This window comes from Enterobacter sp. SORGH_AS_0287 (assembly GCF_031453695.1).
GTDB lineage: Bacteria > Pseudomonadota > Gammaproteobacteria > Enterobacterales > Enterobacteriaceae > Enterobacter > Enterobacter ludwigii.
In genome coordinates, this window is sequence record NZ_JAVIZW010000001.1 from 1 (window position 1) to 461,373 (window position 461,373).

At 55.1% G+C, this 461,373-nt stretch carries 393 protein-coding genes, 9 tRNA genes, 3 rRNA genes, 1 other RNA gene, 7 pseudogenes and 2 riboswitches (1 of these 415 only partly in view); of the genes and pseudogenes, 254 read left to right on the forward strand and 159 right to left on the reverse strand.

Translation table 11 applies throughout. The features are described 5' to 3' along the window. Positions 1-289 precede the first annotated feature (289 nt). The 5 genes from QE396_RS00005 (at position 290) to QE396_RS00025 (ending at position 6,819) form a co-directional block, all read left to right on the forward strand. Positions 290-1,829, forward strand: a 16S ribosomal RNA gene (locus tag QE396_RS00005). 85 nt (positions 1,830-1,914) lie between these two features. After that, positions 1,915-1,990 (forward strand) — tRNA-Glu (locus tag QE396_RS00010). 192 nt (positions 1,991-2,182) lie between these two features. Then, positions 2,183-5,089 (forward strand): 23S ribosomal RNA (locus QE396_RS00015). Between the two features lie 63 nt (positions 5,090-5,152). Continuing rightward, positions 5,153-5,268: ribosomal RNA gene (gene rrf, locus QE396_RS00020) — 5S ribosomal RNA — on the forward strand. The 16S, 23S and 5S rRNA genes sit together here with 1 tRNA gene alongside, the layout of an rRNA operon. Before the next feature lie 255 nt (positions 5,269-5,523). Further along, entirely contained in the window at positions 5,524-6,819 is a 1,296-nt protein-coding gene (locus QE396_RS00025; RefSeq protein WP_020882991.1) for an MFS transporter, read from the forward strand. On the opposite strand, the gene QE396_RS00030 is transcribed toward QE396_RS00025, so the two are convergent. The 5 genes from QE396_RS00030 to trxC form a co-directional block, all read right to left on the reverse strand. Further along, complete coding sequence (locus QE396_RS00030) at positions 6,816-7,139, reverse strand: YfiM family lipoprotein (protein WP_020882992.1); 324 nt, start codon at positions 7,137-7,139, stop codon at positions 6,816-6,818. The genes QE396_RS00025 and QE396_RS00030 overlap by 4 nt on opposite strands. A 45-nt stretch (positions 7,140-7,184) precedes the next feature. Continuing rightward, entirely contained in the window at positions 7,185-8,540 is a 1,356-nt protein-coding gene (pssA, locus tag QE396_RS00035; protein WP_020882993.1) for a CDP-diacylglycerol--serine O-phosphatidyltransferase, read from the reverse strand. A 110-nt stretch (positions 8,541-8,650) separates the two neighbouring features. Further along, on the reverse strand, positions 8,651-11,314 hold the full coding sequence (gene pat, locus QE396_RS00045) for a bifunctional acetate--CoA ligase family protein/GNAT family N-acetyltransferase (RefSeq protein WP_020882994.1): 2,664 nt from the start codon (positions 11,312-11,314) through the stop codon (positions 8,651-8,653). A gap of 35 nt (positions 11,315-11,349) precedes the next feature. Further along, positions 11,350-12,048 carry a tRNA-uridine aminocarboxypropyltransferase gene (gene tapT / locus QE396_RS00050; protein WP_020882995.1) on the reverse strand — a complete coding sequence of 233 codons (699 nt, stop codon included), beginning with the start codon at positions 12,046-12,048 and terminating at the stop codon, positions 11,350-11,352. A 69-nt stretch (positions 12,049-12,117) separates the two neighbouring features. Next, complete coding sequence (gene trxC / locus QE396_RS00055; protein ID WP_014171226.1) at positions 12,118-12,537, reverse strand: thioredoxin TrxC; 420 nt, start codon at positions 12,535-12,537, stop codon at positions 12,118-12,120. Between the two features lie 204 nt (positions 12,538-12,741). Here trxC and QE396_RS00060 point away from each other — a divergent pair, with 204 nt between their 5' ends. Next, positions 12,742-13,812, forward strand: a complete 1,071-nt coding sequence (locus QE396_RS00060) for a tRNA/rRNA methyltransferase (protein WP_020882996.1) — start codon at positions 12,742-12,744, stop codon at positions 13,810-13,812. 45 nt (positions 13,813-13,857) lie between these two features. On the opposite strand, the gene ung is transcribed toward QE396_RS00060, so the two are convergent. After that, positions 13,858-14,547 (reverse strand): uracil-DNA glycosylase, encoded by a 690-nt coding sequence (gene ung / locus QE396_RS00065; RefSeq protein ID WP_020882997.1) that lies wholly within the window; start codon positions 14,545-14,547, stop codon positions 13,858-13,860. Positions 14,548-14,861: 314 nt separating this feature from the next. Between ung and grcA the strand changes: the two genes are divergently transcribed. Then, positions 14,862-15,245 (forward strand): autonomous glycyl radical cofactor GrcA, encoded by a 384-nt coding sequence (gene grcA, locus QE396_RS00070; RefSeq protein WP_013098327.1) that lies wholly within the window; start codon positions 14,862-14,864, stop codon positions 15,243-15,245. Positions 15,246-15,297: 52 nt separating this feature from the next. Here grcA and srmB read toward each other — a convergent pair whose 3' ends face one another. Next, entirely contained in the window at positions 15,298-16,626 is a 1,329-nt protein-coding gene (gene srmB, locus QE396_RS00075; protein WP_020882998.1) for an ATP-dependent RNA helicase SrmB, read from the reverse strand. A 132-nt stretch (positions 16,627-16,758) separates the two neighbouring features. Here srmB and QE396_RS00080 point away from each other — a divergent pair. Continuing rightward, positions 16,759-17,497 (forward strand): annotated as a pseudogene (locus QE396_RS00080) (tRNA1(Val) (adenine(37)-N6)-methyltransferase). Here QE396_RS00080 and nadB read toward each other — a convergent pair. After that, the gene (nadB, locus tag QE396_RS00085; protein WP_020883000.1) at positions 17,482-19,101 is read right to left on the reverse strand and encodes an L-aspartate oxidase; all 1,620 of its coding nucleotides are present in this window, start codon (positions 19,099-19,101) and stop codon (positions 17,482-17,484) included. The pseudogene QE396_RS00080 and the gene nadB sit on opposite strands and share 16 nt — an antisense overlap. A 424-nt stretch (positions 19,102-19,525) precedes the next feature. Here nadB and rpoE point away from each other — a divergent pair, with 424 nt between their 5' ends. The 11 genes from rpoE to acpS all read left to right on the forward strand — a co-directional run bounded on the left by rpoE (position 19,526) and on the right by acpS (position 28,897). Next, positions 19,526-20,101 carry an RNA polymerase sigma factor RpoE gene (gene rpoE, locus QE396_RS00090; protein ID WP_006176728.1) on the forward strand — a complete coding sequence of 192 codons (576 nt, stop codon included), beginning with the start codon at positions 19,526-19,528 and terminating at the stop codon, positions 20,099-20,101. Positions 20,102-20,132: 31 nt separating this feature from the next. Next, on the forward strand, positions 20,133-20,783 hold the full coding sequence (rseA, locus tag QE396_RS00095) for an anti-sigma-E factor RseA (protein ID WP_020883001.1): 651 nt from the start codon (positions 20,133-20,135) through the stop codon (positions 20,781-20,783). Next, positions 20,783-21,736, forward strand: a complete 954-nt coding sequence (rseB, locus tag QE396_RS00100; RefSeq protein ID WP_014171218.1) for a sigma-E factor regulatory protein RseB — start codon at positions 20,783-20,785, stop codon at positions 21,734-21,736. The genes rseA and rseB overlap by 1 nt, the downstream gene beginning before the upstream one ends. Continuing rightward, on the forward strand, positions 21,733-22,209 hold the full coding sequence (gene rseC / locus QE396_RS00105; protein WP_020883002.1) for a SoxR-reducing system protein RseC: 477 nt from the start codon (positions 21,733-21,735) through the stop codon (positions 22,207-22,209). Before rseB ends, rseC begins: the two co-directional genes overlap by 4 nt. 185 nt (positions 22,210-22,394) lie before the next feature. After that, positions 22,395-24,194: a translation elongation factor 4 gene (lepA, locus tag QE396_RS00110; protein WP_014171216.1), complete on the forward strand. Its 1,800-nt coding sequence runs from the start codon at positions 22,395-22,397 to the stop codon at positions 24,192-24,194. A gap of 15 nt (positions 24,195-24,209) precedes the next feature. Further along, positions 24,210-25,184, forward strand: a complete 975-nt coding sequence (gene lepB, locus QE396_RS00115; protein WP_020883003.1) for a signal peptidase I — start codon at positions 24,210-24,212, stop codon at positions 25,182-25,184. A 222-nt stretch (positions 25,185-25,406) separates the two neighbouring features. Next, positions 25,407-26,087 carry a ribonuclease III gene (gene rnc, locus QE396_RS00120; RefSeq protein ID WP_003860711.1) on the forward strand — a complete coding sequence of 227 codons (681 nt, stop codon included), beginning with the start codon at positions 25,407-25,409 and terminating at the stop codon, positions 26,085-26,087. Beyond that, a complete protein-coding gene (era, locus tag QE396_RS00125; RefSeq protein ID WP_014171212.1) occupies positions 26,084-26,989 on the forward strand; it encodes a GTPase Era in 906 nt (301 codons plus the stop codon). Before rnc ends, era begins: the two co-directional genes overlap by 4 nt. Before the next feature lie 11 nt (positions 26,990-27,000). Next, positions 27,001-27,708 carry a DNA repair protein RecO gene (gene recO / locus QE396_RS00130; RefSeq protein WP_014171211.1) on the forward strand — a complete coding sequence of 236 codons (708 nt, stop codon included), beginning with the start codon at positions 27,001-27,003 and terminating at the stop codon, positions 27,706-27,708. 77 nt (positions 27,709-27,785) lie between these two features. Continuing rightward, complete coding sequence (gene pdxJ, locus QE396_RS00135; RefSeq protein WP_020883005.1) at positions 27,786-28,517, forward strand: pyridoxine 5'-phosphate synthase; 732 nt, start codon at positions 27,786-27,788, stop codon at positions 28,515-28,517. Next, entirely contained in the window at positions 28,517-28,897 is a 381-nt protein-coding gene (gene acpS, locus QE396_RS00140) for a holo-ACP synthase (RefSeq protein WP_014171209.1), read from the forward strand. Before pdxJ ends, acpS begins: the two co-directional genes overlap by 1 nt. On the opposite strand, the gene QE396_RS00145 is transcribed toward acpS, so the two are convergent. Then, positions 28,894-29,154, reverse strand: coding sequence for a YfhL family 4Fe-4S dicluster ferredoxin (locus QE396_RS00145; RefSeq protein WP_020883006.1), 261 nt, complete (start codon positions 29,152-29,154; stop codon positions 28,894-28,896). The two genes, acpS and QE396_RS00145, sit on opposite strands and share 4 nt — an antisense overlap. A 56-nt stretch (positions 29,155-29,210) precedes the next feature. Continuing rightward, a complete protein-coding gene (locus tag QE396_RS00150; protein WP_014171207.1) occupies positions 29,211-30,059 on the reverse strand; it encodes a MurR/RpiR family transcriptional regulator in 849 nt (282 codons plus the stop codon). Between the two features lie 118 nt (positions 30,060-30,177). Here QE396_RS00150 and murQ point away from each other — a divergent pair, with 118 nt between their 5' ends. From murQ to tadA, 4 genes are read left to right on the forward strand one after another with little or no spacing between them, the layout of a single operon-like run. Beyond that, positions 30,178-31,071 (forward strand): N-acetylmuramic acid 6-phosphate etherase, encoded by an 894-nt coding sequence (gene murQ, locus QE396_RS00155; protein WP_020883007.1) that lies wholly within the window; start codon positions 30,178-30,180, stop codon positions 31,069-31,071. 11 nt (positions 31,072-31,082) lie between these two features. Beyond that, positions 31,083-32,444, forward strand: coding sequence for a PTS transporter subunit EIIC (locus tag QE396_RS00160; RefSeq protein ID WP_020883008.1), 1,362 nt, complete (start codon positions 31,083-31,085; stop codon positions 32,442-32,444). Positions 32,445-32,447: 3 nt separating this feature from the next. After that, complete coding sequence (gene yfhb / locus QE396_RS00165; RefSeq protein WP_020883009.1) at positions 32,448-33,083, forward strand: phosphatidylglycerophosphatase C; 636 nt, start codon at positions 32,448-32,450, stop codon at positions 33,081-33,083. A 24-nt stretch (positions 33,084-33,107) separates the two neighbouring features. Beyond that, positions 33,108-33,647 carry a tRNA adenosine(34) deaminase TadA gene (gene tadA, locus QE396_RS00170; RefSeq protein ID WP_020883010.1) on the forward strand — a complete coding sequence of 180 codons (540 nt, stop codon included), beginning with the start codon at positions 33,108-33,110 and terminating at the stop codon, positions 33,645-33,647. Here tadA and mltF read toward each other — a convergent pair. After that, positions 33,535-35,085, reverse strand: coding sequence for a membrane-bound lytic murein transglycosylase MltF (gene mltF, locus QE396_RS00175; RefSeq protein WP_014171200.1), 1,551 nt, complete (start codon positions 35,083-35,085; stop codon positions 33,535-33,537). The genes tadA and mltF overlap by 113 nt on opposite strands. A gap of 267 nt (positions 35,086-35,352) precedes the next feature. Between mltF and purL the strand changes: the two genes are divergently transcribed. From purL to glnB, 5 genes and pseudogenes are all read left to right on the forward strand, one after another. Beyond that, on the forward strand, positions 35,353-39,240 hold the full coding sequence (gene purL / locus QE396_RS00180) for a phosphoribosylformylglycinamidine synthase (protein WP_020883011.1): 3,888 nt from the start codon (positions 35,353-35,355) through the stop codon (positions 39,238-39,240). A 534-nt stretch (positions 39,241-39,774) separates the two neighbouring features. Next, positions 39,775-41,202 (forward strand): two component system sensor histidine kinase QseE/GlrK, encoded by a 1,428-nt coding sequence (gene qseE, locus QE396_RS00185; protein ID WP_025203453.1) that lies wholly within the window; start codon positions 39,775-39,777, stop codon positions 41,200-41,202. A 1-nt stretch (position 41,203) separates the two neighbouring features. Then, a pseudogene (qseG, locus tag QE396_RS00190) lies at positions 41,204-41,954 on the forward strand (two-component system QseEF-associated lipoprotein QseG). Then, positions 41,951-43,288, forward strand: coding sequence for a two-component system response regulator GlrR (glrR, locus tag QE396_RS00195; protein ID WP_014171196.1), 1,338 nt, complete (start codon positions 41,951-41,953; stop codon positions 43,286-43,288). The pseudogene qseG and the gene glrR overlap by 4 nt, the downstream one beginning before the upstream one ends. An 80-nt stretch (positions 43,289-43,368) precedes the next feature. Beyond that, complete coding sequence (gene glnB / locus QE396_RS00200; RefSeq protein WP_003860685.1) at positions 43,369-43,707, forward strand: nitrogen regulatory protein P-II; 339 nt, start codon at positions 43,369-43,371, stop codon at positions 43,705-43,707. Between the two features lie 95 nt (positions 43,708-43,802). Here glnB and hmpA read toward each other — a convergent pair whose 3' ends face one another. Further along, positions 43,803-44,993: an NO-inducible flavohemoprotein gene (gene hmpA / locus QE396_RS00205; protein ID WP_020883013.1), complete on the reverse strand. Its 1,191-nt coding sequence runs from the start codon at positions 44,991-44,993 to the stop codon at positions 43,803-43,805. 304 nt (positions 44,994-45,297) lie between these two features. On the opposite strand from hmpA, the gene glyA reads away from it, so the two are divergent. Continuing rightward, entirely contained in the window at positions 45,298-46,551 is a 1,254-nt protein-coding gene (glyA, locus tag QE396_RS00210; RefSeq protein WP_020883014.1) for a serine hydroxymethyltransferase, read from the forward strand. A gap of 54 nt (positions 46,552-46,605) precedes the next feature. Here the strand turns inward: glyA and QE396_RS00215 are convergent, their stop codons facing one another. After that, positions 46,606-47,028: a DoxX family protein gene (locus QE396_RS00215; RefSeq protein ID WP_020883015.1), complete on the reverse strand. Its 423-nt coding sequence runs from the start codon at positions 47,026-47,028 to the stop codon at positions 46,606-46,608. A gap of 173 nt (positions 47,029-47,201) precedes the next feature. Between QE396_RS00215 and QE396_RS00220 the strand changes: the two genes are divergently transcribed. Next, positions 47,202-48,341 carry a 3-phenylpropionate MFS transporter gene (locus QE396_RS00220; RefSeq protein ID WP_020883016.1) on the forward strand — a complete coding sequence of 380 codons (1,140 nt, stop codon included), beginning with the start codon at positions 47,202-47,204 and terminating at the stop codon, positions 48,339-48,341. Here the strand turns inward: QE396_RS00220 and csiE are convergent, their stop codons facing one another. After that, complete coding sequence (gene csiE / locus QE396_RS00225; RefSeq protein WP_309949561.1) at positions 48,342-49,619, reverse strand: stationary phase inducible protein CsiE; 1,278 nt, start codon at positions 49,617-49,619, stop codon at positions 48,342-48,344. 125 nt (positions 49,620-49,744) lie between these two features. Here csiE and QE396_RS00230 point away from each other — a divergent pair, with 125 nt between their 5' ends. Together QE396_RS00230 and QE396_RS00235 are read left to right on the forward strand one after the other, a co-directional pair. Continuing rightward, positions 49,745-50,383 carry a DUF1007 family protein gene (locus QE396_RS00230; RefSeq protein ID WP_020883017.1) on the forward strand — a complete coding sequence of 213 codons (639 nt, stop codon included), beginning with the start codon at positions 49,745-49,747 and terminating at the stop codon, positions 50,381-50,383. Further along, on the forward strand, positions 50,374-51,354 hold the full coding sequence (locus QE396_RS00235) for a nickel/cobalt transporter (RefSeq protein ID WP_020883018.1): 981 nt from the start codon (positions 50,374-50,376) through the stop codon (positions 51,352-51,354). Before QE396_RS00230 ends, QE396_RS00235 begins: the two co-directional genes overlap by 10 nt. Positions 51,355-51,406: 52 nt before the next feature. Here QE396_RS00235 and suhB read toward each other — a convergent pair whose 3' ends face one another. Then, positions 51,407-52,210 (reverse strand): inositol-1-monophosphatase, encoded by an 804-nt coding sequence (gene suhB, locus QE396_RS00240; RefSeq protein ID WP_020883019.1) that lies wholly within the window; start codon positions 52,208-52,210, stop codon positions 51,407-51,409. A 130-nt stretch (positions 52,211-52,340) separates the two neighbouring features. On the opposite strand from suhB, the gene trmJ reads away from it, so the two are divergent. From trmJ to sseB, 11 genes are all read left to right on the forward strand, one after another. Further along, positions 52,341-53,069, forward strand: a complete 729-nt coding sequence (gene trmJ, locus QE396_RS00245; RefSeq protein ID WP_032669904.1) for a tRNA (cytosine(32)/uridine(32)-2'-O)-methyltransferase TrmJ — start codon at positions 52,341-52,343, stop codon at positions 53,067-53,069. A 165-nt stretch (positions 53,070-53,234) separates the two neighbouring features. Then, the gene (gene iscR / locus QE396_RS00250; RefSeq protein WP_020883021.1) at positions 53,235-53,726 is read left to right on the forward strand and encodes a Fe-S cluster assembly transcriptional regulator IscR; all 492 of its coding nucleotides are present in this window, start codon (positions 53,235-53,237) and stop codon (positions 53,724-53,726) included. 119 nt (positions 53,727-53,845) lie between these two features. Further along, complete coding sequence (iscS, locus tag QE396_RS00255) at positions 53,846-55,060, forward strand: cysteine desulfurase (protein ID WP_020883022.1); 1,215 nt, start codon at positions 53,846-53,848, stop codon at positions 55,058-55,060. A 23-nt stretch (positions 55,061-55,083) separates the two neighbouring features. Next, positions 55,084-55,470: a Fe-S cluster assembly scaffold IscU gene (gene iscU, locus QE396_RS00260; RefSeq protein WP_003860661.1), complete on the forward strand. Its 387-nt coding sequence runs from the start codon at positions 55,084-55,086 to the stop codon at positions 55,468-55,470. A 13-nt stretch (positions 55,471-55,483) separates the two neighbouring features. Further along, positions 55,484-55,807 (forward strand): iron-sulfur cluster assembly protein IscA, encoded by a 324-nt coding sequence (gene iscA, locus QE396_RS00265; protein ID WP_003860659.1) that lies wholly within the window; start codon positions 55,484-55,486, stop codon positions 55,805-55,807. A 76-nt stretch (positions 55,808-55,883) separates the two neighbouring features. After that, the gene (gene hscB, locus QE396_RS00270; protein WP_014171181.1) at positions 55,884-56,399 is read left to right on the forward strand and encodes a co-chaperone HscB; all 516 of its coding nucleotides are present in this window, start codon (positions 55,884-55,886) and stop codon (positions 56,397-56,399) included. Positions 56,400-56,413: 14 nt separating this feature from the next. Next, complete coding sequence (hscA, locus tag QE396_RS00275) at positions 56,414-58,264, forward strand: Fe-S protein assembly chaperone HscA (RefSeq protein WP_020883023.1); 1,851 nt, start codon at positions 56,414-56,416, stop codon at positions 58,262-58,264. Position 58,265: 1 nt separating this feature from the next. Further along, positions 58,266-58,601 (forward strand): ISC system 2Fe-2S type ferredoxin, encoded by a 336-nt coding sequence (gene fdx, locus QE396_RS00280; RefSeq protein WP_014171179.1) that lies wholly within the window; start codon positions 58,266-58,268, stop codon positions 58,599-58,601. A 1-nt stretch (position 58,602) separates the two neighbouring features. Then, entirely contained in the window at positions 58,603-58,803 is a 201-nt protein-coding gene (gene iscX, locus QE396_RS00285; protein WP_014171178.1) for a Fe-S cluster assembly protein IscX, read from the forward strand. 53 nt (positions 58,804-58,856) lie between these two features. Continuing rightward, positions 58,857-60,143, forward strand: coding sequence for an aminopeptidase PepB (gene pepB / locus QE396_RS00290; protein ID WP_020883024.1), 1,287 nt, complete (start codon positions 58,857-58,859; stop codon positions 60,141-60,143). A 96-nt stretch (positions 60,144-60,239) separates the two neighbouring features. Continuing rightward, positions 60,240-61,016: an enhanced serine sensitivity protein SseB gene (sseB, locus tag QE396_RS00295; RefSeq protein WP_020883025.1), complete on the forward strand. Its 777-nt coding sequence runs from the start codon at positions 60,240-60,242 to the stop codon at positions 61,014-61,016. A 17-nt stretch (positions 61,017-61,033) separates the two neighbouring features. On the opposite strand, the gene QE396_RS00300 is transcribed toward sseB, so the two are convergent. The 4 genes from QE396_RS00300 to QE396_RS00315 all read right to left on the reverse strand — a co-directional run bounded on the left by QE396_RS00300 (position 61,034) and on the right by QE396_RS00315 (position 65,667). Beyond that, on the reverse strand, positions 61,034-61,804 hold the full coding sequence (locus QE396_RS00300) for a MurR/RpiR family transcriptional regulator (RefSeq protein ID WP_020883026.1): 771 nt from the start codon (positions 61,802-61,804) through the stop codon (positions 61,034-61,036). Then, positions 61,804-62,652, reverse strand: a complete 849-nt coding sequence (gene sseA / locus QE396_RS00305; protein WP_020883027.1) for a 3-mercaptopyruvate sulfurtransferase — start codon at positions 62,650-62,652, stop codon at positions 61,804-61,806. Before sseA ends, QE396_RS00300 begins: the two co-directional genes overlap by 1 nt. 90 nt (positions 62,653-62,742) lie before the next feature. After that, positions 62,743-64,110: a 6-phospho-alpha-glucosidase gene (locus tag QE396_RS00310; RefSeq protein ID WP_047366205.1), complete on the reverse strand. Its 1,368-nt coding sequence runs from the start codon at positions 64,108-64,110 to the stop codon at positions 62,743-62,745. Positions 64,111-64,122: 12 nt separating this feature from the next. Further along, positions 64,123-65,667 carry a PTS transporter subunit EIIC gene (locus tag QE396_RS00315; protein WP_020883028.1) on the reverse strand — a complete coding sequence of 515 codons (1,545 nt, stop codon included), beginning with the start codon at positions 65,665-65,667 and terminating at the stop codon, positions 64,123-64,125. Between the two features lie 285 nt (positions 65,668-65,952). Between QE396_RS00315 and QE396_RS00320 the strand changes: the two genes are divergently transcribed. The 13 genes from QE396_RS00320 to QE396_RS00380 all read left to right on the forward strand — a co-directional run bounded on the left by QE396_RS00320 (position 65,953) and on the right by QE396_RS00380 (position 85,590). Next, positions 65,953-70,905 carry an alpha-2-macroglobulin gene (locus tag QE396_RS00320; RefSeq protein ID WP_020883029.1) on the forward strand — a complete coding sequence of 1,651 codons (4,953 nt, stop codon included), beginning with the start codon at positions 65,953-65,955 and terminating at the stop codon, positions 70,903-70,905. Between the two features lies 1 nt (position 70,906). Continuing rightward, positions 70,907-73,231 (forward strand): peptidoglycan glycosyltransferase PbpC, encoded by a 2,325-nt coding sequence (gene pbpC, locus QE396_RS00325; protein WP_020883030.1) that lies wholly within the window; start codon positions 70,907-70,909, stop codon positions 73,229-73,231. A 156-nt stretch (positions 73,232-73,387) separates the two neighbouring features. Next, the gene (ndk, locus tag QE396_RS00330) at positions 73,388-73,819 is read left to right on the forward strand and encodes a nucleoside-diphosphate kinase (RefSeq protein ID WP_003860625.1); all 432 of its coding nucleotides are present in this window, start codon (positions 73,388-73,390) and stop codon (positions 73,817-73,819) included. 169 nt (positions 73,820-73,988) lie between these two features. Beyond that, the gene (locus tag QE396_RS00335; protein WP_014171168.1) at positions 73,989-75,155 is read left to right on the forward strand and encodes a bifunctional tRNA (adenosine(37)-C2)-methyltransferase TrmG/ribosomal RNA large subunit methyltransferase RlmN; all 1,167 of its coding nucleotides are present in this window, start codon (positions 73,989-73,991) and stop codon (positions 75,153-75,155) included. A 293-nt stretch (positions 75,156-75,448) separates the two neighbouring features. Continuing rightward, positions 75,449-76,465 carry a cytoskeleton protein RodZ gene (gene rodZ / locus QE396_RS00340; protein WP_014171167.1) on the forward strand — a complete coding sequence of 339 codons (1,017 nt, stop codon included), beginning with the start codon at positions 75,449-75,451 and terminating at the stop codon, positions 76,463-76,465. A 26-nt stretch (positions 76,466-76,491) separates the two neighbouring features. Then, positions 76,492-77,610, forward strand: a complete 1,119-nt coding sequence (gene ispG, locus QE396_RS00345) for a flavodoxin-dependent (E)-4-hydroxy-3-methylbut-2-enyl-diphosphate synthase (RefSeq protein ID WP_014171166.1) — start codon at positions 76,492-76,494, stop codon at positions 77,608-77,610. 81 nt (positions 77,611-77,691) lie between these two features. Next, complete coding sequence (gene hisS / locus QE396_RS00350) at positions 77,692-78,966, forward strand: histidine--tRNA ligase (protein WP_020883031.1); 1,275 nt, start codon at positions 77,692-77,694, stop codon at positions 78,964-78,966. Between the two features lie 13 nt (positions 78,967-78,979). Continuing rightward, positions 78,980-79,600 (forward strand): YfgM family protein, encoded by a 621-nt coding sequence (locus tag QE396_RS00355; RefSeq protein ID WP_020883032.1) that lies wholly within the window; start codon positions 78,980-78,982, stop codon positions 79,598-79,600. Positions 79,601-79,610: 10 nt separating this feature from the next. Next, on the forward strand, positions 79,611-80,789 hold the full coding sequence (gene bamB / locus QE396_RS00360; protein ID WP_014171163.1) for an outer membrane protein assembly factor BamB: 1,179 nt from the start codon (positions 79,611-79,613) through the stop codon (positions 80,787-80,789). Between the two features lie 112 nt (positions 80,790-80,901). After that, positions 80,902-82,374: a ribosome biogenesis GTPase Der gene (gene der, locus QE396_RS00365; protein WP_020883033.1), complete on the forward strand. Its 1,473-nt coding sequence runs from the start codon at positions 80,902-80,904 to the stop codon at positions 82,372-82,374. Positions 82,375-82,674: 300 nt separating this feature from the next. After that, positions 82,675-84,216: a peptide MFS transporter gene (locus QE396_RS00370; protein ID WP_025203468.1), complete on the forward strand. Its 1,542-nt coding sequence runs from the start codon at positions 82,675-82,677 to the stop codon at positions 84,214-84,216. Positions 84,217-84,281: 65 nt separating this feature from the next. Next, on the forward strand, positions 84,282-85,316 hold the full coding sequence (locus QE396_RS00375) for a Gfo/Idh/MocA family oxidoreductase (RefSeq protein ID WP_020883035.1): 1,035 nt from the start codon (positions 84,282-84,284) through the stop codon (positions 85,314-85,316). A gap of 52 nt (positions 85,317-85,368) precedes the next feature. Then, entirely contained in the window at positions 85,369-85,590 is a 222-nt protein-coding gene (locus QE396_RS00380) for a zinc ribbon domain-containing protein (protein WP_020883036.1), read from the forward strand. Here the strand turns inward: QE396_RS00380 and QE396_RS00385 are convergent. From QE396_RS00385 to xseA, 3 genes are all read right to left on the reverse strand, one after another. Beyond that, a complete protein-coding gene (locus QE396_RS00385; protein WP_020883037.1) occupies positions 85,587-85,937 on the reverse strand; it encodes a protealysin inhibitor emfourin in 351 nt (116 codons plus the stop codon). The genes QE396_RS00380 and QE396_RS00385 overlap by 4 nt on opposite strands. After that, positions 85,938-86,957 carry a M4 family metallopeptidase gene (locus QE396_RS00390; RefSeq protein WP_020883038.1) on the reverse strand — a complete coding sequence of 340 codons (1,020 nt, stop codon included), beginning with the start codon at positions 86,955-86,957 and terminating at the stop codon, positions 85,938-85,940. A gap of 72 nt (positions 86,958-87,029) precedes the next feature. Further along, on the reverse strand, positions 87,030-88,403 hold the full coding sequence (gene xseA, locus QE396_RS00395; protein ID WP_020883039.1) for an exodeoxyribonuclease VII large subunit: 1,374 nt from the start codon (positions 88,401-88,403) through the stop codon (positions 87,030-87,032). Positions 88,404-88,565: 162 nt separating this feature from the next. Here xseA and guaB point away from each other — a divergent pair, with 162 nt between their 5' ends. Together guaB and guaA are read left to right on the forward strand one after the other, a co-directional pair. Then, positions 88,566-90,032, forward strand: a complete 1,467-nt coding sequence (gene guaB / locus QE396_RS00400) for an IMP dehydrogenase (protein ID WP_020883040.1) — start codon at positions 88,566-88,568, stop codon at positions 90,030-90,032. 67 nt (positions 90,033-90,099) lie between these two features. After that, positions 90,100-91,677, forward strand: a complete 1,578-nt coding sequence (gene guaA / locus QE396_RS00405) for a glutamine-hydrolyzing GMP synthase (protein WP_014171154.1) — start codon at positions 90,100-90,102, stop codon at positions 91,675-91,677. A 57-nt stretch (positions 91,678-91,734) separates the two neighbouring features. Here the strand turns inward: guaA and QE396_RS00410 are convergent, their stop codons facing one another. Then, positions 91,735-92,565, reverse strand: coding sequence for a MurR/RpiR family transcriptional regulator (locus QE396_RS00410; protein WP_020883041.1), 831 nt, complete (start codon positions 92,563-92,565; stop codon positions 91,735-91,737). Positions 92,566-92,843: 278 nt separating this feature from the next. Here QE396_RS00410 and QE396_RS00415 point away from each other — a divergent pair, with 278 nt between their 5' ends. From QE396_RS00415 to iolB, 10 genes are all read left to right on the forward strand, one after another. Next, positions 92,844-94,349 (forward strand): CoA-acylating methylmalonate-semialdehyde dehydrogenase, encoded by a 1,506-nt coding sequence (locus QE396_RS00415; protein WP_020883042.1) that lies wholly within the window; start codon positions 92,844-92,846, stop codon positions 94,347-94,349. Between the two features lie 11 nt (positions 94,350-94,360). Continuing rightward, complete coding sequence (gene iolD, locus QE396_RS00420; RefSeq protein WP_020883043.1) at positions 94,361-96,286, forward strand: 3D-(3,5/4)-trihydroxycyclohexane-1,2-dione acylhydrolase (decyclizing); 1,926 nt, start codon at positions 94,361-94,363, stop codon at positions 96,284-96,286. Positions 96,287-96,576: 290 nt separating this feature from the next. Further along, on the forward strand, positions 96,577-97,563 hold the full coding sequence (gene iolG / locus QE396_RS00425) for an inositol 2-dehydrogenase (protein WP_020883044.1): 987 nt from the start codon (positions 96,577-96,579) through the stop codon (positions 97,561-97,563). 31 nt (positions 97,564-97,594) lie between these two features. After that, entirely contained in the window at positions 97,595-98,524 is a 930-nt protein-coding gene (locus QE396_RS00430) for a sugar ABC transporter substrate-binding protein (RefSeq protein ID WP_020883045.1), read from the forward strand. 54 nt (positions 98,525-98,578) lie between these two features. Next, positions 98,579-100,126, forward strand: coding sequence for a sugar ABC transporter ATP-binding protein (locus QE396_RS00435; RefSeq protein WP_020883046.1), 1,548 nt, complete (start codon positions 98,579-98,581; stop codon positions 100,124-100,126). An 11-nt stretch (positions 100,127-100,137) separates the two neighbouring features. Continuing rightward, positions 100,138-101,166, forward strand: coding sequence for an ABC transporter permease (locus QE396_RS00440; protein WP_014171147.1), 1,029 nt, complete (start codon positions 100,138-100,140; stop codon positions 101,164-101,166). 8 nt (positions 101,167-101,174) lie between these two features. Further along, positions 101,175-102,308, forward strand: coding sequence for a Gfo/Idh/MocA family protein (locus QE396_RS00445; protein WP_020883047.1), 1,134 nt, complete (start codon positions 101,175-101,177; stop codon positions 102,306-102,308). A 12-nt stretch (positions 102,309-102,320) separates the two neighbouring features. Then, positions 102,321-104,225 (forward strand): 5-dehydro-2-deoxygluconokinase, encoded by a 1,905-nt coding sequence (gene iolC / locus QE396_RS00450; RefSeq protein ID WP_020883048.1) that lies wholly within the window; start codon positions 102,321-102,323, stop codon positions 104,223-104,225. Between the two features lie 14 nt (positions 104,226-104,239). Next, complete coding sequence (iolE, locus tag QE396_RS00455; protein WP_020883049.1) at positions 104,240-105,130, forward strand: myo-inosose-2 dehydratase; 891 nt, start codon at positions 104,240-104,242, stop codon at positions 105,128-105,130. A gap of 9 nt (positions 105,131-105,139) precedes the next feature. Next, on the forward strand, positions 105,140-105,952 hold the full coding sequence (gene iolB, locus QE396_RS00460; RefSeq protein ID WP_020883050.1) for a 5-deoxy-glucuronate isomerase: 813 nt from the start codon (positions 105,140-105,142) through the stop codon (positions 105,950-105,952). Positions 105,953-105,993: 41 nt separating this feature from the next. Here the strand turns inward: iolB and QE396_RS00465 are convergent, their stop codons facing one another. Next, positions 105,994-107,211 carry an MFS transporter gene (locus QE396_RS00465; RefSeq protein WP_020883051.1) on the reverse strand — a complete coding sequence of 406 codons (1,218 nt, stop codon included), beginning with the start codon at positions 107,209-107,211 and terminating at the stop codon, positions 105,994-105,996. A gap of 113 nt (positions 107,212-107,324) precedes the next feature. Here QE396_RS00465 and QE396_RS00470 point away from each other — a divergent pair, with 113 nt between their 5' ends. After that, on the forward strand, positions 107,325-107,771 hold the full coding sequence (locus QE396_RS00470; RefSeq protein WP_020883052.1) for a helix-turn-helix domain-containing protein: 447 nt from the start codon (positions 107,325-107,327) through the stop codon (positions 107,769-107,771). Between the two features lie 45 nt (positions 107,772-107,816). On the opposite strand, the gene QE396_RS00475 is transcribed toward QE396_RS00470, so the two are convergent. The 3 genes from QE396_RS00475 to QE396_RS00485 form a co-directional block, all read right to left on the reverse strand. Next, positions 107,817-108,560, reverse strand: a complete 744-nt coding sequence (locus QE396_RS00475) for an alpha/beta fold hydrolase (RefSeq protein WP_020883053.1) — start codon at positions 108,558-108,560, stop codon at positions 107,817-107,819. An 11-nt stretch (positions 108,561-108,571) separates the two neighbouring features. After that, entirely contained in the window at positions 108,572-109,039 is a 468-nt protein-coding gene (locus tag QE396_RS00480; RefSeq protein WP_020883054.1) for a DUF6130 family protein, read from the reverse strand. 111 nt (positions 109,040-109,150) lie between these two features. Next, on the reverse strand, positions 109,151-110,344 hold the full coding sequence (locus QE396_RS00485; RefSeq protein ID WP_020883055.1) for an MFS transporter: 1,194 nt from the start codon (positions 110,342-110,344) through the stop codon (positions 109,151-109,153). A gap of 97 nt (positions 110,345-110,441) precedes the next feature. Here QE396_RS00485 and QE396_RS00490 point away from each other — a divergent pair, with 97 nt between their 5' ends. Continuing rightward, complete coding sequence (locus QE396_RS00490; protein WP_014171137.1) at positions 110,442-111,332, forward strand: LysR family transcriptional regulator; 891 nt, start codon at positions 110,442-110,444, stop codon at positions 111,330-111,332. On the opposite strand, the gene QE396_RS00495 is transcribed toward QE396_RS00490, so the two are convergent. Further along, positions 111,329-111,499, reverse strand: a complete 171-nt coding sequence (locus tag QE396_RS00495; RefSeq protein WP_020883056.1) for a YfgG family protein — start codon at positions 111,497-111,499, stop codon at positions 111,329-111,331. The two genes, QE396_RS00490 and QE396_RS00495, sit on opposite strands and share 4 nt — an antisense overlap. A 370-nt stretch (positions 111,500-111,869) precedes the next feature. Between QE396_RS00495 and QE396_RS00500 the strand changes: the two genes are divergently transcribed. Continuing rightward, entirely contained in the window at positions 111,870-114,110 is a 2,241-nt protein-coding gene (locus tag QE396_RS00500) for an EAL domain-containing protein (protein ID WP_020883057.1), read from the forward strand. Between the two features lie 4 nt (positions 114,111-114,114). Here the strand turns inward: QE396_RS00500 and ppx are convergent, their stop codons facing one another. The 4 genes from ppx to purM form a co-directional block, all read right to left on the reverse strand. Beyond that, the gene (ppx, locus tag QE396_RS00505) at positions 114,115-115,653 is read right to left on the reverse strand and encodes an exopolyphosphatase (RefSeq protein WP_020883058.1); all 1,539 of its coding nucleotides are present in this window, start codon (positions 115,651-115,653) and stop codon (positions 114,115-114,117) included. A gap of 3 nt (positions 115,654-115,656) precedes the next feature. Next, positions 115,657-117,717, reverse strand: coding sequence for a polyphosphate kinase 1 (ppk1, locus tag QE396_RS00510; RefSeq protein WP_014171133.1), 2,061 nt, complete (start codon positions 117,715-117,717; stop codon positions 115,657-115,659). 229 nt (positions 117,718-117,946) lie between these two features. Then, positions 117,947-118,588 (reverse strand): phosphoribosylglycinamide formyltransferase, encoded by a 642-nt coding sequence (gene purN, locus QE396_RS00515; RefSeq protein WP_014171132.1) that lies wholly within the window; start codon positions 118,586-118,588, stop codon positions 117,947-117,949. After that, a complete protein-coding gene (gene purM, locus QE396_RS00520) occupies positions 118,585-119,622 on the reverse strand; it encodes a phosphoribosylformylglycinamidine cyclo-ligase (protein WP_020883059.1) in 1,038 nt (345 codons plus the stop codon). The genes purN and purM overlap by 4 nt, the downstream gene beginning before the upstream one ends. Positions 119,623-119,888: 266 nt before the next feature. Here purM and QE396_RS00525 point away from each other — a divergent pair, with 266 nt between their 5' ends. The 4 genes from QE396_RS00525 to QE396_RS00540 all read left to right on the forward strand — a co-directional run bounded on the left by QE396_RS00525 (position 119,889) and on the right by QE396_RS00540 (position 124,283). Beyond that, positions 119,889-121,319 (forward strand): 6-phospho-beta-glucosidase, encoded by a 1,431-nt coding sequence (locus QE396_RS00525; protein WP_020883060.1) that lies wholly within the window; start codon positions 119,889-119,891, stop codon positions 121,317-121,319. Positions 121,320-121,483: 164 nt separating this feature from the next. Continuing rightward, the gene (upp, locus tag QE396_RS00530) at positions 121,484-122,110 is read left to right on the forward strand and encodes a uracil phosphoribosyltransferase (protein ID WP_020883061.1); all 627 of its coding nucleotides are present in this window, start codon (positions 121,484-121,486) and stop codon (positions 122,108-122,110) included. An 86-nt stretch (positions 122,111-122,196) separates the two neighbouring features. After that, on the forward strand, positions 122,197-123,486 hold the full coding sequence (gene uraA, locus QE396_RS00535; protein WP_014171128.1) for a uracil permease: 1,290 nt from the start codon (positions 122,197-122,199) through the stop codon (positions 123,484-123,486). Positions 123,487-123,581: 95 nt separating this feature from the next. Then, on the forward strand, positions 123,582-124,283 hold the full coding sequence (locus tag QE396_RS00540; RefSeq protein ID WP_212479862.1) for a DnaA inactivator Hda: 702 nt from the start codon (positions 123,582-123,584) through the stop codon (positions 124,281-124,283). A 56-nt stretch (positions 124,284-124,339) separates the two neighbouring features. On the opposite strand, the gene QE396_RS00545 is transcribed toward QE396_RS00540, so the two are convergent. The 3 genes from QE396_RS00545 to celB are packed head-to-tail and all read right to left on the reverse strand — an operon-like array spanning position 124,340 to position 128,040. Then, the gene (locus QE396_RS00545) at positions 124,340-125,761 is read right to left on the reverse strand and encodes a M17 family metallopeptidase (RefSeq protein ID WP_020883062.1); all 1,422 of its coding nucleotides are present in this window, start codon (positions 125,759-125,761) and stop codon (positions 124,340-124,342) included. After that, on the reverse strand, positions 125,758-126,717 hold the full coding sequence (locus QE396_RS00550) for a N(4)-(beta-N-acetylglucosaminyl)-L-asparaginase (RefSeq protein ID WP_020883063.1): 960 nt from the start codon (positions 126,715-126,717) through the stop codon (positions 125,758-125,760). The genes QE396_RS00545 and QE396_RS00550 overlap by 4 nt, the downstream gene beginning before the upstream one ends. A gap of 3 nt (positions 126,718-126,720) precedes the next feature. Next, positions 126,721-128,040 carry a PTS cellobiose transporter subunit IIC gene (gene celB / locus QE396_RS00555; protein WP_014171124.1) on the reverse strand — a complete coding sequence of 440 codons (1,320 nt, stop codon included), beginning with the start codon at positions 128,038-128,040 and terminating at the stop codon, positions 126,721-126,723. 145 nt (positions 128,041-128,185) lie between these two features. On the opposite strand from celB, the gene QE396_RS00560 reads away from it, so the two are divergent. Continuing rightward, positions 128,186-129,010: a helix-turn-helix domain-containing protein gene (locus QE396_RS00560; RefSeq protein WP_020883064.1), complete on the forward strand. Its 825-nt coding sequence runs from the start codon at positions 128,186-128,188 to the stop codon at positions 129,008-129,010. Here QE396_RS00560 and arsC read toward each other — a convergent pair. Further along, positions 129,007-129,363, reverse strand: a complete 357-nt coding sequence (gene arsC / locus QE396_RS00565; protein WP_014171122.1) for an arsenate reductase (glutaredoxin) — start codon at positions 129,361-129,363, stop codon at positions 129,007-129,009. The genes QE396_RS00560 and arsC overlap by 4 nt on opposite strands. A gap of 18 nt (positions 129,364-129,381) precedes the next feature. Continuing rightward, the gene (gene bepA / locus QE396_RS00570; protein ID WP_020883065.1) at positions 129,382-130,845 is read right to left on the reverse strand and encodes a beta-barrel assembly-enhancing protease; all 1,464 of its coding nucleotides are present in this window, start codon (positions 130,843-130,845) and stop codon (positions 129,382-129,384) included. A gap of 221 nt (positions 130,846-131,066) precedes the next feature. On the opposite strand from bepA, the gene QE396_RS00575 reads away from it, so the two are divergent. Next, the gene (locus QE396_RS00575) at positions 131,067-132,131 is read left to right on the forward strand and encodes an AI-2E family transporter (protein ID WP_014171120.1); all 1,065 of its coding nucleotides are present in this window, start codon (positions 131,067-131,069) and stop codon (positions 132,129-132,131) included. 121 nt (positions 132,132-132,252) lie between these two features. Here QE396_RS00575 and bcp read toward each other — a convergent pair whose 3' ends face one another. Together bcp and QE396_RS00585 are read right to left on the reverse strand one after the other, a co-directional pair. Then, a complete protein-coding gene (gene bcp / locus QE396_RS00580) occupies positions 132,253-132,723 on the reverse strand; it encodes a thioredoxin-dependent thiol peroxidase (RefSeq protein ID WP_014171119.1) in 471 nt (156 codons plus the stop codon). Beyond that, positions 132,723-133,292, reverse strand: a complete 570-nt coding sequence (locus tag QE396_RS00585) for a glycine cleavage system transcriptional repressor (protein WP_014171118.1) — start codon at positions 133,290-133,292, stop codon at positions 132,723-132,725. The genes bcp and QE396_RS00585 overlap by 1 nt, the downstream gene beginning before the upstream one ends. Positions 133,293-133,437: 145 nt before the next feature. On the opposite strand from QE396_RS00585, the gene dapA reads away from it, so the two are divergent. The 6 genes from dapA to ypfH all read left to right on the forward strand — a co-directional run bounded on the left by dapA (position 133,438) and on the right by ypfH (position 139,927). Further along, a complete protein-coding gene (dapA, locus tag QE396_RS00590; RefSeq protein ID WP_014171117.1) occupies positions 133,438-134,316 on the forward strand; it encodes a 4-hydroxy-tetrahydrodipicolinate synthase in 879 nt (292 codons plus the stop codon). A 16-nt stretch (positions 134,317-134,332) separates the two neighbouring features. Then, a complete protein-coding gene (bamC, locus tag QE396_RS00595) occupies positions 134,333-135,373 on the forward strand; it encodes an outer membrane protein assembly factor BamC (protein WP_309949605.1) in 1,041 nt (346 codons plus the stop codon). A gap of 109 nt (positions 135,374-135,482) precedes the next feature. Then, entirely contained in the window at positions 135,483-136,196 is a 714-nt protein-coding gene (purC, locus tag QE396_RS00600; RefSeq protein WP_008501631.1) for a phosphoribosylaminoimidazolesuccinocarboxamide synthase, read from the forward strand. Positions 136,197-136,315: 119 nt separating this feature from the next. Next, positions 136,316-137,185 carry a neutral zinc metallopeptidase gene (locus QE396_RS00605; RefSeq protein WP_020883068.1) on the forward strand — a complete coding sequence of 290 codons (870 nt, stop codon included), beginning with the start codon at positions 136,316-136,318 and terminating at the stop codon, positions 137,183-137,185. After that, positions 137,185-139,158 (forward strand): tRNA(Met) cytidine acetyltransferase TmcA, encoded by a 1,974-nt coding sequence (locus QE396_RS00610; RefSeq protein WP_020883069.1) that lies wholly within the window; start codon positions 137,185-137,187, stop codon positions 139,156-139,158. Before QE396_RS00605 ends, QE396_RS00610 begins: the two co-directional genes overlap by 1 nt. Before the next feature lie 73 nt (positions 139,159-139,231). Beyond that, positions 139,232-139,927 carry an esterase gene (gene ypfH, locus QE396_RS00615; RefSeq protein WP_020883070.1) on the forward strand — a complete coding sequence of 232 codons (696 nt, stop codon included), beginning with the start codon at positions 139,232-139,234 and terminating at the stop codon, positions 139,925-139,927. A gap of 36 nt (positions 139,928-139,963) precedes the next feature. Here the strand turns inward: ypfH and QE396_RS00620 are convergent, their stop codons facing one another. Genes QE396_RS00620 through QE396_RS00630 form a run of 3 tightly spaced genes read right to left on the reverse strand, consistent with a single transcriptional unit; the run spans position 139,964 to position 141,674 of the window. After that, positions 139,964-140,161 carry a YpfN family protein gene (locus QE396_RS00620; protein ID WP_014171111.1) on the reverse strand — a complete coding sequence of 66 codons (198 nt, stop codon included), beginning with the start codon at positions 140,159-140,161 and terminating at the stop codon, positions 139,964-139,966. Positions 140,162-140,185: 24 nt separating this feature from the next. Then, entirely contained in the window at positions 140,186-141,313 is a 1,128-nt protein-coding gene (dapE, locus tag QE396_RS00625) for a succinyl-diaminopimelate desuccinylase (protein WP_014171110.1), read from the reverse strand. Between the two features lie 10 nt (positions 141,314-141,323). Beyond that, positions 141,324-141,674 carry an ArsC family reductase gene (locus tag QE396_RS00630; protein WP_020883071.1) on the reverse strand — a complete coding sequence of 117 codons (351 nt, stop codon included), beginning with the start codon at positions 141,672-141,674 and terminating at the stop codon, positions 141,324-141,326. A gap of 387 nt (positions 141,675-142,061) precedes the next feature. Here QE396_RS00630 and ypfM point away from each other — a divergent pair, with 387 nt between their 5' ends. Continuing rightward, positions 142,062-142,121, forward strand: coding sequence for a protein YpfM (ypfM, locus tag QE396_RS00635; protein ID WP_015572204.1), 60 nt, complete (start codon positions 142,062-142,064; stop codon positions 142,119-142,121). Between the two features lie 109 nt (positions 142,122-142,230). Here ypfM and acrD read toward each other — a convergent pair whose 3' ends face one another. Then, positions 142,231-145,344 carry a multidrug efflux RND transporter permease AcrD gene (acrD, locus tag QE396_RS00640; protein ID WP_025203489.1) on the reverse strand — a complete coding sequence of 1,038 codons (3,114 nt, stop codon included), beginning with the start codon at positions 145,342-145,344 and terminating at the stop codon, positions 142,231-142,233. Positions 145,345-145,486: 142 nt separating this feature from the next. Further along, positions 145,487-147,181 carry a nitrate/nitrite two-component system sensor histidine kinase NarQ gene (narQ, locus tag QE396_RS00645; RefSeq protein ID WP_020883073.1) on the reverse strand — a complete coding sequence of 565 codons (1,695 nt, stop codon included), beginning with the start codon at positions 147,179-147,181 and terminating at the stop codon, positions 145,487-145,489. A 152-nt stretch (positions 147,182-147,333) separates the two neighbouring features. On the opposite strand from narQ, the gene aegA reads away from it, so the two are divergent. From aegA to QE396_RS00660, 3 genes are all read left to right on the forward strand, one after another. Further along, complete coding sequence (gene aegA, locus QE396_RS00650) at positions 147,334-149,310, forward strand: formate-dependent uric acid utilization protein AegA (protein WP_047366199.1); 1,977 nt, start codon at positions 147,334-147,336, stop codon at positions 149,308-149,310. A gap of 67 nt (positions 149,311-149,377) precedes the next feature. Continuing rightward, positions 149,378-149,968: a GDP-mannose pyrophosphatase NudK gene (gene nudK, locus QE396_RS00655; protein WP_020883075.1), complete on the forward strand. Its 591-nt coding sequence runs from the start codon at positions 149,378-149,380 to the stop codon at positions 149,966-149,968. Between the two features lie 108 nt (positions 149,969-150,076). Next, complete coding sequence (locus QE396_RS00660) at positions 150,077-151,120, forward strand: DUF1176 domain-containing protein (protein ID WP_020883076.1); 1,044 nt, start codon at positions 150,077-150,079, stop codon at positions 151,118-151,120. Here QE396_RS00660 and tkt read toward each other — a convergent pair. Then, positions 151,117-153,105 carry a transketolase gene (tkt, locus tag QE396_RS00665; RefSeq protein ID WP_047366198.1) on the reverse strand — a complete coding sequence of 663 codons (1,989 nt, stop codon included), beginning with the start codon at positions 153,103-153,105 and terminating at the stop codon, positions 151,117-151,119. The genes QE396_RS00660 and tkt overlap by 4 nt on opposite strands. Positions 153,106-153,124: 19 nt before the next feature. Next, complete coding sequence (gene tal, locus QE396_RS00670) at positions 153,125-154,075, reverse strand: transaldolase (RefSeq protein ID WP_014171101.1); 951 nt, start codon at positions 154,073-154,075, stop codon at positions 153,125-153,127. 290 nt (positions 154,076-154,365) lie between these two features. On the opposite strand from tal, the gene maeB reads away from it, so the two are divergent. Further along, positions 154,366-156,645 carry an NADP-dependent oxaloacetate-decarboxylating malate dehydrogenase gene (maeB, locus tag QE396_RS00675; protein ID WP_014171100.1) on the forward strand — a complete coding sequence of 760 codons (2,280 nt, stop codon included), beginning with the start codon at positions 154,366-154,368 and terminating at the stop codon, positions 156,643-156,645. Between the two features lie 18 nt (positions 156,646-156,663). On the opposite strand, the gene hemF is transcribed toward maeB, so the two are convergent. Then, entirely contained in the window at positions 156,664-157,563 is a 900-nt protein-coding gene (gene hemF / locus QE396_RS00680; protein ID WP_020883078.1) for an oxygen-dependent coproporphyrinogen oxidase, read from the reverse strand. Beyond that, positions 157,563-158,438, reverse strand: coding sequence for an N-acetylmuramoyl-L-alanine amidase AmiA (amiA, locus tag QE396_RS00685; protein WP_014171098.1), 876 nt, complete (start codon positions 158,436-158,438; stop codon positions 157,563-157,565). The genes hemF and amiA overlap by 1 nt, the downstream gene beginning before the upstream one ends. 212 nt (positions 158,439-158,650) lie before the next feature. On the opposite strand from amiA, the gene QE396_RS00690 reads away from it, so the two are divergent. From QE396_RS00690 to pdxK, 10 genes are all read left to right on the forward strand, one after another. Beyond that, positions 158,651-159,076, forward strand: coding sequence for a GNAT family acetyltransferase (locus QE396_RS00690; RefSeq protein WP_020883079.1), 426 nt, complete (start codon positions 158,651-158,653; stop codon positions 159,074-159,076). Beyond that, positions 159,063-159,512, forward strand: coding sequence for a DUF2919 domain-containing protein (locus QE396_RS00695; protein WP_020883080.1), 450 nt, complete (start codon positions 159,063-159,065; stop codon positions 159,510-159,512). Before QE396_RS00690 ends, QE396_RS00695 begins: the two co-directional genes overlap by 14 nt. A 63-nt stretch (positions 159,513-159,575) precedes the next feature. Beyond that, positions 159,576-160,151, forward strand: coding sequence for an RpoE-regulated lipoprotein (locus QE396_RS00700; protein ID WP_020883081.1), 576 nt, complete (start codon positions 159,576-159,578; stop codon positions 160,149-160,151). Between the two features lie 92 nt (positions 160,152-160,243). Further along, on the forward strand, positions 160,244-161,143 hold the full coding sequence (locus tag QE396_RS00705) for a Dyp-type peroxidase (RefSeq protein ID WP_020883082.1): 900 nt from the start codon (positions 160,244-160,246) through the stop codon (positions 161,141-161,143). 175 nt (positions 161,144-161,318) lie between these two features. Further along, positions 161,319-162,332: a thiosulfate/sulfate ABC transporter substrate-binding protein CysP gene (cysP, locus tag QE396_RS00710; protein ID WP_020883083.1), complete on the forward strand. Its 1,014-nt coding sequence runs from the start codon at positions 161,319-161,321 to the stop codon at positions 162,330-162,332. After that, complete coding sequence (gene cysT / locus QE396_RS00715; RefSeq protein WP_020883084.1) at positions 162,332-163,165, forward strand: sulfate/thiosulfate ABC transporter permease CysT; 834 nt, start codon at positions 162,332-162,334, stop codon at positions 163,163-163,165. Before cysP ends, cysT begins: the two co-directional genes overlap by 1 nt. Further along, a complete protein-coding gene (cysW, locus tag QE396_RS00720; protein ID WP_020883085.1) occupies positions 163,165-164,040 on the forward strand; it encodes a sulfate/thiosulfate ABC transporter permease CysW in 876 nt (291 codons plus the stop codon). Before cysT ends, cysW begins: the two co-directional genes overlap by 1 nt. Further along, complete coding sequence (gene cysA / locus QE396_RS00725; RefSeq protein ID WP_014171090.1) at positions 164,030-165,124, forward strand: sulfate/thiosulfate ABC transporter ATP-binding protein CysA; 1,095 nt, start codon at positions 164,030-164,032, stop codon at positions 165,122-165,124. The genes cysW and cysA overlap by 11 nt, the downstream gene beginning before the upstream one ends. 112 nt (positions 165,125-165,236) lie before the next feature. Further along, positions 165,237-166,148, forward strand: a complete 912-nt coding sequence (cysM, locus tag QE396_RS00730) for a cysteine synthase CysM (protein ID WP_014171089.1) — start codon at positions 165,237-165,239, stop codon at positions 166,146-166,148. A gap of 5 nt (positions 166,149-166,153) precedes the next feature. Next, the gene (gene pdxK, locus QE396_RS00735; RefSeq protein ID WP_020883086.1) at positions 166,154-166,990 is read left to right on the forward strand and encodes a pyridoxine/pyridoxal/pyridoxamine kinase; all 837 of its coding nucleotides are present in this window, start codon (positions 166,154-166,156) and stop codon (positions 166,988-166,990) included. 44 nt (positions 166,991-167,034) lie between these two features. Here the strand turns inward: pdxK and crr are convergent, their stop codons facing one another. The 5 genes from crr to cysZ form a co-directional block, all read right to left on the reverse strand. Beyond that, positions 167,035-167,544, reverse strand: a complete 510-nt coding sequence (gene crr / locus QE396_RS00740; RefSeq protein ID WP_003861316.1) for a PTS glucose transporter subunit IIA — start codon at positions 167,542-167,544, stop codon at positions 167,035-167,037. Positions 167,545-167,584: 40 nt separating this feature from the next. After that, positions 167,585-169,312, reverse strand: coding sequence for a phosphoenolpyruvate-protein phosphotransferase PtsI (ptsI, locus tag QE396_RS00745; protein WP_014171087.1), 1,728 nt, complete (start codon positions 169,310-169,312; stop codon positions 167,585-167,587). A gap of 44 nt (positions 169,313-169,356) precedes the next feature. Continuing rightward, the gene (ptsH, locus tag QE396_RS00750; protein ID WP_000487600.1) at positions 169,357-169,614 is read right to left on the reverse strand and encodes a phosphocarrier protein Hpr; all 258 of its coding nucleotides are present in this window, start codon (positions 169,612-169,614) and stop codon (positions 169,357-169,359) included. A gap of 317 nt (positions 169,615-169,931) precedes the next feature. Continuing rightward, on the reverse strand, positions 169,932-170,903 hold the full coding sequence (gene cysK / locus QE396_RS00755) for a cysteine synthase A (RefSeq protein ID WP_020883087.1): 972 nt from the start codon (positions 170,901-170,903) through the stop codon (positions 169,932-169,934). A gap of 163 nt (positions 170,904-171,066) precedes the next feature. After that, positions 171,067-171,828, reverse strand: coding sequence for a sulfate transporter CysZ (gene cysZ / locus QE396_RS00760; RefSeq protein ID WP_020883088.1), 762 nt, complete (start codon positions 171,826-171,828; stop codon positions 171,067-171,069). Between the two features lie 230 nt (positions 171,829-172,058). Here cysZ and zipA point away from each other — a divergent pair, with 230 nt between their 5' ends. From zipA to QE396_RS00775, 3 genes are all read left to right on the forward strand, one after another. Continuing rightward, positions 172,059-173,045 carry a cell division protein ZipA gene (zipA, locus tag QE396_RS00765; protein WP_020883089.1) on the forward strand — a complete coding sequence of 329 codons (987 nt, stop codon included), beginning with the start codon at positions 172,059-172,061 and terminating at the stop codon, positions 173,043-173,045. A 69-nt stretch (positions 173,046-173,114) separates the two neighbouring features. Then, complete coding sequence (gene ligA / locus QE396_RS00770) at positions 173,115-175,130, forward strand: NAD-dependent DNA ligase LigA (protein ID WP_020883090.1); 2,016 nt, start codon at positions 173,115-173,117, stop codon at positions 175,128-175,130. A 1-nt stretch (position 175,131) separates the two neighbouring features. After that, positions 175,132-175,347: a DUF3820 family protein gene (locus tag QE396_RS00775; protein WP_014171082.1), complete on the forward strand. Its 216-nt coding sequence runs from the start codon at positions 175,132-175,134 to the stop codon at positions 175,345-175,347. Here QE396_RS00775 and QE396_RS00780 read toward each other — a convergent pair. Beyond that, positions 175,344-176,339: a bile acid:sodium symporter family protein gene (locus tag QE396_RS00780; RefSeq protein ID WP_020883091.1), complete on the reverse strand. Its 996-nt coding sequence runs from the start codon at positions 176,337-176,339 to the stop codon at positions 175,344-175,346. The genes QE396_RS00775 and QE396_RS00780 overlap by 4 nt on opposite strands. An 89-nt stretch (positions 176,340-176,428) precedes the next feature. On the opposite strand from QE396_RS00780, the pseudogene QE396_RS00785 reads away from it, so the two are divergent. Continuing rightward, positions 176,429-177,365: pseudogene (locus QE396_RS00785) on the forward strand (LysR family transcriptional regulator). On the opposite strand, the gene QE396_RS00790 reads toward QE396_RS00785, so the two are convergent. Then, positions 177,362-177,703: a FlxA-like family protein gene (locus QE396_RS00790; protein WP_020883093.1), complete on the reverse strand. Its 342-nt coding sequence runs from the start codon at positions 177,701-177,703 to the stop codon at positions 177,362-177,364. The pseudogene QE396_RS00785 and the gene QE396_RS00790 overlap by 4 nt on opposite strands. A gap of 207 nt (positions 177,704-177,910) precedes the next feature. Between QE396_RS00790 and xapA the strand changes: the two genes are divergently transcribed. The 3 genes from xapA to QE396_RS00805 all read left to right on the forward strand — a co-directional run bounded on the left by xapA (position 177,911) and on the right by QE396_RS00805 (position 180,999). Further along, positions 177,911-178,735: a xanthosine phosphorylase gene (gene xapA, locus QE396_RS00795; RefSeq protein WP_020883094.1), complete on the forward strand. Its 825-nt coding sequence runs from the start codon at positions 177,911-177,913 to the stop codon at positions 178,733-178,735. Between the two features lie 51 nt (positions 178,736-178,786). After that, positions 178,787-180,043 (forward strand): nucleoside permease, encoded by a 1,257-nt coding sequence (locus QE396_RS00800; protein WP_020883095.1) that lies wholly within the window; start codon positions 178,787-178,789, stop codon positions 180,041-180,043. A gap of 68 nt (positions 180,044-180,111) precedes the next feature. After that, the gene (locus tag QE396_RS00805; RefSeq protein WP_020883096.1) at positions 180,112-180,999 is read left to right on the forward strand and encodes a LysR family transcriptional regulator; all 888 of its coding nucleotides are present in this window, start codon (positions 180,112-180,114) and stop codon (positions 180,997-180,999) included. A 49-nt stretch (positions 181,000-181,048) separates the two neighbouring features. Here QE396_RS00805 and QE396_RS00810 read toward each other — a convergent pair. The 5 genes from QE396_RS00810 to QE396_RS00830 form a co-directional block, all read right to left on the reverse strand. Then, positions 181,049-181,176, reverse strand: a non-coding RNA gene (locus tag QE396_RS00810) — RtT sRNA. A 27-nt stretch (positions 181,177-181,203) separates the two neighbouring features. Then, positions 181,204-181,279 (reverse strand) — tRNA-Lys (locus tag QE396_RS00815). Positions 181,280-181,283: 4 nt separating this feature from the next. Continuing rightward, a tRNA-Val gene (locus tag QE396_RS00820) sits at positions 181,284-181,359 on the reverse strand. Positions 181,360-181,388: 29 nt separating this feature from the next. After that, a tRNA-Val gene (locus QE396_RS00825) sits at positions 181,389-181,464 on the reverse strand. A 41-nt stretch (positions 181,465-181,505) separates the two neighbouring features. After that, positions 181,506-181,581 (reverse strand) — tRNA-Val (locus QE396_RS00830). 258 nt (positions 181,582-181,839) lie between these two features. On the opposite strand from QE396_RS00830, the gene gltX reads away from it, so the two are divergent. After that, on the forward strand, positions 181,840-183,255 hold the full coding sequence (gene gltX, locus QE396_RS00835; RefSeq protein WP_014171074.1) for a glutamate--tRNA ligase: 1,416 nt from the start codon (positions 181,840-181,842) through the stop codon (positions 183,253-183,255). A gap of 44 nt (positions 183,256-183,299) precedes the next feature. Here the strand turns inward: gltX and QE396_RS00840 are convergent, their stop codons facing one another. Next, entirely contained in the window at positions 183,300-183,692 is a 393-nt protein-coding gene (locus tag QE396_RS00840; RefSeq protein WP_014171073.1) for a YfeC-like transcriptional regulator, read from the reverse strand. Position 183,693: 1 nt separating this feature from the next. After that, the gene (locus tag QE396_RS00845; RefSeq protein WP_014171072.1) at positions 183,694-184,056 is read right to left on the reverse strand and encodes a YfeC-like transcriptional regulator; all 363 of its coding nucleotides are present in this window, start codon (positions 184,054-184,056) and stop codon (positions 183,694-183,696) included. Positions 184,057-184,273: 217 nt separating this feature from the next. On the opposite strand from QE396_RS00845, the gene QE396_RS00850 reads away from it, so the two are divergent. The 3 genes from QE396_RS00850 to QE396_RS00860 all read left to right on the forward strand — a co-directional run bounded on the left by QE396_RS00850 (position 184,274) and on the right by QE396_RS00860 (position 186,871). Next, positions 184,274-184,349: transfer RNA gene (locus QE396_RS00850), tRNA-Ala, on the forward strand. A 42-nt stretch (positions 184,350-184,391) separates the two neighbouring features. After that, positions 184,392-184,467: transfer RNA gene (locus QE396_RS00855), tRNA-Ala, on the forward strand. A gap of 214 nt (positions 184,468-184,681) precedes the next feature. After that, the gene (locus tag QE396_RS00860; protein ID WP_032669908.1) at positions 184,682-186,871 is read left to right on the forward strand and encodes an EAL domain-containing protein; all 2,190 of its coding nucleotides are present in this window, start codon (positions 184,682-184,684) and stop codon (positions 186,869-186,871) included. Positions 186,872-186,915: 44 nt separating this feature from the next. Here the strand turns inward: QE396_RS00860 and QE396_RS00865 are convergent, their stop codons facing one another. Next, entirely contained in the window at positions 186,916-188,103 is a 1,188-nt protein-coding gene (locus tag QE396_RS00865; protein ID WP_014171069.1) for a NupC/NupG family nucleoside CNT transporter, read from the reverse strand. A 350-nt stretch (positions 188,104-188,453) separates the two neighbouring features. On the opposite strand from QE396_RS00865, the gene QE396_RS00870 reads away from it, so the two are divergent. Continuing rightward, on the forward strand, positions 188,454-189,692 hold the full coding sequence (locus tag QE396_RS00870; RefSeq protein ID WP_020883097.1) for an Nramp family divalent metal transporter: 1,239 nt from the start codon (positions 188,454-188,456) through the stop codon (positions 189,690-189,692). Between the two features lie 75 nt (positions 189,693-189,767). Here QE396_RS00870 and QE396_RS00875 read toward each other — a convergent pair whose 3' ends face one another. Both QE396_RS00875 and mgrA read right to left on the reverse strand, forming a co-directional pair. Continuing rightward, complete coding sequence (locus tag QE396_RS00875) at positions 189,768-190,115, reverse strand: DUF2502 domain-containing protein (RefSeq protein WP_020883098.1); 348 nt, start codon at positions 190,113-190,115, stop codon at positions 189,768-189,770. Positions 190,116-190,242: 127 nt separating this feature from the next. Next, positions 190,243-191,241: an L-glyceraldehyde 3-phosphate reductase gene (gene mgrA / locus QE396_RS00880; protein WP_309949641.1), complete on the reverse strand. Its 999-nt coding sequence runs from the start codon at positions 191,239-191,241 to the stop codon at positions 190,243-190,245. Between the two features lie 184 nt (positions 191,242-191,425). Here mgrA and ipdC point away from each other — a divergent pair, with 184 nt between their 5' ends. Next, on the forward strand, positions 191,426-193,084 hold the full coding sequence (gene ipdC, locus QE396_RS00885) for an indolepyruvate decarboxylase (protein ID WP_020883100.1): 1,659 nt from the start codon (positions 191,426-191,428) through the stop codon (positions 193,082-193,084). Here the strand turns inward: ipdC and QE396_RS00890 are convergent, their stop codons facing one another. Then, on the reverse strand, positions 193,085-194,320 hold the full coding sequence (locus tag QE396_RS00890; RefSeq protein WP_020883101.1) for an ion channel protein: 1,236 nt from the start codon (positions 194,318-194,320) through the stop codon (positions 193,085-193,087). It lies immediately after the preceding gene. Positions 194,321-194,525: 205 nt separating this feature from the next. On the opposite strand from QE396_RS00890, the gene glk reads away from it, so the two are divergent. Continuing rightward, positions 194,526-195,491, forward strand: a complete 966-nt coding sequence (glk, locus tag QE396_RS00895) for a glucokinase (protein ID WP_020883102.1) — start codon at positions 194,526-194,528, stop codon at positions 195,489-195,491. Positions 195,492-195,523: 32 nt separating this feature from the next. On the opposite strand, the gene QE396_RS00900 is transcribed toward glk, so the two are convergent. Further along, positions 195,524-196,255 carry a LytTR family DNA-binding domain-containing protein gene (locus QE396_RS00900; protein ID WP_020883103.1) on the reverse strand — a complete coding sequence of 244 codons (732 nt, stop codon included), beginning with the start codon at positions 196,253-196,255 and terminating at the stop codon, positions 195,524-195,526. 13 nt (positions 196,256-196,268) lie between these two features. Then, a complete protein-coding gene (locus tag QE396_RS00905) occupies positions 196,269-197,966 on the reverse strand; it encodes a sensor histidine kinase (RefSeq protein ID WP_025203510.1) in 1,698 nt (565 codons plus the stop codon). Positions 197,967-198,353: 387 nt separating this feature from the next. Between QE396_RS00905 and alaC the strand changes: the two genes are divergently transcribed. Continuing rightward, positions 198,354-199,592 carry an alanine transaminase gene (gene alaC, locus QE396_RS00910; RefSeq protein WP_014171059.1) on the forward strand — a complete coding sequence of 413 codons (1,239 nt, stop codon included), beginning with the start codon at positions 198,354-198,356 and terminating at the stop codon, positions 199,590-199,592. Positions 199,593-199,644: 52 nt separating this feature from the next. On the opposite strand, the gene ypdK is transcribed toward alaC, so the two are convergent. From ypdK to QE396_RS00925, 3 genes are all read right to left on the reverse strand, one after another. Further along, positions 199,645-199,716 (reverse strand): membrane protein YpdK, encoded by a 72-nt coding sequence (ypdK, locus tag QE396_RS00915; RefSeq protein WP_099458937.1) that lies wholly within the window; start codon positions 199,714-199,716, stop codon positions 199,645-199,647. 354 nt (positions 199,717-200,070) lie between these two features. Beyond that, positions 200,071-200,991 carry a kdo(2)-lipid IV(A) palmitoleoyltransferase gene (gene lpxP / locus QE396_RS00920; protein WP_025203512.1) on the reverse strand — a complete coding sequence of 307 codons (921 nt, stop codon included), beginning with the start codon at positions 200,989-200,991 and terminating at the stop codon, positions 200,071-200,073. A gap of 283 nt (positions 200,992-201,274) precedes the next feature. After that, complete coding sequence (locus QE396_RS00925; protein WP_047366497.1) at positions 201,275-201,751, reverse strand: WbuC family cupin fold metalloprotein; 477 nt, start codon at positions 201,749-201,751, stop codon at positions 201,275-201,277. A 174-nt stretch (positions 201,752-201,925) separates the two neighbouring features. Between QE396_RS00925 and QE396_RS00930 the strand changes: the two genes are divergently transcribed. Then, complete coding sequence (locus QE396_RS00930; protein WP_020883106.1) at positions 201,926-202,600, forward strand: helix-turn-helix domain-containing protein; 675 nt, start codon at positions 201,926-201,928, stop codon at positions 202,598-202,600. Here the strand turns inward: QE396_RS00930 and QE396_RS00935 are convergent. Together QE396_RS00935 and QE396_RS00940 are read right to left on the reverse strand one after the other, a co-directional pair. Further along, positions 202,560-202,634, reverse strand: a tRNA-Arg gene (locus tag QE396_RS00935). The two genes, QE396_RS00930 and QE396_RS00935, sit on opposite strands and share 41 nt — an antisense overlap. A 75-nt stretch (positions 202,635-202,709) precedes the next feature. Then, entirely contained in the window at positions 202,710-203,639 is a 930-nt protein-coding gene (locus tag QE396_RS00940; protein WP_309949646.1) for a formate/nitrite transporter family protein, read from the reverse strand. Positions 203,640-203,954: 315 nt separating this feature from the next. Between QE396_RS00940 and mlaA the strand changes: the two genes are divergently transcribed. Continuing rightward, positions 203,955-204,707, forward strand: coding sequence for a phospholipid-binding lipoprotein MlaA (gene mlaA, locus QE396_RS00945; RefSeq protein ID WP_309949647.1), 753 nt, complete (start codon positions 203,955-203,957; stop codon positions 204,705-204,707). 63 nt (positions 204,708-204,770) lie between these two features. Here the strand turns inward: mlaA and fadL are convergent, their stop codons facing one another. Next, positions 204,771-206,099 carry a long-chain fatty acid transporter FadL gene (fadL, locus tag QE396_RS00950; RefSeq protein ID WP_020883109.1) on the reverse strand — a complete coding sequence of 443 codons (1,329 nt, stop codon included), beginning with the start codon at positions 206,097-206,099 and terminating at the stop codon, positions 204,771-204,773. A 372-nt stretch (positions 206,100-206,471) separates the two neighbouring features. Between fadL and QE396_RS00955 the strand changes: the two genes are divergently transcribed. From QE396_RS00955 to sixA, 4 genes are all read left to right on the forward strand, one after another. After that, entirely contained in the window at positions 206,472-206,756 is a 285-nt protein-coding gene (locus QE396_RS00955; protein WP_014171053.1) for a YfcZ/YiiS family protein, read from the forward strand. A gap of 260 nt (positions 206,757-207,016) precedes the next feature. Next, the gene (gene fadI / locus QE396_RS00960) at positions 207,017-208,306 is read left to right on the forward strand and encodes an acetyl-CoA C-acyltransferase FadI (RefSeq protein ID WP_309952555.1); all 1,290 of its coding nucleotides are present in this window, start codon (positions 207,017-207,019) and stop codon (positions 208,304-208,306) included. Next, positions 208,306-210,453: a fatty acid oxidation complex subunit alpha FadJ gene (gene fadJ / locus QE396_RS00965; protein ID WP_279259708.1), complete on the forward strand. Its 2,148-nt coding sequence runs from the start codon at positions 208,306-208,308 to the stop codon at positions 210,451-210,453. The genes fadI and fadJ overlap by 1 nt, the downstream gene beginning before the upstream one ends. Before the next feature lie 209 nt (positions 210,454-210,662). Continuing rightward, positions 210,663-211,148, forward strand: coding sequence for a phosphohistidine phosphatase SixA (gene sixA / locus QE396_RS00970; protein ID WP_014171048.1), 486 nt, complete (start codon positions 210,663-210,665; stop codon positions 211,146-211,148). A 48-nt stretch (positions 211,149-211,196) separates the two neighbouring features. On the opposite strand, the gene smrB is transcribed toward sixA, so the two are convergent. After that, positions 211,197-211,748 carry an endonuclease SmrB gene (gene smrB / locus QE396_RS00975; protein WP_014171047.1) on the reverse strand — a complete coding sequence of 184 codons (552 nt, stop codon included), beginning with the start codon at positions 211,746-211,748 and terminating at the stop codon, positions 211,197-211,199. Between the two features lie 145 nt (positions 211,749-211,893). Here smrB and prmB point away from each other — a divergent pair, with 145 nt between their 5' ends. The 6 genes from prmB to QE396_RS01005 are packed head-to-tail and all read left to right on the forward strand — an operon-like array spanning position 211,894 to position 216,445. Next, positions 211,894-212,826, forward strand: coding sequence for a 50S ribosomal protein L3 N(5)-glutamine methyltransferase (prmB, locus tag QE396_RS00980; RefSeq protein WP_014171046.1), 933 nt, complete (start codon positions 211,894-211,896; stop codon positions 212,824-212,826). 60 nt (positions 212,827-212,886) lie between these two features. Continuing rightward, a complete protein-coding gene (aroC, locus tag QE396_RS00985; RefSeq protein WP_025203566.1) occupies positions 212,887-213,972 on the forward strand; it encodes a chorismate synthase in 1,086 nt (361 codons plus the stop codon). 2 nt (positions 213,973-213,974) lie between these two features. Next, positions 213,975-214,799 carry a penicillin-insensitive murein endopeptidase gene (gene mepA, locus QE396_RS00990; RefSeq protein ID WP_014171044.1) on the forward strand — a complete coding sequence of 275 codons (825 nt, stop codon included), beginning with the start codon at positions 213,975-213,977 and terminating at the stop codon, positions 214,797-214,799. Further along, on the forward strand, positions 214,799-215,608 hold the full coding sequence (locus tag QE396_RS00995) for a sulfite exporter TauE/SafE family protein (protein WP_014171043.1): 810 nt from the start codon (positions 214,799-214,801) through the stop codon (positions 215,606-215,608). Before mepA ends, QE396_RS00995 begins: the two co-directional genes overlap by 1 nt. After that, entirely contained in the window at positions 215,608-216,153 is a 546-nt protein-coding gene (locus QE396_RS01000; protein WP_020883114.1) for an elongation factor P hydroxylase, read from the forward strand. Before QE396_RS00995 ends, QE396_RS01000 begins: the two co-directional genes overlap by 1 nt. Before the next feature lie 13 nt (positions 216,154-216,166). Continuing rightward, positions 216,167-216,445: a YfcL family protein gene (locus tag QE396_RS01005; RefSeq protein ID WP_020883115.1), complete on the forward strand. Its 279-nt coding sequence runs from the start codon at positions 216,167-216,169 to the stop codon at positions 216,443-216,445. Between the two features lie 50 nt (positions 216,446-216,495). Here QE396_RS01005 and mnmC read toward each other — a convergent pair whose 3' ends face one another. After that, positions 216,496-218,493, reverse strand: a complete 1,998-nt coding sequence (gene mnmC, locus QE396_RS01010; RefSeq protein ID WP_309949650.1) for a bifunctional tRNA (5-methylaminomethyl-2-thiouridine)(34)-methyltransferase MnmD/FAD-dependent 5-carboxymethylaminomethyl-2-thiouridine(34) oxidoreductase MnmC — start codon at positions 218,491-218,493, stop codon at positions 216,496-216,498. 158 nt (positions 218,494-218,651) lie between these two features. Here mnmC and fabB point away from each other — a divergent pair, with 158 nt between their 5' ends. Both fabB and QE396_RS01020 read left to right on the forward strand, forming a co-directional pair. Beyond that, positions 218,652-219,869: a beta-ketoacyl-ACP synthase I gene (fabB, locus tag QE396_RS01015; protein WP_014171039.1), complete on the forward strand. Its 1,218-nt coding sequence runs from the start codon at positions 218,652-218,654 to the stop codon at positions 219,867-219,869. Between the two features lie 205 nt (positions 219,870-220,074). Beyond that, positions 220,075-221,253, forward strand: a complete 1,179-nt coding sequence (locus QE396_RS01020) for an MFS transporter (RefSeq protein WP_020883117.1) — start codon at positions 220,075-220,077, stop codon at positions 221,251-221,253. A 76-nt stretch (positions 221,254-221,329) separates the two neighbouring features. Here QE396_RS01020 and flk read toward each other — a convergent pair whose 3' ends face one another. Then, positions 221,330-222,334 (reverse strand): flagella biosynthesis regulator Flk, encoded by a 1,005-nt coding sequence (flk, locus tag QE396_RS01025; RefSeq protein WP_025203569.1) that lies wholly within the window; start codon positions 222,332-222,334, stop codon positions 221,330-221,332. Positions 222,335-222,448: 114 nt separating this feature from the next. Between flk and pdxB the strand changes: the two genes are divergently transcribed. The 15 genes from pdxB (at position 222,449) to hisP (ending at position 236,519) form a co-directional block, all read left to right on the forward strand. Next, positions 222,449-223,585: a 4-phosphoerythronate dehydrogenase PdxB gene (pdxB, locus tag QE396_RS01030; protein WP_020883119.1), complete on the forward strand. Its 1,137-nt coding sequence runs from the start codon at positions 222,449-222,451 to the stop codon at positions 223,583-223,585. Between the two features lie 67 nt (positions 223,586-223,652). Beyond that, positions 223,653-224,666 carry an aspartate-semialdehyde dehydrogenase gene (locus QE396_RS01035; RefSeq protein WP_014171035.1) on the forward strand — a complete coding sequence of 338 codons (1,014 nt, stop codon included), beginning with the start codon at positions 223,653-223,655 and terminating at the stop codon, positions 224,664-224,666. Beyond that, complete coding sequence (gene truA / locus QE396_RS01040; protein ID WP_047366491.1) at positions 224,666-225,478, forward strand: tRNA pseudouridine(38-40) synthase TruA; 813 nt, start codon at positions 224,666-224,668, stop codon at positions 225,476-225,478. Before QE396_RS01035 ends, truA begins: the two co-directional genes overlap by 1 nt. Positions 225,479-225,506: 28 nt before the next feature. Then, a complete protein-coding gene (locus QE396_RS01045; RefSeq protein WP_014171033.1) occupies positions 225,507-226,166 on the forward strand; it encodes a DedA family protein in 660 nt (219 codons plus the stop codon). Positions 226,167-226,320: 154 nt separating this feature from the next. Then, on the forward strand, positions 226,321-227,226 hold the full coding sequence (accD, locus tag QE396_RS01050) for an acetyl-CoA carboxylase, carboxyltransferase subunit beta (protein ID WP_020883123.1): 906 nt from the start codon (positions 226,321-226,323) through the stop codon (positions 227,224-227,226). 67 nt (positions 227,227-227,293) lie between these two features. Beyond that, positions 227,294-228,562: a bifunctional tetrahydrofolate synthase/dihydrofolate synthase gene (gene folC, locus QE396_RS01055; protein WP_047366490.1), complete on the forward strand. Its 1,269-nt coding sequence runs from the start codon at positions 227,294-227,296 to the stop codon at positions 228,560-228,562. Further along, a complete protein-coding gene (gene dedD / locus QE396_RS01060) occupies positions 228,552-229,253 on the forward strand; it encodes a cell division protein DedD (protein WP_014171030.1) in 702 nt (233 codons plus the stop codon). Before folC ends, dedD begins: the two co-directional genes overlap by 11 nt. A gap of 212 nt (positions 229,254-229,465) precedes the next feature. Next, a complete protein-coding gene (gene cvpA, locus QE396_RS01065; protein WP_000262116.1) occupies positions 229,466-229,954 on the forward strand; it encodes a colicin V production protein in 489 nt (162 codons plus the stop codon). A 36-nt stretch (positions 229,955-229,990) separates the two neighbouring features. Next, positions 229,991-231,508, forward strand: a complete 1,518-nt coding sequence (gene purF / locus QE396_RS01070; protein WP_014171028.1) for an amidophosphoribosyltransferase — start codon at positions 229,991-229,993, stop codon at positions 231,506-231,508. Positions 231,509-231,597: 89 nt separating this feature from the next. After that, the gene (locus tag QE396_RS01075) at positions 231,598-232,167 is read left to right on the forward strand and encodes a UbiX family flavin prenyltransferase (RefSeq protein ID WP_014171027.1); all 570 of its coding nucleotides are present in this window, start codon (positions 231,598-231,600) and stop codon (positions 232,165-232,167) included. A 290-nt stretch (positions 232,168-232,457) separates the two neighbouring features. Further along, positions 232,458-233,240 carry a lysine/arginine/ornithine ABC transporter substrate-binding protein ArgT gene (argT, locus tag QE396_RS01080; protein ID WP_014171026.1) on the forward strand — a complete coding sequence of 261 codons (783 nt, stop codon included), beginning with the start codon at positions 232,458-232,460 and terminating at the stop codon, positions 233,238-233,240. A 226-nt stretch (positions 233,241-233,466) separates the two neighbouring features. Next, complete coding sequence (gene hisJ / locus QE396_RS01085; RefSeq protein WP_309949663.1) at positions 233,467-234,249, forward strand: histidine ABC transporter substrate-binding protein HisJ; 783 nt, start codon at positions 233,467-233,469, stop codon at positions 234,247-234,249. 88 nt (positions 234,250-234,337) lie between these two features. After that, positions 234,338-235,024 carry a histidine ABC transporter permease HisQ gene (locus tag QE396_RS01090; RefSeq protein WP_020883127.1) on the forward strand — a complete coding sequence of 229 codons (687 nt, stop codon included), beginning with the start codon at positions 234,338-234,340 and terminating at the stop codon, positions 235,022-235,024. Then, entirely contained in the window at positions 235,021-235,737 is a 717-nt protein-coding gene (locus tag QE396_RS01095; protein WP_008502590.1) for an ABC transporter permease, read from the forward strand. Before QE396_RS01090 ends, QE396_RS01095 begins: the two co-directional genes overlap by 4 nt. 8 nt (positions 235,738-235,745) lie before the next feature. Continuing rightward, complete coding sequence (gene hisP / locus QE396_RS01100) at positions 235,746-236,519, forward strand: histidine ABC transporter ATP-binding protein HisP (protein ID WP_020883129.1); 774 nt, start codon at positions 235,746-235,748, stop codon at positions 236,517-236,519. A 47-nt stretch (positions 236,520-236,566) separates the two neighbouring features. On the opposite strand, the gene QE396_RS01105 is transcribed toward hisP, so the two are convergent. The 4 genes from QE396_RS01105 to yfcG form a co-directional block, all read right to left on the reverse strand. Further along, positions 236,567-237,076 carry a GNAT family N-acetyltransferase gene (locus tag QE396_RS01105; RefSeq protein ID WP_309949666.1) on the reverse strand — a complete coding sequence of 170 codons (510 nt, stop codon included), beginning with the start codon at positions 237,074-237,076 and terminating at the stop codon, positions 236,567-236,569. Between the two features lie 41 nt (positions 237,077-237,117). After that, positions 237,118-238,011 (reverse strand): TIGR01777 family oxidoreductase, encoded by an 894-nt coding sequence (locus QE396_RS01110; RefSeq protein ID WP_014171021.1) that lies wholly within the window; start codon positions 238,009-238,011, stop codon positions 237,118-237,120. A gap of 13 nt (positions 238,012-238,024) precedes the next feature. Continuing rightward, positions 238,025-238,393: a dihydroneopterin triphosphate 2'-epimerase gene (gene folX / locus QE396_RS01115; RefSeq protein ID WP_020883131.1), complete on the reverse strand. Its 369-nt coding sequence runs from the start codon at positions 238,391-238,393 to the stop codon at positions 238,025-238,027. Between the two features lie 74 nt (positions 238,394-238,467). After that, complete coding sequence (gene yfcG, locus QE396_RS01120; RefSeq protein ID WP_020883132.1) at positions 238,468-239,097, reverse strand: GSH-dependent disulfide bond oxidoreductase; 630 nt, start codon at positions 239,095-239,097, stop codon at positions 238,468-238,470. A gap of 140 nt (positions 239,098-239,237) precedes the next feature. Here yfcG and yfcF point away from each other — a divergent pair, with 140 nt between their 5' ends. From yfcF to yfcD, 3 genes are read left to right on the forward strand one after another with little or no spacing between them, the layout of a single operon-like run. After that, a complete protein-coding gene (gene yfcF, locus QE396_RS01125) occupies positions 239,238-239,882 on the forward strand; it encodes a glutathione transferase (RefSeq protein WP_049022765.1) in 645 nt (214 codons plus the stop codon). Between the two features lie 54 nt (positions 239,883-239,936). Further along, a complete protein-coding gene (yfcE, locus tag QE396_RS01130; RefSeq protein WP_050737137.1) occupies positions 239,937-240,488 on the forward strand; it encodes a phosphodiesterase in 552 nt (183 codons plus the stop codon). A 55-nt stretch (positions 240,489-240,543) separates the two neighbouring features. Then, the gene (gene yfcD / locus QE396_RS01135) at positions 240,544-241,098 is read left to right on the forward strand and encodes an NUDIX hydrolase YfcD (RefSeq protein WP_014171016.1); all 555 of its coding nucleotides are present in this window, start codon (positions 240,544-240,546) and stop codon (positions 241,096-241,098) included. A 3-nt stretch (positions 241,099-241,101) separates the two neighbouring features. Here the strand turns inward: yfcD and QE396_RS01140 are convergent, their stop codons facing one another. Continuing rightward, complete coding sequence (locus QE396_RS01140; RefSeq protein ID WP_014171015.1) at positions 241,102-242,121, reverse strand: LacI family DNA-binding transcriptional regulator; 1,020 nt, start codon at positions 242,119-242,121, stop codon at positions 241,102-241,104. A 238-nt stretch (positions 242,122-242,359) separates the two neighbouring features. Between QE396_RS01140 and QE396_RS01145 the strand changes: the two genes are divergently transcribed. From QE396_RS01145 to QE396_RS01165, 5 genes are all read left to right on the forward strand, one after another. Beyond that, complete coding sequence (locus QE396_RS01145) at positions 242,360-242,803, forward strand: PTS sugar transporter subunit IIA (protein ID WP_025203579.1); 444 nt, start codon at positions 242,360-242,362, stop codon at positions 242,801-242,803. A gap of 79 nt (positions 242,804-242,882) precedes the next feature. Beyond that, entirely contained in the window at positions 242,883-243,155 is a 273-nt protein-coding gene (locus tag QE396_RS01150; protein ID WP_014171013.1) for a PTS sugar transporter subunit IIB, read from the forward strand. 21 nt (positions 243,156-243,176) lie between these two features. Beyond that, positions 243,177-244,568 carry a PTS ascorbate transporter subunit IIC gene (locus QE396_RS01155; RefSeq protein ID WP_020883137.1) on the forward strand — a complete coding sequence of 464 codons (1,392 nt, stop codon included), beginning with the start codon at positions 243,177-243,179 and terminating at the stop codon, positions 244,566-244,568. After that, the gene (locus tag QE396_RS01160) at positions 244,565-245,395 is read left to right on the forward strand and encodes a transketolase (RefSeq protein WP_020883138.1); all 831 of its coding nucleotides are present in this window, start codon (positions 244,565-244,567) and stop codon (positions 245,393-245,395) included. The genes QE396_RS01155 and QE396_RS01160 overlap by 4 nt, the downstream gene beginning before the upstream one ends. Then, positions 245,388-246,341 carry a transketolase family protein gene (locus QE396_RS01165; protein WP_014171010.1) on the forward strand — a complete coding sequence of 318 codons (954 nt, stop codon included), beginning with the start codon at positions 245,388-245,390 and terminating at the stop codon, positions 246,339-246,341. The genes QE396_RS01160 and QE396_RS01165 overlap by 8 nt, the downstream gene beginning before the upstream one ends. 44 nt (positions 246,342-246,385) lie before the next feature. On the opposite strand, the gene pta is transcribed toward QE396_RS01165, so the two are convergent. Then, positions 246,386-248,527, reverse strand: coding sequence for a phosphate acetyltransferase (pta, locus tag QE396_RS01170; RefSeq protein WP_014171009.1), 2,142 nt, complete (start codon positions 248,525-248,527; stop codon positions 246,386-246,388). Positions 248,528-248,603: 76 nt separating this feature from the next. Next, on the reverse strand, positions 248,604-249,806 hold the full coding sequence (gene ackA, locus QE396_RS01175; protein ID WP_014171008.1) for an acetate kinase: 1,203 nt from the start codon (positions 249,804-249,806) through the stop codon (positions 248,604-248,606). Between the two features lie 337 nt (positions 249,807-250,143). Between ackA and yfbV the strand changes: the two genes are divergently transcribed. From yfbV to QE396_RS01195, 4 genes are all read left to right on the forward strand, one after another. Next, the gene (yfbV, locus tag QE396_RS01180; RefSeq protein WP_008502875.1) at positions 250,144-250,599 is read left to right on the forward strand and encodes a terminus macrodomain insulation protein YfbV; all 456 of its coding nucleotides are present in this window, start codon (positions 250,144-250,146) and stop codon (positions 250,597-250,599) included. 92 nt (positions 250,600-250,691) lie between these two features. Then, the gene (locus QE396_RS01185; RefSeq protein ID WP_020883140.1) at positions 250,692-251,186 is read left to right on the forward strand and encodes a YfbU family protein; all 495 of its coding nucleotides are present in this window, start codon (positions 250,692-250,694) and stop codon (positions 251,184-251,186) included. 11 nt (positions 251,187-251,197) lie between these two features. Then, the gene (locus tag QE396_RS01190) at positions 251,198-251,857 is read left to right on the forward strand and encodes a sugar phosphatase (protein WP_047356572.1); all 660 of its coding nucleotides are present in this window, start codon (positions 251,198-251,200) and stop codon (positions 251,855-251,857) included. Between the two features lie 75 nt (positions 251,858-251,932). Beyond that, a complete protein-coding gene (locus tag QE396_RS01195) occupies positions 251,933-253,765 on the forward strand; it encodes an SLC13 family permease (protein WP_020883142.1) in 1,833 nt (610 codons plus the stop codon). 40 nt (positions 253,766-253,805) lie between these two features. Here QE396_RS01195 and yfbR read toward each other — a convergent pair whose 3' ends face one another. Beyond that, on the reverse strand, positions 253,806-254,405 hold the full coding sequence (gene yfbR, locus QE396_RS01200; RefSeq protein WP_014171003.1) for a 5'-deoxynucleotidase: 600 nt from the start codon (positions 254,403-254,405) through the stop codon (positions 253,806-253,808). Between the two features lie 93 nt (positions 254,406-254,498). After that, on the reverse strand, positions 254,499-255,713 hold the full coding sequence (alaA, locus tag QE396_RS01205) for an alanine transaminase AlaA (protein ID WP_014171002.1): 1,215 nt from the start codon (positions 255,711-255,713) through the stop codon (positions 254,499-254,501). A gap of 941 nt (positions 255,714-256,654) precedes the next feature. Between alaA and lrhA the strand changes: the two genes are divergently transcribed. The 14 genes from lrhA to nuoN all read left to right on the forward strand — a co-directional run bounded on the left by lrhA (position 256,655) and on the right by nuoN (position 273,165). After that, positions 256,655-257,593: a transcriptional regulator LrhA gene (gene lrhA / locus QE396_RS01210; protein WP_025203584.1), complete on the forward strand. Its 939-nt coding sequence runs from the start codon at positions 256,655-256,657 to the stop codon at positions 257,591-257,593. 630 nt (positions 257,594-258,223) lie between these two features. After that, a complete protein-coding gene (gene nuoA / locus QE396_RS01215) occupies positions 258,224-258,664 on the forward strand; it encodes an NADH-quinone oxidoreductase subunit NuoA (protein WP_014171000.1) in 441 nt (146 codons plus the stop codon). A gap of 15 nt (positions 258,665-258,679) precedes the next feature. Next, the gene (nuoB, locus tag QE396_RS01220) at positions 258,680-259,354 is read left to right on the forward strand and encodes an NADH-quinone oxidoreductase subunit NuoB (protein ID WP_003861482.1); all 675 of its coding nucleotides are present in this window, start codon (positions 258,680-258,682) and stop codon (positions 259,352-259,354) included. Between the two features lie 89 nt (positions 259,355-259,443). Beyond that, positions 259,444-261,246, forward strand: a complete 1,803-nt coding sequence (gene nuoC, locus QE396_RS01225; protein WP_014170999.1) for an NADH-quinone oxidoreductase subunit C/D — start codon at positions 259,444-259,446, stop codon at positions 261,244-261,246. Positions 261,247-261,248: 2 nt separating this feature from the next. Beyond that, positions 261,249-261,749 (forward strand): NADH-quinone oxidoreductase subunit NuoE, encoded by a 501-nt coding sequence (gene nuoE, locus QE396_RS01230; protein WP_014170998.1) that lies wholly within the window; start codon positions 261,249-261,251, stop codon positions 261,747-261,749. Next, the gene (nuoF, locus tag QE396_RS01235; protein WP_014170996.1) at positions 261,746-263,083 is read left to right on the forward strand and encodes an NADH-quinone oxidoreductase subunit NuoF; all 1,338 of its coding nucleotides are present in this window, start codon (positions 261,746-261,748) and stop codon (positions 263,081-263,083) included. The genes nuoE and nuoF overlap by 4 nt, the downstream gene beginning before the upstream one ends. A 53-nt stretch (positions 263,084-263,136) precedes the next feature. Next, positions 263,137-265,863, forward strand: a complete 2,727-nt coding sequence (gene nuoG / locus QE396_RS01240; RefSeq protein WP_020883144.1) for an NADH-quinone oxidoreductase subunit NuoG — start codon at positions 263,137-263,139, stop codon at positions 265,861-265,863. Continuing rightward, positions 265,860-266,837 (forward strand): NADH-quinone oxidoreductase subunit NuoH, encoded by a 978-nt coding sequence (nuoH, locus tag QE396_RS01245; RefSeq protein ID WP_014170994.1) that lies wholly within the window; start codon positions 265,860-265,862, stop codon positions 266,835-266,837. Before nuoG ends, nuoH begins: the two co-directional genes overlap by 4 nt. Before the next feature lie 13 nt (positions 266,838-266,850). Further along, complete coding sequence (nuoI, locus tag QE396_RS01250) at positions 266,851-267,393, forward strand: NADH-quinone oxidoreductase subunit NuoI (RefSeq protein ID WP_003861491.1); 543 nt, start codon at positions 266,851-266,853, stop codon at positions 267,391-267,393. Between the two features lie 10 nt (positions 267,394-267,403). Further along, on the forward strand, positions 267,404-267,958 hold the full coding sequence (nuoJ, locus tag QE396_RS01255) for an NADH-quinone oxidoreductase subunit J (RefSeq protein WP_014170993.1): 555 nt from the start codon (positions 267,404-267,406) through the stop codon (positions 267,956-267,958). Further along, positions 267,955-268,257, forward strand: coding sequence for an NADH-quinone oxidoreductase subunit NuoK (gene nuoK / locus QE396_RS01260; RefSeq protein WP_003861496.1), 303 nt, complete (start codon positions 267,955-267,957; stop codon positions 268,255-268,257). Before nuoJ ends, nuoK begins: the two co-directional genes overlap by 4 nt. Continuing rightward, the gene (nuoL, locus tag QE396_RS01265; RefSeq protein ID WP_014170992.1) at positions 268,254-270,095 is read left to right on the forward strand and encodes an NADH-quinone oxidoreductase subunit L; all 1,842 of its coding nucleotides are present in this window, start codon (positions 268,254-268,256) and stop codon (positions 270,093-270,095) included. The genes nuoK and nuoL overlap by 4 nt, the downstream gene beginning before the upstream one ends. Positions 270,096-270,171: 76 nt before the next feature. Continuing rightward, entirely contained in the window at positions 270,172-271,701 is a 1,530-nt protein-coding gene (nuoM, locus tag QE396_RS01270; RefSeq protein ID WP_014170991.1) for an NADH-quinone oxidoreductase subunit M, read from the forward strand. 6 nt (positions 271,702-271,707) lie between these two features. After that, positions 271,708-273,165: an NADH-quinone oxidoreductase subunit NuoN gene (gene nuoN, locus QE396_RS01275; RefSeq protein WP_014170990.1), complete on the forward strand. Its 1,458-nt coding sequence runs from the start codon at positions 271,708-271,710 to the stop codon at positions 273,163-273,165. 102 nt (positions 273,166-273,267) lie between these two features. Here the strand turns inward: nuoN and QE396_RS01280 are convergent, their stop codons facing one another. Continuing rightward, positions 273,268-274,272 (reverse strand): chemotaxis protein, encoded by a 1,005-nt coding sequence (locus QE396_RS01280; protein WP_014170989.1) that lies wholly within the window; start codon positions 274,270-274,272, stop codon positions 273,268-273,270. A 64-nt stretch (positions 274,273-274,336) separates the two neighbouring features. Continuing rightward, positions 274,337-275,254: a ribonuclease Z gene (gene rnz, locus QE396_RS01285; RefSeq protein WP_020883146.1), complete on the reverse strand. Its 918-nt coding sequence runs from the start codon at positions 275,252-275,254 to the stop codon at positions 274,337-274,339. Positions 275,255-275,324: 70 nt separating this feature from the next. Between rnz and QE396_RS01290 the strand changes: the two genes are divergently transcribed. The 8 genes from QE396_RS01290 (at position 275,325) to menE (ending at position 283,245) form a co-directional block, all read left to right on the forward strand. Further along, positions 275,325-275,786 (forward strand): GNAT family N-acetyltransferase, encoded by a 462-nt coding sequence (locus tag QE396_RS01290; protein ID WP_014170987.1) that lies wholly within the window; start codon positions 275,325-275,327, stop codon positions 275,784-275,786. Positions 275,787-275,839: 53 nt separating this feature from the next. Beyond that, a complete protein-coding gene (gene elaB, locus QE396_RS01295; protein WP_020883147.1) occupies positions 275,840-276,145 on the forward strand; it encodes a stress response protein ElaB in 306 nt (101 codons plus the stop codon). Between the two features lie 95 nt (positions 276,146-276,240). After that, complete coding sequence (gene menF, locus QE396_RS01300; protein WP_020883148.1) at positions 276,241-277,536, forward strand: isochorismate synthase MenF; 1,296 nt, start codon at positions 276,241-276,243, stop codon at positions 277,534-277,536. A gap of 88 nt (positions 277,537-277,624) precedes the next feature. After that, positions 277,625-279,295 (forward strand): 2-succinyl-5-enolpyruvyl-6-hydroxy-3-cyclohexene-1-carboxylic-acid synthase, encoded by a 1,671-nt coding sequence (gene menD, locus QE396_RS01305; protein WP_047366488.1) that lies wholly within the window; start codon positions 277,625-277,627, stop codon positions 279,293-279,295. Then, on the forward strand, positions 279,292-280,068 hold the full coding sequence (gene menH / locus QE396_RS01310) for a 2-succinyl-6-hydroxy-2,4-cyclohexadiene-1-carboxylate synthase (RefSeq protein WP_047366487.1): 777 nt from the start codon (positions 279,292-279,294) through the stop codon (positions 280,066-280,068). The genes menD and menH overlap by 4 nt, the downstream gene beginning before the upstream one ends. Continuing rightward, complete coding sequence (menB, locus tag QE396_RS01315; protein ID WP_025203593.1) at positions 280,065-280,922, forward strand: 1,4-dihydroxy-2-naphthoyl-CoA synthase; 858 nt, start codon at positions 280,065-280,067, stop codon at positions 280,920-280,922. Before menH ends, menB begins: the two co-directional genes overlap by 4 nt. Beyond that, positions 280,922-281,887: an o-succinylbenzoate synthase gene (menC, locus tag QE396_RS01320; protein WP_032678606.1), complete on the forward strand. Its 966-nt coding sequence runs from the start codon at positions 280,922-280,924 to the stop codon at positions 281,885-281,887. Before menB ends, menC begins: the two co-directional genes overlap by 1 nt. Beyond that, entirely contained in the window at positions 281,884-283,245 is a 1,362-nt protein-coding gene (gene menE, locus QE396_RS01325) for an o-succinylbenzoate--CoA ligase (protein WP_047366486.1), read from the forward strand. The genes menC and menE overlap by 4 nt, the downstream gene beginning before the upstream one ends. On the opposite strand, the gene QE396_RS01330 is transcribed toward menE, so the two are convergent. From QE396_RS01330 to QE396_RS01340, 3 genes are read right to left on the reverse strand one after another with little or no spacing between them, the layout of a single operon-like run. Then, entirely contained in the window at positions 283,246-284,760 is a 1,515-nt protein-coding gene (locus tag QE396_RS01330; RefSeq protein ID WP_014170979.1) for a tripartite tricarboxylate transporter permease, read from the reverse strand. It lies immediately after the preceding gene. An 11-nt stretch (positions 284,761-284,771) separates the two neighbouring features. After that, on the reverse strand, positions 284,772-285,203 hold the full coding sequence (locus tag QE396_RS01335; protein ID WP_020883153.1) for a tripartite tricarboxylate transporter TctB family protein: 432 nt from the start codon (positions 285,201-285,203) through the stop codon (positions 284,772-284,774). Between the two features lie 11 nt (positions 285,204-285,214). Continuing rightward, positions 285,215-286,195, reverse strand: coding sequence for a tripartite tricarboxylate transporter substrate binding protein (locus QE396_RS01340; RefSeq protein ID WP_020883154.1), 981 nt, complete (start codon positions 286,193-286,195; stop codon positions 285,215-285,217). Between the two features lie 150 nt (positions 286,196-286,345). On the opposite strand from QE396_RS01340, the gene tctD reads away from it, so the two are divergent. The 4 genes from tctD (at position 286,346) to QE396_RS01360 (ending at position 290,379) form a co-directional block, all read left to right on the forward strand. After that, positions 286,346-287,020, forward strand: a complete 675-nt coding sequence (gene tctD, locus QE396_RS01345; RefSeq protein ID WP_014170976.1) for a transcriptional regulator TctD — start codon at positions 286,346-286,348, stop codon at positions 287,018-287,020. After that, complete coding sequence (locus tag QE396_RS01350) at positions 287,007-288,416, forward strand: sensor histidine kinase (protein WP_020883155.1); 1,410 nt, start codon at positions 287,007-287,009, stop codon at positions 288,414-288,416. The genes tctD and QE396_RS01350 overlap by 14 nt, the downstream gene beginning before the upstream one ends. Positions 288,417-288,545: 129 nt before the next feature. Beyond that, the gene (locus QE396_RS01355; protein WP_020883156.1) at positions 288,546-289,085 is read left to right on the forward strand and encodes a YfaZ family outer membrane protein; all 540 of its coding nucleotides are present in this window, start codon (positions 288,546-288,548) and stop codon (positions 289,083-289,085) included. Between the two features lie 94 nt (positions 289,086-289,179). Continuing rightward, positions 289,180-290,379 (forward strand): nicotinamide mononucleotide deamidase-related protein YfaY, encoded by a 1,200-nt coding sequence (locus QE396_RS01360; RefSeq protein ID WP_014170973.1) that lies wholly within the window; start codon positions 289,180-289,182, stop codon positions 290,377-290,379. A gap of 33 nt (positions 290,380-290,412) precedes the next feature. Here QE396_RS01360 and glpC read toward each other — a convergent pair whose 3' ends face one another. The 3 genes and pseudogenes from glpC to glpA form a co-directional block, all read right to left on the reverse strand. Then, positions 290,413-291,603 carry an anaerobic glycerol-3-phosphate dehydrogenase subunit GlpC gene (gene glpC / locus QE396_RS01365; RefSeq protein ID WP_020883157.1) on the reverse strand — a complete coding sequence of 397 codons (1,191 nt, stop codon included), beginning with the start codon at positions 291,601-291,603 and terminating at the stop codon, positions 290,413-290,415. Next, positions 291,600-292,817, reverse strand: a complete 1,218-nt coding sequence (gene glpB, locus QE396_RS01370) for a glycerol-3-phosphate dehydrogenase subunit GlpB (protein WP_020883158.1) — start codon at positions 292,815-292,817, stop codon at positions 291,600-291,602. The genes glpC and glpB overlap by 4 nt, the downstream gene beginning before the upstream one ends. Beyond that, positions 292,807-294,436, reverse strand: a pseudogene (gene glpA / locus QE396_RS01375) (anaerobic glycerol-3-phosphate dehydrogenase subunit A). Before glpA ends, glpB begins: the two are co-directional and overlap by 11 nt. Positions 294,437-294,691: 255 nt before the next feature. Between glpA and glpT the strand changes: the two are divergent. Together glpT and glpQ are read left to right on the forward strand one after the other, a co-directional pair. Then, positions 294,692-296,044, forward strand: coding sequence for a glycerol-3-phosphate transporter (gene glpT / locus QE396_RS01380; RefSeq protein ID WP_020883160.1), 1,353 nt, complete (start codon positions 294,692-294,694; stop codon positions 296,042-296,044). Between the two features lie 16 nt (positions 296,045-296,060). Next, positions 296,061-297,113, forward strand: coding sequence for a glycerophosphodiester phosphodiesterase (glpQ, locus tag QE396_RS01385; RefSeq protein WP_020883161.1), 1,053 nt, complete (start codon positions 296,061-296,063; stop codon positions 297,111-297,113). Between the two features lie 46 nt (positions 297,114-297,159). Here the strand turns inward: glpQ and yfaE are convergent, their stop codons facing one another. From yfaE to ubiG, 4 genes are all read right to left on the reverse strand, one after another. Next, positions 297,160-297,414 (reverse strand): class I ribonucleotide reductase maintenance protein YfaE, encoded by a 255-nt coding sequence (gene yfaE / locus QE396_RS01390; RefSeq protein ID WP_014170967.1) that lies wholly within the window; start codon positions 297,412-297,414, stop codon positions 297,160-297,162. Next, a complete protein-coding gene (nrdB, locus tag QE396_RS01395) occupies positions 297,414-298,544 on the reverse strand; it encodes a class Ia ribonucleoside-diphosphate reductase subunit beta (protein WP_014170966.1) in 1,131 nt (376 codons plus the stop codon). The genes yfaE and nrdB overlap by 1 nt, the downstream gene beginning before the upstream one ends. Positions 298,545-298,595: 51 nt before the next feature. Further along, a complete protein-coding gene (gene nrdA / locus QE396_RS01400; RefSeq protein WP_020883162.1) occupies positions 298,596-300,881 on the reverse strand; it encodes a class 1a ribonucleoside-diphosphate reductase subunit alpha in 2,286 nt (761 codons plus the stop codon). 347 nt (positions 300,882-301,228) lie between these two features. Beyond that, a complete protein-coding gene (ubiG, locus tag QE396_RS01405) occupies positions 301,229-301,957 on the reverse strand; it encodes a bifunctional 2-polyprenyl-6-hydroxyphenol methylase/3-demethylubiquinol 3-O-methyltransferase UbiG (protein ID WP_014170964.1) in 729 nt (242 codons plus the stop codon). A gap of 146 nt (positions 301,958-302,103) precedes the next feature. Between ubiG and gyrA the strand changes: the two genes are divergently transcribed. Together gyrA and rcsC are read left to right on the forward strand one after the other, a co-directional pair. Continuing rightward, positions 302,104-304,740, forward strand: a complete 2,637-nt coding sequence (gene gyrA, locus QE396_RS01410) for a DNA topoisomerase (ATP-hydrolyzing) subunit A (RefSeq protein ID WP_014170963.1) — start codon at positions 302,104-302,106, stop codon at positions 304,738-304,740. Between the two features lie 135 nt (positions 304,741-304,875). Beyond that, complete coding sequence (gene rcsC, locus QE396_RS01415; RefSeq protein ID WP_014170962.1) at positions 304,876-307,722, forward strand: two-component system sensor histidine kinase RcsC; 2,847 nt, start codon at positions 304,876-304,878, stop codon at positions 307,720-307,722. Between the two features lie 90 nt (positions 307,723-307,812). Here rcsC and rcsB read toward each other — a convergent pair whose 3' ends face one another. Further along, positions 307,813-308,463 carry a response regulator transcription factor RcsB gene (gene rcsB / locus QE396_RS01420; RefSeq protein WP_006176468.1) on the reverse strand — a complete coding sequence of 217 codons (651 nt, stop codon included), beginning with the start codon at positions 308,461-308,463 and terminating at the stop codon, positions 307,813-307,815. Between the two features lie 16 nt (positions 308,464-308,479). Further along, entirely contained in the window at positions 308,480-311,152 is a 2,673-nt protein-coding gene (rcsD, locus tag QE396_RS01425) for a phosphotransferase RcsD (RefSeq protein WP_020883163.1), read from the reverse strand. A gap of 744 nt (positions 311,153-311,896) precedes the next feature. Here rcsD and QE396_RS01430 point away from each other — a divergent pair. The 7 genes from QE396_RS01430 to mgtE all read left to right on the forward strand — a co-directional run bounded on the left by QE396_RS01430 (position 311,897) and on the right by mgtE (position 319,266). Continuing rightward, positions 311,897-313,012 carry a porin OmpC gene (locus QE396_RS01430; RefSeq protein ID WP_020883165.1) on the forward strand — a complete coding sequence of 372 codons (1,116 nt, stop codon included), beginning with the start codon at positions 311,897-311,899 and terminating at the stop codon, positions 313,010-313,012. Positions 313,013-313,125: 113 nt separating this feature from the next. Continuing rightward, positions 313,126-314,181, forward strand: a complete 1,056-nt coding sequence (gene apbE / locus QE396_RS01435) for an FAD:protein FMN transferase ApbE (protein WP_020883166.1) — start codon at positions 313,126-313,128, stop codon at positions 314,179-314,181. 69 nt (positions 314,182-314,250) lie between these two features. Continuing rightward, complete coding sequence (locus QE396_RS23455) at positions 314,251-314,517, forward strand: Ada metal-binding domain-containing protein (RefSeq protein WP_404997357.1); 267 nt, start codon at positions 314,251-314,253, stop codon at positions 314,515-314,517. Continuing rightward, positions 314,432-315,313: a bifunctional DNA-binding transcriptional regulator/O6-methylguanine-DNA methyltransferase Ada gene (gene ada, locus QE396_RS01440; protein WP_404997358.1), complete on the forward strand. Its 882-nt coding sequence runs from the start codon at positions 314,432-314,434 to the stop codon at positions 315,311-315,313. The genes QE396_RS23455 and ada overlap by 86 nt, the downstream gene beginning before the upstream one ends. Beyond that, on the forward strand, positions 315,313-315,963 hold the full coding sequence (alkB, locus tag QE396_RS01445) for a DNA oxidative demethylase AlkB (RefSeq protein WP_020883168.1): 651 nt from the start codon (positions 315,313-315,315) through the stop codon (positions 315,961-315,963). Before ada ends, alkB begins: the two co-directional genes overlap by 1 nt. Positions 315,964-316,038: 75 nt before the next feature. Next, the gene (locus QE396_RS01450) at positions 316,039-317,682 is read left to right on the forward strand and encodes a multidrug ABC transporter permease/ATP-binding protein (RefSeq protein WP_014170954.1); all 1,644 of its coding nucleotides are present in this window, start codon (positions 316,039-316,041) and stop codon (positions 317,680-317,682) included. A gap of 147 nt (positions 317,683-317,829) precedes the next feature. Beyond that, positions 317,830-319,266: a magnesium transporter gene (gene mgtE / locus QE396_RS01455; RefSeq protein ID WP_020883169.1), complete on the forward strand. Its 1,437-nt coding sequence runs from the start codon at positions 317,830-317,832 to the stop codon at positions 319,264-319,266. Here mgtE and QE396_RS01460 read toward each other — a convergent pair. Further along, positions 319,229-320,518 carry a SulP family inorganic anion transporter gene (locus QE396_RS01460; RefSeq protein WP_032669916.1) on the reverse strand — a complete coding sequence of 430 codons (1,290 nt, stop codon included), beginning with the start codon at positions 320,516-320,518 and terminating at the stop codon, positions 319,229-319,231. The genes mgtE and QE396_RS01460 overlap by 38 nt on opposite strands. A gap of 187 nt (positions 320,519-320,705) precedes the next feature. On the opposite strand from QE396_RS01460, the gene mqo reads away from it, so the two are divergent. Next, positions 320,706-322,358: a malate dehydrogenase (quinone) gene (gene mqo / locus QE396_RS01465; RefSeq protein ID WP_014170951.1), complete on the forward strand. Its 1,653-nt coding sequence runs from the start codon at positions 320,706-320,708 to the stop codon at positions 322,356-322,358. Positions 322,359-322,451: 93 nt separating this feature from the next. Here mqo and eco read toward each other — a convergent pair whose 3' ends face one another. Beyond that, positions 322,452-322,955, reverse strand: a complete 504-nt coding sequence (gene eco / locus QE396_RS01470; RefSeq protein ID WP_020883171.1) for a serine protease inhibitor ecotin — start codon at positions 322,953-322,955, stop codon at positions 322,452-322,454. A 209-nt stretch (positions 322,956-323,164) separates the two neighbouring features. Here eco and QE396_RS01475 point away from each other — a divergent pair, with 209 nt between their 5' ends. The 4 genes from QE396_RS01475 to QE396_RS01490 all read left to right on the forward strand — a co-directional run bounded on the left by QE396_RS01475 (position 323,165) and on the right by QE396_RS01490 (position 326,800). Then, positions 323,165-323,425 (forward strand): DUF2534 family protein, encoded by a 261-nt coding sequence (locus tag QE396_RS01475; RefSeq protein ID WP_010433451.1) that lies wholly within the window; start codon positions 323,165-323,167, stop codon positions 323,423-323,425. A gap of 136 nt (positions 323,426-323,561) precedes the next feature. Beyond that, a complete protein-coding gene (locus QE396_RS01480; RefSeq protein WP_020883172.1) occupies positions 323,562-324,749 on the forward strand; it encodes an MFS transporter in 1,188 nt (395 codons plus the stop codon). Positions 324,750-325,371: 622 nt separating this feature from the next. Then, complete coding sequence (locus QE396_RS01485; protein WP_020883173.1) at positions 325,372-326,331, forward strand: hypothetical protein; 960 nt, start codon at positions 325,372-325,374, stop codon at positions 326,329-326,331. 118 nt (positions 326,332-326,449) lie between these two features. After that, a complete protein-coding gene (locus QE396_RS01490; protein ID WP_228176546.1) occupies positions 326,450-326,800 on the forward strand; it encodes a hypothetical protein in 351 nt (116 codons plus the stop codon). Between the two features lie 305 nt (positions 326,801-327,105). Here QE396_RS01490 and QE396_RS01495 read toward each other — a convergent pair whose 3' ends face one another. The 5 genes from QE396_RS01495 to QE396_RS01515 form a co-directional block, all read right to left on the reverse strand. Further along, on the reverse strand, positions 327,106-327,432 hold the full coding sequence (locus QE396_RS01495; RefSeq protein WP_025203613.1) for an NIPSNAP family protein: 327 nt from the start codon (positions 327,430-327,432) through the stop codon (positions 327,106-327,108). Positions 327,433-327,556: 124 nt separating this feature from the next. Continuing rightward, positions 327,557-327,796 carry a DinI family protein gene (locus QE396_RS01500; protein ID WP_014170944.1) on the reverse strand — a complete coding sequence of 80 codons (240 nt, stop codon included), beginning with the start codon at positions 327,794-327,796 and terminating at the stop codon, positions 327,557-327,559. Positions 327,797-327,982: 186 nt separating this feature from the next. Beyond that, positions 327,983-328,059: transfer RNA gene (locus QE396_RS01505), tRNA-Pro, on the reverse strand. Between the two features lie 72 nt (positions 328,060-328,131). Then, entirely contained in the window at positions 328,132-329,892 is a 1,761-nt protein-coding gene (gene yejM, locus QE396_RS01510) for an LPS biosynthesis-modulating metalloenzyme YejM (protein ID WP_020883177.1), read from the reverse strand. Positions 329,893-329,911: 19 nt separating this feature from the next. Further along, positions 329,912-330,139, reverse strand: coding sequence for a YejL family protein (locus QE396_RS01515; RefSeq protein ID WP_001135586.1), 228 nt, complete (start codon positions 330,137-330,139; stop codon positions 329,912-329,914). 134 nt (positions 330,140-330,273) lie between these two features. On the opposite strand from QE396_RS01515, the gene yejK reads away from it, so the two are divergent. After that, positions 330,274-331,281: a nucleoid-associated protein YejK gene (gene yejK / locus QE396_RS01520; protein WP_014170942.1), complete on the forward strand. Its 1,008-nt coding sequence runs from the start codon at positions 330,274-330,276 to the stop codon at positions 331,279-331,281. A gap of 53 nt (positions 331,282-331,334) precedes the next feature. Here yejK and rplY read toward each other — a convergent pair whose 3' ends face one another. Both rplY and QE396_RS01530 read right to left on the reverse strand, forming a co-directional pair. Further along, a complete protein-coding gene (rplY, locus tag QE396_RS01525) occupies positions 331,335-331,619 on the reverse strand; it encodes a 50S ribosomal protein L25 (protein ID WP_014170941.1) in 285 nt (94 codons plus the stop codon). A 125-nt stretch (positions 331,620-331,744) separates the two neighbouring features. Continuing rightward, positions 331,745-333,505 (reverse strand): DEAD/DEAH box helicase, encoded by a 1,761-nt coding sequence (locus tag QE396_RS01530; protein WP_020883178.1) that lies wholly within the window; start codon positions 333,503-333,505, stop codon positions 331,745-331,747. Between the two features lie 151 nt (positions 333,506-333,656). Here QE396_RS01530 and rsuA point away from each other — a divergent pair, with 151 nt between their 5' ends. The 3 genes from rsuA to QE396_RS01545 all read left to right on the forward strand — a co-directional run bounded on the left by rsuA (position 333,657) and on the right by QE396_RS01545 (position 336,201). Continuing rightward, positions 333,657-334,364, forward strand: coding sequence for a 16S rRNA pseudouridine(516) synthase RsuA (gene rsuA / locus QE396_RS01535; protein WP_014170938.1), 708 nt, complete (start codon positions 333,657-333,659; stop codon positions 334,362-334,364). Between the two features lie 15 nt (positions 334,365-334,379). Next, positions 334,380-335,576 (forward strand): Bcr/CflA family multidrug efflux MFS transporter, encoded by a 1,197-nt coding sequence (locus QE396_RS01540; RefSeq protein ID WP_014170937.1) that lies wholly within the window; start codon positions 334,380-334,382, stop codon positions 335,574-335,576. Between the two features lie 280 nt (positions 335,577-335,856). Beyond that, the gene (locus QE396_RS01545) at positions 335,857-336,201 is read left to right on the forward strand and encodes a YejG family protein (RefSeq protein WP_014170936.1); all 345 of its coding nucleotides are present in this window, start codon (positions 335,857-335,859) and stop codon (positions 336,199-336,201) included. 3 nt (positions 336,202-336,204) lie between these two features. Here the strand turns inward: QE396_RS01545 and yejF are convergent, their stop codons facing one another. From yejF to QE396_RS01590, 9 genes are all read right to left on the reverse strand, one after another. Further along, the gene (gene yejF / locus QE396_RS01550; protein ID WP_309949714.1) at positions 336,205-337,797 is read right to left on the reverse strand and encodes a microcin C ABC transporter ATP-binding protein YejF; all 1,593 of its coding nucleotides are present in this window, start codon (positions 337,795-337,797) and stop codon (positions 336,205-336,207) included. A gap of 1 nt (position 337,798) precedes the next feature. Then, positions 337,799-338,824, reverse strand: coding sequence for an ABC transporter permease (locus QE396_RS01555; RefSeq protein ID WP_309949717.1), 1,026 nt, complete (start codon positions 338,822-338,824; stop codon positions 337,799-337,801). Further along, entirely contained in the window at positions 338,824-339,918 is a 1,095-nt protein-coding gene (locus QE396_RS01560; protein WP_020883180.1) for a microcin C ABC transporter permease YejB, read from the reverse strand. The genes QE396_RS01555 and QE396_RS01560 overlap by 1 nt, the downstream gene beginning before the upstream one ends. A 9-nt stretch (positions 339,919-339,927) precedes the next feature. Continuing rightward, positions 339,928-341,733 (reverse strand): extracellular solute-binding protein, encoded by a 1,806-nt coding sequence (locus QE396_RS01565; protein WP_020883181.1) that lies wholly within the window; start codon positions 341,731-341,733, stop codon positions 339,928-339,930. 77 nt (positions 341,734-341,810) lie between these two features. Beyond that, on the reverse strand, positions 341,811-343,352 hold the full coding sequence (locus tag QE396_RS01570; RefSeq protein WP_020883182.1) for a cyclic di-GMP phosphodiesterase: 1,542 nt from the start codon (positions 343,350-343,352) through the stop codon (positions 341,811-341,813). 127 nt (positions 343,353-343,479) lie between these two features. Beyond that, positions 343,480-344,049, reverse strand: a complete 570-nt coding sequence (gene mepS / locus QE396_RS01575; protein ID WP_014170930.1) for a bifunctional murein DD-endopeptidase/murein LD-carboxypeptidase — start codon at positions 344,047-344,049, stop codon at positions 343,480-343,482. Positions 344,050-344,465: 416 nt separating this feature from the next. Continuing rightward, a complete protein-coding gene (locus QE396_RS01580) occupies positions 344,466-345,179 on the reverse strand; it encodes a phosphatase PAP2 family protein (RefSeq protein ID WP_025203633.1) in 714 nt (237 codons plus the stop codon). Positions 345,180-345,212: 33 nt separating this feature from the next. Further along, positions 345,213-346,199 carry a GTP-binding protein gene (locus QE396_RS01585; protein ID WP_020883183.1) on the reverse strand — a complete coding sequence of 329 codons (987 nt, stop codon included), beginning with the start codon at positions 346,197-346,199 and terminating at the stop codon, positions 345,213-345,215. A 123-nt stretch (positions 346,200-346,322) separates the two neighbouring features. Next, entirely contained in the window at positions 346,323-347,789 is a 1,467-nt protein-coding gene (locus tag QE396_RS01590; RefSeq protein WP_020883184.1) for a mannitol dehydrogenase family protein, read from the reverse strand. A 204-nt stretch (positions 347,790-347,993) separates the two neighbouring features. On the opposite strand from QE396_RS01590, the gene uxuA reads away from it, so the two are divergent. Beyond that, positions 347,994-349,184, forward strand: a complete 1,191-nt coding sequence (gene uxuA / locus QE396_RS01595) for a mannonate dehydratase (RefSeq protein ID WP_020883185.1) — start codon at positions 347,994-347,996, stop codon at positions 349,182-349,184. A 43-nt stretch (positions 349,185-349,227) separates the two neighbouring features. Here the strand turns inward: uxuA and yeiP are convergent, their stop codons facing one another. Further along, a complete protein-coding gene (yeiP, locus tag QE396_RS01600) occupies positions 349,228-349,800 on the reverse strand; it encodes an elongation factor P-like protein YeiP (protein WP_008500940.1) in 573 nt (190 codons plus the stop codon). Positions 349,801-349,964: 164 nt separating this feature from the next. On the opposite strand from yeiP, the gene QE396_RS01605 reads away from it, so the two are divergent. Further along, positions 349,965-350,219 carry a zinc/iron-chelating domain-containing protein gene (locus QE396_RS01605; protein ID WP_020883186.1) on the forward strand — a complete coding sequence of 85 codons (255 nt, stop codon included), beginning with the start codon at positions 349,965-349,967 and terminating at the stop codon, positions 350,217-350,219. Here the strand turns inward: QE396_RS01605 and setB are convergent. After that, entirely contained in the window at positions 350,216-351,397 is a 1,182-nt protein-coding gene (gene setB / locus QE396_RS01610) for a sugar efflux transporter SetB (protein WP_020883187.1), read from the reverse strand. The two genes, QE396_RS01605 and setB, sit on opposite strands and share 4 nt — an antisense overlap. A 360-nt stretch (positions 351,398-351,757) precedes the next feature. On the opposite strand from setB, the gene fruB reads away from it, so the two are divergent. From fruB to fruA, 3 genes are read left to right on the forward strand one after another with little or no spacing between them, the layout of a single operon-like run. After that, a complete protein-coding gene (gene fruB, locus QE396_RS01615) occupies positions 351,758-352,888 on the forward strand; it encodes a fused PTS fructose transporter subunit IIA/HPr protein (protein WP_014170920.1) in 1,131 nt (376 codons plus the stop codon). Next, positions 352,888-353,826, forward strand: a complete 939-nt coding sequence (gene fruK / locus QE396_RS01620; protein WP_014170919.1) for a 1-phosphofructokinase — start codon at positions 352,888-352,890, stop codon at positions 353,824-353,826. The genes fruB and fruK overlap by 1 nt, the downstream gene beginning before the upstream one ends. 16 nt (positions 353,827-353,842) lie before the next feature. After that, complete coding sequence (fruA, locus tag QE396_RS01625; protein ID WP_020883188.1) at positions 353,843-355,525, forward strand: PTS fructose transporter subunit IIBC; 1,683 nt, start codon at positions 353,843-353,845, stop codon at positions 355,523-355,525. Between the two features lie 47 nt (positions 355,526-355,572). On the opposite strand, the gene nfo is transcribed toward fruA, so the two are convergent. Both nfo and QE396_RS01635 read right to left on the reverse strand, forming a co-directional pair. Then, on the reverse strand, positions 355,573-356,430 hold the full coding sequence (gene nfo / locus QE396_RS01630; protein ID WP_014170917.1) for a deoxyribonuclease IV: 858 nt from the start codon (positions 356,428-356,430) through the stop codon (positions 355,573-355,575). Positions 356,431-356,494: 64 nt separating this feature from the next. After that, positions 356,495-357,541 carry a YeiH family protein gene (locus tag QE396_RS01635; RefSeq protein WP_020883189.1) on the reverse strand — a complete coding sequence of 349 codons (1,047 nt, stop codon included), beginning with the start codon at positions 357,539-357,541 and terminating at the stop codon, positions 356,495-356,497. Positions 357,542-357,639: 98 nt separating this feature from the next. Here QE396_RS01635 and yieE point away from each other — a divergent pair, with 98 nt between their 5' ends. Next, positions 357,640-358,506 carry a DNA-binding transcriptional regulator YeiE gene (gene yieE, locus QE396_RS01640; RefSeq protein ID WP_020883190.1) on the forward strand — a complete coding sequence of 289 codons (867 nt, stop codon included), beginning with the start codon at positions 357,640-357,642 and terminating at the stop codon, positions 358,504-358,506. A gap of 172 nt (positions 358,507-358,678) precedes the next feature. Then, positions 358,679-360,148: an amino acid permease gene (locus QE396_RS01645; RefSeq protein ID WP_020883191.1), complete on the forward strand. Its 1,470-nt coding sequence runs from the start codon at positions 358,679-358,681 to the stop codon at positions 360,146-360,148. A 52-nt stretch (positions 360,149-360,200) separates the two neighbouring features. Here QE396_RS01645 and QE396_RS01650 read toward each other — a convergent pair whose 3' ends face one another. Together QE396_RS01650 and fghA are read right to left on the reverse strand one after the other, a co-directional pair. Then, positions 360,201-362,186 (reverse strand): ligand-gated channel protein, encoded by a 1,986-nt coding sequence (locus tag QE396_RS01650; RefSeq protein ID WP_020883192.1) that lies wholly within the window; start codon positions 362,184-362,186, stop codon positions 360,201-360,203. A 249-nt stretch (positions 362,187-362,435) separates the two neighbouring features. Continuing rightward, entirely contained in the window at positions 362,436-363,272 is an 837-nt protein-coding gene (gene fghA / locus QE396_RS01655) for an S-formylglutathione hydrolase (RefSeq protein ID WP_309949727.1), read from the reverse strand. A gap of 138 nt (positions 363,273-363,410) precedes the next feature. On the opposite strand from fghA, the pseudogene QE396_RS01660 reads away from it, so the two are divergent. From QE396_RS01660 to mglC, 7 genes and pseudogenes are all read left to right on the forward strand, one after another. Beyond that, positions 363,411-364,560: pseudogene (locus QE396_RS01660) on the forward strand (YbfB/YjiJ family MFS transporter). Between the two features lie 102 nt (positions 364,561-364,662). Beyond that, positions 364,663-365,331: a GTP cyclohydrolase I FolE gene (folE, locus tag QE396_RS01665; RefSeq protein WP_020883194.1), complete on the forward strand. Its 669-nt coding sequence runs from the start codon at positions 364,663-364,665 to the stop codon at positions 365,329-365,331. A gap of 18 nt (positions 365,332-365,349) precedes the next feature. Further along, entirely contained in the window at positions 365,350-366,507 is a 1,158-nt protein-coding gene (yeiB, locus tag QE396_RS01670) for a DUF418 domain-containing protein YeiB (protein WP_309949731.1), read from the forward strand. A gap of 155 nt (positions 366,508-366,662) precedes the next feature. Beyond that, complete coding sequence (gene galS / locus QE396_RS01675) at positions 366,663-367,685, forward strand: HTH-type transcriptional regulator GalS (RefSeq protein ID WP_020883196.1); 1,023 nt, start codon at positions 366,663-366,665, stop codon at positions 367,683-367,685. 295 nt (positions 367,686-367,980) lie between these two features. After that, positions 367,981-368,979 carry a galactose/glucose ABC transporter substrate-binding protein MglB gene (gene mglB / locus QE396_RS01680; protein WP_014170907.1) on the forward strand — a complete coding sequence of 333 codons (999 nt, stop codon included), beginning with the start codon at positions 367,981-367,983 and terminating at the stop codon, positions 368,977-368,979. Between the two features lie 79 nt (positions 368,980-369,058). After that, the gene (gene mglA, locus QE396_RS01685) at positions 369,059-370,579 is read left to right on the forward strand and encodes a galactose/methyl galactoside ABC transporter ATP-binding protein MglA (RefSeq protein ID WP_020883197.1); all 1,521 of its coding nucleotides are present in this window, start codon (positions 369,059-369,061) and stop codon (positions 370,577-370,579) included. Positions 370,580-370,594: 15 nt separating this feature from the next. Then, positions 370,595-371,605, forward strand: coding sequence for a galactose/methyl galactoside ABC transporter permease MglC (mglC, locus tag QE396_RS01690; protein WP_014170905.1), 1,011 nt, complete (start codon positions 370,595-370,597; stop codon positions 371,603-371,605). Between the two features lie 49 nt (positions 371,606-371,654). Here the strand turns inward: mglC and QE396_RS01695 are convergent, their stop codons facing one another. The 5 genes from QE396_RS01695 to QE396_RS01715 all read right to left on the reverse strand — a co-directional run bounded on the left by QE396_RS01695 (position 371,655) and on the right by QE396_RS01715 (position 376,117). Continuing rightward, positions 371,655-373,043 carry a glutamine synthetase family protein gene (locus tag QE396_RS01695; protein ID WP_052686770.1) on the reverse strand — a complete coding sequence of 463 codons (1,389 nt, stop codon included), beginning with the start codon at positions 373,041-373,043 and terminating at the stop codon, positions 371,655-371,657. Between the two features lie 122 nt (positions 373,044-373,165). Beyond that, positions 373,166-373,885, reverse strand: a complete 720-nt coding sequence (gene sanA, locus QE396_RS01700) for an outer membrane permeability protein SanA (RefSeq protein ID WP_014170903.1) — start codon at positions 373,883-373,885, stop codon at positions 373,166-373,168. A gap of 127 nt (positions 373,886-374,012) precedes the next feature. After that, entirely contained in the window at positions 374,013-374,897 is an 885-nt protein-coding gene (cdd, locus tag QE396_RS01705) for a cytidine deaminase (RefSeq protein WP_020883200.1), read from the reverse strand. A 129-nt stretch (positions 374,898-375,026) separates the two neighbouring features. Further along, on the reverse strand, positions 375,027-375,722 hold the full coding sequence (locus tag QE396_RS01710) for a CidB/LrgB family autolysis modulator (protein ID WP_020883201.1): 696 nt from the start codon (positions 375,720-375,722) through the stop codon (positions 375,027-375,029). Then, positions 375,719-376,117, reverse strand: a complete 399-nt coding sequence (locus tag QE396_RS01715) for a CidA/LrgA family protein (RefSeq protein WP_020883202.1) — start codon at positions 376,115-376,117, stop codon at positions 375,719-375,721. The genes QE396_RS01710 and QE396_RS01715 overlap by 4 nt, the downstream gene beginning before the upstream one ends. Positions 376,118-376,311: 194 nt before the next feature. Here QE396_RS01715 and dusC point away from each other — a divergent pair, with 194 nt between their 5' ends. From dusC to QE396_RS01730, 3 genes are all read left to right on the forward strand, one after another. Continuing rightward, positions 376,312-377,244, forward strand: a complete 933-nt coding sequence (gene dusC / locus QE396_RS01720) for a tRNA dihydrouridine(16) synthase DusC (protein WP_020883203.1) — start codon at positions 376,312-376,314, stop codon at positions 377,242-377,244. A 321-nt stretch (positions 377,245-377,565) separates the two neighbouring features. Beyond that, entirely contained in the window at positions 377,566-378,975 is a 1,410-nt protein-coding gene (gene mdtQ, locus QE396_RS01725; protein ID WP_088202972.1) for a multidrug resistance outer membrane protein MdtQ, read from the forward strand. A 50-nt stretch (positions 378,976-379,025) separates the two neighbouring features. Further along, a complete protein-coding gene (locus QE396_RS01730; RefSeq protein ID WP_020883205.1) occupies positions 379,026-379,790 on the forward strand; it encodes an SDR family oxidoreductase in 765 nt (254 codons plus the stop codon). Between the two features lie 42 nt (positions 379,791-379,832). Here the strand turns inward: QE396_RS01730 and QE396_RS01735 are convergent, their stop codons facing one another. Continuing rightward, entirely contained in the window at positions 379,833-380,405 is a 573-nt protein-coding gene (locus QE396_RS01735; protein WP_020883206.1) for a DedA family protein, read from the reverse strand. Between the two features lie 157 nt (positions 380,406-380,562). On the opposite strand from QE396_RS01735, the gene QE396_RS01740 reads away from it, so the two are divergent. Further along, positions 380,563-381,150 carry a Yip1 family protein gene (locus tag QE396_RS01740; protein ID WP_014170891.1) on the forward strand — a complete coding sequence of 196 codons (588 nt, stop codon included), beginning with the start codon at positions 380,563-380,565 and terminating at the stop codon, positions 381,148-381,150. A 167-nt stretch (positions 381,151-381,317) separates the two neighbouring features. Next, entirely contained in the window at positions 381,318-382,241 is a 924-nt protein-coding gene (pbpG, locus tag QE396_RS01745) for a D-alanyl-D-alanine endopeptidase (RefSeq protein WP_020883207.1), read from the forward strand. Between the two features lie 66 nt (positions 382,242-382,307). Here the strand turns inward: pbpG and QE396_RS01750 are convergent, their stop codons facing one another. Next, positions 382,308-382,862, reverse strand: a complete 555-nt coding sequence (locus QE396_RS01750) for a GNAT family N-acetyltransferase (protein WP_020883208.1) — start codon at positions 382,860-382,862, stop codon at positions 382,308-382,310. A gap of 111 nt (positions 382,863-382,973) precedes the next feature. Then, a complete protein-coding gene (gene dld / locus QE396_RS01755) occupies positions 382,974-384,722 on the reverse strand; it encodes a D-lactate dehydrogenase (RefSeq protein ID WP_020883209.1) in 1,749 nt (582 codons plus the stop codon). A gap of 189 nt (positions 384,723-384,911) precedes the next feature. On the opposite strand from dld, the gene bglX reads away from it, so the two are divergent. From bglX to QE396_RS01780, 5 genes are all read left to right on the forward strand, one after another. Then, the gene (gene bglX / locus QE396_RS01760) at positions 384,912-387,209 is read left to right on the forward strand and encodes a beta-glucosidase BglX (protein ID WP_020883210.1); all 2,298 of its coding nucleotides are present in this window, start codon (positions 384,912-384,914) and stop codon (positions 387,207-387,209) included. 146 nt (positions 387,210-387,355) lie between these two features. Beyond that, positions 387,356-388,273, forward strand: a complete 918-nt coding sequence (locus tag QE396_RS01765; protein WP_014170886.1) for an ABC transporter substrate-binding protein — start codon at positions 387,356-387,358, stop codon at positions 388,271-388,273. 12 nt (positions 388,274-388,285) lie between these two features. Then, on the forward strand, positions 388,286-389,443 hold the full coding sequence (locus QE396_RS01770) for an ABC transporter permease (protein WP_020883211.1): 1,158 nt from the start codon (positions 388,286-388,288) through the stop codon (positions 389,441-389,443). Next, positions 389,436-390,386, forward strand: coding sequence for an ABC transporter ATP-binding protein (locus QE396_RS01775; protein ID WP_020883212.1), 951 nt, complete (start codon positions 389,436-389,438; stop codon positions 390,384-390,386). Before QE396_RS01770 ends, QE396_RS01775 begins: the two co-directional genes overlap by 8 nt. Beyond that, a complete protein-coding gene (locus QE396_RS01780; RefSeq protein WP_020883213.1) occupies positions 390,370-391,107 on the forward strand; it encodes an ABC transporter permease in 738 nt (245 codons plus the stop codon). The genes QE396_RS01775 and QE396_RS01780 overlap by 17 nt, the downstream gene beginning before the upstream one ends. Here QE396_RS01780 and QE396_RS01785 read toward each other — a convergent pair. Next, on the reverse strand, positions 391,082-391,195 hold the full coding sequence (locus QE396_RS01785; RefSeq protein ID WP_010433613.1) for a protein YohO: 114 nt from the start codon (positions 391,193-391,195) through the stop codon (positions 391,082-391,084). The genes QE396_RS01780 and QE396_RS01785 overlap by 26 nt on opposite strands. Before the next feature lie 69 nt (positions 391,196-391,264). Further along, positions 391,265-392,005, reverse strand: a complete 741-nt coding sequence (gene mlrA / locus QE396_RS01790; protein WP_020883214.1) for an HTH-type transcriptional regulator MlrA — start codon at positions 392,003-392,005, stop codon at positions 391,265-391,267. A gap of 217 nt (positions 392,006-392,222) precedes the next feature. Here mlrA and QE396_RS01795 point away from each other — a divergent pair, with 217 nt between their 5' ends. Genes QE396_RS01795 through QE396_RS01805 form a run of 3 tightly spaced genes read left to right on the forward strand, consistent with a single transcriptional unit; the run spans position 392,223 to position 395,144 of the window. After that, positions 392,223-393,908 (forward strand): sensor histidine kinase, encoded by a 1,686-nt coding sequence (locus QE396_RS01795; RefSeq protein WP_032669931.1) that lies wholly within the window; start codon positions 392,223-392,225, stop codon positions 393,906-393,908. Continuing rightward, positions 393,902-394,621 carry a two-component system response regulator BtsR gene (gene btsR, locus QE396_RS01800; RefSeq protein ID WP_020883216.1) on the forward strand — a complete coding sequence of 240 codons (720 nt, stop codon included), beginning with the start codon at positions 393,902-393,904 and terminating at the stop codon, positions 394,619-394,621. Before QE396_RS01795 ends, btsR begins: the two co-directional genes overlap by 7 nt. Positions 394,622-394,673: 52 nt before the next feature. Continuing rightward, a complete protein-coding gene (locus QE396_RS01805; RefSeq protein WP_014170878.1) occupies positions 394,674-395,144 on the forward strand; it encodes a DUF1456 family protein in 471 nt (156 codons plus the stop codon). A 64-nt stretch (positions 395,145-395,208) separates the two neighbouring features. Here QE396_RS01805 and metG read toward each other — a convergent pair whose 3' ends face one another. Continuing rightward, entirely contained in the window at positions 395,209-397,242 is a 2,034-nt protein-coding gene (gene metG / locus QE396_RS01810) for a methionine--tRNA ligase (protein WP_020883217.1), read from the reverse strand. 137 nt (positions 397,243-397,379) lie between these two features. Between metG and apbC the strand changes: the two genes are divergently transcribed. After that, entirely contained in the window at positions 397,380-398,489 is a 1,110-nt protein-coding gene (gene apbC, locus QE396_RS01815; RefSeq protein WP_020883218.1) for an iron-sulfur cluster carrier protein ApbC, read from the forward strand. Positions 398,490-398,583: 94 nt separating this feature from the next. Here apbC and QE396_RS01820 read toward each other — a convergent pair whose 3' ends face one another. Both QE396_RS01820 and QE396_RS01825 read right to left on the reverse strand, forming a co-directional pair. Then, positions 398,584-399,039, reverse strand: coding sequence for a GNAT family N-acetyltransferase (locus QE396_RS01820; RefSeq protein ID WP_404997241.1), 456 nt, complete (start codon positions 399,037-399,039; stop codon positions 398,584-398,586). Then, positions 399,014-399,346 carry an RcnB family protein gene (locus QE396_RS01825; protein ID WP_008500887.1) on the reverse strand — a complete coding sequence of 111 codons (333 nt, stop codon included), beginning with the start codon at positions 399,344-399,346 and terminating at the stop codon, positions 399,014-399,016. Before QE396_RS01825 ends, QE396_RS01820 begins: the two co-directional genes overlap by 26 nt. Before the next feature lie 489 nt (positions 399,347-399,835). Here QE396_RS01825 and QE396_RS01830 point away from each other — a divergent pair, with 489 nt between their 5' ends. Genes QE396_RS01830 through QE396_RS01840 form a run of 3 tightly spaced genes read left to right on the forward strand, consistent with a single transcriptional unit; the run spans position 399,836 to position 403,622 of the window. After that, positions 399,836-400,975 (forward strand): polysaccharide export protein, encoded by a 1,140-nt coding sequence (locus QE396_RS01830; RefSeq protein WP_309949748.1) that lies wholly within the window; start codon positions 399,836-399,838, stop codon positions 400,973-400,975. Beyond that, positions 400,975-401,424: a protein-tyrosine-phosphatase gene (locus QE396_RS01835; protein WP_020883220.1), complete on the forward strand. Its 450-nt coding sequence runs from the start codon at positions 400,975-400,977 to the stop codon at positions 401,422-401,424. The genes QE396_RS01830 and QE396_RS01835 overlap by 1 nt, the downstream gene beginning before the upstream one ends. Further along, positions 401,424-403,622: a polysaccharide biosynthesis tyrosine autokinase gene (locus tag QE396_RS01840; RefSeq protein ID WP_309949751.1), complete on the forward strand. Its 2,199-nt coding sequence runs from the start codon at positions 401,424-401,426 to the stop codon at positions 403,620-403,622. The genes QE396_RS01835 and QE396_RS01840 overlap by 1 nt, the downstream gene beginning before the upstream one ends. Here the strand turns inward: QE396_RS01840 and QE396_RS01845 are convergent. Together QE396_RS01845 and QE396_RS01850 are read right to left on the reverse strand one after the other, a co-directional pair. Continuing rightward, positions 403,619-404,962 carry an NCS2 family permease gene (locus QE396_RS01845; RefSeq protein ID WP_309949754.1) on the reverse strand — a complete coding sequence of 448 codons (1,344 nt, stop codon included), beginning with the start codon at positions 404,960-404,962 and terminating at the stop codon, positions 403,619-403,621. The genes QE396_RS01840 and QE396_RS01845 overlap by 4 nt on opposite strands. Before the next feature lie 20 nt (positions 404,963-404,982). Continuing rightward, entirely contained in the window at positions 404,983-406,761 is a 1,779-nt protein-coding gene (locus tag QE396_RS01850) for an adenine deaminase (RefSeq protein ID WP_032669933.1), read from the reverse strand. Positions 406,762-406,888: 127 nt separating this feature from the next. On the opposite strand from QE396_RS01850, the gene QE396_RS01855 reads away from it, so the two are divergent. After that, the gene (locus QE396_RS01855) at positions 406,889-407,809 is read left to right on the forward strand and encodes a LysR family transcriptional regulator (RefSeq protein ID WP_165569261.1); all 921 of its coding nucleotides are present in this window, start codon (positions 406,889-406,891) and stop codon (positions 407,807-407,809) included. Positions 407,810-407,879: 70 nt separating this feature from the next. Beyond that, positions 407,880-408,395: a protein disulfide oxidoreductase gene (locus QE396_RS01860; protein WP_020883225.1), complete on the forward strand. Its 516-nt coding sequence runs from the start codon at positions 407,880-407,882 to the stop codon at positions 408,393-408,395. 36 nt (positions 408,396-408,431) lie between these two features. On the opposite strand, the gene QE396_RS01865 is transcribed toward QE396_RS01860, so the two are convergent. Further along, positions 408,432-409,898, reverse strand: coding sequence for an aspartate aminotransferase family protein (locus QE396_RS01865; RefSeq protein WP_020883226.1), 1,467 nt, complete (start codon positions 409,896-409,898; stop codon positions 408,432-408,434). 18 nt (positions 409,899-409,916) lie between these two features. Further along, a complete protein-coding gene (locus QE396_RS01870; protein WP_014170865.1) occupies positions 409,917-411,293 on the reverse strand; it encodes a diaminobutyrate--2-oxoglutarate transaminase in 1,377 nt (458 codons plus the stop codon). Between the two features lie 493 nt (positions 411,294-411,786). Beyond that, positions 411,787-411,883, forward strand: a riboswitch (TPP riboswitch). 66 nt (positions 411,884-411,949) lie between these two features. Between QE396_RS01870 and QE396_RS01875 the strand changes: the two genes are divergently transcribed. From QE396_RS01875 to QE396_RS01890, 4 genes and pseudogenes are all read left to right on the forward strand, one after another. Continuing rightward, the gene (locus QE396_RS01875; RefSeq protein WP_032670002.1) at positions 411,950-413,248 is read left to right on the forward strand and encodes a tyrosine-type recombinase/integrase; all 1,299 of its coding nucleotides are present in this window, start codon (positions 411,950-411,952) and stop codon (positions 413,246-413,248) included. A 38-nt stretch (positions 413,249-413,286) separates the two neighbouring features. Then, entirely contained in the window at positions 413,287-414,117 is an 831-nt protein-coding gene (locus QE396_RS01880) for an AbiJ-NTD4 domain-containing protein (RefSeq protein WP_020883229.1), read from the forward strand. A gap of 92 nt (positions 414,118-414,209) precedes the next feature. Beyond that, positions 414,210-415,330: pseudogene (locus tag QE396_RS01885) on the forward strand (IS3 family transposase). 167 nt (positions 415,331-415,497) lie between these two features. Further along, positions 415,498-415,698, forward strand: a complete 201-nt coding sequence (locus tag QE396_RS01890) for a hypothetical protein (RefSeq protein WP_020883232.1) — start codon at positions 415,498-415,500, stop codon at positions 415,696-415,698. An 8-nt stretch (positions 415,699-415,706) separates the two neighbouring features. On the opposite strand, the gene QE396_RS01895 is transcribed toward QE396_RS01890, so the two are convergent. Next, a complete protein-coding gene (locus QE396_RS01895) occupies positions 415,707-416,339 on the reverse strand; it encodes a hypothetical protein (RefSeq protein WP_020883233.1) in 633 nt (210 codons plus the stop codon). 186 nt (positions 416,340-416,525) lie between these two features. Continuing rightward, positions 416,526-416,622: riboswitch (TPP riboswitch) on the forward strand. Positions 416,623-416,657: 35 nt separating this feature from the next. On the opposite strand from QE396_RS01895, the gene thiM reads away from it, so the two are divergent. From thiM to QE396_RS01910, 3 genes are read left to right on the forward strand one after another with little or no spacing between them, the layout of a single operon-like run. Further along, positions 416,658-417,428, forward strand: a complete 771-nt coding sequence (thiM, locus tag QE396_RS01900) for a hydroxyethylthiazole kinase (protein WP_020883234.1) — start codon at positions 416,658-416,660, stop codon at positions 417,426-417,428. After that, positions 417,425-418,225: a bifunctional hydroxymethylpyrimidine kinase/phosphomethylpyrimidine kinase gene (gene thiD / locus QE396_RS01905; RefSeq protein WP_020883235.1), complete on the forward strand. Its 801-nt coding sequence runs from the start codon at positions 417,425-417,427 to the stop codon at positions 418,223-418,225. The genes thiM and thiD overlap by 4 nt, the downstream gene beginning before the upstream one ends. Positions 418,226-418,267: 42 nt before the next feature. Then, positions 418,268-419,014 (forward strand): GntR family transcriptional regulator, encoded by a 747-nt coding sequence (locus QE396_RS01910; RefSeq protein WP_014170861.1) that lies wholly within the window; start codon positions 418,268-418,270, stop codon positions 419,012-419,014. On the opposite strand, the gene QE396_RS01915 is transcribed toward QE396_RS01910, so the two are convergent. The 3 genes from QE396_RS01915 to QE396_RS01925 are packed head-to-tail and all read right to left on the reverse strand — an operon-like array spanning position 418,988 to position 422,216. Next, complete coding sequence (locus tag QE396_RS01915) at positions 418,988-419,941, reverse strand: PfkB family carbohydrate kinase (RefSeq protein WP_020883236.1); 954 nt, start codon at positions 419,939-419,941, stop codon at positions 418,988-418,990. The genes QE396_RS01910 and QE396_RS01915 overlap by 27 nt on opposite strands. Then, entirely contained in the window at positions 419,938-420,942 is a 1,005-nt protein-coding gene (locus QE396_RS01920) for an ADP-ribosylglycohydrolase family protein (protein ID WP_020883237.1), read from the reverse strand. Before QE396_RS01920 ends, QE396_RS01915 begins: the two co-directional genes overlap by 4 nt. Beyond that, complete coding sequence (locus QE396_RS01925; RefSeq protein ID WP_020883238.1) at positions 420,939-422,216, reverse strand: nucleoside permease; 1,278 nt, start codon at positions 422,214-422,216, stop codon at positions 420,939-420,941. The genes QE396_RS01920 and QE396_RS01925 overlap by 4 nt, the downstream gene beginning before the upstream one ends. A 251-nt stretch (positions 422,217-422,467) precedes the next feature. Here QE396_RS01925 and fbaB point away from each other — a divergent pair, with 251 nt between their 5' ends. After that, positions 422,468-423,520, forward strand: a complete 1,053-nt coding sequence (fbaB, locus tag QE396_RS01930; RefSeq protein ID WP_014170857.1) for a class I fructose-bisphosphate aldolase — start codon at positions 422,468-422,470, stop codon at positions 423,518-423,520. 54 nt (positions 423,521-423,574) lie between these two features. On the opposite strand, the gene yegS is transcribed toward fbaB, so the two are convergent. From yegS to QE396_RS01990, 11 genes and pseudogenes are all read right to left on the reverse strand, one after another. After that, the gene (yegS, locus tag QE396_RS01935) at positions 423,575-424,474 is read right to left on the reverse strand and encodes a lipid kinase YegS (RefSeq protein WP_020883239.1); all 900 of its coding nucleotides are present in this window, start codon (positions 424,472-424,474) and stop codon (positions 423,575-423,577) included. A gap of 180 nt (positions 424,475-424,654) precedes the next feature. Further along, on the reverse strand, positions 424,655-425,260 hold the full coding sequence (locus QE396_RS01940; protein WP_020883240.1) for a hypothetical protein: 606 nt from the start codon (positions 425,258-425,260) through the stop codon (positions 424,655-424,657). 7 nt (positions 425,261-425,267) lie between these two features. Then, positions 425,268-426,230, reverse strand: a pseudogene (locus tag QE396_RS23460) (hypothetical protein). Positions 426,231-426,657: 427 nt separating this feature from the next. Then, positions 426,658-428,019 (reverse strand): tRNA 5-hydroxyuridine modification protein YegQ, encoded by a 1,362-nt coding sequence (gene yegQ / locus QE396_RS01955; protein ID WP_014170855.1) that lies wholly within the window; start codon positions 428,017-428,019, stop codon positions 426,658-426,660. A 154-nt stretch (positions 428,020-428,173) separates the two neighbouring features. Beyond that, positions 428,174-428,506 carry a YegP family protein gene (locus QE396_RS01960; protein WP_014170853.1) on the reverse strand — a complete coding sequence of 111 codons (333 nt, stop codon included), beginning with the start codon at positions 428,504-428,506 and terminating at the stop codon, positions 428,174-428,176. Between the two features lie 135 nt (positions 428,507-428,641). Continuing rightward, positions 428,642-429,364 carry a two-component system response regulator BaeR gene (baeR, locus tag QE396_RS01965; protein ID WP_014170852.1) on the reverse strand — a complete coding sequence of 241 codons (723 nt, stop codon included), beginning with the start codon at positions 429,362-429,364 and terminating at the stop codon, positions 428,642-428,644. After that, a complete protein-coding gene (gene baeS / locus QE396_RS01970) occupies positions 429,361-430,764 on the reverse strand; it encodes a two-component system sensor histidine kinase BaeS (protein WP_020883244.1) in 1,404 nt (467 codons plus the stop codon). Before baeS ends, baeR begins: the two co-directional genes overlap by 4 nt. Then, on the reverse strand, positions 430,761-432,176 hold the full coding sequence (locus QE396_RS01975; protein ID WP_014170850.1) for an MFS transporter: 1,416 nt from the start codon (positions 432,174-432,176) through the stop codon (positions 430,761-430,763). Before QE396_RS01975 ends, baeS begins: the two co-directional genes overlap by 4 nt. Then, positions 432,177-435,254 (reverse strand): multidrug efflux RND transporter permease subunit MdtC, encoded by a 3,078-nt coding sequence (gene mdtC, locus QE396_RS01980; protein WP_020883245.1) that lies wholly within the window; start codon positions 435,252-435,254, stop codon positions 432,177-432,179. Then, entirely contained in the window at positions 435,255-438,377 is a 3,123-nt protein-coding gene (locus tag QE396_RS01985) for an MdtB/MuxB family multidrug efflux RND transporter permease subunit (RefSeq protein ID WP_014170848.1), read from the reverse strand. It lies immediately after the preceding gene. Next, positions 438,377-439,585 (reverse strand): MdtA/MuxA family multidrug efflux RND transporter periplasmic adaptor subunit, encoded by a 1,209-nt coding sequence (locus QE396_RS01990; protein WP_020883246.1) that lies wholly within the window; start codon positions 439,583-439,585, stop codon positions 438,377-438,379. The genes QE396_RS01985 and QE396_RS01990 overlap by 1 nt, the downstream gene beginning before the upstream one ends. 729 nt (positions 439,586-440,314) lie before the next feature. Between QE396_RS01990 and QE396_RS01995 the strand changes: the two genes are divergently transcribed. The 8 genes from QE396_RS01995 to QE396_RS02030 all read left to right on the forward strand — a co-directional run bounded on the left by QE396_RS01995 (position 440,315) and on the right by QE396_RS02030 (position 449,609). After that, positions 440,315-440,899, forward strand: coding sequence for a common pilus major fimbrillin subunit EcpA (locus tag QE396_RS01995; protein ID WP_020883247.1), 585 nt, complete (start codon positions 440,315-440,317; stop codon positions 440,897-440,899). Positions 440,900-440,950: 51 nt separating this feature from the next. Beyond that, on the forward strand, positions 440,951-441,628 hold the full coding sequence (locus QE396_RS02000) for a hypothetical protein (RefSeq protein WP_014170844.1): 678 nt from the start codon (positions 440,951-440,953) through the stop codon (positions 441,626-441,628). Between the two features lie 55 nt (positions 441,629-441,683). Then, positions 441,684-444,176 carry a TcfC E-set like domain-containing protein gene (locus QE396_RS02005; protein WP_020883248.1) on the forward strand — a complete coding sequence of 831 codons (2,493 nt, stop codon included), beginning with the start codon at positions 441,684-441,686 and terminating at the stop codon, positions 444,174-444,176. 4 nt (positions 444,177-444,180) lie between these two features. Then, positions 444,181-445,797 (forward strand): hypothetical protein, encoded by a 1,617-nt coding sequence (locus tag QE396_RS02010; RefSeq protein WP_020883249.1) that lies wholly within the window; start codon positions 444,181-444,183, stop codon positions 445,795-445,797. Then, positions 445,794-446,489 carry a fimbria/pilus periplasmic chaperone gene (locus tag QE396_RS02015; RefSeq protein WP_020883250.1) on the forward strand — a complete coding sequence of 232 codons (696 nt, stop codon included), beginning with the start codon at positions 445,794-445,796 and terminating at the stop codon, positions 446,487-446,489. The genes QE396_RS02010 and QE396_RS02015 overlap by 4 nt, the downstream gene beginning before the upstream one ends. 96 nt (positions 446,490-446,585) lie before the next feature. Continuing rightward, positions 446,586-447,314: a winged helix-turn-helix domain-containing protein gene (locus QE396_RS02020; protein WP_014170839.1), complete on the forward strand. Its 729-nt coding sequence runs from the start codon at positions 446,586-446,588 to the stop codon at positions 447,312-447,314. Continuing rightward, positions 447,289-447,762: a hypothetical protein gene (locus tag QE396_RS02025; protein WP_020883251.1), complete on the forward strand. Its 474-nt coding sequence runs from the start codon at positions 447,289-447,291 to the stop codon at positions 447,760-447,762. Before QE396_RS02020 ends, QE396_RS02025 begins: the two co-directional genes overlap by 26 nt. Positions 447,763-448,121: 359 nt before the next feature. Beyond that, entirely contained in the window at positions 448,122-449,609 is a 1,488-nt protein-coding gene (locus tag QE396_RS02030) for an EAL domain-containing protein (RefSeq protein ID WP_080127473.1), read from the forward strand. Between the two features lie 41 nt (positions 449,610-449,650). Here the strand turns inward: QE396_RS02030 and yegD are convergent, their stop codons facing one another. Next, complete coding sequence (yegD, locus tag QE396_RS02035) at positions 449,651-451,003, reverse strand: molecular chaperone (RefSeq protein WP_020883253.1); 1,353 nt, start codon at positions 451,001-451,003, stop codon at positions 449,651-449,653. Positions 451,004-451,133: 130 nt separating this feature from the next. Between yegD and alkA the strand changes: the two genes are divergently transcribed. Then, a complete protein-coding gene (alkA, locus tag QE396_RS02040; RefSeq protein WP_020883254.1) occupies positions 451,134-452,006 on the forward strand; it encodes a DNA-3-methyladenine glycosylase 2 in 873 nt (290 codons plus the stop codon). On the opposite strand, the gene QE396_RS02045 is transcribed toward alkA, so the two are convergent. Continuing rightward, the gene (locus QE396_RS02045; protein ID WP_020883255.1) at positions 451,971-455,300 is read right to left on the reverse strand and encodes a diguanylate cyclase; all 3,330 of its coding nucleotides are present in this window, start codon (positions 455,298-455,300) and stop codon (positions 451,971-451,973) included. The two genes, alkA and QE396_RS02045, sit on opposite strands and share 36 nt — an antisense overlap. A gap of 343 nt (positions 455,301-455,643) precedes the next feature. Between QE396_RS02045 and udk the strand changes: the two genes are divergently transcribed. The 3 genes from udk (at position 455,644) to asmA (ending at position 458,831) form a co-directional block, all read left to right on the forward strand. After that, positions 455,644-456,285, forward strand: coding sequence for a uridine kinase (gene udk, locus QE396_RS02050; protein ID WP_020883256.1), 642 nt, complete (start codon positions 455,644-455,646; stop codon positions 456,283-456,285). A gap of 91 nt (positions 456,286-456,376) precedes the next feature. Further along, positions 456,377-456,958 (forward strand): dCTP deaminase, encoded by a 582-nt coding sequence (gene dcd, locus QE396_RS02055; protein ID WP_020883257.1) that lies wholly within the window; start codon positions 456,377-456,379, stop codon positions 456,956-456,958. Between the two features lie 22 nt (positions 456,959-456,980). Then, on the forward strand, positions 456,981-458,831 hold the full coding sequence (asmA, locus tag QE396_RS02060) for an outer membrane assembly protein AsmA (protein ID WP_020883258.1): 1,851 nt from the start codon (positions 456,981-456,983) through the stop codon (positions 458,829-458,831). 46 nt (positions 458,832-458,877) lie between these two features. Here asmA and QE396_RS02065 read toward each other — a convergent pair whose 3' ends face one another. Beyond that, a complete protein-coding gene (locus tag QE396_RS02065; protein WP_020883259.1) occupies positions 458,878-460,461 on the reverse strand; it encodes a TerC family protein in 1,584 nt (527 codons plus the stop codon). A gap of 692 nt (positions 460,462-461,153) precedes the next feature. Here QE396_RS02065 and QE396_RS02070 point away from each other — a divergent pair. Beyond that, positions 461,154-461,373: the 5' end (the start) of a polysaccharide export protein gene (locus tag QE396_RS02070; protein ID WP_014170829.1), read on the forward strand. 920 nt of this gene lie beyond the right edge of the window; the window shows 220 of its 1,140 coding nt (coding positions 1-220); it begins with the start codon at positions 461,154-461,156; its stop codon lies off the right edge, out of view.

The window sequence follows — 461,373 nt, forward strand, 5'->3', positions numbered from 1 at the left end:
TACCCCCTATAATGCGCCTCCACTGACACGGAACAACGGCACACACGCCGCCGGGTCAGCAGAGATAAGCGAAAATAAATGCTTGACTCTGAAGCGGGAAAGCGTAATATGCACACCCCGCGCCGCAGCGAAAACGAAGCGGCACTGCTCTTTAACAATTTATCAGACAATCTGTGTGGGCACTCAAAGTGACATGGATTCTTAATGTCTTCGGACACTAAATGAATACCAAGTCTCTGAGTGAACATACGTAATTCATTACGAAGTTTAATTCACGAGCATCAAACTTAAATTGAAGAGTTTGATCATGGCTCAGATTGAACGCTGGCGGCAGGCCTAACACATGCAAGTCGAACGGTAGCACAGAGAGCTTGCTCTCGGGTGACGAGTGGCGGACGGGTGAGTAATGTCTGGGAAACTGCCTGATGGAGGGGGATAACTACTGGAAACGGTAGCTAATACCGCATAACGTCGCAAGACCAAAGAGGGGGACCTTCGGGCCTCTTGCCATCAGATGTGCCCAGATGGGATTAGCTAGTAGGTGGGGTAACGGCTCACCTAGGCGACGATCCCTAGCTGGTCTGAGAGGATGACCAGCCACACTGGAACTGAGACACGGTCCAGACTCCTACGGGAGGCAGCAGTGGGGAATATTGCACAATGGGCGCAAGCCTGATGCAGCCATGCCGCGTGTATGAAGAAGGCCTTCGGGTTGTAAAGTACTTTCAGCGGGGAGGAAGGTGTTGCGGTTAATAACCGCAGCAATTGACGTTACCCGCAGAAGAAGCACCGGCTAACTCCGTGCCAGCAGCCGCGGTAATACGGAGGGTGCAAGCGTTAATCGGAATTACTGGGCGTAAAGCGCACGCAGGCGGTCTGTCAAGTCGGATGTGAAATCCCCGGGCTCAACCTGGGAACTGCATTCGAAACTGGCAGGCTAGAGTCTTGTAGAGGGGGGTAGAATTCCAGGTGTAGCGGTGAAATGCGTAGAGATCTGGAGGAATACCGGTGGCGAAGGCGGCCCCCTGGACAAAGACTGACGCTCAGGTGCGAAAGCGTGGGGAGCAAACAGGATTAGATACCCTGGTAGTCCACGCCGTAAACGATGTCGACTTGGAGGTTGTGCCCTTGAGGCGTGGCTTCCGGAGCTAACGCGTTAAGTCGACCGCCTGGGGAGTACGGCCGCAAGGTTAAAACTCAAATGAATTGACGGGGGCCCGCACAAGCGGTGGAGCATGTGGTTTAATTCGATGCAACGCGAAGAACCTTACCTACTCTTGACATCCAGAGAACTTTCCAGAGATGGATTGGTGCCTTCGGGAACTCTGAGACAGGTGCTGCATGGCTGTCGTCAGCTCGTGTTGTGAAATGTTGGGTTAAGTCCCGCAACGAGCGCAACCCTTATCCTTTGTTGCCAGCGGTCCGGCCGGGAACTCAAAGGAGACTGCCAGTGATAAACTGGAGGAAGGTGGGGATGACGTCAAGTCATCATGGCCCTTACGAGTAGGGCTACACACGTGCTACAATGGCGCATACAAAGAGAAGCGAACTCGCGAGAGCAAGCGGACCTCATAAAGTGCGTCGTAGTCCGGATTGGAGTCTGCAACTCGACTCCATGAAGTCGGAATCGCTAGTAATCGTAGATCAGAATGCTACGGTGAATACGTTCCCGGGCCTTGTACACACCGCCCGTCACACCATGGGAGTGGGTTGCAAAAGAAGTAGGTAGCTTAACCTTCGGGAGGGCGCTTACCACTTTGTGATTCATGACTGGGGTGAAGTCGTAACAAGGTAACCGTAGGGGAACCTGCGGTTGGATCACCTCCTTACCTTAAAGAACCTGCCTTTGTAGTGCTCACACAGATTGTCTGATGAAAAGTAAATAGCAAGGCGTCTTGCGATTGAGACTTCAGTGTCCCCTTCGTCTAGAGGCCCAGGACACCGCCCTTTCACGGCGGTAACAGGGGTTCGAATCCCCTAGGGGACGCCACTTGCTGGTTCGTGAGTGAAAGTCACCTGCCGACATATCTCAAAACTCATCTTCGGGTGACGTTTGAGATATTTGCTCTTTAAAAATCTGGATCAAGCTGAAAATTGAAACGACACACATGTTATGTGTGTTCGAGTCTCTCAAATTTTCGCAAACCGGTGGTGAATCGAAAGAAACATCTTCGGGTTGTGAGGTTAAGCGACTAAGCGTACACGGTGGATGCCCTGGCAGTCAGAGGCGATGAAGGACGTGCTAATCTGCGAAAAGCGCCGGCGAGGTGATATGAACCTTTGACCCGGCGATGTCCGAATGGGGAAACCCAGTGTGTTCCGACACACTATCGTTAACTGAATACATAGGTTAACGAGGCGAACCGGGGGAACTGAAACATCTAAGTACCCCGAGGAAAAGAAATCAACCGAGATTCCCCCAGTAGCGGCGAGCGAACGGGGAGCAGCCCAGAGTCTGAATCAGCTTGTGTGTTAGTGGAAGCGTCTGGAAAGTCGCACGGTACAGGGTGAAAGTCCCGTACACGAAAGCACACAGGCTGTGAACTCGAAGAGTAGGGCGGGACACGTGGTATCCTGTCTGAATATGGGGGGACCATCCTCCAAGGCTAAATACTCCTGACTGACCGATAGTGAACCAGTACCGTGAGGGAAAGGCGAAAAGAACCCCGGCGAGGGGAGTGAAAAAGAACCTGAAACCGTGTACGTACAAGCAGTGGGAGCCTCTTTTATGGGGTGACTGCGTACCTTTTGTATAATGGGTCAGCGACTTATATTCTGTAGCAAGGTTAACCGTATAGGGGAGCCGAAGGGAAACCGAGTCTTAACTGGGCGTTAAGTTGCAGGGTATAGACCCGAAACCCGGTGATCTAGCCATGGGCAGGTTGAAGGTTGGGTAACACTAACTGGAGGACCGAACCGACTAATGTTGAAAAATTAGCGGATGACTTGTGGCTGGGGGTGAAAGGCCAATCAAACCGGGAGATAGCTGGTTCTCCCCGAAAGCTATTTAGGTAGCGCCTCGTGAACTCATCTTCGGGGGTAGAGCACTGTTTCGGCTAGGGGGCCATCCCGGCTTACCAACCCGATGCAAACTACGAATACCGAAGAATGTTATCACGGGAGACACACGGCGGGTGCTAACGTCCGTCGTGAAGAGGGAAACAACCCAGACCGCCAGCTAAGGTCCCAAAGTCATGGTTAAGTGGGAAACGATGTGGGAAGGCACAGACAGCCAGGATGTTGGCTTAGAAGCAGCCATCATTTAAAGAAAGCGTAATAGCTCACTGGTCGAGTCGGCCTGCGCGGAAGATGTAACGGGGCTAAACCATGCACCGAAGCTGCGGCAGCGACGCTTATGCGTTGTTGGGTAGGGGAGCGTTCTGTAAGCCGTTGAAGGTGTCCTGTGAGGGGTGCTGGAGGTATCAGAAGTGCGAATGCTGACATAAGTAACGATAAAGCGGGTGAAAAGCCCGCTCGCCGGAAGACCAAGGGTTCCTGTCCAACGTTAATCGGGGCAGGGTGAGTCGACCCCTAAGGCGAGGCCGAAAGGCGTAGTCGATGGGAAACAGGTTAATATTCCTGTACTTGGTGTTACTGCGAAGGGGGGACGGAGAAGGCTATGTTAGCCGGGCGACGGTTGTCCCGGTTTAAGCATGTAGGCGGAGGTTCCAGGTAAATCCGGTTCCTTATTAACGCTGAGGTGTGATGACGAGGCACTACGGTGCTGAAGTAACAAATGCCCTGCTTCCAGGAAAAGCCTCTAAGCATCAGGTAACATCAAATCGTACCCCAAACCGACACAGGTGGTCAGGTAGAGAATACCAAGGCGCTTGAGAGAACTCGGGTGAAGGAACTAGGCAAAATGGTGCCGTAACTTCGGGAGAAGGCACGCTGATATGTAGGTGAAGCCCCTGCGGGTGGAGCTGAAATCAGTCGAAGATACCAGCTGGCTGCAACTGTTTATTAAAAACACAGCACTGTGCAAACACGAAAGTGGACGTATACGGTGTGACGCCTGCCCGGTGCCGGAAGGTTAATTGATGGGGTTAGCGGCAACGCGAAGCTCTTGATCGAAGCCCCGGTAAACGGCGGCCGTAACTATAACGGTCCTAAGGTAGCGAAATTCCTTGTCGGGTAAGTTCCGACCTGCACGAATGGCGTAATGATGGCCAGGCTGTCTCCACCCGAGACTCAGTGAAATTGAACTCGCTGTGAAGATGCAGTGTACCCGCGGCAAGACGGAAAGACCCCGTGAACCTTTACTATAGCTTGACACTGAACACTGGTCCTTGATGTGTAGGATAGGTGGGAGGCTTTGAAGCGTGGACGCCAGTCTGCGTGGAGCCAACCTTGAAATACCACCCTTTAATGGCTGGTGTTCTAACGTAGACCCGTAATCCGGGTTGCGGACAGTGTCTGGTGGGTAGTTTGACTGGGGCGGTCTCCTCCCAAAGAGTAACGGAGGAGCACGAAGGTTAGCTAATCCTGGTCGGACATCAGGAGGTTAGTGCAATGGCATAAGCTAGCTTGACTGCGAGAGTGACGGCTCGAGCAGGTGCGAAAGCAGGTCATAGTGATCCGGTGGTTCTGAATGGAAGGGCCATCGCTCAACGGATAAAAGGTACTCCGGGGATAACAGGCTGATACCGCCCAAGAGTTCATATCGACGGCGGTGTTTGGCACCTCGATGTCGGCTCATCACATCCTGGGGCTGAAGTAGGTCCCAAGGGTATGGCTGTTCGCCATTTAAAGTGGTACGCGAGCTGGGTTTAGAACGTCGTGAGACAGTTCGGTCCCTATCTGCCGTGGGCGCTGGAGAATTGAGGGGGGCTGCTCCTAGTACGAGAGGACCGGAGTGGACGCATCACTGGTGTTCGGGTTGTCATGCCAATGGCACTGCCCGGTAGCTAAATGCGGAAGAGATAAGTGCTGAAAGCATCTAAGCACGAAACTTGCCCCGAGATGAGTTCTCCCTGAGACTTTAAGTCTCCTGAAGGAACGTTGAAGACTACGACGTTGATAGGTCGGGTGTGTAAGCGCAGCGATGCGTTGAGCTAACCGATACTAATGAACCGTGAGGCTTAACCTTACAACGCCGAAGATGTTTTGGCGATGAGAGACGATTTTCAGCTGATACAGATTACAGAATTTGCCTGGCGGCTTTAGCGCGGTGGTCCCACCTGACCCCATGCCGAACTCAGAAGTGAAACGCCGTAGCGCCGATGGTAGTGTGGGGTCTCCCCATGTGAGAGTAGGGAACTGCCAGGCATCAATTAAAAGAACCCCGTACCGTATGGTGCGGGGTTTTTTGCTTTGGTTTTTTCCCGCCGCCGGAGACGGCATCAGACTGCACACCGCCACACCAGCCAACGACCCTTAGTCTTTATCCTATAACTTACCTTGCTAACAGAAAATGTGATCTTACTCTCAATGTTATTTATAACAAAATAATAACATTTGCTTTACAAGATCGTGAGTTCTCAGGACTCAGCATGCCGTTTTTATGGCAGGAGCATAATCACAATGACAGAAAGCATAACATCGAACGGGACGCTGGCTGCCAGTGATTCCCGTAGAAGGGTATGGGCAATCGTCAGTGCCTCTTCAGGGAACCTGGTGGAATGGTTCGACTTTTACGTCTACTCATTCTGTTCACTTTACTTCGCACATATCTTCTTCCCGTCCGGCAACACCACCACACAGCTTCTGCAAACGGCTGGCGTATTTGCTGCGGGCTTCTTAATGCGCCCCATTGGTGGATGGTTGTTTGGACGGATCGCAGACCGTCGAGGACGTAAGGCATCCATGCTGATTTCGGTCTGCATGATGTGCTTTGGCTCGCTGGTGATCGCCTGTCTTCCCGGTTATGACGCTATCGGGACATGGGCGCCGGCTCTTTTGCTACTGGCTCGTCTGTTCCAGGGACTTTCTGTTGGAGGAGAATACGGTACCAGCGCCACTTACATGAGTGAAATTGCCCTTGAGGGCCGGAAAGGGTTTTACGCCTCTTTCCAGTACGTCACGCTTATTGGTGGCCAGCTTCTGGCCATTCTGGTGGTGGTTATTCTGCAGCAGGTGCTTACCGACAGCCAGCTTCATGAGTGGGGATGGCGAATTCCTTTCGCGATGGGCGCTGTACTGGCGGTCGTCGCACTCTGGTTGCGTCGTCAGTTGGATGAAACCTCGCAAAAAGAGGTCCGGGCGCTGAAGGAGGCGGGGTCGTTTAAAGGGCTGTGGCGTAACCGCAAAGCTTTCCTGATGGTTCTCGGGTTCACCGCGGGCGGTTCTCTCAGCTTTTACACCTTCACCACCTACATGCAAAAATATCTGGTGAACACCACGGGCATGCACGCCAACGTCGCCAGCGCTATCATGACCGTCGCGTTGTTTGTCTTTATGCTGATTCAGCCACTTATTGGCGCGCTCTCCGATAAAATAGGGCGTCGCACATCAATGCTGATCTTTGGCGGCATGTCAGCGTTATGTACTGTTCCCATTTTAACTGCGCTTCAGCACGTTTCCTCACCGTACGCCGCCTTTGGTCTGGTCATGCTGGCGATGGTTATTGTCAGTTTTTACACATCGATCAGTGGGATCCTGAAGGCTGAGATGTTCCCGGCACAGGTACGCGCTTTGGGGGTAGGGCTTTCTTATGCGGTCGCCAATGCACTGTTCGGTGGCTCTGCGGAGTACGTCGCGCTGTCGCTTAAATCATGGGGAACGGAAACAACCTTCTTCTGGTACGTGACGGTGATGGGGGCACTGGCCTTTATTGTCTCCCTGATGCTGCATCGAAAGGGTAAAGGTATTCGTCTCTAATAGCGAGCCATCTGCCACACGGCATAGCCGGTCGTGGCACCGGCTACGTCCCAGGCAAAGTCTTTCCAGCTCCAGCCGCTCCCCGCGGGGCGGCTATCCCACAGTTCTTTTGAAGCCCCAAGGCTTACAGAGAACATCAGGCCGATTGCCGCACTACGATCCCGACTGTACCCTTGATGTTGTGCATACTCATTACCGGCAGCGGACAACATTGCGGAGGCGAGAAAGTGTTGCGCTTTATCCTGCCCGGACCAGCTATCGTTAGCCATGTGGCTACAGCCACTGAGAAAGAGAGCACTCAGCAAGAGAAGAACACGCATTAGCGGACTCCAAAAAAAAGCCCTGTCGCTGACAGGGCCTGGACATCACAGAATACGGCTGATAAGTCTGTCAATACGGATTCGACGCAGGCGACGAATAAGCTTGCGGACTTTCACCGGGTAATCGGCAATGCTCTGCAGTTCGCGGTAATGCTGAACCACAGTGGTATGCGTCCGAATAAGCTCGAGCTCACGTTCACGACTGGTCGCTAACTCATGTTTCGGGTCATGGATCAGGATGGCATTTTCGAGATCCAGACGCCAGGCGCGAGGGTTCAGGTTATTGCCCGTAAGCAGCATCCATTCATCGTCGACCCACATTCCTTTCAGATGATAACTGTTGTCTTCATCTTTCCACAGACGCACGACCAGCTGGTCAGTGTTAACGTAATACTGTAAACGGCTCAGGAAACGGCGCAGGTTAATCTCATAGAGATAAGGGAGGGCACCGATAATCTTGAACGGTTGATCTTCAGGAATAAAGAAGTCGTTAGCCGTTTTGTCACCGACGATAATTTCAACTTTTTTACCATCACGCAGCAGCTGAATGATATTACGCACCAGCACGGCGGGAAGGTTGAAGTAAGGGGTGCAGATGATGAGTTTCTGCTCCGCACACGGCATCAGGTGGAAAATCGTTTTGTTCAGCAGGCTTGATTTGCCTAACCCCACCAGCGGTGTAACGGACAGCTCTTCGTTATTGGCATCGCCCTGGAAATGGTAGACCGCATCACGCAGTTCCTGGCGGAACGCGCGGATATCATTTTTAATTTCCGGGCTTTTAGGACGGTGTGGATCGTCAAGACGATTTACGCCGCGACCCTGTACTAAGTTCTTATCAACCCAGTTAAACATGATATCCGCCATCTGCGGATTACGAACCAGATGGTAACGGTCATATCGATATTTATCGAGCTGATGGAGGTAAACATCATTCAGGCTCGCGCCGCTGTACAGCACGCTGTCATCAATGATGAACCCTTTGAAATGAAGGACGCCGAGCGCTTCCCGGGTATTTACAGGTACGCCGTAAACGGGCACATCGACGCCAGGATTTTCCTGCGCCGTGCGGCAATACCAGTCAGCATTGGTGTTTGAAGCAGCAGCGCCTATACGGCCACGCTGAGCGCGGTGCCAGTCGACCAGCACGCGAACATCCAGTTCCGGACGTTGACGCTTGGCTTCATAGAGCGCATTTAAGATCGCGCGCCCACCTTCATCTTGTTCAAGATACAGGGCCACAATGCAAATGCGACGCGTAGCGCCGGCAATCTTTTCCAGAAGCGTCTCCCGAAAATGGGCGGGAGCGTAAAAGAACTCTACATCATCAACTGACTGAGAAATCTTCGGTAGTTGAGCAAGGTGTTGTTGATGTTTATTACGCTTAAATTTTGACAACATCACAGTGCGTTTCTTCTCTGTTCATTGAAGGGTTGTCTGTACCATGCAAACAACATAAGCGGACAATGATACCACCAGTCCCGTCCAAAGTGGGTAACATTTCCAGTAGCTTACTCGGCTTTATCCGCTGATATCAGGCTCAGGGATAAGGCCACAATACCTTCGTCCAGCTGAATATCAACGTCAAATCCAAGTTTTCGCGCCAGGGTCACCATACCGCGATTGTTAGGCATAGTAATGCCATTGAGGCGTAACAATCCGTGATCTCGCGTATAACTGATGAGTTTTTCCAGCAGCCGTCGCCCCAGACCCAACCCTTTCAGATCGGAGCGCACCAGCACAGCAAACTCCGCATCAACATTATCCGGGTCGGAAATAGCACGCGTAACGCCGAGGATCTCATCGCCCTTATCGGAACGACGAACGGCGACAAATGCCATTTCTCGATCGTAGTCGATTTGGGTCATATTGGCTAAATCATCGTGGGTAAATTCGTTGATTTCGCTAAAATAGCGATAGTAAAGATCCTCTTTCGTTACCTGAGAGATGAACGTGCGCAGCTGCGGTTCATCTTCCGGCAGGATAGGGCGGAACAACACGCGCTCCCCGTTTTTCATCTCCACCCACTCCTCCAGCTGCAGAGGATACGGACGGATCGCAAGGCGGCTCTCCCTGTCACCCTCGAAAGGCGCGATATCCAGCGTGACGTCCAGGGCCGTAAACTCACTGCCGGAGGCGAGCAGCGGGTGGATGTCCAGCCGCTGGATCTCCGCGCAATCAACAATCAGGTTAGACACCTGCACCAGGAACTGACTCAACCCGGCAATATCAAGAGGGCGCAGCGCGCTTCGGCCCCGTATTTTTTTGCTTTTGATGGCCTGAATGATCAGATAACGCGCCAGGTTCATGTTCAGTGGTGGCAAAGCCACGACCGCCTGCTCCTCAGGACGCCACTCGACGCCGCCTTCCCCCAGCATGATAAGCGGGCCAAAGACAGGATCGTATTCAACCACCACGCGCAGCTCCTGAGCGCCCGCGCGATTAGCCATGCTTTGCACCAGCAACCCGTGGATCCGCGCCTGAGGCCAGGCCATTTTGACCCGGTCGAATATGGCATCAGCGGCTTGCTGTACCTCGGTCGCAGTCCGCAGGTATAACATCACCCCCTGGACATCAGACTTATGCGGGATGTCCGGTGAGCGAAGCTTGAGGGCAACGGGATAGCCAATCTGTTCGGCAATATGCACGGCTTCGGCGCTGTCGCCGGCAATCCAGGTGGGCAGGGTTTGCATCCCGTAGCTGCCCAGAATCGGCTGCACTTCGTGCGTATCAAGCGAGGTGGCTCCCTCTTCGATAGCCTGCTGTAAAAGCCGGTGAACATCCGCCGTGTTCGCCGTCAGGTTCCCCGGTAAAGCCGGGGTTTCACGAAGCTGCTTCTGGTTGCGGCGATACTCCACCATATGCATAAACGCCGTAATCGTGCCTTCCGGAGTGCGGTAGGTGGGCAGACCGGCTTCACTGAACAGGCGTCGTGCCTCCTGGGAAGAGAACTCACCGCACCAGTTGGTCAGCAGGGTGACATATTTACCACGAGGATGGTTCCGGACGGCGTCAATCAGTGCGCGCGCGCTTTCACTCCCGGGAGCGACCGCGCTGGGGGAGTGAATAATCATCAGCGCGTCGAAATCCTGGCTATCCAGTAAAAGGGAGATCGCCCTGATATAGTGATCGCTACTGGCGTCATCGCGCAAATCGAGGGGATTGCCTGGGCTAACGCTTGCCGGCAGCGCCTCTTTCAGGCGTTGTAGCGTCTCCTCACCCAGGGTGGCCAGCTTGCCATTGCGCAGCCACAGTTCATCCAGTGCAAGTGCGGCAGGAGCCGCGCCATTACTGACAATCATTAACTTCTCACCGCGTAACGGACGCATATGGCTTAACGTCTCGACGGCGGAAAAAAGCTCGTGTGTATCCTGAACCCGTAGCAAACCTGCGCGTTGAATCGCGGCATCCCAGGCGGGATCCATGCCGGAATGCGACTGCAGCAGACGCTGAGCGGCGGGGCTACGCCCGCTTTTAATCACCAGAATCGGCTTGTTACGGGACGCGCTACGGGAAGCCGACACAAAACGACGGGCGTCGCTCAGGTGCTCAAGATAAAGAAGAATGGCGCTGGTTTTGCTGTCGCGAGCCAGAAAATCGAGCAGTTCATCAACGTCGATGTCCAGGCTGTCACCCAGAGCAATGAAGTAGGAAAACCCCATCTCACGCTGTTGTGCCCAGTCGAGGATCGTGTTCGATACCGCAGCCGATTGCGAAATGAAAGCGAGTTTGCCTTTGCGGATAGGGACCGGGGAGAAGCTGGCATTCAGCCCCTGCCACGGGGCGAGCAGGCCCAGACTGTTTGGCCCAAGAATGCGCATCTGGTAGCGACTGGCGCATGCCAGAAGCTCCGGCTGCTGTTCGGGCGGAGACGAGAGAATAATGCAGGTTTTACATCCTTTCCTGCCGAGCGACTCCAGCAGGGCTGGATTACGTTTCGCATTTGTACACAGGATGGCAAGGTCCGGTATGAAAGGCAGGCTCTGCACGTCCGGCCATGCCAGCACCCCCTGAACAGCCTTATAGGCAGGCGTCACGGGCATGACGGGGCCATTAAATCCGCCGGCCAGCAGGTTACGCATCATCAGATAGCCTGCGCGATCCGGTTTCATTGATGCGCCGATAACGGCAATGGATTTAGGACGAAGTAGCGCTTCTAACCCTCGCTGGCTCATGCAGGCCTCCTGTGAATGCAAGCGACCTGATGATTTTAAACGTTTTCTGTCTCCGTTGCTGTGACGCTGCCCTTATGAACGGTTTTTCCTGCCAGGTAGCGTTCACGAAAGCGGGAGAAATGGCTCCCCAGCGCACCTGCCGCGACGGTATCTCCCGCTAAATCCAGAAGGGCAATCGCCACTTCAGCGGTACAGTACTGCCCGTCAGCATGCGCTTCTCGCAGGCGGTAGGCCGAGACGCGTGAAAGGTCGACCGAAATCACCGGCAATGAATCGAGATAAGGACTTTTGCGGAACATTTTTCGCGCTTCGGTCCAGGTTCCGTCCAGCATAATAAACAGCGGCGGTTTACCAGATGGCGGTGCCGAAAGCACCTGGCGATCTTCGCCAGCATACGAGGCCGGAAATACGACCATTGGCTGATAGTCCGGGTTTGCCACTAAGTCGAGCAGGGCTTGAGGCGGTTCCGTGCGTGACCACTGAAATGCCGCGGTATCCGGCAGAATGTCGGCAATAAGGCGTCCGGTATTGCTGGGTTTCATTGGTTCGGTATCGAACATGACCAGGCAAAAACGACTCTTCGCCGTGCTCGGCGCAAGGGTCTCGCACAGACAAACTTTTAGCGGCAGCAGACAACGCTGACAGCGGCGAACACGATTGCCGCGGGCAAGAAAAGGGCGAGTCGCGCGGGCCAGGCGTGCGGCGCGCAGTTGAAGAACAGCGTTATCAGTCATGGGCGAAGTGCAGGAAAAACCCTATTTTCGCAGAGGAAGGAACGGGGCACAAGATGCGCCCCGTTAATGTTACAGCGATTCGTTTAACCAGCTATCAAACGGTGCTTTAGGAACGGCACCGTTAAGCATGTCGATCACTTCACCATTTTTGAAAATCATGATGGTTGGGATGCTGCGAATGCGAAAGCGTGCGCTCAGCTCACGTTCTGCTTCGGTATTGACCTTAACAAAACGCATTTTGCCGCTGCGTTCTTCGGCAACATCTTCGAAGACTGGCGCGAAGCTACGGCACGGACCACACCACGGTGCCCAAAAATCGACAACCACCGGAAGATCGTCCTTGAGGAGTTTGTCCAGCGTAGCACCCGTAGCGTTGATAACATCGCCATCAAACAGTTCATGGCCACAACGCCCGCATTTCGCACCATCTTCAATCCGATCGTCCGGAATGCGATTAAGAGCCTGACAGTTGGCACATACGGTATTCATAACTAACCTCTGATAGAGCCGTGGGACAGCGGCAGAATGCCGATAATGTTTCTAATATGTTACATATTATCATTCAGCCTGTTTGAAACGACAATGCGTTTTATTCAATGAGAACAATAGTCACAGGCTTTTGTACGAATTTATGGCTATGAGCTTGCACATCGGGTAATCTGCGCGCTTCGCGCAGCGCTGGTGGAGAAAAGCATGAACGACGAAATGAAAAACAAAAGCGGCAAGGTCAAAGTGATGTATGTCCGCAGTGATGATGACTCTGATAAACGCACCCAAAATCCGCGTACCGGAAAAGGTGGCGGGCGTCCGGCGTCTTCTCGTGCAGACGGTGGCCGTCGCCCCGCCCGCGATGACAGAAATAACCGCGGTGATGACCGCAAACGTGACGATCGCAAACGCGATGATTTCTCGCGCGAGGGTTCATCCCCCTGGCGTACCGTTTCTCGCGCCCCTGGTGAAGAGGCGCCTGAAAAAGCCGATCACGGCGGTATCAGCGGGAAAAGCTTTATTGACCCGGAAGTGCTGCGCCGTCAGCGTGCAGAAGAGACCCGAGTCTATGGCGAGAACGCCTGCCAGGCGCTGTTCCAGAGCCGTCCTGAGTGCATCGTTCGCGCATGGTTTATCCAGAGTGTAACCCCACGCTTTAAAGAAGCGCTGCGCTGGATGGCGGCAAACCGTAAAGCCTACCATGTGGTGGATGACGCTGAGCTGACGAAAGCATCAGGCACTGAACACCACGGTGGCGTGTGCTTCCTGATCAAAAAACGTAACGGGACTACCGTACAGCAGTGGGTTAGCCAGGCGGAAGCCGATGACTGCGTGCTGGCGCTTGAAGATGTGGGCAACCCGCATAATCTGGGTGCAATGATGCGTAGCTGCGCGCACTTTGGCGTGAAAGGCGTGCTGTTACAGGATGCCGCGCTGCTGGAATCGGGTGCCGCGATCCGTACCGCAGAGGGCGGGGCAGAGCATGTTCAGCCGATCACCGGCGACAGCGTTCTGGATGCTATTGAGCAGTTCCGTAATGCGGGATATGCCATCGTCACAACCTCCAGCCATGCCGCTACGCCGCTGTTTAAAGCGACACTGCCGCGTAAAATGGTGCTGGTGCTGGGTCAGGAGCGTGATGGCCTGTCGGATGCTGCGCTTTCCAGCGCGGATCTGAGCGTCTCTATCGACGGTACAGGCAATGTTGAAAGTCTGAACGTTTCCGTTGCGACTGGCGTACTGCTGGCGGAATGGTGGCGTCAGAATAAAGCATAAGACTGTGCGTCGGATGTGCCCGCTAAAACGGGCACATCCGATGCGTTACTCACTCTCAGCCGGTAACACTGGCATCCAGTCAATTGGCATTTCGCCACGTTTTTCCAGCCACTCGTTCGTCAGAACAAAATGATTACAACCAAAGAAACCACGATGCGCTGACAGCGGTGACGGATGCGGTGCCTTCAGGACATGATGACGCTGCCTGTCGATAATCGCCCCTTTCTTCTGCGCGTGGGAACCCCACAGTAAAAACACCACCCCTTCACGATGCTCGTTGATAAGGCTGATGACTTTATCGGTAAAGGTTTCCCAGCCCAGGCTGGCGTGAGAATGTGCCTGACCGGCACGTACGGTGAGTACCGTATTCAGTAACAGCACGCCCTGGCGCGCCCAGCTTTCCAGATAACCATGAGTGGGCCGGGTAAACCCGGGCACGGTCTTTTCGAGTTCTTTGTACATGTTCAGAAGCGAAGGGGGGATAGCAACCCCAGGACGTACAGAGAAAGCAAGCCCGTGAGCCTGTCCCGGTCCGTGGTAAGGATCCTGACCGAGGATAACAACTTTCACATCGCTGAGTTCGGTATAGCGAAACGCGTTGAAAACATCTTTTTGTGGCGGATAAATCGTCTGGCCAGACTGCCGCTCTGCCGCAACGGTGCTGAGGGTGTTAATAAAATAGGGCTGCTGTTTCTCTTCTGCCAGCACATCGTGCCAGGTCAACGGTGTCGTCATCTCGCTCTCCTGCGAATCACATTCTGCGCCTAGCTTAACCGCTAAAACCCGGGGTGCAAAATCCCAGGCATAAAATCACCGTAAGTCATTCAATTTATTTTGAATAGATGCGAAAGGAGTTGAGCTGGCAAAGCAATGAAATTGATCTGGAACAATAAAATCAAACCACACTCTTTGTGTGGTTGGTGTTTTTGTTGATTTAAATCAATAAATGACCGGGGTGCGAGTGATATATATACACACAAGAAACAATGGTTTTACCAATTGGCCGCGCGAGGCCGACACCAGTTAATGTAGCCTAAGGGAGGCAACACATGATTACAGGTATCCAGATTACTAAAGCTGCAAATGACGACCTGCTCAACTCTTTCTGGCTGCTGGACAGCGAGAAAAATGAAGCGCGCTGTGTAGTAGCGAAAGCGGGTTTTGCTGAAGATGAAATCGTTCCGGTGAACAAACTGGGCGAAATCGAATACCGTGAAATCCCAATGGAAGTAAAACCGGAAGTGCGCGTTGAAGGTGGTCAGCACCTGAACGTGAACGTGCTGCGTCGTGAAACGCTGGAAGATGCGGTTAAGCACCCGGAAAAATACCCACAGCTGACCATTCGTGTATCAGGTTATGCAGTACGTTTTAACTCTCTGACCCCGGAACAGCAGCGCGACGTTATTGCGCGTACCTTTACTGAAAGCCTGTAAGGTTTCAGTCTCGGGGGTGGAATAAAAAAGCCGGGGTTTTCCCCGGCTTTTTTTACTCTTCAGTTTTCGTCTCTGGTGCGGCAGAGCTTGGTTTACGGCGCTTACCAATATTCTTGGTATCGCGGTGGCGCTGCTTCACGCGCGGCTTCTCTTTTTCTTTCTCTTTTTTCTCAGCACGTTTTGCGAGCGCTTTTTTAGACGGTTTGCCCGTCATTTTTTCACTCGGTGCACGTGTGGTCGGGCGAAGCTCATCAATAACGCGTGCTTTCAGTGGCTCATCAACGTAGCGGCCAATTTTCTGCAGCAGCAGGTAGTCATGCGCTTCGACCAGAGAGATCGCGATACCTTTGCGTCCGGCACGGCCGGTACGGCCAATGCGGTGCAGATAGGTGTCGCCGCTGCGTGGCATATCGAAGTTAATGACGTGACTGACGTCCGGAATGTCGATCCCGCGTGCAGCAACGTCTGTTGCGACCAGCACGTTCACGCGACCATCAGTCAGACGTTTAATTCCTTCGGTACGCTTAACCTGCGCCATCTCGCCTTCGAGGTAGCAGTTATTGATCCCGGCATTACGCAGCATTTCAGCCAGTTCATGCACACGCTCGCGCTTACGCACAAAGACGATGGTACGGGTGGCATCGTCCTGCTTCAGCAGGTGCTTAAGTAACTCAACCTTGTGTTCAAGGTTATCTGCACGGTAATACCACTGGTGGATCTTCTTGCGCTCGCGCGTGGACGGCGTCGCGGAAACTTCCACCGGATCTTCAAGCAGGCGCTCTGCGAAGTCTTTGATCGCGTCCCCTTCAAGGGTGGCAGAGAACAGCATCGTCTGGTTACGCCAGCGTGTCTCACCCGCGATATGTTCGATATCCTGCGCGAAGCCCATGTCCAGCATGCGGTCAGCTTCATCCAGAATCAGTGTTTCTACCGCGCGGCAGTCGAAGTTCTCTTCTTTAATGTACTGCAGCAGGCGACCGGTCGTCGCAACGACGATGTCCTGGTTTTCGCTGAACACTTCGGCGTGGTTCATATACGCAACGCCGCCAGTGATCGTGGCGATATCCAGATGGGTATTGGCCGCCAGCTCTCGGGCGTGATCGGCAACCTGCATCGCCAGTTCGCGCGTCGGCGTCAGAATCAAAATACGCGGCGGGCCTGATTTTTTACGTGGAAAATCGAGCAGATGCTGCAACACAGGCAGCAAGTAAGCTGCTGTCTTCCCCGTGCCGGTTGGCGCAGAACCGAGCACATCGCGGCCCTCAAGCGCAGGCGGAATGGCCGCTGCCTGAATGGCGGTCGGGCGTGTAAAGCCTTTGCTCTCAAGTGCATTGAGCAGGCTTTCATCGAGTTCAAGTTCGGAAAAAGTCGTTACAGTCATGTTCTACCTCTGTGTGGGGCGCTGATTATAGACGTTACGGCTGTAATCTTCATCTGTTTGTATGGATATCGCTTTGCGGCCACTTCGCTTTCCCCTATGCTACTCCAGTTTCACTTAGAAGGTTGCCCTGACATGTCTCAACTCAAAGCGCAGTTGCGCCGCGATGGTTTTACGTTTAAACAATTTTTTGTCGCTCACGATCGCTGTGCCATGAAAGTCGGTACAGACGGTATTTTACTGGGTGCCTGGGCACCTGTCGCAGGTGTAAAGCGTATTCTGGATATTGGGACGGGCAGCGGGCTGTTGGCGCTGATGCTGGCGCAACGTACCGAAGCGCATGTCACCATAGATGCGGTGGAGCTGGATGCGCAGGCGGGCGGAGCAGGCGAGTGAAAATACGGCTGAATCTCCGTGGGCCGCCCGGATTAACGTTGAATGTGCAGATGTGCTCGACTGGACGCCGGAGCAAACCGCGCGTTACGACCTGATTGTCAGTAATCCTCCCTACTACGCGCCCGGTGTTGAGTGCGGAACGCCTGAGCGTGAACAGGCCCGTTATACCGGCTCCCTCGACCATAAGGCGCTGCTGATCAGTGCCGCAGAGCTTATTTCAGAAGAGGGGTTTTTCTGCGTGGTTCTGCCAGAAAGCACCGGCAATGCGTTTATTGGCATAGCGCAAGAGATTGGCTGGAAATTACGTTTACGCACCGATATTGCAGATACCGAAGGGCGATTACCGCACCGTGTGCTGCTGGCGCTCTCACCCAAAGAAGGTGAATGCTTTAACGACCGAATGGTGATCCGTGGGCCAGATCAGCGTTATTCCGAAGATTACACCGCTCTGACCCAGGCGTTTTATCTGTTTATGTGAACCTGCGGGGAGAGGATCGACGGGCCGGACTCGGCCAGCTGATCGGGGTAGTCGAGGGTATAGTGCAAACCGCGGCTCTCTTTGCGCATCATCGCGCAGCGAACAATCAATTCGGCAACCTGAACCAGATTGCGCAGCTCCAGCAGATTATTGGATACGCGGAAATTGGCATAATATTCATCGATTTCCTGCTGCAGCATCGTGATACGGCGTAATGCGCGTTCAAGACGTTTCGTGGTCCGCACAATCCCGACGTAGTCCCACATAAACAGCCGCAGTTCGTGCCAGTTATGCTGAATAACGACCAGCTCATCCGGGTTCTCCACGCGGCTTTCATCCCAGGCAGGCAGATTTTCTGTCTGACGGGCGTAAGGCATGCGCTTCGTGATATCTTCCGCGGCAGACCAGCCGTAAACCAGACACTCCAGCAGTGAGTTCGACGCCATCCGGTTCGCGCCATGAAGCCCGGTATAACTTACTTCACCGATAGCATACAGGCCATCCACGTCGGTGCGACCGTGATCGTCAACCATTACGCCCCCGCAGGTATAGTGGGCGGCAGGCACGATGGGCACCGAATCGCGGGTTAAATCAATCCCCAGACCCAGCAGCTTTTCGTAGATCATCGGGAAATGCTGGCGGATAAACTCTGCCGGCTTATGGCTGATGTCCAGATACATGCAGTCCACGCCAAGACGCTTCATTTCATGGTCGATGGCGCGGGCAACGATATCGCGCGGTGCCAGCTCGCCCCTGGGGTCAAAGTCCGGCATAAAGCGGGAGCCGTCAGGACGTTTCAGGTATGCGCCTTCACCGCGCAGGGCTTCTGTCAGCAGGAAATTACGCGCCTGAGGATGGAACAGGGCGGTCGGGTGAAACTGATTGAATTCAAGGTTTGCCACGCGACAACCGGCGCGCCAGGCCATGGCGATCCCGTCTCCGGAGGCAATATCGGGGTTGGTGGTATACTGATACACTTTGGATGCACCGCCAGTCGCCAGCACCACGGCCTTCGCCTGACAGGTCTCAACCTTCTCTTTATTGCGATTCCAGACCCAGGCACCCACGACACGACGCGTACCCGGAAGGCCAATCTTGTCGGAAATAATCAGGTCAACGGCATTGCTGCGCTCAAGGACCCGAATGTTAGGATGGCTGAGGGCTTTGCTGACCAGCGTGGTTTCGACTTCTTTACCGGTAGCGTCTGCGGCATGCAGGATACGGCGGTGGCTATGCCCGCCTTCGCGGGTCAGGTGGTAGCTCTCTTCACCGTTTGGCTGTACCTGTGTATCAAATAATACGCCCTGATCGATCAACCACTGCACGCAATGCCGGGCATTACTGGCCACAAATTCTGCGGCATGTGCATCCACGATCCCGGCCCCGGCAATCAGCGTATCGTCGACATGCGACGCAATGCTGTCTGTCTCATCAAACACGGCGGCAATACCGCCCTGGGCATAAAACGTGGAACCTTCACTTATCGGCCCTTTGCTCAGAACGATAACGCTCTGATGTTCGGCCAGACGCAGTGCCAGGGAGAGGCCGGCAGCGCCGCTACCGATGATCAGTACATCACAATGCAGTTCAGGTGTTGTGTTCATGATTTTTGTTTAATTTACTAAACAGTGTTTGGTCAGAATAGCATCCGAATGCGAGATATCGCACGTTTTTTTTGATGTGAGTTGTAACCGCTAAACTCGAGGCGGAGGATTAAAACCACGTAAAAGAAAGAAAATATTTTGCGAAGCAGATCGTTAGCGTCAGATTTTGTGGTGAAATAAAGACTGGGTTGCGTTACTCTTCTGGCGGGAAAAGAGATGTTTCTTGTCATAAAGTGGTGCGTATCGTGAACAGACTTATAATGAGAGAAAATGAACAGTCTGCGGCGCGATGAACAAAAACAAAGGCGTTACGGAACTTATTGAAGATCAGACACTCTAATTCGGTGCTTGCTCAAAGTGCGGTTTTTTAAGAGTGGCGTTTCGATAACGCGTGGAATTTAGGTTTGGGGAGACATTACCTCGGATGAGCGAGCAGTTAACGGACCAGGTCCTGGTTGAACGGGTCCAGAAGGGAGATCAGAAAGCCTTTAACTTACTGGTGGTACGCTACCAGCATAAGGTGGCGAGCCTGGTTTCCCGCTATGTACCGTCAGGCGATGTGCCTGATGTAGTACAAGAGTCTTTTATTAAGGCCTATCGCGCGCTGGATTCATTCCGGGGAGATAGTGCTTTTTATACCTGGCTGTACCGTATTGCGGTCAATACGGCAAAGAATTATCTGGTCGCTCAGGGCCGCCGTCCGCCTTCAAGTGATGTGGATGCAATCGACGCCGAAAACTTCGAAAGTGGCGGTGCGCTGAAAGAAATTTCGAACCCTGAGAACTTAATGTTGTCAGAAGAACTGAGACAAATCGTTTTTCGCACGATCGAATCGCTCCCGGAAGATTTACGCATGGCAATTACGTTACGGGAGTTGGATGGTCTGAGCTATGAAGAGATAGCCGCCATCATGGATTGTCCGGTCGGCACGGTACGTTCACGTATTTTCCGTGCGCGAGAAGCAATTGATAATAAAGTTCAACCGCTTATCAGGCGTTGACGATAGCGGGATACTGGAAAAGGTATTAGGCATGCAGAAAGAAAAACTTTCCGCTTTAATGGATGGTGAAACGCTGGATAGTGAGCTGTTCAATGAGCTGTCTCATTCTCCCGAAATGCAAGAGACCTGGGAGAGTTACCATCTCATCCGTGACACCCTTCGCGGTGACACCGGCGAGGTTCTCCATTTCGATATCTCAGCTCGCGTGATGGCGGCCATTGAAAATGAGCCTGTCCGTCAGACCACTCCGCTGATTCCTGAAGCTCAACCTGCGCCTCACCAGTGGCAGAAAATGCCGTTCTGGCACAAGGTGCGTCCGTGGGCCAGCCAGCTCACCCAAATGGGTGTGGCTGCATGCGTATCGCTTGCAGTTATCGTTGGCGTCCAGCACTATAATACTCAGTCTGAAACTAATCAGCAGCCAGAAGCGCCAGTGTTCAACACACTGCCGATGATGGGCAAAGCCAGCCCGGTAAGTTTGGGTGTTCCGGCTGATGCATCCGCCAGCGGCGGCCAGCAACAGCAGGTTCAGGAGCAACGCCGTCGCATTAATGCGATGTTGCAGGATTACGAGTTGCAGCGTCGTCTGCACTCTGAACAGCTTCAGTTTGAGCAGGCACAAACCCAGCAAGCGGCTGTGCAGGTGCCCGGAAACCAAACTTTAGGAACGCAATCGCAGTAATGAAGCAACTTTGGTTCGCCATGTCTCTGATGGCGGGTAGCCTGTTCTTCTCTGCCAACGCCTCGGCTGATGTTTCATCCGGGGCGTTGTTGCAGCAAATGAATCTGGCCAGCCAGTCACTCAATTACGAGTTGGCATTTATCAGTATCAATAAGCAGGGCGTCGAGTCGTTACGATACCGCCATGCCCGTCTTGATAACCAGCCGCTCGCCCAGCTTTTACAGATGGATGGCCCGCGTCGGGAAGTTGTCCAGCGTGGTAACGAGATCAGTTATTTCGAACCCGGTCTGGAGCCTTTCACGCTGAATGGCGATTATATCGTCGATTCTCTGCCATCGCTTATCTACACCGACTTCAAACGTCTTGCGCCTTACTATGATTTCATTTCAGTAGGGCGTACGCGCATTGCGGACAGACTGTGTGAGGTGATCCGCGTTGTTGCCCGTGACGGAACGCGCTACAGCTATATCGTCTGGATTGACGCCGAAACCAAGCTGCCAATGCGTGTAGACCTGCTTGACCGTGATGGTGAAACGCTGGAACAGTTCCGCGTTATCTCCTTTAGCGTGAACAATCAGGTGGGTAATAGCATGCAGAATCTGGCGAAAGCCAGCCTGCCGCCGCTGCTTTCGGTACCGGCGGGTGATTCCGTCAACTTCAACTGGGTTCCTTCCTGGATCCCGCAAGGGTTTAGCGAAGTCTCCAGCAGCCGTCGACAACTGCCAACCATTGAAACACCGGTTGAATCGCGTCTTTATTCCGATGGTTTGTTCAGTTTCTCGGTGAACATTAACCGTGCATCGGCAAACAGTTCTGAACAAATGCTTCGTACCGGACGCAGGACGGTCAGCACCACGGTTCGCGATAACGCAGAGATCACCATTGTGGGTGAATTACCGCCACAAACGGCGAAGCGTATTTCCGACAGCATTAAATTCAGGGCTGCACAATGATTAAAGAGTGGGCTACGGTCGTATCGTGGCAGAATGGCATTGCGCTGGTGAGCTGTGATGTTAAGGCCTCATGCAATAGCTGTGCTTCCAGAGCCGGTTGCGGTAGCCGCGTGCTGAACAAGCTCGGGCCGCAAACCTCGCATACCATTTCCGTACCAAGCGATCGGCCGCTGATGGTGGGGCAAAAGGTGGAGCTGGGAATTGCAGAAGGTAGCCTGCTCACGTCCGCCATGCTGGTTTATCTCTCTCCGCTGGTGGGGCTGTTTGTTATGGGCGGCGTATTCCAGATGCTGTTTGGTACCGATGTGGCCGCCATGTGTGGTGCGGCATTGGGCGGCGTAGGAGGATTCTGGCTGGCCAAAGCTCTCTCCCCGAAGCTTGTCGCACGCGAAGAGTGGCAGCCTGTTATTCTCAGCGTTGGGCTGGCACCCGACCAGCTTCGTGTTGAGACGCTCTCTTCTGAGGCCCGGTGATCCATCGGGCTTTGTCCTTTTTTACGTCCTAAAACAGAAAACGTCATTTCTTCACGCTATACCTGGCGCTAAGTACATTTCCAGGTAACGGGGATGTAGTGTAGAATGCGGCGTTTTCGCACTGAAAAACGTCAGGCTAAGAACAGCGGCCTCCAGGAATTCGTAAGGCATAATTATTTAACTATATGAAGAACATACGTAACTTTTCGATCATTGCTCACATTGACCACGGTAAGTCGACGCTGTCTGACCGTATTATCCAGATTTGCGGTGGCCTGTCTGATCGTGAAATGGAAGCCCAGGTTCTGGACTCCATGGACCTGGAACGCGAACGCGGTATCACCATCAAAGCGCAGAGCGTTACGCTTGATTACAAAGCGGCTGATGGCGAAATCTACCAGCTGAACTTTATCGACACCCCAGGCCACGTTGACTTCTCCTATGAAGTTTCACGCTCGCTGGCGGCCTGTGAAGGCGCGCTGCTGGTTGTGGATGCCGGGCAGGGCGTTGAAGCCCAGACTCTGGCAAACTGCTACACCGCGATGGAAATGGATCTCGAGGTTGTGCCGGTTCTGAACAAAATTGACCTGCCAGCTGCCGATCCTGAGCGCGTAGCGGAAGAGATTGAAGATATTGTCGGCATCGACGCGACCGATGCGGTGCGCTGCTCCGCTAAAACGGGCGTGGGCGTGACCGACGTGCTGGAACGCCTGGTGCGTGATATCCCGGCACCAGAAGGTGACCCGGATGCCCCGCTGCAGGCGCTGATCATCGACTCCTGGTTTGATAACTACCTGGGCGTTGTCTCGCTGGTGCGTATTAAAAACGGCACCATGCGTAAAGGCGACAAAATCAAGGTAATGAGTACTGGCCAGGTTTACAACGCAGACCGTCTGGGTATCTTCACGCCAAAACAGGTTGACCGTACCGAGCTGAAATGTGGCGAAGTAGGCTGGCTTGTCTGCGCCATTAAAGACATCCTCGGCGCGCCAGTGGGCGATACCCTGACCGGAGCACGTAACCCGGCAGACAAAGCGCTGCCAGGCTTTAAAAAGGTTAAACCGCAGGTTTACGCGGGTCTGTTCCCGGTCAGCTCTGACGACTATGAAAACTTCCGTGATGCGCTCGGCAAGCTGAGCCTCAACGATGCTTCCCTGTTCTATGAACCAGAAAGCTCCACGGCGCTGGGCTTCGGCTTCCGCTGCGGCTTCCTTGGTCTGCTGCACATGGAGATCATCCAGGAGCGTCTGGAGCGTGAATACGATCTGGATCTGATCACCACGGCACCGACCGTTGTGTACGAAGTGCAGACCACCAACAAAGAGATCGTCTACGTCGATAGCCCGTCCAAGCTGCCACCGCTGAACAATATCGAAGAACTGCGCGAGCCCATTGCAGAGTGTCATATGCTGCTGCCGCAGGAGTTCCTGGGTAACGTTATTACGCTGTGTATTGAGAAGCGTGGCGTACAGACCAACATGGTTTACCACGGTAATCAGGTTGCGCTGACGTACGAAATCCCTATGGCGGAAGTGGTCCTCGACTTCTTCGATCGTCTGAAGTCTACCTCTCGTGGCTATGCGTCACTGGATTACAACTTCAAACGCTTCCAGGCGTCTAACATGGTGCGTGTGGACGTGCTGATCAATGGCGAGCGTGTGGATGCGCTGGCACTCATCACTCACAACGACAATGCGCCATACCGTGGCCGTGAGCTGGTTGAGAAGATGAAAGAGCTGATCCCGCGTCAGCAGTTTGATATCGCGATTCAGGCCGCCATCGGTAACCACATTATTGCCCGTTCTACTGTGAAACAGCTGCGTAAAAACGTTCTGGCGAAATGCTACGGCGGTGACGTCAGCCGTAAGAAAAAGCTGCTGCAGAAACAGAAAGAAGGTAAGAAGCGTATGAAGCAGGTCGGTAACGTCGAACTGCCGCAGGAAGCATTCCTTGCCATCCTTCATGTTGGTAAAGACGGCAAATAACCCTAAGGAGTTGGCATGGCGAACATGTTTGCCCTGATTCTGGTCATTGCTACCCTGGTGACAGGTTTGTTGTGGTGTCTGGATAAGTTTATTTTCGCCCCAAAACGCCATGAACGTCAGGCTGCCGCACAGGCAGCCACTGGCGATGGGCTGGACGCGAAAACCCTGAAGAAAGTCGGCCCTAAACCGGGCTGGCTGGAAACCGGGGCATCGGTATTTCCGGTGCTGGCGATTGTGCTGGTTGTCCGCTCGTTTATTTACGAGCCGTTCCAGATCCCGTCTGGTTCAATGATGCCAACGCTGCTGATTGGCGATTTTATTCTGGTTGAGAAGTTTACCTACGGGATTAAAGATCCGATCTACCAGAAAACGCTGATCGAAACCGGTCATCCAAAACGTGGCGACATCGTGGTGTTTAAATACCCGGAAGATCCGCGTCTGGATTACATCAAGCGTGCAGTGGGTCTGCCGGGTGATAAAGTCACCTACGATCCGGTGGCGAAAGAAGTTACCGTTCAGCCTGGCTGCAGCTCCGGCACCGCGTGTGAAAACGCGCTGCCAATCACTTACTCAAACGTTGAGCCAAGTGATTTTGTGCAGACCTTTGCTCGCCGTAACGGCGGTGAAGCGACCAGCGGTTTCTTCCAGGTGCCCAAAGGCGAGACCAAAGAGGACGGTATTCGCCTGGTTGAACGTAAAGAGACGCTGGGTGATGTGACCCACCGTATCCTCACCGTGCCAATCGCGCAGGATCAAGTGGGGATGTACTACCGGCAGCCAGGCCAACAGCTGGCCAGCTGGATCGTACCACCGGGACACTACTTCATGATGGGTGATAACCGCGATAATTCCGCGGACAGCCGTTACTGGGGCTTTGTGCCGGAAGCGAATCTGGTAGGTAAAGCGACCGCTATCTGGATGAGTTTTGAGAAGCAGGAAGGCGAATGGCCGACCGGCGTTCGCCTGAATCGTATCGGCGGGATCCATTAATTCTCATTAAATGAACGCGTAGCCGCGTTAATTAGCGGCTACGTGAATTATTTCAGCGATAAATCTCTTTGGACTAACGACATCCCCTGTCGTTGTGTATAGAATATTCCCCCGAAGTTTAAGGTTGGCCCTGCAAGGGTGCCACGGCACACGAAACCGCGTTGGTCTTCTCAGGTCGGTTTCGTGTGCTGCATTTTTGACGCATTCATTTACTGGTATCGCATGAACCCCATCGTAATTAATCGGCTTCAACGGAAGCTGGGCTACACTTTTCATCATCAGGAGTTGTTGCAACAGGCATTAACCCACCGCAGTGCCAGCAGCAAGCATAATGAGCGCCTCGAGTTCCTGGGTGACTCTATTTTAAGTTTCGTGATCGCGAATGCGCTTTATCATCGTTTCCCACGTGTGGACGAAGGTGATATGAGCCGCATGCGCGCGACGCTGGTTCGGGGTAATACCCTGGCGGAAATCGCTCGTGAATTTGAACTGGGCGAATGTCTGCGACTTGGGCCGGGTGAACTGAAAAGCGGCGGCTTCCGTCGTGAATCTATTCTTGCCGACACGGTCGAAGCATTAATTGGTGGTGTGTTCCTGGACAGCGATATTCAGACCGTAGAAAAGCTGATCCTTAACTGGTATCAAACCCGTCTGGACGAAATCAGTCCGGGCGATAAACAAAAAGATCCGAAAACGCGTCTGCAGGAATATTTGCAGGGTCGCCACCTCCCGCTGCCATCCTATCTGGTGGTACAGGTGCGGGGCGAAGCGCACGATCAGGAATTTACCATCCATTGCCAGGTCAGTGGCCTGAGTGAACCGGTGGTCGGCACAGGTTCTAGCCGTCGTAAGGCTGAACAGGCTGCCGCCGAACAGGCGTTAAAAATGCTGGAGCTGGAATGAGCGAAGAAAAAACGTATTGCGGGTTTATTGCCATCGTCGGACGTCCGAACGTTGGCAAATCTACCCTGTTGAATAATCTGCTTGGGCAGAAAATTTCCATTACTTCCCGTAAGGCGCAGACCACGCGTCACCGCATCGTCGGTATCCACACGGAAGGCGCCTATCAGGCGATCTACGTTGATACCCCGGGCCTGCACATGGAAGAGAAGCGCGCCATCAACCGCCTGATGAACAAGGCGGCGAGCAGCTCTATTGGCGACGTAGAGCTGGTGATTTTCGTGGTGGAAGGCACCCGCTGGACGCCTGACGACGAAATGGTGCTCAACAAACTGCGCGACGGTAAAACGCCGGTGATCCTTGCGGTCAACAAAGTGGACAACGTGCAGGAAAAAGCCGATCTGCTGCCGCACCTGCAGTGGCTGGGAAGCCAGATGAACTTCCTTGATATCGTCCCGCTGTCTGCCGAGACCGGTCTGAACGTCGATACCATCGCAGGCATCGTGCGCAAACATCTGCCGGAAGCGATTCATCACTTCCCGGAAGATTACATCACCGATCGTTCTCAGCGCTTTATGGCCTCTGAGATCATCCGTGAAAAACTGATGCGTTTCCTTGGCGCGGAACTGCCGTACTCCGTAACGGTTGAGATTGAACGTTTTCAGACCAACGAACGCGGCGGCTATGACATCAACGGCCTGATCCTCGTTGAGCGTGAAGGGCAGAAGAAGATGGTGATCGGCAACAAAGGTGCCAAGATCAAAACCATCGGCATTGAAGCGCGCAGAGACATGCAGGACATGTTTGAAGCCCCGGTTCACCTTGAACTGTGGGTGAAGGTGAAATCAGGCTGGGCCGATGATGAGCGTGCATTGCGCAGCCTCGGTTACGGCGACGACGTCTAAGACTGAACATCGTGGATGGATGGCAGCGTGCCTTTGTCCTCCATAGCCGTCCGTGGAGCGAGACCAGCCTTATGCTGGACGTTTTCACGGAAGAGTCGGGCCGTGTGCGCCTTGTTGCTAAAGGCGCACGTTCCAAACGCTCCGGCCTGAAGGGCGCCTTACAGCCTTTCACTCCGCTGCTGGTACGCTTCGGCGGGCGTGGGGAAGTCAAAACCCTGCGCAGTGCCGAGGCCGTCTCTCTGGCGCTCCCCCTTTCTGGTATCACGCTGTACAGCGGTCTCTATGTCAACGAACTCATCTCACGTGTTCTGGAGCATGAGACTCGCTTCTCTGAACTTTTCTTTGATTACCTGCACTGTATCCAGGCGCTGGCCGGCGCAACCGGTACGCCCGAACCTGCCCTGCGTCGTTTTGAGCTGGCGCTGCTTGGACATCTGGGCTACGGGGTCGATTTTTTGCATTGTGCAGGGAGCGGAGACGAGGTAGAGGATGCGATGACCTATCGCTACCGTGAAGAAAAAGGCTTTATCGCCAGCGTCGTGATAGATAACAGCACCTTTACCGGGCGACAGCTTAGAGCGCTGTATGCGCGTGAGTTTCCCGATCAGGATACCCTTCGCGCAGCAAAACGCTTTACCCGGATTGCGCTCAAGCCGTATCTTGGCGGCAAGCCCTTAAAGAGCCGCGAATTGTTCAGGCAGTTTATGCCGAAACGTTAACGTATCAGACCCTCGCTCCAGCCCTCTCACTGAGGGAGAGGGAGGCAGGGACACGAACTAAAATACCGAGGATTGTCATGGCTGAATTACTGTTAGGCGTCAACATTGATCACATCGCCACGCTGCGTAATGCACGCGGCACGGCTTATCCCGATCCGGTTCAGGCGGCGTTCATCGCTGAGCAGGCTGGCGCCGATGGCATTACCGTTCACCTGCGTGAAGACCGCCGTCATATTACCGACCGCGATGTGCGCATTCTGCGTCAGACGCTGGACACCCGCATGAACCTGGAGATGGCGGTCACGGAAGAGATGCTGACGATTGCCTGCGAGACGAAGCCGCATTTCTGCTGCCTGGTACCGGAAAAACGTCAGGAAGTGACCACCGAAGGGGGCCTGGACGTGGCGGGTCAACGCGACAAAATGCGTGATGCCTGCAAGCGTCTGGCTGAGGCAGGTATCCTGGTCTCTCTGTTCATCGACGCCGATGTAGCACAGATCAAAGCGGCTGCCGAAGTGGGCGCGCCCTATATTGAAATTCATACCGGCTGTTACGCTGATGCGAAAGACGAAACTATGCAGTCCAAAGAGCTGGAGCGTATCGCCAATGCGGCCACCTATGCCGCGAGCCTGGGTCTGAAAGTTAACGCCGGGCATGGCCTGACCTACCATAACGTCAAGGCTATTGCAGCCCTGCCAGAAATGCATGAGCTGAATATCGGCCACGCTATTATTGGCCGTGCGGTAATGAGTGGCCTGAAAGAGGCGGTCTCAGAAATGAAACGCCTGATGCTGGAAGCGCGTCAGTAATGGCTATTCTGGGCTTAGGCACCGATATCGTTGAAATAGCCCGCATTGAAGCGGTGATCGCCCGTAGCGGCGATCGCCTGGCACGACGCGTGTTGAGCGATAACGAATGGGCCATCTGGGAGACGCATCAGCAGCCGGTACGTTTTCTGGCCAAGCGCTTTGCCGTCAAAGAGGCGGCAGCCAAAGCCTTCGGCACCGGTATTCGTAACGGTCTGGCGTTTAACCAGTTTGAAGTGTTTAACGATGAGCTGGGTAAACCGCGCCTGCGTTTATGGGGTGAGGCGCAAACGCTGGCAGAGAAACTCGGCGTAAATCACATGCATGTCACGCTCGCCGATGAACGACACTACGCCTGCGCGACGGTGATTATCGAAAGTTAAAGTTTGTCCGCGTGATGCAGCAGGACAAACTTATCCCAAAGCTGCTCTTCGCTCTCGACGTGTGCCGGATCCTTCAGGATGGTATTGGGGATTGGGCACACTTTCTGACAGGTCGGCGTTTCGTAGTGGCCGATGCATTCAGTGCAGCGGTCGCTGTTAATCTCATAAATGCTCTCGCCCATCGAAATCGCCTGGTTCGGGCATTCCGGTTCGCACATATCGCAATTGATGCATTTTTTGGTGATTAACAGCGCCATCAGGAAATTCTCAGAAACAACACAAACAGGGCGGGCATTATACGCTCATTACCTGTTCAAACCAGTTTTTTTACCAGCTCTTCACTGTGCCGGATACGCTCTGGCGCATGCTCCAGATCCTGTTGCACCAGGGCCATAAACAGCAGGTCGGTCAACATCATTTGCGCACTTGTCGAGGAGATCGCTGCGCTGCGCGTGGCCTGCTCTTCCGCGATAGTATATAAACAGCGCGTAGCCCGCTGCTGCAGCGCGTTGGGAGTAAACCCGGTGATGGCCAGAATCTTACCGCCTACGCGTAAGGCTTCATCGGTAGCCATATTGATCTCGCGGCGTTCGCCGGAATAGGAGATCGCCAGCAGCAGATCGTTAGCATCCATCGCCTGCACGGTCGCCAGCAGGGCGTGCATATCCTGCTCGACAATGGCGTTGTAACCTATTTTTGTCAGCTTCCAGCCAAAGTTACGTGCCACCAGTCCGGACGCGCCTATCCCGGTCAAAATAATACGTCGCGCTGCACGCAGCATCGCCACGCTTTCCAGTAATTTTTCTTCGGTATTCACATCAAGGGTGGCATGCATGGCCGCGACATTCTCTTTGATGAGCTTCTCTCCCACCAGACGCATCGGGTCATCGCCACGAATTTGATTATGCACCGGCATCGACTGCGGATTGGGGTTACTCACCAGTGCTTCGCTAATCGCCAGCTTGAGAGCCGGGAAGCCTTTAAAGCCAATCTTCTGGGCAAATTTCACCACGCTCGATTGACTCACTCCGGCCTCACTCGCCAGCTGCTGCGAGCTGAGATGGCGGGCATGGTCGGGCTGAGAGAGCAGAAAATCCGCCAGCTTTTTGTCGCTTTGAGCAAAGCCTGCATAACGCTGGCGAATGCGAATTAAACAGTTCATAGGTTCTCCTGGCGAAATTGTGATTGTCTGCGCAAATACGAATTTTGCTCGCCTGAATGAATTTTATATTCCATTATAGTGAGATTATTATGAATTAAAAATTCTTGAGGTACAAAAGATGAATCTTGGCTCACTTGTTTCTGAAACGCGTAACCCACAAACCATGGATCTGGATGCGCTCAGCACCCTGGAGCTGGTTAACCGTTTTAATCAACAGGATACGCTGGTCGCGCAGGCAGTGAAAGAGACATTACCGGAGGTGGCGAAAGCCGTCGATGCGGCGGCGGAAGCATTGAAGGCCGGTGGTCGCATTATCTACATGGGCGCCGGAACCAGCGGGCGTCTTGGTGTGCTGGATGCCTCTGAATGCCCGCCAACGTTTGGTGTGCCGCACGGTCTGGTGGTCGGGTTGATTGCTGGCGGCCCTGGCGCGCTGCTGAAAGCCGTGGAAGGAGCGGAAGACAACAAACAGCTCGGCGAGAATGACCTGAAGGGGCTAAATCTGACCGCTCAGGATCTGGTTGTTGGGCTGGCGGCCTCCGGGCGTACGCCGTACGTTATCGGCGGTCTGGAGTATGCCAACAAGACGGGCTGTACCACGGTGGCGATTTCCTGTAATCCTGGCTCGCCGATTGCGCAGGTCGCTGCTATCGCTATCTCTCCGGTTGTCGGCCCGGAAGCGTTAACCGGTTCTACGCGGCTGAAATCCGGCACCGCGCAAAAGCTGGTGCTCAACATGATCTCCACTGGCGCGATGGTGAAGTTTGGCAAGGTTTATCAGAACCTGATGGTGGATATGCAAGCGACCAACGTCAAGCTGGTGGACAGAGCCTGCCGTATGGTCATGGAGGCGACGGGAGCAAGCCGCGAAGAGGCGGAGGCGGTACTGAAACAAACCGATCACGATGTTAAACCGGCCATTCTGATGATCCTGAGCGGACTGGACGCTGCGGCCGCCAGAGCAAGGCTCAATGCCCATAACGGGTTCTTACGGGCGGCATTAGAAAACTAACAGAGGCGTGTATGGACAAAACAGCAGCGCTCGCCAGCGATATCCTGCAGGGGATCGGTGGGGAAAAAAATATTCAGCGTCTGGAAAACTGCATGACGCGCGTGCGCGTCGAGGTGCGTAACGACGAGCAGCTTGATGTGCCGCGTCTGAAGCAGCTTTCCGGCGTGAGTGGTTACGTTAAACAGGGGCAACAGCACCAGCTGATTGTCGGGCCGGGAAAGGCGGCGCAGGTTGTGGATGCCATGCGTGCGCTGATGGTCGGCGGCGAGAGCGTGGCGATCGATGACGTCGAACGTACGAAGGCGCAGGCAAAGGCCCGATACAAAGCCCCCATGAGCGATGCGCTGCGACAACTGGCCAACGTCTTTATTCCGCTGATCCCGGCGTTTATTGCCTCTGGCTTAATCACCGGGATCATCAATATTCTTAAGCGTCCGGATATCGTAGGGGACTTCGCGACCCACTACCCTAATTTATTAGGCATTCTCGGTATTTTCGGCAGCGCCGTGTTTGCCATTATGAACATTCTGGTGGGGGTCAACACCGCGAAGGTTTTTGGCGGCTCGCTGGCCATGGGCGGGGTGATGGCAGGTATTCTGTCCAGCCCACAACTGGCGCAGATAACCCTGTTTGGTGAGGCGCTCCAGCCTGGACGCGGCGGGGTGATTGCCGTGCTGCTGGTGGTCATCCTGATGTGCTGGATCGAGAAGAAACTGCGCACTCTCCTGCCTGGATCAATTGAGCTGATCCTCAATCCACTGTTAACGACGTTAATCACCGGCAGCGTGGCTATTGTGGCGTTACAACCGCTGGGGGGCTGGATCTCTGAGGCCATCGCCCATGGCGCATCGCTGGCTATCGATCGCGGCGGTCTGTTAGTGGGTGCCGTGCTGTCAGGCACCTTCTTGCCGCTGGTACTGACCGGTCTGCATCAGGGGCTGGTGCCGATCCACGTCGAGCTGGTGCAGGCGCACGGTTACAACGCGCTGCTGCCCATCCTGTCGATGGCTGGCGTGGGGCAGGTCGGGGCGGCGATTGCCGTACTGATGAAAACCCGCAACGCGCGGCTGAAAAAAGTGATCAAAGGTGCGCTCCCGGTCGGATTACTCGGAATTGGCGAGCCGCTGATTTTCGGCGTCACGCTGCCGCTGGGGAAACCGTTCCTCGGTGCTTGCCTGGGAGGGGCGGTAGGCGGAGCGCTGATCAGCTACTGGAAAGTGGCAACGGTGATCACCTTCGGGATCTCCGGGCTGCCGCTGGCGCTCACCATCGTGACCGGAAAAGTTATGCTCTATCTGTTAGGCTATCTGGTAGCGGTGATCGCCGGGTTCCTGTTTACCTGGCTGTTAGGATTCAACGATCCAGAGGAGTAAGGTTTGGCAAATCACGAGCGTCGCGTTGTTTTTTTCGACCTGGACGGTACGCTGCATCAGCAGGATATGTTTGGTACGTTTATGCGCTACCTGCTGCGGCGTCAGCCTTTGAATGCGCTGCTCGTATTACCTCTCTTACCCGTAATTGGCATTGCGCTGCTGCTAAAAGGTCGGGCAGCGCGCTGGCCAATGAGCCTGTTGCTCTGGGGCTGTACCTTTGGACGCAGCGAAGCGCGGCTTAAACAGCTTCAGCAGGACTTTGTGCACTGGTTTCGCGGGCATGTGACCGCGTTTCCGGTTGTTCAGGCAAGGCTCACCAGCTATCTCGACGCGAACGATGCCGACATCTGGTTGATTACCGGATCCCCGCAAGCGCTGGTGGAACAGGTCTATTATGATACCCCGTGGCTGCCGCGGGTGAATCTTATCGCCACGCAAATTACCCGCGGGTACGGTGGATGGGTACTGACCATGCGCTGCCTGGGGCATGAAAAGGTGGTGCAACTGGAGAAGCGAATCGGTACGCCACTGCGTCTTTACAGCGGCTACAGCGACAGCAAGCAGGACAACCCGCTGCTCTATTTTTGCCAGCATCGCTGGCGCGTCACGCCCGCAGGCGAACTTCAGCAACTCGAATAGTCTTATCTATAGCGGGTGTGTATAATGCCGCCCGCTTTTAGACTGGAGTATCAACCGTTGTGCAACCCTGAACGCGATCATGAATACTGGATGCGCCATGCGCTTACGCTTGCCCAGCGCGCCTGGGACGAGGGGGAAGTGCCCGTGGGTGCTGTGCTTGTCCACAATAACCAGGTGATAGGGGAAGGGTGGAACCGCCCGATTGGCCGTCACGATCCGACTGCGCACGCTGAAATCATGGCCCTTCGTCAGGGCGGAATGGTGCTGCAAAACTATCGTCTGCTTGATACCACGCTGTATGTCACGCTTGAGCCGTGCGTTATGTGTTCCGGCGCGATGGTGCATAGCCGTATCGGCACGCTGGTCTTTGGCGCGCGGGATGAAAAAACCGGAGCGGCCGGTTCGCTGATGGACGTACTGGGACACCCGGGAATGAACCACCAGGTGCAGACTATCGGTGGGGTACTTGCACCAGAGTGTGCGGGGCTATTAAGTGATTTCTTTCGAATGCGCCGTCAGCAGAAAAAGCAACAAAAGGCAGAATTGAAGTTGTCGGGCGAGTAAGTTCGTCCGGTGCCACCACCGGATAACTCTGGGCCAGCTGATTTGCCTCTGCCGCCTCTTTTTCCTTCTCCAGCAGATAACCCACCAGGCTAATCTGATATTTACGGATATTTTCCACGTAGGCGTAGGCTTCATGCCCGCGTGCGTAACCGTAGGTCAGCTTGTTGTACCACGGCTTCTGGCTCAACAGCGGCAGGCGCTGTTTTACGTCTGACCAGCTGTCCGGGTTACCTTTCGTTTTCGCCGTCAGCGCGCGCGCGTCAAGCATGTGCGCATAACCCATGTTGTAGGCTGCCAGCGCAAACCAGATCCGTTCCTCTTCAGGCACCGTCTCCGGCACTTTGCCCATCATGTCCTGCAGATACCGTGCGCCGCCGCTGATGCTCTGTTCTGCATCGGTACGGTCAGTCAGCCCAAGGCTCTGAGCGGTATTTTTAGTGAGCATCATTAAGCCGCGAACGCCAGTGGGCGAGGTGGCCTGAGTATCCCAGTGGGATTCCTGATAAGAGATCGCTGCCAGTAATCGCCAGTCGATCTCCTGGGCATACTTTTCAAATAACGGCTGCAGGTCTGGCAGCACGCTATCGACCGCGCGCAAGAAGCTTCGGGTGTCGACGTAATCAAAATCGTCACCGTGGCCGAGGTATTTCTCTTCCAGACGCGCCAGCGTACCGTCTTCATTGATGGTGTTGAAGAAATCGAGCATCGCCGCAGAGAGGGTCTGATCGTCATCAAGCTGGCTAAACCAGGTCACCGGCTGTTCGTCTGTCACGTCCAGCGCCACCGCGATTTCGGGGTGCACGCGCTGGAAAAGGCTGATCGCGACCGAATCAGCGATGGTGTAGGGCAGTTTTTTATCTTTTACCTGGTCCAGCAGCTCAGTCGTGCCGAGCTTAGGATCAACCGTCCAGCTCAGGTCCGGGAATTTCTTCTCCTTGAGCTCACGCAGATCGTCAATCACGACGTGACCCGGGGCGATGGTCAACTGTTGTGCATTAATCGCCGCCAGCGTTCGCGGGCGCAGGCTCCCGACCCGGTAGACCAGCTGTTGCGAAACGGAGTAGTAGGTTGGGCCTGGCTGATAGTTCTTGCTGCGCTCGCTGTTGTACACCAGCCCGGCCGCAAGGATATCGGCATCGTTGTTATCCAGGTCATCAAACAGCTGGCTGATATTCTGACGGACGGTAATTTTGAGCTTCACGCCAAGATAGTCGGCAAACTGCTGCGCCAGTTCATAATCCAGGCCAATCGTTTTGCCGTTAATGTCGCTGTAAATCAGCGGCGAGTTGAGGGTACTGACGCGCAATTCCCCCCGCTCCTGTATGGCGGCGATACGGTTTTCGGCTTTACCGAACCAGGGGATGGAAGGCCAGAGGGCCACTGCCAGCAGCAACGTTACAATGCCGATGAGCAGATAATTAATCTTTAATTTTTTCAATTAGTTAATTCTCTGCGACGCCGGATGCCTCAGTATGCTGTAGCCATGTTAAGAATAAGGTTTGCCATTGAATGAGCGGCATTTTGCGTAAAGTTACGCCACTTGGCAACAAATTAGAGAGAGAGGTCACATCTATTGTTAAACGTAAACGTTGATTTTATTTCGACGCAAACGGTTTCGTCGACGCTCAGGATTCTCTATAATGACGCCCGTTTTCCCCCCTTGCGCACACTGTAAGCGCCCCGGCGCTTCGAAGACGAGAGACTTATGATGGAAATTCTGCGTGGTTCGCCTGCACTGTCTGCCTTCCGTATCAATAAACTGCTGGCACGTTTTCAGGCAGCCGACCTTCCGGTAAGCAATATTTACGCTGAGTATGTCCATTTTGCTGACCTGAATGCACCCCTGAATGCAGAGGAGCGAGTACAGCTGGAACGCCTGCTCAAATATGGTCCAAGCCTGAGCAGCCATACGCCAACCGGCAAACTGATCCTTGCGACGCCTCGTCCAGGCACCATCTCCCCCTGGTCTTCCAAAGCCACCGACATCGCCCACAACTGTGGTCTGAACCAGATTAACCGTCTGGAGCGCGGCGTGGCGTACTACGTTGAAGCCTCTACCCTGACCGATGCGCAGTGGCAAACCGTTGCCGCTGAGCTGCACGACCGCATGATGGAGAGTGTCTTTGCCTCTCTGGACGATGCGCAGAAACTCTTCTCCCACCATCAGCCTGCGCCGGTACAGAGCGTCGATTTGCTGGGGCAGGGCCGTCAGGCGCTGATTGACGCCAACCTGCGTCTCGGTCTGGCACTGGCAGAAGACGAAATTGACTACCTGCAGGATGCGTTTGTTAAGCTGAACCGCAACCCGAACGACATCGAACTTTACATGTTCGCTCAGGCAAACTCTGAGCACTGCCGTCACAAGATTTTCAACGCCGACTGGATTATCGACGGTGAAGAGCAGCCGAAGTCGCTGTTCAAAATGATCAAAAACACCATGGAAAAAACGCCTGACCACGTGCTGTCTGCCTACAAAGACAACGCCGCGGTGATGGAAGGTTCTGACGTGGGCCGCTTCTTCGCCGATCGCGAAGCAGGGCGCTATGATTTCCATCAGGAGCCGGCGCATATTCTGATGAAAGTCGAAACGCATAACCACCCGACGGCGATCTCGCCGTGGCCGGGTGCGGCGACCGGGTCTGGCGGGGAAATCCGCGACGAAGGCGCAACCGGACGGGGGGCTAAACCAAAAGCCGGTCTGGTCGGTTTCTCCGTCTCCAACCTGCGCATCCCGGGCTTTGAACAGCCGTGGGAAGAGGATTTCGGCAAGCCGGAACGTATTGTGACCGCGCTGGATATCATGACCGAAGGCCCACTGGGCGGGGCGGCGTTCAACAATGAATTTGGACGTCCTGCGCTGAACGGTTACTTCCGTACCTACGAAGAGAAAGTGGAGAGCCACAACGGCGAAGAGCTGCGCGGCTATCACAAACCGATCATGCTGGCTGGCGGGATCGGTAACATTCGCGCCGATCACGTGCAAAAAGGCGAGATCGTAGTCGGTGCGAAGCTGATCGTCCTGGGTGGCCCGGCAATGAACATCGGCCTGGGCGGCGGGGCTGCCTCCTCTATGACCTCCGGTCAGTCTGATGCGGATCTCGATTTTGCATCCGTACAGCGTGATAACCCGGAGATGGAACGCCGTTGCCAGGAGGTCATTGACCGCTGCTGGCAGTTGGGTGATGCCAACCCCATCCTCTTTATTCATGACGTAGGCGCGGGCGGTCTGTCCAACGCCATGCCGGAGCTGGTCAGTGACGGTGGTCGTGGCGGTCGCTTCAACCTGCGCGACATCCTGAGTGATGAGCCAGGCATGAGCCCGCTGGAAATCTGGTGTAACGAATCCCAGGAACGTTATGTTCTGGCCGTCGCTGCCGATCAGTTGCCGCTGTTTGACGAGCTGTGCCGCCGCGAGCGTGCCCCGTATGCCGTCATCGGTGAAGCGACCGAAGCGCTGCACCTGTCCCTGAGCGACACCCATTTCGACAACCAGCCGATCGATCTGCCGCTGGACGTGCTGCTCGGCAAAACGCCGAAGATGACCCGCGACGTTGAGACCCGTAAAGCGGCTGGCAAAGCGCTGGATCGTCAGGGCATTACCGTGGCTGACGCGGTCAATCGTGTTCTGCACCTGCCGGCCGTGGCGGAGAAAACCTTCCTAGTCACCATCGGCGACCGTACCGTGACCGGTATGGTGTCGCGCGATCAGATGGTTGGCCCGTGGCAGATCCCGGTGGCTAACTGTGCCGTCACCACCGCGAGTCTCGACAGCTACTACGGTGAAGCGATGGCGCTGGGCGAACGTACCCCGGTTGCTCTGCTGGACTTCGCCGCGTCTGCTCGCCTGGCCGTTGGTGAAGCACTGACCAACATTGCCGCAACGCAGATTGGCGACATTAAACGTATCAAACTTTCCGCGAACTGGATGGCCGCAGCGGGCCACCCGGGCGAAGATGCGGGCCTGTATGAAGCCGTGAAGGCGGTGGGTGAAGAGCTCTGCCCGGCACTTGGCCTGACCATTCCGGTGGGTAAAGACTCCATGTCGATGAAGACCCGCTGGCAGGAGGGTAACGAGCAGCGCGAGATGACCTCTCCGCTGTCGCTGATCATCTCCGCGTTTGCCCGCGTAGAAGACGTGCGCCATACCGTGACGCCACAGCTGGTGACTGAAGATAACGCCCTGCTGCTGATTGACCTGGGTAAAGGCCATAACGCACTGGGAGCGACCGCGCTGGCGCAGGTTTATCGTCAGCTGGGTGATAAGCCGGCAGATGTACGTGATGTGGCGCAGTTAAAAGGTTTCTACGACGCCATCCAGTCCCTGGTGGCACAGCGTAAACTGCTGGCCTACCACGACCGTTCCGACGGTGGCCTGCTGGTTACTCTGGCTGAGATGGCCTTCACCGGCCACTGCGGCGTCGAAGCGAACATCGCGACGCTGGGCGAGGATCGTCTGGCGGCGCTGTTTAACGAAGAGCTGGGCGCGGTGATTCAGGTGCGTGCCGCAGATCGTGACGCGGTTGAAAGCGTACTGGCTCAACACGGCCTGGCAGATTGCGTGCATTATCTGGGTAAAGCCGTGCAGGGCGACCGCTTTGTCATTGAAGCGGATGGCCACGCGGTGTTCAGCGAGAGTCGTTCTACCCTGCGTATGTGGTGGGCTGAAACCACCTGGCAGATGCAGCGCCTGCGTGACAACCCGGAGTGTGCCGATCAGGAACACAACGCGAAGGCTAATGACAACGATCCTGGCCTGAACGTGAAGCTCTCCTTCGACATCAACGAAGATATCGCCGCGCCGTATATTGCGACCGGCGCGCGTCCGAAAGTGGCCGTACTGCGTGAGCAGGGCGTCAACTCCCACGTTGAGATGGCTGCTGCCTTCTACCGTGCGGGCTTTGATGCCATCGACGTTCACATGAGCGACCTGCTGGCCGGGCGTACCGGTCTGGAAGATTTCCAGGCGCTGGTCGCCTGCGGTGGTTTCTCTTACGGCGACGTGCTGGGTGCAGGTGAGGGTTGGGCGAAGTCCATCCTCTTCAACAGCCGTGTCCGCGACGAGTTTGAAACCTTCTTCCACCGTCCGCAAACGCTGGCGCTGGGCGTATGTAATGGTTGCCAGATGATGTCCAACCTGCGCGAGCTGATCCCCGGTAGCGAAGCCTGGCCGCGCTTTGTGCGTAACCAGTCTGACCGCTTTGAAGCGCGTTTCAGCCTCGTGGAAGTGACCCAAAGCCCGTCTCTGCTGCTGCAGGGCATGGTAGGGTCGCAGATGCCAATCGCCGTTTCCCATGGCGAAGGCCAGGTTGAAGTGCGCGATGCAGCTCATCTGGCTCAGCTTGAAAGCAAAGGCCTGGTGGCGCTGCGCTTTGTCGATAACTTCGGCAAGGTGACAGAATCCTACCCGGCTAACCCGAACGGTTCGGTGAACGGTATCACTGCGGTGACCAGCGAAAGCGGTCGTGCGACCATTATGATGCCGCACCCGGAACGTGTGTTCCGTACCGTGAGCAACTCCTGGCACCCGGAAAACTGGGGCGAGGACAGCCCGTGGATGCGTATCTTCCGTAATGCGCGTAAACAGCTAGGTTAAGCGTACCGCTACTCCCACAGCAGGCCCGGTGCGCGAAAACGCCACCGGGCTTTTTTGTGCCTGTCGCAAAACCGCGACAATCCGCTATTCGTGGTGTCTCCAAAAGGAGACGCTTAACTCATTGAATTCCATAGAGTATGGTGGGTTGTCGTTAAGGTGTTGCTTTTTAGCGACACTTAGCCTGGAAATCATTCAGCGGGCAATTAACGGCATAATTGCATAAAATACATAAATATCAACAAGATAATTTATTGTTTTGCATTATGGCACGAGTGTTGCATAATATTAATCAGTGGCTCATTCACCTTCTTATGTCAGCCCCTTCGGGACGTGCTACATAAACTTCGAATGACGCACAAAAAGGTGCCTGCCGTCCAACTACTGATCATAGCGTTGCTTTATCAGGCCAGGGCGAAACGTCGAGTTAGGCACCGCCTCATTCCATGACAAAGCCGGGTTTTTACCCGGCTTTGTTGTATCTGAAGGGCAGACTCAGTTACGCTCTCCTTAAACCCCGATAAAGAGAGTAATGCGTTGAAACGCTGGCCCGTTTTTCCTCGTTCCCTGCGACAGCTTGTCATGATGGCCTTTCTGCTGATCCTGCTGCCTTTGCTGATCCTGGCATGGCAGGCGTGGCAGAGTCTCAACGCGCTCAGTGCGCAGGCGGCACTGACTAACCGCACGACGCTGATCGACGCCCGACGCAGTGAAGCGATGACTAACGCCGCGCTGGAGATGGAACGCAGCTATCGCCAGTACTGCGTGCTTGACGATCCTACTCTGGAAAAGGTCTATCAGAATCAACGTAAACGCTACAGTGAAATGCTGGATGCCCATGCAGGGGTGCTGCCGGACGATAAGCTTTATCAGGCGTTACGTCAGGATTTGAACGATCTGGCGCAACTGCAGTGTAAGAACAGCGGCCCGGATGCCGCAGCGGCTGCCCGTCTGGAAGCCTTTGCGAATGCCAATACCGAGATGGTGCAGTCTACCCGCACGGTTATCTTCTCGCGCGGGCAACAGCTGCAGCAGGAGATTGCGGAACGTGGCCAGTTCTTTGGCTGGCAGGCGCTGGTGCTGTTCCTCGTCAGCCTCGGTCTTGTTCTGCTCTTTACCCGCATGATCATCGGCCCGGTGAAGGGTATCCAGCGCATGATTAACCGCCTGGGCGAGGGGAAGTCTCTCGGGGATACGGTCGCCTTTAAAGGCCCGCGCGAGTTGCGCTCTGTTGGCCAGCGCATTATCTGGCTTTCTGAACGTCTGGCATGGCTGGAATCCCAGCGCCATCAGTTCTTGCGCCATATTTCCCATGAGCTTAAAACGCCGCTTGCCAGCATGCGCGAAGGAACGGAACTGCTGGCGGATGAAGTGGCGGGGCCGCTTACGCCCGAACAGAAAGAGATTGTCGACATCCTGGATGCCAGCAGCCGCAATCTGCAAAAGCTGATTGAGCAATTGCTGGACTATAACCGCAAGCTGGCGGATGGCGCGGTGGTGCTGGAAAACGTCGATATTGCGCCGCTGGTGGATATGGTGATCTCCGCCCATAGCTTGCCAGCAAGAGCTAAAATGATGCATACCGGGGTGGAGCTCAGTGAGCCAACCTGCCTCGCGGAACCGATGCTGTTGATGAGCGTTCTGGATAATCTTTACTCCAATGCGGTGCACTATGGTACTGAATCCGGTAACATTTATATCCGAAGTTATACGAATGGTTCACGGGTGTTTATTGACGTCGCTAATACCGGCACTCCAATCCCTGATGACGAAAAAACCATGATCTTTGAACCCTTTTTCCAGGGAAGTCATCAGCGGAAAGGGGCGGTAAAAGGAAGTGGGCTGGGCCTGAGTATTGCCCGGGACTGCATACGACGCATGCAGGGTGAGCTGAAAATTGCCACGGACGAACGGTCAGATGTTTGCTTCCGTATTGAACTGCCCCTGAGCCGGAAAAATCAATGAAATGAATCTATGCCTGGTGAGTATGTCACACGTCTTTTCCCGCGCCGTGCGCGCGGTGTTTTCCAGCAATATGTTTCGCCTGAGCCTGCCCTGTTTATTTCTGGCGGGCTGTGTTTCCCATGTGCCGCAAAGTGCGATTAGCGATAAGCAACAAGATAAATGGCCAGATAATCAGCTGGCAGATTTCCTGTCGACCCGCTGTGACGACATCTGGAATCTGTCGGGGCATGACGTCGAGAGCAATCCGCTGTTCTGGCTACGTGGAATAGATTGCGCCCAGCGTCTGGCGCCGGTTGAGGGCGCGCTCGCAAGCGGCGATGCTCAGTGACGATACCTGGCAGGACGCGTTCAAGCGTGGGATTTTACTCGCGGATGCGAAAATCACCCCCGTCGAGCGTCGCACCAACGTCACGCGGCTGGACACGTTTGTCGGAAATCTTCCGGCGCAGGTGCGCCCGGTGTATCAGCTCTGGCGTGATGGTCAGGCGTTACAACTGCAGTTATCTGAAGAGCGTTTTCGCTACAGCAAATTACAGCAATCCACCGACAGCGAGCTAGATACGCTGCGCCAGCAGGAGCAGCACTTGCGTGCTCAACTGGATACCACGACGCGCAAGCTTGAAAACCTGACCGACATCGAAAGACAGCTCTCGACACGTAAACCGGCCGGAAATTATCTGCCTGATGCGCCAAAAGGGTCAGCCGCGACGCCAGACGGTGATGCGCAGAAACAAGAGGATGTGAAGCCATGACAAGCCGAAAACCTGCCCATCTCTTACTGGTGGATGACGATCCGGGGCTGTTAAAGCTGCTGGGGATGCGTCTGGTCAGTGAAGGCTACAGCGTGGTGACGGCGGAAAGCGGGCAGGAGGGGCTGAAAGTCCTGAGCCGCGAGAAGGTTGATCTGGTGATTAGCGACCTGCGAATGGATGAAATGGATGGCCTGCAGCTGTTCGCGGAGATCCAGAAGCAGCAGCCTGGCATGCCGGTGATCATCCTGACGGCGCACGGATCGATTCCGGATGCCGTTGCCGCGACGCAGCAGGGGGTATTCAGCTTCCTCACCAAGCCGGTAGATAAAGATGCCCTCTATAAGGCTATCGACAGCGCGCTTGAGCACGCGGCTCCGTCGAATGATGAAGCGTGGCGGGAGTCTATCGTCACCCGCAGCCCGATTATGCTGCGTCTGCTCGAACAGGCCCGGATGGTGGCGCAGTCAGACGTTAGCGTGCTGATTAACGGCCAGAGCGGTACCGGGAAAGAGATTCTTGCTCAGGCTATCCATAACGCCAGCCCGCGCAGCAAAAACGCCTTTATCGCGATTAACTGTGGTGCGCTCCCTGAACAACTGCTTGAGTCTGAACTGTTTGGTCATGCCCGCGGGGCGTTCACCGGGGCGGTGAGCAGCCGGGAAGGGCTTTTCCAGGCGGCAGAAGGCGGCACACTTTTCCTGGACGAGATTGGCGATATGCCGGCACCGCTGCAGGTCAAATTGCTGCGTGTTTTGCAGGAGCGAAAAGTGCGCCCCCTCGGCAGTAACCGCGATATCGATATTAACGTGCGTATCATTTCGGCCACGCACCGCGATTTACCAAAGGTCATGGCGCGCAACGAGTTTCGTGAAGATCTCTACTACCGTCTGAACGTGGTGAACCTGAAAATTCCGGCACTGGCCGAGCGGGCGGAAGATATTCCGCTGCTGGCAAACCATCTTTTGCGCCAGGCGGCCGATCGGCATAAGCCTTTTGTCCGGGCGTTTTCCACCGATGCGATGAAACGGCTGATGGCTGCAAGCTGGCCGGGCAACGTGCGCCAGCTGGTGAACGTTATTGAACAGTGCGTGGCGCTGACTTCGTCACCTGTCATTAGTGACGCGCTGGTGGAGCAGGCGCTGGAAGGGGAAAACACCGCGCTGCCGACGTTTGCAGAAGCGCGTAATCAGTTCGAGCTGAACTATCTTCGCAAGCTCCTGCAGATAACCAAAGGCAACGTAACCCATGCGGCGCGTATGGCCGGGCGCAACCGTACCGAGTTCTACAAGCTGCTCTCCCGCCATGAGCTGGAAGCAAACGATTTTAAAGAGTAGTACCGCAAAATCTGAATGAGTATGATACTGTGAGCAACCGATTACGAAGCAGCTTACAGGCAAGAGTTTAAGGACCCACCATGAAAAAGATTGATGCGATTATTAAACCTTTCAAACTGGATGATGTGCGTGAAGCGCTGGCGGAAGTGGGCATCACCGGGATGACAGTGACGGAAGTGAAAGGTTTTGGTCGCCAGAAGGGCCACACCGAACTTTACCGTGGCGCAGAGTACATGGTGGACTTTCTGCCAAAAGTGAAAATTGAAATCGTGGTGAGCGACGATATCGTGGATACCTGTGTGGATACCATTATCCGTACGGCGCAGACCGGCAAAATTGGCGACGGTAAAATCTTCGTCTTTGATGTGGCACGCGTGATCCGTATCCGTACCGGTGAAGAAGACGACGCCGCGATTTAATCGTCAGTACCTGATTCCTGATTCAGCCGGGTGGCGCTATGCTTACCCGGCCTGCAAAACCTCACCGGCCGGGAAAGTGTAGCGCCATCGGGCGATTACAGTACTTTATGCGGCCCGAAACATTCGTAATGAATGTTGTCTTTATTCACACCCAACTCCACCAGCTGCTTCGCGGCATACTGCATAAACGCGACCGGTCCGCAGACGTAAAACTGCATCTCCGGCGCGCTGAATGCCCCCTCGTGCTGACTCAAATTCATCAGACCTTCGCTGTCAAAGCGTGCGGCTGCACGGTCGGCATCCGTCGGCAGACGATACCAGGTATGGGCGGTAAAGCATGGCAGACCGGAAGCCAGCGCATTCACTTCATCGGCAAACGCGTGCACTGCACCGTTCTCGGCGGCGTGGAACCAGTTTACCTGCGCGCTGTGGTTTGATTTAGCGAGGGTATCGAGCATCGCCAGCATTGGCGTCTGACCCACCCCGGCTGAGATTAGGGTGACCGGCGTATTCGCCTCAACCGCCATAAAGAAGTCGCCCGCAGGCGCGGCCAGATGAACCACATCACCCACGTTAGCCTCGTTATGCAGCCAGTTTGATACCTGGCCGCCATCTTCGCGTTTTACGGCAATGCGATAACGTTTACCGTCTGGTTTGCGGGTCAGGGAGTACTGGCGAATCTCCTGGTGCGGGAAACCTTCAGGCTTCAGCCACACGCCCAGATACTGTCCCGGCTGATAATCAGCGACCGGCTTGCCATCCACCGACTCGAACTCAAAACTGGTGATGAGCTGGCTGCGCGGCGTTTTCTCGACGATGCGGAAAGCGCGGGTACCTTCCCAGCCGCCAGCCTTACTGGCGTTTTCGCTGTAGATCTGTGCTTCACGGTTAATGAACACGTTTGCCAGCACGCCGTAGGCTTTTCCCCACGCGTCCAGCACCTCCTGGCCCGGGCTAAACATCTCATCCAGTGTGGCCAGCAGATGGCCGCCGACGATATTGTACTGCTCTGGTTTGATCTGGAAGCTGGTGTGCTTCTGCGCAATTTTTTCCACGGCAGGCAGCAACGCCGCCAGGTTTTCGATATTGCTGGCGTAGGCTGCGATGGCGTTGAACAGGGCTTCGCGCTGATCGCCGTTACGCTGGTTGCTCATGTTGAAAATCTCTTTCAACTCCGGGTTATGCGTAAACATACGATCGTAGAAATGGGCGGTGAGTTTCGGGCCGGTTTCGACCAGCAGGGGAATAGTGGCTTTAACTGTGGCGATGGTTTGAGCGTCGAGCATAGCAGCGTCCTTCAGTGGTGTTTTTAATGATGTATTTTAAATGCATCTTATAAAAAATACCCCTGCGTTGTAAATGGTTCTTTGCAACGTGAAAAATATGCATCACAAACCTGAAAAGAAATCCGTTGAAAATGATGAGGGCTTTATTCCTCAAACCCTTGCGTGGCGGGTAGGAAAACGTTTGCGTAAAATCGTTTGTCAAGACCTGTTATCACAGAACTAATCAGTTATACTGTTGCCCGTCGTCCAACAGGACTGCCTTTTCAGGCCAAAATTTTATTGTTAGCTGAGTCAGGAGATGCGGATGTTAAAGCGTGAAATGAACATTGCCGATTATGATGCCGAACTGTGGCAGGCTATGGAGCAGGAAAAAGTACGTCAGGAAGAGCACATCGAACTGATCGCCTCCGAAAACTACACCAGCCCGCGCGTAATGCAGGCGCAGGGTTCTCAGCTGACCAACAAATACGCTGAAGGTTACCCGGGCAAACGCTACTACGGCGGTTGCGAGTACGTTGATATCGTTGAGCAACTGGCCATCGATCGCGCTAAAGAACTGTTTGGCGCCGACTACGCTAACGTACAGCCACACTCTGGCTCTCAGGCTAACTTCGCGGTCTACACCGCGCTGCTGCAACCGGGCGATACCGTTCTGGGTATGAACCTGGCGCAAGGCGGCCACCTGACTCACGGCTCTCCGGTTAACTTCTCTGGCAAACTGTACAACATCATTCCTTACGGCATTGATGAGTCCGGTAAAATTGACTACGAAGACATGGCGAAGCAGGCGCAGACCCACAAACCGAAGATGATTATCGGCGGTTTCTCTGCTTACTCCGGTATCGTTGACTGGGCAAAAATGCGTGAAATTGCAGACAGCATCGGTGCTTACCTGTTCGTTGACATGGCGCACGTTGCCGGCCTGATTGCTGCAGGCGTTTATCCGAACCCGGTTCCGCATGCTCACGTTGTGACCACCACCACGCACAAAACCCTGGCGGGCCCACGCGGTGGCTTGATCCTGGCGAAAGGTGGCGACGAAGAGCTGTACAAAAAGCTGAACTCTGCCGTATTCCCAAGCGCGCAGGGCGGCCCACTGATGCACGTTATCGCGGCGAAAGCGGTGGCGCTGAAAGAAGCGATGGAGCCAGAGTTTAAAGTTTACCAGCAGCAGGTTGCTAAAAACGCCAAAGCGATGGTGGAAGTCTTCCTGAACCGCGGTTACAAAGTGGTTTCCGGTGGTACTGAGAACCACCTGTTCCTGCTGGACCTGGTTGATAAAAACCTGACCGGTAAAGAAGCTGACGCTGCCCTTGGCCGCGCCAACATCACCGTGAACAAAAACAGCGTGCCAAACGATCCGAAGAGCCCGTTCGTGACCTCCGGTATCCGTATCGGTTCTCCGGCTGTTACTCGCCGCGGCTTTAAAGAAGCGGAAGTGAAAGAGCTGGCAGGCTGGATGTGTGACGTTCTGGACAATATCAATGACGAAGCGGTTATCGAGCGCGTTAAAGGTAAAGTTCTGGAAATCTGCGCACGCTTCCCGGTATACGCATAATCTTTCTGTTTTGCAGAAATAAAAAAGGCCGCGATTGCGGCCTTTTTTTATGGGTTAACGCCGGTCAAGGGAGAGGGCTCCCGGTCCCACTATCGCCAGTAAAATAAACGCTCCGGCAATACTGATATTCTTGTAGAAGTTAATCATATTCGGCATGACGGTATCACCGGTCATATCCCAGTAGTGGTGGCCGATAATCGCGGTACCCAGCGTGTAAAATACAAAGAGTACGGCAACAGGGCGGGTGAAAAAGCCCAGCACGATCAGGATGGCGGCAGGCACCTCCATTACCACCGCAATAATGGCCGCCAGCATGGGCATGGGTGTACCCAGCGACGTCATATATTGTACGGTCCCGCTAAACCCCGTCAGTTTTGGATAGCCGAAGATAATAAACAGTACGACAAGCGCGATACGACCTATTAACAGCAACAGGTGACGTGCCTGGCCGAAATCTAAATAGCGAAGTGAGTTCATGGCAGAAATACCTCTGCAAGTGGAGTAATTTAAACGTAATACACATTTTCATTCCCTGCCATAAGTCAGATGACTGCACAATATGTTAAATTTTCGTTAATTTATAGCAGGCTATCGACTTGCTTAATTTTTGTATTCTCGCCAGACTATGGCCTCCATTTCGGGAGGGATTCATGGTCTTGCATTCCACGCGCTGGCTGGCGCTCAGTTATTTCACCTATTTCTTTAGCTACGGTATTTTTCTGCCTTTCTGGAGCGTCTGGCTCAAGGGGATCGGCCTGACGCCCGAGACCATAGGTATCCTGCTTGGCGCTGGTCTGGTGGCACGTTTCCTGGGAAGCCTGCTGATCGCACCGCGCGTCAGCGATCCCTCCTTGCTGATTAAGGCGGTACGCATTCTGGCGCTGTTGACGCTGGTCTTTGTCGCCTGTTTCTGGGTGAGCCACCAGTTTGCATGGCTGATGGTGGTGATGGTCGGTTTTAACCTCTTTTTCTCGCCGCTGGTTCCGCTGACGGATGCCCTGGCAAACACCTGGCAAAAACAGATAACGATGGATTATGGCCGCGTGCGGCTGTGGGGCTCAATTGCCTTTGTCATCGGCTCTGCACTGGTGGGTAAACTGGTTAGCCTTTACGATTACCGTGCGATCCTTGCGCTGCTGAGTATCGGCATTGCCTCCATGCTGCTGGGGATGCTGTTGCGTCCATCGGTAATGCCGCAAGGTGAGAGCCGTCATCAGGAAAGCGCCGGCTGGCCGGCCTGGCGAAGCCTGGTGGCACAAAGCTGGCGTTTCCTGGCCTGCGTCTGTCTGCTGCAGGGCGCGCACGCGGCGTACTATGGTTTCAGCGCCATCTACTGGCAGGGGGCAGGATACTCCGCATCTGCAGTGGGTTACCTGTGGTCGCTCGGTGTGGTCGCTGAAGTGATTATCTTCGCGCTGAGCAAAAAGCTGTTCCGGCGCTTCGGCGCGCGCGATCTGCTCCTGCTTTCTGCAGTCTGTGGTGTTATACGGTGGGGCATTATGGGCTGGACGACGGAACTGCCGTGGCTGATCGTGGCGCAAATTCTGCACTGCGGCACCTTCACGGTATGTCACCTGGCGGCCATGCGCTATATCGCCGCGCGTGAAGGCGGGGATGTCATTCGGTTGCAGTCGGTTTATTCGGCGGTGGCGATGGGCGGCAGCATTGCGGTGATGACGGTCTTTGCGGGCTTCCTTTACCAGCATCTGGGACACGGGGTCTTCTGGGTCATGGCGCTTGTCGCCCTACCGGCGATGTTCGTTCGTCCTAAAGTCGCCGCGCGCGCCTAGCTACGATTCCAGCATGGCGCGAATATGTTCTTGCTGCTGCGTGTTCAGCGTCTCAACGGCGTGGATCAGCGGTGGTGAGAACAGGGGCAGGGCGGTCGGATAAGGGGTGATGACCAGCGCCGCTTCGCGCGGTGCCCCCTCTTTCTGATAGGCCTGCAGCGTCTGATATCGAATGTTGAGCGGCAGCAACGTCAATTCGCGCAGTTGCTGCTCTATCACGTCCTCACAGGATTTATCCTCTCCCGTCAATAACACCACCTGCTTCTCATGCAGATCGGTCTCCTGCATCAGCCAGGCGCCGAAAATGACCGCCACCAGGCTCATCTCTTCATCAGAAAAACGCAGCCCGAATTCCGCTTCCAGCTCAAACAACGCCTCTTTGGTGGTGCGTAACAGGCGGGGGTAGAGACGATGGATCTCTTCCGGCAGGCTATTGTCGATGCCTATCTCAAACAGCGAACGGTCCAGCGCCTGGGCCAGATGAATATAAAGCTGATCGGTCAGCCCCTGTTCATCGCTGAAGTTCATCCCGGTTTGCGCCCGAAAACGGGCGACCATGCGCACAATTGCCCGGCGCAGACGCTGATCCTGCTGATGCTTATCAAGCACAGGGTCAGGAGTGCGCAGCATCATAAACAGCAGCGCGAGAAAAAGTTGTTCATCGCTGTGGGTCCCTTGTGGCACACGGCGTTTCCAGTGACGAACAATCTCCTGAGCGGTGAAATATTCCCCTCTTGATTGCGTCCAGTTACGCTGCACCGATGAAAACTGCGGGGTATTCCCCAGATGATGCTGCATCAGGCAATACTGCAGATAGAGCTGTAAAAACTGTACGTCCCGGCAATCAAACGGGCGCTGAAGCTTGCGCGAGCAGAAGCTGATCAACGCCCGCAGGTTGGTATCGTCATAGAGAGGCCGGGCAATGCCCTGCTGTTTAAGCGCGGTTTTCAGCGCGGGGGTAAACTGATGCGAAACGAATTGCGGACACAGCCGCAAAGCCCTGCGCAGCCAGTGCAACAGGCATAAACGTTGATTCAGGGCTGAGCCTTCAATCCGGTAGCTGCCGTCATGGTACGTGACGATGTCGAGCCGGTGATAGCGCTGGATTTCATCGCGCGTCTCGGCTATATCTTGCCGTGCCATAGCGTCGTCCACGCCATTGGCAGCGATAATGCTCTGTGCGGTAACGGCAGCATCGGGCAGGTAAAGCATTAAAAGCACCTGGCAGCGGCGCTGCGAACTGGAAAGCACAGATGGAATTTCAAGCGTCGTCATCATCTGTCGGGTATCCAGTGGGAATGTTTGATAAGAATAGCTAAAGGATGGGCGCTGAAAAGCGCGCCGGCAGGCCTTTCACTCAGGATTGCTGGCGAACATCACAGAATTTATGACGTGAGGAATTGATGCAAACAGTTAAACAAAGCGCAATGGCGTTATTTTTGACGGTGATCCCCTTTGCTGTCGTCGCGCATCCTCACAGTTTTATCAGCCTGAAAACCGAGCTGGTAACGGACGGAACGCAGCTCAGTGGCCTGAAAATGCGCTGGACGATGGATGAAATCACCTCGGCTGACCTGCTGTACGATGCCGGGAATGCAAAACCCGGGGATGAAATCTGGAAAAAGCTGGCGGCGGAAGTGATGGCCAACGTGCTTGGTCAGCACTATTTCACCGAGTTCTGGCATAACGGACAAAAAGTGAAATTTATGAATCGGCCGACGGAATATGGCATGACCCGCGACGGACATCAGGCGGTACTGACGTTTGTCCTGCCGCTGGCGCATCCGCAGCCGCTGGCTGGGCAGACCTATACGTTTTCCACCTTTGATCCCACTTACTATGTCGATATGCATTACGCAGAGGAGAGTGATGTGACGCTACCGGCAGCCCTGCAAAAAACCTGCACGATGGCAATGCACACGCCAAAACCGAGCGAAGAGACGCTCAATTTTGCGGTCTCTCTCGATAAAGAAGATGCACCACCCGAAGACATGGAGTTGGGTAAACAGTTCGCACAGCAGGTGACGTTGCAATGTCAGTGATCGCATCTCCGGTACGAAAATCACGCCGCTGGCTTCATCTCTGGCCGCTGGCGCTCTTTTTGCTGCTGGCCGTGTGCGGCGCGTTGTGGCTATGGCACGCCTGGCCGCAGGTGATGATGAAAAGCATTGTCTGGCAGCGCGAGGTCAACCAGCAGATGAGTGGCTTACTGAAGGCGGTGGCGGAGAACCCGACGAAGGCAGGCGGTTCTCTTCTGGCCTTCAGCTTTCTCTACGGTGTCCTGCATGCGCTGGGGCCGGGACACGGCAAAATCGTGATCGCGACCTGGCTTGCGACCCATCCCTCCAGGCTCAAATCAAGCATTGGGTTGACCCTCGCATCTTCGCTGCTTCAGGGCGGCGTGGCGATTGCGCTGGTGGTGGTCGTCCTGTCGTTATTACGCCTTCCTGCTCGTCAGCTGCATATCAGCAGTTTCTGGCTGGAGAAGGGGAGTTACGCGCTGGTCGGTGTGCTGGGCTTGCTCCTGTGCTGGCGGGCACTGAAAAAACTGCGGACTTTGCTGCACAAACCCCAGTTCAGAGCTTTTACGCCGCACCATGAACACACTGCGTACTGCGGCTGTGGGCATCAGCATCTGCCGACGCAGGCGCAGCTGAAGAACGGTGATGACTGGCGAGCGCGGCTGATGGTTGTGCTCTCAATGGGCATGCGTCCGTGTTCAGGGGCAATCATGGTGCTGTTGTTCAGTAAGGTGATGGGTGTATTTGGCTGGGGAATGCTCTCGGCATTGGCCATGGCGGCCGGGACGTCACTCACGATTTCGTCACTGGCACTGCTGGTGCACAGTTTCCGTCAACTGGCGGTCAAACTCAGCGGCAATAAAACGCCGGTGCTGTGGCGGCAGGTCGGATGGACAACGCTCGCGCTGGCGGGCGGGATGATTCTGCTGGTGGCTGCGGTAACGATGTGGATGAGTGCGGTGCCGGTGGGAAGGGGATTAAGGCCGTTTTAGTCAGGTACAGCATGGTGCCCTTTCCCGGCGGGAGAGGGCACCGCAGGCTGGATTAACGCTTCAGCGCGTCGCTCAGCTCATCACGCATGTTTGCCAGCATGGCTTTAACAACACGTGGGTTACCTGCAACGATGTTGCCAGTCGTCAGATGGTTGTGGCCGCCGGTGAAATCGCAAACAATGGCGCCTGATTCACGCGCGATCAGCTCGCCCGCTGCAAAATCCCACGGCTTCAGTGACAGCTCAAAGTAACCGTCAACGCGACCGGTAGCCACATAGGCCAGGTCCAGCGCGGCAGAACCGGTGCGACGGAAGTCCGCGCATTCGGTGAACAGTTTGCCCAGAATATTCATGTAAGTGGTTGCGTGCTGCTTCGCCTTGAACGGGAAGCCGGTCGCCAGAATGGTACCGTCGAGGTCGCGTGCATTGCTGCAGCGCAGACGGTAGCCGTTCAGCTGCGCGCCCTGACCGCGGGTTGCGGTGAACAGTTCGTTACGCATTGGATCGTAAACCACGGCGACTTCAGTACGGCCTTTAATGCGTACTGCGATAGACACGGAGAAGTGTGGCAGACGTTTGACGAAGTTGGTGGTGCCATCCAGTGGATCGATAACCCATTGAACATCCTGATCGGTACCTTCAAGTTCACCGCTTTCTTCGGTGATGATGGTGTGCTGCGGGTAAGATTTGCGGATGGTATCGATAATAATCGCTTCAGCGGCTTTATCGACGTTGGTTACGAAATCATTGCTGCCTTTCTGGCTGGTTTCAACAGAATCTGGCGTTTCGTAGTGTTTGGCAATTACATTACCCGCCTTGCGCGCTGCGCGCACGGCGATGGTCAGCATCGGATGCATCGGTCTCTCTCACTGGATGTTAAAGAACGGGAAAATCGGCGCAGAGTATAGCAGCGAGATCGGAATATGTCTCTCGTTTATGATAATATGGCCGAATATTCTTCAGACACAGAATCCAGACATTAAAACTATGCTGCAAAACATTCGAATCGTGCTGGTCGAGACATCGCACACTGGCAATATGGGCTCCGTAGCCCGCGCTATGAAAACCATGGGCTTAACGAACCTGTGGCTGGTTAACCCACTGGTGAAACCCGACTCACAGGCTATCGCTCTGGCTGCGGGCGCCAGCGATGTCATTGGTAACGCGCAGATCGTGGATACTCTGGACGAAGCCCTGGCAGGGTGCAGTCTGGTGGTCGGGACCAGCGCCCGCTCCCGTACACTGCCGTGGCCGATGCTGGATCCGCGTGAATGCGGTCTGAAAAGCGTCTCTGAAGCCGAACAGGCTCCTGTAGCGCTGGTATTTGGCCGTGAACGCGTGGGCCTGACCAACGATGAACTGCAGAAGTGCCATTACCACGTGGCCATTGCCGCTAACCCGGAATATAGCTCCCTGAACCTGGCAATGGCCGTTCAGGTGATTGCCTATGAAGTGCGTATGGCGTGGCTGGCGACGCAGGAAAAAGCAACGGCAGAGCCGCAGGAAGAGGCCGTCTACCCGCTGGTGGACGATCTGGAGCGCTTCTATGGTCACCTGGAGCAGACCCTGCTCTCTACCGGTTTCATCCGTGAAGGTCACCCGGGGCAGGTAATGAACAAGCTGCGCCGCCTGTTTACCCGTGCGCGTCCGGAAAGCCAGGAATTGAACATTCTGCGCGGGATCCTGGCGTCGATTGAGCAAAAGAATAAAGAGTAGTGCCCATCCTGGTGATACGGCACGGAAGGTTAAATACCTGACTAAAACAGTCAAGTAAATAGTTGACCATTTTAGTCAGGAATGTCAGACTTGGCCCTGCTATGCAATACCCCCATTTTACTATAAAAAACCCCGGGCAGGGGCGAGTTTGAGGTTAAGTAAGACATGAGACTGACATCTAAAGGGCGTTATGCCGTGACCGCGATGCTGGACGTTGCGCTCAACTCCGAAGCGGGCCCGGTTCCGTTGGCTGATATTTCTGAACGACAAGGGATCTCCCTCTCCTATCTGGAGCAGCTGTTCTCCAGACTGCGTAAAAATGGACTGGTTTCCAGCGTTCGTGGCCCAGGCGGCGGTTATCTGCTGGGTAAAGACGCGGGCAGTATTGCAGTTGGCGAAGTGATCAGTGCCGTTGACGAATCCGTTGATGCGACCCGTTGCCAGGGTAAAGGCGGCTGCCAGGGCGGCGATAAGTGCCTGACCCACGCGCTGTGGCGCGACCTGAGCGATCGTCTGACCGGCTTCCTGAACAACATCACCTTAGGTGAACTGGTAAATAACCAGGAAGTTCTGGATGTCTCTGGCCGTCAGCACAGCCAGGACTCCCAACGCAGCACCCGCGGGCAGGACGCGATCGACGTCAAATTACGCGCGTAATAAAAAGATAAGTATTTCAGAATCAGGCCGGAGCGTTCGCTCGCTCCGTGTACTCGGTCGTACATCCAGCCGGTTGCCTGATTCCTTGCATTGAAGCGATGTACGGAGTTTATAGAGCAATGAAATTACCGATTTATCTCGACTACTCCGCAACCACGCCGGTGGACCCGCGTGTTGCCGAGAAAATGATGCAGTGTCTGACCCTGGACGGAAACTTTGGTAACCCAGCTTCCCGTTCACACCGTTTTGGCTGGCATGCTGAAGAGGCGGTAGATATCGCCCGTAATCAGATTGCTGACCTGGTGGGTGCCGACCCGCGTGAGATTGTATTCACCTCCGGTGCGACCGAATCCGATAACCTGGCGATCAAAGGTGCGGCCAACTTTTATCAGAAAAAAGGCAAGCACATCATCACCAGCAAAACCGAACACAAAGCCGTGCTGGATACCTGCCGTCAGCTCGAGCGTGAAGGTTTCGACGTGACTTACCTGGCACCACAGAGCAACGGTATTATCGACCTGAAAGAGCTCGAAGCGGCCATGCGTGATGACACCATCCTGGTTTCCATCATGCACGTAAACAACGAAATCGGCGTTGTGCAAGATATCGCGACCATCGGCGAAATGTGCCGTGCGCGCGGCATCATCTACCACGTAGACGCCACCCAGAGCGTGGGCAAACTGCCTATCGATCTGAGCCAGCTGAAAGTGGACCTGATGTCCTTCTCCGGCCACAAAATCTATGGCCCGAAAGGTATTGGTGCACTGTACGTTCGTCGTAAACCGCGTATCCGCATCGAAGCACAGATGCACGGTGGCGGTCACGAGCGCGGTATGCGTTCCGGTACGCTGCCTGTTCACCAGATCGTGGGTATGGGCGAAGCTTACCGTATTGCGAAAGAAGAGATGGAAACCGAGATGGCGCGCCTGCGCACGCTGCGTAACCGTCTGTGGGATGGCGTGAAAGATATGGAAGAAGTGTATCTGAACGGCGATCTCGAACAGGGCGCACCAAACATTCTCAACGTCAGCTTCAACTATGTTGAAGGTGAATCGCTGATTATGGCGCTGAAAGACCTGGCGGTTTCTTCCGGTTCTGCCTGTACGTCTGCAAGCCTGGAGCCATCCTACGTGCTGCGCGCACTGGGCATGACTGACGAGCTGGCACACAGCTCTATCCGTTTCTCTTTAGGTCGTTTCACTACCGAAGAAGAGATTGACTACACCATCAAGCTGGTTCGCAACTCCATCGGTCGTCTGCGTGACCTTTCTCCACTGTGGGAAATGTTCAAGCAGGGCGTGGATCTGAACAGCATTGAATGGTCACATCACTAATCGGTACATAAGGAGAATTCAACATGGCATACAGCGAAAAAGTTATTGATCATTACGAAAACCCGCGCAACGTTGGCTCTTTTGACAACAGCGACGAAAGCGTAGGTAGCGGTATGGTCGGTGCGCCAGCGTGTGGCGACGTGATGAAGCTGCAGATTAAAGTCAACAATGAAGGTATCATTGAAGACGCGCGCTTCAAGACCTACGGCTGCGGTTCTGCTATCGCCTCCAGCTCCCTGGTCACCGAATGGGTGAAGGGCAAGTCTCTGGACGAAGCACAGGCAATCAAGAACACGGATATTGCTGAAGAACTCGAACTGCCACCCGTGAAAATTCACTGTTCTATCCTGGCAGAAGACGCGATCAAAGCCGCCATTGCGGATTACAAAAGCAAACGTGAAGCAAAATAATTGAGGTTTGAGTATGTCGATTACCCTTAGCGACAGCGCTGCCGCGCGAGTAAGCTCTTTTCTGGCGAACCGTGGTAAAGGCTTTGGCCTGCGACTGGGCGTACGTACCTCCGGCTGTTCTGGTATGGCTTACGTACTGGAGTTTGTTGACGAACCGGCGTCTGATGACACCGTGTTTGAAGACAAGGGCGTGAAGGTGGTGGTCGATGGCAAAAGCCTGCAATTCCTCAATGGCACTCAGCTGGACTTTGTAAAAGAAGGCCTGAACGAAGGGTTCAAATTCACGAACCCGAACGTCAAAGACGAGTGTGGTTGCGGCGAAAGCTTCCACGTTTAACCGCGCGTCATCCGAAACCCCACCGCAGGACTCCTGTGCGTGGGGTTTGTTCTAACAGGCTACCCCTGAGATTGTTATGGATTACTTCACTCTCTTCGGACTACCCGCTCAATACCCGATTGATCTGCAGGCGCTGACGATCCGCTTCCAGGATCTGCAGCGTCAGTATCATCCGGATAAATTCGCCAGTGGTACTCAGTCAGAGCAATTGGCTGCGGTATCGCAATCTGCGACCATCAATCAGGCCTGGCAGACGCTGCGCCATCCACTGTCTCGCGCTGAGTATCTGCTCTCGCTTCATGGCTTTGATCTGGCGAGTGAACAGCACACCGTGCGTGATACGGCGTTTTTGATGGAACAGCTGGAACTGCGTGAAGAGCTGGATGAGATTGAACAGGCCAAAGATGAAGCGCGTCTGGAAAGCTTCATTAAGCGCGTAAAAGGCATGTTCGATACCCGCCATCAACTGATGGTGGAGCAACTGAACAACGAGACCTGGGATGTGGCGGCAGACACTGTGCGCAAACTCCGTTTTCTCGATAAACTGCGAAGCAGTGCTGAACAACTCGAAGAAAAGCTGCTCGATTTTTAATTTCGGAAGCAATTATGGCCTTATTACAAATTAGTGAGCCTGGCTTAAGTGCCGCACCGCACCAGCGTCGTCTGGCGGTAGGTATTGATCTGGGCACCACCAATTCTCTCGTGGCGACCGTGCGAAGCGGCCAGGCGGAAACGCTGGCTGACGAGCAGGGCCGTCATCTGCTGCCTTCCGTGGTCCACTACCAACAGCAGGGCCACGCGGTTGGCTACGACGCACGCGCGAACGCCGCGCGCGATCCGGCGAACACCATCAGTTCCGTAAAACGCATGATGGGCCGCTCCCTCGCCGATATTCAGACCCGTTATCCGCATCTGCCGTATCAGCTGCAGGCCAGTGAAAACGGCCTGCCAATGATTGCCACGGCAGCGGGGCTGCTGAACCCGATCCGCGTTTCTGCTGATATCCTCAAAGCGCTGGCGGCGCGTGCTACGGCAACGCTCGGCGGCGATCTCGATGGCGTGGTCATTACCGTTCCGGCCTACTTTGATGATGCACAGCGTCAGGGCACCAAAGACGCGGCGCGTCTGGCGGGACTGCACGTTCTGCGCCTGCTGAACGAACCGACGGCGGCCGCCATTGCCTACGGCCTGGACTCCGGTCAGGAAGGGGTGATTGCGGTTTACGATCTGGGTGGCGGGACCTTTGATATCTCTATCCTGCGCTTAAGCCGTGGGGTGTTTGAAGTGCTGGCTACCGGCGGTGATTCTGCGCTGGGTGGCGATGACTTCGACCATCTGCTCGCTGATTTCATTCGCGAGCAGGCGGGTATCCCCGATCGCAGCGATGCACGCGTGCAGCGTGAACTGCTGGACGTGGCCATCGACGCGAAAATCGCGCTGAGCGATGCGCAGTCTGTCACCGTCAACGTGGCGGGCTGGCAGGGGGAAATCACCCGGGAACAGTTTAACGACCTGATCGCGCCTTTGGTGAAACGCACCCTGCTGGCCTGCCGTCGCGCACTGAAAGATGCGGGCGTTGAGGCTGACGAGGTGCTGGAAGTGGTCATGGTTGGCGGCTCCACGCGCGTACCGCTGGTGCGTGAACGGGTGGGTGAATTCTTTGGCCGCACGCCGCTGACGTCCATCGACCCGGATAAAGTGGTTGCCGTGGGCGCGGCTATCCAGGCGGATATTCTGGTCGGCAACAAGCCGGACAGCGAGATGTTGCTGCTGGATGTTATTCCGCTCTCCCTGGGTTTAGAAACCATGGGGGGACTGGTGGAGAAAGTCATTCCGCGTAACACCACCATTCCGGTGGCGCGCGCGCAGGAATTCACCACCTTCAAAGACGGCCAGACCGCGATGTCCATCCATGTGATGCAGGGCGAGCGCGAGCTGGTGCAGGACTGTCGTTCACTGGCGCGCTTTGCGCTGCGCGGTATTCCTGCGCTCCCTGCGGGCGGTGCGCATATTCGCGTTACCTTCCAGGTGGATGCGGACGGCCTGCTGAGCGTCACGGCGATGGAGAAATCCACCGGCGTTGAGTCGTCTATCCAGGTGAAGCCGTCCTACGGCCTGACCGATGGTGAGATCGCCTCCATGATTCAGGATTCAATGAGCTACGCCGAACAGGATGTGAAGGCGCGTATGCTGGCAGAACAGAAAGTTGAAGCCGCACGCGTGCTGGAAAGTCTGAACGGTGCGCTCGCTGCCGACGCCGCGCTGTTAAGCGCCGCTGAGCGTCAGGTGATTGACGAGGCTGCCGCGCGCTTAAGCGCAGTGGCCGAAGGCAATGATGCTGATGCAATAGAAGAAGCCATTAAAAACGTTGATAAACAAACCCAGGACTTTGCTGCTCGCCGCATGGACAAATCTGTCCGCGTCGCGCTGAAAGGCCAGTCCGTGGACGAGGTTTAATATGCCAAAGATTGTTATTTTGCCTCATGCGGACCTCTGTCCGGATGGTGCTGTTCTGGAAGCGAAGACCGGTGAGACCATTCTCGATGTTGCCCTGCGTAACGGTATCGAAGTGGAACACGCCTGTGAAAAATCCTGTGCCTGCACAACCTGCCACTGCATCGTGCGTGAAGGTTTTGACTCTCTGGCCGAGAGCACCGAAGATGAAGACGACATGCTGGATAAAGCATGGGGTCTGGAGCCAGACAGCCGTTTGAGCTGCCAGGCTCTGGTGACCGATGAAGATCTGGTCGTGGAATTCCCACGCTACACCATCAACCACGCACGCGAGCACTGATATGGGACTGAAGTGGACTGACAGCCGTGAAATCGGCGAAGCGCTCTACGACGCTAACCCGGATCTCGATCCTAAAACCGTACGCTTCACCGATATGCATCAGTGGATCTGCGATTTAGACGATTTTGACGACGATCCAAACGCATCCAATGAAAAAATTCTGGAGGCGATTCTGTTAGTCTGGTTAGATGAAGCAGAATAAATCACCTTACGGGCTGCCTTCAGGCGGCCCGTTTGCTAATAAGGATAAATAAAATGACCGAAGCGATGAAGATTACGATCTCGAATCAGCCTGCTGACGCGCGCTGGGGCGAGAAAGCCACCTACAGTATCAACAACGACGGTATTACCCTGCACCTGACTGGCAACGATGATTTGGGTCTGATCCAGCGCGCGGCGCGCAAAATTGATGGTCTGGGCATTAAACATGTCACCCTGGACGGCGAAGGCTGGGATATCGACCGCAGCTGGGCATTCTGGGCGGGTTACAAAGGACCGAAAGGCAGCCGTAAAATCGAGTGGGCGACGCTCGACGAAGCGGGTCAGAAAGAGCTGGAAAGCCGTCTGACCATTATCGACTGGGTGCGCGATACCATTAACGCCCCGGCAGAAGAGCTGGGTCCTGAACAACTTGCGCAGCGCGCCGTTGACCTGCTGTGCGGCGTGGCCGGCGACAAAATGTCTTACCGCATCACCAAAGGTGAAGACCTGCGCGAGCAGAACTATATGGGGATCCACACCGTGGGTCGCGGTTCCGAGCGTCCTCCGGTATTGCTGGCGCTGGATTACAACCCAACCGGTGATAAAGCAGCACCGGTATTTGCCTGCCTGGTCGGGAAAGGCATCACGTTCGATACCGGCGGTTACAGTCTGAAGCAGAGCGCGTTCATGGACTCCATGAAGTCCGATATGGGCGGTGCGGCAACCATCACCGGCGCGCTGGCGTTTGCCATTACGCGCGGTCTGAACAAGCGCGTGAAGCTTTACCTGTGCTGTGCGGACAACATGGTGAGCGGTAATGCCTTTAAGCTCGGCGACATCATTCGCTACCGTAACGGTAAAAACGTGGAAGTGATGAACACCGATGCGGAAGGTCGTCTGGTGCTGGCCGATGGTCTCATCGACGCGTCTGCGCAGAAGCCAGAGCTGATTATCGACATGGCGACCCTGACCGGTGCGGCGAAAACCGCGCTGGGCAACGACTACCATGCGCTGTTCAGCTTTGACGACAAACTGGCAGCTCGCCTGCTGGCAAGCGCGGCCGCGGAGAACGAACCGTTCTGGCGTCTGCCGCTGGCCGAATTCCACCGCAGCCAGCTGCCGTCTAACTTCGCCGAACTGAACAACACCGCGAGCGCAGCCTATCCGGCGGGTGCGAGCACGGCGGCCGGTTTCCTGTCTCACTTCGTTGAGAACTATCACGAAGGCTGGCTGCATATCGACTGCTCCGCAACCTACCGTAAAGCGGCCGTTGAGCAGTGGTCTGCAGGGGCAACGGGACTGGGCGTGCGTACTATCGCAAACCTGCTGACTGCCGAGTAATTGTCTTTGTCCGGCGGCGCTGTGCTTGTCCGGGCCTACGGTTTTGTAGGCCTGTTAGCCTTGCGCCAGCCGACATTATGTTGAAGTAGCCAAACTATGTCTGAAACGAAAAACGAATTAGAAACTCTGCTGGAACAGGCGGCGACCGAGCCCGCCCACCGTCCGGCATTTTTCCGCACGTTGCTGGAGTCCACCGTCTGGGTTCCGGGTACCGCAGCGGAAGGCGAACAGGTTGTTGAAGACAGCGCGCTGGACCTGCTCCATTGGGAGAAGGACGACGGCACTTCGGTGATCCCGTTCTTCACCTCGCTGGAAGCGCTGCAGCAGGCTGTTGAAGACGAGCAGGCGTTCGTGGTGATGCCGGTGCGCACTCTGTTCGAAATGACGCTGGGCCAGACCTTGTTCCTCAACGCCAAACTGCCAACCGGGAAAGAGTTCACCCCGCGTGAAATCAACCATCTGATTGGCGAGGAGGGCAACCCGCTCAGTACGCAGGAAGTGCTGGAAGGAGGCGAAACGCTGCTGTTGTCTGAAGTAGCCGAACCCCCTGCGCAGATGATTGATTCGCTGACCACGCTATTCAAAACCCTCAAACCCGTGAGGCGCGCGTTCCTCTGCTCTGTTAAAGAGAGCACGGATGAACAGCCGGTACTGCTGATTGGCATTGAAGCAGACGGCGATATCGAGGAGATTATTCAGGCTGCGGGCAGTGTTGCCACCGATACGCTGCCGGGTGATGAGCCGATCGATATCTGTCAGGTGAAGAAGGATGAGAAGGGCATCAGCCACTTTATTACCGAGCACATCACGCCGTTTTACGAGCGTCGCTGGGGCGGATTCCTGCGCGATCTCAAAACCACCCGCATTATCTGATTACGCGGGGTGATTTTTCACCCCGTCGCTTCCAGCAGCAGTAAATCCATCAGCAGGACCAGATTCGACTCAAACGACGTCACGCCAGCGGCTTCTGCGGCGTAATGTACCGCCTCGTCATATAAGGCAAAGTGCAAATCTGCCATTCCCGCCAGCGTATTGGCCGAAGCGCGCGTAAAAGCCACGACCGTCATCCCCACGTTTTTCGCGATCCGCGCTTTATCCAGCACCTGTTCGGTTTCACCGCTGCGTGAGACGGCGATAAACACCTGATACCGCGCAGCGTTGCTGAGGAAAATGTTTCGGCTATCGCCCGGCCCGGAAATAAACGCCGTTTTGCCCAGCACCTGCAATTTCTTGGTGAGGTACTCGGCGAAGAGATAAGAGAAGCCGGCGCCATAAAGAAAGAAGCTCTCTTTCTGGCGCAGTAACGTCGAAAATTGCGCGCGCTTCTCCTGCGTTACCCACTGAAAGGTGTGTTGATAGTTCGCGATAAATTGACTGAAAAGCGCCGGCAGTTCCGGGCGCTGTTGTGCCTGCGCGGCGATATACGGCGTCTCGGTTAACAGCTGTTTGCAGTGCCAGATAAATTCACTGAAACCGCTGAAGCCTAATTTCTGACACAAACGCATAATGGTAGCGGTTGAGACGAACGTCGCCTGCGCCAGTTCGCGCACCGTAATATTGCCCACCAGCAGAGGATGCTCTGTCAGGTGGGCCAGCACGCGATATTCCGCGCGGGTCAGTGACGCCCCGCGCGTTAACAGCGTGGCCAGACGGTTATCCATTATTTGGCCGGTTCAACGGGCAAATCGTCTCGTGCACCCCATTCACTCCAGGCGCCATCATAAAGCGTCACGTCGTTTACACCGAGTGTGGCGAGCGCCAGAATCACCACGCAGGCCGTGACGCCGGACCCGCAGCTGGCAATAACGGGACGATGCACATCCACGCCCTGACGATCAAAAATAGCGCGCAGCTCATCGGTCGTTTTTAATTCACCTTCAAACACCAGATCGCCCCACGGCACATTTAACGCGCCGGGAATATGGCCGCGATTCAGCCCCGGACGCGGTTCATCCGCCTGGGCGTTAAAGCGCGCTGCAGGGCGGGCATCGACAATTTGCGCCGTTTTTTCATGGCTGACCACCAGCACGTCGGTCAGACGTTTTACCCGATGCGCGTCAAACGTCGCGTCGAACTCGCCTTCCGGCAGCGTCACGTCGCCCTGCTGTAATGGCAGTTCATCACGCTTCCAGCCCGCGAGGCCGCCTGCAAGAATTGAGACTTTCTCCACGCCAAAGTTTTTCAGCATCCACCAGGCGCGCGGTGCGGAGAAGAGGTTACCTTCATCGTAAACCACGAGGTGCTTGTCACGATTGACGCCAAGTTCGCGCATCGCCACGGAGAACGCTTCCGGGCGCGGCAGCATATGCGGGAGAGGGGAGTTATGGTCGGACAGGGCTTCAATATCAAAAAATACCGCGCCCGGCAAATGCCCTGCGCGGTATTCTGCGACCATATCGCGAAGGTGTTCCTGCCCGGCAGGTGCCATACGCGCGTCAATAATCTGTACTTCCGGATCGTCACCGTGCTCAATCAGCCAGTCGGCGGCGACAAAATATGAGGTGGACATGGGTTGCCTCCATTCTTTTCCGTAAAAAAGGATTGTCGGTGTTTTTTCTGACACCGACAAGCAAACCACGTTCAACTCGCGAGCACGACCCTATTTTTTCACCGCTTCACCGTTCTGCCAGGCTTTTTGCAGCGCAGGCCAGTAGTCACGGTTGGCGTCAATCATGTCATCGAGAATCGCTTTTGCGTGCTCCATGGTAGGCACGGTACGGTTCAGGGTGAACGCCTGCAGCGCTTTTTCGTAGCTGCCTTCAATGGTCGCTTCCACCAGCAGCTGTTCAGAGGCGAGCTGCTGCTGTAGCAGCGTCTGATGGAACAGCGGGACCCGACCCACGCGGATCGGCTCTGGCCCTTCAGAGGTGATGTAGGCCGGGACTTCCACCACCGCGTCGTACGGCAGATTGGTTATCGCCCCGCGGTTTTCCACCATTACCAGATGGCGCTGACGCAGGTTAAATGCCAGCGAGCAGGCGACATCGACAATAAACTCGCCGTGGACGCCCACGTGGAAGGCATCCGGTAAAATCCCGGTACGCTTATACTCTTCTGCGGCGGCAAACAGCTTTTTCTCACGCCCGTTCATCACTTCGTTCGCGCGGGTATAGTCCGGGTTCTGATGTTCCACAATCTGGTTTGGCATCAGGTAATACTGCAGATAGGGGTTTGGCAGATATTCCGGGAAGTTATCCATGATGGGCTTGATGTTGCGCCAGGTTTTCACCCACGACGGATCCGAGTGCTGCGGATCGGTTTTGGCCGCATCTTCCGTCAGCAGGCCGAACCTCGCGATATGCCGACGCAGTTCCGGCAGCTTGTCCTCGCCGTCCACCCGCACGCGGGTAAACCAGCCGAAGTGGTTCAGACCAAAGTAGTCCACCTCCAGCTTGTGGCGGTCCACACCCAAAATGGCCCCCATGTTACGCATCGCCGCCACTGGCATATCGCAGATATTAAGCACGCGGGCGTCCGGTCGCAGGCGGCGCACCCCTTCCGCAACGATCGCTGCCGGGTTGGAATAGTTCACGATCCAGGCTTTTTCATGCGCGTAGCGATCCACCAGATCGATCAGCTCGACCATCGGCAGGATCGTGCGCAGGCCGTATGCCAGCCCGCCAGGACCGCAGGTTTCCTGGCCCACCACGCCGTGGCGCAGCGGGATCTTCTCATCCTGCTCACGCATTCTGTACTGGCCGACACGCATCTGGGAGAAGACAAAGTGCGCCCCGCTGAACGCGACTTCCGGGTCTGTAGTCACGGTGAAGGTAATGCTCTGGCTATGGTCGCGAATGACCTTCTCCACCACCGGTGCAATGGTGTTCTGGCGTGCTTCGTCGATATCGTATAGGCGAATCTCGGCCAGCGGGAAGTCCTGCAGGCGTACCATCAGGCTTTTCACGATACCTGGCGTATAGGTGCTGCCGCCACCGGCAATCGACAGAATAAAAGGGGGTGTAAACATCTTTAGCTCCTCTCAGAGAAACGTCTCAACGGCTTCTCGCATTTTTTTGACATGCAGCCCGTAGACCACCTGAACGTTGTTACCTTGTTTGATAATCCCTTTCGCGCCGGTCGCTTTCAGGCGCGGCTCGTCGATGATGGAGACATCCTTCACCGTGACGCGTAAGCGGGTGTAGCAGTTATCCACTACCTCAATGTTTTCCCGGCCTCCCAGCCCCACCACGATGGATTCACCCAGCCCGTCATTGTTCCCCTTCGCCTGATACTCCTGTTTGCTGTACAGGCGCGTCTCCTGATCGTCATCCTCGCGTCCCGGCGTCTTCATGTTGAAGCGCAGGATCAGGAAGCGGAACACCACAAAATAGAGCGCGAACATGATGAGCCCGACCACGATGTACATCGGCCAGTTGGACTTCTCCGTACCGAGCGGCAGGTTATAAAGAATAAAATCGATAATTCCGTTAGCGCCGATGGCATGAACACCGAACAGGGAGAAAAGCATCATGCCGATGCCGGTCAGCACCGCATGTACCACAAACAGCAGTGGAGCGACGAACAGGAACGAAAACTCAATCGGCTCGGTAACGCCCACCAGCAAAGAGGTTAATGCTGCCGGGATCAGGATGGCTTTGGCTGCCGCTTTGCGCTCCGGCCTGGCGGTCATGTACATCGCCAGAGCCGCCGCGGGCAGGCCAAACATTTTGCTGATGCCGCGCGCGTCCCACACTACCGTGCTGCTCAACTGCTTCACTTCCGGACAAGCCATTTCGGCGAAATAGATATTGCGTGCGCCCTGATAAACCGTGCCGCATACCTCTTGCGTCCCCCCAAGTTCGGTATACAGGAAGGGGGTATAGACCAGATGATGCAGGCCGGTCGGCACCAGAATACGTTCCAGGAAGCCGTAAATGGCCACCCCAAAAGGCCCGGAACCTTTGATCGCCAGCGCCAGTGCGCTGATGCCATGCTGGGCAAATGGCCACAGTTCGCTCATCACAACGCCAAGCAGCATTGAGACAGGAAGCATGACGATGGCGACGAAACAGTGGCCGGAATAGATGGCCATCGCGCCGTTAAACTGTACGCCGGAGTATTTGTTGTACAGGTATCCGGACAGCGCCCCGGTCAGGATCCCGGCGAAAACGCCCATCTCCAGCACCTGCACGCCCAGCACCATACTTTGCCCGGCGGCTTTCATCTGGTCAGCGGGGGCCAGTTCGCCCTGGAGCTGCAGCGTAACGTTCATCGCGTTAATGAAAACAACAAAGGTCACCAGGCCGATCAGGGCCGCATAGCCTTTATCACGCGTGGCCAGGCCAATCGGTATCCCGACGGCAAACACCAGCGCCAGGTTAACCAGTACTGACACGGCCGATTTCGCGATAAGCTGACCAACATGCTGAATCAGCGGATGGCCGAGAAACGGCACATACTCTGCGAGGTTACCGTTCCCCAGGACGTTACCGAATGCGATAAACAGACCGACGATCGGTAAGATAAGTACCGGTCCGTACAACGATTTTCCGAAATTTTGTAGGGCGTTCACGGCTCGTTTCATGACTGTCTCTCTTAGTGAACCGCGCACTCGGGGTGCGTCTTGAGCTTAAAGCTAGCAGGCTAGAGGCGAGGTAATCCAGCTATCTTCTTGTTTTAAAAACAAATGACGTAAAAGGTAACATGTGACGTTTGCGACTGTGATCGGCATAGCAGTGCCTGAGTAAAGGCGTCGTCGCTCTGCGAGGTGCTTTCCAGATTCTAAAATTAGACTTTTTGTATTAATGAAACTTGCGGATAATACTTATCCGGAAGACGACCAACAGGCTCCATGGGCCAGGGACAAAGGATGACACCGTTTCGCTTAGCCGCGATTTCTCTCGCGCTGCTTACCACATTTTCGCTTGTCGGCTGTGATAACAGCGACGATAACTCTCAGGCTGCGGCTCCCGCAGCATCCACAGCAACGACACCGAAAGCACCGGAAAAGCCGGACGCTGAAAAGCTGGCAACGCTGGCGGCACAGAGTCAGGGCAAAGCGCTCACCCTGCTGGATACTTCAGAGGTGCAGCTTGATGGCGCGGCCACGCTGGTCCTGACCTTCTCTGTTCCGCTTAATCCCGATCAGGATTTCGCCAAAACAGTGCATGTGGTGGATAAAAAAAGCGGCAAGGTTGACGGGGCGTGGGAACTCGCACCTAACCTGAAAGAGCTACGCCTGCGCCATCTGGAACCCAACCGCAATCTGGTTGTCACCGTTGAACGTGATCTGCAGGCGCTGAACAAAGCGACATTTGGTATCGATTACGAAAAAGCCCTGACTACCCGGGATGTTGAACCGACGGTCGGTTTTGCCAGCCGTGGCTCGCTGCTGCCGGGCAAGGTGGTGGAAGGTCTGCCGGTAATGGCGCTCAACGTCAACAATGTTGACGTGAATTTCTACCGCGTGAAGCCTGAATCCCTGGCCTCCTTTGTCAGCCAGTGGGAGTACCGTAACTCCCTGACCAACTGGGAGTCCGATAATCTGCTCAAAATGGCGGACCTGGTGTATACCGGCCGGTTTGACCTCAATCCGGCACGCAACACCCGTGAAAAACTGCTGTTGCCGCTGCGGGATATTAAGCCGCTCCAGCAGTCAGGCGTGTACATTGCGGTCATGAATCAGGCCGGGCACTATAACTACAGCAATGCCGCGACGCTCTTTACCTTAAGTGATATTGGGTTGTCCGCTCACCGTTATCATAACCGTCTGGATATTTTCACCCAGAGCCTGGAAGATGGCGCGGCGCAATCCGGCGTTACCGTCACCCTGTTGAATGATAAAGGGCAGACGCTTGCCGAAGCGAACAGCGATGCTGACGGCCACGCAAAACTTGAGACTGACAAAGAAGCCGCGCTGATTCTGGCCAGCAAAGACGGGCAGACCACGCTGCTTGACCTCAAACTTCCGGCCCTCGATCTGGCGGAGTTTGATATCGCAGGTAGCCCAGGCTACAGCAAGCAATTCTTTATGTTTGGCCCGCGCGATCTCTATCGCCCTGGCGAAACGGTGATCCTCAATGGTTTGCTGCGCGACAGCGACGGTAAACCGCTTCCTGCCCAGCCGGTTAAACTCGACGTACTGCGCCCGGACGGACAGGTGGCGCGCACGGTTGTCGTCCAGCCTGAGAACGGCCTCTATCGCTTCAATTATTCCCTGGACGGCGGGGCGCAGACCGGTATGTGGCATATCCGCGCCAATACCGGCGATAACCAACAGCGCCTGTGGGATTTCCACGTTGAAGATTTTATGCCGGAGCGTATGGCGCTTAATCTGACGGGACAAAAAGCGCCGGTTTCCACCGAGGATAACGTCGACTTTAACATTGCGGGTTATTACCTGTATGGCGCACCTGCCAACGGAAATTCCCTGCAAGGCCAGCTTTTCCTGCGACCGCTGCGCGAAGCCGTCGCTGCACTGCCGGGCTTCCAGTTCGGTGATATTGCCGAAGAGAACCTGAGCCGCAGCCTGGATGAAGTTCAGCTAACCCTTGATGAACAGGGGCGCGGACAGGTCTCGACCGAAAGCCAGTGGAAAGAGGCGCATTCACCGCTGCAGCTGATCCTGCAGGCCAGCCTTCTGGAGTCGGGCGGTCGCCCGGTGACGCGCCGTGCTGAGCAGGCCATCTGGCCGGCGGCTGAGCTGCCGGGTATCCGTCCTCAGTTTGCCAGTAAGGCCGTTTATGACTACCGCACTGACACCACCGTCAACCAGCCGATCGTGGATGAAAACGGCAATGCCAGCTTTGATATCGTCTATGCCGATGCCAGCGGGGCAAAAAAGGCGGTTTCCGGGTTACAGGTTCGCCTGATCCGTGAGCGCCGTGACTACTACTGGAACTGGTCAGAGAGCGATGGCTGGCAGTCACAGTTTGATCAGAAAGACCTGGTGGAGGGCGAGCAGGAGCTGACCCTTAAGGCCGATGAAACCGGTAAAGTGACCTTCCCGGTGGAGTGGGGCTCGTACCGTCTGGAGGTCAAAGCGCCGGACGATATGGTCAGCAGCGTGCGCTTCTGGGCCGGCTACAGCTGGCAGGATAATAGTGACGGCACCGGTGCTGCTCGCCCTGACCGTGTGACCATGAAACTGGACAAGCCTTCCTATCAGCCGGGAGATACCATCCAGCTGCATATCGCTGCTCCGGCGGCGGGTAAAGGCTATGCGATGATCGAGTCCAGCGAAGGGCCGCTGTGGTGGAAAGAGATCGACGTACCGGCCAACGGGCTCGATCTCTCAATCCCGGTGGATAAGGCCTGGAAACGTCACGATCTCTATCTCAGCACGCTGGTGGTACGCCCTGGCGATAAATCCAAATCAGCGACGCCGAAACGTGCCGTCGGGTTACTGCATCTGCCGATGGGCGATGAGAATCGCCGCCTGAATGTCGCGCTGGAAAATCCGCAGAAAATGCGGCCAAACCAGACGCTGTCCGTGAAGGTGAAGGCCAGCGTCAAAGAAGGCGCCGTTCCGCAGAAAGTGAATGTGCTGATCTCGGCAGTGGACAGCGGCGTGTTGAACATCACCGATTACGTTACCCCGGATCCGTGGGAAGCGTTCTTCGGTCAGAAGCGCTACGGCGCGGATATCTACGATATTTACGGTCAGGTCATTGAAGGGCAGGGCCGCATGGCTGCACTGCGCTTTGGTGGTGACGGCGATGAGCTTAAGCGCGGCGGTAAACCACCGGTGAACCACGTGACTATCATTGCCCAGCAGGCGCAGCCGGTCGAGCTCGATGCTAACGGTGAAGGGACCGTGACGCTGCCCATTGGAGACTTCAATGGCGAGCTGCGTCTGATGGCGCAGGCCTGGACGGAAGATGATTTCGGCAGCAGCGAAGGTAAAGTGATTGTCGCCGCCCCAATCATTACCGAACTGAACACGCCGCGCTTCCTGGCAAGTGGCGATACCTCACGCCTGACGCTGGATGTGACCAACCTGACGGACCAGCCGCAAACGCTGAACGTTGCTTTTACCGCTACCGGCAAGCTGTCGCTTGAGGGCGCACAGCCGCAGCCCGTGAAGTTACCGCCGGGCGCGCGCAGCACCCTGTTTATCCCGGTACGTGCGCTGGATGGCTACGGTGATGGTGAAGTAACCGCTCAGGTGACCGGCCTGCAGCTGCCGGGCGAGACTTTCGCTGCACAACAGAAGAGCTGGAAAATCGGCGTTCGTCCGGCATTCCCGGCGCAGACCGTTAACACCGGTGCCATGCTGAATCCTGGTGAGTCGTGGAGTGCACCGGCGCAGCACCTTAATGGCTTCTCTCCTGCCACGCTACAGGGACAATTGCTGCTGAGCGGGAAACCGCCTCTGAATCTGGCGCGCTATATTCGTGAGCTGCAGGCATACCCGTATGGCTGTCTGGAGCAAACCACCAGTGGTCTGTTCCCGTCGCTCTACACCAACGCGGCGCAGTTGACCGCGCTTGGCATCAAAGGGGATACGGATGACAAGCGCCGTGCGGCCATTGATATCGGAATCTCCCGTCTGCTGCAGATGCAGCGTGATGACGGAGGTTTCGCGCTTTGGGATAAAAACGGTCCGGAGGAGTACTGGCTCACCGCCTATGTCACTGACTTCCTGGTTCGTGCAGGCGAGCAGGGCTACAGCGTGCCTGCTGAGGCGGTTAACAACGCCAACAGCCGCTTGCTGCGTTACCTGCAGGACCCGGGCATGATGTCCATCCGCTACAGCGATGATACCCAGGCCAGTAAATTTGCGGTGCAGGCCTATGCCGCGCTGGTGCTGGCTCGCCAGCAAAAGGCCCCGCTTGGTGCGTTGCGTGAAATCTGGGAACGTCACGGACAGGCCGCTTCCGGGCTGCCGCTGATGCAGCTGGGGATGGCGCTAAAATTGATGGGCGACGCACCGCGCAGCCAGCAGGCACTGGGTCTGGCCATCAAAACGCCGCGTAACGACAGCAAAAACTGGATGGCCGATTATGGCAGTGCGCTTCGTGATAATGCGCTGATGCTCTCTCTGCTTGAGGAGTACAAGCTTCTGCCGGATGCGCAAAATACGCTGCTGAACGCCTTGTCGGAACAAGCTTTCAGCCAGCGCTGGCTCTCGACCCAGGAGAGTAACGCCCTGTTCCTGGCCGGACGCTCGCTGCAAACTTTATCCGGCGCATGGCAGGCGCAAACGTCTCTGGCGGATACCGCATCAGGCGGTGATAAAGCCCTGGTACAGAACGTGAACGGCGACCAGCTTGGCGCGCTGCAGGTGACAAATACCGGTAGCACACCGCTGTGGGTACGCCTTGATAGCACCGGTTATCCGGCATCTGCACCTCAGCCATCGTCTAACGTGCTGCAGATTGAGCGCCATATTCTGGCAACCGACGGCAGCACAAAGTCGCTCACGTCACTGAAGAGCGGCGAGCTGGTGCTGGTATGGCTTGAAGTGAAGGCCAGCCAGAACGTGCCGGATGCGCTGGTTGTCGATCTCCTCCCGGCGGGGCTGGAACTTGAAAACCAGAACCTGGCGAGCAGCAGCGCCAGCCTGCAGGACAGCGGCAGCGAAGTGCAGAACCTGCTCAGTCAGATGCAGCAGGCGGATATTCAGCATATGGAATTCCGCGACGATCGCTTTGTGGCGGCGGTGCCGGTTAACGAAGGGCAGCCGGTCACGCTGGTTTATCTGGCGCGCGCCGTGACGCCGGGAACCTATGAGGTGCCGGTCCCGATGGTAGAGTCCATGTATGTTCCGCAGTGGCGGGCAACAGGTGCGGCCAGTGGCCCGCTGATTGTTGTACCGTAATATGCGGCTTGTACGTCTGATACGCTCCCGCTGGCTGTGGCTGGCGGGAGCGCTTCTCATTTTATGGGGGCTGATTCTGGCCGCTGATCGCCTGTGGCCGTTGCCTCTGAAAGAGGTCAACCCCGCACGGGTGGTGGTGGACGAAAAGGGCACACCGCTCTGGCGTTTTGCCGACAGCGAAGGGATCTGGCGCTATCCGGTCACTCTCGAAGAGGTTTCTCCCCGCTATCTTGAAGCCTTGATCCAGTATGAAGATCGCTGGTTCTGGGACCATCCAGGCGTGAATCCGTTCTCTGTGCTGCGCGCCGCCTGGCAGGATCTTACCTCCGGGAGGGTTGTCTCAGGCGGTAGCACGCTCACCATGCAGGTGGCGCGCCTGCTGGATCCGCATCCGCGCACTTTTGGTGGCAAAATTCGTCAGCTCTGGCGAGCCATGCAGCTTGAGTGGCACCTCTCTAAGCGCGACATCCTCACGCTTTATCTTAACCGTGCCCCGTTTGGCGGTACGCTGCAGGGGATTGGTGCGGCAAGCTGGACCTATCTCGGCAAACCACCTTCGCAGCTTAGCTATTCCGAAGCGGCGCTGCTCGCCGTATTGCCGCAGGCGCCAAGCCGGTTACGTCCTGACCGCTGGCCGGAACGTGCAGAAGCGGCACGCAACAAAGTGCTCGATCGGATGGTGACGCAGGGCGTCTGGTCGGCAAGCCAGGTTAAGGAGTCCCGTGAAGAAGCGGTATGGCTGGCGCCCCGGCAAATGCCGCAGCTGGCACCGCTCTTTTCGCGCATGATGCTCAGCAAAAGTCGCGATACTAAAATTGTGACTACCCTGGATGCGTCCCTGCAGCGGCAGCTTGAAGAACTGGCGATGAACTGGAAATCCCGCCTGCCGGCACGCAGTTCGCTGGCAATGATCGTCGTCGATCACACGGATATGAAAGTGCGTGGCTGGGTGGGATCGGTCGACATTAACGATGATACCCGGTTTAGCCATGTGGATATGGTGAATGCGATCCGATCGCCGGGATCGGTGCTCAAGCCCTTTATCTACGGTATGGCGCTGGACGACGGTTTGATCCACCCGGCATCGCTGCTCCAGGATGTTCCAAGAAAAACGGGGGATTATCGCCCGGGTAATTTCGACAGTGGGTTTCATGGGCCGGTGAGTATGAGTGAAGCGCTGGTACGCTCTCTTAATCTGCCCGCCGTGCAGGTGCTCGAGGCATACGGACCAAAACGTTTTGCTGCGATGTTGAGTAATGCAGGTTTGCCGCTGATTTTACCTGCTGGCGCACAGCCAAATTTATCGCTGATCCTGGGCGGGGCAGGGGCGCGGCTGGCCGATATCACCGCGGCCTATAGCGCGTTCGCCCGACACGGTAAAGCGGGCCGGCTGCGCTTACAGCCAGGCGATCCCCTGTCAGAGCGGCCGTTGTTATCCCAGGGGGCGGCGTGGATCATTCGCCGTATTCTGGCCAATGAGGCGCAGCCGCTGCCGGACAATGCGCTGCCTCAGGTGGTACCTCTGGCATGGAAAACGGGAACCAGCTATGGCTACCGTGATGCATGGGCGGTAGGGCTGAATGCCCGTTACGTTATTGGGATCTGGACCGGACGACCGGACGGCACGCCTGTGGCGGGTCAGTTTGGGTTTGCGAGCGCGGTACCTCTGCTTAACCAGGTAAATAATGTTCTGCAGTCTGGTTCAACGCTCGATCAGGCGCGTCTGCCACGCGACCCGCGTCCTGACGGTGTGGGACGCGGCGTCATCTGTTGGCCGGGCGGCCAGTCGCTGCCGGAAGGGAGCGAAAATTGCCGTCGTCGTCTGGCGACCTGGCTGCTGGACGGCAGCGAGCCGCCGACATTGCTCTTACCGGAACAGGAAGGTATTCGCGGGATCCGTTTCCCGGTCTGGCTGGATAAAGAGGGCAAACGCGTGGCGGCAGACTGCCCGGATGCGACCGAGAAAGTTCTGGATGTCTGGCCGCTGCCGCTGGAACCCTGGCTGCCTGCAGCCGAGCGGCGCTCAGCACGGATCCCTTCGCCATCGGCTACCTGTCCGCCCTTGTCGCAGGACTCACCTGCACCGCTGATGTTGACTGGCGTGCGTGAAGGCGCGGTTATCAAGCGTCTGCCGGGGGAATCCCGCGTCTCGTTACCGCTACAGGCCACCGGCAATAGCGGTGAACGCTGGTGGTTTTTGAATGGCGAACCGCTGGCGGTGAAGAGCCGGGTTTACACCTTGCAGCTTGATAAATCAGGCGATTATCAGGTGCTGGTGATGGATGAAGCGGGGCAGGTGGCGACGGTGAATTTCACGCTGCAGTAGCGTTAAACGTCTCTTCTGCTGTGAGCTGTTGCTAATCTTCGTCTCATTTTAAAAAAATGTTACCTGAATCCATAGGCAATGGCGCTATTGCTCATTATAATCCGCGCCACACCATACTCAGGTATGAAAAACAACAGAACATTTACAGAGGTTATCATGGCTATTGAACGTACTTTTTCCATCATCAAACCAAACGCGGTGGCAAAAAACGTTATTGGCAGCATCTTTGCTCGCTTTGAATCAGCAGGGTTCAAAATCGTTGGCACCAAAATGCTGCACCTGACCGTTGAGCAGGCTCGCGGTTTCTACGCTGAGCACGAAGGTCGTCCATTCTTCGACGGTCTGGTTGAGTTCATGACTTCTGGCCCGATCGTTGTATCCGTACTGGAAGGCGAAAACGCAGTACAGCGTCACCGTGACCTGCTGGGTGCGACCAACCCGGATAACGCACTGGCTGGTACCCTGCGCGCCGACTATGCAGACAGCTTCACCGAGAACGGCACCCACGGTTCCGATTCTGTTGAATCTGCCGCTCGTGAAATCGCGTTCTTCTTCGCTGAAGGCGAAGTGTGTCCACGTACCCGTTAATTTAACGGTTTCGTTTACACATTATTTTCGTAAATGCCGCGTGCAGACGTGGCATCCCTGCGCCAGACTTTGTACAATGCAACGCCCCGGACGAGCAGACTGCTTTCCGGGGCGTTTCTTTTCAACCCTCCATGGGCCATAACGTGTAACAACGAGGCCGGAAAAAATTATGTCTGAATTAGTGAATACCTCCGAAGTCGCCATTCCTGCGGTTCCAAATAAAAATGGAAAAATTAACCTGCTGGATCTGAACCGTCAGCAGATGCGCGAGTTCTTTAAAGAGATGGGCGAGAAGCCGTTTCGTGCCGATCAGGTCATGAAATGGATGTACCACTATTGCAGCGACAACTTTGATGACATGACTGACATCAACAAAGTGCTGCGCAATAAGCTCAAAGAAGTGGCTGAAATCCGTGCACCAGAAGTGGTGGAGGAGCAGCGCTCTGCCGATGGCACCATCAAATGGGCGATTGCCGTTGGCGATCAGCGCGTTGAAACCGTCTACATCCCGGAAGAAGACCGCGCCACGCTGTGCGTCTCCTCTCAGGTAGGCTGTGCGCTGGAGTGCAAGTTCTGCTCAACCGCTCAACAGGGATTCAACCGTAACCTGCGCGTGTCTGAAATTATCGGCCAGGTGTGGCGTGCGGCGAAAATCGTCGGTGCGGCGAAAGTGACCGGGACCCGTCCAATCACCAACGTAGTGATGATGGGCATGGGCGAGCCACTGCTGAACCTGACCAACGTCGTTCCGGCGATGGAAATCATGCTGGATGACTTCGGCTTTGGTCTGTCCAAGCGTCGCGTAACGCTGTCGACGTCAGGCGTAGTGCCTGCACTGGACAAGCTGGGCGACATGATTGACGTTGCGCTGGCGATCTCCCTGCATGCACCGAACGACGAAATCCGTGACGAAATTGTACCCATCAACAAAAAGTACAATATCGAAACTTTCCTCGCCGCCGTGCGTCGCTACCTGGAGAAATCCAACGCGAACCAGGGCCGCGTGACGATCGAGTATGTCATGCTCGATCACGTAAACGACGGTACCGAGCATGCGCATCAGCTGGCTGAACTGCTGAAAGATACGCCGTGCAAAATCAACCTGATTCCATGGAACCCGTTCCCGGGTGCGCCTTATGGCCGTAGCTCGAACAGCCGTATCGACCGTTTCTCCAAGGTGCTGATGGAGTATGGTTTCACCACTATCGTGCGTAAAACCCGTGGTGATGATATCGATGCTGCATGCGGACAGCTGGCAGGTGATGTGATTGACCGTACCAAACGTACCCTGCGTAAACGTATGCAGGGCGAGACGATTGCGGTCAAAGCTGTTTGATTCTTATGCACTCACGGCGCATTATTTGCGCCGTGAAGCATAATCTTACTGAATAATCAGTCAGATTCGTGATGACTGATCAATAATTACGGTGCGTTTCATCCGACTTTCGGGCAGTATGTAACGACGTAACAACAGTTTATCCTGACGGGCAGGGCTGTGCTGTCATCTCCGGGCTGACAGACTTATACTGTCTGTTCAAGGTTAACTGATCAGAACTTTCGCGGTGCGGGTGGCATTGTGACTTACCGGCACCTGAACCCTTTTTTTTCACGTACCAGTAGTTGTAGCGAATGAATACTGAAGCCACTCACGACCAACATGAAGCACTCTCCACTGGCGTTCGTCTTCGCAACGCCCGTGAACAACTCGGACTCAGCCAGCAAGCCGTTGCAGAACGCTTATGTCTGAAGGTTTCCACGGTTCGCGATATTGAAGAAGATAAGGCTCCGGCCGATCTGGCTTCAACATTTCTGCGTGGTTACATCCGCTCTTATGCAAAACTGGTGCATATCCCTGAAGAAGAATTACTGCCAATGATGGAGAAGCAGGCACCGGTCCGCGCAGCAAAAGTTGCGCCGATGCAGACCTTCTCCCTGGGAAAACGTCGTAAAAAACGTGATGGCTGGCTGATGAGCTTTACCTGGCTGGTGCTGTTTGTGGTGATCGGCCTGACGGGCGCATGGTGGTGGCAAAACCACAAGGCGCAGCAGGAAGAGATCACCACCATGGCCGATCAATCCTCCGCCGAGCTCAATCAGTCCGGCAATGACAACGCTCAGAGCGTGCCGCTGAATACCGAAGGTGCTGCCACCTCCAGCGAGCCGCAGACTGCCGCGACCGATGCGCCTGCAACCGATGCCGGGCAGGCACCCGCCGCAACGGCTAATACCCCTGCGCCTCAGGCTCAGGATCCAAACGCGGTGGTTGCCCCTTCTCAGGCAAACGTGGATACCGCGACCAACGCGCCAGCGGCCACTCAGCCTGCGGACAACGGTGCTGCGTCACTGCCAACCAATCCGGCCGGAACGGCTGCGCCGGCGGCGGACCCAAATGCGCTGGTGATGAACTTCTCTGCTGACTGCTGGCTGGAAGTGACCGATGCAACAGGTAAAAAACTGTTCAGCGGTCTGCAGCGTAAAGATGGCACGTTAAACCTAACCGGCCAAGCACCGTATAAACTTAAAATCGGCGCTCCGGCAGCAGTACAGATCCAGTATCAAGGAAAACCTGTCGACCTGAGCCGCTTTATCAGAACTAACCAGGTTGCGCGTCTTACCGTTAATGCCGAACAATCAGCAGCACAGTAACAGACGGGCAACGCGGGAGATTTTTCATGCATAACCAGGCTCCGATTCAACGTAGAAAATCGAAACGGATTTACGTTGGTAATGTGCCAATCGGCGATGGGGCTCCTATCGCCGTCCAGTCGATGACCAACACGCGCACCACAGACGTGGAAGCGACGGTCAATCAGATCAAAGCGTTAGAACGTGTAGGCGCGGACATTGTTCGCGTCTCCGTGCCGACAATGGATGCCGCTGAGGCGTTCAAATTGATCAAACAGCAGGTCAGCGTTCCGCTGGTTGCTGATATCCACTTCGATTACCGCATTGCGCTGAAAGTTGCTGAATATGGCGTCGACTGCCTGCGTATTAACCCGGGCAACATCGGTAACGAAGAGCGTATCCGCATGGTGGTGGATTGCGCCCGCGATAAAAATATTCCTATCCGTATCGGCGTTAACGCCGGTTCCCTGGAAAAAGATCTGCAGGAAAAATACGGTGAGCCAACGCCGCAGGCGCTGCTTGAATCCGCGATGCGTCACGTTGATCATCTTGATCGTCTGAACTTCGATCAGTTCAAAGTCAGCGTAAAAGCCTCAGATGTGTTCCTGGCAGTAGAGTCTTATCGCCTGCTGGCAAAACAGATCGATCAGCCTTTGCACCTCGGGATTACGGAAGCCGGTGGCCTTCGTAGCGGTTCCGTTAAATCGGCGATCGGCCTGGGGCTGCTGCTCTCGGAAGGGATCGGTGACACCCTGCGTGTTTCGCTGGCGGCCGATCCGGTAGAAGAGATCAAAGTCGGTTTCGATATCCTCAAATCACTGCGTATCCGCGCACGTGGGATCAACTTCATTGCCTGCCCAACCTGTTCACGTCAGGAATTTGACGTGATTGGCACGGTGAATGCGCTTGAGCAACGTCTGGAAGATATCATCACCCCGATGGACGTCTCCATCATCGGGTGCGTGGTAAACGGTCCGGGTGAAGCCCTGGTGTCAACGCTCGGCGTCACCGGCGGTAACAAGAAAAGTGGTCTCTATGAAGATGGCGTGCGTAAAGATCGTCTGGATAATAGTGACATGATCGACCAGCTTGAAGCTCGCATCCGTGCCAAAGCAACAATGATGGATGAAGCGCAGCGCATCAGCATTCAGCAGGTTGAAAAATAACGTGATGGGAAGCGTGGCGCTTCCCATGTATGATTGAACCCATTCTTTGGGTTCTTTTTTGTATATAGAAAGAGAATAAACGTGGCAAAAAACATTCAAGCCATCCGCGGCATGAACGATTATCTGCCTGGCGAAACCGCCATCTGGCAGCGCATTGAAGGCACACTCAAACAGGTGCTCGGCAGCTACGGTTACAGCGAAATCCGTTTGCCGATTGTAGAGCAGACCCCGTTATTCAAACGCGCGATCGGCGAAGTGACCGACGTGGTTGAAAAAGAGATGTACACCTTTGAGGACCGCAACGGCGACAGCCTGACACTGCGTCCGGAAGGTACGGCGGGCTGCGTACGCGCCGGCATCGAACATGGTCTCCTGTACAATCAGGAGCAGCGCCTGTGGTATATCGGCCCGATGTTCCGCCACGAACGTCCACAGAAAGGTCGTTATCGCCAGTTCAACCAGTTGGGTGTGGAAGTCTTTGGCCTGCAGGGCCCGGACATTGACGCCGAACTGATTATGTTGACTGCCCGCTGGTGGCGTGCGCTCGGCATTGCTGAGCATGTCTCACTGGAACTGAACTCCATCGGTTCTCTGGAAGCACGTGCGAACTACCGTGACGCACTGGTTGCGTTCCTGGAGCAGCACAAAGAGAAGCTGGACGAAGACTGCAAACGTCGTATGTACAGCAACCCACTGCGCGTGCTGGATTCCAAAAATCCTGACGTACAGGCGCTGTTGAACGATGCACCTGCATTGGGCGACTACCTGGACGAAGCGTCACGTGAGCACTTTGCGGGTCTGTGCAAACTGCTGGAAGCCGCGGGCATTGCCTATACCGTGAACCAGCGTCTGGTGCGCGGTCTGGACTACTACAACCGCACCGTGTTCGAGTGGGTGACATCCAGCCTCGGTTCCCAGGGCACCGTGTGTGCCGGCGGTCGTTATGACGGTCTGGTTGAGCAGCTTGGTGGCCGTCCAGCCCCTGGCGTAGGCTTCGCCATGGGTCTTGAGCGACTTGTTTTGCTGGTTCAGGCAGTTAATCCGGAATTTAAAGCAGATTCCGTTGTCGATATATACCTGGTAGCCTCAGGCGCGGAAACGCAGCCTGCGGCAATGCAGCTTGCGGAACGCGTGCGTGATGCATTGCCGGACGTGAAGCTGATGACCAACCATGGCGGCGGCAACTTCAAAAAACAGTTTGCTCGTGCCGATAAATGGGGCGCAAGTATTGCACTGGTGCTGGGCGAGTCCGAAGTGGCTAACGGCGAAGTGGTTGTGAAAGACCTGCGCTCTGGTGAGCAGACAACGGTAACGCAGGACGGCGTTGCGGCGCACTTGCGCACTCTATTGGGCTAAGGAGAAGGACTGCGTGGAAATTTACGAGAACGAACACGATCAGGTCGACGCGATTAAACGCTTCTTTGTCGAAAACGGCAAGGCGCTGGTTGTTGGGGTTATTTTAGGTGTCGGTGCGCTGGTAGGCTGGCGTTACTGGAACAGTCATCAGGCGGACTCCGCGCGTGACGCGTCGCTGTCGTATGAAAATACCGTTAGCGCAATCCGTGCCGATCAGCCGCAAACGCTGACGGCGGCAGAGAAATTTGCCGCTGACAACAAAAACACCTACGGTGCGCTGGCCGCACTGGAAGTGGCGCAGCAGTACGTTGATAAGAACGAACTGGATAAAGCCGCTAGCCTGCTGTCACAAGGGCTAACCGCCGCCAGTGATGAAAATCTGAAAGCGGTAATCAATCTGCGCCTGGCTCGTATTCAGGTTCAGCAGAAAAAAGCTGACGATGCGCTGAAAACGCTCGATACCATCAAAGGTGAAGGTTTTGCTGCCATTGTTGCCGATCTGCGCGGTGAAGCACTGCTGAGCAAAGGTGACAAAGCGGGCGCGCGTAAAGCGTGGCAAGCTGGCGTAGAGAGCAAAGCTTCACCTGCGCTGAGCGAAATGATGCAGATGAAAATAAATAATTTGTCCGTCTGAGAGGGACCCGATGCAATTGCGTAAATTACTTCTGCCAGGACTGCTTTCTGTTACGTTATTGAGTGGCTGTTCACTGTTCAGTGGCGAAGAAGACGTTGTGAAAATGTCCCCACTGCCGACTGTTGAAAACCAGTTTACCCCGTCCACCGCGTGGAGCACCTCCGTGGGCGATGGTATTGGTGATTTTTATTCCAACCTGCACCCGGCTTTTGCCGACAGCGTTATCTATGCGGCTGACCGCAAAGGTACCGTGAAGGCGGTTAATGCCGATGACGGGAAAGAAGTGTGGTCGGTTAACCTGGCGGAAAAAGACGGCTGGTTCTCTCGTAAACCGGCACTGCTTTCTGGCGGTCTGACCGTTGCCGGTGGGCATGTGTACGTGGGTAGCGAAAAAGCCCAGGTCTATGCTCTCAACACCAGCGATGGTTCTGTTGCATGGCAAACCTCCGTGGCCGGTGAGTCTCTGTCTCGTCCGGTCGTGAGCGACGGCATGGTACTGATCCACACCAGCAACGGCCAACTGCAGGCGCTGAACGAAGCCGATGGTCTGGTGAAATGGACCGTGAACCTGGATATGCCTTCCTTGTCCCTGCGCGGTGAATCTGCGCCGGCTACCGCCTTTGGTGCCGCCATTGTTGGCGGTGACAACGGTCGTGTAAGCGCGGTACTGATGCAGCAAGGCCAGATGATCTGGCAGCAGCGTATTTCTCAGGCGACAGGCTCAACGGAAATCGATCGTCTGAGCGATGTCGACACGACCCCGGTTATCGTTGACGGTGTGGTTTACGCACTGGCCTATAACGGTAACCTGACCGCGCTGGATCTGCGCAGCGGCCAGGTCATGTGGAAACGTGAACTGGGTTCGGTAAATGATTTCGTGGTTGATGGCAACCGTATCTATATGGTCGATCAGAACGACCGTCTGCTGGCGCTCAGCACCGAAGGTGGTGTTACGCTGTGGACGCAAAGCGATCTGCTGCACCGTCTGCTGACCGCACCAGCACTGTATAACGGTAGCCTGGTGGTGGGTGATAGCGAAGGGTATATGCACTGGATTGACCCGGACAACGGTCGTTTTGTTGCTCAGCAAAAAGTCGACAGCTCAGGTTTCCTGACGGAACCGGTCGTGGCTGACGGCAAACTGCTGATTCAGGCAAAAGACGGCACGCTGTACGCGATCACGCGTTAATTACCCAGCGGTTGTAGTATACTAAACGGCTCCTGTTCACTCAGGAGCCGTTTTGACATTTTTAAAAACGCCGCAAATGCGACGTTTATTTGAATTTTATGAGGCTTCAAACATGGTACCTGTGGTCGCGCTTGTCGGGCGCCCTAACGTTGGAAAATCCACTCTTTTTAACCGTTTAACACGCACCCGTGATGCGCTGGTTGCGGATTTCCCGGGGCTGACGCGTGACCGTAAGTACGGTCGTGCAGAAGTAGAAGGACGCGAGTTCATCTGTATTGATACCGGTGGTATTGACGGGACAGAAGATGGTGTTGAAACCCGCATGGCGGAACAGTCGCTGCTGGCGATTGAAGAAGCTGACGTGGTTCTGTTTATGGTGGACGCTCGCGCAGGCCTGATGCCGGCGGACTCCGCTATTGCGAAACATCTGCGCTCGCGTGAAAAACCCACTTTCCTGGTGGCGAACAAAACTGACGGTATTGATGCAGACCAGGCGGTTGCGGATTTCTGGTCCTTAGGTCTGGGCGAAATCTACCCGATTGCGGCATCTCATGGCCGTGGCGTGACCAGCCTGCTGGAAACCGTTCTGCTGCCGTGGGTTGATGAAGTTAACCCGCCGGAAGAGATCGATGAAGACGCCGAATATTGGGCGCAGTTCGAAGACGGCGAAGCGGGCGAGGAAGAGCCTGAAGACGACTTCAACCCGCAGGATCTGCCGATCAAACTGGCTATCGTGGGCCGTCCAAACGTAGGTAAGTCTACACTTACTAACCGTATCCTCGGCGAAGAGCGTGTGGTCGTTTACGACATGCCGGGCACCACCCGCGACAGTATTTATATCCCGATGCAGCGCGATGAGCGTGAGTATGTGCTCATTGATACCGCAGGCGTACGTAAGCGAGGGAAAATCACCGATGTGGTGGAAAAATTCTCCGTTATCAAAACCCTGCAGGCGATTGAAGATGCCAACGTGGTCATGCTGGTCATCGATGCGCGTGAAGGTATCTCCGATCAGGACCTTTCTCTGCTCGGCTTCATTCTGAATAGTGGGCGCTCACTCGTTATCGTGGTCAACAAATGGGATGGCCTGAGTAATGAGGTGAGAGAGCAGGTGAAAGAGACGCTCGACTTCCGTCTGGGCTTTATCGACTTTGCTCGCGTGCACTTTATCTCTGCGTTACACGGCAGCGGTGTAGGTAATCTGTTTGAGTCCGTGCGTGAAGCGTACGACAGCTCCACCCGTCGTCAGAGCACCGCCATGCTGACCCGTATCATGAACATGGCAGCAGAAGACCATCAGCCGCCGCTGGTGCGTGGTCGTCGCGTGAAGCTGAAATATGCTCACGCCGGTGGTTATAACCCACCAATCGTGGTGATTCACGGCAACCAGGTTAAAGACCTGCCGGATTCCTACAAGCGCTATCTGATGAACTACTTCCGTAAATCACTGGACGTCATGGGCACGCCAATCCGCATCCAGTTCAAGGAAGGGGAGAACCCGTTCGCCAACAAGCGCAATACCCTGACGCCAAACCAGATGCGTAAGCGTAAGCGTTTGATTAAGCACATTAAGAAAAGCAAATAAGCGTTGCCGTTCTTTCTGAAGCCCGCGTTGATCGCGGGCTTTTTTTCGCCCACTCATACCGCCAGTCCTCTCTGTGTGATGTCAATCACTATTCACTTTTAACCAAGTTTAAATCTAAGAAAGTAGACAATCATCGAATTTTCATCTTAAAGTCCAGGGTCCGGTACTAGACAAAACTAGCGACTGGTTATCAAATGGTTAACTAACTTTTCGCCGCATGTAAAAAATCGGTCAGATACGTAACTGGCCGGCGTACATGCTGGTGTTTACAAGCACGACACATACCTTCCTGGGAGAATTATGCAATCCTCTGTTAATCAAAAAGAAAGCCGAACGTTCTTCGGCCATCCTTATCCGCTCGGTTCGCTGTTCTTTACCGAGATGTGGGAACGTTTCTCGTTTTACGGCATTCGCCCATTACTGATCCTGTTTATGGCCGCCACCGTGTATGACGGCGGGATGGGGCTGGCACGTGAAAACGCGTCGGCAATTGTGGGCATCTTTGCCGGCACCATGTACCTGGCCGCACTGCCGGGGGGCTGGCTGGCGGATAACTGGCTCGGCCAGCAGAAAGCCGTCTGGTACGGATCCATCCTGATTGCGCTCGGCCACCTGTCGATTGCGCTTTCGGCCATCATGGGCGATAACCTGTTCTTTATCGGCCTGATGTTCATCGTGCTCGGTTCTGGTCTGTTTAAGACCTGTATCTCGGTCATGGTGGGGACGCTGTACAAAAAAGGCGATGCGCGTCGTGACGGCGGTTTCTCGCTGTTCTACATGGGCATCAACATGGGCTCGTTTATCGCGCCGCTGATTTCCGGCTGGCTGATTAAATCTCACGGCTGGCACTGGGGCTTCGGCATTGGTGGCATCGGGATGCTGGTTGCCCTGATCATCTTCCGTGTGTTTGCCGTTCCGGCAATGAAACGCTATGACAGCGAAGTGGGGCTGGACTCGACCTGGAACAGCCCGGTGGTGAAAAGAAACGGCGTAGGCGCATGGTTGCTGGCGCTGGCTGTGGGTGTGGCGGTTATCGTTACGCTGATCGCGCAGGGTGTGATTGTGATTAACCCGGTTGCGGTAGCCAGCGTGCTGGTTTACGTGATTGCGGCGTCCGTTGCCCTCTACTTTATCTACCTGTTCCTTTTTGCGGGCCTGAATCGTAAAGAGCGTGCCAGACTTCTGGTCTGTTTTATTCTGCTGGTCTCCGCTGCGTTCTTCTGGTCCGCCTTCGAGCAAAAGCCAACGTCATTCAACCTCTTTGCCAACGACTACACTAACCGCATGATCGGTGATTTTGAAATCCCGGCGGTATGGTTCCAGTCGATTAACGCCCTGTTCATCATCCTGCTGGCACCGGTATTCAGCTGGGCCTGGCCGAAACTTGCCAGCATGAACATTCGTCCGAGCAGTATCACCAAGTTTGTTATTGGTATTTTGTGTGCCGCCGCAGGCTTTGGTCTGATGATGCTGGCTGCGCAGAACGTACTGAATAACGGTGGCGCGGGCGTGTCGCCATTCTGGCTGGTGGGGAGCATTTTGATGCTGACGCTGGGGGAACTGTGCCTGAGCCCGATTGGTCTGGCGACCATGACGCTGCTGGCACCGGAAAGAATGCGTGGGCAGATGATGGGCCTGTGGTTCTGCGCAAGTGCGCTGGGCAACCTGGCGGCAGGTCTGATTGGCGGTCACGTGAAGGCCGACCAGCTGGATATGCTGCCGGATCTCTTCGCACGTTGCTCCATCGCGCTGCTGATTTGTGCCGCGGTGCTGATCGTCCTCATTGTTCCGGTACGTCGCATGCTGGAAAATGCGCAGACTAAACCGGCCGCTAACGCCTGATAACGCCTCGCTCGTCGATACCGGGGCAGGCGTTTGCCCCGGTAATTTACTCGACGAGGTAGAACATGCTGTTAGGGTTTGTTGGTCTTGGCGCGGTGGTGGAAACCGCTTATTTACCTGCATTACACAATCTGTATGGCGATTCACTGCACTGCCTGGGTTTTGATGTTCAGCCTGGCAGACACCCTGAAGGCGTGACGCGCTGCGCCTCTCTCACCGAACTTCTCTCGCATCCTCTTGATACCCTGTTTATTACCACGGCTTCTCTGCAGCATCTTGAGGTGCTGGAGCACGCCCTGGCGTCTCCTGTGGTGCGGATCGTGGTTGAAAAACCCATCGTCGCCACGCTCGCGCAGCTCGAAAAACTGAACAGGCTGCTGGCGTTGCCCGGTGCGGCGTCCCGTGTGCTCGCACTTGACCACTGGATGGCGCGCCTCGCAACGGTTCAGCTTGGGCTGATCGGGACTTTTGCTGATATCGCCAGAATTGACGGTTTTTTGCAGGAACCGAGCGGGTTTAACGCAAAAGGAGAACCTGTCGCGCTTAACTTCGCCACGGGTGAAATGGACACCCGCACGCTTCGCCATCCTGACGGCGTTATCCTGGACATCGGCACGCATGTGCTGGCGATGCTGCGTGAAACGGTGCGTTATCTGGGGGGCGGGGATGATATGACGCTGCAGGTGGTGGCCGCTACTGACCGGCTTGGGCGTGAGATCAAACAGGGCGATCTCACCACGGCAGAGGGCAGCGCTCATCTTCGCGGGCAGCTTAGTGGCATTCCGGTGGAGATTTGGCTCAACAAATATGCGGGACCGTCAGGCGGGCGAAAAGGGTTACGGCTGTATCTGCATGACGGGCGCGTCATAAGCCACGATCGTCACGGAGCGGAAGATGTGCTCGTGCTGACGGACGGCGATCGGGTTCAGCGCTGGCATATTCCAGGCACGATTTATACGCACTGCCTGGCAGAGCGCATTCTGGGGCAGAAAAGTCTGTTCGAATGTGACCCGGAAGAAGTGAGCCGGACGACACGCCGTCGAATGGCGGAAGTAGAACTGCTGCTGACCTTACAGCAACAGCTGCGTGGCCCGCACTGAGTGCTGCGTGTTAATATCAACGCATTACAGAATGCCCAGCAAAGGAGTCATCATGTCGATTACCTGCCCGGATTGCCACGCAGAGCTTGAAGCGCAAAATGGCATCGCCCACTGTGAGCACTGCGATAAGGATATCGCGCTCGAAGCCCGCTGCCCGGAGTGTCATCAGCCACTCCAGGTCTTAAAAGCCTGCGGTGCGGTGGATTATTTCTGCCAGAACGGCCACGGCCTGATTTCGAAAAAGCGCGTGGAATTTGTCCCGGCTGAAGTTTAATCACACACGCAGCCTTCGCCTTTCTGCCACAGCTCGACCAGCGACTCAGGGGCTTCCTGCTCAGGCACCAGCACAATCATATCGGTGTACTGGGCCTGATTGTGCTGAGTCCAGATTATCTGGATGCGAAAATAACGCTGATCGCCACTCCCCGGCGAGGTGGGTTCACCCGGCGGCTGGCCGCGTGGAAATGCCTGCTCCAGGATGCTTACCACGCGCTGACGCTGGGCCTCATTGAGTGACGAAAGCGTAATGGTGCGTTGGCCGCTTAGCTTAGGGATAAAAGCGACGCCGCCTTCCCGGGCCAGCTCAACGACGGCGTCATCTGTGAGTTCCGGAACCTGCATTTACAGCACTCCCACCTGTTCCCAGGCTTGTTTTATCGCAGCCGCCACGTCGCCACCGGACCGTTTCTCGCCGTGGGCAACCGTCAGTTTTGCGAAGGCCTCAAAATCGGCATCTTGCGCCAGGTGACGGTCGCAAACTGTGTCGTACCAGGCATATCCCGCTTTTTCCCAGGCATGACCCCCAATCGTCTTCGCGGCCAGATAAAACGCCCGGTTGGGAATACCTGAATTCAGGTGTACGCCGCCGTTGTCTTCGCGCGTTTTGATAAAGTCTTTCATGTGCCCAGGCTGCGGGTCTTTACCGAGCAGAGGATCGTCATAGGCGGTGCCGGGCGCTGACATGGAGCGTAGCCCTTTGCCGTTAATACCGTCTGCCAGCAGCCCCTCACCAATCAGCCAGTCGGCTTCATCGGCGGTCTGTTTGAGGTGGTACTGTTTGACCAGCGAGCCAAACACATCTGACAATGATTCATTCAGCGCGCCAGACTGCTCAAAATAGATAAGCCCGGCTTCGGTCTCGGTGACACCGTGGCTTAGCTCGTGGGCCACGACGTCAATGGCAATGGTAAAGCGGTTAAATATTTCGCCGTCGCCATCGCCAAAGACCATCTGCTGACCATTCCAGAAGGCGTTCTGATATTCCCGGCCATAGTGCACGGTACCGGTCAGGATCAGGCCTTTATTATCAAGCGAATCGCGCTGATACATTTTCCAGAAGAAATCATGGGTGACCCCCAAATAATTGTAGGCTTCATCAACCGCCACATCGCCATTTGACGGCTGGCCCTCATAACGCACCTGAGTACCCGGCAGCTCCTGCGTCTGTCTGGCATCGTAAATATCACGCTCCAGTTGACCGGCTTTATTGACGTGCGGCGCGGCGGGTTTGCCCGGCATATGCGCCATGAGCGTTTGCACATGCGTTAACGTCTGACGGGCGCAGCGCTGCTGCGGCTCAGAGCCACTTTCGATAATGCGACGAAGAATATAGGGGGGAATGACGCTGTGAAGATAAGACATGCTGCTCTCCTTAGTTCGGGCAAGGCCAGATAAAAGGGAATAGCAGCAGTATAGTTTGTAACCGACGAAGAATTATCCGGTTTTTCGCTGGCGCGTTTTTTTCACCGGTTTAATCTCTTTCACTTCGCTCTCCACCCAGCCGTCTGACAGACGGGTGGTGAGAACATCTCCGGCTTTCACCTGCTTCGTTTGCTTCAGCACTTTACCGTCGGTGGCGGTCGTTACGCTATAGCCTCGTGCCAGCGTCGAGAGCGGGCTGACCGCCTCGAGGTGGGTCACGGCGTTGCCAAAGCGTTCACGTGTGATGCTAAGACGTGCGCGGATAGTGTCTGCCAGTCGATACTCAAGCTGTTGAATACGCGTTTGCGCGCGATAAATCTTCGGCTGTGGGGTCTGCTGGTTCAGGCGCTGAGTAATACGCTGCTGGCGCGAGACCGCGCGCTTGAGCTGAATATCCAGCGCGATGTTCATTCGCTGACGCAGACGCTCCAGCACGGTTTGCTGACGGGCCAGCCGCAATTGCGGATGCTGCTGTTGCAGGCGATGATGAAGCTGGGTAAACCGGCGCGTCCGGTTGGCCAGGAAATAGTCCATCGCCATTTCAAGACGCTGCTGACCATTCTGCAGCTGGCGCAGCAGCTCCAGCTGATTGCGGCTCACCACTTCCGCGGCTGCGGAGGGCGTTGGCGCGCGTAAATCCGCCACAAAATCAGCTATCGTTACGTCCGTTTCGTGGCCGACGGCGCTGACGACCGGGATCTGGCTTGCGAAAATGGCCCGTGCCACGCGTTCGTCGTTAAAGCTCCACAGGTCTTCCAGCGAACCGCCGCCACGCCCGACAATCAGCACGTCGCATTCCTGACGTGCGTTTGCAAGTTCAATGGCGCGGACAATCTGACCCGGTGCGTCATCACCCTGAACAGCGGTCGGGTAGATGATAACGGGCAGGGACGGGTCGCGGCGTTTGAGGACATGAAGTATGTCGTGCAGTGCCGCCCCGGTTTTTGACGTAATCACCCCAACGCAGTGGGCAGGTGAAGGGAGCGGTTTTTTGAACTGCTGATCGAACAGACCCTCTTGCGAGAGTTTGTCTTTTAGCTGCTCGTACTTCTGCTGCAACACACCTTCGCCCGCAGGCTGCATACTTTCGACGATGATTTGATAATCGCCGCGCGGCTCATACAGGGTGATATTGGCACGAACCAGAACCTGCTGACCATGCTGAGGGCGAAACGTCACGCGGCGGTTGCTGTTGCGGAACATTGCACAGCGCACCTGAGCGGTGTCGTCTTTTAACGTGAAGTACCAGTGACCAGATGAAGGCTGCGTGAAGTTAGAAATTTCACCGCTGATCCAGACCTGCCCCATTTCCTGCTCAAGCAGCAAACGAACCGTCTGATTAAGGCGGCTGACAGTAAAAATTGAGGGGGATTGAGTGGATAACATGTGAGCGGGATCAAATTCTAAATCAGCAAGTTATTCAGTCGATAGTAACCTGCTGAGAGGGGAGTGCAAGGTTTTTTTATAAAAAAGTGTGGATGCAATCGGTTACGCTCTGTATAATGCCACGGCAATATTTAACCACCCACCAGGTCAGAGATATTGCCCATGCTACGTATCGCTAAAGAAGCACTGACGTTTGACGACGTCCTCCTCGTTCCCGCTCATTCCACCGTTCTGCCGAATACTGCCGATCTCAGCACGCAGTTGACGAAAACGATTCGCCTGAACATTCCTATGCTCTCTGCGGCAATGGACACCGTGACTGAAGCGCGCCTGGCTATCGCCCTGGCACAGGAAGGTGGCATCGGCTTTATTCATAAAAACATGTCTATTGAGCGTCAGGCTGAAGAAGTTCGCCGCGTGAAGAAACATGAATCCGGCATCGTGTCTGACCCACAGACCGTTCTGCCAACCACCACCCTGCACGAAGTGAAAGCCCTGACCGAACGTAACGGTTTCGCCGGTTACCCGGTTGTCACCGAAGATAACGAACTGGTGGGCATCATCACCGGCCGTGACGTGCGTTTCGTGACTGACCTGAACCAGCCTGTCAGCGTATACATGACCCCGAAAGAGCGTCTGGTGACCGTCCGTGAAGGCGAAACCCGTGACGTCGTGCTGGCTAAAATGCACGAGAAGCGCGTTGAGAAAGCACTGGTTGTGGACGCGAACTTCCACCTGCTGGGCATGATCACTGTTAAAGATTTCCAGAAAGCAGAACGTAAACCTAACGCCTGTAAAGACGAGCATGGCCGTCTGCGCGTAGGTGCTGCCGTTGGCGCGGGTGCAGGTAACGAAGAGCGTGTTGACGCGCTGGTGGCTGCGGGCGTTGACGTACTGCTGATTGACTCCTCTCACGGCCACTCCGAAGGCGTTCTGCAACGTATTCGTGAAACCCGTGCGAAATACCCAGACCTGCAGATCATCGGCGGTAACGTTGCAACGGGCGCAGGCGCTCGCGCACTGGCTGAAGCAGGCTGCAGCGCGGTGAAAGTCGGTATCGGTCCTGGCTCTATTTGTACCACCCGTATCGTGACTGGCGTAGGCGTTCCGCAGATCACCGCGGTATCCGACGCGGTTGAAGCGCTGGAAGGCACCGGTATTCCGGTTATCGCTGACGGCGGTATCCGCTTCTCTGGCGACATCGCGAAAGCGATCGCTGCAGGTGCTGCAGCCGTCATGGTTGGCTCCATGCTGGCCGGTACTGAAGAATCCCCGGGCGAAATCGAACTCTACCAGGGCCGTTCTTACAAATCATACCGTGGTATGGGCTCCCTGGGCGCGATGTCCAAAGGCTCTTCCGACCGTTACTTCCAGAGCGATAACGCCGCTGACAAACTGGTACCGGAAGGTATCGAAGGCCGCGTTGCCTATAAAGGCCGCCTGAAAGAGATCATTCACCAGCAGATGGGCGGCCTGCGCTCCTGTATGGGTCTGACCGGCTGTGGTACCATCGACCTGCTGCGTACTAAAGCGGAATTCGTACGCATCAGCGGTGCGGGTATCCAGGAGAGCCACGTTCACGACGTGACGATCACCAAAGAGTCCCCGAACTACCGTCTGGGCTCCTGATAAATTTCCGCGCCCGGCTCATGCCGGGCGCTCTGTATTTGTTTCACTTGCCTCGGAATTAGCGTCAATGACGGAAAACATTCATAAACATCGCATTCTCATCCTGGACTTTGGTTCTCAGTACACTCAACTGGTGGCGCGTCGCGTGCGTGAACTGGGCGTTTACTGTGAACTGTGGGCATGGGATGTCACGGAAGCACAGATTCGCGAATTCAATCCAAGCGGCATCATCCTGTCCGGCGGCCCGGAAAGCACCACCGAAGAGAACAGCCCACGCGCACCGCAGTACGTGTTTGAAGCGGGCGTGCCGGTATTCGGCGTTTGCTACGGTATGCAGACTATGGCCATGCAGCTGGGCGGCCACGTAGAAGGGTCTAACGAGCGTGAGTTTGGTTACGCGCAGGTTGAAGTCGTCACCGACAGCGCGCTGGTTCGCGGTATCGAAGACTCCCTGACCGCAGACGGCAAACCGCTGCTGGACGTGTGGATGAGCCACGGCGACAAAGTCACCGCCATCCCGTCTGACTTTGTGACCGTTGCCAGCACCGATAACTGCCCGTTTGCGATTATGGCGAACGAAGAAAAACGCTTCTACGGTGTGCAGTTCCACCCGGAAGTGACCCACACCCGTCAGGGTATGCGCATGCTGGAACGCTTCGTGCGTGATATCTGCCAGTGTGAAGCACTGTGGACGCCAGCAAAAATCATCGACGACGCCGTTGAGCGTATCCGCCAGCAGGTTGGCAATGACAAAGTGATCCTCGGCCTGTCCGGCGGTGTTGACTCCTCTGTCACCGCGATGCTGCTGCACCGCGCAATCGGCAAAAACCTGACCTGTGTATTCGTGGACAACGGTCTGCTGCGTCTGAACGAAGCGCAGCAGGTTATGGATATGTTCGGCGACCACTTCGGTCTGAACATCATTCACGTGGAAGGCGAGAAGCGCTTCCTCGACGCGCTGGCCGGCGAGAACGATCCGGAAGCGAAACGTAAAATCATCGGTCGCGTCTTCGTTGAAGTGTTCGATGAAGAAGCGCTGAAGCTGGAAGACGTTAAATGGCTGGCGCAGGGCACCATTTACCCTGACGTGATTGAATCTGCGGCTTCCGCAACCGGTAAAGCACATGTCATCAAATCTCACCATAACGTGGGCGGCCTGCCGAAAGAGATGAAGATGGGCCTGGTTGAACCGCTGCGTGAGCTTTTCAAAGATGAAGTACGTAAGATCGGCCTGGAACTGGGTCTGCCATACGACATGCTCTACCGTCACCCGTTCCCGGGTCCTGGTCTGGGCGTGCGTGTGCTGGGCGAAGTGAAGAAAGAGTACTGCGACCTGCTGCGTCGTGCGGACGCTATCTTCATTGAAGAGCTGCACAAAGCTGACCTGTACAACAAAGTGAGCCAGGCGTTCACCGTGTTCCTGCCGGTGCGCTCTGTCGGCGTGATGGGCGATGGCCGTAAGTACGACTGGGTTGTTTCCCTGCGTGCGGTAGAAACCATCGACTTCATGACCGCGCACTGGGCGCACCTGCCGTACGACTTCCTGGGTCGCGTCTCTAACCGCATTATCAACGAAGTGAACGGTATCTCCCGCGTGGTGTATGACATCAGCGGTAAGCCACCGGCTACGATTGAGTGGGAATGATTTTCCCCTGATATCACCCCAAACCCTCTGCTTGCGCAGGGGGTTTTTTATTCTCCGTTACTTCCCACTTCCCAGCCGATATGCCAGCGCTACCACCAGCGACTGCACGAGGCACAGCGTCGCCGACTGCGAGCGAAACGCGTCAACCTGCGCCTCTTTCACCACAAAACAGAGATCGCTGAAGGTGGCCAGCGGGCTTATCTGGCTGTCGGTGATCACAATCTGCCGCGCGCCGACGCTGGCGGCGGTTTCGCTGACCATCACCGTCTCTTCCGCATACGGCGAGAAGCTGATCGATACCACGATGTCCTGCGCCTTGATGCGGTTGATCTGCTCACGCAGCATCCCCCCCATTCCGTCGAGCAGAATAGGGCGGCACTCCAGGTGGCTCAGGGCGTAGGTCAGATAGGCGGCAACGCTAAACGAGCGGCGTAACCCGGCGATATAGATTGTGTCGGCGTCGGCCAGCAGTTGTACGGCGCGCTCCAGCATCTCCGGCTCGGCGCGGGCGGCCAGCTGCTGGAGGGCCTGCGCATTTGAACGGGCGAACTCCTGCAGAATATCGAGCGGGGTTTCCGGGACGGCCTGGCTTTCCATTTCGCGAAACAGCCGGGCGCGGTCACTGTAGCTGGCGGTCTCTTCCACCAGGTTCATGCGAAACAGCTGTTTCATCTCGTTGAAACCGGTGAAGTCAAAAGCATTGGCAAAACGGATCAGCGTTGACGGCGGCACATCGGCACGCTCGGCAATGACGGCGACCGTATCAAAGGCCACGCTGTTGGTATTATCCAGCACATAGCGGGAGACCTGCTGCAGCCTCTTGCTCAGGCTATCGTAGCGATCGCGGATTTGCTGCTGCAGCTCATTCAGGCTGGTTGCTGTGGTCATTTTACCCCCTATGCATAGTTTTATGATTCTAAACGCAAAACCGCGTCTTTTAAATGCCGGCCGTCCATCTGGCCTCAAAAATGAAACAGAAGCTTCACGCATTTCAACGCCTGAAATGCCTTAATAGCGCAGGCTGCACCGGTGATGGTGGCTGTTAACATAAAAATCCATCCTTGATCACAATAATCATCATTTATTTTATTTCAACTTAAAATGGAATATTTGTTTCATATATAGTGTTCAGGTAACAGTCACGTATCAACAGCGAGAGGTTAAGGATGGAGACGGTAGCGAATTTTATTCACGGCGAGTGTGTCACCGGTTCAGGCCAGCGCGTTCAGGCAATCTTCAACCCGGCCACCGGAGAGCAGATCCGCCAGGTGGTGATGAGTACGGCACAGGAAACCGAACAGGCGATTGCCGCAGCACAGCAGGCTTTTCCTGGCTGGGCGCGTCATTCTCCACTTAAACGCGCACGCGTGATGTTCCGCTTCAAAGCGCTGCTGGAAGAGAACATGGAGCGCCTGGCCCGCATCATCAGCGAAGAGCATGGCAAAGTCTTCTCCGACGCGGTGGGCGAGCTGACCCGCGGCCTGGAAGTGGTGGAGTTTGCCTGCGGCATCCCGCATCTGCAAAAAGGTGAGCACTCCGCTAACGTCGGCACCGGTGTCGACAGCCACTCGTTGATGCAGCCGCTCGGCGTATGTGCCGGGATCACGCCGTTTAATTTCCCGGCAATGGTACCGATGTGGATGTTCCCGATTGCGCTGGCCACCGGCAACACGTTCGTGCTGAAACCGTCGGAAAAAGATCCCTCTCTGGCGCTCGCGCTGGCAAAACTGCTGAAAGACGCCGGCCTGCCTGACGGCGTGTTTAACGTGGTGCAGGGTGATAAAGAGTCGGTTGACGTGCTGCTGACTGACCCACGCGTGCAGGCTGTGAGCTTTGTCGGTTCAACGCCGATCGCCCAATACATTTACGAGACCGCCTCCGCCCACGGTAAACGCTGTCAGGCACTGGGCGGGGCAAAAAACCACTGTATCTTAATGCCGGATGCCGATATGGATATGGCGACGAACGCGATTATGGGCGCTGCCTTCGGCGCGGCGGGAGAACGTTGCATGGCGCTGTCGGTGGTGCTGGCGGTGGGGGATAACACCGCTGATGAACTCTGTTCCCGGCTGGAAAAACAGATTGCCGCGCTGCGCGTCGGACCGGGTCTGGACCAGACGCCAGAGAACGAAATGGGGCCGCTTATCTCCTCGGCACACCGTAACAAAGTGCTGGGCTATATCGACAGCGGGGAAACTCAGGGAGCGCGCCTGCGCGTGGATGGCCGTGGGTTCAGCGTGAAAGGCCACGAGCAGGGCTATTTTGTCGGACCAACGCTGTTCGATAACGTCACGCCGGAGATGACCATCTATAAAGAAGAGATTTTCGGGCCGGTACTTTCTGTGGTGCGTGTTGCAGATTACAGCAGCGCGGTGGGCCTGATTAACCGGCATGAATATGGTAATGGCTCGGCAATATTTACCCGTGACGGTGGCTGCGCGCGCCGCTTCTGCGAAGAGGTGCAGGCGGGGATGGTTGGGGTGAACGTGCCGATCCCGGTGCCGATGGCGTTCCACAGTTTTGGTGGCTGGAAGCGTTCGATCTTTGGTGCGCTGAATGTCCACGGCAACGACGGCGTGCGTTTCTACACCCGAATGAAAACCATCACCGCACGCTGGCCGGAAATGCAGCAGGAGACTGGCGCTGCGTTCTCCATGCCGACGCTGGGCTGACAGGAGGTTTTATGCAAACCGAACGTATGACCATGGCTCAGGCCCTGGTCAGATTCCTTAATCAACAATATGTCTCCATTGATGGACACGAAACGCCCTTCGTGGAGGGCGTGGCGACCATTTTTGGTCACGGCAACGTGCTGGGTATAGGCCAGGCACTGGAGCAGGATCCTGGCCACCTGCAGGTGATGCAGGGGTGTAACGAACAGGGCATCGCCCATATGGCGACCGGATTCGCTAAACAGCATCGCCGTCGGCGCATTTTTGCCGTCACCTCATCCGTCGGGCCCGGCGCGGCTAATATGGTGACGGCCGCGGCGACCGCCACCGCGAACCGCATTCCGCTCCTGCTGTTACCGGGGGATATCTATGCCAGCCGCCAGCCCGATCCGGTTTTGCAGCAAATCGAGCAGTACCACGATCTCAGTATCAGCACCAACGACTGCTTCCGTCCCGTTTCACGCTACTGGGACCGCATTAACCGTCCCGAACAGTTAATGAGCGCGATGTTAAATGCGATGCGAACGCTTACTGACCCTGCAGCGACGGGGGCAGTGACCATTTGCCTGCCGCAGGACGTGCAGGGCGAAGCCTGGGATTATCCCCTGAGCTTCTTTGCGCGTCGCGTGCATCACATTGAACGCCGTCCGCCTGACCCCCAGCGTCTGGCCCAGGCACAGGCGTTGATTGCCCGTAAACGCCGTCCACTGGTGGTGTGTGGCGGGGGCGTGCGTTATTCCGGCGCGCATGAGGCATTTCGGCAATTTGTCGAGACGCTGCAACTGCCGTTTGCCGAAACCCAGGCCGGAAAGGGGGCGCTGGTAAGCGATCATCCCCTTAATCTGGGGGGGATCGGTGTGACGGGCGGAATGGCCGCTAACCAGCTTGCACCCAGGGCGGATTTGGTGATTGGCATCGGCACGCGCCTGACGGACTTTACCACCGGCTCTAAAGCGCTCTTTTCCCATCCGGACGTCGAGTTCCTGCTTTTGAATGTCGCCGAGTTTGATGCCCTGAAACTGGATGCCACGGCGCTGATTGCCGATGCGCAAACCGGGCTGCACGCTTTAACGCAGGCGCTCCCCGCGTACCGAAACCACTGGGGAGAGGAGATTGCTCAGGCGAAATCTGCCTGGCATGCGGAGTGCCAGCGCTTATGGGGCCGTCAGTGGCATCCCGACGATGCGCCTGAAGTGGCAGGGCACCTTGATGCGCAGTTGGCGGAATACGGTGAGGTGCTCAACACCCGTCTGACCCAGACGCGGGTGCTGGGGCTTATCAATCAACATATTGAAGATAACGCCATCGTTGTGGGCGCGGCCGGATCGCTGCCCGGGGATTTACAGCGCCTCTGGCAGGTGAAGACGCCGGACAGTTACCACCTGGAGTACGGCTACTCCTGCATGGGGTATGAGATTGCGGCGGCGATAGGCGCGAAGCTTGCCAGCCCGCATCAGCCGGTTTACGCCATGGTGGGGGATGGCTCCTACATGATGCTGCACTCCGAGCTACAAACCGCGGTGCAGGAGGGGATTAACGTCACCGTTTTGCTGTTTGATAATGCCAGCTTCGGCTGCATTAATAACCTGCAGATGGGGCACGGGATGGGGAGCTTCGGTACGGAAAACCGTCATCGAAATCCAGATTCAGGCCGGCTTGACGGACCGCTGGTAAAAGTCGATTTCGCCCAGAACGCGGAAAGCTACGGCTGTCGCGCGTGGCGGGTCCACGACGAGCAGAGTCTGCTGGCGGCGCTGGAGGCGTCGCGGGCGCATCCAGGCCCAACGCTGCTGGATATCAAAGTGCTGCCGAAAACCATGACCCATGATTACGCGTCATGGTGGCGAACCGGTGATGCGCAGGTCGCGGGATCGCCTGCGGTGCGCAAAGCCGCTGAGCAAACCCAGGCGCAGGTAAAAAAAGCACGCCAGTATTAAGTATTTCCCGCCATAACGAAATTTTCATTTCATTTTTCACTGCCTACATTCTCACCCTCTCCCGCCACGGGAGAGGGCACACCTGTCGCCATTTTGTCTCCTGTGTTTCTGTGGCAAGTGCATCGCGGCGCGGCTGCAATGTTGTGATATTGATAACAAAATTTATCTCAATCATCTCAAAAGTGTTAACCCGCACTCAAAAATATAATTTTCACTATTTATAAAAATGAAATAAATGTTTTATTTAAGGGGTCGTTAGTTCACAGCATTCACCAACACCGGGAGCCGTTATGTTTAACATTGCTTTACTGGGCGCTGGCCGAATTGGCCAGGTACATGCAGCTAACATCGCCAGCCACAGTGAGACCACGCTCTGGTCTGTGGTCGACCCGAATCAGGAATTTGCCACCCGCCTCGCCGCGCAATATCAGGCTCGTCTGCAGAGCCTGGAGGACGCGATGAGCGACCCAAACGTTCATGCCGTGCTGATCGCGTCTGCGACGGATACCCACGCGGATCTGATTGAGATGGCCGCCCGCCACGGCAAAGCGATCTTCTGTGAAAAGCCGGTACACCTGGATCTTGCCCGCGTGCGCGACTGCCTGAAAGTGGTTAACGAGTACAACGTACCGCTGTTTATCGGTTTTAACCGCCGCTTTGACCCGCAGTTTCGCCGGGTCAAAACCGAGGTGCAGGCCGGGCGGATCGGCAAGCCCGAATCGCTGCTGATTATCTCCCGCGACCCGTCCCCGCCACCGGCGCAATATGTGCGCGTTTCCGGCGGTATGTTCCGCGACATGACCATTCACGATTTTGATATGGCGCGCTTCATCATGGGCGAAGAGCCGGTGTCGGTATATGCCCAGGGCAGCAATCTGGTGGATCCGGCGATTGGCGAGGCGGGGGATATCGATACCGCGTTTATCGTACTGAAGTATGCCTCCGGCGCGATGGCGACCATCGTCAACAGCCGCCGCTCTTCTTACGGCTACGACCAGCGCCTGGAACTGCACGGCTCAGAAGGCCTGCTGTGTGCGGGCAATATTCTTGAAAATCAGGTGCAGCACTACGGCAAACAGGGTTGCACCGGCGCACTGCCGGAACACTTCTTCCTGCAGCGCTACAAATCCGCTTACGCCGCGGAATGGGAACACTTTGTTGCGGTGCTGCGCGGCGAAGCGACGCCTGACTGTAGCGGCGATGATGGTGAACGTGCGCTGTACCTGGCGGATAAAGCGCTGGAATCCCTGCGTAGCCAGCGTGAGATCGTCCTCTAAACACAACCACCCTACACAGAGAGACATAATAATGAAAAAACTGATCTTAGCCGCCCTCATCGCCATGACCGCCGGGGCAGCAATGGCCGAAAACGAGCAAATAGTTTTCAGTACACCAAACCTGGCGATGCCGTTTGAAGTTCACATGCAGCGTACCGCGGTAAAAGCCGCAAAAGAGATGGGCGTAAAGCTTCAGGTACTGGACGGGCAGGGCAGCTCGCCGAAACAGGTCGCTGACCTGGAAAACGCCATCACCCGTGGTGCGCAGGGGTTCATCGTCTCCCCGAATGACGTCAATGCCGTCTCCAGCGCGGTGGATGAAATTCAGGATGCGAATCTGCCCGTTGTGACGCTTGACCGCTCCGTCGACAGCCAGAAGAAGGTGCCGCATTTTGGTGCTAACAACTACAAAGGCGGCCAGGCGATTGGCGACTTCGTTAAAAGCAAATTCCCCAACGGGGCAGACATTATTCTGCTCACCGGCCAGCCAGGTTCCTCCTCCAACATTGAACGTACCAAAGGGATCCGCGACAGCCTGAAGGCGGGCGGGGACAAGTACAAGATCGTTGCCGATCAGACCGGCAACTGGATGCGTTCTGAAGGGATGCGCATTGTGGAAAGCGTTCTGCCGTCACTGCCGAAACGCCCACAGGTGATCCTCTCCGCCAATGACGACATGGCACTGGGCGCAATTGAAGCGCTGCAGGGCCAGGGCGTGAAGCCAGGTGAAATTCTGGTGACCGGATTTGACGCGGTCCCTGAGGCGCTGGCGCGCGTGCGCGACGGCTGGCTGGCGGTCACGGCGGATCAACGCCCGGGCTTCGCGGTACAAACGGCGATGAGCCAGCTGGTGGCCAACGTGCGTGAGAAGAAAGCCATCACCGGCGCGGACTACCCGCCAACGCTTATCACCAAAGAAAATCTGCAGCAGGCTGAGCGCATCAGTGAGGCCGGTAACTGATTTATCCGGAGCCGCCGCACAGGTGGCGGCTCACTATTAAGGAGGAGCAGACCGATGTCGCAACCCTTACTGAAAGTGACCGACCTGGCAAAAAGCTTTTCTGGTGTCTGGGCGCTGAGCAGCGCACAGCTCACCGTCGGTGCCGGGGAGATCCACGCGCTGCTGGGTGAGAACGGAGCGGGGAAATCCACGCTGCTGAAAGCCCTGGCGGGCGCACAGCCGCAAACGCGCGGGGATATCTGGTTCAACGGCGACACGCTGCCGGTGGACGATTCACCGGTTGAGCGGCAGAACAAGGGCATTATCACTATCTATCAGGAATTTAACCTGCTGCCCAATATGACCGTCGCGGAAAACATGTTTCTCGGGCGTGAGCCGCGTAAACGTAACCTGATTGTCGACGAAAAAGCGGTGAACCAGGAGGCGCAGGTGATCCTCGATTATCTGCAGCTGAACGTTGCGCCAACCACGCCTGTCGCCCGTCTGAGCGTAGCCCAGCAGCAGATGGTCGAGATTGCCCGGGCGCTGACGCTGAACGCCAGGCTGATCATCATGGATGAACCCTCCGCGGCGCTGAGCGACAGCGAGGTGGAAAGCCTGCACCGCGTGGTGCGCGAGCTGAAAAACCGGGGGGTGAGCATTATTTACGTTACCCACCGACTGCACGAAGTTTTCCAGCTTTGCGATCGCTTTACCGTTTTCCAGGACGGCCGTTTCACCGGCAGTGGCGCCGTGGCGCAAACCAATGTCGAGCAGCTGATCCGTCTGATGGTGGGGCGTGACGTGGCCTTTAATCGTCGTCCCGCCAGCGAAACCCATCATGAAAACAAGCCGGTCCGTCTGGCAGTAAAAGGGCTAAGCCGCGAAAAACCGCCGCTGGATCCGCACGGCATTGCCCTGCATGACATCAGCTTCCATATCCACGCCGGAGAAGTACTGGGCATTGCCGGCCTGGTGGGGGCAGGGCGCACCGAAGTGGCGCGCTGCCTGTTCGGGGCGGATGCCTTTACCTCGGGCAGCTTTGAACTGGACGGCGCCCCGTATCAACCGCGCGACCCGATGTACGCCCTCGAGCAGGGCATCGCGCTGGTCCCGGAAGATCGCAAGAAAGAGGGGGCGGTGCTGGGGTTATCGATTCGCGACAACCTGTCGCTCTCCAGTCTCTCTTCTCTGATGCAGTGGCGCTGGTTTGTGAATACCCGCAAAGAGGACGATCTGATTGAGTCCTACCGCAAGGCGCTGCAGATCAAAATGGTCAACAGCGCGCAGGAGGTGCGCAAGCTCTCCGGCGGTAACCAGCAGAAAGTTATCCTGGCGCGCTGCATGGCGCTGAACCCTCGGGTGCTGATTGTCGATGAGCCGACGCGCGGTATCGACGTGGGCACCAAGTCGGAAGTGCACCAGGTGCTGTTTGATATGGCCAAACAGGGCGTGGCGGTGATCGTGATCTCCTCCGATCTGCCTGAAGTGATGGCGGTATCCGATCGGATCATCACGCTCAGTGAAGGCCGGGTGACCGGTGAGATCCACGGCGACGACGCTAACGAAGAGCGGCTGATGACGATGATGGCCATCAACCACAACGCCCTCAACGCGGCATAACGGAGTTTTCCATGACGCAGATGATTTCTAAAACGCAGGTTCCGGTGAAACGCAGCGGACGCCTCGATCCTATCGCCTTCTTCGAGCGCTTCGGGGTACTGATTTTCATGATCCTGCTGCTGATTTTCTTTCAGTCGCAGAACAGCAATTTTTTCTCTGAACGCAATATTTTCAACATCCTGACCGAGGTGTCCATCTACGGGATCATGGCCGTGGGGATGACCTTCGTCATTTTGACTGCCGGTATCGATCTTTCTGTCGGCTCCATCCTGGCGGTCTGCGCCATGACCGCCGCATACGTGATTAAGGGCGACAACTTCACCACCGTTGATCCGAACGCCTGGGGCGGCATGAGCTGGCTGATTGGGCTGGGGATTTGCCTGGCGATGGGCACGGCGATTGGCTTCCTGCACGGCCTGGGCGTAACCCGACTGCGCCTGCCGCCGTTTATCGTCACGCTCGGCGGGATGACCATCTGGCGTGGTCTGACGCTGGTGATTAACGACGGCGCGCCCATTGCAGGTTTCGACCCGGGTTACCGCTGGTGGGGACGCGGGGAGCTGCTTGGCATCTCCATTCCAATCTGGATTTTCGCCATCGTGGCGCTTGGCGGGTACCTGGCGCTGCATAAAACCCGCTGGGGACGCTTCGTCTATGCCATCGGCGGTAACCCGGAGGCAGCGCGCCTGGCGGGGGTCAACGTGAAGCGCGTGCTGGTGAGTGTCTATGTGCTGATTGGCTGTCTGGCGGGACTGGCGGGCTTCATTCTCAGCGCTCGTCTTGGCAGTGCGGAAGCGGTCGCCGGGATCTCCTTTGAACTGCGCGTTATCGCCTCGGTGGTCATCGGCGGCACCTCGCTGATGGGCGGCTATGGACGCATCGGCGGCACCATCATTGGTTCCATCATTATGGGGATCCTGATTAACGGTCTGGTGCTGATGAACGTCTCGGCCTATTACCAGCAAATAATCACCGGATTAATTATCGTTCTGGCGGTGGCATTCGACACCTATGCCAAGAGCCGTCGCGGCGCATTGTGAGGATCAGGATGAAAGAGGTTCGTATTGGATTGATTGGCACCGGGTATATCGGCAAGGCGCATGCCATCGCCTATGCCCAGGCGCCGACGGTATTTACCCTGCGCGGCAAACTGGTGCGCGAGATGGTGGCGGAAGTGACGCCCGCGCTGGCGGCAGAGCGGGCGCAGGCCTTTGGCTTCAACCGCTCAACCGGCGACTGGCGGGCACTGGTGGCTGACCCGGCGATTGATGTCGTGGATATATGCTCGCCCAACCATCTGCATAAAGAGATGGCGCTGGAGGCCATTCGCCACGGTAAGCATGTCTACTCGGAAAAGCCGCTGGCGCTGAATGCCCATGACGCACGTGAAATGGTGGACGCCGCGAAGCGGGCAGGGGTGAAAACGCTGGTGGGTTTTAACTACATGAAAAACCCGACGGCACAGCTGGCGAAAGAGATCATCGCCCGCGGCGAGATTGGCGAGGTGATCCACTTCTACGGTACCCACAACGAAGATTATATGGCCGACCCGCTTTCTCCCATTCACTGGCACTGTTTTAAAGAGACCGCCGGGCTGGGTGCACTGGGGGACCTGGCGGCGCATATCGTCAACATGGCGCAGTATCTGGTCGGGGACATTCAGCAGGTCTGCGGTGATTTAAAAATTGTTGTGCCTGAGCGCCCGGCGCAGGCCGGTTCGTCGCAAAACGTTGCGGTTGAAAACGAAGATCAGGCGCACGCGATGGTCCGTTTCGCCGGCGGAGCACAAGGGGTGATTGAAACGTCCCGCGTCGCCTGCGGGCGCAAGATGGGACTGTCGTACGTGATAACCGGCACCAAAGGGGCCATCAGTTTTACCCAGGAGCGGATGGCGGAACTGAAGCTCTATCTGCATGACGACCCGGTAAACCGCCAGGGATTCCGCACGCTGCTTGTGGGTCCGTCACATCCGGACTATGGCGCGTTTTGCATGGGAGCGGGCCATGGTATCGGCTTTAACGATCAAAAAACGGTGGAAGTACGCGACCTGGTCGACGGTATTGCCGCTGATGTGCCGATGTGGCCGGACTTTGAAGAGGGCTGGAAGGTTTCGCGGGTGCTGGATGCCATCGCACTCTCACACCAGGAAGGCCGCTGGCTGAACGTGAACGACATTGTCTGATGAGGTATCAACGTGGAAAAGCAGTTTGATGTGATATGCATGGGCCGCGTGGCGGTAGACCTCTACAGTCAGCAAATTGGTGCCCGTCTTGAAGATGTGTCGAGCTTCGCGAAATATCTCGGCGGCTCGTCCGGCAACGTAGCCTACGGGACGGCGCGTCAGGGGCTGCGCTCATCGATGCTGGCACGCGTCGGTGATGAACATATGGGACGCTTCCTGCGAGAAGAATTACACCAGGTGGGCTGCGATACCAGCCATCTGATCACCGACAAAGAACGCCTGACGGCGCTGGTGCTCCTCGGCATTAAAGACCGGGACACCTTTCCACTGATTTTTTATCGCGATAACTGCGCGGATATGGCCATCACGGCCAGCGATGTGGACGAACGCTACATTGCCTCCGCACGGTGCCTTGCCATCACCGGGACCCATCTCTCGCACCCTCAGACCCGTGACGCGGTGCTGACGGCGCTTAACTATGCCCGCCGTCACGGTGTTCGCACGGTGCTGGATATCGACTACCGGCCGGTGCTGTGGGGGCTGACCTCGTTAGGGGACGGGGAGACGCGCTTTATTGCCGCGGAAAACGTGACCCGTGAACTGCAGGAGGTGCTGCACCTTTTCGATGTCATTGTCGGCACCGAAGAAGAGTTTCACATTGCAGGTGGCAGTACCGATACCCTGCAGGCGCTGGGTCGCGTGCGCGCCGTGAGTAACGCCACGCTGGTTTGCAAGCGTGGAGCGCTTGGCTGTTCGGTGTACACCGACGCTATACCGCCCCGGCTGGATGAGGGTCTGACGGTGACCGGCGTGCGCGTTGAGGTGCTGAACGTGCTCGGTGCGGGCGACGCGTTTATGTCCGGCCTGCTGCGCGGCTACCTTAACGACGAAGGCTGGGAGCAGGCCTGCCGCTATGCCAACGCGTGTGGTGCGCTGGTGGTTTCCCGCCACGGCTGTGCCCCGGCGATGCCGAGCAAGGCTGAGCTGGACGACTACCTGTCGCGTGCGGCGTCGGTGCCGCGTCCCGATCTTGACGCGCGCCTGAACCATCTGCACCGCGTCACTACCCGCCGCCGCGAGTGGCCGGAGCTGTGCGTGATGGCCTTCGATCATCGCAGCCAGCTGGAAGATATGGCGTTGCAGTGCGGGGCATCCCTGAAGCGCATCCCGGCGCTGAAGCAGCTTATTCTGCAGGCCAGCCGTGAGGCGGCCAGCAGCGCAGGGCTTGAGGGCAAAGCCGGCCTGCTGTGTGACGGCACTTTTGGTCAGGACGCCCTGAACGCGATTACCGGTGAAGGGTGGTGGATAGGCCGCCCTATTGAGCTGCCGGGCTCCCGGCCGCTGGAGATGGAGCACGGTAACATCGGCACGCAGCTCATCAGCTGGCCGCAGGAGCATGTGGTGAAATGCCTGGTCTTTTTCCATCCGGAAGATGCGCACGGCCTGCGTCTGGAGCAGGAGCAGAAAATCGCAGAGGTCTACCACGCCTGCTGCCAGTCCGGTCATGAACTGCTGCTGGAGGTGATCCTGCCAGCCAGCATGCCGCGCAGCGATGAGCTTTACCTGCGCGCCATCTCGCGTTTTTACAACCTGGGGATCTCTCCCGACTGGTGGAAACTGCCGCCGCTCTCTGCCGATGGCTGGACGGCGCTGAGCGAGATTATTGAACGTCGGGATCCACACTGCCGTGGCGTGGTGATCCTCGGGCTGGACGCCCCGGCTGAGCAGCTTCGTGCTGATTTTAAAGCCGCCTCGGGACACGCGCTGGTGAAGGGCTTTGCCGTAGGACGCACGCTGTTTGGCGATGCGTCCCGTGCATGGCTGAAACACGATATTGACGATGCGCAGCTGGTGGCACGCATCCGGGACAATTACCTGCAGCTTATCGCCTGGTGGCGCGAGCGCGGACACGCATAATTCAGGAGACGACAATGAGTGTGCAATTAGGCATTAACCCGCTGACATGGACGAACGACGATCTGCCTTCACTCGGCGCGGAGACGCCGCTGGATACCTGTCTGAGCGAAGGGAAAGAGGCCGGTTTTGCCGGTTTCGAACTGGGCAATAAATTCCCGCGTGAGGCGCGCCTGCTTGGCCCCATTTTGCAGCGCCACGATCTGCAACTGGTCTCCGGCTGGTATTCAGGGCGTCTGCTGGAGCGTAGCGTGGAGGAGGAGATTGCCGCCGTGCAGTCCCACCTGACGCTGCTGCGCGAACTGGGGGCAAAGGTGCTGGTATTCGCCGAAGTGAGCGGCTGTATTCACGGCGAGCAACAGACGCCGGTTCATCTTCGCCCGCGCTTCCCGCACGGGCGCTGGCAAGAGTACGGTGAGAAGCTGACCGCTTTTGCCCGCTACACGCAGCAGCAGGGGGTGCAGATTGCCTACCATCACCATATGGGAACGGTCATTGAGTCCGCTGAAGATGTCGATAACCTGATGACCCATACCGGTGAAGAGGTGGGCCTGCTGCTGGACACGGGCCATCTGACCTTTGCCGGGGCTGATCCGCTGGCGGTGGCCCAGCGCTGGGCATCGCGCATTAACCATGTTCACTGCAAAGACGTGCGCGCCGACGTGCTGGCGGACGTCAAAAACCGCAAAACCAGCTTCCTTGATGCGGTGCTGAGTGGGGTCTTCACCGTACCGGGTGACGGCTGCGTGGACTATCCGCCCATCATGCGGCTGCTGAAGGCGCAGGATTATCACGGCTGGCTGGTGGTGGAGGCGGAGCAGGATCCTGCTATCGCTCACCCGCTGACCTACGCCCGTCTGGGGTATAACAACCTGAGCCGTCTGGCGCGCGACGCCGGGCTTATCTGAGGAGGTGACATGTCACGTCTGTTATCACGCTGGCAACCGCCGAGTGCGGAGGGCCGCACCCAGTCCGTCACGCCGGAACGCGCGGGCTGGGGATACGTTGGCTTTGAAGCATATGAACTGCAGGAGGGGCAGACGCTGACGCTGCCCGCCGTCAGCGAAGAGCGCTGTCTGGTGCTGGTGGCCGGACGGGCCTCTATCAGCACACCTACCGCGCAGTTTACTGACATCGGCGAGCGGATGAGCCCGTTTGAGCGCATAAAGCCCTGGGCGGTCTACGTCACGCCGCAGGAGACGGTGCAGATTAAGGCGCTGACGACGCTGGAGCTGGCGGTCTGCGCCGCACCCGGCAAAGGGACCTTTCCGACACGGCTTATCGCTCCGCAGAATATCGACGCGCAGGCGCGTGGCAAAGGCCATAACCAGCGCTACGTGCACAACATTCTGCCGGAAGATCAACCCGCCGACAGCCTGCTGGTGGTTGAGGTCTGGACCAATGAAGGCTGCACCAGTTCATACCCGAGCCATAAGCACGATACGGATAATCCACCGCAGGAAACCTACCTGGAGGAGACCTACTATCATCGCCTCAACCCCGGGCAGGGGTTCTGCATGCAGCGGGTCTATACCGACGACAGGTCGCTGGATGAGTGTATGGCCGTTTATAACCGCGACGTGGTGATGGTGCCGAAGGGGTACCATCCGGTGGCGACGCTGGCTGGTTATGACAGCTACTATCTCAACGTGATGGCCGGTCCGGTGCGAAAATGGATGTTCACCTGGGAAGACGATCACGCGTGGATCAACCGCGACTATCCACGTTGACGTTGCAGAAGCCCGCACCCCGCGGGCTTTTTTTATCACCCTTATCCTGTCTTGCGCGTTACCCACCAGAACACCAGCGCCACCAGGCTCACCGCTGCGCCAGTCAGGCAGACGCCCTGCCAGCCCGCGATGGCATACGTCATCGTGGTGCTCAGCGCGCCCAGACCGCTGCCGACGGCATAAAACAGCATGTAAAGCCCGACCAGCCGGCTATGTGCCTCGGGGCGGGCACGAAAGATCAGGCTCTGGTTGGTGACATGCAGCGCCTGCCCGCCCAAATCGAGCAGCACGATGCCAATGAGCAAAATGCCGAGCGAACGGTCCATCAGTGAAATCGGCCACCACGCCAGGAGTAACATGACCAGTGCAGCCGCGCTGGTGCGCCGGGCATATCCTCGATCGGCCCACTCTCCGGCCCGGGTTGCCGCTAACGCGCCTGCCATTCCGGCCAGGCCAAAAGCACCAATGGCGGTATGCGATAAGTTATAGGGTGGGGCACTTAACGGCAGCACCAGGGCGCTCCAGAAAATATTGAACGCAGCGAACATCAGTAAAGCCAGTACGCCGCGCACCTGCAGGACTTTTTCTTCCCGCAGCAGGATCAGCATTGAGTGAATCAGGCGCGGGTAACTCATCGTTTCAGGCACCGCAGGCAAGCGGGGCAGCCTCCACCACAGCGGAAACGCAATAATGACCATCAGCCCGGCGGCAGAGAGATACACGCCACGCCAGCCCGCGATATCACTGATGCCTCCGGAGACGACGCGGGCCACTAACAGGCCCATAAATACCCCGCCTTGTGCCGCACCAATAACGCGGCCTTGCTCATGCGGCGACGCGGCGTTGGCGGCATAGGCGATTAGCCCTTGCGTCATGGCCGTTCCTGCCATGCCGGTGGCGAGCATACCCGCCAGCAGCATCGTTGACGTCTGCGCCATGCCGACCGTGACCAGTGCGGCGACCAGTACGACAAGCTGTAGCGCCATCAGGCGCCGGCGATCCACTTTATCCCCCAGAGGAACCACGAACAGCAGAGCCAGAGCACAGCCAATCTGTGTGGCGGTGACCACGCCGCCAATGGCACCATGGCTGATGCCAAAGTCTCTGGACAACGCGTCAAGCAACGGCTGTGCGTAATAGACATTGGCCACGCTTAGGCCGCTGGCGAGGGCGAACAGCCACACCAGGCTACGCGGCATGTCGCCTGAGCGGACGTGCCCGGTTTTTCGATCTGACGGTAGTGGTGACGCATGTGACATGTACAAATCCTCGCCCTGGGTAAAGTGGTTTTAAAAAGAAACCAGTTGAAGGCTAGGCTATGCAGTTTTAAAATGCAACCAGTTATTGTTGACTGACCTGCCGGGGTAACGCTGTGCCGTCTCGTAAACCGATTGAACAGGAATTTTGTCCCGTTGCCCGCAGCGTCGATCTGATTGGCGATCGCTGGTCGCTTCTGATTGTGCGTAATGCTTTTGACGGCATGCGCCGTTTCGGGGATTTTCAGCGGGATCTCGGGGTTGCGCGTAACATTCTGGCTGACCGGCTGCGCAAGCTGGTCGACGCGGGCATTCTCGCGATGCAGGGGGCGTCAGACGGTACGTCGTATCAGGAATACGTCCTGACGGACAAAGGCGAAAGCCTGTTTCCCATCGTCGTTGCGCTTCGCCAGTGGGGAGAGCAGCATCTGTTTGAGAGCGGGGAGCGCCACTCGCTGTTGATCGACAGGCGTACCGGCAAGCCGGTTCCCCTGATGGCGCCAGCAGCGCAGGATGGAACGGCGCTGAAGGCGCAAGATACTGAAGTGCAGAAAGTGACGTAACCCGACGCTCTGCAAGCCCGCGCTACGCGGGCTTTTGTTGCATTCTTAATGGTTTATTATTGCCTGCTCAATCGTGCGGGCAATATCATCCGGCTGACTCACCATCGACACGTGGCTTGCTGCCACTTCCGTGGTTTTCGCGTGGATCGTTTTCGCCATCGCACGTTCAAGCTCCGGGTTAATCATCCGGTCATTTTTGCTGACCACAAACCAGCTTGGCTTTTCATGCCAGGCCGCATGGCTCACTTTTTCCGCAAACGCGTCGGCCTTGATCGGCCCCTGAGTGGCTGCAATGGTCTGCTGTTCAACGGCGCCTGCATCCGGTGCGAAGTCTTTCATCACGGCTTCTGGCGGGAGATACAAATACCCGTCTGCCGTTTTTGCGATATCCGCACTCCCCGCTGGCGGTGGGTAACTTCCCGCCAGGTCCGCCGTCGACTGGCCGGAATCAGGCGCAAAGGCCGCTACGTACACCAGGGATTTTACCCGTGCATCGTTGCCCGCTTCGCTGATCACCGTTCCGCCCCAGGAATGACCTACCAGCACCACATCGCCCTGCGCCCGTGCAATGGCGCGCCGGGTGGCGGCAACGTCATCTTTAAGCGACGTGAGCGGCAGCTGGACGGCAATCACCTCGGTATGCTGTTTTTGCAGCCGGGTAATGACCTTGTTCCAGCTGCTGCCATCGGCAAACGCGCCATGGACCAGCACCACGCTGGTTTTGCTCTCAGCAAAGGCGCTGGCTGAAAGCGCCAGCAGACCCGCCGTCAGTACAGAAAGTGCTTTCATTGTCTGGCTCCTTAAAAATGATGGACCGTTGCGTGAGGCGGTACGGTGAATTCAATGGTTTTATGGTCGATGGGTTTATGCGTGGGGTCGGCCAGAATTATGGTCACTTTATGCTTCCCGGCGGGTAACCCAACCAGAATGATTGGCTCTCCGCTGGTATCGGCCCAGTGCCAGGGGGCGTCATCCACCACGACATGGATATGGCCGATACGTGGTGTGACCTTCAGCGCATCGGGCCCGAATACCGGCTCGATGCGCAGGTTTTCAGCCCGGTATTGAATAAAGACCGCCCCCTTGCTCAGCGGGCCGGCAAGCGGTGGATCGACAATCAGCTTAGCGGCCGGCTGTGGACGTTCCAGCGGGGCAACAGCGGCAGGGCCGTTGACGTCGGCAGCGCTGAGGTTATCCAGCGGTGCGGCCCAGGAGCAGGTTGCTGACGCCAGAACAAGTGCAGGGAGCAGTAAATAACGACGGATCATCTGAGTCTCTCCTCAATCGGTTTCAAATTCGGTTTTAAACAATGACAGACACAGAAAACCATTTTTATGTATCCGGGATGTTTGCGGGGAACGGCGTTTTGTACCGGCTTGTCAGCGTGGCGCTCCGGATACAGTGGGATACATTTCATTATTCCGCGCGGGGTCGGCACTGCGCACAATCGCTATCGCCAGCCCGGCAATCACCAGCGTTAGCGCGGTGGAAACCCACATTGCGCCGGCGATCCCCAGCGTTTTGTTTAGCCACGCATAGGCAAACGGCGATGCCGCGGCCATAAGCTGTGCGGGAATGAGCAGCATGCCGGTGCGGCGGGCATAGCTTTCGGCGCTGAAAAGCGTCAGCGGCAGGGTGGCTTTTACTATCGTCATCAGCCCGTTGATGGCGCCGTAGCCCAGCACAAAACCGGCGGCACACCCGTCAAACAGCGAGCTGCTTAACCCGATAACAAAGCAGAGCGGCATGGCGAGGGCGGTCAGGAGCGTCAGGTTGAGCGGGGTTAAGCGTGCACCCGCCAGCACCTCCGTGGCGCGTGCGCCCGTCTGGCCAACTCCCCACAGCATGCCGATGGCGACCGGCAGGCCAAAACTGGCAATAAACTCTGGCAGATGGGTGGACGTGCCGTTAGAGACAAAGGTCATGAGGGCAATAAACGTGGCATACCGCCAGCCGTTACGCCGTTCCTCGCGCACGGGCGGCGCGGTAACGTGCGGGGGGGCCGCCAGCCGCTGGTGGGGAAGCGTGCGAATCAGCACCGCACTCAGCAGGCCAAAGAGGGCGTAGATCTGCAATGCGTGTTGCCAGCTCATCACTTTCAGCAGCCCATCACCCAGCGGCCAAAAAACCGCTGATGCCAGACCGCCAGCGAGCGTAATGCGCGAGATCGTTCTGCGTGCCTGCTGGCCGTACAGGTTCACCAGCGCGGCGAACAGCGCATCATACAGCGACAGCCGCATCCCGATACCGGCAACCAGCCAGGCACCGTACCAGCCGAACAGCGTCTGCGTATATGCCATGCCCGCGCAGCTTGCGGCAATCAGTAACGTTCCGCTCATCACCACGTTCTGCCCGCCAGCGTACGCCAACAGTCGGGCGACAAAAGGGGAGACCATCGCCATTACCAGCATCGCCAGCGTCAGGCCGAGGTAGAGCTGCGGTGATGACCACCCCCGGTCGGCCACAATCGCCTGGGCAAAGGTCCCGGGCATATAAAACGAGATCCCCCAGTTGATAAGCTGATGACAACCTGCCCGGAGGGCGAGGTGACGGGGAAGGACACGTGTTTTCATTGTTTTTCATTCCGTTATGCAGTTGTCCTGAGCATAGCGAGCGCGCTATTGTGCTGGCAGGTCAGCCACCTTATGCGCTGTATAAGAGAAACTTTGAATGACAACGCTCAACCTGGGCTATCTCGCGACGTTCCGTCTGGTTATCCAGCGCGGCAGTTTTTCCGCGGCGGCGGACCTGCTGGGCATTTCCCAGCCGGCCGTCAGCCTGCAAATCCGCCAGCTGGAGCAGTTTCTGCAAACCCGGCTGGTAGAGCGTACCGGGCGGGGTATCAAACCCACGGCTGCCGGGCAGGCGTTGCTGGTGCACGGGGAGCGTATTCAGCAGGCGGTGGATGAAGCCATTCGGTCCGTGAGTGAGTTCAGCCACGACGTGAGTGGCACCATTACGCTTGGTACGGGCGCAACGGCCTGCATTCATCTTCTGCCGCCGCTGTTGCAGCAGCTCGGACGTGACTATCCGCTTCTCAGAGTGGGCGTGACGACCGGCAATACGCTCGACATCGTCCGGGCAATTGAAGAAAACCGACTTGATATGGGGCTGGTGACGCTACCGGTGAGCGGAAGAGCGCTCGACGTTACGCCGGTGATGGACGAAGAGTTTGTTTTTATCGCGTCGCTGGACCAGCAGGACGGTTTTCAGTCGTTGACGCCGGCTGCGTTGCACGCGCAGCCATTCATTGCTTTTGAATCAGGCAGCGGCACCCGGGCGCTGATCGACGGCTGGTTTGCGGCCGAGGGGCGAATCCTCACGCCGGTGATGCAACTGGGCAGCATCGAGGCGATCAAGCGGATGGTACGTGCGGGGCTTGGCTACAGTATCGTGCCGCGTATGGCCGTAGACCTGGCGGCTGACCGCGAAGGGCTATGCGTGATGTCGCTCACGCCCGTGCTGCAGCGACAGCTGGCTGTGGTGATGCGCCAGGATAAAATCCTGAGCAAAGGAATAGCAGGGATCATTCGGATATTACAAAATCCTTCGACGCGTTAGCGATCGGCTGAATCAACGGTCAGGCTGGATTGCTGTGACTGGGCCTTGTCCTGATGGTGATACCAGGCGCCAATAGAGGAGTAAACGAAGCGGCCGAAGAAAAACAGGAAGCTGATAAGCAGTATGATGCGGGTCATCCGGGTGTTGAACTGATGTCGTTTTCGCATACGCGTGGCCTGACTCACTGTGTTTTTCCTGGGCATGCCCTTTTGGGCGACAGGGATATTAAGGCACAGCGGGAAGAGAGGGTCAATTCGCAAATGTGTAAATAACCGTCAATAATTACATTAATTAATGTTATTGAAATTAATAATTGCATTTACCATATTGATAATATGAAGAAAACCATTTCAAAAAAAATGTAAGAAAGGATCGTTTGAGTAAATTAGTTTGATTTAAGTCAACGGTTTCCCTGGCCTGGTATTTAAAATCCCACCTCCATACTGTTCGCCCCGCACGTTGTCGGGCGGCAGGTACGTCAGGTTGGATGCCTGTCTTCATTTCCCTCTGGAGCGAAAGGGGTTTAAACGGGCATCTATGAACATTATTTCTTTCCTGAAAAACAATAAAGACCGCTGGTGGGCTTTACCGCTTATTTTACCGGTGGGTTTACTGCCTGTATTAAGCGTTGCCAATACCTTTACCCGATTGGGCGATGGTCTGGTGGCACTCTATTATTTACCTCTCTCCTTTCTGCTTTCGGTGATGATGTTTTTTGGTCTGGAAGCGCTGCCCGGCATCGTATTGTCACTGTTCATCCGCTACTACCCGTCGGTTGGGTTGTTCGAAACCATCGCCGGCATTTTTCATTTTATTGTCCCTGTTGTGCTCAGCTGGGGAGGGTATCGGGTGTTTGCGCCCAGACGCAGCATGACGGCTTACGGGGATGTCAGACTGATGGCGCAGCGTATCTTCTGGCAGGCCTTTTGCCCCGCGACGCTGTTTCTGGTGCTGTTCCAGTTTGCCCTCTATCTGGGTGTGTATGAGAGCCGTCAGAGCCTGGAGGGGTTGACCCCGCTTAATATTCGCACGCTGATTAACTATCAGACGCTGCTGGTCAGCGGGCTGACGGGCGTGCCGTTAAGCTATTTACTGATCCGTCTGATTCGCCATCCGCGGTATATCAGAAGTCTTGTCTCGCAGGTGCGAATGCAGATAGACAAAAAGGTGACGGTCATTGAATTTCTGCTGTGGGCCATTGCGCTTGGCGGGCTGCTTACCCTGCTGCTGCTCCCGATGAACGAAAACAGCTCGATTTTCACCACCAACTACACCCTGTCGTTGCTGATGCCGGTGATGCTCTGGGGAGCGATGCGGTTTGGCTATAAGCTGATGTCGCTTATCTGGACCCCGGTGCTGCTGGTGTCTATTCACTATTTTTACCGCTATATCCCTCAACAGTCCGGGTATGACATTCAGCTGGCAATTACCTCTTCCAGCTATCTGGTCTTTTCGTTTGTGGTGATTTACATGTCGATGCTGGCCACCTGCCAGCGCGCCGCGAATAAACGTTCCCGCAGGCTGGCGCTACTCGACCCGGTTGTCCATATGCCGAACCTGCGGGCCTTGTCGCGCGATCTTGCTAAAAACCCCTGGTCGGCGCTCTGTCTGCTGCGCATTCCGGAGCTGGAGGTGCTGGGCCGAAATTACGGGGTGTTGTTGCGGATCCTGTATAAACAGCAGCTGGCGCAGTGGGTCAATGGCACCTTGCAGCCCAGTGAGCGGGTCTATCACCTCACCGGCTGTGACCTGGCGGTTCGCCTTAACGCGGAATCGCACCAGCAACGCATTGAGGCGCTGGACGAGCATATTAAACAGCTCCGCTTTGTCTGGGATGGGATGCCGCTGCAGCCTCAGGTGGGCGTGAGCTACTGCTATGTGCGCTCACCGGTGACCCATCTCTATCTGGTCCTCGGTGAGCTGGGGGTGATTGCCGATCTATCGATTTCGACCAACCATCCGGAAAATCTGCAGCAGCGCGGTGCTGTCCATCTCCAGCGTAGCCTGAAGGACAAGGTTGCGATGATGAGCCGTCTGCAAAGTGCGCTCGACAGTAACGCGTTTACTCTGCTGGTCCAGCCGGTTTGCGGCGTGCGGGGCGATTGCTACCACGAGGTGTTGCTGCGGATGTCGGATGCAAACGGGGCGTTGCTCTCTCCCTTGCAATTCCTGCCCGTCGCCCAGGAGTTTGGTCTGTCGTCTCGGGTTGATTTGTGGGTACTGGAGAACACGCTACGCTTCCTGGCAGAGCATCGGGTACATCTGCCTGGCCAGCGTTTTGCCATTAATCTGGGCCCTTCCACCGTGTGCCGTGCGCAGTTCCCGGCTGAGGTGAGTCGTCTGCTGGCGAAATACGCCGTGGAACCCTGGCAGCTGATATTTGAAGTGACCGAGTGCAGCACCTTCGGCAGTGGTGAGCAGGCGTTACATACCCTCAGGCAGTTGCAAAAAATGGGGGTACGCATTGCGATTGATGATTTCGGTACCGGCTATGCGAGCTACGCGCGGCTAAAAAGCGTGGACGCCGATATCCTTAAGATAGACGGAAGCTTTATCCGCAATATCGTCAACAACAGTCTGGACTATCAGATAGTGGCCTCGATTTGCCATCTGGCGCGAATGAAGAAAATGCTGGTGGTCGCGGAGTATGTCGAAACAGAAGAGATACGTAGCGCGGTTCACGCGCTAGGTATCGATTATGTGCAGGGTTATCTGATTGGCAGACCGGTGGCGCTTGAGTCACTGCTGGAAGCAGAGGCGTCGCCGGTCGAGACCTGAGCCGTTACGCCGCGACGTCTGAGCTCTCTTCTTCGATTTTGAGTAGCCAGCCGGTGACCGCTTCCCAGTACTGCTGCTCTTTTTCCAGATCCAGCAGCACCAGCGCATTCTGGCTAAACCAGTCTGGCGGGAAGCTCAGGGTCCAGTGGTTGTCATCCGTTTTGAGCTTCAGCGTGGGCGGGGTGGTCGTGGCCTGACGCTGGTTATTGAGCAGGACGCCGAGACGCAGCAGCTGGATAAGCGGCAGGAATTGCTTCTTCTTAAACAGCGTGAAGCGCGGCAGATCGTCAAGCTTGATGGCTTTACGATGGTAGCGCACCAGGGTCGCCATCATAGTTTGCTGCTCCTGGTTGAAGCCAGGCAGATCGCTGTTTTGCAGGATATAGGCTGAGTGGCGGTGCATTCCGCTGTGGTTAATATTCAGTCCCACCTCGTGCAGCATCGCTGCCCATTTCAGCAGGGCGGCAAGCTGCGGATGCGCCAGCTTAGGGTTCTGCTCCTGCCACTGGTCGTATATCTGAACGGTTGTTTCCAGCACGCGCTTCGCCTGTTCGCGGTCGATATTGTACTGGTTTGCCAGGCTTTGCGCGGTGCGGCTACGAATATCCTGGTGGCGGAAACGGCCTTCCATTTCATACAGCACACCTTCACGCAGCGCGCCGTCGGAAAGACGCAGCTCTTTAATTGCCAGCGCATCAAATACGCCGCACAGGATAGCCAGCCCCGGTACGAATACCGCTTTGCGCTCGTCGGAAAGACCCGGCAGGCTTAAGGCGTCAAAGCTTTTATGTTTCAGCACCTCTTCGGTCAGCAAGGTCAGGCGCTCTGGGGTGATAAATCCATCTTTTTCACCCATCGCCAGCAGCACTTCATGTGCCGCTTTGATGGTGCCCGATGCGCCCAGCGCTACGTTCCAGCCCTGAATACGGTACTGCCAGGCCAGGTTCTCCAGTTTCTGGATAGCGGCCATGCGCGCGCGCTGGAAGTTTTCGCGGCTGATTGCGCCACCCGGGAAATACATCTGCGCAAAGCTGACGCAGCCCATACGACGGCTTTCGACCAGACGCGGCTCAAAATCTTCGCCGATCACCAGTTCCGTAGAGCCGCCGCCGATGTCGATGACCAGCTTGCGTCCTTTTTCCGGCTGAGTGTGTTCAACACCCATGAAAATCAGACGGGCTTCCTCGTTACCGGAGATGATCTCAATGGGGTAGGGGATCACTTTTTCGGCCCGCTTGAGGAATTCAGGCGCGTTCAGCGCCTGGCGCAACGTGTGGGTGCCCACAATGCATACGCTGGAAGGCGAGAAGCCCTGCAGGCGTTCAGCAAACAGCGACAGGCAATTTAAGCCTCGCTCCATTGCCTCTTCGCTGAGCATGCTGCGCTCATCAAGACCATCCGCCAGGTGTACACGCTGCTTCAGACGACCGATGATCTGCAACGCGCCATCCACCTCACGGGCGATGACCATGTGGAAACTGTTAGAACCAAGATCGACCGCGGCGAATTCCTGCGGGCGTGGGGTCTTATCATTTATCGGCATAGGTTAATCGGGTTGCTCGAGTGATTTGATATAGTCGTAAATCGCCAGTTGCGACCGCACTTTACGGCGATTGCCGCGCGGTACATAGCGGTTACTGAGTTCTTTGTCGATATAGCGTGCTTTCACCGTATCGCTGAACAGAATCTCGATGATATCGAGGATCTGCTGCTTCAGCCGCGGATCCAGGAGCGGTGTCGCGACTTCAATTCGGTAGTCAATATTGCGCGTCATCCAGTCTGCAGAAGAGAGATAGACCTGCTTATCACCCGCATTATCGAAAATATAGACCCGATCGTGTTCCAGGTAGCGGTCAACAATGCTGATCACGCGAATATTGTCGCTAATGCCTTCGAGTTCAGGGATCAGTGAGCACATACCGCGTATCAACAGATTGACCGGAACGCCGGAGCTGGACGCCGCATACAGACGATCCACCAGTCCTTTGTCGACCAGGTTGTTGAGTTTCAGCGTAATGCCCGACGACAGCCCTTTCTGGGCATTGGCGATCTCTTTATCGATCATGTCGTACAGCAGGCGGCGTGAGTTCTGCGGCGAGACCAGCAGATAATCGAAGCTGACCGGGCGGTACGGGTTCTCAATAAAGTTGAACACCCGGCGAACCTCGTTAGTGATGCGCGCATCGGCAGTCAGCAGCGAGTAGTCGGTATAAATTCGCGCGGTTTTTTCGTTAAAGTTCCCGGTCCCGATGTGGGCATAACGCACCACGTCCTCCCCCTCTTTACGGGAGATAAGGAACAGCTTGGCGTGAATTTTCAGCCCAGGTGCTGAGAAGATAACGTGGACACCGGCTTCCGTCAGACGGCGCGCCCAGTGAATGTTTGCCTCTTCGTCGAAGCGTGCCTGCAGCTCAACCACCACGGTCACTTTTTTGCCGTTGTGCGCCGCATGGATCATCGCATCGATGATGCGGGAATCTTTTGCCACACGGTAGATGTTGATTTTGATCGCCAGTACGTTCGGGTCGAACGAAGCCTGACGCAGCAGTTCCAGCACGTGTTCAAACGTATGATACGGATAGTAGAGCAGGACATCGCGCTCGCGAATGGCGTCGAAACCGTTGCGGAATTTATCGAACCAGAGATGGCGCAGACGCGGCAGCGGTTTGTTCACCAGATTGGCCTTGCCGACGTTCGGGAAGCCAATAAAGTCTTTAAAGTTATGGTAACGACCGCCCGGCACGATGGAGTCATAGCGAGAAATGGTCAGCTTGTCGCGCAGCATTTCCACCATGGCATCTGGCATATCGCGCTGATAAACAAAGCGCACCGGCTCCGCCGTCAGGCGCTGTTTCAGGCTGGATGACATCAGCTCCATCAGGCTGGCTTCCATCTCGTGCACCAGATCGTATTCGGCGTCACGGGTCATCTTCATGGAGTAGGCGTTTAACGCGTCGTAATCGAAGAAGCCCTTGAAGATATCGTCCAGGCAGTAACGCAGGATGTTATCGAGCAGGATCATTGGCTTGCGTCTGCGCGGGGTTTCCGGCGGCAGGTTCACAAACCGCGGCACCTTATCGGACGGGATCTCAAGCAATGCGTAACGAATCGTGTCGCCACGAATAATTTCCACCGCGAGGTAGGTGTAGTCATCTTTCAGGAACTGCACCAGATCGGTTTCGCGGTTGATCAGAATCGGGGTAATGTGCTGGCGCAGGTAATGTTTGAAATAGTGGCGCAGCCAGGTTTGTTGGTTAACAGAAAGCTGACGTTCGTTAATCAGGAAGATTTGATTGCGTGCCATTTCCAGCAGCAGTTCGTTATACAGGCCGTCAAACTCCTGATCGGCTTTCAATACGCGCGACTGAATTTTGCCCAGCAGATGGCGCGAGTGAGAGTTTAAGCCCTGTTCTTCGCTGATGATGATTCGCCGTTTCAGTTCGGCAAAGCGAACCTTGTAGAACTCATCCAGGTTGTTGGAGTAAATCCCCAGAAAACGCATACGCTCGATAAGCGGGTTACTTTTGTCTGCCGCTTCCTGGAGTACACGTTCGTTGAATGCTAACCAGCTTAGCTCTTTCTCGATATATAACTTTTCCTGACCCATTACAGCTCACACTCCAGTTCAATCACAGGACGTGGTAAATCCGTCTCGTCTTTATTATGGCGAGCATTTCCACGATATGTCCAACAGTGCCAGAAAAGTATGACAGTTATTTTTTTTCTGGGGGATTTTAGAGGGTTGGGGGAAGGGCATGTCGGGAAGCGCGGTGCTCACCCGACAGTGAAGACCACAGGCCCGTGCAGGCGTCGCGCCGCCGGGCACATCAAACAAACTACTCGTCAGCGGCATAACCCTGTGCAGGGAGCCTGACGCCGTCCAGCCAGGCGGCACCGTCGCGCATCTGAAGACGCCCGTCAACAAACCAGCTTACCACCAGAGGATAAATGGCGTGTTCCTGCGTCTGCACGCGTTCGGTAACGTCGTCTTCGCTGTCACCTTCAAAGACCGGCACCTTTGCCTGCAGGATCACCGGCCCGCCGTCCAGCTCGTCGGTAACGAAATGCACGGAGGTACCGTGCTCTTCATCGCCGTTTTCCAGAACCTGACGATGGGTGTGCAGGCCGGGATACTTCGGCAGGAGGGAAGGGTGGATATTCAGCAGACGACCAGCGTAGTGCCCGACAAATGCCGGGCTCAGGATACGCATATACCCCGCCAGCACGACAACGTCAGGCGCATAGGCATCAATCTCCTGAACCAGTTCCCGGTCAAACGCTTCACGTCCGGAGAACTGGCTGGCTTCCAGCGCGTGCGCGGGAATGTTCTCTTCCCGGGCACGTTCAAGGCCGAACGCGTCGGCCTTATTGCTGAATACTGCCCGAATGGTGCCGTTGATTTTCTTCTGTTTGCAGGCGTCAATTATCGCCTGCAAATTGCTTCCGTTACCGGAAATGAGCACCACAATGTTTTTCATTCAATGACCACACGCTGTTCGGAATCGGATGCTTTGATAATACCGATTTTCCACGCGTTTTCACCTTTGTCGGTCAGCAGTTTAATCGCCTTATCCGCTTCGCTTGCTGGCAGCGCGATAACCATGCCCACGCCACAGTTAAAGGTGCGGTACATCTCGTGTGAACTCACGTTGCCCGCAGTCTGCAGCCAGTTAAAGACGGACGGCCACTGCCAGGACGATTCGTCAATCACCGCCTGGGTGTTGTCCGGCAGTACGCGCGGAATGTTTTCCCAGAAGCCGCCACCGGTCAGGTGGGCAATGGCGTGCACGTCAACCTTCTCAATAAGCTCCAGCACGTTTTTCACGTAGATGCGGGTCGGCGCCAGCAAATGGTCAGCCAGTGGCTTGCCATCAAGCTCGGTGGTCAGTGGATCGCTGCCGCTCACGTCGAGGATTTTACGCACCAGAGAGTAGCCGTTCGAGTGCGGGCCGCTGGAGGCCAACGCGATCAGCACATCACCATCAGCCACTTTACTGCCGTCGATAATTTCTGATTTTTCTACTACGCCAACGCAGAAGCCTGCGACGTCATAATCTTCGCCGTGATACATACCGGGCATTTCGGCGGTTTCACCACCGACCAGCGCACAGCCAGACTGCAGACACCCTTCGGCAATGCCGTTAATGACGCTTGCTGCGGTATCCACGTCCAGTTTTCCGGTCGCGTAGTAATCCAGGAAGAACAGCGGCTCTGCGCCCTGAACCACCAGGTCGTTAACACACATCGCGACCAGATCGATACCGATCGTGTCGTGACGTTTTAAATCCATCGCCAGGCGCAGTTTCGTCCCTACACCATCAGTACCCGAGACCAGAACAGGTTCACGATATTTTTGCGGCAGTGCGCACAGTGCGCCGAATCCACCCAGACCACCCATCACTTCCGGGCGGCGGGTTTTTTTCACCACACCTTTGATTCGGTCAACCAGCGCATTACCTGCGTCAATATCAACACCGGCATCTTTGTAGCTGAGAGAAGTTTTGTTGGTCACGGCTCAAGTCCCCACGCGATTGCATAGCTAGTAAGAAAAATCGGCGCAATTCTAACAGTCCAGGCAAACGTTTGCGAGCCTATTCTCGGCGAGAGGATTTTTTTTTCAGCAGGCCCTGCGAATGCGCCCAAAGTTGAGTCTGTTCACGAAAATGAAACCGGTTTCGGTTTTCTCCTTGCAACAGAAAGCCCCTTTGCACATCATCAGGATGAAACCGGTTTCTGTAATTGTTTTTGCAGAAAATAACGCAGAATGAGGGAAAGTGTATGTCTGGATTCAAAGCAGATTTTCTGTGGGGCGGTGCGGTCGCAGCGCATCAGCTGGAAGGGGGCTGGAACGAGGGCGGTAAGGGGATCAGCGTTGCCGATGTGATGACCGCCGGCGCGCACGGCGTGCCGCGTGAAATCACCAACGGCGTGCTGCCAGGGAAAAATTACCCTAACCATGAAGCCATCGATTTCTACCATCGCTATAAAGAGGACATCAAACTCTTTGCCGAGATGGGCTTCAAATGCTTCCGTACCTCCATCGCCTGGACGCGTATCTTCCCGAAAGGGGACGAGCTGGAGCCTAACGAAGCTGGCCTGAAATTCTATGACGACCTGTTTGACGAGTGCCTGAAGTATGGCATCGAGCCGGTTATTACCCTTTCCCATTTCGAGATGCCGTTCCACCTTGTCACCGAATACGGTGGCTGGCGTAACCGTAAGCTGATCGACTTCTTTGTTCGCTTTGCGGAGGTGGTGTTCAGACGTTACCAGCATAAAGTGAAGTACTGGATGACCTTTAACGAGATCAATAACCAGGCTAACTTCCACGAAGACTTTGCACCGTTTACCAACTCCGGCCTGAAGTACGAGCCGGGCGAAGACCGCGAGCCGGTGATGTTCCAGGCAGCACACTATGAGCTGGTGGCCAGCGCCCTGGCGGTGAAGGCCGGGCGCGACATTAACCCGTCGCTGCGGATCGGCTGCATGATTGCCATGTGTCCAATCTATCCGCTGACCTGTGCCCCGGACGATATGATGATGGCGATGAACGCCATGCACCGTCGCTACTGGTTCACCGATGTCCACGTGCGCGGCAAGTACCCACAGCATCTGCTTAACTACTTTGCTCGTCGCGGTTTCACGCTGGATATCACAGAAGAAGATAACGCGGCGCTGACGCAGGGGTGTGTCGATTACATCGGCTTTAGCTATTACATGTCTTTCGCCACCAAAGCGACGGCGGATAACCCGGAGCTGGATTACGATGAAAGTAAGAGCCTGGTCTCCAACCCGTACGTGCAGAAATCTGACTGGGGCTGGCAGATTGATCCGGTGGGCCTGCGTTACTCCCTGAACTGGTTCTGGGATCACTATCAGCTGCCCCTGTTCATCGTGGAGAACGGCTTTGGCGCCATCGACGTGCAGGAGAGCGACGGTTCGGTGAATGACCAGTACCGTATTGATTACCTTGCCGCGCACATCCGCGAAATGAAAAAAGCGGTGGTCGAAGATGGCGTTGATCTGATGGGGTATACCCCGTGGGGCTGTATCGACCTGGTGTCTGCCGGAACGGGTGAAATGAAAAAACGCTACGGCTTTATCTTTGTCGACAAAGACAATGAAGGTAACGGCACCCTGAACCGCAGTAAGAAGAAGTCGTTTGACTGGTATAAGCAGGTGATAGCCAGCAACGGCGACACTCTTTAATTCCAGCAGAGTAAAAACGCAAAAAGCCGGAGCTTGCCCTCCGGCTTTTTTGCCTCTAAAACACTTTGCTTGATGTACGTCAAGCAAGTTGGGTATGGTGCAATCCGAAAAAAGCGGTATAATCCCGCGATTTTTTTGCGGTTGCCCCTCAGAGGAGAAAGAGAATGAAGATTGTGGAAGTGAAGCACCCACTCGTTAAACACAAGCTGGGCCTGATGCGTGAGCATGACATCAGCACGAAGCGTTTTCGCGAACTGGCTTCTGAAGTCGGCAGCCTGCTGACCTATGAAGCGACCTCTGACCTGGAAACGGAAAAAGTGACCATCGAGGGCTGGAACGGCCCGGTTCAGGTTGAGCAGATCAAAGGTAAGAAAATTACCGTTGTGCCCATCCTGCGTGCCGGCCTCGGCATGATGGAAGGCGTGCTGGAGCACGTGCCAAGCGCGCGCATCAGCGTGGTCGGGGTCTACCGCGACGAAGAGACCCTGGAGCCGGTACCGTACTTCCAGAAGCTGGTGTCTAACATCGACGAGCGTATGGCCCTGGTGGTTGACCCGATGCTGGCGACCGGCGGTTCAATGATTGCCACCATCGACCTGCTGAAAAAAGCCGGTTGCAGCAGCATCAAAGTGCTGGTGCTGGTTGCCGCACCAGAAGGTATCGCGGCGCTGGAAAAAGCGCACCCGGATATCGAACTCTATACCGCGTCTATCGACCAGGGGCTGAATGAGCACGGGTACATCATCCCGGGGCTTGGCGATGCCGGCGATAAGATTTTTGGTACTAAATAATCGAATAACGATAATGAAGCCGACTTTGATAGTCGGCTTTTTTTTGAATAAAACGCCAACAACAATACTACTCAGAGGAAAACACTATGACGCGCCGTGCTATCGGGGTGAGTGAAAGACCGCCGCTTTTACAGACAATCCCGCTTAGTCTGCAGCACCTGTTCGCCATGTTTGGCGCAACCGTGCTGGTGCCAATCCTGTTTCACATTAACCCGGCTACCGTGCTGTTGTTCAACGGTGTGGGTACGCTGCTTTACCTCTTTATCTGTAAAGGCAAAATCCCTGCCTATCTCGGCTCAAGCTTCGCCTTTATTTCACCGGTTCTGCTGTTGCTGCCGCTGGGGTATGAAGTGGCGCTGGGCGGCTTCATTATGTGTGGCGTCCTCTTCTGCCTGGTCTCTTTCATTGTGAAGAAGGCCGGTACCGGCTGGCTGGACGTTATGTTCCCGCCTGCCGCAATGGGGGCCATTGTCGCCGTCATCGGTCTGGAGCTGGCGGGCGTGGCGGCCAATATGGCCGGCCTGCTGCCTGCTGACGGGCAGTCACCGGATTCCAAAACCATCATCATCTCGATGGTGACACTGGGCGTAACGGTATTTGGTTCCGTGCTGTTCCGCGGTTTTATGGCGATTATCCCGATCCTGATCGGTGTGCTGGCGGGGTACGCGCTCTCCTTTGTGATGGGCGTTGTTGATACCACGCCTATTGCTGAAGCGCACTGGTTCGCACTGCCAACCTTCTATACCCCGCGCTTTGAATGGTTTGCCATTTTCACGATCCTGCCCGCGGCGCTGGTGGTTATTGCTGAGCACGTAGGTCACCTGGTGGTGACGGCAAACATCGTTAAACGTGACCTGATCCGCGACCCGGGCCTGCACCGCTCGATGTTTGCTAACGGCCTCTCTACCATTATCTCCGGTTTCTTTGGTTCTACGCCTAACACCACCTACGGTGAGAACATTGGCGTGATGGCGATTACCCGCGTCTACAGCACCTGGGTTATTGGCGGCGCGGCAATCATCGCCATCCTGCTCTCCTGCGTGGGCAAACTGGCGGCGGCTATCCAGATCATTCCGGTACCGGTAATGGGAGGCGTCTCTCTGCTGCTGTACGGTGTGATCGGCGCGTCCGGTATTCGCGTGCTGATTGAATCGAAAGTGGACTACAGCAAAGCGCAAAACCTGATCCTCACCTCCGTGATCCTGATCATCGGCGTGAGCGGCGCGAAGGTGCACATCGGTGCGGCTGAACTGAAAGGCATGGCGCTGGCGACCATCGTGGGTGTGGGCCTGAGCCTGATCTTCAAACTGATCTCCGTCCTGCGCCCGGAAGAAGTGGTGCTGGATGCTGAAGACAGCGAAAAAGCGTCACATTGATCGTAAAACCGGGCGGACGATCCGCCCGGTTCTCTCCTTGCACGTTCCGTGCTAAACTCACCGCCGATTTTATGTAAGATCTGGTTGAGGTACTTCTGAACGGACCGGCACAGCTCTCTCTGCCACTCTATCTCCCTGACGACGAAACTTTTGCGAGTTTCTGGCCGGGTGATAACCCCTCTTTACTGGCTGCACTGCAAAACGTGCTGCGTCAGGAACACAGCGGATACATCTATATCTGGTCACGCGAAGGCGCGGGGCGCAGCCACCTGTTGCATGCCGCCTGTGCGGAGCTTTCCGCGCGGGGTGATGCGGTAGGCTATGTGCCGCTGGATAAACGTACCTGGTTTGTGCCTGAAGTCATGGAGGGAATGGAACATCTCTCACTGGTCTGCATCGATAATATCGAATGTGTGGCGGGGGATGAGCCATGGGAAATGGCGATCTTTAACCTCTATAACCGCATTCTGGAGTCGGGGAAAACCCGGCTGCTGATCACCGGCGATCGTCCGCCGCGCCAGTTGAATCTGGGGCTGCCGGATCTGGCTTCCCGTCTGGACTGGGGGCAAATCTATAAGCTGCAGCCGCTGTCGGATGAAGACAAACTTCAGGCGTTACAGCTGCGCGCAAGATTGCGCGGCTTTGAACTCCCGGAAGACGTGGGGCGTTTCCTGCTCAAGCGCCTGGACCGGGAAATGCGCACGCTCTTTGATACGCTCGATCAGCTCGATCGCGCTTCGATTACCGCGCAGCGCAAGCTGACCATTCCTTTTGTGAAAGATATTCTGAAGCTGTGATGCGATTTTCTCCCTCTGCCTGGCGCAGAGGGAGAACCAGTGCCACTGGCTAAAACTCACCTGTCTTCCAGCAAATGCTCAACCAGAAGTGGAATGGGTCTGCCCGAGGCCACGCTTTTTCCGTTCTCACGCCACAGCGCCGTGCCGCTAATATCCAGATGGGCCCATGGAATGGTCGGCGGGCAAAAATGGTGTAACAGCCAGGCCGCCGATGCGCTGATCGCCGCATTATTGGGTGGGGTATTGCACAGGTCGGCGATGGCGCTGTCGGTCTGTTTTTTTAACCGTGCATCCAGCGGCAGGGACCACACCTCATCACCGCTCCGTTTCCCCGCGTGGGTGAGCGCCTGACGCAGCGCTTCGTCCTGCGTCATTAACCCACTCAGCTCGTACCCCAGCGCTTTCACGACGGCACCGGTTAAGGTCGCCATATCAATAATATAGCGAGCCTGCGGATGACGCTGGCTGGCCCAGGCGATCGCATCCGCCAGTACCAGCCGGCCTTCGGCATCGGTATTGTTGATTTCAACCGTGATACCGTTGCAGGCGCTGGCCACCGTGCCCGGCTGCATTGCATCCGGTCCTATGGCGTTTTCCGCCAGCGCCAGTACGCCCATAATACGAACCGGCAGGCCGAGTTCTGCCACGCTCAGCATCAACCCGAGCACGTTCGCTGCCCCGCACATGTCATATTTCATGGTGTACATGCCCGCGCCTTCCTTCAGCCACAGGCCACCGGTATCAAACGTTATGCCTTTGCCCACGTAACAGCGTACCGGGCCATCAGCGATGCCGTTATAGTGAATGGCCAGCAGCCGCGGTGGACAGGTCGCGCCTTTACCGACGGCATGCAGAAGCCCCAGTCCCTGTTCAATAATTTGCTTTTCATCAAGCACTTCACACCGCAGGGCGGGGAAGGCGGCGCACAGCTTTTGCGCTTCGTCGACGACATACTGCGGCGTACAGCGATCGGACGGCATATCCGCCAGACGTCGCGCGGCGACCATTCCTCGGGCAATGGCCTGCTGTCGCTGGAAGAGAGCGTCCAGCCTTTCACGCTGTTGCGGATGACACAGGGCGGTGACATGGCGAAGGCGAACGCTTTTGCCATCGGTTTTCTTAAGCTGCAGATCGCGAAGGTCATGCGCCTGGTTAAAGAGAAAACGCAGAACCTGCGTCAGCACCACCTCGTCAATATCCGTGACATCCAGTACCACATCGGCGCTGACCGGGGCTGCCAGCAGTGGACGGAGGGCGGCGAGTAACCCTTCTGTCAGACTGTCCTGCCAGAGCGCATCCGGCAGCAGCGTGATTCTGGCAAACGGGGCACAGCCAAAGCGGGTATCCGCGACGGCGTTTTGTTCACGCATTTCAGCGATGAGTGCGGTGTCCGGCAGTAACGCGCAGGCGGCCCGGGCAATAAGATGACTCTGGGGCTTTGCGTCTGCAAGGGCGGTGATAAGCTTAAAGGTAATCATTGTGACTCCTCAACTGGCGCGCGGATCCGCGCGGCATAGGCCTGCATCCATTCCTCATCCACGGGCTGATAGTGCGTTTTTTCCCGCAGGCGCTCGGCGCGAAATACGGTGAGAGGCTGGCGGGCCGTTGCCACCACAAATGAGAAGGTTTTGATGTTGGTTGCGGCGCCGAATTCGCCTTTATTATTCATGCACACCACCGAGAGATCGCCCGCGCGGCCAAAGCGTGACATCAGTTTGTCTTCCAGTTCGAAGACCACCGAGTCCGCCGCCTGCTGCGGTGACATGCCCTGTGCCATGCGGCGAACAATCTCGTAGCTGGTGCAGCCTTTCATCAGGTCTTCCCCCACGCCGGTGGCGGTGGCGGCACCGGTTTCACTGTCGCAGTAAAAGCCGGAGCCGATAATCGGCGAGTCGCCAATACGGCCGCGCTTTTTCATAAACAGACCGCTGGTGGAGGTCGCCACGCTCATCGACCCCATTTTGTCGAGGCCAATAATCCCGACGGTGTCATGCCCATCGTACGGGCTTAAGCCTTTGTCCAGCGTCTCCCGGCAGCGCTTACGATAATGCTGCATCGCGCGGTCGGTAAGCATGGTTTTGTTGGCAAACCCCTGACTCAGCGCCCATTCGCGCGCGCCCTGGCCGACCAGCAGGCTGTTATAGCGCTGGCGGCTTAGCGCATGGGCGACACGCACCGGGTTCGCAATATCAACCAGATCTCCCACGGCCCCAAACGCAAGCGTATCGCCATCCATATACGCCGCGTCCAGTTCGACTTCGCCATTTTCGGTTGGCAGCCCGCCGTAGCCGACGGATTTATACAACGGGAAGTCCTCGACGGCAGCAACGGCATCGACCACCGCTTCTGCTACCGGTTTCCCCGCAGCCAGCGCAGACGCAGACTCCGTGACCCCTTCAAGCGCCATTCGCCAGGTTGCGATAATTCCCCACATGCTTTACTCCTGTTTTGCAAGGGTTGGGTCGGTTTGCGTCACGGTGGCAATCTCCGCGGCGCGGTATTGTTTATCCACGATACGCATGAAAGGCAGATACAGCATGGCGCCAATCAGCAGGTTGATAAGCTGCATCACGCTGCCGCTGAGATGCCCCGTGACGATAAACCCGCTGATCACCGGCGGTAACGTCCAGGGGATAAACACCCCGGTGGTCACAGCGACGGCACCCATTTTCATCGCAGCATATTGCACGGTAACCAGGACCAGCGGCACCAGATTGAACGGGATCAGCATGATGGGGTTCATGATAACCGGCAGACCAAACAGAATCGGCTCGTTGATGTTAAACACCGAGGCCCCCGCGCCGAGACGCGCCACCTCGCGCATGTTTTTGCTGCGGGCAAAAATCAGCATCGCAATCACCAGCGAGAGCGTTGCCCCTGCGCCACCCATCCAGATCATGTCAAAAAACTGTTCGGTGATAATGTGCGGCGGCGTCGTACCCGCCTGGATGGCGGCGATGTTATCGGTCTGGTTCTCCATCCACAGCGGGCGAATGATGCCGTTGATCATTGAGCCTGAGTTAATGCCCACAGACCACAGAATGGTGATGCTGAACACCGTCATCAGCGCGCCGAAATAGGAGGTCCCGTAGTGGCGAACCGGCGTGGCGACCACCTCGTAAATAAACTGGTGAATGGTGTTGTAGTGGGTGTTTTCGAAAATGATGCGGATAATAAGCACCAGAATCATTACCAGCAGGGCCGGGATCAGCGCGGCGAACGACTCCTGCACCGCTGGCGGCACGCCATCAGGCATTCTGATGACCAGCTTTTTGCGCTTCAGCCAGCAGAACAGCTCCGTCCACAGCAGAGAGCCAATCATCGCCACGAACAGCCCTTTGCTGCCAATCCACTCCACCGGCATGACCGTGATACCGCCGTTTTCGGCCACTTTGATAAAAGGTGTCAGGATTAAAAAGGCAACCAGAGCCAGAATGCCGCAGGAGATGCGATCTTCGCCGTAGTGTTCAGCCAGGCGAAACGCCACCAGGAAGCTGATAAACAGCGACATGGTTGAGAACACCGCGTTGAACGGAATTTCAATGATGGCACTCCAGCTTTCACCAAATGCCTGAGACATAAACTGCTGATAGGTTTGGTTCGGAAAAGAGGAGATGACCAGCAGAATCGAGCCGACGATGATAAACGGCATGAAGGAAACATAGGCCCCGCGTATGGCGCCCAGATGCCGCTGTTGCGCAGTTTTGGCCGCCAGCGGCATCAGTTTTGCTTCAAGAAATCCCAGAACATTGTTCATTGTGAACTCCGTACAAGATTGAGGGGTGTTGTTATGTTATGTCTGTGGATTATCAGTGAAGCGCGGTGGCTGAAAGGTGAAACAGGTCACAAAGCACTCGCTAAGATATTATAAATCTCATGAGATTGGTTATGGAGTTACAGCGATGGAAATCAAATTGCACGCCAATGCCACCACCACGCCGCGGATCCGTCGCTATCTGCAACAATCCAATAAAAGCGACAGAGAACTGGCTACGGAGCTGGGTATTTCCGTGACGACCGTGCGGCGATGGCGCAATCGCGATCGGGTTTCTGACAATCATACGACCCCAAAATTGATACACAAAGCGATGAGACAAGAGCAGGTTGACCTCGTTAATGCCCTGCGTGATATCACGGGCGCACCGCTGGATGAACTCCTGCTGCTGGTTAACGCGGTGCTGGGGATTTCCGTTTCGCGGGCGACACTGAACCGATATCTCCGTCCCGCTCCTGCGAAACGTAAAGGCGTTGAACTTCAGGGGAAAAAAGCGCTAAAGGCAGGCGTTTTACCCACAAAACTGCTGGTGCATCACCAGCCTTTATCGCTGCATATGGATGATGGCGGGGAGCAGCATCTGCTGTGGGGGCGCGAACCGGTGAGCGGCTGGTGTTATGCCCGGCTCTATGCGGGAATTTCATCACAGCTGCTGAACAACTGGATGTGTGAGTTGCTGAACGCCTGTCCGGCTGGTATCCAATCTGTTGAGACTTTCGGTTTTGAACCCGACTTACCCACGGGTGAACCTGTCGTAAAAGTACAGCCGACCAGGCACAAGGCCGTGCAGGTTGCGGTACCGCTCGGCGACATCATTCCACGAGTGAATGCTGTTCCGTTAGGGCAGGTGTTGATCGAGATGTGCGAGTTCTACAATCGGGGCAAAGCGCAGAAAAAGCTGGGAGAGAGCACGCCGCAGGCCTTTCTGGAAGCGCTGCGGCGTAAGGATTAGAGAATCTCGAGCACCTCTTCCGGCGGGCGTCCAATACGCGCCTGACCGTTTGCGACCACAATGGGGCGCTCAATCAGTTTCGGATTTTCAACCATCGCCTGAATCAGCTCAGCCTCGGTTAGACGACTGTCATTCAGATTGAGCGACGTATACAGGTCCTCTTTCTGGCGCATTAGCTCTCTGGCACTGCCCATTCCCAGCATGTGCAGCAGCTGACGAAGCGTCTGTGCATCGGGCGGTGTCTCCAGATACAGCACCACTTCCGGGTCAATGCCGTTCGACTTCAGCAGGCTAAGGGTGTCGCGGCTCTTCGAGCAGCGTGGGTTGTGGTAGATTTTTACCGCGTCTGTCATGACCTGAATTCTCCTTTATTACATCTTCTCGTACGGCTTAAAGCGCTGCTGCAGACCGCGAAGCTGATCGATACGCGCATCGTAACGGGCCTGCTGCAGACTGCCGAGCTTAACCTGTGAACTGGCACTGCTCAGGAGGGAAATCGCCTGATCAAGACGCCCCACCAGGGCAAAGCCTTCGGCGCGTGCCGCAAGCTCCTGATCGCGGTTGCCCAGCTGCGCTTCTGCCTGGGCAAGCAGATCCCAGCCGTTCTGATCGTCTTTATTGTTAAAGGTGTAGCGGTTCAGAATGTTCGCCGCTTCAGCAGGCTGACCACCCTGTAAGTAAGCATTCGCCAGGTTAAGCTGCAGCACCGGGTTAGTCCGCACCTCTTTTGCCCCTTTCAGGCGATTAATCGCATCGGTGGCTTTTTTCTGCCCCAGATCGATATCCGTGGCGAGATCGAGATACCACGGGTTATTCGGATCGGCGGCGAGAAGTGGCTGCAGCGTTTTACGCGCTTCGTCATATTTGCTGGCTTCCATCGCCTGTAACGCCTGGCCATACTGAGCCGCGTTTTTCTCACGCACGTTGCCTTTTGCCAGCGCATCCAGCAGGTCGCTGGTCAGCTGGTTACGCCCGGAATTGTACATTCCAAGCGTTCGCACTTTTGCCATGTAGAAATCCTGCGACGACTGAACCACGACCGGGCGCATCTGGTTGGCACGGTTACGCGCATCCGACAGACGGCTTTCCGGTAAGGGGTGCGTCAGCAAAATTTCCGGTGGACGGGAGGAGTAGCGCGCCTGGTCGAGCAGCTTTTCGAGGAAGCTCGGCATGGCCTGCGGGTCAAAGCCCGAACGTTGCAGCACCTGAATGCCAATACGATCCGCTTCCTGTTCGTTTTGCTGGGTGAAACTGATCATCCCCTGACGTGTTCCCGCCAGCGTACCGGTTAACGCCGCCATCCCGGCCTGCGGGCTGGCCATTGCCAGCAGAATGGAACCCAATGCGCCAACCCAGGTCAGCGGAGCGTTACGCTTCTGGTCTTCCATTGCCCGGGCAAGGTGGCGCTGGGTGACGTGAGAGATTTCGTGCGCCATGACCGAGGCCAGCTGACTTTCGTTATCAGAGTAGCGGAATAACGCCGAATGCAGCACCACGTTGCCGCCAAAGAAGGCGAAGGCGTTGATTTCGTCATTATTGATTAAATAGAAGTGGAAGGGGGTTTTTACCGAGTTGGCGTGCGCGACCAGGCGCATGCCCAGCCCGTTGATGTACTGAACCAGCAACGGGTCGTTAATCAGCGGCGCGCTGCCACGCAGCTGACGAACGTAATAATCCCCCATCTGCATTTCCTGCCCAATGGAGAGCGTGCTTCCTGCTGTAGTGCCCATGTCCGGCAATGAATCGGACGAGTCAGCGAAAGCTGGCAACACCTGACCGACCGTCAGTGCGGCAATCAGTGTCGCAACCAGTGTTTTTCTCAACTGCCTGAACATAACCACTGTCCTGTATTTGGGATGTGCTAATTTGACCGATGAACCGGCATATCGTTCATCTCCACTGCCCTGCGAGTGTAGCCGTGTTGAAGCATGAAGAAAATCCCATTCATCAGGGTTTTGCGGATCGTGGCAGGGAGACAAAAAGCGAAAGTCTTTTTTGTGACAGTTAGATACAATTCACGTTCTCACTCCCGCCATCCGATTCAGGGAAGGGTTGTATGCTCGAAATGTTAATGCAGTGGTACCGCCGTCGGTTTAGCGACCCGGAAGCCATTGCTTTGTTGGTTATTCTCGTCGCCGGGTTCGGCATTCTGTTCTTCTTCAGCGGTCTTCTCGCCCCCCTGCTGGTCGCGATTGTGCTGGCGTACCTGCTGGAGTGGCCAACGGCGCGTCTGGAAAATATAGGCTGTTCCCGACGCTGGGCGACCAGTATCGTCCTGGTGCTGTTTGTCGGCATTCTGCTGTTAATGTCGTTTGTCGTTATGCCTGTGGCCTGGCAACAGGGGATTTACCTTATCCGCGATATGCCCGGCATGCTGAATAAGCTTTCTGATTTTGCCGCCACGTTGCCGCGCCGATATCCCGCCCTGATGGATGCCGGGATCATTGATGCGATGGCCGAAAACATGCGCGCCCGCATCATGACAATGGGCGATTCCGTGGTGAAATATTCCCTGGCGTCGCTGGTAGGGTTGCTCACGCTGGCCGTCTACCTTGTCCTCGTTCCGTTAATGGTTTTCTTCCTCGTCAAAGATAAAGAGCAGATGCTGAACGCGGTGCGGCGCATTCTGCCGCGTAATCGCGGGCTGGCCGGGCAGGTGTGGGAAGAGATGAACCAGCAGATCACCAACTACATTCGCGGCAAAGTGCTGGAGATGATTGTGGTGGGTGTGGCTACCTGGATTGGTTTTTTAATTTTCGGGCTTAACTACTCGCTGCTGCTGGCGGTGCTGGTGGGGCTGTCGGTGCTCATTCCCTACATCGGTGCCTTTGTGGTGACCATTCCGGTTGTCGGCGTTGCGCTGTTCCAGTTTGGTCTGGGGACCGAGTTCTGGAGCTGCTTCGCGGTGTACCTGATCATTCAGGGACTTGATGGCAACCTGCTGGTGCCGGTGCTGTTCTCCGAAGCAGTGAACCTGCATCCGCTTGTGATTATCTTATCCGTGGTGATTTTCGGCGGGCTGTGGGGATTCTGGGGCGTGTTCTTTGCCATTCCGCTGGCAACGCTGATCAAAGCAGTGGTTCACGCGTGGCCGGATGTGCCTGCGGTTGAGGATAAGTAGATAGTTGTGCGGCCTGATACCCTCTCCCGTGGGGAGAGGGGCAAATATCAAAAACGGTAACCTGCGTTACCGTATTGCATTTACCGCGTAGGTCGGGTCAGGCGAAGCCGCGGCCCAACGATCAGGCGCTTTGTTTGAGCCAGTTCAGCACCACGTCGTGGTGGTTGCTGGTTTTGAAGTCATCAAACACATGTTCAACTTTACCGTCAGCGTCAATCAGGAAGCTGATACGGTGAATGCCGTCGTAGGTTTTGCCCATAAAGGTCTTCTCGCCCCAGACGCCAAACTGCTCGCATACCTGGTGGTCTTCGTCAGAAAGCAGCGTGAAGTTAAGCAGCTCCTTTTCAGCAAATCGTGACAGCTTTTCTGGCTTATCGGTGCTGATACCCAGCACTTCCACGCCGACTTTTTTCAACTCGTCCATGTTGTCGCGTAAGCCGCAGGCCTGTACGGTGCAGCCCGGGGTCATGGCTTTCGGGTAAAAATAGACCAGAACACGCTGTCCCTGGAAGTCGGTCAAATTTACTTGCTCACCATCCTGGTCAGGTAAGCTAAATTTCGGTGCGATGTCACCGGCTTTCAGTGGGTTCATTACTCAACTCCATCCTGTTCATGCTGCGAATAATTGACGACGCTTATACTGCCTTGCGCGTTTAATTCTGTACAGAGGGCTTTGAACGCTTGCTCGATATTTGACGCATCCTGCGAGGCAGGACTGTGCGCGGTAATCTGAATAAAAAGGGTGGGAATGGCGCTGCCGTCACCCGGCTGCGTTCGGGAAACGAGTTCGGCAATATTCATCTGATGGCTGTCAAATAACGCGGTGAAGCGCTCAATCAGATGGGGTGAATCGGGGACTTCAACCTGCACCCAGACAGTCGCGGGCAGGGCCGGACGTGGGCGAGCAGTGGTGCGTTTCATCACGATCAGCAAATCCAGCTCCGCACCTTTGAGCGGCAGGGTCGATTCGATAAGGGTAATGGCATTCCATGTCCCGGACAGCAGCATAATAAACGTGAACTCTTCGCCCAGCATAGCCAGACGACTGTCCTCGATATTACAGCCGCAGCTGCTCACATGGCGGGTGATGGTGTTCACGATACCCGGCCTGTCAGCACCCAGCGCAGTGATAACCAGGTAATGTTGTGATGAGGTTGTCAAACCTGTTCTTCCTTTGCATGGTTAAGTCTTCCTAAGGAAAGCATAAAAAAAACATGCATACAACCGCCTGAGGGCCTCAGGTCGCTTGCTTTTATTACAGTTCCAAACGTACCATTGAGGCTCTTGTTCGCACAGAGGATGGCTCATGTTCACGGGAAGTATTGTCGCGCTTGTTACACCGATGGATGAAAAAGGTAATGTCTGCCGGTCAAGCATGAAGAAGCTGATTGATTACCATGTCGCCAATGGAACCTCGGCGATCGTTTCGGTAGGGACTACCGGTGAATCTGCAACGCTAAGCCACGAAGAGCACGGCGATGTGGTGATGCTGACCCTGGAACTGGCTGACGGGCGTATCCCGGTCATCGCAGGGACAGGCGCTAACGCCACGGCAGAAGCTATCAGTTTGACCAAACGTTTTAACGACAGCGGCATCGTGGGCTGTCTGACGGTGACCCCTTATTACAACCGTCCTACTCAGGAAGGTCTGTTCCAGCATTTCAAAGCCATCGCAGAACATACTGACTTGCCACAAATTCTGTATAATGTGCCGTCCCGTACTGGCTGCGATATGCTGCCGGAAACCGTTGGTCGTCTCTCGAAAGTAAAAAATATTATCGGGATTAAAGAGGCGACAGGGAACTTAAGCCGCGTTCATCAGATCAAAGAGCTGGTTTCAGACGACTTTATCCTGTTGAGCGGCGATGATGCGACCGCACTGGACTTTATGCAGCTCGGTGGCCATGGCGTGATCTCCGTAACGGCGAACGTTGCGGCCCGCGATATGGCTGAAATGTGCAAACTGGCGGCTGCCGGTCACTTTGATGAAGCTCGCGTGATTAATCAGCGTCTGATGCCGTTGCATAATAAATTATTTGTCGAACCCAATCCGATCCCCGTGAAATGGGCGTGTAAGGAGTTGGGACTTGTAGCAACCGATACGCTGCGTCTGCCAATGACACCGATTACCGACCACGGTCGTGAAATTGTCACAGCAGCGCTGAAGCATGCCGGTTTGCTGTAGAGTTTAGGGAGATTTGATGGCTTATTCAGTACAGAAGTCGCGCCTGGCGAAGGTTGCGAGTGTTTCGCTTGTTATGCTGCTCGCTGCCTGTAGTTCAGACTCGCGCTACAAGCGCCAGGTGAGCGGTGATGAATCCTATCTGGATGCGACCCCGCTTGCTGAACTTCACGCACCGGCTGGTATGATCCTGCCGATTCAGAACGGCGATTACAATATTCCCGTGACCAACGGCAGCGGCCTGGTCGGTAAAGCGCTCGATATTCGTCCGCCAGCACAGCCTCTGGCGCTGGTGAGCGGGGCGCGTACCCAGTTCACCGGTGATACGGCGTCGCTGCTGGTTGAAAGCGCCCGCGGTACCACCCTGTGGCCGCAGGTTGTGAGCGTCATTCAGGCGAAGAACTACACCATCGATAAACGCGATGATGCCAGCCAGACCTTGACCACCGACTGGATCGAGTGGAACCGTCTGGACGAAGATCAGCAGTACCGTGGGCGTTATCAAGTCTCCGTTAAACCTCAGGGTTATCAGCAGGCGGTTACCGTTAAGCTGTTGAACCTGGAGCAGGCGGGTAAACCGGTTGCGGATGCCGCATCAATGCAGCGTTACAGCACTGAAATGCTGAACGTGATTGCCGCGGGTCTGGATAAGAACGCCAGCGACGCCGCTAACGCAGCGCAGAGCCGCACACGCAACGGCGCGACGTTTGACGTTCAGAGCGGTGCGGATGACACCGGTCTGCCAATGCTGGTTGTGCGTGCACCGTTTAACCAGACCTGGCAGCGCCTGCCAGCGACGCTGGAAAAAGTGGGCATGAAAGTGACCGACAGCACCCGTTCAACCGGTAGCATGACGGCAACCTATAAGCCGCTGTCTGACAGTGCATGGCAGGAACTGGGCGCCACCGATCCACAGCTGGCTTCCGGCGACTACAAGATTCAGGTAGGTGACCTCGATAACCGCAGCAGTCTGCAGTTTATCGATCCGAAAGGCCACACGCTGACCCAGTCGCAGAACGATGCGCTGGTGGCCGTCTTCCAGGCTGCATTCAGCAAATAAATACGAGGGCTGGTTAATCCAGCCCTTTTTATTTTCGTGCTACGCAAACGTGTGCGTGGCATAATATCCCCAGTTTTGAACACCAATCATCACACCAGGAGTAATGAAGATGCAGAAGCAAGCTGAGTTGTATCGTGGCAAAGCGAAGACCGTATACAGCACGGAAAACCCGGATCTGTTGGTGCTCGAGTTCCGCAATGATACGTCAGCAGGGGATGGCGCACGCATTGAGCAGTTCGATCGTAAAGGCATGGTGAACAACAAGTTCAACCACTTCATTATGACCAAACTGGCCGAAGCGGGTATCCCGACCCAAATGGAAGCGCTGTTGTCCGATACGGAATGTCTGGTGAAAAAACTGGATATGGTTCCGGTTGAGTGCGTCATTCGTAACCGCGCAGCAGGCTCCCTGGTGAAGCGTCTTGGTATTGAAGAAGGTATTGAGCTGAATCCACCGCTTTTTGACCTGTTCCTGAAAAACGATGCCATGCACGATCCGATGGTCAATGATTCTTATTGCGAAACCTTCGGCTGGGTGAATAAAGAGAACCTGGCGCGCATGAAAGAACTGACCTACAAAGCCAACGACGTGCTGAAAAAACTGTTTGATGACGCGGGTCTGATCCTCGTCGACTTCAAACTGGAGTTCGGCCTGTTCAAAGGCGAAGTGGTTCTGGGTGATGAGTTCTCTCCGGACGGCAGCCGTCTGTGGGATAAAGAAACGCTGGATAAAATGGACAAAGACCGTTTCCGTCAGAGCCTGGGTGGCCTGATTGAAGCGTACGAAGCGGTTGCTCACCGTTTAGGCGTTAAGCTCGACTAACTCCCTCATCGCCAAAGGATATGTATATCCTTTGGCGTCTTACCCTTGTTTCCTATGGTAATCTTGCCGTTAACCGCCTACGATCATAGCTATTATTAATGGAATAGTTCGAGGTGGTTATGCGCTGGCAAGGGCGTCGTGAAAGTGACAATGTAGAAGACAGGCGCAGCGATAGCGGCGGCGGTCCTTCAATGGGTGGGCCTGGCTTCCGGTTACCCAGCGGAAAGGGCGGTATTATTCTGCTGATTGTGGTGCTGGTCGCGGGGTACTACGGTGTCGATCTGACCGGTTTAATGACCGGCCAGCCTCTGCAGCAACAGCAGCATTCTGAGCGCTCAATCAGCCCGAACGAGGATGAAGCGGCCAAATTTACCTCCGTTATTCTCGCCACCACAGAAGAAACCTGGGGTCAGCTGTTCGAGAAAATGGGGCGTACCTATCAGCAACCCAAGCTGGTGATGTACCGTGGCGCAACCCGTACCGGATGCGGCACCGGACAGTCGGTGATGGGGCCGTTCTACTGTCCGGCAGACAGCACCGTCTATATCGATCTCTCTTTCTATGATGACATGAAACGCAAGCTTGGCGCTGACGGCGATTTTGCCCAGGGCTACGTCATTGCGCATGAAGTCGGGCACCATGTGCAAAAACTGCTGGGGATAGAACCCAAAGTACGCCAGCTTCAGCAAAACGCCTCTCAGGCTGAGGTAAACCGTCTTTCCGTACGCATGGAACTGCAGGCGGACTGCTTCGCGGGCGTCTGGGGGCACAACATGCAGCAGCAGGGCGTGCTGGAATCCGGTGACCTGGAAGAGGCGCTCAATGCCGCGCAGGCTATCGGTGACGATCGTCTTCAGCAGCAGAGCCAGGGCCGCGTCGTCCCCGACAGCTTTACTCACGGCACATCACAACAACGATACAGCTGGTTCAAACGCGGTTTCGACAGCGGTGACCCGGCGCAGTGTAATACCTTCGGCAAAGCCATGTAATGGTGGCGTTTGAACATCTGATTCGCGAGCTTGAGCACAAAGGTCATCGTCGGCTGGTGGTGCTCAGCGGCGATGAGCAGTGGACATTCACGCAGGCATCAGCCCTGCGTGATGCCTTGCCCGGAGACTGGCTGTGGCTGGCGGATAACGTGTCCAGAGCCATCAGCGGGCTGCTGGGACGCGAGTTCCGGCACGCAATTTTTGATGCCCGCGCCGGGTTTGACGTCTCAGCCTTTGCGGCCCTGAGCGGGACGCTGCGTGCCGGTAGCCTTCTGGTGCTGCTGGTACCGCCCCCTGACGTGTGGGCGGAACAACCTGACAGCGATTCCCTGCGCTGGAGTGACAGCGCCGAACCCATCGCCACGCCAAATTTTATTCACCACTTTTGCCGGACGATTGCCGAGGATCCTGAGGCGATAGTCTGGCTTCAGCACCAGCCTTTATCGCTTCCCGCACGATCCGACGCCCCTGACTGGCAGCCTGCCAGCGGTGCGCCGCAGCGCGAGCAGGCTGAGATCCTGGCAGCACTCCTGGCCATGAAACGCGGCGTTGTGGCCGTTACGGCCCCGCGCGGACGCGGAAAGTCTGCGCTGGCGGGCATGCTGCTGAGCAGCACGCAGGGCAGTGCCATTGTCACCGCGCCATCAAAAGGGGCGACGGAGGTTATCGCCCGTTTTGCCGGCGAACGTTTTCACTTTATGGCCCCGGACGCGCTGCTGGCCTCTGAAGAGCAGGCCGACTGGCTAATTGTTGACGAAGCCGCTGCCATCCCCGGACCGCTGCTTGAAAAGCTGGTCGACCGTTTCCCGCGCGTCCTGCTGACCACAACGGTGCAGGGTTACGAAGGAACAGGAAGAGGCTTTCTGCTTAAGTTCTGTAGCCGGTTCAGCGGGTTGCAGCGGTATACCTTATCAACCCCGGTACGCTGGGCTGCAGGATGTCCTCTTGAGCGGGTCGTTGCCAGCGCACTGCTGTTTGACGATACGCTTATCGATCGCAGCCCAACAGGCGCCATACAGTTGACCTCTCTGGCCCCGGATGCATGGGCGAGCAACCCGGCGCTGGCGGCGAGTGTGTATGAGCTGCTTTGTGCGGCACATTACCGCACCTCACCGCTTGATTTACGCCGCATGATGGACGCGCCCGGCCAGCACTTCGCCGTCGCCCAAACGGACTCTGTCATTGCCGGGGCGCTCTGGCTGGTGGAAGAGGGGGGATTAACGGCGCAGCTCAGCCGTGCCGTCTGGGCGGGGTTCCGCCGCCCTCGCGGGAACCTGGTGGCGCAGTCCCTTGCCGCGCATGGCGGCTCCCCGCTGGCGGCAACGCTCAAAGGCCGACGGGTGACCCGAATAGCGGTACATCCTCGTCGTCAACGGGAAGGCATCGGACAGGCACTGATCCGCAACGCAAGCGGCGAGGATTACCTGTCGGTGAGCTTTGGCTATACCGATGAACTGTGGCGTTTCTGGCAGCGATGCGGCTTTGTGCTGGTGCGCATGGGCAGCCATCGCGAAGCCAGCAGCGGCTGTTATACCGCAATGGCCTTGCTGCCGCTCAGCGACGCGGGGCGACAGCTGTGTGAGCAGGCGCATCAGCGACTGCGCCGCGATGCGCGCGTGTTATCGGCCCTGAACGGTGAAAAGATCCCGGTGGACGATGGCTGGGAGGCTACCCTTAATAGTGACGACTGGCTGGAGCTGGCGGGGTTTGCCTTTGCCCACCGCGCGTTTTCTACCTCCGTCGCGGCGTTAACACGGTTGCTGCTAAGCGTGGACATGCCGCTGCCCGCCCTGCGCGGGAAAGTGGAGGCGAGAAGTGATGACGCCCGGCTCAGCGCTGAACTGCTTCTTTCGGGGCGAAAAGCGTTACTGGCCAGGCTTCGCAGTGAAACGGCGCAAGCGCTTGAAAGCCTTGAATCTGCACGCTGTCAGCAGCTGAAAGACGACATTTTGCAATGGCAATTTTTTCAATGACTTCTTCAGTAAAGTGGCATGGTCATTCCTCCTGAGAGGCGTAGAATCCAGGCCATCAAATAAGGAGACCGCCATGAAACACGATCATTTTGTTGTTCAAAGCCCTGATAAACCGGCTAAACAGTTACTGCTTCTGTTTCATGGTGTTGGCGATAACGCCGTCAATATGGGCCAGATTGGCAGCTGGTTTGCCCCGATATTTCCGCAGGCGCTGATTGTCAGCATTGGCGGGGTGGAGCCGTGTGGTCCGAACGGACGGCAGTGGTTCTCCGTTCAGGGCGTTACGGAAGAGAACCGTCAGGCACGTATTGACGCCGTCATGCCTGTCTTTATCGACACCGTGCGTTACTGGCAGCAACAGAGCGGCGTTGGTGCCGATGCGACCGCGCTGATTGGCTTTTCGCAGGGGTCTATCATGTCCCTGGAGAGCGTAAAAGCGCAGCCAGGCCTGGTGTCGCGTGTGATTGCTTTTAACGGTCGCTTTGCGACGTTACCGCAACGCGCGACGACGCAGACCACGATCCATCTAATCCACGGTGGTGAAGACCGCGTGATTGAACTTTCGCATGCAGTTGCCGCGCAGGAAGCACTGATCCGCGAAGGCGGGGATGTGACGCTGGATATTGTAGACGATCTGGGGCACGCGATTGATGACCGCAGCATGCAGTTTGCGCTCGATCATCTGCGTTATACCGTACCGAAGCACTACTTTGATGAAGCGCTCAGCGGCGGCAAGCCAAATGACGATGATATCGTCGAGTTTATGTGATGTAGCCCCCTCTCCCACAGGAGAGGGGACAGAGAATCACTTCTTCTGGTCTTTCTTCGGCCAGTCGTCATCATCGTCCCACTTATCGTTAAAATCACGATGCGGTGGAAGATCCGGTTTGTTGGCGAGAAACTTTTTGTGATCAACGCGCTTAAGATCTTTAATGACGTTAAGTAACACGCCGACCAGAAACACTAACACCAGAATCCACCAGTACTTTGAAAGCCAGTCCATTCGCTATTCCTCTCAGAGCGTTCGTCAGGCGACGAGTTGCTCCATAATTCGTTGATACATACGGGCCAGCAGCTGCAAATCAGCAGCATTCACACATTCATTTATTTTATGAATGGTTGCGTTCACCGGCCCCAGTTCGACAACCTGGGCCCCCATCCGGGCAATAAAGCGTCCGTCTGAGGTGCCACCTGTCGTCAGCAGTTGTGGCTTAATTTCATTATAGTGCTCGATGGCGTTCACTACCGCATCCACCAGTTTGCCGCGCTGGGTCAGGAACGGCTGGCCGGAAAGCCACCAGTCCACGGTGTAACGCAGATTGTATTTTTCCAGCAGCGCGATAACGCGCGCTTTGATCATCTCATCGGTCAGTTCAGTGCTGAAGCGGAAGTTAAACTGGACAAAGAAATCACCCGGGATCACGTTGTTGCTGCCGGTACCGGCCTTCAGGTTTGCAATCTGCATGCTGGTCGGCGGGAAGAACTCATTGCCTTTATCCCACTCGATGGTCACCAGTTCGTTCAGCATCGGTGCCGCGCGATGGACCGGGTTATCGGCCAGGTGTGGATAGGCAACGTGCCCCTGAACGCCATGAAGGGTCAAATTGCAGGTCAGCGAACCACGGCGACCATTTTTGACGACGTCTCCCACCACTTCCGTACTGGACGGCTCGCCGACCAGGCAGTAGTCGAGACGCTCATTGCGGGCCATCAGCGCCTCAACGACCTTCACGGTGCCGTTGTGGGCGCTGGCTTCTTCGTCAGAGGTGATCAGAAACGCGAGGCGGTTTCTGTGGTTCGGATGTTGGGCAACGAAGCGCTCTGCCGCCACGACCATCGCCGCCAGCGAGCCTTTCATGTCTGCCGCACCGCGCCCGAACAACATGCCATCGCGGATGGTCGGTTCAAACGGCGGGTTGATCCAGCGATCCGCATCACCTGCGGGAACGACGTCGGTATGTCCGGCAAAGGCCAGCGTTTCGCCCTGACCGCGCCACGCCCAGAAGTTCTGGGTGTCGCCAACGTCCATGCGTTCAACGGTGAAACCGATGGCACGCAGGCGCTCAATCATTAATGCCTGACAACCTGCGTCGTCCGGGCTAAGGGAGGGACGGCGAATAAGCTGCTGAGTCAGCTCAATGACCGGGCATGACATAAACTACACCTCAACGAAAAAAGTCGGAATAAAGGGTTTCACTGAAACCCAGCAGCATAGGCTGCCCGGGCGCGCAGAGCAATGGGCGTTTGATGATTGCCGGCATTTCGAGCATCAGTTTGGCGGCACTGTCGGCGTCGTTGATGCCAGCCCGGACGGCTTCATCCAGTTTACGCCAGGTGGTACCACGGGTATTCAGCAGCGCCTCCCAACCCAGTTCCTTGATAGCGGTATGCAGAAATTCTGCATCAAGCCCGTCAACGCGATAGTCATGGAAACAGTACTCCACGTTGTTCGCTTCCAGCCAGCGGCGTGCTTTTTTGATGGTGTCGCAATTTTTAATGCCGTACATCACAACCATGGTGAATCCTTTTGTTCTTATGATGATTAAATGTTCAGTAATTTCGAAGATATATCCTTAAGTGGAATATAACACATTCAGGAATTGTCTTGATTTACACTTCTTCTTAATTCAACTCACAACTGTACGCTGAATATTCTTTCATCATTTAAGCATAGATGTCCATAAGACCGAAAATGCTAATGAACTCAGGCGGTAATTTAAATCTCACCTGCCTGTATGGTTATTTCAAAATATTGCTGAGCGTCACACAAAATTTAAGGCCCTGCGTTCATATTTATCATAAATCCCTGACAGTAGCGGGGTACAATCACAGCGATAGGTTAGACGGTCTTCACAATGATGATACGTTTTCGTAGAATGCGCATAATAATAAGAGAGGTAGTTATGATTGAACGTGAACTGGGGAACTGGAAAGATTTTATCGAAGGCATGCTTCGTAAATGACATTCAGTAAGAATTGCAAGAGCACTTAAATAAGTAAAATAACCATAGTGTGAATTAATCACACACCCTAAAAGGCGGCCCTGAGAGCCGCCTTTTTTATTACGTACTGTTATTCAGGACGTTCCTTCAGCGGGAAGCGGCGACGCACCAGCACAAAGAACAGGGGCACAAAATAAATGGCCAGGACGGTTGCCGAAATCATGCCCCCCATCACCCCTGTACCTACCGCATGCTGGCTGCTGGAGCCCGCACCGGTGCTGGTTGCCATCGGTAATACCCCAAAGACAAATGCCAGCGACGTCATCAGGATCGGACGCAAGCGCTGACGGCAGGCGTGCAGTGTGGCCGCCATCAGCTCGTGGCCTTTGGCATTCATCTCGTTGGCAAACTCAACAATCAGGATCGCGTTTTTCGCCGACAGGCCGATCACGGTGAGCAGCCCTACCTGGAAGTAAACATCATTCTCCAGACCGCGCATCCAGGTCGCCAGCAGCGCACCGATGACGCCAAGCGGCACCACCAGCATGACCGAGAACGGAACGGACCAGCTTTCATACAGCGCGGCAAGACAGAGGAAGACCACCAGCAGGGAAAGCGCGTAAAGCGCAGGCGCCTGTGCCCCGGAGAGCCGCTCCTGATAAGACATCGCCGTCCACTCCAGCCCAAATCCGGCAGGCAGCTGTTGCACCAGTTTCTCCATGGTGTCCATGGCGGTACCGGTACTGATGCCCGGCGCGGCTTCACCGACGATTTCTACCGCCGAATAGCCGTTATAGCGTTCCAGACGCGGCGAACCACTCTCCCAGTGCGACGAGGCGAACGCCGAGAACGGCACCATCCCGCCTGCGTTATTACGAACAAACCAGCGGTTAATATCATTCGGCAACATACGGAACGGCGCGGCGGACTGGACATACACTTTTTTCACACGCCCACGATCCATAAAGTCATTCACATAGCTTGAGCCCCAGGCCGTCTGCAGGGTGTCGTTAATGTCGTCGATGGAAACACCCAGAGCCTGCGCCTTACGCTGATCAATATCCACCTGCAGCTGCGGGCTGTCATCCAGGCCGTTATGACGAACGCGGGTCAGGTCAGCGTCTTTGCCCGCCAGCGCTAACAGCTTATCGCGCGCCGCCATCAGCGCCGTGTGGCCTGCACCGGCGTGATCCTGCAGCTCCATGTCAAACCCGGCAGAACTGCCCAGCCCGCTAATGGCCGGTGGGCTGCTGGCAAAGACGCGCGCTTCGTTGATCTTCGTAAAAGCGTGGGTTGCACGTTCAATGATGGCCGACGCGGTCCCCGTTTTTGTGTCGCGCTCGTCCCAGTCCTTCAGGCGTACAAACATACGGGCGACGTTCTGCCCGTTACCGCCCGGGCCAGAGCCCACGGTGGAGAAGACCGACACCACATTATCTTTCTCCTGGGTAAAGAAGTACTGTTCGACTTTTTCGACCACTTTCAGCGTCTGCTGCTGCGTCGCGCCGCTCGGAAGTTGCACGGAGGTGGTGAACATTCCCCGGTCCTCCATTGGCAGGAACGAGGTAGGCAGATGCAGGAATAGCCAGACCATTCCACCCAGCAGCACTACGTAAATCAGCATCCAGCGCAGGCTGCGGTGCAACACTTTACCGACAGCGGATTCATAACGCGCGGCATTGCGGTTAAACATGCGGTTAAACCAGCCGAAGAACCCTTTCTGACCATGCTGCTCGCCTTTGTGCAAAGGCTTAAGAAGGGTAGAGCAGAGCGCAGGGGTCAGGATCAGCGCCACCAGTACCGAAAGCACCATTGCCGAGACGATGGTTATCGAGAACTGGCGGTAAATGGCGCCGGTTGTGCCGCCAAAGAAGGCCATCGGGATAAAGACCGCCGAAAGCACCATGGCGATGCCGACTAACGCGCCCTGTATTTGCCCCATCGATTTACGCGTGGCCTGGCGCGGGGAAAGGCCTTCCTCGCTCATGATGCGCTCGACGTTTTCAACCACCACGATGGCGTCATCCACCAGAAGGCCAATTGCCAGCACCATTGCAAACATCGTCAGCGTGTTGATGCTGTAGCCAAACGCGTAAAGCACCGCGAAGGTGCCCAGCAGGACCACGGGGACGGCTATGGTCGGGATCAGCGTCGCCCGGAAGTTTTGCAGGAACAGGTACATGACCAGGAAGACCAGCGCGATGGCTTCCAGCAGGGTCTTCACCACATCCTCAATCGACGCTTTAACGAAGGAGGTGGTTTCGTAGGCGACTTTGTATTCAAGGCCGTGAGGGAAATAGTTCGACAGCTCGTCCAGGCGGTCTAACACCAGTTTCGCCGTCGCCATTTCATTTGCGCCGGAGGCCAGTTTAATCCCCAGGCCGGAGGCGGGATTACCGTTAAAGCGGCTCAGGTAGTCGTACTTTTCCGCGCCCATTTCCACCGTGGCGACATCGCCCAGCCGCACTTCTGAACCGTCCTGATTCACGCGCAGGGTGATGTTGCGGAACTGGTCCGGAGTCTGAAGCAACGATTGCGAGTTAATGGTGGCATTCAGGGCTTGTTTTTCGACGGAAGGCGTTCCTCCCAGCTGCCCTACGGCAATCTGGGCGTTCTGCGATTTGATGGCGTCCGTCACGTCAGTCGCCGTCATCTGGAAGCTGTTCAGCTTGTCAGGATCGAGCCAGATGCGCATTGAATATTGTGACCCGTAGGCGTCGATATCCCCTACACCGTTAATACGGCTGAGCGGGTCCTGAATGTTACTGGCAACGTAGTCCGCAATATCCTGCTTATCCATGGAACCATCGGTGGAGACAAACGCGATGGTCAAAATATTGGTATCCCCCGTTTTACGTACGGTAACGCCCTGATTTTGCACTGCCTGCGGCAGTTTTCGCATGGCTGACTGCAGCTGGTTTTGTACCTGCTGCACCGCTTCATCCGGGTCAGTCCCGGCCGTAAAGCTCAGGGTCACCGTCGCCTGGCCCGTGGCACTGCTTTGTGAGGACATGTACATCAGGTTATCCAGACCCGTCATGTTCTGCTCGATAACCTGCGTCACGGTATTTTCCAGCGTCTGTGCCGAGGCGCCGGGATAGTTTGCTGTGACACGCACGTTAGGGGGTGCCAGATCGGGGTATTGCTCAACGGGAAGTGAAGTAATGGCCAGGACACCTGTCAGACACAACAGAATGGCAAGTACCCAGGCAAAAATGGGGCGATCGATGAAAAAATTCGCCATGAAAAATTGACCTCGTTTTGCTGCACGTCATTATTGTTTATTGCCCGTACCACTTTAGCGGCAAGACGAAGACCAAACGTGGAGAAATAAAGGAGATAATGTAAATTATCATGCGCGTTTCTCTGCGCTGCCCCCTTTACGGTTATTTACCTGTTAACGCCAGCGACGAAGGGAATGTCACGCTCACCTGCGTTCCCCCATTTTGTGGCTGCGAAAAGTGCAGGGTACCGCCGAGCCGTTCCGCGCGTTCACGCATTATATTCAGCCCGTAATGTCCCGGCGGCTCGCTGGCTTCGCCAATCCCGATGCCATTGTCGCGAATGCTCACGCTGTGCGTGCCGTCCACGGCGGTGATACAGCTTACGGTGATCTCGCTGGCCTGCGCGTGCTTGATTGCGTTCAACACCGCTTCACGCACGATCTGCAGCAGATGCACCTGCTTTTGTGCGTCAAGGGCCAGCGAGGAGAGGCGACAGTCAAGATGCAGCTTTGCCTGCGTCTGGCTCTGCAGGCCGTCGAGTGACTCCTGAAGGGCTGCCGGCAGGTTAGCGTGGTTGAGCGTCAGGCGGAAGGTGGTGAGCAGCTCGCGAAGCTGATGCCAGGCATTGTTAAGCTCGCGGGAGAAGTCGGTGATGATGGTTTGCGCCGGGGCATTCTCTTGCGGTACGGCACGCTTAAGCAGCGCAAGCTGGATCCGCAGATACGACAACACCTGCGCGAGGGAATCATGCAGTTCGCGGGCAATCGTCGCGCGCTCCTCCATCAGCAGCAACTGCTGGTAATGCTTTTGCGCCTGGTTGAAGTAAAGCCCGCGCCCGAGCATTGTCGCCACGCTTCTCATCAGCGGAAGCGGGACGCTGTCCGTCTCGCTCTGCCAGCGCAGCTCGCCGTAGAGCGTGTCCTGCATCAGCACCGGCAGGTTTTGCAGCGGCATGTCGGCTGCCTCACTCCCTTCACACAGACGCCAGTCGTCGCTGGTCCGTAACTCCAGATAATTCATCCGGGTGTATTCATGGACGATTTGCAATATATGCCGGAAACAGTGACTGTCTATCTGTCCGGTGTTGAGCGCCTGCGAACATTTGAACAGCATTTCGAGCTGCTGATGCGCCTCGTTCAGGTGCCGGGTCTTTTCCGCAACCGAATCTTCAAGCGAGCGATAGAGGGTGTGTAACTCCGCCGACATATGGTTAAAGGCGCGGGACAGCTGACCGAGTTCATTCGGCAAAGCGGTATCCGGTGCCGGGGTATCAAATTGTCCCCGTTCAACGCGTTCGCTTGCGGCGACCAGATTGTTGAGCGGCAAGACCACCTGGCGACGGATGCGTCGCAGGGTAAACACCGTCAGCAGCAGGATCCCCAGCGCGCCAGCCAGAGAGAGCAGGGTCACCGTCTGAATTTTATGTTCGGTATAGTGCTGAAGGGCGAGCACAAAGGCATCAATACGGCCAACAAAATCTTCGATATGGGTTTGATACCACGCGAGATCGCCGCGGGCGATGTGCGTATCCATCTCCTGCCAGGCCAGATGCAGCTGCTGGTAGCGCTGTTTGACATCGTCCGGCACGTACCAGCGGTTCAGCTTTTGGAGTGCAGGTGCGCTCAGGGTGTGTTGCCAGTGTTGGCGATGCTGTGTCAGGGAAGGGCTATTGCGCTGCATCTCATAGCCCAGCCGGTAACTCTGCATACGCAGTGAACCCGCAATATTGATGGCTTCGGCGTCACGCTGGCTGCTGGCAAGCGTCAGCAGCGCGACGGTGCTGGTCAGAACGGATAACACAATCATCGAAAAGAAAGCCCAGGCCAGGCTTGCGGAAACAGGGCGTTTAACGGTCACAGAACGGCTTCCTGAATAAAATTGATCTGCCACAGGTTCACTGGAAATAGTTTGGCATTCCGGGTAATTGAACATTGCCTGACGACGCTGTGATGAGTAAATACCATATTCATACAAAGAATAAGGTTATTGAACCAAAAACAGGTGTCGTTATGAATCGTTTTATTATGGCTAACAGCCAGCAATGTATTGGGTGCCACGCCTGCGAAGTTGCCTGCGTAATGGCGCATAATGATGAGCAACATGTCCTGAGCAAGCGCCATTTCCATCCCCGTATTACGGTCCTTAACTCTGGCGCGCAGAACAGCCCCGTCACCTGTCACCACTGTGAAAATGCCCCGTGTGCACTCAGTTGCCCGAACGGCGCCATCAGCAAACGCGATGACAGCGTACAGGTGAATCAACAAAAATGCATCGGTTGTAAAGCCTGCGTGGTTGCCTGTCCCTTCGGCACGATGGAGATTATCGTTACGCCACTCGACAACGGCAGTGCAAAAGCCTCGGCGTATAAATGCGATCTCTGCCTGACCCGCCCGCAGGGCCCGGCCTGTATCGAAAATTGCCCGGCAGATGTGCTGACGCTGGCGACGCCAGACGTGCTGGATAACCTGGCAAAATCGCGCCGTCAGCGCACCGCCAGGCTGGAGGCGCAGCCCTGGCACAGTGAGGCAGTCAGCGAGGGGACGGCACCCACCAAACTGCAGCAAATGCACAACACACCACCACGCGGCGAGCCCGACAAACTGGCTGCCGAAGAGCGGGTTGGCCATTTCAATGAAATATACCTGCCGTTTCGGACCGAACAGGCCAGACGCGAGGCATCGCGCTGCCTGAAATGCGGGGAGCACAGCATATGTGAATGGACCTGCCCGCTGCACAACCACATTCCGCAGTGGATTGAACGGATTAACGCCGGTGACATCCTCGGCGCGGTCGAACTTTCTCATCAGACCAACTGTTTACCTGAAATTACCGGCCGGGTCTGCCCGCAGGACAGGTTATGTGAAGGTGCCTGCACCGCGCGCGATGCGTCAGGGTCGGTGACCATTGGCAACCTCGAGCGCTACATCTCTGACCAGGCGCTGGCGTTGGGCTGGCGACCGGATATGTCTGGCGTTTCTTCGGTGGGAAAACGCGTCGCGATTATCGGCGCGGGGCCTGCCGGGCTGGCATGCGCGGATGTGCTGGTGCGCAGCGGGGTGAGCGTGACGGTCTATGACAGGCATCCCGAAATCGGCGGCTTGCTGACATTCGGCATTCCGGCCTTTAAGCTGGATAAATCCCTGCTCGCACGACGCAGAGAGATTTTTACTGCGATGGGGGTTCACTTCGAGCTGAACTGCGACGTGGGCAGCGATGTGTCGTTGTCTCAGTTGCAAACAGATTACGACGCCCTGTTTATTGGCGTGGGAACCTATCGTTCGATGAAAGCGGGCATCCCCCATGAAGATGCGCCGGGTGTCTACGATGCGTTGCCGTTCCTGGTGGGGAACACGCGCCACGTCATGGGGCTGGACGCGACGGCCAACGAACCGTTTATCGACACCCGTGGGCTCAACGTGGTGGTGCTGGGCGGGGGGGATACCGCAATGGACTGCGTGCGCACCGCGTTACGTCACGGCGCGGCAAAAGTCACCTGCGCCTATCGCCGGGATGAAGCCAATATGCCGGGCTCGAAAAAAGAGGTGAAGAATGCGAAAGAAGAGGGAGCCGCATTTGAATTTAACGTCCAGCCCGTTGAATTGACCCTTGCTGCTGACGGCAAGGTTAACGGCATCCGGATGCTGCGCACCCGGATGGGAGAGCCGGATGCGCAGGGGCGTCGTCGACCCGTCCCGGTGGAGGGCAGCGAGTTTGTCATGCCGGCCGATGCGGTGATTATGGCTTTTGGCTTTAACCCACATGCCATGCCCTGGCTGGAGAGTCAGGGCGTCAACACCGATGACTGGGGGCGAATCATTGCCTCGGTGGAAAGCCGCTATCGTTACCAGACGTCTAACCCGCAAATTTTCGCCGGCGGTGATGCGGTGCGCGGCGCTGATCTGGTGGTGACGGCGATGGCGGAAGGGCGTCATGCGGCGCGGGGGATCCTCGACTGGCTTGAGGTCAGTGTGCCGAAAATGCACTAAACCAGGCGGGCGACAAAGCGGGTTTCACGGCGTACTATAGGAAGACTCATTGTGTCGTGGAGCCCGTATGACCCTGAAAATTGACGTTATCAAAGACAAAATCCTTTCTGAAAACTACTTTGTCCTGCGTAACATCACTTACGATTTAACCCGTAATAACGGTGAAGTGATCCGCCATAAACGCGAGGTCTATGACCGCGGCAATGGCGCCACCATTTTGCTCTATAACCGTGAAAAGCAGAGTGTGGTGCTGATCCGTCAGTTCAGGGTAGCAACATGGGTCAATGGCAACCCTGACGGCAGGTTGATTGAAACCTGTGCGGGCCTGCTTGATGACGACGAGCCGGAAGTGTGCATCCGCAAAGAGGCCGTCGAAGAGACTGGCTTTGAAGTGGGAGAGGTCAAAAAGGTCTTCGAGCTGTTTATGTCTCCTGGCGGCGTGACGGAAATCGTCCACTTCTTCATCGCGGAATACAGCGATGCGCAGCGTACTCACCGCGGCGGTGGCGTGGAAGATGAAGATATTGAAGTGCTGGAGTTGCCGTTTTCCCGGGCGCTGGAGATGATGCATGCCGGGGAAATCAGGGATGGTAAAGCTGTGATATTACTACAGTATCTTCAAACGACCGGGCTGATGAACGCCTCTTTCGAACGGTGATAGAATGTATTTCGGATAAATCTATCCGATAAATCCGATTGAGCAACCCGGGCGGGAACACGAAGATACAGCCCAGTTAAGCGTTTTCGTTCCGGGATTGTGCCATTCATGCGCTATTGCGTCTCTCTTCTCTGCCTGTTTTGCGTGCTCACCTCCTCGCAGGTGTGGGCTGCGCCTGCCCAGCAATTATTTTCTGACTGGCAGGTGACCTGCAATAACCAGAATTTTTGCCTCGCACGCAATACCGGTGAACACCGGGGGCTGGTCATGACGCTCAGCCGCAGTGCCGGCGCGAAAACCGACGCTACGCTGCGTATCGATCTCGGCGGCCTTGCTGACCCTGCCGTGAAAGAAGCGGATATTGCGCCGCGGTTGTTGCTGGATAAGGTTCCTCTCAAGCTGGATCGGCAGCACTGGCAGTTAACCCCGTGGCATCTGAAAAGTGATGATGCCGCCACCATCACGGCGTTTCTGAAAAATATCCAGGAAGGAAAAGCCCTGACCTTGCGCGGCGGTGACCAGGTTATCTCTCTGAACGGCCTGAAAGCCGCGCTGTTGTTTATTGACGCGCAGCAGAAACGTGTCGGGAGTGAAACGGCCTGGATTAAAAAAGGTGACGATCCGCCGTTAAGCGTGCCGCCTGCACCCGCCTTAAAAAAGGTGGCGGTAGTCAATCCGACGCCGACGCCGCTCTCCCACGCCGAATTGAACGACCTGCTGGATTATGGCACCTGGCGGATGAACAACAGCCAGTGCTCGCTCGATCCTAACCGCCGTGAAGTGCGCGTTACCGCGTTAACCGATGAAAAAGCATTGCTGATTATTAGCTGTGAGGCAGGGGCGTATAACACGGTCGATCTGGCCTGGCTGGTATCGCGCAAAAAGCCGTTTTCTTCCCGCAGTGTAAGGCTGCGTCTGCCTTTCACCCCTGCAGACGATAGCAGTGAAATCGAATTGATGAATGCCCGCTTTGATGAGAAAACGCGCGAGCTGACTACGCTCGCGCTGGGGCGCGGTATTGGCGATTGTGGGGTCCAGACGCGCTGGCGTTTTGACGGCCAGCGTTTCCGCCTGGTGCGTTATGCAGAAGAGCCCAGCTGCGATAACTGGAATGGGCCAGATGCCTGGCCCACGTTGTGGATCACGCGCTAAATTACGCTCAGCGCCTTCTCAACCACATTCTCAACGGTAAAGCCAAAATACGGGAACAGCTTGTCGGCAGGCGCCGACTCGCCGTACCCACGCATCCCGACGATAGCACCTTTCAGCCCGACATATTTGTACCAGTAGTCGGCGATACCCGCCTCGACGGCCACACGGGCTGCGACGTTAGAGGGCAGGACCGATTCACGGTAGGCCTCATCCTGAGCATCAAAAATGTCGGTGGACGGCAGGGATACCACGCGTACCGCATGACCTTCGGCGGTCAGTTTTTCCGCGGCCTTCACGGTAATTTCCACCTCAGAACCGGTAGCAATCAGGATGACATCCGGTTTGCCGCCGCTGTCTTTCAGGATGTACCCGCCGCGGGCGATATTTTTTACCTGCTCCGGCGTGCGTTCAATCTGGGCCAGGTTTTGCCGCGACAGAATTAATGCCGTTGGCCCCGTGTGGCGCTCAACCGCCAGCTTCCAGCCAACCGCCGCTTCGACCTGATCGCACGGACGCCAGGTGCTGAAGTTTGGCGTCAAACGCAGGCTCGCCAGCTGCTCAACGGCCTGGTGCGTGGGACCGTCTTCACCCAGACCAATCGAATCGTGGGTGTAGACCATGATCTGCCGCGCTTTCATTAATGCCGCCATACGCGCCGCGTTACGGGCATACTCAACGAACATCAGGAAGGTAGCAGTGTAGGGCACAAACCCGCCGTGATGGGCGATGCCATTGGCAATGGCGGTCATCCCGAACTCACGCACCCCGTAGTGGATATAGTTCCCGGCAATATCCTCTTTCAGCGATTTTGAGCCAGACCAGATGGTCAGGTTACTTGGAGCCAGATCCGCGGAGCCGCCCAGCAGTTCGGGCAGGAGGGGGCCGATGGCGTTCAGCGTGTTTTGCGAGGCCTTACGGGTGGCAATTTTCGCCGGGTTAGACTGCAGATTTTCAATCAGCGCCTGGGTTTTCACTTCCCAGTCCTCCGGCAGGCCACCGCTCATGCGGCGTGAGAATTCAGCGGCCAGTTCCGGGTGGGCTTTTTGATAGGCGGCAAATTTTTCATTCCACGCGTGCTGTGCTTTTTCACCCTCTTCGCGGGCGTCCCACTCTCGGTAGATCTCTTTCGGGATCTCAAACGGTGGGTATTTCCAGCCCAGTTTCTGCCGGGTCAGCGCCACTTCTTCTTCACCCAGCGCCGCGCCGTGGGCTTCCTCTTTACCCGCTTTGTTCGGTGAGCCGAAACCGATGGTGGTGCGACAGATGATCAGGGACGGTTTGTCCTTCACGCTTTGCGCTTCCTGAATCGCTTTTTTCACCGCTTCTGGGTCGTGGCCGTCAATTTCATGCACTACGTGCCAGTGGTAGGCCTCAAACCGTTTTGCCGTGTCGTCGGTAAACCAGCCTTTGGTCTCCCCGTCGATGGAGATACCGTTGTGATCGTAAAATCCGATCAGCTTGCCCAGCCCCAGCGTGCCCGCCAGCGAACAGACTTCGTGAGAAATCCCTTCCATTAGACAGCCGTCGCCCATAAACACATAAGTGTAGTGATCGACAATCTCGTGGTCTGGCTGGTTAAACTGCGCCGCCAGCGTGCGTTCGGCAATCGCCAGCCCGACCGCGTTGGCTAACCCCTGGCCGAGCGGCCCGGTGGTGGTCTCCACACCCGGCGTATAGCCTATCTCCGGGTGGCCCGGCGTTTTTGAGTGCAGCTGGCGGAAGTTTTTTAACTCGGATAGCGGCAGGTCGTAGCCGGAAAGGTGCAGCAGGCTGTAGAGCAGCATGGAGGCGTGGCCGTTAGAGAGAATAAAACGGTCACGATCGTACCAGCTGGGGTCGTTCGGGTTGTGCTTCAGGAAATCATTCCACAGCACTTCGGCAATGTCAGCCATGCCCATGGGGGCGCCAGGGTGGCCGGAATTGGCCTTCTGCACGGCATCCATACTGAGGGCGCGAATGGCATTGGCTAGCTCTTTACGGGACATAATTCACTCCGTGGCAAGGTTAAAGTTTGGCGGCAAGAAGATCTTCAAGTTTGCGCTGGTCGACGGCGAACAGGCGGATGCCTTCCGCCAGTTTTTCGACGGCCATTGCGTCCTGATTGTGCTCCCAGCGGAATTCCGCTTCGGTCATGGCTTTAGGTTTGGGGAGAACGGTTGATGTGGGCACCAGTTTGCGGATAACCGTCTCCTCTTTGTCCTGCAGCTCTTTAAGCAGGTTAGGGGAGATGGTCAGGCGGTCACAGCCTGCCAGGGCGAGGATCTGCTCGGTACGGCGGAAGCTGGCGCCCATCACGATGGTTTCGTAGCGGTGCTGTTTGTAATAGTCGTAGATATTACGCACCGATTTCACGCCCGGGTCCTCATCCACCACGTACGGATCCATCGGCTGTTTAGCCTGATACCAGTCATAGATTCGCCCGACGAACGGAGACACCAGGAAGACGCCGGCTTCGGCACAGGCGCGCGCCTGCGCAAAGGAGAACAGCAACGTCAGGTTGCAATGGATCCCCTCTTTTTCCAGAACTTCCGCCGCGCGGATCCCTTCCCAGGTTGAGGCCAGCTTAATCAGAATGCGCGATTTATCGATGCCCTGCTCCTGGTAGAGCTCAACCAGGCGGCGGGCTTTCGTGATGCTCTTCTCCTGGTCGAAGGAGAGGCGGGCGTCCACTTCGGTAGAGACGCGTCCCGGGATGCTTTTCAGAATTTCCGCACCGAAATTAACGGCCAGCTTGTCGCTCGCTTCGGCGACCTGCTGCTCCTGTGTTTTACCGCGCTGTTTACCGTAGTCGATAGCGTCATCAATCAGATGACTAAAATGAGCAAGACCGGCCGCTTTGAGCAGCAGCGAAGGGTTAGTGGTCGCATCTTCGGGCTGATAGTGGCGAATCGACTCGATATCACCGCTGTCGGCGACCACGGTAGTGAATTGTTTGATGCCGTCTAGTTGGTTCATAAATAATTACTCCTTGGAAATAAAAGAGTTACTCGAGTGCGTTAGTTCACACTTCTGCGAAAATCATGATGGACTTAACAAAAAAGCATAGCAGACGGGGGAGGCATTGCTTTCTGAGACGGGTAACATGGTTGTTATAAATTGATAACAATTTTTATTCTGCAATGGTGAGAGTTTGGCAGCCTTCAAAGTTTATGTGGCTGCCTGCGGCGATACTAGGCGGCACACCAGGGTGTGCTTCAGGATCGCAAACGTCACCCTTTTGACCGATACGTGAAAGGAAAAATAAGATGGATGATCAGTTAAAACAGAGTGCTCTCGATTTCCACGAGTTCCCTGTCCCAGGTAAAATTCAGGTCTCCCCGACAAAACCGCTGGCGACTCAGCGCGATCTGGCGCTGGCCTACTCGCCGGGCGTCGCGGCGCCGTGCCTCGAAATCGAAAAAGATCCGCTGGCAGCCTATAAATACACCGCGCGTGGCAACCTGGTCGCCGTGATCTCTAACGGGACGGCGGTGCTGGGATTAGGCAATATTGGTGCGCTGGCCGGTAAGCCCGTGATGGAAGGCAAGGGCGTTCTGTTCAAGAAATTTGCCGGTATTGACGTGTTCGATATCGAAGTGGATGAGCTCGATCCTGATAAATTCATCAACGTGGTTGCCGCGCTGGAACCGACCTTCGGTGGGATCAACCTCGAAGACATCAAAGCGCCGGAATGTTTCTATATCGAGCAGAAACTGCGCGAGCGTATGAACATTCCCGTGTTCCATGATGACCAGCACGGTACTGCGATTATCAGCACCGCGGCCATTCTGAACGGTCTGCGTGTGGTCGAGAAAAATCTCTCTGACGTCCGTATGGTGGTCTCCGGCGCAGGCGCGGCGGCAATCGCCTGTATGAACCTGCTGGTGGCGCTGGGCATGCAGAAGCACAACATTGTGGTCTGCGACTCCAAAGGCGTTATTTACAAGGACCGTGAGCCGAACATGGCGGAAACCAAAGCGGCCTACGCGGTAGAAGACGACGGTAAACGCACGCTGGAGGACGTGATTGACGGCGCGGATATCTTTCTTGGCTGTTCAGGCCCGAAAGTGCTGACCCAGGAGATGGTGAAGAAAATGGCGCGTGCGCCAATGATTCTGGCGCTGGCAAACCCGGAACCGGAAATTCTGCCGCCGCTGGCAAAAGCCGTGCGTGAAGATGCCATTATCTGTACCGGTCGTTCCGATTACCCGAACCAGGTGAACAACGTTCTCTGCTTCCCGTTCATCTTCCGCGGGGCGCTGGACGTGGGCGCGACGGCGATCAACGAAGAGATGAAGCTTGCGGCCGTTCATGCCATTGCGGAACTGGCGCACGCCGAGCAGAGCGAAGTGGTCGCCTCGGCATATGGTGATCAGGATCTGAGCTTTGGCCCGGACTACATCATTCCAAAACCATTCGACCCGCGTCTGATTGTCAAAATCGCCCCGGCGGTTGCTAAGGCGGCAATGGACTCCGGCGTGGCGACGCGCCCCATCAAAGATTTCGATGCTTACGTCGATAAGCTCACCGAGTTTGTCTACAAAACCAACCTGTTTATGAAGCCCATTTTCTCCCAGGCGCGTGCCGACGCGAAACGCGTGGTGCTGGCGGAAGGGGAAGAGGCGCGCGTTCTGCATGCCACGCAGGAGCTGATCACCTTAGGTCTGGCGAAGCCAATCCTGATCGGTCGTCCGAGCGTTATCGAGATGCGTATTCAGAAGCTGGGGCTGCAGATCAAAGCGGGTGTGGATTTTGAGATCGTTAATAACGAATCCGATCCGCGCTTTAAAGAGTACTGGAACGAATACTACGCGATCATGAAACGTCGCGGGATCACCCAGGAGCAGGCCCAAAAGGCCGTGATCAGCAACACCACGGTGATCGGGGCGATCATGGTCCACCGCGGTGAAGCGGATGCGTTGATCTGCGGCACGATCGGTGATTACCACGAGCACTTCAGCGTGGTGCAGGAGATCTTCGGCTATCGCGAAGGGGTCCACACCGCCGGGGCGATGAACGCGCTGCTGCTGCCAAGCGGCAACACCTTTATTGCCGACACCTACGTTAACGACGATCCGAGCCCGGAAGAGCTGGCGGAGATCACCGTGATGGCGGCAGAAACCGTGCGTCGCTTTGGTATTGAACCGAAGGTAGCGCTGCTGTCGCACTCCAACTTCGGTTCGTCGAAATCAGCGGCGGCGTGCAAAATGCGCCAGACGCTGGAGCTGGTTCGCCAGCGTGCGCCGGAACTGATGATTGACGGCGAGATGCACGGTGATGCTGCGCTGGTGGAGAGCATTCGTAACGAACGCATGCCGGACAGCCCGCTGAAAGGTTCTGCAAACGTGCTGATTATGCCGAACGTGGAAGCGGCCCGCATCAGTTACAACCTGCTGCGTGTCTCCAGCTCTGAAGGGGTCACCGTAGGACCGGTGCTGATGGGCGTGGCGAAGCCAGTGCACGTGTTGACGCCGATTGCTTCGGTGCGTCGTATCGTGAATATGGTGGCACTGGCGGTGGTTGAAGCGCAGACGCAGCCGCTGTAAGCGCTGCGCCTGCCGGTATTACACCCAGTCCCGAATCGTAATAAAGTCTTTCAGGGCAGCCTCCGGGCTGCCTTCTTTTGGCTCGTAGCTGTACTCCCAGCGAACCAGCGGCGGCATCGACATCAAAATGGACTCCGTGCGCCCGCCGGTCTGCAGGCCAAACAGCGTGCCGCGATCCCATACCAGGTTGAACTCTACATAGCGCCCGCGGCGGTAAAGCTGGAACTCGCGCTCGCGCACGCCGTAGTCGGTATCTTTACGCCGCGCCACGATCGGCAGATAGGCCCCGGTATACCCTTCACCTACCGCCCGCATAAAGCTGAACGCGGTATCAAAATCTGGCGTGTTGAGATCGTCAAAGAACAGCCCGCCAATGCCGCGCTGCTCATCGCGGTGCTTCAGATAAAAATAGTCATCGCACCATTTTTTAAATTTCGGGTAGATGTCGTCCCCAAACGGCTGACAGAGATCGCGTGCGGTGGTGTGCCAGTGCACGGCATCTTCTTCAAACCCGTAGTAGGGCGTTAAGTCAAAACCGCCGCCAAACCACCAGACCGGATCGGCCCCGGGTTTTTCAGCAATGAAAAAGCGCACGTTGGCATGGCTGGTCGGCACATATGGATTGTGCGGATGAACCACCAGCGATACGCCCATTGCTTCGAAGCTGCGGCCTGCCAGTTCTGGTCGATGGGCCGTGGCGGAAACGGGCATCGCGTCTCCGTGGACGTGGGAAAAATTGACGCCAGCCTGCTCAAAGATGCCGCCGTTACGCAGCACGCGGCTGCGTCCGCCGCCACCGGCTTCGCGCTGCCAGCTATCTTCCTGAAATTCACCGCCATCTGCGGCGGCCAGTTTCTGGCAAATCTCATCCTGCAGCTGCAGCAGGAATGTTTTTACCAGCTGTGCATTGGGTTTCATCAACGTTTCCTGGAGTGCGCTTTCTGGTTATCGAACCAGTTGAAGTAACTGATTATGCCTGAGGCGATGGCGTTGGCGATCTTCTGGCGAAACGCGGTGGTGCCGAGCAGGCGCTCTTCCTCCGGGTTGGTGATGAACGACGTCTCCACCAGTACGGACGGAATTGATGGCGACTTAAGCACCACGAACGCCGCCTGTTCGGTGCTCCTGCTGTGCAGGCGATGCACCGGTTTAATCTTCTTCAGAATATGCGAGCCGAGCGTCAGGCTGTTTTTAATGGTGTCCGTCTGAACGAGGTCAAACAGCACCTGCTGTAACAGATGATCTTTGTCGGTGGCTTTTTTCCCCGCAACCTCATCCGCCCGGTTTTCACGATCGGAGAGATATTTCGCCATGGCGCTACTCGCCCCACGGTTGGAGAGGGCGAACACCGAAGCCCCCGCCGCCGACGGGTTGGTAAAACCGTCCGCGTGAATCGACATAAACAGATCGGCACCGTGCTGGTGGGCGATCTCTACGCGGTCGTACAGCGGAATAAACGTGTCGCCAGAACGCGTCAGGCGGGCGTCAATGCCATTGCTGCGTAAAATTGCGCGCACATTTTTTGCAATCGCTAACACGACATGCTTTTCTTTCGCACCGTTTTTACCAATAGCGCCGGTGTCAATTCCGCCGTGACCGGGGTCCAGCATGACCAGACGCTTCGCGCCCGGCTTTTTCGATTTCGGTTTACTGTGTCCGTTACTGGTTTTGAGCGTGCTCTCTTCTTTTGCCTGAGCCTGCTGTGCGATGCCCGTTAACGTTAAGGCCGCCAGCCCCGCTTTGAGAACCTGACGACGCGATGTGAGTGCTTTTAATGGTTTGAATGTGCTCATGCGGCCTGAATTGTAAAAATTGGGGTCCTGGTGTTATATCGTATCGTGATTAGCGTTACGACAGTCCTTATTGAGAATTGTTTTACTTTTCATTTCAATACGTGACAAAGTGACATTATGCCAAATTTTGGCGAGTTTTTCCCCGGTTATTGGCTAAACGCGATGTTCACGCCATAATCACTGTTTTTAAACCCGAAAAGGCGGTTAATACCATGGAGATACGCGTTTTTCGCCAGGAAGATTTCGAAGAGGTGATCACCCTTTGGGAGCGCTGCGATCTGCTGCGTCCGTGGAACGATCCGGAAATGGATATTGAACGTAAGCTGAATCACGACGTCAGTCTGTTTCTGGTGGCAGAAGTCAACGGCGAGGTGGTGGGAACAGTGATGGGCGGGTACGACGGCCATCGCGGCTCGGCCTATTATCTGGGCGTGCACCCGGAATTTCGTGCGCGCGGCATCGCCAATGCGCTGCTCAATCGGCTGGAAAAGAAACTCATTGCCCGCGGCTGCCCGAAGATTCAGATCATGGTGCGGGAAGATAACGACGTGGTGCTGGGCATGTATGAACGTCTGGGTTATGAACACGCGGACGTACTGAGCTTAGGTAAGCGCCTGATAGAAGATGAAGAGTACTGAGATCCATCCGGCAGATTATGATGCGCAAGGGCGTGTCAGGCTGCCCTTTTTGTTCTGGTGCGTTCTGCTGCTGCAGGCCCGTACCTGGGTGCTGTTTGTGATGGCCGCCGCCTCGCGCGGGCAGGGCGATACGCTTCTGACGCTCTTTTATCCCGATCACGATGCCTTCTGGCTCGGCTTGCTGCCGGGCGTGCCGGCAGTGATGGCGTTTTTATGCAGCGGGCGACGGCATACGATCCCGCGCCTGTGGGGTGCGCTTCGCTGGCTGCTGATCCTCGCTCAGCTTGCGCTGCTCGTCTGGCAACCGGTGCTCTGGTGGAACGGTGAACCGCTTACGGGTATCGGTATTGCGCTGGTCGTGGCGGATATCGTGGCGCTGCTGTGGCTGCTGACGAATCCCCGCCTTCGCGCCTGTTTTACGCATCAGGAAGATTAACCTGGCACTTTTTGCCGATACCGCACTCCAACAAGCGTTGATTTAACTCGTAAGGACGTTTCAATGAAATCGCTGCGTTTACTTTTATGCGCTCTCCCGCTGGCGTTAACCGGCTGTTCAACGCTCTCATCAATTAACTGGTCTGCGGCCTATCCGTGGAACTGGTTTGGCTCTTCAACGGAAGTGACCGAGCAGGGCGTGGGTAAAATTACCGCCGCGACGGCGCTGGATCAGGACGCCCTTCAGGATGCACTGGGTGGCGGTTATCGCCTGCGCAGCGGCATGAAAACAGAAAACGGCAATATCGTGCGTTATTTCGAGGCGCTGAAGGGTGACACGCTGGCGCTGGTGATTAACGGTGATAAAGGCACGGTAAACCGCATTGCTGTGATGGACGACGACATCCCAACCGAAAGCGGTGTGAAAGTGGGAACCCCGTTTAGCGAACTCTATAAACAGGCCTTCGGCAACTGCACCAGCGCCCCGTCTGACGACGGCGTGGCGGTGGAATGTAAAGCGCAGGGCAGCCAGCACATCAGCTATCTCTTCACCGGTACCTGGAGTGGCCCGGAAGGTTTAATGCCGTCTGACGACACGCTGAAAAGCTGGAAAGTGAGCAAAATTATCTGGAAGCAGTAATTTGCGCCTGGACAAACCGTCTCGCTGAAATACGGGTATAATAGCCGCCATCAATGCCACGCTGACGTGGCATCTTTATTTCAGGAGGAGCGATGTCTCAGGTTCAGAGTGGCATTTTGCCAGAACATTGCCGCGCGGCGATTTGGATTGAAGCCAATGTTAAAGGGGATGTGGATGCCCTGCGTGCGGCCAGTAAAGCGTTCGTTGATAAGCTGGCCACCTTCCAGGCCAAATTCCCGGACGCCCACCTGGGCGCGGTCGTTGCCTTTGGTCATAACGTCTGGCGTCAACTGAGCGGTGGCGAAGGCGCCGAAGAGCTGAAGGATTTTATCCCTTACGGTAAAGGCCTGGCACCCGCAACGCAGTTCGACGTGCTGATCCACATTCTCTCGCTGCGTCATGATGTGAACTTCTCCGTTGCCCAGGCGGCGGTTGCGGCTTTTGGTGACAGCATTGACGTTCAGGAAGAGATCCACGGTTTCCGTTGGGTGGAAGAACGCGACCTGAGCGGCTTCGTTGACGGAACTGAAAACCCGGCGGGTGAAGAGACGCGTCGTGAAGTGGCAGTGATCAAAGACGGCGTCGACGCGGGCGGCAGCTATGTGTTCGTCCAGCGCTGGGAGCACAACCTCAAGCAGCTGAACCGCATGAGCGTGCATGACCAGGAGATGATGATTGGCCGTACGAAAGAGGCCAACGAAGAGATCGACGGCGATGCCCGTCCTGTCACCTCTCACCTGAGCCGCGTTGACCTCAAGGAAGACGGGAAAGGTCTGAAGATTGTTCGCCAGAGCCTGCCATACGGCACAGCAAGCGGTATCCACGGTCTTTACTTCTGTGCGTACTGCGCGCGCCTGCATAACATCGAACAGCAGCTGCTGAGCATGTTTGGCGATACCGACGGCAAGCGTGACGCCATGCTGCGCTTCACCAAACCGGTGACCGGCGGCTACTACTTCGCCCCGTCCGTCGAGCGTCTGCTGGCGCTGTAAGTGCTTTCCACCCTCTCCCGCACGGAGAGGGCTGGGGTGCGGACCACGACGGGCTGCACCCTTATTCTCTTTTCTGCTTGTAAATCACCAAACGGTATATAAAACCGTTACTCCTTTCGTCCTCGTTATAAATATTATGACTATAAGATAGTCATCACATTTATAAGGGTGCGCAATGGCCGTTACTGTACTGAAAAAAGGATCGCTGGCACTGGCAGGTTTGCTGCTGGTGGCACAGGCGCAGGCTACTGAGCTGCTGAACAGTTCGTATGATGTTTCCCGCGAGCTGTTTGCCGCCCTTAACCCACCGTTTGAACAGCAGTGGGCGAAAGACAACAACGGCGACAAGCTGACCATTAAACAGTCACACGCAGGGTCGTCCAAGCAGGCGCTGGCCATTCTCCAGGGGCTGAAAGCGGATGTGGTGACCTATAACCAGGTCACTGACGTGCAGATCCTGCACGACAAAGGCAAACTGATCGGCGCTGACTGGCAGAGTCGTTTGCCGAACAACAGCTCACCGTTCTACTCCACCATGGGTTTCCTGGTGCGTAAGGGCAACCCGAAAAATATCCACGACTGGAATGACCTGGTGCGTTCCGACGTGAAGCTGATTTTCCCGAATCCAAAAACCTCCGGTAACGCGCGCTATACCTATCTGGCAGCGTGGGGCGCGGCGGACAAAGCTGACGGTAACGATAAAGCGAAAACCGAGCAGTTCATGACCCAGTTCCTGAAAAACGTCGAGGTGTTTGATACCGGCGGTCGCGGCGCGACCACGACCTTTGCAGAGCGCGGCCTGGGCGATGTGCTGATCAGCTTTGAGTCGGAAGTGAATAATATCCGCAAACAGTACGAGGCGCAGGGCTTCGAGGTCGTTATCCCGAAAACCAATATCCTCGCCGAGTTCCCGGTAGCGTGGGTAGATAAAAACGTGCAGTCCAACGGTACAGAGAAAGCGGCAAAAGCTTACCTCAACTACCTGTACAGCCCACAGGCGCAGACGATCATTACCGATTACTACTACCGCGTGAATAACCCGGATGTGATGAACAAACTGAAGGATAAATTCCCGCAGACCGAGCTGTTCCGCGTGGAAGACCATTTCGGCTCCTGGCCTGATGTCATGAAAACGCATTTTGCCAGCGGCGGTGAGTTAGATAAATTGCTGGCGGCGGGGCGTAAGTAATGTTTGCAGTCTCTACCAGACGCGTGCTGCCGGGCTTTACCTTAAGCCTCGGGACCAGCCTGCTGTTCGTCTGCCTGATCTTATTGTTGCCGCTCAGCGCGCTGGTAATGCAGCTTGCGCAAATGAGCTGGGCGCAGTACTGGGAAGTGATAACCAACCCGCAGGTCGTCGCAGCCTATAAGGTGACGCTGCTGTCGGCGTTCGTGGCGTCCATTTTTAACGGGGCCTTTGGCCTGCTGATGGCGTGGATCTTAACCCGCTACCGTTTCCCGGGCCGTACGCTGCTCGACGCGTTAATGGACCTGCCGTTTGCGCTGCCGACGGCGGTGGCGGGGTTAACCCTCGCCTCGCTCTTTTCCGTGAACGGGTTTTACGGTGAGTGGCTGGCGAAGCTTGATATCAAAGTGACCTATACCTGGCTCGGTATCGCGGTCGCGATGGCCTTTACCAGCATTCCTTTTGTTGTACGCACCGTGCAGCCAGTGCTCGAAGAGTTAGGTCCTGAATACGAAGAAGCGGCGGAAACGCTGGGTGCCACGCGCTGGCAGAGCTTCCGCAAGGTCGTCCTGCCTGAGCTTTCTCCAGCGCTGCTGGCCGGTATCGCGCTGTCGTTTACCCGTAGCCTCGGTGAGTTCGGCGCGGTTATTTTCATTGCCGGGAACATTGCGTGGAAAACCGAAGTTACCTCGCTGATGATTTTTATCCGCTTGCAGGAGTTTGATTACCCGGCGGCGAGCGCGATTGCCTCGGTCATTCTTGCCGCATCGCTGCTGCTGCTCTACTCAATTAACACTCTGCAAAGTCGCTTTGGTCGACGCGTGGTAGGTCACTGATGGCGGAAGTTACTCAATTGAAGCGATACGATGCTCCCCGTATCAACTGGGGAAAATGGTTTCTGATTGGTACGGGCGTGCTGGTGTCCGCCTTTATTCTCGTCGTGCCGACGATTTATATTTTTGTTCAGGCGTTCAGCAAGGGGTTGATGCCAGCGCTGGAAAACCTGGCGAACCCGGATATGCTGCACGCCATCTGGCTAACCGTACTGATTGCGCTTATCACGGTGCCGGTCAACCTGGTGTTCGGTACGCTGCTGGCCTGGCTGGTAACGCGCTTTAACTTCCCGGGACGTCAGCTGCTGCTGACCCTGCTGGATATCCCGTTTGCCGTGTCGCCGGTGGTGGCCGGTCTGGTGTATCTGCTCTTCTACGGCTCTAACGGCCCGCTGGGCGGCTGGCTGGATGAGCATAACCTGCAGGTCATGTTTGCCTGGCCGGGCATGGTGCTGGTCACGGTGTTTGTAACCTGTCCGTTTGTGGTGCGCGAACTGGTCCCGGTGATGTTAAGCCAGGGCAGCAACGAAGATGAAGCGGCAATTCTGCTGGGCGCATCCGGCTGGCAGATGTTCCGCCGCGTGACGCTGCCGAATATTCGCTGGGCGCTGCTCTATGGCGTCGTGCTGACCAATGCCCGCGCCATTGGCGAGTTCGGTGCAGTTTCGGTCGTCTCGGGCTCCATCCGCGGCGAAACGCTGTCGTTACCGTTACAGATTGAATTACTGGAACAGGACTACAACACCGTCGGTTCCTTTACTGCCGCAGCGTTACTGACGCTGATGGCGATTTTGACCCTGTTTTTGAAGAGTGTGGTGCAGTGGCGTTTAGAGAACCAGGAAAAACGTCAGCACCAGGAGGGAAATCATGAGCATTGAGATTGCCAATATTAAGAAGTCTTTTGGTCGCACCCAGGTGCTGAATGATATCTCGCTGGATATCCCTTCCGGACAAATGGTGGCACTCCTCGGGCCGTCTGGCTCGGGTAAAACCACGCTGCTGCGCATTATCGCCGGGCTTGAGCATCAGACCAGCGGACATATTCGTTTTCACGGTACCGACGTAAGCCGTTTGCACGCCCGCGACCGTAAAGTGGGCTTTGTGTTCCAGCATTACGCGCTGTTCCGCCATATGACCGTGTTTGATAACATCGCTTTCGGTCTGACCGTGCTGCCTCGCCGCGAGCGTCCGGATGCGGCCACCATCAAAGCGAAAGTGACCAAACTGCTGGAGATGGTACAGCTTGCGCATCTGGCTGACCGCTTCCCGGCGCAGCTTTCCGGCGGCCAGAAGCAGCGCGTTGCGCTGGCGCGGGCCCTGGCCGTTGAGCCGCAAATTCTGCTGCTGGATGAGCCGTTTGGCGCGCTGGATGCGCAGGTGCGTAAAGAGTTACGCCGCTGGCTGCGTCAGCTGCATGAAGAGCTGAAGTTCACCAGCGTCTTCGTCACCCACGATCAGGAAGAGGCGATGGAAGTCGCGGACCGCGTGGTGGTGATGAGTCAGGGGAACATCGAGCAGGTTGATGAGCCAGAGCAGCTCTGGCGTGAACCGGCGACCCGATTTGTCCTCGAGTTTATGGGCGAAGTTAACCGGCTGCAGGGCACCATCCGCGGTGGGCAATTCCACGTGGGCGCACACCGCTGGCCGCTGGGATACACCTCCGCACATCAGGGGCCGGTCGATCTGTTCCTGCGTCCCTGGGAAGTGGACGTGAGCCGCCGGACGAGTCTGGATTCACCGCTGCCGGTGCAGGTGCTGGAAGCTAGCCCTAAAGGGCACTACACCCAATTGGTGGTACAACCGCTGGGCTGGTATACCGAGCCGCTGACGGTGGTGATGCGTGATGACGAGCCGCCGTACCGGGGCGAACGCCTGTTTGTTGGGCTGCAGCATGCCCGTATTTATCATGGCAATGAGCGCATAGAGACGCGCGAGGATATTGCTCTGGCGGAGTCAGCCTGATAGGTTAATGACACGTAGTTTGACCGGAGGCGCTGCGCTTAGCCGGTCTGGAATATGATCTCCGTATGCCCGGAGCGCTGCGCGCCACCGGGCTTTTTATTGGACAGCGATCTTGAACACATTAGAACACACCATCGGCAACACCCCTCTGGTCAAACTTCAGCGCATGGGGCCGGACAACGGCAGCGAAATCTGGGTCAAACTCGAAGGCAATAACCCTGCCGGTTCGGTGAAGGACCGGGCTGCGCTCTCCATGATTGTGCAGGCCGAAAAACGCGGTGAAATTCAGCCCGGCGACGTGCTGATTGAAGCCACCAGCGGTAACACCGGTATTGCGCTGGCGATGATTGCCGCGTTGAAAGGCTATCGCATGACGTTGCTGATGCCCGATAACATGAGCCAGGAGCGCCGTGCGGCGATGCGTGCCTATGGTGCCGAACTGATTCTGGTCTCTAAAGAAGAAGGGATGGAAGGGGCGCGCGACCTGGCGCTAGCCATGGCCGAACGCGGTGAAGGCAAACTGCTCGATCAGTTTAATAACCCGGATAACCCGTACGCTCACTACACCACTACCGGTCCGGAAATCTGGCAGCAGACCAACGGGCGCATCACTCACTTCGTCTCCAGCATGGGCACGACAGGCACCATTACCGGCGTATCCCGTTTTCTGCGCGAGCAGGAAAAGGCGGTAACGATTGTGGGTCTGCAGCCGGAAGAGGGGAGCAGCATACCGGGTATTCGCCGCTGGCCGGCGGAATACATGCCGGGTATTTATAACGCCCAGTTGGTGGATCAGGTGCTGGATATTCATCAACGCGAGGCGGAGAATACGATGCGTGAACTGGCCGTGCGTGAAGGTATCTTCTGCGGGGTCAGCTCGGGTGGCGCGGTAGCGGGAGCATTGCGTGTTGCGCAGGCACATCCCGGGGCTGTCGTGGTGGCGATTATCTGCGACCGCGGCGATCGCTATCTTTCTACCGGCGTCTTTGGTGAAGAGAGTTATACGCAGGGGGCGGGGATTTAAGCGTCATGGAGATGATTTTATTCCGGGATAACACCCGGGCGCAGCAAACCGATATTGTCGCGGTACAGTCGCAGGTGGTTTACGGCAGCGTGGGGAACAGCATTGCGGTGCCGAACATTCGTACCCACCGGCTGACCGTCACCGCCGTGCCGACCGTGCTGTTCAGCAACACGCCGCACTACGATACCTTTTACGGCGGCGTGATCCCCGATGAGTGGTTCAGCGGGTATCTTAAGGCGCTGGAAGAGCGCGAGATCCTACGCGAGCTTAAAGCTGTTACCACGGGCTACATGGGCAGTGCCAGCCAGATAAAATGCCTGGCGCAGTGGCTCAACACGATCAAAGCGCAGCATCCTGACCTGCTGGTGTTGGTTGACCCCGTTATTGGCGATATTGACAGTGGGATGTATGTGAAACCTGATATCCCTGAGGCGTATCGGGAGTACCTGCTGCCACTGGCGCAGGGGATCACGCCTAACGTCTTTGAGCTGGAAGTGTTAAGCGGTAAACCGTGTCGTACGCCTGAAAGCGCTATAGCGGCAGCGCAGGGGTTACTATCCGACACGCTGAAATGGGTGGCCATTACCAGTGCGCCGGTGGCGGACGATCCGGAGAATATTCACGTGGTGCTGGTTACCCGAGACGGTGTGACCGTCAGTGCGCATCCGCGTGTTGAAACGGACCTGAAAGGCACAGGTGACCTTTTCTGTTCAGAGCTGGTAAGCGGGATCGTTGAGGGCAAAACCGTTGCCGATGCGATTCGCATGGCCGGAGACCGCGTCACAGACGTGATGATTTATACGCAGTCGAAAGGCTACGACGAGCTTATCCTGCCCGCATAAACAAAAATGGCGCCCGAAGGCGCCATTTTTCTGTGCGGCAAGAATTACTTCTTGATGCGGATAACCGGGGTTTCACCCACGGTGACGCTGCCAGACAGTTTGATCAGTTCTTTGATTTCGTCCATGTTGGAGATAACAACCGGCGTCAGGGTAGACTTGGCTTTTTCTTCCAGCAGTGGCAGATCGAATTCAATGACCGGGTCGCCAACTTTAACACGCTGGCCTTCTTCCGCGATACGTTTGAAGCCTTCGCCTTTCAGTTCAACGGTGTCGATACCGAAGTGAACGAACAGTTCGATACCGCTATCAGATTCGATAGAGAACGCATGGTTGGTTTCAAAAATTTTACCGATGGTGCCGTCAACTGGAGCAACCATTTTGTTGCCAGTTGGTTTGATAGCAATGCCATCACCAACGATTTTCTCAGCAAACACTACATCCGGCACGTCTTCGATGTTGACGATCTCGCCGGAGAGCGGAGCAACAATCTCAATAGTTCCGGAGTCTTTCTTATCATCAGAAACCAGAGATTTCAGTTTATCGAACAAACCCATGATCTTCTCCTAAGCAGTAATTTGGGCCGCATCTCGTGGATTAGCAGATTGTTTTTTCTTCAATGAACTTGTTAACCAGCGTCATTAACTCGTCCGTTGTCGGTTGAGCAAGAGCCTGCTCTGCTAACACCTTCGCATCTTCGAAGTTCGTGTTACGGATAATCTTCTTAATGCGCGGGATGGAAATGGCGCTCATAGAGAATTCGTCCAGACCCATACCCAGCAACAGAAGTGTAGCACGTTCGTCGCCTGCAAGCTCACCACACATGCCAGTCCATTTACCTTCTGCATGAGAAGCATCAATAACTTGCTTGATCAAGTTCAGTACGGACGGTGACATTGGCTGGTAGAGATGTGAAATCATATCATTACCACGGTCAACTGCCAGGGTGTACTGCGTTAAATCATTGGTACCGATACTAAAGAAATCAACTTCTTTGGCTAAATGACGCGCAATGGTCGCCGCCGCAGGTGTTTCCACCATCACGCCGATCTCAATTGACTCGTCAAATGCTTTACCTTCGTCGCGCAGTTCCTGTTTGTAGATTTCGATCTCTTTCTTCAGTGCACGCACTTCTTCAACAGAGATGATCATCGGGAACATGATGCGCAGTTTACCGAAAGCAGACGCACGCAGGATAGCGCGAACCTGATCGCGCAGGATCTCTTTACGATCCATCGCGATACGAATCGCACGCCAGCCCAGGAACGGGTTCTCTTCTTTCGGGAAGTTCATGTACGGCAGCTCTTTGTCGCCACCGATATCCATGGTACGGACGATAACCGCCTGAGAGCCACACGCTTCAGCCACAGCTTTGTACGCAGCAAACTGTTCTTCTTCAGTTGGCAGCGCGTCACGGTCCATGAACAGGAATTCAGTACGATAGAGACCCACACCTTCCGCGCCGTTGCGCTCAGCGCCATCGACGTCACGTACGGTACCGATGTTTGCGCACACTTCAACCTGATGACCGTCCAGAGTGATGGCTGGCAGGTCTTTCAGCTTAGCGAGTTCCGCTTTTTCAGTCGCAACCTGCTCCTGAACCGCGCGCAGTTTTTCGATCTCTTCGTTAGTTGGGTTGACGTAAACCACGTTGTTTACGGCATCCAGAATCAGATAATCGTCGTTTTTAACCTGAGAGGTGACGCTACCGGTACCCACAATGGCAGGCAGTTCCAGAGAACGCGCCATGATAGAGGTGTGGGAGGTACGGCCGCCCGCGTCAGTGATGAAACCGAGGACCTTTTTCAGGTTCAACTGTGCGGTTTCAGACGGGGTCAGATCGGCGGCAACCAGGATGACTTCATCCTGAATAGCGCTCAGGTCGATAATGGCCAGACCCAGGATGTTGCGCAGCAGGCGCTTACCGATGTCACGTACGTCAGCCGCACGCTCTTTCAGGTATTCATCATCCAGTTCTTCCAGGGCAGTTGCCTGACCTTCGATAACTTCATGCGCAGCAGCGTCTGCCGTCATGCTTTTATCTTTAATCAGGGCTATGATTTCCTGCTCCAGCTCCTCATCTTCGAGCAGCATGATGTGCCCTTCGAAGATGGCTTCTTTTTCTTCACCGAAAGTTTCGCCAGCTTTAGTCTTGATTGCTTCCAGTTGCGCAGATGCCTTGGCACGACCGCTCAGAAAACGTTCAACTTCCTGATCAACCTTGTCGGCAGAAATTTTTTTCCGGTCGATGACGATCTCGTCTTCTTTCAGCAGCAGTGCTTTGCCGAAAGCGATACCCGGGGATGCTAAAATGCCTGAAATCATAACCCTACCTTACTTGTGACTGATATTTAAAAGAACCCGGAAACTTACTCGAGCTCAGCCATCAGTTTTACCAGATGCTCAACTGCTTTCTGCTCGTCTTCACCTTCAGCAGAGATGGTGACAACGGTACCCTGAGTCAGACCCAGAGTCTGCAGTTTGAACAGGCTTTTTGCGCTGGCGCTTTTGCCGTTGGAAGTCACAGTGATTTCAGAAGTGAAGCCTTTCGCTTCTTTAACAAACTGAGCAGCAGGGCGGGTGTGCAGACCGTTCGGAGCGGTAATGGTAACTTCTTGCTGGAACATTGTATTTCCCCAACTTATAGGTTTAGTGTTGTGGAACTAAAGTCTAGCCTGGCGACTTAACTTTAGCCTGTATTGTTAGCGCTGACGTTTCGATCGTCATTAAACATTATGCAGCGAAAGCAAGACTTGAACCAAATCATAAAATCGATTCAGCAAGGCTATTTCGTTCACTGATTAATTTCACGCATCAAAATAATTGCTGGTTTAAATACCAGACCCAACGGGGTGAATCAATGCCAGGAGGGGTAAAACTTTGAAGCAGGCCACAAAAAAGCACCCAAAAAGGTGCTTTTTTACGCGTTATTAACATGCTGGCATTACTGTTGCAGTTCTTTTTCAGTGAACAGATCGGCAAACAGTGCGGTGCTCAAGTAACGCTCACCCGATGAAGGCAGGATAACCACAATATTCTTGTTGGTAAAGGCCTCATCTTCCTGAAGTTTGAGCGCTGCCGCAACAGCAGCACCGGAAGAGATGCCCGCCAGAATACCTTCCTCGTCCATCAGACGACGTGCGGTAGAGATAGCTTCTTCGTTGGTGATGGTCACCACTTTATCAATAAGCTTCAGATCCAGGTTGCCCGGAATGAAGCCGGCACCGATACCCTGAATTTTATGTGGGCCGGGTTTGATCTCTTCGCCCGCCAGCGCCTGGGTGATCACCGGTGAGTCGGTTGGTTCCACGGCAACGGTGATCAGGTCTTTTTTACCTTTTGTGCCTTTTATATAGCGCGACACGCCAGTCAGGGTTCCGCCGGTGCCTACACCGGAGATAAATACATCAACCTGACCGTCGGTATCTTCCCAAATTTCCGGGCCGGTGGTCTTTTCGTGAATTTCCGGGTTCGCCGGGTTGCTGAACTGCTGCAGCAGCAGATATTTCGCCGGATCGCTGGCAACAATCTCTTCTGCTTTCTGAATCGCACCCTTCATGCCTTTGGCACCTTCGGTCAGCACCAGGTTCGCGCCCAGCGCTTTCAGCAGTTTGCGACGTTCGATGCTCATGGTTTCAGGCATGGTCAGCGTCAGTTTATAACCGCGTGCCGCCGCAACATAGGCCAGTGCGATACCGGTGTTACCGCTGGTCGGTTCAACCAGCTCAACGCCTGGCTTCAGCACGCCACGTTTTTCAGCATCCCAAATCATATTTGCACCGATACGGCACTTCACGCTGAAGCTTGGGTTACGTGATTCGACCTTCGCCAGAATGCGTCCATTACCGATACGGTTCAGTCGAACCAGGGGCGTATGACCGATAGTCAGCGAGTTGTCTTCATAAATCTTACTCATGGCCTGTCCTTAACTGTATGAAATTGGGATACCGTCCCAGCATACCTGTTGAACAGGTAGGGGGAAGTAAGGAATTCGCATATCTATATACTGCAAGGAAATAATGGGGATCAGTATGGAATAAGGGGCGGCATAAGCCACCCCCTTTTTACACATTTTTGCATTACTTCCATAACGCGTGCTTAGCACGGTAGCAGTCAACCCACATCGCCGTTGCGCCGCAAACGGCGACCGGCATGATGAACAGGTTGAGCACTGGGATCATGGTGAACAGACTGGTCAGCGCCCCGAACTGCATATTCGCGACTTTTTGCGTGCGCAGGGCGCTGCGCATCGTTTTGAACTGCACCTTGTGGTTATCGAAAGGATAATCGCAGTACTGGATTGCCAGCATCCAGGCGCTGAACAGGAACCACAGCACCGGGGCCACCGTCTGACCGACGCCAGGGACAAAATAAAGGATAAGCAGCACAATGGCGCGGGGAAGATACCAGGCAAACTTCTGCCATTCGCGCTTCATGATGCGTGGGATATCTTTCATGATCCCCAGCATGCCCGTATCCGGCGGCGTTGCACCGGTAAGACGTGCTTCCAGCTGTTCTGCCAGCAGGCCGTTAAACGGCGCAGCTATCCAGTTTGCAATCGTCGAGAAGAAGTAGCCGAACACCAGCAGCACGGAGATAACCGCTACCGGCCAGAGCAGGTAGTTCAGCCACTGCAGCCAGTCCGGCACATGGCTCATCAGCGAAGGGATCCAGCTCTCCAGTCTGGTGAACAGCCACCAGAACGCGCCGCCCATCAGGATAATGTTAATCAGCAACGGCAGAATGACGTAGCGACGAATCCCCGGCAGTGAGACCAGTTTCCAGCCCTGAGAAAAATACCAGACGCCGCTGCGCGGGGGAGAAGATGATGTTGAAACCATAACCAGGCTGTACTCCTTTTTTCACAACCAGTGGAATTACCCGCCTATATTATCCACTTACGGACCAATGACCAGTTCGGAAATGTTCGAAAAAACAGCAAAAAGCACGATTTAGTTCATCTTTATGCTGTGAATGCTCTGCACACACTTGCACTTGACGTAAACGGCAAATACTCTTAGTGAGTAAATGTTTGCCGTGGTGGCAAGGTGTTAGAACAACAGAGAATATAATGATGCAGGATTTGCGTCTGATATTAATCATTGTTGGCGCGATCGCCATAATCGCTTTACTGGTACATGGTTTCTGGACCAGCCGTAAAGAGCGTTCCTCTATGTTTCGCGATCGCCCACTGAAGCGCATGAAGTCCAGTCGTGATGACGATGACAGTGAAAATGACATCGACGGAAGCGACGACGACGGCGTGGGTGAAGTTCGTGTTCATCGGGTCAATACTGCGCCCGGCGCGGCTCATGGGGAGCATGAAGCCCCTCGTCAGCCTCCGCAGCACCAGTATCAACCGCCGTATGCTTCTGCACAGCCGCGCCAGCAGGCGCCGCAGCCTGGAGAAGAGCCGGTGCGTCAGCCGCCGCAACAGCCTGTCCATCAGCAGCCTGCTGCGCCACAGCCGGTTCAGCAACAGCCTGTGCAGCAACCCGCGCCACAACAGCCTGCACAGCCGGTACACCAACCGCAGCAGCCTGTTCACGTGCAGCCTGCACCTCAGCCTGCGCCGGCCCCGCTCGTTGAGCCAGAGCCCGTAGTTGAGCCAGAACCGGTTGTTGAAAAACCGCAGCGTAAAGAAGCGGTCATCATCATGAACGTGGCTGCGCATCATGGCACCCACCTGAATGGCGATGTCCTGCTTAACAGCATTCAACAGGCAGGCTTCAAGTTTGGCGACATGAATATTTTCCATCGTCACCTGAGTCCTGACGGTAGCGGTCCGGCGCTGTTTAGCCTGGCCAATATGGTTAACCCTGGCACCTTTGACCCGGAAATGACCGGTGATTTCGTGACGCCGGGTGTCACTATCTTCATGCAGGTGCCGTCCTACGGTGATGAACTGCAAAACTTTAAGCTGATGCTGCAGTCCGCACAGCACATTGCTGACGAAGTCGGTGGTGTGGTGCTCGACGATCAGCGTCGTATGATGACGCCGCAGAAACTGCGCGAGTATCAGGACCGCATCCGCGAAGTTAAGGAAGCCAACGCGTAATCATCGCGTTTACATCGACTCCTCCTCAACCCCCGCATGTCGGGGGTTTTTTCTCATTGATGGTGTGATATGGACTCAATCGAACAACAACTCACTGAACTGCGAACCACGCTTCGCCATCATGAATACCTCTATCATGTTATGGACGCGCCGGAAGTGCCGGATGCGGAGTATGACCGTCTGATGCGCGAGTTGCGCGAGCTAGAGGCGCAGCACCCGGAATTGATTACGCCCGACTCACCCACGCAGCGGGTGGGCGCGGAGCCCCTGGGTGCTTTCAGTCAGGTACGTCATGAAGTGCCAATGTTGTCTCTGGACAACGTCTTTGATGAAGAGAGCTTCCTCGCGTTTAACAAGCGCGTGCAGGATCGCCTCAAAAGCAGCGACTCCCTGACCTGGTGCTGCGAGTTGAAGCTGGATGGTCTGGCGGTCAGCCTTCTCTATGAAAACGGTGTGCTGGTGCGTGCCGCGACGCGGGGTGATGGTACGACGGGTGAAGACATTACCACCAACGTACGCACCATCCGTGCGATCCCGCTGAAGCTGCAAGGGGATAATATTCCAGCCCGTCTGGAAGTGCGCGGTGAGGTATTCCTCCCGCAGGCGGGCTTTGAGAAAATCAACGAAGAGGCGCGCCGTACCGGCGGGAAAGTGTTTGCTAACCCGCGTAATGCGGCGGCAGGCTCCCTGCGCCAGCTTGATCCCCGTATCACTGCGAAACGACCACTTACTTTCTTCTGCTATGGCGTCGGGATTCTGGAAGGCGGTGAACTGCCGGATACCCATCTCGGACGTTTATTGCAGTTTAAAGCGTGGGGCCTGCCGGTGAGTAACCGTGTTCAGCTGTGCGACTCCCCGGAAGCCGTGCTGGCGTTCTACCACAAAGTGGAAGAAGACCGCCCGACGCTTGGTTTTGATATTGATGGCGTGGTTATCAAGGTTAACTCACTTGCGCTGCAGGAGCAGTTAGGCTTTGTGGCGCGCGCGCCACGCTGGGCAGTGGCGTTTAAATTCCCGGCGCAGGAGCAGATGACCGTTGTCCGTGACGTGGAGTTCCAGGTGGGCCGTACGGGCGCGATTACCCCGGTTGCCCGTCTGGAGCCGGTGCAGGTTGCCGGCGTGCTGGTGAGTAACGCCACGCTGCATAACGCCGATGAAATTGAACGTCTCGGCCTGCGCATTGGTGACAAAGTGGTGATTCGTCGCGCGGGCGATGTTATCCCGCAGGTGGTGAACGTGGTTGAGTCAGAGCGTCCTGACGATACGCGCGCCATCGTGTTCCCGACGCATTGCCCGGTATGCGGATCTGACGTTGAGCGCGTTGAAGGTGAAGCGGTGGCTCGCTGTACGGGCGGCTTAATCTGCGGGGCACAACGTAAAGAGTCACTGAAGCACTTCGTTTCCCGTCGGGCGATGGACGTCGACGGAATGGGTGACAAAATTATCGATCAGCTGGTAGAGAAAGAATATGTTCATACGCCTGCAGATCTCTTCAAACTGACCGCGGGTAAGCTCACGGGTCTTGATCGCATGGGACCGAAGTCGGCCCAGAATGTGGTTAATGCCCTGGATGCTGCCAAAGAGACGACCTTTGCCCGATTCCTTTATGCGCTCGGTATTCGCGAAGTGGGCGAAGCCACGGCGGCGGGGCTGGCGGTGTATTTCGGTACGCTGGAAGCTCTGGAAAAAGCGAGTATTGACGAGCTGCAGAGAGTCCCGGACGTGGGGATTGTCGTCGCGACGCATGTCTTTAACTTCTTTGCCGAAGAGAGCAACCGCGAGGTGATCGGCAAGCTGCTGGAAGAGGGCATCAGATGGCCGGCCCCGGTCGTGGTCAACGCCGATGAGATCGACAGCCCGTTTGCCGGCAAAACGGTCGTTCTGACCGGCAGCCTGAGCCAGCTTTCACGTGATGATGCTAAAGCACGACTGGTTGCGCTGGGTGCAAAAGTGGCAGGCAGCGTGTCGAAGAAAACCGACCTGGTTATTGCCGGGGAAGCCGCCGGTTCGAAGCTTGCTAAAGCTCAGGAGCTGGGCATTGAGGTTATCGACGAAGCGGAAATGATGCGCCTGTTAGGAGAGTAACGTGGAGAAAGAGCAGCTCGTTGAGATCGCCAACACGGAGATGCCATTCGGTAAATATAAGGGCCGCAGGCTGATTGATTTACCGGAAGATTATTTACTGTGGTTTGCCCGCAAAGATGGGTTCCCGGCCGGACGACTGGGTGAACTGATGGCTATCACGTTACTGATTAAAACCGAGGGGCTGACGCAGTTGGTTCAGCCCCTGAAACGTCCTTAAGCTTTCGCGGCGCGGGTCTCTTCCTGCGCCTGTTTTTCCGTCTGGCGTTTGTAACGACGCGCCAGCACCGCGCAGACCATCAGCTGGATCTGATGGAAAATCATCAGCGGCAGTACCATCATCCCTATCATTGAGATCGGGAAGAGAATGTTTGCCATAGGAATGCCGTTCGCCAGGCTCTTCTTCGAGCCACAGAAGACAATGGTAATTTCATCGGCTTTGTTGAAGCCGCACTTGCGGGCCACAAAGACGTTTACGCCAATCACAATCGCCAGCAGAACAAGGCTGACCACCACGATAAACAGCAGCGAGCCTGCGCCCACCTTATGCCAGATGCCATTCACAACCGCTTCGCTGAAGGCCGAATAGACCACCAGCAGAATCGACGACTGGTCGGTTTTTGAGATCCATTTTTTGTGCTTTGCAACAAACGCGCCCGTCCACGGACGAGAGAGATGGCCCAGCACAAACGGCAGCAGCAGCTGCAGACAGATTTTACCTACCTGTTCCAGGCTACCTTCCGCGCCGTGCATGTTCATCAGCAGACCCACCAGCAGCGGCGAAACGAAAATCCCTAACAGGCTGGATGCCGACGCTGAACAGACTGCGGCTGCGACGTTACCGCCCGCCAGAGAGGTAAACGCGATAGCGGATTGCACGGTGGCCGGCAGAATGCACAGATACAGGAAGCCGGTATAAAGGGCCGGGTCGACATTCACCGGTGCCCACCATGCGAACAGCACGCCGAGTACAGGGAAGAGGATGAACGTGCTGCACATCACCCACAGGTGCAGTCGCCAGTGGCTCCCCCCCGCAATAATGGCTTCGCGCGAGAGCTTTGCGCCGTGCATAAAGAACAACAGCGCGATGGCCGCGGTCGTCAGTCCTTCAAAAAAAGGAACGAACCCGCCCCGCGCAGGGAAGAAGGAGGCCAGTAATACCGTGACAACCAGAGTAAGCGTAAACGGATCAAGAATACGAAATAGTTTCATAATGACTCCTGAAAACAGATATCGCTATTGTGCTTTTTTCTGTTTGAGAAATAAAATTGATTTATTGCATCCATTCATGAATTAAACAGATGAATTATTCCTTACGCCAGCTTCGCATCTTCGTCACCGTAGCCCATGCCCGCAGCTTCAGTCGGGCAGGGGAGAATCATCGGCCTGAGCCAGTCCGCGGTAAGCCACAGCGTGAAAGAGCTGGAGAGCCAGACGGGTGTCCGGCTGCTTGATCGCACCACGCGTGAAGTCGTGCTCACGGAAGCCGGACAGCAGCTGGCTCAGCGCCTTGAACGGCTGCTGGACGAACTCAACAGTACGCTCAGAGATGTAGGTCGACTGGGACAGCAGCTGTCGGGTACCGTGCGGGTTGCGGCCAGCCAGACGATATCCGCGCACCTTATCCCGCAGTGTATTGCAGAGGGTAATCATCGCTATCCGGATATCGATTTTGTTTTGCATGACAGGCCGCAGCAGTGGGTGCTGGAGAGCATCCGTCAGGGCGATGTGGATTTTGGTATTGTTATCGATCCCGGTCAGGTGAGTGACCTGGAGTGTGAAATTGTGCTTTCTGAGCCGTTTCTGTTGCTTTGCCGGGACGACGATCCGCTAGCCGCGCAGCCGTCTGTTCTCTGGCAGGCGTTGCAGGGAGCGAACCTGGTATTACAGGATTATGCCTCGGGCAGCCGTCCGCTGATTGATTCTGCGCTGGTGACGCAGGGCGTTAAGGCGACCATTGTGCAGGAGATTGGACATCCGGCAACGCTGTTTCCCATGGTGGAGGCCGGCATAGGGATCAGTGTATTACCCGCCCTGGCGCTCCCTTTGCCGCAGGGAAGCCGTCTGGTCGTGAAGCGACTGACGCCTGCTATTGAGCGAAAACTGATGCTGGTACGGCGAAAAAACCGTTCGCTCTCCGGGGCTGCGCAGGCTATCTGGGAAGTGGTGCGTATCCAGGCGCAACGATTAACCGAGGCCCGTATACGCGATCCACTGTTTAACTCAACAGAGCGTTAGACGTAGATGTCTATTTGATGATTGTCTGATGCGTTCTTCGGGCCTTCCACGTTGACCAGACTTTGCTCTTGTTTCTTCTGGGCTTCTTCCGCCTGCTGGCGCTGCAGCTGTGCGAGCTGCGCCTGCAGCACTTTGATTTGCACCTGGATAAGCTCCTGCTGTTTCTTCTTCTCTTCCGCACTGCCGGAACCGTTCGCAACCTCTTTTAACTGTTGAGTCAGCTTGGTTATCTTGTCAGTGATACGGCTGATCTGGGCAGCGATATCGTTGCCGCCGGAAGAACGACTCCCGCCACCGCTGGTTTGAATGGGCTGGGTTGTAGCCTGAATGGTCGTCATACTTTTTCCTCTCGCTGTAAAACAGAGGTATCGGCGCCAACGCAATTAGCTTGAGCAAAACTGCCATATCTGGCAGGGAAAGGTATTGATACCAAATCAGTATTGATGGTGCAGAGAAAGTGTATTGGAGGTAACCCGCAGGCTCCAGATATAAGACTAGGGTCATGCGATCGGTGATATCGCGATCTTAATTCTCAAGGAGCTTTTATGACCCTCTCGAATAATCCCTGGTTCTCTGCCGACATCATTCGTGCCGCTAAACCTGATTTCACTCCGCGGGTTGCGTTTATTCTCGGCTCAGGTCTTGGCGCGCTCGCCGAGCAGATTGTTGACGCTGTGGTACTGAGCTATGAAAAACTGCCGGGCTTCCCGGTGAGCACCGTTCACGGTCACGCCGGTGAGCTGGTGTTGGGGCATCTTGCCGGTGTTCCGGTCGCCTGTATGAAAGGGCGCGGTCACTTCTATGAGGGCCGCGGCATCGCCGTCATGACCGATGCAATCCGCACCTTCAAACTGCTGGGCTGCGAACTGCTGTTCAGTACCAATGCCGCCGGTTCGTTACGTCCGGAGGTTGAACCGGGAAGCCTGGTTGCCCTCTGCGACCACATCAACACCCTGCCGGGTACTCCGATGGTCGGGCTGAACGATGACCGTTTTGGCGACCGTTTTTTCTCGCTGGCCAATGCTTATGATGCAGATTGCCGTGCCCTGCTGCAGACCGTGGCGAGCGAGAAGGGCTTTCCATTGCATGAGGGGGTGTTTGTCTCTTATCCAGGCCCTAACTTCGAAACTGCGGCTGAGATCCGCATGATGCAGATCATCGGCGGAGATGTGGTGGGAATGTCAGTGGTGCCGGAAGTGATCTCGGCGCGCCACTGTGGCCTGAAGGTGGTCGCCGTTTCGGCCATAACCAACCTTGCTGAAGGTCTGAGCGATGTAAAACTGTCGCATGAACAAACGCTTGCCGCCGCCGAACTCTCTCGCCAGAACTTCATCGATCTTATCTGCGGTTTTCTGCGCCAGCTTGCCTGAGCGAAACAACATCGTGGCCCGTGAGGGCCACTCTGCTATAAGGAATCGGGTATGAACATCACGACGCGCTTAAAGATGATGTCCTTTATGCAATATTTTATCTGGGGAAGCTGGCTCGTTACTCTCGGCGCTTACATGATTAACACCCTGGGTTTTTCCGGCTCTGACGTGGGTATGGTCTACAGCTCGAAGGGGCTTGCCGCGATCGTGATGCCCTCGCTGGTGGGCATTATTGCCGATAAGTGGCTGCGGGCAGATCGTGCATACGTGATTTGCCATCTCGTCTGTGCCGTTGCGCTTTGCTATGCCGCGCAGGTCAATGAGCCGGGGTTGATGTTCTGGGTCATGCTGGTTAATGCCATGGCCTTTATGCCAACCATTGCGCTTTCGAATACCATTTCCTACTCCTGTCTTGAGCAGGCAGGGCTGGACACGGTGACCCATTTTCCAACGGTGCGGGTCTATGGCACGGTAGGCTTCATTGTGGCGATGTGGGCCATAAGCCTGATGGGGGCAGAGTTAACCAACATTCAACTCTACATTGCTGCTGCCGCGTCGCTGGTACTGGCGCTCTATTCACTGACGTTACCGGCCATTCCGGTGGCGAAGAATAAAACCTCATCGTCGCTGACAAGCAAACTTGGCCTGAATGCGTTCGTCCTGTTTAAACAGCCCCGAATGGCGGTGTTCTTTTTGTTTGCGATGCTGCTGGGCGCCGTGCTGCAAATCACCAATACTTTCGGTAGCCCCTTTCTGTATGATTTTGCGCGTAATCCGGCGTATGCGGAAAGCTTTATCGTTAAATACCCTTCTATTTTGCTCTCCGTCTCGCAGATGTCAGAGGTGCTGTTCATCCTGACCATTCCTTTCTTCCTCCGACGTTTTGGCATAAAAACCGTGATGCTGATGAGTATGGTGGCCTGGATGCTGCGTTTTGGACTCTTTGCGTATGGCGATCCTTCCGCGACAGGCGTCGGGCTGTTGATGCTGTCAATGCTGGTCTACGGTTGCGCGTTCGACTTCTTCAACATCTCCGGTTCGGTGTTTGTCGAACAGGAGGTAAGCGCTGATATCCGCGCCAGCGCGCAAGGGCTGTTTATGACGACCGTTAACGGTATCGGTGCTTATTTCGGATCGGTATTGAGCGGCGCGGCGGTAGATTATTTCTCCGTGGATGGGGTGAAAGACTGGCAGACCATCTGGCTGGTATTTGCGGCGTATGCGTTGGTGCTCGCCGTGGTGTTTTATTTCAGCTTTAACTATCGCCACACCAGTAAAAACAGCGAGTTGTGCACAGTTGCGCATTAAAGTTTTCCCGGCAGGCGGTGAAAGGCTTTAAGGTGGGAGCATAAGTGTTATCGCCAGGATATGTGTTGATGGAACGCGTCTACCGAACCGACCTTAAGCTGCTGCGCTATTTTCTGGCCGTCGCTGAGGAACTTCATTTTGGACGGGCTGCGGCCCGGCTCAATATGTCGCAGCCGCCGTTGAGCCTGCATATAAAAGAGCTGGAAAGTCAGCTCGGTACCTTACTGTTTATTCGCCACTCACGAAGCGTCGCCTTGACCCATGCGGGTAAAGTGTTGATGGAAGAGTCCCGTCGACTGCTTGCCAGCGCAAACCAGGCACTGGCGCGGGTCGAACAAATTGGACGGGGTGAGGCGGGGCGGATTGCGCTGGGCATTGTCGGTACCGCCATGTGGAGCGAAGTGCGCACGGTCATGCGCACATTTTTGAAAGAGCATCCGAACGTTGATGTCGTCTTTCGCGAAAAGTCGCCGGTAATGCAAATGGCGCTGCTGGAGCGTCGGGAGTTGGATGTCGGGATCTGGCGAATGGCAACCGAGCCCACCGCAGGGTTTACCAGTATCCGCTTACGGGATGCGGCGTTTCTGGTTGCGCTGCCGGAGGATCACCGGCTGGTGGGGGAAAGCGCAATTGCGCTCACCGAACTGCAGAATGAGTACTTTGTAACTATGCCGTCTGCGCATTCTGACTGGTCGTTCTTACAGCGCGTGTGCCAGCAGGCCGGTTTTTCACCGATGATAGTGCGTGAAGCCGATGAACCACAGACGGTGCTGGCAATGATCAGCATGGGAATGGGGATTACGTTAGCTGCTGACAGCTATGCGCAAATGCAGTGGCCCGGTGTGGTATTTCGTCCATTACAGGTACGTATACCGGCAGATTTGTATGTGGTGTATGACGAGAAGCAGGCGACGCCGGCGATTAAGTCGTTGATAGCAACGTTGACGGAAGAGTGATGTTATACCGCAGATAGCAAAAAAGCGCCTTTAGGGCGCTTTTTTACATTGGTGGGTCGTGCAGGATGACTCGCTTCGCTCGCCCTTCGGGCCGTCGCCGTAAACGGCTCCGTTGCCTCACTGCGTTCGGCTCGGACCTGCTGCAGGTTCGAATCATCCATACCGCAGATAGCAAAAAAGCGCCTTTAGGGCGCTTTTTTACATTGGTGGGTCGTGCAGGATTCGAACCTGCGACCAATTGATTAAAAGTCAACTGCTCTACCAACTGAGCTAACGACCCGAAATGGTGGGCGATGACGGGCTCGAACCGCCGACCCCCTCCGTGTAAAGGAGATGCTCTACCAACTGAGCTAATCGCCCATTTCGGAACTGCTGCGATAAGGTGAGAATGGTGGGCGATGACGGGCTCGAACCGCCGACCCCCTCCGTGTAAAGGAGATGCTCTACCAACTGAGCTAATCGCCCAATCTCAATACTTATCTACACTGCGAGTCTACTTAAGTAGATGGTGGGTGATGACGGGCTCGAACCGCCGACCCCCTCCGTGTAAAGGAGATGCTCTACCAACTGAGCTAATCACCCCCGCTGTGTGGAGTCGCATTATAGGGAGAGTTGAAAATGAGTCAACGCATTTTCTAAAGTTTTTATTCGTTCGTCGTAAAATTAAACAAAACGATCGCGAAACGGGCGATGACGCATGATTTCTAAACAAAAATCGCAAACTCCCTCACGATAAAGGGATCAACATTGAGGAATCCCCCCACAGTGATAGAATATTGCCCATTGTTTTTTTCCCAGGATTTGCCGATTGCCGGCATCTTTATAACGTAAGGCCATTTCATGAAAATCAAAACTCGCTTCGCGCCGAGCCCGACAGGCTATCTGCACGTCGGTGGTGCACGTACCGCTCTCTATTCCTGGCTTTTTGCACGCCACAACAAAGGTGAGTTCGTACTGCGTATTGAAGACACCGATCTTGAGCGCTCCACGCCGGAAGCAATTGAAGCCATTATGGATGGTATGAACTGGCTGAATCTGGAGTGGGACGAAGGCCCGTATTTCCAGACCAAACGTTTTGACCGCTACAACGCCGTGATTGATGAGATGCTGGTCGCGGGTACAGCGTATAAATGCTATTGCTCCAAAGAACGCCTTGATGCGCTGCGTGAAGATCAGATGGCGAAGGGTGAAAAACCGCGTTATGACGGCCGCTGCCGCCATGACCATAGCGAGCATGCAGCTGATGAACCGTGCGTGGTGCGTTTTGCTAACCCGCAGGACGGCTCGGTAATTTTTGACGACCAGATCCGGGGCCCGATCGAATTCAGCAACCAGGAGCTGGACGATCTGATCATCCGCCGCACCGACGGTTCCCCAACCTATAACTTCTGCGTTGTGGTTGACGACTGGGATATGGAAATCACGCATGTTATCCGTGGCGAAGACCATATCAACAACACCCCACGTCAAATCAACATCCTGAAAGCGCTGAACGCCCCTGTTCCGGTCTATGCGCACGTGTCCATGATCAACGGCGACGACGGCAAAAAACTGTCTAAACGCCACGGTGCAGTCAGCGTCATGCAGTATCGCGACGACGGCTATCTGCCGGAAGCGCTTCTGAACTATCTGGTGCGTCTGGGCTGGTCGAGCGGCGATCAGGAGATCTTTAGCCGTGAAGAGATGATCAATCTGTTCTCTCTGGGCGCGGTGAGCAAATCTGCGAGCGCGTTTAACACTGATAAGCTGCTCTGGCTGAACCACCACTACATCAATACCATGCAGCCGGAATATGTGGCGACATACCTGCAGTGGCACATCGAGCAGGCAAATATTGATACTCGTACTGGCCCTGAACTGGCGGAACTGGTGAAACTGCTCGGCGAGCGTTGCAAAACGCTGAAAGAGATCGCTGAAAGCTGCCGCTACTTCTATGAAGAGTTTGACGAGTTCGACGCGGACGCGGCGAAGAAGCACCTGCGTCCGGTTGCGCGTCAGCCACTCGAAGTGGTGCGTGACAAACTGGCGGCGATGACTGACTGGACTGCCGAGAATGTGCATCATGCCATTCAGGCGACGGCAGATGAGCTGGAAGTTGGTATGGGCAAAGTGGGTATGCCACTGCGTGTGGCAGTCACCGGTGCGGGTCAGTCTCCGGCACTCGATGTTACTGTTCATGCCATTGGTAAATCACGCAGCGTAGCGCGCATTAACAAGGCGCTGGATTTTATTACTGAGCGCGAAAATCAGCAGTAATAACGCCTGAACCATGAAAAACGGCAGGGAGACCTGCCGTTTTTTTATGCATTAAATTCAGCAATGCCGAGACGTGCAAGAAAGCCGCGTATCCCTTCACGCTTTAGTAAGGCATCCAGACGCTCCTGCTCAAGGTGCGTCATATTCTCCAGCGTCTCGATGATCCCAGGACGCAAAGTAGAGGAGGGGTCACTGTACAACGATGTCACCTCCGCCAGATGGTACACCGCCTGACGGTTACGGACAGCCGGGAGGCTCATGATGTGCTCCTTCACGCGGGCATCAATGTGAATCAGCCGTGCACGTCCGCCTTTCACCCCATTGACGCCCTCGGTTTTCCATCCCTGCTGGCGTATCCAGCGGTTCACCGTTTGCCGTGCAACACCCAAATTTTCTGCCAGCTCTTCGGTGGTCATTTTGCTACGGAATCTTTTCATATCAGTTCTGGTCGCGTATCCCTAAACGTTGCAACAATCCGGTAATCCCTTCCCGCAGTAACAGTGATGTCATCTGCCTTTGCTCTTCCGGCGTCATTTCATTTGCCAGCGTCAGGAGCAGGGAGTGAAGCGAGCCATCATGGCTGGCACTTTCTGGTATCTCAGACGTTTCACTTGCCCGGCGCGCGCTGCGGATAAACTCACGCACTTTTTCATTAACGTGCACCAGACGCGCTTTGCCGCCCTGGACTCCTGGTTTTGGCGATGTAATCCAACCCTCTTTGCGTACCCATTTATTGATGGTCTGGCGGCTATAGCCAGTGAGCAGGGCTAACTCTTCTGGCGTCATTCGTTCCTTGATCATGCAATTTCCTGAATATTCGTGGGGTTAATTAACGGCTCATTTTATAGCACCGTTTTAGAGGAAAATGTGACAGGCTTAACTCATGACTGCGAGCAGACTCGCAAAGTGATTCATTTGCATGATTTTTCGGCGATTGAACCGCCGTCATTGATTTTGCCGTTGACACTCCGCAGCGGAATTCATATTATGCCGCCCGTCAACATGACAGCTTTACGATGGGGCTATAGCTCAGCTGGGAGAGCGCTTGCATGGCATGCAAGAGGTCAGCGGTTCGATCCCGCTTAGCTCCACCACACTCTGAACCCAACAGAGTGCGGTCAGTAAAGTCAACATGTGGGGCTATAGCTCAGCTGGGAGAGCGCTTGCATGGCATGCAAGAGGTCAGCGGTTCGATCCCGCTTAGCTCCACCAAAATTTGAACCCTCGTCGAAAGACGGGGGTTTTTTTTATGCTTTTGTAAAACTCTTCACCCTAATTTGTTGCTGAAATAGAGGTATTTTTGTACCTCACCTCAATCAAAATCAATAAAGCGGTCTATAAATAGACTTCAACTTGATTCGCGCAATTAATAAACATATTATCCATCCGGTCAATGATACGAATGGAAAATAGATTATCTAACTTAATGAATAGAAAAACTTACAATAATGTAAAGATATTTATAACTGCCCTGGCGCTTTGCCTGGTTGCGGTGCCATTCTCCCGTTATATCTCTCCGCGCGCTGTTGTTAATGGTCATGACGTATATTTAGCATGGCTGCCTTTAAGCGTAATGCTGGCGGTTATTCTGGTATTTGGGCGTCGGGCGGTTATTCCTGTTCTGTTAAGTTTTACTATCACTAATATATTCAGCATTGATTTAGCACCGCTACAATATTCAGTTTTATTGTTCTGTCAGACGTTCTCGGTGTTTGCGGGGTGCGGCATCCTCAGGATCATACTGGGCAAGCGCTGGCGCTACTGCGTGCCGAACAAGCATATTGGGTTACGGATATTTTGGCTCGGCTTTATGGTACCGATAGGCATAAAAGTGTCGATGTACCTGGCAGGTTATTTGTTCCATTTCCCGGTTACTATCTCAACCTTCTTCGGTGAAGGTACCGCAATTTATAACGTAGTCGATATACAAAGTCTGATCTGCGCGGCGTTGATATTTACCATGATGTTCTATTACCCGTTAAGAATGATAATTAATCCACGTTATGCCATCACCTTCTGGCGACGCAGTGTGAAGCCCGTGTTTTTTCAAAAGAAATCGCTATATATATTAGTCTGGCTGATGCTTTTAATCGTCATCCTCGCAATTTTATGTGCTCCTTTTGAGTCACCTATTATTGCGGGCTATTTAATGCCAGTGATTTTTATTCTCTTTACGTTAGGGATCAGTCGCCTGAGCTACGCGCTCATTTCTCTTTTCTGGGCGGCATCCGCACTTCTGCTGTTGACCTATAACTATAATTTCCTCAATGGCGTGGAGTCAGGCCATTCGCTCTCCTTTATTTTGTCTGTCCTTATCTCTTTCGCCATCTGTTTGCTCTACATGTCGCGGATTTATCAGCGCAGCGAGTGGCTGAAGCAGGACTGGCAGGACAGGGCGCTAACCGATCCGCTGACCGGTTTACCGAACATTCGTGCACTGGAAGATTTTTTGCAGGACCACCCTGATGCCAAAGTGTGCTGTCTGCGAATGGACAACCTCGAGTTCTTGAGTCGTCACTACGGCATTCTTATGCGGGTGCATTGCAAACGGATGGTGACCACCTCGCTGCAGCCATTTTTGCAAAAAGATGAGCGGCTTTTCCAGCTCCCGGGCAGCGAGCTGGTGCTGGTATTGCTGGGGCCGGGAACCGCTGAGCGCCTCCAGCATATGGTCGATCAGCTGAACAGCCGTAAGATTGTCTGGAACAACACCGGGCTGGATATTGAATTTGGCGCTTCCTGGGGAATGGTTGAAAACGGTGAGAAGTTACACCATACGTTGGGGCAGCTCAGCTGGCTGGCTGAGCAATCTTGCGGAGCGCATAATGTACTGGCGCTAACCAATAGCCTTGAGGTGGCATCAGGACAAACAACCGAGCGGGTTTTGATGTTAGCGCGCATTAAACATGCTCTGGATGCCGGACAGTTTCATTTATACGCCCAGCCAATCCAGAAGGCAGATGGTAGCGGGTATTACGAAATACTGACGCGCATGGAAAGCGAGGGCGAGATCATCACCCCAGACCGCTTTATACCGCTGATTGCCCAGTTTAACCTGAGCCACCGCTTCGACATGTGCGTGATGGAAAAATTACTGGTGTGGCTGCGCGATCATCCAGCGACGCATGCCGGAGTGCGTTTTTCTGTCAATCTGATGCCCCTGACGTTGATGCAAAAAGAGGTGGCCATCGAGATTTGCTCGCTCTTTGAACGCTATGGCGTAGCACCACAGGCGGTGGTGATTGAGATCACCGAAGAGCAGGCTTTCTCTAATTCGGGCAGCAGTATCAAAAACATTCAGCAGTTGCGGGATTGTGGTTTCCGGATCGCGATTGATGATTTCGGCACCGGATATGCCAACTACGAACGTCTCAGACGTCTGCAGGCGGACATCATCAAAATTGACGGGTGCTTTGTGAAAGATATCTGTACCGACGATATGGATGCGATGATCGTGCAGTCGATTTGCAACCTGGCGAAGACGAAATCACTGAGTGTGGTGGCCGAATATGTTGAAACGCCGGAACAGCGGGAGAAGCTGTTTCACTTCGGGGTCGACTATCTGCAGGGTTACCTGATTGGCAAACCCAAACCGCTTAATGAATTACGGACATAAAAAAACCGGGAGCTGAGCTCCCGGTTTTTATTTCGCTGCAGGTGTTACAGTACCAGTGCCGCAATAGAGGCAGACAGTACGCTCACCAGCGTAGAACCGTAAACCAGCTTCAGACCGAAGCGAGAAACCACGTTACCCTGTTCTTCATTCAGACCTTTAATCGCACCGGCGATAATACCGATGGAAGAGAAGTTAGCGAAGGAGACCAGGAACACGGACAGGATGCCTTCCGCGCGTGGAGAGAGCGTGCTGGCAATTTTCTGCAGATCCATCATTGCAACGAATTCGTTAGAGACCAGTTTGGTCGCCATGATACTGCCTACCTGCAGCGCTTCATGTGCAGGAACACCCATCACCCAGGCAACCGGGTAGAAGATGTAGCCCAGAATGCCCTGGAAGGAGATACCCAGAACCGCTGCGAACAGGGCGTTCAGGGCAGAAATCAGGGCAATAAAGCCGATCAGCATCGCCGCAACGATAATCGCCACTTTGAAACCAGCCAGAATGTACTCACCCAGCATTTCGAAGAAGCTCTGACCTTCATGCAGATTTGCCATCTGCAGGTTTTCTTCGCCTTCGTCAACACGGTACGGGTTGATCAGAGAGAGAACGATAAAGGTACTGAACATGTTCAAGACCAGCGCGGCAACCACGTATTTAGGTTCCAGCATCGTCATATACGCACCCACGATAGACATGGAGACGGTAGACATTGCGGTGGCTGCCATGGTGTACATGCGGTTGCGGGACATCTTACCGAGGATGTCTTTATAGGCGATGAAGTTCTCAGACTGACCCAGGATCAGGGAGCTGACGGCGTTGAACGATTCCAGTTTACCCATGCCGTTAACTTTGGAGAGTACGGTACCAATGGCGCGGATAACGACGGGCAGAACACGAATGTGTTGCAGAATACCGATCAGCGCAGAGATGAAGACGATAGGGCACAGTACCTTCAGGAAGAAGAACGCCAGACCTTCGTCGTTCATTTTACCGAAGACAAAGTTCGTCCCTTCGTTGGCGAATCCGAGCAGTTTTTCGAACATTTCGGAGAAGCCTTTTACGAAGCCAAGCCCCACGTTGGAGTTCAGGAAGAACCACGCGAGCAAAACTTCAATAACGAGAAGCTGAACAACAAAGCGGATGCGGATTTTTTTACGGTCATGGCTGACCAGTAACGCAAGCGCAGTAACGACAACGAGTGCCAGGACAAAATGAAGGACGCGGTCCATATTTGCTCCAAATATGAGGCAGGTTTAATTTTCGTGCACATTCTATGTAACAAGCGAAAAGAAAACGAGATCAAGGACACACTATAGTTACATCCTGTGACGAGTCTCAAAATTAGTGATCCACAATACATTTTTGTTATGTTAGGTAAATGCGTGAAAAGTTAAGTTTGTGTGCTAGTCTTCACAAAAGCGTGCGCGATTGCAGGTTTTGTTAGATCGCCCCACCTTACCCGCCCGTCTATTGTTCAAAGCTATCAGAGAAATCACTATAAACTCACTAAATGATCTTGATAATCATTCTCATTTTGATAGCATTAAACATAGCAAAGGCTATATTTCCAGAGGCAGAAATGACAAACAGTCGCGTAGAGGGTAGCAGTGGCAGAGCAGCGCGCAAGTTGCGGTTCGCGTTAATGGGACCTGCGTTCATTGCTGCCATCGGCTATATCGATCCAGGTAACTTTGCGACCAATATTCAGGCCGGGGCCAGCTTCGGCTATAAGCTGCTCTGGGTGGTCGTGTGGGCTAACCTGATGGCCATGTTGATCCAGATGCTGTCTGCGAAGCTGGGGATTGCCACGGGCAAAAACCTGGCTGAACAAATTCGCGATCATTATCCGCGTCCGGCGGTATGGCTTTACTGGGTTCAGGCGGAAATTATCGCCATGGCAACCGACCTCGCCGAATTCATCGGGGCCGCGATTGGTTTTAAATTGATCCTCGGCGTCTCGCTGCTTCAGGGCGCGGTGCTCACCGGGATTGCCACTTTCCTGATCCTGATGCTGCAGCGTCGCGGTCAAAAACCGCTGGAAAAAGTTATCGGTGGGCTGCTGCTGTTTGTGGCGGCGGCCTATATCGTCGAGCTGATTTTTTCTCAGCCGAATCTGGCACAGCTCAGCAAAGGGATGATTATCCCGAGCCTGCCAACCTCTGAAGCGGTATTCCTGGCCGCCGGTGTGCTGGGCGCAACCATCATGCCGCATGTCATTTACCTGCATTCCTCGCTGACTCAGCACCTGCACGGCGGGACGCGCAAAGAGCGTTACTCTGCGACGAAATGGGATGTGGCGATCGCCATGACCATTGCCGGTTTTGTGAACCTGGCGATGATGGCGACCGCTGCCGCCGCTTTCCATTTTAACGGTCACACCGGTATTGCCGATCTCGACCAGGCATACCTTACGCTGGAACCGTTACTGAGCCACGCTGCTGCCACGATATTCGGGCTGAGCCTGGTGGCGGCCGGTCTCTCGTCAACGGTTGTGGGGACGCTGGCAGGGCAGGTGGTGATGCAGGGCTTTGTCCGTTTCCACATTCCGCTTTGGGTTCGTCGCTCCGTGACCATGCTGCCCTCCTTTGTTGTGATTCTGATGGGGCTGGATCCCACGAGAATTCTGGTCATGAGCCAGGTACTGCTGAGTTTTGGTATCGCGCTTGCACTGGTGCCGCTGCTGATCTTTACCAGTGACAAAAGCCTGATGGGCGAACTGGTGAACAGCACGCTGGTGAAACGAACCGGTTGGGTCATTGTGGCGGTAGTGGTGTCGTTGAACCTGTGGCTCCTGGTCGGCACTGCTCTGGGGTTATAGCATCGCGTTGAACCAAATAAAAAGGAGCCGGGAGGCTCCTTTTTGCATTATTGATGATGCATTACTGATGACGCATTAGTGATGATGGCCGTGACCACCGCGTCCTCTGCCACCGTGACTCCAGCCACCGCGGCGGTCGTCACGATCGTTCCAGCCTTCACGGTAACCACGTTCATAGGCGTTGTTTTTGTACCAGCCGCGATGCAGGCCATTATCATGTCTGCGCCAGCGGTCGCCGCGCCACTCATAGTGACGGTTCCAGTAATCACGGTCGCGCCAGTAGCCACCGTCCCAGTATCTGCCGTAGTCGTCACGATCGCCAATTTGTAATTTAACTGATGGCAACAGGGTGATTTCGCCCGCAGTGGCGATCAGCGGGGCCGAAGCCAGTAATACCGCTGCAAGAATCAGTGACCTGAACATACTCTTTCTCCTTCACGATCGGGGCCTTTGTGGGGCCTGTTAACGCAATATTACGAGTTGGTAAAGGCTCGTTTCATCGCCTCAACTCCTAATTCATGAATGAGAGCACTTTTTGCTAAAAGTGATTTTATTTTGAGCTGTTCAGGATCCCATCAATGATTGCCAGTTCTTCCGCCGAGAAATGGCGGTTTTCCAGCATTGCCACGGCATCGTCAATCTGGGCAGTTTTACTGGCCCCAATCAGGACTGACGTTACCGACTCGTGTCGTAAAATCCACGCCAGCGCCATCTGTGACAGTTTCTGGCCGCGGTTTTCCGCCAGCGCGTTCAGTTGACGAACCTTCTCCAGCTTCTCTTCGGTGATCTGATCGGGATTAAGGAACTTACTGTCGCTTGCCGCACGCGAGTCTGCAGGAATACCGTTCAGGTAGCGGTTAGTCAGCTGTCCCCCCGCCAGCGGCGAGAAGGGAATGCAGCCGACGCCTTTTTCCTGCAGCACGTCCAGCAGGCCTTCCTCTGGCGCACGTTCAAACATCGAATATTTCGGCTGGTGGATCAGACACGGCGTCCCAAGGTCATTCAGGATATCGATAGCCTTGCGGGCCTGTTCTGCAGGGTAATTTGATAACCCGACGTAAAGGGCTTTTCCCTGACGCACCACATGGTCAAGCGCTTTCATGGTTTCCAGCAGTGGCGTTTGTGGGTCAGGACGGTGATGATAGAAGATATCCACATATTCCAGCCCCATACGCTTCAGGCTTTGATCCAGGCTGGCAACCAGATATTTGCGTGACCCCCAGTCGCCGTATGGGCCGTCCCACATGGTATAACCCGCTTTGGTCGAGATGATCAGCTCGTCGCGCCATGACAGGAAATCTTCCTGCAAAATGCGACCGAAGTTACGTTCGGCTGAGCCGGGAGGAGGACCGTAATTATTGGCAAGGTCGAAATGCGTAATACCCAGATCGAACGCGCGTTGTAAAAGTTGACGGCTGTTTTCGACAAGCGTGGCGTCGCCAAAATTGTGCCACAACCCGAGTGAGATGGCGGGCAACCTGAGTCCGCTTTGCCCGCAGCGGCGATACTGCATTGTCTGATAACGATTTTTGTCCGGCTGGTAACCCATTCTGATGCCCTCTGGCGCTGAAAGGAAAAATCAGTGTATACGTTTACATTTACATGAAAAAAAAGAGCATAGCGCAGCCTTTTTTGTAAAGCATTCTTTCCATGCCCTTCTTACGACCAATTCTGGACAGCCATCACGCTTCTTTAATACTCAAAGTGAGGTCAACGTCAGAAGGACACCTGTTATGCGAACCCCATACTGCGTCGCCGATTACCTGCTGGACCGTCTTACAGATTGTGGTGCCGATCATCTGTTTGGCGTGCCGGGCGACTATAACCTGCAGTTTCTCGACCACGTAATAGACAGCCCGGATATTTGTTGGGTGGGCTGTGCCAATGAGCTGAACGCATCCTATGCCGCTGACGGATACGCCCGATGTAAGGGCTTTGCCGCGCTGCTGACCACATTCGGCGTTGGGGAGTTAAGTGCCATGAACGGTATTGCCGGCAGCTATGCCGAGCATGTCCCGGTTTTACATATTGTGGGGGCGCCGGGTACGGCGGCACAGCAAAGGGGAGAGTTGCTGCATCATACGTTGGGGGATGGGGAGTTCCGTCACTTTTATCATATGAGCGAGCCGATCACCGTCGCACAGGCGGTCCTTACCGAACAAAATGCCTGTTATGAAATCGACCGTGTGTTGACAACCATGCTTCGGGAACGTCGCCCCGGTTATCTGATGTTACCCGCCGATGTGGCAAAAAAAGCCGCCACGCCGCCTGTAAACGCTCTCACTCATAAGCAGGCTAATGCCGATAGCGCCTGCCTGAAAGCGTTCCGGGATGCTGCTGAGAACAAACTGGCGATGAGCAAACGTACCGCGCTGCTGGCCGACTTCCTTGTTCTGCGCCATGGCCTGAAGCATGCGCTACAGAAGTGGGTGAAAGAGGTACCGATGGCCCATGCCACCATGCTGATGGGGAAAGGGATATTCGACGAGCGTCAGGCGGGTTTTTACGGCACATACAGTGGTTCAGCCAGCACTGGCGCGGTAAAAGAGGCGATTGAAGGGGCTGACACGGTATTGTGTGTTGGCACGCGTTTTACCGATACCCTGACGGCCGGGTTCACGCACCAGCTTACCCCGGCGCAAACCATTGAAGTCCAGCCGCATGCCGCACGCGTCGGGGATGTCTGGTTTACCGGCATCCCAATGAACCAGGCGATTGAGACGCTGGTCGAACTCTGCAAACAGCATGTGCATGCTGGCCTTATGTCGTCATCATCCGGCGCAATACCTTTCCCGCAGCCGGACGGTTCGCTTACCCAGGAGAATTTCTGGAGAACGTTGCAAACCTTTATTCGCCCGGGGGACATTATCCTTGCCGACCAGGGAACATCGGCCTTCGGTGCGATTGATCTGCGTTTACCGGCTGATGTTAACTTTATCGTCCAGCCGCTGTGGGGCTCGATTGGTTACACGCTGGCGGCGGCGTTTGGTGCACAAACCGCATGCCCGAACCGGCGCGTGATTGTGCTGACGGGGGATGGCGCGGCCCAGCTCACCATTCAGGAACTAGGCTCGATGCTGCGTGATAAACAGCACCCCATTATTCTGGTGCTCAACAACGAAGGCTACACGGTTGAAAGGGCTATCCACGGGGCGGAGCAGCGGTATAACGACATTGCTTTATGGAACTGGACGCACATTCCACAGGCGTTGAGCCTCGATCCTCAGTCTGAGTGCTGGCGGGTCAGTGAAGCGGAACAGCTAGCGGACGTACTTGAAAAAGTGGCGCACCACGAGCGGCTCTCGTTGATTGAGGTGATGCTCCCGAAAGCGGATATCCCGCCGCTGCTCGGGGCGCTTACCAAAGCTCTGGAAGCGCGTAATAACGCCTGATTACTTGTCGTTTCGCCAGGCCATCATCATCGGTTTGCCCGCCAGCAGGAGCCAGGCGGGTAACATCACGATACAGAGCAGGGGGAAGAGCGTTGAATCTGGCACCACTACCGCCGCCATAAACAGGCTCAGCCACGCATCGCGCGTCACCACCAGCACCAGCCCCAGAATTGAGCAAGAGACCGTTATCGCTGCCGGCACCGCATCCACATGTTCATGCAGCATCAGCCCCAGCGCCACGCCGATAAACACCGCCGGGAAGATACGCCCACCGCGGAACCCACATGCTGCAGCTACCACCAGCGCCGCCAGTTTCACCAGCGCAAACAGCAGGTAATCAGACACGCTGAACACCTGGCTGAAAGCCAACTGCTGCATTTCATCAAGGCCTTTAAACAGCGTTACCGTTCCGCCGATAGCCCCTAATACGCCCAGCATCAGACCACCCGCCCCCAGAATCAGCACCGGGTGCTTCAGCCGGTGCATCAGACGGTGCAGGCGCGGAAGGCACCATACCGCAATCATCCCGAGTGCAATGGCGATCGCGACGACGATGGCACCGCTGAAAATATCGGCAATATGCATCTGACCGTAGTGGGGCAGAGAGAGTGAGAAATGAGGATGGAAAAACAGACTGGTCGTGAGCGCACCAGCCGCAGCGGCCATCAGCGGCGCAAAGAGTTTATCCCAGAGCGGGACGTCGTTATTGCTGGTAAGCGTCTGAGAAAAAATAAGGGCGGCGGCAACGGGCGTGCCGAAAAGCGCCCCGATGGTGCCTGCAGAGGCGAGGATGGTCCAGTCCAGCGCACCGACCCGGGGTAAAATGCGCGAACCGAGAAAGACCGCCATACCAATGTTCACCGCCATGATGGGGTGTTCAGGACCAAGGCTGACACCGCCCGCCAGACCCAGGATCAACGCGATAATCAGCCCCGGCAGCGCCGAGGGGGGAACGGGCGCACCGATCAGTGGCTCAAGCGCCGGATCCGGCCCGGCGTGCCCGGGGCTAAAGCGGATCACCAGACCCACCGCAACGCCGGTGAGCGTCAGCATCAACATGATCCATCCCGGCGAATCCACACTGACGCCCAGTTGTGCAGGAAGCGCCGTCCATAACATCGCCTGCAACACCGACGCGACTTTCATCACGACAATGAGCACCAGACTTGAGGCAACGCCAATGATCAGCGCCGGTATTGCCAGTAAGAGCATGGTTCTGGCTCGCGGATGGAGCATGATGATTTCCTTGTACAAAACGCTATTACGTTACTTTGCACAATCAGCTTTATGGCAATAGTGCAAAAGGTGCTGAAACGGTAAAGTTATTCTGTGACGAAGATCGATAATCCACGGGCATTCACCTTCCGGTCGTTGTTGTTATCACGCCTTGAACTTACAGTGTCCCAAAGATTTATTCTGACTTTAGCGGAGCAGTAGAAGAATGACAAAGTATGCTTTGGTAGGCGATGTGGGCGGCACGAATGCTCGCCTTGCCCTATGCGATGTAAATAGCGGTGAAATTTCCCGGGCGAAAACCTATTCAGGGCTGGATTATCCAAGTCTTGAGGCCGTTGTTCGGGTCTATCTTGAAGAGCAACAGGTGAGCATCGAAGACGGATGTATCGCCATTGCCTGCCCGATTACCGGTGACTGGGTGGCGATGACCAACCATGTCTGGGCATTTTCCATCGCTGAGATGAAAAAAAACCTGGGTTTTGCGCATCTTGAAATCATCAATGACTTTACTGCCGTGTCCATGGCGATCCCGATGCTGAAGCCAGAGCATCTGATTCAGTTTGGCGGTACAGCGCCAGTAGAAGGTAAGCCGATTGCGGTCTACGGTGCCGGTACCGGTCTTGGCGTTTCACATCTGGTTCACGTCGACCAGCGCTGGGTAAGCCTGCCGGGTGAGGGCGGTCACGTGGACTTTGCGCCCAACAGCGAAGAAGAGGGCATTATCCTCGAAGAGCTGCGCGCTGAAATCGGCCACGTCTCCGCCGAGCGCGTGCTTTCCGGTCCGGGTCTGGTGAATCTGTACCGTGCGATTGTAAAATCAGACGGCCGTCTGCCGGAGAATCTGCAGCCAAAAGATGTGACCGAACGCGCGCTGGCGGACAGCTGCATCGACTGTCGCCGTGCGCTGTCGCTGTTCTGTGTGATCATGGGGCGGTTTGGCGGCAACCTGGCGCTGACGCTGGGTACCTTCGGGGGAGTCTATATCGCGGGCGGGATCGTACCGCGTTTCCTCGACTTCTTTACAGCCTCAGGCTTCCGCGGTGCGTTTGAAGACAAAGGTCGCTTCAGAAGCTATGTGCAGGACATCCCTGTGTATCTGATTGTGCACGATAACCCTGGCCTGCTTGGCTCGGGCGCGCACCTGCGTCAGGTACTGGGTCAAATCCTCTGACGACTATCCCTCTCCTGCGGGAGAGGGGATTTTTACAGATGCATCAGCTGGCGGAACTCTTTCACCTTGCTGCGACTCACCGGGACCTGAAAATCAAGATCTTTCAGACGCAAAATATAGGTGTTGTTAAACCACGGTTCGATCTCGCGGATCTTGTTTAGATTGACGCAAAACGAACGGTGGCAGCGGAAAAAGTGTGCCGCCGGCAGTTTGTTGCAAAACTCGGTGATGTTCATTGCCATCACGTACGATTCACGCCGTGTATAGACAAACGTCATCTTCTCGTGCGCTTCGGCATAGTAGATATCGTCGATAGGCGTCACGATGATGCGTTCATCCTTGACCAGATTTATGGTGTCGTTTTCACGTATCGCCGGGCTTGCGTTAGCAGGCGTGGCCTGTTGTTGCCATGCGGCTTCCAGCTTTCGCAGCATGCTGACAATACGCGATTCCTGGTAAGGCTTCAGAATATAGTCAAACGCTTCCAGTTCGAAGGCTTCTACGGCGTGCTCTTTCCAGGCGGTAACGAAAACAATAAACGGCTTATGAGCAAACTGATTAATATTTTGCGCCAGTAATACACCGTCCAGCGATGGAATGTTGATATCCAGAAAAATGGCGTCGACCCGGTTATGCTGCAAGAACTTGAGCACGTCCAGACCATCCTCAAAGGTACCCACAATCTCCATCTGGCTGTGCGTTTTGATAAGCCAGCTCAGCTCCTGTTGAGCCAGAATTTCATCTTCCACGATGATGACTTTCATTGATTACTCCGGCCTATGGCAACAGTGATGTCGCCGCATGAACGGGGGAGCGTTCATTCGGGACGTAAAAAGCAATTTCGGTGCCGGGTTCGAGACGGTGAATGTGCAGTCCGTCGCCGAACAACAGCTTGACCCGATGGTGCACGTTCAGCAGTCCAATTTTATTGCCCGGCATTTCGTTAGACTCCACGCGCTCAATGACTTTTGGATCAATACCGTGGCCGGTATCGCGCACGGCAATGCGCACGCGGTTACCGCTTTCGGTTACGCTGATGGTGACCACGCCTTTACCTTTACACGGCTGAATGCCGTGAACAATCGCGTTTTCCACCAGCGGCTGGATCAGCAGGCTTGGGATCACACAGTTGACCTCTTCATCGATATCGTAAATCACCGTGAGCTTGTCACCAAAACGGGCCTGCTCAATCGCGATATAGTCCTTGATCTGATACAGCTCTTTTTTGATGTCGATCTGCTCGTCATCGTTCAGTTCAATGTTGTAGCGCAGGTAGCGCGACAGATTGAATATAAGCTGACGCGCGGTGTCCGGATTCATCCGGATGGAGGACGAGATGGCGTTCAGCGCGTTAAACAGAAAATGAGGATTGATTTTGCTCTGAAGCGCGCGCAGTTCTGCCTTATTTGCCATCTCGCGCAGCTGTTCTGCACGGGAAACTTCCAGCTGGGTAGAGATAATCTGCGACAGGCCGATGGCCATCTCCTGAAGCGTGGAGGTGATCTGGTGCGCGTGGCAGTAGTAGATTTTTAGTGTGCCCGTTACCACGCCTTTTTCCCACAGCGGAATCACCAGCATGGAGTGGATTTCCGGCGTTCGGTGAGCTTCATCATTGTTCTTAATGATGATTTTACCGTAGTTGATCGCCTGTCGGGTGGTGGGGCTAATGGTATCGTCATTATCGCGGTAATTGTGTTCCCCGACGCCGACGTAAGCCAGTACGTGGTCGTTATTGGTAATGGCGACCGCATCGGCATGAATATCGCGGCGGATAATATCGCAGACCTGACGTAACGACTCCGCGTTCACATGGCGGAAGAGTGGCAGCGTTTTGTTGGCGATATCCAGCGCCAGCTTCGCCTGACGCGCGGCACTGGCCTCTTTTTCTCCCTCAACGCTTTGTACCAGCAGCACGATAAAACCGATGCAGACGCTGCCGAGGATCATGGGAATACCGATTTTCGAAACGATATCCAGCCCCAGTGCGATAGTGGGGGCCCACACCACCACCAGGATCATGGTCAGCGTTTCGCACACCATGCCGGCGATGATCCCGGCGCGCCAGCGCTGCTTTTTCGGGATCTTGCGGTTAATCCATCCTGACAGTACCCCGGCAATAATACTGGTAATAAAACAGGGAATTGCCGTCACGCCACCGATATCAATCAGGTAACGGTGCGTACCGGCAATCAGTCCGGTGATGACGCCGACCCACGGGCCAAACAAAATCCCGCCGGACATGACGGCAATGATACGCACGTTAACCAGCGATCCCTCGACCGGCACGCCGGACCAGGTGCTGAACAACGCGAACAGCGAGAAGATAGCGGTTACGGCCAGCAGCTCTTTTGGCGAGTGCGCAGACTTGTGCAAAAGCTCGCGGAACAGGCGAATGCGGATAAGGAAAAACAGGCAAATCAGCATTAATGCCGCGCGGTCAAAAACCGCCAGCAGCATATTGAATATTTCGTGCACGAGTAGACCAGGGAAAACGGGAAAGAACCATGATAAAAAAACCTGGCGCGTATTGACCAGCTATCCGTCAGGTTTATCAAATGGGGAAAAACCCTGTTTTGCAAAGGGGATTATCAGGAGAGGGCTGAAGTCTCCCGATTTTTTTGTGATAACGCCTGAGCAGGTAACGGTTTTGATATCATCGTGTTACACAACAGATATCAGAAAGAGGCTGTCACTTTGGACGCTTCCGCTTTTCAATGCAGCAGGGTTCCGATTTTAGTGCGCACTCTTTTTTTTCATTTCCCTCTCGACAGCATGATTTTTTTTAGGTTATTTTCTAAACATGCCACATCGGTGGTAGCGTCGCTCGGACGGTCCGGGCGCTAACGTTAATCTGAGGAATCTATGGCTGAATTCAGTCCTGAACGCCGTTTTACGCGTATCGATCGTCTCCCCCCTTATGTATTCAACATCACTGCTGAACTGAAAATGGCTGCGCGTCGGCGCGGCGAAGACATTATTGATTTCAGCATGGGTAACCCTGACGGCCCAACACCGCCGCATATTGTTGAGAAATTATGTACGGTTGCTCAGCGTCCGGATACGCACGGCTACTCCACCTCTCGCGGTATTCCTCGATTACGTCGTGCAATTTCTCGCTGGTATCAGGATCGCTACCAGGTCGATATCGACCCTGAAAGCGAGGCGATTGTCACCATCGGCTCAAAAGAGGGGCTGGCGCACCTGATGCTGGCGACTCTGGATCATGGTGATACCGTACTGGTACCCAATCCGAGCTACCCGATTCACATTTATGGCGCAGTGATTGCCGGAGCGCAGGTTCGCTCCGTACCACTGGTGGAAGGGGTCGATTTCTTTAACGAACTGGAACGTGCGATTCGCGAAAGCTATCCGAAACCTAAGATGATGATCCTCGGTTTTCCGTCGAACCCGACGGCGCAGTGCGTAGAGCTCGATTTCTTTGAAAAAGTGGTCGCCCTGGCCAAACGTTACGACGTGCTGGTGGTGCATGATTTAGCCTATGCCGATATTGTCTATGACGGCTGGAAAGCCCCTTCGATTATGCAGGTTCCTGGCGCACGCGATGTGGCGGTTGAGTTCTTTACGCTGTCGAAAAGCTACAACATGGCTGGCTGGCGCATCGGCTTTATGGTGGGCAACAAGACGCTGGTGAATGCCCTGGCGCGCATCAAGAGTTATCACGACTACGGTACCTTTACCCCGCTTCAGGTCGCGGCTATTGCAGCACTTGAAGGCGATCAGCAGTGTGTGCATGAGATTGCTGCGCAGTATAAGCGTCGCCGTGATGTGCTGGTCAAAGGGTTGCATGAAGCGGGCTGGATGGTGGACATGCCGAAAGCGTCCATGTACGTCTGGGCTAAAATTCCGGAGCCGTATGCGGCAATGGGATCGCTGGAGTTTGCCAAAAAGCTGCTGCAGGACGCGAAGGTATGTGTCTCGCCGGGCATTGGCTTTGGTGATTATGGCGACACCCATGTGCGATTCGCTCTGATTGAAAACAGTGACCGCATCCGCCAGGCGGTGAGGGGCATCAAGAGTATGTTCCGCGCCGACGGACTTCTCTCATCGAAAAGCGTCACCGAACCTCACGCGTCATCATGACATAAAAAAACAGGAGCCATCGGCTCCTGTTTTTTTGACTGCATGTTCTTCACTAGATCATCAGGGCAAACGTTCCGGCCCAGACTAAAACAATCACCGAAATGCCCATAAAGAAATATTTCACGTTTCATCGCTCCGCGTATCTTGTGGTACGCATTTAAAAACAGAGTCCACCTGATTATAGAGAGCTGAAGTTGGCTTATAGCGGAAATAAGATTTTTCCCGTAATACCGCCGACTCCCGCTCAGAATTCTGTACTTTCCTGTTGCCAGACGGCGCTAATGTACGCCTAAAAATGGGGGGTGACAAGAGGGATTTTTTTAAATAATTTCCGTCACTTACGGGTGTCGTGGAACGGCGACAGTTTGATTTCAGAACGCAATAAATTCACTTTGAGCGACGCAAAGAAAGACAGTACACAGCGTGATTACAGGTCATTGAAAAGGTTAGTTTCTTAACGAAACTAACCTTCTGGAATTTAGATATACAGCGAGGCTTCGCCAAGAGGGCGTGTTTTGAAACGGCGATGCATCCAGAGATATTGCTCGGGCGCACGCATGATTTCCATTTCGATAACTTTATTGATGAACGTAGCGGCTTCGCCTTCGTTTTCCGGATAGTTAGCCATCTCAGGGGAGATATGCAGGCGATAGCCTGATTTATCCGCTTTTCTGACCATCGTGACGGTCAACATGGAGGCACCGGAAAGGCGTGAAATCACAAAGGTACCATTGGTCGTGGCGACATCTTTCACTGCAAAGAACGGAGCGAAGCTACTGCCTTTACGCCCATAATCCTGGTCCGGTGCGAACCAGACGGCCTCACCTTTTTTCAGTGCGCCAACCATGCCGCGCAGGTTGTTACGGCTGATCATCGCCTTATTCGAGCGCATACGACCACGTGTCTGCACCCATTCCATCACAGCGCTGTTGTGCGGACGGTAGGTTGCCATCATCGGCTGGCAAAGCCCCATGACGCGCCCCCCCAGTTCCAGAGACATAAAATGAACGCCGACCACCATCACGCCGCGGTTTTGCAACTGGGCACGTTTCAGGTTATCCAGGCCTTCCACATCAAACCATTTACGAACACGCTCATCAGACCAGAACCATGCCATACCGGTTTCAAGCAGAGCCATGCCGATAGATTTAAAGTTTTCAGCAATCAGTTTTTCGCGCTGTTCCGCATTGTACTGTGGAAAGCAAAGTTCGAGATTTTTACGCGCAATAGACTCACGACGCTTAAGGAAGTGGCGCGATGCGCTGCCAAGCCTGGAGCCCAGAATGCGGATTACGGGATAAGGAAGCTGAACCAGTAACCAGAGCACGCCAAGACCAAACCATGTGAACCAGTAACGCGGGTGCAGAAACGCGCGTTTGAATTTGGATTGTGACAAAATAATGGGAACCTATATAAAGTCGGTGAAAGTCACGCATTGCGTAACCACGTACCTGTTAGACCGTAGTACAAGGTCATGGTTGCAGGCTTTACCGATCTTTACGGCGTTGCCTGGCCATTGCTGACGTTGGGTGGGCGGTATAATGTAGCACCCTTTATACGGTATGTGCTATTACTCGTTCTTGATTAAAAAAGCGGCAATTCGAAAGGTCTTTGATTTTTCTGTTTTTATAAACCAGAACAGATGCGCGACGGCATCTGTTTGGATATTTTGAAAGCAGTCGTTATGCTTTCCAGGCCGCATCGCCAGGCTGTACCTGTTTATACCATGCCATCAGCGCGGCTGTACCGGGCTCTCCCTCGGCGGGGGCCCAGGTAACGAAATCCTCATCAGCCACCGGTTGATAGCCACCGTGTTTAACTTCAAAAATAACGCCGCCATGATCCAGTGACAGCACGGCATGCCAGGTTCCCGCCTCCATCTCCAGCGCCATACACGCTTCACCTAATACGACGCGACGGGTGACGACGCCCTGGTCGTCAAAATTCAGCACGACAAAACGCCCGCGAAGGGGAAGTAACAGCTCAAAGGTATGCGGATGACGATGAGGGCGAACATAGGTGCCAGGTTCCATCGCGATGGCCAGTCGCTGAACCGGGTCGCTCAGTTCAGGATGAAAGTTACGATGCGCGCGTAAACGCGGGGCGTTAGCCGCCGCTTCACTTTGTTGCGTCAAATCGGAGAGCGTGATTTGTTTCATGATGGTTGCCTGAAAGAGAAGAGGGTCTGTGGAGCAAAGCAGTGGAATTGTAATACGGAATAACATAACCCATATAAATGAGGGTTCAATCACTGCACATCACCTCTGGAGCATAATAACCTGTGCTGCTAAATTCTCTTTAGCGGCTAAAACGTGACTGACAGGGAAAAGCGGGTGACAGAGCAAATCGATTATCAGATTGAAAAATACAGATTTACCGAGGCGAATGAACCTCCGCGTCTTACCCGTCAGTGGGCCGACGTTTTAAGCGAGTGCAAGGCGATCCAGGCCGGGGCCGAGGCGCGTCTGCGTATTGCCCTGACCAATGTCGATTACGTTACCAGCTTTGAGCTGCCTTTCCGCCTGCTGCTCGTGCGGACACCTCAGTTAATTGCCGGGTTGCGTGATGAACTGCAGCTCAGCCAGAAGAATGTCATTTTTAACGGGAAGCGGTTTGGCTGTGTCTGGAGCGTGAAGTCCGATTTGAGCGGTGTACCTGACGTTTTTCAATATCATCTGTCCACACGTATACGGCGAACGGAAGCGACACAATTGACCGCGGAACCTTTTCTGCAGATAGCCAAAGAAATTAAGCCCCCCACGGAACGTCTGAAGCGTGCTCTGTTAAGTGGTCTGGAGGTAACCGCGCTTGATGCGCTGTTCTGGTTTGGGATCCAGCGGATTGCTGCTGAGGTGTCACGTCTGAGAAAGGCCGGAATGAGAATTATCACTGCGGAAAAACAGGTATTTGATAATCTTACCGGAACCACTCGCCTTGTACCGGTGTATCGGCGCGCCGATGAGAGCATGGTGTCCCCTGCAGGAATCGAACCTGCAACTAGCCCTTAGGAGGGGCTCGTTATATCCATTTAACTAAGGGGACAAGGCGGCACGAGTATAGCCTCATTTACACTTTGCGTTAAGCTCATCGCCGCCTGACTGCTCAAAGAGTCACCATTCAGGTCGATTTTTTTGCTGATTTATCATCGTTTTCCCGCGCTTTCTGTTCGGCCTTGAGTTTATTAGACATGTCGTTACGGATTTGCGCATGGCTTAACAGTGCGAAGATAAACGTTCCGCCGCAGATATTGCCTGCCAGCGTCGGCAGGGCGAACGGCCAGAAAAAATCGCTCCAGTGAAGCGTACCATTAAAGACCAGATAGAGGATTTCAACGGTTCCGACCACGATGTGCGTGGTGTCAGCCAGCGCTATCAGCCAGGTCATTAATATGATCACGACAATTTTGGCGCTGCCCGCGGAAGGAAACATCCACACCATGGTCGCGATTATCCAGCCGGAGATAATGGCATTCGAGAACATTTCGAACGGCGTGTTTTTCATTACGTCCATACCGATTTTCACGAAGGCATCCCGGGTGGGCTCATCGAATATCGGCATATATTCAAATGCCCATGCCGCCACGCCTGTACCGATGATATTCCCCAGCAGCACCACGCTCCATAAACGCATCAGTAAACCGAAATTACCGAGGGTAGGGTTTTGCATTACCGGGAGAACGGCGGTAACGGTGTTTTCAGTAAACAACTGCTGGCGCGCCATAATGACAATCACAAAGCCAAAGGTGTAGCCGAGATTTTCAAGTAAAAATCCACCGGGTACCCCTTCCAGTTGCACATGAAATATGCCCTTGGCGAGGAGTGAGGCGCCCATCGACAAGCCTGCCGCGATGGCCGACCAAAACAGAGCCATGGCATCACGCTCCATCTCTTTTTCGCCATCCTGTCGGATATGTTCATGGATCGCCATCGCACGGGAAGGAAGGCGATCTTCATTGATTTCTATCTCCTCACCGCGCTCTTTTTCCTCGCTTTCAATTTCAATTTCCTCATTACTCTCGCCAATTTTTTCTTCGCCCACTTCTTTCATAGCCACTCCAACACGATGATCTTTCTATAAAGCGTAGCGGCTTTTAATGAAATGCCCGTGGGGATGCTCTTAAATTGGCGGCAATGGCAACAAAGGCGATACATCTCATTAAAAGACATTATAAAATTGCCAGCGAAACGAATTCTAAAAGCCAGGCTATGCTGAGATCAGAGTGACGGTGGTTACTGCCCGTAATTGTGCTCGTAGACATCGGTAAACGTGCTGTTACAATCACTTGCACGTTTACAGGCGGAGCAACCCATGCTCCGTTACGGATGGCAATCAACGATAGCCATACTGAACAGGGAGATATTTATGAAACTTCGGCTGTTGGCGCTTGCGCTGGGCGCGACGATGCTTGTGGGCTGCGCCAGCTCTGGAGAGCAAACGGGACGCTCCGATCCTCTCGAAGGATTTAACCGCTCAATGTACAGCTTCAACTACAACGTGCTGGACCCGTATGTGGTTCGCCCGGTGGCAGTTGCATGGCGTGATTATGTTCCACAACCTGCGCGTAACGGGTTGAGTAACTTCACCAGTAACCTGGAAGAACCTGCGGTGATGGTGAACTACTTCCTGCAGGGCGATCCGTATCAGGGTATGGTGCACTTTACCCGCTTCTTCCTGAACTCATTGCTGGGGATGGGGGGCTTCATCGATGTTGCCGGTATGGCGAACCCGAAACTTCAGCGTGAGCAACCGCACCGTTTCGGCAGTACGATGGGGCATTATGGCGTGGGTTATGGTCCGTATGTTCATCTGCCATTCTACGGCAGTTTCACCGTACGAGATGACGGCGGCGACATGGTGGATACGCTGTATCCGGTTCTGTCGTGGCTGACCTGGCCGCTGTCGGTAGGGAAATGGACGGTGGAAGGGATCGAGACGCGTGCGCAACTGCTTGATTCGGACGGTCTGCTGCGTCAGTCTTCTGACCCGTATATTATGGTCCGCGAAGCTTACTTCCAGAATCACGACTTTATTGCTAATGGCGGCAAGCTGAAGCCGGAAGAGAATCCGAACGCGAAAGCAATCGAGAACGAATTAAAAGATATCGACTCGGAATAAAGATATCGACCCGGAATAAAGAAAAAAGGTGAGCCATGCTCACCTTTTTTAATCCCTGCGCGATTAGAACGCGTAGTTGAAGTTCATGCCATACAGCCAGGCTTTACCTTCAGAAGAGAACTCATACGGCCCCTCCTTAAAGTTAACTTTTTGACCGTGCATGTAAGAGATGCCCGCATCGATAGAAGCATCTTTATTGAAGGCATAGGTTGCACCTGCGCTCAGCCAGAAGCGGTCCTGGTCCGGAATGGAGATGGAACGCTTGTCAGCCGGTACCGGACTATCATCGAAGGCAATACCGGTACGGAATGTCCAGTTGTCATCCATATAGTAGGTGGTACCCAGCGCGATACGGTAGGCATCACGGAAGCTTTCATCTTTATAGAAGAGCGTGTCACCATTGCTGTTGGTCGCTTTCAGCTCCTGGAACTGACTCCAGCTGGTATAAGTCAGGCTATAGTGAACCGCCCACTGCGGCGCCACTTTGTTATAACCCGACAGTTCCCACATTTCTGGCAAGTGCAGGCTCAGAGAACCGCCAGTGGTACGGCCGTCGGTGCCCATTGGCAGGCCGAAGCTACCCAGAATCTGGTTATAGGCTGAAGGCAGGCTGCTCTTATAATCGCCATCGAAGTCAATTTTCACTTCGGAACGGTAGGTTAAACCGTAGCGGTTATTTTTATCGATTTCATAAAGGATACCGGCGTTCCAGCCGAAGCCCCATTCGTCACCCTTAAGGTAAGCAATCTGGGTATCTGCCGGAATACCTGCAACCTGCTGTGCCAGACCCGGAATCGGCGGCAGAGCGCCTGAGCCAGCAACGACTTTACCCAGGTCACCCGCGTAGCGCTCGATCTTCGCTTTAGCATAAACCGCATCAAAGCCGACGCCGAAGCTCCAGTGGTTGTCCAGACGGTAAGCACCGCTCAGGTTCAGGTTCAGGGTTTCAAGGTCGGTTTTACCGCCATACGCCCCTGCGGCGTAGTTATTATTAAACTCGGTAGCCAGACCGTAGTTAGACGTCACGGAAGCGCCCCAGCCGAACTGGTCATTAATTGGCGCAACGAAGTGGAGGTTTGGCACCCAGGCTGTTGGCGCGATGTTGTCTGCCTTCAGGCTGGCGCCTGTTGGAGAGCGGCCTGAGATATCAACACCCGGATCAACAAAGATTGCACCAGCAGAGAAGGTCGGACGATCGAACATCATGATCAGTGCAGGGTTACGACTCGCGTTGCCCGCATCATCAGCAATTGCGCCTTCCCCGGAATACGCACGGCCAAGGCCAGAGGAAGAAAATTCGTTTAACTGAAAGCCCGCGGACCAGGCGGACGTAGAGACGATTGCCACTGCGACTGCCAGCGCAGTCTTTTTGAACAGGGTTTTCTGGCTCATGACCATAACCTCATTGAGTTATTTTTATTCAATAATTGTTACATACCGTAACAGGAGCGCGAAGTGTAGGGTCTGAGGTATGACATACAAATCAGACCAGTGGCGAGAGTATAGGTCTGACCAGCCAGAATGTTGCAAGTTTGTTTATTAATATTTTCAAACATGTTTCTTGAAACGAGATCTGGTTGGCAAAATTGTGACCATTGCGAATCGTCTGAAAGGGTGATTTTTGTTCTAGATCATTTTTTAGTGTGATATTGGTCACTTATCCGCTTTTGCGCCATTAACGGCTGGAGAGAGCCAGCCCCGGGGCGTAAAATAGCAGCATCGTGTTTATCTCGCGTCTTGCGCGAATACAGAGGAAATTGAGCTATGAGTAAATGCAGTGCTGATGAAACCCCGGTTTGCTGCTGTATGGATGTTGGTACCATCATGGACAACTCCGATTGCACCGCCTCTTACAGCCGTGTATTCAGCAACCGCGCCGAAGCGGAAGAAACCCTGGCCGCGCTGAGCAAACGTGCACGTGAAGTCGAATCCGATCCGTGCGAAATCAAATCCACCTTTACTGACGTGGACGGTGGTGTGAAGCTGGATATCGACTTTGTGTTCGCCTGCGAGGCGGAAACGCTGATTTTCCAGCTGGGTCTGCGCTAACCTCAACGGCGTAATGCCCTCATCCTGGCCCTCTCTCACAGTAGAGGGTGCACACTAAAACGGTAACCTTCGGGTTACCGTTTTGCTTTTGTTTTCGCAGAGACATTTTCTTTTTCTTCTCTGTGCCTTAGCTCGCACTTTTTCGTTTCCCTGATTGGCTGAATGTAAAAAAATGGTTAAGACTGTTATCAGGTCAGACCACTTTATGTTTGAGTAAAAAATTTTACAGGGGAAGGTTATGAGTCAGGCGGTTACCGCTTATTACCCGTCAGGGCGATCGCATTGCCATTGTCAGTGGATTACGTACGCCATTTGCACGTCAGGCGACAGCGTTTCATGGCATACCGGCTGTCGATCTGGGGAAAATGGTGGTGGGGGAGATGATGGCTCGCAGCGAAATTCCGCCTGAGGTCATCGAGCAGCTGGTTTTTGGCCAGGTTGTGCAGATGCCTGAAGCACCCAATATTGCGCGAGAAATCGTCCTCGGTACGGGGATGAACGTCCACACTGATGCCTACAGCGTCAGCCGGGCATGTGCTACCAGTTTCCAGGCGGTGGCTAACGTGGCTGAAAGCCTGATGGCAGGTACCATTCGCGCTGGGATCGCCGGCGGGGCGGACTCCTCTTCGGTTCTGCCGATTGGGGTCAGTAAAAAGCTGGCCCGGATCCTGGTTGACGCCAACAAAGCCCGTACCGTCGGTCAGAAACTCAAACTTTTCTCACGCTTACGCCTGCGTGACCTTATGCCTGTACCGCCCGCAGTGGCGGAGTATTCCACCGGTCTGAGAATGGGCGATACCGCCGAGCAGATGGCAAAAACTTACGGGATCACCCGTGAGCAGCAGGATGCGCTGGCTCATCGCTCACATCAGCTGGCGGCGAAAGCCTGGTCGGAAGGCAAACTGGCTGATGAAGTCATGACGGCGTACATCCCGCCATACCGTGAACCGCTCTCAGAAGATAACAATATTCGCGGCAGTTCGACGATGGCGGATTACGCCAGGCTCCGTCCGGCATTTGACCGCAAACACGGTACCGTCACGGCCGCCAACAGTACTCCGCTGACGGACGGTGCCGCCGCGGTGATCCTGATGACGGAATCCCGTGCCAAAGAGCTGGGCATAAAACCGCTGGGCTACCTGCGCAGCTACGCCTTCACGGCGATAGATGTGTGGCAGGACATGTTGTTAGGGCCGGCGTGGTCCACTCCGCTGGCGCTGGAACGCGCGGGACTGACCCTCGCGGATTTAACCCTCATTGATATGCACGAAGCCTTTGCCGCACAAACCCTGGCAAACATACAACTGCTGGCGAGTGAACGTTTCGCGCGCGATGTCCTTGGCCGGGCGCATGCCACTGGCGAAGTGGATCAGAGCAAATTTAACGTTCTGGGTGGTTCCATCGCCTACGGTCATCCATTTGCGGCGACGGGAGCGAGGATGATCACCCAGACATTACATGAGTTACGTCGCCGGGGCGGTGGTTTTGGTCTCGTAACCGCCTGCGCAGCGGGTGGTCTGGGCGCGGCAATGGTTCTGGAGGCTGAATAATGGATATGCCATCTGCATTTAATCTGACGGTACGCCTCGATAACGTCGCCGTTATTACTATCGATGTTCCCAACGAGAAGATGAACACCCTGAAAGCCGAGTTCGGCGTTCAGGTGCGCGCGATGCTAAAGCAGATCCGCGAGAACAAAGCGATTCGCGGCCTGGTGTTTATCTCGGCGAAACCGGACAACTTTATTGCCGGAGCCGATATCAACATGATTGCCCGGGCGCAAAACGCACAGGAAGCCGAAGAGCTGGCGCGTCAGGGGCAACAGGTCATGGCGGAGATCCATGCGCTGTCTATCCCGGTCATCGCGGCGATCCACGGTGCCTGTCTGGGCGGTGGGCTGGAGCTGGCGTTGGCCTGTCACAGCCGCATTTGTACCGACGATGCGAAAACCGTTCTGGGCCTGCCTGAAGTGCAGTTAGGCCTCCTGCCAGGCTCCGGCGGGACGCAGCGTCTGCCGCGTCTGGTTGGGGTCAGCACTGCGCTGGAAATGATATTAACCGGCAAACAACTGCGTGCGCGTCAGGCGCTGAAAGCCGGCCTGGTCGACGAGGTGGTTCCTCACGCCATTTTGCTTGAGGCGGCGGTTGAACTGGCGCTCAAAGGACGGCAGGCAAAACGTCCTCTGCCGGTGCGTGAGCGCGTGCTGGCCGGGCCACTGGGCCGCACACTCCTGTTCAGCATGGCGGGCAAGAAAACCGAACAAAAAACTAAAGGCAACTACCCGGCGGCGAAACGTATCCTTGAGGTTATTGAAGTGGGCTTATCTCAGGGCAGCAGCAGCGGCTATGCCGCAGAAGCAAAAGCCTTTGGTGAGCTGGCGATGACGCCGCAGTCTCAGGCGCTGCGTAACATCTTTTTTGCCAGTACAGAGGTAAAAAAAGACCCCGGCAGCGAGGCGCAACCTGCCCCGCTGCATGCCATTGGCGTACTGGGTGGCGGGCTGATGGGGGGCGGAATATCTTTTGTTACCGCCAGCAAAGGCAAATTGCCTGTACGTATCAAAGACATCAATGCGAAAGGAATCAATCACGCGCTGCAGTACAGCTGGCAGAACCTTGATCAAAAGGTTAAACGCCGCCATATCAAGGCCAATGAGCGTGATAAAACCCTGGCACTGATCTCCGGCACGACAGACTACAGCGGTTTTGCCCATCGCGATCTGGTGATTGAAGCGGTGTTTGAAGACCTGGCGCTTAAGCAGCAGATGGTGGCTGACGTTGAGCAACATTGCGCACCCCATACCATTTTTGCGTCGAACACCTCGTCATTGCCCATTGGCGATATTGCGGCCAGGGCCCAGCGTCCGGAGCAGGTGATTGGCCTGCACTATTTCAGTCCGGTTGAAAAAATGCCGCTGGTGGAGGTTATCCCGCACGCCAGCACCAGCCCGCAAACCGTTGCTACCGTGGTTAAACTGGCCAAAATGCAGGGGAAAACAGCGATAGTGGTGGCGGACAAAGCCGGCTTTTACGTTAACCGCGTTCTGGTGCCTTATATAAATGAAGCGATGCGGCTGCTGACGGAAGGGGAGAAGATCGAACACGTCGACGAGGCGCTGGTGAAGTTTGGGTTCCCCGTTGGCCCAATCCAACTTTTGGATGAGGTGGGAATCGACACCGGCACTAAAATTATACCTGTGCTGGAAGATGCTTATGGAGATCGTTTTAGCCCGCCTGCAAACATTGTTTCTGCAATTTTGAAGGACGATCGCAAAGGCAGAAAAAATGAACGCGGTTTCTATCTTTACGGCACGAAAGGGCGTAAAAGCAAGAAACAGGTCGACCCTTCGGTTTATGGGCTTATTCCGACAACCGGTCAGGGGAAACTGTCACCCGTTCAGTGTGCTGAACGCTGTGTGATGATGATGCTTAATGAAGCGGCACGCTGCTTTGGTGAGCAGGTAATTAAAAGCGCGCGCGATGGTGACATCGGTGCGGTATTTGGCATTGGTTTCCCGCCGTTCCTCGGCGGCCCGTTCCGTTACATGGACACTCTCGGTGCGGGTGAAGTGGTTGCAATCCTGCAACGTCTGGCCTCGCAATACGGTCCGCGGTTTACACCGTGTGACGAATTATTGCAGATGGCGGAACGGGGCCAGACATTTTGGCCTTCAAGGGAAACTGTCCTCGTAAGTTGAGGTCAAAAAAGGGTAAATCCTGAAGTGTATGAACCTGTTTTGGCGATTTTGTAAACAGAGATTGACTATACTTACGCCATTGAGGTAAAAAACAGCGTTTCATTCACCGAATGGATCAGGCACAATGCCCGACCATCGGGTTTTCTACCTCGGAGCGGTAATCGCGGGTAGTCAACGCCGGTGATTCTGGTTAACAAAAGCGGTGCAATATGCAAGTTTTTATCATGCGTCACGGCGACGCGGCACTCGATGCCGCCAGTGACTCAGTACGTCCTTTGACCGTCTGTGGCTGCGACGAATCTCGTCTGATGGCGACCTGGCTTAAAGGTCAAAAAGTGGACATCGAACGCGTTCTGGTGAGTCCGTTCCTGCGTGCAGAACAGACGCTGGAAGTGGTGGGGGAGTGTATGAACCTGCCAGCCAGTGTGGATGTTCTCCCGGAACTCACCCCGTGCGGTGATGTCGGCCTTGTCAGCGCTTATCTTCAGGCGCTGTGCAATGAAGGTGTCGCTTCCGCGCTGGTCATTTCCCACTTGCCACTGGTTGGCTATCTGGTATCTGAGCTGTGCCCGGGCGAGACGCCGCCGATGTTCACGACTTCCGCCATTGCCAACGTCGCTCTCGACGAAACGGGCAAAGGGGTCTTCAACTGGCAAATGAGTCCGTGCAATCTGAAGATGGCAAAAGCTATCTGATGTGACGTGCGATATGGCGGGGAGCAGAACATGCCTCCCGCCGTCCTGTCAGGGTAATTCTGGCGGCTGCCACTCTTCTACTTCAATCAACACCAGTAATGCGGCATCTCCGCCGTACTCTTTGGGTGCCTGATGAAACGCCATCACGTGGGGGTGCTGAGCCAGCCACAGCGGTGTTTGTTGCTTCAGGATATGTTTGCCGTGGCCGTGCATCACGCAGGCGCAGAAAACATGTTCGCGACGACAGGCGGCAATTAACGCGCCCAGCTCCTGCTTCGCCTGCATCTGCGTCAAACCGTGCAGATCAAGAAACAGTTCGGGCGAGTAATCCCCCCGGCGTAATTTTTTCAGCTCAAAGTGGCTGACATCTTCCCGTACGTACTTCACCGCGCCCTGCGTATTGAGCAGGGGCTGAAATTCATCTGAAAAATAGTGGCTATTATCCGCCTGCTCCTGGAGCAATCGCTTGACCGGGACTTCCGTGATTTTTTTGCGCATCGGACGGTGGACAATGATGTCCTGCTTGATTTGACGCGTCCCGGTCATCAGCTGACGGAAGAGCGCCTGATCCTCCTCGCTAAGGGATGTTTTCTTTTTCATGGGTCATTCTCATCTCGTATTTCCGACAGTGTACCCGACTAAACGCATTTTTTAACCTCAAGCGCGACGCGTCATTGCTGATTTATCGCCGTCTTCATGGCAAACTAGCCGCCGAAAATTATGCGAGCATGCCCTGGAGGAAAGAGTGGATAAAATTTTTGTCGATGAAGCAGTAAACGAGCTGCATACCATACAGGACATGTTGCGCTGGTCGGTTAGCCGCTTCAGCGCCGCAAATATCTGGTACGGGCACGGTACCGATAACCCGTGGGATGAGGCCGTTCAACTGGTGCTGCCGTCCCTCTACCTGCCGCTCGACATTCCGGAAGACATGCGTACCGCACGCCTGACCTCCAGCGAAAAGCACCGTATCGTGGAGCGTGTTATCCGCCGCGTTAACGAGCGCATTCCGGTTGCCTATCTGACCAACAAAGCCTGGTTCTGTGGACACGAGTTCTATGTTGATGAACGCGTTCTGGTGCCGCGCTCGCCGATTGGCGAACTGATCAACAACCACTTTGAAGGCCTGATTAACCATCAGCCAGAGCATATCCTTGATATGTGTACCGGCAGCGGCTGTATCGCGATTGCCTGTGCGTACGCCTTCCCGGAAGCGGAAGTGGATGCCGTGGATATCTCCACCGATGCGCTGGCTGTTACCGAGCACAATATTGAAGAGCACGGTCTGATCCATCACGTTACGCCAATCCGCTCCGATCTGTTCCGCGATCTGCCAACGCTGCAGTACGATCTGATCGTCACCAACCCGCCGTATGTTGATGCGGAAGACATGTCCGATCTGCCAAACGAATATCGCCACGAGCCGGAGCTGGGTCTGGCGTCAGGCTCTGATGGCCTGAAGCTTACCCGTCGCATTCTGGCCTGCGCGCCGGATTATCTGACCGACGACGGTGTTCTGATTTGTGAAGTGGGCAACAGCATGGTACATCTGATAGAGCAGTACCCGGATGTGCCGTTCACCTGGCTCGAGTTCGATAACGGCGGTGACGGCGTCTTTATGCTGACCAAAGCGCAGCTGCTTGACGCGCGCGAATACTTCAGCATTTACAAAGATTAATCCAGCGGGCTTCGGCCCGTTTCACAACGCTCAAACACAAATAACGACATCGGAGCCGTGATGGCAGGAAACAGTATTGGACAATTATTCCGGGTGACCACCTTTGGTGAATCGCACGGGCTGGCACTGGGCTGTATCGTTGACGGCGTACCGCCAGGCATCGAACTGACCGAAGCCGATTTACAGCACGACCTCGACCGTCGTCGTCCGGGGACTTCTCGCTACACCACGCAGCGTCGCGAGCCGGACCAGGTCAAAATTCTTTCCGGCGTTTTCGAAGGCCGCACCACCGGCACCAGCATCGGGCTGCTGATTGAAAATACCGATCAGCGCTCGCAGGATTACGGCGCCATCAAAGATGTGTTCCGTCCTGGACATGCCGATTACACCTACGAACAAAAGTATGGCTTCCGTGATTATCGCGGCGGCGGACGTTCGTCTGCCCGTGAAACCGCGATGCGCGTTGCGGCAGGGGCTATCGCCAAAAAATATCTGCAGCAGAAATTTGGCATTGTGATCCGCGGCTGTCTGACCCAGATGGGCGATATTCCACTGGCTATCAAAGACTGGGATCTGGTCGAGCAAAATCCGTTCTTCTGTGCCGATGCAGATAAGCTGGAAGCGCTGGACGAACTGATGCGTGGCCTGAAAAAAGAGGGCGACTCCATTGGTGCCAAAGTCACCGTCGTGGCTGATGGCGTACCGCCAGGCTGGGGTGAACCGGTATTTGACCGTCTGGATGCGGACATCGCTCACGCACTGATGAGCATCAACGCGGTGAAGGGCGTAGAAATTGGCGACGGTTTTGACGTCGTTGCGCTGCGGGGCAGCCAGAACCGCGACGAAATCACCAAAGACGGTTTCCAGAGCAACCACGCGGGCGGCATCCTCGGCGGTATCAGCAGCGGTCAGCAGATTATTGCCAATATTGCGCTGAAACCGACTTCCAGCATTACCGTGCCAGGCCACACGATTAACCGCTCTGGCGAAGAAGTTGAGATGATCACTAAAGGACGTCACGATCCCTGTGTGGGGATCCGTGCGGTGCCGATCGCAGAAGCGATGCTGGCGATCGTACTGATGGATCACTTCCTGCGCCAGCGCGCGCAGAATGCGGATGTGACGACCACCATTCCACGCTGGTAAACATGAAAAAAACCGTCATTGCTCTGCTGGCACTGCTTGCCAGTGGAGCCAGTCTGGCCGCGACGCCATGGCAGAAAATCACCCATCCTGTGGCGGGCAGCGCGCAGTCTATTGGCGCGTTCTCGAACGGCTGTATCGTTGGGGCACAGGAACTTCCGCTGCAGTCCGATACCTATCAGGTGATGCGTACCGACCAGCGTCGTTATTTTGGCCACCCGGATCTGGTGCTGTTTATCCAGCGTCTGGGAAACCAGGTGCATAACCTGGGGCTGGGCACGATGCTGATTGGCGATATGGGGATGCCTGCCGGCGGTCGGTTCAACGGCGGACACGCCAGTCACCAGACCGGTCTCGATGTCGATATCTTCCTGCAACTGCCGAAAGCGCGCTGGAGTTCAGCCCAGTTGCTGAAACCGCAGGCGCTGGATCTGGTGGCGCGCGACGGTAAAAACGTCGTGCCATCGTTGTGGACGCAGGACGTCTTCAGCATGATTAAGCTGGCGGCGAAAGATAACGATGTCACGCGGATTTTCGTGAACCCGGCCATCAAGCAGCAGCTCTGCCTGGATGCCGGCACCGATCGCGACTGGCTGCGTAAAGTGCGCCCGTGGTTCCAGCATCGTGCACATATGCACGTTCGTCTGCGCTGCCCGGCAAACAGCCTGGAATGTGAAGATCAGCCGTTACCCCCGCCAGGCGATGGCTGTGGTGCGGAACTGCAGAGCTGGTTTGAGCCGGCAAAACCTGGAACCTCTAAGCCTGAGAAGAAGACACCGCCTCCGTTGCCGCCTTCCTGCCAGGCGCTACTGGATGAGCATGTACTTTAATGGATAATTTCGTCGAACTGTTTATGGTGTCGCCGCTTCTGCTGGTGGTGCTTTTCTTTGTGGCGATGCTGGCCGGATTTATTGATGCTCTGGCGGGCGGCGGTGGTTTGTTAACCGTACCGGCGCTGCTGGCCGCGGGCATGAGCCCGGCACAGGCGCTCGCCACTAACAAGCTTCAGGCGTGCGGCGGCTCGCTCTCCGCGTCACTCTATTTTATTCGCCGTAAGGTCGTCAGTCTGGCTGACCAGAAGCTCAATATTCTGATGACCTTTATTGGCTCGACCTCGGGTGCACTGCTGGTTCAGCATGTACAGTCCGATATTTTGCGCCAGATCCTCCCCATTCTGGTTATCTGCATCGGTCTCTACTTTTTGTTGATGCCAAAGCTCGGGGAAGAAGACCGGCAGCGTCGTCTGCATGGCCTGCCGTTCGCTCTTATCGCGGGTGGCTGCGTCGGGTTTTACGATGGCTTCTTTGGCCCCGGAGCAGGCTCGTTCTATGCCCTTGCGTTCGTGACGCTGGCCGGCTTTAACCTCGCTAAATCCACCGCCCACGCCAAAGTGCTCAATGCGACGTCAAACGTCGGCGGCCTGCTGCTGTTTATCATTGGTGGCAAAGTTATCTGGGCAACCGGATTTGTGATGATGGCAGGGCAGTTTTTAGGCGCACGCGCGGGCTCGCGTCTGGTATTAAGCAAAGGACAGAAGCTCATTCGCCCGATGATTGTTGTCGTCTCAGCGGTCATGAGTGCCAAACTGCTTTATGACAGCCATGGACAAGAGATCCTCACCTGGCTGGGAATGAATTAATGAACACAACGCATAAATACGAACAGCTGATTGAGATTTTTGATGGCTGTTTTGCTGATGATTTTAATACCCGTCTGATTAAAGGCGACGACGAACCGATCTATCTTCCTGCTGATGCGGACGTGCCGTATAACCGTATCGTGTTCGCGCACGGCTTTTACGCCAGCGGGTTACACGAGATTTCGCACTGGTGTATAGCGGGGAAAGCGCGTCGTGAGCAGGTGGACTTCGGATACTGGTATTGTCCGGACGGCCGTGACGCCGCCACGCAGAGCCAGTTTGAAGATGTGGAGGTGAAACCGCAGGCGCTGGAATGGTTATTCTGTGTGGCGGCAGGTTTCCCGTTCAACGTCAGCTGTGACAACCTCGAAGGAGAGGTCGAGCCAGACCGTATTGTCTTCCAGCGCCGCGTTCATGCGCAGGTGATGGAGTATCTTGAGAAAGGCATCCCGGAACGTCCGGCGCGCCTGATCGAGGCCTTACAGAATTATTACCACACGCCGGAGATCACGGCGGAATGCTTCCCTTGGCCGGAAGATCTTTAACAGAGGAAAGAAGATGATCGCAGAATTTGAATCACGCATTCTGGCGTTAATTGATGACATGGTGGAACACGCCAGTGATGATGAGCTGTTCGCCAGCGGTTATCTGCGTGGTCACCTGACGCTGGCTGTCGCTGAGCTGGAAGCAGGGGACGATCACTCTGCCGAGGCCATTCATGATGAAGTGAGCCGCAGCCTGGAGAAAGCGATCCAGGCAGGGGAACTCTCTCCGCGTGACCAGTCATTAGTGCTGGGTATGTGGGACACCCTGTTCCAGCAGGCAAAAGCCAGGTAGTCATTTCTCCTCCCTTTCCCGGTGGGAGAGGGAGGACATCGGCCCGCACGTTACTTCACCCTTTTTCCTTTCAGTAACTTCCGTACCCACAAACGGTTGGGATTGAGCCCCGCAAGCGTAACGCTGTCCAGCGGAACGGGCTCATCACTCATCTGTGCCGCCAGCACTTCGGCCAGCAACGGCGCTGAGCATAATCCCCGTGAACCGAGTCCCCCGAGCATAAACAGCTGCGGATAAACTGGCGCACTCACCGCGGTATCACGGTTTTCAGCAAGATCCTGATAGGCCTCAAGCGTTGCTTCATAGTCAGGCACATTTCCCGCCATCGGCAGATGGTCCCGGGTGGCGCAGCGTACGCCACAGCGCGCGTCACCGGCGCTGATATCAACCTCTTTTGCCCAGTCGGCCTGCGGGAAGCAGTTGAGCAGGCGCTGGCGATTTTGCTGCTGATCGTCTTCGCTGTAGCGCATGTCGGTCTCACCGCGATGGTAGCTGGCACCAATGCAGTGGTGGCCGTTGGACGGATTTTGTGGCGTCAGATAGCCGTCGTAGCAGAGTACATGCTGCAGTTTTTCCAGCGCTGGCGAGGTGGGGATATGGCTGACCTGGCCGCCGACAGGGTAAAGCGGCAGCTTTTCCGTCTGGTTGAACTGGCTGATAGGGTGACCGTTGGCCAGCACTACGCAGGTATGCTGCGCCTCTTCGCCGGTGGTGAAATGCAGGTTCCAGTGCTCCGTGTGGTGAAGTGAGGCGACCTGGCGGGAATAGTGCACCGTCAACCCGCGCGACTGCGCCAGCGCAATGGCTGCCGTCGTCAGATCTGCCGGACACAGCCAGCCACCGAGCGGATAGTGGATACCGTCGCAGCCCGTATCGACGCCCGCGGTTTCGGTTATCTGCTGCGCATTCACCGCCCGGGCAATTTCGAGCGGCAGACCCAGCGACAACATGTGCGCGATTTTTTGCTGGCTCTTCTCATCCCAGCCCAGTTGCGTAACGCCACACCAGTCGTGGTCAAACGCCACAGGCAGGGCATCATACAGGCGCCGGGCAAAGGTAAAGGCTACCGGGAAAAACTGGCTCAGCGCCGGATCGTGAGCGCTTAACAGTGGGTAGAGCGCCCCCTGGCGGTTGCCGGAAGCGCCCTTTGCCGGCGCGTCGTCGGCGCAGTAGAGCGTTACCTGCCAGCCACGGTGTAAAAGCGCGAGCGAAAGCAGGGCGCTGGCAATCCCGCCGCCGACAATTGCTACCTCTCGTGATGTGCTGGCGCTGCGTGAAAACCAGGGCGTCTGAGCGGGGATCTCCAGCGTCTGATCCATTCTTCCGACCAGCATGTCGCGCTTGCGACCAAAACCTTTGGTCTTTTGCATGGTAAAGCCGGCCTCCTGCAATCCGCGGCGGACAAAGCCTGCCGAGGTGAAGGTCGCGAGCGTTGCGCCAGGACGCGCCAGGCGTGCCATTGCGTTAAACAGATGCTGGCTCCACATGTCCGGATTCTTGGCGGGGGCAAAACCATCAAGGAACCATGCGTCCACTTTCTGATTCATTGAATCATCAAGCTTATCGGTCAGTTCATTGATGTCGCCGAGCCACAGATCCAGCGTGACGCGCCCGCCGTCCAGCAGCAGACGATGACAGCCGCCGAGGTGCGGCGGCCACTGCGCCTGAAGCTGCTCCGCCCATGGCGCAAGTTCCGGCCAGTGCTGATGGGCGAGACGAAGGTCATGCGCGGTGAGCGGAAATTTTTCTAAACTGATGAAATGTAATCTTTGCAGTGTAGCGTCAGAGTGAGCAGCGTGAAACTGATCGAACATCTGCCAGAGGGTGAGAAAATTCAGACCGGTACCAAACCCGCTCTCAGCGACCACGAACAGACTGCGCGGATGCGTGGGGAAACGGGCGTTTAACTGGTTTCCGTCGAGGAAAACATAGCGGGTTTCTTCCAGTCCGTTATCATTAGAAAAGTAGACGTCATCAAAATCTCGGGAAACAGGTGTACCCTCAGCGTTGAATTCGAGGTTGGCGGGTTGTATAGCGTTTTGTTTCACGTAAGTTACTCGTCTGACAGGCAGTGACACGATCTTAACGATGTGCGTCCATCGGTGCAAATTTCCGCAGAAAATGTCTGATCGGACTTGTTCGGCGTACAAGTGTACGCTATTGTGCGACTCGAAACTTAATATAGTGCGACTTACAGAGGTATTGAATGAAACGTGCAGTGATTACTGGCCTGGGCATCGTTTCCAGCATCGGTAATAACCAGCAGGAAGTCCTGGCATCTCTGCGTGAAGGACGCTCCGGGATCACTTTCTCTGAAGAGTTTAAAGATTCAGGTATGCGTAGCCACGTATGGGGTAACGTCAAACTGGACACCACCGGTTTGATTGACCGTAAAGTGGTTCGTTTCATGAACGATGCCTCTATTTATGCTTATCTCTCCATGCAGGAAGCGATTGCGGATGCGGGTCTGAGCGCGGAAGTTTACCAGAACAACCCACGCGTAGGTCTGATCGCCGGTTCCGGTGGCTCATCTAAAGCGCAGGTCTTTGGTGCCGACGCAATGCGTAGCCCACGTGGTCTGAAAGCGGTAGGTCCTTATGTTGTGACTAAAGCCATGGGTTCAGCGGTTTCCGCTTGCCTGGCGACCCCGTTCAAAATCCACGGCGTTAACTACTCCATCAGCTCTGCCTGTGCGACCTCCGCACACTGCATCGGTAATGCGGTTGAGCAGATCCAGCTGGGTAAACAGGATATCGTGTTTGCTGGCGGCGGCGAAGAACTGGGCTGGGAAATGGCCTGTGAATTCGACGCAATGGGGGCACTGTCCACCAAATATAACGAAACTCCGGATAAAGCATCCCGTACCTATGATGCGCACCGTGACGGTTTCGTTATCGCAGGCGGCGGCGGTATGGTTGTGGTTGAAGAGCTGGAGCACGCGCTGGCGCGTGGTGCGCACATCTACGCTGAGATCGTGGGCTACGGTGCAACGTCTGACGGCGCTGACATGGTGGCTCCATCCGGTGAAGGCGCAGTGCGCTGCATGAAGATGGCGATGCACGGCGTTGACACACCAATCGACTACCTGAACTCCCACGGTACCTCTACTCCGGTAGGCGACGTGAAAGAGCTGGGTGCGATCCGTGAAGTGTTCGGCGACAACAGCCCGGCTATCTCCGCGACCAAAGCCATGACCGGTCACTCTCTGGGTGCTGCTGGCGTTCAGGAAGCGATCTACTCTCTGCTGATGCTGGAAAATGGTTTTATCGCCCCAAGCATCAACATTGACGAGATGGACGAGCAGGCCGCAGGTCTGAACATCGTGACCCAGCCAAAAGAAGCGACACTGACTACCGTCATGTCCAACAGCTTCGGTTTCGGCGGTACTAACGCCACGCTGGTGATGCGTAAGTACAACGCATAAGTTCTGACTGATTCAAAAGGGGAGCCTGACGGCTCCTTTTTTTATGCATTGACAAGCGGCTGATCTCGCAGGCAAACTTCCTACCTCAACATTATCCTCACGATAATGCGTAAGCGTTCAACGTCAACCAACGCACCTAAATCCTGGTTATCAGGAAGAGGGGGCGTGGTTTTTCCCCGCCTTACTCTTCATTTCGGAGTAAAGCATGACTGCAGTCACTCAAACAGAAACAACCTCTTCAGCGAACGTCTCGCTGTTTCGCATCGCGTTTGCGGTGTTCCTGACCTATATGACCGTCGGCCTGCCGCTGCCGGTGATCCCGCTGTTTGTTCATCAGGAGCTGGGCTATGGCAACACCATGGTCGGCGTCGCCGTGGGTATTCAGTTTCTGGCTACGGTATTAACCCGCGGTTATGCCGGACGTCTGGCGGATCAGCACGGGGCAAAACGCTCGGCGTTACAGGGCATGTTTGCCTGTGGTCTGGCGGGAGGTGCATGGCTGCTGGCCGCTCTCCTGCCGGTTGACGCTGCGTATAAATTTGCGCTGCTGATCGTGGGGCGTTTAATCCTGGGCTTTGGTGAAAGCCAGCTCCTGACCGGTACGCTGACATGGGGTATGGGACTGGTGGGGCCTGCGCGCTCCGGCAAAGTCATGTCGTGGAATGGCATGGCCATTTATGGCGCGCTTGCCGCAGGCGCCCCGCTCGGGTTGCTTATCCACAGCCACTTTGGCTTTGCCGCGCTGGCAGCGACCACCCTGATGCTGCCGCTGCTGGCATGGGCATTCAACGGTCCGGTGCGTAAAGTCCCTGCCCATAAAGGGGAGCGCCCGTCTTTGTGGAGCGTGGTGGGCCAAATCTGGCAGCCGGGCCTTGGCCTGGCCCTGCAGGGCGTCGGTTTTGCGGTAATTGGTACGTTCGTCTCGCTCTACTTTGTGAGCCGCGGCTGGGCGATGGCAGGTTTTACGCTGACCGCCTTTGGTGGCGCATTTGTCTTAATGCGCGTGCTGTTCGGCTGGATGCCGGATCGTTTTGGCGGCGTGAAGGTTGCAGTGGCATCACTGGTGATTGAAACCCTGGGTCTGCTGTTACTGTGGAGTGCACCCGTTGCGTCCGTAGCGTTGTTAGGCGCGGCATTGACCGGCTGCGGATGTTCGCTTATTTTCCCGGCGTTGGGCGTGGAGGTGGTAAAACGTGTCGCCCCACAGGTGCGTGGCACGGCGCTTGGCGGCTATGCGGCGTTTCAGGATATCTCATACGGGGTAACCGGGCCGCTGGCAGGTCTGTTAGCGACGTCGTTCGGGTATCCGTCTGTTTTCCTGGCGGGCGCGGTTGCAGCGGTTGTGGGCATTGTGGTGACGCTGGTGGCGTTTCGTCAGTCTTAGCGGTTAAGTGCCGGGGCGGCAAGCCTTCCCCGGTGTGCTGTCGGCCCGGCAGGCGTAGCGCCACCGGGCGAAACCGTTATGCGACCAGCCAGAAAATCGCCAGTGCAATCATTAACGCAATAAACATCAATCCTGGACGGGCAGAGAGGGTTCTGAACGTTTCCACCACCGGCGCAAACAGCGGATTGTAGATTGGCTGAATGTTTCGTGCTTCCGGCACGCCCCCTTCGCGTTCGGCGCGGCGAACGAAAATCTGGTTGAGCACATCCTGCACCTGCGCGGTGGTCAGTACCGTTTGCGGTGTGGCCTGCCAGGTCTGCTGGGCGTAATCACGAATGGCGTCAAATTCGTTCGGCTCCAGCGGCTGCTTAAGTGCCGCCTGAACCGTGTGCAGGGTTGGAGCGGTCTGGGTGCTGAGCGTCTGACGCGCCTGTAGCCAGGTCACCAGATGCGTAAACTGTTTCGCCGGGATCAGCTCGCCCGCTTTTACGCCGGAGAGTTCCAGCATTGATTGCCAGATAAGCTTCGTCGGTTCGCCGGTGGCGGCGGCCAGCTTGGTCACCATCTGCTTGAGCGTGTTGTGCTCGGCAGGCAGCAGCGGACGCTCGGTCGCAGGGCGTTGCTGAGGCTGTGGAATTGACAGCTGATTGGTTTGCAGCAGCGTCAGTACGGTTTTGAGCTGTTCCGGGGTCAGCTGGCTCAGGGCGGTCTGACCAAACTGCTGGCGAATAAAATCACTCACCGCCTGGCGGTTATTTCCCTGGCCCAACAGCTCGGTCAGCTGCGAGACAATCTGGCGTGTGCTGTGATTCTGCTGTGCAGTATCAATCCGCTGGTTCAGATTTTGCTCGGCAGCAGGGAAATGGCGCGACTGCAAAGGTGCGTCGTTCCTGACACCTAAATCGTGCTTTACCCCAGCCCAGACTTCCGCGTTTTGCTGCGACGTCAGCGCGATCAGGCGCGTGATCAGTCGCTCCAGCACGGTGCGCTGTTGTGTGGATAGCGGTTGTTCGCCTGCAACGTTTGGCGTGACAGGGCCTTCACCCGGAGGGCGCGGCGGCGTACCTGAAATGGGCTGCATCGTCAAAAAATCCTTAAAGTCAAAACTCAGCGTAAACCTGGCAGACGTATATGCCTGGCGGCCAGATTATGGCACACTTGATGGGTTTTCTTCCTCTCAAACAGGTACTCAGACGTGAAAATCCTCGTTGATGAAAATATGCCTTATGCCCGCGAGCTCTTTAGCCGCCTCGGCAACGTTAAGGCTGTCCCGGGTCGGCCGATCCCGGTAAACGAGCTGGATGATGCAGACGCGCTGATGGTGCGCTCGGTAACCAAAGTAAATGAGGCGTTGCTCTCCGGCAAAGCGGTGAAATTTGTCGGGACCGCAACGGCAGGGACGGATCATGTGGATGATAAATGGCTTAAGCAGGCGGGGATCGGTTTTTCAGCCGCGCCGGGCTGCAACGCCATTGCGGTCGTGGAATATGTCTTCTCCTCTCTGCTGATGCTGGCAGAGCGCGACGGTTTTGCGTTGCAGGACCGTACCGTCGGGATTGTTGGTGTGGGCAACGTGGGCGGGCGCCTGCATAAACGTCTTGAGGCGTTAGGCATTCGCACTCTGCTGTGCGATCCGCCGCGTAAAGACAACGGTGATGAAGGCGACTTCCGTTCGCTGGATGAACTGGTTGCACAGTGCGATGTGATCACTTTCCATACGCCGCTGTTTAAAGAGGGGCCTTATAAGTCGCTGCACCTTGCTGACGAAGCCCTGATCCGTCGTCTGAAGCCTGGCACTATTCTGATAAATGCCTGCCGGGGTCCGGTGGTCGATAACCTTGCGCTGCTGAAATGTCTGGAAGAGGGGCAGGCGCTTAGCGTGGTGCTGGACGTCTGGGAGCCGGAGCCTGAGCTTAACGTTGCGCTGCTTAACAAGGTGGACGTCGCAACGGCGCATATAGCCGGTTATACCCTTGAAGGAAAAGCCCGCGGCACGACGCAGGTCTTTGAGGCCTATAGCGCCTTTATCGGCCATCCACAGCAGGTGGCGCTGGATACCTTACTGCCTGCGCCTGAATTTGGCCGCATTACCCTGCACGGGCCACTCGATCAGGCAACGCTGAAACGACTGGTCCATTTGGTGTATGATGTGCGCCGCGATGACGCGCTGCTGCGTAAAGTGGCGGGTATTCCGGGTGAGTTTGATAAGCTGCGCAAGAACTATGTTGAGCGCCGCGAGTGGTCTTCCCTGTATGTGATTTGCGACGACGCAACGGCTGCGACGCAGCTGCATAAACTGGGTTTTAACGCCGTTCATCACCCGGCACATTAATGTCTTCTTAATGCTCCCTGTTGGATACTCCGACAGGGACGCTTTTTTATTTCTGGAGTAAACCACCATGTCTGAAGGCTGGAACATTGCCATTTTAGGTGCCACGGGTGCCGTGGGTGAAGCCCTGCTCGAAACCCTTGCTGAGCGTCAGTTCCCGGTGGGTGATATCTATGCGCTGGCGCGTACAGATAGCGCGGGTGAACATCTGCGTTTTGGCGGTAAATCTGTCATGGTTCAGGATGCGGCCGGGTTCGACTGGACTCAGGCGCAGCTGGCGTTTTTTGCAGCCGGTGCTGAGGCTACGGCGTCTTACATTGAAGAGGCCACCAACTCGGGTTGTCTGGTGATTGATTTAAGCGGTCTGTTCGCGCTTGAGCCGGATGTGCCGCTGGTGGTGCCGGATGTGAACCCGTTTGTGCTGGCAGACTACCGTAACCGCAACGTTATCGCCGTACCGAACAGCCTGACCAGTCAGCTGCTTACCGCGCTGAAACCGCTGATCGACGAAGGCGGCCTGTCGCGTATCTTCGTTACCAGCCTGCTGTCTGCGTCTGCCAACGGCAAGCAAGCGGTTAACGCGCTGGCCGGGCAGAGCGCGAAATTGCTGAGCGGCGTTCCGATTGATGAAGACGACTATTTTGGTCGCCAGCTGGCGTTTAACATGCTGCCACTGCTGCCGGATCGCGAAGGCAGCGTGCGCGAAGAGCGCCGTATTGTCGATGAAGTCCGCAAAATCCTGCAGGATGATGGCCTGATGATCTCTGCCAGCTGCGTGCAGTCTCCTGTCTTCTACGGCCACGCACAGATGGTCGGTTTTGAAGCGCTGCGCCCGCTCGCCGCAGAAGAAGCGCGTGACGCGTTTGGTCGCGGTGAGGATATCGCCCTCTCCGAAGAGAGTGAGTTCCCGACGCAGGTTGGTGATGCGACCGGTAGCGCACATCTGTCTGTTGGCTGCGTGCGTAACGATTACGGAATGCCTGAGCAGATCCAGTTCTGGTCAGTTGCCGATAACGTTCGCTTTGGCGGCGCGCTGATGGCGGTGAAAATTGCGGAGAAACTCGTGCAGGAGTACCTGTACTGATGTCAGACGTGGATCACAAGCCTGTTCATAAAATTGCCCTCGGTATTGAGTACGATGGCAGTAAGTATTATGGCTGGCAGCGTCAAAATGAGGTGCGCAGCGTCCAGGAAAAACTGGAAAAAGCGCTCTCTCAGGTGGCGAACGAACCGATAGTCGTTTTCTGTGCCGGGCGTACGGATGCCGGCGTTCACGGCACGGGGCAGGTGGTTCATTTTGAAACCACCGCTGTGCGAAAGGACGCCGCATGGACGCTGGGGGTGAATGCGAATTTACCTGGAGACATTGCGGTTCGTTGGGTTAAAGATGTTCCCGAAGATTTTCATGCGCGTTTCAGCGCCACCGCGCGCCGTTACCGCTATGTCATCTACAATCAGCGTCTGCGTCCGGCGGTGTTAAGCCAGGGCGTGACGCATTTTTATGAACCGCTTAATGCTGAACGTATGCATCGTGCGGCGCAGTGTCTGATTGGTGAAAATGACTTTACCTCGTTCCGTGCGGTGCAGTGCCAGTCCCGTACGCCGTGGCGTAATGTCATGCACATAAACGTCAGCCGTTATGGCGCGTATGTGGTGGTGGATATCAAAGCCAATGCCTTTGTACATCATATGGTGCGGAATATTGTGGGCAGCCTGATGGAAGTGGGTGCCGGACACCAGCCGGAGAGCTGGATTGCAGAACTGCTGGCAGCGAAGGACAGAACGCTTGCGGCAGCCACGGCGAAAGCGGAAGGGCTGTATCTGGTCTCGGTAGACTATCCGGATCGGTTTGACCTGCCGAAACCGCCAATGGGCCCGCTGTTTTTAGCGGACTAATCAAAGGTGCAATTAAGGCTTAGACAAAATGGACGTAATACGTTTTTTGATTGATTTCATCCTGCATATTGATGTTCACCTGGCGGAGCTGGTCGCGCAGTACGGCGTCTGGGTTTACGCTATTCTGTTCCTCATTCTGTTCTGTGAAACCGGTCTGGTTGTCACCCCGTTCCTGCCGGGGGATTCACTGCTGTTCGTGGCCGGCGCGTTATCCGCGTTACCGACTAACGATTTGAATGTGCATCTGATGGTTGTGTTGATGGTTATCGCCGCGATTGTTGGTGATGCGGTGAACTACACGATTGGACGGGTGTTTGGTGAGCGGCTTTTCAGCAATCCGGACTCGAAAATTTTCCGTCGCAGCTATCTCGACAAAACCCATGCATTCTATGAACGTCATGGCGGCAAAACCATTATCCTTGCCCGTTTTGTGCCTATTGTGCGTACATTTGCACCGTTTGTGGCGGGAATGGGGCATATGTCCTATCGTCACTTTGCGGCATATAACGTTGTTGGCGCGCTGCTGTGGGTGCTCCTGTTTACCTACGCCGGCTACCTGTTTGGCGATCTCCCGGTGGTCCAGGAAAACCTTAAGTTACTGATTGTAGCGATTATTGTGCTTTCGGTACTGCCTGGGGTTATTGAGATTATCCGTCACCGACGTGCGGCAGCAAAGCAAGCGAAGTAAATGCATACTGGCGGTTCGACCACTTTTTTATCCAAAGTTTCGGGCTGTTATGTTTTAATGTGCAACATTCATGGTCTGTTGGAGGCAAAAATGGCATTATTCGCCTCTTATAGCAAAACTGGCATACGACCAGGTTCAAGCAGAAAGGTTATCAATGAGCTGGATTGAACGAATTAAAAGCAACATAACCCCGACTCGTAAAGCGAGCATTCCTGAAGGGGTATGGACGAAGTGTGATAGCTGCGGCCAGGTTCTGTACCGCGCAGAGCTGGAACGCAATCTTGAGGTGTGTCCGAAGTGTGACCACCACATGCGTATGACGGCGCGTAATCGCCTGCATAGCCTGCTGGACGAAGGTTCTCTGGTAGAACTGGGTAGCGAGCTTGAGCCAAAAGACGTGCTGAAGTTCCGTGATTCCAAAAAATACAAAGACCGTCTGGCCTCTGCACAGAAAGAGACCGGCGAGAAAGACGCGCTGATCGTCATGAAAGGCACCCTGCACACGATGCCGGTGGTGGCTGCCGCGTTTGAGTTCTCCTTTATGGGTGGCTCAATGGGCTCTGTCGTGGGTGCGCGCTTTGTGCGTGCCGTTGAGCAGGCGCTGGAAGACAACTGCCCGCTGATCTGCTTCTCCGCTTCCGGTGGTGCACGTATGCAGGAAGCGCTGATGTCGCTGATGCAGATGGCGAAAACCTCTGCTGCGCTGGCGAAAATGCAGGAGCGCGGTTTACCGTACATCTCCGTGCTGACCGACCCGACGATGGGTGGCGTTTCCGCAAGCTTTGCCATGCTGGGCGATCTGAACATCGCTGAGCCGAAAGCGCTGATCGGTTTTGCGGGTCCACGCGTCATCGAACAGACCGTACGTGAAAAACTGCCGCCGGGCTTCCAGCGCAGTGAGTTCCTCATCGAGAAAGGCGCTATCGACATGATCGTCCGCCGTCCGGAGATGCGCCTGAAACTGGCAAGCATCCTGGCGAAGCTGATGAATCTGCCAGCGCCGAACCCGGACGAGCCGCGCGAAGGCGTGGTGGTGCCGGATCAGGAACCCGAGGCCTGATAACTGAAAAGGGCAGGGCCGGATGGCGCTGCCCTTTTGCTTTCTCAACTGTTAATGACCGGGCATCATGGAAAATAAAAGCATTCCCCAAGCCACGTCGCCCCTGGCCGCGTGGCTTTCTTATCTGGAAAACCTGCACAGTAAAACCATCGATATGGGGCTTGAGCGCGTAAGCCAGGTTGCCGCGCGTCTCGACGTACTGAAACCAGCGCCGTTTGTGTTCACCGTTGCCGGAACGAACGGTAAAGGCACGACGTGCCGCACGCTGGAATCTGTCCTGATGGCAGCAGGCTATAAGGTTGGCGTTTACAGCTCTCCACACCTCGTGCGGTATACCGAGCGGGTGCGTGTGCAAAACCGCGAGCTGCCGGAATCAGCACATACTGCCTCTTTCGCGGAAATTGAAGCCGCGCGCGGTGAAATTTCATTAACCTATTTTGAATACGGCACCCTGTCGGCACTGTGGTTGTTTAAGCAGGCGCAGCTGGACGTGGTGATTCTGGAAGTCGGCCTCGGCGGGCGTCTTGATGCCACCAACATGGTGGATGCGGATGTGGCCGTCGTGACCAGCATTGCGCTGGATCATACCGACTGGCTGGGGCCGGATCGCGAAAGCATTGGTCGCGAGAAAGCCGGGATTTTCCGGGCGAATAAACCTGCTGTGGTCGGCGAGCCGGATATGCCGCACACCATTGCAGAGGTGGCGAATGAGACGGGTGCGCGTCTGCTGCGCCGTGGCGTAGACTGGCAGTATGAGGTTCAGGCAGACGGCTGGCGCTTTAGCGATGCGCAGGGCGCACTGGACAACCTGCCATTGCCGCAGGTGCCGCAGCCTAACGCGGCAACCGCGCTGGCGGCACTGCGCGCAAGCGGTCTGGCGGTGAGCGAGCAGGCGATTGGCGAGGGCATTGAGCGGGCGATTCTGCCCGGGCGTTTCCAGATTGTCAGCGAGTCACCGCGCCTGATCCTCGATGTGGCGCATAACCCGCATGCCGCGGCGTATCTCGCGGGACGTCTCAAATCGTTACCAAAAACCGGGCGCGTGCTGGCGGTTATCGGTATGCTTCATGATAAAGATATTGGCGGTACGCTGGCCTGCATGGAGAGTGTGGTCGATAGCTGGTATTGTGCTCCTCTGGAGGGGCCACGCGGGGCGACCGCTGAGCAGTTGATGGAACATCTCGGCAAAGGCGCAATCTATAATAGCGTGGCTCAGGCCTGGCATGCCGCGATGGCGGATGCTAAACCAGAAGATACCGTGCTGGTGTGTGGTTCGTTCCACACGGTGGCACATGTCATGGACGTGATGGACGCGGGGAGAACCGGTGGCGAGTAAGTTTCAGAACCGTTTAGCAGGAACAATAGTGCTGGTGGCGCTGGGAGTCATTATTCTCCCGGGCCTGCTCGACGGGCAGAAAAAGCACTATCAGGATGAGTTTGCAGCCATTCCTCTGGTACCGAAACCGGGCGATCGCGACGAGCCGGATATGCTGCCTGCGGCGACACAGGCCCTTCCTGCTCAGCCGCCGGAAGGCGCAGCGGAAGAGGTTCGCGCGGGTGATGCGGCTGCGCCGTCTCTTGATCCGTCTCGTCTGGCGGCGAGCAACACCAACGATATCGATCCTGTACCGGTTCCGGTCGTGCAGCCTAAACCGGCTGAGAAACCGAAGCCGGTCGAAAAAACGCAGCCGAAACCGCAGCGTGATAAAACGAGCGAACAGCTTGCCGCAGCGACTGAGACACCGCCTCCGGCGAAACCGGCTCAGCAGGAAGCCGCACCGACGGGCAAAGCCTACGTCGTGCAACTGGGTGCGCTGAAAAATGCCGATAAGGTCAATGAGGTCGTGGGTAAACTGCGCAGTGCGGGATATCGTGTTTACACTTCACCTTCCACGCCGGTACAGGGTAAAATTACCCGTATTCTCGTGGGGCCAGAAGCGTCCAAAGATAAGCTTAAAGGATCGCTGGGTGAGCTGAAGCAGATCTCCGGCCTGAGCGGTGTGGTGATGAGCTACAGCGCGAACTAACCCCTCCCTCACCCTTATCCTTTCTATGAAGAGAAGGTGGGGGGGAAGAGTGACGGCAGACGTCCACAGAGACGTAAAAAGCCACGGCGTTGAACATTTTTTCAGCGCCTTTTTTATTTACGCGTGGGAAGGAAATCCCTACGCAAACGTTTTCTTTTTCTGTTAGAATTCGCCCCGAACTGGATGACAGGGCGTTAAATCGTGGGACACATATGGTCTGGATTGATTACGCCATCATTGCGGTGATTGGTTTTTCCTGTCTGGTTAGCCTGATCCGTGGCTTTGTTCGTGAAGCGTTATCGCTGGTAACCTGGGGTTGTGCTTTCTTTGTTGCCAGTCATTACTACACTTACCTGTCTGTCTGGTTCACGGGCTTTGAAGATGAACTGGTCCGAAATGGAATCGCTATCGCGGTGCTGTTTATCGCGACGCTGATTGTCGGCGCTATCGTAAATTACGTGATAGGTCAGCTGGTCGAGAAAACCGGTCTGTCAGGAACAGACAGGGTACTCGGGATCTGTTTCGGCGCACTACGAGGCGTGCTGATTGTGGCCGCGATCCTGTTCTTCCTGGATACCTTTACCGGGTTCTCCAAAAGTGAAGACTGGCAAAAATCGCAGCTCATTCCAGAGTTCAGTTTCATCATCAGATGGTTCTTTGACTATCTGCAAAGCTCGTCGAGTTTCTTGCCCAGAGCGTAATGCGCTCTGAGATGTGGCTTAACGAGGAAAAGACGAATGTGCGGTATTGTCGGTATCGCCGGTTTCATGCCGGTAAACCAGTCGATTTATGACGCGTTAACGGTGCTTCAGCACCGTGGGCAGGATGCTGCGGGTATCATCACCATTGATGCAAACAACTGCTTCCGTTTACGTAAGGCGAATGGTCTGGTAAATGATGTGTTTGAAGCCCGCCATATGCAGCGTCTGCAAGGTAATATGGGGATCGGTCACGTTCGTTATCCTACTGCTGGCAGTTCCAGCGCCTCTGAGGCTCAGCCTTTCTACGTCAACTCACCGTATGGCATCACGCTTGCCCACAATGGCAACCTGACCAACGCGCACGAGCTGCGTAAGAAGTTGTTCGAAGAGAAACGTCGCCACATTAACACCACCTCTGATTCTGAAATTCTGCTCAATATCTTTGCCAGCGAGCTGGATAACTTCCGTCACTACCCGCTGGAAGCAGACAACATTTTTGCCGCCGTTGCCGCGACTAACCGCCAGATCCGTGGTGCGTATGCCTGCGTGGCGATGATTATCGGCCACGGGATGGTTGCCTTCCGCGATCCAAACGGCATCCGCCCGCTGGTGCTCGGTAAGCGCGATCTCGGTGATGGTCGTACCGAATACATGGTTGCCTCTGAAAGCGTGGCGCTGGATACCCTGGGCTTCGAGTTCCTGCGTGATGTTGCGCCTGGCGAAGCGGTCTATATCACTGAGAAGGGCCAGCTGTTCACCCGCCAGTGTGCTGACAACCCGGTGAGCAATCCGTGCCTGTTTGAATATGTTTACTTCGCCCGTCCGGACTCGTTTATCGACAAGATTTCCGTCTACAGCGCGCGCGTGAACATGGGGACAAAACTTGGCGAGAAGATTGCCCGCGAATGGGACGATCTGGATATCGACGTCGTTATTCCTATTCCGGAAACGTCCTGCGATATCGCTCTGGAAATCGCCCGCATTCTGGACAAGCCATACCGTCAGGGGTTTGTGAAAAACCGCTACGTTGGTCGTACCTTTATCATGCCGGGTCAGCAGCTGCGCCGTAAGTCCGTGCGTCGTAAACTGAACGCAAACCGCGCTGAGTTCCGCGACAAAAACGTCCTGCTGGTGGATGACTCCATCGTTCGCGGCACCACCTCAGAACAGATTATTGAGATGGCGCGCGAAGCGGGTGCGAAGAAAGTGTATCTGGCCTCAGCCGCACCGGAAATTCGTTTCCCGAACGTGTACGGCATCGATATGCCAACCGCCAACGAGCTGATCGCTCACGGTCGTGAAGTGGACGAAATTCGTCAGATCATCGGTGCCGACGGCCTGATTTTCCAGGATCTGAACGATCTTATCGACGCAGTACGCGCTGAGAACCCGGATATTCAGCAGTTCGAATGCTCCGTGTTTAATGGCGTCTACGTGACGAAAGACGTTGACCAGCAGTACCTCGACTACCTTGATTCGCTGCGCAACGACGATGCGAAGGCCGTCCAGCTGCAAAACGATCTCGAAAGTTTAGAGATGCACAACGAAGGTTGATGTCTGTGCAAGTGAGGGCATTTGCCCTCACTTGCAACTCCCCGTAAAATCCTGCACAGTCTGCCCTGAAATCAGTTAGGGCGAAAATCATGAAACGACTCATTGTTGGGCTCAGTGGTGCCAGTGGCGCGATTTACGGCGTACGTCTGTTACAGGTGCTGCGTGACGTGGCAGAAGTGGAAACGCATCTGGTCATGAGCCAGGCGGCACGTCAGACCCTCTCTCTTGAAACCGACCTCTCACTGCGTGATGTCCAGGCGCTGGCGGATGTGGTTCACGATGCCCGCGATATCGCCGCCAGCATCTCCTCTGGCTCGTTTAAAACGGCGGGTATGGTTATCCTGCCTTGTTCCATTAAAACGCTCTCCGGCATTGTAAACAGCTATACCGACACGCTGGTGACCCGCGCCGCGGACGTGGTGCTGAAGGAGCGCCGTCCTCTGGTTCTCTGCGTGCGGGAAACGCCGCTGCACCTGGGACATCTGCGTTTAATGACTCAGGCTGCTGAACTCGGCGCGGTGATCATGCCACCGGTACCGGCGTTCTATCACCGACCCGTTTCACTGGATGATGTGATTAATCAGACGGTTAACCGCGTTCTCGATCAGTTTGATATCGACCTGCCTGAAGACCTTTTCACCCGTTGGCAGGGTGCCTGAATCTGTGCACCCACAGCGTGCATGAAAAGATAACGTGCCCTGTTTCAGGGCAATTATGCAACGGCGATCATATCCTCGACATTTAATTCGCTTTTTCCCTTTTTCTCTTTCCGGTTCGTTCGGCAGACCTGCTATCTTTCACCATTAAGGCAATATCGCAACGTTTTATTAACATATTTAACGTCGAACTTTTCACCAGACGGCAATGTGGCATAAGACCTGCAAGAGAAGCCTGCAACACAACACACAACACAATACATAATAAAATCACGGTACTTGAGGGTAAATGTATGAAGAAGACGGTTCTGGCTCTGTCTTTGCTGGTGGGGTTAAGTGCGGCAGCAGGTAGCTACGCAGCGCTTCCACAGACAGTTCGTATCGGTACAGACGCAACCTACGCGCCATTCTCTTCCAAGGATGCGAAAGGCGATTTCGTTGGGTTTGATATCGATCTGGGAAATGAAATGTGCAAACGCATTGCGGTGAAATGCACATGGGTGGGCAGCGACTTTGATGCGTTAATCCCGTCGCTGAAAGCCAAGAAAATCGACGCCATTATCTCTTCTCTCTCTATCACCGAAAAACGTCAGCAGGAGATTGCCTTCTCTGACAAGCTTTACGCTGCAGATTCACGTCTGATTGCCGCTAAAGGCTCCCCGATTCAACCCACCATCGACTCGCTGAAAGGCAAGCATGTCGGCGTGCTTCAGGGCTCAACGCAGGAAGGGTTTGCTAATGCGAACTGGCGTGAAAAGGGCGTCGACGTGGTGGCGTACCAGAACCAGGATCTGATCTACTCTGACCTGGCGGCAGGCCGTCTGGATGCGGCATTCCAGGATGAAGTCGCCGCGAGCGAAGGCTTCCTGAAACAGCCAGCGGGCAAAGAGTACGCTTTTGCTGGCCCGTCCGTGAAAGACAAAAAGTACTTTGGTGACGGTACGGGTATCGGCTTGCGTAAGGATGATACCGAGCTGAAAGCCGCCTTCGACAAAGCGTTTGCTGAGCTGCGTAAAGACGGTACCTACGACAAACTGGCGAAGAAATACTTCGACTTCAACGTCTACGGTGACTAATACCTGACGACAATGCACTGCTGAGGTGCATTGTCGGGCGGGATGATCCAATATGGTGCAATTAATGCACTGTATTGGATCGCTGTGTGCATACTTACGCATTTATAATGCAAAAAATCCCGGCTCAAAGGCATTATTCTTTGCCTGACGGAGGGGATTGATGGCACATTAGCACCACCCCGTCGTCGTAAAAATCCCGTATGTAGACAGTTTGTTGAGGACAGATATGAAAAAACTAGTATTGTCACTTTCTCTGATGCTGGCCTTTTCCAGCGCCACCGCGGCATTCGCAGCAATTCCGCAGAAAATTCGAATCGGTACCGATCCTACCTATGCACCGTTCGAATCGAAGAATTCTAAAGGTGAATTGGTTGGTTTTGACATCGATCTGGCCAACGAACTGTGCAAACGCATCAAAGCGCAGTGTACCTACGTTGAGAACCCACTGGATGCGCTGATCCCGTCGCTGAAAGCGAAAAAAATCGACGTGATTATGTCCTCGCTCTCCATTACTGAAAAACGCCAGCAGGAGATTGCTTTCACGGACAAACTCTACGCGGCAGATTCACGTCTGGTCGTCGCCAAATCTTCCGACATTCAGCCCACTCTCGAGTCGCTGAAAGGCAAACGCGTGGGCGTGCTGCAGGGGACCACTCAGGAAACCTACGGTAACGAACACTGGGCACCGAAAGGGATTGAAATCGTCTCTTATCAGGGCCAGGAAAATATCTACGCTGACCTGACGGCAGGTCGCATTGACGCAGCATTCCAGGATGAAGTCGCGGCGAGCGAAGGCTTCCTGAAGCAGCCGGTCGGCAAAGACTATAAGTTTGGCGGTCCATCCATCAAGGATGTGAAGTTGTTTGGTGTAGGCACCGGTATGGGCCTGCGCAAGGAAGACAACGAACTGCGTGAAGCGCTGAACAAAGCGTTTGCCGAAATGCGCGCTGACGGCACGTACGAGAAAATTGCGAAAAAATACTTCGATTTCAATGTTTACGGCGGCTAATCGCCCCGTCAAATAACGTGCAGCCCCTCCCACTGTGGGAGGGGAAAAGACACGGTTCCACCACTCACGATACGACAGGGCTCGCGGTATGCTGTACGGATTTTCTGGCGTTATTTTACAGGGCGCGCTTGTCACCCTTGAGCTGGCTCTCAGCTCCGTGGTGCTGGCGGTGCTGATAGGTCTGGCGGGCGCAGGGGCGAAGCTTTCGGCTAACAAGCCGCTGGCGCTGATTTTTGAAGGCTATACGACGCTGATTCGCGGTGTTCCCGATCTGGTGCTGATGCTTCTGATCTTTTACGGTCTGCAGATTGCGCTTAACAGCGTGACGGACGCAATGGGTATGGGACAAATCGATATCGACCCGATGGTGGCCGGTATTATTACGCTCGGTTTTATCTACGGGGCCTACTTCACCGAAACCTTCCGCGGCGCGTATATGGCTGTGCCGAAAGGCCACATTGAAGCGGCAACCGCATTCGGTTTCACCTCCTCACAGACGTTTCGTCGAATCATGTTCCCGGCCATGATGCGCTATGCGCTTCCAGGTATCGGTAACAACTGGCAGGTTATTCTTAAGGCAACCGCGCTGGTCTCTCTGCTTGGCCTGGAAGATGTGGTGAAAGCGACCCAGCTTGCCGGCAAAAGCACCTGGGAACCGTTCTACTTTGCGGTGGTATGTGGCGTAATCTATCTGGTCTTTACGACCGCCTCCAATGGTGTGCTGCTTCTGCTCGAACGTCGCTACTCCGTGGGTGTGAAGAGGGCTGATCTGTGATTGAGATTATTCAGGAATACTGGAAATCGCTGCTGTGGACAGATGGCTATCGCTTCACCGGCGTCGCCATTACGCTCTGGCTTCTGATCTCCTCCGTGGTGATGGGCGGCATTCTGGCGGTATTTCTTGCCATTGGTCGTGTGTCGAACAATAAATTTATCCAGTTCCCAATCTGGTTGTTTACCTATGTGTTTCGCGGTACGCCGCTATACGTGCAGCTGCTGGTGTTCTATTCGGGGATGTACACGCTTGAGATCGTAAAAGGCACTGAAATGCTCAATGCGTTCTTCCGCAGCGGTCTGAACTGTACGGTGCTGGCATTGACGCTCAATACCTGCGCCTATACCACCGAGATTTTCGCAGGGGCGATTCGCTCTGTCCCGTACGGTGAAATTGAAGCGGCGCGTGCGTACGGCTTCTCCTCCGTGAAGCTTTACCGTTGCATCATTCTGCCGTCGGCGCTGCGTATTGCGTTACCGGCGTACAGTAACGAAGTGATTCTGATGCTGCACTCCACGGCGCTGGCCTTTACCGCCACGGTGCCGGACTTACTGAAGATTGCCCGGGATATTAACTCGGCAACCTATCAGCCGTTTACCGCATTCGGTATTGCGGCAGTGCTTTATTTGATAATTTCATACGTCCTGATTAGCCTGTTCCGTAAGGCAGAAAAACGCTGGTTGCAGCATATAAAACCTTCTTCGACGCACTGAGAATGATGATGGCTGAGAACAAATTAAACGTTATTGATCTGCACAAACGCTACGGCGAACATGAAGTGCTGAAAGGGGTGTCGCTGCAGGCAAACGCGGGCGATGTCATCAGTATTATCGGCTCATCCGGCTCCGGTAAAAGTACTTTCCTGCGCTGCATTAACTTCCTCGAAAAACCGAGCGAAGGCTCAATTGTGGTGAGCGGGCAGAACATCAATCTGGTGCGTGACAAAGACGGCCAGCTGAAGGTGGCGGATAAAAATCAGCTACGTCTGTTGCGTACGCGCCTGACGATGGTTTTCCAGCACTTTAATCTCTGGAGCCATATGACGGTGCTGGAGAACGTAATGGAAGCGCCAATCCAGGTGCTGGGTCTCAGCAAACAGGACGCCCGCGACCGTGCGGTGAAATACCTGGCGAAAGTGGGTATTGATGAGCGCCAGCAGATGAAGTATCCGGTACATCTGTCCGGCGGGCAGCAGCAGCGTGTATCCATTGCCCGCGCGCTGGCGATGGAGCCGGAAGTCTTGCTGTTCGACGAACCGACTTCCGCGCTGGACCCAGAACTCGTTGGCGAAGTGCTGCGCATCATGCAGAAGCTCGCCGAAGAGGGCAAAACGATGGTGGTGGTGACGCACGAGATGGGCTTTGCCCGGAACGTTTCTAACCACGTCATCTTCCTGCATCAGGGTAAAATCGAAGAGCAGGGGCATCCCGATGAGGTGTTAGCGAACCCGCAAAGCCCGCGTTTGCAGCAGTTCCTGAAGGGGTCTTTGAAGTAGGTTTTGCCTTTCCCCTCTCCCGGTGGGAGAGGGCCGGAGTGTGGGCATCAGACCGCACCACACTCCAGTCGATACACCCAGTCGTCATACCGCACACCGTTAATCTCATACGCTTTTTCCAGCACCTGCGTGCGCACAAAACCCACTTTCTCCAGTACCCGGACTGACCCGCCGTTGTCTGCCAGCACATATGCGTTAATCGCCTTTACGCCCGTCTGGTTAAATGCGTAGTCACACACCGCGCGCAGTGCCTCACTGGCGATGCCCTGGCCCTGCGCGGCAGGCACGACCGTATAGCCAATATCCGCCTCTTCACGATTTTCAGCGCTGATTTGCAGGCCGATATCGCCCAGCGGGGTCTCTTCATCGCGTAAGCGGATAACGAACACATGCGCTGCCGTCAGACGTGCGGCAAACAGGCGTCGGGTCTCTTTTTCCGGGGCGATAGCGGCCATATACTGCATGATGGCGCGATCCTCGCGCAGGGCACGGAAAAAAGGCCAGTCAGTGGGTTCGAAGGGCGTGAGGTGGAGCCGGGGAGTGGTAATGGTTGCCATAGATATGCCATTTCGTCGGAACATGGCATATCACTGTAACATTATCTCACCACATCCCCCAGCGCCTCTTCTAAGTCATACCAGCGGAACGCAAACCCGGCCGCTTCCAGTCGTTTTGGCAGGGCCCGTTGCCCGCCTAACACCAGCACGGACGCTTCACCCATCATCAGGCGGATCACCGTAGCAGGCACGCGCAAAATCGCCGGGCGATGCAGGGCATGTCCGAGAGCATGGGCAAACTGTTCATTTCGCACCGGGTAGGGCGCAACCATATTAAACGGCCCGCGCAGATCGTTATCCAGCAGCCAGAGAATACCGTTGACCATATCGTCGATATGGATCCACGCCAGATACTGACGGCCATTGCCGATTGGCCCGCCAAGACCGAGCCTGAAAGGGGGGAGCATCTTCGCCAGAATGCCGCCTTTTGGGGCAAGGACCACACCGGTGCGGAGCAGGCAGACGCGGGTATGATCGCTTTGCGCAGCACAGGCGATACGCTCCCACTGGGCGCAAAGTTTATGGGTAAACTCGTTGTGGGGCGGCTCTTCTTCCGTTACCACCACCTCGCCGAGATCGCCGTAATACCCTACGGCGGAACCCGAAATGAGAACCGACGGCGGGGTATGACTGTTACGGATAAGCTCAACCAGCTTCTCGGTAAGGGTCCACCGGCTGCTGCACAGGAGCTGTTTTTGCTCTTCCGTCCAGCGCTTATCGGCGATCGGTTCGCCTGCCAGGTTGATGACGGCGTCAAATCCGTCCAGATTCTGCTGCTCGGCCAGATTTCTCCAGATGTCGATACCTGCGCCCAGTACCTGGCGCGCTTTCTCTGGACTGCGCGTCACCACGGTAATGTCGTGATGCAACGCCTGCAGACGCGCAATGAGATGGCGACCAATCAGGCCGGTACCGCCGGTCAGCAAAATCTTCATACAACCTCCAGGGTTACGCCTGGCGTTGCCAGCTTAACGTCATCGAGACGGAATCGGCGTAACGCAGGGCGTGAAGTTTATCGATCTCTACTTCAGCATAAGTGACCCAGTGATGATCGCGTGCGATGTCGAGCACATCCTGAGTTAATTTTTCCAGTAAAGAGAAGCGGTTGTTTTCCACGTACTGGATGATTTTTTTGGTTATCGTGCGGTAGTTCAGCGCATCATTAATATCTTCGCTGGCCCGCGCTTTCTCAGCCGGGTAGTGGATAACCACATTAATCACGATATCCTGACGGTTGGCGATCTCTTCCTCTTTGATTCCGATGAAGGTGCGTAGGCGTAAATTTTTTATACGAATAATAGCGTCATGCTGCGACATTGCAGGTCTTCTCCGTGTCAGAATTTCCTTCACATAATACATGAGAGCCTCTCCGGCACACACCAGCCACCGGCTTAAATTTGCTGGATTTTTTGCATGGCGCGTTCGGTGGCCGGACGCGTGCGGATTCGTTCAAACCAGTTGTTCACCGCCGGGTAAGACGCCAGGTCAATGCGGTGCTTTTCATGGGTATTCACCCAGGGCCAGCAGGCAATGTCGGCGATGCTGTAATGATCCCCGCCGAGCCACGGTGCTTTCTCCAGCCGACGGTTCAGAACGCCGTATAACCGCTGGGTTTCCACCTGATAGCGTTCGATAGCATAAGGAATCGGCTGCGGCGCGTAGGCGGTAAAATGGTGGTTTTGTCCGAGCATCGGCCCCAGACCGCTCGTCTGCCAGAAAAGCCACTGCAGCGTGTGGTGACGCTCGCGCAGCTCTCCGCTCAGCAATTTGCCAGTCTTCTCTGCCAGATAGAGCAATATTTCTCCGGATTCAAACAGGCTCAACGGCTTGCCCCCATCGGCAGGATGGTTATCAATAATGGCCGGGATTTTATTGTTTGGCGATATAGCCAGAAAGAGAGGACTGAACTGATCGCCTTTGCTGATATCCACGCGAATGATCCTGTAATCCAGTTCGGCTTCCTCAAGAAAGAGGGTGATCTTATGGCCGTTCGGGGTAGGGGCATAATAAAGGTCGATCATTCTCAACTCCTGTCAGTGAAAATAGTGACGCCATGAAAAATGAGTATAGGTGGTTGTTGTAAATCGTGAGTTTTCATCAAGTGACAGCGAGGCAAAGAGATTATATGTTGAATGAAAACCGATCAGCCGATGAGGATGTTATGAACCAGCCCGTAATCACGTTATGGTCCGATGCAGATTTCTTTTCTCCCTATGTTCTGAGCGCGTATGTGGCGCTGGCCGAAAAAGGACTGTCATTTACGCTAAAGACGGTGGATCTGGACGGCGGTGAACATCTGAAACCCCAGTGGCAGGGCTACGCCCTGACCCGTCGCGTGCCGGTGCTGGACATTGATGGCTTCGCGCTGAGTGAATCGTCGGCGATCGATGAGTATCTGGAAGATCGGTTCGCACCGCCTGAGTGGGAGCGCATCTACCCTCACGATCTGCAAAAACGTGCCCGCGCACGTCAGATCCAGGCGTGGCTGCGCAGCGATCTGGTGCCGATTCGCGTGGAACGCTCCACGGATGTGGTGTTTGCCGGGGTGAAAAAACCGGCGCTGAGTAAAGACGGTGCGGCCAGTGCCCAAAAACTGATCGATACCGCGTCTTCTCTGCTGGCTCATGGTAATCCGAATTTATTCGGCGAGTGGTGTATTGCCGATACCGATCTGGCGCTGATGCTGAACCGTCTGATCCTCAATGGAGATGAGGTGCCTCAGCTGCTGGTGGATTATGCCGCGTTTCAGTGGCAACGCGCCTCAGTGCAGCGCTATGTGGCACTCTCCGCTAAGCGGGCGGGCTGATATAGCCTGACGCTTCAGGTATGATAGGGCAGTCTGATTTCCAGGGAGTGACTGATGAAACTGATGTTTGCGTCTGATATCCATGGTTCGCTGCCCGCGACCGAGCGTGTTCTTTCTCTGTTTGCTCAAAGCAGGGCGCAATGGCTGGTGATTCTGGGGGATGTGTTAAATCATGGTCCGCGCAATGCGCTGCCGGAAGGCTATGCACCGGCGCAGGTAGCGGAAAAACTCAACCAGTATGCTTCGCGCATTATCGCCGTTCGCGGTAACTGCGACAGTGAAGTGGACCAGATGTTGCTGGATTTTCCCATCACTGCCCCCTGGCAACAGGTGCTGATGGAAAATAGCCGTCTGTTCCTGACCCATGGTCATCTTTTTAGCCCGGAAAATCTCCCGGCACTGGCGGCTGGCGATGTCCTGGTTTACGGTCATACTCATATTCCGGTGGCAGAAAAACGCGGCGAGATATATCACTTTAACCCCGGTTCGGTCAGCATACCGAAAGGTGGAAATCCAGCAAGCTATGGCATGCTCGATGAGAATACGTTAAGCGTAATCGCACTTAATGATCAGCAAGTTATTGCGCAAATAGCGATTAATCCGTAAGTTACACCTCAACTGCAAACGCGCCGAAAGAGCGCTTAGACGAGAAGGTTTCCCGATGGTGGAGCAGAGTCATTTGGCAAGTACAGAGTGGGTTGACATTGTCAACGAAGAGAATGAAGTGATCGCGCAGGCCAGCCGCGAACAAATGCGCGCGGAGCGTCTGCGTCACCGTGCGACATACATCGTTGTGCATGACGGGATGGGCAAAATTCTGGTTCAGCGCCGCACGGACACCAAAGATTTTCTCCCTGGTATGCTGGATGCAACTGCAGGCGGCGTTGTTCAGGCGGATGAAGTTCTGCTGGACTCCGCGCGTCGTGAAGCGGAAGAAGAGTTAGGGATTGCCGGCGTGCCGTTTGCCGAGCATGGTCAGTTCTATTTCGAGGACGAGCATTGCCGCGTCTGGGGCGGGCTGTTTAGCTGCGTTTCCCATGGCCCGTTCGCCCTGCAGGAAGAAGAAGTGAGCGAAGTGAACTGGATGACGCCGGAAGAAATTACCGCGCGTTGCGACGAGTTCACCCCGGATTCGTTAAAAGCGCTGGCGCTGTGGATGACCCGCAACGCTAAAAACGAATCCACGAAAGCGGAAAAAGAGGAAGAGGCGGAGTAAGCCTCAACAGCTCTCCCGCAGACACAGGCTGGACGCGATAGGTTTATGATCGCGCCAGTCTCCATCATTCAGACGTTCCAGTAACGCGCGTCCCGCTTCAATCCCAATCTTACGATGTGGCACAGCCATGGTCGTCAGCGGTGGCTGACAGACCCGGCTGACGTCGCTATCGCCAAAACCCACCACGGCCAGATCGTCCGGTACTTTTATACGCCGACGCTGGCATTCATAAAGTGCTCCGCAGGCCAGTTCATCCGACACGCACACCAGTGCATCCAGCTCCGGCCACGCCAGCAGGAACTCCGGCAGTTGCGCCGCACCCGTGGAAAAACTCGGTGGCATGGCGGCGTTAATCACCCGGTTTGGTGACATATGGTGGCGAAGCATCGCTTTGTACCAGCCCTGTAAATGCTGCTGGAAAATCCACTGCTCCTGGTTAGCGCACAGCAGGCCAATATTCTGGTAGCCGCGCTTAATAACCATCTCCGTCAGTTCGTACATCGCCGCGACGTTATCAATCCCGATATTCATATCGATAGGATCGGCGCGCATGGCCCCCATTTCCATGACCGGAATGGAGGCGTTTTTCAGCCAGTGGCGGACAGTATCGGAGTGTTCAACGCTGAGCAAAATCGCAGCGGCAATGTTCGACGCCAGCAGCGTCTCCAGCAATTTTTCTTCCTGCTCGAGTCGATGCTGTGATTCGGCCAGCATGATCTGGTAGCCGGCAGGCTGCAGCACCTGCTGAAGCCCGGCGAACATCTCCGAGCAACCGGATTCGGAGAGATTAGGAACGACCATCGCAATCGTCCATGACGATGCCGAGGCCAGCGCGCTGGCAGCGAGATTAGGCATGTAACCCAATTCCTGTACAGCGGCTTCTATTTTTTCTCGCAGTTTATCGGAAACCTGTTCAGGCGTGCGGAGTGCACGGGACACGGTCATCGTGCCCACCCCGGCAAGCTGTGCGACATCGGCGAGTGTCACTTTACCGGTACTGCGCCGTTTTCGGGTTAGAGACATACACCTTCCTGCTGACCAGACGCGTTTTTATTATCATCCTTCGTTTCACGTGAAACGCAGTATACGCCTTAAATCCCTTTTTTTGCTGTGAATTCACACCATGATTACAATTTGATAGCGCTATCACACTTCTGAATGTTAGCGATTGGTAGCGCTATCTTTGTGATCCCGATCGCAGTCAATATGGGATGTGTTGAATAAAGTTTGCTCATCTCTTGCATTGTGGCGGGACGGAGAAATGCTGAAAAAGTGGATATATGATACAACCATCACGCTGCAGGAGAGCGTGGAAAGCTGGCCGCAGGCGCTGGAAATATGCGCGAAACCGTTGCTGGATCTGCAGGTGATTGGCCCGGAATACGTGACGGCCATCATTGAGCAGCATCATGCATTAGGACCTTATTATGTGCTGGCACCAGGGCTGGCCATGCCGCATGCGCGGCCGGAAGAGGGGGCCAAAGGATTAGGCCTCTCATTATTAAAACTGAAAAAGGGAGTCTCTTTTGGTGCCGGTGAGTTCGATCCCGTGGATGTTATTATTATGCTCGCGGCGCCGGATAAACATAGCCATATCGACATGATCTCTGCCCTCGCTGAATTATTTTCCAGCGACGACGATATGGCTGAATTGCATCAGGCGAATACCCTGGAGGACATTAAAACGATTATTGACCGCTTCTGATTTAATTCTCTCATCCGATTTATCACAACATTACGTTTAGCGTGATGGGGCGTGCTCTACTCAAAAAAAGGGGACAACAATGAAAATTATGGCTATTTGCGGTTCAGGCCTGGGCAGTAGTTTTATGGTCGAAATGAATATTAAAAAGGTGCTCAAGAAGCTGGCCATTGACGCCGACGTTGAACACTCCGATCTCTCCTCGGCAACGCCGGGTGCCGCCGATCTTTTCGTGATGGCGAAGGACATTGCCGCCAGTGCCAGCGTGCCGGAAAGCCAGCTGGTGGTGATCAACAACATCATTGATATCAACGAACTCGAAGCGCAGCTCCGCGCCTGGTTCGACAGACAATAATCCTGATAAGGCGAGGTGGATATGTTTATCCTTGAAACGCTGAATTTCGTTGTTGATATATTAAAAGTCCCGTCGGTTCTGGTGGGCTTAATAGCCTTAATTGGCCTGGTCGCTCAAAAGAAATCTTTTTCTGATGTGGTGAAAGGGACCATTAAAACCATACTCGGTTTTATTGTGCTTGGCGGCGGGGCTACGGTGCTGGTTGGGTCATTAAATCCGTTAGGCGGAATGTTTGAACACGCCTTTAATATTCAGGGCATTATTCCCAATAACGAGGCAATTGTTTCCATTGCGCTGGAGAAATACGGTGCCTCTACCGCGCTGATTATGGCATTCGGTATGGTGGCAAATATCATTGTCGCCCGCTTTACGCGTCTGAAGTATATCTTCCTGACCGGGCATCACACCTTCTACATGGCATGCATGATTGGGGTCATCCTCACCGTGGCGGGCTTTGAGGGCGTTGGTCTGGTCTTTACCGGGTCGCTGATCCTCGGTCTGGTAATGGCCTTCTTCCCGGCGCTGGCGCAGCGTTACATGAAGCGCATTACCGGCAACGATGACATTGCTTTTGGTCACTTCGGTACCCTGGGCTATGTTCTCTCCGGCTGGATTGGCAGCAAGTTCGGCAAAGGCTCTCGCTCGACTGAAGAGATGAACCTGCCGAAGAACCTGAGCTTCCTGCGCGACAGCTCTATCTCCATCTCGCTGACCATGATGATCATCTACCTGATCATGGCGGTGAGCGCCGGGCGTGACTACGTTGAGGCGACCTTTAGCGGCGGTCAGAACTACCTGGTCTATGCCATCATCATGGCCATCACGTTCGCCGCGGGGGTGTTCATCATCCTGCAGGGTGTGCGCCTGATTCTGGCGGAAATCGTCCCGGCCTTTACCGGCTTTTCTGAAAAACTGGTGCCGAATGCACGTCCGGCTCTGGACTGCCCGGTTGTCTATCCGTATGCGCCAAATGCGGTGCTGATTGGCTTCCTGTTCAGCTTCCTTGGCGGGCTGGTGGGTCTGTTTATCTGTGGGCAGTTCAGCTGGGTGCTGATTCTGCCTGGTGTGGTGCCGCACTTCTTCACCGGCGCTACCGCGGGCGTGTTTGGTAACGCCACCGGGGGACGTCGTGGAGCGATGATTGGTGCGTTTGCCAACGGCCTGCTGATCACCTTCCTGCCGGTTCTGCTGCTGCCGGTGCTGGGGGCAATTGGATTTGCCAATACCACGTTCTCAGACGCTGACTTTGGCGCTGTCGGGATCGTGCTGGGTAACCTGGCGCGCTTCCTGTCGCCGCTTGCCATCACCGGCCTTGTTGTGGCGTTGTTCGCACTGCTGGTGGCGTACAACGTATTCGCTAAAAACAAATCTGCGGGCGATAACGCGCAGGAAAACACCGGAGCCAAATCATGAATGAGAATGAGATAACCCATCTGGCGCGTCAGATCCGCCTTGAAACGCTGAAAGCGCTGACCGAGCTGGGCTTTGGTCACTACGGCGGCAGTATGTCGGTTGTTGAAACCCTGGCCGTGTTGTACGGCGCAGTGATGAAAATTGACCCAGCCGACCCGGACTGGCCAGAGCGTGACTACTTTGTCTTGTCAAAAGGACATGCTGGTCCGGCGCTGTACAGCACCCTGGCGATCAAAGGTTACTTCCCGATGGAAGAGCTGAGCACGCTGAACCAGAACGGTACGCGGCTGCCGAGCCATCCGGACCGGCTAAAAACGCGCGGGGTGGATGCCACCACCGGCTCGCTGGGGCAGGGGATTTCCATCGCCGGTGGAATGGCGCTGTCGCATAAGCTGGCGGGACGCCCCAACCGGGTTTTCTGTATCGTCGGCGACGGCGAGCTGAACGAAGGGCAGTGCTGGGAAGCGTTCCAGTTTATTGCACACCATCGACTGAATAGCCTGACGGTATTCGTTGACTGGAACAAACAGCAGCTTGATGGCGAACTCGACGACATTATCTGTGCGTTCGATCTGGAAGGAAAATTCCGTGCCTTCGGGTTTGACGTGGTGACGGTGAAAGGAGATGACATTCCGGCACTGCTGGAGGTGACATCGCTGGTTCCGGCGGCGGATGCTCGCCCGCTGGTGGTGATCCTCGACAGTATCAAAGGGCAGGGCGTGCCGTATCTGGAGCAACTGAGTAACTCGCACCATCTGCGATTAACCGCCGAGAGCAAGGCGGCCCTCAACGAGACGATTCGCCAACTGGAGGCTTCACATGATTAAGGTTGCACCTGCAGGTCAGAAAGACGCCGTCGAGATGCGTAAAGTCTACGCGGGGTTTGTGGCACAGCAGATTGAAGCCGGGAGCGACATTATCGCCCTCGAGGCGGATCTGATGAGCTCAATGGCGATGGATGGCGTGGCACGTGATTATCCGCAGCATGTGATTAACTGCGGCATCATGGAAGCGAACGTTATGGGGACGGCGGCGGGGCTGTCGCTGACCGGACGCAAGCCGTTCGTGCATACCTTTACCGCCTTCGCCAGCCGTCGCTGTTTCGACCAGCTGTTTATGTCCCTGGACTACCAGCGTAACAATGTGAAGGTCATTGCTTCAGATGCCGGCGTGACGGCCTGTCATAACGGCGGCACGCATATGTCGTTTGAAGATATGGGCATCGTGCGGGGGCTTGCCCATTCGGTGGTGCTGGAGGTAACGGATGCGGTGATGTTTGAAGATGTACTGCGCCAGCTTATTGACCTCGAAGGTTTCTACTGGGTGCGTACCATCCGTAAGCAGGCCCCGAGCGTGTATGCGCCGGGTTCGACATTTACGCTTGGCAAGGGCAACGTACTGCGCGAAGGCAGTGATATCACCCTGATTGCCAACGGCATTATGGTGGCGGAAGCGCTTGAAGCGGCGCGTCAGCTCGAACAGGAGGGCGTCAGCGCCGCGGTGATCGACATGTTTACCCTTAAGCCGATTGACCGGATGCTGGTGAAAAACTACGCCGAGAAAACCGGACGTGTCGTGACCTGCGAAAACCACAGCATTCATAACGGGCTGGGATCGGCAGTGGCGGAAGTGCTGGTGGAAACCTGTCCGGTGCCGATGCGCCGGGTGGGCGTGAAGGAGCGTTACGGCCAGGTGGGGACACAGGACTTCCTGCAGAAGGAGTATGGCCTGACGGCACACGACATTGTGTCGGCGGCGAGGGAGTTGTTGTAAATAAAAAAGGCGACCCTCGGGTCGCCTTTTTAGTCAGTAACGTATTACTGCTGTTGTGAAGACTGGATCGCGGTCAGAGCGATGGTGTAGACGATATCGTCAACCAACGCGCCACGGGACAGGTCGTTCACAGGTTTGCGCATACCCTGCAGCATTGGCCCGATGGAGATCAGGTCTGCAGAACGCTGTACCGCTTTGTAGGTGGTGTTACCGGTGTTCAGATCCGGGAAGATGAACACGGTAGCGCGACCCGCAACCGGTGAGTTCGGTGCTTTGGATTTCGCAACGTCAGCCATAACCGCAGCATCATACTGCAGTGGACCGTCGATCATCAGGTCAGGACGTTTTTCCTGCGCCAGACGTGTCGCTTCACGGACTTTCTCTACATCGCTACCTGCACCAGAAGTACCGGTGGAGTAGGAGAGCATTGCCACGCGAGGTTCAATACCGAAGGCAATCGCGGAATCGGCAGACTGAATAGCGATCTCAGCCAGCTGCTCTGCAGTTGGATCCGGGTTGATCGCACAGTCACCGTAAACGTAAACCTGTTCAGGCAGCAGCATGAAGAACACGGAAGACACCAGAGAACTGCCTGGCGCCGTTTTGATCAGCTGCAGCGGTGGACGAATGGTGTTCGCCGTGGTGTGAACCGCACCGGAAACCAGACCGTCAACTTCGTCCTGCTCCAGCATCAGCGTGCCCAGCACAACGTTGTCTTCAAGCTGCTCACGCGCAACGGCTTCGGTCATGCCCTTGCTCTTACGCAGCTCAACCAGACGTGCAACGTAGCTTTCGCGAACCACTTCCGGGTCGACGATTTCAATGCCTGCACCCAGCTCAACGCCCTGAGAGGCAGCAACGCGGTTAATTTCATCCGGGTTACCCAGCAGCACACAGGTCGCGATGCCGCGCTCTGCACAGATGGCAGCCGCTTTAACGGTACGTGGTTCGTCGCCTTCTGGCAGAACAACACGTTTGCCCGCTTTACGCGCCAGCTCGGTCAACTGGTAACGGAAGGCCGGAGGAGACAGACGACGGCTGCGCTCGGAGGTCGCCGTCAGGGATTCAATCCAGTCTGCGTTGATGTAGCCCGCAACGTATTCCTGCACTTTCTCGATACGCTCATGGTCATCAACCGGCACTTCCAGGTTGAAGCTCTGCAGGCTCAGAGAGGTCTGCCAGGTGTTGGTGTTCACCATAAAGACTGGCAGGCCAGTGGCGAACGCACGCTCGCACAGCTTGCTTACGCGTGGATCCATCTCGTAAGCACCGGTCAGCAGAATGGCGCCGATTTCCACACCGTTCATCGCGGCCAGGCACGCAGCAACCAGCACGTCAGGACGGTCAGCGGAGGTCACGAGCAGAGAGCCTGCGCGGAAGTGTTCCAGCATGTGCGGAATGCTACGCGCACAGAAGGTCACAGACTTCACGCGGCGGGTATTGATGTCGCCTTCGTTAATCACGGTAGCGTTCAGGTGACGCGCCATGTCGATTGCACGGGTAGCAATCAGGTCGAAGCTCCATGGCACCACGCCCAGTACTGGCAGCGGGCTGGAATCCTGCAGAGTCGCCGGATCAACTTTAACCACTTTCGCTTTAGAAGAGTCATCGAAGATTTCGGACAGGTCAGGACGGGTACGACCTTGCTCATCAACCGGTGCGTTCAGTTTGTTAACGATAACGCCAGTGATGTTGGTATTTTTCGCGCCGCCGAAGCTGCTGCGGGTCAGTTCGATACGCTCTTTCAGCTGTTCCTGGTTATCGGTACCCTGGGACATGACGAACACGATTTCCGCATTCAGCGTTTTCGCGATTTCGAAGTTCAGAGACTGAGCGAACTGGTGTTTGCGGGTCGGGACCAGGCCTTCAACCAGCACCACTTCCGCGTCTTGCGTGTTAGCGTGATAGTTGGCGATGATCTCTTCCATCAGCACGTCTTTCTGGTTGCTGGAGAGCAGAGATTCAACGTGGCTCATCTTCAGCGGTTCAGCCGCTGGCAGATTGGAGTTCTTACGCACGATGGTGGTGGTCTGGTCTGGCGCATCGCCACCGGCACGAGGCTGGGCGATAGGCTTAAAGACGCTCAGACGAACGCCTTTGCGTTCCATAGCACGGATAACGCCAAGGCTGACGCTGGTCAGACCGACGCTGGTTCCGGTAGGGATCAGCATAATAGTACGGGACACGGTTTATCCTCTTTCGTTACCGCCGACAGGGGGCGGGCTACAAAACAGCACCGCCAGCATTGCTGGCGGTGTGGAATCAGGCAGTCAGGCGGTGCGCGTCTTGCGCGATGACCAGCTCTTCGTTAGTTGGGATAACGATAGCCGGACGGGTGCCTTCTTTGTTGATGAAGCCAGACTTGCCGAAGCGGGCAGCCAGGTTACGCTCGTGGTCAACTTCGAAGCCCAGAACGCCCAGTTTACCCAGGGACAGTTCACGAACCATTGCCGCGTTCTCACCGATACCACCGGTGAAGATAACCGCGTCCAGACGACCGTCCATCAGCGCAGTGTAAGAGCCGATGTACTTCGCCAGACGGTGGCAGTAAACGTCCATTGCACGTTTAGCGTCTGCTTTTTCTGCGTAGTTGTCTTCAACATAACGGCAGTCGCTGGTGACTTCGGTCAGACCCAGCAGGCCAGACTCTTTGGTCAGCATTTTGTTGATCTGATCAACGCTCATGCCCAGGGTGTCGTGCAGGTGGAAGATGATCGCCGGGTCGATGTCACCGGAACGGGTACCCATCACCAGACCTTCCAGCGGGGTCAGACCCATGGATGTATCAACACATTTACCGTTGCGGATAGCAGAAACAGAACCACCGTTGCCCAGGTGGCAGGTGATGATGTTAACTTCTTCAACCGGCTTGTTCAGCACTTTAGCGGCTTCCTGAGTCACATAGAAGTGGCTGGTGCCGTGTGCGCCGTAGCGACGAACGCCGTGCTCTTTGTAGAGGCTGTACGGCAGGGCATAGAGGTAAGATTCTTCCGGCATGGTCTGGTGGAACGCAGTGTCGAACACAGCCACGTTTTTGTCTTTCAGCTGCGGGAAGGATTTCAGCGCTTCAGCGATACCGATCAGGTGAGCTGGGTTGTGCAGCGGTGCGAAAGAGGCAGAGTCTTTAATGCCCTGGATAACCGTTTCGTCGATAACGACGGAACGGGTGTATTTTTCGCCGCCGTGGACGATACGGTGACCAATCGCAGTCAGCTGAGCAGACAGTTCTGGTTTTTGTGCCAGAATAGTGTTAACGATAAAGTTCAGCGCTTCACTGTGAGCGGCGCCTGCACCTAAAGCCGCTTCCTGTTTGCTGCCGTCCATCTTCCACTTGATACGTGCTTCAGGCAGATGGAAACATTCGGCCAAACCAGAGAGGTATTCGTCACCGTTGAGCGCATCGATGATGGCGAATTTCAGTGAGGAGCTACCGCAGTTCAGAACCAGTACTAACTTACTCGACATGGAAGTACCTATTATTGATACGTGGCTAAAAAAACGTCAGGGAGTCTAAAAGCGTAACGCATAATGACTCAGACATTTATGATTAACATCATGCCAAACGAACATTGTGGCATGATGGAAGAAATACATATGATTTTATGCCATTTTGAACATTTTTCAGCCAATGGCATAATATGCGATAATTTGACGAGTTAATGGTTCTCGTCTAAGGGCCTATCAGGCTGGCACAGAATACCCGATACGGGGTGCTGATGACAAAATATTTTGAACGTTGTCATAGCCTGTTGTGGTTTTGCACGAAAATTTTAATTTTTATATGTGAAGTTGAGGTACAGCCATGTCGACACCAGAGAACCCGTCCGTGAATTTTTTCAGTCTGTTTCGTCGGGGACAGCATTACGCAAAGACGTGGCCAATGGAAAAGCGCCTTGCGCCCATGTTTATTGAGAACCGCACGATCCGCGCCACGCGCTATGCGATTCGCTTTATGCCACCTGTCGCCATCTTTACGCTCTGCTGGCAAATCGCGCTGGGCGGGCAGCTTGGCCCGGCCGTTGCGACGGCACTTTTCGCGTTAAGTCTGCCGATGCAGGGTCTGTGGTGGTTAGGTAAACGTTCTATCACGCCACTCCCGCCTTCTATTTTACACTGGTTTTATGAAGTTCGCGGGAAACTGGAGGAAGCCGGGCAGGCGCTTGCCCCGGTCGAAGGCAAGCCCGATTACCAGGCGCTGGCTGACACGCTCAAGCGCGCTTTTAAGCAACTCGACAAAACATTCCTCGATGACTTGTGATTGATCATCGAAACGACGAATAAAAGAAGGCACAGTAACTCACCGTTACCGTGTCTTTTTTTTACAGTGCAATGCGCTACAGGAGTCGAAAGATGGAAATGACCCATGCTCAACGTCTGATTTTGTCCAACCAGTACAAAATGATGACTATGCTTGATCCCGATAACGCTGAGCGCTACAGCCGCCTGCAGACAATCGTCGAACGTGGCTTTGGTTTGCAGATGCGTGAACTGGACCGCGAGTTTGGTGAGATGAAAGAAGAAACCTGCCGCACCGTGATCGACATTATGGAAATGTATCACGCCCTGCATGTTTCCTGGACCAATCTCAAAGATCAGCAGTCCATTGACGAACGTCGCGTCACCTTCCTGGGCTTTGATGCCGCAACGGAAGCGCGTTATCTGAGCTATGTGCGTTTTATGGTGAACACGGAAGGGCGCTATACCCATTTTGACGCGGGCACACACGGCTTCAATGCGCAGACCCCAATGTGGGAAAAATATCAGCGCATGCTGAGCGTCTGGCACGCCTGCCCGCGCCAGTACCATTTAAGTAACAATGAGATTCAACAAATTATTAATGCCTGACGGAGGTGCTTGTGCAGTGTAGAGGTTTTCTGTTTGATTTGGACGGTACGCTGGTGGATTCGCTGCCGGTTGTGGAGCGTTCATGGTGCCATTGGGCGGACAGACATGGCATTGACCATCAGGAAGTACTGAATTTTATCCATGGCAAACAGGCCATAACCTCATTGCGGCACTTCTTAGCAGGACGTTCTGAGGAAGAGATTCAGGCGGAGTTCAGCTATCTTGAGCACATTGAAGCCACCGACACGGATGGCATTACAGCGCTGCCGGGGGCGCGTGAACTGCTTGAACATCTGAACGAAGCCCAAATCCCGTGGGCGATCGTCACCTCCGGCTCGGTGCCCGTTGCCCATGCTCGTCATAAGGCCGCAGGGTTACCGACGCCCGAAGTGTTTATCACGGCAGAGCGCGTGAAGCGCGGCAAGCCTGAACCGGATGCCTTTTTACTCGGTGCCGAACTGCTTGGCCTGGCACCAGCCGATTGTGTGGTGGTGGAGGATGCGGCAGCAGGCGTCCTGGCGGGGTTGAACGCCGGAAGCCACGTCATCGCCGTTAACGTTCCGGCGGGGTCACCCCGCCTGAACGAGGCGGATCTGGTGCTTAACACGCTGACGGCCATTAACGTTGCGAAGGCACCGGACGGAGTTGTAACCGTCTCGCTTAAAATGTAATCCCATGATATAGCCCCACATTGTTGGGGCTTTTTTGTGGCAAAATTTTGTCTCCTCCACTGACAAGGATATGTTGTGAACGGTGAACTGATTTGGGTCCTGAGCCTGCTTTTAATCGCCATCCTTCTCTTTGCCTCAGGCAAGGTGCGCATGGATGCCATCGCCTTGTTTGTCATCGTTGCCTTTGTGCTGAGCGGTACGCTCACGCTTCCGGAGGCTTTCTCCGGATTTAGTGATCCCAACGTTATCCTGATTGCCGCCCTGTTTATTATTGGCGACGGACTGGTGCGCACCGGCGTGGCGACCATTATGGGGTCGTGGCTGGTCAAGGTGGCCGGCAACAGCGAAACCAAAATGTTGATCTACCTGATGCTGACGGTTGCCGGGCTGGGGGCGTTTATGAGCTCCACGGGCGTCGTCGCCATCTTTATCCCGGTGGTGCTGAGCGTCTCCATGCGGATGCAAACCTCGCCGTCGCGCCTGATGATGCCTCTGAGCTTTGCCGGTCTTATCAGCGGGATGATGACGCTGGTGGCGACCCCACCGAACCTGGTCGTCAACAGTGAGCTAATCCGCGAAGGGTTTGAAGGCTTTAGCTTTTTCAGCGTGACCCCACTTGGACTGGTGATTCTGGTGCTGGGTGTGGTCTACATGCTGTTAACCCGTTTTGCCCTGAAGGGGGAAAAACAGGATAAAAGCAAAGACGGCTGGAAACGACGGACCTTCCGCGATCTGATCAAAGAGTATCGTCTGACCGGGCGAGCGCGCCGTCTGGCTATCCGCCCTGGCTCGCCCCTCATTGGCCAGCGTCTTGACGACCTGAAGCTGCGCGAGCGCTATGGCGCGAACGTGATCGGCGTAGAGCGCTGGCGTCGTTTTCGGCGGGTGATTGTTAACGTCAACGGGGTGTCGGAATTCCGTGCACGCGACGTTTTGCTGATTGATATGTCCACCGCCGATGTCGATTTGCGCGAGTTTTGCAGTGAACAGTTGCTGGAACCCATGGTGCTACGTGGGGAGTATTTCTCAGACCAGGCGCTGGATGTCGGCATGGCCGAAGTGTCGCTGATCCCGGAATCAGAATTACTGGGTAAAACCGTGCGCGAAATCGGCTTCAGGACCCGCTATGGGCTAAACGTGGTGGGCTTAAAGCGTGATGGCGTGGCGATGGAAGGGGCGGTAGTGGATGAGCCTATCCTGCTCGGTGATATCTTCCTCGTCGTCGGCAACTGGAAACTGATCGGTCAGCTCGGGCAGAAAGGCCGCGACTTTGTGGTACTTAATATGCCGGTTGAAGAGAGCGATGCTTCTCCGGCGCACAGCCAGGCACCGCATGCGATTTTTTGCCTGGTGTTGATGGTCGCACTGATGCTGACTGACGAAATTCCAAACCCCATTGCGGCCATTATCGCCTGTCTTCTGATGGGGAAATTCCGCTGTATTGATGCCGAAAGTGTCTACAAAGCCATTCACTGGCCGAGCATCATTCTGATTGTCGGGATGATGCCCTTTGCCCTGGCGTTACAAAAAACCGGTGGGGTGGATTTGATCGTCAAGGGACTCATGGACGCAGGCGGTGGATACGGGCCTTACATGATGCTGGTCTGCCTGTTTATCATGTGCGCCACGATAGGCCTGTTTATCTCCAATACGGCCACGGCAGTCCTGATGGCACCCATTGCACTGGCGATGGCGAAATCAATGGGGGTTTCGCCGTACCCGTTTGCCATGATCGTCGCTATGGCGGCATCTGCAGCGTTTATGACTCCGGTCTCGTCACCGGTCAATACGCTGGTGCTTGGCCCGGGAAATTACAAATTCAGTGATTTTGTGAAGATAGGCGTGCCCTTCACCGTGCTGGTGATGGTGGTGTGCGTGATACTGATTCCCGTACTGTTCCCGTTTTAAACCCTGATGCCGGGTAGCGATGACGCGACCCGGCATACCGTCAGAGAGGGGAGTCCTGACTGATCTCGTCCAGCGACAAATGGAAGCTCGGCACAAACACCTGCATGAAATAATCCATCTCTTCGCTGCGGCGTGATTCCAGCGTTTTTTCCAGACGCGTTTTCGCCAGCAGAAATTCGTTATTCCCCGCGGACAGCTCTTCCAGACATTTCAGGTAAGCGCATAGCGCATCCGCCTGCTTAACCAGCAATTTTTCCTCTTCCGTGTACTGATGCTCATCAATCAGCGGCTCAAAAATATCGCGCAGCTCGTCCGGCACCATGTCGATCAGTTTCTGCTGAGCAATCTTCTCAATGGCCTTATATTCCTGGGCTATCTGCGAGTTGAAATATTTCACGGGTGTCGGTAAATCCCCGGTCAGCACTTCCGAGGCATCGTGATACATCGCCAGCAGGGCAATACGCTCAGCATTAACCTGCCCGTTGAATTTCCGGTTTTTAATGGCAGCCAGAGCGTGAGCGACCATCGCAACCTGCAGACTGTGCTCCGACACATTCTCAGTGCGGACATTGCGCATCAGCGGCCAGCGGTTGATCAGTTTAAGGCGGGAGAGGTGGGCAAAGAAATGACTCTGACTCATAGGTTACCTTTTGTCTTCACTGCGACAGACTTCATTGTGCGGGGAGGGGAGGCAAGATGCAAATCAGGCTACCGAAGTAGCCTGATTTTAAGATTACTGGTGGTAACCTGAGAGGAAACGTCCAAAGCGGCTGATGGCCATCTCGAGGTCATCTTCACGCGGCAGGGTAACGATACGCACGTGATCCGGCCACGGCCAGTTAAAGGCGGTACCCTGCACCAGCAGCACTTTTTCCTGCAGCAGGAAATCGAGCACCATCTTCTGGTCGTCATGAATATTAAAGCGTTTCGCGTCGATTTTCGGGAACATGTAGAGCGCGCCGTTCGGCTTCACGCAGGAGACGCCTGGAATATCGTTGATAAGCTCCCACGCGCGGTTACGCTGCTCATATAAACGCCCGCCCGGCACGATAAACTCGCTGATGCTCTGATAGCCGCCGAGTGCGGTCTGGATAGCATGCTGCGCCGGCACGTTGGCACATAAACGCATAGAGGCGAGCATTTCCAGCCCTTCAATATAGCCTTTCGCATGTTTTTTCGGGCCGTTTAAGACCATCCAGCCCTGACGGAAACCGGCCACGCGGTAGGTTTTAGAGAGACCATTAAAAGTCACGGTCAGCAGGTCCGGAGCCAGTGCGGCGATAGAGTGGTGCTGCGCCGCGTCATACAGGATCTTGTCGTAAATTTCGTCGGCAAAGATGATCAGGTTGTGCTGGCGGGCGATCTCCACGATCTCCATCAGCAGCTCTTTTGAGTAGACCGCGCCCGTTGGGTTGTTCGGGTTAATAATGACGATGCCGCGCGTGCGTGGGGTAATTTTCGCGCGAATATCATCGAGATCCGGGAACCAGTCAGAAGACTCATCGCAAAGATAGTGCACGGCTTTACCGCTGGACAGGGATACGGCCGCCGTCCACAGCGGATAATCCGGCGCGGGAACCAGCATTTCGTCACCGCTGTTCAGCAGCGCCTGCATGGCCTGCACGATCAGCTCAGAGACACCGTTGCCGATATAGATATCTTCAACGGTAACATCACGCATATCGCGCGCCTGGTAGTGCTGCATGATGGCTTTTCGTGCGGAGTAAAGTCCTTTTGAATCGCAATAGCCTTGCGCAGTGGGCAGGTTGCGGATCACATCAACCAGAATCTCATCCGGCGCTTCAAAACCAAATGGCGCAGGGTTACCAATGTTGAGTTTCAGAACCTTATTGCCTTCTTCTTCAAGGCGTTTAGCCTCTTTCAGAACCGGGCCACGGATGTCGTAACAGACGTTATCTAGCTTGCTGGATTTTTCGATAGGGGACATGAACCTTTAACCTTTTCGCGATTGTTGCCACTCCCTGCCGTGGAAGTCAGCACGGAATAATGTACTCCCCCCTCGCTTCGTTTTGAAGGGCGGGCAGGAGAAGATTTTGTGGAGTGAATGAAAATGGGGTGAATCTTTTTCGCTATCAGCGAACAATTTAACTGACGTAAAGTAAGGTTAATGGTGTGAAAGTAGGTTTATTGTGCTGTTAAATAATATAAAAGTTGTATATTGTGCTGATAAAAATAAATAATATCCGCAACCTGCGTGGCAGTTACGCTGAGTGACCTTTCGTAAAACCTGAATGCTTCGTTACGTGGCGTTGTAATAGTGTGCATTGGCTAAAAGTTACTCATGTGAAATTAATGTTAAATGTTATTAATGAATGGCCTTAATCTAAATTAAAATTTATTTATTATTAACCAACAAAATGCAACTTTAGTTAATTTTAATAAAATTAGTTGAGAAGCTTAACAACCCTCATAAATCCTCAATATTGCAATAAGACTTATAAATAAAGTGGATTTGGGTTAAGATGTCTTTCAGGAAAGCTGGGCACAGATACATATGTTTTGTATTTGTGGAACAGGTTTTCTGAATTAATTGATTGTTATTGTTAGAGTTATCTCTGGCCGGAATGGGTTAAACATCTCCTGCTACGTTGACAGCACTGCGAGAAAGATGGCAGAAAGGGTGTATCACCCTTAATGGAATTTACATAAACCTGCAAACATCTAAATATCCTGAACGTTTAAGAGAATAAAAATAACGTCATGAAACGTGCTTTCTGACTGTTGATATTAAAACAGCACAATAACTATCTGTCAGGCAGTCTGCCGGGCCGGGATGCGAGGGAAAACCTTCAGAGGGAATTGCTTAACTGTTACACACACAGCTTCAACCCGGGCAGCTCCGCACGAGCAACCTGAAAGTGAAAAGATATGATAAATGCAAATCGTCCGATAATGAATCTCGACCTCGATCTGCTGAGAACGTTTGTTGCGGTCGCCGATCTCAACACTTTTGCAGCTGCTGCTGCCGCCGTTTGCCGAACCCAGTCCGCCGTTAGCCAGCAAATGCAACGGCTGGAACAACTGGTTGGTAAAGAGCTCTTTGCCCGTCACGGGCGTAATAAGCTCTTAACGGAACACGGTATTCAGCTTCTGGGTTATGCCAGGAAAATACTTCGCTTTAATGACGAAGCATGTATGTCATTAATGTATAGCAACCTGCAAGGGGTGCTAACGTTAGGTGCGTCTGATGAGTCAGCAGACACAATATTGCCATTTCTTCTCAATCGAATTAGTTCGGTTTATCCGAAGCTTGCGCTGGACGTTAGCGTAAAACGAAATGCTTTTATGATTGAGATGTTAAATGAGAATAAGGTCGATCTGGTGGTGACCACGCACCGTCCAGGGCAATTTAATTGCCTGACGTTGCGCACGTCTCCGACGCATTGGTATTGCGCTGCTGAATATGTGCTGCAAAAAGGTGAGCCAATTCCATTGGTATTACTGGATGATCCGAGTCCGTTCCGCGATATGGTGTTGGCGGCGCTCAATGAGGCCAATATTCCATGGCGTCTGGCTTATGTGGCTTCCACATTGCCAGCGGTACGTGCTGCCGTGAAAGCGGGGCTTGGAGTAACGGCCCGTCCGGTCGAAATGATGAGCCCGGATCTGCGCGTACTGGGTAAATCAGATGGTCTTCCTGCTTTGCCTGATACGGAGTATCTGCTCTGCCACAATACGTCCAGCAATAACGAACTGGCGAAAGTCGTGTTCGAGGCGATGGAAAACTACCATAATCCATGGCAGTTCGAACATGTTACCTCCGAAGGGGGGGATGATTCCCTGATCGTTGAAGGGGACTTTGAGTGATCGACAGCTCAAAATTCTGGTAACAATTTGTAAATGTAAAAAAAAGCCACTCACGCGATTTTCGCCTGCAGTGGCTTTTTTTTGGCAGTAATACCCGCGATCACCGCGTGGATTTTTAGGATAGTGTCTATTTATCAGTGAGATAAATGCTTTTGTTCAAATGTTGTGCGTTTCCCGTTCAGTCTCCCTCCAGCTCGCCTCGATGTTAATAAAACAGGAAATATGTTGCTGGTTTTTTGGGTGAATTAACAAAAGCGTGTCTCAGATCAAGAAAATACTCCTATTTGGGGGGAGGAATCGTTGGCAAATCCTGTCAAAATAGGAGGGTTATTTTTTTTACTTCCAAAACGGACACGATTCAACAACATGCATTTGACGTAAACTCAGGTACCCACCAGGGTTAAAGGGCACCAAATGTTAATGAGAATCGCTCGATGTAATTTAATGTGAAGAAACCTTTGTTAAAGTTGACAAAAGGTTATAGAAAGGAGTAAAAAACCCCATCATTTTGCTGTCTACGTCTCATTTCTGACAGTTAGTGTAAGGTTTTTCGTTCCTCCCCATGAATCGATGTGATGCCCATCTGCCAGCAAGAGCAGTGTCGTAGGTATCACTTTTGATGAGTAAGCAATGAGTATGTCAACATCCACAGAAGTCATCGCTCATCACTGGGCATTCGCAATCTTTCTTATTGTAGCCATTGGCCTGTGCTGCCTGATGTTAGTCGGCGGCTGGTTCCTGGGCGGTCGCGCCCGTGCAAGGCACAAGAACACACCTTTCGAATCAGGTATTGATTCAGTAGGTTCCGCTCGCTTACGCCTGTCTGCCAAGTTCTATCTGGTAGCCATGTTCTTCGTCATCTTTGACGTGGAAGCGCTTTACCTTTTCGCATGGTCAACTTCCATCCGCGAAAGTGGTTGGGTGGGCTTTGTCGAGGCCGCAATTTTCATTTTAGTGTTACTGGCCGGTCTGGTTTATCTGGTGCGTATTGGCGCGCTTGACTGGACGCCTGCGCGTTCACGTCGTGAACACATCAACCCGGAAAACAGTATCTCTAATCGTCAGCAGTAACAGCGAGGCAATAAGATGGATTATACGCTCACCCGCATAGATCCTAACGGTGAGAATGACCGTTACCCCCTGCAAAAACAGGAGATCGTAACCGACCCCCTGGAGCAAGAAGTCAATAAAAGCGTGTACATGGGCAAACTCGAGCATGCCATGCACGATATGGTCAACTGGGGTCGTAAGAACTCCATCTGGCCTTACAACTTTGGCCTTTCTTGCTGCTACGTTGAAATGGTGACGTCATTCACTGCGGTGCATGACGTTGCGCGTTTTGGGGCAGAGGTACTGCGTGCTTCCCCACGTCAGGCTGACCTGATGGTGGTGGCAGGTACATGCTTTACCAAGATGGCACCTGTTATTCAGCGTCTGTATGACCAGATGCTGGAGCCAAAATGGGTTATTTCCATGGGCGCATGTGCAAACTCTGGCGGTATGTACGACATTTATTCCGTCGTACAGGGCGTAGATAAGTTTATTCCAGTGGATGTTTACATCCCGGGTTGTCCGCCGCGTCCGGAAGCTTACATGCAGGCGCTGATGCTGCTGCAGGAGTCTATCGGTAAAGAACGTCGTCCGCTCTCCTGGGTGGTTGGCGATCAGGGTGTTTACCGCGCCAACATGCAGTCTGAGCGCGAGCGTAAACGCGGCGAACGTATTGCAGTAACCAATCTGCGTACGCCTGACGAAATTTAATTTGCGCCTGTGGGCATGGAGTTAACCTTCGCATATCACTACTCAAATAGCGCGAAGCCACGCCCTACAGTCACCACGGACCATTTGCAATGGTGAACAATATGACCGACTTAACCGCGCAAGAAGCCGCCTGGCAAACACGGGATCATCTGGATGACCCTGTCATTGGCGAACTGCGCAACCGTTTTGGGCCGGATGCCTTTACTGTTCAGGCGACCCGCACCGGGGTACCCGTTGTTTGGGTGAAGCGTGAGCAATTACTGGAAGTGGTCGATTTCCTCAAGAAATTGCCAAAACCTTACGTCATGCTGTTTGACTTACACGGCATGGATGAACGTCTGCGTACGCACCGCCAGGGTCTCCCTGCTGCGGATTTTTCCGTTTTCTACCACCTGATCTCAATAGACCGTAATACGGATATCATGCTCAAGGTGGCATTGTCTGAAAACGACATGCATCTGCCGACGATCACTAAACTTTTCCCGAACGCTAACTGGTATGAGCGTGAAACCTGGGAAATGTTCGGGATGACCTTCGACGGCCACCCGCATCTGACGCGCATCATGATGCCGCAGACGTGGACCGGCCACCCGCTGCGTAAAGACTACCCGGCACGTGCAACTGAATTCGACCCGTTTGAGCTGACGAAAGCCAAGCAGGATCTGGAGATGGAAGCGCTGACCTTCAAGCCGGAAGACTGGGGCATGAAACGTGGGACGGAAAACGAGGACTTCATGTTCCTCAACCTCGGTCCAAACCACCCCTCTGCGCACGGTGCTTTCCGTATTATTCTTCAGCTTGATGGCGAAGAGATTGTCGACTGCGTACCGGACATCGGTTACCACCACCGTGGTGCTGAGAAGATGGGCGAGCGTCAGTCCTGGCACAGCTACATTCCGTATACCGACCGTATTGAGTACCTCGGCGGTTGCGTAAACGAAATGCCTTACGTGCTGGCCGTTGAGAAACTGGCAGGTATCACCGTACCGGATCGCGTTAACGTCATCCGCGTGATGCTCTCCGAACTGTTCCGTATCAACAGCCACCTGCTGTATATCTCCACGTTCATTCAGGACGTTGGCGCGATGACCCCGGTCTTCTTCGCCTTTACCGATCGTCAGAAAATCTACGATCTGGTAGAAGCCATCACCGGTTTCCGTATGCACCCGGCCTGGTTCCGTATCGGCGGTGTGGCACACGATCTGCCGCGCGGCTGGGAGCGTCTGCTGCGTGAATTCCTCGACTGGATGCCAAAACGTCTGGCTTCATACGAGAAAGCCGCACTGCGTAACACCATCCTGAAAGGCCGTTCCCAGGGCGTTGCAGCCTACGGTGCGAAAGAAGCGCTGGAGTGGGGTACGACAGGTGCGGGTCTGCGCGCAACCGGTATTGATTTCGACGTGCGTAAAGCCCGTCCTTACTCTGGCTATGAGAACTTCGACTTCGAAGTCCCGGTTGGCGGCGGTGTTTCCGACTGCTACACCCGCGTGATGCTGAAAGTTGAAGAGTTGCGCCAGAGTCTGCGCATCCTTGAGCAGTGCCTCAACAACATGCCGGAAGGCCCGTTCAAGGCGGATCACCCGCTGACGACGCCGCCGCCGAAAGAGCGCACGCTGCAACATATCGAAACCCTGATCACCCACTTCCTGCAGGTTTCCTGGGGTCCGGTCATGCCGGCGCAAGAATCCTTCCAGATGATTGAAGCGACCAAGGGTATTAACAGTTACTACCTGACCAGTGACGGCAGCACCATGAGCTACCGTACCCGCGTGCGTACACCAAGCTTTGCGCACCTGCAGCAGATCCCGTCCGCCATCCGCGGCAGTCTGGTCTCCGACCTGATTGTGTATCTGGGTAGTATCGATTTTGTTATGTCAGATGTGGACCGCTAATTATGCACGAGAATCAACAACCACAAACCGAGGCTTTTGAGCTGAGTGAAGCAGAACGTGCCGCTATTGAGCACGAGATGCACCACTACGAAGACCCGCGTGCGGCGTCCATTGAAGCGCTGAAAATCGTACAGAAACAGCGTGGTTGGGTGCCGGATGGGGCGATCTATGAGATCGCAAAAGTGCTGGGCATTCCGGCAAGTGACGTAGAAGGCGTAGCCACGTTCTACAGCCAGATCTTCCGTCAGCCGGTGGGTCGCCATGTGATCCGCTACTGTGACAGCGTGGTTTGTCACATTACCGGTTATCAGGGCATTCAGGCAGCGATTGAGAAAAAGCTCAATATTAAGCCAGGCCAGACCACGTTCGATGGCCGCTTTACGCTGCTGCCAACCTGCTGCCTGGGGAACTGCGACAAGGGGCCGACCATGATGATTGATGAGGATACTCACAGTTATCTGACGCCGGAAGCCATTCCTGACCTGCTGGAGCAGTACAAATGAAAACTGTAATTCGTACTGCTGAAACTCATCCACTGACCTGGCGTCTGCGTGATGACAAACAGCCGGTATGGCTCGACGAATACCAGAGCAAAAACGGCTATGCCGGTGCGCGTAAAGCCCTGGGCGGCATGGCGCCGGACGACATCGTCAGTGCGGTCAAAGACGCTGGCCTGAAAGGGCGCGGCGGCGCAGGCTTTTCCACCGGTTTGAAGTGGAGCCTGATGCCAAAAGACGAATCCATGAACATCCGTTACCTGCTGTGTAACGCTGATGAAATGGAGCCGGGCACCTATAAAGACCGCCTGCTGATGGAACAGCTGCCGCACCTGCTGGTGGAAGGCATGCTGATCTCCGCGTTCGCGCTGAAAGCGTACCGGGGTTACATCTTCCTGCGCGGTGAATACATCGAAGCGGCTGAAAACCTGCGTCGCGCGATTGCCGAAGCCACTGAAGCGGGCCTGCTGGGTAAAAACATCCTTGGCACCGGTTTTGACTTCGAGCTGTTCGTGCACACCGGGGCAGGGCGTTATATCTGTGGTGAAGAGACCGCACTGATTAACTCCCTGGAAGGCCGCCGTGCGAACCCACGTTCCAAGCCACCGTTCCCGGCAAGCTCTGGCGTCTGGGGTAAACCGACCTGTGTAAACAACGTCGAAACCCTGTGTAACGTCCCGGCAATCCTCGCCAATGGCGTGGAGTGGTATCAGGGCATCTCGAACAGTAAAGATGCCGGTACCAAGCTGATGGGCTTCTCCGGTCGCGTGAAGAACCCTGGCGTCTGGGAACTGCCGTTTGGCACCACCGCACGTGAAATTCTTGAAGACTACGCTGGCGGCATGCGTGATGGCCTGAAATTCAAAGCCTGGCAGCCAGGCGGTGCAGGGACCGACTTCCTGACCGAGGCCCATCTTGATCTGCCGATGGAATTCGAAAGCATTGGTAAAGCAGGCAGCCGTCTGGGTACGGCGCTGGCGATGGCCGTCGACCACGAGATCGGCATGGTATCGCTGGTGCGTAACCTCGAAGAGTTCTTTGCCCGCGAGTCCTGCGGCTGGTGTACACCGTGCCGTGATGGTCTGCCGTGGAGCGTGAAGATCCTGCGTGCTATCGAACGTGGCGAAGGCCAGCCTGGCGATATCGAGACACTTGAGCAACTGTGTCGATTCCTGGGCCCCGGGAAAACCTTCTGTGCCCACGCACCAGGCGCCGTTGAGCCACTGCAGAGCGCGATTAAATATTTCCGCGACGAATTCGAAGCAGGCATCAAGCAGCCGTTCAGCAATACCCATGCCATCAATGGGATTCAGCCGAACCTGCTGAAAGCGCGCTGGTAAAACAGAATTTTGATTAACGCTCAGTTACGACTGAGCCAACTGGAAGCATGCTAATGGCTACGATTCATGTAGACGGCAAAGAGTATGAGGTCAACGGGGCGGACAACCTGCTGGAAGCTTGTCTGTCGCTCGGCCTTGATATTCCGTATTTTTGCTGGCATCCGGCGCTGGGCAGCGTCGGTGCTTGCCGCCAGTGTGCGGTGAAGCAATATCAAAACGCGGAAGACACGCGTGGTCGCCTGGTGATGTCCTGTATGACGCCAGCCACCGAAGGCACTTTTATTTCGATTGATGACGAAGAAGCCAAACAGTTCCGTGAAAGCGTTGTGGAATGGTTGATGACCAACCACCCGCACGATTGCCCGGTCTGTGAAGAAGGCGGTAACTGCCACCTTCAGGATATGACCGTAATGACCGGTCACAGCTTCCGTCGCTATCGCTTTACCAAACGTACCCACCGCAACCAGGATTTGGGGCCGTTCATCTCTCACGAAATGAACCGCTGCATCGCCTGCTACCGCTGCGTGCGTTACTACAAAGATTACGCAGACGGACAAGATCTGGGCGTGTATGGCGCGCATGACAACGTCTACTTCGGTCGTCCGGAAGACGGTACGCTGGAAAGCGAATTCTCCGGTAACCTGGTCGAGATTTGTCCAACCGGCGTCTTCACCGATAAAACCCACTCCGAGCGTTACAACCGTAAGTGGGACATGCAGTTTGCACCAAGCATCTGCCAGCAGTGTTCGCTGGGCTGTAACACCAGCCCGGGTGAGCGCTATGGCGAACTGCGTCGTATTGAAAACCGTTATAACGGTACCGTTAACCATTACTTCCTGTGCGACCGCGGTCGTTTCGGCTACGGCTACGTGAACCTGAAAGACCGTCCACGTCAGCCCGTTCAACGCCGTGGTGATGACTTCATCACCCTGAACGCTGAACAGGCGATGCAGGGCGCGGCAGATATTCTGCGCCAGTCGAAGAAAGTGATCGGTATCGGCTCCCCGCGCGCCAGCATCGAAAGTAACTTCGCGCTGCGTGAGCTGGTTGGGGCGGAAAACTTCTACACCGGTATCGCTCAGGGCGAGCAGGAACGTCTGCAGCTGGTACTGAAAGTGCTGCGTGAAGGCGGTATTCATACCCCAGCGCTGCGTGAAATTGAATCTTATGATGCGGTTCTGGTGCTGGGTGAAGATTTGACGCAGACCGGCGCTCGCGCTGCCCTGGCGGTTCGTCAGGCGGTCAAAGGTAAAGCTCGTGAAATGGCGGCAGCTCAGAAAGTGGCTGACTGGCAGATTGCGGCAATCCTCAACATCGGTCAGCGTGCTAAGCATCCTCTGTTTGTGACCAACGTCGACAGCACGCGTCTGGACGATATCGCGGCGTGGACCTACTGCGCGCCGGTTGAAGATCAGGCCCGTCTTGGCTTTGCGATTGCTCATGCGCTGGACAGCAATTCTCCGGCCGTTGAAGGTCTCGATCGCGACCTGCAGAACAAGGTTGATGTGATTGTTCAGGCCCTGGCGGGTGCGAAGAAACCCCTGATTGTTTCCGGGACTAACGCCGGTAGCGCGGAGATCATTCAGGCTGCCGCGAACGTGGCTAAAGCGCTGAAAGGCCGTGGTGCAGACGTTGGCGTGACCATGATTGCCCGTGCGGTGAACAGCATCGGTCTGGGAATGATTGGCGGTGGCTCTCTGGAAGCTGCGTTAAGCGAATTGGAATCCGGTGCTGCTGACGCCGTTGTGGTGCTGGAAAACGACCTGCATCGCCATGCTTCTGCCGCACGCGTTGACGCAGCGCTCTCCAAAGCGCCGCTGGTGATGGTTATTGACCATCAGCGCACCGCGATCATGGACAAAGCGCACCTGGTGCTCTCTGCGGCAAGCTTCGCGGAAAGCGACGGCACGGTTATCAACAACGAAGGCCGCGCACAGCGTTTCTTCCAGGTGTATGACCCGGCGTACTACGACAGCAACACCATAATGCTGGAAAGCTGGCGCTGGCTGCACTCTCTGCACAGCACCGTTCAGAGCCGTGAAGTGGACTGGACGCAGCTCGACCATGTTATCGACGCGGTCGTGGAAAAACTGCCTCAGCTGGCTGGCATCAAAGATGCGGCTCCTGACGCAAGCTTCCGTATTCGTGGCCAGAAACTGGCGCGTGAACCGCACCGTTACAGCGGTCGTACCGCGATGCGAGCCAACATCAGCGTTCACGAACCTCGTCAGCCGCAGGATAAAGACACGATGTTTGCCTTCTCAATGGAAGGGAACAACCAGCCGTCTGCACCGCGCTCTCAGGTTCCGTTCGCATGGGCACCAGGCTGGAACTCCCCGCAGGCATGGAACAAATTCCAGGCTGAAGTGGGCGGCTCTCTGCGCCACGGTGACCCGGGCGTGCGTCTGATTGAAGCTTCCGACACCGGTCTGGACTTCTTCACCACCGTGCCGGCGAGCTTCCAGGCGCAGGAAGGGAACTGGCGTATTGCGCCGTACTACCATCTGTTCGGCAGTGACGAATTGTCCCAGCGTTCTCCGGTATTCCAGAGCCGCATGCCGCAGCCGTACATCAAGCTTAACCCGGCAGATGCCGCGAAGCTTGGCGTTAACGCGGGTGCGAACATCGCCTTTAGCTATGATGGCCAGACAATCAGCTTGCCGCTGATTATCTCTGAAAGTCTGACAGCAGGGCAGGTGGGTCTGCCGATGGGTATGCCTGGCATCGCGCCGGTACTGGCGGGTGCGCGTCTTGATAATCTGCAGGAGGCAAAAGCATGAGTTGGTTAACGCCGGATCTTATCGACATCCTGCTGAGCATTCTGAAAGCGATAGTTATCCTGCTGGTGGTCGTCACCTGTGGCGCGTTCATGAGCTTTGGTGAACGTCGTCTGCTCGGTCTGTTCCAGAACCGTTACGGACCGAACCGCGTGGGCTGGGGTGGTTCACTCCAGCTGGTAGCGGACATGATCAAGATGTTCTTTAAAGAGGACTGGATCCCGCGCTTCTCGGACCGCGTGATCTTTACTCTGGCACCGATGATCGCCTTTACCTCGCTGCTGCTGGCGTTCGCGATTGTTCCTGTCAGCCCGACCTGGGTGGTGGCTGACCTGAACATCGGCATTCTGTTCTTCCTGATGATGGCAGGCCTCGCCGTGTATGCGGTGCTGTTCGCGGGCTGGTCCAGTAACAACAAATACTCCCTGCTGGGTGCGATGCGTGCTTCTGCGCAGACGCTGAGCTACGAAGTATTCCTGGGGCTTTCCCTGATGGGTGTGGTGGCGCAAGCCGGTTCATTCAACATGACCGACATCGTCAACAACCAGGCTGACATCTGGAACGTTATCCCGCAGTTTTTTGGTTTTATTACCTTTGCTATCGCGGGCGTGGCGGTGTGTCACCGTCACCCGTTTGACCAGCCAGAAGCCGAACAGGAACTGGCCGACGGTTACCACATCGAATATTCCGGTATGAAATTCGGTCTGTTCTTCGTGGGCGAGTACATCGGTATTGTCACCATTTCCGCGTTGATGGTAACGCTGTTCTTTGGTGGCTGGCATGGCCCGTTCTTACCGCCGTTCATCTGGTTCGCGCTGAAAACCGCGTTCTTCATGATGATGTTCATTTTGATTCGCGCAGCGTTACCGCGTCCGCGTTATGACCAGGTAATGTCCTTCGGCTGGAAAGTGTGCCTGCCGCTGACGCTCATCAACTTGCTGGTAACGGCGGCTGTCATTCTCTGGCAGCAGCCATAAGGGGCTATAGACCATGACCTTAAAAGAATTATTGGTAGGTTTCGGCACTCAGGTACGCAGTATCTGGATGATCGGCCTGCACGCGTTTGCCAAACGCGAAACCCGGATGTACCCGGAAGAGCCGGTATATCTGCCGCCGCGCTACCGTGGCCGTATCGTGCTGACGCGCGATCCGGACGGTTCAGAGCGCTGCGTTGCCTGTAACCTGTGTGCGGTAGCGTGTCCGGTGGGCTGTATCTCTCTGCAGAAAGCAGAGACGGTAGATGGCCGCTGGTATCCTGAGTTCTTCCGCATCAACTTCTCACGCTGCATTTTCTGCGGTCTGTGTGAAGAAGCGTGCCCAACCACGGCGATTCAGCTGACCCCGGACTTCGAACTGGGTGAGTATAAGCGTCAGGACCTGGTGTACGAGAAAGAGGATCTGCTGATTTCCGGTCCGGGCAAATACCCGGAATATAACTTCTACCGGATGGCGGGTATGGCAATCGACGGCAAAGATAAGGGCGAAGCAGAGAACGAAGCTAAGCCTATCGACGTCAAGAGCCTGTTACCGTAAGGAGAGGGCAATGGAATTCGCTTTTTATATCTGTGGCCTTATCGCCATCCTGGCTACGCTGCGAGTGATTACGCACACCAATCCGGTGCATGCGCTGCTGTACTTAATTATCTCGCTGCTGGCTATTTCCGGGGTGTTCTTTGCGCTGGGCGCGCATTTTGCTGGTGCGCTGGAGATCATCGTCTACGCCGGGGCCATCATGGTGCTGTTCGTCTTCGTGGTGATGATGCTGAACCTGGGCGGCTCTGAAATTGAGCAGGAACGTCAGTGGTTAAAACCGCAGGTCTGGATTGGCCCGGCGATCCTGTCGGCCATCATGCTGGTGGTCATTGTTTACGCCATTCTGGGCGTGAATGATCAGGGCATCGACGGCACGCCAATCGGCGCTAAAGAGGTGGGTATTACGCTGTTTGGCCCATACGTCCTGGCGGTTGAACTGGCCTCTATGCTGCTGCTGGCGGGCCTGGTTGTCGCCTTCCACGTTGGCCGCGAAGAGCGTGCTGGTGAGTTGCTGAGCAACCGCACTGACGACCGCGCGAAAAGAAAAACGGAGGAACGCGCATGATCCCCTTAACACATGGACTGATCCTCGCTGCGATTTTATTCGTTCTGGGCTTAACCGGTCTGGTTATCCGCCGCAATCTGCTGTTTATGCTGATCGGTCTGGAAATCATGATTAACGCCTCCGCGCTGGCCTTCGTGGTCGCCGGAAGCTACTGGGGCCAGACCGATGGTCAGGTGATGTACATTCTCGCCATCAGCCTCGCGGCTGCCGAAGCGAGTATTGGCCTGGCGCTGTTACTGCAGCTCCATCGTCGCCGCCAGAACCTGAACATCGATTCAGTAAGTGAGTTGCGTGGATGAACATGCTTGCCTTAACCATTATTTTTCCGCTGATTGGCTTCGTGCTGCTGGCGTTTTCTCGTGGCCGCTGGTCTGAGAATCTGTCCGCCACCGTCGGCATGGGCTCTGTGGGTCTGGCTGCGCTGGTGACAGCGTATGCGGGTATCGACTTCTTTAACAACGGGCGTCAGGCCTTCAGCGTACCGCTGTGGACCTGGATGTCGGTCGGTGATTTCAACATCGGTTTCAACCTGGTGCTGGATGGTCTCTCTCTGACCATGCTCTCCGTGGTGACCGGCGTGGGCTTCCTGATCCACATGTTTGCCTCCTGGTATATGCGCGGTGAAGAGGGTTACTCCCGCTTCTTCGCCTACACCAACCTGTTTATCGCGAGCATGGTTGTTCTGGTGCTGGCCGATAACCTGCTGTTGATGTATCTCGGCTGGGAAGGCGTGGGTCTCTGCTCTTATCTGCTGATCGGCTTCTACTATACCGATCCGAAGAATGGCGCAGCGGCCATGAAAGCGTTTGTCGTGACCCGTGTGGGTGACGTCTTCCTCGCCTTCGCGCTGTTCATTCTCTACAACGAACTGGGCACGCTGAATTTCCGCGAAATGGTGGAACTGGCGCCAGCGCACTTCGCTGCCGGCAATGACATGCTGTGGTGGGCAACGCTGATGCTGCTGGGTGGTGCCGTGGGTAAATCCGCGCAGCTGCCGTTGCAGACATGGCTGGCCGACGCGATGGCAGGTCCAACGCCTGTCTCCGCGCTGATCCACGCCGCAACCATGGTTACCGCTGGGGTCTACCTCATTGCGCGTACGCATGGTCTGTTCCTGATGACGCCGGAAATTCTGCATCTGGTGGGTATCGTTGGTGCGGTAACGCTGGTGCTGGCAGGCTTTGCCGCGCTGGTGCAAACCGACATCAAACGCGTTCTCGCGTACTCCACCATGAGCCAGATTGGTTATATGTTCCTGGCACTGGGTGTTCAGGCATGGGACGCAGCCATTTTCCACTTGATGACGCACGCGTTCTTTAAAGCGCTGCTGTTCCTCTCATCCGGTTCCGTGATTCTGGCCTGCCACCACGAGCAGAACATCTTCAAGATGGGCGGACTGCGTAAGTCCATTCCGCTGGTTTATGTCTGCTTCCTGGTGGGCGGCGCGGCGCTGGCGGCACTGCCGCTGATTACCGCGGGCTTCTTCAGTAAGGACGAAATCCTTGCCGGTGCCATGGCGAATGGTCATATCAATCTGATGGTTGCGGGTCTGGTCGGTGCGTTCATGACCTCCCTGTATACCTTCCGTATGATTTTCATCGTATTCCACGGTAAAGAACAAATTCACGCTCACGCAGGGAAGGGGATTACTCATCACCTGCCGCTGATTGTGCTGCTGGTACTCTCCACCTTCGTTGGCGCACTGATTGTGCCACCGCTGCAGGGCGTACTGCCGGACACCACCGAGCTTGAGCACGGTCGCGTTCTGACGCTTGAAATCACCTCGGGTGTGGTCGCTATCGCGGGCATCCTGATCGCAGCATGGCTGTGGCTGGGCAAACGTACGCTGGTGACTGCCGTTGCCAACAGTGCGCCAGGCCGCCTGCTGGGGACCTGGTGGTACAACGCGTGGGGCTTCGACTGGCTGTACGACATGATCTTCGTCAAGCCGTTCCTGGGCATTGCGTGGCTGCTGAAACGCGATCCGCTGAACTCTCTGATGAATATCCCGGCGATCCTTTCCCGCTTTGCAGGTAAAGGCCTGCTGTTCAGCGAGAACGGTTACCTGCGCTGGTATGTGGCGTCCATGAGCATCGGTGCGGTTGTCGTGCTGGCGCTGCTGATGGTGTTGCGTTGATCGTTAAGTGAATTTTATTCGAATTCGTTGAAAATCAGGCTCCTGCTGGGGGCCTTAAAAAGGAATGTAAATCGCCATGTTACTACCCTGGCTAATATTAATTCCCTTCATCGGCGGCTTCCTGTGCTGGCAGACTGAACGCTTTGGCGTGAAGATGCCGCGCTGGATCGCGCTGATCACCATGGGATTGACGCTCGCGCTTGGTCTGCAACTGTGGTTGCAGGGTGGCTACTCTCTGACGCAGTCTGCGGGGATTCCGCAGTGGCAGTCTGAATTTATTCTGCCGTGGATCCCGCGTTTTGGGATAACCATTCACCTGGCTATCGACGGTCTGTCGCTGCTGATGGTGGTGCTGACGGGTCTGCTCGGCGTTCTGGCGGTACTGTGCTCCTGGCGAGAAATTGAAAAATACCAGGGCTTCTTCCACCTGAACCTGATGTGGATCCTGGGCGGCGTTATCGGCGTGTTCCTTGCCATCGACATGTTCCTGTTCTTCTTCTTCTGGGAGATGATGCTGGTGCCGATGTACTTCCTGATCGCGCTGTGGGGCCATAAGGCGTCCGACGGTAAAACGCGTATCACGGCGGCAACCAAGTTCTTCATCTATACCCAGGCGAGCGGTCTGGTGATGTTGATTGCGATTCTGGCGCTGGTGTTTGTTCACCATACCGCGACCGGTATCTGGACCTTCAACTATGAAGACCTGCTGAAGACCCCGATGTCTCACGGTGTGGAATACCTGCTGATGCTCGGCTTCTTCATTGCCTTCGCGGTGAAAATGCCGGTGGTTCCCCTGCACGGCTGGCTGCCAGACGCGCACTCACAGGCGCCAACGGCGGGTTCCGTTGACCTGGCGGGGATCTTGCTGAAAACCGCGGCCTACGGTCTGCTGCGTTTCGCTCTGCCGCTGTTCCCGAATGCGTCCGCTGAGTTCGCGCCAATTGCGATGTGGCTTGGTGTGATCGGTATCTTCTACGGTGCCTGGATGGCCTTCACGCAGTACGACATTAAACGTCTGATTGCGTACACCTCCGTTTCCCACATGGGCTTTGTACTGATTGCCATCTACACCGGCAGCCAGCTGGCTTACCAGGGTGCGGTTATCCAGATGATTGCGCACGGTCTGTCCGCAGCCGGTCTCTTCATCCTGTGTGGTCAGCTGTACGAACGTCTTCACACCCGTGACATGCGTATGATGGGCGGTCTGTGGAGCAAAATTAAATGGCTGCCAGCGCTCTCTATGTTCTTCGCGGTGGCCACGCTGGGTATGCCAGGCACCGGTAACTTCGTCGGCGAATTTATGATTCTGTTCGGCAGCTTCAAAGTGGTGCCGGTCATTACCGTGATCTCCACCTTTGGTCTGGTGTTCGCTTCCGTTTACTCGCTGGCGATGCTGCACCGCGCTTACTTCGGTAAAGCGAAGAGCGAAATTGCTGCAAAAGAACTGCCGGGGATGTCGCTGCGTGAGCTGTTCATCATCCTGCTGCTGGTCGTACTGCTGGTGCTGTTGGGCTTCTTCCCGCAGCCAATTCTGGATACCTCGCACTCCGCGATGGGGAATATCCAGCAGTGGTTTGTTAATTCTGCTTCTACTACAAGGCCGTAATTCGCCATGACAATAACTCCACAACAACTGATCGCGCTGCTACCGCTGCTGATCGTCGGATTGACGGTGGTGGTTGTGATGCTCTCCATTGCGTGGCGACGCAATCACTTCCTGAATGCCACGCTGTCGGTCATCGGTCTGAACGCCGCATTAGTCTCTCTCTGGTTTGTTGGCCAGGGCGGGGCGATGGACGTCACTCCGCTGATGCGCGTTGACGGCTATGCCATGCTGTACTCGGGTCTGGTTCTGCTGGCGAGCCTGGCAACCTGTACGTTTGCGTACCCATGGCTGGAAGGCTACAACGACAACAAAGAAGAGTTTTACCTGCTGGTACTGATTGCCGCGTTGGGCGGTATTCTGCTGGCGAATGCGAACCATCTGGCTGCGCTGTTCCTCGGTATTGAGCTTATCTCTCTGCCGCTGTTCGGTCTGATTGGTTACGCCTTCCGTCAGAAACGTTCTCTGGAAGCGAGCATCAAGTACACCATTCTGTCTGCTGCCGCGTCGTCTTTCCTGCTGTTTGGTATCGCGCTGCTGTACGCACAGTCCGGAAACCTCTCTTTCATGGCGCTCGGCAAGAGCCTCGGCGACGGTATGCTGCACGAACCGCTGCTGCTGGCGGGTCTGGGCATGATGATTGTTGGCCTTGGCTTTAAGCTCTCTCTGGTTCCGTTCCACCTGTGGACGCCAGACGTCTACCAGGGCGCGCCTGCTCCTGTCTCAACCTTCCTGGCGACGGCGAGCAAAATCGCTATCTTCGGGGTGGTGATGCGTCTGTTCCTGTATGCGCCGGTGGGTGACAGCGAAGCGGTTCGCGTGGTGCTGGGCATCATCGCGTTTGCTTCCATCATCTTCGGTAACCTGATGGCGCTGAGCCAGACCAACATTAAACGTCTGCTGGGCTACTCATCTATCTCCCATCTGGGCTACCTGATGGTGGCACTGATTGCGCTGCAGAGCGGTGAGATGTCGATGGAGACCGTCGGTGTTTACCTGGCCGGTTACCTGTTCAGCAGCCTCGGCGCGTTCGGCGTGGTGAGCCTGATGTCCAGCCCGTACCGTGGTCCGGATGCAGATTCCCTGTTCTCCTACCGTGGTCTGTTCTGGCACCGTCCGATTCTGTCCGCCGTTATGACCGTAATGATGCTCTCTCTGGCGGGTATTCCGATGACGCTGGGCTTTATCGGTAAGTTCTACGTGCTGGCAGTGGGTGTGCAGGCACACCTGTGGTGGCTGACGGCGGGCGTGGTTATCGGCTCTGCAATCGGTCTCTACTACTACCTGCGTGTGGCCGTGAGTCTGTATCTGAGTGCACCTCAGCAACTGAACCGCGATGCGCCGCGTAACTGGCAGTACAGCGCCGGTGGTATCGTGGTACTGATCTCCGCGCTGCTGGTACTGATCTTCGGTATCTATCCACAGCCGCTGATCACCATCGTGCAGCACGCGATGCCGCTGATGTAATCACGTTGCTGTTTGACCGCAGTGAATAAAAAAACCCGCCTCGGCGGGTTTTTTGTTGGCTTGCGGCCTTGCCCTGTCGGGAAGGCGTGAGCCTGCTGAAAGTTAAGCCAGCTGTTTACGGCTAATCAGCGGACCGTCAATCTTCTTCATTGACCGATCCAGGACTTCTTCAATGACTGACGACAGTTCATTGAGTTCAAACTTTGCCACGTAACCGTCGGCTTTCACCTTGCGAATATGATCTTCGTTAGCATTGCCGGAGAGGGAAGAGTGGATCACCACCGGAATATCTTTCAACAGTGGGTCGGTTTTGATTTTACGCGTCAGGGTAAAGCCGTCCATCTCCGGCATTTCCAGGTCGGTCAGCACCAGTGCAATCTTATCGGTAATCGGCACACCTTCAGCCTGAGCCTGTGCCGCCAGCACGCTAATTTTCTCCCACGCGTCTTTGCCGGTGATATGCAGCTGCGCCGGGATCTCCATCGCCTGCAGACCTTTTTCCAGCATCGAGCGTGCCACTTTAGAGTCTTCGGCGACAATCGCGACGGCACCGGGCTTGATGTGGAATTTCGTGGTCTTCAGATCCGTGGCATGCAGGTCGTGGTTGGCCGGGGTGATGTCATACAGGATCTGCTCAACGTCGAGCACCATCGCCAGCTCATTGGTATCGGTCTTCTCATCCAGACAGGCGATACTGGTGATGTACCGCCCGCTGACGGCAGTTTCCGCCGCGTGCACCTGCTTCCAGTCAAGACGCATGATGTTCTCAACGGATTCCACCGCAAAAGCCTGCACGCTGCGGGCATATTCCGTGATCAGCAGGATGTTCAGCCCGGTGGTTGGCTTACAGCCCGCCACGGCGGCCAGGTCGATCACCGGGATAACCTGATCGCGAATATTCACCATGCCCATCAGCGGTGATTTCATCCCGGCGGGTTTCGTGAACTCTGGCATCGGCACAATTTCACGCAGCTTAAAGACGTTAATGCCAAACAGCTCGGATTTATTTGCGTTCAGAGAGGTGCCAAGACGGAACAGCAACAGTTCAAAACGGTTCGACAGGGTGAGATTCGCCCTGTCATCAATATCTTTCTGGAAATTATCCATTCTACCCTCGAGAGAAATGCTGACCTTTTAATCGTTATCGGCACTCTGAGAGAAAAATGAAGGACTAAACGCTGACCTTAGCGAAATCTTCGGCCAGCTCACATTCCTGGAACCGTTCACGGCACTCTGCCAGCAGGCGTTGACAGCCCCGGGCGTCGTAGCGCGAGCTGACATGGGTGACGATCAGTTTCCCGACGCCCGCGTCACGCGCAAGCTGCGCCGCCTGGTGCGTAGAGCTATGGCCCCGGCTGTTGGCTTTCTCTTCCATCGCCGCCTCCAGGGTGGCTTCATGCACCATGAGATCCACACCCTGCGCCAGCAGCAACGCCGCCGGGCACGGGGCTGTGTCGCCAAGAATCGCCAGTTTTTTCCCGGGCTGCGGGGCGGCGAGATAATCCTGCCCGTTGATGATGCGCCCGTCTTCCAGCGTCACGGTTTCGCCCTGCTTCAGGCGCTGGAACAGCGGCCCGGGTTTGATTCCGTCGGCCAGTAATGCCGACGCATTGAGCGCACCGGGTTTATCCTGCTCCTCAATGCGATAACCATAGCACTCTACAGGATGGCTCAGGGGTTGGGCTGTCACCCGATAAACCCCGTCATCCAGCACCAGACCAGTGGTTATCTCCACCACCTCCAGGGGATAATCTGTCCATGAGCCGCTCAGGCGCAGCGTGGTGTCGACAAATTCCCGAATACCCGCAGGCCCGTAAATCGTCAGCGGGTTGGCATTGCCCGCCATTGAGCGGCTGCACAGCAGGCCAGGCAGGCCAAACAGATGGTCGCCATGCAGATGGGTAATGAAAATGTTATCCAGTTTGCCGGGATGATACGGGGTATGTAACAGCTGATGCTGCGTCCCTTCACCGCAGTCAAAAAGCCATAATCCACCCCGCGTCGGGTGCTGCAAATCCAGCAGAATCGCGGTCACATTTCGTGATCGGGTTGGCACTCCAGCGGACGTACCGAGAAAAATCAGTTCCATAACGTAATCAGCCCTTTGCCGAACGGGGAGGGGTTTAGTATAACGTGATGAACCCAGGAAGGAGACTGACATGATCCAGTGGCAAGATTTACACCATAGTGAGCTCACGGTAACGTCACTTTACGCGCTGCTCAAACTGCGCTGCGAAGTGTTTGTTGTTGAACAAACCTGCCCGTATCAGGATATCGATGGCGATGATCTTATTGGCGAGAATCGCCATATTCTTGGCTGGCGGGACAACGCGCTGGTGGCGTATGCGAGGATTCTGAAAAGCGAAGACGATTTTGAGCCTGTCGTGATTGGTCGCGTGATTATCAGCGGCAACGCGCGTGGTGAAAAACTGGGCTATCAGCTGATGGAAAAAACGCTGGAAGCGTGCCAAAAACAGTGGCCGGACAAGGCATTATATCTGGGCGCGCAGGCGCACCTGCAACCGTTTTACGGGCATTTTGGGTTTACCCCCGTGACGGACGTGTACGATGAGGACGGTATTCCACACATCGGCATGGCGCGGGAAGCGAAACAGGCGTAATGGCGAGTCGTTGGCTATAGTTAGCGGACTGGTGTACTAACATGGAGAAAAATATGTCATTTCAATCCTGGGATACCCGTATCGATGACGACCTGGCCTTGCTGAGCGAAACGCTGGAAGAGGTGTTACGTTCGTCGGGCGACCCTGCCGATCAGAAATATATTGAGCTGAAAGCCCGTGCCGAAAAAGCGCTGGATGATGTTAAAAATCGCGTCAGCCATGCTTCGGACAATTACTATTACCGCGCGAAAAAGGCGGTATACCGTGCCGATGATTACGTCCATGAAAAACCATGGCAAGGCATCGGGGTAGGGGCAGCTGTCGGACTGGTGCTGGGGCTGCTTTTAGCCCGCCGTTAACGTTCCTTATACGGTTAACCACTCCCTATACGTGGGTACTGCTATTTATGGTCAGTACCCCGTATAATATGCGGTTTTAACAGGGAGAGGTTCGCGTGAATTCGATTTCCACCGCGCTGGAGCATCTGCGTAGCCAGCTTACGCAAGCGTTACCCACTGCACCCGGTTTACATCACTTCGACGTCTCTTTCCCGTTAAACGACGCCTTCGATCCCCTGGCCTGGCTGGGCGTTCAGCATTGCTATCCTCAGTTTTACTGGCAACAGCGTAACGGTGATGAAGAACTTGCTGCGCTTGGTGCCGTCGCGCATTTCTCCTCTCTGGCATTTGCCTCACAGTTTTTGCAGGCGCATGATGCGGCCCGCGACACGCGTATCTGCGGCCTGAATGCGTTTAATCCCGAGCAGGGCAGTCTGTTTTTACCGCGTCTGCTGTGGCGACGTACCGCCGGACAGGCCACGTTACGCCTGCAGCTGTGGAGCGACAGTTCACTTCACGATGATGCCCGCGCCGCGCTGGATTTTCTCCAGCAACTCGGTGAGGCGAGACCCATTCGTCCACTGTCCGTTGAGGTTGTGCAGGAAAAGCATCATCCGGAACAACCCGAATGGCTGCGCCTTATCCGCAAGGCAACCCAGACCATCGCTCGCGGTGATTTTGAAAAGGTGGTGCTCGCCCGGGCAACCGACCTGCAGTTTAAGCACTCTGTTAACCCTGTCGCACTGATGGCTGCCAGCCGCGCCCTGAACCTGAACTGCTACCATTTCTGCATGGTGTTCGATGCCAGCAACGCGTTTCTCGGCTCGACCCCCGAGCGCCTGTGGCGCAGACGCGGCAAGCTGCTGCGCACGGAAGCGCTGGCAGGCACCGTCGCCAGCCATACCGATGATAAACAGGCCAAACGGCTGGGCGACTGGCTGATGAACGACGACAAAAATCAGCGTGAAAATATGCTGGTGGTGGAAGATATTTGCCAGCGGCTCCAGCACCATACCCAGACGCTGGAGGTGCTGCCCGCCCAGGTTGTTCGGCTGCGTAAAGTACAGCATCTGCGTCGCTGTATCTGGACCGAGCTCAAACACGCTGACGATGCACAATGCCTGCATGTTCTGCAGCCCACGGCGGCCGTCGCCGGTCTGCCGCGTCAGGCGGCGCGCGACTTTATCCACCACAACGAGCCGTTCGACCGCGAGTGGTACGCCGGTTCTGCCGGGTATTTATCCCCTGAACAAAGCGAGTTCTGCGTGGCGTTGCGTTCTGCCCGTGTTTACGAAGACGCCCTGCGGCTGTACGCCGGGGCGGGAATTGTCAGCGGCTCTGACCCGGAGCAGGAGTGGCAGGAGATAGAAAACAAAGCGGCCGGACTGCGCTCTCTGCTCCTAAGGGATTAAGACTGATTCGCGCAATCCCGATTCATATCAAAATTCCAATTTTTTCTATTATTTATACTGTGTCGTATTCTTGATACCGGACAATCTCATGTCAGTAAGTTCTTTTAACCGACGCTGGGCGGCGGTGATCCTTGAAGCCCTGACTCGCCATGGCGTCAGGCACGTGTGTATTGCACCGGGTTCTCGTTCAACCCCGCTGACGCTGGCGGCCGCTGAAAACCGGGCATTTATTCACCACACTCATTTTGATGAACGCGGTCTTGGCCATCTGGCGCTGGGGCTTGCGAAAGTCAGCAACGAGCCTGTGGCGGTGATTGTGACCTCCGGTACCGCGGTGGCAAACCTCTATCCGGCGCTGATCGAAGCCGGATTAACCGGGGAGAAACTGATCCTGCTGACCGCGGATCGTCCCCCCGAGCTTATCGACTGTGGCGCCAACCAGGCTATTCGTCAGCCGGGCATCTTTGCCTCGCATCCTTCACAGGCAATCGCGCTACCGCGTCCTACTCAGGATATTCCGGCAAGCTGGCTGGTCTCGACAATCGATCATGCCATCGGGACACTGCGCGGCGGGGCGCTGCATATTAACTGTCCGTTTGCCGAACCGCTGTATGGCGAAATGGATGACACCGGTCTTGAATGGCAGCGCACCCTGGGTGAGTGGTGGCAAAGTGAAAAGCCGTGGCTGCGTGCACAACCGCATCCTGAAAGCGCCAGACAACGTGACTGGTTCTTCTGGCGGCAGAAGCGTGGCGTGGTGGTTGCCGGGCGCATGAGCGCCGCGCAAGGCAAGCTGGTTGCGGAATGGGCGCAAACCCTTGGCTGGCCGCTGATTGGCGACGTGCTTTCCCAGACCGGTCAGCCGCTGCCGTGTGCCGATCTCTGGCTGGGGAATGCGAAGGCGGTCACCGAGCTTTCGCAGGCGCAGATTATTGTCCAGCTCGGCTCAAGCCTGACCGGTAAACGGTTACTGCAGTGGCAGGCAACCTGTGATCCAGAAGAGTACTGGCTGGTGGACTCGCTGGAAGGGCGGCTCGACCCGGCACACCATCGTGGTCGTCGTCTGGTCAGTGAGATTGACGCCTGGCTTGCACTCCATCCGGCTGAAAAACGCAAGCCCTGGGCCGTTGCGATCCCGGCGCTTTCGGAACAGGCCTGGGCGTTAACCCAGGCGAGCTGCGAAGCATTCAGTGAGGCCGGGCTGGCACACCGTATTCGTCAGTATCTGCCCGAGCAGGGGCAGCTGTTTGTCGGCAACAGTCTGGTGGTTCGCCTGATAGATGCCTTTTCAAAGCTGCCAGCCGGTTACCCGGTCTACAGTAACCGGGGGGCCAGCGGCATTGACGGGTTGATCTCCACGGCGGCGGGCGTACAGCGTGCCAGCGCGAAGTCTACGCTGGCAATCGTCGGCGATCTCTCCGCGCTGTACGACCTCAATGCCCTGGCGCTGCTGCGTCAGGTTTCGGCACCGTTTGTGCTGATTGTGGTTAACAACAATGGTGGACAGATTTTCTCCCTACTGCCCACCCCGCAGAGCGAACGTGCGCGTTTCTATCTGATGCCCCAGAACGTGCAGTTTGAACACGCCGCGGCAATGTTCAGCCTGAAATACCATCGCCCGGAAAGCTGGGAGGCGCTTGATGCGGCCCTGAGCAGCGCCTGGCGACAGCCCGGTGCGACGCTGATCGAGCTGGTGGTGAACGATGCTGACGGCGCGCAGAAACTGCAAAGCCTGCTGGCCCAGGTAAGCCACCTGTGATCCTCGCGGGCGTGCAGCAGGCTGGAAAGCCGGGTTATCCCTGGCTGGTCTTTTTGCACGGTTTTTCCGGGGATTGCCGCGAGTGGCAGACGGTCGGGGCGGCGCTGGGCGATTACCCGCGGCTGTATCTCGACCTGCCGGGGCACGGTGGTTCCGGCAATACTGGCGTGACCGGGTTCGAGGAGATGAGCGATTTGCTGACCCGGACTCTGCTTAGTTACAACATACTGAATTTCTGGCTGGTGGGGTACTCCCTCGGCGGCCGCATTGCGATGTTCCATGCCTGCCAGCAGCCAGAGGGGCTGAAGGGCATTATTGTGGAAGGCGGCCATCCCGGGCTACAGGATGCCGGTGAGCGGAGTGCGCGGCTGGCATCCGATCGCCGCTGGGCGCGGCGCTTTCGTACCGAGGCACTCGACGTGGTTTTCACCGACTGGTACCGACAACCCGTATTTGCTTCCCTGACGGACGTTCAGCGGCAGGCGCTTATTCGCCTGCGTAGCCAGAACAATGGCGCGACTCTGGCGATGATGCTCGAGGCCACCTCGCTGGCCGTGCAGCCTGATTTGCGTCCGGGACTGAGCGCCTGCAACGTCGCTTTTGATTATTTATATGGTGAACGTGATGAGAAGTTCAAAGCCCTTGCGGCTGAACTGCACGCCGTACGCCATGCGATCCCCCATGCCGGACACAACGCCCACCGGGAAAACCCCGCTGCGGTTGCTGCGAGTCTGGCTCAGATACTGCGTCTTCGAATAAAGGACTCTCTATGATCTATCCTGATGAACACATGCTCTATGCGCCGGTTGAATGGCAAGACTGCTCCGAAGGTTACTCCGACATTCGTTACCACAAATCCGCAGACGGCATTGCCAAAATCACCATCAACCGCCCGCAGGTGCGTAACGCGTTCCGTCCGCTGACCGTCAAAGAGATGATTCAGGCGCTGGCAGACGCGCGCTATGACGACAACATCGGTGTTATCGTCCTGACCGGCGAAGGTGAAAAAGCGTTCTGTGCCGGTGGCGATCAGAAAGTGCGCGGCGATTACGGCGGATACCAGGATGACTCTGGCGTTCACCACCTGAACGTGCTCGATTTCCAGCGCCAGATCCGCACCTGTCCAAAACCGGTGGTGGCGATGGTGGCAGGCTACTCCATCGGCGGCGGCCATGTGCTTCACATGATGTGTGACCTGACCATTGCCGCAGAGAACGCCATCTTTGGCCAGACGGGCCCGAAAGTGGGTTCGTTCGATGGTGGCTGGGGTGCTTCCTACATGGCTCGCATTGTCGGTCAGAAAAAAGCCCGCGAAATCTGGTTCCTGTGCCGTCAGTACACTGCTCAGGAAGCGCTGGATATGGGCCTGGTGAACACCGTGGTGCCAATTGCCGAGCTCGAGAAAGAGACCGTGCGCTGGTGTCGTGAAATGCTGCAAAACAGCCCAATGGCGCTACGCTGCCTGAAAGCGGCCCTGAACGCCGACTGTGACGGTCAGGCAGGTCTGCAGGAGCTGGCAGGTAACGCCACCATGCTGTTCTACATGACCGAAGAAGGGCAGGAAGGTCGCAACGCCTTTAACGAAAAACGCCAGCCTGACTTCAGCAAATATAAACGGAATCCGTAATGCGTCGCGCGCAGGTTTATCGTTGGCAGATACCGATGGACGCGGGCGTGGTGCTGCGTGAACGGCGGTTAAAAACCCGTGATGGCATGCTGGTGCATCTGCAGCAGGGCGAGCAGGAAGGCTGGGGCGAGATTTCGCCGCTGCCGGGCTTTAGCCTTGAATCGCTGGATGACGCGCAGGCGGTATTGCTGGCGTGGGCCAGTGAGTGGCGTGAGGGCGCGAACCCGGCGTTGCCGGAGGTGCCTTCCGCGGCTTTTGGTATTAGCTGCGCGCTGGCGGAGCTGGACGGTAGCTTGCCTGCAGAGGCTAATTACCGCGCGGCACCGCTCTGTACGGGCGATCCGGATGAGCTGTTTGCGCTGCTCGCCGCCATGCCGGGCGAGAAAGTGGCGAAAATCAAAGTCGGTCTCTATGAAGCGGTACGCGATGGGATGGTCGCTAACCTCTTACTGGAAGCATTGCCCGACCTGCATCTGCGTCTGGATGCTAACCGCGCCTGGACGCCGCTGAAGGCGCAGCAGTTCGCGAAGTACGTAAACCCGGCGTACCGCAGTCGTATCGCGTTTCTGGAAGAGCCGTGTAAAACCCGCGACGATTCCCGGGCGTTTGCCCGTGAAACCGGCATTGCCATCGCGTGGGATGAAAGCCTGCGTGAAGACGGCTTTGCGTTTGTCGCCGAACCGGGTGTCCGCGCGGTGGTCATTAAACCGACGTTGACCGGCAGCCTTGCTAAGGTACGCGAGCAGGTCGCGGCGGCCCATGCCGCCGGGCTGACGGCGGTCATCAGCTCTTCGATTGAGTCCAGCCTGGGGCTAACCCAACTGGCGCGCATTGCCGCCTGGTTAACGCCAGACACTGTCCCCGGTCTCGATACGCTGAACCTGATGCAAAATCAGCTTATCCGTCCGTGGCCAGACAGCACGCTGCCGCTCCTTGACGTTGAGGGGCTGGAGCCGTTGCTATGAGTTTTACCGACTGGCCGTGGCGACACTGGTGCGCGCAGTATGCTGATAAACCGGCCCTGAGGCTGAACGATGAGACGCTCAGCTGGCAACAGCTGTGTGCGCGCATCGACAGACTGGCCGCGGGCTTTCAGCTGCAGGGTGTGCAGGAGGGCGACGGCGTACTGCTGCTGGCGCATAATCACCCGCAAACCCTGATGGCGTGGCTGGCATTGCTTCAGTGCGGGGCACGTATTCTTCCCGTTAACCCGCAGCTGCCGCACCCGCTGCTGGACGTGTTGCTCCCGCAGATGACGCTGCGCTTTGCCCTGGTGCTGGACGGCGTCTACGACGGGCTGGTCGCGCTCAGTATGCGCGAGGCGCCGGGCGGGTGTCGCGTGGCGTGGCAACCATCGCGGCTGGCTTCCATGACGCTGACATCCGGTTCAACCGGTTTACCCAAGGCGGCGGTCCATACCTGTGCCGCCCATCTTGCCAGTGCGCGCGGCGTGCTTTCGCTGATGCCCTACGACGATGAAGACGACTGGCTGCTCTCCCTGCCGCTGTTTCATGTCTCCGGGCAGGGGATTTTGTGGCGCTGGCTGCAGGCTGGCGCGCGCTTAACCGTCCGCGAGAAGCAGCCGCTGGCGCAGGCCCTGCAGGGCTGTACGCATGCCTCACTGGTACCGACGCAGCTCTGGCGTCTGCTTAATGCACATCAGCCTGTCGCGCTGAAAGCCGTACTGCTTGGCGGGGCCGCGATCCCCGTTGACCTGACTCAGCAGGCGAGCCAGCGGGGGATCCGCACTTTCTGTGGCTACGGTCTGACGGAGTTTGCCTCAACGGTTTGTGCCAAAGAGGCAGACGGTGAACCGGACGTCGGCGCTGCGTTGCCGGGCAGAGAGGTGCGGGTGGTTGACGGTGAAGTGTGGATCAAAGCGCAAAGTATGGCCGCAGGTTACTGGCGGGACGGTGCATTGATTCCGCTGACCAATGCTCAGGGCTGGTTTGCCACCCGCGATCGCGGGGAATGGCATGACGGGCGCCTGACGATCCTTGGCCGAATGGACAACCTCTTTTTCAGCGGGGGCGAAGGGATCCAGCCGGAAAGCCTTGAGCGGGTTATTGCCCGCCATCCGCAGATAAACCAGGCGTTTATCGTCCCACTCGATGACGCCGAGTTCGGTCAGCGTCCGGTGGCGGTGGTGGAGTGTGAACCGGGAACCGATATCACCGGCTTCCCGGCGTGGGTACAGGGCAAACTGGCGCGCTTTGAGCAGCCGGTGCACTGGCTAATGCTGCCGGCAGAGCTCAAAAATGGCGGGATTAAGATCTCCCGCCAGGCATTAAAACAGTGGGTCACCCGTCTGTTGAAAGGATAATCAACCGATATCCGGTGCCGGTTTGCGCTGGCGGCGACGCAGCAGACGCAATACCGGCGGAACCACAATCACCAGGATGGCCATCGCTAACAGCACCTTCGTCACGCTGCTGTCCCACAGAATAGACATATTGCCGTTGCTGATGGACAAGGCGCGGCGCAGGTTCTGCTCCAGCATCTCTCCCAGCACAAAGCCTAAAATCAGCGGTGACATCGGGAAGTGCATCTTACGCAGGATGTAGCCCAGTACGCCAAGCAGCACCATCAGCACCAGATCGAAAGTGGTGCTGTGTACCGCATACACCCCCACCGCAGAGACGGCCGCGATAGCCGGCACCAGGAACCACAGGGGAATTGTCAGCATCCGGGTGAACAGACCAATCAGCGGAATGTTCATGACCAGCAGCATCACGTTGGCGATTAGCAGCGCTGCAATCAGCCCCCAGACAATATCCGGCTGCTCGGTAAACATGGCCGGTCCAGGCGTAATGTTATAGAGCGTCAGCGCGCCCATCATCACCGCCGTGGTGCCCGAGCCCGGTACGCCAAGGGTCAGCATCGGGATAAACGAACCGCAGGCCGAGGCGTTATTCGCAGCCTCTGGGGCCGCTACCCCGCGAATGTCGCCCTTGCCGAAGCTGTCACTGTTGCCGCTGAGCTTTTTCTCGGTCATGTAAGTGATGGCGCTGGCGATGGTGGCCCCGGCCCCCGGCAGAATGCCGACGAAGAAGCCAATCACCGACGAACGCAGCGTCGCGCCGATACACTGTGCGCCCTCTTTGGCACTGAAAAGCATGCGGCCCGTTTTACGCACCAGCGTCTGTCCGCTGCTGGTATGTTCCAGCATCAATAAAATTTCAGAGACCGAGAACAGGCCAATCACGACTACGATAAACTGCACGCCGTCGGAAAGGTGCACGCTGTCAAAGGTAAAGCGATAAACCCCGGTGTTGGCATCCACGCCGACGGTGGCTAACCCTAAGCCAATCAGCGCGGACAAAAACGATTTCAGCGGATTCTGCGCCATCATGCTGCCGAGACAGGCGATGGCAAAGACCATCAGCGCAAAATACTCTGCCGGACCAAACGCCAGCGACCACTGGGCCAGCGCAGGGGCAAACAGAATGATACCGCCGATGGCAATCAGTGAACCACAAAACGAACTGACCGCGGAGATGGACAGCGCCACGCCACCGCGACCCTGCCGTGCCATCGGGTAGCCATCCAGCGCGGTCATAATGGCCGCCGCATCGCCGGGCACGTTCAGCAGAATGGAGGAAATACGCCCGCCATATTCACAGCCTATATACACCGTCGCCAGCAGGATCAGCGCCGATTCCGCAGGCAGATGCAGGGCAAACGCCAGCGGGAGTAAAATAGCGACGCCGTTAATTGGCCCAAGGCCGGGCAGCAGACCCACAATGGTCCCGACAAAGCAGCCGATCAGGGCTATCACCAGGTTTTCCGGGGTCATCGCCACGGCGAACCCCTGCGAGAGATAAATCCAGGTATCCATAGCGTGCTCCGTTAATTAAACCATGCGCCGAGCGGTAAGGTCACATCCAGCAGGCGGTCAAAGGCAAACCACAGCAAGATCCCCATTACCGCGCCGGAAATCCCCGCCGCCGGGAGGGTGGCGTTAAACAGCATGCCGATCACCATCGTCAGGATGGCGGTTGCAACCGGAAAGCCGAGCCACTCAAAACCCCAGGCGTACATCAGCAGAACGATGACCATCACCAGCAGACGCTGCAGAATACGGCGCGGTGGCCACTCTACGGTATCCGGATGACGGAGCAGCAGGGCCACCGAGCAGAGCAGCATCAGTCCAACAATGCCCATCGGGAAGGGGCGCGGCCCCACCGGTTCATAGCTGTATTCGCTGTGGATCTGCCAGGCGACGAACATCCCACCGACGCAGAGCAGCAGCCAAATCCCGGCAAAAATACGATCGCTCATACCGCCTCCGGTTATTTGGCAAGGCCAAAGGCTTTCGCCTGTTCGCGATAGTCATTGACCTGTTTTTTGACGTACTCATCCAGCGGCTTGCCGCTCAGGTTGAACTCAAACAGCCCGCGCAGATCGCGCTGCTTTTTAAACGCTTCGGTCTGCTGGAGTTTATTGAAGGTTTCGACCCACCACTGATATTCGGCATCGGTCACTTTTGGCCCGACGAAGAAACCGCGGATAATCGGCCAGACCAGGTCATAACCCTGTTCTTTTGCGGTAGGGACGTTCGCCAGTTGGCCCGGCAGGCGGTTCTCAGAGAAGACCGCCAGCACGCGGATTTTATCGCCGTTCAGGTAGGGCACCATTTCACTGAGATCGCCGGATACCGCCTGAACGTGATTTCCCATCAGCGCCGTCACCGGTTCGCCGCCCCCTTCAAACGCCACGTAGCGCATCTTGTGAGGATCAACCTTCGCCTGCTGTGCCAGCAGGGCGGCTTTCATCCAGTCCTGGCTGCCGATGGAGGCACCGGCGCCAATCACCACGCTGTTCGGATCTTTTTCCATGGCGGTCAGCAGGTCTTTCAGGGATTTCCACGGTGAATCCGCGCGCACGGCAATCATGCCGTAGTCAGTACCGACGGTTGCCAGCCAGCGCACGTCATCCACGCCGTAGCGGCCAAACTTCCCCTGAGACAAGTTCAACAGCGAGCCACCGGAGAAAGCCACCACCGTGCCGGCTTCCGCAGGGCGTTGCGCGACAATCGCGTTGTACGCAACGGCACCCACGCCGCCGGGCATATAGGTCACACGCATGGGTTTTGCGATAGCGCCGGTCTCCAGCATGCTGACCTGAATGAGTTTGCAGGTGAGATCGAAACCGCCGCCGGGTTTCGCCGGCGCGATGCACTCGGTGCGGGACGGGGCATCCTGCGCCTGAACGGCAGAGGCACTTATCATCAATACGCTTGCAGCAAGAGTCGAAAGTAGTTGTTTTTTCATCGTTTATCCTCACGCCGGAGTTCCGGGAGTACGGGTACGGGTCTTTTTTCTGATTATGTGAACCACCTTGTAGCGGTTCCGTTGCGTGATTGTTAAAACAATAACCTTTCATTTCCCTTTCAATGCGACACCAACTTTACAGGATGTGATATGCGTCTCTTACTCGCGGAAGATAATCGTGAGCTGGCTCACTGGCTGGAGAAAGCGCTGGTGCAGGAGGGCTTTGCCGTGGACTGCGTTTCTGACGGGCGCGCCGCCGACCATCTGCTGCAGGGAGAAAGCTATGCGGTTGCCATCCTGGACATCGGAATGCCCGGCTTTGACGGTCTGGAGGTCGTGCATCGTCTGCGTAAACGCGGTCAGACGCTGCCCGTCCTGTTTCTCACCGCGCGCAGCAACGTGGCGGACCGGGTGAAAGGGCTCAACGCCGGGGCGGATGATTATCTGCCGAAACCGTTTGAGCTGGAGGAGCTTGACGCGCGGCTGCGCGCCCTGTTGCGCAGAAGCGAAGGGCGAACGCAGGAGCGTCAGCGCCTTGGGGAGCTGGAATATGACGACGAAGGCTTTTTCCTGCTGCGCGACGAGCCTCTGTCGCTCACGCCGCGCGAACTGTCGCTGCTGAAGGTGTTGATGCATCGCCGGACCCGGCCCGTTTCCCGGCAGCAGCTGTTCGATCAGGTGTTTAGCCTGAATGACGACGTTAGCCCGGAGAGTATCGATCTCTATATTCATCGTCTGCGCAAAAAGCTCAGCGGTAGCGGCGTGAGGGTCACCACCCTTCGCGGACTGGGTTATGTGCTGGAGTGCGGCGATGAGGTGGGTTAAGCCGCAGTCGCTTTACCTGCAACTGCTGCTGTTTCTTGGGCTTCCGTTGTTGTTGCTGTGGGGGTTGTCGGCATTTAACAGCTATGTCAGCGCATTGCAGGCGGCCACGCAGGCTTACGACCGCACGCTGTTATCCTCTGCCCGAACAATATCGGAGCGGCTGGAGGTTCACGACGGCAGGCTGGGCGTGAATGTACCCTGGGTGGTGCTCGACAGCTTTGAACTCAATATGAACGACCGGCTCTATTATAAAGTGGTCGATCCCGACGGGCGGGTGATCTCGGGTTATGACGATCTGCCCCGGATGCCCCCGGCAACATCCCGTACCACGCTCTATCCGGCGCTGGCCTGGTTTTATCACACCGAATACCGCGGGCAGGCGATCCGTGTCGCGCGTCTGCTGCAGCCCGTCAATGAAGGGAATATCGTCGGCATGGCGGAGATTTATGTTGCGGAGACGCTCCAGTCCCGCCGCTATCTCGCCAGTCAGTTGCTCTTTTCATCATGGGTCTCTCAGGGATTGCTGGTGCTGCTGACCCTGGTGTTGACCGCGTGGTTGTTGCGTCGCGTACTGCGCCCAATGCGCCAGCTCTCTTCGCTGATGGTGCGCCGTGATCCAGGCCTGCTCGCGCCGCTGCCGGAGTTGTTGCCCTGGTCTGAGACCCGGCTGCTGATTGTGGCGTTCAACCGCTATATCGACAGGCTGCGCGGCGTGCTGTCGCGTCAGGAACGCTTCAACGCGGATGCCTCGCATCAGCTCAAAACCCCGCTGGCGGTGCTGAAAACCCAGGTCTCCGTTGCCCTGACGCGTCAGGATCCCGCCCTCTGGCAGGAGAGCCTGCGGGCAATGAATGCGACCCTGGATGACACCATTGTACTGACCGAACGGCTGCTGCAGCTTTCCGCGGTGAAGCGTAAGGAGCAGGGGGAGGGCCAGTTTGCGCCGGTGGATTTGGTTCAGGTGGTGCAAAACTGCTGCTTCTCACGGCTGGCGCAGGCGCGCAGTAAAGCGATTGACCTGGGCTATGACGGTCTGCAGCAGCCGGTCATGATCGAAGGCGATGACGTGCTGCTGGGGGAGTTGTGCGCCAACCTGCTGGAGAATGCGATCAAATATACCCCTGCAGAAGGGACAGTGACCGTGTTCCTGCGAACGGACCAGGGCGCCGTTGAGCTGAGCGTGGAGGACAGTGGTCCGGGCATCGAAGAGGACCAGATCCAGCAGGCGATGCTGCCTTTCCACCGGCTGGATAACGTCGGAGATGCCGCCGGGTCAGGGATCGGGCTGGCGCTGGCCGCTGATATTGCCCGTCTGCACAGAAGTCCTTTGCAGCTGACGCGCAGCGAAACGCTGGGTGGCCTGAGCGTTAAAATGCGTTTTCTGCTGCTCACGTAAAAAAACACCGGGTATCAAATCGTTACAAACTACTTGTCTGCCGCACGCAGAGTGCTTGATCCCCGGGCGACTCAGGTTAAAATCTCGCGGTTTTGGGACTTCTCTATAAAATTGTGCGGGATCACGACAATGAAAAAAGTGGCATTAGTGGGCTTAGGCCTGATGGTTGTTTCTTCGGCGGCGAACGCCATCAGCTTCAACGGCTCGGCGGGTCAGGATTATACTCACCTCGGCTTTGGCCTTGGGACCGAGACCTCCGGTCTGGCGATGACCGGCGGCTGGACACATAACGATGACGATGGCGATGCGGCAAGCCTCGGTCTGGGTCTGAACATTCCGCTTGGCCCGTTCCTGGCCACCGTGGGCGGTAAGGGGATTTACACTAACCCGAACGACGGTGATGAAGGTTACGCGGCGGCGGTAGGCGGCGGCCTGCAGTGGAAAATTGGCGATAGTTTCGGCCTGTTCGGCGAGTATTACTACTCACCGGATTCGCTCTCCAGCGGTATCGACAGCTATGAAGAAGCCAACGCGGGCGCGCGCTGGACCATCATGCGTCCGATTACGATTGAAGCAGGCTATCGCTATCTGAACCTGGCGGGTAAAGACGGCAACCGCGACAACGCACTGGCTGACGGCCCGTACGTGGGGGTCAGCGCAGGGTTCTAATCACGCCGGCGCGGCATTCTGTCGCGCCAGTTTCACTCTTCTCCCGACATCCATTTGCGCTATAGTGTTTTGACCATATAAGCGGGAGAACACAATGATTAACGTGGAGATGTTATCCACCGGCGACGAAGTGCTGCATGGACAAATTATTGATACCAATGCTGCCTGGCTTGCCGATCTTTTCTTTGAGCAAGGATTACCGTTAACGCGTCGCAATACGGTGGGCGACAATCTTGAGTCACTGGTGAATGTGCTGCGCGAGCGTAGCGAACACGCCGACGTGTTGATTGTGAACGGCGGGCTCGGTCCCACCAGCGACGATCTCAGCGCCCTGGCCGCCGCGACCGCAAAAGGTGAAGGGCTGGTGCTTCATGAAGAGTGGCTGGCGCAGATGGAGCGTTTCTTCTCCGAACGTGGCCGTGTTATGGCACCCAGCAACCGCAAGCAGGCGGAAATTCCCGCCAGCGCCGAACTGGTCGATAACCCCGTGGGTACCGCGTGTGGGTTTGCCATTACGCTGAACCGCTGCCTGATGTTCTTCACGCCGGGCGTACCGTCAGAATTTAAAGTGATGGTTGAGCAGCAGATCCTGCCGCGCCTTCGCGAACGTTTTACCCTGCCTGAGCCTCCGCTCTGCCTGCGTCTGACCACGTTTGGCCGTTCCGAAAGCGATCTGGCCCAGAGTCTTGATCATCTTTCCCTGCCACCCGGTGTCTCAATGGGCTACCGCTCCTCCATGCCCATCATTGAACTCAAGCTGACAGGACCGGCCTCAGAGAAGGCGGCGATGCTGGCGCTCTGGCCGGAGGTGCAGCGCGTGGCAGGTGAAAGCCTGATCTTTGAAGGCACCGAGGGGCTGCCGGCGCAGATTGCGTCGCATCTGCAGTCTCGCCAGCTGAGCGTGACCTTAAGCGAACAGTTCACCGGCGGGCTGCTGGCGCTACAGCTGTCGCGCGCCAGTGCGCCGCTGTTGGCCAGTGAAGTGGTGCCGTTCCAGCAGGAAACGCTGGCGCAGACCGCGCGCTGGGCTTCGGAAAGAAGGGTGAAACATTTTGCTGGCCTGGCGCTGTTTGTGGGGGGGCTGGATGAGGAACATCTCAACTTTGCGCTGGCGACGCCGGAAGGCACGTATGCTTTGCGGGTTAAAATGAGCATTACCCGCCACAGTCTGGCGGTACGTCAGGAGGTCTGCGCCATGATGGCGCTGAACATGCTGCGCCGCTGGCTGAAGGGTAAAGAGGTGGCCAGCGAACACGGCTGGATTAATGTTGTCGAATCGCTGTTTGTTGAGTGATGCCTTTGCCGGGGCGTTTTGCCCCGGCACGGTTTAGCCCAGCGCCTTCGCCAGCAGAGTGATCGGATGCTCGCAGCGCTTGCTGGTAGACATCTCTATCTGCCACTTGCAGGTTTCGCAGTCGGTGACCACGATATCTGCGCCGCTCTCTTCAATCTGGCGAAACAGCGGGGCGCCGATCGCCTGTGACGTTTCGTAGTTTTCTCGCTTAAAACCGTAAGTGCCCGCGATGCCGCAGCAGCGCGAGTCCAGCACCGTCAGCTCCAGCCCCGGAATGAGCCGCAACAGCTCAAGCGTATAGAGCGACCAGCCCATTTTCTCCATATGACACGGTGTGTGATACACCACTTTCAGCGGTAGTTCCCGCAGCGGCAGCGTCTGCCCGCTGTCCAGTTTGCGCCACAGGAAACGCGTCGCCAGCTCAATGTGCTCGCGCAGACCGGTGTTATCCACGTCCAGCAGGTGCGGATACTCATCACGCAGGGTGAAGGTACAGGTGGACGAGGTGGCCAGTACCGGAATTCCTTTATCAACGATGGCCTCGCGCAGGGACGTGACGTTGCTTTTGGCTTGTTTGCGCGCCTTATCGGTAAAACCGTTGGCAATCAACGGCACACCGCAGCACTTCTCTTTATTCAGGAGCTGCACGCCGGTCCCCATCGCGTTGAGTACCTTCAGCAGATCTTTTCCCAGTTGCGGGTGGTTGTAGTTGACATAGCAGCCGTGGAAGAACGCGACCTGATCGGTGTACTGCGCCTGTTCCGCTGCCACGGATGTATACCAGCGCCGGAAGGTACCGTGAGAGTATTTTGGCAGGCTGCGGTGGTGGTCTATCTTCAGCGTCGCATCCAGCAGTTTTCGCACCGGCTTGAGAGACGTTGCAGCATTCACCAGCGGGGCAAAAGGCGTGGAGACACTGCCCATCAGGTCGGTGTGACTCAGGATCGCATCGCGCAGGGACGGCTTTTGCGTGCTGTAACGCGCGCGGGCTCGCTGGATGATATCGCCGATCTTCACGTCCGACGGACAGGCCACTTCGCAACGTTTACAGTTGATGCAGTATTTCAGCGCCTCATCGTACAGCGCACCGTCTTTAAGACGCAGGCGCTCGCCGTCAGGCCCGGCTTGTTTCGGGCCCGGGTAGCGCGGATTCACACCGCTGACCGGGCAGACGGTGGTACAAACTGTGCATTTGATGCAGCTTTCAAACCGGGTATCGTTCATTGCTCAGCCTCCATGCGCTGGCCAATTTGCTCTGCCACATACAGCGCCGTGATGGCGCAGACCCCGCCGCCGCAACCCTGAGCGATGGGATCGTTTCCCCCCAGAAGAGAGCCAATGGCATAGAGATTACTGACTGGCTGACCAGAAAGTTGCGGGTGTAGCTGCTTATCGACAATTACGCCGAACTGCTGCCAGGGTTGCGGGGTGAAGAAATCACTCTGATACCAGTCTGCGCGGGAGGGCGTTTGCCGGACATCCAGCCCCATAATGGCCTCCTGGATGCCGTCCCGACGGCTCAGCAGCCCGTTGCTGAAGAAACTGCCGCTTGCCAGCACTGTATAACGCGCGCGAAGCGGAATATCAGCGTGATTACGCGTCCAGACTTCGCTCACCGAGCCATCCGTCAGGGTGATTTTTTTCACCTCGTCACCCGCCATCCACACGCCACCCTGAGCGATAAACCGCCGCTGAAGCTGGGTATGCAGGCGAATGCCGGGGACAGAAGGGGGAAGCGTCGGCAGCAGGCCAAGCGAGTAGGGCAGGCGATCCGAGAGCCAGCGCCAGAGCCGGTTGTCGCTTAAGCCAAAGCAGGCGGGCATAAACAGCGTGTCGCAACCTTCGGCAAGCGGCCGGAGCGCGGCATACAGCAGCGGCCATTTATCGTCGTTGTCGAGAAAACGGGCAATATTCACCGCGCGAAACTCGCTCGGGTTGTCGCGCAGGACGTCAAGCTCAGGAAGCTCTATCTCAGCCGTTTGTGCATTCACGCCCTGACGACAGAGCGATGCCGCAGCGAGGTGGGGCTGAAAATCAAGAAAACCGCTAATACCCACGACCAGGACCCGTCCTGCGTTAAAGGGGGCAACAGGCACCTCTTCCGGGCTGAGCCAGGCAGAGCGCAGGGTGCCGAGCGGGGTAACCCGATGATGATTTTTCCGGGCGTTACCCTGCAGCCGTGCGCCACACTCGGCCAGAAGGGTTTCGGCTTCATGGGCGAAGCGGTCGACGGTGTCTCTGCCCGTCAGGTTATAGGGATGCTCTGGCGGCAGGGCATCGCGATATGCCTCATCCAGCAGATCCAGCGAACCCGACGAGAAGTGCAGTGCGCTCTGGCCCCGGGTGATGATGGCGCAGCGCAGCCCCTGCTTCGTTAGCCTGATACCACAGAGCAGACCCGCCAGCCCACCACCGACAATCACGGTATCAAATTTCATCCTGTTGCTCCTTCTCAAGACCGCACAGCCCCTGGTAGACCCAGCGGGTAAACTCGCTTTCACGCAGGGCATCACCCCAGGCGACAGGCTGAATGCCTTTCCAGCGTTCGTTCAGGAAATCACTGAGTTGTGCCAGCGACTGGGTGGCAGTGGTGGTATGAAAACGTTGTAACAACCCGGCGGCACGGCAGGCGCACAGCTCACCCTGGCAGGTGCCCATGCCCACGCGGGTGCGCCGACGTAAATCAAGCAGGCTGTTGACGGTCAGATTCTCCACGGCGTATTGCACTTCACCCGCCGTGACGGCTTCACATTCACACACCAGGCTACGGCTCAGCCGTCCTTCCCCCAGCCAGAGCGGCGTGCGGTCTCCGTGGCGATAGATGGCGGAACCGCGCAGGGGGGCGGAAAGGGAGATGATTTTTTGCAGCGTTTTCTCGGTGGACTGACGCGAGCCGGGCAGAGGTTGTTCTGCGGTCACACATCGTTCGCTATTACCCAGCTTGCGGCAGACGGCATCGGTTGCCCATTCGGCCATCAGGCGGTAGGTCATCAGCTTGCCGCCGGTGATGGTGATAAACCCGTCCAGACCATCGCGCGCGGCGTGGTCGAGCAGCACGATGCCACGGCTGACGTTGCGCCCGCTCGGGTCGTTATCGCTCGCCACCAGAGGGCGCACGCCGGCATAGGCGCGAAGAATTCGGGTCTGCGCCATCACAGGGGCCAGCTTTTCCCCTTCGCGCAGCAGGATATCCACCTCGTCGGCGGTCACGCGGTTGTAATCAATCTCGCTATAGTCCACGTGGGTTGAGGTGGTGCCGATAAGCGAAATGGTATCGCCCGGCACCAGGATGTCGGCATCAGAAGGTTTGCGGCAGCGGTTGATCACGTGGTTGTTAATGCGGTGGTCGAGGATCAGCAGCGAGCCTTTTGCCGGGAACATGCGCACAGACAGCTCGGCGTACTCCGCGATGCGTTGCCCCCAGATCCCCGCCGCGTTGACCACCACGGCGGCGTACAGTTCGCCATGCTCCTTATACTGCGTATCAAAAACACGTACGCCGCAGACGCGGTTCCCTTCACGGATAAGCCCGGTCACTTCCTGCCCGGTCAGAACCTGTGCGCCGTGTTCACGGGCGTCCAGCATGTTCGCGGCGGTCAGGCGGAAAGGGTCAACCGTACCGTCCGGGGACCTTCACCGCACCGATAAGGGCCGGGTTGACAGACGGTTCCAGACGACGCGCGAGTTCGGGGTCGATAACGTCAGCCTCAATCCCTGCAGCGCGGCAGGCGGTCACAAAGGTTGGCTGAAATGAGAGATCGTCTTCGGGAAGCGTAATGAACAGACCGTTGGTCGGTTCAATGCAGTGGCGGGCAATGCGTCTGAGGATCTGGTTTTCAGCAATGCATTCCCGCGCGGATTCGGGGTCGGTCACCGCGTAACGGGCACCACTGTGCAGCAGGCCATGATTGCGCCCGGTTGCGCCCGTCGCAATGTCATGGCGCTCCAGAAGCGTGACGCTCAGCCCACGCAGGGCGCAGTCGCGTGCGATGCCGGCGCCGGTCGCGCCACCGCCAATGATAATCACATCGCTGTAGCGAGGATCGTGAATTGTCATTGTTATCCCTCTGTGTTCGTTTTTTACCATTTAGCCACATTAAAACTGTGGTTTGTTTGATTTCGAACATAAACGAACGAAATTCGAAAGTGAAACGTGATTACATGCGCTTTTTTGCGCACATTGTCATATTTCTGTAACAATTTGTGCGTTGATTCACAGTAACAATCACCGTGATTTCTTAACATCGCCGCCTCTCTGGAGTGTGGGGCAGTTAAACCCCTGTAAATTCAATACCTGGCCACGGAGGCTGTCATGCTCAGTATCTTCAAACCTGCGCCGCATCGGGCGCGTCTGCCAGAGGCAGAAATTGATCCGCTATACCGTCGTCTGCGTTGGCAAATCTTCCTGGGGATCTTCTTCGGGTACGCGGCGTACTACCTGGTACGTAAAAACTTTGCGCTCGCCATGCCGTATCTGGTGGAGCAGGGCTTTTCTCGTGGCGATCTGGGGTTCGCGCTGTCGGGGATCTCTATCGCCTACGGTTTTTCCAAATTCATCATGGGTTCAGTGTCCGATCGCTCGAATCCACGCGTGTTCCTGCCTGCGGGTCTGATCCTGGCGGCAGCGGTGATGCTGTTCATGGGCTTTGTGCCATGGGCAACCTCCAGCATCGCCGTGATGTTCGTGCTGCTGTTCCTCTGTGGCTGGTTCCAGGGAATGGGGTGGCCGCCTTGCGGGCGCACCATGGTGCACTGGTGGTCGCAGAAAGAGCGTGGCGGCATCGTGTCGGTGTGGAACTGCGCGCATAACGTCGGTGGCGGTATTCCACCTCTGCTGTTCCTGCTGGGGATGGCGTGGTTTAACGACTGGAAAGCCGCGCTTTATATGCCTGCCTTTGGTGCCATTCTGGTGGCGGTTATCGCTTTCGCCCTGATGCGTGACACGCCGCAGTCCTGTGGCCTGCCGCCGATTGAAGAGTACAAAAACGACTATCCGGATGATTACAGCGAGCAGCATGAAGAAGAGCTGACGGCCAAACAGATCTTCATGAAGTACGTCCTGCCCAACAAACTGCTGTGGTATATCGCGGTGGCCAACGTCTTCGTGTACCTGCTGCGTTACGGCATCCTCGACTGGTCACCTACCTATCTGAAAGAGGTGAAGCATTTCGCGCTGGATAAATCCTCCTGGGCTTACTTCCTCTATGAGTACGCCGGGATCCCGGGGACGCTGATTTGCGGCTGGATGTCGGACAAAGTGTTCCGGGGTAACCGTGGTGCGACGGGCGTCTTCTTTATGACGCTGGTGACCATTGCCACCGTGGTTTACTGGCTCAACCCGCCGGGTAACCCGTCAGTCGATATGGCCTGTATGATCGTTATCGGCTTCCTGATTTACGGCCCGGTTATGCTGATTGGTCTGCATGCCCTGGAGCTGGCGCCGAAGAAAGCGGCAGGTACGGCGGCCGGCTTTACCGGTCTGTTCGGTTACCTGGGCGGTTCGGTCGCGGCGAGCGCCATTGTGGGCTACACCGTTGACTTCTTCGGCTGGGACGGCGGCTTTATGGTGATGATTGGCGGTAGCGTGCTGGCGGTGCTGCTGTTGATTGTGGTGATGATTGGTGAAAAACGTCATCACGCCGAAATGCAGGCGCGTCGTCAATAAGGAGAAGAGAAGACTGATGAAATTAACTTACGTAGCAACGGGCCTGCTGCTGGCGGGCCTGATGACAGGCTCAGCGCTGGCTAACGAGAAAATGGTTATCGCCCATCGCGGCGCAAGCGGCTATCTGCCAGAGCACACGCTCCCGGCAAAAGCGATGGCCTATGCGCAGGGGGCTGATTATCTCGAGCAGGATCTGGTGATGACCCGTGACGACCAGCTGGTCGTCCTTCATGACCACTATCTTGACCGCGTGACGGACGTGGCTGAGCGTTTCCCGGCCCGCGCCCGCAAAGATGGTCGCTACTACGCCATTGACTTTGCGCTGGATGAGATTCGTTCGCTGAAGTTTACCGAGGGTTTCGAGGTTGAAAACGGCAAGAAGGTGCAGGTCTATCCGGGACGTTTCCCGATGGGTAAATCTGATTTTCGCATTCATACCTTCGAAGAAGAGATTGAGTTTGTTCAGGGACTGAACCACTCAACCGGGAAAAACATCGGCATCTACCCGGAGATAAAAGCGCCGTGGTTCCACCATCAGGAAGGGAAGGACATTGCCGCGAAGACGCTGGACGTGCTGAAAAAGTACGGCTACACCAGCAAGCGCGACAAAGTCTATCTGCAGTGTTTTGACGCCGCTGAGCTGAAGCGCATTAAAACCGAGCTGGCGCCAAAGAGAGGGATGGATCTCAATCTGGTACAGCTGATTGCCTACACCGACTGGAATGAAACTCAGGAGAAACAGCCCGACGGCACGTGGGTGAATTACAACTACGACTGGATGTTTAAGCCGGGCGCAATGAAACAGATCGCGCAGTACGCCGACGGTATCGGACCGGATTACCATATGCTGGTGGCGGAAGGCTCAACGCCGGGCCACATTAAGCTGACGGCAATGGTGAAAGAGGCGCACGCCAGTCATATGCAGGTTCATCCGTATACGGTGCGTGCGGACCAGCTACCGGCTTATGCGACGGACGTAAACCAGCTGTACGACGTGCTGTATAACCAGGCCGGGGTGGACGGGCTGTTCACCGATTTCCCCGATAAAGCCGTGCAGTTTTTGAAGTAAAAAAAAGGGCCGTAAGGCCCTTTTTTATTTCGCCCGGAGAGGCGGTTTACATCTCAATCTCTATATCGCCTTTTGCCCGGCAGCAGCAGGGCAAAATTTCACCTTCGTTGATGAAGGCCAGCGGTTCGGTCAGCCAGTCCACTTGTCCGGCGACTAAACGGCAGCGACATGAGCCGCAATAGCCTGAGCGGCATTGATACTCCACTTCAACCTGATGCGCCTCAAGCGCAATCAACAGGGAAGGGTGTTCTTCCCGGCACAGCACTTCGGTACCGGAAAGGCTAAGCGTTACGCGGCTCATCAGAGCTGGAAGTCGCTCAGGTCGTCGGTGTTAACTTCAGAGTCAATCTGCCCGACCAGATAAGAACTGACTTCCACTTCCTGTGGCGCAACCTGCACGTTATCGGATACCAGCCAGGTGTTGATCCACGGAATTGGGTTAGAGCGGGTTTTGAACGGCAGCTCAAGCCCGACCGCCTGCATACGGATGTTGGTGATGTACTCAACATACTGGCACAGGATGTCTTTGTTCAGGCCAATCATGGAGCCGTCGCGGAACAGGTAGTCTGCCCACTCTTTCTCCTGCTGAGCAGCCAGCACGAACAGGTCATAGCACTCCTGTTTGCACTCTTCGGCAATCTCAGCCATCTCCGGATCGTCTGTACCGCTGCGCAGCAGGTTCAGCATATGCTGGGTGCCGGTCAGGTGCAGGGCTTCGTCACGGGCGATCAGACGGATGATTTTGGCATTACCTTCCATCAGCTTGCGTTCCGCAAAAGCGAAGGAGCAGGCGAAGCTCACGTAGAAGCGGATGGCTTCCAGTGCGTTAACGCTCATCAGGCACAGGTAAAGCTGTTTCTTCAGCGCGCGCAGGCTCACGGTGACGGTTTTGCCGTTCACGGTGTGGGTGCCTTCGCCCAGCAGATGCCAGTAGCTGGTCATCTCGATCAGTTCGTCGTAGTAGTGCGCAATACCTTCAGCACGTTTCTGGATCTGCTCGTTAGTGACGATATCGTCAAACACCACCGCCGGATCGTTAACGATGTTGCGGATAATGTGGGTGTAAGAGCGGGAGTGGATGGTCTCAGAAAACGCCCAGGTTTCCACCCAGGTTTCCAGCTCCGGAATGGAGATCAGCGGCAGCAGCGCCACGTTCGGGCTACGGCCCTGAATGGAGTCCAGCAGCGTCTGGTACTTCAGGTTGCTGATGAAGATATGCTTTTCGTGCTCCGGCAACGCCTGGAAATCGATACGATCGCGAGAGACGTCAACTTCTTCCGGGCGCCAGAAGAAGGAGAGTTGCTTTTCAATCAGCTTTTCGAAGATGTCATATTTTTGCTGATCGTAGCGTGCCACGTTGACCGGTTGCCCGAAGAACATCGGCTCTTTGAGCTGGTCGTTTTTCGTCTGTGAAAAGGTGGTGTATGCCATGAATTGGAGTCCTGTCTTACGAAATAAAGGCGGGGATATCCCCGCCCTTCATTAGATCTTACATGCGCCGCTTTCGCAGCCATCGTCCTGAATTGACGGTGCCATGTCATCCTGAGCGTCTTCCGCACCATCACGGGTGTTGTGATAGTACAGGGTTTTCACACCAAATTTGTAGGCGGTGAGCAGGTCTTTCAACAGTTGCTGCATCGGTACCTTGCCAGACGGGAAGCGCGTCGGGTCGTAGTTGGTGTTAGCAGAAATCGACTGGTCGATAAACTTCTGCATGATCCCCACCAGCTGCAGGTAACCGTCGTTGTTTGGCATTTCCCACAGCAGCTCGTAGTTGTCTTTCAGCAGCTCGTAGTCAGGCACAACCTGACGCAGGATACCGTCTTTCGACGCTTTAATGCTGACGTGGCCGCGCGGTGGTTCAATACCGTTGGTGGCGTTAGAGATCTGCGAAGAGGTCTCAGACGGCATCAGGGCAGACAGCGTGGAGTTACGCAGGCCGTGAGTCTTGATGGATTCACGCAGCGCTTCCCAGTCCAGATGCAGCGGTTCGTTAGAAATCGCATCCAGGTCTTTCTTATAGGTATCGATCGGCAGAATGCCTTTCGCATAGGTGGTCTCGTTGAACCACGGGCACGCGCCTTGCTCTTTCGCCAGCTCGTTGGAGGCTTTCAGCAGGTAGTACTGAATCGCTTCGAACGTTTCGTGGGTCAGGTTGTTCGCGCTGCCGTCGGAGTAACGCTTACCGTGTTTCGCCAGCCAGTAGGCAAAGTTGATAACGCCGATACCGAGGGTACGACGGCCCATTGCTCCACGTTTTGCCGCCGGGATTGGGTAGTCCTGGTAATCCAGCAGGGCATCCAGCGCACGCACGGCCAGCACCGCCAGCTCTTCCAGCTCTTCCAGGCTCTTGATAGCGCCCAGGTTGAAAGCAGAGAGGGTGCAGAGCGCGATTTCGCCGTTTTCGTCGTTAACATCTTCCAGCGGTTTGGTCGGCAGGGCGATTTCCAGGCACAGGTTAGACTGGCGCACTGGCGCAACCACCGGGTCAAACGGGCTATGGGTGTTGCAGTGGTCAACGTTCTGAATGTAGATACGGCCGGTAGAGGCACGTTCCTGCATCATCAGGGAGAACAGGTCAACCGCCTTAACGCGCTGCTTACGGATGCTGTCGTCTTTTTCGTATTTGGTGTACAGACGCTCGAACTCATCCTGATCGGCGAAGAACGCGTCATACAGGCCCGGAACGTCGGACGGGCTGAACAGGGTGATGTCTTCACCTTTCAGCAGACGGGTGTACATCAGCTTGTTGATCTGTACGCCGTAGTCCATGTGACGAACGCGGTTGCCTTCAACGCCACGGTTGTTTTTCAGTACCAGCAGGCTTTCCACTTCCAGGTGCCACATTGGGTAGAACAGGGTGGCTGCACCACCGCGTACGCCGCCCTGAGAGCAGGATTTTACCGCGGTCTGGAAGTGTTTGTAGAACGGGATACAGCCGGTGTGGAACGCTTCACCGCCGCGAATCGGGCTACCCAGTGCACGGATGCGACCGGCGTTGATGCCGATACCGGCACGCTGGGAGACATATTTCACGATGGCGCTGGAGGTCGCGTTGATGGAATCCAGGCTGTCACCACACTCGATCAGGACGCATGAGCTGAACTGACGGGTTGGGGTACGCACGCCAGACATGATTGGCGTAGGCAGAGAAATCTTGAACGTGGAAACCGCATCGTAGAAACGCTTCACGTATTCCAGACGGGTGTCACGCGGGTAGTTAGAGAACAGGCAGGCGGCCACCAGAATATAGAGGAACTGGGCGCTTTCGTAGATCTCACCGGTCACACGGTTCTGAACCAGGTATTTGCCTTCGAGCTGCTTCACCGCCGCGTAAGAGAAGTTCATGTCGCGCCAGTGATCGATAAACCCGTTCATCTGCTCGAACTCTTCTTCCGTATAGTCTTCCAGCAGATGCGTGTCGTATTTGCCCAGCTCAACCATTTTCACCACGTGATCGTAAAGCTTTGGCGGCTCAAACTGGCCGTACGCTTTTTTACGCAGGTGGAAAATCGCCAGACGTGCAGCGAGGTACTGATAATCCGGGGCTTCACGTGAGATGAGATCCGCCGCAGCCTTGATGATGGTTTCGTGGATATCAGACGTCTTGATGCCATCGTAGAACTGAATGTGAGAGCGCAGTTCAACCTGGGAGATAGATACGTTATTCAGTCCTTCTGCTGCCCAGTCGAGAACACGATGGATTTTGTCCAGATTGATACGCTCGGTGGTACCGTCGCGCTTAGTCACCAGCAGACTCTGATTCATGTGGGTTTTACCTGTCCGTGAAATAAAAAATATCCCCCGCTTATCCACAGATCCGTCTTGTGACTAACTCTGTGGATAAATACTACATATAGGGGGTTTGCGATAAGAAAAACGCTATATGGTGAGTATTCTAGTATCGAATCTTTTCAGCACAAGGGTTGATTTTGACGTTAAATTGAGGTTGTCAAAGGGTAAAAAAGGCTAAGTCCTCGTACCGTAAGGCCTGGAAGAGATGTCAATAATTAAGAAAAAAAATTCAAAATTTGATCGAGTGCTGATTTCTTCAACGGGAGGTCAGAATTGCGCAACATGATGTCGCGCAATCTTTATAAGAATAATGGATGACGTCAGTCGTTTTTGGCGGTTGTATGCAACATATAGTTAACATCTACACCCGGTGCGAGTTTGAATTTATCGGTCAATGGATTGTAATGCAGACCGGTGATGTGCTGCTCCTTGAGCCACGTCTGATCAACCCAGCTCAGTAATTCAGCAGGCTTGATGAATTTCTTCACGTCGTGCGTGCCTTTTGGCACCATACGCAGCACATACTCCGCCCCGACGACCGCCATCAGCCAGGCTTTACCGTTTCGGTTGATCGTCGAGAAGAAGACCTGGCCGCCCGGTTTCACCAGTTTTGCACAGGCGTGAACCACGGACTGGGGGTCGGGAACGTGCTCCAGCATTTCCATACAGGTCACCACGTCGTACTGATGGGCATGCTTCGCCGCATGTTCTTCGACGGTTTCCTGCACATATTCCACCTGCACTCCGGATTCCAGCGCATGAAGACGGGCAACCTGCAGCGGTTCAAAGCCCATATCCAGACCGGTGACGGTGGCCCCTTCGCGCGCCATGCTTTCTGCCAGAATGCCGCCGCCGCAGCCGACGTCGAGCACTTTCTTACCGAACAGGCCGCCGGAACGCTCCGCGATATAGCCCAGACGCAGCGGGTTAATGCGGTGCAGAGGTTTAAACTCACCTTCGAGATCCCACCAGCGGGATGCCACCGCTTCGAATTTGGCAATCTCTTCATGGTCAACGTTGTGAGCCACCGGGGATTTTTCGGCATTCATGGGCGCTTTTACTCCTTATTTTGCAAGACTTCGGAGTATATCAGCCCGCGCGGTTGAATAAAGCTTATTGGTTTACCTCAATCACCGCGGCTGTGTTATAATTTGCGACCTTTGAATCCGGGATACAGTAGAGGGATAGCGGTTAGATGAGCGACCTTGCGAGAGAAATTACACCGGTTAACATCGAGGAAGAGCTGAAGAGCTCCTATCTGGACTATGCGATGTCGGTCATTGTTGGCCGTGCGCTGCCGGACGTCCGCGATGGCCTGAAGCCGGTACACCGTCGCGTACTATACGCCATGAACGTATTGGGCAATGACTGGAATAAAGCCTACAAAAAATCTGCCCGTGTCGTTGGTGACGTAATCGGTAAATACCATCCCCATGGTGATTCCGCGGTGTACGACACTATCGTCCGAATGGCGCAGCCATTCTCGCTGCGTTACATGCTGGTAGATGGTCAGGGTAACTTTGGTTCTATCGACGGCGACTCCGCCGCGGCAATGCGTTATACGGAAATCCGTCTGGCGAAAATTGCCCATGAGCTGATGGCTGACCTGGAAAAAGAGACGGTTGATTTCGTTGATAACTATGACGGCACGGAACGCATTCCGGACGTTATGCCAACGAAAATCCCTAACCTGCTGGTGAACGGTTCGTCCGGTATCGCCGTCGGTATGGCAACCAACATTCCACCGCATAACATCACGGAAGTGATCAACGGCTGCCTGGCCTATATTGAGGATGAAGACATCAGCATTGAAGGGCTGATGGAACACATCCCGGGTCCAGACTTCCCGACGGCGGCGATCATCAACGGTCGTCGTGGTATTGAAGAAGCGTACCGCACCGGACGTGGCAAGATTTATATCCGTGCCCGCGCCGAAGTGGAAGCGGACGCCAAAACCGGCCGTGAAACCATCATTGTTCACGAGATCCCGTATCAGGTGAACAAAGCGCGTCTGATTGAAAAAATCGCCGAGCTGGTAAAAGAAAAACGTGTTGAAGGCATCAGCGCGCTGCGTGACGAATCTGATAAAGACGGCATGCGCATCGTGATTGAAATCAAACGCGACGCGGTGGGCGAGGTTGTACTGAACAACCTGTATTCCCAGACTCAGCTCCAGGTCTCCTTCGGTATCAACATGGTTGCATTGCACCATGGTCAGCCGAAGATCATGAACCTGAAAGATATTCTGAGCGCGTTTGTGCGTCACCGCCGTGAAGTGGTGACTCGCCGTACTATTTTCGAACTGCGTAAAGCCCGCGATCGTGCGCATATCCTTGAAGCGCTGGCCGTTGCACTGGCAAACATCGACCCAATCATTGAGTTGATTCGCCGTGCACCAACCCCTGCGGAAGCGAAAGCGTCTCTGATTGCCCGTCCGTGGGATCTGGGCAACGTGGCCGCCATGCTGGAACGCGCTGGCGACGATGCTGCGCGTCCTGAGTGGCTGGAGCCTGAGTTCGGCGTGCGTGACGGTCAGTACTACCTGACTGAACAGCAGGCCCAGGCGATTCTGGATCTGCGTCTGCAGAAACTGACCGGCCTTGAGCACGAAAAACTGCTCGACGAATACAAAGAACTGCTGGAACAGATTGCCGAGCTGCTGCATATCCTGGGTAGCGCAGAGCGCCTGATGGAAGTGATCCGTGAAGAGCTGGAACTGGTCCGCGATCAGTTCGGCGATGAGCGTCGCACCGAAATCACGGCGAACAGCTCTGATATCAACATTGAAGATCTGATCAACCGCGAAGATGTGGTGGTCACCCTGTCTCATCAGGGCTATGTGAAGTATCAGCCGCTGACCGACTACGAAGCACAGCGTCGTGGCGGTAAAGGCAAATCGGCAGCACGTATTAAAGAAGAAGACTTTATTGACCGTCTGCTGGTGGCAAACACCCATGACACGATCCTCTGCTTCTCAAGCCGTGGTCGTCTGTACTGGATGAAGGTCTATCAGCTGCCAGAAGCGAGCCGTGGTGCACGTGGTCGTCCAATCGTGAACCTGCTGCCGCTGGAAGCGAACGAACGTATCACCGCGATTCTGCCGGTACGTGAGTACGAAGAAGGCGTGAACGTCTTTATGGCGACCGCCAGCGGTACCGTGAAGAAAACCGCGCTGACCGAATTCAGCCGTCCACGTTCTGCCGGTATCATCGCGGTGAACCTGAACGACGGTGACGAACTGATTGGCGTTGACCTCACCTCCGGTTCCGATGAAGTGATGCTGTTCTCCGCCGCCGGTAAAGTGGTGCGCTTCAAAGAGAACGCGGTTCGTGCAATGGGCCGTACTGCAACAGGTGTTCGTGGTATCAAACTGGCCGGTGAAGATACCGTCGTTTCCCTGATCGTTCCGCGCGGTGAAGGTGCTATCCTGACCGTCACGCAGAACGGCTACGGTAAACGTACTGCCGAAAGCGAATATCCGACCAAGTCTCGTGGCACGCAGGGCGTTATCTCTATCAAGGTTACCGAGCGCAACGGATCCGTTGTGGGCGCGGTACAGGTAGACGATGCCGACCAGATCATGATGATCACGGATGCCGGTACGCTGGTGCGTACACGCGTATCTGAGATCAGCGTGGTTGGCCGTAATACTCAGGGTGTGATCCTCATCCGTACCGCGGAAGATGAGAACGTCGTGGGTCTGCAGCGTGTAGCTGAGCCTGTGGATGACGAAGAACTCGACTCCATCGACGGTAGCGTCGCAGAAGGTGATGATGAAATCGCACCAGAAGCCGATACCGAAGATGATGCAGCGGATGACGCTGACGAGTAATGTCTCCTGATGCAAAAAGGGCCGGTTTCCGGCCCTTTTCTTTTGCACAAGCAGATAAGTGAACGTTGCGACAAGGCGCGTTTACCGCTACCTTAACCACATTCTTTTTGACCCCGACGGCGGAGCCTCGCCCCTTTGAAATACCTCGTCTCCTTTCGTACCACGCTGAAAGTCTCTCGCTATCTGTTTCGGGCGCTGGCGCTCTTGCTTTGGTTGCTGGTGGCATTATTGTCGGTGTTTTACATCGTTAACGCCCTTCATCAGAAAGAAGCGGAGATCCGCCAGGAGTTTAACTTAAGCTCCGATCAGGCCCAGCGCTATATTCAGCGAACGTCCGACGTGATGAAGGAGCTGAAGTACATTGCCGAGAATCGGCTGACCGCGGAAAACGGCATTCTTGCCATCCGTGGGCGTAATGACAAAACCGAAGTACCGAATTTCGAGCCGCTGTTTCCGGATTCCGATTGCTCTGCGATGGGCAGCACCTGGCGTGGTTCACTGGAGTCGCTCTCCTGGTTTATGCGCTACTGGCGTGACAACTTTTCCGCCGCCTATGATCTGAACCGCGTCTTCCTGATTGGCAGTGAAAATCTCTGCATGGCCGACTTTGGCCTGCGCGATGTGCCCGTTGAGCGCGATGATGCGCTGAAAAGCCTGCACGAACGTATTGTGAAATATCGCAATGCGCCGCAGGACGAGCGCGGGAATAACATCTTCTGGATAAGCCAGGGGCCACGCATGGGCGTGGGCTATTTCTACGCCCTCACGCCGGTCTATCTGGGCAATCGTCTGCAGGCGCTGCTGGGGATTGAACAGACCATTCGCATGGAAAACTTCTTCACGCCGGGCAGTCTGCCGATGGGCGTGACCATTCTGGATGAAAACGGACATACCCTGATCTCACTTGCCGGTCCGGATAATCGACTGAACGTCGATCCGCACTGGATGCAGGAGCGGTCGTGGTTTGGCTATACCTCAGGCTTCCGTGAGCTGGTGCTTAAAAAGAGCTTGCCGCCTTCGTCGCTGAGTATTGTCTATTCGCTGCCCGTGGATATGGTGCTTGAGCGGATCCGCATTCTTATCATGAACGCGATTTTGCTGAACCTGCTGGCCGGGGGGGCGCTGTTTACCCTGGCGCGAATGTATGAGCGCAAAATCTTTATACCCGCCGAAAGCGACGCCCAGCGGCTGGAAGAGCACGAGCAGTTTAACCGCAAGATTGTCGCCTCGGCGCCGGTGGGGATCTGCATCCTGCGCACGCAGGACGGGACCAATATCCTCAGTAACGAGCTGGCGCATAACTACCTGAACATGCTGACGCATGAGGACCGACAGAGGCTGACGCAGATTATCTGTGGCCAGCAGGTGAACTTCGTTGACGTGCTGACCAGCACGCACACGAACCTGCAAATCAGCTTTGTGCACTCCCGCTATCGTAATGAGAACGTGGCAATTTGCGTCCTGGTAGACGTCTCGGCGCGTGTGAAGATGGAAGAGTCCCTGCAGGAGATGGCGCAGGCCGCTGAGCAGGCCAGCCAGTCGAAATCCATGTTCCTTGCCACCGTCAGCCACGAGTTGCGTACCCCGCTGTACGGGATTATCGGTAACCTTGATCTTCTCCAGACCAAAGAGCTGCCGAAAGGGGTCGATCGCCTGGTGACGGCGATGAATAACTCCTCCAGCCTGCTGCTGAAAATCATCAGCGATATTCTCGATTTCTCCAAAATTGAGTCGGAGCAGCTGAAAATTGAGCCGCGGGAGTTTTCTCCGCGCGAGGTGATGAACCACATCAGCGCCAACTATCTGCCGCTGGTGGTGCGTAAACAGCTGGGCCTCTACTGCTTTATTGAGCCGGACGTGCCGCTGACGCTGCATGGCGATCCGATGCGTCTGCAGCAGGTCATTTCTAACCTGCTCAGTAACGCCATTAAATTTACCGATATCGGCTGCATTGTGTTGCATGTGTGCCGGGCAGGGGACTACCTGAGTATTCGCGTGCGTGATACCGGCGTGGGTATCCCGGCGAAGGAAGTGGTGCGTCTGTTTGACCCGTTCTTCCAGGTCGGTACCGGCGTACAGCGTAACTTCCAGGGGACCGGGCTGGGTCTGGCGATCTGTGAGAAGCTCGTGAGCATGATGGACGGCGATATCTCCGTTGATACCGAGCCAGGCATGGGAAGCCAGTTTACTATCCGCATTCCGCTCTATTCTGCCCAGTACCCGGCAAAAGCGGTGGTGGACGGCCTGAGCGATAAGCGCTGCTGGCTGGCAGTACACAATGCCTCACTGAATGATTACCTGACGGCGCTTCTTACCCACAGCGGCGTGCGCGTGTCCCGCTATGAAGGGCAAACGCCGGATGTCGACGATGTGCTGATCACCGACGAGGTGCTGGAACAACCCTGGCAGGGCAGAGGGGTGGTTCACTTCTGCCGTCGCCATATCGGTATTCCGGTCGAACGAGCTCCGGGTGAATGGGTGCACAGCGTGGCGACGCCGCATGAGCTCATGAGCCTGCTGGCACGTATCTACAGCGTGCAGCTGGAAGATAGCGACGGGGCGACGGAGTTGCCGTCACCGGATGCGCTGGCATCGCTGAATGACGATATGATGATTCTGGTGGTGGATGACCATCCGATTAACCGTCGCCTGCTGGCAGACCAGCTGGGTTCGCTTGGCTATCAGTGCAAAACCGCCAATGACGGCGTGGATGCGCTGAACGTGCTGAGTAAAAACCACATTGATATCGTTCTTAGCGACGTCAACATGCCGAATATGGATGGCTACCGTCTGACGCAGCGTATACGCCAGCTTGGCCTGACGTTGCCGGTCGTGGGCGTGACGGCGAATGCGCTGGCGGAAGAGAAACAGCGCTGTCTGGAGTCAGGGATGGACAGTTGTCTGTCGAAACCGGTGACGCTGGACGTCCTGAAACAGACGATCTCCGTGTATGCGGAGCGGGTCAGAAAAGCGAGAGTATAAAAAAAGGCCCGTCAGGGCCTTTTTTGTTGTTTCCCTCACACGCCGGGAGGGGGAGGAGGTGAGGCCATCAGGCCGCACACCCGGTCAACATCAATCCTTATCCGACGCGCTCAGCGTAACGGAGGAGAGATAGTTCAGCAGTGCAATATCGTTATCCACACCCAGTTTCATCATTGCTGATTTCTTCTGGCTACTGATGGTTTTAATACTGCGGTTCAGCTTCTTGGCAATCTCGGTGACCAGGAAACCTTCGGCGAACAGGCGCAGAACTTCGCTCTCTTTCGGAGACAGGCGTTTGTCGCCATAGCCACCGGCGCTGATTTTTTCCAGCAGACGAGAGACGCTTTCAGGCGTGAACTTCTTGCCTTTCTGCAGCGCAGCGAGCGCTTTTGGCAGATCGGTCGGCGCACCCTGTTTCAGCACAATCCCTTCGATATCCAGATCCAGCACGGCGCTCAGAATGGCCGGGTTGTTGTTCATGGTCAGAACAATGATCGAGATGTCCGGGAAGTGACGTTTGATATATTTGATGAGTGTGATCCCATCACCGTATTTGTCCCCAGGCATGGAGAGATCGGTGATGAGCACATGCGCATCAAGCTTTGGGAGGTTATTGATCAGTGCTGTAGAGTCTTCAAATTCACCGACTACATTCACCCACTCGATCTGTTCAAGTGATTTGCGAATACCGAACAGTACAATCGGATGGTCATCGGCAATAATTACGTTCATATTGTTCATGTATAAGGCTACCTTGCTACAGCAAGCTTTTGACGTAGGCGTCAATGTCGCTGATGTATTTTTCAATGCCAGAGGCATCTTTCTCACGAATTAGATGTTCCAGCGTTTCACATAACTGCTTGCCGGGAACCAGATTAAGCATGGCAAACACCCCTTTAAGCCGGTGTGCTGTCTGTGCCAGCGCTGCAAAATCATTCGCAGCGGACTCAGTATACAACCGCTTAACATCATCTGGTACTGTATCAACAAAGAGTGAATAGTATCCGCTGGCGTGAAGCTCGGCATTTTCATTGCCGCCTAACGGTGATTCCGCTATCTCTTCCTGCGCCAGTTGCTCTTCTATTAGTTGTAGTACAGCTTCCTGCATCGCATTGCTTATATTAAAGTTGACGCGCAGCTGGCCTGGGCCGATTTTTCGCACGCCTGGCTCATCATCGCTTAAAAGCAAGCCGGAGGCAGTAAGATTAGACGGATTATCAGTTAAAAACAGATCAAATTCTTGACTTGAGAGTCTTTCATCCGGCGTTATGCAGGCCGCGCCCCAGTTTTCTAACTGACGAACCACAATATTGCGGATCTCATTCGAGGTCACATCCACCATCACGACCACATCATCCAGCAGGCGTTCTTCGTCTTCTTCCTGTGGATTCGCCGCCATTTTAACGTGCAGTGAGTAACGCGTGCCAAGTGATTCGCGGGCCTTGATATTCAGATGGCCACCGAGCTTACGTGCCAGCTGATCGCACAGCCAGAAGGTCAGGGCATTGGCCTTGCCGTAATGATCGCTCTGGGTGTCATTCAGGAACGGGAAATGCAGATTATCAATTTCACTTGTCGTTACGCCTTCCCCGGTATCCAGGATACGGAACGTCAGGCGATCTTCAGCCGACTCGTCGGTACTGACTTCCAGGGTGATCTTGCCGATCTGGGTGGTGGTGACGGCGTACTGAATAATCATCAGCAGAATGCGACGCAGCGCTTCGCGATCGCCATGACGTTCATCATTCGCCGGTAAATGGTTATTGATCAGCAGCTGCAGCCCTTTGCGCTTAATCACGGGCAGGACCTCAGGCACCACTTCATCGATCAGATTCTGGATAGAGAAGAGAGTCGGCGTTCCTTTCCAGAAATCATTTTCGAGCATATTCGCCAGCTGGATCTCATCTACCATGCGCACCAGCGAGTCGGCCTGGCAGGCAAGCTGATGGCTTTCAGATGTATTCAGCGCCGCCGCCTGGGTCGCCAGCATTTTTAACGGCTTCTTGAAGGCATCACCAATATTCTGCATAAAGGCAGCGCGCCCCTGCTGGTTTTTCTCATACAGACGTTGTGCCTGCTTGAGCTTTTTATTCACCAGCACTTCACGATCCTGATCGCGGATGATGAAGATCTGCGTGCGGGAGGCGATCTGGCTGCGGAACTGTCGGATCTCATACAGCTCGTTATTAATGGTGGCCTGAATCACGCCCTGATGTTGATCCGCCATAGCGGTGATGTTCTGCAGATTGAGATGAGGCAGCAGGTGGTCAGCAATTTTATTGCTCATCACCGTACGGTTGGCTTCCTGATCGTGAACCAGCACCCCAAGCGGCAGCACGGAAATAATCTCTTCATTCAGCGCGCGCAACACGCGCAGTTCGTTACTGGTTCCTGCCGGGACCGGGGCGGCATCGCTTTGACGCCCTGACTGGAAGCGGAACGTGCTGTAGCCAAACAGCGCCAGCGCCAGCAGGCCGATATTCAGCAGCAGGGGCAGCAGGATATTTTGCAGCGTATCAAGCAGCAGGGTGCCGAACGGCACTTGCCACACCAGACGCATACCGGTTGAGTTCAGCGAAGAGGCAATTTCGATTTTCGAGCCGTTAAAGGAGATCGATACGCTCTCTGCGGCCTCTTTATCCGATGCGGCACGCATATTCTGAGTGCTGCTGTCCGGCTCCAGACGGAAGCTGTCGAGCGGCATATCCGGTGGAATCAAGTCATTGATGGGCAAATCGAAGGCCACCACCGTCGCCAGATGGCCTGGCTGGTTAAAGGTGGTACGCAGCGTAAAGTAATGGCCATTCTGCCAGGCGAGGCGGCGCAGAGATGAGAAGCTCTCACGTTCATCAAGGGCGTTCGCCTGCTGCAGCATTTCTGCCCGGCGGGAATCGACAATGCTGCCCACGGTCGTCTCTTTGAAACCGGAAGAGAGATCTTTTAGCGGCAGGGTTGAGATCAGGATCATGCTGTTGTCCTGACCGTTCAGATAGTACATTGACCACGGCACCGTCTCGGCACCCCAAAGGGTATCAAGATAGGTTGAGATGCGCTGGGTCATCTCAAGCGTCGCGCTGTCATGAGAGCCGAAGATCAGCGCTTCGGTTTTGCGCTGTGGTTTTTCCAGATAATAGACGTCCTGCTTCAGGCGAGTCTCCTGAAGCCCGTCTCCGGAGGAGGTTGCCGGCGCGGCCGCGATGTTGTCGTAAATCTGCCAGGTTGCATAGCGCCAGGTATCAATGCGCTTGTGGACGGCGTGGGTGATATCAACAACCTGATAGCTCTTGTCCTTCAGCCAGGCGTTAACCGCGCTCTGAACCATAACCCCCATTGTGACTAGCAGCACAACGATCAAAAGAAGAAAGAAACGGGTGATGCTCCCGGGTAAGAGGGAGAATTTGCTCGGAGCGGTAGTTTCAGTCTGACTCATTGATATCTTTAACCCGTAATGGTCGTGCTCTATGGCGATAGGGCAGTATAAAGGGTAATACCTGAATTTCCAGCGTCACGCTCTTTGAACCCGCCACTTTTTCGACTGACAATATCGGAGAACGCCATTGCATGAAACATGTACAAAGCGAGTGAGAGTGTACAAATAAAAACCGATACATACCGGTAAATAGCACGAATTAACAAGAAATTGAGATTTGCAGTAATGACGCGGTTCTCGAGGAGAGAGAAAACGAATTTAGTTAATAGTCGTTACAATTTCAGTGCGGTAGCACAAAAAATCGCATGCTACGTAAAGAAAGGTAAAAAAAAAACCGAATGCCAGGCATTCGGTAGAATTAGGGATAAACAGACATTCAAATCTGAATGACGGTAATAAATAAAGTTAATGATGATAGCGAGAGTTATTTTAGAGATAACGGCCGATCTTGTTTTGTCATTCAGTGCTGTAAATATTTTTAATGTAGTTTACTGAATTTAAATGTTTTTTCTTCTCGCTTGATGATAAGTGCTAAATTCTTAAGCTCTCTGTGCTTTGTAAAAGTTCCTTGATATTTACATTTTGAAACATGTTTATCGTGAAATGAAACATTTTCAAAGTTTTCGTATCATATTCCCGTTGGATTATTCTGTAATTTTGCGGAGAATGAAATTGCCGACTGGTTAATGAGGGTTAATCAGTAAGCAGTGGCAATTATAAGGCATATAACAGAGGGTTAATAAAATGAAAGTTAAAGTACTGTCCCTCCTGGTACCAGCTCTGCTGGTGGCAGGCGCAGCAAATGCGGCTGAAATTTATAACAAAGATGGCAACAAATTAGATCTGTACGGCAAAGTTGATGGTCTGCACTATTTCTCTGACGACAAGAGCAATGATGGCGACCAGACTTACATGCGTCTTGGCTTCAAAGGCGAAACCCAGGTTAACGATCAGCTGACCGGTTACGGCCAGTGGGAATACCAGATTCAGGGCAACACCTCTGAAAGCGACAACCAGTCCTGGACGCGTGTAGCGTTCGCGGGTCTGAAATTCGCTGACGCGGGTTCTTTCGATTATGGTCGTAACTACGGTGTGATCTACGACGTAACGTCCTGGACTGACGTTCTGCCAGAATTTGGCGGCGACACCTACGGTGCAGACAACTTCCTGCAATCCCGTGCTAACGGCGTAGCAACCTACCGTAACCAGGACTTCTTCGGTCTGGTTGATGGCCTGAACTTTGCTCTGCAGTATCAGGGTAAAAACGGCAGCGTAAGCGGTGAAAACGATTCCGGTCGTAGCACCCTGAAACAGAACGGTGACGGTTACGGCGCGTCTGTGACCTACAACCTGGGCGAAGGCTTCAGCATCGGTGGTGCGATGTCTTCTTCTAAACGTACTGCTGACCAGAACGACACCGCTAACCTGGCGCTGAAAGGCGAAGGCGATCGTGCTGAAGTTTACTCTGGTGGCCTGAAATACGACGCCAACAACATCTACCTGGCGGCGCAGTACTCTCAGACCTATAACGCAACCCGTTTCGGTAACTCTCAGAGCAGCAGCGACATTTACGGCTTTGCTAACAAAGCACAGAACTTCGAAGTGGTTGCTCAGTACCAGTTCGACTTCGGTCTGCGTCCATCCGTGGCTTACCTGCAGTCCAAAGGTAAAGACATCGAAGGTTACGGCGATCAGGATCTGCTGAAATATGTTGATGTTGGCGCGACTTACTACTTCAACAAAAACATGTCCACCTACGTTGATTACAAAATCAACCTGGTTGATGAAAATGAATTCACCCGTCAGGCGGGTATCGGTACTGATGATATCGTAGCGCTGGGTCTGGTTTACCAGTTCTAATCGCTTCATCGTGTGACAAAGGGGGCCTTATGGCCCCTTTTTCGTGCCTTTTCGGTTCTTACAATTCACCCTTTTGGTGTACTCTTGCCGCCCTGGCATGAGGATAATAATGAATGGACATGACTTTTTTACGCGCCAGCTTCCTGGCTATACTTTTTTTCCTGACAGCATGTGACTCTTCCACGCCTGTGGCCAAAACGGATGCTCCCGCGGCGACGGTGCTGGAAGGCAAAACGATGGGCACATTCTGGCGTGTCAGCGTGATGAATCTCGATAAGACACGCGCTGACGAACTTCGCAGCAAAATTCAGTCGCAGCTGGACGCCGACGATCAGCTTCTTTCGACCTACAAAAATGACTCTGCGCTGATGCGCTTTAACCTCTCTACCAGCACTTCCCTGTGGCCGGTGAGTGAAGCAATGGCCGATATCGTGACCGAATCAATGCGCGTGGGCTACAAGACCAACGGCGCGATGGACGTGACCGTGGGGCCGCTGGTTAACCTGTGGGGGTTTGGCCCGAACAAGCAGCCTGTCACCACACCTGACCAGGCGGCGATAGATGACGCCCGCGCCCGGACAGGGTTGCAGCACCTGTCGGTGATCAACCAGTACGGGCAACAGTACCTGCAAAAAGATATTCCCGATCTGTTTGTTGATCTGTCGACGGTAGGGGAAGGGTATGCGGCAGATCATCTGGCCGCGCTGATGGCCCAGGAAGGTATTTCGCGTTACCTGGTGTCCGTGGGCGGTGCGTTAGTCAGCCGCGGCATGAATGCCAGCGGTAATCCGTGGCGGGTGGCGATTCAAAAACCGACCGACCAGCAAAACGCCGTACAGGCGATTGTGGATATCAACGGTCACGGTATCAGCACCTCCGGAAGCTACCGTAACTATTATGAGCTCGACGGGAAGCGGATTTCGCATGTCATCGATCCGCAGACCGGCCGCCCTATCGCGCATAATCTGGTCTCGGTGACGGTCATTGCCCCCACCGCGCTGGAAGCCGATGCCTGGGATACCGGTTTAATGGTCCTCGGTCCGGAGAAAGCCAAAGAGGTGGTCCGCCAGGAAGGACTGGCTGTCTATATGATCACCAAAGAGGCTGATGGCTTCAAAACCTGGAGTTCGCCGCAGTTCGACAGCTTCCTGGTGAGTGATAAGAATTAAAAAGCAAGGTTGCGGGTTTTTAATCAGTGGCACTCGGGCACGCTGTATGTATGCTTGTAAGAGGAGCTGATGATGAAAAACCCGACCTTTACTACCGATGACGATCGCTGGCTGGCCGTGCTGGCTCGCGATCCACGTGCTGACGATCAGTTTGTCTTTGCCGTGCAAACGACGGGGATCGTCTGTCGTCCGTCCTGCCGTGCCCGCCACGCGTTACGTAAAAATGTCCGCTTCTACCCCGATGTAGATCATGCCCTTCAGGCAGGGTTTCGCCCGTGTAAACGCTGTCAGCCGGACAAACGCGATCCGCAGGAACAGACGCTGGCAAAAAGTTGAACATGCCTGCCGTCTGCTGGAGCGCGATCCCGCGTTAACGCTGGAAATGCTGGCGCAGCAGGTCGCCATGAGTCCTTTCCACTTCCACCGCTTGTTTAAGTCCGTTACCGGTATGACGCCTAAAGCCTGGCAACAGGCGGCGCGGGTACAACGCCTGCGTACCGCGCTTGCGCAGGGGGACAAAATTACCGATGCCGTGCTGGCCGCCGGGTTTCCTGACAGCAGCAGCTATTATCGTCAAGCCAACGCTGCGCTGGGCATGACGGCGAAGCAGTACCGGAAAGGGGATGTGGCGGTGCGTTATGCGATTGGTGAGTGTTCGTTAGGCCGTTGCCTGGTGGGTGAAAGCGAGCGCGGGATCTGCGCGATTCTGCTGGGTGACGACGATGCGACATTAACCGAGGAGCTTTTGACGCTGTTTCCAAAAGCAGAGCGAGAAACGCTGGAAGGAGAATTCGCCCGGCGTATTGAGCGGGTGATTAGCGCTATCGATGACCATACCGTGCCGCTGGCACTTCCGCTGGATATTCGGGGCACCGCTTTCCAGCAGCGTGTGTGGCAGGCGCTTCGTGACATTCCCCGCGGTGAAACGGCAAGTTATCGCCAGGTGGCGCAGACGATCGGTAGCCCAGGCGCTGTCCGTGCGGTGGCGGGAGCCTGTGCCGCAAATAAACTGGCCGTTATCATCCCCTGCCACCGTGTTGTTCGTCACGACGGTGCGCTTTCAGGCTACCGCTGGGGGACAGAACGAAAGGCGTTGTTACTGAAACGTGAGGCAAAGAACCCGGAGGGATAATGCTCGATCTTTTTGCGGATGCGGAACCCTGGCAGGAGCCCCTTGCGCCCGGCGCGGTGATCCTGCGCCGCTTTGCGCTTTCCCGCGCGGCGGCGCTGCTTGCCGGCATCGATGAGGTGGCGGCGGTCTCGCCGTTTCGACACATGGTGACACCCGGGGGGTACACCATGTCGGTGGCGATGACGAACTGCGGGGAACTGGGCTGGGCGACAAACGCGCAGGGCTATGTATATGCCCCGGGCGATCCTGTAACCGGCCAGCCATGGCCGCCGATGCCTGACGTTTTTCGGGCGCTCTGCCATGACGCCGCCGTTGAAGCGGGCTATGCCGACTTTCGCCCGGATGCCTGTCTGATTAACCGCTACGCCGTGGGGGCAAAGCTCTCGCTGCATCAGGACAAGGATGAACCCGATCTGCGCGCGCCGATCGTCTCGGTATCCTTAGGCCTGCCCGCGGTCTTCCAGTTTGGCGGATTACGCCGTAACGATCCGCTGAAACGGCTCATGCTTGAGCACGGTGATGTGGTGGTTTGGGGCAGGGAATCGCGGCTTTTTTATCACGGCATTCAGCCCCTCAAACCGGGAGTACATCCTCAGACCGGCGAGTTCCGTCTTAACCTGACGTTCCGGCAGGCATCCCGTGGCCAATAAAAATAAGAATTATTCTTGATGTAACCGTCCGGCAGTTTAAACTGCTGGCTGATTTTTATTGCCCGGATTGCCTGCATGCAACTACTTCTCCTCGTCTGGCGTCAGTATCGCTGGCCCTTCATTGCCGTCATGGCGTTAAGCCTCGCCAGCGCCGCGTTAGGTATCGGCCTGATCGCGTTTATTAACGTGCGCTTGATTGAAATGGTCGATACCTCACTCGCCGTCCTGCCGGAGTTTCTTGGCCTGCTACTGCTGTTGATGGCGGTGACGCTCGGCTCGCAGCTGGCGCTGACGGCGCTGGGACACCATTTCGTTTTCCGTCTGCGCAGTGAATTTATCAAGCGTATTCTGGACACGCAGGTAGAACGCGTTGAGCAGCTTGGAAGTGCCTCCCTGCTGGCAGGGCTGACCAGCGACGTGCGCGCCATTACCATTGCCTTCGTTCGTCTGCCGGAGCTGGTGCAGGGCATTATTTTGACCTTTGGTTCGGCGGCGTATCTCGCCTGGCTCTCCACAAAAATGCTGGCGGTCACTGCGCTGTGGATTGTTATCACCATCTGGGGCGGTTTTCTGCTGGTGTCGCGCGTCTATAAACACATGGCGGTGCTGCGTGAAACCGAGGATAAGCTCTATAACGATTACCAGACCGTGCTGGAAGGGCGTAAAGAGCTGACCCTGAATCGCGAGCGTGCCGAGCATATCTTTAACCATCTCTATATTCCCGATGCCCGCGAATACCGGCATCACATCATTCGCGCCGATACCTTCCACCTGAGCGCGGTGAACTGGTCGAACATTATGATGTTGGGCGCCATTGGTCTGGTCTTCTGGATGGCGAACAGTCTGGGATGGGCGGATACCAACGTCGCGGCGACCTATTCACTGACGCTGCTGTTTTTACGTACACCGCTCCTCTCCGCCGTGGGCGCATTGCCAACGTTGCTGAGCGCTCAGGTGGCGTTTAACAAGCTCAATAAATTCGATCTCGCACCGTTTAAAGCCGAATTCCCACGCCCGCAGGCCTTCCCGAACTGGCAAACCCTGGAGCTGCGTAACGTCATGTTCCGCTATCAGGACAACGCTTTTTCCGTCGGACCGGTAAACCTGACGATTCATCGCGGCGAACTGCTGTTCCTGATTGGCGGTAACGGTAGCGGGAAATCCACGCTGGCGATGCTGCTCACCGGTTTATATCAGCCGCAATCGGGCGAGATTTTGCTGGATGGCAAAGCGCTGAGCGCGGAGAAACCTGAGGATTATCGCAAGCTCTTCTCGGCGGTCTTCACCGATGTCTGGCTCTTTGATCACCTGCTGGGGCCGGAAGGGCAGCAGGCTAACCCTGCGCTGGTGGAGAAATGGCTTGGGCAACTGCAGATGTCCCATAAGCTTGAGCTTCAGGACGGTAAAATCCTGAACCTGAAACTCTCGAAGGGGCAGAAAAAGCGCGTGGCGCTGCTGCTGGCACTGGCTGAAGAGCGCGACATCATCCTGCTTGATGAATGGGCGGCAGACCAGGACCCGCATTTCCGCCGCGAGTTTTATCAGGTGTTACTGCCGTTGATGAAGGCGATGGGCAAAACTATTTTCGCCATCAGCCATGACGATCACTACTTCATTCATGCCGACCGTCTGCTGGAGATGCGCGACGGCAAGCTCAGCGAGTTGACCGGCGAGGAGCGCGATGCGGCGTCTCGTGATGCGGTAGCACGCACGGCCTGATGTCTCGTCTGACCCTCTCCGACCGGGAGAGGGGATAAAATCGCGGCCGATGTGCCGCTTTTTTATGCATCCCGTCCCGTTGTTTATTCTTATTTACATATCCCCGCGCTATGCTTAATGCCATCTCATTTCATGGATTTATGATTGATGTCGGTATTAAAGAAAAACAGCGCCCGGCAGCGTGACCAGGAACGTGCGCGTCTCATCTGGCTTCTCACGACCGATAAAGCGGTCACGTCTGCGTTACTGGGAAAACTGACCCTGGCTGAGCAATATGATGTCGGCACTTTAGCCGACGATATTGCTGAGGTAGGTGCACTGGTTGCCCATTTGCCTCCGCCCGACCTGGCGGATACCCTCGAAGCACTTCCCTCGGAAGAGCGTCACGCCCTGTGGCGTCTGGTGCAGGATCACGAGCGCGGGCAGGTGCTGCTGGAGGCGTCGGAAAACGTCTGGGATGATCTTATCGATGAGATGAGCGACCGGGATATTCTTGATGCCCTGCAAACGCTGGATATCGACGAGCAGATTTACCTTGTTCAACACCTGCCGCGTAACCTGACCGGCCGACTGCTGGCCTCGCTGCCTGCCGATGAGCGGGCGCGCGTGCGCCAGGTGATGCACTACGATAAACACAGCGTTGGCGCAATTATGGAGTTTGGCGTCATCACGGTGCGCCCGGACGTCACGCTCGGCACGGTGCAGCGCTATTTACGCCGCCTGGGCAGTATGCCCGACAACACCGATAAACTGTTCGTGACCTCGCGGGATAAAACCTTGCTTGGTGAGCTGGAGCTGAAAACGATCCTGCTCAACAGCACTCAGCGGCGGGTGAGCGAGGTCATGGAAAACGAGCCGATGGTCTTCTCGCCGGAGGATGACGCGGAAAAAGCCGCGCGTACCTTCGAACGTGACGACCTCGTGAGTGCGGCGGTCGTGGACTCGGTCGGCAAGCTGATGGGACGTCTGACAATCGATGAGATCGTTGACGTGGTCTACGAAGAGACCGATAACGATCTGCGTGCGCTTGGTGGGATCAGCGCCGAAGATGACGTCCATGCCTCCGTGGGCAAGGCGGTCAAAACCCGCTGGGCCTGGCTTGCCATTAACCTCTGTACCGCGTTTATCGCCTCCCGCGTGATTGATGGCTTCGAACACACCATTTCGCAGCTGGTCGCGTTAGCCTCGCTGATGCCGATTGTGGCCGGGATAGGCGGCAACACCGGCAACCAGACCATCACCATGATTGTTCGCGCGCTGGCGCTGGAGAACATTCAGCCGGGTAACTTTGCCTTCCTGATCTTCAGAGAGATGGGCGTGGCGCTGATTAATGGCCTGGTGTGGGGCGGAATTATGGGCGGCATTACCTGGTGGCTGTACGACGATATGGCATTAGGCGGCGTGATGATGCTGGCGATGGTGCTGAACCTGCTGGTTGCGTCGATGATGGGCGTCATCATCCCGTTGACGATGACAAAACTCGGGCGCGACCCCGCAGTGGGGTCGAGCGTCATGATCACTGCCATCACCGATACGGGCGGCTTCTTTATTTTTCTTGGGCTGGCAACGCTTTTTCTTCTTTAACCCGACGCTTAATTCGGGCGGGAAGGAGTGCCATCACGATAATCCCGCCCAGCACGCCAATGGCCAGGTTACCGGTTGATACCGTGGCTGCAACGGTCACCAGCATCACGACCGTTTCCGCAAGGGGGGCATTTTTCACCGTCGCGGGCTGCAGGCTATGCCAGCTGAAGGTTTTGACGGCGACAATCGCCATAATCCCGGCCAGCACGGCCATCGGGATGCTGGCCATCACTTCACTCAGCGCCGTCACCAGCACCAGAAGCACCAGACCGGCCGCAACAGTGGAAATGCGGCTGCGGCCTTTGCCCATCTCCACGTTGACGATGGTTTGACCAATCATGGCGCAGCCTGCGATACCGCCATACCAGCCGGCCAGAATGTTACCGATGCCCAGACCAATGCTTTCGCGGCGCTTGCCGGACGGGGTCGCCGTCAGCTCATCCACCAGTTTTGCCGTCAGCAGCGACTCCAGCAGGCCCACAAACGCAATGCTTAATGCGCATGGCCAGATAATGCTCAGCGTATCGGTGTTCAGCGGGACAAGCAGCTGCGTCAGCCCGGGCAGGCCACCGCTCATGGTGCCTTCGTCACCCACGGTCGGCAGGATTTGCCCGGTGGTCACGGTAAACAGGGTTAACACCACAATGGCAATAAGCGGCGCGGGGATACTTTTGATATAGCGGGGCACCCAGAGGACGATCAGCAGCGTCAGCACGAACAGGCCCACAATCAGCGGGCTTCGGCTCCAGAAATGGGGAACTTGGGCGAAGAAAATCAAAATACCGAGCGCGTTAACAAACCCGGTCATCACCGACTGCGGAATAAAGCGCATCAGTCGCGCCATACCGAGCACGCCGAAGAGGATCTGGATCGCCCCGGCCAGCAGAACGGCCGGCAAAATGTACTGCACGCCATGCTGATGCACCATCGGGCCAATCACCAGCGCCACGGAACCCGCTGCCGCCGTGACCATTGCCGGGCGGCCGCCGAGCACGGACAGGGCAAGACACAGCACCACGGAAGCAATCAGGCTGACTTTAGGATCAACCCCTGCCACGACAGAAAACGAAATCACTTCAGGAATAAGCGCCAGGGCAGTAATCACGCCCGCCAGCGTTTCACGCATCAGCAGCCGGGGAGAGCGTAACACCGAGGCGACATGGCCTTCATGGGGTAAAGAAGAATCGGGTAATGACATAACACTTCGCAGGTTAGGGCAGGCTTCCGTGCGCGCGATCACAAAACGCAACATACTAGCCAGAAAAGCCGCCTTTTGCCAGCCGCATAGGTAATCCCTCACAAACAATCCATCATTAAATTTCACAATTACAATAATTTCTTAACCTTTAAACACCATTTAAAAGTTGTTACCGTTCCCGCGCAGCTTTTTTCACCTGCAATTTCCACGCATCACGCACTTTTACACTAAGGCATAAATTATGAAAAAAATGACTGCCATGCTCTTGTCTCTGGCCGTGGGGCTGAATACCGTCTCAATGGCGGCAAAAGCTGACACGCCAAAAGAGCAGGAAACGGACGTCCTTTTAATTGGTGGCGGTATTATGAGCGCCACGCTGGGAACCTATCTGCAAGAACTGCAGCCAGACTGGTCTATGACCATGGTCGAGCGCCTCGATGGCGTGGCGCAGGAGAGCTCGAACGGCTGGAACAACGCCGGTACGGGCCATTCGGCACTCATGGAACTGAACTACACACCGCAGAAAAAGGACGGTTCCATTAGTATCGAGAAGGCGGTTGAGATCAACGAAGCATTCCAGATTTCTCGCCAGTTCTGGTCTCACCAGGTGAACAGCGGCGTAATGCACGATCCGCACTCCTTCATCAACACCGTGCCGCACATGAGCTTTGTGTGGGGCGAGCAGAACGTTAACTTCCTGCGTGCGCGCTATGCGGCTCTGCAGCAGAGCACGCTGTTCCGCGGCATGAAATACTCCGAAGATCACGCGCAGATTAAAGAGTGGGCTCCGCTGGTCATGGAAGGTCGTGACCCGAACCAGAAAGTCGCCGCGACTCGTACTGAAATTGGTACTGACGTGAACTACGGCGAAATTACCCGCCAGCTGGTAGGTTCCCTGCAGAAAAAAGAGAACTTTAATCTGCAGCTCAGCACCGAAGTGCGTGGCTTTAAGCGCAATGCGGATAACAGCTGGAGCGTGACCGTTGCCGATCTGAAACACAATGAAGAAGAGCACGTCATCAAGGCGAAGTTTGTCTTTATTGGTGCGGGCGGCGCGGCGCTGAAACTGCTGCAGGAAACCGGTATTCCGGAAGCTGACGATTACGCAGGCTTCCCGGTGGGCGGTCAGTTCCTGGTGTCTGAAAACCCGGAAGTGGTGAATCGTCATCTGGCAAAAGTCTACGGTCAGGCTTCCGTTGGTGCGCCACCCATGTCCGTTCCACACATCGACACCCGCGTGCTTGACGGTAAACGTGTGGTGCTGTTCGGGCCATTCGCGACCTTCTCCACGAAGTTCCTGAAAAACGGTTCCCTGTGGGACCTGCTGAGTGCGACCACCACCTCTAACGTTAAGCCCATGATGGACGTCGGTCTGGATAACTTCGATCTGGTGAAATACCTGATTAGCCAGGTGATGCTCTCTGACGATGAACGCTTTGACGCGCTGAAAGAGTACTATCCGCAGGCGAAGAAAGAAGACTGGCGTTTATGGCAGGCGGGTCAGCGTGTACAGATCATCAAACGCGATCCGAAAGAGGGCGGTGTACTGCGTCTGGGTACCGAAGTGGTCAGTGACAAAGAAGGCACTGTTGCTGCGCTGCTGGGTGCGTCACCGGGGGCTTCTACCGCTGCGCCAATCATGCTGCATCTGATGGAAAAAGTGTTTAAAGACAAAGTTGCCAGCCCGGAATGGCAGGCAAAACTGAAAACCATTATTCCTTCTTACGGCACTAAGCTGAACGGTAACGTTGACGCGACGGAACAGGAACTGGAATACACCAGCCGCGTTCTGCAGCTGCAATATGTGAAGCCGCAAGCTGCTGCTGACGCAGCACCGAAGGCAGAGCTGAAGCCTCAGGCGGAAAACAAACCGGTCGCGGATATCGCACTCTGATGTGAAAAAGCCGGGTAGCGTTAGCGCTTACCCGGCTTATTAAACCGCACAGTATCATGGCCGGGTCAGGCGAAATCGCCACACGGCTTATCCTTAACGGACTTCTGCGGTGCCCGTCTCTTCTTCCGCCTTCCACACGCGATATTTCACTTCCACGTTTGCAGGCGTATAAACGACGATTGGCAGCTTGCTGTTATAGCGCAGCAGACTGTTGTCACCCAGATACGCGGTAACAAATTTCTTCTCTTTCTTGCCATCCTGGCAGGCCATCATGGTCGAAACCGGAGACGTCACTTTATCAAAGACGTAATAGTCGTAGCCCCAACCTTCCAGGGTTTTGCTTTCCAGCTGACCGCCCAGACGGTGCTGGTTGCAGTCCACTTCCAGCGTCTGGCCAATTAACAGTTCCACTTTGAAATTCGCTTCATCCTGCTGAGCGGGTAACTGAATGACCTGACGCTTCATCCCTTTTTCCGCTTGCGGATAAGGCGCTACTTTTTCCAGAGGCTGCGCTTTAGGGGTGTCGCTGGCGAAAGCGCTGGTGCTAACGCATGCGGCGGCAATCAGGGCAATGGCAAATTTAGGTGCTTTTTTCACAGTCATTCCTTTATGTCAAACTATCAGGCACAGGTTAACATAATGTTCGTGAATGGTTAGTGTAATTTACTTACATTTTCAATATTGGCAGCGTATAAAACTCTATTCATGCGCAATGAGTGGTTGTTTGTACTGCATTGGAGTCTGGCGGCAGATCGTGTTATTTTAAGCGCCACATAATGTTATTCATCTGTGAAGGGAAGAGAGAGATGGTACGTGCAAAACTGAAAACACCTGAAGGCCGCAAGTTCCTGTTGGCGCTACTGGTTGTGTTTATGATTGCTGCCGCGTGCGTTGGGCGGGCAACCATTGTTGGCGTTATTGAACAATACAACATTCCTCTCTCTGCCTGGACGACCAGCATGTATGTCCTGCAATCAGCGATGATCTTTGTTTATAGCCTGGTGTTCACCGTGCTGCTTGCCATTCCGCTGGGTATTTTCTTCCTGGGTGGGCGTGATAAACATTAAACGCCTTTCCTGCGATAAAAAAGCCAGCCTGAGCGCTGGCTTTTTTATTGGCTCGTTGTTCTTCCTCAGGTTTTTTAATCCGTCGTATCCTATTCTGTAAGCAGTCAGGCCACTGTTTTCAGAGCAGGAGTTACAGATGCTTTCCAGATTTACGGTACTCAGCCGGATCCCTCGTGGGGTCTGGGTAGTGGGTGGCGTCAGTATGTTGATGGACATCTCGTCAGAGAGTATTCACAGCCTGCTTCCGCTGTTTATGGTGACTACGCTTGGAACGAGCGTGTTGGTTATCGGCCTGATTGAAGGACTCGCGGAGGCTACCGCTCTCTTTATCAAAGTCTTTTCGGGGGCGATTAGCGACTATCTTGGCAAGCGTAAAGGGCTGGCGCTACTCGGGTATGGCCTCGGTGCGCTGAGCAAACCCTTTTTCGCCCTCGCATCCTCTTCGGGGATGGTTTTAGGCGCGCGCCTGATGGATCGTGCGGGGAAGGGGATCCGCGGTGCTCCACGGGATGCACTGGTCGCAGATATCACCCCGCCGGAACTGCGTGGGGCGGCATATGGCCTGCGTCAGTCTATGGATACCACCGGCGCATTTCTGGGGCCACTACTGGCCGTGGGGTTAATGCTGCTGCTACACAATGATTTTCGCGCGGTTTTCTGGATAGCCCTGATCCCCGGCTTTCTTTCGGTTGCGCTGCTGTATTTCGGCCTGAAGGAGCCGAAAACCCCTGTCGAACATAAACGCACTAATCCCATCAAAAGAGAGAATTTAACGCGGCTGGGAAAATCGTGCTGGTGGGTCATTGGCCTGGGGGCGGTATTCACACTGGCACGTTTTAGCGAGGCTTTTCTTGTCCTCCGTGCGCAACAGTCTGGCGTTCCCCTGGCCTTAATCCCGCTGGTGATGGTGGTGATGAACGTGATCTATTCTTTCTCGGCCTATCCGTTTGGCAAACTCTCTGATGGTATGAGCCATACCCGGCTTCTGCAGTGGGGGCTAGTCGTATTGATTGCCGCTGATGTCGTTCTGGCCCTGAGTACCCACTGGACCGGTATTATTATTGGCGTTGCGCTCTGGGGCATGCATATGGGGATGACTCAGGGACTGTTGGCCGCGATGGTGGCCAAAACTGCGCCAGCGGATTTGCGCGGTACGGCGTTTGGTCTTTTCAGTATGGTCAGCGGGGTCGGGTTACTGATGGCCAGCGTAGGTGCCGGCGCTATCTGGGAACTGTGGGGCGCAGAATATACCTTTTATGCCGGCGCGGTGATTTGTTTGCTGACGCTGCTTTATCTGCGTAAAACGCCTGCCGAAGTGCGGTAAGAATACGGTCATTAAAATGCTTTTCTTTTTTTAGTCGTACGAATCAGGGCTGGACAGCATTCATGTTGATTCAACCAGCCCTGTCATCAATTGCAATAAATTCCTGCCTCTGTAATTAGACCCCCGCTATACCGCCATGTTATTCAATTATCACACCTCTTATCGCGTGAAATCCGGGCATGTATTCCTCTCTGCATTGCTGACGGTGTCTGGCTTGGGGCCACACCAGCTATGCAGGGACAGGGCGCTTTATCCAGGGTGAGGGATGCTTTCGTTACGTCAATGCACGTGCACTGAAACATTATTTCACTTTTTTATTCAGGGTAATGAGCCGGAAAAATTCACCATCTTAGTGTTATCCACTAAAAAAATGATTGGTTGCGAAAACAATAGAGATGTTTTGAAACGAATTAACAGGGAAATGTAGGGGTTGAGTTGATTGTTATTTCTACGATTTGAATTAGGGATATTGATAAATATCAAAAGTGTAATCGTTTACAGTCGTTATTATGCGCGGTTTGAAGTGCTTGTTTCGTTTGTTGAAAAAAGTCCCCGACATGTGCCGGGGTAGTTAATTGTTGTTTCTGTTTTCCCTTAACATAAATTAAAGGTAATTATTGTAATGAACCGCCATTCTATCATTTCTTTATCCGTAATAATTGCGCTTTCATGCGGAAGTGTGAACGCCTTCGCTTCTAATTTCATGACCATGGATGAAAAAGCCACTGCTATTCAGTCGATTCGTAATGAAGCCAATCAGGCCATGGAGGATAAGCAGGCTGCACTAAAGGCTTACAATGCCGACCGTTCACCTGAAAATATGGCCCGTTTAGGGGACATCGAAAACAGCTTACGCACTGCAGGCGATCGTATTAATGCAGTACAGGCAACTGAAACGGCTCCCGATGCGCCGCGACCTGTAACACAAAGAACGCCGCAACCCCTGCAGCAGAAAACGCCACACATTACGGGCATGACTTACCGGAACGCTGTGATTTCAATGCAGCAAGTCACAACAGGGCCAGCCTTACCTGCAGGAACTGCCGTTAACACCCCTGACGCCACCAAAACGTCTGCAGTGGCTGCGCCACAAATCACAGGCACAACTTACCGCGCCGCAGTGGTGTCTATGCAGCAAGCGACAACAGGTCCAGCCTTACCCGCTGGCACGGCGGTTACTGCGCCCTCGCTTACTCATACTCCAGCCACCACGAAAGCACCTGATAACGTTACAAGTGTTGCCATAACAAAAGACACGGGCTCGATTAACGTTGCTGTGTCCAGTATGAAGCCGGGGACGCCTGTGAATATCACGGTTAACGGTGTCACCACTACCACCACCGCAGGGGAGATCGCCAAAGTCGATCCGAATGTGCAAATCGCAGTTCCGCATGTAGACGCGTTGATCGTCTCTCAGCGTCAGGGAAGCGATCATAACCGTAATAACTCACGACATGAGCATGGAACGGGGAACGGCAGCAACAATGCAGCCAACAGCAACAGCGCCCACGGCTTAGGCGGTGGCAATCATATTGGTGGTGGTAGCGCTCAGTCTGGCTCCAGAAACGTGGGTCACTGGTGATAGTCAATCTCTTGATGGGGTGGTTTTTGGGGGTTGTCAGTGGCTGGTGTATGGCTGGAATAGTGGCAAGCCTGAAAGAAATCAGGCGACAACATGTCGAGTTTGGGAAGTATTTTAAGTGAAACCCTTAAAAAAAGCGTTACTGATGAAAAAGGCTCAGTGGACATTCATCATTCTGGCAGCGGTGACTACAACAGCATGTAGCATTGCTTCTCAACCCGAAACGGATGCATTAAGCACCCGGCCTTTCATGGGGGGAAATGGTAAACGTGTTGCGGCAATGTCAGATTTTCAAATCTGCGAGGCGTTGGGCTATGCACAGGCCCACCACGAAACGAAAGTTTACAACACGCTTTCCGCATTGTTGGAGCAACGCCAACAGGCGGGCACGCTCAGGATCGCTCAGGGTGATTGCACCGCAGCAGCGCTAAACGTCATCAATGAGGAAAAGGCCAAAGTGAAACAGTAACGCATCAGGGGGCCTAAACGGGCCCCTTTTTTTCCAGTGAGTTACATGACACGAAATTCCCTTTGCAGAAATACAAAAACAACCCGGAAGGGTTGGTTTTCAAGATTATGTTGGTCGGAAAAACGCTTCTTGGGGATGTCCTCATGTGGCTTATGAAGACATTACAAACATCGCGGTGTGTTAATCAATGGGGAGCAGGGTAGGGTTAGATATGTATCAGCTCAGACTCGTTTTGGCTGTCTCAATACACCGAACCAAACCTAATATGGCAGTAAACGCTCAATCGCGACGTAACAGATTTGGACTTACACTCGTAGCCCATCCACACTTACTCGTGGCAGATCAATTACTGTCTTAATGCTTGTTTCGATGCAGTCAATGATGGACTCACGAGGCCCGCAGCGCCAGTCTGCACTCGCGTAGAAAGAATTAAGCACCGTATTCATATTTTCAATACTTTCAAAGGCTCGAATGAGATAGTAGCAATCAAGATCGTGCAGAGAGTGACCAAACGACACCACATCGATGCCGTGGCGTTGATGTAGGGGAACGCTAATTTCTGCCATGACGTTATGAAAAAATGCTCCGGTGCCTTTGTGTAAATTGTATTGCAGTATCTCGACTGTTTTCATCATCACTGCTCCAGACGTTGGTGTATCGCACTAAGTCGATTGTCCAATGTTATTGTGTTACACAAAGGAAAATTATCAGCTAAAGTCCGCGCCAGTACATTCGATATGAGGGCTTCAACGAAATTTATTCATTTGTAAGCCACATATCAGACTCTTCAAACATATCCTCCAGCATGCGGTTCAACTTTTCACGATCGCTTTTGCTGGCATCGCTATTGAGTCCGTTAGCCTGCATAGGCTTAACCTTCACTTCAGCATCAGGGAAGATGTTATGCACTCGCTTCGTAAGCTCGGCCAATATAATTTCTCTGGCTCCATCCAGGCCCTGAACATTTCGCTTATCGTAAACCAATTCAACAAACATAAAACCTCCGTAATAACTTCAAGTGGGGGGAGGTATTTTTACTGTAAAAATATACAGCGTCAAGCGTGGCGGAGTGTTTTAAGGGGGGGTGTTGACCGTTGGTGCTGAAACTACAGGTAATGATTCCCATCAGAAATTAAGCAATAAAAAAACCAGCCATAGCTGGCTGGTTTTAAAGAGTATTTTTGGTCGGCACGAGAGGATTTGAACCTCCGACCCCCGACACCCCATGACGGTGCGCTACCAGGCTGCGCTACGTGCCGACGCATAAAAAGAATACTACTCGATTCCGTTTTGAATGCAAGGGAATCTGTTGCTAACTGGTTTATAATTAATCAGTTAGCGATAAAGCGCTTCTCATCCGTCAGAACCTGCAGCAGCAGGCTCAGCTGCGGTTTTTGGTCTTTCAACCGCTCACCCTGCAGATTATACGTCTGATACTTCCCATTGTTGTTCAGCACCAGCGTCAGCGCTGGCGTAGTCACCACCAGCGTGCTCTCTCCGGCAGCCGTCACCCAGTTATGGCGGCGGGTGGCACTGAAGAGATCCTGCCCCTGTGAATATTCGTTTGCTGGCGTGCTGACGTGCAGCAGACGTTGCATCAGGGTCGTCATCACATCTTTATGTTCAGTCAGCATATTAATGCGCTGCGCCGGCGTTCCCGGCCAGTGGATCACCAGCGGAACATGCAGATTTGGACGCGACCACTCCATGCTCTTCGTCTCGTCACCCAACGGGATACCATGACCGGCCGTGACGATCACGACGGTGTTATCCAGCTTGCCAGACTCGCGCAACGCGTCGAGCACGCGGCCGATTTGTGCATCCACATCACCGGCAGCGCGGCTATAGCGGCGCGCAAAGCTTTTCTGATTCGTGTCCTCAAGGTTGGTGCCGTTTAAGGCAACCCACGAGAACCAGCGGTTATCTTCCTGGGCGTAGCGTTGCAGCCAGCTTATCCACTGACTGGCGGTCTGTTCATCTGTCTGGCTCTGTGCCGCCGGCAGTGAGAAGTCTGACAGCAGCGCCTGGCGATAGAGCGCGCTGTTAAAGCCATCCGATGAGAATAGCCCTAACTGATAACCCTGCTGATTAAGCCCGGTGATCAGTGCCGCAGGAATACGGGCGGACAGCACGCCATCCATGTATCCGGCTGAAATGCCGTAGAACAGACCAAAGATACCCGCGTCGGTCGAGTTACCGGAACTCATATGCTGTGTAAACGTCACGTTCTTACTGGCGAAATCAGCCAGAGCAGGCATCTGCTTCTCGTAACGTGAATAATTCAGGCCATCGACGGTGATTAACAGGACGTTTTGCCCGCGGCCCATATCGCGATAGCGTAGTTCGCTCAGCGGATACTGAACGCTGACCGCTTCCGGATTACCCTGTTCGACCAGACGGCGCTGATACTCCTGCGCATCCAGCAGGCCGTGTTTTTCGAGGAAACGGCGGGCCGTCATCGGATAAGAGAGCGGCAGGTTAGCGCGCTGCATGGTAATAGGGCGATAGAAGTTCGCATCCGCCCAGATATACATGATGTGCGAGCTAATAAAGGAGACGAAAAAGAGCGTCGCAACGGGCTTCGCGTAATGGCGGCGCCGGGTCAGGCTGCGCAGTTTTTGCCAGCTCCAGGTGGCAAACAGCATCTCAATAAGCAGGATCACCGGAACGCTGATAAACATCAGCTGCCAGTCACGGGCCGTTTCGTTTTGATCCGGGTTGATCACCAGTTCCCAGACGATGGGGTTGAGATGCAGGTGAAAACGGGTAAAGACTTCGCTGTCGATAAGCAGCAGCGTTATCCCCGCCGTCGCGAGGATAGCGGACAAGAAACGCATGAGCCGCTGCGACATGACGATAAACGTCAGGGGGAACAGGATCAGCAGATAGGTGGCGAAAACCAAAAAGCTAAAGTGACCCACAACGCTCATCCAGGAGTAAATACGCCCGGTTAGCGTTGTCGGCCAGTCTGCGACAAACAGATAACGACAGCCAATGACCGTCGCTAACAGAATGTTGAACAGGGCAAACCAGTGTCCCCAACTGACCATCTGGGAGACTTTTTCACGGTAGCGCTGACGATTCGTCACCATAAACTGTTGTTCGTTTCCCTTAATGGGCCTGGTCGTCGCTGACGGAGGACTGTAACGCCTGGGCGAAAGATTTGGCGATCGCCTGACGCTGAGCCGGAGCAACGCTGGTATTGATAAGGTTGGTGACCATATTTCCCAAAACCATCAGGGAGAGATCGGTCGGCGTTTTATGTTTTTCCAGTACGTTGACCAGCTCACTGAGCAGTTGTTCAACGTGTTCATCACTGTAGCGGGAATGTTGTGGCATAAATCAAAATCAGTTTGTTGATGAAAGGGCAACATATTACCGTAGCGACAGCTTTTTTTCCCCTTTTTTATCTGTTGTTGCACACATGACCTGGTGGTGGTTGAATACCGCCCGGTCTAAAAGGAGAGTTTATCATGAGTCTGGAAATCAACCAGATTGCCTTGCACCAGCTTATCAAGCGTGATGAGCAAACCCTTGAAGTGGTGCTTCGCGATTCGTTACTGGAACCCACGGCGACCGTTGTGGAAATGATGGCGGAGTTGCACCGCGTCTACAGTGCTAAAAATAAAGCCTATGGTCTGTTCAGCGAAGAGAGCGAACTGGCTGATAGTCTTCGTCTGCAGCGTCAGGGCGAAGAGGATTTCCTGGCGTTTAGCCGCGCCGCCACCGGACGTCTGCGTGACGAACTGGCAAAATACCCGTTCGCAGACGGCGGTATCGTCCTGTTCTGTCACTATCGTTACCTGGCAGTAGAGTATCTGCTGGTCACCGTGCTGAACAATTTAAGCAGCATGCGCGTGAATGAGCAGCTGGATATCAGCTCTACCCATTATCTTGATATCAACCATGCGGATATCGTGGCGCGTATCGATTTAACCGAGTGGGAAACGAACCCGGAATCGACCCGCTACCTGACCTTCCTGAAAGGCCGCGTCGGCCGTAAAGTGGCTGATTTCTTTATGGACTTCCTCGGCGCCAGCGAAGGTCTTAACGCCAAAGCGCAGAACAAAGGGCTGCTGCAGGCGGTTGACGACTTTACCGCCGAAGCGCAGCTCGATAAATCTGAGCGTCAGACCGTGCGCCAGCAGGTGTACAGTTACTGCAACGAACAGCTGCAGGCGGGAGAAGAGATTGAGCTGGAGTCGCTGTCAAAAGAGCTGGCGGGCGTCAGTGAAGTCAGCTTCCAGGAATTTACTGCTGATAAAGGCTATGAGCTCGAAGAGAGCTTCCCGGCGGATCGCAGTACGCTGCGACAGCTCACTAAATTTGCCGGTAGCGGCGGTGGGTTGACCATCAACTTTGATGCCATGCTGTTGGGTGAACGCATCTTCTGGGATCCGGCCACCGATACGCTGACCATTAAAGGCACGCCGCCGAACCTGCGCGATCAGCTTCAGCGCCGCACCTCTGGCGGGAAATAACAGGCATAAAAAAAGCCCCGCAGAAGCGGGGCTTTTTTTCGACGTGTTTGCGATTACGCGCGAACGAAGTCGATGTGAGTGACTTTTGGCTTGAACGCGTGACGCTGAACAGCCTGAACTTTCACTTTTTCTTCTTTACCGCCAACAACGATGGTCAGAACTTCGCTGTAGAATTCAGGTTTGTTCTGCAGGTTCCACACTTTGTCGTGATCCAGTTCGATTGCAACTGGAGCAGCTTCGCCACCGTAAACGATAGCCGGGAACTTGTTAGCGTTACGCAGGCGGCGGCTCGCACCCTTACCCTGCACGTTACGTACTTCTGCTTCGATAGTAAACATTGATTTCTCTCTGTATTTTAAACCCTACTACAGGCGACCCAGCAGCAGGTGAGTGTTCTGCTTCACGGATATGAAGCGGGCGGCATTTTATACTCAAATGCCCATCACATCAATGAAAAGTCCCCTTAACCGCGCAATTCGTTGGCGCGACGAAAACGGCCTTCGTAATCAAACACCTTTTCCCGAACCTGCCAGAACTGTCCTTTCATACGAGCCACAACAAAATCCGGGTGGCGCAGTAACACCTGCTGGCGCACGATATCGGCCACGGTAATCCAGCGCAGCGGTACACCGGGCGTACGGGTGTGTGGGCGAATAAAGAGTTGTTCGAAGGCCATACGCTGGGCAGGCGTATGTACCCTGAAGCGCTCGCTGACGTCTGCGCCGTCTTCATCGTAATAGGTGATTTTCAGCCACTCGCCTTTGTCATCCGCGCCGGGTTGCAGTGCCATACCGGAACAGCGTAGCACCAGCGCATCTTTTAACTTCAGCGCTGCTTTTAGCATGTCATCAGGATCGACCAGAACCGTATCGCATTCGCGACAGCGACGGGCGGCAATATCGTTTTCCGCATTGCACTGCGGGCAGTTTTTAAAGCGGAAACGGAAATCGCACTGTTCGCGATGTCCTTCGTCATCTTCAAACCAGCCCTGACAGCGGCGGCCAAAATGTTCAATCAGCGTGCCGTCTGCGGTGGTTTTACCCCAGAAGGTGTTGGCAAAACCACAGGCAGGGCAAAAGACCTGAACGGGGACGTTGTCGCTTTTGCCTTTTGGCGTGCCGACTTCCGGAGAGTAGAGATCGTGCGGGTTTCCGGCGTAATCCAGAATAAGACAGTCGGTTTTCCCGGGCGCCAGGCGCAGGCCGCGCCCCACAATCTGCTGATAAAGACTGACCGATTCGGTCGGACGTAAAATGGCAATCAGATCGACATGCGGGGCATCAAACCCGGTGGTTAACACCGACACGTTCACCAGATAGCGGAATTGTTGCGCTTTGAAGGCGTCGATCAGGCGGTCGCGCTCCGGCCCGGGCGTCTCGCCGGTGATTAAGGCCGCGTCCTCGGCGGGCAACAGCCCGGTAATTTCTCGCGCATGCTCCACGGTGGCGGCAAAGATCATGACCCCTTTGCGCGTCGCGGCGAACTCTTCTATCTGGCTAATGATATGCGGGGTAATGCGCTTTTGCTTTTTCAGCTCCTGGTTCAGCTCCGCTTCGCTGAATAACCCGTTGCTCTGCGCCTGTAACCGGCTGAAATCGTACTGCACCACCGGCATGTCCAGCCGCTCGGGCGGCGTCAGGTAGCCATGCTTGATCATGTAGCGCAAAGGAAGTTCATAGATACAGTCGCTGAACAGCGCTTTCTCATCGCCGCGCACCATGCCGTGATAATGGTAGCGATAGATCCAGCCTTTACCCAGGCGAAACGGGGTCGCCGTCAGGCCAAGCAGGCGAAGGTGCGGGTTCACCTCTTTCAGGTGAGTGAGGATTTGCTGATACTGGCTGTCGTCGTCATCGCTGATGCGGTGACACTCGTCGACAATCAGCAGCGAAAATTCACTGCGAAACAGATCAAGGTTGCGGGCCACCGACTGTACGCTGCCAAAGACCACTTTGCCGTGGCTCTCTTTGCGCTTTAGCCCGGCAGCGAAAATGTCAGCTTCCAGCCCGAGCGCGCAATACTTGGCATGGTTCTGCGCCACCAGCTCTTTGACGTGGGCCAGCACCAGCACGCGTCCGCGTGCCAGACGCGCCAGTTCGGCGATCACCAGGCTTTTGCCAGCACCGGTCGGAAGCACAATGGCCGCCGGTGCCTGGTGTTTACGAAACCAGGCGAGAGTGGCGTCAACGGCTTCCTGCTGATAAGGACGAAGTGTAAAAGTCATGGGGTCTCGGTTTAGTTATTTCGCATATAGTATGCCACGAAACTTTTTCCCTTGAGTGGCGCAACCAGACCATTATACTGAGCCATTCCAGACTGCTTCTTTTTCGGACCTGTTGTCCGACTTCCAGCACCATTAAGGCTAAAAAGATTTCATGCGACTTGATAAGTTTATCGCTCAGCAACTCGGCGTAAGCCGCGCTATTGCCGGGCGTGAAATTCGCGCCAGCCGCGTTACCGTGGATGGCGACATTGTGAAAGACACTGCATTCAAACTCCAGCCTGACCATCAGGTTGAATATGACGGCAACCCGCTGACCCAACAGCACGGGCCGCGCTATTTCATGCTCAATAAGCCGGAAGGCTATGTCTGTTCTACGGACGATCCGGATCATCCAACGGTGCTTTATTTCCTCGACGAACCGGTCGCGCACAAGCTGCATGCCGCTGGCCGTCTCGATATCGACACCACCGGGCTGGTGCTGATGACCGACGACGGGCAGTGGTCGCACCGTATCACGTCTCCCCGTCATCACTGCGAGAAGACGTATCGGGTGACGCTGGAGTCTCCGGTCGCGGATGACACGGCAGAACAATTTGCCAACGGCGTTCAGTTGCATAATGAAAAAGATCTGACCCGGCCTGCCGTGCTTGAAGTGATCGCGCCTACCGAGGTTCGTCTGACCATCAGTGAAGGGCGCTACCATCAGGTGAAGCGTATGTTTGCCGCGGTGGGTAACCACGTTGTCGGTCTGCATCGTGAACGTATTGGCGCAATTGAACTCGATCCTGAGCTGGCGCCCGGCGAATATCGCCCGTTGACGGAAGAAGAGATCGCCAGCGTTGGTCTGCCTTCGCATTAATTTCAGGAGAACTCTGTGACCACCAGGCCACACTCGTCGTTCAAAATCGTCTTCATTCTTGGCCTGCTGGCCATGCTGATGCCGCTGTCTATTGATATGTATCTGCCTGCGCTGCCGGTTATTTCCGCGCAGTTTGGCGTACCGGCAGGCAGCGCGCAGATGACGCTCAGCACCTATATTCTCGGTTTTGCCCTCGGTCAGCTGTTTTATGGCCCGATGGCGGACAGCTTTGGCCGCAAGCCCGTTATTCTTGGCGGGACCCTGATTTTTGCAGGGGCAGCGGTGGCCTGTGCGCAGGCGCAAACCATCGATCAACTGATTGTCATGCGCTTTTTCCACGGTCTGGCGGCGGCAGCGGCAAGCGTGGTGATCAATGCCCTGATGCGCGATATCTACCCGAAAGAAGAGTTCTCCCGGATGATGTCGTTTGTGATGCTGGTGACGACGATTGCACCGCTGGTGGCCCCTATGGCCGGTGGTGCGGTACTGGTATGGTTCAGCTGGCATGTGATTTTCTGGATCCTGGCGCTTGCCGCGCTACTGGCCTCGGCAATGATCTTCTTCTTTATTGATGAAACGCTACCCGCGGAGCGCCGACAGAAGTTCCACATCCGAACCACAATGGGGAATTTCGCCTCACTGTTTCGCCATAAGCGCGTGCTGAGCTATATGCTGGCGAGCGGTTTCAGCTTCGCCGGGATGTTCTCATTCCTGAGTGCCGGGCCGTTTGTCTATATCGAACTGAACCATGTTTCTCCGCAGCACTTCGGTTATTACTTTGCGCTCAACATCGTCTTCCTGTTCATTATGACCATCATTAACAGCCGCTTTGTCCGCCGAGTCGGGGCGTTGAACATGTTCCGCGCCGGGCTTTGGATCCAGTTTGTGATGGCTATCTGGCTGGTACTGAGTGCTTTTACAGGCGTGGGCTTCTGGGCGCTGGTGGTGGGGGTTGCGGCCTTCGTCGGCTGCGTGTCGATGGTTTCCTCCAATGCGATGGCGGTGATCCTCGACGAATTCCCGCATATGGCAGGCACCGCCTCGTCGCTGGCCGGAACATTCCGCTTTGGCATCGGCGCCATCGTCGGGGCGTTACTGTCGATGGCCACGTTTAATACGGCCTGGCCGATGCTGTGGGCGATGGCGTTTTGTGCAACCAGCTCCATTCTTTTCTATCTCTACGCCAGTCGGCCGCGAAAGGTGGCCAGCTAACGCGCAAATAAGGCCCAGTCAGGGCCTTTTTTGTTGACACACATCAACCAAAGCTGCGTTCGTTTACCCTGTGTTTGTTTCTTTTATGTAAAATCTATTTGTGTAAAAAGTCACATCATTGTATTTAAAAAGGTTGAGTTAGATCGCAGAAACGGGTACATATAGCGCCGACGCGAGCCTGAACACCTATAAAAAAGCGCCGAATAGTGCAGGCTGGCGATGATGTGTTACTATAAATGTAAATAAATTGTGAAGTAAATTTTGCTTCCGGGGAACGAACGTGAATACATTACAACTCTCCATAGTCCATCGCTTGCCCCAGAGCTATCGCTGGTCGGCGGGTTTTGCAGGTTCGAAAGTTGAACCGATTCCGCAAAGCGTCGCGGGTTGCGAGAATTGTCTGGTTGCACTTAAGCTGCTGAGCCCGAGCGACGAAAATGCATGGCGAGTCATGGAGCGTCTCAGCGAGGCCCTGACGGATATTGAAGTGGACAGCTCCGTACTGGAGTGTGAAGGTGAACCCTGCCTGTTCGTGAAAAGCCAGGATGAATTTGCCGCGACCTGCCGTCTGAAAAACTTTGGTGTGGCTATCGCTGAGCCTTTCTCGGGCCAGTATCCTTTCTGAGCGCTAGTCTGCGGACAACAGCTGGCGCGTGTAGCTCTGCGTTGGCGCAGCAAATACGCGCTGGCACTCTCCCTGCTCGACCACTTCTCCCTGTCGCAACACAATCACCTGATGGCATAACGCCCGCACAACCTGTAAATCATGGCTGATAAAGATATAGGCCAGCCTGTGCTTTTCCTGCAATCCTTTCAGTAATGCCAGGATCTGAGCCTGAACGGTTCTGTCCAGCGACGACGTCGGTTCATCCAGAATGATCAGCTCCGGTTTGAGGATCAGCGCGCGGGCAATGGCGATACGCTGGCGCTGACCGCCGCCGGAAAATTCAGCCGGGTAGCGGTGCCGGGTATCCGGATCTAAGCCAACTTCTGCCATAACGCGTATCACTTCTTCTTCCCGCTGCCGGACGGTCAATGCCGGCTGATGAACGCGCAGACCCTCTTCGACAATCTGTAATACGTTCAGCCGTGGATTAAGCGAGGAGTTTGGATCCTGAAACACAACCTGCATGCGGGGACGAACGGGCAGCATCTGGCGACGGTTCCAGTTGTGCAGCGGCATACCGTCAAAGAGGATCTCACCCTGCGAGGCGATTAAGCGCAGCAGTGCCAGGCCGGTGGTGCTTTTTCCCGAACCGGACTCGCCCACCAGCCCCAGCGATTCGCCCGGACGCAGGGAAAAATGGATATTTTTCAATACCGGATGCTGGTCGACGATGCGCCGCAGAATCCCTTTGCGAACAGGAAACGACACGCCCAGCCCCTCAACGCGCAGCAACGGCGCGCTGTCGGCCGGCAGGGGAACCGGGTCACCCGTGGGCTCGCTATCAAGCAGACGCTGCGTATAGGGGTGCTGAGGCGCTTTCAGCAGGATGGCTGCGGTGTTCTGCTCGACGCAGCGTCCGTTTTGCATCACGGCGACGCTGTCGGCGAGCTTTCTCACAATGCTGAGGTTATGGGTGATAAACAGCAGGCTCATGTTCAGTTCGTCACGCAGCTCCCGCAGCAGCCGCAGAATTTGCGCCTGCACCGTCACGTCCAGCGCGGTGGTGGGCTCATCGGCAATCAACAGTTCGGGTCGCGTGAGCAGGGCCATCGCAATCATCACCCGCTGACGTTCGCCGCCGGAAAGCTGATGGGGAAAATCGTTCAGCCGTTTTGCAGCATTGCGAATGCCGGTTCGTTCAAGACAATCCAGAATCTCCCCCCGCGCCGCCTCTTTGCGCATGCCCCGGTGCAGGGACAGCACTTCATAGAGCTGTTTTTCCAGCGTGTGCAGCGGGTTAAGAGAGACCATCGGCTCCTGGAAAATCATGGCAATGTTATTGCCGCGAATCCCGCGCAGGGTTTTTTCATCAGCATGCAGCAGCGAGTGACCGTGAAACAGAATGTCGCCTTGCGGATAGCTGACGGGCGGAGACGGAAGCAGGCGCAGGATCGACAGTGCCGATACGCTCTTGCCAGAGCCTGACTCGCCTACCAGCGCCAGCGTTTCGCCGCGCTGGATCTGCAGCGACAACTCCGTGACCACGGTACGCGCCTCACCCTGTTTCGAAAAGGCAATCGACAGGTTATCAATACTGAGAAGGGGCTGCGTCATCTTATACCGCCTTGTTGGGATCAAAAGCATCGCGCACGGCTTCGCCAATAAAAATCAGCAGTGAAAGCAGCACGGCCACGGCAAGAAAGGCGGTGATGCCTAACCACGGTGCCTGCAGGTTGTTCTTGCCCTGCAGCAGTAGCTCGCCGAGCGACGGGGAACCGAGAGGGAGCCCGAAGCCAAGGAAATCAAGCGAGGTGAGGGTAGTGATGGAACTGCACAGAATAAACGGCAGGAAAGTGAGGGTCGCTACCACGGCGTTAGGAAGCATATGGCGGAAAATGATCCCGCGGTCGCTCACCCCCAGCACCTGGGCAGCGCGAATGTAATCGTAATTACGGGTGCGCAGGAATTCCGCCCGCACCATGCCTACCAGCGCCATCCAGCCGAAGATGACGGTAATGCCTAACAGCCACCAGAAGTTTGGCTGTACCACGCTTGAAAGCAGAATGATCAGAAACAGCGTCGGCATGCCTGACCAGACTTCAATAAAACGTTGACCCCACAGGTCGATCTTCCCGCCGTAGTAGCCCTGAACGGCACCTGCTACCACACCCATCACGCTGGAAAAGACGGTCAGCATCAGCCCAAAGAGGATCGAGATCCGCGTGCCGTAGAGGATGCGTGCCAGCACATCGCCACCGTTGGCATCCGTTCCCAGCCAGTTTTGCGCGGAAGGCGGGGAAGGGAAGGGGGTGGTGGTCGCAAAGTTAATGCTGTTTGCGCCAAAACGCACCGGCGCCCAGAGTGCCCAGCCGTGCTGTTCAATTTGCTGGCGAAGCCACGGATCCTGATATTCAGCGGGCGTCGCAAACGGGCCACCAAAATCGCTTTCGCTGTATTGGGTGAGAACGGGCACATACCAGCGGTCGTTAAAGTGCACCAGCAGCGGTTTATCGTTGGCAATCAATTCCGAACACATGCTTAAGACAAACAGGACGGCAAAGATCCACAGCGACCAGTAGCCGCGGCGGTTGTGGCGAAAACGGGCCCATCGGGCCTGGTTGACGGGGCTTAAACGCGGCATCAGCGGCCCTCAAAATCAATTCGGGGATCAACCAGCGTATAGCTGATATCGCTGATGATATTCAGCAGCAGGCCAATCAGGGTGAAGATATAAAGCGTGCCAAACATGACCGGATAATCGCGCGACACGGTGGCTTCATATCCCAGCAAGCCCAGTCCGTTGAGAGAGAACATCACCTCTATCAGCAGCGAGCCGGTAAAAAACATACTGATGAACGTGGCAGGAAATCCGGCAATCACCAGCAGCATGGCGTTGCGAAAGACATGTTTCCACATGATCTGTTTTTCGCCGACGCCCTTCGCACGGGCAGTCACAACGTACTGTTTACGGATTTCATCGAGAAAGGCGTTTTTGGTCAACATGGTCAGGGCCGCAAAGCCGCCAATAACGGTCGCAAGCACCGGCAGCGTGATGTGCCAGAAATAATCGGTGATCTTCTTGTACCAGGGCAGGGTGCTGAAATCCGCTGACACCAGCCCCCGCAGCGGAAAGATATCGAAATAGCTGCCACCGGCAAAAAAGACAATCAACAGAACGGCAAACAGAAACGCCGGAATGGCATAGCCGATGATGATAAACGTGCTGCTCCAGACATCGAAGCGGCTGCCGTTGTGAACCGCTTTACGGATCCCCAGGGGGATAGAGACGAGATAAATAATCAACGTTCCCCACAGCCCCAGGGTAATCGACACCGGCAGACTTTGCTTAATCAATGTTAAAACCGACGCGCTGCGAAACAGGCTGTCGCCAAAATCAAAGCGGAGGTAGTCCCAGAGCATGTTGAAATACCGCTCGTGAAGCGGTTTGTCGAAGCCATAACGATGGGTGATCTCGGCGATGACTTCCGGATCCAGGCCACGTCCGCCGCGATAATGGCTTTCACTGATATTTCCCAGGCCGGTGCGGGCATGGCTCGCGCCCATTCCTTCGCCACCGCCGCTAGGCATGCCGCCGCTGTTGCCAAATTCAATGGCTGCAATAGCCTGGTCGACCGGGCCGCCGGGCGCGATTTGCACAATAAAAAAGTTAATCGTGATGATTGCCCAGAGGGTCGGGATAATCAGCAGGAGACGGCGGATCAGATACGCACCCATGATGATTCCTTATCGCCGCTCAGCGGGAAGTCTGGCGGCTTTGTTAACGTCATACCACCAGGTGTCGAAGCCCAGTGAATAGACAGGGCGTACGGCAGGCTCGGAGAACTTGTCCCAGCGCGCAAGCCGGTCTTCGCCCATATACCACATTGGCAGCATGTAGTAATTCCAGGTTAAGACCCTGTCGAGGGCGCGTCCCAGCGGCAGGAGTTTTTCTTTATCACCCTGCGCCGCCACAATTTTCGCAATCAAGGCATCAATCGCCGGGCTTTTCACCCCCGGCGCATTGTAGGAGGAGTCGATATAGCTGGATGCCCAGGAGATTTGCAGATCCGAACTGGGCCACGGCTGCGCGGGCCACAGGGTTTGCATCATGTCGTAATCACGGCTGCGTTTGCGGTTGGTGAGCTGCGCGTTGTCGACCTGGCGAATGTTCATGGTAATCCCCAGCCGTTCAAGATTGTGCTTAAACGGCAGCACCCACTGATCGTTGCTTCCGGACGCAAGCAGCAGCTCAAAGCTTAACGGTTTGCCCGTTCTGGAATCGACGCGTTTTTGATTCTTCAGTGGCCAGCCTGCGTCATCCAGCAGTTTACTGGCTTTAAGCAGGTTGTCGCGATCGTAGCCGTCGCCCTTTGACGCCGGAGGCTGAAATACCGTCGTGAACACCTCCGGTGGCAGTTCTGCTTTCAGCGGTGCCAGCAGGACAAGTTCGTCCGCTTTTGGGTAATCGCGAGCGGCATATTCAGTGTTCTGGAAATAGCTATTTGCCCGGCTGTAAGCGCCGTAAAATAGCGCTTTGTTCATCCATTCAAAATCAAAGGCCAGGGTAATGGCTTCCCGCACCCGGCGGTCAGTAAATACCGGACGCTGAATATTAAACGCCAGCCAGCGCGTATCCTGAGCGGACGCGTTTTTATGCTCGTCTTTAACGATATACCCGTTAGCGAAGTTTTTGCCGATATACCGTGTCGCCCAGTTTTTAGCGCTGCTCTCCACGCGCATATCGAACGCACCGGCTTTGAAGGCTTCAAATGCCACGTTATCGTCAAGGTAATAATCGTAGCGAAGGGTATCAAAATTCCAGCGGCCCCGGTTTACCGGCAGGTTTGCCGCCCAGTAGTCTTTGACCCGGGAATAGACAACATACTGCCCCATGCGCCAGTCGGTGATGCGGTATGGGCCACCCGCCAGCGGGGGCGTGGAGAGCGGGTCGCTAAGTTTGTGATCTTTCCAGAACGATTCAGGCATCACGGGCAGGGAGAACAGGCTGAGCATGTTCTCTTTATTCGGCTCACTCAGCTCAATACGCACCGTGAGCGGGGCAATGGCTTTGACCGTAACGCCTTTGTAGACAATGCGGAACTGGGGAACGCCCTCAGTCATAAATTTGTGAAATGTGAAGGCAATGTCGCTGGCTTTGACCGGCGTCCCATCGTGAAAACGCGCCCGTGGGTTAATCGAAATTTCCGCCCACGCGAAGTTATCCGCGTAACGCACGTTGTCCGCAATCAGCGGGTAGTAACTGCCGGGTTCATCATCAGACGTAACAAACAGCGTATCGTAGAGCGATTCTGTTCGCGCTGCCGCCACGCCGCGCAGGGCGAAGCGGTTGAAGTTGTCGAACGTCCCCGTGGCGGAGAGGGTCACGTTCCCGCCTTTTGGCGCGCCAGGGTTGACGTAATCAAAGTGCGTAAAATTGACCGCGTACTTTGGCTCACCAATCACGGAGAACGCGATGTTCTCTTTGATGGTTTGCGCCTGGCTGGACAGGCTCGTTAATGCCAACAGCAGCAACATAAAGCGCATAAGCATCTCGCGGCGGCTCCCTTTCGACTGACCGGCTCAGTTAAGCTGAATAATAAGTGACGTCACGGGCAATGTGAAATCATTCAACGTTCAGGCTGCCATTGGCGGAACTGCTCCAGCGGCATCGGGCGGCTAATCCAGTAACCCTGAAGGAAAACAACGCCATGTTCGCGCAGCCAGGCTGCCTGCTCCGGCGTCTCCACCCCTTCGGCAACGGTCGACATATTCAGTCGTCTTGCCAGGGTGAGTACGGCATCAAGCACCGGGGAGGTCACGGTTTCCGTCCCGATCGCATTGACAAAACCCCGGTCAATTTTGATGTAATCCATGGTGAAACGCTCAAGGTAAATCAGCGCACTGTGGCCGGTACCAAAATCATCAATCGCAATTTCAAAGCCTTCATTGTGCAGCCATTCGAAGAGATTGTTGGCTTCCCGATGGTTAACCATGTCGCGCTCGGTGATTTCCAGCACGATCTGGAAATGATCCGGCGGCATTAAGTCCAGGAATGTGCGCATATCCTCTTTGAAGCTTTCCGCATGAAGATGCCCCGGCGCAATATTGATGCCCAGTTTTGCGCCCGGTGGCAGAAGGGTCTGTAATACCGGCGCGTCGCGGATGATGAGGTCAAAGAGATGCAGCGTCAGCGGCACAATCAGCTTCTGCGCTTCGGCGAAGTTGATAAAGGCATCAGGCGGAATTTCCCCCATCGTCGGGTGTTTCCAGCGCATCAGGACTTCGACACCACGCATTTGCAGCGTCTCGGCATCCACAACAGGCTGATACACCACATAAAACTGGCCGCGTTTAATGGCGCTCAGGATCTCTTTGCCCGGGTTAAGACGCGTGGTGAGGATATAGAAATTAAGCGAGCCGGCCGCGATCCCGCAGACCAGTCCAAAGAACACCGCGAACAGGATTTCATCGCTCGTCCACTCTTCGGCGTACAGTTTGATCGTCAGCGGAACCTCTTTTAGGGTCGCGGTACGCGCCGGCGTTTCATGTAAATCCTGTGCCTTCACCAGTGTGGCGGACCTGGTCGACAACGCATTGTCGCCAATGATGATGGCAATGCCCGCGAACTCGTTCTGGCGTGCGGTGTAAAGCATGTACGGAGTCAGGTTGATGTTTACCGAAGTAAACACGCCGCCGTCCTTAACCAGCGGATTTCGATACCAGATGGCAATCGCGGGTCTGTGCGGCATCATTGGTGTACCCGGCAGTAACGCCATATCAATCTGTTTATCGATGTGCAGCTCGGGTATCAGTTCTTCCATCGGGACGTTCATCGGACCGGTGGCTGAAGAGCAGTACGCCAGTTTATCCCTGACCAGCAAAAAGGCGCGCACGTTAAGGCTAAACGCCGCGCGAGAGGTCAGCTCCGCGTTGACGTCGTGGCAGCTGTTCAGCGTGAGCGGCTGAAGGAGATCGATAGAGCTTTTCAACTCATCGAAGTAGCTTTCCATGTAGATGCTCACGTCGTCAATCAGGGTGTCGAATCTGACTTCCCGCTTGTGGTAGCTCCAGAAAAATTGCAATGAACCCAGGAGCAGGGCTGTGATCAGGCCGGTGATAAGGCTGAGGAAAAGTATCTTGCGATTACTGGAGAAGTAGCGGGTGAACATAGACGTCGTGGTTCCTGGATTGCCGCTGAATGTATTCAGTGTAACGGGCAAAAAAAAACACCGCCGAAGCAGTGCTTTTTTTTATCATATCGTCGGCCAAGGGATAACCAACGATACAATGATTATTTTAACTGCGGGTCAGTACGCGTCGCGCTTCGTTATAGCGCTTCTTCCAGTAAGGTTCGTTCATGCTGGAAATGGTTACACCGCTGCTGGTGGAGGCATGTACAAACTGGTCATTGCCAATGTAGATGCCAACATGTCGACCTGTCGAACCCGCACGGAACAGGACTAAATCCCCGGTGCGCAGTTTAGTGCGTGAAATCGACTTGCCCATCTCCTGCTGTTCGTAAGTTGAACGCGGAAGATCTAACCCAAACTGCTCACGGAAAGTACGCTGTACGAAACCGGAACAATCAATGCCTTTTTTGGTGCTGCCGCCAAGACGATAACGCACGCCTTTCCAGTCAGCATACTGGTCCATAATACGGGACTTCACGTCCAGATTACGTACCATATTTTCAAATTCATCCTGAGAGGCTTGCAGTGACGAGGAATCTTCCATTCCCACAACACGCGTCTCAGGATGCATATTCTTTGCGGTGTTCGATGTACTACATGCAGATAACAGTACCGCCACTGCTATCGCCGGGATCCCCCGTAAGATATATCTCAAAATCGGTTGAGATTTGACCATTTTGTTTATTATCCCTTGAAGTCCTTAACGACAAATATCGTTATAAAAAATGCCAAACGTGACGAGACTAATTATCTGTTCACAATGAGACAATTCTTTCTGATCACATTTGTGGCGTAGCGCACAAATTTATTCACCAGCGAAATAATTATCTCTATGGGGCAAAACGAGTTCGAGATTAACCGATTGCCTGGGGTATTGCGAGCAAAAAAAGCCTTTTTTTTATAAGAAATTGTGATACAGAAAGTAAAAATTGATAATTGTTCAAAAAGCGCACGATCAAGGTTAAAAACCGTGCAACACATTCATTTTTATCACGAATATTGTGACGAAATGATGACGGGAGGGGGTGAAAGGGGAGAAAAGCGCATCAAGGATCAAAACGATCCCTGATGCATAGTGTTAATTAAGGTTAATTATTGGTTTCTGATTTGTTGCGTTTTGCCGGGGAGGTAGCGATCGAACACGGCTATTATCTTGTCGCTCAGCGGTGTCATCAGACACCACGGCAGCGCAACCAGCACAGAAGAGAGCGAACCGACTGCAATATCAGTGAACCAGTGAGCGCCAATCATTACCCGTGGGAAGGCAAAAACCACAAAAATAATCAGGGCTATCGCAAAGGCTTTTCGGCCGAAATAGCGGAGCATCACGCCGGAAAAAATAAGCAGCATCATTCCGTGATCGCCCGGGAAACTGGCCTTCGACGCATCTTTCGTTGGAATATGCAGCAGCTCGCTGACGCGATAAATATCGGGGAAGAAGAGCGTTGGGCTGGAACGCTTAACCGGAATAATGGCCGTTGCCAGCTGGTTAATTACCACCGCAAGCAGCAACATCATCAAACCAATAATCAGAATACGGCGGCGTCCTGTTTTGTCCTCTTTCAGCCAGAAAGAGAGCATCAGGCCGCCCATCGCCAGCAGCGAGCAGCCGTCAAAGGCGCGGTTATTCGTGATAGCAACCAGCCACAGGAAGGCTTCACTCTTCACCAGTTCCTGGTTGAAGAAGTGAAAAATGGCAGAATCCAGCGGAAACCAGACACCATGATTCGCCGGGATATACCAGGAGAAAAAGAGCGCCAGACCGGCGACATTAAGCAGTAATATCAGGGGAAGTCGAGTCGTCATAACATTCAGCATAGAGTGAAATCTGGGGCAACGTTAGCCGCCCAAACTTAAACGAAGCTTCAACAGGCTGGACTGCAGGGCATTCCAGTCGGCGTTAACCGCACTAATTAACTCTATTCGGCTATCAGGTGGCGCCACATTTTGCGTTTCGATAAAGAAATCTTCGCCCTGACGGTTGATCCGCACCAGCCCGTCCGGGGTGCGCATGATCCCTTTAACACGATCGACCGGAGCCAGTCTGGCCCATTCGAGTATGCCGATGGTGTCGAATACGGTATCCGCATCGAAAATCCATCCGCAGGCCTGATAGCCCTGGCCGCTGTTAAGGTTACGACGCCAGCGCTGGTGTTCCGGCAGACTCAGGGCAGCCAGACCCTGTTTTTGCGGATGGCTGTGGGCATGTTCCGCGCTTGCCGGGAGCGCCGCCAGGTTCAGGCGAGGCAGGTCAAGCAGGGCGTTATCAATTTTCCCCTGGGTGGTCAGCACCCGCTGACGGTTGCCACCGAAGTGCTGCCACCATGTCTCCAGCGCGGACTGGCTTTCCGCCGTTGCGCGATCCTCTTTATTGGCGACGATAATATCTGCCGAGGCGAGCTGGTCGCGGAAGTTCTCGTTGGTCACGGCTTTTTCGTCCAGCAACTGACGGGGGTCCAGCAGGCACAGCGTGGCACGCAGATCGATCCACGGCTCGTAGACCGGCGCGGTCAGTAAATCGAGAATTTGCTTCGGATGACCCAGCCCGGTCGGTTCAATCAGCAGACGGTCTGGTTTGCCCTGACGCAGCAGCGTATTCAGCCCGACCTGCATCGGCAGACCATTTACGCAGCACATGCAGCCACCGGGGATCTCTTTGATCATCGCGCCGCTGTCTGCCAGTAATGCGCCATCAATACCCACTTCGCCAAATTCATTGACCAGTACGGCCCATTTTTCTGCCGGATCCTTATTGGCTAGCAGGTGGAGAATTGAGGTGGTTTTACCGCTGCCGAGAAAACCGGTAATGAGGTTGGTTTTGGTCACGTGCGCTCCAGTCGATAATTGTGATGCTATAACAATTATCCATCATCCTGGCGAAAAACGGGCGCAATGAGAAGGGGGAGGGCGAACGGAGGCAATCGCCGTTCGCCTTAAGCGCAATAATCGCTAAATATTTAACGTTTCGATAACAGCCTGACGCGCGCCATGGCGGGCGATGCGCTGATAGGCCTGGCTGATGGCCTCCACGAATAGGCTATTTTGTGCGAGATCGTGACCAAAGATTTCACTCAGCCCCAGCAGGGCGTTGACGCGCTCAGCGTCGCTGCTGGCTGCAACAAGGGTGCGGATTTTATCACTCAGCGGATCGCGCACATCAATCGCGTCGCCACGCTCGTCGGTACCGCTGACGTAGCGGATCCAGCCTGCAACGCCCAGGGCCAGCAGCGGCCACGCGGTTTTACGTTCAAGATGGATGCGGATCCCATCCAGCATGCGTTGCGGCAATTTCTGGCTTCCGTCCATCGCAATTTGCCAGGTCCGGTGCTGCAGTGCCGGATTGGCAAAGCGTTCAAGCAGGCTATCGGCATAAGCCGTGAGGTCGACATCCTTAATACGCAGCGTAGGAGCCTGCTCATTCAGCATTAACCGACGTGCGGCTTCGCGAAAAGCGGTGTCTTCCATACATTCGTTAATGTGCGCATACCCGGCGAGGTAGCCCAGATACGCGAGGAAAGAGTGGCTGCCGTTGAGCATGCGCAATTTCATCTGTTCCCACGGCAGCACGTCCTGCACCATTTGTACGCCAGCCACTTCCCATGCCGGGCGTCCGGCAACAAAATTGTCTTCCACTACCCACTGAATAAACGGTTCGCAGCTGATGGCACAAGGATCTTCTACTCCAAGCTCCTGCGTGATTTCTGCCAGCGACGCCTCGGTCGCGGCGGGAACAATTCGGTCGACCATGGTCCCCGGAAAGCTCACATGTGAATCAATCCACTCTGCCAGCGCCGGGTCGCGTTTCTGGGCCATCCCCAGTACCGCGTTTTTCACCACATGGCCGTTATCAGGGATGTTGTCGCAGGAGAGGACGGTAAAAGCGGACAAACCGCGTTCACGGCGGCGGTGGAGCGCCTCGACCAGGATCCCGGGCGCGGAGTGCGGTTCAGACGGGTTCTCCAGATCGTGAACGATCCGGGAGTTGTGCAAATCCAGATTACCGGTGGCGGGATCGATGCAATAACCTTTCTCTGTGATGGTGAGCGACACAATGGCGACCTGAGGTTCACAAAATTTCTCAATGATGGCAGGCAGAGAATCCAGTTTTGCGTTCAGACATTCATGGACGGCACCGACGATAATTGGCTGGTTTCCCTCCGCCCCTTTTTCCAGCACGGTGAAGAGATGATCCTGTGCGCGCAACTGGCTCATCAGCACGTCGCCGCTGAAGAGGCTAATCTCACAAATACCCCAGTCGCCGCCTTTCTCATTCAGCACCCGGTTTGTTAACAAGGCCTGATGCGCGCGGTGAAATGCGCCGAAGCCAAAATGGACGATGCGAGAGCGTAACTGCTTACGATCGTAGCGAGGGAGCTGGACATGGGCAGGAAGCGAGGTGGAGGCAATTGTCTTCATGAAATACACACCTGATTAACCATTAATTAACAACGCCAGTGTAAAGTTATATGACAGCAAATAAAATTGGTGAGCCGTAAATATCCCCGAAGTGTGAGTTTGATCAATCAATGTGTGGCGGTGTGTTGACCCTTTACGGCAAACATGTATGGTAGTCGTCATCGTAGTCATCCATATTGGTATAACAACTTTAGAGGTGAGGCAATGGAACAGACCTGGCGTTGGTACGGGCCGAACGATCCGGTTTCTCTTGATGATGTGCGTCAGGCTGGCGCAACGGGTGTCGTGACGGCGCTGCATCACATTCCTAATGGTCAGGTATGGCCGATTGAAGAAATCAAAAAGCGTCAGGCGCTGCTGGCGGAAAAAGGCCTGACCTGGTCTGTGGTGGAAAGCATCCCGGTTCACGAAGATATCAAAACCCATTCAGGTGATTATCAGACCTGGATTGCCAACTACCAGCAGAGCATTCGTCACCTGGCGGCCTGCGGTATTGATACTGTTTGCTATAACTTCATGCCCATTCTTGACTGGACGCGAACCGATCTTGAGTACACGTTGCCGGACGGCTCAAAAGCGCTGCGTTTCGATCAGATTGCCTTTGCCGCATTTGAGCTGCACATCCTGAAACGTCCTGGTGCAGAAGCCGATTACACGGCTGAAGAGCAGCAGCAGGCGCTCGCGTGGTTTAACGCAGCCAGTGACGCCGAGATTGAAAAGCTGACCCGCAATATTATTGCTGGCCTGCCGGGCGCTGAAGAGGGCTATACGCTGGATCAGTTCCGCGCGCGACTGGCGGAATACGGGAATATTGATAAAAACCAGCTGCGTGAAAACATGGCGTTTTTCCTGCGCGCTATCGTACCGGTAGCGGAAGAAGCGGGCGTACGTCTGGCTGTGCACCCGGACGATCCACCGCGTCCTATTCTCGGTTTACCGCGCATCGTGTCCACGATTGAAGATATGCAGTGGCTGAAAGAGACCGTGGACAGTATCTATAACGGATTCACCATGTGTACCGGCTCTTACGGCGTGCGTGCGGATAACGATCTGGTGCAGATGATTAAAACCTTCGGCGATCGTATTCACTTCACGCATCTGCGTGCGACCTGTCGTGAGGATAATCCAAAAACCTTCCATGAAGCAGCGCACCTGGGCGGCGATGTGAATATGGTCGCGGTAGTGGATGCGATTCTGGCGGAAGAGGTACGTCGTAAGCACGCGGGTGACGTTCGTCCTATCCCGTTCCGTCCCGATCATGGTCACCAGATGCTGGACGATCTGCGTAAGAAAACGAACCCAGGTTATTCGGCGATTGGTCGTCTGAAAGGCATGGCGGAAGTGCGGGGCGTTGAGCTGGCGCTGAAGATGACGAAATACCCGGAACTGCTCTAACGTCTGTTGCCCGGTGGCGTTGTGCCACCGGGCGAATATCGCATTAGTCTGCGCGACCCATATAGCGTTTTTCTTCGATATGGATGCGGATTTTCTCGCCCGCGGAGAGGTATTCTGGCACCTGCACCACCAGACCGGTCGTCAGGGTTGCTGGTTTGTTGCGGGCACTTGCGGATGCACCTTTGATGCCCGGAGCCGTTTCCACGATTTCCAGATCCACGGTCTGCGGCAGTTCCAGCGCCAGCAGCACGCCATCCCAGGTCAGAACCTGCATGTCAGGCATCCCGCCTTCAGGAATAAAGAGGAGTTCTTCTTCAATCTGATCTTTGGTGAAGATATACGGGGTGTAATCTTCTTTATCCATGAACACGTATTCGTTGCCATCAATGTAGGAAAAATCAACATAGCGGCGGGTCAGGGTCACGGTATCAACGATATCGTCACCTTTAAAACGTTCTTCCACTTTCAGACCGGTACGCACATCGGCGAAACGCATTTTGTACAGCGTTGCTGCACCACGGGCGCTCGGGGCCTGAATATCGATATCTTTCACAATCAGCAGCTTGCCGTTGTAATTCAGTACCATACCTTTCTTAATTTCGTTCGCTCTTGGCATTGCAGTAATCCTGTTTACGGGTGGTAAAAAATATCGCGCCAAATTACTCGTGCTCGGCCTTTCAGGCAAGCGGAATTCGTGGCTTTTGCTATCTATACACAAAAGGTGTTACTGTGCGCGCAATGCCCGACTGCGCGGGCGTTCTTCAGCGAAAGAGAGCCTGTATGGATTGTCGTCCCGATTGTGGCGCGTGTTGTACCGCACCGTCCATTTCAAGCCCCATTCCTGGCATGCCGGACGGCAAACCTGCCAATACCCGCTGTGTGCAGCTTGCTGAAAATAACCTGTGCATGATCTTTGGTTCCCCGCTGCGCCCGAAAGTCTGTTCCGGCCTTCAGCCGTCCGCGGAGATGTGCGGCAGCACGCGCACGCAGGCGATCACCTACCTTCTTGAGCTGGAAGCGCTCACCGCCCCTTAAACGTCCTTAATTCGCACCAGACACGCTATCGTCAGCGTACACATCACCAGCGCAATCCAGAATACCGTGTGATAGCTCCAGATCTCGGCCACGATGCCGGCCATTGAACCTGCAATAATCCAGCCCACGCGAGTGGTATTGGTATAAAGGGTGGTGGCGGAGCCTGCCTGGCCTGGCATCAGGTCCTGGAAGTAGAGCATGCCAATCCCGGCGAGTATGCCGATATAAATGGCGTTGAGAAGCTGCAATGCCAGCAAGAGTCCCGGCGTGTGCACCGTCAGCATACCGATATAGAACAGCAGTCCTGCGACAGCCGCGATGCGCATTAAAAAACGCTTTCCGAAACGCTTCGCGTAATAGCCCGCGATCAGCATGGTCGGGATCTCAAGCCCGGCCGCGGTTCCCATCATAATGCCCGCCAGCTTCTCTGGCAGATGCAGCTCATCAATAATAAACAGCGGCATGTTGATAATATAAAGGCTGTTTGTTCCCCACATCAACGTACAGATAACAAACAGGAGCAGCGCATCACGACGGTTACGGCGCGGGGCTTCCAGTACGCCTGAAGCCACTTTGGGCTCTTTGCGCATCGACGGCAGGAAGAACCACACCATGGTGCCGCACACCACAAACGCGACAGCCGCACTCAGGTACATCACCGTAAAGCCAAACCCCATCGCCAGGGCATACGCCAGCGGCGGGCCAATGACCCATGCCAGCGACACCTGGGCACGCAGAATAGAGCTGAACATCACCGCTTCACGACCGGTATGGTCGGCGTGCTCGCGGGCGAGGGCGAACATCTGCGGGTTCGCCGTGGAACCGAAGCTGCTCAGGAACACCCCCACGAACAGCAGGATGAAATAGTTGCGGTTAAAAGCAAACAACACGCAGGCAAACACCCCGAGAAGGCAGCAAAAGACGATCAGACTTTTACGATCGCCTTTTCTGTCGGAACGCCCCGCCAGAAACTGACTCACCAGAATGCCGATGATGGCACTGCCGGTAAAAAAGAAGCCAACCATTGCCGGACGGGCGTGGACTTCATTGGTCAGAAACAGGCTCAGCGTGGGCGTCTGTAACGCCCCGGCAATGCCGGTAAGGAAGGCAACAATCAAAAACGCCGTGGACGTCAAATCAAAGGGTTTTGGCGAGGCGGCGGCAGGGGTGTTATGCATACTTTCAGTATCAGCAAGTCATAAAGAGACGCGGAGTGTACGACGCTTGTCAGAAAATAAACAGGTACTGCGGTCAATTTCGCCACGAAAAATCAAAATGCCATTTCAATTAACAGTCGCGGGCTGAACTTAGCTGAAACTGACTTGCTGAACGTCAGCAAGATTCAGCTGAGCGAAGAAGAAATGTGCTGTATCTCTAAATTCTGCATCGCCATTTGTAACTTTTCTTGCAAGGTTAAGCAGAAAGCGCAAGACTTTTTGAAACGTTTCAGCGCTATCTTGTTTTAACAAACGGAGCAGGCTAGCGCATTTTTTCTCATTTAAGCTGAAACGATTCAAGTTCAGCAGGAGAGGAGAACCATGTTCCAGTTATCTGTTCAGGATATCCACCCGGGCGCTCAGGCCGGGAACAAAGAAGAGGCCATTCGCCAGGTTGCCGCTGCCCTTGTGCAGGCGGGTAATGTCGCGGACGGCTACGTTAACGGCATGCTGGCGCGCGAGCAGCAGACCTCCACTTTCCTCGGCAATGGCATCGCCATTCCGCACGGTACAACGGACACCCGCGATCAGGTGCTGAAAACCGGCGTTCAGGTTTATCAGTTCCCTCAGGGTGTGGTGTGGGGCGACGGTCAGGTTGCTTACGTGGCAATCGGTATCGCTGCCAGCAGCGACGAGCACCTGGGCCTGCTGCGTCAGCTGACGCATGTGCTGAGCGATGATTCGGTGGCTGAACAGCTGAAGTCCGCGACGACGGCGGAAGAGCTGCGCGCGTTGCTGATGGGCGAAAAACAGAGTGAAGCGCTGAAACTGGATAATGAAACATTGACCCTGGATGTTGTGGCGAGCGATCTGGTCACGCTGCAGGCGCTGAACGCAGGCCGTCTGAAAGAAGCCGGTGCGGTAGACGCGTCCTTTATCACGCGCGTTATCAATGAGAAACCGCTGAACCTGGGACAAGGTATCTGGCTGAACGACAGTGCTGAAGGCAACCTGCGCAGCGCTATCGCGGTGAGCCGCGCGGCCAACGCGTTTGACGTTGAGGGCGCGCACGCGGCGATGCTGGTCACCGTCGCGATGACCGATGAACAGCCTGTTTCCGCGCTAAAACGTCTTGGCGATCTGCTGCTGAATGACAAGGCTGAAAAACTGCTGAACGCTGACGCAAGCACGCTACTGGCGCTGCTGACCAGCGATGATGTGCTGACTGATGACGTGCTGACCGCTGAGTTTGTAGTGCGTAACGAGCACGGCCTGCATGCCCGTCCTGGCACCATGCTGGTGAATACCATTAAACAATTCGAAAGTGAGATTACCGTGACTAACCTTGATGGCACGGGCAAACCGGCCAACGGCCGTAGCCTGATGAAAGTTGTCGCGCTGGGCGTGAAGAAAGGTCACCGTCTGCGCTTTACCGCACAGGGTGCTGATGCTGAACAGGCGCTGAAAGCGATTGGCGACGCCATCGCGGCAGGTCTGGGGGAGGGCGCATAATGAGCAGACGTGTTGCGACTATTACGCTGAACCCGGCATATGACCTGGTGGGGTTTTGCCCGGAGATTGAGCGCGGCGAAGTAAACCTCGTGCGTACCACTGGCCTGCATGCTGCAGGTAAAGGGATTAACGTCGCGAAAGTGCTCAAGGATCTCGGTATCGATGTCACCGTGGGCGGATTCCTCGGTAAAGATAACCAGGATGGTTTCCAGCAGCTGTTCAGCGAGCTGGGGATTGCTAACCGTTTTCAGGTTGTTCAGGGCCGTACCCGTATCAACGTCAAGCTGACGGAGAAAGACGGCGAAGTGACCGATCTGAACTTCTCAGGCTTCGAGGTGACTCCGTCAGACTGGGAGCGCTTCGTGAACGACTCTCTGACCTGGCTTGGTCAGTTCGACATGGTCTGCGTCAGCGGCAGCCTGCCGTCCGGCGTGAGCCCGGAAGCGTTCACCGACTGGATGACGCGTCTGCGAAGCCAGTGCCCATGCATTATTTTTGACAGCAGCCGTGACGCGCTGGTCGCCGGCCTGAAAGCCTCGCCGTGGCTGGTGAAGCCGAATCGCCGCGAACTGGAGATCTGGGCTGGCCGTAAGCTGCCAGAATTAAAAGATGTGATTGACGCTGCCCATGCGCTGCGCGAGCAGGGTATCGCTCACGTGGTTATCTCTCTTGGTGCAGAAGGGGCGCTGTGGGTTAACGCTTCTGGCGAATGGATCGCCAAACCGCCATCGGTTGACGTTGTCAGCACCGTTGGCGCAGGGGATTCAATGGTTGGCGGTCTGATTTATGGCCTGCTGATGCGTGAATCCAGTGAACATACTTTACGTCTTGCCACCGCCGTTGCTGCCCTGGCCGTTAGCCAGAGCAATGTCGGTATTACCGATCGTACCCAGTTAGCCGCGATGATGGCGCGCGTTGACTTAAAACCTTTTAACTAACAGCAGGAGAGGAATAATGAAAACGCTGCTGATCATTGACTCCGGTCTCGGACAGGCTCGCGCCTATATGGCGAAGACCTTGCTGGGAGCGGCGGCGAACAAAGCACATCTTGAGATGACGGATAACCCGGGCGACGCCGAAATGGTGGTTGTTCTGGGTGATAAAATTCCCGCTGACAGTGCGCTGAATGGCAAAAAAGTGTGGCTGGGCGATATCAATCGCGCGGTGGCACACCCGGAACTGTTCCTGAGCGAAGCGAAAGGTCATGCGTCTGTTTACAGCGCACCGGTCGCGGCGCCGGTTGCCGCGTCCGGACCAAAACGTATTGTGGCGATCACGGCCTGCCCGACGGGCGTGGCTCATACCTTTATGGCGGCTGAAGCCATTGAAACCGAAGCGAAAAAACGCGGCTGGTGGGTAAAAGTTGAAACACGTGGATCCGTTGGTGCGGGCAACGCAATCACCCCAGAAGAGGTGGCTGAGGCCGATCTGGTGATGGTTGCGGCTGACATCGAAGTGGACCTGGCGAAATTTGCCGGTAAGCCGATGTACCGCACGTCAACGGGCCTGGCGCTGAAAAAGACCGCTCAGGAGTTTGATAAAGCGCTGGTGGAAGCGAAGCCGTATCAGGCAACGGGATCCACGCAAACTGCGACGGAAGGTAAGAAAGAGTCAGCTGGCGCCTATCGCCATCTGCTGACCGGTGTGTCTTATATGCTGCCGATGGTGGTGGCGGGCGGTCTGTGTATTGCCCTCTCGTTTGCGTTTGGTATTACCGCGTTTAAAGAAGAAGGCACGCTGGCTGCTGCCCTGATGCAGATTGGTGGTGGTTCCGCGTTTGCCCTGATGGTGCCGGTGCTGGCAGGCTTTATCGCCTTCTCCATCGCTGACCGTCCGGGCCTGACGCCGGGTCTTATCGGCGGTATGCTGGCGGTGAGCACCGGTTCTGGCTTTATCGGCGGTATCATTGCCGGTTTCCTGGCGGGTTACGTTGCGAAGCTTATCAGCTCGAAGCTGAAACTGCCGCAGAGTATGGAAGCGCTGAAACCGATCCTGATCATCCCGTTGATTTCCAGCCTGGTGGTGGGCCTGGCGATGATTTACCTCATCGGTAAACCTGTAGCGGGTATCCTGGCGGGTCTGACCCACTGGCTGCAAACCATGGGTACCGCGAATGCGGTACTGCTGGGAGCTATTCTCGGTGGCATGATGTGTACCGACATGGGTGGCCCGGTGAACAAAGCAGCATACGCATTCGGTGTTGGCCTGCTGAGTACCCAGACCTACGCGCCAATGGCAGCGATTATGGCGGCCGGTATGGTGCCACCATTGGCTCTTGGCCTGGCAACCATCATTGCACGTCGTAAGTTCGACAAAGCGCAGCAGGAAGGGGGGAAAGCCGCCCTGGTACTTGGCCTGTGCTTTATCACCGAAGGGGCAATTCCGTTCGCTGCGCGTGACCCAATGCGCGTGCTGCCATGCTGTATCGTGGGGGGCGCGGTAACCGGTGCTATCTCCATGGCGGTTGGCGCGAAACTGATGGCACCACATGGCGGTCTGTTCGTGCTGCTGATCCCAGGTGCAATCACGCCAGTGCTGGGTTATCTGCTGGCGATTGTGGCCGGTACGCTGGTGGCAGGTCTCTCTTACGCGGTGCTGAAACGTCCGGAAGCGGAAGGGGTCGCGAAAGCGGCGTAAGCGGTAAAACAATAAAAAAGCCGGGTGCTTATGCGACCCGGCTTTTTTTATGCCGCCTGTTCAGCGGTTTGCTGTGCCTTCAGCCAGGCAATCTCTTCTGCCCAGATGTCCGGATTAATGGTTTCCAGCACCATCGGGATACCGTCGAAACGGGCATCCTGCATAATAAAGCGAAACGCATCGTGGCCGATATTGCCTTCACCGAGGCTGTGATGGCGGTCCACGCGGCTGCCAAACGCGCTTTTCGCATCGTTCAAGTGCATTCCGCGCAGATACTTGAAGCCCACAATGCGTTCAAACTCATCGAAGGTCTTTTTCGTCTCATCAAGCGTTCGCAGATCGTAACCCGCGGCAAAGGCATGGCAGGTATCAATACATACGCCCACGCGGGATTTATCCTCCACGCCGTCAATAATGGCCGCCAGATGTTCGAACTTAAAGCCGAGGTTACTGCCCTGGCCGGCGGTGTTCTCGATGACCGCCGTCACGCCCTGGGTTTTATCCAGCGTGATGTTAATGGATTCGGCAATGCGCGCCAGACAGGCATCTTCGTCAATCTGCATCAGATGACTTCCCGGATGGAAGTTCAACAGCGTCAGTCCAAGCTGCTCGCAGCGCTGCACTTCATCAAGAAAAGCCTCGCGGGATTTCTCCAGCGCCTCCTGCACGGGATGGCCGAGGTTAATGAGATAGCTGTCGTGGGGAAGGATTTGACCCGGCCCGTAGTGGTATTTCTCACAGGCGGCTTTGAAATCATCAATCACTTCAGAGGTGAGCGGGGCGGCGCGCCACTGGCGCTGGTTCTTGGTGAACAGGGCAAAAGCGGTCGCCTCAATTTCGGCGGCGCGAATGGCGGCATTCGCAAGGCCACCTGCAGCGCTGACGTGCGCTCCAACATATTTCATAAAGGGACTCCTGTTAACCCGAAATACGTATGATAGCGGGTTAACAGGAGAAGGATGAAGTGGTTTATGCCATCAGGCTATGTACCGCGAGGTTAATCGCACCGCCGCCAACGATCAGCCAGATGAAGAGTACCAGCGCCATCAGCAGCGGTTTTGCACCTGCTTTTTTCAGCGCGCTCACGTGTGTTGTGACCCCGAGCGCCGCCATCGCCATCGCCAGCAGGACGGTATCAAGCGTGACCAGCATATCCACCACGGCTTTCGGCAGCAGGTGGAAGGAGTTAAATACCGCCACCACGATGAAAAGAATCGCAAACCACGGAATGGTGATTTTACTCTTCTGGCTACTGCCTGCCGGCGCGAGTTGTTTTACGCGAGCGGCCAGGATAATCAGGAACGGAGCCAGCATCATCACGCGCAGCATTTTGGCAATGACCGCGGCATTTTCCGCATCCGGATTAATGGCGTGACCCGCCGCCACCACCTGAGCCACTTCATGCATGGTTGAACCAATATAAATGCCGTAGGTCTCCGGGCTAAACCAGTGCGCAACCAGCGGGTACATGGCCGGGTAGAGGAAAATCGCCAGCGTACCGAAAATAACCACGGTCGCGACGGCAACCGTCACTTTGCTGGATTCTGCCTTAACGACAGGTTCGGTTGCCAGTACCGCGGCGGCCCCGCAGATGCTGCTGCCGGCACCAATCAGCCAGCTGGTTTGTTTATCCAGCCCAAACACTTTCTGGCCGATAAAGCAGGCCAGTAAAAAGGTGCTGGTCAGGGTCAGGACGTCAATAGCGATCCCGCTGACGCCGACATCCGCAATCTGTGAAAAGGTCAGGCGGAAGCCGTAAAGGATAATCCCGAGGCGCAGCAGATGCTGTTTGGCGAAAATAACCCCGCCATCACAGGACTTCCAGATATGGGGGTAAACGGTATTTCCCACCACCATGCCGAGCAATATTGCCAGCGTTAAGGCACTAAAACCTGCCCCGGCGATGGCCGGAATGCTGCCGCCCCATAACGCTACGCCAGTTATCACCGCGCTGAGCGCAAGACCCGGCACGAAGTGCCACAATGTACGTTGATGCTGTAAGGTGTGTTCTGACATAACCTTCTCCTTTATCTGGCTAAAAGGTTACGGCGTTGTGGCTTAAAAATAAAATTGATTATATACTTATAATCAATCTATATAAGTGGTAAGTGACCATGCACATTACGTTGCGTCAGCTGGAAGTTTTTGCCGAAGTGCTGAAAAGCGGGTCGACGACGCAGGCCTCGCAAATGCTGGCGCTGTCCCAGTCCGCGGTTAGCGCGGCCCTGACCGATCTGGAAGGGCAACTGGGGGTTCAGCTTTTCGACAGAGTGGGGAAACGGCTGGTCGTCAATGAACATGGCCGCCTGCTGTACCCGCGCGCGCTGGCACTGCTGGAGCAGGCGACTGAAATCGAACAATTGTTCCGCGAAGAGAACGGGGCCATCCGCGTTTACGCCAGCAGTACGATCGGCAATTACATTCTGCCGGAAGTGATTGCCCGCTATCGCCGGGATTTCCCGACCCTGCCGCTGGAGATGAGCGTTGGCAATAGCCAGGATGTCATCAATGCGGTGATCGATTTCCGCGTGGACATCGGTTTGATTGAAGGGCCGTGTCACAACGTCGATATCATTGCTGAACCCTGGCTGGAAGATGAGCTGGTGGTGTTCGCCTCGCCAGCCTCTTCTTTATTACAGGGTGAAGTAACGCTGGAACGGCTGGCTCAGACGCAGTGGATCCTCCGGGAACAGGGCTCCGGTACGCGTGAAATTGTCGATTACCTGCTGCTCTCCCACCTGCCGCATTTCCGGCTGAGTATGGAGCTGGGCAACTCGGAAGCCATCAAACACGCGGTCCGTCATGGGCTGGGCATCAGCTGTCTCTCCCGGCGGGTGATTGCTGAACAGCTTGAGGCCGGCACGCTGGTCGAAATACCGCTCCCGTTACCTAAACTGGTGCGCACGTTGTGGTGCATTCATCATCGTCAGAAACACCTTTCCAGCTCGCTGCAGCGTTTTCTGCGCTATTGCGACATGTAAACCCGGCAATGCGGATCCTCTCTCCGTTGGGAGAGGGGAGATGCAGATGCGTGCTTTACTTATAATCCTGGCCGAGTCATGAAGCTCTCTTATAACTGAGCATTTCTGCCGGAAGGAACGCGTATCGTCTGCTACAATCGCGCCTCATTTGTTGAAGGGACAGCATTTTCACATGGTTTCAGAAATTAAAACCACAGAAGCGCCCGCGCTACGTCGCGAACTTAAGGCGCGTCACCTGACGATGATCGCTATCGGCGGTTCAATCGGTACAGGTCTTTTTGTTGCCTCTGGCGCAACAATTTCGGCAGCCGGCCCGGGTGGGGCACTTTTCTCTTATATCCTGATTGGCCTGATGGTGTACTTCCTGATGACCAGTCTGGGCGAACTGGCGGCGTACATGCCGGTATCCGGTTCGTTTTCGACCTACGGTCAAAAATACGTTGAAGAAGGCTTCGGCTTCGCGCTGGGCTGGAACTACTGGTACAACTGGGCTGTTACTATCGCCGTTGACCTGGTCGCCGCACAGCTGGTGATGAACTGGTGGTTCCCGGACACGCCAGGCTGGATCTGGAGTGCGCTGTTCCTGGCGGTGATCTTCCTGCTCAACTACATCTCCGTGCGTGGTTTTGGCGAAGCGGAATACTGGTTCTCTTTGATCAAAGTGGCAACCGTCATCATCTTTATCGTCGTCGGTGTGGCGATGATCGTTGGTATTTTCAAAGGCGCTCAACCTGCAGGATGGAGTAACTGGAGCATTGGCGATGCGCCATTTGCGGGTGGATTCTCGGCCATGATTGGCGTGGCGATGATTGTCGGCTTCTCCTTCCAGGGAACCGAGCTGATCGGGATTGCTGCCGGTGAATCCGAGAACCCGGAGAAGAACATTCCACGCGCGGTGCGTCAGGTATTCTGGCGTATCCTGCTGTTCTATGTGTTTGCGATTTTGATTATCAGCCTGATCATTCCTTACACCGATCCAAGCCTGCTGCGCAATGATGTGAAAGACATCAGCGTTAGCCCGTTCACGCTGGTCTTCCAGCATGCCGGTCTGCTCTCCGCCGCGGCGGTGATGAACGCCGTTATCCTGACCGCCGTGCTCTCAGCGGGTAACTCCGGCATGTATGCGTCTACCCGTATGCTCTATACCCTGGCATGCGACGGCAAAGCGCCACGCATCTTTTCTAAGCTGTCCCGTGGCGGCGTACCGCGTAACGCCCTGTATGCCACAACGGTGATTGCCGGTCTGTGCTTCCTGACCTCCATGTTTGGCAACCAGACGGTGTACCTGTGGCTGCTCAATACGTCCGGTATGACGGGCTTTATCGCCTGGCTCGGGATTGCTATCAGCCACTATCGCTTCCGTCGCGGTTACGTTATGCAAGGTCATGACATCAATGACCTGCCGTATCGCTCAGGGTTCTTCCCGCTGGGGCCTATTTTCGCCTTCATTCTGTGCCTGATTATTACGCTGGGACAGAACTATGAAGCGTTCCTTGCGGACCGTATCGACTGGGGTGGTGTAACGGCGACCTACATCGGTATTCCGCTGTTCCTGATAATCTGGTTTGGTTACAAACTGACGAAGGGGACGCGCTTTGTTCGCTACAGTGAAATGGAATTTCCGGGACGCGTAAAACAATAACCGCACTTCCTCTCTTTAGCCCGCTCGGTTGAGCGGGCTTTTTTATTGGCGATCAGAAGCTGTAGGTCATGCCGACAGTGTAACGGCGGCCATCAAGTACGGTATCGTAAGTCTCGTAATCAATCTGTTTATCCAGCACGTTATACACGCCTGCGGTTACCAGCAGGTTCTTGTTGGCGTTATAACGCAGACCCACATCAACCTGCGTGTAAGACGGTGTGCCCTGTGACATTGAGGTTCGGCTGAGATACTCAGAAGATTTGCCGCGGAAGTTCAGGCGGCTCCAGAAGCCCACATCCTGCGTGGCCTGCCAGTCCAGCGTGGTGTTGAACATATGCTTAGGCATTTTATTTAGTGGCTTACCGGAGAACTGACCGCTCTTCTGCTCGGATTCGGTATAGGTGTAATTAGCCGTCCAGTTAACATCCTGGGTGATTTTCCAGCCGAAAGTGGATTCCACACCGCGCATGTTGGCTTTGTCGACGTTGACCCGGTCGCTGACAAAATCGTAGGCATGACCGCCAATCGTACAGGCAGGGTCGGCACTGCTGTTACAGCGACGTACTTCAGTGATTTTGTTTTTGAAGTCGGTATTGAACAGCGTAACGCCGGCGTTAAGACTGTCATTGTTATCCCAGAGCAGGGCGATCTCTTCGCTCAGGCTCTTCTCCGGCTTGAGGTCCGGGTTACCCACGATCATGCCATCCAGCCGACCGCCGCCCGTTGCCTGACCCCAGCTGGCGGAGGACTGACGCAGATCCGGTGCACGGTAGCCGGCAGAAACGCCCCCTTTTAACGTCCACTGTTCTGCAAGGTGCCACACCCCATAACCGCGAGGCGTCCAGTTGGTGCCATAGTTCTGGTCTTTATCCATACGCAGACCACCGGTCGCCGTGAAGCTGTCGGTCATCGCCCACTCATCTTCAGCAAACAGCGCCCAGCTCCAGCGCGTCAGTTTGTTGAGCCCGTCCGCCGCCTCAAGCTGGTTACCGTTGTCACGCAGCTTCTCATAGCGATACTGGCCACCGAGGGTCAGGGTATGGTCGCCGAGGAAGATCTGGTTCTGGTTGTTGAAAGTGGTGTTATACGAACGCATTTTGCGAACCGGGTTATTGGTCTCTTCCTGCTGGATGTAGCTGGAAGTGTTGAAGTCGCTGTAGTAACCGCTGTGGGTAAGGGAATAGGTCGTATGTTCGTAGCGGGTTTCGCTTTTGCTGTTTGGCGTGCAGGTTGCCCCGCGGCAGGTTTCAGTCGCTTTCGATTTGCCCGGCGTGCTGTTTCGGTCCTGAAGTTCGCGGGCAAAATCGAGGTCAAAATCGTTCTGCTCGTCCGGGGTAAAGTTCAGCGTGATCCCGCCGTTACGCATTTTCTGCTCATTGAAACCGTTCAGGATCTGATCTTCCGCGCGACGTGAGAGCAGGCCTGTCACTTTTGCACCGAGCAGTCCGTCAATTAACGGGCCGGAAGCGTAGGCGTTGGTCTGGAAGATATCCCCGGAATCATGGTTCTCCTGGAACGTGGCATCGCCGTGTAACGATCCGGTCCAGGCTTTGGTATTCGAGACTTTTTTGGTAATGATGTTGATTACGCCGCCCATTGCATCTGAGCCATAGAGCGATGACATGGGCCCGCGGATCACTTCGATGCGCTCGATAGACTCCAGCGGCGGTAGCCAGCCTTGCTCAATGCCCGAGTTATCGCTGTTCGGGCGCGTGCTGCGTGTGCTGACGCGCTTGCCATTGACCAGGAACAAGGTGTATTGGGACGCCATGCCGCGAATGCTGATATCGCTGCTGCTTCCGCCGCCCGTGACGACGACGCCCGGGACATCTTTTAGCGCATCGGTCACATCGCGGTAAGCCTTGTCTTCAATCTGCTGCTTTGAAATGACGGAGATAGAGGCTGGGGCATTCTGGATTTTTTGCTCAAAACCCGTGGCGGTCACCACCACGGTATCCGGGTCGGCTGCGTGAGCAAGAGGGGAGAGCATGGCGGCGCTGATGGCAACAGCCAGTAACGTAACGCGTGGTATTGTCATTTGAACATTCCATATCAAAAAGAAAAACACTCCATCGGGTAACCCTGAGAACTGTATGTATTTGTCTTGTAAGAACTCTTTGTGATGGAGAAGAGCCTGGAATTGTACAAAAGAATGTGAAATTGTAAACACAAATGATAATCGAAATCATTTGTGTTTTGATGTTGATCGAAGAAACAGGCTTTTATTCAAAGGGATAGGGTTTTGAGGCCCGGCAGACGGAGCGCCACCGGGCAAGAAGGGAGGAACTTACTTAAACAGATGCGCCGCATGGAAGCGGAGATGATCTTCAATAAATGACGCCATAAAGTAATAGCTGTGGTCATACCCTGGCTGGATACGCAGCGTCAGCGGCCAGTCCTTCTGGCGTGCCGCTTCGGCCAGCACCGCAGGTTGTAGCTGACCGGCGAGGAACTGATCCGCATCGCCCTGATCGATCAGCGTCGGGATGGCGTCCCCCGTGTTGCTGGCCAGCATCAGCACACAGCTGTCCCACGCCTGCCATTTATCCGTATCACTGCCGAGATAATGGGTGAAGGCTTTCTGACCCCATGGCACCTGGGTGGGGTTCACAATCGGAGCAAATGCCGACACGCTGGTGTATTTTCCCGGATTTTTCAGCGCCATTATCAACGCGCCGTGTCCACCCATGGAGTGTCCGCTAATGGCGCAGCGGTCGCTTACCTCAAATTCGACCTGAACCAGCGCAGGCAGTTCGTCACGAATGTAATCATACATGCGGTAATGACGTGCCCAGGGCTGCTCTGTCGCGTTCAGGTAGAATCCGGCGCCTTTGCCCAGATCGTACCCGGCATCATCGGCGACATCATCGCCACGCGGGCTGGTATCAGGCATGACCAGCACAATCCCCAGTTCAGCCGCAATACGCTGCGCGCCCGCTTTGGTGGTGAAGTTTTCGTCGGTACAGGTTAAACCGGACAGCCAGAACAGCACGGGTGGCTTTATGCCCGTTTCAGTTGGCGGCAAAAAAATGCTGAACGTCATGGCACAGTTCAGTACGCTGGAGTCGTGCCGCCAGCGCTGCTGTCGACCTTCAAAACAACGATGCTCTTCGAGCAGTTCCATGCAGGGCTCCTTAATACGAATTGCTATTTACTCGGCCCATAATACAGAGTTTTCATTTACCTGTGAGCAACTTTCACTTTCGCAGGACGGTAAGATGCGGCATCATAAATTAACTTTTCTTTAACAATTGGAGCGGTCATGGCGCTGCGTATCGCGCTCAGTGGGTTTGTGGTTCTGGTGGTAGCGATGGGGATAGGGCGCTTTGCTTTTACCCCTCAGGTGCCGCTAATGATTGCCGCGCGGGCAACTCACGCTCACCAGCGCGGGCCTGGTGGCGGCGATGAACTATCTGGGCTATCTGGTGGGAGCATGGGATGCAATGCGTGCGCACCGCTTCGTTGAAACACGCCTCTGGTTGGGTATTTTTGGTGCGGTTGCGCTGACGCTGCTTTCCGCTGCGGCCGATAACGCTGTGGTACATGGCCTGCTGCGCTTTGTGATTGGCTGCATGAGTGGCTGGTCGATGGTGCTGATTGCCGCCTGGACCAACGAGCGGCTGGGACAACTGGGGAAACCGGGTCTCAGTGCCGCGGTATTTGCCGGGCCAGGTGCAGGTATTGCGCTCAGCGGGCTGCTCGCCGTCTATATCCAGGCTAAGGCGCTCTCCGCCGGTGCAGCATGGCAAATCTACGGCGTGCTGGCACTGGTGCTTATCGCGCTGGTGGCCCGGTATCTGCCGCGTGCGGGTCAACTTCACCGGCCGGGCAGCGCACCGGAACCGCTCGTCCTGACGAAGAATTTAAAGCGCCTGGTCTGGAGCTACAGCCTGGCTGGCTTTGGCTATATCCTTCCGGCGACCTTTTTATCGCAAATGGCGGCCGTGCGTTTTCCCGGCAGTCTGTTTGCCCAGTTTGTCTGGCCGATATTTGGTATTGCCGCCGTGGGGGGCATTGCGCTCAGCATCGTTTTACGCCACACCTCAACCTCAAACCGCAGGCTGGCTATCGTATTATGGTTGCAGGGAGCCGGTGTACTGGCAGCCTGGCTGCTGCCGGGGATCGGCGGGTTACTGACCGGCGGCTTGCTCGTTGGGGGCGGGTTCTTGTGTGCCGTTCAGCTCTCTTTACTTTATGGGCGCGAGCTGGCACCAGATCACACGCGCTACATGGCGGGACTGCTTACTACCGGTTATGCCATCGGTCAGTTGATTGGCCCGGTAACGTCGGCGTTGTCGACGTGGCTCACGCACCGACTGGAGCCTGCGCTGGGGCTGGCGGGCGTCGCGCTGTTCATCGGCGGCGCACTGGTCTGGGATCGTCAGGCCGAAAGGCAACAGCAATTGCAATAATTATCGTCGTGAATACTGGATTATGTGCGCCGCCTCACGCACAATGAGCGCAAACTTTTGCCACAACGAGGGCAAAAGACGCCACACCTGCAGGAGAAAAGAATGCCATCACTCAGTAAAGAAGCAGCCCTGGTTCACGAAGCTCTGGTTGCGCGTGGTCTTGAAACGCCACTGCGTCCACCCGTTCAGGAACTGGACAATGAAACCCGTAAGCATCTGATTGCTGGGCATATGACCGAGATCATGCAACTGCTGAATCTCGATCTGAGCGACGACAGTCTGATGGAGACGCCGCACCGTATCGCAAAAATGTACGTTGACGAAATTTTCTCCGGCCTGGATTACGCCAATTTCCCGAAAATCACCGTCATTGAAAACAAGATGAAGGTGGATGAGATGGTAACGGTACGTGATATCACGTTAACCAGTACCTGCGAACACCACTTCGTGACCATCGACGGTAAAGCGACCGTGGCTTATATTCCTAAAGATACGGTGATTGGTCTGTCGAAGATCAACCGCATCGTGCAGTTCTTTGCTCAGCGTCCACAGGTGCAGGAGCGTCTGACGCAGCAGATCCTGACCGCGCTGCAAACGCTGCTGGGCACCAATAACGTGGCAGTATCTATCGACGCCGTTCACTACTGTGTGAAAGCGCGCGGCGTGCGTGATGCCACCAGTGCGACCACCACGACGTCGCTGGGCGGTCTGTTTAAATCCAGCCAGAACACCCGCCAGGAGTTTCTGCGCGCCGTGCGTCACCACAACTAATCTGACAGGGCAGGCTACATGGAGCGAAACGTCACGCTCGATTTTGTTCGAGGCGTCGCCATTCTCGGTATCCTGCTGCTTAACATCAGTGCCTTCGGCTTGCCGAAGGCGGCGTATCTCAATCCTGCGTGGTATGGCGACATCACCCGCAGCGATGCCTGGACGTGGGCCCTCCTCGATCTCTTTGCCCAGGTCAAATTCCTCACCCTGTTTGCCCTGCTGTTTGGCGCGGGCCTGCAGCTACTGCTCAGGCGCGGCACGCGCTGGATCCAGTCGCGTCTGACGTTGCTGGTGATCCTCGGCTTTATTCACGGGCTGTTCTTTTGGGATGGCGACATTCTTCTCGCCTATGGCTTAGTCGGGCTGATTTGCTGGCGGCTCATTCGCGATGCGCACAGCGTAAAAAGCCTGTTTAACACGGGTGTGATGCTTTACGTCATGGGCCTTGGCGTGCTGTTACTGCTGGGGATGATCTCCGGTGATGCGGCAAACCGTTCATGGATCCCCGATGCCGCCAACCTTCAGTACGAGCAGTACTGGAAGCTGAAAGGAGGCACGGAAGCGATAAGCAACCGTGCGGATATGCTTGGCGATAACCTGCTGGCGCTGGGGGCGCAGTATGGCTGGCAGCTGGCAGGGATGATGCTGATGGGGGCATCACTGATGCGCACCGGCTGGCTGAAAGGGGAGTTTTCCCTTCGCCACTATCGCCTGACGGGAGCCGGGTTAATTCTTCTCGGCGTGCTGATTAATCTGCCGGCCGTGATCATGCAGTGGCATCTGCACTGGAACTACCGCTGGTGTGCGTTTCTGCTTCAGGTCCCGCGCGAGCTGAGTGCGCCCTTCCAGACGATTGGCTATGCGGCACTCATTTACGGCTTCTGGCCACAAATGTGTCGCGCATGGATTGTCAGTGCCATTGCCTGCGTAGGCCGTATGGCCCTCAGCAATTACATTCTGCAGACGCTGATATGCACCACGCTTTTCTATCGGTTTGGCCTGTTTATGAAATTCGACCGGCTTTCGCTGCTGGCGTTTGTTATCCCGGTCTGGATGGTTAACCTGGCGTTTTCTGTTCTCTGGCTACGTTATTTCCGCCAGGGGCCGCTGGAGTGGGTGTGGCGTCAGTTAACCGCACATGCTTCAGGGATATCATTGAGAAATACATCCAGATAACGATCTGGATCACAATCATTAACAAAACGGATGTAAACGTTTTCATCTGTGTGAGCTTCTTCACGTAGTCCCCTTTCTCTCGCTGCCAAAATAGCCACCTTGCTAAACACAGGGGGTGTCTGTGAGTTGCTGCAATCCTTTGAAGGATGGTGAATATGATCACCATTCGTGACGTCGCCCGTCAGGCGGGTGTTTCCGTGGCTACCGTCTCACGCGTGCTGAACAACAGCGCGCTGGTCAGCCCTGACACCCGCGAAACCGTAATGAAAGCCGTGACCCAGTTGGGTTATCGCCCTAATGCCAATGCGCAGGCGCTTGCCACGCAGGTCAGCGATACCATTGGCGTGGTGGTGATGGATGTCTCTGATGCCTTTTTCGGTGCGCTGGTTAAAGCGGTAGACGTTGTCGCTCAGCAGCATCAGAAATACGTGCTGATTGGCAACAGCTATCACGAGGCTGAAAAAGAGCGTCATGCGATTGAAGTGCTGATCCGCCAGCGTTGTAACGCACTGATTGTGCACTCAAAAGCCTTAAGCGATGACGAGATTTCCGGGTTTATGGAGCAAATCCCGGGCATGGTGCTGATCAACCGTATTGTGCCAGGGTATGCCCACCGCTGCGTCGGGCTGGATAACGTCAGCGGGGCGATGATGGCCACCAAAATGCTCATCAACAACGGGCATCAGCGGATCGGTTTTCTGGCCTCCAGCCATCATATTGAAGATGATGAGCTGCGGCGCGAAGGCTGGCAAAACGCCCTTAAAGAACAGGGTATTACGCCGTCTGAAAGCTGGGTTGGAACCGGAACGCCGGATATGCAGGGCGGGGAGGCGGCGATGGTGGAGTTACTGGGCCGTAATCTGCAGTTGTCTGCCGTGTTTGCCTATAACGATAACATGGCGGCCGGGGCGCTGACTGCGCTGAAGGATAACGGCATTGCGGTGCCACAGCATTTATCGTTGATTGGTTTTGATGATATTCCCATTGCCCGTTACACCGACCCGCAGCTGACCACCGTGCGTTACCCCATTGCCTCTATGGCCAAACTGGCCACTGAGCTGGCGTTACAGGGGGCGGCAGGGCTGCTGGATCCGGGCGCAACACACTGTTTCATGCCGACTTTAGTGCGTCGACATTCTGTCGCTGCCCGGCAAATTGTGGTTCCGATCACTAACTGATTACATCAGCTGATGTAACCGTTTTCAATCTGTGAGTAAATTCACAGTATCTTAACAAGGCGCTGACTATGATGTCAGCGTTTTAGGGGCTGAAACGCTATGTAACAGTGATTAATCACTTTCACCATAGCCAATGTGCCGCAAACAACGAATAAAACGCATTTCTGGAGCGTTACCGAACACGGAAGATAGAAATTTTATAAGTGAACTTCGGCTGTCAGTAACGTTTTATTAACACCTGCCTGCCGATCGTTATTCACAAGAACTACCCTGCATAAAAAAAACCGGAGATACCATGAATAAGAAGGTGTTGACCCTGTCTGCTGTAATGGCAAGCATGCTTTTTGGTGCAGCAGCTCACGCTGCGGATACCCGTATTGGTGTGACCATCTATAAATACGACGACAACTTCATGTCTGTTGTCCGTAAAGCTATCGAGAAAGATGCTAAAGCAGCGCCAGATGTTCAGCTGCTGATGAATGACTCCCAGAACGACCAGTCCAAACAGAACGACCAGATCGACGTTCTGCTGGCAAAAGGCGTGAAGGCACTGGCCATCAACCTGGTTGACCCCGCTGCGGCAGGCACGGTCATTGAAAAAGCGCGCGGCCAGAATGTGCCGATTGTCTTCTTCAACAAAGAACCTTCCCGTAAAGCGCTGGACAGCTATGACAAAGCGTTTTACGTCGGTACTGACTCCAAAGAGTCCGGCATTATTCAGGGCGATCTGATCGCTAAACACTGGGCGGCGAACCCGAACTGGGACCTGAACAAAGACGGCCAGATCCAGTTCGTGCTGCTGAAAGGCGAACCAGGCCATCCGGATGCTGAAGCCCGTACCACTTACGTTATCAAAGAGCTGAATGATAAGGGTCTGAAAACCCAGCAGCTGGCATTAGATACCGCGATGTGGGATACCGCTCAGGCGAAAGATAAGATGGACGCGTGGCTGTCCGGCCCGAATGCTAACAAAATCGAAGTGGTGATTGCCAACAACGATGCGATGGCTATGGGTGCGGTAGAAGCGCTGAAAGCGCACAACAAATCAGCCATTCCTGTGTTCGGTGTGGATGCACTGCCAGAAGCTCTGGCCCTGGTGAAATCCGGTGCAATGGCCGGGACCGTGCTGAACGATGCCAACAACCAAGCGAAAGCAACCTTCGATCTGGCGAAAAACCTGGCCGATGGCAAAGGTGCGGCAGACGGTACGACCTGGAAAATTGAAAACAAAATCGTTCGCGTACCTTACGTTGGCGTAGACCAGTCCAACCTGGCTGAGTTTATCGGTAAATAAGTTATTTGAATTGTCTTCACTGGGCGCAACTTGTTGCGCCCTTTTATAACGCGATATGCGAGGCCAACAAGGTATAATTATGGTCAGCACAAATACTCAGTCATCTGGTGAATACTTGTTGGAAATGAGCGCTATCAACAAGTCATTTCCCGGGGTTAAGGCACTCGATAATGTTAATTTAAAAGTTCGTCCTCACTCTATTCACGCATTAATGGGGGAGAACGGCGCAGGTAAATCAACATTATTAAAATGTCTTTTTGGGATCTATCAAAAAGATTCTGGCAGCATTCTTTTTCAGGGGAAAGAGATCGATTTCCATTCAGCAAAAGAAGCACTGGAAAACGGTATCTCAATGGTTCACCAGGAATTAAACCTGGTGCTGCAGCGTTCTGTTATGGATAACATGTGGTTGGGCCGTTATCCGACCAAAGGTGTCTTTGTCGATCAGGATAAAATGTATCGCGACACCAAAGCGATTTTCGATGAACTGGATATTGATATCGATCCGCGCGCCCGCGTGGGAACGTTATCCGTGTCCCAAATGCAGATGATCGAAATTGCCAAAGCGTTCTCCTATGATGCGAAAATCGTCATCATGGACGAACCGACATCGTCATTAACGGAAAAAGAGGTTAACCACCTTTTTACCATTATTCGTAAGCTCAAAGACCGCGGCTGCGGCATTGTTTATATCTCTCACAAAATGGAAGAGATCTTCCAACTGTGTGATGAGATTACCATCCTGCGCGATGGCCAGTGGATTGCCACCCAGCCTCTCGAAGGGCTGGATATGGACAAGATCATCGCCATGATGGTGGGGCGCTCTCTGAACCAGCGCTTCCCGGACAAAGAGAACAAGCCGGGTGAAGTGATCCTTGAGGTTCGCAATCTCACCTCGCTGCGTCAACCGTCTATTCGCGACGTCTCTTTTGACCTGCATAAGGGCGAAATTCTCGGTATCGCAGGTCTGGTTGGGGCAAAACGTACTGATATTGTCGAAACCCTGTTCGGTATTCGTGAGAAAGCCGCGGGCACTATCACGCTGCACGGTAAGAAAATCAATAACCACAGCGCTAACGAAGCCATTAATAATGGTTTTGCGCTGGTCACGGAAGAGCGTCGTTCGACCGGTATTTATGCGTATCTGGATATTAACTTTAACTCGTTAATTTCCAATATTCGCAACTATAAAAACAAAGTCGGGCTGCTGGATAACTCCCGCATGAAGAGCGATACCCAGTGGGTGATTGACTCCATGCGCGTCAAAACGCCAGGTCACCGCACGCAAATTGGTTCGCTGTCAGGCGGTAACCAGCAGAAGGTCATTATTGGCCGTTGGTTATTAACCCAGCCAGAAATCCTGATGCTGGATGAACCGACCCGCGGTATTGACGTCGGCGCGAAGTTTGAGATTTATCAGCTGATTGCCGAGCTGGCGAAAAAGAATAAAGGGATCATTATTATTTCTTCCGAAATGCCGGAATTGTTAGGGATCACAGATCGTATTCTGGTTATGAGCAATGGTCTCGTTGCCGGTATTGTTGACACCAAAACGACAACGCAAAACGAAATTTTGCGTCTTGCGTCTTTGCACCTTTAAGATCAGGGGCTCCTCATGAGTGCGTTAAATAAAAAAAGTTTTCTCACTTACCTGAAAGAAGGCGGTATTTACGTTGTTCTTTTAGTACTGCTGGCTATCATCATTTTCCAGGACCCTACGTTCTTAAGCCTGTTGAACCTCAGTAACATCCTGACCCAGTCCTCCGTGCGCATTATTATCGCGCTGGGCGTGGCGGGACTTATCGTGACGCAGGGGACTGACCTGTCAGCGGGACGTCAGGTTGGCCTCGCGGCGGTTATCGCGGCAACGCTGCTGCAGTCGATGGAAAACGCCAATAAGGTGTTCCCGGAAATGGCGACCATGCCCATTTTCGTGGTGATCCTGATTGTCTGTGCGATCGGCGCAGTGATTGGTCTGATTAACGGCATCATTATCGCTTACCTGAACGTGACGCCATTTATCACCACCTTAGGTACGATGATCATCGTTTACGGTATCAACTCCCTGTACTACGACTTCGTGGGGGCGTCGCCAATCTCTGGCTTCGACAGCGGGTTCTCGACCTTTACGCAAGGGTTTATCGCGCTGGGCAGTTTCCGCCTGTCGTACATTACCTTCTACGCCCTGATTGCCGTCGCTTTTGTCTGGATCCTGTGGAACAAAACCCGCTTCGGTAAAAACATCTTCGCTATCGGCGGTAACCCGGAAGCGGCGAAAGTGTCCGGCGTCAACGTTGCCCTGAACCTGCTGATGATCTATGCCCTGTCAGGTGTGTTCTACGCCTTTGGTGGGATGCTGGAAGCGGGCCGTATCGGCTCTGCAACGAACAACCTGGGCTTCATGTACGAACTGGATGCGATCGCAGCCTGTGTGGTCGGCGGCGTCTCCTTTAGCGGCGGCGTGGGTACCGTGTTCGGCGTGGTAACCGGTGTCATCATCTTTACCGTAATCAACTACGGTCTGACCTACATCGGTGTGAACCCGTACTGGCAGTACATCATCAAAGGCGGCATCATCATCTTTGCGGTCGCCCTGGATTCACTCAAATACGCGCGTAAAAAATAATCGCCTCTGGCATTACCTGGCCCGCTCATCGAGCGGGCTTTTTTGTGCTTCACGCCAGACTCGACTCCTCCCGGGTGACAATGCTCTCGAACCAGTCGAGTTCGGAGAGTTTGCAGGCAACCCACTGTTGAGAAAAAGCCTCTCCCAGGCTGTCGGTAAGATACTGACAGCGTGCAAATGTCTCGATCGCCTCCTGCTGAAACAGCGGCAGATCCGGCCCGTCCTGCTGAGGTTCAGGTAAATCCTGCTCGTCAAAATTTTCCAGCCCGTACAGCATTCCGCTCAGAAGCGTTGCCGCCACCAGATACGGGTTGGCATCAGCCCCGGCCAGCCGGTACTCAATACGCCGGTTATGGTCATCAGAGCAGGGAATACGCAGCGCGGCGGAGCGGGTGTTATAGCCCCAGGAGTTAAATAGCGGTTCCGTGAGGTTTTTACGCAGGCGGCGGAATGCGTTAACGCCAGGGGCGAGAATGGCGATGGATGCGGGCATCAGCGCCAGCTGGCCAGCGATGCAGAGGCGCATCATGCTGTTCAGCGCTTCCACCGGAGACGCGAATACGTTTTCGCCATGAATATCGTTCAGGCTGAAATGGAAGTGCAAACCGCTGCCGGACTGCTGGCTGAACGGTTTGGCCATAAAGTTGGCCTGCAGACCCTGTTTCTCCGCAACGTAGCGGGTCAGGCGTCGCAGGGCCAGCACATTATCGCAGACTTCAACGACGCGATGGCTATGCTTCAGGTTTAACTCAAACTGGCCGGATTCGGCTTCGGCCACGATCCCTGTCAGGGGGATACGCTGCAGGTGCGCCAGCTGCTCCAGCTCGTCAAACAGTGCCGCGTGTGCCGTTGAGGTATCCATATGAAAGCAGCCCTGATTTTGTGGATCCTGCGTGCCGCGTCCGGTCAGATAAAACTCAATTTCCGGGGCAATCACCGGGAAGAGCCCGTGCTGATGGAAACGAGCCAGAACGTTTTGCAATATCACCCTTGGCTCGAGCGGGCACGGTTTGCCGTCGCTCTCTTTCATGGTCAGCAGGATCTGCGCGTTATGCTGAGGGTCTTGCGAACAGGGGCGCAGGGAACCGCCGACGGGAACGCAGAGCCGGTCGGGCTCATCATCAAGCGGGGCGGCTATTTTGCCTTTTTGGTCCATGGAGTAGACGGAGAGGGGGAAGTAACAGCCTTTTTCCAGATTCAGCATGCTTTCCACCGAGAGCCGCTTGCCGCGCATAATACCATTGATATCGTTCAGGTAAACGTCAATATGTTTTGTCTGCGGGTAACGTTCCAGGTAATCCGCCACTTCCAGCGAGACGTTGTGCTGCATGGCATCAAGTTTGTCATCAAGCCAGAGGCCAGCGTTGAGCGCCGTCGGGAGTGATAAACCCGGGAAGTTAAAATAGGGGCGGATATTTTTCAGGAAAAACGCATTCATTATTGAGTTCATAGTCATTCTTCAATGAAGCCGTAGCGGCAGTGAACTCAGCTTAAAAGGGGCGGCGTAAAGGCGGGATAAAAAGCGTTACGCCCGGTATAAAGAAAGTATAAAGGCCGAGGCTATTTTTTCTCTTTTTTCTGCATATCAAGCAGTTGTTCTGGCGTGACGGCCGGGTAGCCCTGCGCATCTTCCGGCACTTCATGCATTGCCGGAATGGGTACCAGCGGACCTAAAAAGCGCGGTTCACGTTTGAAGATGTACAGATCGGCCAGAGCGCCAAAACGCGCGCCAAACTCACGTACGCGGACGCTCAGCATATCTTTAGGCGACGGCACGGCGTAGCACTGCGCCTGAATACCCATATGCAGTGCGATAAACAGCGCGCGTTCGCAGTGGAAGCGTTGGGTGATGATGATGAAATCGTTGGTATCGAACACCTTGCGCGTACGCACGATGGAATCCAGAGTGCGGAACCCGGCGTAGTCGAGCACGATATCGGCCGGATCGACGCCAGCGGCAATCAGGTCTTTGCGCATGGTGACCGGTTCGTTATAGCTTTGCAGCGCATTATCGCCGCTCAGCAGCAGGTAATTCACTTTGCCGCTGTTATACGCGTTCAGCGCGCCCTGAATGCGGTAACGGTAATACTGATTAATCACCCCGGTGCGGTAATACTTGGCGGTACCCAGCACAACGCCGACCTGACGATAGGGCAGGTCCTGCAGGTCGTCAAAGATATACGGAGCCGTTTTCCAGCTCATCCAGCGATCAAGACCCAGCACGATCAACAGCAGTATGCCGACCAGGACAGACAGGCTGTAAAAAGCGCGCTTTAACATGCAGATGGCTCGTACCGAAGGTGAAATTTAACTCAGGCTACTTTACCCGCCTGGTTAGCGCAAGAAACAGCGAATCAACTGAGGGGTTTTTCAGCAAAGCGGCGGGCATTTCTGCCCGCCGGAGGCATTACGCAAGCAAAACACGGTCAATAGTTGAGCAGCCGAGCGCTTTCAGCGTTGCGGCGGTGGCATCCCACTGGATTAACGGCGCGTCGGCTTTCTCTGCCAGAATAGCGCGCTGAATGTCCGGGTAGTCATAGCCATTGAGGCTCAGCAAATTCAGGGCGCCCTGAAGCGGTGGCAGCGTCGGGTTAAAGGCGGCGTTTTCGGCATAGCTTCCGGTGAAGATGCGACCATCACGACACTGCAGCGCCACACCGCTTGGGGAGTGACTGTATGGCGTGTGGCTCTTGTTCGCCGCACGAATCGCGGCTTCGCTCAGCGCATCGCCGGAAAGGGCAAAACCGTGATCCTGTTCATCCATCAGCAGCGTTTTGATGTCGAGATCTTTCGGACCAAACGCGTCAGGCAGGTAATCCCCGAGGGTATGCGGCGCACGGCCTGGCAGATTGATGCGTAACTCCAGCCCGCTGTTCAGCTCGTTCATGAACTGGCGGCAGTGGCCGCAAGGGGTGTAGTTAACGGTAATGGCGCTCAGCGCTTGTTCACCGCGCAGCCAGGCGTGGCTGATGGCGCTTTGTTCCGCGTGAACGGTCTGCTGCATGGTCGCGCCCAGGAACTCCATGTTGCCACCGAAGTACCAGGTTCCACTTACGCCGCGTGCAATCGCACCGACGTTGAAATGAGAGAGATCGGCGCGGGCGCAGGCTGCCGCCAGCGGCAGCAGCGCGAAGGCCAGCGCGTCGTCGTCCAGCCCTGTGGCTTCTTTCAGTGCCGTGACGTGTTCAGCCGTCAGCAGGGCCGGGAAATGCTCATCCGCCAGAATCGGGGCCAGAGCTGATTGCACATTCTCTGCAAGCTGGGCGAAAGCAGCTTGAAAACGTGGATGCATGGCGTTTGCCTCATGAAGGTTAATGGATCGGTAGTTTACGGAGCCGCTGGGGCTTTATATGTGATCCACTTCTCATTATGTATGCAACTTATGAAAACAAAATGAAATTTGCGCGACGCATCGCAAATTTTAACCCATGACGGCCACAATCAGCGGGAAAATAAACGGTGCGAGCAGGGAGGTGATAATCCCGCAGATCACCAGTGCGAGTGAGCTAAACGCCCCTTCCTGATAATCCAGTTCAGCGCAGCGCGCGGTGCCCAGGGCGTGCGACGCGGTACCCATCGCCAGACCTCGTGCCGCTTTGGTGTGGATACGCATCACATTCAGCAGGGTATGTCCAAAGACCGCGCCGAGGATCCCCACGAATATCACACACATGGCGCTGATGGCCGGAATCCCCCCCAGGCTGCCGCCCACGGCCATCGCAATAGGCGTGGTGACCGACTTAGGCAGAATAGAGGCTGCAATTTGCGGGGACGCGCCCATCAGCAGCGCCACCGAGGTGCCGGTGATCATCGCCACCAGGCTCCCGACAAAACAGATGGTAATGATGGATTTCCAGCGGGCGCGGATCTGGTGCAATTGCTCATATAAAGGAAAGGCCAGCGCCACCACGGCGGGCTGCAGAAGGTCGTTCAAAATTTTGCTGCCGGCAAAGTAGCGTTCATAAGGAATGCCGGTGAGAAGCAGAAACGGGATAATCACCACCATCGCCACCAGCAGCGGATTAAGTAACGGCATTTTGAAACGTGCGGCGAGTTTGCGTGCGGCGAAGAACACTGCCAGCGTTAACGGCAGCGACCACCAGATATTGGCCATCATTGTTTTGTTCCTTTCTGCCCAACCACTTTACGTTCGCCATGCACCAGATGCGAACTCCAGCTTACTACCAGGAAAACCACCAGCGTACTGACCGCGCAGGAGACCACAATGGGTCCGAACTGCGCCTGGAGCAAATCAAAATACTGCATAACCCCGACGCCGATAGGCACGAACAGCAGCGCCATATAGCGAATAAGGACAAAGCAGCCAGGGTTAACCCATCTGGCAGGCAGAATTTGCAATGCCAGCAAAACAAAGAGGATCAACATTCCAATGATGCTGCCGGGAATGGTAATGGGAAGCAGGGATGCGATAAAGATTCCGGCATACAGGCAGGCGTAAATCAGAACGAATGCGCGAAGATATTGCCAGATAATGTTCAATGATTTTCTCATGGTGAAAGTCCTTGATGAAACGCATTCATCATACAATTAAACCTAAAAATGTGCCACGGATCACATCATGAATTTTGAGCATACCAGACATTCCGAAATGGAACGTCTGGTATAACCTCACCGGGTTAACCGCCGGGCTTTCCTCATGCCGGGAGAGCGGCTACTATAGCGCGTCTTTTTTCACAGGTACTGCTATGCGTGTTTTACTGGCCCCAATGGAAGGCGTGCTCGACTCCCTCGTGCGCGAGCTTCTGACCGAGGTGAACGACTACGATCTCTGCGTGACGGAGTTTTTGCGCGTGGTCGATATGCTGTTGCCAGTAAAATCATTCTATCGCCTTTGCCCGGAACTGCATCATCAGAGCCGCACCTCTTCCGGCACGCTGGTGCGCATTCAGCTATTGGGTCAGTATCCCGAATGGCTGGCGGAGAACGCGGCTCGTGCCGTAGAGCTTGGTTCCTTTGGGGTTGATCTCAACTGCGGTTGCCCATCAAAACTGGTGAATGGCAGCGGCGGCGGCGCCACCTTGCTGAAAGATCCGGAGCTGATTTACCGTGGCGCAAAAGGCATGCGTGAGGCTGTACCGTCGCATCTGCCGGTGACGGTAAAGGTGCGTCTGGGATGGGACAGCGACGCGCGGCAATTTGAGATTGCCGATGCCGTGCAGCAGGCCGGGGCCACTGAGCTGGTGGTGCATGGCCGCACCAAAGAAGATGGCTATAAAGCCGAACGTATTAACTGGCAGGCGATTGGCGAGATCCGCAAAAGACTCACCATTCCCGTTATTGCCAACGGCGAAATCTGGGATTACGAAAGCGCGCAGGCGTGCCTGAAAGAGACTGGCTGCGATGCGGTGATGATTGGCCGCGGCGCGCTTAACGTACCAAACCTCAGCCGGGTGATTAAATATAAAGAACCACGTATGCCGTGGGCCGATGTGGTCACGCTGCTGCAAAAATACAGCCGCCTCGAAAAACAGGGTGATACCGGGTTATATCACGTCGCGCGAATTAAGCAGTGGCTCAGTTATTTACGCAAAGAGTACAGTGAAGCACTGGGGTTATTTCAGGAGATCCGCACGCTGCAGACTTCCGCTGATATTGCACGGGTGATTCAGTCCAGGTAACGGAATGTGCCCGGCGCTGAGCCGGGCAATGAAATCAGAAAATCATCTTGAATACACCGGTCACCACCAGCAGCCCTATCAGAAATATAATTAAAATAACCCACAGTAATATTTTCATTCGCTTCTCCTGCGTCTGTTTGTCGAAAGTAAGTGTAGCAGTGAATTTATAATGAAGATGAATTCACTCATTTAATTAATTCTTATGATGAATAATTTTCCGAATATGAAAATGTATGACAAATTGCGGGTTGCCACGCGTTACTAAAAAAAAGAGCGACGTCTGGCGTAAGTTGCGCCTTTATTTTTCGCGTGAATGGCGTAATGAAACCTTTATCTCTGAGTATTCCCCTGGTTTTTATTCTGGTGGCCTGCGCGCCGGAACATGCCTCGGTTTCCCCTGTAAATATGCAATCAACAACGGCTGCGGTGAATACTACGCTGAGCCATACCGCGTGGCCGAAAGATGCATGGTGGAAAACGTATAATGATCCTGAACTCAATTCGTTGATTGCGAAGGCGCTGAACGATGCGCCGGATATGCAAATTGCTCGTCAGCGCATCACGCTGGCGGAAGCGCAGGCAAAAGCCACCCTGGCCGCCGGGGGGCCGGAAATTGATTTCGCAGCGGATGCTGAACGGCAAAAAATGTCGGCCGAGGGGCTGATGGGGCCCTTTGCGATAACCGATCCGGCGGCGGGAACTACCGGACCGTGGTACACCAACGGTACTTTTGGTCTGAGCGCGGGCTGGGATCTCGATTTGTGGGGGAAAAATCGTGCACGGGTTGAAGCCCGAATTGGCCGGGTAAACGCGCAAAAAGCGGAGCTTGAGCAAACCCGGCAACTGCTTGCCAGCAGCGTGGCGCGTCTTTACTGGGCGTGGCAAACCCAGGCCGCGGTGGGGGATGTTCTCACGGAGATTAAACACCAGCAGGACACGATTATTGCAGCCGACCGCGAACTGTATCAGCATGGGATCACCTCTTCCGTAGAGGGCGTCGAAACCGACATCAACGCCAGCAAAACTGACGAGCAGCTGGCAGAAGTGAACGGAAAAATGAAAGCCGTTGAGGCGCGTCTGAGCGCCCTGACGAACACCTCCTCAGTGACGCTTACACGCCACGCCTTACCCACAGTAGAAGCCTCGCTCCCGGCCACGCTGGGGTATGAACTGCTGGCACGTCGACCGGATTTGCAGGAGGCTCGCTGGTATATCGAGGCCTCCATGAGTGATGTTGAGGCCGCCAGAGCAGCCTTCTATCCCGATGTGAATCTGATGGCTTTCTTACAGCAGGATGCCCTGCACCTGAGCGATTTGTTCCGCTCTTCTGCGCAGCAGATGGGCGTCACCGCCGGTCTGACGCTGCCCATTTTCGACAGCGGCAGGCTAAACGCCGAGCTGGATATTGCCCAGGCGCAGAACAATCTCTCCGTCGTGCGTTATAACAAAGCGGTGGTGGATGCGGTGAATCAGGTGGCGCGCACGGCCAGCGAAGTCGAAACACTGACCGCCAAAAACCAGCACCAGCAGCGTGTCGAAAAAGAGGCTGCCCGCGTTGTTGCACTGGCTCAGGCCCGCTTTCGCGCCGGCATTATCGCCGGCTCCCGCGTGAGTGAGGCCAGAATACCGGCCCTCAGGGAGCAGCTCACCGGGGTGATGCTCAAAGGCCAGTACGTTGACGCCACGCTGCAGCTGACCTCGGCGCTGGGTGGCGGCTATCATCAGGGCTAAAAAGCGCGATTATCTATACTTACCTCTTTGCAGCTTTTCTGGAGGTGAGTATGACCAAAGTCGCGATTGTTACCGCATCGGATTCCGGGATTGGGAAAACCACGGCCCTGATGCTGGCTGAACGAGGGTTTGATATCGGCGTCACCTGGCATTCCGACGAAAAAGGTGCGCTGGAAACCTGCCGCGAAGTCGAGGCGAAGGGGCGGCGTGCAGAGGCGGTTCAGCTTGATTTAAGCACTCTCCCGCAGGGGGCGCAGGCCATTGAAACGTTAATTACGCGCTTTGGTCGGCTGGACGTGCTGGTCAACAATGCCGGGGCGATGACCAAAGCGCCGTTTCTCGACATGCCGTTTGAGGAGTGGCGGGGGATTTTTACCGTTGACGTGGATGGCGCGTTTCTCTGTTCACAGATCGCTGCGCGTCAGATGGTGAAGCAGGGAGAGGGGGGGCGAATTGTGAACATTACCTCGGTGCATGAACACACGCCTTTACCGGATGCCAGTGCGTATACGGCGGCCAAGCATGCCCTGGGCGGATTAACCAAATCCATGGCGCTGGAGCTGGTCGAGCATAACATTCTGGTGAATGCCGTTGCGCCAGGAGCCATTGCCACGCCAATGAATGATATGGACGACAGTGAAGTGAAGGCCGGTTCGATGCCCGCGATCCCGCTCGCGCGGCCGGGGCATACCAAAGAGATTGCCAGCCTGGTGGCGTGGCTGTGTGACGGTGACGCCAGCTATGCTACCGGGCAATCATTTATTGTCGACGGCGGTTTTATGCTGGCGAATCCACAATTTAAGCCCGCCGGGTAGAAACTTTTCGCCCTCTCTTTGTGCGAGAGGGCGCCATTGCACTTACTCTTCATCCCGCGTCTTTTCCCGATGCTTCAGCCACAGCCGGACCGCAATCACCACCACGACAATCAGGATAACCCATGCCCAGTGCTTCAGATGCTGGTCAACATTATGCAGCCACGGACCAATCACTTCTCCACCCACATAACCGAGCGTGGTAAAGATCAGGGCCCAGGCAATCGCGCCAAGAATGTTCAGCGGCAGGAAAATTTTCGGCGGTAAATGGCTGGCGCCAATCAGTATTGGGCCGATAATCCGAAAGCCGTACATAAAACGGGTGCCAATCACGAACAGGTAAGGGTGACGCTGGATAAGCCGTTGGGCACGGTGAATTTTCTTGCGGTGCTTTGAAAAGCGCTTCAAAAGCGTGGGGCCAAAGCGCAGTCCCAGAAAGTAGAGCAGCTGATCGCCAATCATCCCGCCGAGTGCGACTGCGGCAACAACAAGTGGGAATTTGAGTAACCCCTGATGCGCGGCCACCCCGCCGAGCAGCGTGATGGTTTCTCCTTCCGCCACGCTACCAACGACCAGTGCAGCGTATCCATAGTGTTCAATAAGACTGTTGATATCCATTACGTCAATGTCATCTCCCTTATTATGCCTCGGTTAATCATATACCCCATGAATCAATAACGGGGCAATCAACGGAAATTTCCCACTGTACATAAAATAATCTCAGGCCTGCATTATACTTAAGATATTGCTGACGGGCCGACAACAAGGGGGCGTTATGAACCATGTCTGGGGACTTTTCTCCCATCCCGATCGTGAAATGCATGTCATCAAAACGGAGAACGAAACGGTCTCGCATCATTACACGCATCATGTGCTGCTGATGGCAGCGGTGCCTGTAATTTGCGCGTTTATTGGCACAACACAAATCGGCTGGAACTTTGGTGATGGCACCGTGGTTCAGCTTTCCTGGTTTACCGGTCTTTCACTGGCCATTCTCTTTTATGGCCTGATGCTGGCGGGTGTGGCTGTCATGGGGCGTGTCATTCACTGGATGGCGCGTAACTATCCGCAACGTCCATCGCTGGCACACTGTATGGTTTTCGCCGGGTATGTCGCGACGCCGCTGTTCTTAAGCGGTATTGTGGCGCTGTATCCACTGGTCTGGTTGTGCGCGCTGATCGGTACTATTGCCCTCTTTTACACCGGTTATCTGCTGTATCTGGGGGTACCAACCTTCCTCAATATCAATAAAGAAGAGGGCCTGAGCTTCTCCAGTTCAACGCTCGCCATCGGCGTGCTGGTGCTGGAAGCGCTACTGGCTCTGACGGTTATTCTGTGGGGTTATGGATACCGTCTCTTCTAGGCTCACTGCATTGCTGGCGTAAATGCCAGCAATGCAGCATCTGTTCACGATTATCCTCTGGCGACAAAGCCCGGTGACCGCTATGATGCCGAAGCCAGCCTGCGTTTCTCCATCGACACAGGCGGTGTACGTCATAACGTGCGTGAATAATTATCAGAAGTCTCACCATGCTGAAATTCCGAGTCTCTTTACTTAGCCTGGCCCTGTTGCTGGGAGCGTCCGCTGCCGCGCCAGCGATCGCCAAAACGCCCGCCGTGACCACCGCTGCTGCCCAGCCGCAAATCGCTTCCGGCAGTGCGATGATTGTTGATCTCAACACCAATAAGATGATTTACGCCAGCCATCCGGATCTGGTACGCCCGATCGCCTCGATTACCAAATTAATGACCGCGATGGTGGTGCTTGATGCACATCTGCCGCTGGACGAAAAACTGAAAGTGGATATCAGCCATACGCCGGAGATGAAAGGGATCTACTCCCGCGTGCGACTGAACAGCGAAATCAGCCGTAAAAACATGCTGCTGTTGGCGCTGATGTCTTCTGAAAACCGCGCGGCGGCGAGCCTGGCCCACCACTATCCGGGTGGCTACGACGCATTTATTCGTGCGATGAACGCAAAAGCCAAATCGCTGGGGATGACCAATACCCGTTACGTCGAGCCGACTGGCCTGTCGATTCACAACGTCTCCACGGCCCGCGACCTGACAAAACTGCTGATTGCCAGCAAACAGTACCCGCTGATTGGTCAGCTCAGTACGACCCGTGAAGAGATGGCGACCTTTGCGAACCCGGCCTATTCGCTGCCGTTCCGTAATACTAACCATCTGGTGTACCGGGATAACTGGAATATTCAGTTAACGAAAACCGGGTTTACCAACGCGGCGGGCCACTGCCTGGTGATGCGTACCGTATTCAACGGTAAACCGGTGGCGCTGGTGGTGATGGATGCCTTTGGTAAATACACTCACTTCGCGGATGCAAGCCGACTGCGTACCTGGATTGAGACGGGGAAAGTGCAGCCGGTACCGGCCGCGGCGTTGACCTACAAAAAGCAGAAAGCAGAGCAGATGGCAACCGCCCAGAACGACTGAGCCGGATTGCTGATGACTGTGTTTTCGCCCTCTCCCGCGGGAGAGGGCAACAGACCTCGCTGCGCCTTACTCCGGCAGCGTCCAGTCTCCGTCATTGAGTGAGCGCTGCATGATCACCGTATCCCGCCAGTCACCTTTCTTATACCCGACGCTGCGTAACTGACCGACGATTTCGAAGCCGTATTTCTTATGCAACCGTAACGAGCCGGCATTGTTGTTGCCATCCCCCACAACGGCAATCATCTGCCGCCACGGACCTTGCTCGCAGCGGGCGATCAGCGCATCCATCAGGACGGAGCCAAAACCACGACCGGTAGTACTCGCATCCACGTAAATCGACTCTTCCAGAGTGTAGCGATAGGCATGGCGCGGACGGTAAGGCGTCGCGTAGCAGTAGCCTACGACGATGCCGCGATACAGCGCGACAAGCCACGGTAAGCCGTTCTCGGCCACGCTTTTCATTCGCTGACGCATTTCATCAATGGTGGGGGGAACTTCTTCAAAGGATGCGCGCCCGTGAAGCACATGCCAGGCGTAGATAGCGGCGATAGCATGCACATCGTCGGGAAGGGCATCGCGCACTTCCACTTCGGTTTCGGATAAAATATCAACAGCCGACATGATGTGCCTGCTCCTCGTAACAGATGCCGGAGAAACGTTTCTCCGGCGACAGAACGCTACTCTAGTACGATTAAGGCGCGCTTAACAATCTCTCAAATTTGGCTGTGGGAATTAATCAGACGCTTGCGTCACGGGCTGCTCCGCGTCAGGACTCTCTTTCCAGTATTTATTCCGCGTTGTTTTACCAATGCCGGGGTTCATGCTGTTTGTGGGGTCATTCTCGCGATAAAACTGCTTAAGTGCGTCAGGAGCCTTATAAAGATGCCCCACGTTATGTTCCGCAGGATATTGTGCGCCTCGCGCGTGCAGCAGCGCGAGCATCTGCTCTTTCAGCGCGTGCGCATCCACCCCTTTCTTAACGATGTAATCCTGGTGGAAGACGTAGCACATAAAGTGGCCGTAATAGAGCTTGTGGACCAGCTTGCTGTCGATTTCCGGCGGCAGGTGTTCAAACCACTCGGTATCGTTGCGGCGAAGGGCGATATCCAGCGCCAGAATGTCTTCCACCTCGTCTGAATGCACCGCCTGATAACGAATGGCGGCACCCGCAGCGGCGAAACGGTGCAGGAAGGCTTTGCTGCCCTCTTCAGGGGTACAGGCAAAGAAATCGCCTTCGGCAGTTTTGAAGAATTCACTGAGCCAGGTTTGCGCTTCGGCAATTCCGTCCCCGGCCATTTTCAGCAGCAGGTGATGCTCGTACTTATCGCGCCAGGTTTTCATCCGCTCCGGCAGATGTGACGGGAAGACGTTGCCCAATTTCTGCATAAAGCGGTCGGTAAAGTGGGGTTTAAAGAGCGGCACTTTTTCCAGCATCGCGTCGGTACGGCCCTTCATGGTGAAGAAGAACGGCATTTTATCGGTGCCGAGCTTGTCGATCATCAGAAACGTATCTTTGCCGTAGCGTTCCGCGATGTCGTAAATATCACGGTGCATGTACTCGCCCGCCACCGGCAGGTGAGCGAACTCGCCCAGAATATGACGACGGATCTCGGTCAGCACGTCCGGCTGATTGGTGCCGATGTAGAACACCTGCTGTTTTTTCTCGGCCGGGAAGGTGTCGAGGCGCACGGCAAAAACAGCCAGCTTGCCCGCACAGCCCGAAGATTCAAACAGGCGATCAGGGTCGGCGTTGTAACGTGCCGGGGTATCCGCTTCGATATCCCGCACGCGGGTGATGTAATCGTGGTCGTGAGCATGACGACCGTCGTGCTGGACGTCTTCATCTTTCACCCGATCGTCGTCGAGCTTACTCAGGATCTGTTCCGGCGTTACGCCAAGATCAATGCCCAGATGGTTGACTAGGGTCAGCTTGCCATTTTCGTCGATACGGGCAAAAAGTGACATCTCGGTGTAAGCCGGGCCGCGCTGCACCAGCGAACCGCCGGAGTTATTGCAGATCCCGCCGATCACGGAGGCGCCAATACAGGATGAGCCAATGACCGAATGCGGTTCCCGTCCCAGCGGCTTAAGCGCTTTTTCAAGGGAGTAGAGCGTCGTGCCAGGGAACGCGAGCACCTGCTCGCCTTTATCCAGCAGATGCAATTTGTCGAGACGCAGGGTGCTGATGATCACGATGTCACGATCGTAATCGTTGCCGTTCGGCGTTGAGCCTTCAGTCAGGCCGGTGTTAGCCGCCTGCATGAGAATAATTTTGTCGGCGGCCACGCAGGCGCTCAGGACGCGCCAGAGTTCAAGCAGCGTGCCGGGAAATACCACCGCCAGCGCCTCGCCCTGACCGGAACGAAAGCCCTTACGGTAGCGGGCGGTTTTTGCCGGGTCGGTAAGCAGGTGAGAGGAGCCAACCAGGCGCGACAGTTCGTTAATAAACGTCGTGTTATCGTGAGTTCGAACAGAAGACATCTTCCACTCCTTGTGGTGGGGCAAATTTCTCGCTGTAAAGCATAGCGCGATTAACTGTTAAGCGGTCGAGTATTCATGAGAAAAATCAGAGAATAACCCTGCAACGTTCTGAGGGTTTGTGGCACACTGCGCTTTTCGCACGGTCTGGCCGAGTTCTTCCGGCGGTTATTGATGAGAGAGTAAAACGACATGAAATGGCTATGTTCTGTAGGTGTCGCCGTCAGCCTGGCGCTGCAACCTGCGCTGGCAGAGGATTTGTTTGGCAATCACCCGCTCACGCCTGAAGCCCGGGACGCGTTTGTCACGGAATTGCTCAAGAAAATGACGGTCGATGAGAAAATTGGCCAGTTGCGTCTTATCAGCGTCGGCCCGGATAACCCGAAAGAGGCCATCCGCGAGATGATCAAAGACGGGCAGGTCGGGGCTATTTTTAACACCGTCACCCGCCCGGATATCCGCAAAATGCAGGATCAGGTGATGGAACTCAGTCGCCTGAAAATTCCGCTGTTCTTCGCCTATGACGTGGTGCACGGTCAGCGTACCGTCTTCCCTATTAGCCTTGGCCTGGCATCGTCCTTTAACCTTGATGCGGTGAAAACCGTGGGGCGCGTTTCCGCCTATGAAGCGGCGGATGATGGCCTGAATATGACCTGGGCACCGATGGTGGACGTCTCCCGCGATCCGCGCTGGGGCCGCGGCTCAGAAGGGTTCGGTGAAGATACCTATTTAACAGCCACGATGGGGAAAACCATGGTGGAAGCGATGCAGGGTAAGAGCCCGGCAGATCGCTACGCGGTGATGACCAGCGTCAAACACTTTGCGGCCTATGGCGCCGTTGAAGGGGGTAAAGAGTACAACACCGTGGATATGAGCTCGCAGCGGCTGTTCAACGACTACATGCCACCGTACAAAGCGGGGCTGGATGCCGGCAGCGGCGCGGTGATGGTGGCGCTGAACTCCCTCAACGGCACGCCGGCGACCTCCGATTCGTGGCTGCTGAAAGACGTTCTGCGTGACCAGTGGGGCTTTAAGGGCATTACCGTCTCTGATCACGGGGCCATTAAAGAGCTCATTAAGCACGGTACCGCCTCCGATCCGGAAGACGCGGTACGCGTGGCGCTCAAGTCCGGCATCAACATGAGCATGAGCGACGAGTACTACAGCAAATACCTGCCGGGGCTGGTGAAGAGCGGTAAGGTGACCATGGCGGAGCTGGATGACGCCACGCGCCACGTGCTGAACGTGAAATATGATATGGGGCTGTTTAACGACCCGTACAGCCACCTGGGGCCGAAAGATTCTGACCCGGCGGACACCAACGCGGAAAGTCGTCTGCACCGTAAAGAGGCCCGCGATGTGGCACGCGAAAGTCTGGTGCTGCTGAAAAACCGCCTCGACACGCTGCCGCTGAAGAAATCCGGCACCATTGCCGTGGTGGGCCCGCTGGCTGACAGCAAGCGCGACGTGATGGGAAGCTGGTCTGCAGCGGGGGTGGCCGATCAGTCCGTCACGGTGCTGACCGGTATCAAGAACGCCGTGGGTGAGAACGCGAAAGTGGTCTACGCCAAAGGGGCGAATGTCACCAACGATAAAGACATTGTCACCTTCCTCAATCAGTACGAAGAGGCGGTGAAGGTCGATCCGCGTTCGCCGAAAGAGATGATTGATGAAGCGGTGAACACCGCTAAGCAATCTGACGTGGTTGTTGCGGTAGTGGGTGAAGCGCAGGGAATGGCGCATGAAGCCTCCAGCCGTACCGACATCACCATTCCGCAAAGCCAGCGCGATCTGATTGCCGCCCTGAAGGCGACCGGCAAGCCGCTGGTGCTGGTGCTGATGAACGGTCGTCCGCTGGCGCTGGTTAAAGAAGACCAGCAGGCCGACGCGATCCTGGAAACCTGGTTTGCCGGTACTGAAGGCGGTAACGCGATTGCCGACGTGCTGTTTGGCGATTACAACCCGTCAGGCAAGCTGCCAATGTCCTTCCCGCGCTCGGTCGGGCAGATCCCGGTTTACTACAGCCACCTGAATACCGGCCGTCCGTACAACGCCGACAAACCGAATAAGTACACCTCCCGTTACTTCGATGAAGCGAACGGCCCGCTGTATCCGTTTGGTTACGGTCTGAGCTACACCACCTTCAAGGTTTCTGACGTCAAAATGTCTGCGCCGACCCTGAAGCGTGACGGCAAAGTTACCGCAAGCGTCGAGGTGAGCAACACCGGTAAACGCGAAGGGGCAACGGTCATTCAGATGTACGTCCAGGATGTGACCGCCTCCATGAGCCGTCCGGTGAAACAGCTGCGTGGCTTCGAGAAGGTCAACCTGAAGCCGGGCGAAACCAAAACCATCAGCTTCCCCATCGACGTGGATGCGCTGAAGTTCTGGAACCAGCAGATGAAATATGATGCGGAGCCAGGCAAGTTTAACGTCTTTATCGGGGTCGATTCCGCCCGCGTTAATAAAGGCGAGTTCGAGCTGCTCTGACGTTTCCCTCCCTTGCATCCCCCGCTTTGCGGGGGATGCGTCTTACCTTATGTTAAAAAGGCATTTTGACGGTTAATTCCGCCGTTTTAAGCTACGCTTTTCTCTCAAGCCTCTGAAAAAGGCAGCAAAAAAATGAGGACAGTGGAATGACGATTGCAAAGGGGATGTTGGGTTCAGCGGTGTTACTGGCGGCGCTGAGTCTGCCATTACAGGCGGCAGAACCGGTAAAAGTGGGTTCCAAGATAGATACCGAAGGCGCGCTGCTCGGTAACATTATTCTGCAGGTACTGGAAAGCCACGGTGTTAAAACCGTCAATAAAGTCCAGCTGGGAACCACGCCTGTGGTACGCGGCGCGATTACCTCCGGCGAGCTGGATATCTACCCGGAATACACCGGCAACGGCGCGTTCTTCTTCAAAGATGAAAACGATCCGGCGTGGAAAAATGCCAAAGCCGGGTATGAAAAAGTCAAAAAACTCGACGCTGAGCAAAATAAGCTGGTCTGGCTGACGCCGGCGCCGGCCAACAATACCTGGACCATCGCGGTGCGCAAGGACGTGGCGGAGAAAGGAAAGCTGACCTCGCTTGCGGATTTGAGTCGCTACCTGAAAGAGAAGGGTGACTTTAAGCTTGCGGCTTCCGCTGAGTTTATTGAGCGTCCGGATGCGCTGCCGGCGTTTGAAAAAGCCTATGATTTCAAACTGGATCAGGCCCAGCTGCTCTCTCTGGCGGGCGGTGATACCGCGGTGACCATCAAAGCCGCTGCGCAGCAAACGTCGGGCGTTAATGCGGCGATGGCTTACGGCACCGACGGCCCGGTCGCGGCGCTTGGCCTGCAAACCTTAACCGATCCAAAAGGCGTACAGCCGATTTACGCCCCGGCACCTGTCGTGCGGGAAGCGGTACTTAAAGCGTACCCGGATATTGCTGAATGGCTCAAACCGGTCTTCGAAAAGCTGGATGCAAAAACGCTGCAACAGCTGAATGCCAGCATTGCCGTTGAGGGACTGGATGCCAAAAAAGTGGCCGCCGATTTCCTGAAACAACAAGGGCTTGTGAAGTAACAGGACAGGGCTGTGCCAATAAAATGTCATAACCGCGTACTGCTGCTGTTGGCCAGTGTGGCCATCGCGGCGGTCGCGTTACCGTTTGTGAATGTGGCCCCGAATCGCCTGATGTCGGGGGAGAGTCGCTCCCTCTGGCAGGTCTGGTCATTTACGCCGTGGTTGCTGGTGACGGCGCTGGGCGCGTGGGTTGCGTTGTCGCTCTGGCAAGGACGCACGGCTCAGTGGCTGACGCTGCTGCTTTGTGAAGGGCTGTTTATCGCCTTATTCTGGGGAGGCGGGCTTGCAGCAACGCACATGACCTCGGCGGAAAGTCCGCTGGCAAGAACCTCTGTGGGTAGCGGTTTGTGGCTCTGGCTGGCGCTGTGTCTGCTGGCCTGCAGCGATGCTATTCGCCGTCTTATCTCAACATCCGTCTGGCGCTGGATACTCAATGCCCAGATATGGTGTATTCCATTGCTGCTGCTGTTTAGCGGTGAGCTGAATAATCTCTCGCTGTTAAAAGAGTACGCCAACCGTCAGGAGGTGTTTAATGACGCCCTGGCGCAACACCTCACGATCCTCTTCGGCACCCTGATCCCGGCCTTACTGCTCGGCATACCGCTGGGTATGTGGTGCTATCGCCATCCTTCACGTCAGGGTGGGGTGTTTGCCGTACTGAATGTGATTCAGACCATCCCGTCCGTCGCTCTGTTTGGCCTGTTGATTGCTCCGCTGGCCGGGCTGGTGAAGTCGTTCCCGGTGCTGGGAACGATGGGGATCGCCGGAACCGGTTTAACGCCAGCCCTTATCGCGCTGGTGCTCTATGCGCTGCTGCCGCTGGTGCGCGGCGTGGTGGCCGGGCTGAGCCAGGTCGCGCCGGACGTGCTGGAAAGTGCCCATGCAATGGGGATGAGCGCGAGACAATGTTTCTGGAAGATCCAGTTGCCGCTGGCTTTGCCCCTGCTGCTGCGCAGCCTGCGGGTGGTGGCGGTGCAAACCGTTGGCATGGCGGTGATTGCGGCGCTGATTGGCGCGGGCGGCTTTGGCGCGCTGGTTTTCCAGGGGCTGTTGAGTAGCGCCCTGGACCTGGTGTTATTGGGCGTGGTGCCCACGATTGCGCTGGCGGTTGTCATCGACGCGCTGTTTGCCTTATGGCTCGCGCTGCTCAGGAGAAGAGCCAATGATTGAATTTCACGATGTCAGTAAAACCTTTGCGGGTCGTCCGGCGGCAAGCCATCTCAACCTGAATTTTGCCGAGGGCGCATTTTCCGTGCTGATTGGCACTTCGGGGTCGGGAAAATCCACCACCCTGAAGATGATTAACCGCCTGGTTGAGCATGACAGCGGTCTGATCCGCTTTGCCGGAGAAGAGATCCGCAGCCTGCCTGTGCTGGAGCTGCGTCGTCGTATGGGGTATGCCATCCAGTCCATCGGCCTGTTTCCGCATTGGACGGTCGCGCAGAACATCGCCACCGTGCTGCAGCTGGAGAAATGGTCGCGGGCAAAAACTGCCGACCGGGTTGATGAACTGATGTCTCTGCTCGGGTTAGAACCTGCGCTGCGTGAACGCTACCCGCACCAGCTTTCCGGAGGCCAGCAGCAGCGGGTGGGCGTAGCGCGTGCGCTGGCGGCCAATCCGCAGGTGTTATTGATGGATGAACCCTTCGGCGCGCTGGATCCGGTCACGCGCGCCGCACTGCAGGCGGAAATGACCCGCATTCATCGCATTCTGGGGCGAACAATCATTCTTGTGACGCACGATATTGATGAGGCGCTGCGTCTGGCCGACCATCTGGTGCTGATGGACCATGGCGAGGTGGTGCAGCAGGGGACGCCGCTTGAGCTGCTGACCTGGCCGAAGAACGATTTTGTGCGTGAGTTTTTTGGCCGCAGCGAGCTGGGCGTCAGGCTGCTCTCGCTGCGTACGGTCAGCGACTATATGCGTCGACAGGACGCGACGGTGAGTGGCGAGCCTCTGCAGGAACAGATGAGCTTGCGGGATGCGCTTTCGGCGTTTGTTGCCCGTCAGTGTGAAGTGTTGCCCGTTGCGGATGCCCGTGGCGCGCCAAGTGGCACCCTGCATTTTCGCGATCTGCTGGCAGGGGAGGTGACACGTGAAGGCACTTCGTGATCCGCTGCTCTGGCTGGTCGTGCTCTTTGTCGCCTTGCTGTTTCTGATGCCGCACAGCGCGGCGCTGTTTAGCACGCTCTTCCCCGACCTGCCGCGCCCGGTGTATCAGCAGGAGAGTTTTATTAATCTTGCCCTGGCCCATCTCTGGCTGGTGGTGCTCTCAAGTGCCGTCGCTATTGTACTGGGCGTGGGGGCGGGCATCGCGGTCACGCGGCCCGCGGGACGGGAGTTTCGCCCGCTGGTGGAGACCATTGCGGCGATTGGCCAGACGTTTCCGCCGGTGGCGGTGCTGGCGATTGCAGTGCCGGTGATGGGCTTTGGTCAGCAACCTGCCATCATTGCGCTGATTTTATACGGTGTGTTGCCCATTCTGCAGGGTACGCTGGCCGGTATTGCGGCGGTACCTGCGTCGGTACTGAGCGTTGCTGAAGGGATGGGGATGAGTCGCGCAGAGCGGCTGCGCAAAGTTGAACTCCCCCTGGCGGCACCGGTCATCCTTGCGGGGATCCGTACGTCGGTGATCATCAATATCGGGACGGCGACCATTGCGTCGACGGTGGGAGCCAATACCCTGGGAACGCCGATTATCATCGGCTTAAGCGGGTTCAATACGGCCTATATTGTGCAGGGGGCGTTGCTGGTCGCGCTGGCGGCAATCGTCGTCGATCGCGTTTTTGAGCGTCTGGCGCAGTATCTCAGCCGACACCGCCACGAACAATAAACGAATACCCGGCCAGCATCACGCCGCCGATACCGCTTACGGCCATCAGAACAAAAAGGGTAATTACGGCCAGTTTGGTTGCCTTCATCATGTGCTCCTGTTGTTAACGGAACAATTATACGGTGAAGCGCAGCTGTTAATGAACCATTAAATGCCGTTACGGCTCTTCCGGGCCAAGCGAGTAAACCGGGTAACCATGTTCACGCCATTCCGTCATCAGCTGTTGCTGCGAGGCGGAAGGCACTTCCCCGCACCAGACCAGCAGGGTCTGGCCGTCGAACAATTCAGGGCGAAATTGCGCCAGCGAGTGCACAAGGACATCAACGCGCCAGCCATTCTGGGTGGCAATCCAGGCCTCCAGCCACAGGCGAGTAGTATCGTGCACGTTCCAGCCGACCACCAGCGCGTCTTTTCCGTGCTTGTTCTTCGCCGAGGCAAGGCAGACGGCAATGTAGTTGATCAGGACGCCGTCGAGCATACTCAGCAGCGCCTGCAGGGTGGTCTGCTGGCACTGCAGGCGTCGACGGAGCGGGATGAAAAGATGCGTGATCAGCGTTTGCGCGGGATAATCGCGCCCTTGCTCTTTTATCCATGCGCGCAGGCGCTGCAGATTGCCCGCCTGCAGAAGGCGCAGCAACGTTTCCTGTTGTTCGCGCCAGAGAAGCTGCGTGTCTGGATCGTCATGGCTGAGCAGGGATTTCACTTTGCCAACCTGCACACCGTTATCGATCCAGCTTTTGATCTCGCGGATCCGGTCGATATCGGCATCGTTGAAGAGACGATGGCCTCCGTCCGTTCTCTGCGGTTTGAGTAATCCATACCGTCGCTGCCATGCCCGTAGCGTGACGGGATTGATATCACAAAGGAGTGCCACTTCACCGATTGTGTAAAGCGCCATATTCGCCCCCTGGCTTACGCGTCCCCAGCTTAACTGTAGTCCCTGTTTACTGAACCAGGAAGAAATGGTTGTTTTTTGCACGAATAATGCGAAGCAGGCGTTAGGTTCGGCAAAAGGTGTGATGCCGGGCACGAATTGCAGCTTTTTTGCCGCGCTTCAAAGAAAGTTTACCGCCAGCAGTGTATGTTACGCGTTTTGAGGGTGTGCGGTTTTGAGTATGTACGAGTTTAATCTGGTGCTGCTGTTGCTTCAGCAGATGTGCGTGTTTCTTGTCATCGCCTGGTTGATGAGTAAAACGCGTCTGTTCATTCCGCTGATGCAAGTTACCGTACGCCTGCCGCACAAGCTGCTCTGCTATGTGACCTTCTCTATTTTCTGCATTATGGGAACCTATTTTGGTCTCCATATCGAAGACTCCATTGCCAATACGCGAGCCATCGGTGCCGTGATGGGCGGGTTGCTTGGCGGCCCTGTGGTCGGTGGGCTGGTCGGGTTAACCGGTGGCCTGCATCGGTATTCGATGGGTGGCATGACGGCGCTGAGCTGTATGATCTCAACGATCGTCGAAGGGCTGCTCGGCGGCCTGGTTCACAGCTATATGATTAAGCGCGGTCGTCCGGATAAAGTCTTTAGCCCGCTCACCGCCGGGGCGATCACCTTTGTCGCTGAAATGGCGCAAATGGCCATCATCTTGCTGATTGCCCGACCGTTTGAAGATGCGCTCCATCTGGTGAGCAATATCGCCGCCCCGATGATGGTGACGAATACCGTGGGTGCTGCGCTGTTTATGCGTATTCTGCTCGACAAGCGCGCCATGTTTGAGAAGTACACCTCGGCGTTTTCCGCAACGGCCCTGAAGGTCGCCGCTTCGACGGAGGGGATCCTGCGTCAGGGCTTTAACGAAGAGAACAGCATGAAGGTGGCGCAGGTGCTTTATAAGGAGCTGGATATCGGCGCGGTGGCGATAACCGACCGTGAACGGTTGCTGGCTTTTACCGGCACGGGCGACGATCACCATCTCCCCGGGAAACCGATCTCCTCCGCCTATACGCTGCGCGCCATTGAAACCGGGGAAGTGGTGTATGCCGACGGCAACGAAATTCCTTACCGCTGTTCGCTGCACCCGCAGTGTAAACTGGGCTCCACGCTGGTCATTCCGCTGCGCGGGGAAAACCAGCGGGTAATGGGCACCATCAAGCTTTATGAAGCGAAAAACCGTCTGTTCAGCTCTATCAACCGTACGCTGGGAGAGGGCATTGCTCAGCTGCTCTCCGCGCAGATCCTCGCCGGGCAGTATGAGCGTCAGAAAGCGTTGCTGACGCAATCCGAAATTAAACTCCTGCACGCTCAGGTGAATCCGCATTTCCTGTTCAATGCGCTTAATACGCTCAAAGCGGTGATCCGCCGCGACAGCGATCAGGCTGCGCAGCTGGTTCAGTTCCTGTCGACGTTTTTCCGTAAGAACCTTAAGCGTCCGTCCGAGATTGTAACCCTGGCCGATGAAATAGAACACGTTAATGCCTACCTGCAGATTGAGCAGGCCCGCTTCCAGACTCGTCTGCAGGTGTCGTTATCCGTCCCGGATGAGCTGGCGTATCAGCATCTTCCGGCCTTTACCCTGCAGCCTATTGTGGAAAACGCCATTAAACACGGTACGTCACAGCTGTTGGGGATTGGGGAGATCACCATTTCCGCCAGCCGCTTTAACCATCATCTGGTGCTGGATATTGAAGATAACGCCGGGCTTTACGTGCCTTCCACCTCAGGCGGATTAGGGATGAGCCTGGTGGATAAACGCCTGCGCGCGCACTTTGGTGATGACTGTGGCATTACCGTTGCCTGTGAGCCCGACCGATTCACCCGTATTACGTTACGACTGCCGCTGGAGGAAAACGCATGCTAAGAGTGCTGATTGTGGATGATGAGCCGTTAGCACGGGAAAACCTGCGCGTTCTGTTGCAGGAGCAGCCTGACATTGAGATTGTGGGGGAGTGCGCAAACGCCATTGAGGCCATTGGCGCCGTGCACAAACTGCGCCCGGACGTGCTGTTCCTCGACATTCAGATGCCCCGAATTAGCGGCCTGGAAATGGTCGGAATGCTCGACCCGGAGCATCGCCCCTACATTGTGTTTTTGACCGCCTTCGATGAGTACGCCGTCAAAGCCTTTGAGGAGCACGCATTCGATTATTTACTGAAACCGATTGAAGAGAAGCGTCTTGAAAAGACTCTCAGCCGTTTGCGCCAGGAGCGCACCGTGCAGGATGTCACGCTGTTGCCGGAAAACCAGCAGCCGCTGAAATTTATCCCCTGCACCGGCCACAGTCGGATTTACCTTCTGCAGATGGACGATGTGGCGTTTGTCAGCAGCCGTTTGAGCGGCGTATTTGTTACCAGCGCGGAGGGGAACGAAGGCTTTACCGAGCTGACGCTGCGGACGCTGGAGAGCCGAACGCCGCTCGTTCGTTGCCATCGCCAGTATCTGGTGAACATGGCGCACCTGAAAGAGATCCGGCTGGAAGACAACGGACAGGCAGAGCTGGTGCTGCGTGCCGGGCAAACCGTCCCCGTCAGTCGCCGCTACCTTAAGAGTTTGAAAGAGGCGATCGGCCTGTAAAACTGGTACACTGCGCCCCATTGCATCATCGACAGTTAAGTTAAAGGCACCCATGCTCAGTAATGATATTCTCCGTAGCCTGCGCTACACCCTGAAAGCAAACAATAATGATATGGTGCGCATTCTTGCGCTTGCTGGCATGGAGTCCACCTCTGCCGGTTTCGACACCTGGATGACAAAAGAGGATGAAGAGGGGTTTGTTCGCTGCCCTGACATTATCCTGTCTGGCTTCCTGAACGGCCTCATCTACGACAAGCGCGGGAAAGATGACTCAGCACCAGAACTGGCGCTTGAGCGTCGGGTGAATAACAACACGGTGCTGAAAAAGCTGCGTATCGCGTTTTCACTGAAAACAGACGACATTCTGGCGATTATGACAGAGCAGAAGCACCGCGTGTCGATGCCGGAGATCACCGCCATGATGCGTGCGCCGGACCATAAGAACTACCGCGAGTGCGGCGACCAGTTTTTGCGTTATTTTTTACGCGGACTGACTCACCGGGTGCATCACGCTAAGCCGTGAGTGGTACCAGGGCGTGAAGGATGAAGAGGCAAAAAAAAGCCGGAGATTATCTCCGGCTTTTTTATTATTTCACCTGCTGACCTGGTTTGGCGCCTTCATCAGGGCTTAACAGGAAGATATCTTTCCCGCCAGGACCTGCCGCCATCACCATGCCTTCCGAGATGCCGAAGCGCATTTTGCGCGGTGCCAGGTTGGCGACCATCACGGTCTGACGACCAATCAGCACCTGCGGATCAGGATAGGCAGAACGGATTCCGGAGAAGACGTTACGCTTCTCACCGCCCAGATCCAGCGTCAGGCGCAGCAGTTTGTCCGAGCCTTCGACAAATTCCGCGTTTTCAATCAGCGCGACACGCAGATCGACTTTGGCGAAATCATCAAAGGTAATGGTCTCCTGAATCGGATCGTCTGCCAGCGGGCCAGTCACCGGCGCAGCGGCAGCCTTCACCTCTTCTTTAGACGCTTCCACCAGGGATTCTACCTGCTTCATCTCGATGCGGTTGTACAGCGCCTTGAAGGTATTCACCTTGTGACCGAGCAGCGGCTGCTGGATAGCATCCCAGGTCAGCTCGGTGTTGAGGAACGCTTCAGCGCGGGAGGCCAGCTGTGGCAGTACCGGCTTCAGCCAGGTCATCAGCACGCGGAACATGTTCAGGCCCATGGTGCAGATCGCCTGCAGGTCGGCGTCACGGCCTTCCTGTTTCGCGACAACCCACGGTGCCTGCTCGTCAACGTAGCGGTTAGCCACGTCAGCCAGCGCCATGATTTCACGAATCGCTTTACCGAACTCACGGCTTTCCCAGGCTTCGCCAACCGCCGCGGCGGCGTCGGTGAAGGTTTTGTACAGCTCAGGATCGGCCAGTTCGGCAGACAGCACGCCGTCGAAACGCTTGGCGATAAAGCCCGCGTTACGGGAAGCCAGGTTGACGACTTTGTTGACGATGTCGGCGTTCACGCGCTGCACGAAATCTTCCAGGTTCAGGTCGATATCGTCGATGCGGGAAGAGAGCTTCGCCGTGTAGTAGTAACGCAGGCTGTCCGCGTCGAAGTGGTTCAGCCAGGTGCTGGCTTTGATGAACGTACCGCGAGATTTGGACATCTTCGCGCCGTTGACCGTCACATAGCCGTGCACAAACAGGTTGGTTGGTTTACGGAAGTTACTGCCTTCCAGCATCGCCGGCCAGAACAGGCTGTGGAAGTAAACAATGTCTTTGCCGATAAAGTGATACAGCTCGGCGTCGGAATCTTTCTTCCAGTATTCGTCAAAGCTGACGGTGTCGCCGCGCTTGTCGCACAGGTTCTTGAAGGAACCCATGTATCCGATTGGCGCATCCAGCCAGACGTAGAAGTATTTACCCGGTGCGTTCGGAATTTCGAAACCGAAGTACGGTGCATCGCGGGAGATATCCCACTGCTGCAGACCGGATTCGAACCACTCCTGCATTTTATTCGCGACCTGCTCCTGCAGCGCACCGCTGCGGGTCCACGCCTGCAGCATTTCGCTGAAGGACGGCAGGTCGAAGAAGAAGTGCTCGGAATCACGCATTACCGGTGTGGCACCCGAAACAACAGATTTCGGATCGATAAGCTCGGTCGGGCTGTAGGTTGCGCCGCACACTTCGCAGTTATCGCCATACTGATCCGGTGATTTACATTTTGGGCAGGTACCTTTGACAAAGCGGTCCGGCAGGAACATGCCTTTTTCCGGATCGTACAGCTGAGAGATGGTGCGGTTTTTAATAAAACCGTTCTCTTTCAGGCGAGAGTAGATCAGCTCCGACAGCTCACGGTTTTCGTCGCTGTGCGTGGAGTGATAGTTGTCATAGCTGATGTCAAAGCCCGCAAAATCGGTCTGATGCTCCTGACTCATTTCGGCAATCATCTGCTCTGGGGAGATCCCCAACTGCTGCGCTTTCAGCATGATCGGCGTGCCGTGGGCATCGTCCGCACAGATGAAGTTAACCTCGTGGCCGCGCATTCGCTGGTAACGGACCCAGACATCAGCCTGGATATGCTCCAGCATGTGGCCGAGGTGGATTGAGCCGTTGGCGTACGGCAGTGCGCACGTTACCAGAATTTTCTTCGCGACTTGAGTCATAGTAGGCATTACTTCTTTTAACTGTGAAAAGGGTTTTTGATATTACCAAAAGGGGCATTATTAAGTAAGCACAAACCACGGCCTTTCAGGTAAACTTGTTCATCTAAGGTCTTATTCACAAGAACAAAGGAGTCGGGATGAGTTCTCAATCCCAGGCCAAATCACCGGAAGCCTTAAGAGCAATGGTCGCCGGGACGCTGGCTAACTTTCAGCATCCAACCCTGAAGCACAATCTCACCACGCTGAAAGCGTTACACCATGTCGCATGGCTGGACGATACGCTGCACATCGAGCTGCAGATGCCCTTCGTCTGGACCAGCGCGTTTGACGCGCTGAAAGAGCAAACCAGCTCTGAGCTGTTGCGCATTACCGGCGCGAAAGCCATTGACTGGAAGCTGACCCACAGCATCGCCACCCTCAAGCGTGTGAAAAACCACCCGGGCGTGAACGGCGTGAAAAACATCATTGCCGTCAGTTCAGGCAAGGGTGGGGTGGGTAAATCCTCCACGGCGGTAAACCTGGCGCTCGCGCTGGCAGCCGAAGGGGCGAAAGTCGGTATTCTGGACGCCGATATTTACGGACCGTCTGTGCCTAACATGCTGGGCGCGGAAAACCAGCGCCCGACCTCGCCGGATGGCACGCACATGGCACCGATCATGGCCCACGGTCTGGCAACCAACTCCATTGGTTATCTGGTGACTGACGATAACGCCATGGTGTGGCGTGGCCCGATGGCCAGCAAAGCGCTGATGCAGATGTTGCAGGAGACAATGTGGCCCGATCTGGATTATCTGGTGCTGGATATGCCGCCGGGCACCGGTGACATTCAGCTGACGCTGGCGCAAAACATTCCGGTCACGGGAGCGGTCGTGGTAACCACCCCGCAGGATATCGCGCTGATCGACGCCAAAAAAGGCATCGTGATGTTCGAGAAAGTGGACGTGCCGGTGTTGGGTATTGTCGAGAACATGAGCATGCATATCTGCAGCAACTGCGGACACCATGAGCCTATCTTTGGCACCGGTGGGGCAGAAAAACTGGCTGCGCAGTATCACACCCAATTGCTTGGGCAGATGCCGCTGCACATCTCGCTGCGTGAAGATCTGGACAGCGGGAAGCCGACGGTCGTCAGCCGTCCGGACAGTGAATTTGCAGAGATGTATCGACAGCTGGCGGGGCGCGTTGCGGCGCAGCTTTACTGGCAGGGCGAAGTCATCCCGAGTGAAATTGCGTTTCGCGCGGTGTGAGTGCTTTAGTCTGAATTGCCGGGCGGCGTTTGCGCCTTACCCGGCCTACGGAGATAACGTGTTGTAGGCCGGCTCAGCGAAGCGTCACCCGCGTTTAACGCTGTACGTAATGCATTAAAAAGTACTCGCCTTCCGGCGAGTCACCCTTCGCTTCAATATGCCAGCCGTGGCGCTGGTAAAAGGCAACAGCCCGCTCATTTTTTACCAGACACTTCAGCGAACCCGTACTGGTGAACGCGTTTTGCACCTGTTCAAGGAGCAAATGACCGACGCCCAGACCTTGATACTGCGGATCGACAAACAGATTATGCAGGAAGTTGTCGTTCGTCCACACCGACGCAAAACCCAGTCGATGCCCGTCCTGAACGGCCACCCAAATCACTTCGTCGCGGGTTGCCGCGTCAAAGTCTTCAAGCTGCCACTCGGAACCGTCCAGCCATGGCCAGGCCTCGCGCCGTGCGTGGAGATAGAGTGTTCGCAAAAAGGGGCGATCGCTCTCCTGCCAGGGCCGAATTAAAATGTCATTAGCGGTGATAGAAGATATCTCCATTGTAGGCTTTGTAGATTTTGCCATCTGCATCGCCAATCAGGACGTAGTTCTCGCCCATATAGGTCCAGTGGGTACCCGCATCCGGGGCCGGCAGGTTACGCAGCTGGTACTGTTTAATGGTGTACTCAGGCGTTTGATACTGCGCCGGTGCGGTGTCGCCAATCTTGAATTTGGTGAAATCAGCGATGAACTCTTGTTCCTCATAGGCTTTAATGCCTGATGGCGCAGCGGCGGTTTGCGGGGCAGAAAACGCGGAACCCGCCAGAGACAGTAATACACCCAGAAGCAGCAATTTACGCTTAGCCATTTTTTCTCCAGTGATATCGTTACAGATACTTTTCGTCTGCGGGTTCATGGAACGCGAGGCAGACGGTCCATTTTAAGTACCAAAGCATGGTGTGTTTGAAAAAAAATGTAACAAAAGTGGACGGTTTTGTGTAGTCGTAATGACGTGTGCAGTATCACTACAGTCAATATCTCCCGAGTTTGATATTTCCAATATTTATTATTTCATTAATCAATTCTGAAAATACCTTCTCACTTCGCAAATGGACTGTTCAACGCATGCTTTCCCACGTAAGAACATTTAATATCGCCTCCGTATGACATCAATCTCTTTCCATTTTTTCCAAAAGAATGGGAACGATTTTGCTTTTTTATCGCCAGGAAGGGAAACGTTGTCTGTTTTTTGTAATACGTCCGCTAAAACAATAACCCGTTGAAAATTTTAATGTAAATGAATTTATTTTTTATCTGTTTAACAACAAACATAACAATAAAAGAACTTTTTATATAAATGAAAAATACAACGCTATTTTCACTTTTATTTCTTTCAGTCGGCCAGTTAACTGGTTGCGTATTTTCGCCAGGTCAGGATCTCAGCATTACCGGGAAAAAAGTCATGGCTGACGGAGAAGCGAATTATCAGCTCGATCAACACGTGGAAATTTATCCCCTGACCCCGGCGCTCATTGAAAGATTGCGACCGCCTGTCCTCAAATCTCAGGCAAATCCTACTCTGGATGAGCAGGTCAAAAACTGGGAATACCGCATAGGCACCGGCGACATCCTGACGGTCACCGTCTGGGATCATCCGGAATTAACCACGCCCGCAGGGCAGTATCGTGCCGCGAGTGACGCGGGTAACTGGGTGAATGCGGATGGAACGCTCTTCTATCCCTACGTCGGAAAACTGCATGTTGCAGGCAAAACGGTCGCGCAGGTGCGTGAAGCAATCACCGCACAACTGGAGAAGGTTATTGAGAGCCCGCAGGTGGATGTCAGCGTGGCGTCTTTCCGCTCACAAAAAGCCTATGTGACGGGAGAGGTGGCAAAATCAGGCCAGCAACCGATAACCAATATTCCGTTGACGGTAATGGACGCGGTCAACGCCGCAGGTGGGCTTTCCGCGGATGCCGACTGGCGTAACGTGGTCCTCACGCATAATGGCCAGGACGCGCGCCTTTCGCTCTATGCGCTGATGCAGCACGGTGATTTAAGCCAGAATAAGCTGCTGTATCCGGGCGATATCCTCTTTGTTCCGCGTAACGATGCCTTAAAAGTGTTCGTGATGGGCGAGGTGGTGAAGCAGAGCACGCTGAAGATGGATCGTAGCGGAATGACCCTGGCGGAAGCCCTGGGGAATGCAGGCGGGCTGGATCAGAATATGGCCGATGCAACCGGGATTTTTGTTATTCGCTCGGTAGCGAAAAAAGGGGCGACGGACAAAATTGCCAATATCTATCAGCTCAATGCGAAGGATGCCTCCGCGATGGTACTGGGGACGGAATTCCAGCTGGAACCGTATGACATTGTCTACGTCACCACCGCGCCGTTGTCACGCTGGAATCGCGTGATCACACAGCTGGTACCCACCATCAGCGGTGTCCATGACCTGACCGAAACCGTCCGCTTCATCCGTTCATGGCCGCAATAATGTTCAACTCAATCTTAGTGGTTTGCACCGGCAATATTTGCCGTTCGCCGATGGGGGAGCGGCTGTTGCGACAACAGCTGCCCGGCAGACTTGTGACATCGGCTGGGATTTACGGATTTGAAGGACGCCCGGCGGATGCAACTGCACGGGAGGTGGCCCGGTGTTACGGCGTTTCGCTGGAGGGGCACGTGGCACGCAAGATGACGCGCAGCATGTTGCAAACCTCCGATTTGATTCTGGTGATGGAGCCGGAGCACCTGCGTTTTATTGCCGCTGTGTCGCCCGAATGTCGCGGAAAATCGCTGCTGTTTGGCCAATGGCTGGAAAACAGGGACATTCCCGATCCTTACCGCAAAAGTCGTGAAGCGTTTGAATATGTTTTCGGGCAGCTGGTAAAAGCCAGTCAGGAATGGGCTCGTCGTGTGGGTCAAAAAGGAATGAAGCGTTAATGTCTTCTCATACATCAGACAAATACGGTGCTGCCGCACCGCACAGTAATGAAATCGATCTTATGCAGCTACTTGCTGAGATGATTGATCACCGCATGCTAATCGGGCTGGTCACGCTCCTGTTTACGGTGTGCGCGGGGCTCTACGCGTTTAGCGCCACGCCGGTCTACCAGGCGGATGCCCTGGTACAGATAGAAGCAAAGCAGGACAACTCGTTGCTTAAAAGCTTAAGCCAGTTTGGGTCTGACCTTTCACCCGACGCTGAACCTGAACTGTTGCTGCTTAAATCGCGCATGATCCTGGGGGGAACCGTTGATAATCTGGGGCTGACATATCAGGTAAAACAGCGCGTTCTCCCGGTTGTGGGGCGCCTCTGGGAACGTCTACGCGGCAGTAAACCGGGCAACATGACGATAGGTGAGCTTACCCTGCCCCAGCAGGAGGGGAAACCGCAAGCGATTGTCCTGACCGCGCTGGGGCAGGGCCGGTATCGCCTGGAAGGGGAGACGCTTAAGGCTGACGGTAGGGTTGGCAAACGGCTGGTGAAAGACGGGGTCACCCTTCTGGTGACCTCGCTCAGCGCGGAGCCGGGGACTCAATTTACCCTTCAAGCCTTTACCAGGCTTGAGGCAATTAACGCGCTGCAGAAGAGACTCTTTGTCGCGGAATCCGGTAAACAGAGCGGTATGATCACCCTGACGCTGACGGGTGAAGACCCGGACAGGATAGCGGTGGTGCTCAATACGATTGCTGAAAATTATCTCAGCCAGAATATTGCGCGCCAGGAGGCACAGGATTCCCGAAGTCTGGCGTTTTTACAGGAGCAGTTGCCTAAGGTCCGTCACGAACTGGATGAGGCCGAAGCACGACTTAATGCCTATCGGGCGAAGCGCGATTCCGTCGACTTATCCCTTGAGGCGAAGTCCGTACTGGATCAGGTTGTTAACGTGGAAAATCAACTCAACGAACTGACCTTTCGTGAGGCAGAGGTTTCTCAGCTTTTCAAAAAGGATCACCCGACCTATCGCGCATTACGGGAGAAGCGACAAACGCTCGAAGAGGGACGCGCGCGCCTGAACAGCCGGGTTTCATCTATGCCTTCTACCCAGCAGGAAGTGTTGCGCCTGAGCCGTGATGTCGAGTCCGGGCGTACCATTTACCTGCAGCTGCTGACACGCCAACAGGAACTGAACATTTCACGCTCCAGCGCCATCGGCAACGTGCGGATCATTGATACCGCGGTTACGCAACCTGAGCCAATAAAGCCCCGTAAAGCGCTTATTATTCTGCCTGGTGTGCTGTTAGGGCTGATGGTCTCCATGGGCTGGGTGTTGGTTCGTACTGCCTGTCGGCGAGGGATCACCTCGTCTGAGCAAATAGAAGAGCAGGGGATGCCGGTTCTGGCGACGCTGCCGCGCTCGGTCTGGCTGTGGAAAAAAACGCATTTGCGCCGAAAGCACTTTTTGGCGCCCCACGGGAAACACAAAACCTCGGATATCCCCTTCCTGCCCACAGACCGGCCAGCGGATATGTTTGTTGAAGCGATGCGTGGACTGCGTACCAGCCTGCATTTCACGATGATGGACGCCTCAAACCAGATCGTGGTGATTACGGGCCCCACGCAGAATTGCGGCAAAACGCTGGTCAGCACGTCACTGGCATCAATAGCGGCTCAGGCCGGAAAGCGGGTGCTCTTTATCGATGCGGATATGCGTAAAGGCTATGTGCATAATCTCTTTAAGCTGAACAACCATCACGGATTATCCGCTGTCCTTGAGGGAAATGTGGCATGGCAGGAGGCGATCCAGCGCGTTGATAAGGCGGGCTTTGATGTTCTGACCTGTGGTCCCCAGCCGTTACGTCCCGTGGAGCTGCTCATGGGAGAACGCTTCCAGGAGGTGATGTCGGGGATGAATGCACACTATGACGTTGTTATCGTTGATACACCGCCGGTGCTGGCCGTGACCGATGCGGTGCTGATTGCCAGAGTGGCCGCAACCACGTTACTGGTTGCCCGCTTTGGTAAAACCAACGTGAAAGAGACGGAAAACTGTGTAAAGCGTCTGCAGCAGATGGGTGTGCAGGTGAACGGTGCCATTCTCAATGATATCGTGAAATCTGCGGCTCTGTATTACAGCGCGGGGTATAGCCATTTCGATTACGGCTATACCCCGAAGGAAAAGCGGCGTGAGGGTTAGTGCTTCACCAGCGTGGCGAAGTAATACACCAGGGGAATGGCGAGGATCCACAGACCGACGGGGATATCGCGCCATTTCCCGGCAATCGCTTTGATAACGATATAAAACAGCAGCCCGCCCGCAATACCGGTCCCGAAACTGTTGGCAATCAGCGTAATCATTACCATCATCAACACCGGCAAGCCGTCGGTGAAGTTCGCCAGATCAACCTTACGTAAACCGCTAAACATATTCAGCCCGATGAGGATCAGGGCGGGCGCCGTGGCTTCTTTCGGGATCATCAGCGCCACAGGGGTAAACAGCAGCATCAGCAGGAACATTACCGCCGCGGCCAACGCGGTCATGCCGGTTTTGCCGCCGGCTTCCGCGGCTGCGGACGATTCAATCAGCGCCGTGGCGGCAGGGATGCCTACCCACGGGCCAATTGCGGCGGCAATGGAGTCCACCATAAACGGGCGGTTAATGTTTGGCATATTGCCTTCTTCATCCAGCAGCCCTGCTTCCCCGCCCACTGCCAGCGTTGTTCCCATGGTGGAGAAAAACTCGGAGGCGAAGAAGACAAACAGGAACGGCAGAAAGGCAATATTCAGCGCGCCCAGCATATCGACATGCCCGAGGACGGGAGCGATGGAGTGGGGCACATCGATAAAACTGGCGGGTAATTTCGTGACGCCCATCGGAATACCCACGAGGGTCGCGAGCAGGATAGCCCACAGGATCGCACCCGGAATACGACGAGCCTGCAGGCCGATAGCCAGGAACAGGCCGAGCAACGCCACCAGCGCACCGGGTGATAAAAAATCTCCCAGCATCAGTGCGTTCGTTTTGGCATTCGCCAGCACCAGCCCGGCGTTGCGGAAACCGAGTACGGCGACAAACAGCCCGATGGAGGCCGTCAGCCCCAGCTTGATGGACTGCGGCACCGAGCGGGTCACCACTTCACGCAGGCCAAACCGGGTCAGCAGAAAGAATAAAATCCCCGACCAGCAGGCGATACCCAGACCAATTTGCCAGCCAATGCCTTCACTGCCCGCAAGCGTCACCCCGACCAGCACCGAGCCACCAATTCCTGGCCCGACGATAAACGGCAGGTTGGCGTAAAACGCCATCAGCAGCGTCCCGGCAACGAAGACCAGAATGGTGCCCGTGGTCGCGGCGCCTTTATCCATTCCTCCCACGGCCAGCAGCCCCGGGATCACCACCAGCAAATAGGCGGCGGCGAGAAAACCGGTGATACCCGCCAGGCACTCGGTGCGCACGGTGCTCCCGCGTGCACGGAGTGCAAAACGACGTTCAAGCCAGCGCCCTTGTGCTGGCGAATTAACGGTATTGTCGGCCATTATCCGGCTCTCCTTCGATATTATTGTGTGTTGTCCGGGGTTTCCCGGTAAGAAATCAGCGGATCGACAATCTGGCGCGTGCTGCCATCGGTCAGTCCAAGATCGGTCAAATGTGGCCCGGCATTACAGGCAAGGCAGGTTCCTTCGATGGCCTTAAAGACCCGATACGGCGGTTCCCAGTCGGCAATCAGACTGCTGCGATCGCGCAGCGTCCTGAACTGCAGCGCCAGCTCGGCAGGTGGCAGTTCCGACAGCATGCCCGCAATCGGCATGGCAACGTGGGCAATCACGTCACCCTGTTGCGCCAGCGCCATGCCACCACCGCTGTTGATAAGCGTATTGGCAGCCAGCGCCATATCGTTCGGATCGCGGCCCAGAACCACCAGGTTGTGAGAGTCGTGCGAGTAGCTGGTGGCAATCGCCCCACGCAGTTCCCCCCAGCCTTCAAGCAGGGCAATTTGCGGTTTTGCTGCATGACGGGCATGGCGATGCTGAACCCAGATCAGGCTAAAGCCGTCCGGGATCTGCACGCACCCGTTGCGCACCTGCACATCTGTTTCACCCCAGCGGGTAAAGCGCGCGCCGCAGATGTGGCGCAAGCGAGCCACGCCATGGTTCGCGTTGCCAATGCGCATGCAAAAATCATCAGCGGTCAGGGCAGGCAACCGTACGGTATCACGCGGCAACGTAAGAGGCGTATCAGCAACAGGTTCGAGCGTTGCCCCGTCCCGGGCAATCAGCTTTCCGGCGACGTAGACCTGGCGCGCCGTCAGTTTATCCAGCGAGTCAAACACCACCAGATCCGCGCGACGCCCGGCGGCAATCAGCCCCAGGTCGTTACGCTGCAGGCGTATGGCCGCATTGAGCGTTGCAAAACGCAGTGCGTCGGTGGCCGCTAATCCATGTTCAATCAGCAGGTTCAGCAGCGCGATGATCCCGCCTTTTTCCATGAGGATGTCTGGCGGAACATCATCGGTACAAACCGTGATGTGAGACGAAAGATGGGGGAGCGTTTTCAGGGCGCTGACAATATCGGGCAGCAGATAAGGGTGCGAACCGCGGATCTCCAGCGTCAGCCCGGCACGCAGTTTTTCCAGCGCATCGTCAGCTGACGTTAACTCATGGTCAGAAGTCACGCCTGCTGCCAGATAAGCCTGTAAATCCGCACCGCTGAGACCGCGGGCATGGCCTTCAATCAGCTTTCCGCTGTCGAGCCCGGCCTGCATAATTTCAAGCATACGCTGGCTGCCATTAAGCACCCCGTGCATGTCCATCACTTCAGCCACACCGCGCACTTCCGGCCAGCCAAGCAGGGTGTTCATCTCGTCTCCGGCAAAATCCGCCCCGGACATTTCCAGGCCGGGCGTTGAGGGCACGCTTGAAGGCGCGGCGACCATCACCTGCAGCGGCAGATTGCGGCTGGCCTCAATGGCAAAACGGACGCCGTCAATGCCCAGCACGTTGGCCAGTTCATGCGGATCCCAGAAGACCGCCGTGGTGCCCTGTGCAAGCACAATCTCCGCGTAGCGGGCGGGCATAAGATGGGAGCTTTCAAGGTGGACGTGGGTATCCATCAGCCCTGGCGACAGAAACTGGTTTTTCAGCGCGTGGGTCTCATACGCGTCCTTGCGGCTGCCGCGCGGATGGACGCTGGCAATCAGTGAGCCCACGATACCGACATCCGCTTCGCGGATCTCACCGGTGACCATATCCACAATACGGGTATCGGTGAGCAGCAGGTCAAAGGGCATTTCGCCTCGTGCAGCCTGAACGGCGCGGCGTCGGGTTTCAGCAGTCATGCAATTAACAGTTCCAGCATCAAAATAATGACGCTACTCTATGCACACGGCAAACGTTTGCCCAGCTGATAAAATTTATCGCCCGATAACCCCGGGTTATTCTGTGACGCGCGTAATGTAATGGATAATCATGACGGAACCCTGGCAGCGCTTGCCCGCGCTCTCTCTTCGACAGCTACAGTATTTTGTCACTCTGGCGCAGCTGCGTCATTTTACTGATACCGCCAGCAAACTGGCTATCAGCCAGCCGGCGCTCAGCAGTGCGTTGCGGCAAATCGAGACGGTGCTTGGGGGCAAACTGGTTAACCGGACCGCCTCGGCCGTGACGTTGACGGAGCTTGGCAATGCCATCCTGCCGCACGCGCAGCGGGTGCTCAGCGTGGCGCAGCTTGCGTTTGACGACATGCAGCACATTGTTCAGGCGGGCGGAGAAGGTACGGTGCGTATCGGGCTGATCCCTTCCGTGAGTTCGCTGCTGTTCCCCTTGTTGCCCCGGACGCTCGCGCAGGCTTTTCCCCGCCTCAGGGTGGAATTTCACGATCAAACCAACGATGCGCTGGTGGCCCAGTTGCTGAAAGGGCAGATTGATTTCGGCATTGGTGCGCTCGATAACTCTGTTCCCGGCCAGCTGAACGTGTTTCCCTTGCAGGATGACCCGTTTGTCGCGGTCATTCACAGCGACGATCCGCTGGCCGTGTCGGCGCACCTGCCCTGGAAGCAACTGGCAGGGCGGGATATCGCCGTGTTCTCAAAAGGCAATATTCAGCGTCTGGTTGCGGCGCTCGCGGAAAGCCACCGTTTGTCGTTGCCGACACGCTATCAGGTGGACTACATCGAAACTTTGTACGGTCTGGTGCGCTCGAAACTCGCCGTGGCGATTTTACCGCAGCTCTATACCACGCACCTTCAGGACCCGCAGCTCAGGGTGGTACATCTTCAACAACCGGCCCTGGCCCGCACGGTGGCGTTAATGCGCGCGCCGCAGCCGCTTCCTCCGCTTATCGAATCCTGCTTTACGCTGATGGCCGACACGTTGCGAACGAAATGACCCGACACTTCTTTACAGCGTGATGGCGCATTGCTCGCTAAGATGACCGCCGATTCATCAAGAGGTCACAATGGAAAACCGCACATTCAGTCGACTGCGCCGCTGGGCGCGGGAAGGGATCATCTTCTTTCTGCTCGCGCTGGCCGTCATGTGGGGCGTGGATCAATACCGCAAGCCCACACTCCCCGCCAGCTTTAGCGCTGCACCGATGCACAGCATCGACGGAAAGATCCACGATATAACGGCACTCAGCCAGGAACGCCCGCTGCTGATATACGTATGGGCAACCTGGTGCAGCATCTGCCGGTTTACGACGCCCTCGGTCAATACGCTGGCAGAACAGGGTGGCAACGTCGTGAGTATCGCCATGCGTTCCGGCGACGATGCAAAGCTGGCGCGCTGGGTCGATAAGAAACAGCTGGTCATGCCGGTGGTCAACGATGCCAACGGTGCGCTGTCACAGGCGTGGCAGGTGAGCGTAACACCGACGCTGGTGATCGTGTCGAAGGGGGAAGTGGTCAGTACTACTACGGGGTGGACAAGTTACTGGGGAATGAAGCTCAGACTGTGGTGGGCAGGGCTGTAAAGAGAGCCCCTCTTCCGGCGGAAGAGGGGCTGGATATTACTTCGCCAGAACTTCCTGTGCGGTACGCTCAACCAGCGACAGCAGGACTTTAATGTCCTCCAGGGTCACGGTTGGGTTCAGCAGAGTCAGCTTCAGGCAGGTGACGCCGTTATGCTCGGTCACGCCGACGTTAGCACGGCCGGATTCCAGCAGCGCATCACCAATTTTCTGGTTCAGCAGGGCGATACCCGCGTCGTCCATCTGTACCTGTCCACGGAAGCGGAACAGTACGCTTGCCAGCTGCGGCTGCATAACCAGTTCCAGAGCAGTCTGCTCTTTCACGTAAGCCGCAACCTGCTGTGCCAGCGTAACACCGTGATCGATGATCGCCGCGTATTGTTCCTGACCCAGTGCTTCCAGGCTCATCCACAGCTTCAGCGCGTCGAAACGACGGGTCGTCTGCAGAGATTTGGACACCAGGTTAGGCACGCCAGCTTCTTCATCGAACTCAGAGTTCAGATAGGCCGCCTGATAGCGCATCAGCTCATAGTGGCGCGCTTCTTTGAGCAGGAACGCACCGCAGCTGATGGTCTGGAAGAACTGCTTGTGGAAGTCCAGAGTAACGGAATCCACCAGCTCGATACCGTCCAGGTAGTGACGATACTGCTCAGACATCAGCAGCGCGCCGCCCCAGGCCGCATCAACGTGTACCCAGATATTCTGTTTCGCCGCCAGTTCAGCAATGGCACGCAGCGGATCGATTGCACCTGCATCGGTAGTACCGGCAGTGGCAACAATCGCCAGGATCTGCTCGCCGTTAGCATTGCACTGCTCAATTTTCGCTGCCAGATCGTTGAGATCCATGCGCGAGAATTCATCCGTTTTCACCTGCACGACGGACTGGTAGCCCAGACCCATCAGCGCCATGTTCTTCTGCACGGAGAAGTGTGCGTTTTCAGAGCACAGCACGCGGATTTTACGCAGATCGCCAACCAGGCCGTCCTGCTGAACGGAATGACCCTGACGCGCGAAGAACGCATCACGGGCCAGCATCAGACCCATCAGGTTGCTCTGCGTGCCGCCGCTGGTGAACACACCGGCGTCGCCAGCCTGATAACCCACGCGGGTACGCAGCCATTCGATCAGCTTGATCTCAATGATGGTTGCGGACGGGCTTTGATCCCAGGAGTCCATGCTCTGGTTAGTGGCGTTAATCAGTACTTCCGCCGCCTGGCTAACCACCAGGCTTGGGCAGTGCAGGTGCGCCACACACTGCGGGTGATGAACGGACAGGCTGTCTTTCAGGAAGAACTCCACGGCGCGTTCAATCGCCGCTTCGTTGCCCAGCCCTTTCGGGTTGAAATCCAGCTTAATACGGTCGCGCAGTTCCGCGACCGTTTTGCCCTGATACATCTCAGGCTGTTTCAGCCACTGCATCACAGCCTGAGTGCTTTGTTCAATCGCCTGCTGGTAAGCTTCAATGCTCTGTGCAGAGGAGAACAAAATTGGGTTTGAATCTGACATCGTGTTCAACAACTCCGGTTACGCCGGGCGAACGCCCGCAGCAAGCAGTGCCTGCTCGAATTTATCCAGGAAGACTTTCAGCTCATCATCGCTGATCAGCAGGGAAGGCAGCAGACGCAGAACAATACCGTTGCGACCACCGCGCTCCAGAATCAGGCCGGCTTCGAAGCACTTCTTCTGAATCAGTGCAGACAGCTCGCCATCACCCGGGTAGCAACCCATGTGGTCTGCCGCTTCGTGTGGCTTAACGATCTCAATCCCGATCATCATGCCCAGGCCGCGAACGTGACCGATAACCGGATAGCGTTTCGCCATCTCGTTCAGCTGGCCTTTCAGCCATTCGCCCTGTGCGGCCACTTTGCCCGCGATGTTCTGGTCTTTCAGGATTTTCAGCGTTGTCAGACCGGTTGCCATTGCCAGCTGGTTGCCGCGGAAGGTACCGGTGTGGTGGCCTGGTGCCCACGCATCGAACTGTTTTTTGATGCCGAGTACCGCCAGTGGCAGACCGCCGCCAACCGCTTTAGACATCACGATGATGTCTGGCTCAATGCCCGCGTGTTCGAAGGCGAAGAATTTACCGGTACGTGCAAAGCCAGCCTGAACTTCGTCGAGGATCAGCAGAATGCCGTGTTCCTGAGTCACTTTACGGATGCGCTGCAGCCACTCAACCGGAGCCGGGTTAACGCCGCCTTCACCCTGAACGGCTTCAAGGATCACTGCCGCAGGTTTACGCACGCCGCTTTCAACGTCGTTGATCAGGTTTTCGAAATAGTAGGTCAGCGCTTTCACACCCGCCTCACCGCCGATACCCAGTGGGCAACGGTACTGGTGTGGGTAAGGCATGAACTGCACTTCTGGCATCATACCGTTAACCGCTTCTTTCGGAGACAGGTTGCCGGTAACGGCCAGTGCGCCGTGAGTCATACCGTGGTAACCACCAGAGAAGCTAATGATACCGCTACGACCGGTCACTTTTTTCGCCAGTTTCAGCGCCGCTTCAACGGCGTCAGCACCGGATGGACCGGTGAACTGCAGGCAGTACTCTTTGCCCTGACCAGGCAGCAGAGAGAGCAGATATTCTGAGAACGCGTCTTTCAGAGGCGTAGTCAGATCCAGAGTATGTAACGGCAAGCCGCTGGTAATGACATTTTGGATGCTTTTCAGCACATCAGGATGGTTATGTCCAAGCGCAAGGGTGCCTGCGCCTGCTAAACAGTCAAGGTATTCTTTATTGTCTGCATCGGTGATCCACACGCCTTCTGCTTTAGTGATTGCTAAAGGCAGTTTGCGCGGATAACTCCTGACGTTAGATTCAAACTCGGCCTGACGGGCCAGATAGGTTTCGTTGCTTTTGTGGGCATCTACGGTGTCAATACGGACTTTATCCGTCATCATATCACTCCTACAACCGCCGCTTCGTTATGAGCAACGATTGAATAAAAAGTTAAAAAACAGATGGGGGCCTGAAAAAAACGCCGCCAATATAGAGCCTTTTGTCACGAGGCTCAATGGTTAATTTGTTTACTGTTTTGTGACATGCGGTACGGGGGAGGGAATATCCTCATTTTAAGAATAAAAATTGCGCTTTATGCCAAACAAAAACAGCCGGTTACGCGTATTTTGTCAGGACTGTAAAAAGAGAGGAAAGTGTGTGACAAATCGTGCCATTGAGGGACGTTAAGGGGGGCAGATAGCCCCTTTAAGCGCATTATCTCGACATTACCTGCAAAATACCGGGGTCACGACAGGTTGTTTTTATTCCCGGACATAGCGGTTACAGGCTTCTCATTACATCTGATTGGTATAACAAAATCATGAAAGCGAGAAATCAACAGGCCTTGCATCACTGGTACTCTTCCCCTAATCTGCCAAATGTAAGTGAATTCTTACCAATGACTCGGGGTGCCCTTCTTAAATGAAGGCTGAGAAATACCCGTATTACCTGATCTGGATAATGCCAGCATATGGCGTTAATTATTTATATATTTCAATCGGTTAAATGTTCTTCTGTCTACTTGACTTTCATCACTGAGACAGAGGCTGTGTTGATTTTGATTACTAAACGCATTCGTTACACCTTCCTCCGCGATTCCATTTACTACGTCCAATTCTGTTTACCAGACGGTAAAATGTTTAGACGTTCCCTTGCTACGGATAGCCATAGGGAAGCTAATACATTGATGATAGCTTTAATGCCTTCCGTGCTTAATGTTAAAGCGGGGACGTGTCCCCCGGAAAATCTATCTAGCCGGATTGAAGAACTCACCCAGACCAGAATGCTCTATAGGGCTGCAAGAGTTTCACCTGATTTGTATACAAAGCCCACCATCACCGCACCAATCAATAATGTGGATGTAATTACCGTGGGTAGAAGCGTACTCACCTTAGGGGAAGCTTGGGAGCGGTACGTTAAGGAGAGGGGAAAGTCTTGGACTGCGGCAATTCACTCCGCTAATGAGCGTTACATGGAGGTGATGTTAACTGTATTAGGCGCAGAGAGGGAAGTAAGAAGTATCACAAGGCAAGACATCAAACATGTTATGGAAGCTGTTACTGGCCTCCCCAAACGTGTTGTTCAGCCATACCGCTCAATGACAATAGAGCAACTCTTATCCTGTGATGACATCCCCGAGGAGCATTTGCTAGGAACTGAGGCAATCCATAAGCATCTTAAAATCTACAAATCTCTTTTCAAAACACACCTGACCGAGGATAAAGGCGTACTTTCAGTATCTCCTACTGACGGCGTAACAGCCCCTCCATCGTCTGCGAGATATGGGGCTTACACCAATAGCGAAATGAAATCTTTGGTTAGGTATGAAATCGAAGAGGCTAAACAGGATTGGCTTAAATGGATTATCTTATTGCTAGCATACACTGGAGCTAGAAGGGGAGAGCTAGCCACCCTCACCACATCCCAAGTGCGCATTGATGATGATAGTAATCGTCACTATCTTCTAATCAAAGAAGGGAAGACCGATAACGCAGGGAGACAGGTTCCTTTGCATCAGCATCTAATTGATTTGGGGTTCTTAGAATTTGTTATGGGGAAAGCTGATAAGCTGTTTCCGGAAGTGGCAGGAAGTAACATGGCTAAGATTGGTAAGGTGTTGTCTGATATTAGGGACGCTTTACACATCCCATACAGGGATATCCAAAATCAACGGCGTATTGTTCACAGCTTCAGGCATAGCGTTGTCACTGTGGCCTCCGGTTGGATGAATGACATTACTCACCTTCAACAGGTCATAGGTCATGAGAAAACCGGTACGGGGATAACAAGACGATATCTCCACACCTTCCCTCTATCGGTTGTATGCCATATCATTGATGGACTTGACTGGCGTTAAACGCTTCATAACTAACACAGCGATAAGGCACATAAGCGATGGCTAGACCGTTCTCTCAAAGATATGGACACGTTAAAGTTGAAGAAGTAATTCAGCTGGAGAGTATTTCTAAAGACTCCAGAATGGTTATATGGAACTGCATCCATGAGGAGCTATTGAGGTATAAAAGTCAGAGCAACGATGCTGTGGAAAATATTGTTAGAAGTGTATGGATTAATTTTTTAAAAAATGATTCGTCTAAAGTACCAATATACCGATCTACCGTAGGTGCCCCAGATTTAGTAGGGGAGGTTAAGAGGGCTATAATTAGCGCTCCTTGGTATCATGTTTACGACCTTATTGAGTTTATTGTTAATGAAACTCAAGGGACAAGCTTCGATGATTTATCAATCTATTTGAATTCTGTTTTCAAATCTGAAGGATTAGCGTACTCCATTATTGAGGGTATGGTTGTTCCTGTGTCCACCCCTGTTGAGGTTGAAAGCATACAAGAAGGGATTGACACTGGCAGTGATTCTTCAAGAAAACATTTCGAATGTGCATTAGAGTTACTATCTAACAGGGAACAACCTGACTTTAGAAACTCAATTAAAGAATCTATTTCTGCTATTGAATCCCTCTGCAAAAAAATCTCTGGTAATGATAAAGGAACACTTGGGGACTGTCTTAAAACCATTGAGGATAAAGGCCATATTCATCCAGCAATGAAACGAGCCTTCCAACAACTATACGGATATACAAGTGACCAGGGTGGAATACGTCACGCTTTAATGGATGGAAGTGAAGAGCCAACCTTAGAAGAGGCTCGTTATATGTTAGTCATCTGTAGTGCATTCAGTAATTATCTTATTTCTAAGATGAGTGATTAATTATTATAATGCGAGGCTAATTGACCTGTTCCCCGTTGATTAATACACCGTGATGTTAGTAATGTCTTCATAAGCCACATGAGGACATCCCTATGAAGAAGCGATTTTCCGACGAACAGATCATCAGTATTCTCCGCGAGGCAGAAGCCGGTGTTTCAGCCCGGGAACTCTGCCGCAAGCATGCCATTTCAGACGCCACCTTTTACACCTGGCGCAAGAAGTTCGGCGGCATGGAGGTCCCCGAGGTGAAGCGGCTCAAGTCGCTTGAAGAGGATAACGCTCGTCTCAAGAAGCTGCTCGCTGAAGCCATGCTGGATAAGGAGGCGCTTCAGGTGGCTCTGGGCCGAAAGTTCTGACGACAGACCAGAAGCGGGAAGCCGTGGAGGCCATGTGTGAGGCAACGGGTCTGTCGCAACGCCGTGCCTGCAGGCTGGCCGGTCTGTCACTTTCAACCTGCCGTTATCCGGCCCAGCGTCCGGCTGCTGACGTGCAACTGTCTCTACGCATCACAGAACTGGCACTTGAACGCAGGCGATTTGGTTACCGGCGTATCTGGCAGTTATTGCGTCGGGAGGGCCTTCACGTCAACCACAAGCAGGTTTACCGCATCTATCACCTTAACGGTCTGGGTGTAAAACGCAGGTGCCGCCGTAAGGGTCTGGCGACTGAACGGCTTCCGCTTCTTCGCCCGGATGCGCCGAACCTGACCTGGTAGATGGATTTTGTCATGGATGCACTTGCCAGCGGCCGCCGGATTAAGTGCCTGACCTGTGTGGATGAATTTACGAAGGAGTGTCTGACGATCACCGCCGCTTTCGGGATTTCAGGTGTTCAGGTCGCGCGTATTCTGGACAGCATTGCGCTGTTTCGAGGATATCCTGCGACGATAAGAACCGATCAGGGCCCGGAATTTACCTGCCGCGCGCTGGATCAATGGGCCTTTGAACATAGTGTTGAGTTGCGCTTAATCCAGCCGGGCAAGCCAACTCAGAACGGATTTATTGAGAGTTTAAACGGTCGCTTTCGGGATGAATGCCTGAATGAGCACTGGTTCAGCGATGTTCTTCATGCCCGGAAAATCATTAATGAGTGGCGACAGGACTATAACGAGTCCAGACCTCATTCATCGCTGAATTACCAGACGCCATCTGAATTTGCAGCAGGCTGGCGAAACGGAAAACATGAAGAAAAATCAACCGACATTACTAACTGAAGGTTGTATCTAATACAGGGGGCAGGTCATTGCCTGTGGTGTATCGTCCGGATTTCACTACACGACTGACGAACGACGCAGCATAAGACAGCGGATTTTGGGGCTGACTATTTGGCCCCACCGTGAAGAATGGCCTGAAAAGGCGAGGCAAAGAAGAGGTGATTACTATGAAAATTCAATTTCAGACTAACAACGGCTTCCCGTTGCTGACAGTTGCAGACGAGCGCGTTTTAGATTTTCTGAACGTTAGCGCCGTGTGTCGTTTCCTGAAGGTTCCGCGCTCCTCATTCATGATGGACGTTGAACAAAACGGGCTTGAGAAGGCTATTAGTGAAGCGTTGTTGAAATTGAGAAAGAATAAAACATGAGAGCCGGGTTAATCCCGGCTTTTTTTGTTAACTTTGCTGAAGTCAAACAAATCATCGAACTTAATAATATCTATCCCGGCGATAGCGTAATTAACGCCTTTCATCCGTTCACCATGTTCATCATAAAGATTACGAATTGTCTCGAATTCCTCCGCTGTTATCTGCTCTTTAAGCAAGGCCTGCATGATGAGGTTTACTAATTTTGATATAGCTATTTGCGTTTCACCAGCAGAGTGTAGAAGAGCGTTGAATGGTTCCCAGGCTGGTTGTTTAATGGCAACGTTATAGTGACGAACTTTGACGAAACAGCTACCAATACAAAAGGTGTTTTCCGCCATATCTCTCAAGGAACCTTGAATCTGATAGTAGCTTTCTTGATCTACTTTTTGACCAGTCTTTGCGAGCGTGTCGATAAATGTCATTATGCGTGTAAGGTCAAAACGCATACGATTATAACGGCCCCTCGTAGCATCAATCTCATCTTTAAGCGCTATTGCAGAGGCGAAAGCTTGCTCCATTTTTCTCGTCTTCACAATCTCCTGAAGTTTAACCCCTCCGAAGATGACGCCGCCAACCACACTCAACGCTGTTACAGCATTCGAAGCGATAGAGATAATGTTATCCCATGCTTGTAAATCCATCACGACCTCTTTTTTTTATGCGGTAGTTGACGACATAAGAGCATTCTACATGGCACACATTGTGTCACTCAACCTGTCACACATAGACCAAAAGGGCCGCTTTTGCCGTTTACAAGACTTCCCGCTGGCATTACTATCCTGATCAGGGATTAATGAGGAGCATTAATCGCAAGCTTTTGATTTTTTTTATTTGACTCGGGGTGCCCTTCTTTGTGAAGGCTGAGAAATACCCGTATTACCTGATCTGGATAATGCCAGCGTAGGGAAGTCAGATGCCTTCCCGGTCATCGCTTCTTCACGCACGGCAGGAGCGATACCATGCAGCCTGACCTGCTCGATTTACACGTTTTACATCAGTTTCGAACCCGTTCCCCACTTACCCACTGTATGACCAACGATGTGGTACAGACCTTTACGGCCAATGTGTTACTGGCGCTTGGCGCTTCCCCGGCTATGGTGATTGAAGCCGAAGAGGCCGAGCAGTTTGCCGCGCTCGCAGATGCCCTGCTGATTAACGTCGGGACGCTGACGGCGCCGCGCGCCCAGTCGATGCGCCGGGCGATTGAGCGTGCAGTGGCAGCAGGGAAACCCTGGACGCTTGACCCGGTTGCCGTAGGGGCGCTGACGTTCCGCACCCGTTTTTGCCACCAAATCCTCGCCCTGAAACCGGCGGCCATTCGCGGCAATGCCTCGGAAATTCTCGCCCTTGCCGGGATGAGTGTGGGCGGGCGTGGCGTCGATACCACCGACACGGCGGCGTCTGCGCTGCCTGCCGCGCAGGCGCTGGCTCGCCAGACGAATGCCATTGTGGTGGTCACCGGTGAACGGGATTACGTCACCGATGGGCAGCGCACCCGCACGGTCGTGGGCGGTGACCCGATAATGACCCGCGTGGTGGGAACGGGATGCGCGCTCTCGGCAGTCGTGGCGGCGAGCTGCTCGCTTCCCGGTGACCGGCTGGATAACATCGCCGCCGCCTGCGGATGGATGAAACGTGCCGGATCGGCGGCCGTCGCCCGGTCTGGTGGTCCCGGCAGTTTTGCCAGTGCGTTCCTTGACGCGCTCTACACTCTGGAGGAACGGGCATGAATCGGATTAACGCCCTTACCATTGCCGGTACCGACCCAAGCGGCGGCGCGGGCATTCAGGCTGATTTGAAAACTTTCTCCGCACTCGGCGCATACGGCTGCTCGGTGATTACCGCGCTGGTGGCGCAAAATACGCGTGGCGTGCAGTCGGTTTACCGCATTGAGTCGGACTTTGTCGCCGCACAGCTGGATTCGGTTTTCAGCGATGTGCGAATCGACACCACCAAGATTGGGATGCTGGCCGAGACCGACATTGTTGAAGCGGTGGCAGAACGGCTTAAACGTTACCAGGTGCAAAACGTGGTGCTGGATACCGTGATGCTGGCAAAAAGCGGTGACCCGCTGCTGTCCGCCTCCGCCGTCGAGACGCTGCGAAATAAGCTGCTGCCGCAGGTTGCGCTTATCACGCCAAATCTGCCTGAAGCCGCTGCGCTGCTGGATGCGCCGCACGCGCAGAATGAGCGCGAAATGAAAGAGCAGGGGAATGCGCTCCTGGCGATGGGCTGCGGCGCCGTGCTGATGAAAGGTGGTCATCTTGATGATGAAGAAAGCCCTGACTGGTTGTTTACCCACGACGGTGCGCTGCGTTTCACGGCCCCGCGGGTACAGACCAAAAACACCCACGGGACCGGCTGCACACTCTCTGCCGCGCTGGCGGCTTTGCGCCCCCGTCGTGACAACTGGGGGGATACGGTCCGCGACGCTAAAATCTGGCTCTCTGAAGCGCTGGCAAAAGCCGATACTCTCGAGGTTGGTCACGGTATTGGTCCGGTACACCATTTTCATGCCTGGTGGTAAGCCGTATACTGGCAACACACACCAGGCCTGAGAAAAACAGAGATGGAACAAGCGCATACCCGGTTAATCGACCAACTGAATGAACGCATTGCCGCCCCGGACAACACGCCGCTGTATCTGAAATTTGCCGAAACGGTAAAAAACGCGGTACGCAACGGGGTGCTGGAGCATGGGAATATACTGCCCGGCGAGCGCGATCTCAGTCAGTTAACCGGCGTGTCGCGCATTACAGTGCGCAAAGCGATGCAGGCTCTGGAAGCCGAGGGCGTAGTGACGCGTGCCCGGGGCTACGGGACGCAAATCAATAACATCTTTGAATACTCGCTCAAGGAAGCGCGCGGTTTTTCTCAGCAGGTGGTGCTGCGCGGCAAAAAGCCCAACACGCTGTGGGTGAATAAACGGGTGGTGAAATGCCCGGAAGAGGTGGCCAGCCAGCTGTCAGTGCCGCCGGAGAGCGAGGTCTTTTTGCTTAAGCGCATCCGCTATGTGGATGATGATGCCGTATCGATTGAGGAGTCCTGGGTGCCGGTAGGGTTGATTCACGATCCGGATGCAATTGGGATTTCCCTGTATGACTACTTCCGTAGCCAGAATATCTTCCCGCAACGCACCCGCTCACGCGTCAGTGCCCGCATGCCGGACAGCGAGTTTCAGACGCATATCCGCATGGATGACAAAATCCCGGTGCTGGTGATCAAGCAGGTTGCACTTGATCAGCAGAACCGGCCCATTGAGTTTAGCATCAGCTACTGCCGTAGCGATTTATACGTCTTTGTGTGCGAGGAGTAACGCCTCGCGCCCTGGCGCGCAGTCGCCGCCGCGGTGGCTAACGACCCAGGCCGCCACTGCATTGCCAAGCGTAACGGCATCAGCCAGCGACCATCCTGCCGCCAGCCCGGCAAGCGTGCCACCGGCGTGGCTGTCGCCCGCACCGATCGTGTCGACGACGGTTGCGGGAAACGCCGGAACGTAGCCCGATTTATCACCCTCATACCAGGCGGCACCGTCTTTATCGTGGCGAATAATCAGCGCAGAACTAAACCGCTGTAGCCACTGCGGGCCGAGTGTTTCAGCTTCCATGCCAAATCGTCCCGCTGCCATCTCCGCTTCCTGGCGATTAAGCGATACCATCGGCTTACAGGCCATGATCCGCGCCATCAGCGCATCAGGAATATCGGCAATGCGCGGCCCAAAGTCGATAAACGCGGTAACGTTTTCCAGGCCTTCCAGCCAGTCCGTCAGGAGCTCTCCGCACGGTGACGCCAGCTGATAGCCTGAGAGGTAGACCAGGCTTTCAGGCGGCACGTGCAGCGCATCCAGCCAGCGCTGTTGCCACTGGTTCTCCACGCCGCTAAACGACATAAAGGTCCGCTCACCGTCCGGTTCGACCAGCGCCAGACACCAGCCGTTGTCGCCCGTTTCTACTTCAACGACGCTGTGCAGATCCTGTTTTGCCATGGCGTTACGGATGATGTCTGCCCACACTCCGTGGCCGACGGGGAGCGCGTTTTGCGCGGCGATCCCGAGCCGTTTCAGCGCAATAGCAATATTCAGTGCACAGCCGCCGATATTGACACCCTGTTGTTTGAGTTCGATATCACACCCGCGCCAGGGGAGGGCATAGGCGTCGGCGATCACGTCGATGACCGCGGCACCCAACACCGTGACCGGGCGAGTGGCGTGCAGTGTTTCAAGGCGTGCAGCAAAAGCACTCATACGCCCTCCCTTTGCTCCCGGAAGTGCAGCAGTTTTTCACAGTAGTGGTTAAAGTCGAGGCGGTTTACGGCGTCGAGTTCCTCCTTGTACGCCGGGTCAATCGCCTGTACGCCGTGAAGCGCACCGCAGATTGCCGTCGCCATCGCGCCGATGGTGTCCGTATCACCGCCGAGGTTGGCACACAAAATGGCGCAGCGGTTCGGGTCGGTGCCTGCCAGTTCGACCATCGCAATCGCCGCTGGAACCGACTCAAGCGTGCTGGTGCCCGCGCCAATAAGCTGGTAAACCTGCTCGCTGGCGGAATCGATGCCGTTGGCTTCACGCACGGTCTTAAGGGCGAGCTCAATCCGTGCCGCCAGCGATGCGCTGAAGGTGGTTGTTTTCGCTTCCTGTGCGTAGCGGGCAATACCTGGCAGGGCATCGACGATGTTCTGCCAGCGTTCACCGTCAATGGCACGCGACACTGCCCAGGCTATCACCACCGCGCCGGCAATCGCGAGGTCGGATTTATGGGTCGGGCTGGAGGCCAGCGCCACCTCTGCGACAAAGTGCTCCAGACGCGTGGCCGGCAGCAGGCAGCCCAGCGGAGAGGCGCGCATCGCCGCACCGTTGGTGACGCCGTTGTTTTCCAGTTCACTGACCGGCTTGCCGTCACGAATGGCGTTAAGCGCAATCTTCGATGTCGGACCTAACACATTCTTGTTAAACGCATCGAACGACTCCGCCCAGTGCAGAATATGTTTGCCGATAACATCCGCGTTGATCTGCCCGTCGCATTCGATAATCGCATCCGCCAGGCATAACGCCATTGACGTATCGTCGGTAAATTCTGCCTGCTTAAAATAGCAGGCGGCGTTATTTTCTGCCGGTCCGGGTAAAAAACGGTCGATCCAGCCGAAGTGCGCTTTGACGCGCTTTCTCGGCCAAAGCTCCGACGGCATGCCCATCGCATCCCCTAACGCTTGCCCGTAAAGGGCACCGAGAACACGTTCTTGTTTCATTTAACTTCCCCTCGTGTCAGCGCGGTATCGCCTTCAACCACCTCAATTGCGGTGATCTCTTTGTCCGATTCGCGGAAAAACAGCATAAACAGCACGGCGATCACGGCAATCATGATCCCTCCGAATGCCCACATTCCGGCCCAGTTGAAGGTCAACCCATTCACCGGCTCTTTGTATGCGAACATTTTTTCCATCATCACGCCGCCCAGGCGGTAACCTAACAGGCTACCAAACCCCTGACAGCACAGCGTAATCAGGCCTTGTGCGGCGGTGCGCATATGCACCGGCGCTTTTTTATCCACGTAGATATACGCGGTCACATAGTAGAAGTCGTAGCTCACGCCATGCAGCAAAATGCCGAGGAACAGCAGGGCATAGGTGAAGTACTGGTCGGCACCACCGTAAACAAAGAAGCCATAGCGGATGGCGGCGGTGAGCAGGCCCAGCAGCAAGACCTTCTTAATACCAAAGCGTTTGGTGAAGAACGGCAGCGCCAGCATAAAGAAGATTTCGGAGAACTGGCCGAGCGTCATCCAGCCGGTGGCGTTTTTCATCCCCACTTCGGTGAGATAGCCGTTGGCAAAGATGTAATAGAAGGCCAGCGGCATTGCGAACAGAAATGAGCAGAAGAAGAACACCAGGAAGTTTTTATCGCGCAGCAGGATCAGCGCATCCAGCCCCAGCATGACTTTGAAATCCATCTTGCCGGTACTCTTCGGCGGGGTGTTCGGCAGGAACAGCGCAAAGACACCGAGCAGGGCGGAGCTGCCCGCCGTCATCAGCAGCGGAATATTGGTATCGGAAATGTCGTTATAGCCCATCATCTGCGGCAGGAAACCGCACGCCAGTCCCGAGGCGATCCAGCCGAGGGTGCCCATCACGCGGATACGCGGGAAATCAGCCTCCACATCATCCACATTGGCGAAGGCAATACTGTTGGTCAGCGCAATGGTCGGCATATAGGTCAGGGAGTAAATCAGCAGCAGCGGGAAAAAGGTGCTGAACTGGGTTTGCTGTGCGGCGAAGTACATCACGATGGCACCGGCGAACATCAGTACGGCCAGTACTTTCTGCGCAGCGAAAAAGCGGTCGGTCAGTGAACCCACCAGAATGGGGGAGAGGATCGCGGCAATCGCGGTACAGGCATAAGACCAGCCAATTTCCCCGGCGGTAAAACCGCTTTTGCTCAGCCACAGCCACAGCGGTACAAACCACGCGCCCCAGATAAACCATTCAACAAACATCATGAATGACAGTTGGACTTTCGTTTTCATTGTTTAATCCTGCATGTCAGAGAGGGTACGCCTTTAACATACCACCTAATAATACCTTTTAAATACCTTTGCGGTGATTGTTTGATCAATGTAACAGTTTTGTTGTACACGAATCGAGCCAGCAGATTGTGCTGAAAAAAAATGCAAATGGTGGAAAATCTGTTAAGTCGGTACCAGGCTTAGTCTGCCCATAACGCTATGGGTCTGGATAAACACTCACCGACATCACGTCGGGCTTACGGGAGCATCACATGACTGATATTGCGCAGTTGCTTGGCAAAGACGCCGACAGCCTTTTACAGCATCGTTGTATGACCATTCCAGCCGACCAGCTTTATCTGCCTGGCCACGATTACGTCGACCGCGTGATGGTTGATAACAACCGTCCGCCTGCGGTACTGCGAAATATGCAGACCCTCTATAATACCGGGCGACTGGGGGGAACCGGGTATCTTTCTATTCTGCCGGTTGACCAGGGCGTTGAGCACTCCGCGGGCGCCTCCTTTGCGGCGAACCCGCTGTATTTCGATCCGAAGAACATCGTCGAACTGGCGATAGAAGCGGGCTGTAACTGCGTGGCGTCCACCTATGGCGTACTGGCCTCCGTATCGCGTCGCTATGCCCACCGCATTCCATTCCTCGTCAAACTGAATCACAACGAAACCCTGAGCTACCCGACCGAATACGATCAGACGCTTTACGCTAGCGTAGAGCAGGCGTTCAATATGGGTGCGGTCGCGGTTGGGGCGACGATCTACTTTGGTTCTGAGCAGTCGCGTCGCCAGATTGAAGAAATTTCTGCTGCCTTCGAACGCGCGCATGAGCTGGGTATGGTCACCGTTCTGTGGGCGTATCTGCGTAACTCCGCATTTAAGAAAGACGGAGTGGACTACCACGTTTCTGCCGACCTGACCGGCCAGGCGAACCATCTGGCGGCAACCATTGGTGCAGATATCGTGAAGCAGAAGATGGCGGAAAATAACGGCGGTTATAAAGCGGTAAACTTCGGTTACACCGATGACCGGGTCTACAGCAAACTGACCAGCGAAAACCCTATCGACCTGGTGCGTTATCAGCTGGCGAACTGCTATATGGGACGTGCCGGGTTAATTAACTCCGGTGGTGCGGCGGGGGGCGACACCGATCTCTCCGATGCGGTGCGCACGGCGGTTATCAATAAGCGCGCGGGCGGTATGGGGCTGATCCTGGGCCGTAAGGCGTTTAAAAAATCGATGGCTGACGGCGTGAAGCTGATCAATGCCGTGCAGGATGTGTACCTGGACAGCAAAGTGACTATCGCTTAAGACTTTTTGTAAAACGCTGGCCGGGTCAGGCGTTACCGCCGCCCGGCCACACTGTCAACGCAGAAGCTGGCAGTCCGGTGGCAGCCGGCACTGTAGCGCGCCCGGTAACACCTCAATGCGGAACTGCTTCCCGCTCAGCGGCTCCCCGTCAAGATTAAACGTCATGCCGTGTGGGGCATTCACTTCAAACCACGCGGATTTACCGGCAATAATATTCGGGCTCTCTTCTGGCTGGGTCAGGGTGGTAAACAGCGCAGGCAGCAAGCCATCACCCGTGAAAATACGCAGCTGTAACTGACCATCATTGATCAGCGCCTCCGGGCATAACTGCTGTCCGCCACCGGCCTGACGGCCATTGCCGATACCAATCACCAGCGCATCACCCTGCCACTGAAAGTTCTCGCCGTGAATCTCACAGCGGTCCGGCTTCAGGGTATCCATGCGCATCAGACCATGGATCAGATACGAGACGCCACCCAGCGCTGCCTTCAGCTTTTCAGGAGTTTCGCTGGTAATGCGCGTCCCGAATCCACCGGTCGCCATATTGATAAAACAGGTTTTTTCATTCACCTGAGCAATATCCACGTCGGTGGCTTTGCCGAGGATAGCCAGCTGCAGGGCTTTTCCCAGCTCTTCGGGGATTCCGGCGCTGGTGGCGAAATCGTTGGCCGTACCGAGCGGCAAAATGCCCATCACCGGGCGGTCGGTTGCGGGAAGATCTATCAGAGCGCCAGCAATTTCATTAATGGTGCCATCGCCCCCGCCAGAAATAATGGTTTCGACCCCGAGCTTCAGGCCTTCGTCGATATAGCGTGCCGCATCACCTTTTTCCCACGTCACTCGCACGTGTATACGCGCACCGTCTTCACGCAAATCCGTCACTGCCTGGCGCAACAAATCGTTGCCCGCACTTTTGCCATTGAGAATCAATAAACTGTCTGGATAGATTGCCATCCGCGCTGCTCCCTTTTTTAGCGTTAGTAAGAGTGTATAGCAGGGAGGAAAAAAGCGGGTAAGAACAGGATGAAAGGGAAAAAATAAGCCTGTGTAAAGGAGATTTTTCCCCCGTATAACGTAATCTGTGCCCGGTGTCGTTTACACTTTTTACGTCTGTCAATCACTGGGCTATTGCACTCAACGTTTGAGTCGCGACATTTGCCTTGTCTCTATTTTCAGCTGTTTACGCCAAATCCGATTATGTAGCGTTAGGGCGATTGAACGGTAAAAGAGTGATGTATTCATCCACACGACATTCATGCAGAAAAATCCCAACCCTAAAAAAGAGGTTATTTGCGGGGTGTAATTCTCAACAGAGCCGAATAAAAGTGAACTCCACGTCCAGATAAAATAAACGATGCTCATCAGTCCAGTCAGCGTGATAACGGAAATATGCGCTTTAAATCCAGCCAAGGACCCCCGAGCAGTCAGAAACATAGTACTCATCGCAATCATGCAATACGCCACTGCTGCAAGAAATACACCCATCATGACTTTAAATTCGGGTAAGCCGAGCAGGCGAAATAGTAATATCCAGACAGAAACTTGTAGCATGGCGTAGCAAAAAATGGCGAGTAACATACTGATAGACAAGGGAATTCCTGTCATATGTACACCTACAGGAACGCCAAACTGATCTTTTAAGCCATCTTTTAAAGACTCAAGCCGTTGGAGATCGTCAGTCGCCATTTGATTTGTGATCACAGTACTTAATGCCAGGCTCTTCTTGATGTATTTTATCATGCTCAGGTCAATAACTTCCTGTAAATGAAAAAGACTGGATCAAACCAAAAACGTATTTTCCAGATTGTGTAATATTCTGAGGATTCCTGATTGTACCCGAGACCGCACTTCCAACAAAAGCTGAGGAGTTGGAAATGGCATTCAACAGCTCACGCTGTAAGAGCAACTGCAGCGCTTCCGATGGGTAACGTTTAGGGTAAACCCCAGCTTTCATCGCTGCTTTAACACCTGAATTCGAGATGCCGGGATTTCGGATGCGAATAATTTCCTCCGTTAACCTCGTGCGGTCCGATCGGCTCATTTTTTGTAATAAAGAGAGTAAACTTTCAGACGTCGAGCGATTAAGAAGGCGGTAGGTCAATACCGCGCTTTTTAGACCCGCAGCGGCCCCAGCAAGTGAAATCGCATCCAGAGCGGTATTGGTTGCAGTATACCATTCCTGGGAATCCATCCACGCTACATAGTCATTATGATTCATGGCAATAAGTGACAAGCGGCCAAGCCCGTTCGCACACTGAATTCCTTTTGCCACACCACCGGCGACAATCACGGCAGCAACAGCACCTGAAGAGCCTGCGGTGAGAGGAATGGCCATACCTGCGCCAGCAGCAAGTACGACAGTGAGAATGGCGGCTCCGCAAGAAATTGCCGTAGAACCGATTTCAGTCGCCAATGAAGGTGACTGAATCGTAGTCGTTGCCTGAATGGCACTACTTGAGGAAGCATTTACTTTGGTGATGACTACATGGCTTACCGAGCTTTCGTTTGGTGTCGCAATCCGCCTTGAGGGCTTTACTAATTACTGACGCGCACCGTCTGAGTAGAGGATCCCAACCTGGCTAAAGTTTCGGCTACAGTCCAGGTGACTGGCAAAATCGTTGAAATTAATATCGCCGCCGGAGGCAAGGCCCAGACTGCGTGCGAGTTCGTAATCCGGAATGTCCTTTGAAAACTGACCGGGGAATGTCATGTCGTCTCTCCGTCCATGTGAAAACGTATTGTGCTAAGAAATCAAGAGTAAAGGGCATGCTATGGTCGGGAATTAGGAATGCTCTGAATAACACTCCCGCCTACCAGATCCAATAATAGTTGTGATGAATATCATAGGTCCGTCCGATTTTCATGAACGGTATTCCGGCATACGTTATCGCGAATACACACCCTTCATATGGTGGGTCTATGCAATTGCATTCTTATGCATTCTTAATAAGTGGACTGAATTGTACAAAAAAATAAGCCCGCGTAAGGGAGATTACGCAGGCTAAGGAGGTGGTTCCTGGTACAGCTAGCATTTATGGGTTATGTTTTTCAGCGGGGGGATAATACCCGTATTGAACGAAGCGGTATGTGATCCGATTCTAAGAATTATCCCAGCGCGAAAAAATTTCCCTGCTTGACTATTTACTGTGCGGGTTACGGGTACTTTCACCGTTGAAATTACGCATCAGCAGCGCAAACTCCAGCTCCACTTCTTCGGGTACCGGCAGCCAGACGGTATGGCCGTTGCCTGGCGCCACGTCAATTGCTTCGCCTTTACCGTTTTCCAGATGTTCCAGGGTGAAGTTCATGTTGCCCTGCGGGGTCATCAACTCCAGGCTGTCGCCTTTGGTGAATTTGTTCTTCACCGCCACGGCGGCCAGCGCACCTTTGCGCTCACCGGTAAAATCACCGACAAACTGCTGGCGCTCGGAAACGGAATAGCCGTGTTCGTAGTTCTGGTAATCGTCATGGGTGTGACGACGCAGGAAGCCTTCGGTATAACCGCGATGCGCCAGGCCTTCCAGGGTTTCCAGCAGGCTGGTATCGAACGGTTTGCCGGCAGCGGCATCGTCGATGGCTTTACGGTACACCTGAGCAGTACGCGCGCAGTAGTAGTAGGACTTGGTACGGCCTTCAATTTTCAGGGAATGTACGCCCATCTGCGTCAGACGCTCAACGTGCGCAATCGCACGCAGGTCTTTGGAGTTCATGATGTAAGTGCCATGCTCGTCTTCAAAGGCGGTCATGTACTCACCCGGACGTTTGGCCTCTTCAATCATGAACACGCTGTCAGTTGGCGCGCCGATGCCTAAGGTTGGCTCCACGTTGGTCACCGGGATAGGCTCATGTTTGTGGACGATATTGCCGATGTCGTCTTCTTTGCCTTCCTGAACGTTATATTCCCAGCGGCAGGCGTTGGTGCAGGTACCCTGGTTCGGGTCACGCTTGTTGATGTATCCCGAGAGCAGGCAACGACCGGAGTAGGCCATGCACAGCGCGCCGTGAACGAAGATTTCGATTTCCATATCCGGCACCTGCGTGCGGATCTCTTCAATCTCTTCCAGCGAAAGTTCACGAGACAGAATGACGCGGGTCAGCCCCATCTGTTTCCAGAATTTCACCGTTGCCCAGTTAACGGCGTTGGCCTGAACGGAGAGGTGAATATCCATCTCCGGGAAGTTCTCCCGAACCAGCATAATTAAACCCGGGTCCGACATGATCAGCGCGTCCGGTCCCATATCAACCACCGGCTTCAGATCGCGGATGAACGTTTTCAGCTTGGCGTTATGCGGCGCAATGTTGACCACCACGTAGAATTTTTTGCCCAGGGCATGTGCTTCGTTAATGCCGAGCTGCAGGTTCTCGTGGTTGAATTCATTGTTACGCACGCGCAGCGAGTAGCGCGGCTGGCCAGCATAGACGGCGTCAGCGCCATAGGCGAAAGCGTAACGCATATTTTGCAGCGTTCCCGCCGGGGAAAGGAGTTCCGGTTTAAACATGTTTGTTCTCGTTCTGATGACAGGTCAGATCCGCATGCACCAGGTGCAGCGGTAAGGGGAGATCCCCCACTTTAAGGGCGGGCATTGTAGCGCTGAGGGACAGGGAGGTAAAGCGCCGGGTCGTACCATCGCTAACCCGGCCGGAGGCGTGTCGTCAGGTATTGTCTTTTACCGTCTGGCTTGAACCGTTAGTTTTGACCGACGCGATGCCTTTATCTCGCGACTGTTCCGAGGCATACATCTGGCTGCTGCCAATAACCTGATGATTCCCGGCCTTCAGATTGAAGTGGAATTTACCGTTGGTGGCCACCTTCTTCTCATAACGTTCATCAGAAGGGCTATTGGTGCGAACGGAGGCGATACCGTTTTCGGCGGAATTTTTGGTGGTGTAAAGCTCACTGGTCAGGATCGTTTCTCCGTTTCCTGCTTTGAGAACAAACCTGAACTGACCATCACTGCTTTTGTTTAACTCGAACCAACCAGACATAGGAACTCCTTGAACGAAGTGGAATTATCTGCACCAGTTATCAATAAACGAACCGGTAATGTGAGTATGGTTGATTCTTCGTTGCTTTCCAGAAATGAAAAACCCGCCAGCAGGCGGGTTCGGTAAGCTAAATGCTCAGGCTATCCTGCAGGCATCGGCTTCCCATCGGTATCCCACGCCATACACCGCGCGGATAAATGACTGCTCCGCATCGAGCGCTTCCAGCTTGCGGCGCAGGTTTTTAATATGGCTGTCGATGGTACGGTCAGTCACGACGCGGTAATCATCATACAGACGGTTCAGCAGTTGCTCGCGGGAGAAGACCTTCCCCGGCTCGTGGGAGAGGGTTTTCAACAGGCGGAATTCGGCGGGGGTGAGATCCAGCAGCTTGCCGCGCCAGCTCGCCTGGAAGCGGCTTTCATCGACGATAAGTGGGCTTTCCGCGTCCAGTACCTGCAGTTCACGATGGGGCTTACAGCGGCGCAGAATGGTTTTTACGCGCGCGACCACTTCACGCGGGCTGTATGGCTTGCAGATGTAATCATCCGCACCAATTTCGAGGCCCAGCAGGCGGTCGATCTCTTCGATTTTCGCCGTCACCATCACCACCGGCACGTCTGAGAAGCGACGAATTTCCCGGCACAGGGTCAGGCCATCGGTTCCGGGGAGCATCAGATCCAGCAGGATCAGGTCCGGCGGCGTCTGGCGCACATAAGGCAGCACCTGATCGCCATGGCTGATAAGCGTGGGGGCATAGCTTGCCGCGCGTAAATAGTCGATCAGTAACTGCCCGAGCTTCGGCTCGTCTTCGACAATCAAAATGCGTGGCGTGTTTTCGTCAATCGGTAACTCGGTCATGCTTCTCTCGATAAATCCCGTTCCAGAGGTAACTCTACTGTAATGCTTACCCCGCCAAAAGGCGAATGGGCGGCGCGGATCGTGCCATTATGGGCCTCGACGATGTTTACGCAAATCGCCAGTCCCAGACCGGACCCGCCGCTGGCGCGATTGCGGGAGCCTTCGGTGCGATAAAATCGCTCAAACAGTTTTTCCAGCTGTGCATCCTGCACGCCGGGGGCGGAATCCGCAAAGGTCAGGGCAAAATGCCCGTTTTCTTGTTTGCCGGAAATATGCAGGCCACCGCCGCTGTCGGTGTAGCGCAGGCTATTTTCCAGCAGATTGTTGAACAGCTGCATCAGGCGGTCTTTGTCGCCAAACACCACGGCGCTGTCAGGCAGTGAGAGATCGATTTTCAGGTTGCGGCTGGCGAAACGTTCGCGGAAGGCACCGCTTACCACCTCCAGCACGTTTATCACATCGACGGGCGCTTTCTGGTAGGCCAGCGCGCCTTCGTCCGACATGGAGAGCTGGTGGAGGTCATCGACCAGTTTGGTCAGCGTGCCCACTTCCGCCTGCAGCGAGGCCACCGATTCGGGAGTGAACTGACGCACGCCGTCCTGAATAGCTTCCAGCTCGCCGCGCAGCACCGCCAGCGGCGTGCGGAGTTCATGGGAAATATCGGCCATAAAATCGCGTCGCATCTGCTGGTTTTTTTCCAGGGTGCTGGCGAGCTGGTTAAAGTCCTGCGCCAGCTTGCCGAGTTCGTCCTGGCTACGGGTATCGACGCGGGTGGAGAAATCCCCGGCGGCCAGCTTATGCGTCCCTTCCACCAGCCGTTTAACCGGCGCGAGCAGGCCACGGGCCAGCGGGAAGGTCGCGAGCGCGGCCAGCAGGGTGGAGAGCGCGACAATCAACCAGCTGGTGCGGCGCTGCTGACGATCAAAGTTGATATCGGTGTTACGCGTCAGGCGTTCAACCGGCGAGGCGATCACCCAGCCGACGGTGGCGTTATTCACTGTGATCGCCCGCTTTGTGCCATCCGGCGGAATGGGCGCGCGCGGGCCAACCAGTACGCGCATATCCTGGTCTATCACCCAGAACTGGGTGCGCCAGCCGTGCGGCGGCATCCCGGGGCCCGGGCGATCGTCACCGGTATCATGCTCAAGCGAGCGCAGGATCTGGAATACGAAGCGGTCGTTATTGCGCAGAAAACGCCAGTTACCGTGCAGGGCATACTGATCGCTCAGCGCATCGCTCAGCCCCTGTAAACGCTGTTCATTACCATGCTTAATGTAATCAATAAAACCCCGTTCGAAACTGACCCGCACGGCCCAGTGCATGGTGACCAGCAGCACGATACAGGTGGCAAATATCGCCACAAAGAGTTTACCGGTAATGCCCGGACGCCAGAATTTCATGGTGCACTCCTTTTGCCGTGTCGGATAACGACGTTCTTACGGGTATCATCCGGCACTCTGGCGAAGATGAACGCGGGCAGGGCGATAATCACCGCCATGCTGAGATAGGTATACAAAAAGACCTGATGGGCGACCGGCGTGTCGACGCTGAGATGATGCTGTCCGTACATGCCGAGCAGTAAACCGGCAAGGGTCACCCCTACGCTCATGGAGAGCTGCATGATCATCGACAGCAGGCTATTTCCGCTGCTCGCCAGGTCATCCGGTAGTGCTTTTAACGTCAGGGTATTCATTGATGAAAAGCGCACAGAGTTAATTATGCCCTGGCAGAACAGCACCAGCGGCAGCGCGTAGTACCAGCCCAGCAGCGCCACGGCCATAAACAGCAGGCTCACCAGGGCTAACCCAAGCGTCGCGGCAACCAGGACGTGGCGATAACCAAAACGGTTAACCACCTGCACCACGATGCGTTTCATTCCCATGCTGCCAAGTACCATCGGGATCATCATCAAGCCGGCGTGAAACGGTGAAAATCCCATTCCAATCTGCAAAAAGACCGGCGTCATAAAGGGCAACATGCCGCTGCCGACGCGCCCGGCAAAGCTCCCGAACAGGCCCAGACGATAGGTGGGGTTTTTAAACAGATCGAGCGTGAACAACGCGCTCTCGTTACCTCTGGCATGCCAGAGATACCACAGGATAGCGGTAATGCCGAGCGCCACCAGAAGGCCAAGCGTCAGGGCGGAAATCCCGAGGCCTTTTTGGCCATCAAGCGCGAGGGTGAGCATCGCCATCCCCGCCGCCAGCAGGATAAAACCCAGGAAATCAAAGCGCCGGGTCTGCATGGTGTAGTTAGGCATCAGCATCAGGGTGGCAATCGCGCCGATGATGCCCACCGGCAGGTTGATTAAGAAGATCCAGTGCCAGGAGGCATACTCCACCAGCACTCCGCCCAGCGCCGGGCCAAGCAGCGGGCCGACCTGGCCGGGCAGGGTGACGAAGGTCATTGCGGCCATGTACTGCTCGCGGGGCACAATCTTCATCACCGTCAGCCGCCCGACAGGCACCATCATCGCCCCGCCAATGCCCTGTAACGCGCGGGCCATCACCAGTTGATCCAGCGTATTCGCCTGGGCGCAAAACAGCGAGCCTGTGGTAAACAGCACGATGGCGGTGAAAAAGATATTCCGCACGCCCACTTTGTCCGCCAGCCAGCCGCTGGCCGGAAGCATAACGGCCACCGTTAATACATAGGAGACAATCACCATATGCATATGCAGCGGACTCTCCCCCAGGCTTTTTGCCATCGAGGGGAGGGCGGTATTGACGATGGTTGTATCCAGCGACTGCATAAAGAAGCCGAAGGCGACAATCCACAGCTGCCAGCGTACGTGACGTGGGAGGTCGGTCATTTATTCGGTTACCGTCGTTCTGTTTTTACGCGAAAAACGCACCCGCAGACGGTCAAAGAACAGATAGACCACCGGCGTGGTGTAGAGCGTCAGCAGCTGGCTCATCACCAGCCCCCCGACAATGGTGATCCCCAGCGGCTGGCGCAATTCTGAGCCGTCACCGCTGGAAATCACCAGCGGCAGCGCGCCAAACAGCGCCGCCAGCGTGGTCATCATGATCGGACGAAAACGCAGCAGACAGGCCTGGAATATGGCCTCTTCTGGCGTCAGGTTGCCATTTCGCTGGGCGTCCAGCGCGAAGTCCACCATCATGATGGCGTTTTTCTTCACGATGCCAATTAACAGCATGATACCAATCAGCGCAATCAGGCTGAAGGGCGCGCCGAACAGCTCCAGCGCCAGCAGCGCCCCGACGCCCGCCGACGGCAGCGTGGAGAGAATGGTCAGCGGATGGACGTAGCTTTCATAAAGAACGCCCAGCACGATATAGACTGTCGCAATGGCGGCCAGAATCAAAATCACCTGCGAATTCATCGTCTCCTGGAACACCTGCGCGGTACCGGCAAAACTGCCGCGTACCGTGGATGGCACGCCAAGCTGGGTCATCGCACGGTTGATCGCATCGCTGGCCTCAGAGAGGGACGAACCGGCTGGCAGGTTAAAGGAGATGGTCGACGCCGCCGAAAGGCCCTGGTGGTTCACCGACAACGGCGCGTTCGCCGGTTGCCAGCTGGCAAAGTAAGAGAGCGGGATCGCCTTACCGTCGTTATTAATCACAAACATGTTGTCCAGCGCGCTGATGTCCTGGGTGTAACGTGGGTCCACCTCCATCACCACCTTGTATTGGTTCATGGGCTGGTAGATGGTGGAAATCTCACGCTGGCCGAAGGCATTGTTCAGCAGGCTGTTGGCGGCATCGACGTTAATCCCCAGACGTGACATGGTTTCACGATTGTAGGTTAGCGCCATTTCTGCGCCGTTGTCCTGCTGATCGGAGTTAACGTCCGCCAGCTGTGGCAGGGCGGCCAGCGCCTTGCGGATCTTAGGCTCCCACTCGCGCAGGGCGGCTAAATCGTCAGAGAGTAACGTGTACTGATAGCTGGCGTTTGCCTGACGCCCGCCGACGCGGATATCCTGAACGGCCATCAAAAACAGATTAGCGCCCGGCTCTTTGGCGAGCTTCACGCGCAGGCGGTCGATAACCTGCTGGGCGGTTTCATTGCGCTCGTCACGCGGCTTCAGGGTGATAAACATCATCCCGCTGTTCACCCGCGAACCGCCGGTAAAGCCGGTTACGTTATCTACCGCTTTATCTTCGCGGATGATCTTCATAAAGTCCTGCAGCTTGCCGCGCATGGCCTGAAACGAAATACTCTGGTCTGCCTGGATCCCGCCCATCAGCACCCCGGTGTCCTGCTCCGGGAAGAAGGTTTTGGGGATAGTAATGTACATCCAGACGTTGAGCACGATGGTGCCAATCAGCACCAGGCCGACGATGCGCGTATGCCTCAGCACCCACTTCAGGGACTTGCCATAGCTCTCCTGCATCGCCAGCAGGAAGCGACCAAACCCCTTACGGCGCGGCTGAGAGTGGGGCTTGCTGCGTTTTAACATCCAGCCGCACATCATCGGCGTGAGCGTGAGGGACACGATCAATGAAATACCGATGGCGACAGAAAGCGTGACGGCAAATTCCCGTAACAGCCGGCCAGGCAGGCCGCCCATCAGCAGTAACGGCAGGAACACCGCCACCAGCGACAGGCTCATCGACAGTACCGTAAAGCCCACTTCACGCGTTCCCTGCAGTGCGGCCTGCAGCGGTTTCATCCCCGCCTCCAGATGGCGCGAGATGTTCTCCAGCACCACAATGGCATCATCCACCACGAAGCCGGTGGCAATCGTCAGCGCCATCAGCGACAGGTTGTTAAGGCTAAATCCGCACAGGTACATCGCCGCGAAGGTCCCTATCAGCGAGACAGGCACTGCCACCGCGGGGATCAGCGTGGCCCGGCCTGAACGCAGAAACAGGAAGACCACCAGAATCACCAGCGCAACGGAGATCACAAGCGTCTGTTCCACCTCTTCGAGCGAGGCGCGAATGGTGGGGGAGCGATCCTGGGCAATCTGCAGATCGATCGCCGCCGGGATGGTCTGCTGGAGTTCCGGCAATCTCGCGCGGATACTGTTCACCGTCTCAATAATGTTGGCTTCCGGCAGCTTGCGGATCATCAGCAAAATGGCCGGTTTGGCGTTGGTCATCCCGGCGTTGCGCACGTCCTGCACCGAGTCGGTGACGCTCGCGACATCGCTCAGGCGCACCGCCGCACCGTTGTTGTAGTGAATGATCAGCGGCTGGTATTCCGCAGCGGTTTTCAGCTCATCGTTAGTCTGGATCTGCCAGCGGTGGCTACTGTCCTCAATGGCCCCCTGCGGTTTGCGCACGTTTGCATTGCTGATGGCGGAGCGCACATCGTCCAGTGAAACACCCTGGTTAAACAGCGCCTGCGGGTTTAAGCCCACGCGCACGGCGGGCAGAGAGCTTCCGCCAACGCTGACATCACCCACGCCGTTAATCTGGGCGAGGGTCTGCGCCAGTTGGGTGGAGGCGAAATCGTACAGTTGCCCCTGCGAATAGGTGTCCGAGGTAAGCGTCAGGATCATGATCGGCGCATCGGACGGGTTCGCTTTACGGTATGTCGGACGGCCCGGCATCCCGCTCGGTAGCAGGTTCTGCGCGGCGTTGATCGCCGCCTGCACATCGCGCGCGGCGCCGTTAATATCCCGGTCGAAGCTGAATTCCAGAATGATGCGCGTGCTGCCAAGCGAGCTGCTGGAGGTCATCTCGTTGACCCCGGCAATTCGCCCGAGTGAACGTTCCAGCGGTGTGGCAACCGACGAGGCCATGGTTTCCGGTGATGCACCGGGCAGCGAGGCGCTGACCATGATCACCGGGAAATCCACCTGCGGCAGCGGGGCCACCGGCAGCAGCCGGAAGCCCAGGACGCCGCACAGGGTGATGGCGAGTGAGAGTAAAATCGTCGCCACCGGGCGATAAATGAAGAGGGCGAAAAACTTCATTTACGCCTCCTCTTCACGTTTCGGGAAGCGGCTTTTCGTCCACAGCGCCAGACGGTCAAACAGCAGATAAATGACCGGCGTGGTGAACAGGGTCAGGACCTGGCTTACCAGCAGGCCACCGACCATACCAATCCCCAGCGGACGACGCAGCTCGGCACCAACACCGGTACTGAGCATCAGCGGCAGGGCACCTAGCAGGGCGGCGAGCGTGGTCATCAGGATCGGGCGAAAACGCAGCAGGCAGGCCTGGAAAATTGCCTCGCGCGGCGACATCCCCTGCTCGCGCTCGGCGGCAAGGGCAAAGTCGATCATCATGATGGCGTTTTTCTTCACGATCCCGATAAGCAGGATGATCCCAATGATGGCAATCACGTCCAGCTCGCTCCCCGCCAGCATCAATGCCAGCAGTGCCCCCACGCCCGCCGTTGGCAGGGTGGAGAGGATGGTAATAGGGTGAATAAAGCTTTCATACAGCACACCGAGCACGATATACATCGCCACCACGGCCGCGACAATCAGCCAGATGGTGTTGCCCAGCGCGGCCTGGAACGCCAGCGTGCTGCCCTGGAACTGGGTCTGAATATCGGACGGGAAGTTCAGCGTCTTCTCTGCGGCCAGAATGGACTCCACCGCTTCGCCCAGCGAATAACCGTCCGGTACGTTAAACGAGATGGTGGTGGACGGGAACTGATCCAGATGGTTAATCGACAGCGGTGTGTAGCGCTCTTCCACCGTCGCGATGGCGCTGAGGGGCACGATGCCCCCGTCTTTGCTGGTCAGGCGCACCGAATCGAGCGCGGCCAGGCCGGGCGTGTTTTCCGTGTTGTGTTCCAGCACCACGCGATACTGATTCGCCTGGGTATAGATGGTGGAGATCAGACGCTGACCGAATGCGTTATACAGCGCGTTATCCACGTCGGCCATGGTGATCCCAAGCCGGCTGGCGGTATCGCGGTTAACGTTCACATATGCCGCCAGCCCTTTGTCCTGCCAGTCGCTGCTGACGTCCGAGAGCTGCGGCAGGGCGTTGAGTTTATCCACCAGTTGCGGTACCCAGGTGCTGAGTGCATCAAGGGTGGTGGCCTGCAGCGTGAACTGGTACTGGGTACGGCTCACCTGGGTATCGATGGTTAAATCCTGAATTGGCTGGAGGTACAGCTCAATACCCGGGACGCGCGCCACGGCAGTTTGCAGGCGGTCGATTACCGTCTGCACGCGGTCGTCGCGATCGTCAAGCGGTTTAAGGTTGATCTGCAGGCGGGCACTGTTTAGCGACGGGTTGGTGCCATCGACACCGACATATGACGTCAGGCTCTCTACTGCCGGATCTTTCATGATGATCTCTGACACCTGCTGCTGACGCTGCGCCATGTTAGCGAAGGAGACCGTCTGCGGTGCCTGAAGCGTACCCTGGATAATGCCGTTGTCCTGAATCGGGAAGAAGCCTTTTGGGATGAAAATCCACAGCATAACGCTGAGCGCCAGCGTACCAAGCGCCACGCCAAGGGTTGCCCATGGATGGTTAAGCACTTTCGCCAGCACCCGTCCGTAAGCGGCAATAATGCGTTCGAACATCCGCTCAGAGGCGCGCGAGAAGCGGTTTTGCTTGCGCAGGGAGGCGTGGCTCAGCATACGGGCGCACATCATCGGCGTGAGGGTCAGTGACACCACGGCGGAAATCAGAATGGCGACGGCAAGCGTCACGGCAAATTCGCGGAACAAACGCCCGACGATATCGCCCATAAACAGCAGCGGGATCAGTACCGCAATCAGTGAGAAGGTGAGGGAGATAATGGTAAAGCCGATCTCGCCCGCCCCTTTCAGCGCCGCGGCTAACGGTTTTTCACCTTTTTCGATATAGCGCGAGATGTTCTCGATAACAACGATAGCGTCATCGACCACAAAGCCGGTGGCAATGGTAAGGGCCATCAGCGTCAGGTTGTTTATCGAAAAATCGAGGAACACCATGACGGCAAATGTTCCCACCAGTGAGAGCGGCACGGCGACGGCAGGAATGAGGGTCGCCGGCACGTTACGCAGGAACAGGTAGATGATCATCACCACCAGCGCAATCGCCAGCATCAGTTCAAACTGGGTGTCAGTCACGGACGCGCGAATATTGGTGGTCCGGTCAGACAGCACTTTCACGCTAACTGACCTGGGCAGGCTTTCAATCAGTTGCGGCAGCATAGTGCGAATGCTGTCTGCGGTTTCAATGATATTGGCACCCGGCTGGCGCTGGACGTTCATCACGATCGCCTGCTGTTTGTTGGCCCAGGCGCCGAGCCAGCTGTTTTCCGCACCTTGCTCAACGGTTGCCACATCGCCCAGACGCACCGGCGCACCGTTCTGGTACGCGACGATCAGCTGTCGATATTCATCCGCGGACTGCATTTGATCGTTCGCCGAAAGGGTCACGGCCCGGGTTGGGCCATCAAGCGAGCCTTTCGCCGAATTGACGTTGGCGTTACTGATGGCGCTGCGGATGGTTTCGCTGGTGAGGCCCAGCGCGGCAATGGCCTGGGCGTTGAGCTTCACGCGTACCGCCGGACGTTGACCGCCGGCAAGCGTAACCAGCCCCACGCCAGAGACCTGTGAAATTTTCTGCGCCACGCGCGTTTCGACCATGTCTTCGACCTGAGTCATCGGCATGGCGGAGGAGGTGACGGCGAGCGTCATGATCGGCGGATCCGCCGGGTTTACTTTGCTGTAGACCGGTGGGTTGGGCAGGTCGGATGGCAGCAGGTTGGTGGCCGCGTTAATCGCGGCCTGTACTTCCTGTTCGGCAACGTCGAGTGAGAGCGTAAGCTGGAACTGCAGCGTCACCACGGATGCTCCGCCGGAGCTTTGCGAGGACATTTGCTTCAGGCCAGACATCTGACCAAACTGGCGCTCCAGCGGCGCGGTGATGGCCGACGTCACCACATCAGGGCTCGCACCCGGATAAAGGGTGACCACCTGGATGGTGGGATAATCCACTTCCGGCAGCGCCGAGACGGGCAGGAAGCGATAGCCAATAATCCCGGCCAGCAGGATTGCCACCATTAACAGCGTGGTGGCAACAGGGCGCAGAATAAACAGGCGTGAAGGCCCACCTGTAGAGCTCGGTGGCATAACCTGCATCAGGACGTCGCTCCCTGCTTAGCAGGCTGTTGCTGGCCTTCTACCACTTCGACTTTCGCCCCCTCGGTGAGACGATCAATGCCGTCGGTAACCACGCGGTCACCTGCGGAAAGGCCGGCGCTGATCACCACCGTCTGGCTGTCCTGAATGCCGGTTTTCACCAGATGCTTGCTGACGTTATTCTCGCTGTTAAGCACCCAGACAAAATTCCCTTCGTTGCCCATCTGCAGCGCCGCCGTCGGGATAACGACCGCATTTTCTTGTGTCGCGACCAGCATCCGCGCATTCACGAACTGATTTGGGAAAAGCGCATCATCCTGATTGTTAAAGCGGGCTTTTAACTTGATGGTGCCGGTGGTGGTGTCAATCTGGTTATCCAGACTGAGCAGGGTGCCTTCGCTCAATTTTTGCTTGTTGGTGCGATCCCAGGCTTCCACAACCAGCCCTTTGCCGGCTTTCTGCGCCTGAACCACGGTTGCGATGTCGCTCTCCGGCAGGGTAAAGACTAAATCGACAGGATGCGTCTGGGTGATGACCACGATACCGGTGGTATCGCCGCTGGAAATCTGGTTGCCAATATCAACCTGCTTCAGACCGACGCGGCCGTCAATCGGGGCGGTGATGCGGCTCCAGTCGAGCTGTAACTGTGCGCTGGCCACGGCGGCTTCGTCAGCTTTAAGGGTGCCCAGCGCTTCGCTGACCAGAGACTGCTGCGTATCCAGTTCCTGACGCGATACCAGGTTGGTTTTCACCAGTTGCTGGTAGCGTGCCAAATCGCGTCGGGCGTTCGCGAGCGTGGCCTTGTCTTTCGCGAGCTGGCCCTGCGCCTGCGCGAGGGTGACTTTAAACTGGCTTGGGTCAATTTCCGCCAGTAAGTCCCCGGCTTTAACCTGCTGGCCTTCCTGGAAGTGAAGCGCCATCAGCTGCCCGTCCACACGGCTGCGAACCGTAACGGTGTTGGCGGCGGTAATGGTTCCCAGCCCGGAGAGATAACGGGGCACCGCTTTATTTACCGCAGTAGCCGCCTGAACGGGAGCCAGCGCACCGCCGCGCATGCCGTGACGTCCGCCACTCGCGGGACGCTGAGATGGGCTGCTGGCACCTGCGGAAGTGTCAGAAGAGTGATTGTGCCAGAACCAGGCGGCGGCAAGAGCCACCACAATGATGCCAGCGGCGATTGCCCAGCGGGATTTGTTACTGCCTTTCATCGTTATACGTTCTCATCCTGAATACTTCGGGGAATGATACTAGTTTAGTCAGGCAACACGGCAGAAAAATGGAGGAAATATGGAAGACTGTCTGGATTTGTCTGATTGGCAGGGGAAGGGGCGCGGCGTGAGGCGGACTTCAAATCGGATCAATTGGCAGTGCATAATTTACCAGGAATATTCCCTGCCACCTGAAATATTCTTATTATTTATCTGCCGGGTGAGAAACGGAGAAAGATAACAATTGGTTTTATTATTTAATTTGTCTTTAGGAAAATTTCATTATTCATCATGTAAGGATCGGAATATTCTCTGTTATACCAATATTTTTCATCTTGTTATCAAATCATTAACAAACTAATGATTTTTTGCAATGTGACGTATTTATTTGATTTGAAATATGTTTTTGTTATTCCTTTCAATGCACCACTTTTGATTTGTATCAAAAAGCTAAAACAGTTTAAATTACCTAAAATTGCGATAATTATAGATTTTTATTTTAAAAATGTTATTTAAATGGTTTTATGTTTTTATTTAAGCGATCTCGTCATGAATGATTATGAGAAAAATCCTAACGACGGAGGGTTTTTTCGTCATTCGATTGGTTGTCCTGAAACATAATTCAAATAATACTTTTTTGGCGCGGTAAATCCCGTTCGCATTTAAATGGAGCTTCCAGGTTATTTATTAAATGGCACCTGGCAGTACGTTTGTTCTCAGGAGATGAAAATGAAAAAATTATTACTGGTGGCCTCTCTGGTTTCTGTATTTGCTGCTGCAAATGCTATGGCTGATGTTACGGCATCTGCCACTGCATCATGGGATGCAACGGCCACGAAAGATACAACCAGCCTGCTGGTCGTGACCCCATTGAACTCGCTGACGTTCCAGTATGCAGAGGGCCTGAATGGGTTTAACACTCAGGATGGCGCTTTCGATGTGACGATTCAGGGACAGGAAAGTGCAACCGATTTTGAACTGACTGCTCAGGTCATCAGCAATACGCTGACCAATGCAAGCGGTGATGCATCTACCCTGAATGTGGGCGTGGCATGGAATGGTCAGGCGCTGTCTAACTCTGCCGAAACCGTTCTGGTGAATGCGGCTTCCACTTCAGGTCTGGAAAGCCTGCTGGCCGATGGCGCCTATAACGGCGCTGAGCGTGTAAGCGATCAGTCCAGCTTCAAATTCTCCATCGCTTCAGCGACTTCTGACGGTTCGACTGCTGTAACTGACTATTCTGCGCTGCCGGACGGTTACTGGACGGGTGACGTAAAAGTTCAGTTCAATGCAACCTGGACCACTCCAGCGTAATGAATATTAATTCGGGAGAGGCTCTCTCCCGAATTTCGCAGGAATGCACTGATGAAGAAATATTTGCCACTCGCAGCGCTGGCAGGGATGGTCGTATCCTTTTCCAGTCTGGCGATTAATGTGGGTGATATCACGTCAATAATGACGGCCGATCAAAACGCGTTATCAAAAGAAATTATTAACACCACTGATTCCGCCCGCTATGTGAGCGTTACCGTAAAAAGGCTCTCTTCACCGCTGCCTGACGGAACAGAAATGCAATTTGAAACGTCGGGAGAATTACTTTCTACACCGGCGAGCCTTATTTTACCCGGTGATGCGAAAGATGTTTTTCGCTTTTTCTATAAGGGCCCTGAAGATGACAAAGAACGTTATTACCGGCTGCAGTGGGTTGACGAACCCGTAAGCGAAAGCGCATCGACTAAGGCTGGCAAAGCCGCCATTGCGACGGCGTCGGCAGAAATCGGGACAATTCTGGTCGTGGCGCCCCGCAAGGAGCGATTCGAATACGGTCGTGACGGGGATGTCATCACCAACAAAGGCAACGTCTCGTTTCGGGTCATTGCTTACGGAGCCTGCAAAGAGGCGTCACAGGATCGGGGTCGCGGGTGTCGCGAGCGTTATTACGTCATGCCAGGCACAAAAATAAGATTGCAGAAAAGCGATGTGTCAAACAGTCGCACCCGCATTGGGATTTGGCATGGCAAGCAATTTATTACAGTGAAGTAATACACGGCGTCATTTCCGGTACCAGTAATAAAAATACCGAAAAGTAAGGATGCGTATGTCTTTTAAATATCTTATAGGAGGGAGTTTATTACTCTCTTATGCGCTAACATCAGGGGTTGCGCATTCTGCACCGGTTAAGATTGGTAATTATGTTATTCCAGGGGCATTCGCGCGTTCTCTTGAACAGGGGATGACGGTCCCCGTTTATATCCGCTACCAGGAGACGGATACAAAAAGCCAACAAAAAATCGCTGATGCGGTCATCTCGCTGGTTGAGGGAAATATCATTGTAAAATCCATTATGGTTGCCGATCTGCCCAATAACGCGGTGCTTTCAGAGAAAACGCGCGAGATGGTGGAAAAAATAGGCGATGCGAAATTTATCGACAATACCTCTCTTGCCCTTTCGCGAGACGCACGGCTGAAATTAAACGTCTCCTCTTTTCATCTGGAGATGATTGTCAGTCGGGATGCCCTGACTGAAGCGGTAGTCGCCCGCAGTTCATTGCTGGGACCGTCCAGCGTTGATCGACTGTCTACTGTGCTGAATTACAACTTTGGCACCTATTACAATGACTACCGCAATGGCAGCAGCTCTCGCAGTTATTTAACCCTGGATAACACCACCTCGTTGAGAGAGCACCACCTCAATATCAATGGCTCGGTCTATGGTATTGGCGAGAGTAACCGCTCCAGCAAACTGTATCGTGCCATGTATGAGCGCGATTATGAGGGTTATCGTCTGGCGTTGGGCATGCTCGACACCTGGAACGTTCAGTCGATCGCCAGCCTCAATGCGCTGAATGGCGGCAAGATCTACGGCGTCAGCTACGGCAATAAAGGCAGTACGGTGGTTGAAAACACCTCCCTGTCCTTGATCCCAATAACCATATTTTTACCGTCTGCCGGCGAAGTGCATGTGTTTCGTGATGGGCGCTTGTTAAGCGTTCAGAACTTCAACATGGGCAGCTACGAAATTGACACCAGCCGGTTCCCTTACGGTGTGTATGACGTCACGGTGGATGTCGTGGTAAATGGCCGGACGGTGAACACCCGCGTCAGTCGGGTGAATAAAATATTTGCCCGCCAGCAGGCCGCAGGCCTGCATGAAGTCGCATGGCAAATTTTTGGCGGTTCACTTGATTACGACCGCGTGAGTTATAAACGCAATCATTACCGTGATGCCGGCAGTGAACAGACCTGGATTGCGGGTGGTGCGGCCTCGTTAACCCTGGCAATGCTCTCCGGGCTCACCCTGAAAACGACAGGTTATGGGTTTGATGACAATGCCGTCAATGAAACGGACATTACTCTTAACGTCAACGAATATGTCAGCGTCGGGACACAAACGCTGGTGGCGAACGACGGAACATGGCGCAACGTCAGCAGCGCCAGTCTTAATGCTCCAGGCGGGTTTGGCTCGCTGTGGGCGTCGCGGGAAGACAGCAAAATCGGTAACCGTCTGCCGGTGCAGGAGCGGGATAACTATTCGGTTGGCGCAACATTGAACCTGAGCCGGTTTATTCCGCACGGTGGCACGTTAACGGTCAGCCAGACCGAAAACCGCTATTCCGGTAATACCTACCGAAACCTGGATTACAGTACCACCCTCTATGCGGGACGGTACGCCACAGTGGGGTTACGGGCCGGGATACAGCGCTATTACTACAACAATACGAATGATGACGGACGTCAGGAACGCTATGTCAGCCTGGATTTATCGCTGCCGCTGGCCTCGTGGATGAGTGTCGGGGTTTCACGCGATCGCTACGGCGCAACACAGGGCAATATCAGCGCGCGTAAACAATTTGAGGATAGCGTTATTACGTCTGCAGGCATTTCCGCCTCGACTCGCCTGAGTGGAGAGCAGAACTACGACAACAATTACGCTGTAAATGGCAACCTGAGTTATGACACCCGCTATAACGGCGGGACGGTTTCGGTGACCCGTTCAGCGGACAACTCGACCAATATGAACTTCTCCTCTCAGGGTTCCGTTGCCTGGGCGGGCGGCGATTTTGGTCTGAGCAAAGAGCGACAGCGCTCGGGCATTATTGTGAAAACCGATCTTGTGGGTGATGGAAAGCTGGCCGCAAAAATAAATAACCGAAATTATATTCTTAGCGGCAAATCGAGCTTTATTGCACTCCCGCCTTACGCGCAATACAAGCTGGAAATTATGAATGATAAAAACTCTGAAGACAGTTTTGACATTGTCTCGGGCCGTAAACAGGCGCTTAACCTTTATCCCGGTAACGTCGGCGTGGTGTCACCTGAGGTGAAAAGCATGGTGACCGTGTTTGGCCGGGTGCGATATCCCAATGGTGAACTGGCGTCAAATACCGACATTCATAACCACATTGGCAAAACGCGCACCGACGCGAAAGGTGAGTTCGCCATTGATATTGATAAGAAGTATCCCGTTATTACCCTGGTGTCCGCCAACGGTAATATCTGCGAAGCGGATTTAGATCTGGAAAAAGCCAGGGGCGCTGCGTGGGTAGGGGATGTTAAATGTGCACCGCAAACCACGATGGCGCAGAGATAATGCTATGAAAAAAAGTGCTTCCGTTTTTATTTCGCTCCTGTTTTTGGCGGGGTTAATTCCCTTCTCCGCAAGGGCACTGACTGCCTCATCGTCAGGGGCGATCAACAACACGTTTTTATTTATCGAGAACGACATTGACGGTGAGTATTTCATTACGCCGTCCGCGTTAGATCCCCGTTTCAGCGGGTCAAATACCTGGGTTAAATACGGCACATCCCAGGTCAGCCTCGGTTACCTGGGTTATGTGATTTGGACTGCGCCGGCCAATAATTATCAGGATATGTGGATTGATAATTCGCCCATTGATGCTCCTTTCACAGGAATACGCTGCTACCGAGGTTCGCAGTGTCCGACGACGGGCTACATTGCCGGGCAGGGGGTGGATAACAATGGTTTTTACCACGCGCAGGTTGGATCCGTGGCGGGGGTTATTGGCGGAGCGTATGGCTTTGCTTCGCTGAGCAACTCAGCCTATGAGTATTTTCGTAATATGCCGACGGGTGGCAGCGAAACCTATGTTTTTAACCGCTGCTATACCTCGGTTAACTATGATTACGCCTCAGGACAACGCTGTAAGGATCAGACAACAGGTCGCTGGAATTACATCAATTACACGTTAAACAAGCGGGGACATCTGGCGCTGGAATCAACAAGTGCCTTTCAGGAGCTGTGGATCGCCAGTGATGGAACCCCAAGCATCACAAATGATTCCGGATCCTGTGAGCTGGGTGTCGTCAGTAACGTTGATGGCGTAATTTGTAAAATGGTCAAATACAACCTTGAGCAGGCGCAAAATTTGACGGCATCGTTGACGTTCAGAGCGTATATCGATTCTGCTGCGTTGGGTTTTACCCCTTCCGCAACCACCGTGAAATATTCTGGAAATGGCTCGACATGGTATAACTTCAGCGCCTCGACGGCGTATTACAACGTCTTTTCGACATCTGGCCAGTATATCTATGTCTTTTTGTCGAAAACATTCCTTAAGAATCTGGTGGATGCAGGCGTCAGTATTACCAACAGCCAGCCCTTTACGTTTGCGTTTACGAATGCATTAACTCCGGAGTCAGGCTATTACCAGTTTACCCCCTCTTTGCAGCTCAATATTGTGCCGAAGGAGTATGGGATTAGCATTGTCTCATCGAATAATACGGCCTCTGCCAGTGGAAGCGGCACCATCGGAGATGACGCGCCGATCGAGATGGATTACGTCGTCACCGTATCGGGACCCCGTCAGGCTGACAGTATTACGGCCCAGGTTATCGGGGACAGCACGACAATCAACGATACCCCTTACTGCCTGTTTACGTCGGCCCAGGGGGGAATAAACGTGCCTGTCCCTGCCTATCTGCAATACAACACCGCGTCGGGAAGCCCTACTCAGGTGAGGAACAGCTGCAGTGAAAATGCCATTAGTCTGAACGATGCGTTATGGCAACAGGTGCCATGGGATGCCAACAACACGGATGATGGCAGCTTTTTCAGCACCAACTTAACGCTGCTGTTCCCGATGAATGATTCCCGCTCAGCACTGACGGTGGCTGGCGCTGACTGGGAAGGCGTGGTCAGCGCCAGTGGTGAAATCAAAGTCACCGCGAACTGGCTGGGAGTAACAAAATGATGCGCTGGCGGAAGGTCACGGAGGGTGTGGTGGGACTCTGCATTGCGCTTTACACGCTTTCTGCCCACGCGCTGTATCTGGACTCCACGATCTATGATATCCCCGCAGAGCGGTCGTTCATTAGCAAACGTATTTACAACGACAGCCACAAACAGAATGTGTACAGCATTTCGGCGATTAAAATCGACCGTCCAGGACCGGGTGGGGAAAAGCGTCTGCCAAAAGAGGACGGGGAGTTGCTGTTTACACCGCTCACGTTTTCGCTCGCCCCGGACGCCGGGGAGTATTTTAAGATCTTCTATCGCGGGCCCGAGGATGACAAAGAGCGTTACTACCGGATTCAGTTTCGCGAGATGCCGGTAACGCTGTTTGCTGAACGTCATTCAGGCAAAGCAAGTGAAGCTGTGCCCGCTATTGCATTGGATACGATACTGGTGGTCAGGCCCAGAAAGCTGACGCTAGCTTATACTCTGGATGAGCAAGAAGGGGCGCTGACAAATACCGGCAATACGTTTTTCAGGATCATCGTACACAAGGGATGCCAGTCAACCGATGACGAGGCGACGATGCGCTACCTGCTGCCTGGAGAGACCTACCGAAGCAGCGCGTTAAACACTAAAAATAAAAAATTCATCGTTGCGTTGAAAAAATATATACCGATAGGCGATGGTTGTTTTAAAAATAACAGTTAAAGTTTAAAGAAACAGTTCTTATATTGCTAACTGAACTCTGGGAATATATTCTGTGCTGCGTGCTGGCATTGCCGCCGATAATAAAAGAGTTCCCGGATGAAAAAGATAATCAATGATCATATTGTATACGATTCAGAGACCAGAGCGCTAAGTGTACAGGGAGAAAGAGTGGTTCTGTCCGCTGCAACGGCAAGATTACTGGAGCTCTTTATTGCGAATAACCGCAAACAATTACATCGGGATCTGATTATAGAAGAAGTGTGGGGAAGGTATGGGTTGATCCCATCAGGTCACAGTCTGAATAAAAATGTCAGTATTTTGCGCAAAACGTTAGCAGAACTGGGAATGGATAATCTGATCGCAACTATCCCCCGAGAGGGATTTGTTTTTCAGGCGCAGATCGAAAACGTAAAAGAAGATGCGTTGCCGCATAGCATCACTGCATTAACCTCCGCCACCAAACCCGGGTTAAGGCGATACGGTAAAACGATCGTTGGCGGAATGTTAGGCATCAGCCTGGTGATATCTGGCTTTGTCCTTCTGCCAAAATTATTACGAGATACCGATGGTGTCGTGCATGTACAAAAATCCGGTTCCTGTGAAATATTTACGACAGATGATAATTCAGTTGAGAAAATATCCACTTTTTTGAATTCATCCCGATGGCAGCAATTCAAATCTATCTGTAAGGGAAGAAATAAGGTCATTGTGTTTTATGATGACAATGGATTGTCTGCGGGTAATAAACTAAAGGAATCATTTTTCAGTATATGTACGTTAGGCTCCCGGGGAGTTGCACATGCGTGCGAAAATTATGTATTTTAGTCTTGCCGTAGCGCTTGTTATCATTTTTTTGTTTTTATTTAAACGTCATGAGGTTCCGGCAGCGCTGGTATGCTCAGCGAAGAACCATCTTGTGCTCAATACGCAAAAAACAGGTATGCACATCGAAGGGGAGGTATTGCTGGTTTTCAGGATATCATCTGCTGAAGAGGGGGTATTGTCACAAGTGGGCGTGATTAATGTTAATGGGAAAAGCTACGCCATTAACCGTTCCACGATGCTTAAATTTTTAGGTAATGATAGTGACGGCTACATACGTACCCAACGGGTTTCTGTGATCAAAAATGATAATGATGATTTGCCTGATGAGATCACGGGATTAATTATGTCTAAGCAACACAACTTCTATTATAAAATAATGCATATTGCGCACAATGTGTACGGTATACGCGATTTGCGACGCACCCTGTTGGTGTGTCGGGCAGCGTAATCCTCAGAATAGGGTATCGTCTTATTCTGAAATAATAACCTATGTGTAGCATCATTTATGGTTTTTTATTCTGTTAAAATAGTGTTTATTATCACTAAAGTTTGTCAGAATGTGAATATAAGCGCATAAGTTTGTACTCATTTCGGACCTCAGAATTCGCTACCGATACAGCAAGAATATTCTTATCATTTCCCCTGCGCTCAGTTTTATTGCAAGGGGGATGAGCTACTACACACTATGCAATCTAAAGGCATTTTATTTGTTTTACCTTAAGTCTATGTGAATACCAGGTCAATTGTGAATACACTTTCCTGTTCGGGAAGGCTGCGTTTTACAATGAAAACGTGATGGTGATTATTATGAATAAGAAAAAGGTCTTCCTGCTCAGTTATGACATTTATCTTTTCGCCGGGCTTAGGGCTTTTTTGCCTAATCTGGTACTGGTCGACAGTCAGACATTTATATCAGAGTCAGACCTTTCTTTTCAGCAATACAACTCCTGTCTGTTAATTGTTGATAACCGGATGCCCTTTTTCCTGGTGAAGAAATGGCTACATCGTAACAGTAGCCAGTTTATCATGGTAAACAGCGTTGTTCTCAGGTTGAGCGAAAATGAGTGTATTAATCGAGGCTATGAATACAGTACCTCAATTGATGTAACACTGCATTATTCGACCGTCATCGATATACTCACGCGTATACTGATGACCACCCCGCAACCGGAATCACGCGTAAAATCAGATGAGCTGGACGTTTTCGCGTTAACCGAATTTGAGGCAGACATGCTTAATGCCATGATGACGAAAGAGGGGCAGGCCGAATTCTGCCGGGCAAATTCATTGACCACAAAATCCCTGTATCGCTACCGGGATAAAATAACGCACAGGCTTGGTTTTAAAAATTTTATTGAATCTATTATTTTTCTTATCCGCAATGGTTTCCTGACTGAAAGAGATGTGGGGCAGAACAGTACGTTAATGCGCAAATCCACCGGGCGTAGTTATGATAATAATGATGCGGGGCGTCTGAGTCTGGCACTCAAAAATGATGAAATTTTACCTTATTATCAACCCGTTGTCGGTGCAGGTGGTGAACTGTGCGGTATAGAGATTTTGGCCCGCTGGCCATTAGGGCATAATTACACGATTTCGCAGCGAGAATTTATTCCGCTGGCAGAAAGCTGTGGCCTGATTAACGAACTCACCAGCTATTTAATGCATAAAGTTGCCAGTGACTTAAAGCAAAAGAGCAACGGGTTAAATACACCGCTGTTTGTGGCGTTTAATGTCAGTCCAACCACGTTAAGTAACCCGGTGTTTTATTGGGAGTGCCTCAATTTTTTAGAGCTGACAGAATCGTTACCGGTGAAGCTCATGATTGAGATTACCGAAAATCAAACGCTGGCCGTGACGCCTGCAATAAAAGAACTGATCCGTTCACTGCGTAATCGCGGGGTGATGTTTGCTCTGGATGACTTTGGTACAGGATACGCGAATTTATGCTATCTGAATGAACTCGAACTGGATGTCATAAAAATTGATAAGACCTTTATCAACGCTATCCAGGCTGATAACCAACCGCTGCCGATGCTGGAATCGATTATTAATCTGGCGATGATTCTGGGGCTGCGTACCGTGGCGGAAGGGGTGGAGTACGCTTATCAGCGAGAGTGGCTTATCAGCAAGCAGGTGGATTACCTGCAGGGGTATCATTTCCTGCCCCCGGTGCCGTTCGCTGATTTCCGGCGATTTGTCGAGCAAAGCCAGCCGACGACACGAGAAGCGGCATGCAAAAAGGGCAGCGTGCTGCCAGGTAAAAAGGAAAATGTGCGTTTTAACGCGCTGTAAACGACGGAAGCCCTGCGCATTTCGAGGGCTTCCGTCGGGGCTTAACGGAACATCACCTGTGCCCAGCGGGCCAGACCTGCCGTTACGGAGCCAAAGTCATCGCCACCGGCAATCGGAATACCCGGAAGCTGTTCCGCCAGCGCTTTCTTGATAAGCGGTGAGCGGGCGCTACCGCCGGTCAGGTAAATCACATCCGGCTTCTCTTTACCATTCTCCAGCGCCAGTTGCACCTGCTCGAGGATCCGCTGCAGCGGCTGGGCGAGTGCCGTTTCCAGCCCTTCCTGCGATATCGCGGTCGCCAGCTCATCACTGATAAAAGGTAATGAGACAGCGTGTTCAGCACGGTCAGAGAGGGCGATTTTGCTCTCTTCAGCGGTACGCACCACGCGATAGCTGAGACGCTGACGCCACACTTTATAGAGCAGGGCGACTTTATCCGCGTCCTGCGCGTCGCGTACCAGATCGTTCAGGAAGCGCCCGTTCGCGGTGCTGTAAAAATCACTCTGCGCCGGAACGTCGTTGATGGCGATGGCGTTCCACCAGGGCAGAATTGGCAGGGCAATGCCTTTTTCGGTTTGTCCGCCCATGCCGAGCAGCGGCATCAGGCTTTTAAATGCCAGAGCAATATCCAGGTCGTTACCGCCTACGCGGCAGCCGCTGTGGCCCAACAGGCTGGTTTCGCGGTCACGACGCTGATGCCATTGTGGCCCCATCAGCAGTAAAGAGCAGTCGGTGGTGCCCCCGCCGATATCCACAACGAGCACGCGTTGCTCTTGCGTTAATGTGGCTTCAAAATCCAGTCCTGCCGCTACCGGCTCATACTGGAAGACCACGTCACGGAAACCGGCTCGGTGTGCGGCGCGCTCGAGGATCCCCTGCGCTTGCTGGTTAGCCTCTTCACCGCCCAGACCCTGGAAGTTGATCGGGCGACCAATAACGGCCTGCGTGATGGGATCGGGTACCTGGGTCTGCGCCTGGTTACGGATGTGCAGCATCATGGCGCACACCAGGTCTTCGAACATCGCCACCTGCTGTGGTTTTAACCCACTGGCGCCCAGAAACGACTTCGGTGATTTAACGAAGTAAACCTCTTCCGGATCGTCAATGTAATGGCCCAGCGATGAGAGGCCAAACTGCACGCTGGAAGGGGTCACGTCGATATCTTCGTCGCGGTTAAAACTGACCGCCCGGCGCAGCAGCGCCTGGGTTTCCGCCGCGGTAGCGGGCACCTGATGATGACGGAACAGCCATTCGCTGACCGCTTCGCGAGTGGGTGCGCAGAGCATTGATGGCAGCAGCGTGCTCTCTTTTTCCATCTTCAGGAGCTGTGGTTGCCCGTTTTGCATAATGGCAACCGAACAGTTTGCCGTACCGTAGTCAAATCCAATAAACACGATTAATCCCCATGCCAGTGAGAAGGGGCGAGACTTTAGCGAAATGTCTGCCTGGCGACAACAGGAATATGAAAGCAAGGCGAAACAAGGCCTTTCGGTTTATGCTGAGGGGAACAAAAAAGGAGCGATGATGTATACCCTGACCTGGCAACCCCCTTACGACTGGCAATGGATGTTTAGTTTCCTTAGCGCACGTGCGGTAGAGGGCGTAGAGACCGTCACGGACCACTATTACGAGCGCAGTTTCGCCTGCGAGGGGCATCAGGGGATATTTCGCGTTACGCCTGACAGCCAAACCCCTACGCTTACCGTGACGCTCAGCCCGGGCTTGATTCCGGTTGCGCAGACCTGTCTTGAGCGTATCGGGCGACTTTTCGATCTTGGCTGCGATCCTCAGGCGATCCGCTCGACACTGGGGGATCTGGGGGCCGCACGGCCAGGCTTACGGTTGCCGGGGGCGATGGATGCCTGGGAGCAGGGTGTGCGGGCGATACTCGGGCAACTGGTTAGCGTGGCGATGGCGGCAAAATTGGCTTCCCGCGTTGTCGCCCTGTGCGGGGAGCCGGTTGAAGACGCCCCGGGTTATCTCTGCTTCCCGACCCCGCACGCGCTGGCCGCAGCGGACCCGCTGGCGTTGAAAGCGCTTGGAATGCCGGTAAAGCGGGCGGAGTCGATCGTTCATCTGGCTCAGTCTGTGGTGGACGGGACGTTTCCGCTTTCCCCTCCTGCGGATATTGAGGCGGGAATGAAGGCCTTACAGCAGCGGCCCGGGATAGGACGCTGGACGGCAAACTACCTGGCCCTGCGCGGCTGGCAGGCGAAGGACGTTTTTCTGCCGGATGATTATCTGATTAAGCAACGTTTTGCCGGGATGACGCCTGCGCAAATTCGGCGCTACGCCCAGCGCTGGCAGCCCTGGCGCTCGTATGCGTTGCTGCACATCTGGTATACCGACGGCTGGGCGCCATCAGTTGATGGCGAAATAGCTGGTATTAAGCAGTAGATCCAACGGCTGCGGCTCGGCGATGGTGTCGCCGTAAATAAAATCAATGCCGATGCCGGAGAGCGTGTCCATCATGATGGGCTGGTTACACGGACCGGCGATGGTTTTCATGCCCAGGCGCTGGGCGTGCCCCTGAACGATCGTCACCATCATCTCATCCATCAGGTTGCCATAAACATTCGTCACCATTTCCGTATCAAGCATCAGATAATCGGCCATATTGGCGCTGAGGTGGCTAAAGACGTTCATATCGCGTCCCACCTGGCTGAGCACGACGCGGCAGCCAGCATGGCGAAGTTTTTGCAGGCCCTGCTGCAGGTTCTCATCCGGGTTACATACCACGTCGGCAGCGATAACCAGATGCAGCAGACGGCCCGGCATGGGGCTCTTCTCCAGCAGGTCGACAAGTTCATCAACCAGCGTGACGCTTGCTAAACCCGCTTCAGACAGCGGAAGCGCGACCCCCATGCCTTTGTGGGCGACCTGTGCGGCGGAGGTGCGGAAAAACTCGTTGAAGATACGTCTGTCAAGGGCGTGCAACAGTTCAGGCTCCGCAAGTCCGGAGCGGAACGCATGCTCTTCCTGCACTTCGCCCTGGCTGGTCCACAGGCGTAATGAAATCAGCCAGAAGTTGCAGCTTTCCGGTATCCGTGGAGACGCGACGCTGCGGGCAATCATCATCAGGTGATTGTCTTTAATCATGTGCCACTGCTCATCAAGCGACATCATGCTGCGCATGCCGTGGTCCCGTTCCTGCTGGGGTTCGTAAACCGTGACGACGCCGCGTCCGCTGTTTTTCGAGGCGTAACAGGCGATATCCGCCTGTGACATGATTTCCGAAGCCTGATGGTTATTTTCATCAATCAGAGTGATACCCGCGCTGGCGCCGATCCGGTGCAGACGTCCTTCCCACATAAAGTGATAGTCATTGATGGTGTTAATCAGGCGGCCGGTAATATAACGCGCGCTTTCGATATTGCAGTCCGGGAGCAACAACCCGAATTCGTCCCCGCCGAGACGAGCCAGCACGTCGCTGGAGCGGAGCATAGTCAACATTAATGACGAAAGCTCCCGCAGCAGAGCATCACCCGCCGCATGGCCTGCGGTGTCGTTGACGGCTTTAAAACGATCGAGATCGATAAACACCAGCGCATGACGCTGGCGTGTCTCCTGTACAGTCTGTAAGAGCCGTTTGAGGTGATTTTCGAAACTGACCCGGTTTGCGAGGTGGGTGAGGGCATCGTGCGAGGCACTGTAACTGAGCTGACGCAGCATTTTGCGCGATTCCGTCACGTCCTGAATCACGATCACGGAGCCAATGTTTTGCCCGTCCAGCGTACTGAGCGGGGTGATGCTGTAGTGGATATCGTAGTTGCCGCCGGTACGGCAGTTCAGCACCACGTCCTGGTCTATATCGGAACGGGACATATCGCCGCTGTGAATATTCTCCATCAGCGGTCCCTTTTCACCAAAGGTGATGTGCAACACTTTCAGGACAGGCTGCCCGATAGCCTCGGTCTGCAGCCAGCCGCTCATCTTCTCGGCAACCGGGTTCATAAAGGTGACATTCATGTCGATATCGGTACACAACACCGCTTCGCCGATGGAATCGAGGGTAATGTGCAAACGCTCTTTTTCCTGGAACAGCGCTTCGTTGAGTTGCTTCACCTCGGTCATGTCCATGTTGATGCCGAGCAGGCGTTCGACTTCACCCTGTTTGTTCAGTACCCGGTTCGCCAGAGAGCGTATATGGCGCACGCCTTCTTTAACACGAATGCGGAACTCAAGCTTAAACGGCAAACGTGAAATGAGGGAATCCCGGAGCACCTTTTCAGCGTGAGCGCGGTCTTCCGGGAGCATCGTTTCGTGCCAGAGCTGCCAGGTGGGCTTGATGTGCGGCGGGATCTCATACAGCTCAAACATCCGCTTATCCCAGCTGATAATGTCCGGCTCCAGATCCCACTCCCAGATGCCGATACCGCCCGCTTCGTTGGCGAGGGTGATGCGCTCCATCAGGCGTTTATTGACCCACTCGGTCTGCTTCAGGTCGTTAATATCTTCAATCTGGGCGATAAAATAGAGCGGTGAACCGTCGGTGTGGCGCACCACGGAGACGGCAAGCAGGGCCCAGACCACTTCACCATTGCGGGTGTAGTAACGCTTCTCAAGGGTGTAGGTGTTGATGTCGCCGTTGACCAGCTGCTCCAGCTGTTCGAGATCGGTATTCAAATCTTCCGGCCAGGTTAACTGCTGGAAGGTGAGGGCCTGAAGCTCCGTCTGGCTGTATCCCAGGAAGTTACACAGGGCTTTATTTGCCTGAAGCCACTGCCCCTCAATGCTGACCAGCGCCATGCCGATGGCGGAATACTCCATCGCGTTACGAAAACGCGCTTCACTTTCGGTGATATGTTTGCGTTCGGCGCGAAAGGCATACATCACCATGGTCATAATATTGGCCGGCAACAGCATCATCAAAAAGGGCAGCCAGGGCGCGTTTAGCGTTACCTGCAGGTTTTGCGGCGTCATGGATACAGGGTTACGCGTCATGATCAGCGAGACCATCATCACGGTGACCAGAAATACCAAAAACGCCTCCATTCGCGGCAGGCGCACGGCGCTCCACATAAGCAGAACGATAACGCAGGTGAAGGGCCACGGCAGCCAGGTAATCGCCATCCAACTGAGAGCCAGCGTCACGGCCATGGTGGCCAGCGTTTCCAGCAGCAATTTTGGGTTGCGGTGACGCAGCAGATAATGTGGTTTAAACAGTAACCCTAACGGCACCAGCGCCAGCGCACCAATGGCTTCTGATAACACCCAGACGAGGAAATTACGCAGCGGCTCCGGACCCGGCACCAGAAGATACACCAGCACCCCGCCAACCAGCGGTGGCACCAGCGCACTGCCGATGGACAGACGGATCCAGTCATTCAGATTCTGCAGGGGGTTATACCACGGGAGCAGTTTACGCAGTAACACCGCGCCAATCACGGCTTCAACCACGTTGATAGCGGTAAAGGTCGGGTTGATCGACGACCAGGAGAAAAGCATCCACGCGGCCAGGATATTGCCAAACGAGCAGGCCAGAGCGATACCCGGCCACATCTTTCCTGCATGACGGTAAAAGGCCACCATCATGATGGCGGTAGGGAACCAGAGCGGGGCGAGCAGGGTGCCGAAGCGGGTCAGCTCCAGCGAAAATAAGGTAAAGATAAAGGTGACCAGGCCCAGACAGACAAGTCGCAATAAAGGATGTGGGGTGGTAACCAAAACCCGCTGGTATTGTTTATTCATTACCGCTTTATCCAGAGACGCCATGCCGTCAGGAGAGAAGTCCGGACGAGTGAATTTGATAATTTGGTTTATGCTAGTACAAACAATTTACAATTCATATGGCGACTGCTCATAATTTGACATCATAGACTTATTAAATAGTTACTCGGTAAAAAATCCCCGACAAACGCTGAAAAAACGTGCGTTTAAATTTCACAAAGGGATCATTTCGTCGCTTTTCACCCTGTCTCGCAGAACCTGCGCTTTCGACTGGTATCATGCCCGCGAAATCCCTATAATTGCCGCGTTTGACGCTCCGGCGTCGTCCTTCCTTAACATCCAGGTTAATCAGGTCGCTAAATTTATGACTGATAAGTCTCATCAGTGCGTCATTATAGGCATCGCCGGCGCATCGGCTTCAGGTAAAAGTCTTATTGCCAGTACGCTTTACCGCGAACTGCGTGAACAAGTTGGTGATGAGCATATCGGCGTCATTCCCGAAGACAGCTATTACAAAGATCAATCCCATCTGTCGATGGAAGAACGCGTAAAAACTAACTATGACCATCCTAATGCGATGGATCACAGCTTACTGTTCCAGCATTTAGAAGCACTTAAAAGCGGCCAGGCAATTGAACTTCCCGTCTATAGTTATGTAGAACATACCCGTACGCAGGAAACGATCCGTATCGAACCGAAGAAGGTCATTATCCTTGAAGGTATTTTGCTTCTGACCGACTCCCGTCTGCGTGAATCAATGAACTTCTCGATTTTCGTCGATACGCCGCTGGATATCTGCCTGATGCGCCGCATTAAGCGTGACGTGAATGAGCGTGGACGTTCGATGGACTCCGTGATGGCGCAATACCAGAAAACTGTCCGCCCGATGTTCCTGCAATTCATTGAACCATCCAAGCAATACGCCGATATCATCGTGCCTCGCGGCGGTAAAAACCGCATAGCCATTGATATCTTAAAAGCGAAAATCAGCCAGTTTTTTGAATAAGCCGCGCGAATTGTGTACCGTTCAGGGATAACCTGGTTTTGCCCTGAGTCTTTATGGCTTCAGGGTACGATGCATGAAAGGAGAAAGTGCGATGCGTCTTTGTGATCGCGATATTGAAGCCTGGCTGGATGAAGGCCGTCTGTCTATTACACCACGTCCACCCGTGGAGCGTATCAATGGTGTGACTGTTGATGTGCGCCTGGGAAATAAATTCCGCACTTTTAGCGGCCATACCGCACCGTTCATCGACCTTAGCGGGCCGAAGGATGAAGTCAGCGCCGCGCTTGATCGCGTGATGAGTGATGAAATCGTTATTGACGAGGGCGAAGCCTTTTATCTGCATCCGGGTGAACTGGCGCTGGCGGTGACCTATGAATCCGTGACGCTGCCTGCGGACCTGGTCGGCTGGCTCGATGGCCGTTCTTCTCTGGCGCGACTGGGGCTGATGGTTCACGTGACCGCGCACCGTATCGATCCAGGCTGGTCGGGCCGTATCGTGCTCGAGTTCTTTAATGCCGGTAAACTGCCTCTGGCACTGCGTCCGGGGATGATGATCGGCGCACTGAGCTTTGAACCGCTAACCGGTCCGGCAGATCGTCCTTATAACCGCCGTCAGGACGCTAAATATCGCGACCAGCAGGGTGCGGTCGCGAGCCGTATTGATAAAGACTGATCGTTAGTCCACTGAGGATGCTATGAGAAGAGTTCTGACAACGCTGATGATTTTGCTGGTGGTTCTGGTTGCTGGCCTTTCGGCGTTAGTCCTGCTTGTTAACCCTAATGATTTCCGTGCTTACATGGTGCGGCAGGTCGACGCGCGTAGTGGTTATCAACTGAAGCTTGATGGGCCGCTGCGCTGGCACGTCTGGCCGCAACTCAGCATTCTCTCAGGCCGCATGTCGTTAACCGCGCCGGGTGCCTCCCAGCCGCTGGTCTCTGCCGATAACATGCGTCTTGATGTGGCGTTGATCCCGCTCTTTTCACACCAGTTGCAGGTCGACCAGGTGATGCTGAAAGGGGCGGTGATTCAGCTGACGCCGCAAACTGAAGCCGTGCGTGACTCGGATGCGCCGGTCGCCCCGCGGGAAAATACGCTGCCCGACGAGCCGACGGATACGGGCTGGTCATTTGATATAGCCAAACTGAAAGTCGCCGACAGCGTGCTGGTTTTCCAGCATGAGTCCGACGAGCAGGTAACCGTCCGTAACATCAACCTGAAGATGGAGCAGGACGCCCACCATATTGCCTCGCTGGAGTTTAGCGGAAGGCTGAACCGCGATCAGCGCGATCTGAACCTGTCGCTGAACGCCAATGTGAATGCCTCAGATTACCCCCATCAGCTCACGGCGGATATTCAGCAACTGAACTGGCAACTGATGGGAGCCGATCTTCCTGCCCAGGGGATCACCGGTCAGGGAACGCTGCAGGCCGTGTGGCGCGAAGAGCAAAAACAGCTTGAGCTGGATAACCTCAATCTGCAGGCGAACGACAGCAGTCTGACAGGGCAGGCGAGCGTCACGCTTGAGGAGAAGCCGAAGTGGGTAATGAATCTGCAGTTTGACAAGCTCAATCTGGAGAACTTACTTCCGCCTCAGCCAGCAGGTGCAACCGACGGTAACGCTGCTCAGAATGGGCAAAGCCAGCCGTCTAAGCCGCGTCCGGTCATCTCCTCGAGTCTTGATCAGCCAGACTATAACGGTCTGCGCGGATTCACGGCCGATATCTTACTGAAAGCTAACAGCCTGCGCTGGCGCGGTATCGATTTTACCGACGTGAGCAGCCAGATGTTTAACCATAACGGTTTGCTGGTGATCTCCGAACTGAGCGGCAAAATGGGTGCTGGACATCTTTCTCTGCCGGGCACGCTGGACGTGCGTAAAGAGACGGCCAGCGCCGAATTCCAGCCGCGTCTCGACAACGTTGAGATTGGTACCATCCTTAAAGCCTTTAATTACCCGATCTCCTTAACGGGCCAATTGACGCTGGCGGGTGACTTCTCGGGGACGAAGATTGATGCTGAGGCTTTCCGCCGCGAATGGCAGGGGCAGGCCCATCTTGATCTGAAAGATTCCCGTATGGAAGGGCTTAACTTCCAGCAGCTGGTGCAGCAGGCGGTGGAGCGCAGCAGTGATGTCAAAGCCCAGGAAAACTACGACAGCGCAACGCGTCTCGACAGCTTTACCACTGACCTGACGCTGGATAACGGGCAGCTCACCCTCGACGGAATGCAGGGAACCTCTTCACTCCTGTCGTTAACCGGTGAAGGTAAGCTGGATCTGGTGAAAGAGACGGCGGATACCCGATTTAACGTGCGGGTACTTTCCGGCTGGCAGGGTGAAAGTAAACTGATCGACTTCCTTAAAGAGACGCCGGTTCCGCTCACTGTCTATGGCAAATGGCAGGCGCTGAATTACAGCCTTCAGGTGGATCAGATCCTGCGCAAACATCTGCAGGACGAAGCGAAACGTCGTCTGAACGACTGGGCGGATCGGAATAAAGATTCACAGTCAGGGAAGGATGTGAAGAAGCTGTTAGATAAGCTTTGATGCCCGAGCGCCCGGTAGCGCACATGCTACCGGGCAAAACAACTCACTAAACCTCATAGTCCAGTTCTTCTTCATCCCGCAGTGGAATGAGCTGCACCTTCTGTACACGGTGGCTCTCAACCTGCAACGTTTTAAGCAGATAGTCGCCCACCTGAACCTCTTCTCCCGGTTGCGGGATACGCTGCAAATATTCCATCAGCAGACCGGCAATAGTGTGATACTCGCGTTTTTCATCCAGCGGTAGCGGCACATATTGCACCAGGTCTTCCAGCGGCATATGGCCGTTCGCCGTCCACGACCCGTCGGCATTTTTCTGGATGTCGTGGCGCGCATCAATCTCATCCACTTCGTTGGGCAAATTACCGGCGATGGTTTCCATGACGTCGCTGAGCGTGACCAGTCCTTCAACGGAACCGAATTCATCCACCACAAAGGCAAAGTGAGTGCGCGCGTTACGGAACTGCTCAAGAGCAGAAAGCAGCTGCAGTCCCTCAGGGAAGACCAGCGGCTGGCGTACCAGGGCACGCAGATTGAGTGCTTCACCGTGCAGCTGCTGTTGCAGCAGGTCGATGACGTGCACCACGCCCAGCAACTCCTCTTCCTCTTCACCACCGGTGACAACCACGCGGGTGTGCTGGTTTTTATCCAGCAGGGCGCGAATGTGCTCCTCCGGTGCCGTCAGGTCGATATGCTCAATGTCATGCCGTGATGTCATGATGCTGCTGACCGTCCGCTGATTCAGATTGAGCACTCGCTCAATCATCAGTCGCTCCTGCGGATTAAAGATCAGCCCGTCACTGTGATCGGCAAGCATCGCGGCGGATTCCGCATCCAGTTCTGCATCCTCTTTTTTCCCGCTCAGCAGGCGCATGACCGTGTCGGCCGTGCGTTGACGTAACGTCTGATTCGCTGAGAGGAAACGGCGACGGTTGAATATCGCCAGCTGGTTCAGCGCTTCAATCATTACTGAGAAACCAATGGCGGCATACAGATAGCCTTTCGGAATGTGGAATCCAAACCCGTCTGCCACCAGGCTAAAGCCAATCATCAGCAGGAAACTCAGGCAGAGAATAACAATGGTCGGGTGGCTGTTAACGAACCGGGTCAGGGCTTTACTTGCCATCACCATCAACGTGATGGCAATGATCACTGCGGCCATCATCACGGCCAGGTGGTCAACCATCCCGACGGCGGTGATCACCGAGTCCAGTGAGAAGACGGCGTCCAGCACCACGATTTGCGCCACCACAGGCCAGAATTTTGCCCCGCGTCGCTGGGTCGGGTTTTCACTGTCTTTGCCTTCGAGCCGCTCATTAAGTTCAACTGTCGCTTTAAACAGCAGGAACAAGCCACCGAAGAGCATGATCAGGTCACGGGCGCTGAAGCTCAGGCCGTGAACGGAGAACAGAGGCTGTGTCAGCGTGACCAGCCAGGAGATAGAGGCCAGCAGCAGCAACCGCATCACCATCGCCAAAAGCAGGCCCGTTACGCGAGCGCGGTCACGCTGAGAAGGGGGCAGTTTTTCGGCGAGGATGGCGATAAAGACCAGATTATCAATACCGAGCACCAATTCGATGACAACCAGCGTCACCAGTCCGGCCCAGATTGATGGATCGGCAATCCATTCCATAGTAATAGCAATACCTTCTGTTATATGACGAATGTCACACTTCGATCATGGATAAAGCGGCGGGAAATTGCAATGCCGGGCTGAGATTTCTCTTAATAAGGCCGAACAAAAAGAGAGCAATACGCTGGCGCTGTAAATAAGGTAATTACGTATATTTTATTACGCACAGTACATTTTAGGATATATCGCAATTAATGGTTTTTATTGTTGCTTTGTCAATATAAAGAAAATCCTAAAAGGTCAAAAGTTTGCTCTTAATATTAATCTTAAAAACAGTTATTAGGACAGTTGTCTCCTTGCCTGCTATTAGGTTAGCTGCAACAATTCCTCCAGCATCAAATGTTAAATCTCCTTGTTGCTATTATTGTTTCGGTCTTCAGGAATGGTTATTGATTATCCGTCGGGCGTTTTTGCGGCTGATATATTTCCAGAAGACCTTGTTCAAGAGGGTGTCTATCCATAACACATTGTTTAGTCAGTGGATTGGTAACTGAAAGCCAAGGGCGGTAGCGTGCCTGAAAGCGTGTGAATCAGCCTCGATTATTCTGTCAATAGCCAATGGATGAATAAGCTTTTTTTAGGACTGATGCCAGTTATATTTCTATTTGATTAACTGCATGCTGAAACCCAATACGACCCGGCTTATTTTAAATTGCACAGGATAATTACTCTGCCAAAGTGATAAATAATCAATGATGAAATCCAAAATGAAATTGATGCCATTATTGGTGTCTGTGACCTTGATGAGTGGTTGTACGGTCTTTCCCGGCAGCAATATGTCAACAATGGGTAAGGATGTGATCAAGCAGCAGGATGCCGATTTTGATCTCGACAAAATGGTGAATGTTTATCCACTCACGCCACGTCTGGTCGAACAATTACGCCCACGTCCGAATGTTGCTCAGCCGAATA

Bases quoted from the DNA above. Each gene is read 5' to 3' on its own strand.
- QE396_RS00025 (WP_020882991.1), top strand. From the start codon at position 5,524: ATGACAGAAAGCATAACATCGAACGGGACGCTGGCTGCCAGTGATTCC.
- QE396_RS00030 (WP_020882992.1), bottom strand. From the start codon at position 7,139: ATGCGTGTTCTTCTCTTGCTGAGTGCTCTCTTTCTCAGTGGCTGTAGC.
- pssA (WP_020882993.1), bottom strand. From the start codon at position 8,540: ATGTTGTCAAAATTTAAGCGTAATAAACATCAACAACACCTTGCTCAA.
- pat (WP_020882994.1), bottom strand. From the start codon at position 11,314: ATGAGCCAGCGAGGGTTAGAAGCGCTACTTCGTCCTAAATCCATTGCC.
- tapT (WP_020882995.1), bottom strand. From the start codon at position 12,048: ATGACTGATAACGCTGTTCTTCAACTGCGCGCCGCACGCCTGGCCCGC.
- trxC (WP_014171226.1), bottom strand. From the start codon at position 12,537: ATGAATACCGTATGTGCCAACTGTCAGGCTCTTAATCGCATTCCGGAC.
- QE396_RS00060 (WP_020882996.1), top strand. From the start codon at position 12,742: ATGAACGACGAAATGAAAAACAAAAGCGGCAAGGTCAAAGTGATGTAT.
- ung (WP_020882997.1), bottom strand. From the start codon at position 14,547: ATGACGACACCGTTGACCTGGCACGATGTGCTGGCAGAAGAGAAACAG.
- grcA (WP_013098327.1), top strand. From the start codon at position 14,862: ATGATTACAGGTATCCAGATTACTAAAGCTGCAAATGACGACCTGCTC.
- srmB (WP_020882998.1), bottom strand. From the start codon at position 16,626: ATGACTGTAACGACTTTTTCCGAACTTGAACTCGATGAAAGCCTGCTC.
- nadB (WP_020883000.1), bottom strand. From the start codon at position 19,101: ATGAACACAACACCTGAACTGCATTGTGATGTACTGATCATCGGTAGC.
- rpoE (WP_006176728.1), top strand. From the start codon at position 19,526: ATGAGCGAGCAGTTAACGGACCAGGTCCTGGTTGAACGGGTCCAGAAG.
- rseA (WP_020883001.1), top strand. From the start codon at position 20,133: ATGCAGAAAGAAAAACTTTCCGCTTTAATGGATGGTGAAACGCTGGAT.
- rseB (WP_014171218.1), top strand. From the start codon at position 20,783: ATGAAGCAACTTTGGTTCGCCATGTCTCTGATGGCGGGTAGCCTGTTC.
- rseC (WP_020883002.1), top strand. From the start codon at position 21,733: ATGATTAAAGAGTGGGCTACGGTCGTATCGTGGCAGAATGGCATTGCG.
- lepA (WP_014171216.1), top strand. From the start codon at position 22,395: ATGAAGAACATACGTAACTTTTCGATCATTGCTCACATTGACCACGGT.
- lepB (WP_020883003.1), top strand. From the start codon at position 24,210: ATGGCGAACATGTTTGCCCTGATTCTGGTCATTGCTACCCTGGTGACA.
- rnc (WP_003860711.1), top strand. From the start codon at position 25,407: ATGAACCCCATCGTAATTAATCGGCTTCAACGGAAGCTGGGCTACACT.
- era (WP_014171212.1), top strand. From the start codon at position 26,084: ATGAGCGAAGAAAAAACGTATTGCGGGTTTATTGCCATCGTCGGACGT.
- pdxJ (WP_020883005.1), top strand. From the start codon at position 27,786: ATGGCTGAATTACTGTTAGGCGTCAACATTGATCACATCGCCACGCTG.
- acpS (WP_014171209.1), top strand. From the start codon at position 28,517: ATGGCTATTCTGGGCTTAGGCACCGATATCGTTGAAATAGCCCGCATT.
- QE396_RS00145 (WP_020883006.1), bottom strand. From the start codon at position 29,154: ATGGCGCTGTTAATCACCAAAAAATGCATCAATTGCGATATGTGCGAA.
- QE396_RS00150 (WP_014171207.1), bottom strand. From the start codon at position 30,059: ATGAACTGTTTAATTCGCATTCGCCAGCGTTATGCAGGCTTTGCTCAA.
- murQ (WP_020883007.1), top strand. From the start codon at position 30,178: ATGAATCTTGGCTCACTTGTTTCTGAAACGCGTAACCCACAAACCATG.
- QE396_RS00160 (WP_020883008.1), top strand. From the start codon at position 31,083: ATGGACAAAACAGCAGCGCTCGCCAGCGATATCCTGCAGGGGATCGGT.
- tadA (WP_020883010.1), top strand. From the start codon at position 33,108: ATGCCGCCCGCTTTTAGACTGGAGTATCAACCGTTGTGCAACCCTGAA.
- purL (WP_020883011.1), top strand. From the start codon at position 35,353: ATGATGGAAATTCTGCGTGGTTCGCCTGCACTGTCTGCCTTCCGTATC.
- glrR (WP_014171196.1), top strand. From the start codon at position 41,951: ATGACAAGCCGAAAACCTGCCCATCTCTTACTGGTGGATGACGATCCG.
- glnB (WP_003860685.1), top strand. From the start codon at position 43,369: ATGAAAAAGATTGATGCGATTATTAAACCTTTCAAACTGGATGATGTG.
- hmpA (WP_020883013.1), bottom strand. From the start codon at position 44,993: ATGCTCGACGCTCAAACCATCGCCACAGTTAAAGCCACTATTCCCCTG.
- glyA (WP_020883014.1), top strand. From the start codon at position 45,298: ATGTTAAAGCGTGAAATGAACATTGCCGATTATGATGCCGAACTGTGG.
- QE396_RS00215 (WP_020883015.1), bottom strand. From the start codon at position 47,028: ATGAACTCACTTCGCTATTTAGATTTCGGCCAGGCACGTCACCTGTTG.
- QE396_RS00220 (WP_020883016.1), top strand. From the start codon at position 47,202: ATGGTCTTGCATTCCACGCGCTGGCTGGCGCTCAGTTATTTCACCTAT.
- csiE (WP_309949561.1), bottom strand. From the start codon at position 49,619: ATGATGACGACGCTTGAAATTCCATCTGTGCTTTCCAGTTCGCAGCGC.
- QE396_RS00230 (WP_020883017.1), top strand. From the start codon at position 49,745: ATGCAAACAGTTAAACAAAGCGCAATGGCGTTATTTTTGACGGTGATC.
- QE396_RS00235 (WP_020883018.1), top strand. From the start codon at position 50,374: ATGTCAGTGATCGCATCTCCGGTACGAAAATCACGCCGCTGGCTTCAT.
- suhB (WP_020883019.1), bottom strand. From the start codon at position 52,210: ATGCATCCGATGCTGACCATCGCCGTGCGCGCAGCGCGCAAGGCGGGT.
- trmJ (WP_032669904.1), top strand. From the start codon at position 52,341: ATGCTGCAAAACATTCGAATCGTGCTGGTCGAGACATCGCACACTGGC.
- iscR (WP_020883021.1), top strand. From the start codon at position 53,235: ATGAGACTGACATCTAAAGGGCGTTATGCCGTGACCGCGATGCTGGAC.
- iscS (WP_020883022.1), top strand. From the start codon at position 53,846: ATGAAATTACCGATTTATCTCGACTACTCCGCAACCACGCCGGTGGAC.
- iscU (WP_003860661.1), top strand. From the start codon at position 55,084: ATGGCATACAGCGAAAAAGTTATTGATCATTACGAAAACCCGCGCAAC.
- iscA (WP_003860659.1), top strand. From the start codon at position 55,484: ATGTCGATTACCCTTAGCGACAGCGCTGCCGCGCGAGTAAGCTCTTTT.
- hscB (WP_014171181.1), top strand. From the start codon at position 55,884: ATGGATTACTTCACTCTCTTCGGACTACCCGCTCAATACCCGATTGAT.
- hscA (WP_020883023.1), top strand. From the start codon at position 56,414: ATGGCCTTATTACAAATTAGTGAGCCTGGCTTAAGTGCCGCACCGCAC.
- fdx (WP_014171179.1), top strand. From the start codon at position 58,266: ATGCCAAAGATTGTTATTTTGCCTCATGCGGACCTCTGTCCGGATGGT.
- iscX (WP_014171178.1), top strand. From the start codon at position 58,603: ATGGGACTGAAGTGGACTGACAGCCGTGAAATCGGCGAAGCGCTCTAC.
- pepB (WP_020883024.1), top strand. From the start codon at position 58,857: ATGACCGAAGCGATGAAGATTACGATCTCGAATCAGCCTGCTGACGCG.
- sseB (WP_020883025.1), top strand. From the start codon at position 60,240: ATGTCTGAAACGAAAAACGAATTAGAAACTCTGCTGGAACAGGCGGCG.
- QE396_RS00300 (WP_020883026.1), bottom strand. From the start codon at position 61,804: ATGGATAACCGTCTGGCCACGCTGTTAACGCGCGGGGCGTCACTGACC.
- sseA (WP_020883027.1), bottom strand. From the start codon at position 62,652: ATGTCCACCTCATATTTTGTCGCCGCCGACTGGCTGATTGAGCACGGT.
- QE396_RS00310 (WP_047366205.1), bottom strand. From the start codon at position 64,110: ATGTTTACACCCCCTTTTATTCTGTCGATTGCCGGTGGCGGCAGCACC.
- QE396_RS00315 (WP_020883028.1), bottom strand. From the start codon at position 65,667: ATGAAACGAGCCGTGAACGCCCTACAAAATTTCGGAAAATCGTTGTAC.
- QE396_RS00320 (WP_020883029.1), top strand. From the start codon at position 65,953: ATGACACCGTTTCGCTTAGCCGCGATTTCTCTCGCGCTGCTTACCACA.
- pbpC (WP_020883030.1), top strand. From the start codon at position 70,907: ATGCGGCTTGTACGTCTGATACGCTCCCGCTGGCTGTGGCTGGCGGGA.
- ndk (WP_003860625.1), top strand. From the start codon at position 73,388: ATGGCTATTGAACGTACTTTTTCCATCATCAAACCAAACGCGGTGGCA.
- QE396_RS00335 (WP_014171168.1), top strand. From the start codon at position 73,989: ATGTCTGAATTAGTGAATACCTCCGAAGTCGCCATTCCTGCGGTTCCA.
- rodZ (WP_014171167.1), top strand. From the start codon at position 75,449: ATGAATACTGAAGCCACTCACGACCAACATGAAGCACTCTCCACTGGC.
- ispG (WP_014171166.1), top strand. From the start codon at position 76,492: ATGCATAACCAGGCTCCGATTCAACGTAGAAAATCGAAACGGATTTAC.
- bamB (WP_014171163.1), top strand. From the start codon at position 79,611: ATGCAATTGCGTAAATTACTTCTGCCAGGACTGCTTTCTGTTACGTTA.
- der (WP_020883033.1), top strand. From the start codon at position 80,902: ATGGTACCTGTGGTCGCGCTTGTCGGGCGCCCTAACGTTGGAAAATCC.
- QE396_RS00370 (WP_025203468.1), top strand. From the start codon at position 82,675: ATGCAATCCTCTGTTAATCAAAAAGAAAGCCGAACGTTCTTCGGCCAT.
- QE396_RS00375 (WP_020883035.1), top strand. From the start codon at position 84,282: ATGCTGTTAGGGTTTGTTGGTCTTGGCGCGGTGGTGGAAACCGCTTAT.
- QE396_RS00380 (WP_020883036.1), top strand. From the start codon at position 85,369: ATGTCGATTACCTGCCCGGATTGCCACGCAGAGCTTGAAGCGCAAAAT.
- QE396_RS00385 (WP_020883037.1), bottom strand. From the start codon at position 85,937: ATGCAGGTTCCGGAACTCACAGATGACGCCGTCGTTGAGCTGGCCCGG.
- QE396_RS00390 (WP_020883038.1), bottom strand. From the start codon at position 86,957: ATGTCTTATCTTCACAGCGTCATTCCCCCCTATATTCTTCGTCGCATT.
- xseA (WP_020883039.1), bottom strand. From the start codon at position 88,403: ATGTTATCCACTCAATCCCCCTCAATTTTTACTGTCAGCCGCCTTAAT.
- guaB (WP_020883040.1), top strand. From the start codon at position 88,566: ATGCTACGTATCGCTAAAGAAGCACTGACGTTTGACGACGTCCTCCTC.
- guaA (WP_014171154.1), top strand. From the start codon at position 90,100: ATGACGGAAAACATTCATAAACATCGCATTCTCATCCTGGACTTTGGT.
- QE396_RS00410 (WP_020883041.1), bottom strand. From the start codon at position 92,565: ATGACCACAGCAACCAGCCTGAATGAGCTGCAGCAGCAAATCCGCGAT.
- QE396_RS00415 (WP_020883042.1), top strand. From the start codon at position 92,844: ATGGAGACGGTAGCGAATTTTATTCACGGCGAGTGTGTCACCGGTTCA.
- iolD (WP_020883043.1), top strand. From the start codon at position 94,361: ATGCAAACCGAACGTATGACCATGGCTCAGGCCCTGGTCAGATTCCTT.
- iolG (WP_020883044.1), top strand. From the start codon at position 96,577: ATGTTTAACATTGCTTTACTGGGCGCTGGCCGAATTGGCCAGGTACAT.
- QE396_RS00430 (WP_020883045.1), top strand. From the start codon at position 97,595: ATGAAAAAACTGATCTTAGCCGCCCTCATCGCCATGACCGCCGGGGCA.
- QE396_RS00435 (WP_020883046.1), top strand. From the start codon at position 98,579: ATGTCGCAACCCTTACTGAAAGTGACCGACCTGGCAAAAAGCTTTTCT.
- QE396_RS00440 (WP_014171147.1), top strand. From the start codon at position 100,138: ATGACGCAGATGATTTCTAAAACGCAGGTTCCGGTGAAACGCAGCGGA.
- QE396_RS00445 (WP_020883047.1), top strand. From the start codon at position 101,175: ATGAAAGAGGTTCGTATTGGATTGATTGGCACCGGGTATATCGGCAAG.
- iolE (WP_020883049.1), top strand. From the start codon at position 104,240: ATGAGTGTGCAATTAGGCATTAACCCGCTGACATGGACGAACGACGAT.
- iolB (WP_020883050.1), top strand. From the start codon at position 105,140: ATGTCACGTCTGTTATCACGCTGGCAACCGCCGAGTGCGGAGGGCCGC.
- QE396_RS00465 (WP_020883051.1), bottom strand. From the start codon at position 107,211: ATGTCACATGCGTCACCACTACCGTCAGATCGAAAAACCGGGCACGTC.
- QE396_RS00475 (WP_020883053.1), bottom strand. From the start codon at position 108,560: ATGAAAGCACTTTCTGTACTGACGGCGGGTCTGCTGGCGCTTTCAGCC.
- QE396_RS00480 (WP_020883054.1), bottom strand. From the start codon at position 109,039: ATGATCCGTCGTTATTTACTGCTCCCTGCACTTGTTCTGGCGTCAGCA.
- QE396_RS00485 (WP_020883055.1), bottom strand. From the start codon at position 110,344: ATGAAAACACGTGTCCTTCCCCGTCACCTCGCCCTCCGGGCAGGTTGT.
- QE396_RS00490 (WP_014171137.1), top strand. From the start codon at position 110,442: ATGACAACGCTCAACCTGGGCTATCTCGCGACGTTCCGTCTGGTTATC.
- QE396_RS00495 (WP_020883056.1), bottom strand. From the start codon at position 111,499: ATGCGAAAACGACATCAGTTCAACACCCGGATGACCCGCATCATACTG.
- QE396_RS00500 (WP_020883057.1), top strand. From the start codon at position 111,870: ATGAACATTATTTCTTTCCTGAAAAACAATAAAGACCGCTGGTGGGCT.
- ppx (WP_020883058.1), bottom strand. From the start codon at position 115,653: ATGCCGATAAATGATAAGACCCCACGCCCGCAGGAATTCGCCGCGGTC.
- ppk1 (WP_014171133.1), bottom strand. From the start codon at position 117,717: ATGGGTCAGGAAAAGTTATATATCGAGAAAGAGCTAAGCTGGTTAGCA.
- purN (WP_014171132.1), bottom strand. From the start codon at position 118,588: ATGAAAAACATTGTGGTGCTCATTTCCGGTAACGGAAGCAATTTGCAG.
- QE396_RS00525 (WP_020883060.1), top strand. From the start codon at position 119,889: ATGTCTGGATTCAAAGCAGATTTTCTGTGGGGCGGTGCGGTCGCAGCG.
- upp (WP_020883061.1), top strand. From the start codon at position 121,484: ATGAAGATTGTGGAAGTGAAGCACCCACTCGTTAAACACAAGCTGGGC.
- uraA (WP_014171128.1), top strand. From the start codon at position 122,197: ATGACGCGCCGTGCTATCGGGGTGAGTGAAAGACCGCCGCTTTTACAG.
- QE396_RS00545 (WP_020883062.1), bottom strand. From the start codon at position 125,761: ATGATTACCTTTAAGCTTATCACCGCCCTTGCAGACGCAAAGCCCCAG.
- QE396_RS00550 (WP_020883063.1), bottom strand. From the start codon at position 126,717: ATGTGGGGAATTATCGCAACCTGGCGAATGGCGCTTGAAGGGGTCACG.
- celB (WP_014171124.1), bottom strand. From the start codon at position 128,040: ATGAACAATGTTCTGGGATTTCTTGAAGCAAAACTGATGCCGCTGGCG.
- QE396_RS00560 (WP_020883064.1), top strand. From the start codon at position 128,186: ATGGAAATCAAATTGCACGCCAATGCCACCACCACGCCGCGGATCCGT.
- arsC (WP_014171122.1), bottom strand. From the start codon at position 129,363: ATGACAGACGCGGTAAAAATCTACCACAACCCACGCTGCTCGAAGAGC.
- bepA (WP_020883065.1), bottom strand. From the start codon at position 130,845: ATGTTCAGGCAGTTGAGAAAAACACTGGTTGCGACACTGATTGCCGCA.
- QE396_RS00575 (WP_014171120.1), top strand. From the start codon at position 131,067: ATGCTCGAAATGTTAATGCAGTGGTACCGCCGTCGGTTTAGCGACCCG.
- bcp (WP_014171119.1), bottom strand. From the start codon at position 132,723: ATGAACCCACTGAAAGCCGGTGACATCGCACCGAAATTTAGCTTACCT.
- dapA (WP_014171117.1), top strand. From the start codon at position 133,438: ATGTTCACGGGAAGTATTGTCGCGCTTGTTACACCGATGGATGAAAAA.
- bamC (WP_309949605.1), top strand. From the start codon at position 134,333: ATGGCTTATTCAGTACAGAAGTCGCGCCTGGCGAAGGTTGCGAGTGTT.
- purC (WP_008501631.1), top strand. From the start codon at position 135,483: ATGCAGAAGCAAGCTGAGTTGTATCGTGGCAAAGCGAAGACCGTATAC.
- QE396_RS00605 (WP_020883068.1), top strand. From the start codon at position 136,316: ATGCGCTGGCAAGGGCGTCGTGAAAGTGACAATGTAGAAGACAGGCGC.
- QE396_RS00610 (WP_020883069.1), top strand. From the start codon at position 137,185: ATGGTGGCGTTTGAACATCTGATTCGCGAGCTTGAGCACAAAGGTCAT.
- ypfH (WP_020883070.1), top strand. From the start codon at position 139,232: ATGAAACACGATCATTTTGTTGTTCAAAGCCCTGATAAACCGGCTAAA.
- QE396_RS00620 (WP_014171111.1), bottom strand. From the start codon at position 140,161: ATGGACTGGCTTTCAAAGTACTGGTGGATTCTGGTGTTAGTGTTTCTG.
- dapE (WP_014171110.1), bottom strand. From the start codon at position 141,313: ATGTCATGCCCGGTCATTGAGCTGACTCAGCAGCTTATTCGCCGTCCC.
- QE396_RS00630 (WP_020883071.1), bottom strand. From the start codon at position 141,674: ATGGTTGTGATGTACGGCATTAAAAATTGCGACACCATCAAAAAAGCA.
- acrD (WP_025203489.1), bottom strand. From the start codon at position 145,344: ATGGCGAATTTTTTCATCGATCGCCCCATTTTTGCCTGGGTACTTGCC.
- aegA (WP_047366199.1), top strand. From the start codon at position 147,334: ATGAATCGTTTTATTATGGCTAACAGCCAGCAATGTATTGGGTGCCAC.
- nudK (WP_020883075.1), top strand. From the start codon at position 149,378: ATGACCCTGAAAATTGACGTTATCAAAGACAAAATCCTTTCTGAAAAC.
- QE396_RS00660 (WP_020883076.1), top strand. From the start codon at position 150,077: ATGCGCTATTGCGTCTCTCTTCTCTGCCTGTTTTGCGTGCTCACCTCC.
- tkt (WP_047366198.1), bottom strand. From the start codon at position 153,105: ATGTCCCGTAAAGAGCTAGCCAATGCCATTCGCGCCCTCAGTATGGAT.
- tal (WP_014171101.1), bottom strand. From the start codon at position 154,075: ATGAACCAACTAGACGGCATCAAACAATTCACTACCGTGGTCGCCGAC.
- maeB (WP_014171100.1), top strand. From the start codon at position 154,366: ATGGATGATCAGTTAAAACAGAGTGCTCTCGATTTCCACGAGTTCCCT.
- hemF (WP_020883078.1), bottom strand. From the start codon at position 157,563: ATGAAACCCAATGCACAGCTGGTAAAAACATTCCTGCTGCAGCTGCAG.
- amiA (WP_014171098.1), bottom strand. From the start codon at position 158,438: ATGAGCACATTCAAACCATTAAAAGCACTCACATCGCGTCGTCAGGTT.
- QE396_RS00690 (WP_020883079.1), top strand. From the start codon at position 158,651: ATGGAGATACGCGTTTTTCGCCAGGAAGATTTCGAAGAGGTGATCACC.
- QE396_RS00695 (WP_020883080.1), top strand. From the start codon at position 159,063: ATGAAGAGTACTGAGATCCATCCGGCAGATTATGATGCGCAAGGGCGT.
- QE396_RS00700 (WP_020883081.1), top strand. From the start codon at position 159,576: ATGAAATCGCTGCGTTTACTTTTATGCGCTCTCCCGCTGGCGTTAACC.
- QE396_RS00705 (WP_020883082.1), top strand. From the start codon at position 160,244: ATGTCTCAGGTTCAGAGTGGCATTTTGCCAGAACATTGCCGCGCGGCG.
- cysP (WP_020883083.1), top strand. From the start codon at position 161,319: ATGGCCGTTACTGTACTGAAAAAAGGATCGCTGGCACTGGCAGGTTTG.
- cysT (WP_020883084.1), top strand. From the start codon at position 162,332: ATGTTTGCAGTCTCTACCAGACGCGTGCTGCCGGGCTTTACCTTAAGC.
- cysW (WP_020883085.1), top strand. From the start codon at position 163,165: ATGGCGGAAGTTACTCAATTGAAGCGATACGATGCTCCCCGTATCAAC.
- cysA (WP_014171090.1), top strand. From the start codon at position 164,030: ATGAGCATTGAGATTGCCAATATTAAGAAGTCTTTTGGTCGCACCCAG.
- pdxK (WP_020883086.1), top strand. From the start codon at position 166,154: ATGGAGATGATTTTATTCCGGGATAACACCCGGGCGCAGCAAACCGAT.
- crr (WP_003861316.1), bottom strand. From the start codon at position 167,544: ATGGGTTTGTTCGATAAACTGAAATCTCTGGTTTCTGATGATAAGAAA.
- ptsI (WP_014171087.1), bottom strand. From the start codon at position 169,312: ATGATTTCAGGCATTTTAGCATCCCCGGGTATCGCTTTCGGCAAAGCA.
- ptsH (WP_000487600.1), bottom strand. From the start codon at position 169,614: ATGTTCCAGCAAGAAGTTACCATTACCGCTCCGAACGGTCTGCACACC.
- cysK (WP_020883087.1), bottom strand. From the start codon at position 170,903: ATGAGTAAGATTTATGAAGACAACTCGCTGACTATCGGTCATACGCCC.
- cysZ (WP_020883088.1), bottom strand. From the start codon at position 171,828: ATGGTTTCAACATCATCTTCTCCCCCGCGCAGCGGCGTCTGGTATTTT.
- zipA (WP_020883089.1), top strand. From the start codon at position 172,059: ATGATGCAGGATTTGCGTCTGATATTAATCATTGTTGGCGCGATCGCC.
- ligA (WP_020883090.1), top strand. From the start codon at position 173,115: ATGGACTCAATCGAACAACAACTCACTGAACTGCGAACCACGCTTCGC.
- QE396_RS00780 (WP_020883091.1), bottom strand. From the start codon at position 176,339: ATGAAACTATTTCGTATTCTTGATCCGTTTACGCTTACTCTGGTTGTC.
- QE396_RS00790 (WP_020883093.1), bottom strand. From the start codon at position 177,703: ATGACGACCATTCAGGCTACAACCCAGCCCATTCAAACCAGCGGTGGC.
- xapA (WP_020883094.1), top strand. From the start codon at position 177,911: ATGACCCTCTCGAATAATCCCTGGTTCTCTGCCGACATCATTCGTGCC.
- QE396_RS00800 (WP_020883095.1), top strand. From the start codon at position 178,787: ATGAACATCACGACGCGCTTAAAGATGATGTCCTTTATGCAATATTTT.
- QE396_RS00805 (WP_020883096.1), top strand. From the start codon at position 180,112: ATGGAACGCGTCTACCGAACCGACCTTAAGCTGCTGCGCTATTTTCTG.
- gltX (WP_014171074.1), top strand. From the start codon at position 181,840: ATGAAAATCAAAACTCGCTTCGCGCCGAGCCCGACAGGCTATCTGCAC.
- QE396_RS00840 (WP_014171073.1), bottom strand. From the start codon at position 183,692: ATGAAAAGATTCCGTAGCAAAATGACCACCGAAGAGCTGGCAGAAAAT.
- QE396_RS00845 (WP_014171072.1), bottom strand. From the start codon at position 184,056: ATGATCAAGGAACGAATGACGCCAGAAGAGTTAGCCCTGCTCACTGGC.
- QE396_RS00860 (WP_032669908.1), top strand. From the start codon at position 184,682: ATGAATAGAAAAACTTACAATAATGTAAAGATATTTATAACTGCCCTG.
- QE396_RS00865 (WP_014171069.1), bottom strand. From the start codon at position 188,103: ATGGACCGCGTCCTTCATTTTGTCCTGGCACTCGTTGTCGTTACTGCG.
- QE396_RS00870 (WP_020883097.1), top strand. From the start codon at position 188,454: ATGACAAACAGTCGCGTAGAGGGTAGCAGTGGCAGAGCAGCGCGCAAG.
- QE396_RS00875 (WP_020883098.1), bottom strand. From the start codon at position 190,115: ATGTTCAGGTCACTGATTCTTGCAGCGGTATTACTGGCTTCGGCCCCG.
- mgrA (WP_309949641.1), bottom strand. From the start codon at position 191,241: ATGGGTTACCAGCCGGACAAAAATCGTTATCAGACAATGCAGTATCGC.
- ipdC (WP_020883100.1), top strand. From the start codon at position 191,426: ATGCGAACCCCATACTGCGTCGCCGATTACCTGCTGGACCGTCTTACA.
- QE396_RS00890 (WP_020883101.1), bottom strand. From the start codon at position 194,320: ATGCTCCATCCGCGAGCCAGAACCATGCTCTTACTGGCAATACCGGCG.
- glk (WP_020883102.1), top strand. From the start codon at position 194,526: ATGACAAAGTATGCTTTGGTAGGCGATGTGGGCGGCACGAATGCTCGC.
- QE396_RS00900 (WP_020883103.1), bottom strand. From the start codon at position 196,255: ATGAAAGTCATCATCGTGGAAGATGAAATTCTGGCTCAACAGGAGCTG.
- alaC (WP_014171059.1), top strand. From the start codon at position 198,354: ATGGCTGAATTCAGTCCTGAACGCCGTTTTACGCGTATCGATCGTCTC.
- QE396_RS00925 (WP_047366497.1), bottom strand. From the start codon at position 201,751: ATGAAACAAATCACGCTCTCCGATTTGACGCAACAAAGTGAAGCGGCG.
- QE396_RS00940 (WP_309949646.1), bottom strand. From the start codon at position 203,639: ATGAAAGAAGTGGGCGAAGAAAAAATTGGCGAGAGTAATGAGGAAATT.
- mlaA (WP_309949647.1), top strand. From the start codon at position 203,955: ATGAAACTTCGGCTGTTGGCGCTTGCGCTGGGCGCGACGATGCTTGTG.
- fadL (WP_020883109.1), bottom strand. From the start codon at position 206,099: ATGAGCCAGAAAACCCTGTTCAAAAAGACTGCGCTGGCAGTCGCAGTG.
- QE396_RS00955 (WP_014171053.1), top strand. From the start codon at position 206,472: ATGAGTAAATGCAGTGCTGATGAAACCCCGGTTTGCTGCTGTATGGAT.
- fadJ (WP_279259708.1), top strand. From the start codon at position 208,306: ATGGATATGCCATCTGCATTTAATCTGACGGTACGCCTCGATAACGTC.
- sixA (WP_014171048.1), top strand. From the start codon at position 210,663: ATGCAAGTTTTTATCATGCGTCACGGCGACGCGGCACTCGATGCCGCC.
- smrB (WP_014171047.1), bottom strand. From the start codon at position 211,748: ATGAAAAAGAAAACATCCCTTAGCGAGGAGGATCAGGCGCTCTTCCGT.
- aroC (WP_025203566.1), top strand. From the start codon at position 212,887: ATGGCAGGAAACAGTATTGGACAATTATTCCGGGTGACCACCTTTGGT.
- mepA (WP_014171044.1), top strand. From the start codon at position 213,975: ATGAAAAAAACCGTCATTGCTCTGCTGGCACTGCTTGCCAGTGGAGCC.
- QE396_RS00995 (WP_014171043.1), top strand. From the start codon at position 214,799: ATGGATAATTTCGTCGAACTGTTTATGGTGTCGCCGCTTCTGCTGGTG.
- QE396_RS01000 (WP_020883114.1), top strand. From the start codon at position 215,608: ATGAACACAACGCATAAATACGAACAGCTGATTGAGATTTTTGATGGC.
- QE396_RS01005 (WP_020883115.1), top strand. From the start codon at position 216,167: ATGATCGCAGAATTTGAATCACGCATTCTGGCGTTAATTGATGACATG.
- fabB (WP_014171039.1), top strand. From the start codon at position 218,652: ATGAAACGTGCAGTGATTACTGGCCTGGGCATCGTTTCCAGCATCGGT.
- QE396_RS01020 (WP_020883117.1), top strand. From the start codon at position 220,075: ATGACTGCAGTCACTCAAACAGAAACAACCTCTTCAGCGAACGTCTCG.
- flk (WP_025203569.1), bottom strand. From the start codon at position 222,334: ATGCAGCCCATTTCAGGTACGCCGCCGCGCCCTCCGGGTGAAGGCCCT.
- QE396_RS01035 (WP_014171035.1), top strand. From the start codon at position 223,653: ATGTCTGAAGGCTGGAACATTGCCATTTTAGGTGCCACGGGTGCCGTG.
- truA (WP_047366491.1), top strand. From the start codon at position 224,666: ATGTCAGACGTGGATCACAAGCCTGTTCATAAAATTGCCCTCGGTATT.
- QE396_RS01045 (WP_014171033.1), top strand. From the start codon at position 225,507: ATGGACGTAATACGTTTTTTGATTGATTTCATCCTGCATATTGATGTT.
- accD (WP_020883123.1), top strand. From the start codon at position 226,321: ATGAGCTGGATTGAACGAATTAAAAGCAACATAACCCCGACTCGTAAA.
- folC (WP_047366490.1), top strand. From the start codon at position 227,294: ATGGAAAATAAAAGCATTCCCCAAGCCACGTCGCCCCTGGCCGCGTGG.
- cvpA (WP_000262116.1), top strand. From the start codon at position 229,466: ATGGTCTGGATTGATTACGCCATCATTGCGGTGATTGGTTTTTCCTGT.
- purF (WP_014171028.1), top strand. From the start codon at position 229,991: ATGTGCGGTATTGTCGGTATCGCCGGTTTCATGCCGGTAAACCAGTCG.
- QE396_RS01075 (WP_014171027.1), top strand. From the start codon at position 231,598: ATGAAACGACTCATTGTTGGGCTCAGTGGTGCCAGTGGCGCGATTTAC.
- argT (WP_014171026.1), top strand. From the start codon at position 232,458: ATGAAGAAGACGGTTCTGGCTCTGTCTTTGCTGGTGGGGTTAAGTGCG.
- hisJ (WP_309949663.1), top strand. From the start codon at position 233,467: ATGAAAAAACTAGTATTGTCACTTTCTCTGATGCTGGCCTTTTCCAGC.
- QE396_RS01090 (WP_020883127.1), top strand. From the start codon at position 234,338: ATGCTGTACGGATTTTCTGGCGTTATTTTACAGGGCGCGCTTGTCACC.
- hisP (WP_020883129.1), top strand. From the start codon at position 235,746: ATGGCTGAGAACAAATTAAACGTTATTGATCTGCACAAACGCTACGGC.
- QE396_RS01105 (WP_309949666.1), bottom strand. From the start codon at position 237,076: ATGGCAACCATTACCACTCCCCGGCTCCACCTCACGCCCTTCGAACCC.
- QE396_RS01110 (WP_014171021.1), bottom strand. From the start codon at position 238,011: ATGAAGATTTTGCTGACCGGCGGTACCGGCCTGATTGGTCGCCATCTC.
- folX (WP_020883131.1), bottom strand. From the start codon at position 238,393: ATGTCGCAGCATGACGCTATTATTCGTATAAAAAATTTACGCCTACGC.
- yfcG (WP_020883132.1), bottom strand. From the start codon at position 239,097: ATGATCGACCTTTATTATGCCCCTACCCCGAACGGCCATAAGATCACC.
- yfcF (WP_049022765.1), top strand. From the start codon at position 239,238: ATGAACCAGCCCGTAATCACGTTATGGTCCGATGCAGATTTCTTTTCT.
- yfcE (WP_050737137.1), top strand. From the start codon at position 239,937: ATGAAACTGATGTTTGCGTCTGATATCCATGGTTCGCTGCCCGCGACC.
- yfcD (WP_014171016.1), top strand. From the start codon at position 240,544: ATGGTGGAGCAGAGTCATTTGGCAAGTACAGAGTGGGTTGACATTGTC.
- QE396_RS01140 (WP_014171015.1), bottom strand. From the start codon at position 242,121: ATGTCTCTAACCCGAAAACGGCGCAGTACCGGTAAAGTGACACTCGCC.
- QE396_RS01145 (WP_025203579.1), top strand. From the start codon at position 242,360: ATGCTGAAAAAGTGGATATATGATACAACCATCACGCTGCAGGAGAGC.
- QE396_RS01150 (WP_014171013.1), top strand. From the start codon at position 242,883: ATGAAAATTATGGCTATTTGCGGTTCAGGCCTGGGCAGTAGTTTTATG.
- QE396_RS01155 (WP_020883137.1), top strand. From the start codon at position 243,177: ATGTTTATCCTTGAAACGCTGAATTTCGTTGTTGATATATTAAAAGTC.
- QE396_RS01160 (WP_020883138.1), top strand. From the start codon at position 244,565: ATGAATGAGAATGAGATAACCCATCTGGCGCGTCAGATCCGCCTTGAA.
- QE396_RS01165 (WP_014171010.1), top strand. From the start codon at position 245,388: ATGATTAAGGTTGCACCTGCAGGTCAGAAAGACGCCGTCGAGATGCGT.
- ackA (WP_014171008.1), bottom strand. From the start codon at position 249,806: ATGTCGAGTAAGTTAGTACTGGTTCTGAACTGCGGTAGCTCCTCACTG.
- yfbV (WP_008502875.1), top strand. From the start codon at position 250,144: ATGTCGACACCAGAGAACCCGTCCGTGAATTTTTTCAGTCTGTTTCGT.
- QE396_RS01185 (WP_020883140.1), top strand. From the start codon at position 250,692: ATGGAAATGACCCATGCTCAACGTCTGATTTTGTCCAACCAGTACAAA.
- yfbR (WP_014171003.1), bottom strand. From the start codon at position 254,405: ATGAGTCAGAGTCATTTCTTTGCCCACCTCTCCCGCCTTAAACTGATC.
- alaA (WP_014171002.1), bottom strand. From the start codon at position 255,713: ATGTCCCCTATCGAAAAATCCAGCAAGCTAGATAACGTCTGTTACGAC.
- lrhA (WP_025203584.1), top strand. From the start codon at position 256,655: ATGATAAATGCAAATCGTCCGATAATGAATCTCGACCTCGATCTGCTG.
- nuoA (WP_014171000.1), top strand. From the start codon at position 258,224: ATGAGTATGTCAACATCCACAGAAGTCATCGCTCATCACTGGGCATTC.
- nuoB (WP_003861482.1), top strand. From the start codon at position 258,680: ATGGATTATACGCTCACCCGCATAGATCCTAACGGTGAGAATGACCGT.
- nuoC (WP_014170999.1), top strand. From the start codon at position 259,444: ATGGTGAACAATATGACCGACTTAACCGCGCAAGAAGCCGCCTGGCAA.
- nuoE (WP_014170998.1), top strand. From the start codon at position 261,249: ATGCACGAGAATCAACAACCACAAACCGAGGCTTTTGAGCTGAGTGAA.
- nuoF (WP_014170996.1), top strand. From the start codon at position 261,746: ATGAAAACTGTAATTCGTACTGCTGAAACTCATCCACTGACCTGGCGT.
- nuoG (WP_020883144.1), top strand. From the start codon at position 263,137: ATGGCTACGATTCATGTAGACGGCAAAGAGTATGAGGTCAACGGGGCG.
- nuoH (WP_014170994.1), top strand. From the start codon at position 265,860: ATGAGTTGGTTAACGCCGGATCTTATCGACATCCTGCTGAGCATTCTG.
- nuoI (WP_003861491.1), top strand. From the start codon at position 266,851: ATGACCTTAAAAGAATTATTGGTAGGTTTCGGCACTCAGGTACGCAGT.
- nuoJ (WP_014170993.1), top strand. From the start codon at position 267,404: ATGGAATTCGCTTTTTATATCTGTGGCCTTATCGCCATCCTGGCTACG.
- nuoK (WP_003861496.1), top strand. From the start codon at position 267,955: ATGATCCCCTTAACACATGGACTGATCCTCGCTGCGATTTTATTCGTT.
- nuoL (WP_014170992.1), top strand. From the start codon at position 268,254: ATGAACATGCTTGCCTTAACCATTATTTTTCCGCTGATTGGCTTCGTG.
- nuoM (WP_014170991.1), top strand. From the start codon at position 270,172: ATGTTACTACCCTGGCTAATATTAATTCCCTTCATCGGCGGCTTCCTG.
- nuoN (WP_014170990.1), top strand. From the start codon at position 271,708: ATGACAATAACTCCACAACAACTGATCGCGCTGCTACCGCTGCTGATC.
- QE396_RS01280 (WP_014170989.1), bottom strand. From the start codon at position 274,272: ATGGATAATTTCCAGAAAGATATTGATGACAGGGCGAATCTCACCCTG.
- rnz (WP_020883146.1), bottom strand. From the start codon at position 275,254: ATGGAACTGATTTTTCTCGGTACGTCCGCTGGAGTGCCAACCCGATCA.
- QE396_RS01290 (WP_014170987.1), top strand. From the start codon at position 275,325: ATGATCCAGTGGCAAGATTTACACCATAGTGAGCTCACGGTAACGTCA.
- elaB (WP_020883147.1), top strand. From the start codon at position 275,840: ATGTCATTTCAATCCTGGGATACCCGTATCGATGACGACCTGGCCTTG.
- menD (WP_047366488.1), top strand. From the start codon at position 277,625: ATGTCAGTAAGTTCTTTTAACCGACGCTGGGCGGCGGTGATCCTTGAA.
- menB (WP_025203593.1), top strand. From the start codon at position 280,065: ATGATCTATCCTGATGAACACATGCTCTATGCGCCGGTTGAATGGCAA.
- menC (WP_032678606.1), top strand. From the start codon at position 280,922: ATGCGTCGCGCGCAGGTTTATCGTTGGCAGATACCGATGGACGCGGGC.
- menE (WP_047366486.1), top strand. From the start codon at position 281,884: ATGAGTTTTACCGACTGGCCGTGGCGACACTGGTGCGCGCAGTATGCT.
- QE396_RS01330 (WP_014170979.1), bottom strand. From the start codon at position 284,760: ATGGATACCTGGATTTATCTCTCGCAGGGGTTCGCCGTGGCGATGACC.
- QE396_RS01335 (WP_020883153.1), bottom strand. From the start codon at position 285,203: ATGAGCGATCGTATTTTTGCCGGGATTTGGCTGCTGCTCTGCGTCGGT.
- QE396_RS01340 (WP_020883154.1), bottom strand. From the start codon at position 286,195: ATGAAAAAACAACTACTTTCGACTCTTGCTGCAAGCGTATTGATGATA.
- tctD (WP_014170976.1), top strand. From the start codon at position 286,346: ATGCGTCTCTTACTCGCGGAAGATAATCGTGAGCTGGCTCACTGGCTG.
- QE396_RS01350 (WP_020883155.1), top strand. From the start codon at position 287,007: ATGAGGTGGGTTAAGCCGCAGTCGCTTTACCTGCAACTGCTGCTGTTT.
- QE396_RS01355 (WP_020883156.1), top strand. From the start codon at position 288,546: ATGAAAAAAGTGGCATTAGTGGGCTTAGGCCTGATGGTTGTTTCTTCG.
- QE396_RS01360 (WP_014170973.1), top strand. From the start codon at position 289,180: ATGATTAACGTGGAGATGTTATCCACCGGCGACGAAGTGCTGCATGGA.
- glpC (WP_020883157.1), bottom strand. From the start codon at position 291,603: ATGAACGATACCCGGTTTGAAAGCTGCATCAAATGCACAGTTTGTACC.
- glpB (WP_020883158.1), bottom strand. From the start codon at position 292,817: ATGAAATTTGATACCGTGATTGTCGGTGGTGGGCTGGCGGGTCTGCTC.
- glpT (WP_020883160.1), top strand. From the start codon at position 294,692: ATGCTCAGTATCTTCAAACCTGCGCCGCATCGGGCGCGTCTGCCAGAG.
- glpQ (WP_020883161.1), top strand. From the start codon at position 296,061: ATGAAATTAACTTACGTAGCAACGGGCCTGCTGCTGGCGGGCCTGATG.
- yfaE (WP_014170967.1), bottom strand. From the start codon at position 297,414: ATGAGCCGCGTAACGCTTAGCCTTTCCGGTACCGAAGTGCTGTGCCGG.
- nrdB (WP_014170966.1), bottom strand. From the start codon at position 298,544: ATGGCATACACCACCTTTTCACAGACGAAAAACGACCAGCTCAAAGAG.
- nrdA (WP_020883162.1), bottom strand. From the start codon at position 300,881: ATGAATCAGAGTCTGCTGGTGACTAAGCGCGACGGTACCACCGAGCGT.
- ubiG (WP_014170964.1), bottom strand. From the start codon at position 301,957: ATGAATGCCGAAAAATCCCCGGTGGCTCACAACGTTGACCATGAAGAG.
- gyrA (WP_014170963.1), top strand. From the start codon at position 302,104: ATGAGCGACCTTGCGAGAGAAATTACACCGGTTAACATCGAGGAAGAG.
- rcsB (WP_006176468.1), bottom strand. From the start codon at position 308,463: ATGAACAATATGAACGTAATTATTGCCGATGACCATCCGATTGTACTG.
- rcsD (WP_020883163.1), bottom strand. From the start codon at position 311,152: ATGAGTCAGACTGAAACTACCGCTCCGAGCAAATTCTCCCTCTTACCC.
- QE396_RS01430 (WP_020883165.1), top strand. From the start codon at position 311,897: ATGAAAGTTAAAGTACTGTCCCTCCTGGTACCAGCTCTGCTGGTGGCA.
- apbE (WP_020883166.1), top strand. From the start codon at position 313,126: ATGGACATGACTTTTTTACGCGCCAGCTTCCTGGCTATACTTTTTTTC.
- QE396_RS23455 (WP_404997357.1), top strand. From the start codon at position 314,251: ATGATGAAAAACCCGACCTTTACTACCGATGACGATCGCTGGCTGGCC.
- ada (WP_404997358.1), top strand. From the start codon at position 314,432: ATGCCCTTCAGGCAGGGTTTCGCCCGTGTAAACGCTGTCAGCCGGACA.
- alkB (WP_020883168.1), top strand. From the start codon at position 315,313: ATGCTCGATCTTTTTGCGGATGCGGAACCCTGGCAGGAGCCCCTTGCG.
- QE396_RS01450 (WP_014170954.1), top strand. From the start codon at position 316,039: ATGCAACTACTTCTCCTCGTCTGGCGTCAGTATCGCTGGCCCTTCATT.
- mgtE (WP_020883169.1), top strand. From the start codon at position 317,830: ATGTCGGTATTAAAGAAAAACAGCGCCCGGCAGCGTGACCAGGAACGT.
- QE396_RS01460 (WP_032669916.1), bottom strand. From the start codon at position 320,518: ATGTTGCGTTTTGTGATCGCGCGCACGGAAGCCTGCCCTAACCTGCGA.
- mqo (WP_014170951.1), top strand. From the start codon at position 320,706: ATGAAAAAAATGACTGCCATGCTCTTGTCTCTGGCCGTGGGGCTGAAT.
- QE396_RS01475 (WP_010433451.1), top strand. From the start codon at position 323,165: ATGGTACGTGCAAAACTGAAAACACCTGAAGGCCGCAAGTTCCTGTTG.
- QE396_RS01480 (WP_020883172.1), top strand. From the start codon at position 323,562: ATGCTTTCCAGATTTACGGTACTCAGCCGGATCCCTCGTGGGGTCTGG.
- QE396_RS01485 (WP_020883173.1), top strand. From the start codon at position 325,372: ATGAACCGCCATTCTATCATTTCTTTATCCGTAATAATTGCGCTTTCA.
- QE396_RS01495 (WP_025203613.1), bottom strand. From the start codon at position 327,432: ATGAAAACAGTCGAGATACTGCAATACAATTTACACAAAGGCACCGGA.
- QE396_RS01500 (WP_014170944.1), bottom strand. From the start codon at position 327,796: ATGTTTGTTGAATTGGTTTACGATAAGCGAAATGTTCAGGGCCTGGAT.
- yejM (WP_020883177.1), bottom strand. From the start codon at position 329,892: ATGGTGACGAATCGTCAGCGCTACCGTGAAAAAGTCTCCCAGATGGTC.
- QE396_RS01515 (WP_001135586.1), bottom strand. From the start codon at position 330,139: ATGCCACAACATTCCCGCTACAGTGATGAACACGTTGAACAACTGCTC.
- yejK (WP_014170942.1), top strand. From the start codon at position 330,274: ATGAGTCTGGAAATCAACCAGATTGCCTTGCACCAGCTTATCAAGCGT.
- rplY (WP_014170941.1), bottom strand. From the start codon at position 331,619: ATGTTTACTATCGAAGCAGAAGTACGTAACGTGCAGGGTAAGGGTGCG.
- QE396_RS01530 (WP_020883178.1), bottom strand. From the start codon at position 333,505: ATGACTTTTACACTTCGTCCTTATCAGCAGGAAGCCGTTGACGCCACT.
- rsuA (WP_014170938.1), top strand. From the start codon at position 333,657: ATGCGACTTGATAAGTTTATCGCTCAGCAACTCGGCGTAAGCCGCGCT.
- yejF (WP_309949714.1), bottom strand. From the start codon at position 337,797: ATGACGCAGCCCCTTCTCAGTATTGATAACCTGTCGATTGCCTTTTCG.
- QE396_RS01555 (WP_309949717.1), bottom strand. From the start codon at position 338,824: ATGCCGCGTTTAAGCCCCGTCAACCAGGCCCGATGGGCCCGTTTTCGC.
- QE396_RS01560 (WP_020883180.1), bottom strand. From the start codon at position 339,918: ATGGGTGCGTATCTGATCCGCCGTCTCCTGCTGATTATCCCGACCCTC.
- QE396_RS01565 (WP_020883181.1), bottom strand. From the start codon at position 341,733: ATGCTTATGCGCTTTATGTTGCTGCTGTTGGCATTAACGAGCCTGTCC.
- QE396_RS01570 (WP_020883182.1), bottom strand. From the start codon at position 343,352: ATGTTCACCCGCTACTTCTCCAGTAATCGCAAGATACTTTTCCTCAGC.
- mepS (WP_014170930.1), bottom strand. From the start codon at position 344,049: ATGGTCAAATCTCAACCGATTTTGAGATATATCTTACGGGGGATCCCG.
- QE396_RS01580 (WP_025203633.1), bottom strand. From the start codon at position 345,179: ATGACGACTCGACTTCCCCTGATATTACTGCTTAATGTCGCCGGTCTG.
- QE396_RS01590 (WP_020883184.1), bottom strand. From the start codon at position 347,789: ATGAAGACAATTGCCTCCACCTCGCTTCCTGCCCATGTCCAGCTCCCT.
- uxuA (WP_020883185.1), top strand. From the start codon at position 347,994: ATGGAACAGACCTGGCGTTGGTACGGGCCGAACGATCCGGTTTCTCTT.
- yeiP (WP_008500940.1), bottom strand. From the start codon at position 349,800: ATGCCAAGAGCGAACGAAATTAAGAAAGGTATGGTACTGAATTACAAC.
- QE396_RS01605 (WP_020883186.1), top strand. From the start codon at position 349,965: ATGGATTGTCGTCCCGATTGTGGCGCGTGTTGTACCGCACCGTCCATT.
- setB (WP_020883187.1), bottom strand. From the start codon at position 351,397: ATGCATAACACCCCTGCCGCCGCCTCGCCAAAACCCTTTGATTTGACG.
- fruB (WP_014170920.1), top strand. From the start codon at position 351,758: ATGTTCCAGTTATCTGTTCAGGATATCCACCCGGGCGCTCAGGCCGGG.
- fruK (WP_014170919.1), top strand. From the start codon at position 352,888: ATGAGCAGACGTGTTGCGACTATTACGCTGAACCCGGCATATGACCTG.
- fruA (WP_020883188.1), top strand. From the start codon at position 353,843: ATGAAAACGCTGCTGATCATTGACTCCGGTCTCGGACAGGCTCGCGCC.
- nfo (WP_014170917.1), bottom strand. From the start codon at position 356,430: ATGAAATATGTTGGAGCGCACGTCAGCGCTGCAGGTGGCCTTGCGAAT.
- QE396_RS01635 (WP_020883189.1), bottom strand. From the start codon at position 357,541: ATGTCAGAACACACCTTACAGCATCAACGTACATTGTGGCACTTCGTG.
- yieE (WP_020883190.1), top strand. From the start codon at position 357,640: ATGCACATTACGTTGCGTCAGCTGGAAGTTTTTGCCGAAGTGCTGAAA.
- QE396_RS01645 (WP_020883191.1), top strand. From the start codon at position 358,679: ATGGTTTCAGAAATTAAAACCACAGAAGCGCCCGCGCTACGTCGCGAA.
- QE396_RS01650 (WP_020883192.1), bottom strand. From the start codon at position 362,186: ATGACAATACCACGCGTTACGTTACTGGCTGTTGCCATCAGCGCCGCC.
- fghA (WP_309949727.1), bottom strand. From the start codon at position 363,272: ATGGAACTGCTCGAAGAGCATCGTTGTTTTGAAGGTCGACAGCAGCGC.
- folE (WP_020883194.1), top strand. From the start codon at position 364,663: ATGCCATCACTCAGTAAAGAAGCAGCCCTGGTTCACGAAGCTCTGGTT.
- yeiB (WP_309949731.1), top strand. From the start codon at position 365,350: ATGGAGCGAAACGTCACGCTCGATTTTGTTCGAGGCGTCGCCATTCTC.
- galS (WP_020883196.1), top strand. From the start codon at position 366,663: ATGATCACCATTCGTGACGTCGCCCGTCAGGCGGGTGTTTCCGTGGCT.
- mglB (WP_014170907.1), top strand. From the start codon at position 367,981: ATGAATAAGAAGGTGTTGACCCTGTCTGCTGTAATGGCAAGCATGCTT.
- mglA (WP_020883197.1), top strand. From the start codon at position 369,059: ATGGTCAGCACAAATACTCAGTCATCTGGTGAATACTTGTTGGAAATG.
- mglC (WP_014170905.1), top strand. From the start codon at position 370,595: ATGAGTGCGTTAAATAAAAAAAGTTTTCTCACTTACCTGAAAGAAGGC.
- QE396_RS01695 (WP_052686770.1), bottom strand. From the start codon at position 373,043: ATGAATGCGTTTTTCCTGAAAAATATCCGCCCCTATTTTAACTTCCCG.
- sanA (WP_014170903.1), bottom strand. From the start codon at position 373,885: ATGTTAAAGCGCGCTTTTTACAGCCTGTCTGTCCTGGTCGGCATACTG.
- cdd (WP_020883200.1), bottom strand. From the start codon at position 374,897: ATGCATCCACGTTTTCAAGCTGCTTTCGCCCAGCTTGCAGAGAATGTG.
- QE396_RS01710 (WP_020883201.1), bottom strand. From the start codon at position 375,722: ATGATGGCCAATATCTGGTGGTCGCTGCCGTTAACGCTGGCAGTGTTC.
- QE396_RS01715 (WP_020883202.1), bottom strand. From the start codon at position 376,117: ATGAGAAAATCATTGAACATTATCTGGCAATATCTTCGCGCATTCGTT.
- dusC (WP_020883203.1), top strand. From the start codon at position 376,312: ATGCGTGTTTTACTGGCCCCAATGGAAGGCGTGCTCGACTCCCTCGTG.
- mdtQ (WP_088202972.1), top strand. From the start codon at position 377,566: ATGAAACCTTTATCTCTGAGTATTCCCCTGGTTTTTATTCTGGTGGCC.
- QE396_RS01730 (WP_020883205.1), top strand. From the start codon at position 379,026: ATGACCAAAGTCGCGATTGTTACCGCATCGGATTCCGGGATTGGGAAA.
- QE396_RS01735 (WP_020883206.1), bottom strand. From the start codon at position 380,405: ATGGATATCAACAGTCTTATTGAACACTATGGATACGCTGCACTGGTC.
- QE396_RS01740 (WP_014170891.1), top strand. From the start codon at position 380,563: ATGAACCATGTCTGGGGACTTTTCTCCCATCCCGATCGTGAAATGCAT.
- pbpG (WP_020883207.1), top strand. From the start codon at position 381,318: ATGCTGAAATTCCGAGTCTCTTTACTTAGCCTGGCCCTGTTGCTGGGA.
- QE396_RS01750 (WP_020883208.1), bottom strand. From the start codon at position 382,862: ATGTCGGCTGTTGATATTTTATCCGAAACCGAAGTGGAAGTGCGCGAT.
- dld (WP_020883209.1), bottom strand. From the start codon at position 384,722: ATGTCTTCTGTTCGAACTCACGATAACACGACGTTTATTAACGAACTG.
- bglX (WP_020883210.1), top strand. From the start codon at position 384,912: ATGAAATGGCTATGTTCTGTAGGTGTCGCCGTCAGCCTGGCGCTGCAA.
- QE396_RS01765 (WP_014170886.1), top strand. From the start codon at position 387,356: ATGACGATTGCAAAGGGGATGTTGGGTTCAGCGGTGTTACTGGCGGCG.
- QE396_RS01775 (WP_020883212.1), top strand. From the start codon at position 389,436: ATGATTGAATTTCACGATGTCAGTAAAACCTTTGCGGGTCGTCCGGCG.
- QE396_RS01785 (WP_010433613.1), bottom strand. From the start codon at position 391,195: ATGAAGGCAACCAAACTGGCCGTAATTACCCTTTTTGTTCTGATGGCC.
- mlrA (WP_020883214.1), bottom strand. From the start codon at position 392,005: ATGGCGCTTTACACAATCGGTGAAGTGGCACTCCTTTGTGATATCAAT.
- QE396_RS01795 (WP_032669931.1), top strand. From the start codon at position 392,223: ATGTACGAGTTTAATCTGGTGCTGCTGTTGCTTCAGCAGATGTGCGTG.
- btsR (WP_020883216.1), top strand. From the start codon at position 393,902: ATGCTAAGAGTGCTGATTGTGGATGATGAGCCGTTAGCACGGGAAAAC.
- QE396_RS01805 (WP_014170878.1), top strand. From the start codon at position 394,674: ATGCTCAGTAATGATATTCTCCGTAGCCTGCGCTACACCCTGAAAGCA.
- metG (WP_020883217.1), bottom strand. From the start codon at position 397,242: ATGACTCAAGTCGCGAAGAAAATTCTGGTAACGTGCGCACTGCCGTAC.
- apbC (WP_020883218.1), top strand. From the start codon at position 397,380: ATGAGTTCTCAATCCCAGGCCAAATCACCGGAAGCCTTAAGAGCAATG.
- QE396_RS01820 (WP_404997241.1), bottom strand. From the start codon at position 399,039: ATGGAGATATCTTCTATCACCGCTAATGACATTTTAATTCGGCCCTGG.
- QE396_RS01825 (WP_008500887.1), bottom strand. From the start codon at position 399,346: ATGGCTAAGCGTAAATTGCTGCTTCTGGGTGTATTACTGTCTCTGGCG.
- QE396_RS01830 (WP_309949748.1), top strand. From the start codon at position 399,836: ATGAAAAATACAACGCTATTTTCACTTTTATTTCTTTCAGTCGGCCAG.
- QE396_RS01835 (WP_020883220.1), top strand. From the start codon at position 400,975: ATGTTCAACTCAATCTTAGTGGTTTGCACCGGCAATATTTGCCGTTCG.
- QE396_RS01840 (WP_309949751.1), top strand. From the start codon at position 401,424: ATGTCTTCTCATACATCAGACAAATACGGTGCTGCCGCACCGCACAGT.
- QE396_RS01845 (WP_309949754.1), bottom strand. From the start codon at position 404,962: ATGGCCGACAATACCGTTAATTCGCCAGCACAAGGGCGCTGGCTTGAA.
- QE396_RS01850 (WP_032669933.1), bottom strand. From the start codon at position 406,761: ATGACTGCTGAAACCCGACGCCGCGCCGTTCAGGCTGCACGAGGCGAA.
- QE396_RS01860 (WP_020883225.1), top strand. From the start codon at position 407,880: ATGGAAAACCGCACATTCAGTCGACTGCGCCGCTGGGCGCGGGAAGGG.
- QE396_RS01865 (WP_020883226.1), bottom strand. From the start codon at position 409,898: ATGTCAGATTCAAACCCAATTTTGTTCTCCTCTGCACAGAGCATTGAA.
- QE396_RS01870 (WP_014170865.1), bottom strand. From the start codon at position 411,293: ATGATGACGGATAAAGTCCGTATTGACACCGTAGATGCCCACAAAAGC.
- QE396_RS01880 (WP_020883229.1), top strand. From the start codon at position 413,287: ATGGCTAGACCGTTCTCTCAAAGATATGGACACGTTAAAGTTGAAGAA.
- QE396_RS01890 (WP_020883232.1), top strand. From the start codon at position 415,498: ATGAAAATTCAATTTCAGACTAACAACGGCTTCCCGTTGCTGACAGTT.
- QE396_RS01895 (WP_020883233.1), bottom strand. From the start codon at position 416,339: ATGGATTTACAAGCATGGGATAACATTATCTCTATCGCTTCGAATGCT.
- thiM (WP_020883234.1), top strand. From the start codon at position 416,658: ATGCAGCCTGACCTGCTCGATTTACACGTTTTACATCAGTTTCGAACC.
- thiD (WP_020883235.1), top strand. From the start codon at position 417,425: ATGAATCGGATTAACGCCCTTACCATTGCCGGTACCGACCCAAGCGGC.
- QE396_RS01910 (WP_014170861.1), top strand. From the start codon at position 418,268: ATGGAACAAGCGCATACCCGGTTAATCGACCAACTGAATGAACGCATT.
- QE396_RS01915 (WP_020883236.1), bottom strand. From the start codon at position 419,941: ATGAGTGCTTTTGCTGCACGCCTTGAAACACTGCACGCCACTCGCCCG.
- QE396_RS01920 (WP_020883237.1), bottom strand. From the start codon at position 420,942: ATGAAACAAGAACGTGTTCTCGGTGCCCTTTACGGGCAAGCGTTAGGG.
- QE396_RS01925 (WP_020883238.1), bottom strand. From the start codon at position 422,216: ATGAAAACGAAAGTCCAACTGTCATTCATGATGTTTGTTGAATGGTTT.
- fbaB (WP_014170857.1), top strand. From the start codon at position 422,468: ATGACTGATATTGCGCAGTTGCTTGGCAAAGACGCCGACAGCCTTTTA.
- yegS (WP_020883239.1), bottom strand. From the start codon at position 424,474: ATGGCAATCTATCCAGACAGTTTATTGATTCTCAATGGCAAAAGTGCG.
- QE396_RS01940 (WP_020883240.1), bottom strand. From the start codon at position 425,260: ATGATAAAATACATCAAGAAGAGCCTGGCATTAAGTACTGTGATCACA.
- yegQ (WP_014170855.1), bottom strand. From the start codon at position 428,019: ATGTTTAAACCGGAACTCCTTTCCCCGGCGGGAACGCTGCAAAATATG.
- QE396_RS01960 (WP_014170853.1), bottom strand. From the start codon at position 428,506: ATGTCTGGTTGGTTCGAGTTAAACAAAAGCAGTGATGGTCAGTTCAGG.
- baeR (WP_014170852.1), bottom strand. From the start codon at position 429,364: ATGACCGAGTTACCGATTGACGAAAACACGCCACGCATTTTGATTGTC.
- baeS (WP_020883244.1), bottom strand. From the start codon at position 430,764: ATGAAATTCTGGCGTCCGGGCATTACCGGTAAACTCTTTGTGGCGATA.
- QE396_RS01975 (WP_014170850.1), bottom strand. From the start codon at position 432,176: ATGACCGACCTCCCACGTCACGTACGCTGGCAGCTGTGGATTGTCGCC.
- mdtC (WP_020883245.1), bottom strand. From the start codon at position 435,254: ATGAAGTTTTTCGCCCTCTTCATTTATCGCCCGGTGGCGACGATTTTA.
- QE396_RS01985 (WP_014170848.1), bottom strand. From the start codon at position 438,377: ATGCAGGTTATGCCACCGAGCTCTACAGGTGGGCCTTCACGCCTGTTT.
- QE396_RS01990 (WP_020883246.1), bottom strand. From the start codon at position 439,585: ATGAAAGGCAGTAACAAATCCCGCTGGGCAATCGCCGCTGGCATCATT.
- QE396_RS01995 (WP_020883247.1), top strand. From the start codon at position 440,315: ATGAAAAAATTATTACTGGTGGCCTCTCTGGTTTCTGTATTTGCTGCT.
- QE396_RS02000 (WP_014170844.1), top strand. From the start codon at position 440,951: ATGAAGAAATATTTGCCACTCGCAGCGCTGGCAGGGATGGTCGTATCC.
- QE396_RS02005 (WP_020883248.1), top strand. From the start codon at position 441,684: ATGTCTTTTAAATATCTTATAGGAGGGAGTTTATTACTCTCTTATGCG.
- QE396_RS02010 (WP_020883249.1), top strand. From the start codon at position 444,181: ATGAAAAAAAGTGCTTCCGTTTTTATTTCGCTCCTGTTTTTGGCGGGG.
- QE396_RS02015 (WP_020883250.1), top strand. From the start codon at position 445,794: ATGATGCGCTGGCGGAAGGTCACGGAGGGTGTGGTGGGACTCTGCATT.
- QE396_RS02020 (WP_014170839.1), top strand. From the start codon at position 446,586: ATGAAAAAGATAATCAATGATCATATTGTATACGATTCAGAGACCAGA.
- QE396_RS02025 (WP_020883251.1), top strand. From the start codon at position 447,289: ATGCGTGCGAAAATTATGTATTTTAGTCTTGCCGTAGCGCTTGTTATC.
- QE396_RS02030 (WP_080127473.1), top strand. From the start codon at position 448,122: ATGAATAAGAAAAAGGTCTTCCTGCTCAGTTATGACATTTATCTTTTC.
- alkA (WP_020883254.1), top strand. From the start codon at position 451,134: ATGTATACCCTGACCTGGCAACCCCCTTACGACTGGCAATGGATGTTT.
- QE396_RS02045 (WP_020883255.1), bottom strand. From the start codon at position 455,300: ATGAATAAACAATACCAGCGGGTTTTGGTTACCACCCCACATCCTTTA.
- udk (WP_020883256.1), top strand. From the start codon at position 455,644: ATGACTGATAAGTCTCATCAGTGCGTCATTATAGGCATCGCCGGCGCA.
- dcd (WP_020883257.1), top strand. From the start codon at position 456,377: ATGCGTCTTTGTGATCGCGATATTGAAGCCTGGCTGGATGAAGGCCGT.
- asmA (WP_020883258.1), top strand. From the start codon at position 456,981: ATGAGAAGAGTTCTGACAACGCTGATGATTTTGCTGGTGGTTCTGGTT.
- QE396_RS02065 (WP_020883259.1), bottom strand. From the start codon at position 460,461: ATGGAATGGATTGCCGATCCATCAATCTGGGCCGGACTGGTGACGCTG.